The 461,373-nt window shown below is 47.1% G+C and carries 427 protein-coding genes, 12 tRNA genes, 1 pseudogene and 3 riboswitches (2 of these 443 cut by a window edge); of the genes and pseudogenes, 241 read left to right on the top strand and 199 right to left on the bottom strand.

All coding sequences use genetic code 11. From position 1 onward, the window contains the following. Positions 1-753 carry the 5' portion of a glutaminyl-peptide cyclotransferase gene (locus tag ACKU40_RS11790; RefSeq protein ID WP_320172994.1) on the bottom strand. It extends 51 nt beyond the left edge of the window, so only the first 753 of its 804 coding nucleotides appear in the window; the start codon lies at positions 751-753; the stop codon falls past the left edge of the window. Positions 754-933: 180 nt separating this feature from the next. Between ACKU40_RS11790 and ACKU40_RS11785 the strand changes: the two genes are divergently transcribed. Further along, positions 934-1,914, top strand: coding sequence for a tetratricopeptide repeat protein (locus ACKU40_RS11785; RefSeq protein ID WP_320172993.1), 981 nt, complete (start codon positions 934-936; stop codon positions 1,912-1,914). On the opposite strand, the gene ACKU40_RS11780 is transcribed toward ACKU40_RS11785, so the two are convergent. From ACKU40_RS11780 to ACKU40_RS11770, 3 genes are all read right to left on the bottom strand, one after another. Next, the gene (locus ACKU40_RS11780) at positions 1,911-2,573 is read right to left on the bottom strand and encodes a TrkA family potassium uptake protein (protein ID WP_320172992.1); all 663 of its coding nucleotides are present in this window, start codon (positions 2,571-2,573) and stop codon (positions 1,911-1,913) included. The genes ACKU40_RS11785 and ACKU40_RS11780 overlap by 4 nt on opposite strands. Before the next feature lie 97 nt (positions 2,574-2,670). After that, positions 2,671-4,032, bottom strand: coding sequence for a potassium transporter TrkG (locus ACKU40_RS11775; protein WP_320172991.1), 1,362 nt, complete (start codon positions 4,030-4,032; stop codon positions 2,671-2,673). A 175-nt stretch (positions 4,033-4,207) separates the two neighbouring features. Continuing rightward, positions 4,208-6,133, bottom strand: a complete 1,926-nt coding sequence (locus ACKU40_RS11770; protein ID WP_320172990.1) for an ATP-binding cassette domain-containing protein — start codon at positions 6,131-6,133, stop codon at positions 4,208-4,210. A 271-nt stretch (positions 6,134-6,404) separates the two neighbouring features. Between ACKU40_RS11770 and ACKU40_RS11765 the strand changes: the two genes are divergently transcribed. Next, positions 6,405-6,806, top strand: coding sequence for an Hpt domain-containing protein (locus ACKU40_RS11765; RefSeq protein WP_320172989.1), 402 nt, complete (start codon positions 6,405-6,407; stop codon positions 6,804-6,806). Between the two features lie 85 nt (positions 6,807-6,891). Here the strand turns inward: ACKU40_RS11765 and ACKU40_RS11760 are convergent, their stop codons facing one another. After that, positions 6,892-7,332, bottom strand: coding sequence for a flavodoxin (locus ACKU40_RS11760; RefSeq protein ID WP_320172988.1), 441 nt, complete (start codon positions 7,330-7,332; stop codon positions 6,892-6,894). Positions 7,333-7,800: 468 nt separating this feature from the next. Here ACKU40_RS11760 and ACKU40_RS11755 point away from each other — a divergent pair, with 468 nt between their 5' ends. The 3 genes from ACKU40_RS11755 (at position 7,801) to metC (ending at position 11,243) form a co-directional block, all read left to right on the top strand. After that, positions 7,801-8,892 (top strand): bifunctional 3-deoxy-7-phosphoheptulonate synthase/chorismate mutase type II, encoded by a 1,092-nt coding sequence (locus ACKU40_RS11755; protein WP_320172987.1) that lies wholly within the window; start codon positions 7,801-7,803, stop codon positions 8,890-8,892. Continuing rightward, a complete protein-coding gene (aroB, locus tag ACKU40_RS11750; RefSeq protein ID WP_320172986.1) occupies positions 8,892-9,977 on the top strand; it encodes a 3-dehydroquinate synthase in 1,086 nt (361 codons plus the stop codon). The genes ACKU40_RS11755 and aroB overlap by 1 nt, the downstream gene beginning before the upstream one ends. Positions 9,978-10,082: 105 nt before the next feature. After that, the gene (gene metC, locus ACKU40_RS11745) at positions 10,083-11,243 is read left to right on the top strand and encodes a cystathionine beta-lyase (protein WP_320172985.1); all 1,161 of its coding nucleotides are present in this window, start codon (positions 10,083-10,085) and stop codon (positions 11,241-11,243) included. Positions 11,244-11,361: 118 nt separating this feature from the next. Here the strand turns inward: metC and ACKU40_RS11740 are convergent, their stop codons facing one another. Both ACKU40_RS11740 and ACKU40_RS11735 read right to left on the bottom strand, forming a co-directional pair. Further along, entirely contained in the window at positions 11,362-12,357 is a 996-nt protein-coding gene (locus ACKU40_RS11740) for a glycosyltransferase (protein ID WP_320172984.1), read from the bottom strand. Positions 12,358-12,417: 60 nt separating this feature from the next. Continuing rightward, positions 12,418-12,765, bottom strand: coding sequence for a PilZ domain-containing protein (locus tag ACKU40_RS11735; protein WP_320172983.1), 348 nt, complete (start codon positions 12,763-12,765; stop codon positions 12,418-12,420). Positions 12,766-12,906: 141 nt separating this feature from the next. On the opposite strand from ACKU40_RS11735, the gene ACKU40_RS11730 reads away from it, so the two are divergent. From ACKU40_RS11730 to ACKU40_RS11715, 4 genes are all read left to right on the top strand, one after another. Beyond that, complete coding sequence (locus ACKU40_RS11730) at positions 12,907-14,196, top strand: diguanylate cyclase (protein WP_320172982.1); 1,290 nt, start codon at positions 12,907-12,909, stop codon at positions 14,194-14,196. 161 nt (positions 14,197-14,357) lie between these two features. Continuing rightward, positions 14,358-14,930: a DUF4136 domain-containing protein gene (locus ACKU40_RS11725; RefSeq protein WP_320172981.1), complete on the top strand. Its 573-nt coding sequence runs from the start codon at positions 14,358-14,360 to the stop codon at positions 14,928-14,930. Between the two features lie 138 nt (positions 14,931-15,068). Continuing rightward, a riboswitch (cobalamin riboswitch) is annotated at positions 15,069-15,265 on the top strand. A gap of 74 nt (positions 15,266-15,339) precedes the next feature. Beyond that, a complete protein-coding gene (gene metE, locus ACKU40_RS11720) occupies positions 15,340-17,610 on the top strand; it encodes a 5-methyltetrahydropteroyltriglutamate--homocysteine S-methyltransferase (protein WP_320172980.1) in 2,271 nt (756 codons plus the stop codon). 68 nt (positions 17,611-17,678) lie between these two features. Next, positions 17,679-18,560 carry a methylenetetrahydrofolate reductase gene (locus ACKU40_RS11715; protein WP_320172979.1) on the top strand — a complete coding sequence of 294 codons (882 nt, stop codon included), beginning with the start codon at positions 17,679-17,681 and terminating at the stop codon, positions 18,558-18,560. Between the two features lie 80 nt (positions 18,561-18,640). On the opposite strand, the gene ACKU40_RS11710 is transcribed toward ACKU40_RS11715, so the two are convergent. After that, on the bottom strand, positions 18,641-19,303 hold the full coding sequence (locus tag ACKU40_RS11710) for a hypothetical protein (RefSeq protein WP_320172978.1): 663 nt from the start codon (positions 19,301-19,303) through the stop codon (positions 18,641-18,643). A gap of 195 nt (positions 19,304-19,498) precedes the next feature. Beyond that, positions 19,499-19,585 (bottom strand) — tRNA-Leu (locus ACKU40_RS11705). 191 nt (positions 19,586-19,776) lie between these two features. Between ACKU40_RS11705 and ACKU40_RS11700 the strand changes: the two genes are divergently transcribed. Further along, positions 19,777-20,817, top strand: coding sequence for a hypothetical protein (locus tag ACKU40_RS11700; protein ID WP_320172977.1), 1,041 nt, complete (start codon positions 19,777-19,779; stop codon positions 20,815-20,817). Continuing rightward, positions 20,817-23,285 carry a cytochrome ubiquinol oxidase subunit I gene (locus ACKU40_RS11695; protein WP_320172976.1) on the top strand — a complete coding sequence of 823 codons (2,469 nt, stop codon included), beginning with the start codon at positions 20,817-20,819 and terminating at the stop codon, positions 23,283-23,285. The genes ACKU40_RS11700 and ACKU40_RS11695 overlap by 1 nt, the downstream gene beginning before the upstream one ends. A gap of 55 nt (positions 23,286-23,340) precedes the next feature. Here ACKU40_RS11695 and ACKU40_RS11690 read toward each other — a convergent pair whose 3' ends face one another. The 3 genes from ACKU40_RS11690 to ACKU40_RS11680 form a co-directional block, all read right to left on the bottom strand. Then, positions 23,341-24,906 carry a DEAD/DEAH box helicase gene (locus ACKU40_RS11690; RefSeq protein ID WP_320172975.1) on the bottom strand — a complete coding sequence of 522 codons (1,566 nt, stop codon included), beginning with the start codon at positions 24,904-24,906 and terminating at the stop codon, positions 23,341-23,343. 589 nt (positions 24,907-25,495) lie between these two features. Then, positions 25,496-26,122, bottom strand: a complete 627-nt coding sequence (locus ACKU40_RS11685; protein WP_320172974.1) for a DUF4276 family protein — start codon at positions 26,120-26,122, stop codon at positions 25,496-25,498. Then, positions 26,119-27,288 carry an AAA family ATPase gene (locus ACKU40_RS11680; RefSeq protein ID WP_320172973.1) on the bottom strand — a complete coding sequence of 390 codons (1,170 nt, stop codon included), beginning with the start codon at positions 27,286-27,288 and terminating at the stop codon, positions 26,119-26,121. Before ACKU40_RS11680 ends, ACKU40_RS11685 begins: the two co-directional genes overlap by 4 nt. 240 nt (positions 27,289-27,528) lie before the next feature. Here ACKU40_RS11680 and ACKU40_RS11675 point away from each other — a divergent pair, with 240 nt between their 5' ends. Then, entirely contained in the window at positions 27,529-28,515 is a 987-nt protein-coding gene (locus ACKU40_RS11675; RefSeq protein WP_320172972.1) for a phospholipase D family protein, read from the top strand. A 75-nt stretch (positions 28,516-28,590) separates the two neighbouring features. Here the strand turns inward: ACKU40_RS11675 and ACKU40_RS11670 are convergent, their stop codons facing one another. The 5 genes from ACKU40_RS11670 to ACKU40_RS11650 form a co-directional block, all read right to left on the bottom strand. Then, positions 28,591-29,424, bottom strand: coding sequence for a hypothetical protein (locus ACKU40_RS11670; protein WP_320172971.1), 834 nt, complete (start codon positions 29,422-29,424; stop codon positions 28,591-28,593). A gap of 236 nt (positions 29,425-29,660) precedes the next feature. Next, positions 29,661-32,345, bottom strand: coding sequence for a ribonucleoside-diphosphate reductase (locus ACKU40_RS11665; protein ID WP_320172970.1), 2,685 nt, complete (start codon positions 32,343-32,345; stop codon positions 29,661-29,663). 257 nt (positions 32,346-32,602) lie between these two features. Further along, a riboswitch (cobalamin riboswitch) is annotated at positions 32,603-32,760 on the bottom strand. 131 nt (positions 32,761-32,891) lie between these two features. Further along, positions 32,892-32,978: transfer RNA gene (locus ACKU40_RS11660), tRNA-Leu, on the bottom strand. A 214-nt stretch (positions 32,979-33,192) separates the two neighbouring features. Further along, the gene (locus tag ACKU40_RS11655; protein WP_320172969.1) at positions 33,193-34,482 is read right to left on the bottom strand and encodes a citrate synthase; all 1,290 of its coding nucleotides are present in this window, start codon (positions 34,480-34,482) and stop codon (positions 33,193-33,195) included. A gap of 411 nt (positions 34,483-34,893) precedes the next feature. Next, a complete protein-coding gene (locus ACKU40_RS11650) occupies positions 34,894-36,270 on the bottom strand; it encodes a sigma 54-interacting transcriptional regulator (protein ID WP_320172968.1) in 1,377 nt (458 codons plus the stop codon). A gap of 257 nt (positions 36,271-36,527) precedes the next feature. On the opposite strand from ACKU40_RS11650, the gene ACKU40_RS11645 reads away from it, so the two are divergent. From ACKU40_RS11645 to ACKU40_RS11630, 4 genes are read left to right on the top strand one after another with little or no spacing between them, the layout of a single operon-like run. Next, positions 36,528-37,511: a 4Fe-4S dicluster domain-containing protein gene (locus ACKU40_RS11645; protein WP_320172967.1), complete on the top strand. Its 984-nt coding sequence runs from the start codon at positions 36,528-36,530 to the stop codon at positions 37,509-37,511. Next, positions 37,504-37,974 (top strand): iron-sulfur cluster-binding protein, encoded by a 471-nt coding sequence (locus ACKU40_RS11640; protein ID WP_320172966.1) that lies wholly within the window; start codon positions 37,504-37,506, stop codon positions 37,972-37,974. The genes ACKU40_RS11645 and ACKU40_RS11640 overlap by 8 nt, the downstream gene beginning before the upstream one ends. 50 nt (positions 37,975-38,024) lie before the next feature. Then, positions 38,025-39,653, top strand: a complete 1,629-nt coding sequence (locus ACKU40_RS11635; RefSeq protein WP_320172965.1) for a tetrathionate reductase family octaheme c-type cytochrome — start codon at positions 38,025-38,027, stop codon at positions 39,651-39,653. Positions 39,654-39,655: 2 nt separating this feature from the next. Then, complete coding sequence (locus tag ACKU40_RS11630) at positions 39,656-40,303, top strand: cytochrome b/b6 domain-containing protein (protein WP_320172964.1); 648 nt, start codon at positions 39,656-39,658, stop codon at positions 40,301-40,303. 58 nt (positions 40,304-40,361) lie between these two features. Here ACKU40_RS11630 and ACKU40_RS11625 read toward each other — a convergent pair whose 3' ends face one another. The 8 genes from ACKU40_RS11625 to satP form a co-directional block, all read right to left on the bottom strand. Continuing rightward, positions 40,362-42,203: a reverse transcriptase domain-containing protein gene (locus ACKU40_RS11625; protein WP_320172963.1), complete on the bottom strand. Its 1,842-nt coding sequence runs from the start codon at positions 42,201-42,203 to the stop codon at positions 40,362-40,364. 233 nt (positions 42,204-42,436) lie between these two features. Continuing rightward, positions 42,437-42,634 (bottom strand): 4-oxalocrotonate tautomerase, encoded by a 198-nt coding sequence (locus ACKU40_RS11620; RefSeq protein ID WP_320172962.1) that lies wholly within the window; start codon positions 42,632-42,634, stop codon positions 42,437-42,439. An 18-nt stretch (positions 42,635-42,652) separates the two neighbouring features. Then, complete coding sequence (locus ACKU40_RS11615) at positions 42,653-43,138, bottom strand: hypothetical protein (RefSeq protein ID WP_320172961.1); 486 nt, start codon at positions 43,136-43,138, stop codon at positions 42,653-42,655. 24 nt (positions 43,139-43,162) lie between these two features. Then, positions 43,163-45,097, bottom strand: a complete 1,935-nt coding sequence (locus tag ACKU40_RS11610) for a molybdopterin biosynthesis protein (protein ID WP_320172960.1) — start codon at positions 45,095-45,097, stop codon at positions 43,163-43,165. A 12-nt stretch (positions 45,098-45,109) separates the two neighbouring features. Beyond that, complete coding sequence (gene glp / locus ACKU40_RS11605; protein WP_320176378.1) at positions 45,110-46,351, bottom strand: gephyrin-like molybdotransferase Glp; 1,242 nt, start codon at positions 46,349-46,351, stop codon at positions 45,110-45,112. Between the two features lie 27 nt (positions 46,352-46,378). Beyond that, a complete protein-coding gene (locus tag ACKU40_RS11600) occupies positions 46,379-47,083 on the bottom strand; it encodes a molybdopterin-guanine dinucleotide biosynthesis protein MobB (RefSeq protein ID WP_320172959.1) in 705 nt (234 codons plus the stop codon). A gap of 16 nt (positions 47,084-47,099) precedes the next feature. After that, positions 47,100-47,984, bottom strand: coding sequence for an acetylglutamate kinase (argB, locus tag ACKU40_RS11595; protein WP_320172958.1), 885 nt, complete (start codon positions 47,982-47,984; stop codon positions 47,100-47,102). A 190-nt stretch (positions 47,985-48,174) separates the two neighbouring features. Next, on the bottom strand, positions 48,175-48,729 hold the full coding sequence (satP, locus tag ACKU40_RS11590; protein WP_320172957.1) for an acetate uptake transporter: 555 nt from the start codon (positions 48,727-48,729) through the stop codon (positions 48,175-48,177). A gap of 489 nt (positions 48,730-49,218) precedes the next feature. Here satP and ACKU40_RS11585 point away from each other — a divergent pair, with 489 nt between their 5' ends. Continuing rightward, complete coding sequence (locus ACKU40_RS11585; RefSeq protein ID WP_320172956.1) at positions 49,219-50,403, top strand: cation:proton antiporter; 1,185 nt, start codon at positions 49,219-49,221, stop codon at positions 50,401-50,403. A 120-nt stretch (positions 50,404-50,523) separates the two neighbouring features. Next, on the top strand, positions 50,524-50,880 hold the full coding sequence (locus tag ACKU40_RS11580) for a PilZ domain-containing protein (protein ID WP_320172955.1): 357 nt from the start codon (positions 50,524-50,526) through the stop codon (positions 50,878-50,880). Positions 50,881-51,137: 257 nt separating this feature from the next. Here the strand turns inward: ACKU40_RS11580 and ACKU40_RS11575 are convergent, their stop codons facing one another. Continuing rightward, positions 51,138-52,316, bottom strand: a complete 1,179-nt coding sequence (locus ACKU40_RS11575; protein ID WP_320172954.1) for an MFS transporter — start codon at positions 52,314-52,316, stop codon at positions 51,138-51,140. A gap of 141 nt (positions 52,317-52,457) precedes the next feature. Here ACKU40_RS11575 and ACKU40_RS11570 point away from each other — a divergent pair, with 141 nt between their 5' ends. Next, positions 52,458-53,216: an ion channel gene (locus ACKU40_RS11570; RefSeq protein WP_320172953.1), complete on the top strand. Its 759-nt coding sequence runs from the start codon at positions 52,458-52,460 to the stop codon at positions 53,214-53,216. Here the strand turns inward: ACKU40_RS11570 and ACKU40_RS11565 are convergent. The 22 genes from ACKU40_RS11565 to ACKU40_RS11460 all read right to left on the bottom strand — a co-directional run bounded on the left by ACKU40_RS11565 (position 53,213) and on the right by ACKU40_RS11460 (position 76,199). Then, positions 53,213-54,430 carry a hypothetical protein gene (locus tag ACKU40_RS11565; protein WP_320172952.1) on the bottom strand — a complete coding sequence of 406 codons (1,218 nt, stop codon included), beginning with the start codon at positions 54,428-54,430 and terminating at the stop codon, positions 53,213-53,215. The genes ACKU40_RS11570 and ACKU40_RS11565 overlap by 4 nt on opposite strands. A gap of 12 nt (positions 54,431-54,442) precedes the next feature. Further along, a complete protein-coding gene (locus ACKU40_RS11560) occupies positions 54,443-55,585 on the bottom strand; it encodes a hypothetical protein (protein ID WP_320172951.1) in 1,143 nt (380 codons plus the stop codon). A 2-nt stretch (positions 55,586-55,587) separates the two neighbouring features. After that, positions 55,588-56,817, bottom strand: a complete 1,230-nt coding sequence (locus ACKU40_RS11555) for a hypothetical protein (protein WP_320172950.1) — start codon at positions 56,815-56,817, stop codon at positions 55,588-55,590. Positions 56,818-56,834: 17 nt separating this feature from the next. Continuing rightward, positions 56,835-58,136, bottom strand: coding sequence for a hypothetical protein (locus tag ACKU40_RS11550; protein WP_320172949.1), 1,302 nt, complete (start codon positions 58,134-58,136; stop codon positions 56,835-56,837). A gap of 244 nt (positions 58,137-58,380) precedes the next feature. Continuing rightward, on the bottom strand, positions 58,381-59,523 hold the full coding sequence (gene proB, locus ACKU40_RS11545) for a glutamate 5-kinase (protein WP_407944287.1): 1,143 nt from the start codon (positions 59,521-59,523) through the stop codon (positions 58,381-58,383). Continuing rightward, complete coding sequence (obgE, locus tag ACKU40_RS11540; RefSeq protein WP_320172948.1) at positions 59,489-60,547, bottom strand: GTPase ObgE; 1,059 nt, start codon at positions 60,545-60,547, stop codon at positions 59,489-59,491. Before obgE ends, proB begins: the two co-directional genes overlap by 35 nt. A gap of 261 nt (positions 60,548-60,808) precedes the next feature. Further along, entirely contained in the window at positions 60,809-61,078 is a 270-nt protein-coding gene (gene rpmA, locus ACKU40_RS11535; protein WP_320172947.1) for a 50S ribosomal protein L27, read from the bottom strand. A 33-nt stretch (positions 61,079-61,111) separates the two neighbouring features. Beyond that, positions 61,112-61,423, bottom strand: a complete 312-nt coding sequence (gene rplU, locus ACKU40_RS11530) for a 50S ribosomal protein L21 (protein WP_015850739.1) — start codon at positions 61,421-61,423, stop codon at positions 61,112-61,114. A 69-nt stretch (positions 61,424-61,492) separates the two neighbouring features. Then, a complete protein-coding gene (locus ACKU40_RS11525) occupies positions 61,493-64,612 on the bottom strand; it encodes a DUF5714 domain-containing protein (protein WP_320172946.1) in 3,120 nt (1,039 codons plus the stop codon). 71 nt (positions 64,613-64,683) lie between these two features. Next, entirely contained in the window at positions 64,684-65,289 is a 606-nt protein-coding gene (locus ACKU40_RS11520; protein WP_320172945.1) for a ComF family protein, read from the bottom strand. A gap of 141 nt (positions 65,290-65,430) precedes the next feature. Next, complete coding sequence (locus ACKU40_RS11515; protein ID WP_320172944.1) at positions 65,431-65,814, bottom strand: response regulator; 384 nt, start codon at positions 65,812-65,814, stop codon at positions 65,431-65,433. Then, positions 65,807-66,412 (bottom strand): NAD(P)H-dependent oxidoreductase, encoded by a 606-nt coding sequence (locus ACKU40_RS11510; protein WP_320172943.1) that lies wholly within the window; start codon positions 66,410-66,412, stop codon positions 65,807-65,809. The genes ACKU40_RS11515 and ACKU40_RS11510 overlap by 8 nt, the downstream gene beginning before the upstream one ends. Positions 66,413-66,669: 257 nt before the next feature. Then, positions 66,670-67,296: an MBL fold metallo-hydrolase gene (locus ACKU40_RS11505; RefSeq protein WP_320172942.1), complete on the bottom strand. Its 627-nt coding sequence runs from the start codon at positions 67,294-67,296 to the stop codon at positions 66,670-66,672. Then, positions 67,296-67,814, bottom strand: a complete 519-nt coding sequence (locus tag ACKU40_RS11500; protein WP_320172941.1) for a nitroreductase — start codon at positions 67,812-67,814, stop codon at positions 67,296-67,298. The genes ACKU40_RS11505 and ACKU40_RS11500 overlap by 1 nt, the downstream gene beginning before the upstream one ends. A gap of 14 nt (positions 67,815-67,828) precedes the next feature. Further along, positions 67,829-68,419, bottom strand: a complete 591-nt coding sequence (locus tag ACKU40_RS11495; RefSeq protein ID WP_320172940.1) for a hypothetical protein — start codon at positions 68,417-68,419, stop codon at positions 67,829-67,831. 128 nt (positions 68,420-68,547) lie between these two features. Further along, entirely contained in the window at positions 68,548-68,820 is a 273-nt protein-coding gene (locus ACKU40_RS11490) for a hypothetical protein (RefSeq protein WP_320172939.1), read from the bottom strand. Between the two features lie 268 nt (positions 68,821-69,088). After that, a riboswitch (SAM riboswitch) is annotated at positions 69,089-69,189 on the bottom strand. Between the two features lie 103 nt (positions 69,190-69,292). Further along, positions 69,293-70,864: a DHA2 family efflux MFS transporter permease subunit gene (locus ACKU40_RS11485; RefSeq protein WP_320172938.1), complete on the bottom strand. Its 1,572-nt coding sequence runs from the start codon at positions 70,862-70,864 to the stop codon at positions 69,293-69,295. Between the two features lie 2 nt (positions 70,865-70,866). Then, complete coding sequence (locus ACKU40_RS11480; RefSeq protein WP_320172937.1) at positions 70,867-72,069, bottom strand: HlyD family secretion protein; 1,203 nt, start codon at positions 72,067-72,069, stop codon at positions 70,867-70,869. 24 nt (positions 72,070-72,093) lie between these two features. Beyond that, complete coding sequence (locus tag ACKU40_RS11475) at positions 72,094-72,663, bottom strand: TetR/AcrR family transcriptional regulator (protein ID WP_320172936.1); 570 nt, start codon at positions 72,661-72,663, stop codon at positions 72,094-72,096. Positions 72,664-72,790: 127 nt separating this feature from the next. Then, on the bottom strand, positions 72,791-74,350 hold the full coding sequence (locus ACKU40_RS11470) for a DNA repair protein RecN (protein WP_320172935.1): 1,560 nt from the start codon (positions 74,348-74,350) through the stop codon (positions 72,791-72,793). A gap of 11 nt (positions 74,351-74,361) precedes the next feature. After that, positions 74,362-75,207, bottom strand: a complete 846-nt coding sequence (locus tag ACKU40_RS11465) for an ABC transporter permease (protein ID WP_320172934.1) — start codon at positions 75,205-75,207, stop codon at positions 74,362-74,364. After that, complete coding sequence (locus tag ACKU40_RS11460) at positions 75,207-76,199, bottom strand: ABC transporter permease (RefSeq protein WP_320172933.1); 993 nt, start codon at positions 76,197-76,199, stop codon at positions 75,207-75,209. The genes ACKU40_RS11465 and ACKU40_RS11460 overlap by 1 nt, the downstream gene beginning before the upstream one ends. A 250-nt stretch (positions 76,200-76,449) precedes the next feature. On the opposite strand from ACKU40_RS11460, the gene ACKU40_RS11455 reads away from it, so the two are divergent. Further along, positions 76,450-76,525: transfer RNA gene (locus tag ACKU40_RS11455), tRNA-Ala, on the top strand. Between the two features lie 71 nt (positions 76,526-76,596). Here ACKU40_RS11455 and ACKU40_RS11450 read toward each other — a convergent pair. From ACKU40_RS11450 to ACKU40_RS11440, 3 genes are all read right to left on the bottom strand, one after another. After that, a complete protein-coding gene (locus ACKU40_RS11450) occupies positions 76,597-78,207 on the bottom strand; it encodes an amidohydrolase family protein (RefSeq protein WP_320172932.1) in 1,611 nt (536 codons plus the stop codon). A 336-nt stretch (positions 78,208-78,543) separates the two neighbouring features. Continuing rightward, entirely contained in the window at positions 78,544-79,176 is a 633-nt protein-coding gene (locus ACKU40_RS11445) for a CerR family C-terminal domain-containing protein (RefSeq protein ID WP_320172931.1), read from the bottom strand. A gap of 30 nt (positions 79,177-79,206) precedes the next feature. Continuing rightward, the gene (locus tag ACKU40_RS11440; RefSeq protein ID WP_320172930.1) at positions 79,207-80,277 is read right to left on the bottom strand and encodes a C45 family peptidase; all 1,071 of its coding nucleotides are present in this window, start codon (positions 80,275-80,277) and stop codon (positions 79,207-79,209) included. Positions 80,278-80,546: 269 nt separating this feature from the next. Here ACKU40_RS11440 and ACKU40_RS11435 point away from each other — a divergent pair, with 269 nt between their 5' ends. Further along, complete coding sequence (locus ACKU40_RS11435; protein ID WP_320172929.1) at positions 80,547-81,197, top strand: SLATT domain-containing protein; 651 nt, start codon at positions 80,547-80,549, stop codon at positions 81,195-81,197. Between the two features lie 41 nt (positions 81,198-81,238). Here the strand turns inward: ACKU40_RS11435 and ACKU40_RS11430 are convergent, their stop codons facing one another. Beyond that, positions 81,239-81,901 carry a peroxide stress protein YaaA gene (locus ACKU40_RS11430; protein ID WP_320172928.1) on the bottom strand — a complete coding sequence of 221 codons (663 nt, stop codon included), beginning with the start codon at positions 81,899-81,901 and terminating at the stop codon, positions 81,239-81,241. A gap of 218 nt (positions 81,902-82,119) precedes the next feature. Here ACKU40_RS11430 and ACKU40_RS11425 point away from each other — a divergent pair, with 218 nt between their 5' ends. From ACKU40_RS11425 to ACKU40_RS11415, 3 genes are all read left to right on the top strand, one after another. Further along, complete coding sequence (locus ACKU40_RS11425) at positions 82,120-82,527, top strand: GFA family protein (protein WP_320172927.1); 408 nt, start codon at positions 82,120-82,122, stop codon at positions 82,525-82,527. A 180-nt stretch (positions 82,528-82,707) separates the two neighbouring features. After that, a complete protein-coding gene (locus ACKU40_RS11420; RefSeq protein ID WP_320172926.1) occupies positions 82,708-83,157 on the top strand; it encodes a hypothetical protein in 450 nt (149 codons plus the stop codon). Between the two features lie 18 nt (positions 83,158-83,175). Continuing rightward, entirely contained in the window at positions 83,176-84,069 is an 894-nt protein-coding gene (locus ACKU40_RS11415; RefSeq protein ID WP_320172925.1) for a DUF4384 domain-containing protein, read from the top strand. Positions 84,070-84,128: 59 nt separating this feature from the next. On the opposite strand, the gene ACKU40_RS11410 is transcribed toward ACKU40_RS11415, so the two are convergent. Further along, on the bottom strand, positions 84,129-84,716 hold the full coding sequence (locus tag ACKU40_RS11410) for a TetR/AcrR family transcriptional regulator (RefSeq protein WP_320172924.1): 588 nt from the start codon (positions 84,714-84,716) through the stop codon (positions 84,129-84,131). Between the two features lie 136 nt (positions 84,717-84,852). Here ACKU40_RS11410 and ACKU40_RS11405 point away from each other — a divergent pair, with 136 nt between their 5' ends. From ACKU40_RS11405 to ACKU40_RS11355, 11 genes and pseudogenes are all read left to right on the top strand, one after another. Continuing rightward, positions 84,853-85,653, top strand: a complete 801-nt coding sequence (locus ACKU40_RS11405) for an EFR1 family ferrodoxin (protein WP_320172923.1) — start codon at positions 84,853-84,855, stop codon at positions 85,651-85,653. Positions 85,654-85,820: 167 nt separating this feature from the next. Further along, the gene (locus ACKU40_RS11400) at positions 85,821-87,824 is read left to right on the top strand and encodes a molybdopterin-dependent oxidoreductase (protein ID WP_320172922.1); all 2,004 of its coding nucleotides are present in this window, start codon (positions 85,821-85,823) and stop codon (positions 87,822-87,824) included. A 96-nt stretch (positions 87,825-87,920) separates the two neighbouring features. After that, positions 87,921-88,898, top strand: coding sequence for an ABC transporter substrate-binding protein (locus ACKU40_RS11395; protein ID WP_320172921.1), 978 nt, complete (start codon positions 87,921-87,923; stop codon positions 88,896-88,898). A gap of 10 nt (positions 88,899-88,908) precedes the next feature. Further along, positions 88,909-91,161, top strand: coding sequence for an ATP-binding protein (locus tag ACKU40_RS11390; RefSeq protein WP_320172920.1), 2,253 nt, complete (start codon positions 88,909-88,911; stop codon positions 91,159-91,161). 90 nt (positions 91,162-91,251) lie between these two features. Next, positions 91,252-91,327, top strand: a tRNA-Ala gene (locus tag ACKU40_RS11385). 757 nt (positions 91,328-92,084) lie between these two features. Beyond that, positions 92,085-93,145: pseudogene (locus ACKU40_RS11380) on the top strand (IS3 family transposase); the annotation flags it as partial. Positions 93,146-93,553: 408 nt separating this feature from the next. Then, a complete protein-coding gene (locus ACKU40_RS11375; RefSeq protein ID WP_320172919.1) occupies positions 93,554-93,715 on the top strand; it encodes a hypothetical protein in 162 nt (53 codons plus the stop codon). A gap of 35 nt (positions 93,716-93,750) precedes the next feature. After that, on the top strand, positions 93,751-94,029 hold the full coding sequence (locus ACKU40_RS11370) for a macro domain-containing protein (RefSeq protein WP_320172918.1): 279 nt from the start codon (positions 93,751-93,753) through the stop codon (positions 94,027-94,029). Between the two features lie 159 nt (positions 94,030-94,188). Beyond that, entirely contained in the window at positions 94,189-95,493 is a 1,305-nt protein-coding gene (locus ACKU40_RS11365; RefSeq protein WP_320172917.1) for a hypothetical protein, read from the top strand. A 33-nt stretch (positions 95,494-95,526) separates the two neighbouring features. Continuing rightward, positions 95,527-96,810: a radical SAM protein gene (locus ACKU40_RS11360; RefSeq protein ID WP_324293020.1), complete on the top strand. Its 1,284-nt coding sequence runs from the start codon at positions 95,527-95,529 to the stop codon at positions 96,808-96,810. Between the two features lie 132 nt (positions 96,811-96,942). Then, a complete protein-coding gene (locus ACKU40_RS11355; RefSeq protein ID WP_320172915.1) occupies positions 96,943-97,908 on the top strand; it encodes a methyltransferase domain-containing protein in 966 nt (321 codons plus the stop codon). A 64-nt stretch (positions 97,909-97,972) separates the two neighbouring features. On the opposite strand, the gene ACKU40_RS11350 is transcribed toward ACKU40_RS11355, so the two are convergent. The 5 genes from ACKU40_RS11350 to ACKU40_RS11330 form a co-directional block, all read right to left on the bottom strand. Further along, entirely contained in the window at positions 97,973-98,758 is a 786-nt protein-coding gene (locus tag ACKU40_RS11350; protein WP_320172914.1) for a TylF/MycF/NovP-related O-methyltransferase, read from the bottom strand. A 488-nt stretch (positions 98,759-99,246) separates the two neighbouring features. Beyond that, positions 99,247-100,334, bottom strand: a protein-coding gene (locus ACKU40_RS11345; RefSeq protein ID WP_320172913.1) for an IS3 family transposase whose coding sequence is annotated in 2 segments (ribosomal slippage) — positions 99,247-100,082 and positions 100,082-100,334 — 1,089 coding nt in all. Because the reading frame shifts where the segments join, the coding sequence is not laid out codon by codon here. Positions 100,335-100,724: 390 nt separating this feature from the next. Next, positions 100,725-102,620: an asparagine synthase (glutamine-hydrolyzing) gene (gene asnB, locus ACKU40_RS11340; protein WP_320172912.1), complete on the bottom strand. Its 1,896-nt coding sequence runs from the start codon at positions 102,618-102,620 to the stop codon at positions 100,725-100,727. Between the two features lie 9 nt (positions 102,621-102,629). After that, a complete protein-coding gene (locus ACKU40_RS11335; protein ID WP_320172911.1) occupies positions 102,630-103,784 on the bottom strand; it encodes a glycosyltransferase in 1,155 nt (384 codons plus the stop codon). 31 nt (positions 103,785-103,815) lie between these two features. Further along, positions 103,816-104,976 carry a glycosyltransferase family 4 protein gene (locus tag ACKU40_RS11330; protein WP_320172910.1) on the bottom strand — a complete coding sequence of 387 codons (1,161 nt, stop codon included), beginning with the start codon at positions 104,974-104,976 and terminating at the stop codon, positions 103,816-103,818. 318 nt (positions 104,977-105,294) lie between these two features. Here ACKU40_RS11330 and tnpA point away from each other — a divergent pair, with 318 nt between their 5' ends. Together tnpA and ACKU40_RS11320 are read left to right on the top strand one after the other, a co-directional pair. Next, positions 105,295-105,633, top strand: coding sequence for an IS66 family insertion sequence element accessory protein TnpA (gene tnpA, locus ACKU40_RS11325; protein ID WP_320172909.1), 339 nt, complete (start codon positions 105,295-105,297; stop codon positions 105,631-105,633). 9 nt (positions 105,634-105,642) lie between these two features. Beyond that, positions 105,643-105,807 (top strand): DUF4372 domain-containing protein, encoded by a 165-nt coding sequence (locus tag ACKU40_RS11320; RefSeq protein ID WP_407944285.1) that lies wholly within the window; start codon positions 105,643-105,645, stop codon positions 105,805-105,807. A gap of 283 nt (positions 105,808-106,090) precedes the next feature. Here ACKU40_RS11320 and ACKU40_RS11315 read toward each other — a convergent pair whose 3' ends face one another. From ACKU40_RS11315 to ACKU40_RS11300, 4 genes are all read right to left on the bottom strand, one after another. Beyond that, entirely contained in the window at positions 106,091-106,201 is a 111-nt protein-coding gene (locus ACKU40_RS11315) for a transposase (RefSeq protein WP_320172908.1), read from the bottom strand. 460 nt (positions 106,202-106,661) lie between these two features. After that, a complete protein-coding gene (locus ACKU40_RS11310; RefSeq protein ID WP_320172907.1) occupies positions 106,662-107,069 on the bottom strand; it encodes a VOC family protein in 408 nt (135 codons plus the stop codon). A gap of 34 nt (positions 107,070-107,103) precedes the next feature. Further along, positions 107,104-108,456: a multiheme c-type cytochrome gene (locus ACKU40_RS11305; protein WP_320172906.1), complete on the bottom strand. Its 1,353-nt coding sequence runs from the start codon at positions 108,454-108,456 to the stop codon at positions 107,104-107,106. A gap of 82 nt (positions 108,457-108,538) precedes the next feature. Next, positions 108,539-109,090 (bottom strand): NapC/NirT family cytochrome c, encoded by a 552-nt coding sequence (locus tag ACKU40_RS11300; RefSeq protein WP_320172905.1) that lies wholly within the window; start codon positions 109,088-109,090, stop codon positions 108,539-108,541. 234 nt (positions 109,091-109,324) lie between these two features. Between ACKU40_RS11300 and ACKU40_RS11295 the strand changes: the two genes are divergently transcribed. Beyond that, a complete protein-coding gene (locus tag ACKU40_RS11295) occupies positions 109,325-109,993 on the top strand; it encodes a Crp/Fnr family transcriptional regulator (RefSeq protein WP_320172904.1) in 669 nt (222 codons plus the stop codon). Positions 109,994-110,309: 316 nt separating this feature from the next. Here the strand turns inward: ACKU40_RS11295 and ACKU40_RS11290 are convergent, their stop codons facing one another. The 3 genes from ACKU40_RS11290 to ACKU40_RS11280 form a co-directional block, all read right to left on the bottom strand. Continuing rightward, the gene (locus tag ACKU40_RS11290) at positions 110,310-112,109 is read right to left on the bottom strand and encodes a hypothetical protein (RefSeq protein ID WP_320172903.1); all 1,800 of its coding nucleotides are present in this window, start codon (positions 112,107-112,109) and stop codon (positions 110,310-110,312) included. 216 nt (positions 112,110-112,325) lie between these two features. Then, positions 112,326-112,595, bottom strand: coding sequence for a hypothetical protein (locus ACKU40_RS11285; protein WP_320172902.1), 270 nt, complete (start codon positions 112,593-112,595; stop codon positions 112,326-112,328). 73 nt (positions 112,596-112,668) lie between these two features. Beyond that, positions 112,669-113,688 (bottom strand): tyrosine-type recombinase/integrase, encoded by a 1,020-nt coding sequence (locus ACKU40_RS11280; RefSeq protein ID WP_320172901.1) that lies wholly within the window; start codon positions 113,686-113,688, stop codon positions 112,669-112,671. Positions 113,689-114,655: 967 nt separating this feature from the next. Here ACKU40_RS11280 and ACKU40_RS11275 point away from each other — a divergent pair. Further along, positions 114,656-115,264 carry a recombinase family protein gene (locus tag ACKU40_RS11275; protein ID WP_320172900.1) on the top strand — a complete coding sequence of 203 codons (609 nt, stop codon included), beginning with the start codon at positions 114,656-114,658 and terminating at the stop codon, positions 115,262-115,264. A 56-nt stretch (positions 115,265-115,320) separates the two neighbouring features. Here the strand turns inward: ACKU40_RS11275 and ACKU40_RS11270 are convergent, their stop codons facing one another. After that, positions 115,321-115,749 carry a hypothetical protein gene (locus ACKU40_RS11270; protein ID WP_320172899.1) on the bottom strand — a complete coding sequence of 143 codons (429 nt, stop codon included), beginning with the start codon at positions 115,747-115,749 and terminating at the stop codon, positions 115,321-115,323. Positions 115,750-116,548: 799 nt separating this feature from the next. Between ACKU40_RS11270 and ACKU40_RS11265 the strand changes: the two genes are divergently transcribed. Next, positions 116,549-117,526: a hypothetical protein gene (locus ACKU40_RS11265; RefSeq protein ID WP_320172898.1), complete on the top strand. Its 978-nt coding sequence runs from the start codon at positions 116,549-116,551 to the stop codon at positions 117,524-117,526. Between the two features lie 76 nt (positions 117,527-117,602). On the opposite strand, the gene ACKU40_RS11260 is transcribed toward ACKU40_RS11265, so the two are convergent. Next, on the bottom strand, positions 117,603-119,642 hold the full coding sequence (locus ACKU40_RS11260; RefSeq protein ID WP_320172897.1) for a hypothetical protein: 2,040 nt from the start codon (positions 119,640-119,642) through the stop codon (positions 117,603-117,605). A gap of 94 nt (positions 119,643-119,736) precedes the next feature. Further along, the gene (locus tag ACKU40_RS11255; protein ID WP_320172896.1) at positions 119,737-120,297 is read right to left on the bottom strand and encodes a hypothetical protein; all 561 of its coding nucleotides are present in this window, start codon (positions 120,295-120,297) and stop codon (positions 119,737-119,739) included. Between the two features lie 176 nt (positions 120,298-120,473). Between ACKU40_RS11255 and ACKU40_RS11250 the strand changes: the two genes are divergently transcribed. Both ACKU40_RS11250 and ACKU40_RS11245 read left to right on the top strand, forming a co-directional pair. Beyond that, positions 120,474-121,763 carry a hypothetical protein gene (locus ACKU40_RS11250; protein ID WP_320172895.1) on the top strand — a complete coding sequence of 430 codons (1,290 nt, stop codon included), beginning with the start codon at positions 120,474-120,476 and terminating at the stop codon, positions 121,761-121,763. 1 nt (position 121,764) lies between these two features. Then, positions 121,765-122,448 carry a hypothetical protein gene (locus ACKU40_RS11245; protein ID WP_320172894.1) on the top strand — a complete coding sequence of 228 codons (684 nt, stop codon included), beginning with the start codon at positions 121,765-121,767 and terminating at the stop codon, positions 122,446-122,448. A 161-nt stretch (positions 122,449-122,609) separates the two neighbouring features. On the opposite strand, the gene ACKU40_RS11240 is transcribed toward ACKU40_RS11245, so the two are convergent. Then, positions 122,610-122,840 carry a hypothetical protein gene (locus tag ACKU40_RS11240; RefSeq protein ID WP_320172893.1) on the bottom strand — a complete coding sequence of 77 codons (231 nt, stop codon included), beginning with the start codon at positions 122,838-122,840 and terminating at the stop codon, positions 122,610-122,612. 101 nt (positions 122,841-122,941) lie between these two features. Here ACKU40_RS11240 and ACKU40_RS11235 point away from each other — a divergent pair, with 101 nt between their 5' ends. After that, complete coding sequence (locus tag ACKU40_RS11235; RefSeq protein ID WP_320172892.1) at positions 122,942-123,265, top strand: helix-turn-helix transcriptional regulator; 324 nt, start codon at positions 122,942-122,944, stop codon at positions 123,263-123,265. Between the two features lie 104 nt (positions 123,266-123,369). On the opposite strand, the gene ACKU40_RS11230 is transcribed toward ACKU40_RS11235, so the two are convergent. Next, positions 123,370-123,756 (bottom strand): DUF6573 family protein, encoded by a 387-nt coding sequence (locus ACKU40_RS11230; RefSeq protein WP_320172891.1) that lies wholly within the window; start codon positions 123,754-123,756, stop codon positions 123,370-123,372. A 588-nt stretch (positions 123,757-124,344) separates the two neighbouring features. Between ACKU40_RS11230 and ACKU40_RS11225 the strand changes: the two genes are divergently transcribed. The 16 genes from ACKU40_RS11225 (at position 124,345) to ACKU40_RS11150 (ending at position 145,433) form a co-directional block, all read left to right on the top strand. Continuing rightward, on the top strand, positions 124,345-125,259 hold the full coding sequence (locus tag ACKU40_RS11225) for a DUF1837 domain-containing protein (RefSeq protein ID WP_320172890.1): 915 nt from the start codon (positions 124,345-124,347) through the stop codon (positions 125,257-125,259). A gap of 16 nt (positions 125,260-125,275) precedes the next feature. Beyond that, a complete protein-coding gene (locus tag ACKU40_RS11220) occupies positions 125,276-127,840 on the top strand; it encodes a DEAD/DEAH box helicase (RefSeq protein WP_320172889.1) in 2,565 nt (854 codons plus the stop codon). Positions 127,841-127,877: 37 nt separating this feature from the next. Then, on the top strand, positions 127,878-128,756 hold the full coding sequence (locus tag ACKU40_RS11215) for a hypothetical protein (RefSeq protein WP_320172888.1): 879 nt from the start codon (positions 127,878-127,880) through the stop codon (positions 128,754-128,756). A gap of 160 nt (positions 128,757-128,916) precedes the next feature. Further along, on the top strand, positions 128,917-129,372 hold the full coding sequence (locus ACKU40_RS11210; RefSeq protein ID WP_320172887.1) for a hypothetical protein: 456 nt from the start codon (positions 128,917-128,919) through the stop codon (positions 129,370-129,372). Positions 129,373-129,540: 168 nt separating this feature from the next. Beyond that, entirely contained in the window at positions 129,541-130,338 is a 798-nt protein-coding gene (locus ACKU40_RS11205; RefSeq protein WP_320172886.1) for a hypothetical protein, read from the top strand. A 134-nt stretch (positions 130,339-130,472) separates the two neighbouring features. Continuing rightward, positions 130,473-132,245, top strand: coding sequence for a hypothetical protein (locus tag ACKU40_RS11200; RefSeq protein WP_320172885.1), 1,773 nt, complete (start codon positions 130,473-130,475; stop codon positions 132,243-132,245). Positions 132,246-132,849: 604 nt separating this feature from the next. Further along, entirely contained in the window at positions 132,850-134,064 is a 1,215-nt protein-coding gene (locus tag ACKU40_RS11195) for a DEAD/DEAH box helicase (protein ID WP_320172884.1), read from the top strand. A gap of 145 nt (positions 134,065-134,209) precedes the next feature. Further along, positions 134,210-134,476: an RNA-binding protein gene (locus ACKU40_RS11190; RefSeq protein WP_320172883.1), complete on the top strand. Its 267-nt coding sequence runs from the start codon at positions 134,210-134,212 to the stop codon at positions 134,474-134,476. A 95-nt stretch (positions 134,477-134,571) separates the two neighbouring features. Further along, positions 134,572-134,724 carry a hypothetical protein gene (locus ACKU40_RS11185; RefSeq protein ID WP_320172882.1) on the top strand — a complete coding sequence of 51 codons (153 nt, stop codon included), beginning with the start codon at positions 134,572-134,574 and terminating at the stop codon, positions 134,722-134,724. 422 nt (positions 134,725-135,146) lie between these two features. Next, complete coding sequence (locus ACKU40_RS11180) at positions 135,147-135,383, top strand: hypothetical protein (RefSeq protein ID WP_320172881.1); 237 nt, start codon at positions 135,147-135,149, stop codon at positions 135,381-135,383. Between the two features lie 244 nt (positions 135,384-135,627). Then, positions 135,628-137,007 carry a caspase family protein gene (locus ACKU40_RS11175; protein WP_320172880.1) on the top strand — a complete coding sequence of 460 codons (1,380 nt, stop codon included), beginning with the start codon at positions 135,628-135,630 and terminating at the stop codon, positions 137,005-137,007. Between the two features lie 317 nt (positions 137,008-137,324). Further along, positions 137,325-140,453 (top strand): S8 family serine peptidase, encoded by a 3,129-nt coding sequence (locus tag ACKU40_RS11170; RefSeq protein ID WP_320172879.1) that lies wholly within the window; start codon positions 137,325-137,327, stop codon positions 140,451-140,453. A gap of 60 nt (positions 140,454-140,513) precedes the next feature. Continuing rightward, positions 140,514-140,717: a UXX-star selenoprotein family 1 gene (gene uxx1 / locus ACKU40_RS11165; protein ID WP_320172878.1), complete on the top strand. Its 204-nt coding sequence runs from the start codon at positions 140,514-140,516 to the stop codon at positions 140,715-140,717. Between the two features lie 196 nt (positions 140,718-140,913). After that, positions 140,914-142,389: an adenylate/guanylate cyclase domain-containing protein gene (locus ACKU40_RS11160; protein WP_320172877.1), complete on the top strand. Its 1,476-nt coding sequence runs from the start codon at positions 140,914-140,916 to the stop codon at positions 142,387-142,389. 170 nt (positions 142,390-142,559) lie between these two features. Next, positions 142,560-143,180, top strand: a complete 621-nt coding sequence (locus ACKU40_RS11155; RefSeq protein ID WP_320172876.1) for a flavodoxin family protein — start codon at positions 142,560-142,562, stop codon at positions 143,178-143,180. Between the two features lie 249 nt (positions 143,181-143,429). Further along, the gene (locus ACKU40_RS11150; RefSeq protein WP_320172875.1) at positions 143,430-145,433 is read left to right on the top strand and encodes a methyl-accepting chemotaxis protein; all 2,004 of its coding nucleotides are present in this window, start codon (positions 143,430-143,432) and stop codon (positions 145,431-145,433) included. A gap of 58 nt (positions 145,434-145,491) precedes the next feature. Here the strand turns inward: ACKU40_RS11150 and ACKU40_RS11145 are convergent, their stop codons facing one another. Beyond that, positions 145,492-147,138 (bottom strand): glycosyltransferase, encoded by a 1,647-nt coding sequence (locus ACKU40_RS11145; protein WP_320172874.1) that lies wholly within the window; start codon positions 147,136-147,138, stop codon positions 145,492-145,494. Positions 147,139-147,220: 82 nt separating this feature from the next. On the opposite strand from ACKU40_RS11145, the gene ACKU40_RS11140 reads away from it, so the two are divergent. The 4 genes from ACKU40_RS11140 to ACKU40_RS11125 all read left to right on the top strand — a co-directional run bounded on the left by ACKU40_RS11140 (position 147,221) and on the right by ACKU40_RS11125 (position 149,380). Beyond that, positions 147,221-147,961, top strand: a complete 741-nt coding sequence (locus ACKU40_RS11140) for a hypothetical protein (RefSeq protein WP_320172873.1) — start codon at positions 147,221-147,223, stop codon at positions 147,959-147,961. Positions 147,962-148,123: 162 nt separating this feature from the next. Further along, the gene (locus tag ACKU40_RS11135) at positions 148,124-148,402 is read left to right on the top strand and encodes an ArsC/Spx/MgsR family protein (RefSeq protein WP_320176376.1); all 279 of its coding nucleotides are present in this window, start codon (positions 148,124-148,126) and stop codon (positions 148,400-148,402) included. Between the two features lie 159 nt (positions 148,403-148,561). Then, positions 148,562-149,035 (top strand): methylglyoxal synthase, encoded by a 474-nt coding sequence (locus ACKU40_RS11130; RefSeq protein WP_320172872.1) that lies wholly within the window; start codon positions 148,562-148,564, stop codon positions 149,033-149,035. A gap of 69 nt (positions 149,036-149,104) precedes the next feature. Next, entirely contained in the window at positions 149,105-149,380 is a 276-nt protein-coding gene (locus tag ACKU40_RS11125) for a hypothetical protein (RefSeq protein ID WP_320172871.1), read from the top strand. A gap of 62 nt (positions 149,381-149,442) precedes the next feature. On the opposite strand, the gene ACKU40_RS11120 is transcribed toward ACKU40_RS11125, so the two are convergent. Then, positions 149,443-150,939: a hypothetical protein gene (locus ACKU40_RS11120; RefSeq protein WP_320172870.1), complete on the bottom strand. Its 1,497-nt coding sequence runs from the start codon at positions 150,937-150,939 to the stop codon at positions 149,443-149,445. A gap of 170 nt (positions 150,940-151,109) precedes the next feature. Between ACKU40_RS11120 and prxU the strand changes: the two genes are divergently transcribed. From prxU to ACKU40_RS11105, 3 genes are all read left to right on the top strand, one after another. Then, positions 151,110-151,832: a thioredoxin-dependent peroxiredoxin gene (gene prxU, locus ACKU40_RS11115; protein WP_320172869.1), complete on the top strand. Its 723-nt coding sequence runs from the start codon at positions 151,110-151,112 to the stop codon at positions 151,830-151,832. A 192-nt stretch (positions 151,833-152,024) separates the two neighbouring features. After that, entirely contained in the window at positions 152,025-153,218 is a 1,194-nt protein-coding gene (locus tag ACKU40_RS11110) for a putative sulfate/molybdate transporter (protein ID WP_320172868.1), read from the top strand. A gap of 70 nt (positions 153,219-153,288) precedes the next feature. Beyond that, positions 153,289-154,140, top strand: a complete 852-nt coding sequence (locus ACKU40_RS11105) for a uridine kinase (RefSeq protein WP_320172867.1) — start codon at positions 153,289-153,291, stop codon at positions 154,138-154,140. Between the two features lie 51 nt (positions 154,141-154,191). Here ACKU40_RS11105 and ACKU40_RS11100 read toward each other — a convergent pair whose 3' ends face one another. Continuing rightward, positions 154,192-154,398, bottom strand: a complete 207-nt coding sequence (locus ACKU40_RS11100) for a hypothetical protein (RefSeq protein WP_320172866.1) — start codon at positions 154,396-154,398, stop codon at positions 154,192-154,194. A gap of 97 nt (positions 154,399-154,495) precedes the next feature. Here ACKU40_RS11100 and ACKU40_RS11095 point away from each other — a divergent pair, with 97 nt between their 5' ends. After that, positions 154,496-154,849 (top strand): helix-turn-helix transcriptional regulator, encoded by a 354-nt coding sequence (locus ACKU40_RS11095; protein ID WP_320172865.1) that lies wholly within the window; start codon positions 154,496-154,498, stop codon positions 154,847-154,849. Between the two features lies 1 nt (position 154,850). Here the strand turns inward: ACKU40_RS11095 and ACKU40_RS11090 are convergent, their stop codons facing one another. The 5 genes from ACKU40_RS11090 to ACKU40_RS11070 all read right to left on the bottom strand — a co-directional run bounded on the left by ACKU40_RS11090 (position 154,851) and on the right by ACKU40_RS11070 (position 159,246). Beyond that, entirely contained in the window at positions 154,851-155,627 is a 777-nt protein-coding gene (locus ACKU40_RS11090) for a hypothetical protein (protein WP_320172864.1), read from the bottom strand. Positions 155,628-155,759: 132 nt separating this feature from the next. Next, positions 155,760-156,527, bottom strand: coding sequence for a transporter substrate-binding domain-containing protein (locus ACKU40_RS11085; RefSeq protein ID WP_320172863.1), 768 nt, complete (start codon positions 156,525-156,527; stop codon positions 155,760-155,762). A gap of 73 nt (positions 156,528-156,600) precedes the next feature. Continuing rightward, positions 156,601-157,956: a TolC family protein gene (locus ACKU40_RS11080; protein WP_320172862.1), complete on the bottom strand. Its 1,356-nt coding sequence runs from the start codon at positions 157,954-157,956 to the stop codon at positions 156,601-156,603. A 13-nt stretch (positions 157,957-157,969) separates the two neighbouring features. Then, positions 157,970-158,923, bottom strand: a complete 954-nt coding sequence (locus tag ACKU40_RS11075) for an efflux RND transporter periplasmic adaptor subunit (RefSeq protein ID WP_320172861.1) — start codon at positions 158,921-158,923, stop codon at positions 157,970-157,972. Between the two features lie 2 nt (positions 158,924-158,925). Next, the gene (locus ACKU40_RS11070) at positions 158,926-159,246 is read right to left on the bottom strand and encodes a DUF3302 domain-containing protein (protein WP_320172860.1); all 321 of its coding nucleotides are present in this window, start codon (positions 159,244-159,246) and stop codon (positions 158,926-158,928) included. A gap of 204 nt (positions 159,247-159,450) precedes the next feature. Between ACKU40_RS11070 and ACKU40_RS11065 the strand changes: the two genes are divergently transcribed. Then, complete coding sequence (locus ACKU40_RS11065; protein ID WP_320172859.1) at positions 159,451-160,107, top strand: nitrite reductase; 657 nt, start codon at positions 159,451-159,453, stop codon at positions 160,105-160,107. 196 nt (positions 160,108-160,303) lie between these two features. After that, positions 160,304-161,527, top strand: a complete 1,224-nt coding sequence (locus ACKU40_RS11060; protein ID WP_320172858.1) for an NAD(P)-dependent oxidoreductase — start codon at positions 160,304-160,306, stop codon at positions 161,525-161,527. 65 nt (positions 161,528-161,592) lie between these two features. Here ACKU40_RS11060 and ACKU40_RS11055 read toward each other — a convergent pair whose 3' ends face one another. Next, a complete protein-coding gene (locus ACKU40_RS11055) occupies positions 161,593-163,170 on the bottom strand; it encodes a DUF1566 domain-containing protein (protein ID WP_320172857.1) in 1,578 nt (525 codons plus the stop codon). Between the two features lie 275 nt (positions 163,171-163,445). Here ACKU40_RS11055 and ACKU40_RS11050 point away from each other — a divergent pair, with 275 nt between their 5' ends. Then, positions 163,446-163,814, top strand: coding sequence for a hypothetical protein (locus ACKU40_RS11050; RefSeq protein ID WP_320172856.1), 369 nt, complete (start codon positions 163,446-163,448; stop codon positions 163,812-163,814). 104 nt (positions 163,815-163,918) lie between these two features. Here the strand turns inward: ACKU40_RS11050 and ACKU40_RS11045 are convergent, their stop codons facing one another. The 3 genes from ACKU40_RS11045 to ACKU40_RS11035 all read right to left on the bottom strand — a co-directional run bounded on the left by ACKU40_RS11045 (position 163,919) and on the right by ACKU40_RS11035 (position 169,358). Further along, positions 163,919-165,322 (bottom strand): anion permease, encoded by a 1,404-nt coding sequence (locus tag ACKU40_RS11045; protein ID WP_320172855.1) that lies wholly within the window; start codon positions 165,320-165,322, stop codon positions 163,919-163,921. 199 nt (positions 165,323-165,521) lie between these two features. After that, a complete protein-coding gene (locus ACKU40_RS11040) occupies positions 165,522-167,957 on the bottom strand; it encodes a methyl-accepting chemotaxis protein (RefSeq protein ID WP_320172854.1) in 2,436 nt (811 codons plus the stop codon). A 201-nt stretch (positions 167,958-168,158) separates the two neighbouring features. Next, a complete protein-coding gene (locus ACKU40_RS11035; RefSeq protein WP_320172853.1) occupies positions 168,159-169,358 on the bottom strand; it encodes a M48 family metalloprotease in 1,200 nt (399 codons plus the stop codon). Positions 169,359-169,782: 424 nt separating this feature from the next. On the opposite strand from ACKU40_RS11035, the gene ACKU40_RS11030 reads away from it, so the two are divergent. From ACKU40_RS11030 to ACKU40_RS11020, 3 genes are all read left to right on the top strand, one after another. Next, positions 169,783-170,475, top strand: coding sequence for an ATP-binding cassette domain-containing protein (locus ACKU40_RS11030; protein ID WP_320172852.1), 693 nt, complete (start codon positions 169,783-169,785; stop codon positions 170,473-170,475). Then, a complete protein-coding gene (locus ACKU40_RS11025; RefSeq protein WP_320172851.1) occupies positions 170,472-171,275 on the top strand; it encodes an ABC transporter permease in 804 nt (267 codons plus the stop codon). Before ACKU40_RS11030 ends, ACKU40_RS11025 begins: the two co-directional genes overlap by 4 nt. A gap of 86 nt (positions 171,276-171,361) precedes the next feature. Then, positions 171,362-173,251: a diguanylate cyclase gene (locus tag ACKU40_RS11020; RefSeq protein ID WP_320176375.1), complete on the top strand. Its 1,890-nt coding sequence runs from the start codon at positions 171,362-171,364 to the stop codon at positions 173,249-173,251. Positions 173,252-173,285: 34 nt separating this feature from the next. Here ACKU40_RS11020 and ACKU40_RS11015 read toward each other — a convergent pair whose 3' ends face one another. Continuing rightward, a complete protein-coding gene (locus ACKU40_RS11015) occupies positions 173,286-175,313 on the bottom strand; it encodes a methyl-accepting chemotaxis protein (RefSeq protein WP_320172850.1) in 2,028 nt (675 codons plus the stop codon). Positions 175,314-175,524: 211 nt separating this feature from the next. Beyond that, positions 175,525-175,872 carry an antibiotic biosynthesis monooxygenase gene (locus ACKU40_RS11010; RefSeq protein WP_320172849.1) on the bottom strand — a complete coding sequence of 116 codons (348 nt, stop codon included), beginning with the start codon at positions 175,870-175,872 and terminating at the stop codon, positions 175,525-175,527. Positions 175,873-176,725: 853 nt separating this feature from the next. Here ACKU40_RS11010 and ACKU40_RS11005 point away from each other — a divergent pair. From ACKU40_RS11005 to ACKU40_RS10970, 8 genes are all read left to right on the top strand, one after another. After that, entirely contained in the window at positions 176,726-177,202 is a 477-nt protein-coding gene (locus tag ACKU40_RS11005) for a cytochrome c3 family protein (RefSeq protein WP_320172848.1), read from the top strand. A 5-nt stretch (positions 177,203-177,207) separates the two neighbouring features. Next, positions 177,208-178,356: a 4Fe-4S dicluster domain-containing protein gene (locus ACKU40_RS11000; protein ID WP_320172847.1), complete on the top strand. Its 1,149-nt coding sequence runs from the start codon at positions 177,208-177,210 to the stop codon at positions 178,354-178,356. A gap of 150 nt (positions 178,357-178,506) precedes the next feature. Then, on the top strand, positions 178,507-179,478 hold the full coding sequence (locus tag ACKU40_RS10995; RefSeq protein WP_320172846.1) for an RnfABCDGE type electron transport complex subunit D: 972 nt from the start codon (positions 178,507-178,509) through the stop codon (positions 179,476-179,478). Between the two features lie 3 nt (positions 179,479-179,481). Further along, the gene (gene rnfG, locus ACKU40_RS10990) at positions 179,482-180,051 is read left to right on the top strand and encodes an RnfABCDGE type electron transport complex subunit G (RefSeq protein ID WP_320172845.1); all 570 of its coding nucleotides are present in this window, start codon (positions 179,482-179,484) and stop codon (positions 180,049-180,051) included. An 8-nt stretch (positions 180,052-180,059) separates the two neighbouring features. Continuing rightward, a complete protein-coding gene (locus ACKU40_RS10985) occupies positions 180,060-180,746 on the top strand; it encodes an electron transport complex subunit E (RefSeq protein WP_320172844.1) in 687 nt (228 codons plus the stop codon). Positions 180,747-180,760: 14 nt separating this feature from the next. Beyond that, on the top strand, positions 180,761-181,336 hold the full coding sequence (locus tag ACKU40_RS10980) for an electron transport complex protein RnfA (RefSeq protein ID WP_320172843.1): 576 nt from the start codon (positions 180,761-180,763) through the stop codon (positions 181,334-181,336). Between the two features lie 27 nt (positions 181,337-181,363). Then, positions 181,364-183,478 carry an FAD-dependent oxidoreductase gene (locus tag ACKU40_RS10975; protein WP_320172842.1) on the top strand — a complete coding sequence of 705 codons (2,115 nt, stop codon included), beginning with the start codon at positions 181,364-181,366 and terminating at the stop codon, positions 183,476-183,478. 12 nt (positions 183,479-183,490) lie between these two features. Next, positions 183,491-184,537, top strand: coding sequence for an FAD:protein FMN transferase (locus tag ACKU40_RS10970; protein ID WP_320172841.1), 1,047 nt, complete (start codon positions 183,491-183,493; stop codon positions 184,535-184,537). A 267-nt stretch (positions 184,538-184,804) separates the two neighbouring features. On the opposite strand, the gene ACKU40_RS10965 is transcribed toward ACKU40_RS10970, so the two are convergent. Both ACKU40_RS10965 and ACKU40_RS10960 read right to left on the bottom strand, forming a co-directional pair. Beyond that, the gene (locus ACKU40_RS10965) at positions 184,805-186,478 is read right to left on the bottom strand and encodes a bifunctional diguanylate cyclase/phosphodiesterase (RefSeq protein ID WP_320172840.1); all 1,674 of its coding nucleotides are present in this window, start codon (positions 186,476-186,478) and stop codon (positions 184,805-184,807) included. A 63-nt stretch (positions 186,479-186,541) separates the two neighbouring features. Then, positions 186,542-187,870 carry a sensor domain-containing diguanylate cyclase gene (locus ACKU40_RS10960; protein WP_320172839.1) on the bottom strand — a complete coding sequence of 443 codons (1,329 nt, stop codon included), beginning with the start codon at positions 187,868-187,870 and terminating at the stop codon, positions 186,542-186,544. Positions 187,871-188,115: 245 nt separating this feature from the next. Here ACKU40_RS10960 and ACKU40_RS10955 point away from each other — a divergent pair, with 245 nt between their 5' ends. The 5 genes from ACKU40_RS10955 (at position 188,116) to ACKU40_RS10935 (ending at position 193,757) form a co-directional block, all read left to right on the top strand. Next, positions 188,116-189,117 carry a BMP family ABC transporter substrate-binding protein gene (locus ACKU40_RS10955; protein ID WP_407944283.1) on the top strand — a complete coding sequence of 334 codons (1,002 nt, stop codon included), beginning with the start codon at positions 188,116-188,118 and terminating at the stop codon, positions 189,115-189,117. Next, the gene (locus tag ACKU40_RS10950; protein WP_320172838.1) at positions 189,107-190,291 is read left to right on the top strand and encodes a diguanylate cyclase; all 1,185 of its coding nucleotides are present in this window, start codon (positions 189,107-189,109) and stop codon (positions 190,289-190,291) included. The genes ACKU40_RS10955 and ACKU40_RS10950 overlap by 11 nt, the downstream gene beginning before the upstream one ends. Before the next feature lie 91 nt (positions 190,292-190,382). Further along, on the top strand, positions 190,383-190,649 hold the full coding sequence (locus tag ACKU40_RS10945) for a multidrug efflux SMR transporter (RefSeq protein WP_320172837.1): 267 nt from the start codon (positions 190,383-190,385) through the stop codon (positions 190,647-190,649). A 195-nt stretch (positions 190,650-190,844) separates the two neighbouring features. Continuing rightward, positions 190,845-192,578 (top strand): bacteriohemerythrin, encoded by a 1,734-nt coding sequence (locus ACKU40_RS10940; protein WP_320172836.1) that lies wholly within the window; start codon positions 190,845-190,847, stop codon positions 192,576-192,578. A gap of 126 nt (positions 192,579-192,704) precedes the next feature. Beyond that, a complete protein-coding gene (locus ACKU40_RS10935) occupies positions 192,705-193,757 on the top strand; it encodes a potassium channel family protein (protein WP_320172835.1) in 1,053 nt (350 codons plus the stop codon). A gap of 15 nt (positions 193,758-193,772) precedes the next feature. Here ACKU40_RS10935 and ACKU40_RS10930 read toward each other — a convergent pair whose 3' ends face one another. The 4 genes from ACKU40_RS10930 to ACKU40_RS10915 are packed head-to-tail and all read right to left on the bottom strand — an operon-like array spanning position 193,773 to position 198,461. After that, on the bottom strand, positions 193,773-195,284 hold the full coding sequence (locus tag ACKU40_RS10930; protein ID WP_320172834.1) for an ATP-binding protein: 1,512 nt from the start codon (positions 195,282-195,284) through the stop codon (positions 193,773-193,775). Further along, positions 195,281-195,841: a YfiR family protein gene (locus ACKU40_RS10925; protein ID WP_320172833.1), complete on the bottom strand. Its 561-nt coding sequence runs from the start codon at positions 195,839-195,841 to the stop codon at positions 195,281-195,283. The genes ACKU40_RS10930 and ACKU40_RS10925 overlap by 4 nt, the downstream gene beginning before the upstream one ends. Further along, positions 195,829-197,760, bottom strand: a complete 1,932-nt coding sequence (locus ACKU40_RS10920) for a TonB-dependent receptor plug domain-containing protein (RefSeq protein ID WP_320172832.1) — start codon at positions 197,758-197,760, stop codon at positions 195,829-195,831. Before ACKU40_RS10920 ends, ACKU40_RS10925 begins: the two co-directional genes overlap by 13 nt. 2 nt (positions 197,761-197,762) lie before the next feature. Beyond that, positions 197,763-198,461 carry a response regulator transcription factor gene (locus ACKU40_RS10915; protein WP_320172831.1) on the bottom strand — a complete coding sequence of 233 codons (699 nt, stop codon included), beginning with the start codon at positions 198,459-198,461 and terminating at the stop codon, positions 197,763-197,765. Between the two features lie 251 nt (positions 198,462-198,712). On the opposite strand from ACKU40_RS10915, the gene ACKU40_RS10910 reads away from it, so the two are divergent. The 8 genes from ACKU40_RS10910 (at position 198,713) to ACKU40_RS10875 (ending at position 208,585) form a co-directional block, all read left to right on the top strand. Continuing rightward, positions 198,713-199,570 carry a flagellin gene (locus ACKU40_RS10910; RefSeq protein WP_320172830.1) on the top strand — a complete coding sequence of 286 codons (858 nt, stop codon included), beginning with the start codon at positions 198,713-198,715 and terminating at the stop codon, positions 199,568-199,570. A gap of 341 nt (positions 199,571-199,911) precedes the next feature. Continuing rightward, positions 199,912-200,457 (top strand): sigma-70 family RNA polymerase sigma factor, encoded by a 546-nt coding sequence (locus ACKU40_RS10905; protein ID WP_320172829.1) that lies wholly within the window; start codon positions 199,912-199,914, stop codon positions 200,455-200,457. Next, positions 200,454-201,125 (top strand): flagellar hook capping FlgD N-terminal domain-containing protein, encoded by a 672-nt coding sequence (locus ACKU40_RS10900; protein ID WP_320172828.1) that lies wholly within the window; start codon positions 200,454-200,456, stop codon positions 201,123-201,125. The genes ACKU40_RS10905 and ACKU40_RS10900 overlap by 4 nt, the downstream gene beginning before the upstream one ends. 25 nt (positions 201,126-201,150) lie before the next feature. Further along, a complete protein-coding gene (locus ACKU40_RS10895) occupies positions 201,151-202,692 on the top strand; it encodes a flagellar hook protein FlgE (protein WP_320172827.1) in 1,542 nt (513 codons plus the stop codon). Between the two features lie 26 nt (positions 202,693-202,718). Continuing rightward, a complete protein-coding gene (gene flgK, locus ACKU40_RS10890; protein ID WP_320172826.1) occupies positions 202,719-204,749 on the top strand; it encodes a flagellar hook-associated protein FlgK in 2,031 nt (676 codons plus the stop codon). A gap of 11 nt (positions 204,750-204,760) precedes the next feature. After that, positions 204,761-205,969: a flagellin gene (locus tag ACKU40_RS10885; protein WP_320172825.1), complete on the top strand. Its 1,209-nt coding sequence runs from the start codon at positions 204,761-204,763 to the stop codon at positions 205,967-205,969. Positions 205,970-205,981: 12 nt separating this feature from the next. After that, the gene (gene fliD / locus ACKU40_RS10880; protein ID WP_320172824.1) at positions 205,982-207,706 is read left to right on the top strand and encodes a flagellar filament capping protein FliD; all 1,725 of its coding nucleotides are present in this window, start codon (positions 205,982-205,984) and stop codon (positions 207,704-207,706) included. Between the two features lie 18 nt (positions 207,707-207,724). Continuing rightward, positions 207,725-208,585, top strand: coding sequence for an AraC family transcriptional regulator (locus tag ACKU40_RS10875; protein ID WP_320172823.1), 861 nt, complete (start codon positions 207,725-207,727; stop codon positions 208,583-208,585). Here the strand turns inward: ACKU40_RS10875 and ACKU40_RS10870 are convergent. From ACKU40_RS10870 to ACKU40_RS10855, 4 genes are all read right to left on the bottom strand, one after another. Continuing rightward, on the bottom strand, positions 208,582-209,697 hold the full coding sequence (locus ACKU40_RS10870; RefSeq protein ID WP_320172822.1) for an MBL fold metallo-hydrolase: 1,116 nt from the start codon (positions 209,695-209,697) through the stop codon (positions 208,582-208,584). The genes ACKU40_RS10875 and ACKU40_RS10870 overlap by 4 nt on opposite strands. 73 nt (positions 209,698-209,770) lie before the next feature. Beyond that, positions 209,771-212,899 (bottom strand): efflux RND transporter permease subunit, encoded by a 3,129-nt coding sequence (locus ACKU40_RS10865; RefSeq protein WP_320172821.1) that lies wholly within the window; start codon positions 212,897-212,899, stop codon positions 209,771-209,773. Next, the gene (locus tag ACKU40_RS10860) at positions 212,896-213,936 is read right to left on the bottom strand and encodes an efflux RND transporter periplasmic adaptor subunit (RefSeq protein WP_320172820.1); all 1,041 of its coding nucleotides are present in this window, start codon (positions 213,934-213,936) and stop codon (positions 212,896-212,898) included. The genes ACKU40_RS10865 and ACKU40_RS10860 overlap by 4 nt, the downstream gene beginning before the upstream one ends. Further along, complete coding sequence (locus tag ACKU40_RS10855; RefSeq protein WP_320172819.1) at positions 213,926-214,561, bottom strand: TetR/AcrR family transcriptional regulator; 636 nt, start codon at positions 214,559-214,561, stop codon at positions 213,926-213,928. Before ACKU40_RS10855 ends, ACKU40_RS10860 begins: the two co-directional genes overlap by 11 nt. A 319-nt stretch (positions 214,562-214,880) precedes the next feature. Between ACKU40_RS10855 and ACKU40_RS10850 the strand changes: the two genes are divergently transcribed. Both ACKU40_RS10850 and ACKU40_RS10845 read left to right on the top strand, forming a co-directional pair. Further along, positions 214,881-216,035: a multidrug effflux MFS transporter gene (locus ACKU40_RS10850; RefSeq protein ID WP_320172818.1), complete on the top strand. Its 1,155-nt coding sequence runs from the start codon at positions 214,881-214,883 to the stop codon at positions 216,033-216,035. A 157-nt stretch (positions 216,036-216,192) separates the two neighbouring features. Then, positions 216,193-216,492 (top strand): hypothetical protein, encoded by a 300-nt coding sequence (locus tag ACKU40_RS10845; RefSeq protein ID WP_320172817.1) that lies wholly within the window; start codon positions 216,193-216,195, stop codon positions 216,490-216,492. Positions 216,493-216,557: 65 nt separating this feature from the next. On the opposite strand, the gene ACKU40_RS10840 is transcribed toward ACKU40_RS10845, so the two are convergent. Then, a complete protein-coding gene (locus ACKU40_RS10840) occupies positions 216,558-216,857 on the bottom strand; it encodes a putative quinol monooxygenase (RefSeq protein WP_320172816.1) in 300 nt (99 codons plus the stop codon). A gap of 221 nt (positions 216,858-217,078) precedes the next feature. On the opposite strand from ACKU40_RS10840, the gene ACKU40_RS10835 reads away from it, so the two are divergent. After that, positions 217,079-217,561, top strand: a complete 483-nt coding sequence (locus tag ACKU40_RS10835; RefSeq protein WP_320172815.1) for a methylated-DNA--[protein]-cysteine S-methyltransferase — start codon at positions 217,079-217,081, stop codon at positions 217,559-217,561. Positions 217,562-217,572: 11 nt separating this feature from the next. On the opposite strand, the gene ACKU40_RS10830 is transcribed toward ACKU40_RS10835, so the two are convergent. The 3 genes from ACKU40_RS10830 to ACKU40_RS10820 form a co-directional block, all read right to left on the bottom strand. After that, the gene (locus tag ACKU40_RS10830; protein WP_320172814.1) at positions 217,573-218,664 is read right to left on the bottom strand and encodes a tetratricopeptide repeat protein; all 1,092 of its coding nucleotides are present in this window, start codon (positions 218,662-218,664) and stop codon (positions 217,573-217,575) included. Between the two features lie 165 nt (positions 218,665-218,829). Then, complete coding sequence (locus ACKU40_RS10825; RefSeq protein WP_320172813.1) at positions 218,830-219,213, bottom strand: pancreas/duodenum homeobox protein 1; 384 nt, start codon at positions 219,211-219,213, stop codon at positions 218,830-218,832. A 112-nt stretch (positions 219,214-219,325) separates the two neighbouring features. Continuing rightward, a complete protein-coding gene (locus tag ACKU40_RS10820) occupies positions 219,326-221,797 on the bottom strand; it encodes a PAS domain S-box protein (protein WP_320172812.1) in 2,472 nt (823 codons plus the stop codon). Between the two features lie 211 nt (positions 221,798-222,008). Here ACKU40_RS10820 and ACKU40_RS10815 point away from each other — a divergent pair, with 211 nt between their 5' ends. The 4 genes from ACKU40_RS10815 (at position 222,009) to ACKU40_RS10800 (ending at position 226,390) form a co-directional block, all read left to right on the top strand. Next, on the top strand, positions 222,009-222,977 hold the full coding sequence (locus ACKU40_RS10815; RefSeq protein WP_320172811.1) for a DUF523 and DUF1722 domain-containing protein: 969 nt from the start codon (positions 222,009-222,011) through the stop codon (positions 222,975-222,977). Further along, positions 222,970-224,517: an SDR family oxidoreductase gene (locus tag ACKU40_RS10810; RefSeq protein ID WP_320172810.1), complete on the top strand. Its 1,548-nt coding sequence runs from the start codon at positions 222,970-222,972 to the stop codon at positions 224,515-224,517. The genes ACKU40_RS10815 and ACKU40_RS10810 overlap by 8 nt, the downstream gene beginning before the upstream one ends. Then, positions 224,510-225,856: a deoxyribodipyrimidine photo-lyase gene (locus ACKU40_RS10805; RefSeq protein ID WP_320172809.1), complete on the top strand. Its 1,347-nt coding sequence runs from the start codon at positions 224,510-224,512 to the stop codon at positions 225,854-225,856. The genes ACKU40_RS10810 and ACKU40_RS10805 overlap by 8 nt, the downstream gene beginning before the upstream one ends. A 171-nt stretch (positions 225,857-226,027) precedes the next feature. Continuing rightward, entirely contained in the window at positions 226,028-226,390 is a 363-nt protein-coding gene (locus ACKU40_RS10800) for a hypothetical protein (RefSeq protein WP_320172808.1), read from the top strand. Positions 226,391-226,444: 54 nt separating this feature from the next. Here the strand turns inward: ACKU40_RS10800 and ACKU40_RS10795 are convergent, their stop codons facing one another. Continuing rightward, entirely contained in the window at positions 226,445-227,155 is a 711-nt protein-coding gene (locus ACKU40_RS10795) for an alpha/beta hydrolase (protein WP_320172807.1), read from the bottom strand. Positions 227,156-227,289: 134 nt separating this feature from the next. After that, a complete protein-coding gene (locus ACKU40_RS10790) occupies positions 227,290-228,138 on the bottom strand; it encodes a substrate-binding domain-containing protein (RefSeq protein WP_320172806.1) in 849 nt (282 codons plus the stop codon). A 293-nt stretch (positions 228,139-228,431) separates the two neighbouring features. On the opposite strand from ACKU40_RS10790, the gene ACKU40_RS10785 reads away from it, so the two are divergent. From ACKU40_RS10785 to ACKU40_RS10770, 4 genes are all read left to right on the top strand, one after another. After that, the gene (locus tag ACKU40_RS10785) at positions 228,432-229,124 is read left to right on the top strand and encodes a M15 family metallopeptidase (RefSeq protein ID WP_320172805.1); all 693 of its coding nucleotides are present in this window, start codon (positions 228,432-228,434) and stop codon (positions 229,122-229,124) included. Positions 229,125-229,250: 126 nt separating this feature from the next. Next, entirely contained in the window at positions 229,251-230,345 is a 1,095-nt protein-coding gene (gene msrB / locus ACKU40_RS10780; protein ID WP_407944281.1) for a peptide-methionine (R)-S-oxide reductase MsrB, read from the top strand. A 99-nt stretch (positions 230,346-230,444) separates the two neighbouring features. Continuing rightward, positions 230,445-231,275: a glycosyltransferase family A protein gene (locus tag ACKU40_RS10775; protein WP_320172803.1), complete on the top strand. Its 831-nt coding sequence runs from the start codon at positions 230,445-230,447 to the stop codon at positions 231,273-231,275. A gap of 15 nt (positions 231,276-231,290) precedes the next feature. Further along, complete coding sequence (locus ACKU40_RS10770) at positions 231,291-232,223, top strand: multidrug resistance efflux transporter family protein (RefSeq protein ID WP_320172802.1); 933 nt, start codon at positions 231,291-231,293, stop codon at positions 232,221-232,223. On the opposite strand, the gene ACKU40_RS10765 is transcribed toward ACKU40_RS10770, so the two are convergent. After that, complete coding sequence (locus ACKU40_RS10765) at positions 232,220-232,765, bottom strand: cysteine hydrolase family protein (protein ID WP_320172801.1); 546 nt, start codon at positions 232,763-232,765, stop codon at positions 232,220-232,222. The two genes, ACKU40_RS10770 and ACKU40_RS10765, sit on opposite strands and share 4 nt — an antisense overlap. Before the next feature lie 114 nt (positions 232,766-232,879). Here ACKU40_RS10765 and ACKU40_RS10760 point away from each other — a divergent pair, with 114 nt between their 5' ends. Then, positions 232,880-233,851 carry a helix-turn-helix domain-containing protein gene (locus ACKU40_RS10760; protein ID WP_320172800.1) on the top strand — a complete coding sequence of 324 codons (972 nt, stop codon included), beginning with the start codon at positions 232,880-232,882 and terminating at the stop codon, positions 233,849-233,851. A gap of 69 nt (positions 233,852-233,920) precedes the next feature. On the opposite strand, the gene ACKU40_RS10755 is transcribed toward ACKU40_RS10760, so the two are convergent. Together ACKU40_RS10755 and ACKU40_RS10750 are read right to left on the bottom strand one after the other, a co-directional pair. Next, complete coding sequence (locus ACKU40_RS10755) at positions 233,921-234,805, bottom strand: VacJ family lipoprotein (RefSeq protein WP_320172799.1); 885 nt, start codon at positions 234,803-234,805, stop codon at positions 233,921-233,923. Continuing rightward, positions 234,802-235,935 carry an alpha/beta hydrolase gene (locus tag ACKU40_RS10750; RefSeq protein WP_320172798.1) on the bottom strand — a complete coding sequence of 378 codons (1,134 nt, stop codon included), beginning with the start codon at positions 235,933-235,935 and terminating at the stop codon, positions 234,802-234,804. The genes ACKU40_RS10755 and ACKU40_RS10750 overlap by 4 nt, the downstream gene beginning before the upstream one ends. Before the next feature lie 241 nt (positions 235,936-236,176). Here ACKU40_RS10750 and ACKU40_RS10745 point away from each other — a divergent pair, with 241 nt between their 5' ends. Both ACKU40_RS10745 and ACKU40_RS10740 read left to right on the top strand, forming a co-directional pair. Continuing rightward, a complete protein-coding gene (locus ACKU40_RS10745) occupies positions 236,177-236,635 on the top strand; it encodes a MarR family winged helix-turn-helix transcriptional regulator (RefSeq protein ID WP_320172797.1) in 459 nt (152 codons plus the stop codon). 49 nt (positions 236,636-236,684) lie between these two features. After that, a complete protein-coding gene (locus ACKU40_RS10740; protein ID WP_320172796.1) occupies positions 236,685-237,701 on the top strand; it encodes a methyltransferase in 1,017 nt (338 codons plus the stop codon). A 41-nt stretch (positions 237,702-237,742) separates the two neighbouring features. Here ACKU40_RS10740 and ACKU40_RS10735 read toward each other — a convergent pair whose 3' ends face one another. From ACKU40_RS10735 to ACKU40_RS10695, 9 genes are all read right to left on the bottom strand, one after another. After that, complete coding sequence (locus ACKU40_RS10735; protein ID WP_320172795.1) at positions 237,743-238,174, bottom strand: hypothetical protein; 432 nt, start codon at positions 238,172-238,174, stop codon at positions 237,743-237,745. Further along, positions 238,167-238,706: a D-glycero-beta-D-manno-heptose 1,7-bisphosphate 7-phosphatase gene (gmhB, locus tag ACKU40_RS10730; RefSeq protein WP_320172794.1), complete on the bottom strand. Its 540-nt coding sequence runs from the start codon at positions 238,704-238,706 to the stop codon at positions 238,167-238,169. Before gmhB ends, ACKU40_RS10735 begins: the two co-directional genes overlap by 8 nt. A 167-nt stretch (positions 238,707-238,873) precedes the next feature. Beyond that, entirely contained in the window at positions 238,874-239,674 is an 801-nt protein-coding gene (locus tag ACKU40_RS10725; RefSeq protein WP_320172793.1) for a tetratricopeptide repeat protein, read from the bottom strand. A gap of 30 nt (positions 239,675-239,704) precedes the next feature. Further along, on the bottom strand, positions 239,705-240,829 hold the full coding sequence (gene carA, locus ACKU40_RS10720; protein WP_320172792.1) for a glutamine-hydrolyzing carbamoyl-phosphate synthase small subunit: 1,125 nt from the start codon (positions 240,827-240,829) through the stop codon (positions 239,705-239,707). After that, on the bottom strand, positions 240,826-241,569 hold the full coding sequence (gene kdsB, locus ACKU40_RS10715; protein WP_320172791.1) for a 3-deoxy-manno-octulosonate cytidylyltransferase: 744 nt from the start codon (positions 241,567-241,569) through the stop codon (positions 240,826-240,828). Before kdsB ends, carA begins: the two co-directional genes overlap by 4 nt. 4 nt (positions 241,570-241,573) lie before the next feature. Further along, positions 241,574-242,848, bottom strand: coding sequence for a glycosyltransferase N-terminal domain-containing protein (locus ACKU40_RS10710; RefSeq protein WP_320172790.1), 1,275 nt, complete (start codon positions 242,846-242,848; stop codon positions 241,574-241,576). Positions 242,849-242,886: 38 nt separating this feature from the next. Next, positions 242,887-243,795 carry a D-alanine--D-alanine ligase gene (locus ACKU40_RS10705; RefSeq protein WP_320172789.1) on the bottom strand — a complete coding sequence of 303 codons (909 nt, stop codon included), beginning with the start codon at positions 243,793-243,795 and terminating at the stop codon, positions 242,887-242,889. Then, positions 243,761-244,351, bottom strand: coding sequence for a phosphohydrolase (locus ACKU40_RS10700; protein ID WP_320172788.1), 591 nt, complete (start codon positions 244,349-244,351; stop codon positions 243,761-243,763). The genes ACKU40_RS10705 and ACKU40_RS10700 overlap by 35 nt, the downstream gene beginning before the upstream one ends. A gap of 249 nt (positions 244,352-244,600) precedes the next feature. Further along, positions 244,601-244,885 (bottom strand): hypothetical protein, encoded by a 285-nt coding sequence (locus tag ACKU40_RS10695; protein ID WP_320172787.1) that lies wholly within the window; start codon positions 244,883-244,885, stop codon positions 244,601-244,603. Positions 244,886-245,289: 404 nt separating this feature from the next. Here ACKU40_RS10695 and ACKU40_RS10690 point away from each other — a divergent pair, with 404 nt between their 5' ends. Beyond that, positions 245,290-245,607: a TusE/DsrC/DsvC family sulfur relay protein gene (locus ACKU40_RS10690; protein WP_015850868.1), complete on the top strand. Its 318-nt coding sequence runs from the start codon at positions 245,290-245,292 to the stop codon at positions 245,605-245,607. Positions 245,608-245,795: 188 nt separating this feature from the next. After that, positions 245,796-248,162 (top strand): GAF domain-containing protein, encoded by a 2,367-nt coding sequence (locus tag ACKU40_RS10685; protein WP_320172786.1) that lies wholly within the window; start codon positions 245,796-245,798, stop codon positions 248,160-248,162. Between the two features lie 22 nt (positions 248,163-248,184). On the opposite strand, the gene ACKU40_RS10680 is transcribed toward ACKU40_RS10685, so the two are convergent. Together ACKU40_RS10680 and lpxB are read right to left on the bottom strand one after the other, a co-directional pair. Continuing rightward, positions 248,185-248,898 carry a hypothetical protein gene (locus ACKU40_RS10680; RefSeq protein WP_320172785.1) on the bottom strand — a complete coding sequence of 238 codons (714 nt, stop codon included), beginning with the start codon at positions 248,896-248,898 and terminating at the stop codon, positions 248,185-248,187. Between the two features lie 33 nt (positions 248,899-248,931). Next, positions 248,932-250,059 (bottom strand): lipid-A-disaccharide synthase, encoded by a 1,128-nt coding sequence (gene lpxB, locus ACKU40_RS10675; protein WP_320172784.1) that lies wholly within the window; start codon positions 250,057-250,059, stop codon positions 248,932-248,934. A gap of 211 nt (positions 250,060-250,270) precedes the next feature. Between lpxB and ACKU40_RS10670 the strand changes: the two genes are divergently transcribed. After that, on the top strand, positions 250,271-250,531 hold the full coding sequence (locus tag ACKU40_RS10670; protein ID WP_320172783.1) for a hypothetical protein: 261 nt from the start codon (positions 250,271-250,273) through the stop codon (positions 250,529-250,531). A 51-nt stretch (positions 250,532-250,582) separates the two neighbouring features. Here the strand turns inward: ACKU40_RS10670 and ACKU40_RS10665 are convergent, their stop codons facing one another. Beyond that, positions 250,583-251,365 carry a prepilin peptidase gene (locus ACKU40_RS10665; protein ID WP_320172782.1) on the bottom strand — a complete coding sequence of 261 codons (783 nt, stop codon included), beginning with the start codon at positions 251,363-251,365 and terminating at the stop codon, positions 250,583-250,585. Positions 251,366-251,487: 122 nt separating this feature from the next. Between ACKU40_RS10665 and ACKU40_RS10660 the strand changes: the two genes are divergently transcribed. Continuing rightward, on the top strand, positions 251,488-252,777 hold the full coding sequence (locus ACKU40_RS10660) for a phenylacetate--CoA ligase (RefSeq protein ID WP_320172781.1): 1,290 nt from the start codon (positions 251,488-251,490) through the stop codon (positions 252,775-252,777). A 53-nt stretch (positions 252,778-252,830) separates the two neighbouring features. Here the strand turns inward: ACKU40_RS10660 and ACKU40_RS10655 are convergent, their stop codons facing one another. From ACKU40_RS10655 to rimP, 11 genes are all read right to left on the bottom strand, one after another. Continuing rightward, entirely contained in the window at positions 252,831-253,571 is a 741-nt protein-coding gene (locus tag ACKU40_RS10655; RefSeq protein ID WP_320172780.1) for a transporter substrate-binding domain-containing protein, read from the bottom strand. 171 nt (positions 253,572-253,742) lie between these two features. Next, on the bottom strand, positions 253,743-256,019 hold the full coding sequence (gene pnp / locus ACKU40_RS10650; protein ID WP_320172779.1) for a polyribonucleotide nucleotidyltransferase: 2,277 nt from the start codon (positions 256,017-256,019) through the stop codon (positions 253,743-253,745). A gap of 249 nt (positions 256,020-256,268) precedes the next feature. Beyond that, positions 256,269-256,538: a 30S ribosomal protein S15 gene (rpsO, locus tag ACKU40_RS10645; RefSeq protein WP_163292042.1), complete on the bottom strand. Its 270-nt coding sequence runs from the start codon at positions 256,536-256,538 to the stop codon at positions 256,269-256,271. A gap of 72 nt (positions 256,539-256,610) precedes the next feature. Next, a complete protein-coding gene (gene truB, locus ACKU40_RS10640; RefSeq protein WP_320172778.1) occupies positions 256,611-257,543 on the bottom strand; it encodes a tRNA pseudouridine(55) synthase TruB in 933 nt (310 codons plus the stop codon). 13 nt (positions 257,544-257,556) lie between these two features. Further along, complete coding sequence (locus tag ACKU40_RS10635) at positions 257,557-258,522, bottom strand: bifunctional oligoribonuclease/PAP phosphatase NrnA (RefSeq protein ID WP_320172777.1); 966 nt, start codon at positions 258,520-258,522, stop codon at positions 257,557-257,559. Further along, positions 258,485-258,838 (bottom strand): 30S ribosome-binding factor RbfA, encoded by a 354-nt coding sequence (rbfA, locus tag ACKU40_RS10630; RefSeq protein ID WP_320172776.1) that lies wholly within the window; start codon positions 258,836-258,838, stop codon positions 258,485-258,487. The genes ACKU40_RS10635 and rbfA overlap by 38 nt, the downstream gene beginning before the upstream one ends. A gap of 41 nt (positions 258,839-258,879) precedes the next feature. After that, on the bottom strand, positions 258,880-259,167 hold the full coding sequence (locus tag ACKU40_RS10625; RefSeq protein ID WP_320172775.1) for a DUF503 domain-containing protein: 288 nt from the start codon (positions 259,165-259,167) through the stop codon (positions 258,880-258,882). Positions 259,168-259,222: 55 nt separating this feature from the next. After that, a complete protein-coding gene (infB, locus tag ACKU40_RS10620) occupies positions 259,223-262,129 on the bottom strand; it encodes a translation initiation factor IF-2 (RefSeq protein ID WP_320172774.1) in 2,907 nt (968 codons plus the stop codon). A 6-nt stretch (positions 262,130-262,135) separates the two neighbouring features. Next, the gene (locus ACKU40_RS10615) at positions 262,136-262,375 is read right to left on the bottom strand and encodes a DUF448 domain-containing protein (protein ID WP_320172773.1); all 240 of its coding nucleotides are present in this window, start codon (positions 262,373-262,375) and stop codon (positions 262,136-262,138) included. Between the two features lie 45 nt (positions 262,376-262,420). Continuing rightward, positions 262,421-263,791, bottom strand: coding sequence for a transcription termination factor NusA (gene nusA / locus ACKU40_RS10610; protein ID WP_320172772.1), 1,371 nt, complete (start codon positions 263,789-263,791; stop codon positions 262,421-262,423). 74 nt (positions 263,792-263,865) lie between these two features. After that, a complete protein-coding gene (gene rimP, locus ACKU40_RS10605; protein ID WP_407944280.1) occupies positions 263,866-264,333 on the bottom strand; it encodes a ribosome maturation factor RimP in 468 nt (155 codons plus the stop codon). 433 nt (positions 264,334-264,766) lie between these two features. On the opposite strand from rimP, the gene ACKU40_RS10600 reads away from it, so the two are divergent. The 12 genes from ACKU40_RS10600 (at position 264,767) to fliW (ending at position 275,772) form a co-directional block, all read left to right on the top strand. After that, entirely contained in the window at positions 264,767-265,039 is a 273-nt protein-coding gene (locus ACKU40_RS10600; protein WP_320172771.1) for a hypothetical protein, read from the top strand. 140 nt (positions 265,040-265,179) lie between these two features. After that, the gene (gene flgF / locus ACKU40_RS10595; protein ID WP_320172770.1) at positions 265,180-265,947 is read left to right on the top strand and encodes a flagellar basal-body rod protein FlgF; all 768 of its coding nucleotides are present in this window, start codon (positions 265,180-265,182) and stop codon (positions 265,945-265,947) included. A 25-nt stretch (positions 265,948-265,972) separates the two neighbouring features. Beyond that, positions 265,973-266,755 (top strand): flagellar basal-body rod protein FlgG, encoded by a 783-nt coding sequence (flgG, locus tag ACKU40_RS10590; RefSeq protein ID WP_320172769.1) that lies wholly within the window; start codon positions 265,973-265,975, stop codon positions 266,753-266,755. A gap of 27 nt (positions 266,756-266,782) precedes the next feature. Then, positions 266,783-267,787: a flagellar basal body P-ring formation chaperone FlgA gene (gene flgA, locus ACKU40_RS10585; protein WP_320172768.1), complete on the top strand. Its 1,005-nt coding sequence runs from the start codon at positions 266,783-266,785 to the stop codon at positions 267,785-267,787. Positions 267,788-267,808: 21 nt separating this feature from the next. Further along, positions 267,809-268,507 carry a flagellar basal body L-ring protein FlgH gene (locus ACKU40_RS10580; protein WP_320172767.1) on the top strand — a complete coding sequence of 233 codons (699 nt, stop codon included), beginning with the start codon at positions 267,809-267,811 and terminating at the stop codon, positions 268,505-268,507. 56 nt (positions 268,508-268,563) lie between these two features. Next, positions 268,564-269,697: a flagellar basal body P-ring protein FlgI gene (locus ACKU40_RS10575; protein WP_320172766.1), complete on the top strand. Its 1,134-nt coding sequence runs from the start codon at positions 268,564-268,566 to the stop codon at positions 269,695-269,697. 262 nt (positions 269,698-269,959) lie between these two features. Continuing rightward, entirely contained in the window at positions 269,960-270,682 is a 723-nt protein-coding gene (locus ACKU40_RS10570; protein WP_320172765.1) for a rod-binding protein, read from the top strand. A gap of 77 nt (positions 270,683-270,759) precedes the next feature. Beyond that, the gene (gene flgN / locus ACKU40_RS10565; protein ID WP_320172764.1) at positions 270,760-271,239 is read left to right on the top strand and encodes a flagellar export chaperone FlgN; all 480 of its coding nucleotides are present in this window, start codon (positions 270,760-270,762) and stop codon (positions 271,237-271,239) included. Next, positions 271,239-273,353 carry a flagellar hook-associated protein FlgK gene (gene flgK / locus ACKU40_RS10560; RefSeq protein ID WP_320172763.1) on the top strand — a complete coding sequence of 705 codons (2,115 nt, stop codon included), beginning with the start codon at positions 271,239-271,241 and terminating at the stop codon, positions 273,351-273,353. Before flgN ends, flgK (ACKU40_RS10560) begins: the two co-directional genes overlap by 1 nt. Before the next feature lie 27 nt (positions 273,354-273,380). After that, positions 273,381-274,955 carry a flagellar hook-associated protein FlgL gene (gene flgL / locus ACKU40_RS10555; protein WP_320172762.1) on the top strand — a complete coding sequence of 525 codons (1,575 nt, stop codon included), beginning with the start codon at positions 273,381-273,383 and terminating at the stop codon, positions 274,953-274,955. Between the two features lie 149 nt (positions 274,956-275,104). Continuing rightward, on the top strand, positions 275,105-275,344 hold the full coding sequence (gene csrA / locus ACKU40_RS10550) for a carbon storage regulator CsrA (protein ID WP_015850902.1): 240 nt from the start codon (positions 275,105-275,107) through the stop codon (positions 275,342-275,344). Then, positions 275,320-275,772, top strand: a complete 453-nt coding sequence (gene fliW / locus ACKU40_RS10545; protein ID WP_320172761.1) for a flagellar assembly protein FliW — start codon at positions 275,320-275,322, stop codon at positions 275,770-275,772. The genes csrA and fliW overlap by 25 nt, the downstream gene beginning before the upstream one ends. A gap of 86 nt (positions 275,773-275,858) precedes the next feature. Here the strand turns inward: fliW and flgM are convergent, their stop codons facing one another. Continuing rightward, the gene (gene flgM, locus ACKU40_RS10540; RefSeq protein WP_320172760.1) at positions 275,859-276,158 is read right to left on the bottom strand and encodes a flagellar biosynthesis anti-sigma factor FlgM; all 300 of its coding nucleotides are present in this window, start codon (positions 276,156-276,158) and stop codon (positions 275,859-275,861) included. Positions 276,159-276,215: 57 nt separating this feature from the next. Then, positions 276,216-276,632: a DVU0524 family FlgM-associated protein gene (locus tag ACKU40_RS10535; protein WP_320172759.1), complete on the bottom strand. Its 417-nt coding sequence runs from the start codon at positions 276,630-276,632 to the stop codon at positions 276,216-276,218. Between the two features lie 234 nt (positions 276,633-276,866). Between ACKU40_RS10535 and ACKU40_RS10530 the strand changes: the two genes are divergently transcribed. The 9 genes from ACKU40_RS10530 (at position 276,867) to ACKU40_RS10490 (ending at position 286,177) form a co-directional block, all read left to right on the top strand. Continuing rightward, positions 276,867-277,718, top strand: coding sequence for an NAD(+)/NADH kinase (locus ACKU40_RS10530; protein ID WP_320172758.1), 852 nt, complete (start codon positions 276,867-276,869; stop codon positions 277,716-277,718). Between the two features lie 7 nt (positions 277,719-277,725). Beyond that, positions 277,726-279,471 (top strand): ARMT1-like domain-containing protein, encoded by a 1,746-nt coding sequence (locus ACKU40_RS10525; protein WP_320172757.1) that lies wholly within the window; start codon positions 277,726-277,728, stop codon positions 279,469-279,471. Positions 279,472-279,477: 6 nt separating this feature from the next. Then, on the top strand, positions 279,478-280,758 hold the full coding sequence (locus ACKU40_RS10520; RefSeq protein WP_320172756.1) for an MltA domain-containing protein: 1,281 nt from the start codon (positions 279,478-279,480) through the stop codon (positions 280,756-280,758). Positions 280,759-280,849: 91 nt separating this feature from the next. Further along, complete coding sequence (gatB, locus tag ACKU40_RS10515; protein ID WP_320172755.1) at positions 280,850-282,295, top strand: Asp-tRNA(Asn)/Glu-tRNA(Gln) amidotransferase subunit GatB; 1,446 nt, start codon at positions 280,850-280,852, stop codon at positions 282,293-282,295. 18 nt (positions 282,296-282,313) lie between these two features. Continuing rightward, positions 282,314-283,354, top strand: coding sequence for an S-methyl-5-thioribose-1-phosphate isomerase (gene mtnA, locus ACKU40_RS10510; protein ID WP_320172754.1), 1,041 nt, complete (start codon positions 282,314-282,316; stop codon positions 283,352-283,354). 175 nt (positions 283,355-283,529) lie between these two features. Next, a complete protein-coding gene (gene der, locus ACKU40_RS10505) occupies positions 283,530-284,882 on the top strand; it encodes a ribosome biogenesis GTPase Der (RefSeq protein WP_320172753.1) in 1,353 nt (450 codons plus the stop codon). 101 nt (positions 284,883-284,983) lie between these two features. Further along, a tRNA-Ser gene (locus tag ACKU40_RS10500) sits at positions 284,984-285,078 on the top strand. A gap of 186 nt (positions 285,079-285,264) precedes the next feature. Continuing rightward, positions 285,265-285,921, top strand: a complete 657-nt coding sequence (locus ACKU40_RS10495) for a response regulator transcription factor (RefSeq protein WP_320172752.1) — start codon at positions 285,265-285,267, stop codon at positions 285,919-285,921. A gap of 164 nt (positions 285,922-286,085) precedes the next feature. After that, a tRNA-Ser gene (locus ACKU40_RS10490) sits at positions 286,086-286,177 on the top strand. Between the two features lie 50 nt (positions 286,178-286,227). Here the strand turns inward: ACKU40_RS10490 and ACKU40_RS10485 are convergent. The 6 genes from ACKU40_RS10485 to ACKU40_RS10460 form a co-directional block, all read right to left on the bottom strand. Next, on the bottom strand, positions 286,228-288,177 hold the full coding sequence (locus tag ACKU40_RS10485) for a CHASE2 domain-containing protein (RefSeq protein WP_320172751.1): 1,950 nt from the start codon (positions 288,175-288,177) through the stop codon (positions 286,228-286,230). Positions 288,178-288,248: 71 nt separating this feature from the next. Further along, positions 288,249-288,830, bottom strand: coding sequence for a DUF4384 domain-containing protein (locus tag ACKU40_RS10480; RefSeq protein ID WP_320172750.1), 582 nt, complete (start codon positions 288,828-288,830; stop codon positions 288,249-288,251). A 24-nt stretch (positions 288,831-288,854) separates the two neighbouring features. Continuing rightward, the gene (locus ACKU40_RS10475; protein ID WP_320172749.1) at positions 288,855-291,242 is read right to left on the bottom strand and encodes a CHAT domain-containing protein; all 2,388 of its coding nucleotides are present in this window, start codon (positions 291,240-291,242) and stop codon (positions 288,855-288,857) included. Positions 291,243-291,451: 209 nt separating this feature from the next. Next, a complete protein-coding gene (locus tag ACKU40_RS10470; protein ID WP_320172748.1) occupies positions 291,452-294,124 on the bottom strand; it encodes a sulfatase-like hydrolase/transferase in 2,673 nt (890 codons plus the stop codon). A gap of 22 nt (positions 294,125-294,146) precedes the next feature. Beyond that, positions 294,147-294,860, bottom strand: a complete 714-nt coding sequence (locus tag ACKU40_RS10465) for a class I SAM-dependent methyltransferase (RefSeq protein ID WP_320172747.1) — start codon at positions 294,858-294,860, stop codon at positions 294,147-294,149. Positions 294,861-294,872: 12 nt separating this feature from the next. After that, on the bottom strand, positions 294,873-296,702 hold the full coding sequence (locus tag ACKU40_RS10460) for an aminotransferase class I/II-fold pyridoxal phosphate-dependent enzyme (RefSeq protein WP_320172746.1): 1,830 nt from the start codon (positions 296,700-296,702) through the stop codon (positions 294,873-294,875). A gap of 221 nt (positions 296,703-296,923) precedes the next feature. On the opposite strand from ACKU40_RS10460, the gene ACKU40_RS10455 reads away from it, so the two are divergent. Together ACKU40_RS10455 and ACKU40_RS10450 are read left to right on the top strand one after the other, a co-directional pair. Beyond that, positions 296,924-297,382: an NfeD family protein gene (locus ACKU40_RS10455; protein WP_320172745.1), complete on the top strand. Its 459-nt coding sequence runs from the start codon at positions 296,924-296,926 to the stop codon at positions 297,380-297,382. Between the two features lie 16 nt (positions 297,383-297,398). Beyond that, complete coding sequence (locus tag ACKU40_RS10450) at positions 297,399-298,382, top strand: stomatin-like protein (RefSeq protein WP_320172744.1); 984 nt, start codon at positions 297,399-297,401, stop codon at positions 298,380-298,382. An 84-nt stretch (positions 298,383-298,466) separates the two neighbouring features. Here ACKU40_RS10450 and ACKU40_RS10445 read toward each other — a convergent pair whose 3' ends face one another. The 3 genes from ACKU40_RS10445 to ACKU40_RS10435 form a co-directional block, all read right to left on the bottom strand. After that, complete coding sequence (locus ACKU40_RS10445) at positions 298,467-298,676, bottom strand: hypothetical protein (RefSeq protein WP_320172743.1); 210 nt, start codon at positions 298,674-298,676, stop codon at positions 298,467-298,469. Between the two features lie 195 nt (positions 298,677-298,871). Then, on the bottom strand, positions 298,872-299,639 hold the full coding sequence (gene mazG, locus ACKU40_RS10440; RefSeq protein WP_320172742.1) for a nucleoside triphosphate pyrophosphohydrolase: 768 nt from the start codon (positions 299,637-299,639) through the stop codon (positions 298,872-298,874). After that, positions 299,640-300,200, bottom strand: coding sequence for a CvpA family protein (locus ACKU40_RS10435; RefSeq protein WP_320172741.1), 561 nt, complete (start codon positions 300,198-300,200; stop codon positions 299,640-299,642). A 260-nt stretch (positions 300,201-300,460) separates the two neighbouring features. On the opposite strand from ACKU40_RS10435, the gene rfbC reads away from it, so the two are divergent. The 7 genes from rfbC (at position 300,461) to hepT (ending at position 306,826) form a co-directional block, all read left to right on the top strand. Next, entirely contained in the window at positions 300,461-301,012 is a 552-nt protein-coding gene (rfbC, locus tag ACKU40_RS10430) for a dTDP-4-dehydrorhamnose 3,5-epimerase (protein ID WP_320172740.1), read from the top strand. 192 nt (positions 301,013-301,204) lie between these two features. After that, the gene (gene qrcA, locus ACKU40_RS10425; RefSeq protein WP_320172739.1) at positions 301,205-301,756 is read left to right on the top strand and encodes a menaquinone reductase multiheme cytochrome c subunit QrcA; all 552 of its coding nucleotides are present in this window, start codon (positions 301,205-301,207) and stop codon (positions 301,754-301,756) included. A gap of 13 nt (positions 301,757-301,769) precedes the next feature. After that, positions 301,770-303,839: a menaquinone reductase molybdopterin-binding-like subunit QrcB gene (gene qrcB, locus ACKU40_RS10420; RefSeq protein ID WP_320172738.1), complete on the top strand. Its 2,070-nt coding sequence runs from the start codon at positions 301,770-301,772 to the stop codon at positions 303,837-303,839. Positions 303,840-303,862: 23 nt separating this feature from the next. Beyond that, positions 303,863-304,621: a menaquinone reductase iron-sulfur cluster-binding subunit QrcC gene (qrcC, locus tag ACKU40_RS10415; protein ID WP_320172737.1), complete on the top strand. Its 759-nt coding sequence runs from the start codon at positions 303,863-303,865 to the stop codon at positions 304,619-304,621. A 14-nt stretch (positions 304,622-304,635) separates the two neighbouring features. After that, positions 304,636-305,868, top strand: a complete 1,233-nt coding sequence (qrcD, locus tag ACKU40_RS10410) for a menaquinone reductase integral membrane subunit QrcD (protein WP_320172736.1) — start codon at positions 304,636-304,638, stop codon at positions 305,866-305,868. A 48-nt stretch (positions 305,869-305,916) separates the two neighbouring features. After that, on the top strand, positions 305,917-306,423 hold the full coding sequence (mntA, locus tag ACKU40_RS10405) for a type VII toxin-antitoxin system MntA family adenylyltransferase antitoxin (RefSeq protein ID WP_320172735.1): 507 nt from the start codon (positions 305,917-305,919) through the stop codon (positions 306,421-306,423). After that, positions 306,404-306,826 carry a type VII toxin-antitoxin system HepT family RNase toxin gene (hepT, locus tag ACKU40_RS10400; protein ID WP_320172734.1) on the top strand — a complete coding sequence of 141 codons (423 nt, stop codon included), beginning with the start codon at positions 306,404-306,406 and terminating at the stop codon, positions 306,824-306,826. The genes mntA and hepT overlap by 20 nt, the downstream gene beginning before the upstream one ends. A gap of 79 nt (positions 306,827-306,905) precedes the next feature. Here the strand turns inward: hepT and ACKU40_RS10395 are convergent, their stop codons facing one another. From ACKU40_RS10395 to ACKU40_RS10385, 3 genes are read right to left on the bottom strand one after another with little or no spacing between them, the layout of a single operon-like run. Beyond that, on the bottom strand, positions 306,906-307,508 hold the full coding sequence (locus ACKU40_RS10395) for a hypothetical protein (protein ID WP_320172733.1): 603 nt from the start codon (positions 307,506-307,508) through the stop codon (positions 306,906-306,908). Between the two features lie 27 nt (positions 307,509-307,535). Next, the gene (locus ACKU40_RS10390; RefSeq protein ID WP_320172732.1) at positions 307,536-308,033 is read right to left on the bottom strand and encodes a cyclic nucleotide-binding domain-containing protein; all 498 of its coding nucleotides are present in this window, start codon (positions 308,031-308,033) and stop codon (positions 307,536-307,538) included. Positions 308,034-308,035: 2 nt separating this feature from the next. Beyond that, the gene (locus ACKU40_RS10385; RefSeq protein ID WP_320172731.1) at positions 308,036-310,531 is read right to left on the bottom strand and encodes an ABC transporter ATP-binding protein/permease; all 2,496 of its coding nucleotides are present in this window, start codon (positions 310,529-310,531) and stop codon (positions 308,036-308,038) included. A 126-nt stretch (positions 310,532-310,657) separates the two neighbouring features. Between ACKU40_RS10385 and ACKU40_RS10380 the strand changes: the two genes are divergently transcribed. From ACKU40_RS10380 to ACKU40_RS10365, 4 genes are all read left to right on the top strand, one after another. Continuing rightward, positions 310,658-311,107: an ATP-binding protein gene (locus ACKU40_RS10380; RefSeq protein ID WP_320172730.1), complete on the top strand. Its 450-nt coding sequence runs from the start codon at positions 310,658-310,660 to the stop codon at positions 311,105-311,107. A 103-nt stretch (positions 311,108-311,210) separates the two neighbouring features. Continuing rightward, a complete protein-coding gene (locus ACKU40_RS10375) occupies positions 311,211-311,549 on the top strand; it encodes an STAS domain-containing protein (RefSeq protein WP_320172729.1) in 339 nt (112 codons plus the stop codon). 157 nt (positions 311,550-311,706) lie between these two features. After that, complete coding sequence (locus ACKU40_RS10370) at positions 311,707-313,044, top strand: APC family permease (RefSeq protein ID WP_320172728.1); 1,338 nt, start codon at positions 311,707-311,709, stop codon at positions 313,042-313,044. Between the two features lie 105 nt (positions 313,045-313,149). Further along, entirely contained in the window at positions 313,150-313,566 is a 417-nt protein-coding gene (locus ACKU40_RS10365; protein WP_320172727.1) for a rhodanese-related (seleno)protein, read from the top strand. A gap of 42 nt (positions 313,567-313,608) precedes the next feature. On the opposite strand, the gene ACKU40_RS10360 is transcribed toward ACKU40_RS10365, so the two are convergent. Then, positions 313,609-316,113, bottom strand: coding sequence for a mechanosensitive ion channel domain-containing protein (locus ACKU40_RS10360; protein ID WP_320172726.1), 2,505 nt, complete (start codon positions 316,111-316,113; stop codon positions 313,609-313,611). A gap of 273 nt (positions 316,114-316,386) precedes the next feature. On the opposite strand from ACKU40_RS10360, the gene aroL reads away from it, so the two are divergent. Together aroL and aroC are read left to right on the top strand one after the other, a co-directional pair. Next, positions 316,387-316,917 carry a shikimate kinase AroL gene (aroL, locus tag ACKU40_RS10355; protein ID WP_320172725.1) on the top strand — a complete coding sequence of 177 codons (531 nt, stop codon included), beginning with the start codon at positions 316,387-316,389 and terminating at the stop codon, positions 316,915-316,917. 1 nt (position 316,918) lies between these two features. Next, complete coding sequence (gene aroC, locus ACKU40_RS10350) at positions 316,919-317,971, top strand: chorismate synthase (protein ID WP_320172724.1); 1,053 nt, start codon at positions 316,919-316,921, stop codon at positions 317,969-317,971. Between the two features lie 37 nt (positions 317,972-318,008). Here aroC and ACKU40_RS10345 read toward each other — a convergent pair whose 3' ends face one another. Both ACKU40_RS10345 and ACKU40_RS10340 read right to left on the bottom strand, forming a co-directional pair. Next, complete coding sequence (locus ACKU40_RS10345; protein WP_320172723.1) at positions 318,009-318,773, bottom strand: class I SAM-dependent methyltransferase; 765 nt, start codon at positions 318,771-318,773, stop codon at positions 318,009-318,011. A gap of 211 nt (positions 318,774-318,984) precedes the next feature. Then, on the bottom strand, positions 318,985-319,908 hold the full coding sequence (locus ACKU40_RS10340) for an SPASM domain-containing protein (protein ID WP_320172722.1): 924 nt from the start codon (positions 319,906-319,908) through the stop codon (positions 318,985-318,987). Between the two features lie 112 nt (positions 319,909-320,020). On the opposite strand from ACKU40_RS10340, the gene ACKU40_RS10335 reads away from it, so the two are divergent. Together ACKU40_RS10335 and ACKU40_RS10330 are read left to right on the top strand one after the other, a co-directional pair. Beyond that, positions 320,021-320,314 (top strand): MTH1187 family thiamine-binding protein, encoded by a 294-nt coding sequence (locus ACKU40_RS10335; protein ID WP_320172721.1) that lies wholly within the window; start codon positions 320,021-320,023, stop codon positions 320,312-320,314. Between the two features lie 18 nt (positions 320,315-320,332). Then, positions 320,333-320,824, top strand: coding sequence for a hypothetical protein (locus ACKU40_RS10330; RefSeq protein ID WP_320172720.1), 492 nt, complete (start codon positions 320,333-320,335; stop codon positions 320,822-320,824). Position 320,825: 1 nt separating this feature from the next. On the opposite strand, the gene ACKU40_RS10325 is transcribed toward ACKU40_RS10330, so the two are convergent. Further along, positions 320,826-321,572, bottom strand: a complete 747-nt coding sequence (locus ACKU40_RS10325; RefSeq protein WP_320172719.1) for a UPF0280 family protein — start codon at positions 321,570-321,572, stop codon at positions 320,826-320,828. A 133-nt stretch (positions 321,573-321,705) separates the two neighbouring features. Continuing rightward, the gene (locus ACKU40_RS10320; RefSeq protein WP_320172718.1) at positions 321,706-322,356 is read right to left on the bottom strand and encodes a lactate utilization protein; all 651 of its coding nucleotides are present in this window, start codon (positions 322,354-322,356) and stop codon (positions 321,706-321,708) included. A gap of 375 nt (positions 322,357-322,731) precedes the next feature. On the opposite strand from ACKU40_RS10320, the gene rpmH reads away from it, so the two are divergent. The 7 genes from rpmH to ACKU40_RS10285 all read left to right on the top strand — a co-directional run bounded on the left by rpmH (position 322,732) and on the right by ACKU40_RS10285 (position 328,427). Continuing rightward, positions 322,732-322,866 (top strand): 50S ribosomal protein L34, encoded by a 135-nt coding sequence (gene rpmH / locus ACKU40_RS10315; protein ID WP_015850946.1) that lies wholly within the window; start codon positions 322,732-322,734, stop codon positions 322,864-322,866. After that, a complete protein-coding gene (gene rnpA / locus ACKU40_RS10310) occupies positions 322,854-323,228 on the top strand; it encodes a ribonuclease P protein component (protein ID WP_320176372.1) in 375 nt (124 codons plus the stop codon). The genes rpmH and rnpA overlap by 13 nt, the downstream gene beginning before the upstream one ends. Positions 323,229-323,242: 14 nt before the next feature. Then, positions 323,243-323,491: a membrane protein insertion efficiency factor YidD gene (gene yidD, locus ACKU40_RS10305; protein ID WP_320172717.1), complete on the top strand. Its 249-nt coding sequence runs from the start codon at positions 323,243-323,245 to the stop codon at positions 323,489-323,491. 30 nt (positions 323,492-323,521) lie between these two features. Continuing rightward, positions 323,522-325,141 carry a membrane protein insertase YidC gene (gene yidC / locus ACKU40_RS10300; protein WP_320172716.1) on the top strand — a complete coding sequence of 540 codons (1,620 nt, stop codon included), beginning with the start codon at positions 323,522-323,524 and terminating at the stop codon, positions 325,139-325,141. A 52-nt stretch (positions 325,142-325,193) separates the two neighbouring features. Continuing rightward, on the top strand, positions 325,194-326,696 hold the full coding sequence (gene jag, locus ACKU40_RS10295) for an RNA-binding cell elongation regulator Jag/EloR (protein ID WP_320172715.1): 1,503 nt from the start codon (positions 325,194-325,196) through the stop codon (positions 326,694-326,696). Between the two features lie 92 nt (positions 326,697-326,788). Then, positions 326,789-328,168, top strand: coding sequence for a tRNA uridine-5-carboxymethylaminomethyl(34) synthesis GTPase MnmE (mnmE, locus tag ACKU40_RS10290; protein WP_407944336.1), 1,380 nt, complete (start codon positions 326,789-326,791; stop codon positions 328,166-328,168). 1 nt (position 328,169) lies between these two features. Then, complete coding sequence (locus ACKU40_RS10285) at positions 328,170-328,427, top strand: hypothetical protein (protein ID WP_320172714.1); 258 nt, start codon at positions 328,170-328,172, stop codon at positions 328,425-328,427. An 84-nt stretch (positions 328,428-328,511) separates the two neighbouring features. Here the strand turns inward: ACKU40_RS10285 and ACKU40_RS10280 are convergent, their stop codons facing one another. From ACKU40_RS10280 to ACKU40_RS10255, 6 genes are all read right to left on the bottom strand, one after another. Beyond that, positions 328,512-329,177, bottom strand: a complete 666-nt coding sequence (locus ACKU40_RS10280) for a TIGR04282 family arsenosugar biosynthesis glycosyltransferase (protein WP_320172713.1) — start codon at positions 329,175-329,177, stop codon at positions 328,512-328,514. A 2-nt stretch (positions 329,178-329,179) separates the two neighbouring features. Next, on the bottom strand, positions 329,180-329,881 hold the full coding sequence (locus ACKU40_RS10275) for a TIGR04283 family arsenosugar biosynthesis glycosyltransferase (RefSeq protein ID WP_320172712.1): 702 nt from the start codon (positions 329,879-329,881) through the stop codon (positions 329,180-329,182). A gap of 73 nt (positions 329,882-329,954) precedes the next feature. After that, entirely contained in the window at positions 329,955-330,305 is a 351-nt protein-coding gene (locus ACKU40_RS10270) for a TraR/DksA family transcriptional regulator (protein WP_320172711.1), read from the bottom strand. Between the two features lie 202 nt (positions 330,306-330,507). Next, positions 330,508-331,206 (bottom strand): class I SAM-dependent methyltransferase, encoded by a 699-nt coding sequence (locus tag ACKU40_RS10265; protein WP_320172710.1) that lies wholly within the window; start codon positions 331,204-331,206, stop codon positions 330,508-330,510. A gap of 85 nt (positions 331,207-331,291) precedes the next feature. Next, a complete protein-coding gene (gene malQ / locus ACKU40_RS10260; RefSeq protein WP_320172709.1) occupies positions 331,292-332,803 on the bottom strand; it encodes a 4-alpha-glucanotransferase in 1,512 nt (503 codons plus the stop codon). Between the two features lie 131 nt (positions 332,804-332,934). After that, on the bottom strand, positions 332,935-334,704 hold the full coding sequence (locus ACKU40_RS10255; protein ID WP_320172708.1) for an alpha-amylase family glycosyl hydrolase: 1,770 nt from the start codon (positions 334,702-334,704) through the stop codon (positions 332,935-332,937). Positions 334,705-334,830: 126 nt separating this feature from the next. Here ACKU40_RS10255 and ACKU40_RS10250 point away from each other — a divergent pair, with 126 nt between their 5' ends. Then, positions 334,831-335,184: a hypothetical protein gene (locus tag ACKU40_RS10250; protein WP_320172707.1), complete on the top strand. Its 354-nt coding sequence runs from the start codon at positions 334,831-334,833 to the stop codon at positions 335,182-335,184. Positions 335,185-335,574: 390 nt separating this feature from the next. Continuing rightward, positions 335,575-337,257 (top strand): GNAT family N-acyltransferase, encoded by a 1,683-nt coding sequence (locus ACKU40_RS10245; protein WP_320172706.1) that lies wholly within the window; start codon positions 335,575-335,577, stop codon positions 337,255-337,257. 162 nt (positions 337,258-337,419) lie between these two features. On the opposite strand, the gene ACKU40_RS10240 is transcribed toward ACKU40_RS10245, so the two are convergent. Together ACKU40_RS10240 and ACKU40_RS10235 are read right to left on the bottom strand one after the other, a co-directional pair. Further along, a complete protein-coding gene (locus ACKU40_RS10240) occupies positions 337,420-338,436 on the bottom strand; it encodes a low specificity L-threonine aldolase (protein WP_320172705.1) in 1,017 nt (338 codons plus the stop codon). Positions 338,437-338,521: 85 nt separating this feature from the next. Beyond that, on the bottom strand, positions 338,522-339,100 hold the full coding sequence (locus tag ACKU40_RS10235; RefSeq protein ID WP_320172704.1) for a GDSL-type esterase/lipase family protein: 579 nt from the start codon (positions 339,098-339,100) through the stop codon (positions 338,522-338,524). Between the two features lie 203 nt (positions 339,101-339,303). Between ACKU40_RS10235 and ACKU40_RS10230 the strand changes: the two genes are divergently transcribed. Both ACKU40_RS10230 and ACKU40_RS10225 read left to right on the top strand, forming a co-directional pair. Further along, a complete protein-coding gene (locus ACKU40_RS10230) occupies positions 339,304-340,125 on the top strand; it encodes an ATP-binding cassette domain-containing protein (protein ID WP_320172703.1) in 822 nt (273 codons plus the stop codon). Beyond that, positions 340,118-340,927 (top strand): metal ABC transporter permease, encoded by an 810-nt coding sequence (locus tag ACKU40_RS10225; protein ID WP_320172702.1) that lies wholly within the window; start codon positions 340,118-340,120, stop codon positions 340,925-340,927. Before ACKU40_RS10230 ends, ACKU40_RS10225 begins: the two co-directional genes overlap by 8 nt. Positions 340,928-340,970: 43 nt before the next feature. Here the strand turns inward: ACKU40_RS10225 and asnB (ACKU40_RS10220) are convergent, their stop codons facing one another. The 3 genes from asnB (ACKU40_RS10220) to ACKU40_RS10210 all read right to left on the bottom strand — a co-directional run bounded on the left by asnB (ACKU40_RS10220) (position 340,971) and on the right by ACKU40_RS10210 (position 345,963). After that, positions 340,971-342,842, bottom strand: coding sequence for an asparagine synthase (glutamine-hydrolyzing) (gene asnB / locus ACKU40_RS10220; RefSeq protein ID WP_320172701.1), 1,872 nt, complete (start codon positions 342,840-342,842; stop codon positions 340,971-340,973). Positions 342,843-342,988: 146 nt separating this feature from the next. After that, a complete protein-coding gene (locus ACKU40_RS10215; RefSeq protein WP_320172700.1) occupies positions 342,989-345,397 on the bottom strand; it encodes a Cache 3/Cache 2 fusion domain-containing protein in 2,409 nt (802 codons plus the stop codon). Between the two features lie 137 nt (positions 345,398-345,534). Then, the gene (locus ACKU40_RS10210; RefSeq protein ID WP_320172699.1) at positions 345,535-345,963 is read right to left on the bottom strand and encodes a hypothetical protein; all 429 of its coding nucleotides are present in this window, start codon (positions 345,961-345,963) and stop codon (positions 345,535-345,537) included. Positions 345,964-346,035: 72 nt separating this feature from the next. Here ACKU40_RS10210 and ACKU40_RS10205 point away from each other — a divergent pair, with 72 nt between their 5' ends. Then, a complete protein-coding gene (locus ACKU40_RS10205) occupies positions 346,036-346,314 on the top strand; it encodes a hypothetical protein (protein WP_320172698.1) in 279 nt (92 codons plus the stop codon). Between the two features lie 3 nt (positions 346,315-346,317). Here the strand turns inward: ACKU40_RS10205 and ACKU40_RS10200 are convergent, their stop codons facing one another. Genes ACKU40_RS10200 through ACKU40_RS10190 form a run of 3 tightly spaced genes read right to left on the bottom strand, consistent with a single transcriptional unit; the run spans position 346,318 to position 348,013 of the window. Next, the gene (locus ACKU40_RS10200) at positions 346,318-346,941 is read right to left on the bottom strand and encodes a LysE family translocator (protein ID WP_320172697.1); all 624 of its coding nucleotides are present in this window, start codon (positions 346,939-346,941) and stop codon (positions 346,318-346,320) included. Positions 346,942-346,954: 13 nt separating this feature from the next. Further along, complete coding sequence (locus tag ACKU40_RS10195) at positions 346,955-347,368, bottom strand: response regulator (RefSeq protein ID WP_320172696.1); 414 nt, start codon at positions 347,366-347,368, stop codon at positions 346,955-346,957. A gap of 27 nt (positions 347,369-347,395) precedes the next feature. Beyond that, positions 347,396-348,013, bottom strand: a complete 618-nt coding sequence (locus ACKU40_RS10190) for a D-sedoheptulose 7-phosphate isomerase (protein WP_320172695.1) — start codon at positions 348,011-348,013, stop codon at positions 347,396-347,398. Between the two features lie 161 nt (positions 348,014-348,174). Here ACKU40_RS10190 and ACKU40_RS10185 point away from each other — a divergent pair, with 161 nt between their 5' ends. Next, positions 348,175-349,296, top strand: coding sequence for a glycoside hydrolase family 3 protein (locus ACKU40_RS10185; protein ID WP_320172694.1), 1,122 nt, complete (start codon positions 348,175-348,177; stop codon positions 349,294-349,296). 79 nt (positions 349,297-349,375) lie between these two features. On the opposite strand, the gene ACKU40_RS10180 is transcribed toward ACKU40_RS10185, so the two are convergent. Then, positions 349,376-351,913, bottom strand: a complete 2,538-nt coding sequence (locus ACKU40_RS10180; RefSeq protein WP_320172693.1) for a PAS domain-containing protein — start codon at positions 351,911-351,913, stop codon at positions 349,376-349,378. 762 nt (positions 351,914-352,675) lie between these two features. Here ACKU40_RS10180 and ACKU40_RS10175 point away from each other — a divergent pair. Both ACKU40_RS10175 and icd read left to right on the top strand, forming a co-directional pair. Beyond that, positions 352,676-353,551, top strand: coding sequence for a flagellin (locus ACKU40_RS10175; protein ID WP_320172692.1), 876 nt, complete (start codon positions 352,676-352,678; stop codon positions 353,549-353,551). Between the two features lie 386 nt (positions 353,552-353,937). Then, positions 353,938-355,083 carry an NADP-dependent isocitrate dehydrogenase gene (icd, locus tag ACKU40_RS10170; RefSeq protein ID WP_320172691.1) on the top strand — a complete coding sequence of 382 codons (1,146 nt, stop codon included), beginning with the start codon at positions 353,938-353,940 and terminating at the stop codon, positions 355,081-355,083. A 108-nt stretch (positions 355,084-355,191) separates the two neighbouring features. Here the strand turns inward: icd and ACKU40_RS10165 are convergent, their stop codons facing one another. Next, positions 355,192-355,527, bottom strand: coding sequence for a hypothetical protein (locus ACKU40_RS10165; protein ID WP_320172690.1), 336 nt, complete (start codon positions 355,525-355,527; stop codon positions 355,192-355,194). 237 nt (positions 355,528-355,764) lie between these two features. On the opposite strand from ACKU40_RS10165, the gene ACKU40_RS10160 reads away from it, so the two are divergent. Both ACKU40_RS10160 and ACKU40_RS10155 read left to right on the top strand, forming a co-directional pair. Further along, a complete protein-coding gene (locus ACKU40_RS10160) occupies positions 355,765-356,820 on the top strand; it encodes an efflux RND transporter periplasmic adaptor subunit (protein WP_320172689.1) in 1,056 nt (351 codons plus the stop codon). 21 nt (positions 356,821-356,841) lie between these two features. Beyond that, the gene (locus tag ACKU40_RS10155; RefSeq protein WP_320172688.1) at positions 356,842-359,958 is read left to right on the top strand and encodes an efflux RND transporter permease subunit; all 3,117 of its coding nucleotides are present in this window, start codon (positions 356,842-356,844) and stop codon (positions 359,956-359,958) included. Positions 359,959-360,042: 84 nt separating this feature from the next. On the opposite strand, the gene ACKU40_RS10150 is transcribed toward ACKU40_RS10155, so the two are convergent. Continuing rightward, positions 360,043-361,203: a pyridoxal phosphate-dependent aminotransferase gene (locus ACKU40_RS10150; protein ID WP_320172687.1), complete on the bottom strand. Its 1,161-nt coding sequence runs from the start codon at positions 361,201-361,203 to the stop codon at positions 360,043-360,045. A 224-nt stretch (positions 361,204-361,427) separates the two neighbouring features. Between ACKU40_RS10150 and ACKU40_RS10145 the strand changes: the two genes are divergently transcribed. The 4 genes from ACKU40_RS10145 to ACKU40_RS10130 all read left to right on the top strand — a co-directional run bounded on the left by ACKU40_RS10145 (position 361,428) and on the right by ACKU40_RS10130 (position 364,807). Next, on the top strand, positions 361,428-361,979 hold the full coding sequence (locus ACKU40_RS10145; RefSeq protein WP_320172686.1) for an aminodeoxychorismate/anthranilate synthase component II: 552 nt from the start codon (positions 361,428-361,430) through the stop codon (positions 361,977-361,979). After that, positions 361,945-363,234, top strand: coding sequence for an anthranilate synthase component I family protein (locus ACKU40_RS10140; RefSeq protein WP_320172685.1), 1,290 nt, complete (start codon positions 361,945-361,947; stop codon positions 363,232-363,234). Before ACKU40_RS10145 ends, ACKU40_RS10140 begins: the two co-directional genes overlap by 35 nt. After that, positions 363,231-364,001 carry an aminotransferase class IV gene (locus ACKU40_RS10135; RefSeq protein ID WP_320172684.1) on the top strand — a complete coding sequence of 257 codons (771 nt, stop codon included), beginning with the start codon at positions 363,231-363,233 and terminating at the stop codon, positions 363,999-364,001. The genes ACKU40_RS10140 and ACKU40_RS10135 overlap by 4 nt, the downstream gene beginning before the upstream one ends. A gap of 113 nt (positions 364,002-364,114) precedes the next feature. After that, positions 364,115-364,807: a PilZ domain-containing protein gene (locus tag ACKU40_RS10130; protein WP_320172683.1), complete on the top strand. Its 693-nt coding sequence runs from the start codon at positions 364,115-364,117 to the stop codon at positions 364,805-364,807. A 45-nt stretch (positions 364,808-364,852) separates the two neighbouring features. Here the strand turns inward: ACKU40_RS10130 and ACKU40_RS10125 are convergent, their stop codons facing one another. The 4 genes from ACKU40_RS10125 to ACKU40_RS10110 form a co-directional block, all read right to left on the bottom strand. Then, complete coding sequence (locus tag ACKU40_RS10125; protein WP_320172682.1) at positions 364,853-366,124, bottom strand: phosphatidylserine decarboxylase family protein; 1,272 nt, start codon at positions 366,122-366,124, stop codon at positions 364,853-364,855. Positions 366,125-366,295: 171 nt separating this feature from the next. Then, positions 366,296-367,315: a glycosyltransferase family 2 protein gene (locus ACKU40_RS10120; RefSeq protein ID WP_320172681.1), complete on the bottom strand. Its 1,020-nt coding sequence runs from the start codon at positions 367,313-367,315 to the stop codon at positions 366,296-366,298. A 3-nt stretch (positions 367,316-367,318) separates the two neighbouring features. Further along, positions 367,319-368,251 carry an ATP-binding protein gene (locus ACKU40_RS10115; RefSeq protein ID WP_320172680.1) on the bottom strand — a complete coding sequence of 311 codons (933 nt, stop codon included), beginning with the start codon at positions 368,249-368,251 and terminating at the stop codon, positions 367,319-367,321. 4 nt (positions 368,252-368,255) lie between these two features. Beyond that, entirely contained in the window at positions 368,256-368,453 is a 198-nt protein-coding gene (locus ACKU40_RS10110) for a MoaD/ThiS family protein (protein WP_015850988.1), read from the bottom strand. Positions 368,454-368,772: 319 nt separating this feature from the next. Between ACKU40_RS10110 and ACKU40_RS10105 the strand changes: the two genes are divergently transcribed. From ACKU40_RS10105 to trpS, 4 genes are all read left to right on the top strand, one after another. Further along, positions 368,773-369,132 (top strand): response regulator, encoded by a 360-nt coding sequence (locus ACKU40_RS10105; RefSeq protein ID WP_320172679.1) that lies wholly within the window; start codon positions 368,773-368,775, stop codon positions 369,130-369,132. Positions 369,133-369,291: 159 nt separating this feature from the next. Then, a tRNA-Trp gene (locus tag ACKU40_RS10100) sits at positions 369,292-369,368 on the top strand. Positions 369,369-369,403: 35 nt separating this feature from the next. Then, positions 369,404-370,042, top strand: a complete 639-nt coding sequence (locus ACKU40_RS10095; RefSeq protein WP_320172678.1) for a site-2 protease family protein — start codon at positions 369,404-369,406, stop codon at positions 370,040-370,042. Positions 370,043-370,069: 27 nt separating this feature from the next. Beyond that, positions 370,070-371,065 carry a tryptophan--tRNA ligase gene (trpS, locus tag ACKU40_RS10090; protein ID WP_320172677.1) on the top strand — a complete coding sequence of 332 codons (996 nt, stop codon included), beginning with the start codon at positions 370,070-370,072 and terminating at the stop codon, positions 371,063-371,065. A 162-nt stretch (positions 371,066-371,227) separates the two neighbouring features. On the opposite strand, the gene ACKU40_RS10085 is transcribed toward trpS, so the two are convergent. From ACKU40_RS10085 to ACKU40_RS10065, 5 genes are read right to left on the bottom strand one after another with little or no spacing between them, the layout of a single operon-like run. Then, positions 371,228-371,383, bottom strand: coding sequence for a hypothetical protein (locus tag ACKU40_RS10085; protein ID WP_320176400.1), 156 nt, complete (start codon positions 371,381-371,383; stop codon positions 371,228-371,230). Positions 371,384-371,395: 12 nt separating this feature from the next. Then, positions 371,396-371,932: a hypothetical protein gene (locus ACKU40_RS10080; RefSeq protein WP_320172676.1), complete on the bottom strand. Its 537-nt coding sequence runs from the start codon at positions 371,930-371,932 to the stop codon at positions 371,396-371,398. After that, a complete protein-coding gene (locus ACKU40_RS10075; protein ID WP_320172675.1) occupies positions 371,925-372,071 on the bottom strand; it encodes a hypothetical protein in 147 nt (48 codons plus the stop codon). The genes ACKU40_RS10080 and ACKU40_RS10075 overlap by 8 nt, the downstream gene beginning before the upstream one ends. A gap of 31 nt (positions 372,072-372,102) precedes the next feature. Beyond that, positions 372,103-373,278 carry an SO_0444 family Cu/Zn efflux transporter gene (locus tag ACKU40_RS10070; RefSeq protein ID WP_320172674.1) on the bottom strand — a complete coding sequence of 392 codons (1,176 nt, stop codon included), beginning with the start codon at positions 373,276-373,278 and terminating at the stop codon, positions 372,103-372,105. After that, a complete protein-coding gene (locus ACKU40_RS10065) occupies positions 373,279-373,665 on the bottom strand; it encodes a metalloregulator ArsR/SmtB family transcription factor (RefSeq protein WP_320172673.1) in 387 nt (128 codons plus the stop codon). A gap of 276 nt (positions 373,666-373,941) precedes the next feature. On the opposite strand from ACKU40_RS10065, the gene ACKU40_RS10060 reads away from it, so the two are divergent. Further along, the gene (locus ACKU40_RS10060) at positions 373,942-374,193 is read left to right on the top strand and encodes an Hpt domain-containing protein (RefSeq protein ID WP_407944335.1); all 252 of its coding nucleotides are present in this window, start codon (positions 373,942-373,944) and stop codon (positions 374,191-374,193) included. On the opposite strand, the gene ACKU40_RS10055 is transcribed toward ACKU40_RS10060, so the two are convergent. From ACKU40_RS10055 to ACKU40_RS10035, 5 genes are all read right to left on the bottom strand, one after another. Next, positions 374,093-374,830 (bottom strand): putative molybdenum carrier protein, encoded by a 738-nt coding sequence (locus tag ACKU40_RS10055; RefSeq protein ID WP_320172672.1) that lies wholly within the window; start codon positions 374,828-374,830, stop codon positions 374,093-374,095. The two genes, ACKU40_RS10060 and ACKU40_RS10055, sit on opposite strands and share 101 nt — an antisense overlap. A 13-nt stretch (positions 374,831-374,843) precedes the next feature. Further along, the gene (locus tag ACKU40_RS10050) at positions 374,844-377,336 is read right to left on the bottom strand and encodes an ATP-binding protein (RefSeq protein WP_320172671.1); all 2,493 of its coding nucleotides are present in this window, start codon (positions 377,334-377,336) and stop codon (positions 374,844-374,846) included. 2 nt (positions 377,337-377,338) lie between these two features. Beyond that, complete coding sequence (locus tag ACKU40_RS10045; RefSeq protein ID WP_320172670.1) at positions 377,339-378,577, bottom strand: ABC transporter substrate-binding protein; 1,239 nt, start codon at positions 378,575-378,577, stop codon at positions 377,339-377,341. A 62-nt stretch (positions 378,578-378,639) separates the two neighbouring features. Further along, positions 378,640-380,406 (bottom strand): HD domain-containing phosphohydrolase, encoded by a 1,767-nt coding sequence (locus ACKU40_RS10040; RefSeq protein WP_320172669.1) that lies wholly within the window; start codon positions 380,404-380,406, stop codon positions 378,640-378,642. A gap of 10 nt (positions 380,407-380,416) precedes the next feature. Continuing rightward, a complete protein-coding gene (locus ACKU40_RS10035; protein WP_320172668.1) occupies positions 380,417-380,803 on the bottom strand; it encodes a response regulator in 387 nt (128 codons plus the stop codon). A 248-nt stretch (positions 380,804-381,051) separates the two neighbouring features. On the opposite strand from ACKU40_RS10035, the gene ACKU40_RS10030 reads away from it, so the two are divergent. The 4 genes from ACKU40_RS10030 to ACKU40_RS10015 are packed head-to-tail and all read left to right on the top strand — an operon-like array spanning position 381,052 to position 386,107. Further along, a complete protein-coding gene (locus ACKU40_RS10030; protein ID WP_320172667.1) occupies positions 381,052-382,119 on the top strand; it encodes a hypothetical protein in 1,068 nt (355 codons plus the stop codon). Positions 382,120-382,122: 3 nt separating this feature from the next. Then, positions 382,123-383,328, top strand: coding sequence for an ABC transporter substrate-binding protein (locus ACKU40_RS10025; protein ID WP_320172666.1), 1,206 nt, complete (start codon positions 382,123-382,125; stop codon positions 383,326-383,328). Then, on the top strand, positions 383,325-385,355 hold the full coding sequence (locus ACKU40_RS10020) for an ATP-binding protein (RefSeq protein WP_320172665.1): 2,031 nt from the start codon (positions 383,325-383,327) through the stop codon (positions 385,353-385,355). The genes ACKU40_RS10025 and ACKU40_RS10020 overlap by 4 nt, the downstream gene beginning before the upstream one ends. A 38-nt stretch (positions 385,356-385,393) precedes the next feature. Next, on the top strand, positions 385,394-386,107 hold the full coding sequence (locus tag ACKU40_RS10015) for a response regulator (RefSeq protein ID WP_320172664.1): 714 nt from the start codon (positions 385,394-385,396) through the stop codon (positions 386,105-386,107). Positions 386,108-386,204: 97 nt separating this feature from the next. On the opposite strand, the gene mltG is transcribed toward ACKU40_RS10015, so the two are convergent. Genes mltG through ACKU40_RS10000 form a run of 3 tightly spaced genes read right to left on the bottom strand, consistent with a single transcriptional unit; the run spans position 386,205 to position 391,200 of the window. Then, on the bottom strand, positions 386,205-387,266 hold the full coding sequence (gene mltG / locus ACKU40_RS10010) for an endolytic transglycosylase MltG (RefSeq protein WP_320176356.1): 1,062 nt from the start codon (positions 387,264-387,266) through the stop codon (positions 386,205-386,207). After that, positions 387,248-387,655, bottom strand: a complete 408-nt coding sequence (ruvX, locus tag ACKU40_RS10005; protein ID WP_320176355.1) for a Holliday junction resolvase RuvX — start codon at positions 387,653-387,655, stop codon at positions 387,248-387,250. Before ruvX ends, mltG begins: the two co-directional genes overlap by 19 nt. Positions 387,656-387,657: 2 nt before the next feature. After that, complete coding sequence (locus tag ACKU40_RS10000) at positions 387,658-391,200, bottom strand: FAD-binding and (Fe-S)-binding domain-containing protein (protein WP_320176354.1); 3,543 nt, start codon at positions 391,198-391,200, stop codon at positions 387,658-387,660. Positions 391,201-391,674: 474 nt separating this feature from the next. On the opposite strand from ACKU40_RS10000, the gene ACKU40_RS09995 reads away from it, so the two are divergent. From ACKU40_RS09995 to ACKU40_RS09960, 8 genes are all read left to right on the top strand, one after another. Beyond that, positions 391,675-392,814, top strand: coding sequence for an aminotransferase class V-fold PLP-dependent enzyme (locus ACKU40_RS09995; protein WP_320176353.1), 1,140 nt, complete (start codon positions 391,675-391,677; stop codon positions 392,812-392,814). 483 nt (positions 392,815-393,297) lie between these two features. After that, a complete protein-coding gene (locus tag ACKU40_RS09990) occupies positions 393,298-393,891 on the top strand; it encodes a TetR/AcrR family transcriptional regulator (RefSeq protein WP_320176352.1) in 594 nt (197 codons plus the stop codon). 13 nt (positions 393,892-393,904) lie between these two features. Continuing rightward, the gene (locus ACKU40_RS09985; RefSeq protein WP_320176351.1) at positions 393,905-396,040 is read left to right on the top strand and encodes a SulP family inorganic anion transporter; all 2,136 of its coding nucleotides are present in this window, start codon (positions 393,905-393,907) and stop codon (positions 396,038-396,040) included. 12 nt (positions 396,041-396,052) lie between these two features. Beyond that, positions 396,053-397,267 (top strand): response regulator, encoded by a 1,215-nt coding sequence (locus ACKU40_RS09980; protein WP_320176350.1) that lies wholly within the window; start codon positions 396,053-396,055, stop codon positions 397,265-397,267. 24 nt (positions 397,268-397,291) lie between these two features. Then, positions 397,292-399,031, top strand: a complete 1,740-nt coding sequence (locus tag ACKU40_RS09975; protein ID WP_320176349.1) for an ATP-binding protein — start codon at positions 397,292-397,294, stop codon at positions 399,029-399,031. A 3-nt stretch (positions 399,032-399,034) separates the two neighbouring features. Continuing rightward, entirely contained in the window at positions 399,035-399,391 is a 357-nt protein-coding gene (locus tag ACKU40_RS09970) for a response regulator (RefSeq protein ID WP_320176348.1), read from the top strand. Positions 399,392-399,411: 20 nt separating this feature from the next. After that, a complete protein-coding gene (locus ACKU40_RS09965) occupies positions 399,412-400,044 on the top strand; it encodes a sensor histidine kinase (protein WP_320176347.1) in 633 nt (210 codons plus the stop codon). 37 nt (positions 400,045-400,081) lie between these two features. Next, positions 400,082-400,510 (top strand): response regulator, encoded by a 429-nt coding sequence (locus ACKU40_RS09960; RefSeq protein WP_015851018.1) that lies wholly within the window; start codon positions 400,082-400,084, stop codon positions 400,508-400,510. 222 nt (positions 400,511-400,732) lie between these two features. Here ACKU40_RS09960 and ACKU40_RS09955 read toward each other — a convergent pair whose 3' ends face one another. The 5 genes from ACKU40_RS09955 to ACKU40_RS09935 form a co-directional block, all read right to left on the bottom strand. Beyond that, the gene (locus ACKU40_RS09955) at positions 400,733-401,863 is read right to left on the bottom strand and encodes an ATP-binding protein (RefSeq protein WP_320176346.1); all 1,131 of its coding nucleotides are present in this window, start codon (positions 401,861-401,863) and stop codon (positions 400,733-400,735) included. A gap of 102 nt (positions 401,864-401,965) precedes the next feature. Continuing rightward, positions 401,966-404,308 (bottom strand): carbamoyltransferase HypF, encoded by a 2,343-nt coding sequence (hypF, locus tag ACKU40_RS09950; protein ID WP_320176345.1) that lies wholly within the window; start codon positions 404,306-404,308, stop codon positions 401,966-401,968. Between the two features lie 95 nt (positions 404,309-404,403). After that, entirely contained in the window at positions 404,404-405,336 is a 933-nt protein-coding gene (locus ACKU40_RS09945) for a DUF362 domain-containing protein (RefSeq protein WP_320176344.1), read from the bottom strand. Continuing rightward, positions 405,326-406,669 (bottom strand): hypothetical protein, encoded by a 1,344-nt coding sequence (locus ACKU40_RS09940; protein ID WP_320176343.1) that lies wholly within the window; start codon positions 406,667-406,669, stop codon positions 405,326-405,328. The genes ACKU40_RS09945 and ACKU40_RS09940 overlap by 11 nt, the downstream gene beginning before the upstream one ends. Then, complete coding sequence (locus ACKU40_RS09935; RefSeq protein ID WP_320176342.1) at positions 406,666-408,147, bottom strand: TSUP family transporter; 1,482 nt, start codon at positions 408,145-408,147, stop codon at positions 406,666-406,668. Before ACKU40_RS09935 ends, ACKU40_RS09940 begins: the two co-directional genes overlap by 4 nt. 201 nt (positions 408,148-408,348) lie before the next feature. Between ACKU40_RS09935 and ACKU40_RS09930 the strand changes: the two genes are divergently transcribed. Continuing rightward, a complete protein-coding gene (locus ACKU40_RS09930) occupies positions 408,349-409,833 on the top strand; it encodes an ATP-binding cassette domain-containing protein (RefSeq protein ID WP_320176341.1) in 1,485 nt (494 codons plus the stop codon). Between the two features lie 30 nt (positions 409,834-409,863). Here the strand turns inward: ACKU40_RS09930 and ACKU40_RS09925 are convergent, their stop codons facing one another. Together ACKU40_RS09925 and cysQ are read right to left on the bottom strand one after the other, a co-directional pair. Beyond that, positions 409,864-410,127: a hypothetical protein gene (locus tag ACKU40_RS09925; protein WP_320176340.1), complete on the bottom strand. Its 264-nt coding sequence runs from the start codon at positions 410,125-410,127 to the stop codon at positions 409,864-409,866. 13 nt (positions 410,128-410,140) lie between these two features. Further along, positions 410,141-410,896 carry a 3'(2'),5'-bisphosphate nucleotidase CysQ gene (gene cysQ, locus ACKU40_RS09920; protein ID WP_320176339.1) on the bottom strand — a complete coding sequence of 252 codons (756 nt, stop codon included), beginning with the start codon at positions 410,894-410,896 and terminating at the stop codon, positions 410,141-410,143. Positions 410,897-411,008: 112 nt separating this feature from the next. On the opposite strand from cysQ, the gene ACKU40_RS09915 reads away from it, so the two are divergent. From ACKU40_RS09915 to ACKU40_RS09905, 3 genes are all read left to right on the top strand, one after another. Continuing rightward, positions 411,009-411,851, top strand: a complete 843-nt coding sequence (locus ACKU40_RS09915; RefSeq protein WP_320176338.1) for a ThiF family adenylyltransferase — start codon at positions 411,009-411,011, stop codon at positions 411,849-411,851. A 517-nt stretch (positions 411,852-412,368) separates the two neighbouring features. After that, positions 412,369-412,599, top strand: a complete 231-nt coding sequence (locus tag ACKU40_RS09910) for a hypothetical protein (protein WP_320176337.1) — start codon at positions 412,369-412,371, stop codon at positions 412,597-412,599. A gap of 137 nt (positions 412,600-412,736) precedes the next feature. Beyond that, the gene (locus tag ACKU40_RS09905) at positions 412,737-413,930 is read left to right on the top strand and encodes a fused response regulator/phosphatase (RefSeq protein ID WP_320176336.1); all 1,194 of its coding nucleotides are present in this window, start codon (positions 412,737-412,739) and stop codon (positions 413,928-413,930) included. A 4-nt stretch (positions 413,931-413,934) separates the two neighbouring features. Here the strand turns inward: ACKU40_RS09905 and ACKU40_RS09900 are convergent, their stop codons facing one another. The 8 genes from ACKU40_RS09900 to flgB form a co-directional block, all read right to left on the bottom strand. Beyond that, entirely contained in the window at positions 413,935-414,789 is an 855-nt protein-coding gene (locus ACKU40_RS09900; protein ID WP_320176335.1) for a transporter substrate-binding domain-containing protein, read from the bottom strand. A gap of 149 nt (positions 414,790-414,938) precedes the next feature. After that, positions 414,939-416,252 (bottom strand): FliI/YscN family ATPase, encoded by a 1,314-nt coding sequence (locus ACKU40_RS09895; protein WP_320176334.1) that lies wholly within the window; start codon positions 416,250-416,252, stop codon positions 414,939-414,941. 2 nt (positions 416,253-416,254) lie between these two features. Continuing rightward, positions 416,255-416,992, bottom strand: a complete 738-nt coding sequence (locus tag ACKU40_RS09890) for a FliH/SctL family protein (protein WP_320176333.1) — start codon at positions 416,990-416,992, stop codon at positions 416,255-416,257. Beyond that, positions 416,979-417,980 (bottom strand): flagellar motor switch protein FliG, encoded by a 1,002-nt coding sequence (gene fliG, locus ACKU40_RS09885; protein ID WP_320176332.1) that lies wholly within the window; start codon positions 417,978-417,980, stop codon positions 416,979-416,981. The genes ACKU40_RS09890 and fliG overlap by 14 nt, the downstream gene beginning before the upstream one ends. Before the next feature lies 1 nt (position 417,981). Continuing rightward, positions 417,982-419,586 (bottom strand): flagellar basal-body MS-ring/collar protein FliF, encoded by a 1,605-nt coding sequence (fliF, locus tag ACKU40_RS09880; RefSeq protein WP_320176331.1) that lies wholly within the window; start codon positions 419,584-419,586, stop codon positions 417,982-417,984. 234 nt (positions 419,587-419,820) lie between these two features. Then, on the bottom strand, positions 419,821-420,147 hold the full coding sequence (gene fliE, locus ACKU40_RS09875) for a flagellar hook-basal body complex protein FliE (RefSeq protein ID WP_320176330.1): 327 nt from the start codon (positions 420,145-420,147) through the stop codon (positions 419,821-419,823). A gap of 53 nt (positions 420,148-420,200) precedes the next feature. Next, positions 420,201-420,644, bottom strand: a complete 444-nt coding sequence (flgC, locus tag ACKU40_RS09870; protein WP_015851037.1) for a flagellar basal body rod protein FlgC — start codon at positions 420,642-420,644, stop codon at positions 420,201-420,203. Further along, complete coding sequence (gene flgB / locus ACKU40_RS09865; protein WP_320176329.1) at positions 420,644-421,054, bottom strand: flagellar basal body rod protein FlgB; 411 nt, start codon at positions 421,052-421,054, stop codon at positions 420,644-420,646. The genes flgC and flgB overlap by 1 nt, the downstream gene beginning before the upstream one ends. A 318-nt stretch (positions 421,055-421,372) precedes the next feature. On the opposite strand from flgB, the gene ACKU40_RS09860 reads away from it, so the two are divergent. The 5 genes from ACKU40_RS09860 (at position 421,373) to ACKU40_RS09840 (ending at position 425,095) form a co-directional block, all read left to right on the top strand. Continuing rightward, the gene (locus tag ACKU40_RS09860) at positions 421,373-421,927 is read left to right on the top strand and encodes a tetratricopeptide repeat protein (protein WP_320176328.1); all 555 of its coding nucleotides are present in this window, start codon (positions 421,373-421,375) and stop codon (positions 421,925-421,927) included. A gap of 170 nt (positions 421,928-422,097) precedes the next feature. After that, on the top strand, positions 422,098-422,697 hold the full coding sequence (locus tag ACKU40_RS09855) for an IMP cyclohydrolase (protein WP_320176327.1): 600 nt from the start codon (positions 422,098-422,100) through the stop codon (positions 422,695-422,697). A gap of 212 nt (positions 422,698-422,909) precedes the next feature. After that, on the top strand, positions 422,910-424,505 hold the full coding sequence (gene hflX / locus ACKU40_RS09850) for a GTPase HflX (protein WP_320176326.1): 1,596 nt from the start codon (positions 422,910-422,912) through the stop codon (positions 424,503-424,505). Between the two features lie 117 nt (positions 424,506-424,622). Continuing rightward, complete coding sequence (gene infA / locus ACKU40_RS09845) at positions 424,623-424,841, top strand: translation initiation factor IF-1 (protein ID WP_320176325.1); 219 nt, start codon at positions 424,623-424,625, stop codon at positions 424,839-424,841. 44 nt (positions 424,842-424,885) lie between these two features. Further along, entirely contained in the window at positions 424,886-425,095 is a 210-nt protein-coding gene (locus ACKU40_RS09840; RefSeq protein WP_320176324.1) for a cold shock domain-containing protein, read from the top strand. 64 nt (positions 425,096-425,159) lie between these two features. Here ACKU40_RS09840 and ACKU40_RS09835 read toward each other — a convergent pair whose 3' ends face one another. Together ACKU40_RS09835 and ACKU40_RS09830 are read right to left on the bottom strand one after the other, a co-directional pair. Further along, positions 425,160-425,486: a hypothetical protein gene (locus ACKU40_RS09835; RefSeq protein WP_320176323.1), complete on the bottom strand. Its 327-nt coding sequence runs from the start codon at positions 425,484-425,486 to the stop codon at positions 425,160-425,162. 146 nt (positions 425,487-425,632) lie between these two features. After that, complete coding sequence (locus ACKU40_RS09830) at positions 425,633-426,583, bottom strand: chemotaxis protein (protein WP_320176322.1); 951 nt, start codon at positions 426,581-426,583, stop codon at positions 425,633-425,635. A gap of 191 nt (positions 426,584-426,774) precedes the next feature. On the opposite strand from ACKU40_RS09830, the gene ACKU40_RS09825 reads away from it, so the two are divergent. The 4 genes from ACKU40_RS09825 (at position 426,775) to ACKU40_RS09810 (ending at position 430,823) form a co-directional block, all read left to right on the top strand. Then, positions 426,775-427,140 (top strand): response regulator, encoded by a 366-nt coding sequence (locus ACKU40_RS09825; protein WP_320176321.1) that lies wholly within the window; start codon positions 426,775-426,777, stop codon positions 427,138-427,140. 204 nt (positions 427,141-427,344) lie between these two features. After that, positions 427,345-428,439: a hydrogenase formation protein HypD gene (gene hypD / locus ACKU40_RS09820; protein WP_320176320.1), complete on the top strand. Its 1,095-nt coding sequence runs from the start codon at positions 427,345-427,347 to the stop codon at positions 428,437-428,439. Position 428,440: 1 nt separating this feature from the next. Continuing rightward, positions 428,441-429,448: a hydrogenase expression/formation protein HypE gene (gene hypE, locus ACKU40_RS09815; protein ID WP_320176319.1), complete on the top strand. Its 1,008-nt coding sequence runs from the start codon at positions 428,441-428,443 to the stop codon at positions 429,446-429,448. Between the two features lie 124 nt (positions 429,449-429,572). Then, entirely contained in the window at positions 429,573-430,823 is a 1,251-nt protein-coding gene (locus tag ACKU40_RS09810; RefSeq protein ID WP_320176318.1) for an EAL domain-containing protein, read from the top strand. Here the strand turns inward: ACKU40_RS09810 and ACKU40_RS09805 are convergent. The 3 genes from ACKU40_RS09805 to ACKU40_RS09795 all read right to left on the bottom strand — a co-directional run bounded on the left by ACKU40_RS09805 (position 430,820) and on the right by ACKU40_RS09795 (position 434,630). Further along, a complete protein-coding gene (locus ACKU40_RS09805; protein ID WP_320176317.1) occupies positions 430,820-432,592 on the bottom strand; it encodes a chloride channel protein in 1,773 nt (590 codons plus the stop codon). The genes ACKU40_RS09810 and ACKU40_RS09805 overlap by 4 nt on opposite strands. A gap of 17 nt (positions 432,593-432,609) precedes the next feature. Then, a complete protein-coding gene (locus ACKU40_RS09800; protein WP_320176316.1) occupies positions 432,610-433,557 on the bottom strand; it encodes a chemotaxis protein in 948 nt (315 codons plus the stop codon). Positions 433,558-433,658: 101 nt separating this feature from the next. Then, positions 433,659-434,630 carry a tRNA-dihydrouridine synthase family protein gene (locus ACKU40_RS09795; RefSeq protein ID WP_320176315.1) on the bottom strand — a complete coding sequence of 324 codons (972 nt, stop codon included), beginning with the start codon at positions 434,628-434,630 and terminating at the stop codon, positions 433,659-433,661. A 319-nt stretch (positions 434,631-434,949) separates the two neighbouring features. Between ACKU40_RS09795 and ACKU40_RS09790 the strand changes: the two genes are divergently transcribed. The 40 genes from ACKU40_RS09790 to secY form a co-directional block, all read left to right on the top strand. Then, positions 434,950-435,025, top strand: a tRNA-Thr gene (locus ACKU40_RS09790). A gap of 21 nt (positions 435,026-435,046) precedes the next feature. Further along, positions 435,047-435,131: transfer RNA gene (locus tag ACKU40_RS09785), tRNA-Tyr, on the top strand. 59 nt (positions 435,132-435,190) lie between these two features. Then, positions 435,191-435,266, top strand: a tRNA-Gly gene (locus tag ACKU40_RS09780). 44 nt (positions 435,267-435,310) lie between these two features. Beyond that, positions 435,311-435,386 (top strand) — tRNA-Thr (locus ACKU40_RS09775). A gap of 70 nt (positions 435,387-435,456) precedes the next feature. After that, positions 435,457-436,650 carry an elongation factor Tu gene (tuf, locus tag ACKU40_RS09770; protein ID WP_320176314.1) on the top strand — a complete coding sequence of 398 codons (1,194 nt, stop codon included), beginning with the start codon at positions 435,457-435,459 and terminating at the stop codon, positions 436,648-436,650. Between the two features lie 6 nt (positions 436,651-436,656). Beyond that, on the top strand, positions 436,657-436,806 hold the full coding sequence (gene rpmG, locus ACKU40_RS09765) for a 50S ribosomal protein L33 (protein WP_015851054.1): 150 nt from the start codon (positions 436,657-436,659) through the stop codon (positions 436,804-436,806). A gap of 15 nt (positions 436,807-436,821) precedes the next feature. After that, positions 436,822-436,898, top strand: a tRNA-Trp gene (locus ACKU40_RS09760). A gap of 20 nt (positions 436,899-436,918) precedes the next feature. Further along, entirely contained in the window at positions 436,919-437,170 is a 252-nt protein-coding gene (gene secE, locus ACKU40_RS09755; RefSeq protein ID WP_320176313.1) for a preprotein translocase subunit SecE, read from the top strand. A gap of 27 nt (positions 437,171-437,197) precedes the next feature. Beyond that, the gene (nusG, locus tag ACKU40_RS09750) at positions 437,198-437,758 is read left to right on the top strand and encodes a transcription termination/antitermination protein NusG (protein ID WP_320176312.1); all 561 of its coding nucleotides are present in this window, start codon (positions 437,198-437,200) and stop codon (positions 437,756-437,758) included. A 74-nt stretch (positions 437,759-437,832) separates the two neighbouring features. Continuing rightward, complete coding sequence (gene rplK / locus ACKU40_RS09745; protein WP_320176311.1) at positions 437,833-438,258, top strand: 50S ribosomal protein L11; 426 nt, start codon at positions 437,833-437,835, stop codon at positions 438,256-438,258. A gap of 16 nt (positions 438,259-438,274) precedes the next feature. After that, the gene (gene rplA, locus ACKU40_RS09740; protein WP_320176310.1) at positions 438,275-438,979 is read left to right on the top strand and encodes a 50S ribosomal protein L1; all 705 of its coding nucleotides are present in this window, start codon (positions 438,275-438,277) and stop codon (positions 438,977-438,979) included. A gap of 150 nt (positions 438,980-439,129) precedes the next feature. Further along, entirely contained in the window at positions 439,130-439,651 is a 522-nt protein-coding gene (gene rplJ, locus ACKU40_RS09735; RefSeq protein WP_320176309.1) for a 50S ribosomal protein L10, read from the top strand. A gap of 51 nt (positions 439,652-439,702) precedes the next feature. Next, entirely contained in the window at positions 439,703-440,089 is a 387-nt protein-coding gene (gene rplL, locus ACKU40_RS09730; protein WP_320176308.1) for a 50S ribosomal protein L7/L12, read from the top strand. 302 nt (positions 440,090-440,391) lie between these two features. After that, the gene (gene rpoB / locus ACKU40_RS09725; RefSeq protein ID WP_320176307.1) at positions 440,392-444,492 is read left to right on the top strand and encodes a DNA-directed RNA polymerase subunit beta; all 4,101 of its coding nucleotides are present in this window, start codon (positions 440,392-440,394) and stop codon (positions 444,490-444,492) included. Positions 444,493-444,579: 87 nt separating this feature from the next. Then, positions 444,580-448,713, top strand: coding sequence for a DNA-directed RNA polymerase subunit beta' (gene rpoC, locus ACKU40_RS09720; RefSeq protein WP_407944334.1), 4,134 nt, complete (start codon positions 444,580-444,582; stop codon positions 448,711-448,713). A 156-nt stretch (positions 448,714-448,869) separates the two neighbouring features. Further along, positions 448,870-449,241 carry a 30S ribosomal protein S12 gene (gene rpsL, locus ACKU40_RS09715; RefSeq protein ID WP_015851063.1) on the top strand — a complete coding sequence of 124 codons (372 nt, stop codon included), beginning with the start codon at positions 448,870-448,872 and terminating at the stop codon, positions 449,239-449,241. Positions 449,242-449,267: 26 nt separating this feature from the next. Continuing rightward, on the top strand, positions 449,268-449,738 hold the full coding sequence (gene rpsG, locus ACKU40_RS09710; protein WP_015851064.1) for a 30S ribosomal protein S7: 471 nt from the start codon (positions 449,268-449,270) through the stop codon (positions 449,736-449,738). 12 nt (positions 449,739-449,750) lie between these two features. After that, a complete protein-coding gene (gene fusA, locus ACKU40_RS09705; RefSeq protein WP_320176305.1) occupies positions 449,751-451,817 on the top strand; it encodes an elongation factor G in 2,067 nt (688 codons plus the stop codon). Positions 451,818-452,063: 246 nt separating this feature from the next. Beyond that, a complete protein-coding gene (gene rpsJ / locus ACKU40_RS09700) occupies positions 452,064-452,381 on the top strand; it encodes a 30S ribosomal protein S10 (RefSeq protein ID WP_015851066.1) in 318 nt (105 codons plus the stop codon). A gap of 14 nt (positions 452,382-452,395) precedes the next feature. Next, positions 452,396-453,028 carry a 50S ribosomal protein L3 gene (gene rplC / locus ACKU40_RS09695; RefSeq protein ID WP_015851067.1) on the top strand — a complete coding sequence of 211 codons (633 nt, stop codon included), beginning with the start codon at positions 452,396-452,398 and terminating at the stop codon, positions 453,026-453,028. Positions 453,029-453,040: 12 nt separating this feature from the next. Then, positions 453,041-453,661, top strand: a complete 621-nt coding sequence (rplD, locus tag ACKU40_RS09690; RefSeq protein WP_320176304.1) for a 50S ribosomal protein L4 — start codon at positions 453,041-453,043, stop codon at positions 453,659-453,661. Between the two features lie 2 nt (positions 453,662-453,663). Continuing rightward, complete coding sequence (gene rplW / locus ACKU40_RS09685) at positions 453,664-453,954, top strand: 50S ribosomal protein L23 (protein ID WP_015851069.1); 291 nt, start codon at positions 453,664-453,666, stop codon at positions 453,952-453,954. 3 nt (positions 453,955-453,957) lie between these two features. Further along, positions 453,958-454,788, top strand: coding sequence for a 50S ribosomal protein L2 (gene rplB / locus ACKU40_RS09680; protein WP_320176303.1), 831 nt, complete (start codon positions 453,958-453,960; stop codon positions 454,786-454,788). 9 nt (positions 454,789-454,797) lie between these two features. Further along, positions 454,798-455,079, top strand: coding sequence for a 30S ribosomal protein S19 (gene rpsS, locus ACKU40_RS09675; protein ID WP_015851071.1), 282 nt, complete (start codon positions 454,798-454,800; stop codon positions 455,077-455,079). 13 nt (positions 455,080-455,092) lie between these two features. After that, a complete protein-coding gene (gene rplV / locus ACKU40_RS09670; protein ID WP_015851072.1) occupies positions 455,093-455,425 on the top strand; it encodes a 50S ribosomal protein L22 in 333 nt (110 codons plus the stop codon). A gap of 9 nt (positions 455,426-455,434) precedes the next feature. Further along, entirely contained in the window at positions 455,435-456,076 is a 642-nt protein-coding gene (gene rpsC, locus ACKU40_RS09665) for a 30S ribosomal protein S3 (protein ID WP_015851073.1), read from the top strand. Then, the gene (gene rplP / locus ACKU40_RS09660; RefSeq protein WP_320176302.1) at positions 456,076-456,489 is read left to right on the top strand and encodes a 50S ribosomal protein L16; all 414 of its coding nucleotides are present in this window, start codon (positions 456,076-456,078) and stop codon (positions 456,487-456,489) included. Before rpsC ends, rplP begins: the two co-directional genes overlap by 1 nt. Before the next feature lies 1 nt (position 456,490). Then, positions 456,491-456,685 carry a 50S ribosomal protein L29 gene (gene rpmC, locus ACKU40_RS09655; protein WP_320176301.1) on the top strand — a complete coding sequence of 65 codons (195 nt, stop codon included), beginning with the start codon at positions 456,491-456,493 and terminating at the stop codon, positions 456,683-456,685. A 3-nt stretch (positions 456,686-456,688) separates the two neighbouring features. Continuing rightward, the gene (rpsQ, locus tag ACKU40_RS09650; RefSeq protein WP_320176300.1) at positions 456,689-456,955 is read left to right on the top strand and encodes a 30S ribosomal protein S17; all 267 of its coding nucleotides are present in this window, start codon (positions 456,689-456,691) and stop codon (positions 456,953-456,955) included. 11 nt (positions 456,956-456,966) lie between these two features. Continuing rightward, positions 456,967-457,335: a 50S ribosomal protein L14 gene (rplN, locus tag ACKU40_RS09645; RefSeq protein ID WP_015851077.1), complete on the top strand. Its 369-nt coding sequence runs from the start codon at positions 456,967-456,969 to the stop codon at positions 457,333-457,335. A gap of 25 nt (positions 457,336-457,360) precedes the next feature. After that, a complete protein-coding gene (gene rplX / locus ACKU40_RS09640; protein WP_015851078.1) occupies positions 457,361-457,678 on the top strand; it encodes a 50S ribosomal protein L24 in 318 nt (105 codons plus the stop codon). Between the two features lie 9 nt (positions 457,679-457,687). Next, complete coding sequence (rplE, locus tag ACKU40_RS09635) at positions 457,688-458,227, top strand: 50S ribosomal protein L5 (protein WP_320176299.1); 540 nt, start codon at positions 457,688-457,690, stop codon at positions 458,225-458,227. 12 nt (positions 458,228-458,239) lie between these two features. Continuing rightward, positions 458,240-458,425, top strand: a complete 186-nt coding sequence (locus tag ACKU40_RS09630) for a type Z 30S ribosomal protein S14 (RefSeq protein WP_015337847.1) — start codon at positions 458,240-458,242, stop codon at positions 458,423-458,425. A gap of 15 nt (positions 458,426-458,440) precedes the next feature. Next, entirely contained in the window at positions 458,441-458,824 is a 384-nt protein-coding gene (gene rpsH / locus ACKU40_RS09625; protein ID WP_320176298.1) for a 30S ribosomal protein S8, read from the top strand. Positions 458,825-458,836: 12 nt separating this feature from the next. Next, positions 458,837-459,373: a 50S ribosomal protein L6 gene (gene rplF / locus ACKU40_RS09620; protein WP_320176297.1), complete on the top strand. Its 537-nt coding sequence runs from the start codon at positions 458,837-458,839 to the stop codon at positions 459,371-459,373. 12 nt (positions 459,374-459,385) lie between these two features. Further along, positions 459,386-459,745, top strand: a complete 360-nt coding sequence (rplR, locus tag ACKU40_RS09615) for a 50S ribosomal protein L18 (protein ID WP_015851082.1) — start codon at positions 459,386-459,388, stop codon at positions 459,743-459,745. A 16-nt stretch (positions 459,746-459,761) separates the two neighbouring features. Beyond that, complete coding sequence (gene rpsE, locus ACKU40_RS09610; protein WP_015851083.1) at positions 459,762-460,253, top strand: 30S ribosomal protein S5; 492 nt, start codon at positions 459,762-459,764, stop codon at positions 460,251-460,253. A 12-nt stretch (positions 460,254-460,265) separates the two neighbouring features. Beyond that, positions 460,266-460,439 (top strand): 50S ribosomal protein L30, encoded by a 174-nt coding sequence (gene rpmD / locus ACKU40_RS09605; RefSeq protein WP_320176296.1) that lies wholly within the window; start codon positions 460,266-460,268, stop codon positions 460,437-460,439. After that, entirely contained in the window at positions 460,436-460,882 is a 447-nt protein-coding gene (gene rplO / locus ACKU40_RS09600) for a 50S ribosomal protein L15 (RefSeq protein ID WP_320176295.1), read from the top strand. Before rpmD ends, rplO begins: the two co-directional genes overlap by 4 nt. Before the next feature lie 3 nt (positions 460,883-460,885). Then, on the top strand, positions 460,886-461,373 hold the 5' portion of the coding sequence (gene secY, locus ACKU40_RS09595; RefSeq protein WP_320176294.1) for a preprotein translocase subunit SecY. It continues 823 nt past the right edge of the window; only the first 488 of its 1,311 coding nucleotides appear in the window; the start codon lies at positions 460,886-460,888; the stop codon falls past the right edge of the window.

Here is a 461,373-nt window from a genome sequence, read left to right as displayed (position 1 = left end):
CTTATTCCAGAATTTTCCGGTCACGAAGAGCCTTTTTTCGACAGCGTCCCATGCGATGCCGTTGGCGGCTTCGGCGTTTTTTCCGGCAAGGGGACGCAGCGAAGATATATCAAGCCAGAATTTGACTTTCCCTTTTTCGGGATCAATGACTGCTATGCGGTCTTGTTTCCAAATATTGCTGAAAATAAGGCCGTTTATGTACTCAAGTTCATTAAGGAGGTGGATATTGGCAATGCCGTCTGTTACCTGCAGCCTTTTTATGCGTGCAAAATCATACGGGTCCCTGAAGGTAATCACCGACGAGCCGTTGCTCTGGTAAATGAACTGTCCGTCTGCGGTCAGCCCCCACCCCTGACCTTTGTATTTGAAGAAGCCTTTGGGAGCAAGGGAAGCTGCGTCATATATGAAACATTTACCGGACCGCCATGTAAGCTGATACATTTTGTTATTCCAGTAACATATCCCTTCACTGAAAATTTCTTTGTCGTTCTTGATCATGGTGCGGACTATGCCGCTTTCCAATTCCACCTTGCGCAGGGAAGAGCGTCCGTGCTTACCGGTGCTTTCGTATAAGTAGCCGTCGTGGTATAATAATCCCTGAGTAAAAGCCGTATCATCATGCGGGAACTGGTTGAGCAGTTTGCATTCAATTAGTGGTGCGTCTGTTCTTTCTCGGGCGTAGCTTTTTAGCCCGAAAAAGTGCAATATAAAGATGGTGGTAATTAAAATTAATATTGGACGGTATTTGTTCATTAAGGTGAAGTTTAGCCAATTTCCTTGTGAAGTTCCAGTTACAGAAATCTCTATTTTTCTTTAGACGCTGGAAATCTAAATGGAAATGAATTAAATGCCGATCAAGCTGGTGTAGATGAGGGGTCTGCAACAATTACAAGCCCGATCCCGTTTTTGCCGGGGTCCCCGGAGGCTTACTCCATGAGCGCTGAATCATCATTATTCAACTACACTCCTCCTGTCGAGCAGGAAACCGAAGAGGAAACCGGATTCGTTACGGTGGTTTCCCTGCGTTCCGACTCGCATAAAATAAAAGGCAAGAAATTCTGGTTAGCCAGCAAACTGGATGACGAAAGCTTTGAGCTGCTGCTTTTGAATGAAAACTGGGTCCCTTCAGGCGACCCCAAGGTTATCAGCAGCGGGGAGTTTGCCGCACATTATACTCTTGAGCTTGATTCCTATCAGCAGCATGTCCGACCTGCCATGGAGCAGCAGGATAATAGATTGAGCAGGGGGGAAGCCCATCGTGAACAGGGCGAGTTCTACAGCGCGGAAATGGAGTACGCCGATGCGTTGGCTGTGGATGAAAAAAATGTCCGCGCAACTTTTGGCCTCGGTCTGACCTATCTTGAGAAAGGTGATGTTGAACGGGCGCAGGAAGTATTTGCAAAAGTCCTGCAGCTTAAGTCCGCCTTTAAGACTGAACACAAGCATATGTTCAATGATTTCGGTATATCCATGCGCAAGAACGGCATGTACCGTGAAGCCTTGCAGTACTATAATCGGGGAGTTGATCTGGATAGTGCTGATGAAAATCTTTTCTTCAATATTGCCCGCACCCATTACGAAGCAGGGGACTGGGAGAATTGTTTCCGTTATCTGACCATGTGTCTTGAAAAGAACCGTGGTGTTCAGGAAGCTCAGAAATTCTGCCATTACCTGATAAAGAAAACTGAAGAAGATGAATCCATGCTTCGTGAAATGGGAAAAGGGGAGAACGGCAAAACCCTCCGCAGCGACATCCTGAACCTGTTACGCAAGATGCAGGTTGCCGCAGGGGTGGAACTTGATGATGCCATTGAAAAGACCCATGAAATCCGGGATCGCATGATCGCTCTTGAAGAGGAGGATATGCAGATGAAGGAAATCGAAAAAGATCTTTATAAGGTCGATGATCTTTAATTGTCCGGTAGTTTAAGCAGGTTTTCCCGCGCTCCGATCATAATCAACACATCATTTTCACCCAGAGGTTCATTGGCTTTGGGGACGAAGTTCAATTCTTCCGAGCCGTTTTTGCGGATGGCGATGACCTGTACCTTATAATTATTGGTCAGGTCGAGGTCTATGAGGGTCTTTCCGGCCCAGTCCGCGGCCTGACGTTCCTTGATCAGAATATCATTACCCATGGAAAGGTATTCGATCATGCCCGGAGTGGAAAGCTTATGGGCCAGCTGTTTCGCTGCGAAGTGTTCCGGGAAAACAACATAATCCACGCCCATTCTGCTGAGTACTTTCTCATGTGCCACACTGATGGCTTTGACCCAGATTTTGTTGACCCCGATCTCCTGCAGGTTGAGTACAACCAGCACACTGGCTTCCAAAGAGTCGCCAGTGGAAACCACCACGTAGTTGAAATCCTGAAAGCTTAGCTGTTCCAGTGTTTTGGGATCGGTGCCGTCAGCCTGAAATACCTGTGCAAGGTAGGGCTTGGCTGCTTTGACCCGCTCTTCACTGGTGTCGACGCCAACAACATTATGGCCGAGCTTACGCAGGTTCAAGGCCAGCTCCAGACCGAATTTACCAAGGCCGATAACGCCTACTTCTATTTTTTCTTTTGCCATATTATTTGCCTCCGGCGTCTTAAACTCTTTTGCAAAAGGGTTTAAGAATCCCAAACTCTTTTAGTTGGTTTCGCCGAGTTGTATGTGAAATTTGTTTTTATCCTAACGGTAAATCGTCTTCCGGTAATCTGTAGCGTGGTTCTTTCTGCCAGCTGTTGATTGCAGTCAGCAGCCAAACTGGGCCCAATCTACCAACGAACATCAAGGCTATTATGATAGATTTGCCCGGTCCGCTCAAGTCCGGGGTTACTCCGGTGGAGAGTCCTACTGTGGCAAAGGCTGAGATTGCTTCGAAAGTGATTTCGATGAAATGTCCGCGCACTTCGTTGTGCGGCAGATGGCTTCCTTCAGTGACGCTTAGCAGGATAATTGCCGAGCCGAGGATAACGCTGGCAATGGTCAGCAGGGTCAGGGCGCGGTTAACACTTTCTTCAGTGAGGGCGTACCAGCCGACTCTGACCTGTGAATGCCCTTTGACCTTGGAAATAATGAATCCGATCCAGGTACGGAAGGTGGTTGTTTTCAAGCCGCCCGCACATGATCCCGGTGAACCGCCGATAAGCATCAGGCCGATCATGGTCAGCAGGGAAATGTTGGTCAGCCCGGAAATGTCCATGGTATTAAAGCCTGCAGTGCGGCAGGTTACGGACTGGAACAGAGCCGCAATTTCATTGATCTCGGCACCTTGGACTACATGGACTTTAAGGCTTTCAGCAAAAAAGATGGCCAGACCGCCGACTACGATCAGGAAAAGGCTTGTTTCCAGAACAATGCGGGTATGCCAACTTAAAGTATGAGCTGAAATTTCTCCTTTGCGTCTGCGCACAAAGTTCATGAATTTATGCCACAGCTCGGTCATGACGTAGAAGCCTAATCCGCCCATGATGATCAGGGCCATGAAAACGGCATTGATTCCCAGATGGTTTTTCCAAGTTGTCAGGCTGTCTGAATAAAGCGAAAAGCCAGCGTTGCAGAAAGCCGAAATGGAATGAAATACCGCCGAGAACGGGTAGAATCCTGTCGGGTCCATGCGGTTAAGCAGCAAGGCTCCCAGAGCTTCAATAGACAGCACCGCCGTGACCACGCCGACAATAAATTTGCCGATATTGAATGAAGGGTCATGGATCAAGGTCTGGCTGACAGCTAAACGGTCCGAGGCACTGACTTTTTTTCCCAGCAGGTAAATTACCAGACTGGCATAGGTCATAATTCCCAGTCCTCCCAACTGGATCAGGAAGAGAATCACGCTCTGCCCGGTTCGGCTGAAAAAGGTCCCGGTATCCACTACAGCAAGTCCGGTTACGCAGACCGCCGAGGTTGCCGTAAAAACAGCATCAAGAAATGTAAGTTCCTTTCCCGGATGGCAAATATCCAGTTTCAGCAGCATCCCGCCAATTAAAATAGTAGCGAGAAATGCGTAAATGGGCACCCAGAAAGGAGAAGTCGCTTTGGAATTCATATAGTTCTATTTACGCTTGAGCGTTAAATATGGCAAGTTGTGAAGCTATGCAGGGCTAAATTTGAAAGTGGTCCTTGCTAGCTATTTGCGAAGCTTATTGAAACTTTTTGAGGGGATGGGGTCTGGGGAAGGGGAACTTTTGGAAAAGTTCCCCTTCCCCAGCCGCCGGAGGCGTTTAAATCTGTCCTGTCCTTTTTCTGTACTCTTCCAATTTCTCTTCTACTTCTTCCCAGCGCATGAAGGTGGTTTCGTGTTCAGCTTCGAGGCTTTCGAGCTTTGCTTGAGCAGCGGCCATTTCTTCGCCGGATTTCTTGTAAAATTCCGGGTCGGCCATAAGATTCTGCATTTCTTCGATGGAGCTTTCCAGCTCTTCGATTTTACCGGGGAGTTCCGTAATCTCAACTTCCAGTGCTTCGAATTCGCGCTGTTCCTTGTAGCTGAGTTTTTCCGGGCGGGCGTCCGGGGTTTTCTTCGGTTTGGGCTTGGAAGACTTGGGTTTTACTTCCTCTTCGGGCTGCTGACGCTGGCGAACCCAGTCATCATAACCGCCAACGTAATCGTTGACCTGCGCATTGCCTTCAAAGGCTAGAGTTCCGGTAACCACGTTGTTTAGAAAGACACGGTCATGGCTGACGATAATCACTGTGCCGGGGTATTCCATGATCCGGTCTTCGAGCAGTTCAAGGGTTTCTGCGTCAAGGTCGTTTGTAGGTTCGTCCATTACCAGCAGGTTGGAGGGACGGGTGAACAAACGGGCTAAAAGCAGGCGGTTGCGTTCCCCGCCGGAAAGGACACTAACCGGGGAGTTGGCGCGGTCCGGGGAGAACAGGAAATCCTTGAGATAACCCATGACATGCTTGTTCCGGCCGTTGATGGTCACGGTGTCGTTGCCGTCAGCTACGGAGTCGCGCACGGATTTATCTGGGTCGAGCTGTTCGCGGTGCTGGTCGAAATAGGAAATTTCAAGCTTGGTGCCGAGCTTCACTGTACCGGAATCCGGTTTGAGATTTCCCAGCAGCACTTGGATCAGGGTGGTTTTGCCTGCACCGTTAGGGCCGATAATACCGATTCTGTCTCCCCGCATAATGGAGGTGGAGAGGTTTTTGAAAATAGGCTTGTCGTCCCATGCGTAGGAAGCGTTTACGGTTTCAGCGACAACCTTGCCGGAGCGTGCTGCTTCCTGAATTTCGATGGTTGCTTTTCCGGTCCGTTCGCGGCGCTGTTTGCGTTCTTCACGCAATTCTTTCAGTGCTCGCACGCGGCCTTCGTTACGGGTGCGGCGGGCTTTGATGCCCTGTCTGATCCATACTTCTTCGCGGGCCAGCTTCTTGTCGAATTCGGACCAGTTCTTTTCTTCTGCGGTAAGAAGCTCTTCCTTGCGTTTGAGGAAGGTGTCGTAATCACAGGACCAGTCTGCGAGGTTGCCGCGGTCCAGTTCAATGATCCGGGTGGCGATCTTGCGCAGGAACATGCGGTCGTGAGTGATGAAGATCAGAGTGCGGATGTTCTTGACCAGAAATTCTTCAAGCCATGCGATTGAGTCTATATCAAGATGGTTGGTAGGTTCATCCAGAAGCAGTACATCCGGTTTGGAAGCCAAGGATCGAGCCAGCAGGGCTCGTCTTTTCAGACCGCCGGAGAGGGTTTCAAAGCGCATTTCAGCACTGAGAGACAGGCGGGAGATGACCATCTCAATGGTGGTCAGGGCTTCCCACCCGCCATGCTTTTCCATAATTTCTTCCACTTCGGAAAGTTTGGAAATATCGCCGCCGTTGGCAACCTCAAGGCTGACGGTATGGTAGCGGGTCAGGGCAGCGCCCAGATCGCCGAGGCCCCCGGCAACTACTTCAAAGATGGTGCCTTTCAGTACTTCCGGGACCTTCTGGGAAAGGCGGGCAACGCTGACTCCTTTCTGATAAGAGATGTTTCCGCTGTCAGCAACGAGGTCTCCACTCATGAGGCGGAGCAGGGTTGATTTACCTTCACCGTTACGGCCTACAATACATATCCGTTGCCCTTCTTCCACTTGAAAGGAAACTTTATCCAGCAACTGGGGGCCGCCGAAGGTCATGGAAACATCGTTTACACTCATCAAAGCCATTAGTTTAACTCCGCACTATACTTGATTAAAAATATAATATAATTAAAGATAAGTATTATTAATTTCATTGGTATTCCGAACTTGAGGGCGGCAGTGTAGAATTTTGCCGCCAAAAAGGGAAGTCTGTTCCTAGGCCCTTAAAAGCAGCGCTTTGAGTTACAATCTGTTGACGAAAGTTTAAGCATAGGGCAGATAACCCATAACATAGCTCCTTCGGAGTCTTTCATTTTGATTTTCAACCCCCGCTGTAAGAGCGGGCGGGATATATAATATGAGAACTGGCGATAGATTACTGGACATCTTTCAGGATGAAACATTGGAACGGCTTGATAATATCGAGACCGGTCTTTTGCAGTTGGAGAACAGCCCTTCAGACCTTACTCCGGAATTGATTAACTCAATTTTCCGTGACGCGCATTCAATTAAGGCCGGGTCAAACCTGCTTAAGCTGTCTGTAATTGAAGAACTGTCCCACAAGCTGGAAAACGTTCTGGAAATGATTCGTTCCGAGGGTTTAATCCCCACAGAGCTTATCATTACCGCCTCACTGGAGTCAGTGGATAAGTTGCGCTCCCTTACCGAAGATGTGCTCAATAGCAATACTAAAAGTATCCGTTTGCAGAAAACTATGCTTGAGGTTTCAGTGCAGCGTGCATTGGCTGGTGAAAATTAGCTCCAAATCGATACAGAACATTTTTAGCCCCCGCACTGAATTTAAACAGTACGGGGGCTTTTTTTTGAATATATGGGGAGTAAGTTTAAATCTTGTCCGCGATTTCTTTGCCCCATTCTGTGATGGCAATACGTTCCGGGTCGCCGTCGATCTTGAGGCTGTTACCTACAACCACAGCACCCATCTTTTCGAGTTTCTCTTCGATGGCATCTACTGCTCCGCAAAAATAAGTATAATCGGAATCACCGCATCCGAACACGGATACTTTCTTGCCTTTTAAATCAGCTTCTTCAAGGGCGTCATAGAGAGGGATGAAGTCGTCCTGAAGCTCAATTTTATCTTCGCCCCAGGTTGAGCAGCCGAAGAGTACAATGTCGTATCCGTTGCCAAGGTCTGCAACACTGACATCTGTAACATTTTTAAGTTCCACTTCAATTTCTTTGTTTTCAAAGGCTTCAGCCACGTATTCGGCAGCTGTTTCAGTATTTCCGGTAGTTGAGCCGTAAATGATCAGTGATTTGGACATAGTGTTCTCCTTATAAGTCTGTAATCGGTTTGATAACGTTGTTTTAGTTTGTAGTGATGGTGAAATTCAAAGTCAATATCAATTTATAAAAATGTTAAGAAACCATGAAAATGTCAGCCAAGAGGTAATTGAGTGTTTACGCCGCGCCTGAGTGGTGTTATGCACTCCTTAAGACTGACCGATATCTCTCGGCCCGGCCCGCGCCATTGAAGGCCTGCCGTGCTTTATCGGGTCCTGCCTCCCCGGCAGGGTGTAAGGTCCAACTTCATTTACAAATTGATATTGATTGCGTGAGATTTACATAATCTTTCGTGTTCGGTGCTTTCCTTTTTATCCCGGCCGATTTTTCCTGCTGTTTTCTGCATAGTCTGTTATATTCAGATTTCATCTTTGCAGTATTTTTCTATCTAGCGCCATCAAACCGGCCCGGACTTCTTTTCAACTTCAAATATTACGGAGGTCACTACCATGAGTGTACAACTTGATGTAACCGGTTTGGATTCCTGGGGGTTCAACAACGACGGTCCGTTGATTATTGCAGGACCCTGTAGCGCGGAATCCCGCGAACAACTTCTCGAAACCGCCCGCGGTATCAAAGATAAAGGCGTGCATGTGCTGCGCGCAGGTATCTGGAAGCCGCGTACCCGTCCCGGTTGTTTTGAGGGCATGGGTGAGGAAGGTCTCAAATGGCTGGTTGAAGCCAGAGAGGAGACCGGGCTGCCCATCTCCTGCGAAACCGCAACTCCTGAGCACGTCGAGCTTTGCCTCAAGTACGGTGTAGACATGATCTGGGTCGGTGCCAGAACCACTGTTAACCCTTTTGCGGTTCAGGCTTTGGCTGATTCCCTTAAGGGTACCGACATCCCTGTGCTGGTAAAAAACCCCATCAACCCTGATGTGGAACTTTGGCTCGGCGCTCTTGAGCGTATCAACAAGGCCGGTGTTACCAAGCTGGGGGCTATCCATCGCGGTTTTTCCTCCGCTCGTCCCAGTGAATACCGTAATGCTCCCAACTGGAGAATTTTTATTGAACTGCGCCGCCGCACTGATGGCATGCCTATCATTTGTGACCCCAGCCACCTTTGCGGTAAGCGTGAACTGATTCCCGCAGTGGCCCAGAAATCCCTTGATTTGCTTTTCGACGGTCTGATGATCGAATCCCACATTAATCCTGATGTGGCCCTTAGCGACAGCAAACAGCAGTTTACTCCTGAAGATCTCGGTAAAGTACTCGCCGGTCTGGAAGTTAAGTATCCTGTTGCAGAAGATAAAGAATTTGCTCTGCAGATGGAAAGCAAGCGTGCCCGCCTTGTGGAAATTGATGACGCCATTGTTGAGCTTCTTGCCGAGCGTATGGCTCTGGGCCGCAAGATCGGTAAAATGAAATGTGAGCGCGGTATTGCTCTCCTGCAGCCTGACCAGTGGAAGAAGACAGTTGAAAAGCGCACCCGCGAAGGTGTTGCCCGCGGAATGGATGAACATTTCATGCTCCGTATTTTCCAGTACATCCACGAAGAATCCCTGCGTCAGCAGGAATGTGTTCTGGCCGGGGAAAAGTAATGCCCAAGGTCAATGTTGAGCTGCGCGGGGAGTTCGATAATTCCTATGAGATCAGCGTGGACTACTCCGTTATGGATGAAGTGGTCGCTGACCTCAAGGCAAGGAAGTACGGACATACTCCTGTAGTTATCTGCGATGAAAATACCCGCGAGCTTTTCGGTCATGCACTGGTAGAAAAGCTCGCTCTTGCAGATGTTGATCCGTTGCTGCTTACTGTCCATGCCGGGGAAAACAGCAAGTCCCTTGATGTTTTCGGTTCTCTGCTCGAAGCCATGCTGGAAGCCGGAATCACACGTCAGGATGTTGTTGTAGCCCTTGGCGGCGGAGTGGTCGGTGACCTTTCCGGTTATGTTGCCGGAAGCTACATGCGCGGCATTAATTTCGTGCAGGTCCCCACAACCCTGCTTTCACAGGTTGATTCCTCCGTTGGCGGCAAGGTGGCGGTGAACATCAAGCATTGGAAAAATTATTGCGGCATGTTCTATCAGCCCAAGCGGGTTTACACCAACATCTCGGCTCTTGAGTCCCTGCCGGGGCGGGAAATTCTCAGCGGGCTTGGCGAAGTGGTTAAGACCGCTTTTATTGCCGACCGCGAGCTGGTTGATTACCTATCCACCAATGCGGATAAGGTGAGTTCACTTGACCGTGAGGTAATGGCTAAGGTCGTGGCTCGTTGTTGCGAGATCAAGGCCGATGTAGTCATCCGTGACGAGAAAGAGGGCGGGGTGCGCCGTATCCTTAACTACGGGCATACCGTAGGCCATGCTATCGAAACATTCGCCGGATACAAGATATCTCACGGTGAGTGCGTTGCATGGGGCATGCGCATTGTCGCCCGAGCCTGTCACAAGGCCGGGATGCTTGCGGCCGAGGACCTTGCGTTGCATGAAGAACTCATGGATAAGCTCGGTCTTGCCACCGGAAAGCTCGACATTGAGCCTGCCAAGATCATGGAGCTAATGAAGAAGGACAAGAAGGTCAAGCAGGGACAGGTTGTGATTGTCGGTCTTGATAGATTGGGCAATGCAGTTGTACGCGAGGACTTTCCGCTTGAATTGATCGAAGCTGAATTAAAGAATATATGAAGAAATGATGCCTAGGGCGGCATTTCTCTAATATATTTGCGGGGAACTGGTTGTTTTTCCAGTTTCCCGCTTTATATTTTGGGCCAGAAACAACAAGGAGTTCCCATGAAAGATATTTCCACCAAGCTGATCAATGCGGGCAAAGATGAGTCCCTGAAAACTATAAATACTATTAATCCACCCATGCACCGTGCATCCACTGTGCTTTTTGATTCTTACGCAGACATGCTCAAGGCGAACAAGGGTGAATTCGATGGTGTTGAGTATGGCACCAGCGGATTGGCTGCGCAGAAAGCTTTCGAAGCTGCCATGGTTGAACTTGAAGGTGCGCACGGCTGCAAAACTTTCCAGTCCGGCATTGCCGCTATTGCCATGGTGCTCATGGCCTACACCAAGAAGGGTGATCATATCCTGATTTGCGATAATGTTTACGGTCCTACCCGTCATTTCTGCGATGGTTTCCTTTCCAAGTATGGAGTTGAAGCTGAGTACCTGCCCTCTGATGCCGGGGCCGGGGTAGCTGAATACATTCGCGATAATACAGCCCTGCTTTTCATGGAATCACCCGGATCAAATACCCTTGAGATTCAGGATGTTCCGGCAATTACAAAAATCTGCCGTGAAAAGGGTGTAGTTTCCGTCATCGATAACACTTGGGCCACTCCTTTATATTTCAATCCCTTTGAGCATGGTGTGGATGTTTCCATCCAGTCCTGCACCAAATACATCACCGGACATTCAGATATCCTGCTTGGCTCGGTATCCACCAATGAGCAGAGCTGGGATGCTTTCGCAAAATGCTGTGGTCTTTTCGAAGTCTTTGCTGCTCAGGAAGATTGCTATCAGGCTCTGCGCGGGCTACGGACCTTGAAAGTTCGTCTCAAGGCGCATGAAGAAGCTGCCCTTGAGATTGCAAAATGGCTGGAAGGTCATGAAATGGTGGATTCAGTGATTCATCCGGCCCTTGAAAGCCACCCCCAGCATGATCTGTGGAAGCGTTATTTCAAAGGGTCAAGCGGCCTGTTCGCTTTTACGCTCAAGGATGAATATGAAGATATTGATCATTCCCCGTTTGTGGATAACCTTGAACTGTTCGGCCTCGGCTACAGCTGGGGCGGTTACAAGAGTTTGATCACCGGCGGTAAGTTCCGGCGTACCAACCATTTCGGCTACGAAGGTAAAACAATATTCCGCTTGAATATCGGGCTGGAAGATGTGGAAGATCTCAAGGCTGATCTGGCACAGGGGCTGGAGCGGTTGAGATAGTATAGCTTTCTCTCTTTTCGTTTTTTCGCGCTGGGAGCGAAGCATACTTAAAGTTTTAGGAGAGTCCAGAGAACCGCAGGAGGATTAATCTTTTCAAAAAAGCGCGAAGCTCATCAAATCAATTCTTAGCAGCTTCCAAATAAATCTTCTGAAATTCAGGTATTCCAACTTCCTCGGCCCAGTGCAGGTAGAGCGATTTGAGGAAATTTCGTCGCAGTTCAGGTGCTGCAGCAAGACGATTTTTGATGGCCGCTTCTACATCCATTTCTTCAATTACATTGTGCAAAGTCTGCGCTCTGTGGATTATACGATGCGAGCTTTCGATCAATTCATTGCCCTGCCGGGCAAGACGTTCACGTAATTCTTCGTCAGCCATTAGAAGGTTATATTTTTTCAGAAGATCTTCAACATTGTTGGGTTCATAGGTCAGCAGATGAACTCCATCTTCAAAGAGATCAAAGAACCCGTTTTCGATTTTGGGAGTCAGCAGACATGCGCCGCAGGCGAGGGCTTCAAATACCCGGAAGTTGAGGTCGCCGCGTTCGGCAATGTTGAGCACTACTTTTGCTCTGGGAAAAAGTTTGCTGAAATCGCCTTTGGTAATGTGCAGGCCCGGTACATGTTCAGCTACTTTATCGAGAAAAATTTTTCTTTCCGGGGTCAATTCCGCACTTACATTACCTACAAAGAGCAGGTCCCATTCTTTTGGGGCTTCGGATGGAACATGATAGTCCATGACGATGGGCGGAAACCATAGCAGGCGGGATTTCTGTAATCTTGGGGTGAAACGGTCCAAATGATCTTTCAGGCTGACCAGACAGATATCGAACCCTTGGGCATAAAATGGATACCAGCTGTGTATATGGGTATCTATGCAGTGGAAAATGGTCAGGCAGGGATAGTTCTCCACACCGGCCAGCGGCGGGGCGATAGACCGGTCGGCATAAACCACGGCAAATGGTTTCGATCCGGTTTTTTCAAGGATGTCCTGCCAGGTGAATACCTGCTGTCCCCGGATTGGAATGTGGACGGTCTTGTAGCCCAGCGCATCCATTCCGGTCCGGAAAAAAGTATTGCCGATCCATGCGATTATTTTGGGTTCTTGCTTACTCACAAGCTGAAAGTAGCAATTTATCCTGTTCTTTGAAAGAGGGTGGAATCAGCAATCGGCGGTTTATTTAAGCATGTTGAATAACGAAGGTTCATCAAGGTCGAGGGACGGTGTGAATTCAACTCCGAAAACAGTATTGTCCTGCCACACGGTTACAGCTTTTTGGCTGCTGAGGAATCCGATTCTGTCATTGAAAATACAGCCGCGAATAAACAGTTCGTCGTCTAATTTTATCTTGCCGGAATCATTTGCAGAATTGATCTTGAACTTCATTCCTTTCCTGGAAATATTGAGGATTGTTATATCTATATCCCCACCGGAAGTCGCGGCAACGTCACATTGTCGGTAAAAGCTGTTGATGGAACTCAGCTCGATCCTTGTGTGTTTTCGTCTATCTGATAATGTGTTCATATTTATCTCCCCAGCCGGGGATAATAAATTTTTAATAACTGCAAGTGAATTATTTTTTTTGTATGATCGTGTTGGAAATGAGTCTGATTCGTTTTTTTAGGTTTTCTCAGGATTAAATGGCCTATAAATACGGGGAAAGTTATGGGGGCTGACGCTCTTCAGAAATATATCTTTGAATTAAAAGAACAGCTTGAATTGCAGACACTCATTGCGGATTCTTCTTCCGAATCCATTGGTGTGTTTGGGGAAGATATGCATTGCGTGGCAGTTAACAAAGAAGTTCTTAAGGTTTTGGGGTATTCACATGGAGAAGTTATCGGCATGCACGGACTGAATTTTATTGCCGATGACTATCGTGAACTCGTAAAAGAAAAAATATCCACCAGATATGACCAGCCTTATTTCGTTATGGGCAAGCGCAAGGATGGTTCTGTTTTTCCTGCTGAAATTCGTGGACGGACCGTAGAATTGCGAGACAGGATTTATCGTATCTCAGCCATGCGTGATATTTCTTACCTGAAAGCAACCGAAATGGAACTCCGCGAAACCCTGCATGAGCTGGGAATAATTTTTGAGAGCAGCAGGGTCGGAATGATGTTCCTGCAGGGAGGAAGAATCTTGAAGCGGGCTAATCAGGCACTCGCAGATATTTTGGGGTATGAGTCTCCTGCGGATATGATCGGCCTGAGTATGCTTGACTTGCATTTAACTGAAGAAAAATTCCACGAATTCGGAAGATTGTATTACTATACTCTTGTGAATAAGGCCCAAGTGAACATTGAATACCAACTGCGGCGCAGGGACGGTAAATCCTTGTGGTGTTCTTTATCCGGTCAGGCCGTGGATGTTAATGTCCCTGCTGATCTTAATCGCGGTGTGCTTTGGGTTGTTGACGATATTTCTTTGCGTAAGGCTGAAGAAGACCGGTTGGTTTTACTGGCAACAACTGACAGTCTTACCGGTGCTTATAACCGCCGGGAGTTTTTTCGGCTGGTTGAGTTGTTTATGAGTAACGAGAATCGTAATCCTGCTGGGCCGGCAATGTTGATGATTGATCTTGATGACTTCAAAAAGATTAATGACTCGTATGGTCATGAGGTCGGAGATGCGGTCCTTAAATATTTTGCCGATGTTTGCAGGGCTGTGATCAGGGAAGACGATGTCTTTGCCAGAATGGGTGGAGAGGAATTTGCGGTATTTTTACCTGGAACAGATCTTACGGGTGGCATAACCGTGGCCGAGCGTATGCGCAGAAAATTTGCGGAAAGTGAAGTCCCTGCCTTGGATGGTTTCATTCATTGCACAGCCAGTATCGGGGTGGCTACGATGAGTTCACGCAGGCTGGACCCTGAGCGCTTGCTGCGTATGGCGGACATGGCTTTATATGATGCTAAGGAATCCGGGCGCAATCAGGTTTGCTTTTACGATTGATTTTTTTATGCAGCAGCATTTACCCTATCTAATTCTGTTTTTACTCTTGGCTAAAGCTGGTAAAAAAGATAAATGGTTATGTTATAGGAATGTGTAATATTATATCTAATGCGGCCTGAATTTAAGGGGAGGGTCGTAACTAATAAAGTCAGGAGAATGTGGTGAGGAAGTTACTCGTTGTTTTTGCGCTGATCGGGATGCTGCTTTCCGGGTGCGTATACGTAAATATGGATGTTGAGAATAAGCCTGTTCCGGGTGTTGATTTTAATGGTTTGAAAACTTTTGCATTTAAGCAGAAAAGTGAATCCAAAAAGGATCTTGAGGCTATTCTGCTCAACACTGCGAAACAGGAACTTGAAGCCAAAGGTTTCAGTTACGATCCTAATTCACCGGATTTTATGGTTGTGGTGAATTTCGGGTCCAAGGCTTTCATGGAAAGGGGCGTAACTTACAAGCGTGAAGCTTATGAGTACGATTACATCACTAAGACCAATACCGATATCGGGGTGGTTAAGACCGCTGATGCTCCTAGGGTGGACAACACTGTACGTATCTACCTGATGACTCCCGAAAATGAAGGTATGAAGACCTACCTGTGGCGTGGCATGGCTACAAGTCAGGATCGTGAAGGTCTGGATGTTGTAGGTAGATGTCTGGTCAAAGGGGCTTTTTCCAAGTTTCCCACTGCCGATGGAAATTTCCGCGAAAAATTGAATGTTAGAGATTGCGAATAATACAGCAAAATAACAGAATGTTTTTTTGAGGCTCTCGGATTTATTCCGAGGGCCTTTTTATTTGTCTCAGCAAAATCTTGCAACAACCCTTGACTTTGGGATTGAAGAATGTCATTTCTCCATCACTATATAACAATATTTTTATATATTGAATTTGGTTTGTATGCGCCCGCAGGAAACGGAAGACGGTGGAAATCCGTCGCAGGCGCGCTGCTGTAACCGGGTAAATCAAGAAGGGAATAGTGTCGGTCCACTGTTAGAAAACGGGAAGGAGCGGTGCTGTGCGTCGAATAGGCCCGGAAGCCAGAAGACGTCCTGCGGGAGCAAGTGCCGGACCTCGCGAACAGGTCTGTGAAACAGGGGCAATAGTCCCGCCGCTAAGCGGACACTTTTAATATGGAGAACTACAATGCTGACGCACACTTTAGGCTATCCCAGAATGGGCAGTAATCGCGAACTTAAACGAAAACTTGAATCTTACTGGAGAGGTGAAGCCGGGGCGGATGATCTTGCCCTGACTGCCAGGAAACTCCGTGAGTTGCACTGGGAAAATCAGAAGCTGGCCGGAGTTGATCTTCTTCCTGTAGGTGATTTTTCCTACTACGACCATATGCTCGACAACGCGGTAAGGTTTGGTGTTATCCCTGCCAGATATAACGTAGATGGCGCTAAGCCTTCCCTTGATGATTATTTCAGGATGGCACGTGGCGAAGCCGGAGAAAACGGCGTGGCAGCCATGGAAATGACCAAATGGTTCGATACCAACTATCATTACATCGTGCCCGAATTCAGCAGGGATCAGGAGTTTATCCTCGCTGACGAAACCATCCTTGAGCAGGTGGAAGAAGCTATTCAGCTGGGGCATAGAGTGAAGGCTGTGCTGCCCGGTCCGCTGACTTTCCTGTTGTTGGGCAAATGCGCAGATCAGGACTTTGACCGTCTGGACCTGCTGGAAAAATTGTTGCCAGCCTATGTGGAACTCATTGAGAAACTTTCCGCCAAATGCGAATGGATTCAGTTTGATGAACCCGTATTGGCTCTTGATCTTGAAGAATCGACGCGCAAACTTTTCATCCCTGTTTACCGCACACTTAAAGAGGCTGCTGACAGTAGAATTTTGGTCGCTACATATTTCGGCGCTCTTGGAAATAATCTTGAAGCGGCTGCAGCTCTGCCTGTTGACGGTTTGCATGTGGATCTTGTTCGTGGATCACAGGACCTTGAACCTTTGCTGGCTAAGCTGGCAGATAACTTGAGCCTCTCGCTCGGTGTAGTTGACGGTAGAAATATATGGCGTGCTGACCTTGACCGGGCTGTGGTTGCGGTTGAATCTGCATATGCGATACTTGGTCGGGAGCGTGTGCTGGTGGCTCCTTCATGCTCACTTTTGCATGTTCCTTTTGATCTTGATCTGGAAACAAATCTGGACGCTGATATTAAATCATGGATGTCTTTTGCCCGCCAGAAATGTGCTGAAATCAGAACCATTGCCGACGCTGCAACAGGTAAGGACGTTGACGCAGTTCTTGCTGAGAATCGCAGGATTCTTGAATCACGCAAGATTAGTCATAGAGTGAACAATCCGGAGGTTGCCCTGAGGGTGGCAGCACTTCAGCCCGAAGATTACCACCGTAATTCAGTTTATGAAAAACGGGCTGAAATTCAGCGTGATCTTGGATTTCCTATCCTGCCGACGACCACCATCGGTTCATTCCCCCAGACCCCGGAAGTGCGTTCCACCAGAAGTGGTTTCAAGAACGGGCGTATTGACCGCGCTGATTACGAAATTTTCATGCGCGGATATATCGAAGACTGCATCCGCCTTCAGGAAGTTATCGGTCTTGATGTGCTGGTTCATGGCGAGCCGGAGCGCAATGACATGGTTGAGTATTTCGGAGAAAATTTTGACGGTTATTGCTTTACATCCAACGGCTGGGTCCAGAGTTACGGTTCCCGTTGCGTGAAGCCTCCGGTTATTTTCGGTGATGTTTCCCGTCCCGCTCCCATCACAGTCGATTGGATCAACTATGCCCGCTCCCTTTCCGCTCGCGAGGTTAAGGGTATGCTCACCGGTCCGGTAACCATACTTTGCTGGAGTTTCGTTCGTGATGACCAACCGCGCAGTGAAACCTGCCGTCAGATCGCACTGGCAGTACGTGACGAAGTTGCGGATCTTGAAAAGAGCGGGGTTAAAGTCATTCAGATAGATGAACCTGCCCTGCGTGAAGGTTTGCCGTTGCGTAAGGCAGAGCAGCCGGAATACCTGAAGTGGGCTGAAGAGTGCTTTCGTCTTTCCGCTTCCTGCGTAGAGGATTCAACTCAGATTCATACCCACATGTGCTACTGCGAATTTGATGAAATCATGGATTCCATTGCCGCACTTGATGCCGATGTTATCAGCATTGAGGCCAGCCGCAGCCGCATGGAACTTTTAGGAAGTTTTAAACACTTCAGCTATCCCAATGAAGTCGGTCCCGGTGTTTACGACATTCACAGTCCTGCCATTCCGGCGGCTGATGATATGGCCCAGCTGCTTGAAAAAGCATTGGAAGTCATTCCAGCAGAACGGCTGTGGGTAAACCCGGATTGCGGACTCAAAACCCGCAAATGGGACGAGGTTGTCCCGGCACTTAAAAATATGGTTCAGGCGGCTGAAATTATTCGTCGCAAGATTCAGTAAACAACAATAAATTTCCCGGGCCGTATCTGCGGTCCGGGAATCAAGCAGATAATAAATGGAGAATTAGAATGCAGGTGGCACAGAATATCAATGAAGCTGGACAGTTTTTTTCTTTTGAATTTTTCCCGCCCAAGGATAAATCCACATGGCCCGTATTTATGGAAAGGGCTGCAAGGCTGGCCGCATTAAAACCCCTCTTTGCTTCAGTTACTTATGGAGCAGGAGGAACCAGCCACGACAACTCTCTCGAGATTTGCTCCCTGCTTAAAAAAGATATGGGTATTGATATCCTCGCCCATCTGACTTGTGTCGGTGCCAGTGAACAGTCCATTGATGAGTTTGTCTCCCGTTTAGGACAGGCCGGTGTTTCTGATATTCTGGCTCTTGGAGGTGACGGGGTTAAAGATGGAAACGGCGAAGTCCAGAGCCGTTTTTTCCATGCTTCTGACCTTGTGGAATATGTTGATGACAAATTTTCCGAAGTGGGGATTGCCGTAGCCGGATATCCCGGAGGTCATCCAGAATCTCCTTCCATTGCCGCGGATATTGAAATCCATAATTCAAAGTTGTCCAAAGGGGCGGATTTCACCATGACCCAGCTTTTCTTCGACAACAGACTCTACTTCGATTACGTGGACAGGTTGGGCGAGCTTGGCAGCAGTGCTCCGGTAATCCCCGGTGTCCTGCCGATACAGTCTTTAAGCTCTTTGCGCCGGATTATGTCTCTTTGCGGGGCAGGCATTCCCGGTGACCTTTATTGCGGGGTGGAAAAGGCTTTTGAGAAGGGCGGAGATGAAGCGGTCATGGCGTTCGGTTTTGAATTTGCACGCAAACAGATAGCAGATCTGCTTGATAAGGGGGCGCCGGGAGTTCATATCTACAGCCTGAACCGTGCTGCCATGTGCGAGAGATTGGTAACTGATCTGAAGAGTGACGGATATTTCAATTAATAAATTACGTTATTCATAGCTGCATAAAAAAGCCCTTCAATCCAATTGGATTGAAGGGCTTTTTTTGCTAATAGGTCTTTCTACAAAAATCCTTTAAATGCATCAGCGATCTGGGCGGCTGTTTTTACCCGCTCCGGACCGTTCTCAATGATGAAGGGCAGAATCTTATCGGAATATTCTCCCAGTCCGGAAAGCAGGGTTTCGCTGATCCCCTTGGATGAAGGTGAAGCGATAAAGTCTTTGATTTCCTTGTACAAGGTCTTGGCTTCGCCTACGGAATTGTTGCCGGAAGTGTAAGCGGTGGATGCATGATCGTAAACTTTCTTAGCCTTATCAAAGCTGCCGGGAGTAGTGATGATCTTGGTCAGTTTTGAGGTCAGGGAAGAGTCTGTTGTTCCGGCATCCATGCTTTCGGAAAATCCTACGAGCTTGGCAAGTCTGGTGAAGGTCGAACCGGAATTGATGTCACCGAGCTGTGAAGTCAGGGCTGCGCCTTCATCAGGATTGAGCAGGCTCATAGTCACAGTCTGTGCATCCACGAGGTTCTCAGTGGAATCGTAAAAGCCCGTATAGACGTTTTTGGCCCGGTCAAGCAGGCTTGCACCTTCTGCTGTGCTTTTGGCCGTTTCAGCGGAAGAGGACAGGTCGTTCAGGCTGAAGGCCAACACTGCGGAAGCTTGAAAAAGCATACATGCCAAGGTCAGCAGGGAAACAACTATCAAGCGGGAACGGTAATTTTTCATTTTGCTTTCTCCATGTTCTTTTAGGTTAGGACTGCAGTATACTCGATTGAAGGGATTTTTCCATTAGAAAAGGAAGTGTAATCAGGAGTCTTTCTTTGCAGGAGAAAGCATGGGAAAAGCTACTGCTTTTGCGTAATGAGGGGGTATAAAACGAAAAAAGCCGCAACTTGCGTTGCGGCTTTCTTTGTTTACGAGTGGTGCCGAAGAGAAGACTCGAACTTCCACGGAGAAACCTCCACTAGACCCTGAACCTAGCGTGTCTACCAATTCCACCACTTCGGCACTCGGTAGAAACGTGTTTATTGATTTCGACTTGCTTTGGCAAGGACTTTTTTTGTTAAATCGTAAATAAATTGCAAAAAAGCTGTTTTCGCTGGAAAAGTGTCACTCAAAAAGTAATTGCTTTCTAATTGTGGAGCCTGTTTTCTCCTGTTATACAAAGCCTAGCTAGAAAATTAATAAGGGGGAAATTCATGGATCCGTCCACGCTGGTTCCGGCTGCTATTGGTATCTCTATTCATCCTATCTGGCCGGTAACTCTTTCAATCATCACTTTTTCTGTTCACCTGTTGCTCATGAATGCAGTTTTCGGGGGGGCGGCTATCGTTTTTGTCCACTCCCTTTCCGGAGGGACAGCGATTTCCAAAAATATTTCCAAGAAACTGCCGACCCTGCTGGCTTTGGCAATCAATGCCGGAGTTCCGCCGCTCTTGTTCCTGCAGGCAGTTTACGGCCAGTTCAGCTATGTTTCCTCAATTCTTATGGCTGTTTTCTGGCTGGCGGTAATTGCTGCCCTGATCGGCGGCTATTATGGTTTGTATTTTCATAATTACCGTTATGAAAATTTGGGCATCTCAGGACGCAGGATTACCATGGCAGCAGTTCTGGCTGCAATCGTCTACATCGGCTTCATGCTTTCCAATAAAATGACTCTGATGCTGCGCCCGGAAGTCTGGCCTGAATATTTTACCGATCCGCACGGGTTCAACCTTAACCTGAGTGATCCGGTTCTTTATCCGCGGTTCATGCATTTTGCCATATCTGCGCTGGCTGTGGGGGGACTTCTGGTGGCCCTTGTGGGCAAGCGCAAAGGTGATTCCGAGTTTGTTGATACGGGAATGAAATGGTTCTCCCGTTCAACATTGGTGAATGTTCTTATGGGGTTCTGGTTTCTGGTGGCCCTGCCCAAGGAGGTCATGCTTATCTTTATGGGCGGTGATATGTTTGCCACGATTCTGCTCTGCGTGGGATTATTGGCAACTTTCGCCATGCTTCATGCCGGATTCACCAAGAATGTCTGCTGGGGGACAGCTGCAACTGTCTTCATCGTCCCGGTTATGGCGACCATGCGCCACCTTGTGCGCCAGAAATACCTTGAACCTTATTTCTCGCTCGACACAGCACCTGTCTCCGGACAATGGGACCCTTTCATACTTTTCATTCTCTCACTCATCGCAGGCGGATTCTGCATCGTCTACATGCTGAAACTCATGCTCAAGGCTGAAAGGAGTTAATGATGGAATATCCAATCTGGCATTTAACTACTTTCGGCGGTGGATTCTGGATCGCATTCATCGCGACCATACATGTTTTCGTGGCTCAGTTTGCCGTGGGTGGCGGGCTGTTTCTCGTAGTCACAGAAAAACTGGCTTATAAGACTGAATCAAGCGAGTTGCGAGATTACGTAAAAAAACATTCCAAGTTTTTCCTGCTGCTGACCATGGTTTTCGGCGGCGGAACCGGGGTGGCCCTCTGGTTCACCATGGCCCTGCTCAGTCCGCAGGGAACCCTTGTGCTGGTCCGTGAATTTCTTTTTGCATGGGCTACGGAATGGGTCTGGTTTGTGGGTGAGATTGTCGCCCTGCTTATCTATTATTACTATTGGGATAAGATGAACCGCCGTGATCACCTGATTATCGGCTGGTTCTATTTCCTTTTCGCTTTTCTGTCCCTCGTGACCATCAACGGCGTGGTTTCCTTCATGCTCACCCCCGGAGTTTGGCAGGAAACCAGAAGTTTTTGGGATGCCATTTTCAACCCGACCTTCTGGCCGGCACTTTTTTTCCGTACCGCGCTTTGCGGCATGCTGGCCGGATTGTTCGGTTTTGTGACTGCGGCGCGGATTAAGGACAAGAGCCTGCGCTGCATGCTGGTCCGTTTCTGCGGCATCTGGACCCTGACCGGATTGGTTTTGACCGTATTTTCCGGCTACTGGTATATGGGCAACATCCCCGCTGAACAGGCCATGCAGGTAGTTCACAAGTCACACCGCGTGGCTTTCTTCATGCAGGTTTTCAAATACACAGCTCCGGTACTTCTGGTCGGCGGGCTCTTTATGGCTATCTGTGCCCCGCGCCGGGTTAATTTCAGCTCGGCAATGGTAATGCTGGTGGTGGCCCTGATGTTTTACGGCTCTTTTGAGTTCATGCGCGAGGCCGGCCGTAAACCTTATGTTGTCTGGGGTGAGGTCTATTCCACCAACATCACTGTGGAGCAGGCAAAAAAGCTGCATGGCGAGTCGATTTTGCAGAATGCTAAATGGATTCCGCAGGATCTGCGCGAGATAACAGACCAGAACCGTCTGAAAGCCGGATCATGGCTTTACCAGATGGAATGCGGTCCTTGCCACGCTGTTAACGGTCCCATGAATGATATTGTGCGCCGCACATCAAAATACACAACTGCCGGGCTGGATGCCTTTATCTCCGGCATGGGCAAAGTTAATAAGTATATGCCCGAATTCATCGGTACTGCTGAAGAACGCAACGTTCTTGCGGAATATATTCATTCTGTAGGAGCTGGATATGATCCAGTCCTGCCGGACCCTGAAGAGGCGGAGCTTAGCCCCGGTCCCTTCAAAGCTGATCAGGAATACGTGCTCATGGCTTGGCCGCTGGAAGGGCTGCGCTTGATCATTGATAAAGACCGGGCCATGTCAATCACCGACAAGGGCAGCACTGTACGTGCTCAGCTTTTGTTGCGTGGCGATCCTCCCGAAGTAATCACTGATGATGTGAAGATCGTCTGCAAGCCGCAGGGTATGGATGAGAGTTTTGAACTTGCGGTCAAAGACGGCTATTTTCAGTCCGGTCCCATAGAAATTCTGCCCTACACCAAGGAAGCGTACCAACCCTTGCCTCAGGTGGACGTTCAAGCCCTTGATGCGGATGGGAATGTTCTCGCTAGCACAACTATCGTGCTTCCGGTTTCCACCCGTCCGGGTTGCAATAATTGTCACGGCGGAGGCTGGGATATACCGGAACAGGGCGGATTCTCCGCCCGCACAGCGGTGGATATCGCCGGGGTACATGACCGTGACAACAAAACCAACTTCAAGCAGCGTCTGAAGGATAACGAGATCATTGATTGCATGGGGTGTCATGACGGTGAATTGCAGCTCAACCTGTCCACCGCCCTCCACGGTTTCCATGCGGTTTATCTTTCCGGAAGGGAAAACGACGCCTGCATGATGTGCCATCCGCAGGAAAGCCTGCGCGGGGTGCATGTTAATGCCGGAATGGAATGCGTGAACTGTCACGGATCCATGGAAAATCACGCCCTTGCCTTGCTTAAAGGTGAGGAAGCTAAACCCGCAGCCAAGCAGTTAATTAAGTTGATTACTCCTGTTGAGTATGAGCTTGAAGAGATCAACTCACGCCAGCCCAACGAGCAGCAGCCTGATTGCCTGACCTGTCACGTTGAATTTGCCGCTCCTGATTCGGACTCCGCTTTTAATAAGTGGACTGAGGACAGGGAAGGGTTGTTCCGTAACCGCAAGGATGAAATGGGTGCTGTAATGTGTGCTGCCTGCCACAACGCACCGCATGCCATCTTCCCGGCAGCAAACGAGCGCGATAATCTGCGCCCGCTGCAATATATGGGTGAAGCTCAGCCCATGGGAGCAGCCGGAACCTGCACGGTCTGCCATGAGGACGACATGGGTTATCCGGCTCACCATCCCGGCATGGGACTGGAAGAATAAACAAAAAAAGCCCGGTTCGAACATGGTTCGAACCGGGCTTTTGAATTATTAGAAACTAGCCTTTTCTGAGCAAGGGGCCTTCGTTTTTGGAAGCCCTGTTCACAGCGCGCATTACGTTGTCGGAATCACCTGCGGGCACGGTGAATGTGGACTGGCGTCCCTGAATTTTAACGTGCTGGATGCGTACCGGGTTGATGCGCGCGCGGCGGCAGATCATATCTACCAGTTTACGCGGGGTCATGCCGTGTGCACGGCCAACGCCTGCAGTGAAGCGTACGCGACCACGGTTTGCAGCGGGACCGCCGCATTCCTCGATCTTACGGTAGCTGCGTTTGTCCAGAACGCTGCCCTGAGAATGCTTGAGCAGTGCTGCAACAGCTTCAATGGGATCAACTCCGTCGAGAAGCTCGTGGGCGAGGTCGAGGTAGGAAAGATGCTTTCCTGCTTCAACAATGTCGCTCAGCTCTGCGCCCATGCGGGATTTTTTCACATCAATAACCTGATCAATGGTCGGCAGGGGCTGCTTATCCACACTGAGTTTGGTTATTTTAGTGATGTAGCGGAGCTTGCCGAATTCACGGGGGGTAATCAGGGTTACAGCAACACCTTTTTTACCTGCACGTCCGGTACGGCCTACGCGGTGAACAAAGCTCTGCGGATCCTGCGGAAGTGCGAAGTTAACAACGTGCGAAAGATCGGGAACGTCGATACCACGGGCAGCAACGTCGGTAGCCACAAGGATTTTACAACGGCGGTTGCGGAAACGCATGAGGATGTCTTCGCGGCGGGCCTGTGAAAGATCACCGTGAATCGGTTCGGCGGGGTAGCCGCGCTCAGCGAGTGTCCCGGCTACGCGGTCGGCATCGGCGCGGGTACGGCAGAAGACCAGACCGTAAAATTCGGGTTGTGCATCAACAACACGGCAGAGTGCTTCAAAGCGGTCACGCTCGTTCACTTCGTGAAAAATCAGTTCGGTCAGCGGAGCTTCGTCTTTTTCGCGTTTTACAGAAACCACATCGTAATCGCCCATGAATTTCTTGGCGATGTTCATTACTTCGCGGGGCATGGTAGCGGAGAAAAGCAGGGTGCGGCGATCTTCTCCGGCATTTTCCATAATCTCGGATACTTCTTCAAGGAAGCCCATGTTGCACATTTCGTCAGCTTCATCGAGTACGAAGTTGTTGATTTTGGAAAGGTCGAGGGTTTTTCTGCGGATGTGGTCCAGAACACGGCCGGGGGTACCGACAACGATGTCCGCACCGCGTTTGAGGGCCTTCAGCTGCGGAAGCATGGGCTGTCCGCCGTAGACAGTGGCTACGAAAACTTTGCGTGTGCCGCGGAAAGAAATGATTTCATCCGCAACCTGCATAGCAAGTTCACGGGTAGGGGTCAGGATGATGGCCTGAACGTGTCCTGCACCTTCGCGGACATTTTCAATGATGGGCAGGCCGAATGCTGCGGTTTTACCGGTACCTGTCTGAGCCTGACCTACGATGTCCTTTTCACCGGAAAGGAGCATGGGAATGGTTTTTTCCTGAATAGGAGTGGGCGCGGTGAAGCCTTTTTTCTCAAGTGCTTCAATAATGGCATCGGAAAGACCGAGGTTTCTAAATTTTTCCATGATGTATGTATCTCTCTAAAATGTAGTGAAAATAAAAGTTATATTTAAAAGGGCAATAAAACATGAGCGCGTCTCAGTTCTCAACTGGGCGCGTGTTAATTCCCGTTTCAGCTGGGCCGGATTTATTAAATCGGGTCGTTTGTTATCACTGGCAAAAGTACAGCAACACGAATCAGCAAACCGCACGTGCGGCCTGATCCGGGGAATGCTCCGGTCTTGCGGAAATGGGGGTGAAAAACAAAGCAATGCCAGCCCCTTAAAAGCAGGGGAGGCTTCTAGCTACCGTAATAAATGTCCGGTATTTTTGGAGGGACCGTCCGGTTATCTCGATCTACAAAAGGTGGGTAAAAAACTCACAAAGGCAGATCGTACTTTTTCCTGAAACAGCAAGGCGAACTGCCTGCATAACTGGTCCCAATCTCTTAATTAGGTTTCAGGAAAATCGTCACATAAGGACGATGTACGAAGCAAGTACACTGCCCTTGTCTTAAAACTCGGGTCTCTATGGACCCAAAACAACCGGATATGGACGGACGCGAGGAGCATTAAGCACCGAATGGGTGTTGGGTCAAGGGTTTTCTTTAGGGAATTAAGGACAGAGTTCTTTTAAATGTTCTAAAAGTCGCTCGGCCCACGATGATTTGTCTTTAACATTGACAGGGTTTATTTCGGCCAAAATTTTAAAAGAATGGTTGCCTTTACTATATTTCCCTTTTTGTGTGTCCTTTGTGGCTTTTTCTAGTGAAGAATAAAGGATCTTTTTGTCGATATTTTCAATGTCTTGGCTGGTTGGGAGTACGGTTACTTTAAAATTTTTTTTATAGTACTCTTTTAATGCTGTCTTATCAGCCATAAACCACGCTTCCATACATTGGACCATAAGTTGCGCAGAGTTATCATCTGCCTGCGTTGGTTTTTGCCAGTGCTTGTCCCCCTCTCGCTCCTTGAAATGATCCCATGGTTTATATCTGTGCTTCTTTTCTACATGCTTTTCACTGTCCACTAAAAGGATGATATGTTTCGGTTCTTTTGCTTGACTTATTTCTATGCAAAAATCTCTGTATGCAAATTGACGCGACCCGCATGCAATTACTTTTATTTTATTGTCAGCTATTCCGTATTTTTTGAAAAAAACTTTAAAAGCTCTGCGGCAGTCAATGTTTAATTGTTTATTTCTTAAAGCTCCGCCTTCTACAAAAACCATGATAGTGCTCACAGGGTTCCTCCTAAGTAGCCATTGATCCAGAGGTCTCCCAGAGAGTAATTTTCAAGCCATGATTTTAGATTTAACCTATCCAGACGGATTATCTTTGTTTTGCCTTCTGCCTTTTCACATACCATGACATATTCCGGTGTTTCACTTAAGGCGTCGATAAGTATGTCTGAGTGTGTCGTTATAATTATTTGAGTGTGTTCAGATGCTTCAATTAATAAATCTTTAAGCAGCACTATTGCGTCAGGGTGCAGGCCCATTTCCGGTTCTTCAATGCAGATGAGTGAAGGTGGGGTTGGGTGGCACAGAATAGCGAGTAAACATAAAAAACGAATTGTTCCATCAGATAACCTATTCGCAGGGGTGGATAAATCTCCTTCTTCGAGAAAGATTCTAACTCCGTTGCCTTCTATTATCGACTCTATGTCTGTTGCTGAAGGACAGAACTTAGCTAGATATTCTTTTACCTTACGTTTTACTTCTGGTTTTCCTCTAAAATTATTTAAAATAAGTCCTAAATTTAAGCAGTCTTCATCAAGAAAGTTAGTCTTTCCATCAGCTGGTTGTTGTCTGCGTAGTTCGGTAAATCTGCCGAATTCCCATGTGTCATATATTTTAATCTGGCGGAATTCATCACCTAGCCATGTCAGTTCTGGATATTGTTCCGGGTCTCTTCTTTGGGCAAGAATCGATTGTTCAGGGTTAACAGAATCTCTTTCCAGTCTGCGTGGTCCAGTAGTTGAGTTGTTGTTTATAATGGGGATTCCATTTTGAATGCTGTAGTAGAAATAAGGGGTGCTTTCTCCTGCAGCAGGTTTTTCTTCTTCGATTTTTTCATCGGTTATTTCAACTCGTTGTCCTGATTCAGTGAATTCAATTTTGTAATGGATGTTTTTAGCATATCGTAAATTCTCTTTTGGAATAATTGCTTCTATAGTAGCCCGTTGTCCGTTTCTCTTTTTCCATATCCATTCTTTAGCACCTCCTCCCTTGCGAATTGGGGATGTGAAGTCTTCCGGAGTCGACTGTAAAAGAGAGATAGCTTCAATTAAATTTGATTTTCCTGCTCCGTTGGGGCCAATAATAACATTAAGTTTGTCGAGCGGAATCCAGTCTGAGTCAGGCGGGAAACTGAGTAGTTCTGATAGTTTGATTTTTTCTATGAGCATTTTATGATTCCTTCATGTCTTTATTCTTATATATCAGGTGAGCATTAATGTTTTTCTCTTATACGCCGTACTATAGCTACGAATAGGGGGCAAGTATTCAGAGTATAAAGTCTATCGAGACTCATCGTATGCTTCCTCCCCCCCCAATTACCTACCACCCAACTTCCCACAAAATTCTATTGAAATTAAGTTCCCTCTCACATAGATTCCCGTCAGGACTCTTAACAGTTCGGAGGCATTATGAAACTGTTGAAAACTGGAGAAATACGCGGAGCGGTTGAGCGTTGCGAGCCTGAGAGGATCGCTGTTGCGTATGTCGGGTTGGACTGGGAGAAATTTATCGACAAAGAGAAAGTTAAAGAGGTCGTTGTTTCTCCCACTGAGGGGTCGAATCCAAAGGGAATTCAGTCCCTTGTGGATTGCCTTTCATGGGACAATGTACACTTTTTGGATAACCTGCATTGCAAATTTTACATTGGCGAACAGACCGCCATTCTGGGAAGCCCCAACCTGAGCAGGAACGGAATTGCGGAAGCTGGGCTGGAAGAAGCTGCTGTGGAAATTACTGATTTGCGGGAAATTGAAAATCTCAGCTCCTATTTTTCTGAAATCAAGCAGAGCGCCATGAAGAAATATCCTGCGGAGGAAATGAAAAAGCAGGCCCTTTCCGATTTGTATAATATCTGGCGCGAGCGCGAGAGGAGCAATGGGGCTGAAGAAATCGAGGAGGATGGCGAGGAGCTTCTCGATTACGCGGTGCTTAGTGAAACTGATTTTTATATTGCATGGTACGGTGTTTGCGACAACGTTGAGTATCGCGGCGACATAGAAAACTATGAAAGTCTTATCGACGATGAAATGCATTTAGCTGCCGGAGATAAGATCAGGAAAGGAAAGTGGGTTCTCTGCTGGAAAGTTACTTCGAAAAACCGTCCGGACATGCAGGTTAAGCCGCACTGGCTGTTTATTGATGAGCTGTTTGAAAATGCAGTCTACATTGAAAATGAAGAATATGATTACACCACTGTCGCGGTAATGCGTTCGGATAAGGAACCGGTTAAACCTCCGTTTGAACTTACCCCCAACGTCATTCGGGCTTTCAAGGAGCTGATCGGTTCGGAAAAGTACCTGAGCACATTTGTCGGTGGAGAAGGTGTTTTTTATATCAAGGATACATTTCCGGTGTTCAAGCAGTTCATGGCTGACTGGAAAAAGATGATTTCCTGATTTTAAATCAAAATTGTAGAACGCAAAAAAGCCGCAACTCTTGTTGCGGCTTTTATTTTTATTGCAACTGTTGAATCAGTTCAATCCTGCCTTCATCTTCTCGCCATTTAAAATCGTCCATGAATCAACGTACGGATTAAACATCCCTGCTTGAGTGAGAATCTTATGGATAAAACCTTGTTTGCGCAGCTCCCTAATCCCTTTTTGTAAAGCTCTATAGATTATCTTCCCTTCCGGGTGGGCTTTAGAAATAAAGAAATGTCTGCTTTCAAGGAGCGAGAACTTGATCCCCGGAATAGGGACTAGATGTATTCCGTTGATGGTCATGCTGGAATCTTTGGAGTTTGATATTTCTAAAGGAATCCAGTCTGCCCGTCCTGCTGCGATCATTTTAGCCATGCAATTAAAGGTCGGGGCATCTATTATGTTTGTGATGCCCATGTCCTCAAGCACTTTTTTGTCATTGTGCCAATGCTGTCCGACGATTCCTTTGCCGTTTAAATTGATTTCCGCTGCATTGGTGGCTGAAAGCAGTGCGGAGTTAGATGGAAGGCAGTAGAATACCTTCTGAAATTCTCCAAACCTTGTGATCGGATCGCTAACCAGAAAAATATTTTTATATCTTGGAACATCCAAAGTTTTCAGATTTAGTTCATGGGGATAGAAGGCCACCAGACCATTGGCCGCATCTTCTGTAGCGCGTCTGCTGTTGGGGATAGGTTTAAAAATAAATTCCGGTTCTATTCCGCCGAGCAGAAGGGCTTTCTGGGCTATGATTACATCGGCGAGAGATCGGCTTATTTTCGCATTTGGGAATTCGTCCAGAAGGTAAGGTGGTTTATCTGTATGGGAAAGTAATTCGTTGTAGCTATCAAGGGTGCCCTGCAGGATAGTGACAGGTATTATCATTTTACCTTGTCCTGAGGACGGAAAAGAAAGGAGTAATATAACGATTAAAATGAGTGTTCTTTTCATGAGTGAGTACATCCAATTATACTAGTGATAGGATTGTGATGGTGTTGCACGAAAGTGCGCGGATGTAAAGGGGAAGGCTTGAGTAAGAGTGGCAAACGCCAAAAAAGCCGCAACAAATGTTGCGGCTTTTAAATTTACCCGTATTACCGGATAATTCCGGTCTAATTAATTTACCCGCAGGTAGTGTACCCGCAAGCCTTGCAGATTTTGCAGCCGCCCTCGGGGACGTATGCTTTCTTGCTGCATTCAGGGCAGGGATCGCCGAGACCTTTGGATACAATGGTCTGATCATCCATGTCCAGAGAGATGTACTGGCGCAGGATGCGGGAGATGATAGCTGCCGCGTCGATTATGTTGTAGCTGGAGCGGTCCAGCTGGGTCAGGATGCGGTCAATGGGCATGCCGACGCGCAGGAGCATGCTGGTCAAACGGGTGATGGTTTCCCAGAGGGAGTATTTTTCCTGAAAGACCTGCTCGTTGTAGAAACCGTTTCCGGTTAATCCAGCTTCCTTGGGCAGCTTTACGAATATTTCAATGGGGTTGCCTGTTTCGTCCAAGGATACAATGATGTACATCTTGGAGCCTTTCCACATGACCCGGTGCCGCTCAGCGCGTTCAATATCACCAAGTTCCCTTTCAATTAAGGTCGGGTTCTGGCCCTTCATGGTCGGATTTGCTTCCTTGGAGTCTTCTTTCTTGCTCAGTACACCTTTTTTGCAGCCGTTGCGGAAAACAGTCACACCCTTGAGGCCGTGTTTCCATGATTCGAGATAGATTTCGAATATGGTTTCCTTGGGTGTTTCCTCGGAAAGGTTGATGGTCGAGGAAATGGAGCTGTCAGTATACTGCTGGATTGCGGCCTGCATGCGGATGCGGTCCTTGTAATCCAGTTCATCAGCCTGTACGTAATTCAGCTTTTCCTTGAGTTGTTGGGCTGTGTATTTGCCGAACAGGTGTTCCTGATTTGTTTCCAGCATCCATTTCAGCGGCGGCATGTGGATGAACTCAAAGATCTTTCCGGCTTCGAGTCTTGTTTCGCGGGCATAGCTGAACATGAAAACAGGCTCAATGCCGGAAGTGCAGTTGTCGGACATGATGGAGATGGAACCGGAAGGTCCGACGGTGTTGAATGCGGTATGGCGCAGTCCTGTGCTCAGGATTTTCTTTTGCAGCTTATTGGGCAGTCCCAGATTGCTGATGTAGGGGCAGTCCAGAAAACGCTGGCGTGCATCCTTATCTTTCAGAGCTTCAACTTCACCGAAACGTTCAGCAATATCGGCACTTACGGAAATTTCAGTGATGGCCTTGTCGCGCATGATTTCTTTGATGAATTCAATGGACTCTTCGCTGCCGTAGCGCATGCCCAGCATTGCAAGCATGTCGCCCAGCCCGGTGAACTCAATGCCGATCCTTTTGCCGTACTTGTCTGCATCCCTGTGCTTCTGCAGGGGGTGCTTGTTCTGGTTAAGGTCGGACATGGTGTCCATGAAGGCCATGGTCCGGGTCAGGTCATCGTGGAAAAGGTCGCTGTCGAAGCGTGCTTCCTTGGTGAAGGGGTTGACCACGTAACGGTACAGAACCATCGCTCCGAGCAGGCAGTTGCTCCAGTAACCGAGGGCCTGCTCGCCGCAGGGGTTGGTGGACATGGGCTTCAACCGCAGGGGATCAATGTATGTGCCGGGAGTGTTTCGCTGGGTGGTGTCCTGATAAAGAATGCCCGGATCACCGGATTTCCATGCGGATTCACTGATTTCTTCCAGCAGGTCCCGTGCCTTGACGGTATCGTATTTTCTGAGGGGGAGTCCAAGCTCCTGCCAACGGCTGTAATCACCGTCCCAGAGGGTGTTGTAAACGGACTTTACCGGATCAAAGATGTCGGATGTCTCGTTGCGCCTTCTGGAGAGGATGAAGGTCAGGGTTTCCTCGGAAAGAGCAGCACTGTCTTCGTTGACCGGAAGGTCCGGCTGGACCTTGATCTGGTGCTTTTTAGGTTCGATCCCGATAACCTTGTAGGTGATTTCTGCTTCGATGCGGTCTCCGACCTGCGGATTCAGGGCCTCGTATACTTCTGGCAGCAGTTGCAGGGTGGATTCATTAATGATTTTACCGCTGATTTTGAATCTGTCGGGGAAAATGAAGGTCCAGTCCTTATCTTCTTCCACGGCCTGCATGAATTCATCGGTGACCTTGAGGCTGATATTGGCCCCGAAAACATCCTGAACTTTTCCGGTTAAGGAATCTACTCCGAAAATCTCTTCGGGTTTGCTCTTGCACCAGATGAAACGGCGGGTTTCAGGATGCCTGATGTCTATGGAGATCATCAATGCACCGCGCCTGCCGTTTTGGCCGATTGTGTTGGTCAGTTCGCTGAAAAGGGGCATGAAGCTTACGGCGCCGGACGAAGTTACCGCAGCATTGTTTACCGGGTCGCCGGAGGGGCGCAGGATGGTGATGTCGATGCCGCTTCCGCCACGGTAGGAGTATGTGCGGGCAAGTTTTTTCTGGGCTTCGAAAATTCCTTCAAGGGAATCTGATTCGATTTTGGCCAGATAGCAGTTGCTGAGCGAGCATTTGGCGTGTTCATTGCCCAAGCCTGAAAGAATGGAGCCTGCGGGGATAAAACGTCCGGACTGGAGCATTTCGCAGACCTGTTCATTTTCGCTTTTTTCAAATTGGGAATTCTTTAAGAATTCACGGCAGAGCCTGTTTTTGACGTCGTTGAATGAGTGTTCCTGAAGACGACCTTTGCGGTCACGGATCTGATATTTTTTGGAACTGACGGTTTCCTGAAAACGGGTGTGTTCTTCCAGGGCCATTTTAGCTGATTCGCGGGTGATAACAGAATGTTCAGTCATTATGATGAAGTTCCTTTAGATGGCTTATTTAGCCTTGAGTCAATAATTAGCTGCTTTTCAAGCAGGGGCGCATGTGGTTTCGTTGAGTTTTTTTGATTTACGCAGAGCAATACCCAACCACGGAACAAATTGTATCTCACTAAAATACATTTGTCGGCAATAATGCTCCCGTGCGGAGTCATAATTCTTGATTTGTGTTGCAGGAAGCCCAGAAGGCGTAATCTGCTTATTCGAAGAGATGAGGTTACTGATCTGCTTGGCGCAGATATGCTTCAGGCAGGGGTGCTGGCTTTTCCTAGTCCTTTAGCGGATGGAATCACAGCGGCAGAACCGCCCCGCACTTTAAACGGGTTCCCTGATTAATTGAAGTGGTCCTGAAGTGAAAACACAACGAACCGAAGCTTAACAAACCGTGCTCTGCGGTCAATAATTTTTTCTGGTTTTTGTTTAGAAAGCCTCTCAGCCCAATGGGGAGTAGGGCTGAGGTGATTTTGGGGTTTTGAAAACAAAAAAGCCGCAACATTTGTTGCGGCTTTTTCAGAAATATGGTGCCGAAGAGAAGACTCGAACTTCCACGGAGAAACCTCCACTAGACCCTGAACCTAGCGTGTCTACCAATTCCACCACTTCGGCACGGCGAGAAACTGTTTATAAATATCGCTTGTTAATTGCAAGCTTTTTTTTCAAAAAAAAATGAATTTTTATGGAAATAATTTAAATTACAGCCTCTTGAAAAAAGTATTGCCCGTAATCTCACCCTTTGTACAGAGCAGGATTACGGGCATATCCGGGTAGGTATATCCATCGTTCCGGGGCCGGATAAGCCTCGAACCGATATTGACTAGAATTATTTCCTGAAATCTATAGGTACGTAATTTCTTGGAGTTTCGCCAGTGTAAATCTGTCTCGGGCGGTTAATTCTTGATGTCGGGTTGGTGTAATCTTCGTACCAGTGTGCGATCCATCCGGGCATGCGGCCGATGGCGAACATAACCGGGAACATTGCAACCGGGATACCCAGCGCACGTAGAATGATGCCGGAATAGAAGTCTACGTTAGGGTAGAGCTTGCGTTCGGTGAAGAAATCATCGGAAAGGGCACGCTCTTCAAGCTGCATGGCGATGTCCAGCAATTCGTCGCTGAAACCGTGCTGGAGCAGGTCGTGGGTCGCTTTTTTGAGGATTTTTGCCCGCGGGTCAAAGCTTTTGTAAATGCGATGACCGAAGCCCATGAGACGGCATTCTCTGTTTTTAACCTTTTCGATGTATTGATCGATGGTGTAGTCGCCGTTGTAGATGGTTTCGAGCATGTCGATAACCGCAGCGTTGGCTCCACCGTGCAGGCGGCCCCAGAGTGCGCAGATACCGGATGATACTGAGGCAAAGATGTTTGCCTGAGTGGACCCGACCATCCTTACTGTGGATGTGGAGCAGTTCTGTTCGTGGTCCGCATGCAACTGGAAGATCAGCGAGAGGGCTTTGACGGCTTCTTCCGGCGGATCATACTGCTTGTAGGGGATGGAGAACATCATATGCAGGAAGTTATGGCAGTAGCTGAGATCCGGGTCCGGGTAAACAAAGGGCCGACCGATTGATTTACGGTATGAAAAGGCCGCGATGGTTCTTACCTTGGAGATGATCTTGCCAACTGCGAGGAAAAATTCGGACTTGTCGTTAATGTCGTAGAGGTCAGGGTGATAGCTGCCCAGTGCGTTGATAACTGCGGACAGGATCGCCATGGGCTGGTTTTTGTGGGACGGGAAGCCCTCAAAGTGGTGCCGCAGGTCTTCATGGATGAGTTCTTCCGCAGTAAGCAGTGCAGAAAAGCGGGCAAGGTCTTCCTTGAGCGGAAGTTCGCCGAAGATGAGCAGCCATGCGGTTTCAATGAACTTGCCATGCTCGGCAAGGTCTTCGATGGGATATCCGCGGTAACGCAGAATCCCTTTTTCACCGTCAACAAAGGTGATGTTGCTGGTGCAGGCGCCGGTGTTCCCATAGCCCGGATCATAGGTGATAAGGCCGCTTTGCGCTCGGAGTTGAGTGATGTCGATACCGGTTTCGCCCTCTGTTCCATGAATTACGGGCAGTTCGTATTCTTTGCCGTCATACTTAAGGATCGCAATGTCTTTATCGGTCATGTCGTGTCCTCCGGTTAATTGTCTGTGCCGCTATTGAGAAGTTATGTTTCTTGGCAAAATCAAGCACCACTCAAATGCAGGATTTGCATACTGAGATTCAGTTGAGTGCAAACCTGCATGATGCCGGGTCTTGCGGTCCGGGGGCAGGGACTGAAGCCTTGCTGGTCCGGATATGTAAGCGGGCAGAAATGTGATTTCTTTCGGACTGGGGCAGGGTGTGATTCACTGCCTACCAGCGTAAATGGTTGTACGGCGCTTTGTAGGGAATCAGCGGATGCTTTTTCCCGATGTTGGAAAAGTATTTAATCAAAAACATCAGAAAAGTCCAGCGCTGCCAACAGTATAATCTTTCTATAACAACAATCTGATCCGCATAAAGTTCATTCACAGTGCTGATTTTTAGGTATGTAATTACCCCTCCAACCGATATTGAACCGAATATTTGCGCATGCGGTTGTGAATGGTTCCCCTACTGACGCCGAGGAGCTTTGCGGTTTTGCTTTTGTTGCCTCCGGCTTGCTTTAGGGCATTGATAAGTTCCTGTTTTTCTTCGGGTTCTGTTGCAGGGATTGTGGTATCGAGACAGGGGCAGCAATCAGCTGTAACGGCATTTATCTGCGGCGGCAGATGTTCGGGTTGAATTGGGCCGTTGTCTTTGACCACTGCGGCATATTCCAGCGCACTTTTCAGTTCACGCACATTTCCGGGCCATTGGTACTCCATCAGCTTGCGCATGGTTTCCGGGGCCGGGCCTTCGTTATGATCGAGGTGGTCGATGATATTGATGAAATGATCCACCAGCAGAGGCAGGTCTTCCTTTCGTTCGCGCAGGGGCGGCAGGTGCACAGGGATTACGTTGATGCGGAAGAAAAAATCTTCGCGGAACTGTTTGTCCTGCACCAGTTGGTTGAGGTCCTGATTGGTGGCTGTTATCAGCCTTGCATCCATGGACAGGTTGATATTTTCCCCGACCCGTTCAAAGGAACGTGTTTCCAGCACCCGCAGCAGCTTTACCTGAATGGGCAACGGAACATCTCCGATCTCATCAAGAAATATGGAACCGTCAGCCGCTTCCTCAAAACGGCCCTGCCTGTGGCGGTAAGCCCCGGTGAAGGCTCCCTTTACATGCCCGAACAGTTCGCTTTCCAGCAGGGATTCATTCAGTGCGGCGCAGTTGAGCTGAACAAAAGGTTTGTCCGCACGCGGGCTCATTTCATGGATGGCCTGTGCTGCCAGTTCTTTACCTGTGCCTGATTCGCCGTAAATTATGACCGGAGCATCGGAAAGGGCGGCTTTGCCCAGCAGGGTGTATACTCTTTGCATTGCCGGGGAATGGCCCACGAATCCGCAGAATCCGTTTTCCTCGTGTTGCAGTTTTTGGGAGAGTTCCCGGATTTTCAGTTCCTTGCGGTCCAGTTCACTGATATCGGTGAGTGTTTCCACCGCACCGAGAATATTATCTTCGTCATCCCGGAGCAGTGATGCATTTTTCAATACATGCAGGTAGTTTCCGCATTTATCGATTATATGGCAGTTTTTTCGGCTTTCCTTCTTCCTTTCAAACAATCCGCACCAGTGTCCGTCAGCTTGTTCGCGCACAATCCTGCAGGCATCGCACCCCAGCACTGAACAGGGCTTGTTCAGCAGCTCATCTTTGGAAAATCCGGTCATGCGCAGCAGGGCGTCATTAACCTTCATGATGATTCCCTTAGGGCTTACAATGATCAGCCCGTCATTCATGGTGTCTATTACTTCCCGCAGATAAAGGTCGATATCCTGCTCGGTCATGGATTAGTCCGGTGTTTAAAAAGTGTTCAATTGTTCAATTTTGTGTGTTTGATTGTACATATGTTTGAACATGTGTGCAACGCTTTGGCGGCTAAAGCAAATAATAAATATGTTGAAATGTTCGGAGAACTAGCCATTAACCGCATAAATATGGTAGTTATTATCAGAATATTAAAAAAAGGTACGGATTCTGCTTTGTTTTGAGTGAACCTTTTCATGATGAAGCTGAAAATATAGCAGTTAATAAAGGATAATATATGACAGATAAGAAGAATGGAATTTCCCGCAGAAATTTCCTGAAGGGGCTGGGAGCCGGAAGTGCTGCCATGCTCCTTCCTGCGCGTGAGGTTGCGGCATCAGGCACCAGTGAAGAAGAACTCTGCACCCTGCTTGACCTTTCCAAGTGTATTGGGTGCGGTGAATGTGTTTCTGCATGCCACGAAGTTAATGCCCCCAAGTTTCCCGACCCCAAGAAGCCTTATCCGGAAATGTATCCCACCACTCGGGCAAAGGTCGAGGATTGGTCGGATCGCAGAGATGTCGATGACCGTCTGACTCCGTACAACTGGCTCTACATCCAGAGTGCCGAAGTGGAGTTTGAAGGGGAGGTCCATGAAATCAATATCCCCCGGCGTTGCCTGCACTGCCGTAATGCTCCCTGCGCAAATCTCTGTCCATGGGGTGCAGCAGGAAAGCAGAAGAACGGTATCGTGCGTATCAATGCGGATGTCTGTCTTGGCGGGTCCAAGTGCCGTAAGGTTTGTCCTTGGCATATTCCCCAGCGGCAGACCGGGGTGGGGCTGTATCTGCGGCTGTTGCCCAACTTTGCCGGTAACGGAGTCATGTACAAGTGTGACCGTTGCTACAACCGCATCGATCAAGGCAAGCTCCCTGCCTGCATCGAAGTCTGTCCGGAGAATGTGCAGACTATCGGGCCGCGCAGTGAAATCCTCAAGAAGGCCCATGAACTGGCTGAGCAGAACAACTGGTTCATCTACGGTGAGGAAGAGAACGGCGGCACCAACACAATTTATCTTTCTCCGGTTCCTTTTGAGCTGCTCAATGAGGCTGTGGATAAGGGCCCCGGAAAGCCCGGGCTTGCTCGGGTGGAAGATTCCATGGCTGACGAGGAGAAGCTGGCTTATGCAGTGGGTCTCGCTCCCTTTGCAGGGATAGCAGCCGGAGTAATAAAGGCCGGGAGATTCCTTGCTTCCGCAGCAGGAGGTAAGGACAATGACTAGCCCGCTTTTTAAGCTCATTTTCAAGCTGACCATTTTCATCATGGCTCTTACCGGGGTAGCCCAGATGCCCATATTCAAGCGTTACTATATTTCGGATATTCCGGGTTTGGGCTGGCTGGCTGATTTCTACCTGACCAATAAGGTTCATTACATCTTTGGTGCAGTGCTTATATTTATGGTTCTGTATCTGCTGACCATGTTCATCTTGGTCGGGAAGCAGTATTTCAAGCTGTCTTCTACCGGCATGGTGCGCGTTTTTCTCTACGTGGCGGTTGTGGGCACCGGAGCGTTGCGGGTGGTTAAAAATCTGCACTCTGTGACCTTTGATCCGTTTATGGTCATGGTTATCGATTGGACGCATCTGGGGTTTGCAATGCTGCTGGGCGTGGCAGCGATGTATGCCTTTTTCAGGGGGCGGAAGCCGTATCTGGAAAAAGTGTCGGGGCTTGGATTTATGAAGTAAATATACCGGGGCCTTTGCCCCGGTGGTTCATAAACTTACGGAGGGTGGAAATGAGACTCATGCGGAACTCAGTACTGCTGCTGTTGGCGGTGGTCTTTCTGGGCGCAAGTGCATTTGCCGCCGGGGATACTGCTCCCGGCAGGGAAATGGCCCGTCAGGCTACCAAGGGCAAGGAGCTGTGGATTACGGCTGACCATTCAAAGTTTGATGCATTGAAGCAGCCGTTTGAGAGCGGACCGGAAGTGACCAAGGCCTGCCTGACCTGTCATACCGAAGCCGGACATCAGTTCCACAAGACCATTCACTGGACATGGCTTGATCCCAAGGCGGAAAAGGAGCTTAAGGTCGGTAAGGGCGGTCTGGTGGTTAACAATTTTTGCATCAATATCCAGTCCAACGAACCTCGCTGTACATCCTGTCACGCCGGTTATGGCTGGAAGAACAAGGATTTTGATTTTACTTCGCAGGAAAAGATCGACTGTCTGGTCTGTCATGAGCAAACCGGAACTTATAAGAAGTTTCCCTCCGGGGCGGGCAATCCTGCTCCGCCGCCGGGTATGAAGTTCAAGGGGAACGGTAAGTTTTACGCTGCCCCCCAATGGAACAAGGTGGCCCAGTCTGTAGCGCGTCCGACCCGCAAGAACTGCGGAACCTGTCACTTCTACGGTGGTGGCGGTGACGGCGTTAAGCACGGTGACCTTGATTCATCCATGCTTAAGCCTTCCAAGGCTCTTGATGTTCATATGGGCATGGACGGGCAGAATTTTACCTGTGTCCGTTGCCACACCACGGTGAAGCACGACATCGCGGGACGTATCTATTCAACTCCGGCTGCTACCGAGCGTAAGTCGTTGCTGGAAGATGACCTCGGTTCCAAGATCATGTGTGAATCCTGCCACAGTGACCGTCCGCATAAGTCCGAACTTGGTATAAAGCTCAACGATCATACTGATAAGCTCGCTTGTCAGAGCTGCCATATTCCGACCTTTGCCCGTGAACTGCCTACCAAGATGTGGTGGGACTGGTCCGCTGCGGGCAAGCTCAAGGACGGCAAGCCTTATGAAGAAAAGGGTGAATGGGGCAAGCCTGTCTATATGTCCAAGAAGGGCGATATGCGTTGGGAAAAGGACGTTGTGCCTGAATACTACTGGTTCAACGGTACTATCGACACCATTACCGCCCAGACCACCATCGATCCGACCAAGCCTGTGCAGGTTTCAAAGCCTGTCGGTTCAATTGAGGACAGGAACTCCCGGATTATGCCTTTCAAGGTGCATCGCGGTATGACTCCCTACGATAAGGTCAACAAGAACATGGTTATCCCGCATCTGTTCGGTAAGGATAACGATGCCTATTGGAAGGGCTTTAATTGGGAAAAGGCCGTAACAGCGGGTATGAAGTATGCCGGATTGCCGTTCAGCGGCGAAGTTGGCTTTGTGGAAACTGAATATGTTTATCCGACAACTCACATGGTTGCCCCCAAGGAAAACGCGGTTGCCTGTGAGGAATGCCATAGCAAGCAGGGCCGTCTTGATAAGATGACCTGTTTCTACATGCCCGGACGTGATGCTTCTGCCGTTGTGGATGCCGGGGGCTGGTTCATAGTGCTTGCCTCGGCAGTGGGTGTCATTCTGCATGCCCTTGGACGCATATTCATGTCAGGACGTAAGGAGGACTAGCCATGAGCGTACATAACATGAAGAAGATTTACCTCTATTCGAAGTTCGAGCGTTTCTGGCACTGGACCCAAGCCATCCTGATCATGCTGCTCATGCTTACCGGGCTGGAAGTGCATGGATTATTCACCCTTTTCGGCTTTCAAAAGGCTGTGGAACTGCACAATACTCTGGGCATCAGCTGGCTGATCCTGTTCGTATTCATCATCTTCTGGCTTTTGACCACCGGAGAGTGGAAGCAGTATATCCCCACATCCAAGAAGCTCTTTGATGTAGCCATGTATTACGCTTCCGGTATCTTCAAGGGTGAGGCGCATCCTGTACATAAGAGCAAGGATGCCAAGCACAACCCCTTGCAGCGCTTAGTCTATCTAGGCCTCTCGGCGATCCTGCTGCCTTTGCAGATGATCACGGGGTTGCTTTACTGGACTTACAACGACTGGGCTGCTTACGGCTTGGATTTCCTGAGCCTGAATGTGGTAGCCAACGTGCATATGGCCTGCGCCTACGCATTGCTGGCTTTCCTCGTAGTCCATATCTACATGACCACCACCGGACACAACATAACCGCCCATATTGCCGCCATGTTCTCCGGCTGGGAAGAAGTTCCCGCAGATTACAAGGCTGAGGAATGGGAGGTTCATGAGAAGTAGGGTGTGGTTAGGAAATAACAAATTAATAATACCCCGGCAGGATAATCCTGCCGGGGTATTATTTTTGTTTTTTCAACTTTGAAATTTCTTTTTCCGTTAAGTTACATATTTTTGAAATGATTTTGAATGTTGGCGTGAAAGCGGAAAATTCAATTTTAACAAAAGGTGACTCTGCTTTATATACATATGTTGCGAAGTCTTTTTTGCTTAAAGCTATATTGATTACTTTGGGGCCATTTATTGCGCACACTCCATCATCAATAATTTTTTCAGGTCCTTCGATCGTTTTTTTCCATCCATTTATCTCTTTCCCATCTTTAGCTCTTTTGCCGTATGTAATTCCAGAATTTTTCTTTAATTTACCGTTGTTATGAAATTCACTGCTTAGGTATAATCTTCTATGATTGACGTCTTCTTGTAAAAGATCTTTATCAAAATAAAGTTGTTCAATAGAATAGTCTTCTGTTGTACGATGGTCTGGTTTGCTTAGCACAATCGAAAAAATATTGTTTCCCCAGAATAAAAACTCTTTGCCTTTATGTATATTGTTAATTGATCCAATGTCACGATCAAATACACAAATAATTGGTTTGTTGAATTTTACATAGTGTTTATCTGCATTTTCGCAGAAATATTTAAGGTTTGTCCATCCACCATTTATATATTTTTTGTGCTTGTATATATTCAATTCAGGAATGTCTTTGATGTTTGATTTAATTGCATAGTATGCTTTTCGTAGATGCATCCAATCTGTTTCACCTTCTCCGATTATCGTAGCCATTTCGCAGTCTCTGAAAATTAAATGCTGGTATCTAATTATATATTTGTAATATTGGTCGTGATAATCAGATTGAAAATTTCTTCGATTATATTGCTCTCTTTTTCTAATAGATTCTTCTTTGTCTATGTGGTTGAGGAGTTTTATTCTGTGGTTTCTCACTGTTCGAATAAATTCTAATTTTCCTCTGACCACTTTTGTAAAATGTATAGGGTCACTAGGAGTGTTACGTAGGGATTTAATGTCTTCTCTAGAAATATAGTTGCGGAAGGCTTGATCTAGGCCATTTGTTTTCCAGTCATGCAACATTGCACGTACTTGCTTTAATGATTTACGTCTAATGTTGGGTCTATCATTTACCACTAAGCCCGTAACTAGTTGTCTGTCAGAGCGTGTTCTGAGTGACGTTTTTTGGGAATTGATCTCGAAGCCTTGTTTTGAAATCAAATCCTTTAGTCTTTTGCCGGGAAGCCAAGCCCCTTCACCAAAAGTCGCAATTGTTTTGGGGAAATCACGACGATTAGTTGAGAAGGTAATATCATCTGCATAACGGGTATAAAAACATCCAAATTCTTTTGCTAAGTCGCTAAGTTGACGGTCCATATATGAACAGATCATATTTGAAATAACAGGAGAGCAGGGACTCCCTTGAGGCAATATGTCGTTGTAACAAACTATTTTTGTCATAAGAACGGCAACATCCCTTTTAATTAAGTATGGTCGAGATTGAAGTAGACCAAGTACTCTCCCAAAATGGATGGATGGGAAAAAGTTTTTAAGATCTATATTGAAAACAAATTTTTTGCGTGAATGGTTGGTTGCATTTGAAATGATGCTTCTTTTTGGGATAAAGCCATGGGCGGATTTTTTTACTAAATATATTTCAGTAAGTTTTTTATTAAGACGTTTTTGTACTTCCATTAAACTTGTTAATGGAGCAGATATTTCACGTATTTTTCCATTTCTTTTTTTTATAGTAAAATTATAATATTGCCCATTGATTCCGCCACCGAGTTTAAAAATGATATAGCTTAGCGTTTTGGGTTGGAATCCTAAGAAATATGCTAAGTCGGATAAGTTTGATAGATTTTGGAATTGTTTTAATGTGTCTGTGTATGACATGCGGAATCCTTAAAAAAATTGGCACCCGCATGGGAATTCAAACCTGTTGCAGAGCAAGGGTTAAAAGTAACCAGAAGGTTACGCTGGAATAGTTAAGCCAGCGGCCTAACCGTTTAGTTATCATCGCCGGTTCAAGCGACAAAAATCAATTACCTTGTGCGGATGCCTGTTTTTAAATAAAGGATCAGGACTATTTGGTCAATGGTAGGATTGTTATATATGTTGTATGTTGTTTATTTGTCCGGATACTTATCAGAGCAAAGCTCTCCTCCTGCTCCCCAGTTTTCCTTTTTTACTTCATCAATGACAACATAAATTGATTCCACGCTGCATCCGGTGATGCGGGCGGTTTCTTTGGAGAGCACTTCTACAAGCTCTCGCTTCTGTTCGATGGTTCTGCCTTCGAACATCTCAACTTTAATTACGGGCATTATCTTTCTCCTGAAATTTTACCATTTAAAGTGATCTTTCATCCTGCAAAACACCCCCTTGATCTTTTCGTCTTCCATCCATTCAACTTCCCCGATACGCATGTAAAGGTGCTCCAGAAAGAAGGGGATGAAACAGTGATTAATCAGCTTGGGAATGTCGGCAGGCATTTTGTCAAAATAAAAGCTGAATTCGTGCATGGCGAAATTTTCGTTCTGCTCGAATTCAGCTGAATTGCGTAATGCGGTCAGTAATCCTTTGCGGGTCATGGGACTGAAATCGAGACGTCCCATGCGGTCGAGGATATCGTTGTCGGTCATGATTGAGTCGGAATCGAAGATGAAGGTCAGCACCAGATGTCCGCCTTCCTTGTCATCAAATATACCGATATTGAGCAGTCCTTCGCGGATGAAGCTGCCTTTGCCGAAGCGGTAGCGGAACGGGGCAAAGCCGATCACGTTTTCATGGCATTTCTGCCTGACGATGTGTTCTTTGTCCTTGTTCATACCCCCTCCGGCAAGATGTTATTTTTAGTATCCCAGACCGACTCCCGGCTTCATTTCCTTTCCGGTGAGGTCGGTTTCATAGCCGCCCAGTTTGCTGATAGCCTGTTTGACCTTATCAGATTTTATTAACGCGAGCAGTGTTTTTATCCGGCGGTCTTCCATGTGTTTTTGCGGAATGATCAGATCGTATCTTTCATGGGCCAGCGGCACGAAGTCGAGGTCCAGTGCCTTGGCTGCCGCAAAAATACCCAGTCCGCAATCTGCGGCTCCGGTAAGTACGTTGGCGGCAACGGCCATGTGGGTGAATTCTTCACGGTCATAACCGAGAATGTTCATCGGTTTCAGGCCTGCTTTCTTCATGTGGTAGTCAAAGAGGATTCTGGTTCCGGCTCCGCGCTGACGGTTAATGAAATTAATATCAAGACCGTCCAGAGACTCAATGCCTTTGATGTTCTTGGGGTTGCCTTTGGGGACGATGAATCCCTGATGGCGGATAGCGAGGTTGACAACAGTTACCTCCATTCCGGGCAGGTACCTTTCGATAAACGGGAAGTTGAAATCATTTGTTTCGGGGTCGAATAAATGTGCTCCGGCAAAAAGAGCCATGTCATTTTTCAGTGCAGTAAGTCCGCCCATAGACCCCGCGTGAGTTGATACCAGGCGCAGCGGATTGTTTCCGCCCATGAGCATGTCGGCAAGCAAGTCGATGGTATTGTCATGGCTGCCTACATGCATGAGCACCTTGTCCAGCTCGGCACGGCTGGAAAAAAGTTCTACATTCACGGTCTCATTCAGCTCAACTCCTTCACTGTCCGCAGGAACACGGGTAAAGCCTTGCGCTTTGGTCAGGGTAGTGATCATTCCTGCGCCGCGTGAAAGCGGGACACCGATGTATTCATCGCCAACCTGCCCCACTGCCAATCTGACTATTTCTTCCTGACCGGGTTTGGAAGGTGTACGCCGTGCAAGACGAACTTGTACTTTGTCGCGCTGCGGCTCATGTTTACCTGCCAGCCATGAAATGATCGGGGTGAGCACGTCTTCAAAGCAGACCACTGCGCTGACCGGATATCCCGGTGCACCCACAAGCAGTTTGCCCTGTGCGGTTCCCAGCACAGTGGGCTTTCCGGGCATTACCGCAATGCCGTGAACCAGCAGCTTACCCAGTTTTTCAAAAACGATGCGTGTGAAATCCTTGCTCCCGGCTGAGGACCCGGCGCCGACCACCACAATGTGTGAGGTCTTGAGGGCCTCTTCCACTGCTGCAGTTAATTTCTCCTCACGGTCTTTGACCGGAGCAGTGAAGTTGAATTCTACATCAAGTCCGGCTGCCAGTGATTTGAATACCTGTGAATTGGATTCGATGACTTCACCCGGTTTGGGGGTAGGGCGGTCTGCGAAGGGCAGGACCTCATCTCCAGTCGGGATGAAGGTCATGCGGATTTTTTCATAAACTTTGATCTCGTAAATCCCGGCAGAAAGCAGCGCACCCATATCAAAAGCGGAAATGGTGTGCTTGCGCGGGAGCAGCATTTCCGTAGCCACAATATCTTCACCAATGCGGCGTACATGCTGCCACGGAAAGGCCGGTGCTTCGATTGAAATATTTTCGCCTTCATCCACCACATGTTCAATCATGATGATGGCGTCCATTCCGTCAGGCAGCGGATTACCGGTGTTGACCGGAATGCAGCCTTCTTCCTTTTTCAGCAGCAGGGGCTGTCCTTCACGGGCAGTGAAGGTTGTTTCGCTTTTTACAGCATAACCGTCCATTGCTGCCGAATGATAGGTTGGAGAAGAACAGCGGGCGATTACTGCTTCCGCAGTGACTCGCCCAAGGGCTTCGTGAACCGGAATGGTTTCGGTCTGTACCAGTGAATCGCGGTCAAGATTGTTCATGACAGTTTTTACGGCTTCAGGAACAGGAATGGTCTTCAGGTATATATTGCGGTCACTCATGGGGCTTCCTTTTTAAATTTTCCAGATATTTACTGTGTTTCCGGCGTAGAATCCTTCGGTGTCAGCGGGGATGATCATTAACCCGTCAGCTTGGATCATGGTCTTGAGTAGGCCGGATTTACCGTAAATAGGTTCAGCCAGAGGCAGTTTTCCTTCGCGGTAGGTCAGTTTCATGCGTACGTAGTCTTCGCGTCCCGGCTTGGATACGGTGTTGCGGCCCAGTTCGGCCTGTACAAGCATGCGATCAGTGCTGGAGAATGCATTCCTCTGGCCCATAAGCTGACGGATAAAGGGGACGACCAGAGCCAGCATAACGACTTGAACCGAAGTTACCTGTCCAGGCAGTCCCAGTACGGGCTTGCTTCCTGCCCGCCCGAGTATGGTCGGTTTTCCGGGGCTGATTGCCACGCCGTGAGCAAGTATTTCGGAATCATGCATGGATTCGATGGCTTGAACGGTCAAATCACGCATGCCCACCGAGCTTCCGCCGGAAAGAAGTACCAGATCGTTTTCGGTGATTGCTTTTTCAAGCGTGGTTTCAAGTTTTTCCAGCTCATCGCCCACAATGCCGTAATTGACGGCTTCCGCGCCGGCATTATTTACCAGACAGCGCAGTGTGTGCGAGTTTACGTCGCGGATAGTTCCGATTTTTTGCGGGGAGTCTATCTCTACCAGTTCATCTCCGGTGGAAATGATGCCCACGCGCGGTTTGCGGTGGACAACAACTTCCTTGATTCCCAGCGCCGCCAGCAATCCGACATCCTGAAAGCGGACCTTGTGTCCGGCCTGAAATATCAGATCTCCTTTTGCAGCATCTTCGCCCTTGAGCATGGTGTGTTCACCCGGAGCGGAAGATTTACGGATCTCAATGGTTCCGGCCCCCAGTTCCTGAGTATGTTCGACCATAACCACAGCATCTGCTCCGTCAGGCAGAGTTCCTCCGGTGGGGATGGCAGCACATTCTCCGGGCTGGAGCTCGAAGTCGGGATCTTCATCCACCTTAAGGGTGGCGGAGCATTCCAGATAAGCCGGGTTGCCTTCGGTTGCACCGAAAGCATCACGGGCGTTTACTGCATAACCGTCCATGCAGGAACGGTTGGCCGGGGGAAGGTCTTCCGGTGAGATGATATCTTCGCCAAGTACCAGCCCGCAAGCATCGGAAATGGAAACCGTTTCTGTGTCCACCGCTGCAAAAGAATTCAGCAGGGCTTCAAATTCGACCCTGCTGATAATTTTAAAAAATTCGTGGTTTATCAATGGATGCCTCCGGAGGGGCAGTTTTTAATTCTTAATTATAATTTCAATGTCTCCGGGAACGTACCCTTTGAGCTGCTTGAGCATGGCGGTAATTCCGGCGGAAAGCATGTCGGCCACAAAGGGGTTGAATCCAAGTTCTACGCCATTACAGGTGACGGACATCTGGGTTTTCATGGCCTGACATCCGGAAACGCGGGCTTTTCCGGCAATAATGTCAGCCACGAAATCCATACAGAATTCGCGTCCGCAGGCGCCGCAGTTAAGACCCGGCAGGATGAAACCTTTGTCCATGACCAAGTCGGACAGCTCTTCCAGAAGTTCATCGGAAGGCTGATTTTCAGGCGAACAGGCCGGAATTTGTTTTAAGGCGAGTTTGGGGTAAAATTCTTTGTCGTCGTTGTCTTCGCGGACCATGATCATCCGGGGCAGCCAGCCTACCTTGTTGCCGCCTTCCATGACGATTACGTCGGCGTCCATGAGCGGAACCAGATCCTGAACTGTGCGTTCCTGTTTCCATGAAACAAAGGACTCGCTGGGAGAGTACGCTGCCACACAGGAGGCTATTTTCTTGTATTCCTCGGTGTCTGCGCCTTCTGCTCCGTCAAAGCCGTGGTGGGAATGCTTGAGCACCCCGACTTTGTAGCCTTTTTCAGTGAGCTTCTTGACCAGCGCAAGACCCATGGTGGTTTTGCCGGTCTTCTTTTTCCCGACGATGGCTATCGCTTTCATTATATTTATCTCCGTACTAACTTACGATCTCTGTTCCGATACCGCTCTTGGTGAAAAGTTCGAGCAGCACGCAGTTTTCAACCCGTCCGTCAATGATGTGAGCTTTCTCAACTCCGCTGTGAACAGCTTCAAGGCAGCAGCTCAGTTTGGGGATCATTCCGCCTTTGGCAATACCGGAATCAATGGCCTCGGCTGCTTCGCGGCAAGTCAGTGAAGAAATAAGATTCTTATCTGCATCGAGCAGTCCTTGTACGTCGGTCAGCAGGTGCAGGCGCTTAGCGTTCATGGCTGCGGCAACAGCTCCGGCAACAGAGTCGGCGTTGATGTTGTAGGTGGAACCTTCTTCGTCTACGCCTACGGGGGCGATAACCGGGATGAAGCCTTCGCTTTGCAGTGACTCGATGAGAGTGGTGTTGACTTCGGTCACTTCGCCGACCTTGCCGAGGTCGATAATTTCAGGTGCTTTAGTCTCGGATTCAATGACCAGTTCCTTTTGTTCGGCCTTGATAAGCATGCCATCCTTACCGGAAAGTCCAACAGCCTTACCGCCGTTCAGGTTGATCAGATTGACGATCTGTTTGTTGACCTGACCCACCAGAACCATTTCGACGACATCCATTGTCGCTTCGTCTGTGACCCGGTATCCGCTCTTGAACTGGCTGTCGATGTTCAGCGCGCTGAGCATTTTTTGAATCTGCGGCCCGCCTCCATGCACCACTACCGGATTGATGCCGATGTATTTCAGTAGGATGATGTTCAGGGCGAATGCTCGCTTCAGGTCTTCATCGATCATGGCGTTGCCGCCGTATTTGATGACGATTGTTTCGCCGTAGAATTCTTTGATGTACGGCAGCGATTCAATCAGAAATTTGGCCCTTGTAATATCATGTTCCATATTCATGTTCGGTTTTCTCCTGAAGCTTATTCTGTGCTTAAGCGGACATATATTCCGCATAGCGTCCGCTATCTATAATTTAAAACTCGAATGAGGGGAAGAGCGGGATTCTTAGCCGCGTGATGGCATCAAAAAAGGCCGCCCTACCATTTAGGTAGAGCGGCCTTAATACTTTCATGAGAAGCGGGGCGTGTTATTAGCCGATGGGCAGGACAGTACGGCCGTGCTGTTCGTTGATGACTTCAGCCATGGCGAGGTAGAATGCGGATGCTCCGCAGACTATTCCTTCCCATCCGGCAATGGTGCCAATGAAGTGGTTGCCGGTGAAATCGCGCACAGCCAGCAGGAAGAAAAGTACTGTCAGGGAAAAGAAGATGAACTGCAGTACCTTGTTGCCTTTCAGGGTGCCAACGAACATAAACAGGGTGAAGATACCCCACAGGAGCAGGTACCAGCCCATGAATGCGTGCGGGGTGGGTTCTGCCAGTCCCATCTTGGGCATTACAATCAATGCTACGAGGGTCAGCCAGAACAGGCCGTAGGAAGTGAAGGCAGTGGTTCCGAAGGTATTGCCTTTCTTGAATTCCATCACTCCGGCGATTACCTGCGCGATGCCGCCGTAAAAAATACCCATAGCCAAGATCATGGAGCTGATGGGGAAAAATCCTGCGTTATGGATATTCAACAGGATGGTGGTCATGCCGAAGCCCATAAGGCCTAACGGGGCGGGGTTAGCGAGTTTTGATTCCATTTTTCTCTCCTAAAAATAAGTCTTTCAAAACACACTTGATCCGGCTTTCCACTGTCGGTGGGGCAGAGGAAAATGTGAGTGGTGGGTGTTGGTTGGAGTGTGGGTGTGTTTTGTGAGTAGTGAACGCTCATTCAGCTAGATTAAAATGTATTTAAATGCAAGTTATAAATTCTTTTACCATATCTTTTCACCCCTTTTTAAGATGTTGAATTGTGCTGGAAATGAATGTGTAACCAGTTTCTTTCTTCTCTCCATTTGCGGATAATCTTTTTGGTTTCGTGAAAATTGTTTATAATGAGTATAGTATGAAGCAGAAGATGAAACCAGAACTATTTAAAATGTTGGGAATGAAATCCGGATGAGCGTATCCGCCTTGACTCTTGTCGCAGTAGTTTAGCTCTAAAAAAGGTCGGCGACATAACTCCGGGCGAAAGGCGGAAGATAAACCGTGAGGGTTGCTCTTTTTAATCCTTTTAGAGGGGAGGGCCTGTGTCTGTTTCAGCATTGACTTTAATGACTTTGGGCTTTTTGTTCTTTTTGGGATTGATTGCTGATTTGATAGGTCGAAACACTCCGGTCCCACGTGTTTCAGCATTGATTGTTTTCGGGATTCTTATCGGTCCGGCAGGATTTAATCTTCTTCCTGTGTCGATTGGGCACTGGATGCCCATTGTCTCTGATATAGCCCTTGCCTCTATCGGGTTTCTTTTGGGTAATTCTTTTAATGTCAGTGAAATACGTAAATCTGGTAAAGCCGTATTATCCATTTCTTTATTCGTTGCAATCTCTACAGCTGTCGGGGTCGCAGGTGGATTGTGGCTCTTCGGATGCTCTCTTCCTGTAGCCCTTATCTATGGGGGAATAGCTCCGGCCACTGACCCGGCTTCAACTGTGGATGTAATCAGGGAGTCTAAGGTTGAAGGAGAGTTCCCTGATACTCTGCTCAAGATTACAGCTATTGACGATGCTTGGGGACTCATTGTTTTCAGCCTGATGTTCGCTGCCGCGCAGATAGAGATGCTTGACGGCGGCGGGTTGCATACATTGCTGGGTGGTATCTCGGAAATTTTCGTTTCTGTCTTTATCGGTGTGGTCCTCGGTGTTCCAATGAGTTTTCTTACTGGCCGGATACAATCTGGTGAACCCAGTCTTGTTGAGGGATTGGGTATGGTCTTTATCTGTAGCGGCTTTGCTTTGTGGCTGGATGCTTCATATCTTCTTTCTGCAATGGTGATGGGTGCTGTTGTGGCAAATGTTGCCCGGCATCATGACCGTCCGTTCTGTGCTGTCGAGGGTGTGGAGTGGCCGCTGCTGGTAGTTTTCTTTATCTTTGCAGGCGTCAGTGTCCAGTTGGAATATTTTCTACAACATTTGTTGTTGATAGTTTTATATATATTGCTGCGGATTTCTGGCCGTTTTATTGGTGCCTATTTTGGCGGCTTGTTTGCCGGAAAGTCCATTGCGTTCAGCGGCTGGATGGGAATGTCGTTGATGCCGCAAGCGGGCATTGCCCTTGGGATGGCCCTTACTGCTGCGAACAGGTTTGAGGAGTTTCAATCCGTGGTTTCGGTAATAGCAATGGCGACAGTTTTTTTTGAGATAGCGGGACCAGTTTGTACTCGTTTTGCCTTGAATAAGGTTAAGAGCCTTGTTCCGGTGAAAAAAGGAAGCTAAGCTACAGGAAGTTTTCTTTTTAAACTTTAAACTCTTATGTTGTTATTGAAGAAGGATGCAATATTGAGTAAATAGACAGAAACAAGGTTTTACAGTTTTTAAAAAGTGCTTGGAGTATTCATGGACCAGAACAAGAGACGTAGGACCCGCGTAAATGCCGGATTCAGAGTTGTATTACACAAAGAAGATTTTGATGCTTATGTGGAGTCGCATAATCTGAGCTTGAAGGGAATTCTCTGTGATCCCGTAAATGGTTTTTTCGTGGGTGATGAATGCGAAATATCAATTCCGCTCTCTGAAGATGCGATAATAAGAGTTAGCGCAAAGGTGGTCCGTTCAGACAAAGACGGTTTGGCAGCTGATTTTCATCACATGGATGAAATCAGTTTTACGCACTTGCGCCGCTTGATACAATTTAATGCTGAAGACGCAGATACCATTGATAGCGAGCTTACTTCGCCCGCTTTTGATGTTTGATAGCGGGGATGCACAGGGTGGCAGGCTTGAATAGGCACATCTCGTAGGTTCGGGCCACCTTTCTCGCTTTGGTTGAAGAAAGGCCGCAATCTACAAGTCTGCAATATATGTGGAGCGGATTGAAGATGTGCTCCATGAAGGCAATAAATCCAACTTTCATTTTTTCGGACAGTCCCTTTTTAAATTGATCCCTGATTCAAGAAATCCGAAAATGAACAAAAATTACTCTTCAGTCAATTATTGCACTTGTCATAGTGCTATTGCGCAGTTTCCGCTTCAAATCCGCGCAAAAACACAGTTGAAATAACCAGTATCGCTGCTGCAACCACTGCTCCGGCATAGAAGACTGCCTGCAGGCTGAATCCGGAATAGACCAGACCCATCAGGATCGGGGCTATTGTCTGGCCCGCCCGTAGCAGCATTCCGTTTACGGACATAAATACTGCCCGTTGTTCCATGGGAGCTATTGCCGTGAGCATGGACATGGAGTTGGGCATATTCAGCCCCTGCCCCAGCCCGAACATACAGACCGGTAGAATGCACCACAAAGCCGAATCTGCAGCAGGAAGCATGATCATTGCCGCACCGTATGCAAATGCGGAAAGGGATATCATCAGCGGTTGGGACATGAAATATGACAGTCTTCCCATTTGTGATGCAGCCAGTGCAGTGATGAATGAAGCACTGGAAATTACCAGCCCGATCATGAGTGGTGATGCATGAAAGCGTGAATTGAGCAGCAGGGGCAGATAAGTGACAATCGGGCCGTAGAGAATGATGAAAGTCAGCAGTGAAATGGCGAAAAGGCTTAAAACCTCTTTGCTGCGCATACCTGCGAAGGCTGCTTTCATGTACCTTTTAAAGTTGTCACTTGATGAGGGTTCCGGGTTATCCAGCTTGAAAGCAACAACCCATGCCAGCGGCAGAGCTACGAGTGAGAGCAGGAAAGGTGCCTCCCAGCTGATTTGAGCCAGTATCCCGCCAATGGCCGGGAAAATCGCAGTTCCCATACTCAGGACTCCGGCATTGAGCCCCATAGCCTTGATTCTATCCTTGCCACTGAAAAGATCGCCGATGATGGTCAGGTTGATGACCCCGATTGACGCTGCTCCGATTCCTTGAATAAAGCGGACCAGAAGCAGGGAGTGGAAGTCTTTGGTAAAAAAGCAGGCTGTACCTGCAAGTCCGAAGATTATCAGTGAGGGAACGAGTATTTTCTTGCGGCCCAGTCGGTCGGCAAAGATACCGGCCAAGGGAGCGAAGAGGATTCCGGGAAGGGTAAAGATGGTAAAGATCAGCCCGATTGTTGATGCAGAGATACCGAATTCCCGGATCATTTCCGGCAGGGCCGGGATAATGCTTGAAACGCCCATGATAGCCATGAGAGTGACAGCGAAAACTATCTGTAAGTTCTTGTTTTTATATAAAGCTTCCATCAGCGAATAGTCCTTTGGAGTGATGTGAACAAAGAAAGCTACTCTCAATCGGGACTCTTAGCAACCGCCGGGGAAAGCTCAAAACCGTTTACTCGCTACAAAAATATGGAATTACATATTGTTGTGAGGTAATGATGCCTTATGTCCTTATCAAATCATGAATTCAAATACAGCCCGTTTATGTTCAGGCTTTATCATTTTTTTAAAAACAGCCCGTCTAAATTCACGGTCCTGCTTGGCTTTTTGGTAGGCCAGATATTCATCAGCCCCATTGCCGGTAACTCTTTGTTCCTGCAGCAGGTCCTTTATTTTTATACTTATCTGGTGCTGCTATCTGCTGTTTCAGCAATTGTTGTTAATAAAAAACAACTATATTTTTATTTCGGACTTTATGGAATTTCGCTGGTCAGTTCTATCCTGTTTTTTAGGACTCGTTCCATGCTGTGGCTGGCAGGAAGCGAGGCTGTCGATATGCTCATGCTGCTGATTGCCATTTGGGGTATTCAGAATTTCATGTGGCGGCAGAAAAGGGTTACCCGCGACTTAATTTCCGGTGCAATCTGCATCTATATGCTGGCTGGTCTGGCTTGGTCCGATGCCTACAGCCTGTGCGAGATCTTCCGAACCGGTTCTTTCTCAGGAATTGAGCTCAGAGATAATGTATTTGCCATCCGGGGGGCCTTAACCTACTTCAGCTACGTAACCATGCTCACCGTGGGATATGGTGATATCCTTCCGGTATCGTTTATGGCCCGTTCACTTACTATTCTGCAGGGCCTTTTCGGGCAGATGTACTTGGCGGTATTTATTGCCGGAATTCTCGGCGCCTTCCTTTCTCAGCAAAATTTAGGACATTCCGGCAGAGAACAGCAAGGGCCTGACGAAATAGATCGGCCTTAGGTCCAGCCGCTGAAATCGCTTAACTGTCCTTTCTTGATATTGCCGAATTGTTCCTTTTGTTCGTTGCCGTAAAGCTCGGTTACCTTTACCGGGGAGTAGAGGGCTTGTTTTGTTGTGCTGTCCTGAAGAGCAAGGGTCATGGGGATATCACTGATGAGGTCTCGCTCTATTTTGGGCGGCTTTACAGGCTTATTTTGTCTTGATTTGAGGTGTTCCTGGTAAGTCTGTTCCTCTTCAACTGTGGTGTATGATTTACCGCAAAGTTTCAATGGTCCAAGTTCTGACTGTAATGCTTCAAAATAGGCTTCTCCACCTTTAAACAGATATTTGGAAAAATCGTCTCTTTTACTTTTGTTGGCGTCATTCAGTTTGTTCACTGCTTCTTGTGAGAGAGAGCTAAATTCAGAGTTTATTCTTTCGTAGGCCATACTTTTGTTGATTATATCCTCTGCTCTTGAATTTTCATCTCCTCCGAAAATATTGTTCCGGGCATACTGGGCAGTTTTGTGGGTAACACTTTCTGAACTTTCGGAGTAGCGGTTACGCCCAGCGTTTTTGAGTTTGCCCTTTGCCTGCTCTGTCCCTGTATCGATGGTAGAGCTTACCCTATCCGCAATATCTTTGTCGCTGATGTCGAATTCTGCAGATGCGGCCTTGGCTCGCTCAATGGCTCGTTGCACGTATGGCAAGGCACTTTCAGGCTCTTCGCCTTTTTTGTATGTGGTGCGGTGTTCGGCAACATACATGTTTTTGAATTGGTCGCGGACTTTATTCCAAAAGCTATCTTTGACTGAATTAGCAAGACTTTGAACCCTTTCAATAACTGCGCTTTTGTCACCCGTGAAAAACTTGTCAATTATCTTTCTGGCCCCTGCGGAATCCTGTCCATCGATTGCTGCGGCCAGTTCCTTGATGTGTTTGTCGTATTCAAGTCCTGATTTGCCGGAAAGGAAGTTCTCGTTACCCTCCTCGAAAATTTTTTCTAGCCCTTCTTGAAGCTCATTTGATTTGTGATCAACGAGCATGGCAATTTCAAATTCGATCTTTTCCCATGCAACCGGGTTGATTACAGTCAGTTCTTCCTTGCCGTTAACTGACTTGGCGGTTGAGGTTTTGGCATCCTCGTTTTCTACTTTGCGTGAAGTGGCTTCTTCCTGCTGAGTGCGAAAGTTAAAAGAACCAACTGAACTTTGGGCGGTGGAATTGATTTGCATGGTGTTCCTCGATTAGATTTTCCAGTCGATTGAAGAAAGGAGGTCTTCAGTGGAGAATGCTGTATATTTTGCGATTTTAGCTAAATCATTCTGCTGCTGTAGCTGGGAAGATTCGGATATACTGTCCTCAATTGGGCGTAGCAGCGGCTTATTAACTATGGCTAAGAAGTGATGATTTTGATTGGCGGATGCGGGGTCATTTTGGACCTGATTCGTTGCCTGCTTTACAGTTCTGGGAGTGCCGGAAAGTTGCAGATCATAGAATTTTTCTTCGAAAGAGTCGGCGCGGCCGCGCATATATTCTGTGAATCTGTCGCCTTTGCGGGTGTTTTGATGGGTTAGTCTATCCAGTTGCTCTTCCGTAATATTTTGGTCACTGCGAAGCTCGTTAATATCTTTAAGTTTGGTTTCATCTTCTTCATAATTAGAGTCATCGGTGTTGAAAATCTTACCTTTTGCGTATGTAGTTGCTGCGTTGGTTACGCTGTATGCAGTTTCAGAATACTGGTTCTGTCCTGCATCTTTTAGCTTGCCTTTGGCGTAGGCAACAGCTCCATCACGGGTGGCTTTAACTATATCGCCAAGTTCTTCGGACGAGAATTTTTCGACTTCGTTTCGTGCTTCTTCAATGGCCATCATGGCGAGGTCGAATGTTCCGAGGTCGTCACGCAGTTTCCCGTCTACAAACATGGTCCACTTAAGGCCGTCATTTTTCAGATATCCAAACGAATCTTCCATAGTCTGCCAGAAGTTGTTCTCTGCAGCCTTGGCAAGGTTCTGAACGCGGTTGATAATAGTTTCAGTGTCTCCATTATAAAATTTGTCGATCAACTTTTCAGCGGTCTTAAAATCCTGTCCCTGAATGGCTTTGCTCAGCTCATCAATATGTTTCTGGTATTCAGCGGTATTTCTTCCGGCCAGCAATTGCTCTCCATTATCAAATATTTTGCCTAATTCTTTATGGATAAATTTGGAGGATTGGTTCATTGCTTTTTCAAGCTGGAATTTGACGTTATTCTGTGACATCCTCAGGCCGTTTTTTTCGAGGTCGGCGGTAATCTCTTCTGGAGTGTTTAACTGTTCCTGACCTCTCTTACTGAACTTGAAAGAACCGGCCTGCATCTGGCTGGATTGATTGAAACCTTGTATGCGCATGATTATTTATCCTCCTGAATTGAACCGGATAAATATTCTTCCCATTTGGTCTGCTGGGTCTTGTATTTGTCTATCGCATCGGTTTTATAAGCATTGTTCTTTTTTGACTGCTCATGCAGGAGCTCGTTGCTGATATCATTTTGTAACTGTATTTGGTCTTGTTGCGCTTTGACCAATGGTTGCGTTGGAGCCGTAAGTGATGTCTGCGCTGACTCAGCTGTCTGCTGCCCTAAGGCTCCGTCTTCTGTTATCAGTCCAGATGTTTCACCCTGTGTTTCCTGCTCTTCTTCACCTTTTTTAACCAGCATAGCAGTTCTTTTCAGGCTCACGTATATTGACTGGAAACGCTCAACTCGTTCCTCTGCGTAATCGTAAAAATTGTCTGTCTTACGCGTGTTACGGTGTTTAAGTCTCTCGAGTTGTTCCTGACTTAGCTCCTCGCCGGGTTCAAGCGCATAAATGTCGGCTAATTGTTCTTCGTCTTCCTTGATGACGGTATCGTTAGTATTAAAAATTTTGTTACGGGAAAATTCCGCAGCTGAAGCTATGACACTTACTGCATCCTCAGAGTATTTGTTACGTCCGGCATGTTCCAGTTTTACTTTGGCATTATCAACTGCTGCTTTGCGGATGGAATCGGTAATGCCTGAAAAATCCTGATTTGAAAAAGGGTCAACCTCTTCTCTAGAGAGCCTCAAAGCCAACACGGTCATCTCTTTCATGGTAATTTTTTCATATGTCTTACCATCGTATCTGAAATTATACTGAGAACCTCCTCCCGGCAAAGCTTCAATCCCTTCTTGTAATGTGTTCCAGAATTTGTCTTCAGTTGCTTCGGCCAGCATTTTAATTTTACCAACGATCTTATCGGTGCTTCCGCCGAAGAACTTGTCTATGAGCTTTTCTGCTTTTTTGTAGTCCTGCTGTTGTATTGCTTCGGATAGCTTTTCGATGTGCTTGTCGTATTCTTTACTAGTCCTGCCAGCCAGTGTGGATTCTCCACCTATGAATATTTTGGATAATCCTTCATGCAGAAATTTGCAGGAATCGTTTATGGCCATTTCAATTGTAAAACCGAGGTCGGTTTGCGGAATATCTTTTCGGGTTTTGATTTCCTCTTCAATTTTCTTCTTTTCATCAGCAATTTTATCCGCATTTTTCTTTTTGAAATCATCGGCAATTGCTTTGAGGTCGAAAGCGGAAGGTACTTGTCCGAATGATGAGATACGCATTGTGATTACCTCTTATTCTAGACCCGGAAGTTAAAGGATGAAGATGATGAACTGTTTTTCATCATTGATTTGTAAATTTTCTTGTATCGAGCAGCGTATTTCCCGGTTGCTGTTGCATATACTGCGGATAGATCTTCACGGAATGAACGCCAGTCTTCATTGCCCACAAAATCAGCGGGTTTATTCATTTCAAAGGGCTGTTCTTCTGTGCCGGATAGTTCTTCAACTTGAACGGAAGGGCCGTCTCGTCTTGCCTTGGAGGCAAGATCTTTGAGTTCCTCGACAACCGTTACACCCATCTTGTTTAATTGGTGGGCGATTTTACTCTTAGATGTGATGCCTAATCCGGCACTTCTGCTCAGTTGCTCATCTGTGATTGCCTGCTCAGGAGAGCTTTCTTTCAGATCCTCAATGGTCATGTAGCGCATAATGCGCATTGAGCCTGAATTCCCTTTTTGCTCTTCAATACGGGAAGTCATGTTCAGTTCCTGATCCGCAAGTTTGTCGGCAACTCCATCTCCCCCGAAGAGAGTATGTTTGGTGTACAGGGAAGCGGATTGAACAGCATTTTGGGCTTGTTTTTTTGCGGAGTCTTCAGAGGCTTCATTACCGGCTTCACGGATTTTGCGGGCAGCATAATCCACTGCGTCCGCACGGACTTCGTCAATCAGTTCAGAAAAATCCATATCGGCAAGAGAACCGGTTTTCTGCTTGGCATTTTCAATTGCTCTGTCCACCAGATCATAGCCGGAAATCCATTTCTCTTCCTGTATTCCATCGGTAATGGTAAGCCCTTGAGCCTGTCCCATCTGACCGAGGACTTTTTTCATGTCTCCCCAGAATTTGTCTTCAACCTTGGTCAGGGTTTCTTCTATTTTGCTGATGACCTGATCAGAATCGCCATTGTAGAATTCTTTGAGTATTTTCTTGGCGTTATCGAAGTCTTGACCTTCAACGGCACGGGTCAGTTCTTCCAGATTTTTATTATATTCAGCGTCTGATTTGCCGGAGAGGAGCTTGGACTTGTCTTCCTCAAAAATCTGGCTGATTTTATAATCCAGATACTCGGCATTATCTTTGACCACCTTTTGGATGGCAGCTTCAGGGTCAAAAGGTAAAGCTTGTTTAGGATGGGCTTGTTCCGGGGCACGGTTGGTCGCAGAGGTGCTGAAGCTCTTCTTATCATCAATGGCTTGGTTGAAGTTATTTAGTGCGTCTCTCTTAGCTTGGCGCGCACGCATAGTGCTGCTGAATCCCTCCAGATATGAACTGGGGTCAGTATTGTATGCATTGCTGCCAAGAGTTGAGCCGATACGCATTTCCAAGCCTCTGGAATTAGGTTAAAAGCGGGTCTTGTATAAAGCGAATAATCGGTTGTTCTTGAGAAAACTTTATATTTATATGATAAAAATATAGATGGAAATAATTGATCCATTCATGGCACAATTATCGAATAAAAAAATAGGACAGGCGGTTAAGCCTGTCCTATTAAATGAATATAGATAAATCTAGTGCGTTGGCGGCGAAGCCTTAATGAAAGGGTTTAAGCCGCAGGAGGCATTCTTAAAGAGCAGCGTCTAAGAGTAAATTATCCCGGTGGATAGCCTCCGGGTAGGGGCATTTACCGAGAATCGTCTCGATATCACAGGACTTGCAGCCCATAATTTTGATCATGTCTGTAGAATTATAACAGGATAATCCGACAGCAAGCGATTTGCCTTCCTTGTTAACCACACGAACAAGCTCCCCGGCCTTGAATTTACCATCCACTTCGACAATACCTGCGGGCAGCAGACTCTTTCCTCCGGAAAGCAGTGCCTTCTGCGCTCCTTCGTCAATGATCAGATCACCTGCAGGGTCGCAATGGTAAGCCAGCCAGTATTTGCGGCGGGAAACAGATTTCTCGTCAGGTACAATCCATGTGCCGCGTTCTTCTCCGTTAAATATGCGCTCAATGATCATACGGTCCTTGCCCGCAAGGATCAGGGTCGGCACACCGAGCTGGGCTGCACGGTTGGCAGCACGCATCTTGGAGAACATGCCCCCGGACCCAACGGCAGTCTTGCCGTCGCACATGGCGTCAAGGTCGAGGTCGTGAATGTTCTCAATGCAGGTCAGCGGCTTGGCATCGGGGTTCTTATCCGGGTTTTTATCGAAAACACCGTCAGCTGAAGTGAGGTTGATGAAAAGGTCTGCTTCAACAACGTTTAAGATCAGGCTGGCGAGGGTGTCGTTATCACCGAATTCCAGTTCCTGAACTGCGACTGTGTCGTTTTCGTTGATGATGGGGATTACCCGCCATTCAAGGAGTCTTGAAAGGGTGTTGCGGGCATTCAGGAAACGGTCGCGGTGTTTGAGGTCGTCGCGGGTAAGCAGGACCTGAGAAGTAACCAGACCGAAGCGGCGGAAAGTCTCGTCATACTCATGCATGAGCCGTGACTGACCAATGGCCGATGCTGCCTGACGCGCAGGCAGGTCATCCAGCTTTGCGCCGGACGGGATGGATTTTCGTCCGGCGGCAACCGCACCGGACGAGACGAGGACTATGTCGACCCCGCGTTCGTGCAGGGTCGCCAGCTGATCGGCAAGGCGGCAGATCAGGCCGAGGTTGATGCCCTCAGCCGTAGTCAGTACCGCGCTGCCGATTTTTACAACAATGCGTTTAGCTTCCTTAAGAGTCTGAATCCTGTTGCTCATCCTGGTCATTTTCTTCCTCTTGATTCATTGCCTTGAATCTGTCCCACATGTCACTGAGGAGTTCCTGAACTCCGTCACTGTGAAGTGCGGATATGAAGTAAATTTTTATCCCTGCTTCTTCGGCCTTGGCCTTGATTGCTTCAAGGTCTTCCTCGGAGAGAAGGTCGATTTTGTTGATGACCCTCAGCTGGGTTTTATTGGCCATTTCTTCATCAAAGATGCGCAGTTCTTCGTCAAGCATGCTGAACCCTTCAAAGGGATCTTCAAGACTCAGATCTTCTGCACTGAGAATATGGACAAGGAATCTGGTGCGTTCCACGTGTTTGAGGAAGCGGTGACCAAGTCCATGTCCTTCGCTGGCTCCTTCAATCAGGCCGGGAATATCGGCGATGACCAGCTTGCTGCCCATATCATCATCCACCACGCCGAGGTTGGGCACGAGAGTGGTGAAGGGATAGGCTGCGATTTTGGGCTTCGCAGCGGAAATTTTGGAAATAAAGGTGGATTTACCTGCGTTTGGCAGACCGAGCAGACCTACGTCCGCAATGATTTTGAGCTGCAGGCGGATGCGTTTTTCTTCTCCGGGGAATCCTTCTTCTGCCTGACGCGGGGTCTGGTTGGTGGAGGATTTGAAGTGGATGTTTCCACGCCCTCCGTCACCGCCCTTGCAGATAACTATTTCACTGCCTTCCTGAGTAAGGTCGGCGACAAGCTTTTCGCTGCCGTCTTCGGTGTTCACTTCGTATACCAGTGTTCCGAGCGGGAGATCGACGATCAAATCATCGGCTCCTTTACCGTATTTGTCGCGGCCCTGTCCGGGCTCACCGTTCTTTGCTTCGTAAACACGCTTGAGCCTGAAGTCATAAAGGGTCAGCAGCTGGGAGTTTCCGCGCAGAATAAGATCTCCGCCTTTGCCGCCGTCGCCGCCACTGGGGCCGCCTTTGGGTATAAATCTTTCCCTGCGGAATGCCACGCATCCGTTGCCGCCCTTGCCGGAACGAACCGTAATTGTTGCTTCATCTATAAATTTCATAGGATTAATTGATGCGCTGTGCGCTTTTATAGGTGATTTCGCCTCCGGCGGCCAAAGGGAATAATTACCTTTGGAATCCTTGAGGGTCGGTCATTGGGTGTGATCGCTAAATTAGCGTGGGAGGAGAGTGTACCTCCCGTTTTGTGTTTTTGAAAAGCCTTAACTTGTTTGGCCTTGAATATTTCAAAGATCCAAACACGAAAAGGCAGGGGACGCATTAAGTAATGCGACCCCTGCCTGAAAAAAGCTTTCGCCTGATGTCTAGGCTTCTGCAGGTACGATGTGTACTCTGGTTTTTACGCGGTTTTTGCGCACGTACTTTTCGTACTGCACAACACCGTCAACCAGTGCAAACAAGGTGTAGTCTTTGCCGGTGCCAACGTTTTTACCAGCGTGGACTTTGCTACCAACCTGGCGAACAAGAATGTTGCCAGCCAGTACTTCCTGACCACCGAAACGTTTCACACCACGTCTTTGGGCATTACTATCGCGACCGTTCTTCGAGCTACCGCCCGCTTTCTTATGAGCCATTATTAGCCTCCTTAGTAGGTTCTGTCGTCAAGCTTAAGCCTGAATGGCTTCCACTTTGATTCTGGTGTAGTCCTGACGATGACCCTGTTTGGTCTGAGAGTCTTTCCTGCGTCTTTTCTTGAAAACAACGATCTTTTTATCACGACCGTGTTCTACAACAGTGCAGGAAACCTTCGCACCTTCAACATAAGGAGCGCCGATTTTAACGTCTTCGCCCTGACCGATAAGAAGAATTTTATCCAGATCGACTTTTGTGCCTGCTTCAGCGTCCATTTTCTGGACATTGAGTTCCAGACCTTCTTCAACGCGGAACTGCTTGCCGCCAGTCTCAATTATTGCATACATTTTTAACTTACCTCCGTCACGTAAGAGAGGGGAAGATATTCGTATCTAGGTTGAAAAGTCAAGTAGCTTTTAAACTTTTTTTTCAGAATCTGCTATCGACCCCAGAAGTTGCATCACGGGAGGATGATCGCCCTTACTGTTTCTTATTACCGGGCAATTTCGTCCCATGCACTCTTTATTGTTTTTCATTTGATCACACAGTATATGCGCATCAGCCCGCAACCGCAAGCCAAGAACCTCTTCAGATACCTGTGAGGCGGCTTTCAGGGCCAGCCAGCAGTCACGCTGGCAACAACGGGCGGCTTCAATGTCTGCAATTAATTTAAGGGCTGCGAGGGTCCCTTTCTGGGCAATGGAGCGTTCAGACGCTGTTAACGGGGTTGCTTCCAGAATTGCACTCATGGCCACACCTACGCCGATGGCTGCTCCGCAGACTCCCATGAATCCGCAGAAGCCTCCTGCGACTTTTGCGCCGCGTGATATTGCCGTATCTATGACCCTGTCGTCAATACCCCCGCCGCAATTTCTGTAAGCAGCTGTAATCACACCGGGTACAAGGGCATGATGCTCAGGTCCGTGCATGGGAATGGCCGGATGATTGCGTGCTTTCTTGAGCAGTTGGATCATATCCGTCTCCGTGCTGGACTTCAGCAGATGGGGCAGAACTTCCATGCCGTCTTCGGTGTGGCATTTATCACAGACAAAGTGACCGCTGGTACAGTGCCCGTTGGCTTCGTGTTCTTCGCCGCAGAAAGAGCAGGTTATTTTGCGGTATTCGGTCAGGTATTCAAGCTCTGCTCCGCAGACCATGCAACCTTCCATGCTTTTCAGGGAAAAGTTGGAGTGGTTGGTGTCTTTCTTGGGTTCAGTTTCCGGCTTGTCAAAAGAATCCGGAGTAGGGCAGCAGCATGATTCACCGATGAAAATATTATCCACGGAGCCTTCATTATTTATTATGAATAATTGCTCTCCGAGCAGGTTTGCTTCCTGTTCAGGGATGTCAATCACGCTACCGGGAGTCAGGATGGCGCCGCTGGCGGTGATGGCGGTTTTCAGCGGTCCACGGTAGACGGTTTTGACCATTTCACCCTTGAGCGGCTTGCGGGCCGAGAAGGTCAGTGAAAAGAATTGGTGTCCGCCTACTGTGCGATAGGGAAAGCGTTTGATCATTATGAGTGATTCAAATCCTGCTTCTTCCAGAAGCCCGCAAAGGTTCTTCTGGGTCTGCGCTCCGGCAATACATTCACCGTGTAGGGTGTCATCATTGCGGATTTCCGGTCCCGGTTCAGTTTCGCAGACAACGTCAGAGATGGTCAGTCTGCCTCCGGGCTTGAGTACCCTGAACATCTCGGAAAAAGTGCGTCGTTTGTCGGTGGAAAGATTGAGCACGCAGTTGGAGAGCAGCAGATCGGCACAGTCGTCTTTGAGGGGCAGGGTTTCGAGGTAACCTTTGCGGAAATCCATGTTGTCGTAGCCCATGGATTCTGCCACTGCAGCCTGTCCCTTGCGGGCATGATTCAGCATGGGGTCAAGCATGTCTATGCCGGTGACCTTGCCGTTCGGTCCCAACTGCTTGGCAGCGATGAAACATTCAATTCCACGTCCGCTGCCAAGGTCTACCACATGTTCGCCTTCTGAAATTCCGGCATCCATGACCGGAGAACCACAGCCGTAACCCCGGAAACGGTATTGCTCTGGGATATGGGCCATGAGCGCCGGATCGTAGCAGGCCGGATTGAGAATGTCTTCCTTAGCTGTGTCGGCTGCTTCAGTGTAGAAGTCTTTCACTACAGCAAGACTGTTGTTTCCGGCTACAGCCAGAAGGCAGTTCGTGTGGGTCAGGGCTACTGCGCCGTGCCCGGAACAGCGGTCCAGCTTATCACCCATTTTGAGCAGCAGTTGCGGGCTGTCATGCTGTTGCGATTCAGCCGCCTTGCGGGATATCAGCTCAAGAGCCAGTTTTTCGTAGAGGACACTGTAAGGGTCATCGCCGATGAAACTTTCCTTGTGCATGTAGCTGTGGTCGGTATCTCCGCCCCCAAGAATTAATTTAAAGGGTGACTCAATATTTTTCCCACTGCTTTTGCGCAGCTCTTCAAGGATGTAACTTTGCTTCCATGCTTGCTCTAAATTGCCATTAATACAGGTTGATAGAGCATCAATATCAACGGTGGCTGCTGACGGGTAAATCTTTTCGTCCGGTCCTATAGCAAGGGATTCCCACCCGGCTGTAGATCCGTCATGTATGGTCCCGCAGGGAGCGAAAATCATACTTTTGACTGCTTCAATATTATCTATGGTTACCCCTGTTCGCTCCCCGGTTTCCCATGCCTTCAGCAGGTGGGTGTAAATTACATCCGGCTCGACAAATTGTTCGGATTCACCACGGCCGCGTACAAAATACCACATGAAGTGGACGTTGGAGGCTCCGGTTTTAGCAGCAAAATCTACGACATCTTTCATCTCATGCACATTGTCTTTGGTTACGCACATGGACAGGGTAAAAGGGATTCCTGCAGCGGAAAGCCATTTCAGGGATTTTTCAAGTGCGGCGAACATTCCTTCGCCGCGCAATTTGTCGTGGGTTTTACCGATGCCGTCTACACTGATTTGCAAGTGGAGGCGGCTGAAATCATAACTGTGTCTGGAGAAGAATTTTTCCACTGCCAACCCGTTGGTGAGTACTGCTACGTGGCTGGATTCGATTTCCAGCATGCTGGTCAGGATTTTATCAAGTCCTTTGTGGACCAACGGTTCCCCTCCGGTGAGAGCGAACATTTTACAGCCTAATGCTTTTGCCTGCGCGGTCAGTTCCAGCACCCGTTCTGTGGCAAGTTCCCGCTTAGCCAGCGGGGAAGAGGAAAAGAGGCAATGGGAGCAGGACATGTTGCAATTGTCGGTGATATGGAACCAGAGTTCACGCAGGGTGTCTGTTTTCAGCAGTTCGTATCTTCCGGGATAAACAGTTTCATTGCTGTCCGGCAGACGCATCAGGAACCGTTTGTCGTCTATTGAAAGGTTCTCTGATTGTTCCAGAGGGGAAAATTCAGGTTTTTTATTCTTCAGCAGACTGCAGAGCAGTGCGTCGCCTTTTGGGGTGGGAACAAACCAATCCGGTGAATCGGGTCTGATATATATAGGAGTTTCGTTGTGAATAATACGGGTCCATTCAGCGATATTAAAGGACAAATCCTATCTCCTTGAAAAGTATGTATTTGGAAAATTTTAGGTGAAAAACAAATTTTACCTATATCTGGGGCTTAGATCAAGGCCCGGGAAAGGGTCATCACTTCTATGCGGACGGCCCCGGCTTCAAGAAGTGTTCGGGCGCATTCATCCACAGTTGAGCCTGTAGTGTATACATCATCTATGAGTAAAATCTGTTTGCCGGCTACAATGGATGGGGAGGCAATAAATGCTGTGTGTAGATTGGTACGACGTTCAGCGCCGCTGAGCTTTGTTTGAGGAATTGTTTTCCGTGCCCTGGTCAGGGCTTGTCCGGATAGTTTTGCGTTGAGTGTGGAAGAAGCAAAACGGGCAAGAATCATGGATTGGTTGAAACCGCGTTCACGCAGTCTTGAAGAGTGCAGGGGAACAGGAATTATCAGGTCCGGGTGGCTGGCTTTCGGTAAATCTGTACATAAAGAAGCAATGAATTGCCCGAAGACTGTATTGTATCCGTATTGATTATTGAATTTCCAGTCCAGGAGCATTTCCCGCAGCAGTCCTTTGTGTATGCCGTAAAAATAAAGTCTGCTGAAGTTGCGTGGGACAGTTTGGCAGCTGATGCAGGGCAGTTTGTCCGCATCAGGGGAATTGTTTTCATTGCCGCAGACCATGCAGATGTTATCCGGTCTTGCGTCCAAGGAGGTGAGACATGCTTTGCATACCCCTTTGTCTGTATGGGGCAGCAGGCAGGCCGGACAGCGTCTTTCTGAAAAGGACTTTTTAAGGCTTTCCAGCGCGCTAAAAGGTAACAAGTATCGTATAAGTTTGGCGAACATTGCTTAGGCTGTCGGAAGAAATTCTTTAACTTTACGAAATACGTCCTCTTTCATGATGGGCTTGAGCAGGATGCTGTTATAGCCGCATTCGATGCAGCGGGTCAGCAGATTCGGATTGTCTCCGGTGGTCATGGCGATTACTGGAATTGTCATTCCTCTTTTACGTATTTCGGCAACGACTTCGGGACCATCTATTTCAGGCATATGAACGTCCATAAAAACCATATCAAAGCGGTTTTCTGTCAGCAATGACAAAGCTTCGCGTCCGTCTACGGCAAAGCGTGGCCTAATACCCAGCTTGCCAAGATAGGTCTTTAGCACCAGCCGGACCGGAGCTGAATCTTCAGCTACCAGAATGCGTAAATCGGGAAAGGAAAAATCAGACATTACCCAAAATCCTCTGCCATGCTTCTTTTCCGTATTGAGAGATGAGCGCGCACTTTTCAGCATCAATGCTCAAGTCCTGCGGTTCGTCGATCCCCTTAAAGACTACAGCAGGTTGGAGTTCTGCTTTGAAGAATCTGAGGAAGAACTTGAGCGAAAGTTCCGCGCCCTCAAACAGTTTTTCACCTTTGGGCCTTCCTGCCAGAAGACATGCATATGCAGGACGTTTTTGCAGTCCGTTCATTACCGGAGAGTTGCCGGTGGCAGCTTCAAAGGCCCACTGACCCCGGTCTATGAAGGTCTTTAACCGTGAAGGCAAATGGTAAAAGTATATAGGAGAGGCAAAGAAAGTGAAAGGGGCGGAAATTATTTTATCGTACAATTCCTGCGCCCCGTCTTTGTCTGCGAATATACAGCGGTTGTCCGCTGCTGTGCGGCATTTCAGGCAGCCGATGCAATGTTCGAAATCCATATCGCCGAGTGTGATGATTTCAGCGTCACCGCCTGCTGATAGGATTCCTTCAAGGAAAAGGTCTGCAGCGAGGTCGCTGTTACCTTTTCTGTGATGGCTGCATTTGAATAATACCGGTAGTTGTTTCATAGTTAATCGTTATTTTTGCCCCGTGGTATTTTGCTATGGAAAACCGCGCGAACGTGATCTTCCTCTTCAAATGTTTCAAGGGTCCATTCGGGCAGGATTTCCAGTTGATGGTAAAGCTGCTCAACAGTTCCTTTATCCACAAGGGCGGTTATTTCATCGGTCCGCGCAAAACGGAGGTACCAACCTACCTCCAGTCCTACGCCTCAGCATTTGTTGCGGACATCAACGATCTTTTTCTCGCTCATTTTGTCCTCCGCTTAGATCTGGACCCCGCTGAAATAGGGGTTGTGATTCATTTCGTCGCCAACACTGGTAGACGGTCCATGTCCGGCGAAGAGTTCTGTTTCAGCCGGAAGGGTGAATATCTTTTCTTTAACTGAATTCAGCAGTTGTTCAGTGTCTCCGTAAGGGAAATCTGTCCTGCCGATGGAGCGGCGGAAAATGAGGTCTCCTACGATTGCCGATTTCAGGGCCGGGAAATGGAAGGTCAGGCTGCCCGGAGTGTGCCCGGGAGTAGAGTATATTTTACATTCCAATCCGATCAGCTCGGTTTCGCCTTCGCCTATGTGTTCACTTTCAAAGTGCGGAACTTCCGGGATGCCCATCAGACCGCCGCGTCCAACCTGTGTATCCATGAGAACGAGGTCATCGTTGGAGGCATAAATGGTTTTTCCGGTTGCATCGGCCAATGCGCGGTCGCCGAGGATGTGGTCAAAGTGGAGATGTGTGTTCAGGATGCGCTCCAGCTCTACTCCGTTTTTTTTCAGGTAGGAAAGTACCGGGGTCGGGTCTCCGCCCGGATCAATAACCAGTGCCTTGTTTTCATTGACGATAACAAAGCAGTTAGTTTCAAGGGGGCCGAGGGGAAAAATCTTGATTTCCATTAAAAATCCTCCAACATATATTCTGAGAGTTCGTTTCGTTTTGAGCTGCCCAGCTGGTCCGGGTGACCGAGGGCAATTACAACCTGCAGTTCATAGCGTTCGGCAGGAAGGTTCAGCACTTCCAATACTTGCTCCTGCTGGTTTATGATTTCGCCGAGCCAGACTGTTCCCAGCCCAAGTGAATGGGCGGCCAGCATTATGTTTTGCGTGCATGCTCCGGCACCCTGATGATCTTTCATTTCGCTGTACATGGCCTGTTTATCGAGAAATACGCAGAGCAGTACTTTTGCGGCTTTGACGATATGACCGTACTTGGTGCATTCAGCGAGAGATTCGATTCGTGCGTCATCATCATGGATGACCAGAAAACGGTATGGCTGATTGTTCAGCCCGCTGGGTGTCCAGCGTCCGGCTTCGAGAATAGCTGTCAGGTCATCTTTTGAGACTGGCTCAGCAGTAAACTTCCTGATAGAACGGCGAGTATAAATAGCTTCTAGGACAGGATTGGTTTTAACCATGATTACTCCTGTGTTTAGAAGGGTACGCCGCGGAAAATATTGACCTTGTCGATAGCCCGGTCGAATTCCTTGGGGTTCAGTTCCCGGTTCAGGTCATCGTCGAAATCTTTCATGTTAGCTTTCAGATGGATAGCTTCAGCTTCCTGCTCATCAATTTTACCGTCCTTGTTGAGATCAGCTTCGGCAAATGAAGGAATGGGCTGTCTTATTTCATACTTATCAATGATGGCGCAGCGAATGTGCCTCCCATCTGTATCGTAAGTAACATCAATATATGTGCCGGGATCAACATAAAGTTTGGTGCAGGTGTCGCCGGAGTATAAATCCTTGCCGTTTTTGTCTTCAAGGGCCAGCTTGATTTTGGCTTTGTCGCCTTTTTTGTCAAAGCAGTCTTTATTATAAAGAGAGTTGCAGGTACAGTCGGCAATGGTCTTGGGGTTGATGCGCCCGAATTTGTAATCGTTGGACTTTCCCCAGACTCTGATAATGGAGTCTGTATGGTTGATGACAGTAAAAATCTTTTCATCAGCTGCAGCGGATGTGACTGTCATAGCCAGCAGGGCTGCGGGCAGTACTGCGGTTTTCAAGAAGCCTTTGATGTTCATGGTTTTCTCCCGGATTGTGATGTTGCCTTTATTTAATCGTACACGGTGTGAATTGCAAGGATAGAAAAAAGCCCTCCCGGATTGATCCGGGAGGGCTTTGAGGTCACTTTCGGCTGGAGCCGTGGAGGTTAGACCAGCTTGCCGAAGGACAGGATGATGTTCTTACGGTAAGTACGGTTTTTCCATACGGATTCTGCTCCGTCTTCTTCGATTTCACGGGCAAGGATCTTACGCAGTTCTTCTTTCTGGATTTTGCCCAGATGAAGCTCACTGATATCGCCAAGCAATGTGAGGGGATCGGTATAATCAGCCGGGAAAGGCTCACTTTCGTTATCCCTGCAGAAGAAGCAGATTGTTCCGGAGTGGAAATTGCCGGTGGCTTTTTTTACGATGTCGGTCATTGGTTTGTCTCCATGTTTGCGTCCTGCTTCCAAAAGAATGCCCTGAAGCATTTGACGCCTGATGTTTTGCTAGCACTATTTGTGCCGAGCAAAACTTTCCTCATCCGGGCATTTTAGCGGCATCTGTTTTTTTAGGTGGGAGCGCAAGTATCCATAAATCCTCCCACCGGATTCCCTGGCTGATCAAAATTTGAATGCCGAGTATCCAGAAACGAAAAAAGGCATCTCCAATCGGAAATGCCTTTAAGAAATTTTAGTGTCTTAATCCCTCTCATGGGTCCCGTAACGGGAAGGCATTGGCACCTTGCTGCGGAAGCAGGTTGCCGGATGGTCAACGGGCCGATTTCCCTCGCATCCTCTACATGAGTAAATATTTTTCGCTTCAAAGAACGTAGCAACAAGATATTCACGGGATGGTAGTCCGTCAATAACTTTTTTGGGGAATGGGTGATATTGTTGTCTTCTGTCGGATTTATTTGCCTTTTTTATTCAAAGCCAGAATGGCCGATTTACTGGGCATAATAAAAATAAGGGGTACCAGTAATAAGAATAAGCAGCCGAAAATAAATGATATGTCATTGTAGGCGAGCATCTTCGCCTGTTTGACCACAATCTGGTTTAACAAACCGAGAGTATATTGTGATGCTGCGACTGAGTTTACTCCGAGTTCGTGGATAAGCCGTGTTGTTTCTGTAAGGAAGTCTTGAGATACATGCCGTCCGTCACTGACGTTTTCCATCAGGAATGAAGTGTGAATCTGAATCTTCCTGTCCAGAAGAACAGCTACCAGAGCATAACCTATGTTTCCACCGATACGCCTGCCGAGTGTGTATATGCTCGAAGCATCGGTAATGTGGGCTTTTTCCATTGTGCACAAGGAAACAGCACTGAGCGGGATGAACATGAAAGGCATGCCTATGCCCATGATAAGCAGGGGCCAGACCATATCGTCCATTCCTGCTTGGGTGTTCAGCTGCATGAGGTCATAGTATGAGTACAGGATGATTACTATGCCTGAAAAAACGAGCGCTTTGGGGCCGACCTTTTGGTAAAGTATCCCCGCAACCGGCATGAACAGCATCAAAGTAATGGCTCTGGGAGCGAGAGCCAGTCCGGATTCAAATGCAGGGTAGCCAAGCAGTTGCTGGGTAAACTGCGGCAGCACAAATGTTGTCCCGAAAAGAGATATGCCGAAGATCATTCCCATGAGAGAACCTAATGTAAGGTTCTTGTCTTTAAGAATGCGCAGGTTGACCACCGGATCTTTGCAGCGCAATTCCCAGAAGATCATGACCAGAAAGGAAAGGACTGTGGCAATACTCATTATGGTTATGAATTCGGATTCAAACCATTGTTCTTCCTGTCCCCGTTCCAGCACAATCTGCATTCCGGTTAGAAAGACGGTAAGCAACCCTATGCCGAGCCAGTCGATGGATTGGATGCCTCTACGCAGATAAGGCGGGTCATGAACAAATTTAGCCGTCAAGAAAAGTGTTCCTATGCATACGGGAATATTGATGTAAAAAATCCATGGCCAGCCCCACTGGTCCGTAAGTATGCCACCCAAAATAGGTCCCATTGCCGGGGCCAGTACTACCCCCATGCCGTAAATGGACATGGCCATTCCCTGTTCCTCAAGGGGGAAAGTTTCACGCAATATGGCTTGCGAGATGGGAATAAGTGCTCCTCCTCCGATCCCCTGAATAATGCGGTAAATGATCATTTCTTCGAAACTGGTGGCAATGCCGCAGAAAATGGAACCAAGTGTAAAGAGAAGCATTGAAAGCAGGTAGAAATTCCGCCGTCCCAGCAGGGAACTCCACCATCCGGCCATGGTGACCATGATGATTTCCGCGATGCTGTAGCTGGTTGCAACCCAGGTAATTGATGAAACGCTGGCTCCGAAACTGCCCATCATATGGGACATGGAAACATTGACCACGCTGGTATCCATCACCGCGATAAAAGCTCCAAGCATTACGGTGATAGCTATGGTCCAGCGCTCAGCCGGGGATGTTTCTTCCGGAGATTTGAAGCTGGACAATTTTATTTCCGTCCTTCGGAGGAAGCAACCTGCTGCGGTTCTCCTGTCTTGGAAGATATATCAACACTGGGAATTACCGACATGCCGGGGGCGAGTGTATAAATTGAAGCAGGATCGTCGAAAACGATTTTTACCGGAACGCGCTGGACTACTTTAATAAAGTTTCCGGCGGCATTCTCCGGAGGCAGCAATGTAAATCTTGATCCTGTTCCGTGCTGGATTGAGTCCACATGTCCGCTGAACTCAATTCCGGGGAATGAATCAACATCAATATCAACATGCTGTCCTTCGCGCATATTTTTTATTTGGGTTTCTTTGAAATTTGCAATAATCCAAACTTCGGGGCTGACAATATTGAGCAATTTTTGTCCGGCCATGATATAGTTACCGGATTCAACTGTTTTCTTGGTGACGTACCCGGAGCAGGGGGCAGTAATGCGGGTGTAGGATAGATTCAACTGGGCCTGTCTTACTTGTGCTTCGGCTTCTTCAAGTTTGGCCTTGCGCATATCTGTTTGAGCGAAAGCCTGCTGGAGCTTACCGGCTGCGGCTTCTATGCCTGCCTGTGCTTCAAGTATCTTGGCATTTTGCGTATTGATATTTGATTTAGCGGATCTCAAGTTAGCACGGGCCATTTTTTCCTGAGCTTTTGCATGGTCAAATTCCTGAATGCTGACTGCTCCGGCCTTGGCAATACGGCTGATACGGTTAAGGTCATTTGCATCGCGGAAATGACCCGCTTCGGCTTCGCTTACCTGTGCCCTGTATCTTGAAAGCACAGCTGTCTGGGATGATAATTCAGCCTGCTTTTGAGACAGTTTCTTTTGGGCAGCCACTACCAGAGCCTCTGCTTCCTTTACCGCTGCAGTTGCAGAATCCTTACGTGCTTCGGCAATTTCCAGTGCAACCTGATAATTTCTGAGATCGATTTCAGCGAGAAGTTGTCCTTCTTCGACTTTTTGGTTGTCTGAAACAAAGACTTTCGAAACATGTCCGGGAACCCTTGGGCTGATTGAGACTACATGCGCCTCAATGAACGCATCATCCGTTGATTCATGATTTATTGCGTGTTCATAAAAAGGGAATGCTACTGCAACTCCAAGAATCAGTACAAATATGCAGGAGAGAATTGTGATTTTAAGTTTTTTGGCCGGGATTTTGTTTTTAGTCTGAATTTCTTGTTTCGGGTGGGACTCTTTATTCATAATTTTTACCTGATAAATATGGCTTTAACGGTCTGGCTTGAGGGCTTTAAATACAAAATTGCATGCGTGTGCGCAGAATTCTTCATGGTTCAGACCTTCAGGGGGAAATATGGAGATGGAACGGACAAAACTCGGGATGTATTGAGAAGTAAATCTGGGACAGGAATCTTCGAATTCTCCTGTTTCAACCCCTTCCTCAATGACCTCTTGGATCAAGCCCCATAATTCTGTTCTCTTGTCCTGCCATTCCCCGCCTTCAGGAAAATGCATAACTCTGCTCAGCAAATGTGCATTGGTAGCTTTCATAAACATGTAAGTGGACATCTCTCTAATGATGCCTTCCATTTTTTCCGTAGGCGAAATATTTTTCTGATTGATATGTTGTCTTAACGTATCAACCAGAATTGAAAATCCCCTGAAAAGAACTGCAAAGTAAAGGTCGTCTTTATTCTTGAAGTAAAGATAAAGGGTTCCCTTTCCTACTCTTGCGGCATGAGCGACATCACTCAACAGAACCTTATGAAAAGCCTGATTTGCGAACATCTCCGCAGCTGTGTCCAAGATACGGGTTTCTTTTTCGGAATATTCTTTCATGTTTTCGAGCTCACAACAGTTTTCTGAAGTGAATTGTAATCCTCTTCAGAACTGACCAGTCAGTTTTATGTTTTGTTGATTTAAAGCCGGCTGAAAAAAGTGTCAAAGACTGACTCGGAGTTCTGACTTACTCCTTCCCAGCCATCCTAGACAATTCAGCTTCGACTTCCGAACTATTCAGTTGGCGGCAGGTGGTGAAAGTTTCTTTATTAACAACTCCCTTGTGGATCAGGAAGTGACGTTCGGCTAATGCAGCAAGTTGTGGCCAGTGGGTGATGACGATGAGTTGCTGGCGGTCGGCAAGTTCCTGCATTTTTTCACCAACGCGATTCAGGGTATGCCCGCCGATGCCGGAGTCAACTTCGTCAAAGATAAGGGTCGGTTTTTCTGATTCACCCTGTAATCCGGTAATTGCGAGCAGGAAACGGGAAAGCTCTCCGCCGGATGCGATTTTGTCCAGCGGCTGGGGGGCCTGACCGGGGTTGGGAATCCACATCAGACGGCCACGCATTTCATTGAGCCCCGGATAAAGCTCGTGGGGTTGGAATTCAAATTTGACCTGCACGTGCTCGGAAAAGCCGAGTCCTTTCAGCTCTGCAACTACGCGGTCAGTAAGCTTTTTCGCTGCAATTTCACGAGCTGCAGACAGTTTGTCCAGCGCTTTGGAAAGTTTTTCAACTAGCTCTTTTTCTTGTTTTTCCAGCTGGGCCAGCTCAAGTGAGCAGGAATCCAAAAAGTCGAGGTTCTCTTGAATTTCATTTTTCAGGTCTACGATCTCATCAAGAGTACGGCCTAGTTTGCGTTTAAGTTTGGAAAGCTCGTAAAGTCGGGCTTCAATGTCGTCGATGTTGTCTTCGGAATCGAAATCAAGGGGCTGAGTACGCAGTTTTCCGACCAGTTCATCCAAGAAATGCTTAAATTCGACAACTGTTTCGCGATCCTGTTCGTAATCCGGGAAAAGTTCGCAGATTCGTTCCATTTCAGAGCCGAGAGCGGAAACTCCACCGGAAACATCAAGCTGTCCGCGCATAATATCCATGGCGGTGTCGATGCATTTTCCCGCATCTTCCTGCGCCCGCAAGGCGTTTTTCTTTTCCAGCAGCTCATCTTCCTCGCCGGGGTATGGGGATACTTTTTCAATCTCAGTCCGTTGGAATTCGAGGAAATCTTTTTTTTCCAGCAGGGATGCAGAACGAGTTTTCAGCTCTTCCTTTTTGGTCAGCAAAGCCCGCAGAGAGGTCAGGATTCCATCTTTCTTTTCCGGGAGTGTTGTATCGGCAAGAAAGGTATCCAGCATGCGGCATTGGTAGGCCGGCTGGAGAAGCTTCTGCTGGGCGTGCTGGCTGGTGTGCAGAATCATGGACGCGCCCATTTCACGGATTGTGTTCTGGGAGCTGAGCTTGTCATTCACATAGACTCTGCTGCGGCCTGTATCAGCTGATAGTACCCGGCGGACAATGGATTCCGATCCATCGGAATGGATGAACAGCGCTTCAACAAAAGCCTGTTCCTTACCGGGACGGACCATATCAGGACGCATTTTTTGTCCGGTCAGGAAGTCAATGGCTCGCAGGATGAAGGATTTACCGGCTCCGGTTTCCCCGGTTAGCACGTTCATGCCCGCAGAGAACTCAATTTCAGCATCTTCGATAAGTGCGAGGTCGCGTATTCTGAGCAGTTCCAGCATTGTTTTTACCGTTATTGTTTGAGTCTGGGGTCGAGGATATCGCGCAGGGCTTCGCCGAGCAGGTTGTAGCCGAGTACGGTCAGCAGGATTGCCATGCCGGGAAATATTGACAGCCATGGAGCTATTTCTAGCACTTCCTTTCCGTCCATGAGCAGGTTGCCCCATGAAGGATCAGGAGGTTGAACTCCGAGTCCGAGGAAGCTGAGTGATGATTCCACAAGGATTGCTCCGGCTACACCAAGGGTCGCTGATACCAGCACCGGGGTAATGGCGTTGGGCAGAATGTGGGTCAGCATGATGCGGATCGGTCCTGCGCCTGCCAAGCGTGAGGCTTGCACGAAATCACGTTTACGCAGGGAGAGGGTTTCCGCACGCACCAATCTTGCCACACCCATCCACGAGGTGAAGCCGATGACGATCATGATGTTGGTGAGTCCCGGTTCCAGAAATGCGATGACCGCGAGAATCAGGAAAAATGACGGGAAGCAGAGCATTACATCCACCCCGCGCATAATTATTTCATCCACCAGTCCTCCGAAATATCCGGCAGCGAGGCCCAGTGCCAGCCCGATGGCTGTGGAAATTCCAACCGCAACAAAGCCGACCCAAAGTGAAACCCGCCCGCCGTAGAGCATGCGAGTAAAAACATCACGGCCCAGTGCATCGGTACCGAATAAATGAGTAGCGCTGGGCCCTTGCAGCAGATGGTCAACATTCAGGGCATTGGGATCATACGGGGTAAGTAAGGGGGCAAAAATAGCCGCCAGCGATACCGTTCCCACAAGGAAAAGACCGAGATACAGCAAACCGTATCTTTGCAGTTTTGAGGGAGGGGTAAGCGGTTTTTTATTAGCCATCAGTCCTGCCCTCCTGCACGAATACGCGGATCGGCAAGTCCGTAGGCCATATCTGCCAGCAGGTTACCGGCTAAGGTCAGCATGGCGCCGAGCACCAGTGAGCCCATGATCAGCGAATAGTCGCGGGCCATGACCGCACCGTAGAAAAGCTGTCCCAGTCCGGGCAGGGCGAAGATGGATTCAATGATAACGCTGCCGCCGATCAGTCCGGGAATGGACAGGCCGAGGATGGTAATCACCGGGAGAAGGCCGTTGCGCAGGGCGTGCTTGAAAAGCACCTTGCGCATGGGCAGACCTTTGGCTTTGGCGGTAGTGATGTAATCCTGCCGCAGCACTTCCAGCATGGAAGAACGCATGAATCTGGACATCCCGGCGAGACTGCCGAAGGTATAAATAAAGATCGGCAGGGCCAGATGGTGGGCCAGATCGAGCATTTTGCCCCACGGGGAGAGCAGTTTAAAATCAAGGGAGGTCAGACCGGATATGGGAAATATGGGGTAGTAAATACCCAGCCAGAGCATAAGCAGCAGCGCAAGCCAGAATCCCGGCACAGCGAAGCCGATAAAGACCAGTACGGTCATCCCCCGGTCAAACCAGCCGTCCTGCCGCCATGCCGAATACATTCCTATGGGTACGGCAATTATAAGTGTAAGGAAAAGCGAAGCCATGTTCATACCGAAGGTAAGCGGCAAACGTTCCTTAATGCGGTCCCATACCGGACGCCGGTCACCGGACATGGATAATCCGAAATCGAATTTTGCCAGACGGGCCACCCAGTTAATATATTGTTCGTGGATAGGTTTATCCAGACCGTACAGTTTTTCCAGTTTCAGGCGAGTTTCAACCGTGGCTGTCGGGTTGAGTGTGGTTTCCATGTCAGTGGGCGAACCGGGAGCAAGGTGAATAACCCAGAAGCTGATTACCGTAATGCCGATAAAGACAACGGAAACCCAAGCGAATTTTGAAAGAATTTTTAAGGCAATGTCCAGCATGGTACCTCGTGTAAAAATAGCAGTTTAGACAGCGTCAATCTGGAGGCAAGATACTTCAAGTCGACGCCGGAGGCAATAGTTTGTGTTTATAAAAAGTAAACTAATGTTGTGTTTTGTTTACAAAGATCGACGTGAAGGCAAGCTTAACCCAAGCCGGCAGGCAGGGAAATCCATTTATGCTAAAATAATTGAAAAAGAGAGTTGACAGCGGAGGCAGGTTTTTATAAATCCTACTTCACCCAACACGAGTGGGGCTGTAGCTCAGTTGGGAGAGCGCTTGAATGGCATTCAAGAGGCCAAGAGTTCAATTCTCTTCAGCTCCACCAGATATTTCAAGGACTTACGATGAAAATCGTAAGTCCTTTTTTTGTGGCTTTATTTGAGGTAGAGCCTTCGTTTATTTAGGAGTCTCATGTATTACAACTTTTTTCCCACTTATCCACGTCTCCAGAACTTTCGGAGGATTCGTTGCCAGATTCTCCGGCTTTTCATCGTATAGATCTCGCTCAAAGCGCACCATGTCGGCTTTCATGCCCGGATAAAGTGCGCCCACATCGTTGTGTCCAGTTGTTGCGGCGCTTCCCTGTGTCAGCCCTCTAATGACGTCCTGCATGGTCAGCGGTGTACGCGCCGCTCCTTCGCCCAGCATGGAGATGTTCATAATTGTTGTGGGAGCGCTCAACTCCAGAGGAGAGACTCCAAAATCGGTGCTCATACCAGTACTTATGCCGGCTTCCATCAATTCCTTAATAGGATATGACGCGTCATTTGCCTTGCCATAATACCTGTCAAGTCCGGCCTCGGCCTTCCAGAATCCCGGTTGGACCGTAGAGACGACTTTGTTATTGAGCTTGTTGATGCGCTGTAATTGGTCAGGGCGGGGAAAGGCCAGATGAATCAGCGTATGCACACAGCTAAGTCCGCCCTTCTTGGCCGCCGCTGCTTCCAGCGCATCCAAAGTAACATTCAGGGCCTCGTCACCCTGAATATGGTAATGGCAATTGAGGCCGACTTCCTCCAGCCGGGCGACTATGCGATAAATGTTCTGGTTTTTGCCCATGGAATCGCCAGCTGTGACCGTATGCAAGCCATGGTTACCTTGTTTATTCTCCCAGGTTGTCCATGCCTCTCCTCCGGCGTAGGCCCCGTCAACAAAGAGCTTGTTTCCAATGAATCTCACCAAATCCGTGTCCTTGCCCATTTCCTTAAGACCGCCTTCAAGGTCATCAAGGCCGAAGAAGGTGTAGTTATAATTGACGCGAAGGGGCAGAAGGCCATTGCTTTCCATTTTCCGGCACATATCAGCATGCATGATACGGCCGATGGGCGCACCCATAAGGTCTACGATTCCCGTATAGCCCATCTGAGCCCATAAATTCATGTAGTATTGTGTCCCCGGTTGAATCGACGCATCTGTGAAACGGGGGAGAAGGGGATTTCCAGCCAAGGTCATGGCTTCTTCACGCAACATACCAGTTGGCTTGCCATTTTCGACAACGACTTTTCCTCCTGACGGAACATCATCCAAGTGCTTGGAAAGGTCCGCTGCATTTATGGCGGCAGAATTTATAATAAGATTATGGCCGAGGTCGTCACTTAAAAGAACGATTCGGTCACCGGTAACAGCGTCGAGTGCGGCAAGATCATCCAAGGACCATGAGTCATAGTTGTCCAATGAAAATCCTCCGGCAAAAAAAGGATCTTCATCGGAATGTTTGGATATGGCTGTTTTCACCGCTTGGACAATCGATTCAGCGTTATTATCACCACGCAGGTCTCCACCACTGAACATGAGAGCAGACTCCACCAAATGGACGTGACTGTCGCAAAAACCGGGATAAAGGGCGTTACCGTCTAAATCTATGACTTCCGCATCAGTATGATTGGAAGGATCCACATCCACGGCAACGACAAGGTCATCTTCCACAAGAAGGTTGTTCACCCTACGAACCGCGTCTTGATAAATCCGGCCATTGACGAAAAGCTTCGATACTGTTTGATCACTCATGTAAACCTCACAGAATTAAGAGTTTTCCTGAGTAGGACACTTGTTGTAAGGGTCCAAAGCACATGCTTAAATGATTCAGTAAAGTTATTTGTAACCCACTAATAATATCACAACAACACTATGATAAAAATATTCTAACACATATTTTAACGCAAACATAATTGTTGGATTCGGATATTGATGCTTTTGGGAAAAGGCTTTGCAGAGACGATTCTGAAGATAGAAGTTAGGGGGGGGGAGGTGGTACGCATACGAGAAAAATGGCATTTGCCGAGATGTATAAACCGGGACCAGAATATACAGCACGCCCATCTGCGGCGAAAACTATTGCCGGTTTTAAGATTTTTTAAAGGCGGATAGTGCTGCTAAGGAAAAATTAGTCACGTGCTCCGCCAGTTCATCCACGCGCTCCCCAAATGGTTTTTGTCCCGGCACAGTTCCGCTAATAATGGACCAGCCAAGAACCCCGTAGAGGATTTGGGCGGTAATACTGTATTCACAATTTCTGACAACATTATCCGTCGTATCAGGCCCGAGGTACTCCTTTAAAAGGGAGCACATATAGTCGCGGCTTGGTTTTAGGTATCGGGAAACAATATCATTGAAGTAAGGCGATGGATTGCGTGCCTCGTTGGTGAAGATGCTATATAAATCCCGGTCAAGATCAGTTTCTACGGAGTAGTAGGCTTTGCAGTAAAAGCGAATCATTGAGGCCAGTCTTTCCTCGATGGGGAGAGATTCAAATGTGGCAATGTTGCTTTTTCCCTTAAACTTCTCCGCTTCCTGGAACATGAATTCTAATACCGCTTTATATAGTCCTTCCTTGCTGTCGAAGTAATAAACCACGGCATTGAGGTTCTTAGCTCCGGCCTGTTCCACAATTCTACGCACAGTTGCCGCCTGATAACCGTGTTCTGCAAACTCTTTGATTGCGGCCATTAGGATATTGTTTTTTGTATCGTTGCCCATGGTGAATATTTTTAGTTTTGCCCAATCGGTTTAATCCGTTTTGAGGTGATATCGTTCATACTCATTTTCACATGGATTTCCAACTGCTATGTACATTGCAGCTTCTTCTGGGATGATCACAACCGAGGCAACCGTAGCCGATGGTGGTAACTGGGATTCCGGGTCAACATGACTGCATATTCCCTTCGGATAGTTTTCGTGATCAGCCAGGAATGTCATGACGTGCTTGGGTGTAATTTTACCATGGTTCTGGGCAACGAGTTTTTTCATACGATCATATCTAAATGGCGAATCAGGTACAAATTGAAGGAATGCATCCCTCGCTGCGAATCGTTCTGAAATGTTATGATTGGCGTGTATAAGAACATCAGATTCGGGATAGAGCAGTTCATGGCTATGGAGTCCAAGTTCAATCCCGATCATTTTTCCTGCACCATTTGCCAGTAGATAGCTGGGCATGATGGAGGTTGCGTTTGTAAAGACTTCTAGAGCGTTCTCCAACCGTTTTTGGCGAGACGCTTTGTTCATAATGAAGCTGATCGGTACAGGTATGTCGGGATTTGTGTCGGGAGTAACGGTCAAAGTGGACATAATGGCAAATGGGGATGATTCAGCGTAAGCAGAAAGCGTGTATTCCCAGACCCCGCTCATTGATAGAGCAAGTTGTTTTACTCCATTGGGCCAGCTTATCTTCAAAAGAGCCATAGGGAGTTCCGGATGCCAGTCTATATTTTGTCCGATAATGACCTGTCCATTCTGAGAGGCAGAAGCGCCAACAGCTAATGAAGTGCACATGCCTTGGCGCGGAGGCCCAGAACAGAGAATATCGAAAACTGATCGAATAGCAAAAATAGTATCAAAACTAACTCCTGCACCTTCAGAAAATCCATGCAGCACTTCTATAAATTCGGGATCATATTTTTGAGCAGCAGGAAGATATTTTTTACCGAGTTCTATTACGGTCGCGTTATCGATGCCGTAGTAAGCAGCAATTAGACCGAGTTCTGACATGATGATTCGGTTCATTTCCTGTCTGAACACTTCTCCCCATCCCTTGCCGATTTCGTAGTAGTTACCTTGAAGTTCAACTGTTTTGAGCATCTTTCCTCCTTCCGCAAAGACAGCCCCTTGCATCATAAAAGTTATTAAAAGAGTAATCAATCATTGCTCATGACTCCATTTAATACAAATGTATTAATACAAGTGTATTAAAACTATGTCAAGAGGGTGATTGATTTTACATAGAGTCATGAACCAGCCGAATCGCAACAGAATTGTAATTTCTTTTTTGTGGTTCTTGCGAATTGATTTATATTCTTGTGTGTAGAGACGAAAGGAACGAGCTTAGCTGACTGGGTAAGTTAACTATAATGGGTTGGGTTGATATGACTTATTTGCTTGGTAATCATGAATCTGAGGGCATTAAAAAGTTAAATTCTTTTAGGGATGAGTTAAAGCGCATTAAGTGGGTTAAGGGTGATGAAATTGAGTCTCTTTCGTTAGTATTCAATGCATTGGATGCTTTGGCAGAGGAGAAACTCCAGTATTATTACGGGCGAAGGAAGCGGCAGGCTCTCCTATCTATTGTTTTTCGCAGTCTAGGTTGGGCGGCAGGCTTTGTTGGAGTTGTTTTGCCGTTTCTTTCTGACCATCAGTTCAGTTTTGATCCTAATGGAAAGCTTGGTTATGTGTTTCTCGTTGCAGCAGCTAGTTTTTTGGGTGCGAATACTCTTTTCGGCGGAACGAGCGGACATGTACGATATGCAACCACCCAGTTCAAGTTGGAGCAGCTCGTTGTGTCGACTCGATTGGATTGGCTTTTTTATAAATCGAGAGTCAGTGCCGGAGAATGCTCTTCCAAAGAGGTAGGAGAGGGGTTTGAGATTCTACAAAAATACTCCCAAGAATTTTATAGTCTGGTGATTGGTGAGGCCGGTGATTGGGGAGAGAGTGTTTTGGAAGAGTTAGTAAACTACCAGAGGAGTGTCGATAAAAAGTCAAAGCTGCCAGATGGCAGTTAATAAAAGTGTCGCTTATGGCGTTGGTACGTTTTAGAAATGAATTAAATTTCCTTCAAGAAAACATCACCGGTCCACTTATAGCCTTCTTCCGTAAAATCACTAAAATGCTTTTGGTCGGTGATATTATTTTCAATAAGCCACCTGACAAAACGACCTTTGATGTGTTTGCCCTGATGACCTGCCGGCATCTTTTTTCCTGCTTTCTTCAGGACAAATTCAACCTCAATTCCATTGTCATACTTAACAGTTTTCTTGTGTGCTTGCGGTAGTAAATCAATAATAAATTTATCTTTTAATTGTTCGGAATTGGAGTTCAACCATAACTTGGCTGCCTTTAATTTATCAATCTTCAAACGATAATTAGGAATTAAATCAGTAGGCCTGACAAGACCGAATAATCCTGAGACAATTAACACTTTTTGATCAAAGTCAGATTTATTCTTTAAAGTTTTATACTCAATAGCGTCGTAAACAACACCTGTGTAGCGTTCCATTGCCGGCATTGTTCTTGAGCTTAAGATTTCTTTATTTACGGTAATTGCTTTTTCGAGTGCTTTTTCCTTAAGCCCATACAATTTTTTGGGATCAGCTTCTTTAATCGCTTCAATTAAGTCAGCGGTAATACCTGATACAGCCTTTAAAGGCTCATTGTGTCCACCCTCAGCTTTACCTTCGGATGGTGGAATTAAGATAATTGTTTTCATAAAATATTAGGAAGTTAATTTATTAAAGTGAGGGTGTTTTACTCAAAGGAAACAAACTAATCAGTTAACTTCAGTTTATTTACACAAAATATTGAACAGTAAGCAACAAGCCAAAAAGCATGGAAAGAACAGTGGATGGTTAAGTGTGATGGGTGATATGAATAATTTCCCCGACCCAATAATCAATAAACAGGAATAAGTTAAAGGAAGGGATGATTATGACATATACAGGGTCATGCCTATGTGGTGAAGTTGTTTTTGAGGTTGAAGGTTCTTTTAATAATTTCTACCTGTGCCATTGCGAACGGTGTAGGAAGGATTCAGGTTCTGCACATGCTGCAAATTTGTTTTCGTCTGAAGCCGAGTTAAGATGGTTGCAAGGTGAAGAATACGTGAGGACCTTTGATTTGGAAGGCCACATAAAAAGCTTTTGTATCCATTGCGGGTCCGCCCTTCCAAATATTCAAATGGAAGGGACCTTGCTCGTTGTTCCGGCGGGAAGCCTCGATTGTGATGTTCCGATCAGCCCTGATGGACATATCTATGTTGCATCAAAGGCTAATTGGGATGCCCAATTGGAAAAGATTCCTTCCTTCGACACCATTCCGCATGATGAACATGGGTGAGAGGTAAAAAGCATGGGTAAACAATAATATGTAAATGAAAGCTGCAGTTATGAAAAGTCGAGAGACTTGGTGTTATCGATTTAGTGTTTATCGCGCCTTGATAGTAGGTTAAATTTTGATGTATTGTCAGGAGTATGCGGTTATTTGACCGTTGATATTATTCCTACAAAAGGATAATTCATGAAGTGCTTCCATAGTTTTATTATAGCCTTATTACTGATTGCGACTCTTCCTGCCTGTAAAAAAAATGTCGATTCAACAGCCCCCGAGTTCAGCACCAGCTACACAGAGGTCTCCGATAAGAAGGAGGCGTTCGATAAAGGGTATTTTCAGGTAGTCGGGCGCGGAAATGGAGAGTCCAAATCCATGGCTCTGCTCGCTGCACGTTCGGTGGCACAGGCGCGTCTGGTTGAGATTGTGGAAGGGATTGAAGTTGAGCGAAATACGCTTGTCAAAGAAGGCAAAGTTCAAGGGGATATCATCCAAACCAAGGCCAAGGGGTTTATTAAGTTTTTTCCCCTCTGCGGGGAACAATACAATCCTGCCACCGGTAATGCCGAAGTCTGTTTACGGTTGCCCCTTAGGACAGGTGGGCTGGGTGATTTGGTTGAAGATCTGATTGAAAAGTAATGTAGGAGGAAAGTCTTCATGAAAAAAACTATCCAGCTTTTCCTACTTGGTTTCATAAGTTTATGTCTGACTGTTCCGGTTCTGGCTGACGGCGAGAAACAGATCTCCAAGTCTTCCGTACTCATAGAAGCCGAAGGCATGGCCTGTCTCGGACTTGACCGTACCCGCACTCAAGTGCGCAAATTAGCTTTGGATGATGCCAAGAGAAGTGCTAGCGAACGGGTCAGCACTTATGTTTCACGGGAGACCAGTGTTGATAAAGGTAAAGTCAGCAAGGACCTTATTGATGTCTATTCGCGGGCTACAGTCAAGGTGCTTGAAGAACTTGAGAAGGGCTGGCTTCAGTCAAAGGACAAGAGTGGGTATCTTGACCAGTGTTACAAAATTAAGATTAAAGCCGAGATAATACCTGCTGAATCGAATGCTGTTCAGAGCATTCATCAACAAGCCATTAATAATCCCCGCGCGCCTTTAACCGTTGAACTCTGGACCGATAAGGATACATACAAGCTGGGCGATTTTATGAAATTTTATTTCCGGGGCAATAAGCCTTTCTATGCCCATGCAGTATATGAAGATGCTGAAGGAAATCTTATCGAGGTAACACCATCCAACCGTTCAGCTTACTACAAAGGCGGTGTTATTTATGAAATTCCCGGGCAGGGTGATTCGTTCACTCTCCAGATAACGCCTCCGTTGGGTAAAGAGAAACTCATTCTCTATACCTCTACCAGTCCAATGCAAAGCTATCAGGGACAGAGGTCCGGAGAACTTTTGGTTATTGATAATAATATCAATGATCTTGGAGTGAAGACACGCGGTCTTACTATGCTTAAAGGCAGCAAGGACATGAAGAAAGCAGCAAAGGCGGAATTTGCAGAAACGCAAGCTAATGTTCTGGTTGAGAAATAGTTTGCGGGTTCTATCTTAAAATATTTAGCTTTGTGTACTTCTACTAATCTCAGCTCTCCCTATATATCTCCATGCTTTCCGAGTTTAATGATTATCTCAGTAAGTTCGTCTGCAAATGCTTCATCTATCGCTCCATGTCCGATCAGTAGCCGATACCACATGGACCCGAATATTAGGTCAACAAGTATGTCCAAATCTTGAGTTAAAGAAATCTCACCTGCTTCAGATGCCTGCTCAAGAATGGATCTTAGAATTTCCTGACGCTTTGCCACGAAATTTCCCCTGAATCTGTCTCTGAATGACTCATCTTGCTGCGCTAAGGACATCAGGTACCGAAGGTTGCTTCCGTCCCCTTCATTGATCGATTTCATGGAGCTTCGGAGAAACTGGCGCAGGGTCGTTTTTAACGATTCGTAGGGTGGAACAGGTATTTTAAGGTCCGCCTGACTTAGAACCGCTTCGAGAACAATATCGGCCAGTGAAGCCCACCAGCGGTAGATTGTCGGTTTGCCTACCCCGGCTTCTCTGGCAATTGCTTCGATTGTAAGTTTTTTTCCGCCATGTTCATTCAGCAACTTATAAGTCGCGTTCAATACGGCCTGTTGTGCCTTTTCACTTCTTGGGCGCCCGGCTTTAGTCTTAGTCATATATTTCACCTTGTTTTAGCTGATGCTGTCTTGTGCCATGCTTTGAGTGTATTGACAAGTTTATTTTCGTTACGTATCGTAATTAAATTAAGAGAGAGATTAAAACTAAAATCATAATTAAACGCGGAGTGCTTTAATGAATATTAAGTCTATAAAATTAATATATTTTTCTCCTACAGGAACCACTGAGCGGGTTTTACGGGCTGTTGCACGGGGGATTGGTGTTAAAGAAGTTGAGCTGATTGATATAACCAAGCCGGAAGCAAGGTTGCGTCAGCTGGAATTTTCAGAAGATGAATTGATTGTGGTTGGTGTGCCTGTGTATATGGGCAGGGTTCCGGGATTGTTGCAGGAATGGTTCGATAAAATTCAGGCTGCCGGCAGTCCGGTGGTTTGCGTGGTTGTCTATGGAAACCGCGTTTATGAAGATGCCCTGCTTGAGTTGAAGGATCTGCTGCAAAGGCAGGGTGCTATGCCTGTAGCTTGTGCGGCATATATCGGGGAGCATTCTTTCTCAAATGCCGAAATTCCAACAGCACAGGGCCGTCCTGATAATAGAGATTTAAGCCACGCCGAAATGTTCGGTTCTAAGATTCGGGAAAAACTGGATTCAATAACTGACCTTGCAGAGTCATGCGTGAATGATCTTCCCGGTGAATTCCCTTATCGCGGCAGCACGGAATTGTGGGATGTGGACTTTATTGCAGTAGATGACTCCTGCGTACAATGCGGGATATGTGCTGAAATTTGCCCCACAGGTGCTGTCGATGCCGAGGATAGTTCAGTAATCGATATAGTCAAATGTATCACCTGCTGTGCCTGTCTCAAGAAATGTCCCAATCAGGCCCGGACAATGAAAGACGGTCCGGTAAAAGATGCCCGGTTTAGGTTGAGTAAGTTATTTGCTGAACCTAAGGAGCCGGAGTTATATTTGTAGCTATATGCAGATTAGACAAAGAAAGTAGCAGGCGTGATCCTCTTTGGGGGTACGCCTGTCCTGTGTTCGGTACTGGATTAAGCACACCTTCTACGATAGTATGAATTTTACTGACGACGTTTTCAAATTTCCTTCCAATATTTTCATATTATCCCAAGGTAAAAGCTATGCCGATATATAAATCAATCTGTCCTTACGACTGTCCTACCACCTGCGGCCTTCTCGTAGAGAGCGACGGAACCCGAATTACCAAAGTGAAGGGTGATCCCGATGATCCCATCTGTGGTGGACTGATCTGCCGTAAGATGCAGCGCTATGAAAAATCTATTCATTCCCCGGACAGAATTTTAACTCCCCTAAAGCGTACCGGACAGAAAGGTGAGGGGAGATTTGAACCCATCTCATGGGATGAGGCTGTGGAAACCATTACCGGAAAATGGAAGCAGTCTTTGGATGAGTACGGACCGGACTCAATTCTTCCTTTTTATTATTCCGGAGTCATGAGCCTTATTCAGCGCAACTGCGGCGATGCTTTGTTCAATAAAATGGGGGCCTGCCAATTGATCAAGACCCTTTGTTGTTCAGCCAAGGGTGTAGGGTATCAAGCCGTTATGGGCAACACCGGGGGGCTTGATCCCCGCGAACTGGCGGATAGCGATATGTATATCGTATGGGGCAGCAACATGAAGGCTACCCGTTTGCAGAGCATGCCTGATCTGGTCAAAGGTCGTAAGCAGGGCAAGCATGTCGTCCTTATCGAATCCTTTGCCGGGGAAATGGCTCAGTATGCCGATCAGGTAGTGCTCGTAAAACCGGGAACTGACGGAGCATTGGCTCTCGGCATGATGCACGTGCTGGTCAAGGAAAGTCTGGATGATGCTGACTTTCTGCAGAATGAATCAGTTGGTTATGCTGAATTCAAGAATACTCTCGATGAGTACACACCGCAGTGGGCTGAGTCTGTATGCGGTGTGCCTGCACAGGTGATTGTTGAATTGGCCCGTGAATATGCCGCTGCTTCAGCTCCGGCAATCATCCTTGGAAGCGGGAACTCCCGCTACGGAAATGGCGGCATGACTGTCCGTCTGATAACTATCTTTTCTGCTTTTACCGGAGCATGGAAGCAGCCGGGCGGCGGTCTTTGCGGTTGTAATCCCGGAATGCGGGAGTATATTGACGCTTCCCGTATCACCCGGCCTGATCTGCGAAGCCGTGAAGGACGCAAGGTCAACATCAACCAGCTTGCCATGGCCCTGAAAGGTGAAGAAGGGCAGACTCCGATTCGCTGCCTGCATATCTACGGCAGCAATCCGGTCGGTTCTGTTTCCAACCAGCTCGGCATTGAGCAGGGTCTTGCTGACCCTGATCTTTTCACCGTGGTCCACGAACGGTTTATGACCGATACAGCCCGCTATGCGGATATTATTCTCCCTGCCACTTTCTCTGTGGAACAGTCTGATTGCTACAGTGCTTACGGCTATTGTTCTTTTGGAGCGGCTTATAAAATTATCCCCGCTGCCGGAGAGAGCAAGAGCAACTGGGATATCTTTTGTCTACTTGCGAAAGGTATGGGCTATACCGACAGTCATTTCCAGCGCTCTGAAGATGATTTGCTGGCGGAACTTCTTGATAACCCCATGGCTGGATTGCAGGACATTACTCCCAAGCAGCGTGAGGTTTTGAAAACCGGTGGCATGATTTCCCTGCATTTTGCCGACCATACAAGCTGGCAGACTCCTTCTGGAAAAATTGAGATAATTAACAGCACATTGAAAGATCAAGTTCCGCACTATCAGGAGTGCCACGGTGGGCCTTATCCCCTGCACCTGATTGCGGTGCCTAGTTCCGAAACTCTTAATTCCATATTCCTTGAGCGTGACGAGTTGGTGCAAAGCCGCGGTTCCATGTTTTTGGAGATTCATCCTGATGATGCCGCGGACCGTTCCATCACAGATGGTGACAGTATTGTGGCCTACAACGATCTGGGAGAAGTTGCTTTTACCGCCCGGGTGACTCCTCTGGTCGCCAAGGGGGCGGTTGCTGCTGCAGGAATCTTTATGCGCAGGCAATCAGGGAATGGGAATCTGGTAAATACCCTGCATCATGAAAGACTTTCCGATATTGGAGAGGCTACGACCTTGAATGATAATACTGTTGAAGTCCGGATTTAATCCGTGGCTTCAAGTTATTTTATATTATGGTTTACCTGACTGAGCCGATAGATTATTTTAATATAACCTCAAATTCCTTTTGGACTGGAGGTTCATATGAGGAGAAGTGTCTTAGGCGCAGTCGGGTTACTGCTTTTATTTACCATCGCAATCTATCTATTGCTGCCATTCAGGGCGGATAATAAATTATACAGGGTCGGTGTTCTGCAGTTTACCAGCAACAATCTGTCCACACTGCAGGGCTTCAAGGACGGTTTAAGAGAGCTCGGTTATATTGAAGGTAAAAATATTGAGTTTGACTTTGCAGGGCCGGCTCCCACCAAGAAAGATCTTGGAAGCTACATGCATACGTTGCTAGAGAATAAACCTGATTTAATTTTTGCATCCCCCACCCCGGCGGCAATAGTTGCAAAACAAATTACACACGGCACAAATATTCCGGTGATTTTTGCGCCTGTAAATGATCCCGTGGCAGCAGGAATAGTGAAGAATGAGCGTGCTCCGGAAGGAAATATTACCGGAGTCAGACTTTCGGCCAGTGATGGCCGAAGGCTGCAGTACCTGAAGTATGTTGCGCCTGCAGTGACTAAAGTTTTTATACCCTATAGTCTTGGGGATAAAAGCGCAGCAGCAAGCTTGAAAATGCTTGAAGAGGCTGCTCCCAAAGTTGGGGTAGAGCTTGTTAAGAAGCCTTTTTACCGGGAAACTGACCTCTTTGCTGACAAGGAATATGTGCCTGCGGATGTTGATGCGGTCCTTCTTCCCAGAGAAGGGCTGGTCATGTCTCGGATCAATGATTTTGTTGCCCTTTGCCTTGAACGCAAATTGCCTCTTTCTACACCACGTTTCAAACAGGTGGAGGCCGGTGCTCTGACCGGGTATGGATTCAATGGATATGAAATAGGCAGACAGAGCGCCCGCATGGCACATATGCTTTTTTCCGGTGCTCCGGTTTCTTCGCTTCCAGTGGAAATATCCGAAGATTACCTCTTTATAAACTTGAAAACCGCTAAAGCTATCGGCGTGGATATCAGTGATACCCTTTTGCGTCAGGCTAAGAATATAGTCAGATAATTAGGTTATAATGCGATCTCTTTATTCTATCCTTTTCCGTTCCTACATAGTGCTTGCGCTTGTTCCGCTGGTTTTGTTGGGCATAATGCTGACAGTCTGGATTGGCAGCGGTCAGATTGATGCTTCTTTACGGCAGGAGCAGGCAATGGCCAGATATATTGCCCATGATTTGAGGCAGCATTTTTCCATGTTGGAAGATAAACTTTTCAGTTTGAACCAGTACCGGAATTTTACTGCCCTGACGGATCAGGAAATACGTGATGTTGCGCAGGAGATGATCGCCCGAAAGTCTTTCATCTATTCCATAATAATTCTTGATGATACTGGCAGGATTAAAACAAGAGTTTCACCTAATATTGTTTATGACGGATCGGAACCTTTAGATCCTGCCGACTTGCAACTTTATAAGGAAATAATCAAAACCGGACAGGTCAACTACGGTCCTGTTCATGATGACCCCAATTTCCGAGAGTCATTGATGCTGGTGGGCGTGCCGCTAAAGGACAGAGCAACAGGTCGACTTGAGATTGTTCTCTTGGCTCAATTCAGGCTGGATGTGCTCTGGAATAATGTTGTGGATCAGAATTATCGGGATGGAGAAAATGTATTTCTCATAGCTGAGGATGGAAATGTTCTGGCCCACCCCAACCCTTCGGTGGTCCTTGCCAAAAGAAGCTTGTCTCTTAACGCTGGCAGCAGGATTAGAAAGAATTTTGATGGAAAGTGGGTCATTGGTGCCAGCGCTGATTTAAAACTTGGAGGACTCACGTATATGGTCGTTGCTGAGCGTGAGGTTGAAGCTGCTCTGGTCCCTGCAATACGGTCCGCAGGAGTGGCTCTGCTCGCAACGCTCCTTACCGCAGCCTTAGTCTTTGTCGCCACAGTTCGAAATGTTCGGAGGATTACCAGTCCGGTTAAGCTTTTGACTGAAGCAGCACTGAATATCAGGGAAGACGGTTTTTATCCCGGAATCACGGTCAGCGGTTTTAAGGAGATTAAAGAGTTATCTTTGGCTTTTGATGATATGACCCGCAATCTGCAACGTATGCTTGAAGAGTTGGAGCATGAGGTGCAGATCAGGAAAGAATCAGAAGAAGCTCTTTTGCGTAGTGAAGAGCGTTTCCGCGCTTTGCATAATGCTTCGTTCGGCGGGATAGCCATCCATGAGCAGGGTATTATTCTCGATTGTAATCAGGGGTTGGCTGAAATATCCGGCTTTGATGTAGATACCCTTGTGGGCATGGATATTATGGAATTGATATCCGAATCATCCCGTAATCTTGTTCAGAACAACATTCGCAACGAAGTTGAGGATTCTTATGAAGCCAAAGCCAAGCGTAAAGGTGGTTTTGAGTATCCGGTCCGGCTTGAGTCCAGAAATATTCCTTATAAGGGACGTCTTGTTCAGGTTCTTGAATTCAGGGATATGACCAGCCAGAAAAGGGCTGAGGAATTTATTATTCAGAATGAAAAGATGATGTCGCTTGGCGGGCTTGCAGCCGGCATGGCCCATGAGATCAATAACCCGCTGGCAGCGATTGTCGGGTCTTGCCAGAACCTGCGCAACAGGTTGCTCAAGGAAAACCCCATGAATATTAAAATCGCTGAAGAATGCGGAACTTCATTTGATAGTATGGTCAGTTACGCACAGGCCCGTGATTGCGACAAAATGGTTGAGTCTATCTACGAATCTGGAAAGCGGGCGGCGGATATTGTTAAGGATATGCTCAGCTTCAGCCGTCAGAGCGAGAAGTCTCTTGTCAGTAACAAAGTTACGGATTTAATGGACAGGACAATCAAACTTGTCAGCAATGATTACGATCTCAAGAAAAATTACGATTTCAAGAAGATCGATATCATAAAGGAATATGCCGATTCCAACGGTAATGTGATTTGTTACAGCAATCAGATTCAGCAGGTATTTTTCAATCTGCTCAAGAATGCAGCCCATGCCATGGCCGATAAGGAATATGTTGATGATACCCCCCGGTTGATTATCAGAAACTATATCAGAGATAATATGAGTGTGATTGAGGTGGAGGATAATGGTCCGGGGGTGACTGAGGATGCGCGTAAGAAAGTTTTTGAACCTTTTTTCTCCACTAAAGGACCCGGAAAAGGAACAGGGCTTGGTCTGTCAGTGTCATATTTCATTGTCGTCAAGCAGCATAGAGGTTCCATGGAAGTGTTTTCTGAGCCGGGAGAATGGACCCGTTTTGTGATCCGCATTCCCGTTAAAGGTCCTGAAAGTGTATGCGGGTAGGGTAGGTCCTGATATTTTTGTGTTTAATTTGAGAAAGAGTGTTGACAGTAGTTGCTGGATTCTATAAACACTTTTTCACCCAACACGAGTGGGGCTGTAGCTCAGTTGGGAGAGCGCTTGAATGGCATTCAAGAGGCCAGGAGTTCAATTCTCCTCAGCTCCACCAGATATTTCAAGGACTTACAATGAAAATTGTAAGTCCTTTTTTTGTTTGGGGAACCGGGCGGGGAACATTTGCGGTTCACCTGTTTGATGATTTTGAGAGTCAAAGGCTTTGGGTGTAGGTGTCATTTCACTATCGCACTCTTGCCTCGTCTTATGGGGCACAATCAACCAATGGACGGACCCCCATTTCTTGGCAAAATCCCATAAAAGAGGACAAAATCCAAAAGAGTTGAGTATAGTGTGGGCGGCGTTCGACCCCAGCCTTTAAATCGACAAGTATTTTTTGGAGTTTAGATTTTGATATGAAGTCAGCTACAATAACCATTTGCCGTACAGTGTTGGGGTAGGAACTGATTTCTTCAAATGAGCGAACTATATCGCCTGTATTTTTACGTATTCTATTAATTTGGGTTGTTATTTTATTAGCATTGAATGGTTCTGCCCACTTATGTGTTATTTTTTCTTAAATTCTTCGGTGTCAATAAAAATGTGACCGATATTTTTCTGAGCTTGCCCGATGACATCTTGTAGTTGTGATGCACTCGATGACGTTCCATGTTTATGTTTCGATATGTAAAATGATATCTCAGGATTACTTCCGCGGTAATCCCCCGACAATTAATCCTCGTGGTTCTCGGCTTTGGGCTAGGCAGGTACTTTTAGTCTGTCCATTTGCCTGCGTTCGGAACAAAATGATCCTGCTACAAGATTGTGGACACAAGGTTAAGCCGCTATCCTGACATTTACAGGAGAAGCAAATGACTAATCCCAAACGTCGGACTTATGACCCAGAATTCAAACGTAATGCAGTTCTTTTGAGTGAAGATCCGTCTCGCACACATTCCGAAGTTGCTGAGAGCTTCGGAATTTCTCGTGAGATTCTTTATCGATGGCGCCGTGAATTATTACGAGATGGTGGAGCAGCCTTTTCCGGTCAGGGGAACGAAGTTTTAACCGATGAAAAACGCAGAATCAAAGACCTAGAAAAAAAGCTACGTGACGCTGAAACAGAGCGGGATATCCTAAAAAAAGCATTGGCCATCTTCAGCAGAGCACCGAAATGAGATTCCAATTTATCAAAACGAACCGCTCCATTTTTCCGGTGAAGAAGATGTGCCAAACCTTAGAAGTTTCCCGGAGCGGTTTTTACGGGTGGTTATCAAGGCCTGAAGCAAAAAGATCTATTGAAAATAAAGAGTTGCAGCAACGCATTCGAGAACTTTATTTTGAACATGGTCAAATGGCGGGAAGCCCTATGATTACAGCAGATTTGCAAGCTGAAGAATGATTCAGCAAAGTCAGCTGCACACGAGTTGCAAGGAAAATGAAGGCCATGGGACTTCAGTGTAAAACCGTACGAGAATTTGTGGTTACCACTGATTCCTCTCACAAGGAGCCTGCAGCACCCAATCTACTGAACCGCCAGTTTTTTGTATCTAGGCCGAACACAGTTTGGGTAACGGATATTACGTATATTAAAGTAGGCAGAAAATGGTTCTACCTTACGGTTTTTATAGACTAATTTTCACGTATTGTTGTTGGCTGGGATTTAAGTGATTCACTGGAAAGAAGTTCAGTTATTCGAGCCTTCAATAAAGCTCTGGTACGGCGTAGCCCCTCCAAAGGACTGATGATTCACAGTGATCAGGGGGTGCAGTATGTCAGTCGAGAATTCAGAGAAATGCTCGTGAAACATGGCTGTATTCAAAGCATGAGTCGCCGGGATAATGCAGTTGCCGAGTCCTTTTTTCACACCTTAAAAACGCAAATGGTCTATCACAGAAAATTTTCAGATAAACTTGAAGCAGAAATTGCTCTGCTCATGGGCGCAAATCCGGACCGGATCACCAAATATATCGCGCTTGACAACTATACCCAGCACAACCCCGCCGTGGGTGACGGGCTTGCGGGATTTGGCGCAGCCCTCAAAGCTATGGCTGATGCTGGAACACCTATGATATATACCAATAATCACATGATACTCGGAGAAGGAAGCTTCGTGCTGAGCGTTTCCGAAGGCGAGTTCCTAGGCAAGTATGTTTCATTCTACGATCTGTTCAGGGTCGAGGATGGAAAAATAGTGGAACACTGGGACACCATTGAGGAAATTTTGCCCCGGTCCGAGTGGAAAAATGCTAATGGTTAATTTTAAGAACCAAGAATAATCAAGTGGAAGATTCCGTCTGTCTCCGCATGCGGAATTTGCCCATGCACAGGCGGAGAAAAGGTGGAAAATCAATGCGCACTGCGTGCATACCGGCAGGCCGTTCAGCTTGATGAACCTTTTGAGCACGTGGCAATAAAGCCATTGGCTGATGTCGATAAGGGGGGCTGTTGCAACTCTCCTGAAATTCTTTTGTTCCGAGTGAAAGGATATTTTTTTCTGTAGAAGCCGACTATGAGAAGTATCGCAAACTGCTGACCATGCGACATCCACAGCCCATCCCGGATGAGATTCAGTTCCTGCTGGATCGGCTGCTGGGTTCATGTTATATCTCCTGCTTGGAGCTGGCTGCTCAGGTTCGGGGCGTCCGCTCAGTGGCTTTCTGTTGTATTTCTACCGGGGTATTCGGATTCCCCAGTAACCGGATAACAACGTGGCTGAAAAAGCCATCCCTTCGTCGTGGGGTGGAAGAACAGGCTCTTCGCCGGTTCTCCTTGAGACGCAAAGGCCAGTCCCATCGTCTCTATTCTCGTATCTAGACCGCCAAGGCCTGCGGCCTCATCCCTACGAGTCTTTACTCCATGTCTTTGAACGACGGCCTTCCCAAAAGGGCAAAGGCTGGCCATTTGCGTGTTGACATAAATAAAACAAGCACTCTAAAAAAACAGAAACACTTTTTTCTTCAATAAGGAAACAAAATGAAGATATTCATGGGAATGTACAACATCGCCAGCTTGATGCATGACTACACCGCAGGATTTCAAAAGCTGGGACATGAAGTTTTTTCCGTTCATTTGGGAGACAGCCCCATTCAAAGTCAAGATGTTGACCTTTGCATCCCTCATATGCTTGCGGCAAAACAAAAAGAAGGCACCACCAATGAAGACCTAGCCATCTATAGTGACAGCCTGCTAAAGGAGGCCTGGGATAAAGCACTCAATTCAGATGTATGCATGTTTTTTTGGGAATCCTTCCTAAAGGACGCATCGGACATACGACTGCTGAAAAAAATGGGGAAAAAAATTATTATCCGCCTTTGCGGATCAGAAGTCAGAATCCCCGAAATATCAAAGGAAGCTCACCTCTTTTACAGCAGTCCCTATACTGAATACATGGAAAACACCCCTGCTATAATTGAAAAAAAACTCCGCTATTTGAGAACTGCGGAACTGTACGCAGATTTAATTATAGGACACTCGGACTTTTCGCTTCGTCCCGCCTCGCATACCCACGCATGCCTGTTCAATTCTGATGGATATGCAAAGGAAACACGGCAAAATGAATATCCCATAATTTTACATGCTCCATCAAAAACTGCCACCAAAGGAACTGGAGCATGGCTTCAGGTCTTTGACATATTACGCTCATCAGGCCTAAAATTTGGAACTAAAATTGTTCAAGGACTCCCCCACTCCCAAATGCCTGAAGAATATGCCTCAGCGGACATATTCTGTGATTCACTTATCTATGGAGGAAGAGCGAGCCTGGAAGCCATGGCGGCAGGGTGTATTCCGGTAGGAAGAGGATACGCTGCTACGGCTGAAAGTTACATAAAAAATGCAGATGAATTCCTGAACAATGAAGCCATCCCTCCAACATCCCAAAACCATAAGCTGTGGCTGAAACATTCAGGGCTCCTCGAAAATGCCATTAATAGACCCGGTATCTTTGTTACACCTGAAAATGCTGTTCAAAAGCTAGCAAAGTTAATAATGAACTTTCCTGCAAGGTTAAAAATTGCCCATGAATGTTACACATACGCCACAAAAACCATGTCGCCTGAAAACGCATGTGACAAAATCATTGCTTACCTTAATGAGCCAGAGAAGACAGAGCACAAAATGACCTTAATTCCAAAAGTTTTCTTCAATAAACATTTCACTGCCGAAGTCTCTTCACAAGAGAATAAAGAAATATACAACAAATATAATAAAATGGTTAAATACTGTCGATGGTATAAGAAGCATGTGACTCCTTGTCACCGAAATGGTCTGCAATTTTGACAGACAAGACTGAATAAACACAAGGAACAACAAATGATAGACATCGCCTTTCCCATTACCAGTCGCTGCAATCTTCGCTGTCCGTCATGTCCAGCGGACGAATTAGCTGACAATCAAAAGCTAAGACATACCCCTCTGAACACATGCGAAAAGATCTTCTCCCGAATGGTAGAACTTTTTGGAACGAATGTGTCACTTAAACTTTATACATTTAACGAGCCTCTTCTACACCCCGACATTCTTGGTGTTTTGGATCTTGTCCAGAAGAATGGGCTAACATGTGAGATAAGCACAAACCTTAATGTTAATTGTGATCTTGCAAGCGTTCTATCACATCCGGCCATAACAAGAGTGGATGTATCTGTTTCTGGATACACGCAAGAAACTTATTCCAAGGGTCATAAAGGCGGAAATATAAGCCGTGTTATTGAAAATCTACACTCGATTAAAAATTATCCTCAATCTAAAAAAGTCCATATCAAATTTCATAAATATTCAGACAATTATCGGGACTATATAGAATTCAAAAAGCTAAGCGAAGACTGGGGGTTCAATTTCGACCCGACAACCGCTATATACATGCTTACTTGGGATTATTTTTTAGACCTTATGAATTCAGCAGAACACCGTTTTCCTCCAAGGGCGGAGGAGGTTTTTCCACGACTTATCAATGCAAAACATTGGAAGCCCACCCTGACAGACAAACTTCAAGACATTCCGTGTCACTTTCAAAGTCAGGTTCTTTATTTAAATTATATTGGAGACATATATACATGCTGCCAGACTGGATACAGTAGAGAGTTATTAATCGGAAATATCTTTCAACATAGTTCAGCTGAAATTTTCAAAAAGAAAAAGGAATCTTCGATATGCAAAATATGCAAACAGAACGGCCTTCATGTAGAGGCTGTTTTGAAACAAATGCTTTTCAGTAAACCTGTTTCAGCCGAAGAACAACACAAAATTGAAGAACAATGGATTGCTTTTTTAAATAAAGACACTAACAAAAAGACCGCTCCCGTATATATTTATGGCGCAGGATGGTTTGGCAACAGATTATACCAACTACTAAAAGCTAACCAGATTAATACATTGGGTTTTATAGATGATGATCCTAAAAAAGCAGGCCAGACAAAATTCGGTTTGGACATTAAGACCATGAAAAGCATTCCGCCTAAAGAATTGGCCGCAGCAGACATAGTCATGTTTATGGCAGTATCAGCAGAAACACTGGCAAATCTCAAAAAGAAAACTTATGAGTATTGCGGCAAAGAACCATACAGCTTTCTTGAATACATAACAATATTATCCAGCTAAGAGAACTAAACACAACCATAGTTCACAGCACACAATTTATGACCTATGCCCCAACCACCCTATAAAATTATTCTTTATATATAGCTAGACACGTATACCATGCACAACCATGAACACAGAGAGCGAACTACAATGTCTAACCAGAATAAACCTGACCTTACACTTGAATCGATATGCTGCCCTGTATGCAAAAGTTGCCGTGCAAAATTTATATTTTCGCGTCAGGATCATTCGCGGATGGTGAGTAAATATAGCTTCCCTGTTGTGCAATGTGAAGAATGCGGCATGGGCTATCTACAACAACGACCTACACAAGAAACCATGCCTGTTTTTTACCCAAAATCTTTTTATATCGCCAACAAAGCCCGTTATGTTACTGACACTATTTCAGACCGTAAACTTAAAATGGTTACCCAATTCACAGAAAAGGGCAGCCTTCTCGATATTGGGTGCGCAGGAGGAGAGTTCGTTGATTATGCATCTAAAGACAAATGGGATGCACATGGTTACGAATGGTCAGATCTGCCCGACAGCACCTGTTCAGATAGAATTCTCCACGGTAGAATACAAGAGGCCTATTCGAACAGACAATTTGATGTTCTAACAGCGTGGGCTGTACTTGAACATGCGTTAAACCTAGAAGAACTTATGACTGAAGCTGTTAAACGACTCCGTCCCGGAGGACTGTTTGTCAGTTTGGTTACTAATTTTGACAGCATTCCTGGCAGGTGGATGCAGCAGGATGACATTCCGAGACATGTGAATCTATTTACCCCCAAAAGCTTATCGCTGTTGCTGGAGCAGCATGGCTTGGAACCTATAAGCTGGGACTACGGAAATAGCATTTACTCCGGTTCACATCGAGGGATGCTTGTCTTTCTTGTCAAAAGGCTTTTGGGAGAGTCTATGGATTCCATAGTAGCGCAGCACAGACAGCCAGGCAGGCGAAAAGAATTTTGCGACATGCTCCACGGAAAACCATCGAGATTAATATATTATCTAAGCAGATTAGACAACAAACTAGCTCCCACGATAGACGCCATAGCAACAAGACTCAGAAGAGGTATGATAATGACATGCATAGCAAAGAAAAAATGAGTACACCAACTATCGCAACACAACACTATACGCACTCACAGACATATACAAAAATGTCTCTTTGCTAAGTATCTTTAATTAGCACACAAGCTCCTGTAGAAAGAGAAATTACACTTTCGGGCTTGTCCGCCATAAATTCATTAATTGCTTTTGTGCATCCTGGACAAGTTCCAACACCGTAATCATCGCACACAAGTACTCCGCCAGGATTCAATCTTGGATAAAAGAAACGTATGCTTTGCAGGGTGGGGGCATAAAGATCTACGTCAATATGTACAAATGAAAATTTCAAATCCTCAACTTTATGAAAATGATCTGGAATCCAACCTTTGTAAACAGATATATTTTCAACGAATTCCTGGAGATTCTCCATCAACTCCACTTCAGAAGCTTGAAGCGCATTTTTTTCCCAATGTCCCCCATCAAATTCGTTGGGTTCCGACAATCCCTCAAATGAATCAAATATATGGTGATGACGATTACTTCCAGCTTCTTTATTTTCTTTACAGATCAGGTAGGACGAGGAACCTCTGTATGCGCCGCATTCCGCAGTATCTCCAGGGACAGCATGAGCAAACTTCATAAACTGCAACATGTTCCACCGTCTATCTGAATTCATCAGCCAGTCTTCACCCATTGCACTTAAATAATTGCAAAATTCCTCATCATTCCACCAATCAACATGTGGAGATTTAAAACGATATTCAGGACAAAAAATCTTACCGCAAGCCAACAGCCATCGAAATTTATCTTGTAGTGACTTTGGAGGATATGGCAAATAATGCTGCGGAATATCCGCAGGTAATTTTTCGAATTCTTCCTGTACTACCTTATATAGCTTTTCAAACATAAATCCCCCAATTTTTCTAAATTTTAATATAAATTAGTTATTTTTAAACACTGCAGCAAGAAACGTCAATCCTATAGCTAGTCAGTCCTGAAAAAGCTGTTTCAACAGCTATTCAAAATTTGCAGCAAGTCACAGCCTTGAGTTGACGATCGAAAAGTGTGGCAGGATCAAAGAGAGCAAAAAACTCTTCCAACTGCCGCATCCACGCCTTTGAGGTCGCACCGGGCCATTCTACGGTCGTGTTTGAGATGGCCTATGATCGGCTTGATGGCGGCACGGCGAGGAAAATGGTGTCGGGCCTTCTGTCGCTGATACTGTGAGTCGTTTTTCTTGGGAGGCTTGGAAGTCAGGATTTGTACATCTCCGACTTGCTTTAAACCTCTGTTGCCACGGTCACAGATTGCTACTGATGGACAGGTTTCAGTGATGCTCCAATACTGTGTTAGTACGGTAGTCCCCCCATTTATAGGGGGGCTGAAAAGTAGAGGCTATGCAGCCATTCTCAGTTTTTGCATCGGGGTGATGCCGCCAATGCCCATATTGGGGCGTTCATTATTGTATGTCCAGAGCCATTTGGTTGCGTAGCCTTGCACTTCTTGGATGCTTTCAAACATGTAGTGGCTCAACCAGTCGTACCGCACGGTCCGATTGAAGCGTTCAACATACGCATTCTGTTGCGGTTTTCCCGGTTGGATATATTCAAGTCGTATATTTTCTTTTTCTGCCCACGATAGCAGTCTGTTGCTGATATACTCAGGACCGTTATTGCACCTTATTGCATTGGGCTTACCGCGCCATTCGATAATCTGATTCAACGTTCGAACAACACGATCCGCAGGCAATGACAGATCTACTTCAATGCTCAAGCCTTCACGATTATAATCATCGATCACGTTCAACAAACCAAAACTGCGCCCATCTTCCAATTGGTCATGCATAAAATCCATGGACCAAATTTGATTAGCAGCTTCGGGCTGCGATAATGACTCCGGCTTTTCTCGCACGAGCCGTTTCTTAGGCTTAATGCACATGTTAAGCTCAAGCTCTCGGTAAATTCGATACACACGCTTATTATTGCATGAAAAGCCCTGCACGTTGCGCAGATACAGGAAGCACAATCCAAAGCCCCAGTTGCGTTGATTGTGCGTCAACCGGATCAGCCAGTCAGCAATAAGTTCATTCTCAGCGGATAGTTTGGGTTCATACCTGTAGCAAGTTTGGCTGATGTGAAAGGCTTCGCACGCCTGACGGATATTGACTTTTTCTTCCTTTACAGATGCCTTTGCCATCTTGCGCCGACAAGACGGCTTTACCACTTTTTTTCGAGAGCTTCCTTGACGATCTCAGCTTTCAATCGTTCTTCGGCATACATTTTCGTTAGCTGACGATTCTCGCGCTCCAGCTCTTTCATTCGGGCCATCAAGGATGCGTTCATACCGCCGTACTTGGAACGCCACTTGTAGAACGTGGCTCTGCTCATTCCGTGTTCACGGCAAAATTCGGCAACGGGAAGACCGTTTTCGGCCTGCTTCAAAATACTCAAAATCCGACTGTCGCTGTAACGGGACTTTTTCATCTGAATTTCCCCGGTTTTCTTTACGAGAAAATCCTACTTTTCAGAACAATTAATTTTCGGGGGGATTACCGTACCTTCGGCAAATTGTGTACGTCATAAATGTTCGTATCGAAGCTCATCGCGCCGACAATGATACCCGTAGTTTTTGTCACTACCACAGATGCCTTGCGCCCAAACTTATACTACATCATTTCGACCGGTTTTCTAAATAAAAACAATATTTACTGGGCGAAAAAAGTACATTGCGTGGAGGGATTTGTTAATTTATTTCAAGATGGTGTATGTTTTTTAGGGCTGACTAGCTAGAATATTCATACAATTCCCAGACACATTAACCGACTGTGAGGTTTATTCTTCACTCATCAATTAGCAGTTCGAAAAAATCCAGACTTACAAAAATTCTTGTGCCCACAACTCTAACATAAGCAGCCCCCACAAAACATTACCATGCCGCCCTTTACCGGAAGAATGATCATTTATCATTTTTTCCACAATAGAGGTATTTACCCATGCCCGTTCTCTGGCAGATTTTGACAAGAGACTATCTGCGAGTAACTCCAACAGATCCTGCCTCAACCACTTTGCAATAGGGGCTCCAAAACCTTTTTTGCGTCGATAGACTAAATTTGATGGCAGATATTTTCTAGCCAATTCTTTTACAAGCCACTTCGGTTCAAAACCGACACTAAAACTCCCACAGTTATCCACTTTTGTGCGGCGAATCCTGAACCTTGTTGGCAGGGAAAGCGCAAAATCAGCAACATCATTGTCTAGAAACGGAGAACGCACCTCCAGCGATGATGCCATAGAAGCTATGTCTATTTTCGGCATTAAGGTGCTTGCTAAATAATAATCCAACTCAAAAAGTTGTATACGGTCCAAAGGGGCATTGCTAATGTTCGTGGAAAAATGTTTTAGCATTAAACACAAAGAAAGTGGTGGGGTTGCAGCAGCAATCAGTTCTTGAGAACAGATCCGTTTCTTAGCCTCACCACAGACCCTTGCCCAATGATAATAATATTTGGCTGTCCCTGCATCAATGTCCCACGCCTTCAGAACTTCATCGGTACATCTATTACGCAAATTATGTTTTAATTCATCCATAAAAGCGAGCAGATGAGGATTATCTTTAACTACATCCCCATAAATAAAGGGGTTTAAAAATCTTTCATAACCTCCGAAAAGATCATCCCCTCCATCACCAGAAAGAACAACTGTAACATGCTTTGCTGTAATATCAGCAAGCATCCAGGTCGGAACAGCAGATGAGTCGGCATAGGGTTCACCGTATTGTCGCACTATAGCGGGTAATAAATATTTGATTTTAGGAGATACAACTTCAGAGTGATGTTTCGTTTCATAAATACGTGCAATTTCATCGGCGAATGGCCGCTCATCATATTCCTGGTCATCAAATCCCATGGAAAAACTGCGCATATCTCCATGGTTTCGGCAGGCAATGGCGGTAATTAGAGAACTGTCCACTCCGCCGGAAAGAAAAAGTCCCAGCGGGACCTCACTTTCTAGATGAGTACTAACTGCATTCTGCAGCAGTAGATCCAGCTCTTCCGCGGCTTCTAGATCACTTCCGGAAAATCTATTGCTAAATACAGGAGTCCAGTATCTCCATTTTTTCATGCTCCCGCTTTCCAAAAAAAAGCATTCCCCCGGCCCCAGCTTATTGATCCCTTTGAATGCGCATAATGGAGCCGGAACAGATTGCACTGTCAAATAATGATAAACAGCATTCAGGTCAGGTTCTCTTGTCAGAGTTCTATCTTCAAATAGCGAATTGAGTTCGGAAGAAAAACTCAAGCGTTCACCTTCATGAGAAAAAAATAATGGTTTCTGCCCAAAACGGTCACGCGCCGCAAACAAAGTCTGCGCCCCACTATCCCACACAGCAAAGGCGAACATTCCTGAAAGCATGTTTACACATTTCGGGCCGAATGCAACATACATCTGCAAAAGCACTTCAGTGTCTGAATCTGTGTGAAAGGAATAACCTGTAGCTTCCAGTGAGGAACGCAACTTTCTAAAATTATATATTTCGCCATTAAAAACGATTACATACCTGCCGTCATAACTTCTCATGGGCTGGTTTGCAGCAGAGGAAAGATCAAGAATGGAAAGTCTGGAATGCCCTAAAGAGGCAGGACCTTGGCCCCAAATATTCTGATTATTCGGCCCCCGGTGGTAGAGCGCAGCAGTCATACGTTTAACAGCCACCAAATCATCGACACTGCTCCCACCCGAGTAATCAATTATTCCACAGATACCGCACATGTAATCCTCTTAAAAAAACTTTTCCCAATTCAACATTATCTTATCGGGATGGAAACGCTCACAAACGCTTTTCGCCTCCCGTGCCATGGAGAAGCGCAAAGCATCGTTCCCAAGAATTTTTTTGGCAGATTGCTGTAAAGCATGTTCGTCTCCGGGTGGAATCAGAATGCCGTCAACTCCGTCCCGTATAATTTCCCGGGGACCTGTGAGACAGTCATAACTAAGAACCGGACAGCCCGAAGCCATACTCTCCAGCAGGACATTGGGAAATCCTTCGAATTTTGATGTGAGAACAAATAGTTCTGCCTGTTCAAAGATCCCTTTCAAATCTTCCAAAGCCCCGGGCATGTGCACTCGATCCTCAAGCCCTTCAGCACAAACCAATGCCTCCAGTTCCTCCCTTAAACTACCTTCGCCAAGAACTAAAGCATTTATTTCCGGGAAATCCAAGACTAACACGCTAAAAAGCCTTATAAAATGGTCTATGCGTTTTTCGCATTCCAGACGTCCGGCAGTAACAAGAAAACGGGAATCGGGAAGTAGATTTGATCCGTGAACAAAATTATTTTCAACGAAGGTCTCGGAACAATAGCTTTCTGAAACAGGATTAGGGATAACAGACATTTTTTCTTCTGTAAGTATATTGCGTCCCCAAAAATCACGACCTGTTTCAGTCTGAAGGACGACCTTGTGGGCTTGAGGATAAACCTGACACCTTAATTTCTCTTCTCTCTCAGGAAAAGGATTTGAAGGAGGGTAGGATCTTTCTGAAACAACGGTACGGCAAGGGAGATCTTTGGTTGCCAAAATTGTGCGCAAGTTCATCCGGGTCAGAAAACTTATGACTGGCAAAGGGCGTGCAACGGAGGAAGCCAGACAAAACTCAATCGCCTTTCTCAGACAAGCTATATTATAATTTTCTTCTGTCCAAACGGTTTCGGCAGGAACGGCTTCTTCATAATCATCCAGCCCCAGCCAGATTATACGACTATCCAGTTCATAGTCCTGAACATCTTTATGGAAGGTAATTAGATAAACTTTTACCCCTCTCGCAGCCCACCAGTTAGCCATGTTCACCATGCATCGCTCAGCCCCGCCAAAACAAAGAACAGGTAGAACAAGAACAACAGTATTCAGAGCTGAGTCAATAAAGTTTTTCTTCAAGAATCTTCCCTGTAGAGAATTGAATGGGAGTTTACTTGGAAAAATCCTGACAGGCTTTAATAAATGGGGATTTATCCTGGACAAAATTCTGTTTCCCTTCGAGGACTGCCTCAAGTAAATTTGTCCACATTCCCATTACAAAGTCAGGGTTACATTTTTTACAAATCTTTTTTGCTTCAGCTCCCATCTGTGCAGCTTTGTCAGGATTATCAAGCATAAACAGAATATTTTTGAGCAGAGCTTCGGTATCTTCAAGGGGAACCAGTTGGCCGTTTTTTCCGGGTTCAATCATGAATCCCGGACCGGATGGACAATCAAAGCTGACTACGGGAAGTCCTATGGCCATGGATTCGACCAGCGCATTTGGAAAACCTTCGAAACGTGAAGGGAAAACGAACAAAGAAGCATGCTGGATTATGGAATGGGGATTTTTAATAAATCCAGGCATAAAAACTTTATCGGCAATTCCAAGTATTTCAGCCTGTAACTCAAGATCTTTCCTGTTTTCCCCTTCTCCCAGAATAACAAGTGAATATTCGGGCCAGCGCGTAAAAACCTCAGGCATAACTTTCAACAACAGGTCAAAGCCTTTCTGGGGATGAAGTCGCCCCATACAACAAATGAACTTGTCGGGAAGCCACTCCGGTTTTTCATCTCCGCCGATATCCAGCGGCAGAACCGGATTATGAATGACATGAACTTTATGAGAAGCAAGAAACTTGTCAGCCCATTCTTTTTTGACGTTGCTTGTCAAAACAGTGACAGCATCAGCACAGGGATAACACATTCGCATCAATGCCTTCTTCAACAGGCCGTAATTTTGGGTGTGGGGATCTATCCGTTCGGCAATAACAACCTTAACCCCTATCGAGCGGGTTGCAACAATAACCGGAATATTTGTCCTGTCCATAAAACTGACAACCAGATCATTGCCTTCTTCAACAATAGCCTTCCGTAATGAACTGATACGCCAAGGAAATCCAAGTAGTTGAGCCAATGATAGGTTTGGTTTAAGCCAGACCCGCCTAACCCTAGGATCAACAGGATATGCATCCGTTTCGGGTGAAACAGAGGTAATAATAGTAACAGAAATTCCCATGGCGACCCAATAATTGGCCATTGTACTCATGACACGTTCGGCACCGCCCCCCATCAATGAGCGGATAATCATCGTGATACCTTTCAAACGCATAGCTTTCTCCCAAGTGGAGTTTTCCATATTGTGCACTTGTGACTAAAGGTGCATTATTTCCCTGCTACAAACCACACAAAAAGAAATACAAAATACATGCCAACAAATCAAGTTCTTAGAATTTTCTTATGCGCAAAAGATATCAATTTGACAGAAAGACTACCTCTTCTTAAGCACACAGGGCCAACTTTCCTAGCCCACTCCGGGCATTAAGATTGCCGCAGGATTAGGGACCGCACCGTAAGTGTCTTGGCGGTCCTATCTATTTATATTTTTTGAAATTTTGCATACTCATTCATCAAGCCCAAAGGAGTGTTTATGTCAGAAAATATTGGAAGCAGGTCGAATAATGAAAAGTATTGGCAGAAACTGGTGAACAACTGGCGCGAAAGCGTCCTGAGCCAAGCTGAATTCAGCAAACAGGCTAATATTTCTGAGCGGGTGCTTGGTTGCTGGAAGCGGAAGTTTGAACGCAAGCAGGTTCCCGGCGAAAAATCCCATACAGTGGTTGCTGTTCCCATCGAGCGAAATACCTCCCCAAAACAGAATTCGCAGCTAATCATTATTCATGCATGGCACAGATTACGTATCAATCGTGTCCGGTTAAGCTGGAATAAAAACGTCCAAAAACTCCTCAAAAAATGTTATGTAATTTGAGGTTAAATAATGAAAAACAAAGGAGAGTTTGGACGTACTTATAGTGACACAATTCTTTCCCAACTGCTACAGCTGATACCTAGACATGTTTTTGAAGCCGTGGAGCGGGAGCATCCGAGTGCAAGAAAGGCTCGTGTTTTTACCCGCTGGGCTCAGTTTGTTATTTGGCCGTAGGCCTTCCATGCGTGACGGAATCCGTAATTTTGATGCAATTTATTAGCAATTCTACCACCTCGGGGTCAATAAGATATCACGTTCAACCTTCTCTGATGCTAACAACAAACGTCCTGCTGATTTCTTCGAGACGTTGCTCGGTGAGATGTACAAACGGTGCAAAATGTTCATCTCGGTGCGTTTTTGGATAGCGATGCTTACGCTTTGTTTGAGATTTCATCCCTTCGGCTGCGAGTACGCGCCTTTTTAATTTTGCTATATTTTTTAGCCCATTGCCGGATGATCATGAACTGCATCCAAGCTGCTCCGCAGCTTCGTTGTATGAATATCCAAGTTCGGTGACCAGCTTAACGGCAGACTTCTTAAATTCTTCTGAATACTTTCGGTTACTCATGACTGTCTCCATGAGCTGACCTTAACTTCTCAGAGACTATCCGTCATCTATAGGGTACTTCACAGGGAGATGGACCCGCTAAGAATTCTCTTGCTCCACTGAAAGGATAGATTGCTTGTTTTTTGTTGAAAAGGAAACAATCTGGTCTTCAATAAGGGGAACCACCCACAGCCGCAAATCCTGGAAAATCACCAAAACAAGTTTTCAATAGATTGAATTAATTCAATTATTTAAATGGTTGGACGACTGTCTCCGTCAATGGCATTCAAGAGGCCAAGAGTTCAATTCTCTTCAGCTCCACCAGATATTTCAAGGACTTACAGTGAAAATTGTAGGTCCTTTTTTCGTTTGGGTAACCGGGCGGGGAACATTTGTGGTTCACCGTGTTGGTGATTTTGGGTGGTGTTTAAAATAATAACAGCCAGCCCCTTTAGAGAGGGGCTGGCGTACTAAAGTAAGTCTATGTCAAAGACTGGGTGCTTTGTTTCTTCCACTGACGGAGTTCAATGATTAGGCCATCAGGATCTTGAATCTCAGCGCGTAAGACTTCACCCAGATCAGCGGGCCCCCATGTGATAGGAATCTTTTTGCTTTCCATATAGGCGACGGCCTTGGACATATCCTCAACCTCTAAGGCCAGTGCTCGGTAGCCGACTTTCCACGGAGCTTCCGACTTTGGCTCCGGGTTGTCTATCGACATGATTTCGATGACCGTATCGCCCAATTTAAGATAGATAACTTCTTTCATTGGCGGCATATTTATTTCATTTCGACTCTGAATCTTAAATCCGATGATATCGACATAGAAGTTAATAGTTCTTTCTGCATCTGTCGGCACTATTTCTACATGATCAATTCTTTTAAACATATTTAATTCTCCTTTGATGGTTTACATCTAATATTTAGATATCACCGCCATTCATTACGGTTGATAATTCTTCTATTTTGTTATTCTTGATCCGGTAATTGTATATTGCCTCAAGGTCTTTAAATACCTTCACTATGGTGTAGAGCCCCTGCAGTTGAGCCATGTCTGCTCCAGCCATAGCCGCACCTTGTCGGGCCCGTCTGCCGGCATACATGTACAGATACTGCTTAAGCTGCAGGAATCCATCACTAAGAGGGTCTTTCCCTAAGAGATTTTTCTCAGCAAGTTCTTTATTCATTTCGGCAGTTTTATCCCAATATACATTGTAAAGATTGATTGTTTCGTCCCGAATTTCAAAAGCTACGTTTGAATGAAGAGAGCTGTGACAACCTTTGCAAGCCTTTCTCATCTCCTTGTCGCCCTTTAGTCCGTCTCCACGTTCACCTGTGCGTTTTTCTGTGCGTGGAGCCCAGAGATTCCAAGTAAGACGTTCATTTATGTTATGGGTGGTGGAAAGTTCACCGATTCCGCTCATATGACAGACCGCGCATGTGGGAGCATCGTAATCGCCGGGTTCCCAGGTTTCCGGGGCTGCCTCAAAGTTCCATTCTTCGCCGTGTACGCTGAAGAGCTGTCCGTGCTTGGAGGCCTCGTATATTTCGATCTGAGGATGATCCGGTCCCAGATGACAGCTTCCACATGCTTCAGGTTTACGGGCCTCTGCTACAGAAAATTCGTGGCGGGTATGACAGGTCCCGCAGTTGCCAAGCGAACCATCCGGGTAGCGGGTGCTGTGACCTCCCGGCCAGGTCATGTTGATAGGCTTGTTGTCTGGACCCAGTTCTACATTTGCTCCATGACATGCCTGACATGAATTGCGGGGGACGATATTAGTTGCTGACCCCGGCTTCACCCCCAATGACTGCGCTCCTTCTTCGTAATATATGAGACGTTTGGTCCAGGGGGTATCATTAATGATTTTATTGGATAGTTCTGCATGTGATGATTTTAGAAACTGTTCCACTTCACGGGGATGGCAGCGACCACAGGTGGACGATGAGACCATGGGGGATGTATAAATATCCGTACCACGCAATCCTTCGCACTGGGAGGCCATGGGTGAGTCCTTTTCCACCACATGACAATCATAGCAGGAAATGGAGGCATGTCCCATTTTGCCGTTCTTCCAGTTCTCGACAATTCCGGGAGTTTTTTGAGAGTGGCATTCAATGCAGTTTTTTGCTTCTTCCGTGTATCCCCTGTTCACGACGAGCGCTTTGTGTTGAAGTTTAAGGCCATCGGTCTGTGTTTGCTCAGCATGAGCCGTTCCGATCATAATAAAACTGAAGGTGCTCAGTATTAATAGGGTTATCCTTAAAGTTTTCATCCTACCTCCTCCTTTAATGGGTGGGTGAATCCAATGTCAGAGCGGCCTTGACGTATTCTGCCGGGCACATCTGCTTCCATTGTTATCCTCCAAAGTAATTACGGACTTCTGTTTTGAGGTTTTTGTGGCCAACGTGCTTGTGGCAATCCACGCAACGTTTATCCAGATCGCCCAGCAGATATTCTCTGTGAGCGAGAATGCCTGCCGTACGCATGCCTTGCGGGGTGAGGTTTTGATGACAAGCCCGACAGGAGGAATCATAAGTAAATTCCCTTCTGGCCTCGGCACGCCTCACCCAATCATATTCGTATGGGTCGATGATCAGGTTGTTAATGATGTCCCGCGCGCCGGTGTATGCCTTGGTAGTGACATAGTTGATCAAACCGTCATGGGGCAGGTGGCAATCCGTACACTGTGCGGCCAGTCCTTTAGCATTACGCATGCCGTGTTTGGAGTTTTTCCAGGCACTGCGAAAAGGTTTCATGGCATGGCAACTTACACAGAAAGTATCTTTGTTCGTCGCTGCAATCATGTACCCTGAAGCGAGCATTGCGCCTGTTGCTAGAACAAACCCGGTTAGAATCCCTAAAACCAGAATTCGATTTTTATTTTTCGGTGAGTTGGTCTGTGTCATTTTGCACCCTGATGCTTTATCGGTCTGAAGAACCGAAGCTTATACTAAGGTTCACCTGTGAACACGGGGCTTGTCGCCATGCGTGTTGAACGTCCTCTAAATTCATTCAGAATCAATATTAAGCTGAGTACCGGGGATAAAAAATAACATTTGTTGTTTTTTGAAAGAGGAATTATATTTTATGTATTGGAGGGAGCGGGAAGCGCGTAGCGCAATAAATGTTGTGGAGGGGGGATGAGAGAAGACCGTTATAATTTTTCAGAAAGTTCAAAGGAAAATTTCCTGATAGAGGGGATGAACTCCTGCTGGTCAGAGGTAACTCATTTGGCAAGCTTGCAGTCGTTTTCCAAAGGGCAGGTAGTTGATCAGGCCGATGATGGAATGTATCTGATGAAGGAAGGGTGTATCAGCTACAGTGTCTATTTACGTGGCGGTGAAAGGCGTATCTTGTATTTTGTGGGGCGGGATTCCCTGTTCAATGAGGCCGGGAGTATGATCAAACTGAAAGGGCGTGTCTCATTCGAATTTCTTGCGGACACCCAAGTGTATGTTTTCCCCCCAAATCTCTTTATGGATGTGGATTTTGTCCGGACATATCCGGAATTAAGCATTAACCTCTCGCAATATATAATTTTCAAGAGGATATATCTCAGCCACTTTGTTGCCAACCTATCCAATAACAAACCGATTACGCGGGTGGCTGAGCTCCTTTTGCAGTTACATGAGAACAATGCTGGGATTTATTTGAGTCATTTGGATATCAGTAGTTTTCTAGGAATTCATCTGATGACGATTTCTAGGGCTTTGGCTGAGCTTCGCAAAGAGAATATTATCGGTAAGATAACCAAGAATAAGTTTGAAATATTTTCCCCTGAGCGGTTAGCTGAGTATGCGGATTGGTAAGAAGGGGTGTAGCGAAAGATGAGCCACCCACCCCCGCAAAACCCGGAAAATTCCAAAAACCTGTTCCCAAGGGTTAAAATTAATCCAAGTATTTCAAGCGTTGGAGAACGGGCACCCCGCATGGCATTCAAGAGGCCAGGAGTTCAATTCTCCTCAGCTCCACCAGATATTTCAAGGAGTTACGACAATAGTTGTAAGTCCTTTTTTCGTTTGGGGAACCGGGCGGGGAACATTTGTGGTTCACCTGTTTGGTGATTTTGGGAGTCAAAGACTTTGGGTGTAGGTGTCATTTCACTATCGCGGCTCTTGTCTCGTCTTACGGGGCACAAACAACCAATGGGCGGACCCCCATTTCTTGGCAAACTCCCATGAAAGAGGACAAAATCCAAAAGAGTTGAGTATAGTGTGGGCGGCGTTCGATCCCAGTCTTTAAATCAACAAGTATTTTTTGGAGTTTAGATTTTGATATGAAGTCAGCTACAATAACCATTTGCCGTACGGTATTGGGGTAGGAACTGATTTCTTCAAATGAGCGAACTATATCGCCTGAATTTTTACGTATTCTACTAATTTTGGTTGTTATCTTATTAGCATTGAATGGTTCTGCCCATTTATGTGTTATTTTTTTCTTAAATTCTTCGGTGTCAATAAAAATGCGACCTATATTTTTCTGAGCTTGCCCGATGACATCTTGTAGTTGTGATGCACTTGATGACGTTCCATGTTTATGTTTCGATATGTAAAATGATATCTCAGGATTACTTCCGCCACCACGCTTGAAGCCTATGTGGTCAGCCCATTCATCTCCCAAGTCATCGCAAATAAGGAAGTCATCCTTGGAGTATATGTTCTCTACGAAGTAGAATAGGGACTCACTGTGAAATTCGGTAGAGTGTTCGGTAAGGTGTTTAAAACCTTTTTCAGATTTGACGTTTACTAGAGAATCATCAGTGATGAATGAACTAAGAAGTCCTTCTATGTCTCTCAGTATTTTAGTGTCTTGAAATAGGTTGCCATTGCAATACAGCAGTTTGTGGTCATCGAATGAAACATGTAAAGCTCTTTTTTTTCTTAGCAATATGTGTAGTTTTTCTTCTATGAAATCATCCTTGTATATGATGTTTTTTAATATTCCTCCTGTCGCAGTGATTGTTTTTTTATTCAAATTTAGCGAGCAAATATTAAAATCTTCCAATTTTACAGTATAGTCATCCCCATGTTGTTCGACGACAAAGGTGTTTTTGGCTGTAGTGAATAGCCGCTCACGCTGTCTATTTTTTAGTGGGATTATTTTCTCTCCGTCTTTGCACAACCAGTAGAGTTCAGCATTTGGAGAGTTTTTCAAATCTTCTTCGATTTCATTGAGATCAAAAAAAACACCTAACGGTTTTAATTCGTTTCTCTTTTGTTCATATGATATTGGCTCTGCGAAATTTTGTAAGAAATCGTCCAATGTGTGCCCTAATTTGATGTCCGAAACAATGGACATGGTCCATTGAGCAATTTCATCAACACTGGCCTTTTTAGTGTAACTACTTATCCTTGATGAAACTGGGGTTATGGACACGCAGGTGCCATCTGTTCTTTTCTTTAGGTTCTTAGGTATTTGTCTGTTTGTGCCTAAACGGGAGATACTTTTTTTAAGGTTCATGGCTTCAAGCTTTTTGGATCTTACAGCTACTGGTGAAGTATTTAGTGAATTTAGGGTTATGCTTTCATAAGCTGCCTCTTCATGTTGAAAAAGGCTGCATAGTTCTTCATAATTTATTTTTTCAAGATAACCTTTGATGACGGTTGAAATATCGTTAATTTTGTCTTTAAAAATGAATACATATTCGTCATGCTCAATGAGAAGTAGGTAGCCGTGGATTTCATTTTTTATTGGCGTATTCTCTAAAAAAGTCGGCTGGGTTTTAAATTTTACGAGTAAGCAAGACCATTTGTATTCATTTCCGTCGGTACCTCTAATTACTTGTTTTTCGTTAATGATCGGATGACCAACCCTTCCTGAAGATGCAGTGGTAAATAGCTTCGTCAGAAATTTTTTCGTGATACGACTTTTCTTCCTGTATATAGTAGAAGTGTAGGTGATTCGTAGGTTCTCAATTGTTGGCATTATATATCGACCTTCTATGGCTGTGATTGGAGTTGTTATTAGTTGGTTAATTCCATGAAGTGTCTTCTCTTGTCAATTGGTAGGACCGACCTTTGGACAGTTATATGTTCTAGGGTTAAGTACGATTCATTGTTAGCTTATTATTAAACCAACAAAAAATGCCAGCCCCTCCGAAGAAGGACTGGCGCGTTAAGGTTTGGTTGTCGAGTTATTTGATTAAGGAGTGGCAAAACAGGTGAGCTGGGTTGCAAGAGCCTGTTTGTCACCTTCCTGTGCGCCTAGAAGGTCAATTGAACCATCTTTCGGATACCAATACAGTTCGCCACCGTTTAAAAGATGGTAGATGTATCGATTGGCCTGAGTTTCCCAATGACCTTGAACACCGGATTGATCAACGTGGTATTTAAGGTTTGCAGGGGAGCCAAGGTATCTATTCTGGTGATAGTTCTGAGTTTGCATTTCGTTATTTTCATACATATTTTTCATTTTGAATTCCTCTTTTTTAATTATTTCTGGTTTAAATGCGATGCCGAGGACCCTGTCCCCGACATCGTGTTTTCTACAGTTGAGGTAATAAGTTTACAGCACGTATTTTTTCATTTTTCTGGACATGATAGTACTGGTCAGCGGTCATCTTCGTTGAGGCATGGCCTAGTATCGCTGACACAGATGCTAAATCTGCCCCGTTATTAAGTGCTGAGGTTGCATGTAAGTGTCTAATATCATACGTTATAATGCTGTCGGGCAAGCCTGCTCTTTTGCATGCATTTCTAAATCCTTTGCGTATGCTTTTGATCGGCCTACCATTATACTCGACCAAGTACGGTGTGGTCGCGTTTTTCCGATATTTTCTTAGTTTGCTAAGGAATCTATCGGTTACAGGTATTGTCCTCCATGTGTTTGTTTTTGTGGCGAAAACTCGCACTTGTTTATTTTCCCAGTCTACCCATTTCCATTGCAAAGAGAGTAGCTCACTTTCTCCAGTGCGGACCCCAAGATTAAAAGCAATCTCGATAGCCCACGCTACATGCTGTGTGGCATGTTTTATGATTAATTTGAGCTCATCTACCGATAGCGTGGATTGTCTGGGTTTTTCCTTAGCCTTCTTCCATTTTTGTAATGGATTCTGTTCGGTGTATCCTTGGTCTACTCCGAAGTTGAAGATGATCTTCAAGTAAGACATGTAGCGATTACGAGTAGTAGGGGAGTTGTCGGCGTAGCGTGACATCATGAATCTCACAATTTTTTTCTGCGTGAGTCTGTTCACAGGTACAGTTCCCAGTTCAGGGAGTATGTGGTCGTTCATGATGAAGGCGAAGTCTTTGAGCCAACGTCCTGCTTTGCCCTCACACTTCTTCTGATCAATGTATAATTGAGTCAGCTCATCAAGGTACATGTCATCGTGATGAGGATTGATGTTTGCGCCGATTTTCTTCTTCAGCTTGACCTCAAGGTCGAATGCTTCCGCATTTCGTTTGTCTTGAGTTGTTTTGCCAAAGGTTTGGGTTCTCTGTTTTCCGAATTCATCTCTGTATTTGACAAACCATGATCCAGTTTCAGGTCTTCTATGTACACTCATGTTACACCTCCAACTTTTTAAGGCTTCTTTTGTTAGTAAAAGTCCTAATTTTAAAGCAGTTGGGAGTGCTCATCCACGTGTTCAATGTTGAGGCCGCAAATCTATTTCGATTAGGGCCACAACGAGGAACCTGATGTTCTGTTGCAAGGTGTCTGAAATGGTCCGGTGAGTAACCGCAGTATTCGGCGGCGTTTTTGAGATTGTAGAAAGGACCAGTAATTTCAACTTGATTACATAATTGCTGTTTCTCCATTTTGATGTGTATTCCTTGAACCAAAAAGATGATTGGGCAATAGCCTCCCAATGAGGCACCCCGTATGGGTTTGCCTGCTCTTCAAGACGCAGTGAATATCGTGAATAATAATGTCGAAGCTGTGTGCTTCAGTAATAGGTGTCATCCGTCAGGGATGACTTGAAGATTAACTGCCCTGACTTCTGACAGGGTTGGGCTTACGATGATCGTTTCCCGATTCCCAATCTCTGGGAGTGAGTTGTAAGGAAGGATAAAATCTCCCATTGTCTAATCTTCTACGCAAATAGTCTAGAGATAGTCAAGAAGAAATCTAAAAAAACTTTCCACCCCCCGACCCGAAGATCGGGGGGAAGTCCATTACCACTGGACTAACCTACTTTTGTAGGACCTTTTGTGTGTGCTGTGCACGAACCCAATCAAAAGTGTGCGGACAACCAGAAGCCCTCCATTCATTATTGCAAATGCAAAATGAAACCCATCCGGTATGTTGTTGAGCCCTAACCCTTCTGGAGTCCACTTTTGATATGGCTCACATATATGGAATTTCTCTATATAAAAGCTGATTATACAAATCCAATGACAACAAAACGTTCGTTTTCTTTTACACTTTTTAAGCGCAAATCTTAAAATAAAACGTGCCTTTTCTTTTACTGTTATCGTAAAATTAAATTGGTTTTGGGGTTTTATTTTACACTGAAGAAAACGGAGCAGATTATGACCAAAGTAGTTGCCTATATGCGCGTCAGCACTCACAAGCAGGACACCGAGAATCAGGAACTGGAAATTCTTAGATATGCCAGCAGCAACGACATGAATATCGACCACTGGTTCAAGTTGGAAATATCTTCTCGGAAGTCCTTGAGGGACCGCCGCATCGATGAGTTGATGGATATGTTGGCATCTGGCGATACCTTAATCGTGTCGGAGCTTTCTCGACTCGGTAGGTCTCTTTCCCAGATTGTGGCTATCGTGGATGAACTGATAGAAAGGAATGTGACGTTCATTGCTATCAAGCAAAACATGATCCTTGATGGCAAAAACGATATGACTGCCAAAATCCAGATTGCTATGTTCGGTGTACTCGCTGAAATCGAAAGAGACCTTATCAGTGACCGTACTCGTTCTGGTCTGGCTCGTGCAAAGGCTAACGGCAAAACGCTTGGTCGTCCGAAAAGTTCTCAGTCTTCAATATTGGATGAAAAAAAGAATGAAATAGCAGAGATGTTGGAGAAAGGAATTTCAAAGGCCTCCGTAGCCAAGGTCATGGGGGTGTCAGGCCCTGCCCTTCATTATTTTTTGAAAACTCGACAAATTGCGCGATAACCTTATCATTCGCAAAAAAACCGTACCCCATTGGTAAGCACGGTTTTCTTTGAAGACTACTTCTTTGCATCAGCGTCTTCTTTCTTTACTGCTCCCGCAGGATTTTCAGTATTTTCCTTGTTTTCCGATACCACCTTCTTGAGAATGATCTTGCTACCGTCAACGATTTCAATATTGAATCGATCTTCATACTTGAATTCTCCCTTGAGCATGTTCTTGGTCAGGCGCACCTCACCTTTGAAATTCACCATGGGCAATTTCCTGTTGCCCTGCTTATACAGGCCCGGAACTTCGTAGAACTTACGATCCTCATTACAAAGACGCATGATGTGCTGACGCAGAGATTGTTTTGAAGCTATACCAAGCTTCTCCTGAATCTGATCTGCATTCAGCTTATCATCAACGATCATTTTACGAAGTTCATCAGCATTGTACTTGCTTTCGAACATTGCCTTGCCAGTGCCAGATGTATCCTTTTTAACCATGCCTACCTCCGTTTATTGGCGTTTCTTCTTTTATTTCTATATGTTGAGGTAGAAAGTTAAAATTTTAAGCTGTTTTTTCAGCAAAAAGGCAAGAAATCGCCCATAATTGGGGTTATCCTGCGAGTTTTATGTTTTGGGTATGGGAAGGTTAGAAAAAATGTTTACTGCGAGGATATGGGGTGTTTTGTCGATAGAATTTTTATGAATTTCAGTATCATACAGCCGAGGACCCTGTAAGAAGCAGGTTGGAGAGCAGTTTTACCTGAACACCAGTTGTGAAAACTGAAAAATTATTCCCTTACATGGAAAGAAGGTAAGCTGATTTCGATAACTGATCTTCAAGGAAGGACTCGGTGACCAAATAAAAATATGTATGCATCGGGAGAGGCTGCCAGCCACCATTGAAATTGCAATTTCTGCTACTCCGAAATTCACAGCAGGAATTTATAGCTGGCGGTCTCATCTTCCATGATGGACATTTTCTGAGGGACCTCGGCGTTTGTCCTTCAATAATATATATGCATTGAAGAAGGAGGGTGGGTAGCCCTCCGATTTTTTACCGACAGTATGGACATTAAAAAAATGTGGGAAATGTGACCACCAGAGATGTCCTGCCCATATTGGCTACATTTTTTTTACCCCTTCGGGGTTTGGAGTGAAAGGAGGGCAGATCTTTTTGAAATACTTTTTGCTCTGTATTGATACTGAATAAATGTGGGAAATGTGGTCAATTGCATCTATATTTTGAATTATTTTTATTTTGCGTTGACGAGTTGCTCTTCAGTGTTATCTGTTTAGAATGAAGAAAAATACAAATAAAGAATACAAAACAGATGTTGAGGTGTATGCAGATATTCCAGATCTAGAAAGTTTGCAAGAATATGATAATTATATAGCCAAGAATCCATTTTCAGAATCAGAAAATATCAAATGCGACTTATCTTTAGATTTTGTAAGACTTTATACCTACTCAGAAGATCTAAATATTTGTCAAACAGATCATTTTTTAAGACTATTAAATATATCTTCATATAAAATTAATAGAGGTCGCGGTAGCTTCGATATAAATATCAATGAACACCAATTTAAAGGCTATTTTTGTAAATGCTACAAAGAACGTTGCTACTTTGGGTTATTACTAAAAGTATTTCAACCAAACAGAGAAGTACTTGATAGTATTGTTAACCTCCTTAATTGTAGATACCTTATCAGTAAGGTTGAATTTACTGCCGACCTCTATTCTGATAATATTACGGCCCTTTTTGGTCTCATCAAGAACACACTGACATTGAAGTGGCCCGGTCAAAATTTTCGATATGATGCTGGGACTGTTTATCTGAATAATGTGCGTGAGAGTCGAACAATGGGCGGGCGAGCATACGTGAAGGAAAAAGACGAGGATTTTTCAGCTAGGGTAGAGATCGTTGCTAAACGTCCATACTTTAAAAAAAATAAGATAAATTCGCTTGAGCAACTTTATAACATCACAGGCGATCAAATCTATTCTAGGTTTGCTTTCAAAGAAGTAAAAACAGCGACAGTTGATCGGAAAGCAAAAAAAGTTGCCGCGAGAGACTTCCCTAAAGTCGTGGGCGAGATCAAAATTGCGGACTTCTGGGTAATGGCGACCAATGCTGCTGTCAGTCACACTCTTCGTGATGGGGTGGCTGATATGGGTAGAGTTCTCCGCGCGATGCTGGGCAAAGGAGTCTATATGCAATATAGTCCTTTTCACCAATCATTTTTTAAGGCTGTCGAAGGAAAAACTTTTATATAATTCAATCAGGTTTTTGACATGCGCGGAAAAGAAATACCCCGATAGGATAATGGGCTCATCCTATCGGGGTAATTTTTTAGAGTATCAGGTTGAGGTCTAGATGCAGGTAGTATTTTTTTACCCCATTAATCATTTTTCTAGTTTCTATTGTTTTGGGGGCACGTTTCTTGACCTTGCCAGCATCGTTTAATTCTTTGTGAATCTTCTTCTTTTTCAAAGCTGCCCCACCAAACGTAGAGAACATTGATTCTTGATAGACAGCATAGGCTTTGTCAGGGATGAGGTACATGTTTTGCTTTTCTACAAAACCCACCTGTTCTCCTTGTGGCTGCCATTGATTATTGGTGTCGTCTGTGCGCACCCAGCCATATTTTTCAGGATTGACAGGAGTGTTACCATCAAGGTTTACGAGGTGGCATTTATTGCTAGCTAATGCTTGTTTAAGAGCAAAAATATATTGTTCAGCGTCACCATCGATAAGATATTTCTGCTGTTTCTTTGCTAGCTGGATCAAAGCATCATTGGCTTTTGCCGTCAGCTGCGCCACCTCTTCCTCGGTAATGACATCATAGTCGAAGGCATACTCAAGGAAGAATTCAAAGGTAGCCATGAATTCAGCAATATTACCCGGTACTCTATGGTGCAGTGATGACAGGAAGCCAAACTCATCGCAAAGTTCAACCTGACGAGACTCAAACTTTTCTACGATTGCATCGCCTTTGCTGATTAACCATTGAATAAAACCGGAACCACATGCAACGAAGGAGCCATCTTTAGCTGCCTGTTTGCATTTATTCAGTGCTGTACCGTCAAGAGTGTCTTTATCAAATTGGAGAATTAAAACTCTCGCAGCTAAGGATTCCCCTACTATAGGTTGTTCCCCTGTAGCGACAATTAACCCACGAGGTTCTTGGCTTTGGGCTAGGCAAGTACTTTTAGTCTGTCCATTTGCCTGTGTTCGGAACAAGATCTCATCTTTTCTGTTCAATTCCTTCTTGTTTCCATTTTTTTCAACGCGATCATCAACAACTGTCACCACCGAATGCGTGTTTCCAACAAGCTTGCTCAAGTATGGTTCTGAACTGGTGTAGGAGGCGGTGGGCTGATAGTAGTTGGGGCCTTTTTGGAAAAAACCTAGAATGAACCCTGCAGAAGTGCTTTTGCCTGTGCCACTTTTTCCATGCATATAAAGAGAACAGCTGGATCGGGATAATCCCGCTAGGATACCTCGAAAGGGGGCTATGAGGATTGGTATTGAAATATCCAATGGAGCTAAACTGAGTATATCGAGAGTAGCGTCTATTCCGTCAGATATTTCAGTTTTGGATGAGATGTATAGATTTGAACAATTATTGAATGGTCCACCGCTCAAGTCAGTTTTCACATGAGTAATATACCCCTCATAGTCAAAAGCCCCTTTACTGCTAAGGTAGCATTCCTTGCCATCAATTACCGTGAACCCGGTTCTTTCATATACCTTTTCGACGGTTATAGCGTCGGAGGGACTTAATTCTAGTATAGCATCGCGTATAACCTTGTAGCTGCCACTGTATTTTCCCCTTGTGCCAATGTAATTGCCCAGCCATCTTTTGTCTTCAAGCTCGTTTGCGGTGATCTCTACAATTTTTGTGTTGTCACTATTCTCAAAATAGATCTTTATAACATATGAGCGTGTCAGCTTTCCACTTGCTGAATAGCGTTCTCTTTCTATAAGTATTTCTGCTATAAATGCGGTAAGTTTTTTTTCATCAAGTTCTCCCTTATTTTCAACGTTGCGGTAGTATGCGTTGTTACGGATAAAGACTCCTTCTTTAGAGTCGGTGGAGGCATTGGTTAATGTCTCATCTGAAGCTGTGATAGTAGCAATGACGGCTTGTTTGTAATTTTCAATACTGGCTCCTTGGCCTACAATCTTTGCACATATACGGTTAAAAGCATTTTCATCGTGAGCTAGGAGATTGGCACCGGCAGAAACCATGCCATCATCAAAGGTGAAGTCTCCGTCGTGACAATTTTTGACTATCTTTGCCTCTAAACCTAATTCAATTATTTCAAGATCAGGTGTTGTTCGAGATATTTGTTTTTTGGGGGAGACAGGGGACGTTGGATAATTCATGCGACCTCCTTGTTATGTCGCTTGTTTTCGTGCTGGAGTTGGGAGAGGGCAGACCACGAGAGTCATGCCCTTTTTTGCTATTTGTGCGGTTCAGTTAATATTCAAGGCATGCAGCAAGGTCTTTCGCAGCAACAAACACATCGTTTCCTGTCGAAAACACGGGATAGCCCTGCTCAAGAGTGCTTCCAACTACAGATTTGCTATCAACGCCAACTAGTTCAGCATAATAGTCAACGTTTAAAAGAGCTGAGGTTTGGGCGAGAGTGAATTTTTCTGACCGAATTGCGATGTCATGGAGGTCGAGTATGCGATACGTGGCTTCAAGCATATCGGTTCCCTCACTGATCGATTTATCGATGTATGGAATCAGTTCACAAGTGACGTTGCTTTGACCAAGGTTGCACAGAGGAATCGATTTATTCTTGAGCGTTGAATTGACATCTTCACAAGTGGCGAAAATATCTTCTTCGTATGAATAGAGAGGACAGTCAGCCTGCGCTAGTTCGGCAGTGAGAGTGTTAGGGGATATATGAAGTTTATTTGCGATCTCGTTGATACGGACCATCTGGGTTGTTCTACCGACATTTTTGCCGTTGCGTTCGGCTACGACAGGGAAGGTTGTGTCCGGGAATTCAATGAAATGTATATTAGTCATAATAGACCTCTTTCTTTTATATTATTAGATGTTTATGCTTTTTTTGCTGCAGCATGTTTATAGGTGTACGCAAGCGATGGAATGAGTTAAAGCACAAAGTGCTGGCCTCAATTTATGGTTTTGTTTTTTTGAGCGGTGCACTTTTTTTTATGTCAAAATTATAGGCGGTTGTGATTGTGGCTAAATTCGATACTGAGAGAATAAGGACACTTGAAGAGGTCCTCCGTCGGTTGCTTTTGCTATATTCCATAACAAAAGGGAGAGATTGGGAGGCTTGTTTAGGCGACTTCTGGGATAGGGAAGATCGATTTATTTCAAAATATTCGTACCATCATACTGAATTTGATGAACCTGCTACTGATTCTGATTTAGCTATGGATTACCTTATGGGATTAGATGATTTTGAAGATATTAAGTTGCCCCTTGAAGAGATAAAATCTGTGTTTAGACCTATTTTTGGTGAGGTCAGTGATTTCATAACTCCCGAAGAAATTCAGCGAATGTCGCAGGTAGGGGAAGACTCAAGTAGCTATTGTGATCCAGATTTTTTTGATGCTTTTACTGAAAACGACGTCGTAGCGCAGCCCGGCTTTTCCTTAAATTCTCCATTTGAGCAAGACGGTGACGATTTATTTCTATTTTTGGGAGCGGGTAATGCTGGAACTTTGCGCGAAGACTTAGCTGATGGGGTTTCAAAAATACCAATTCTGATCACTCCTCGCTCTCTGAATGTCTTTAACAAAATAATGAGCGATTTTAGGCAGGACCTAATTAGAATGAGCGATTTTGGGATAAATATCGTGGAACGAAAATCTGAATCAATAGAAACATCAGTCTATAGAAAGACGTTTAGTTTTTTTAGTTCCAAAAGATACTACAAAAAAAGATATATATATACTTTGGCTATAAATTTTCAGAATATGAAAGGGGATGATACAAATATATTTGGCACGTCACAGTATCTACCTATTAGAGATTCAAAACCAATATTTCCTACAGTAGATGATGTTTTTAGTGGGGTATGGAGGTCCTTGGCAAGTTTTACAGTCTCTGTGCTAGTTTCATATTTTTATTTATGTAAGACCTATAAAAAAATTAGAGTGTGTTCGAGTTGTCAATCTTTATTCTTACCTAAGAAATATTATGAAGATGGTGGTAAGTACTGTAGCGAATCATGTCGGTATAAATTAAAGATAAATGTTAACGAATTGAAGTGCTATAAAAGACATGTTAAATACTATATGAATCGCATTGATACGGTTAAAGACCATATGCGTAAATACCCTGAGGGGAAATATAAAAATATCTACATACCTGCAATTCCATCGAGTGATATTTGTAAAGTGGATAAATGCCCTGAAGGAGAAGAAAAACCTAACCGTGGCAGATGTGGCGTCTTTATGGACGTATTTAGTGATGTTGCTAAGGCTTACGACGAGATTAAGTTGTGTAGTAAAAGGAACTAGTGTGTCAGAACGTTATATACGATTTCAGGATTTTATATATGGCGATGTAAAAAGAGCCATTCAAATGAATAAAATATATGACAATGTTAAGAGTAATGTTATTGATCCCGACCTTTTCGATTTGTCATTTTGTAGTTATTCTAAGAAAGAATCTGTTCAACGGGCTCTTATTGATGAGGATTTTAAAAAAGTTTTTATCGAGATCGACGAACATTATAGGTTCTTATTCTTTCGTAATAATTTAATGCAGTTTATGATGTATGATGTTTTAACTGATGTGTTTTATGAATGGTATCTATCTCGCCCTAAATACTCCTATTCTATGGATGTTTTAATTATAAAATATATCTTAGAGCATGTCGATAGAGATAAATTGATTTATAAATCTGATTCGCATTCATATAAATTCCCTTTAACTGTATATAGAGGTGTTATTGGTCGTAAGGATCTTAGAGATTACGTATCACATGGTTATAGTTGGACTGCTGATTATGATGTGGCTATCAAATATTCATGGCCTACACTTTGGCCTACTCACAGAGATGCAAATTGTTTTGTATATAAGACAGTTATAAATGAAGATAGTGTTTATTTATATACAAATCATAAAGATGAAAAAGAATTTGTATGCAAAGTTCGGTACGATGCAATTGAGATAGTGCATGATTTTTCTCCTATTTTATGATCGTTTTTACCTTTTACATCTATACAGCTTTATGATCGCATAAATGATTACCCACATTTCCTACATTTTCCCAAGCCACCTACCCAAATGAAAAAATCCCACCCGCAGCATGGCAGGTGGGATTCTATGCCTCTCTAGAAGTAGAAGTATAGGTAGCCTGTCTATTTACCCCCGATCAACATGATAACAGCAAAGATAGCCGCAATTACTAATAGCGGTTTAATCATTTTGATCGCTCCCTTGAGTCCAAAGGGCGCACCACAATTCCAGCATTCTTTACTTTTAAGGGTGTTTTCCGCTTTGCACTGCATACATTGTTTCGTTCTCATCATGATCTCCTTATTTTCAAAAAGTAACTCCAAATCCCACCACAGACAGAAATTGATAAACATAATTCTATCTTTAAATTGAAAAATCAACAAAAAATTCAGTCCTCAGGTTGTTCACACTCTATCTGTGGTGGGTATTTTGTATGGATACTCAAGGAGTTTGCATGGACGACATTTCAAAACAGATAGGCACGCGCATCAGAACATTGCGAAAGAGTCGTGGTCTGACCCAAGAACAGTTGGGGGATGCTGCCGGAATTAGCGATAAATATCTCAGTGAAGTTGAACGTGGGGGCAGCAAGGTTTCTGTTGAAGTTCTCAATAAGGTTGCTGACGGTCTGAAAATATCCCTGCATGACCTATTGGAACTGGATCAGAATACAAGGACTCGTGGCGAAGTTGTTGCTGGCATCACCGATATGCTCGATGGAGCTAGCGATGAGCAGTTGTTGGTCCTTCACCGTGTTGTTAAGGCGATCCTGTTGTAATTTTCCACCTCGGCCCAGATTGCCCACATTTCCCACATTTTTTTAGACCACCTACCTAAGTTCAGAAAAAATCCCATCCGCAGCAAAGCAGGTGGGATTTTTTATCAGTAATCCTCAGGAAGCATGATCGTCAGCACTGGTTCTCCTGAATCTCCGGGGCCGATCACCGCCCAGCATTTCACTTTCTCAAACCTCGGCCCTTCCCCCATCACGAATAGTGGTTCTATTTCTACCATTGATCCGTCCCAACGGTCCTTAGCTGCGAGAAAAGTGAGAAGCAGCACATCATGCAACCGCCCTGTGGTCGACTGACCTTCGCCTTCCAGTCCATCTGGTGGTTCGATGTAGCGGTGGTAGAGGTTCGCCGTAATAGCCACCGGAACTTTGAAGCCCGTTTCTTGGGCCTGTTCAGTTACATCGACCAGCACACCGTCTTCGATAGCTTGCTTGCGGGTGTATGAGTATACCACTTCGAATTCATCTTCTGACATTTAGGACTCCTTTTGCAGTTAATATTTTTAATCAACTTAAAAGTTTATCCTCGCTGGATGTGTTCGGTCACGGGAATAGGAATAGCTGTTGGCGGGATGTTCGCTAGTGCTGTTAGTGCTTGTAACTATCTGTACTTGTTTTTAATTTTTCAAATTTTGACCGGAGCAGGATTCGCGTAAATTTTGCTCCTCCTGCGATTTTGGGATGGGAGTTCGGGGGGAATATGGTATTTTGGGGGAAAATTTCAGGAAGGGGGCGATTTGTGCGAAATTTGGGGGTGGAAAGTGTGGGAATATTGGTTGGAAGTAATCCCACGCTTTAATTAGAGTTTTGTGCTAATCAATGAAATAATAAAATTTGTGCATATAAAACTGAGTCTTAGGCGTATATATAGTATGCTCTTTAAATATCGTTTAGAGTTGTTTTTTATCATCTTATAGGCGTTTTTAGTTTTTGATCAATATTTGGCTTTAGTTTTTAAGATTTTTAATCATAAGGTATAAAAGCTATTGGATATTTGAATTTATGTTTTATGTGTAGTAGAGCTTTTAATCACATGCTTACTTTCAGAGTTTAAGGAGAGATGAATGGCATTGGATTGGGGAGAGTTGCTCACTGTTGAGAATAAAGATGTGGAAAGTGTTTTCGTTAACCATGAAATCCATCCTGTTAATAACAAGCTACACTGCCGTGGCTACACTTTGCCATTTACCGGAACTCAACAGCGCACAAAGAAGTTGATGAAGCTGCTTAGTCAACAGTTAGAGCATTATGTCTTTCCTGAGGCTGAAAAAGACGATTACGATTGGCCTGATGCACGTGATAAGTTTGGGGATAATGATCCTGAATCTGATGGCAAGCTTGGAGAGATGCTACTATACATAATGGTCGAAGCTTTTTTGCAAACGCCTATGATTGCGTATAAATTAAAAGACCTTTCTAATCCAAATGATCAAGTAAAAGGCGCAGATGGAGTTTTTGTTGGAGAATATTCAGGCAGAAAAGCACTTCTTATTGGAGAGTCAAAAATTCATAATTCCTTAACTGGCGCGATATCAAGTGCTATTGAATCACTCCATCGATTTCACGAAAGTGAGAAGGCTTATGATCATGAAATATGTATTTGCAGGAAATATCCAAAAGAAAGGGAACTGAGTGCAGAGCTTCTTCAAGAAGCGCTCGACATACTTAATGATGAGGTTGAGCGAATTATTGTTCACCCAGTATTTATCTCATATGACTATGATAGCATCCTGAAAATTTCCACTGATGCAGAGGATGCTAAATCTGCTGAATTTCTTCTTAAAGATCAGATAAAAAAAGAAGTTAAAAGGTGGCAGAAATTAATACTGAAGAAAAAAGATAAATTCCCTTCAGCTTTTAAAGTCTATCTGGATTTCTTTTTCCTTCCTGTGGAAGACTGCTTAAAGCTAAGAAATGATTTTTACAGGAAGCTTCATGGCTGTGAGTATAAACCTCCTTTGAAAAGTAAAAAGCGGTAAAAATTGGAGGGAGAGAATGACAAATAGCTATGAATGGGCTTTTGAGCATGTTGGTTTGTCTTCTGTGTTGACAGAAATGACTTTTGCTCACGTTGCAGGGACTGAACTAGGCGAAATATCAGATAAAGAGGTCAGGACTGCTTGTTTTGTAGCAAGCCATCTCTCGACCAGCCCTTCAATAACCCATCGCAAAAAAGCACAGCTATTCGCTGCACTAGCTTATTCTCAGCTCCCTCAGTCAAAACAAATTCAAACTGTTTGCTACGCAATTTTCGCACGGACAGGTGCTATGCCCGCTGCTCGTCATTTACATGAAGTCGTCGGTGATAAACAACAATTTATCGGTGGGGACTTAGGCTTACTTTCCAGTGAATTTTATCAAACATACCTTAATTATTATACCCCATTAGCTGGCGGGACGGTTGTTACCGAGTTTCAAAAGGATGCTCTGCACTTGCTCGCAAATGAACAGCGTGCAATTTTTTCAGCACCCACCTCAGCTGGAAAATCGTTTGTTGTTCATGAAAGTTTGAAATTGCGGCTTGGTCAAAAAGGGAAATTTTTTGCCTTATTGATAGTGCCAACAAAAGCCCTGATTTCGCAGTTTGCTTCGCTGTATAGAAGATTTCAGAAAGAAAGCGATTTGGAGTTTCCTATTTTGACTTCGATTCCTGATGGACTTGAAGTTAATGGCAATAAAGCCGTTTTTGTTTTGACTCAAGAACGCTGTATTCGTCTGTTGTCATCGGATTTTGCAACTGAGATTGATTTCATCTTTTCTGATGAAATTCAGTCCTTAGAGCAGACTTCACGGGGGGCTCTTCTTGAATACATTTTAAGTGAATTAGAAATGAAGTCGCCATCAGCGCAAATTTTTGCTGCTGGTCCATATATTAAAAATGTTAGGAAGTTAGCAGGTCAGATTTTTATTGAACAATCGAAAGATTTGTCTACCGACATGTCTCCTGTTTCTCAGATATTAGTCCAATTAGCTCCAGTAAAGGAGAAGAAAGAAATAGCTCTCACTGTCCTTGATGATAAGGCAAAGGAGCATGACAATACTGTTTTCATACCTTCAGAGCGGAAGCTGTTTTCTCGCTGGAAAGCAAATTATAGGGCTGTAACTGATGCTGTTATGCTATTTGGTAGATACTCTTCTTCTATCGTTTACGCCCATGGCCCTAAAACAGCACAAAATTGGGCAAAAAAATATGCTGAATTGCTTAATGAAGAAATAGATATTTCCGATTCTCTTTGGGAATTAATCGATTATCTCGATGAATCAATACATCCCCAATGCTCTTTAATCGAGGGGCTAAAATGTGGAGTTGCCTATCATCATTCTGGGTTGCCCGATTTTGTAAGGGAAGAAATTGAAGAGAGGTTTGCTGAACGAGATATCAAAACATTGTTCTGCACATCAACTTTGCTTGAAGGGGTTAATCTACCGACGGAAAAAATATTTTTGGTCTCGCCCAAAAAAGCTTCTGAAGACTTAAGTGATTTTGAATTCAATAATCTGATCGGCAGAGCAGGTCGATTAAATGAGCATTTAAGTGGTACTATTTATTGTGTTCATTCTCCTAATGACTCAGATGGAGTGGATGAAAATTGGGTTGAAAAATATCGTAAAAGAAAAGGAAAGTATGTACAGCCTGCAATTGAAAATCATCTCAGAAATAGCTTCGAAGAAATTCTTTCTGTTATAAACTCTGGGCGGGTTTTAACCCCTGAAGATGATAGAGGCGTTGAGCTGCGACCAACAATTACCTTGTTGCGATCAAAATTTTTTGCCGACCCGGAAGAGGCTGCAAAATATTTGCAAAGGAAAAATATTTCGGAGAGTGACAAAACAACCTTAATTGCAGCCCTAACAGGTTCAATGGATGGACTTGATATTGCTGAGGAACTGGTTGTCAACAACCCTTACATAGATCCTTTTTTGCAGGATAAGCTATTTCAGTTGATAAATGATAATCCTGAGGCGTGGAAAATCCGTTCTAAAAGAGGGTTTTCAAAAGATCTCAAGGATACGTTTAAATTGCTTGATGAGGTCTTTTGTATAGTTGAAGACATTAATCCTCGTGGAAATAGCAAAATTTATCGGGATCAGCTGTTGAGATTTAGTAAAAAATGGTTGTTCGGTACTTCGTTTAAAGAGCTTGTTGAAAGTGCAATTCCTAAGAAAACTAGGAATAGTGACCAATTTGGATCTAAGGATGTTGACGATGCAATTGTTAAGGTCACAGATTTTATCAATAAAGGTGTTTCATATCAAATGGCTAAGTATTACAGCTTGGTAAGTGATATATTGAAGGTTGTTCTGCCAGAAGATGAGCAAAGTGATTACGCTCTAATTATGGGACTATCCACTATGCTGGAACTGGGGTGCAATGACCCTAAAGCTTTGGCTTTGATGACTGCATGCGTGCCTCGTAGTACCGCGTTACGGGTGGCGAAGGATATTCCTGAAACAGATTCACCTTTATCATGGTTAGCTGTTAATCAAAACAATCCTGTTTTCCAGTCTCTACCATCAATCCATACAAAGATATTAAAGCGGACAGGTGTTTGGGTATAGTCTCATCGTGAACTGATCTTTTAGAGGAGTTGTTTCTATGTCTTTTATCGAATGGTTTTTCTCAGGAGCAGGTACAATTGTTTTAGGAATTGTGCTCAAACATATGTTTAAATCCGATGGAAGTAGTCAAGCAAACTCCTCTGTATCTCTACATGAGAATAAGGCCGCAAGTCAGACTATAGAAGAAGCAGAAGTAACAGAATCTCAAATGGTATCAGTAAGAATGGTTGAAGCTTTAAAACTGCTGAATTCAGGACGCTATCAACCATATACAGTTTCTGATTTGGCACAATTTTTAGATTTGAAACGTGTTAGTGAACTTGAAGAGTTTATTACGGGGCAAAGAGAACCATCGTTTGCTTTTTTGGAGTTGTTCGCCTCCAAACTGGGATTAAATTATGAGTGGTTAACGTCAGGACACAGCTCTCCGTATAGAACAACTGTCAAGCATCGCCATTTCCCTGAAGACTATCTGGGCATGATTGAAGAACAAGGTCCCGAAAGTATCTATTTTGTTAAGTGCAGAGATGAGTGCTGCAAGATGTTTATTGTTTTAAAACATAGTGACTTGAAATATTCAGTCTGCCCTATGGTTTGGCATATTAGTGGACATGTCGGAGCAGGGGGGTCTAGGCAGCTTCATAGTTTTTATAAAATGCTACAGAGATTACACGAAAACAATCTTTACAGTAGGTGCTATGGAGTCGTTCTTGATGAAAAAAAATTTCATAGCTTGCTTAATGGAGAAGTCTTTCCACGAACTGTTTTGCGTCGAAGAAACATTGATTATTGGTTTGATGACTTCTCTGATATTCATCACAAATACCCCATAGCTGAAAGGTATCGCGAACTACATGGGGAAGAATTTTTAAGGGCTCAGGATATTGTTAGGGGCTTTGAGTGTGATGTTGCTTAAATGTTATATTGTTGAAGTCTTGATTGTTAACTTTAAGTAACAGTTCTTATATGGCGTTACAAAAAAGCGAAGAAATCGCGCAGGGAATTGGGGAGGCATTTGTCCAAGTTGAGAATGATCTTTTAGATGACTTTTGAGTGACACCGCAACCTGTTGGCGAATGATCGTTAAGTTTAATGTTGTTATTGGTATATTGGAGATAATATTTTTGGAGGAAATTGTGAGATTTAAAGAGTTCATATCTAATCTTGAGAACAGTAAAAGTTTTGTCCGGAAAACCTTTGTTGAGGGGATAACTACTTTCCATTTTTACTCTTCAGCGGAGTTTCTGGATGAGTCGAAATGGGTGGAGATTGGAAAAGGAAATTCCGTTCGATATGATTCTGGAAATACGGGGACTAAAACTCAGGACCATTTACATTTTTATTGTAGAGGTAAAGAGCTCTTTGCAGTTAATCGAGATGGAACTGCACACGACCAAAGTCACGGGTATAGGATATCCAAGCAACATGCAGGAATAATTTCAAATAAGTTTGGGTTTTCCGTGCCCGATGACAGGGTACTTGAATCATGTCCTCTCGCCAGTGAACTACTTTTGCTTTGTGAAGGAATTTAGCTTGGTTAGTGAGGCTGAAATGATGTAAAAATGAAAGCTAATCTTCTTGCGAAGGTTGGCTTCAACAGTTCGAACCAACAGTCTAAGTTTAATTGCCACTGTAATTCCTAGGGAATATGCGGAAGTTGTGGGCAATCCATTTCCAATATCCAAATGAAGAGATTATTTATGCCTACCAAGTCTGTTAAGTACATATGCAAGTGTGAGTTTGCTGAGTTATGGCCCTATATTCCTGAGAATGGGAAATGTACCCTCGAAGAATTTGAGAAAATTAAAACCAAGATCCAAATTGCAGCTGACAAATTTGAGAATGATCTTTTAGAAGCATTTGGCAAAGAAAAGCCTCCCTTGAATGAAATAGTTAAAGAATCTTTTGCTTGTGAAGATGATCATTTGCAGAATGTTGATACTCGCCATTATTACTTTATGTTTCGCATGTTAGGTGCGCTACTTGTGGTGAGGGAGATTAATAGATTCGTGATGCCATTTGAAGAAAAGTGCGGTTCAGTCTCAGTCGAGGAGAAATATATTCGTATTCGTCTCAGAATACTTCGTTATATTGTTGGTGACATAAAAACAATGTTTCATCAATTTTGTAGAGCAAAAAAGGTTCCTTTAAGTGAAGCGCGTAGTACGTGGACAAGAAAGCATAATGGTTTTTATAAATTGCATAACATGGTTCATCTTGGGGCACTGCCAATAATTGATGATCCATTCATTTTGTTGTTTATCGCTAGGGATAATATTGAACTTTTGATGCGTGCCAATAACCAGACTATAGGGATTAAGAATTTAAGTAAGCTGATAGATAAAGAACGAAATGAAAAGGAGTCTGTGTGGAATATCAATGACTTAGATGCGATGGAGGCCATTAATAAATGTGCAAATTCATTCATACACGCTGGAGAAAGAAGATACTATTTTTTACCTTTCTTAGCTTCTATGTATATGGAAAAAATATCCTAAAGATTGATTCTGTTTTCTGAAGAAGAGGATGTGTTATTTCCCATTTATTGTGCTTTAAAATTTAAGAAGTATTACCCCTCTCTATTCATGATTATTTCAAACGATACTGTTATACTCAAGGAAGTCCCTGTTCTATGAATAAAGACTGGATTCTACAAAAAAAAGAAACACGAAGATATTATTCTAATGCGACTTGGGTTCCCTTGAGAGAATCCAACAATGACGAGAAAGGTGAAGCTCGAAGTATTGGCTACAAGAGAGAGTTCTTTGGGTGCGGTTCCGTTGCAATTCCCCCTGAGCATCGGATAACCGCTGAGCGACTTGGCTGGATGGATATAGGACTTATTCATGACGCCCAGCCTTATGCTTACGATGATGGCTGCTATTCTTCTATTGAGCAATATGAGTACAATGATAAAGAGCCAATAGGAGTCCATCTTGTTTTTGATCATCCTCAGCCAGTAGTTGGCGGTAGGATATGGATATTGAATCCCGATTTGATTGTTGCGCTACGTCTGGTAAAGGAAGGAAATAACTGGGTTCGGCCAGAGGAAAATTTTGTTGTTGTGGCTCGTGAGTCTTTTGATAATGATGGCAATCATTGTCTTATTGAAATCAAGCGAGAATTTCTTCTTGATTATTTAGCAGCACGAAATCTCTCACTTCGTCTTTCTTACTATCGGCAAAGAGTAGAAAATGTCGCTTCACTTGAAAGTAGCACATATTCTGATCTAGCGAGCCACGAAGAACAGCGCGACGGCGGACGATATGTGCTTCTAATGCGCAATTTAGAAGATGTTTATGGGGGAAGTTGGGGGGTATTTAGGACATGGCGAACTGATGTTGATGAAGACGAAGATGCTCCGGTAATGGGGCCAGAGAATAATGAAAATACCGATTTTGAAAGCTCAGAAGGGCATCTAGGTGGTTATGAAGGTACACGGATAGAGGGCGAATTTTGGCGAAATGAATTGATTGAGCATAAGGAGCAAAGTAAACGTGTTAGAGGAGATGTAGATACTAATCTTCCCCAATTCATTGTTGAGACTGACGGGACACGCATGATCTCTACCGATTTAAATAGTGAAGGTATTGGTCGATGGTTGTGGTTTCGTTCAAGTATAATTAATGAGCTTCTCGGTCTGCGTGGATTTTCTCTTGAGTGGTATACAGCAGAAACAGGTGGTATTCGCTCTACATCTGGATATATGACTCATTTCGGAATTAATTCATCAGATTTAATTACTGTATATGCCTATGATGTTGCACGTCTTGCAGCATGGGAGCAGCATATTTGGGGGGGGCATAACGTTGTCCCTGAGGGAAAAGTTTCTAGTGAGCTATTGGCCTCACAAGTTAATTCGCAGCCAGCATCCACTCATGCTGTTGAAGAGTCCCTTTTCAAGGTCATGGATATGCTAGAGGGTGGGTTTTATCAAAAATTTAATGTCAATCTTTACTCACATGCAGTAGACCGTACCTTAGCTATGAAACAGATCTCCCGTTTTTCAAGCAAGGACCAAGCGTCATTGCTAAGATTGGCTAAAGAACTTGTTCGTGTTTTTACTGATCGACTCAACAAATGTGAGCTTCAAAAGCTTTCAAATCATTCTGACAAAGTAAAACTTGGTTCAAACAAACTTTTGCAGGATATTCTTGCTCAGAAAGTTGGAGACGATAAAGCCCGTGAGATTTTTGGGCCCATTGTCGGTGTATATGACATGCGAGTAGGCGATGCGCATCCAACTAGTTCAAAGATAGGAAATGCTTTAAAACTCGCTGGGATTGATCACAGTAGATCGTTTTTGAGACAGGGCGAACAACTGATTTTGAATTATGGCCAATCAATTTGGTGGATAGGAAAATTCCTTTTTGAAACATCGGAAAATGCGAAGCAAGAGGAATAGAGGACAAGTTAACATTTAGTCATATATCTTTAAGCATAGATGGGATATCATGCCAAGTGGCTCTGTTGGGGAACCATCCACAACCGCAAATCCCGGAAAATCTCCAAGACCCGTTCCCAAGGGGCAAAATTAATCCAAGTATTTCAAACGTTGAAGAATTGTCCCCCCGCATGGCATTCAAGAGGCCAAGAGTTCAATTCTCTTCAGCTCCACCAAGATATTTCAAGAGGTTATCCATCTTTATGGATAACCTCTTTTTTGTTTTTGTGTTCTTATGAGAACAGGATCAGGTTGTTTCTAGCCTCAATAAAATGGGTAGGGTTCAGTTAAATTTATGCGTGCATAAATCTGTCAGACTGATTTTATTGTCTATAAAAATTAAAAAAATAAAAAGCTTTACTTCTTACTGAGAATGACTGATTAGTTATTAACTCAGCGTGACTGGACGCACGATTACTTCTTGGCCCCCACTTGGGCAACATACGTTCCACGTAAGCTTTAGATTTACTCCCCCCGTACCAGAGCCTTCCAATTATCACCCGGTAAATCCGGGATCGACCGCTGTCACGCGTCGTCGTTTTAATTCCTTTTTTCCAAGGCTTTTATGACTTTTACAGATTTTTCGTTTGACCGTCGTATCAACGCCGGTGTCAAACTCTGTGGCTATGACACTCCTACCCCCATTCAACGCAAAGCCATTCCATTGGTTCAGAATGGGCATGATGTGATGGGATTGGCACAGACGGGCACTGGTAAGACTGCCGCATTCGTCCTGCCGATTATGCAGAAGCTTCTTACAACTACTTCCTCTAAATCAGGACCGCGTGTACTGGTCCTGGCTCCGACTCGTGAGTTGGCGATTCAGATTGATGAGAGCTTCACATCTCTTGCCCGACAAACAGACATTACCAGCAGCATCGTCATTGGCGGCGTCGGCATGCAGCCACAAATTAAGGCGTTTAGTACTTCGAATGTCATCGTTGCTTGCCCCGGGCGGCTTGTCAGACTCATCGCAAAAGGGGCCGTTGATCTTAAAGCTGTAGATACACTTGTCCTCGATGAAGCGGACAGAATGCTTGATATGGGTTTTCTGCCTGACATCGAACGGGTTATTGCTAAACTTCCGGCAAAGAGACAGAATCTGCTTTTTTCTGCGACCATGCCTAAATCCATTCTGGCTTTGACTAAGCGTATCCTTGTTAATCCCAAAACTGTTCAGATTAATGCCACTTCCCCTGTTTCTAGCGTCGAGCATGTCTTTTACAGGACGCAGAATGACAGAAAGATCGCATTATTGGATGGAATCATCTCCCGATCAGAGCACAAGAGCATGCTTATCTTTACCAAGACCAAGCATAAAGCCAAAAAACTGTCACGTAAGTTGGATGATATTGGGTATAGCTCCGCGTTCCTGCAAGGTAACATGAGTCAAGGACAGCGAGAAAGAGCTTTGAATGGCTTCCGCTGCGGTCGTTATTCGATTTTGGTAGCAACGGATATCGTTGCTCGCGGCATTGACTGTGATCGTATTACCCACGTCGTTAATTACGACATGCCTGACTCTGTTGAAACTTATACACACCGAATTGGCAGAACAGGCAGGGCAGGGCGTTCCGGCCACGCAATAAGCTTGGTTACATCGGAAGACGCATCACAGTTGCAATCCATTCAAAAGGTAATGGATGTATCGATTGAACAAGATGCCTATTCTGCTCACGGCACAAGCAGAAACAATGGTGCAAAAGCAAGAAAACCATCTGCACATTCTCCTGTGAGAAAAACTGTCCAGAGGCGTAAATGTAAGCCTTTGCGAGCATAGCAAGCAGCCGCCTGATAGGAATCCTTCCTACCTATGTCTTTTGAAATGGATAGGAATTGGATAGCTTCTTTACAAAGAAACAATAACAAAGACGTATCACCTCAAAATGACGGTGGGCGTCACAACAACAAATAGGAAAAAAATTATGTCCAAGAATATTTATGTCGGCAACCTCGCATGGTCCACCACTGAAGATGAAATTCGCAACGCTTTTGAAGCCTACGGTGAAGTTGCTTCTGTGAAACTGATCGAAGATCGCGAAACAGGGCGTCCTCGTGGCTTTGGTTTTGTCGAGATGCGCGACGATTCCGCAGCCCTGTCCGCCATTGAAGCACTCGATGGTCAGGATTTAGGTGGCCGTAACCTCAAGGTTAACGAAGCCAAGCCACGCGTTGAACGTCCGCGTTGGTAATTTTATCTGCAGCGTAACAGATTATAAAAACCGCCCTTCTTTGTGAGGGGCGGTTACAAACATTCACATCTCTCATAACAAAACAGGATATCGCCATGGCAAAGCCGAATTATTCATTTGCAAAACGCCAGAAAGAGCTGGCTAAGAAGAAAAAAAAAGAAGAAAAGAAGCAGCGCAAGTTGGCGAAAAAGCAAGATGATCAGGAAATGATAGGAGAGGGTGCTGCTCTGGAAGATGATGCTGAGTAGTAGTTTTGCTGTTAAGTAAGGTAATAATTTTATGTCTTAACTCTAGCATTTCAGACTAGGGAGAAGCCGTTGGGAACCAACTACAGCCGCAAACCACGATAAATCCACAAAATATGTTACTGTTCGGAAAATTAAATCCAATTATTTCAGGTGAGATGAGGTTGTTTCCGTGTGGCATTCAAGAGGCCATGAGTTTAATTCTCTTCAGCTCCACCAGATATTTCTAGGACTTACGATGAAAATCGTGAGTCCTTTTTTGGTTTGTTTTGATTCCTATAACTACGGTAGATACTTTTTAGTGTAAGAGGGTGAATAAAATTATATAAATTCAATTCCTGTTTGCTCTTTGCTAGTATGTCTTTTAAGACATATTGTGATCTCTGAAACAAATGCAGAACAATCAAAAAGAATGAGGACAGGAAATGATCGAAGAATATAAGAAGGTCAAAAGCATTTATATAGGCTACCACCCCCGTACCCATGACGGCAGTTCTCCTAAATCACGCAATCGTAGCGAGTCTGTCGAGATCATGGATGCTTTCAATAAAAATCAGGATGATGATCACCTGCGGGCCGAGGTTGTGGGCATTGCTTTCACTGATCTTTGCGCCGTGGCCGTTATGGAAAAAAATATTGGTAAAGTTTGGCAGTATCTTTAGCTTTAAATAACTAAAAATATTTATTAAATTTACATAAAGGTTAATTTGATCCGATTGTTTAGATATTTTTAAAATTGGATTCCCTTATTCTCCGCAGCTCCACCAGATATTTCTTAAGGACTTACGATATAAATCGTGAGTCCTTTTTTTATTGTATTGTTCCGGTGGATCCGATGGTTAAGCCCCTTCTTATTGTCACGGACATTACTTATTGGTAAATTGAAAGTAATATAGGAGGAGGGTGATGTTTATTTTCAGCATCTCTGGGAGAGCTCTTGCGTTTAAAGTTAGGACAATTCGTAAGTTGTTTCTCTTTTTTTTTGGTTTTGTTCTTCTCGCAGCGCTGACTTCTTGCCTGCCTCCACCTAAATATCAGGATCCGCTTGCCGACCTCAATACCACTCCTACCTCTGTCCGTGCGTTTGACGATATGCGTCTTGGGCTGCTTTTCTCCGGAAATGTCCAACTGTCACGGGATTTTATTTTAAAAAATCGCAAAGCCATGGATATCGGCTTTTTGACCAATACCGCTGCCATGAATGATCTGGATGTAGATTACGTTGAAAAGAACCTTCAAAAGATCCTGTCCCGATCATTCGGGGAAGTGATCAAGGTTGATTCTCTGGAACAGGCTAATTTCATGAATTTAGACGTGGTTATGCTTTTTGACATGCAGATAGATCTGGGGGCGACATCAGGCGCTCAAACGTCCGTTGATCTCAAAGGTTCGTTCTTGGATTGGGATCGCCGTGTCCTTGCCGATATTGCTGGGCATGGTGTGGGGGTAGTTCCTTTTCCGGCTAATTCGTTCGGCTATACAGAGGCTGCGGGAAGGGCTCTTAAGGCCTTGAATGACGAGTTGACCACGTCGCGTAAGCTGACAACCGCCTTTGAAGATATCAACGAGCCGGTTGTGGTAGTAACTGCCGTTCCCGCTCCGGTTGCAGTGAAGGGTGAGCGGCATGCTCTGGTTATGGGTAACAGCGCATATCAGAACGCCCCGTTGAAGAATCCGGTTAATGATGCCAGAGACGTGGGCAAGGCCCTGCGCAGGTTGGGATTCAATGTCATTATGGTCAATAATGCTAGGCTGCGCGAAATGGAGCAGGCCATGGACCGCTTTTACGCCAGTCTGCAAAAAGGCGGTGTGGGGCTGTTCTACTATGCTGGGCATGGTATGCAGGTCGGCGGCAGGAACTACTTAATCCCTGTTGACGCTACTATCAGGTCTGAATCCGATGTTCGCTACGAATGTCTGGATGCAGGACGTATTCTCGGCAAGATGGAGGATGCGGGCAATGCACTTAACATAGTCATCCTCGATGCCTGCCGTAACAATCCCTTTGCCCGCAGCTTTCGTTCGGCGCAGAGGGGCTTGGCCCGTATGGATGCACCAACCGGATCCATCGTGGCTTATTCTACTGCACCCGGTTCCGTTGCCGCTGATGGGAGCGGTCGTAATGGGGTGTACACAAAATATCTGCTTCAATACCTGATGCAGCCGGGACTCGATATCAGTGACGTCTTTTTTTACACCCGCAAAGGTGTGGTGCAGGAAACAGGCGGAGAACAGGTTCCGTGGGAATCATCCTCGTTAGTTGATCGTTTTTATTTTTCCGAATAGTTGCGTTCTATAGTGGAGTATTAATAATTTATTATAGTAATACTAGATGGTGGGGTGTCTGTTAGGTTAAATATCATATTTCTTGACATGTTAGTACGTTGTTTAATATTTCAGCAGGACAACGAATACTAAGGAAATATATAGTGCGCCTATCTCTTTTTGCTGTCGTTATACAATTGTTTTTGTTTTGTACTGTTTTTATCTTGCTGTCGTCTAAATCTGCATCGGCCGAAGATGGTGCTTTATCAACGCCTAAACTGTTTTTCCATAATCAACAGGTTGATCCGTTGGAAATCGTTCCGGGCTCTTCTCTTTTGTTGTCAAAGAAGACTCAGTCATCTTCTGTAAAATCCGGTGCTACCAGTTCTGCATCAAAAGTCTCCCCCTCAACACGTTTACTCTTTTCCTCCGCCACAATAGTCGAAGAATATGACTACTATGTAGTGCAGTTCTCCGGGCCAGTGCAATCTGCATGGAAAGAGTCTATCTCCGATCAGGGGGTAGTTTTTTACGACTATATTCCGCAATATGCATTTATCATCAAGCTTGGCACGGCAAAGGTTTCTGCTGTTGAGGATCTTAGCTTCGTTCGTTGGCTCGGCAAGTATGAAGCTGATTTGAAGTTATCGAGCGATGTGTACGATATTACTCCCGGCAAACTTAAGGAGCAGGGCAGCCTGCTGGACGTTCGTGTTGTTGCTTTTCCCGGCGAAGATGTGAATTCACTGGAACAAGAAATTCGTTCTGCAGGAGGGGCAGTCCTTTCAAGTTCGTCCTCTGAATGGAGTGTTCAGCTTGAAGTCAGGATTTCGATTCAGGAAGTCGGCGGACTTAAAGATATCAAGGGTGTTAAATGGATTGAGAAAGCACCTGAACATCGCACCGACAATAATATTGCCGTGGGTATAATCGAAGCCCGTTCAGTGCAGGACAAAGTCTGGCCTGTTTCAGGCAGCAAGCTCTTCGGTAATGGGCAGATTGTCGCTGTTTGTGACAGTGGAATTGATACCGGAGATGTTGATAATCTTCATGAGGATTTCAGCGACGGTCAGGGCGGAAGCAGAATTGTCAGCAATAGCGTATTTTCCGGTGCAAGCATCAAGGACTGTAGCGGGCATGGCACTCATGTTGCCGGAATTATAGCTGGAAACGGAATTAAGTCAGGTTCTTCCCCTGTAGAGAATAATTTCCCCTCCAGCTGTTATGCCGGGATAGCGCCTAAGACACAGCTTTATGTTCAAAGTGTAGGTGCTGATGATGGCAGCTCCCGTTTACCGGGCATACCATCGGATCTCGCAAATCTTTTCAAGCCTGCTTTTGATGCCGGAGCCCGTATACACAGTAACAGCTGGGGGACCTCCGGGGTTGGGGACTATAGTAGTGAGTCCGTCAGTGTCGATCAGTTTATGTGGAGTAATAAGGATTTTCTGATTCTATTTGCAGCGGGCAATGCCGGATATGACAAAGACCAAGACGGCATTGTTGATATTTATTGCATTGATACTCCGGCGACAGCAAAGAATTGCCTTTCGGTAGGGGCTTCAGAGTCATACCGCACTGGGAGCAAGGAGGGGTTTGCAGTCAGGAACTGGGGTGAATTCAGGACTTATGCCGATCCTGTAGGTTCTGATCCAACTTCTGATAAGCCGTACGGTGTTGCCGCTTTTTCCAGTCGAGGTCCCACCATTGACGGCCGCTATAAGCCGGAAGTTATTGCGCCTGGCACCAATCTTCTTTCCACCCGTTCTTCCGCGCAGCTTGGCAACGGGTGGGGTGCATTTAATGATGATTATTACTGGTCCGGCGGGACCAGCATGGCTACCCCTTTGGTCTCCGGTACAGCGGCAATCTTCCGCGAGTATCTGATCAAGGAGGAAAGTATAACCGACCCAAGTGCGGCCCTGATTAAAACAGGGCTTATTCACGGAGCTGTTTCCCTTGCTCCCGGTCAGTATGGGACAGAGGCAGCGCAGGAACTCCATGACGCACCTGACGATGCACAGGGCTGGGGACGGGTTAATCTTGAGGCTTCTGTCAACTCTGATGCCCAGTATAAGGTTGAATATCATGACATAAAGGATTCTGCTCCTTCAGATGATTCCTATCTGCGCAATTTTACTTTTGAAGTTGAGAATGACGGAAAGCCGTTTAAGGCAACACTTGGGTGGACTGACTATCCCGGATCGTCTGCGGTTGGCGGAGGGCTGGTTAATGATCTGGACTTAAGGGTTAAGCAACCTGACGGAACATGGGTTTATCCAGATAACGCGGTCAGTCTCAGTCCTTTGACTAAATACCTGTATGTTACCAGTGTCAGTGGCATGTATAAAGGCAGCGCAATAGGTGTACGGGTTACTCCTCCTTCCTATCCAGCTACTCTTGAATCGGTTATTCTTGCATTTTCTAACAGTGCCAGCGTGGCTGAAGAGGTTTCCATAGTTGTTTACCGGTATGACGGTGGTGTAGGAGATGAAATTTTCAGAAAGTCATTTGCATATATTCCGTCAGGAGAATACGCCTTGCCTGTTGGGGTTACCATTGCGGATGGTAGCGTGGTGGTCGCTGTAGAAAAGAGCGGAAGTTTGTCCGGCGTTTATTGTCAGGTTGGAAATCCGACAACCCGCGGTTTGGTTAAGGTCGGCGGTGTCTGGCAGGAGGCAGCGATTACGCCCGGTATGGGAGTTACCTTCAGAACAAAGGTTGCCGCAACCAGTTTCGACCGTTTGAACAATACAGTATCAGTTACTATTGATAAGCCGCAGAAAGGGACATATACGGCGGAAATATCAGCATACAATATCCCCGTCGGACCGCAGCCGTATGCATTAGTTATGAGTGCAATGGCAGGTGATACTCCGACAGCAGGAGAAATTGAACTTAATATAGACCAGCCCGATGCACCTACCTCTACATTTTTAAGTAAGACCCGTGCGACCCGTACTGCCGAAAATGTTAATTCCGTGTATGGAACAGCATTTAACAATGTTTATAGCGATCAATCAGCGTTTTGTGTCCAGACTCAAGCAGATGGCCTGATCAGTATTCGATATGCTGCAACCGGTCTGCCGCAAGTTAAAGCAGACGAATTAACTCTGGCAAAGCTTTTCAATAACGGCACCAACATGCAGTTTAACTACGCCGGTTTTGAAGATTATAAAGATGGGAATTGGTGGCTTACAGATGTGGCCGGGAAATTCGTTGATCCTGTCCGGGCGTTAAATGCTACGGCGTCATATTATATTGTCTCAGTGATCAAGGATGGCGGACCTTATGATGAAAATCCGGAGCCGGGGGTGATAGATGATCCCCAGATTCTTGGTATGAACAGGGCCGGAGGCAGCGGGACCGGGTGCACCATTGGGATGAATGATGAATATAGTCCGCTTTTCTTGGTAATAATTGCTTTGGGATCCTTATTCATACGCCTGCGCCGAAATAGTAGATAAAATATCCTGTTGGACATGAATCTTCTTCCAATGCTATTTTGATGTGAACAGGAGAGAGACATGCCTAAAATGATTATTTATGGTAAATCCACATGCCCGCATACCAGAAGAGCGCGGGAAGCGTATCCGGATGCTGAATTTGTGGATGTGCTCATGTCTGTGGATGATCTGAACAAAATGCTGGAGCTTTCCGGAGGAAAAAGAAGGATTCCAGTGATTGTAGAAGATGGCAATGTGACTGTCGGTTACAATCGCGGATCTTGAAATGTTTAATTTTCGGCAGGTTGCCGAATTCACAAAATTAAAAGACCCTCATTTGTTGAGGGTCTTTTTGTCTGCTCAGACTATGCGATTTTAGAAAACAGACTTTTGGTTATGGGGTTTGTTATATTTTTGTTTTAATATCCTTTGCAGTTGGGTAAAGAAGGTTTGAAAGGCAGGTTGGAAAAGGAGAATTATTGTGCCGAAAAGAAACCGCCCGACAATATTTATTGTAGATAGAAATAAACCAGAAATGGATGTATTCGCGGAAATTCTGCGTGATGACTATGCCTTGCTGATGGCTATGAACGGGTCGCATCTGTTCGAAATAGCAGCAAAGGAACAGCCTGATTTAATCCTTTTGGACGCTGATTTACCTGAAGTTGATTGTCTGGATCTGGGCAGGAGGTTAAAGTTCAGTGAGGTGACCCGCAATATTCCGCTTCTTTTGATTTCAGGGGCAACCCGCCCGGACGAAGAGTACGGTTATTTTGAATGCGGGGTTTTTGATTTCATATACCGCCCCTTGAGTCCGCCGATGGTTCTGCGGCGTGTTGCGTCCGCATTGATTCAGAAAGAACAGGCAGACAGGCTGGCCGAGTTGTCAGATAAACTGGGAAGATATCTTTCTCCTCAGGTTTACGAATCCATATTTGAAGGTACTCAGGATACGCTTATAGGTGCCAAACGTAAAAAGTTGACGATCTTTTTTTCAGATATCGTAGGTTTTACTTCCACCACAGAGCGTATGGAACCTGAGGATATGACCGCGCTGCTGAACAACTACCTTGACCGGATGGCATCCATCGCCCTGAAACATGGTGGGACTATCGATAAATACATCGGTGATGCCGTGCTGATCTTTTTCGGCGACCCTGTGTCCAAAGGCCATAAAGAGGATGCGGTAGCATGTTTGAATATGGCTATTGAGATGCGCGATGCTATTAAAGAAATGCAGCAGGAGTGGTTTGAACTGGGTATTTCAAGTCCCTTTAAAATCCGTATGGGTATTAATACGGGCTTTTGTACTGTGGGCAACTTTGGTTCCAAGCAGCTGATGGATTACACGATTATCGGCGGTCAGGTTAATGTCGCTGCCCGTTTGGAGCAGAATGCACCGCCGGACCAGATATTGATTTCACACGAAACATGGGCCTTGGTGAAAGAGGATTTCCGTTGTCTGGGCCGTGCGGCTATTTCCGTCAAAGGTATTCAGCATTCCATCCGTACTTATCAGGTTATTGGTAAGGCTGATGCTATAGAGAGGGATTTGGAAGGTTCGCTGGGAGAAATGGTTTGGCCTGCACAGACGATTGCAATCGACAGCAAGGTTTCCGATGCCCTTCTAAAGTTGCATGACAGTGGCGAATGGGCCTGTCTGATTGTTCTTGATGGATTGTCGCCGGTAGGGATGATCACTAAAGGACGTATGGATGAAATCGTGCGCAGGGAAACGGATAAAGCGCTATTTCTTGGCCGTCCGGTGTCCGTTGTTATGGATAAGGAACTGCTGGTCCTATCCGCTGAATCGGGGCTTGACTCAGTTGCCCGCAGTGCCCTTTCCCGCGAGGGAAGCTATACGTTTGATCCTATTGCTGTAACCAAAAATGGTGAATTTGCCGGATTGGTTTCGGTTCGTTGCCTGATGCAGCGAATGCTTAGTCCTAACCCGTAAGGACTGCTTTTCTCTCTACTGCAAATAGTATTTCAGCCAAAAGTATGATGTGTAACTACGCCATGTGAGTTTGAATCAGTAATCGTTTTTTTGCGCTTTAATGGTACATGAAGACAGGGTCGTAAATTTTGGCCGGTTTACTTAAGAAGAACATACTAATGGAGAAAAAAATGTACGTACTTGCTATTAACGGCAGCCCCCGTAAGGGCGGTAATACTGAAAGCATGCTGCAAAAAGTTTTGGAACCACTTGAAAGTGCAGGCTGGGAAACTGAGCTTTACCAGCTTGGAGGCAAGAAAATACGGGGCTGCATGGCTTGCATGAAATGTTGGGAAAATAAGGACAGCAAGTGTGTTGTCGATAATGACAAGCTTAATGAAGTTTACGAGAAGATGGTCCGCGCTGATGCGATTGTCATCGGCTCCCCCACATATTTTGCTGACGTGTCTACAGAAATCAAAGCCTTGATAGACCGGGCCGGTATGGTAGCCCTTGCCAATGACCGTCAGTTGGCAGGAAAAATAGGCGGAGCAGCTGTTGCCGTACGCCGAGGTGGAGCTACTCATGTCTTTGACAGTATAAATCATCTATACCAGATTAATGGAATGGTCATGCCGGGGTCCACCTATTGGAACATGGGGTATGGATTGAACAAGGGCGAAGTTCTCAACGATGATGAAGGTATTGCAAATATGAATCATCTTGGACGTACCATTGATTGGTTGGGCAAAGCTATCAAGCCGCATCTGGATTCTTTTCCTAAGGCTGGCGAGCAGTACGGAGAAGGTTAGTATTTAGAAGTAATAATAGAGTCATGTTTTTTAATGGCGGCTGTGACTTTTGCAGCCGCCTTTTTTTTATTTGTTTTTTGTGAGTAAGTGCTTGTTGTAAAAGAGGTTGTTGCCTTTTTTCTGAGTTGCCTAAAAAAATATTCATTTCCCTTTTAAATAAAGTAAAATTTGATGTATTATTCATTTTCATAGGTATTGTTTTATGCCTTGTTTAGCAGATTCACTCAGTAGCTTTTTTGGGGGGATAAAATGAAATTGTCGGCAAAACTAATGCTAGGTTTTGGTTCCGTCCTTGGCTTGCTGCTTATTCTGGCAGTTATCTCATTCTGGGCACTTGAAAATTCCAGTGAAGGTTTCAACCAATACCGGGGATTGGCAAGGGATACCAATCTGAGTGGACGGCTACAGGCTAATATGCTGATGGTCCGCATGAATGTTAAGGACTTTATCCTTACCGGTAGTGAAAAGGACCTAAAGGAATATGACGATTACTATGCAAAAATGCGCGGGTTTATGGATGAGGCCGTCAGTGAAATTAAAAAGCCCGATAGGGCCAGCCTTATTGCCAAGGCAGATGCAGAGGTTAGAGAATATGGTGGATACTTTGAAAAAATCAAAGAATTCAGGGTAGAACGCAATCATTATGTAAATGACGTGTTGAACGTAAATGGTCCTTTGATGGAGCAAAAATTAACCCGCATTTTACAAACAGCAGAGCGGGATAATGATATGAGCGCAGCTGTTTTAAGCGGTCATGCCATGCGTAACCTTTTGCTCGCCAGATTATATGTGGTTAAATTTTTGGATGACAACGCACAGGCTTCAGTAGATAGGGTTAAAAGTGAGGCGAAAGATTTTAGCAAGTTGCTGGAAGATCTGGATCGTAGCCTGCAAAACCCTGAACGCCGCCGCCTCCTCAGTGAAGTGATTGATCTGAAAGAAAAATATATGTCTGCCTTTGCCGGTTTGACCAAGGTTATTTTTGACCGCAATGATGTGATAGCAAATCATCTTGATAAACTTGGACCGGAGATAGCCAATAATGTCGAAGACGTTAAGCTTTCTGTTATGGCTGATCAGGATGTGCTGGGGCCTAAACTTCAGGCTGCCAACAATCAAGCAATTATGATGGCGGTCGGCATCAGTCTTATTGCCCTTGCAGTTGGTGTTGTCACCGCAGGTTTTATCATCAGGACTGTTAACAGGCAGCTTGGCAGTGATCCGGCTGAAATCGCGAATGTTGCCCAGCGCATTGCCGGCGGAGATTTGGATCTCAGGTTTGTTGAGCCTGCAATCGGTGTTTACGGGAACATGCGCAACATGGCAGCACAACTTACGCAGGTTGTTTCTGATGTTCGGGCCGGTGCAAGCAACGTAGCTTCAGGTAGCACTGAACTTTCGGCCTCTGCAGAAGGGCTTTCACAGGGGGCAACCGAACAGGCCGCTTCAATCGAGGAAGTCTCAGCCTCTATTGAGGAGATGGCCAGTAATATCAAGCAAAATACCATGAACGCTCAGACAACCGAAGAGATCGCTCTCAAGTCTGCTTTAGATGCTCAGGAGAGTGGTGGGGCTGTATCCGAAGCTGTTTCAGCAATGAAGAATATTGCTGAGAAGATATCCATCATTGAAGAAATTGCCCGACAGACCAACCTGCTGGCACTTAATGCCGCCATTGAAGCTGCGCGAGCCGGGGAGCATGGTAAAGGGTTTGCCGTTGTTGCTGCGGAAGTACGTAAGCTGGCCGAGCGAAGCGGTAAAGCCGCCGGCGAAATCAGTGAGCTTTCCTCTAGTACGGTGACCGTGGCTGAAAAAGCCGGAGACATGCTTGATAATCTTGTTCCAAACATCCAGAAAACAGCAGAACTGGTTCAGGAAATAGCCTCCGCCAGTACGGAACAAAATTCCGGTGCAGAGCAGATCAGTAAGGCCATTACCCAGCTTGATTCCGTTATTCAGCAAAATGCCTCGGCTTCTGAGGAAATGGCCTCCACCAGTGAGGAACTTTCATCCCAGAGTGCTTTGCTGGAAAACACCATGTCTTTCTTTAAAGTAAGCGGTTACGGAAGTTTGTCATATTCGCAGCCCAGAGCTTTACCTGTCAGTCACATTCCGGTTGAAAAAACAAGGCAGGAAGCTCCTGCCTCCCGCCCCCTTTCGGCTCCTAAGCCTGTTGCTGCAGCCTCGTCTTCTGATATGGGGGGGCTGAGTCTGGATATGGAAGCTGATGATGGTGATTTTGAAAAGTTCTAAAGCAGGTTTTTAGTAGAGAGCAAAGTAAAGGTCTCCGGAATTTTCTCCGGAGACCTTTTTAATTATGCACTATTTTTTCTTTTCGCAGCACATCTGCAAGGGCTGCCCTGAAGTCTGCTTCGTTAATGTCGCGGGCTTCAAGGGATGAATATTTCATATCCAGCCGGGATTGATTTCCGATCTGGATGGCGGCGGCTTTCTTGTTGGTAGCTCCGGCAGTTCCAGTCCTCTTTAAATGTCGGACTTGCAGGTGTCCTTGATATACCGGAACTTTCTTTTGCAGGCAGAGTCGCAAGTCCCGGTCGAGGTCGTCGAATTGTGAGGGGGAGAAACGGATGTCGAATCCGCCTGCTGTTTCAAGATCATCCATGCGTATGATGTGGCAGCATCCGGTTACTGAACCACAGGGGCGCATATAATCAAACTGTCCATAATCCATAGTCTCGAGCTGAATGTCGGTTGTGCGCAGTTGCGAACCGTCCGTGCTGTTTTCATTCTTGATATGCAGGTCTACACTTTGGATTTTGCGCGGATTAGGAGCATCCACAACTTTACAGCCCCAGACCCCGGCATCAGGGTAATTCTTTATTGCAGCCCCAAGCTTAAGTAGCCAGTCCTGTGGCGGCAGGGCGTCGTCATCAAGGAAAGCAGCGAAGTCCGCCTTTGCAATTTGAGGATGAAAGAGCAGCCAGTTGCGTGCTGCCGGGGCGCCGATATTTACATGCAAGTCAAAGCGGATCATGGGCAGATCATCCCTTGTTTTGGATTCAGCTTCCCATTTATCGATGATTGCTGCGGTTCCGTCATTGCTGCCGTTATCCAGCACTGCAAGAAAAGTGTTTTCATATTTTGCAGCGAATACAGCTTCGAGGGTGGCGTCCAGTTCTTTGGCCTTGTTGTAGCTGTATATCAGGATAGCTACTTTGCCCGGAGGAGGACTGCTGAGGAGATCTGTTTCGCTGATCAGGTCCGCTGTCCGCAGCAGGGTATTGATCCGCCAAGGTCGTGCGTCTGTGTCCTGCTGATAAAGTCTGATAGCCTCGGCACGGTTGCCCATGCGCAGCAGGCATTCGCCCAGTCTTGGCAGGGCTTCGGGGAATGAGCCTGTATTGTAGGCTTTTTCATAGTACGAGGCCGCCTGAGCGTATTCCCCTTGTGCGAAAGCCAGGTTGGCGGAAAGAAAATCGTGCAGTGGTTCCATGGAATTGAAATCGATATTTTCTAATAATTGTAAAGAGGCATTAAGGAACGGTCTTTCTCCTGTGGCTTCATAGATTTCTTTTGAAATTTTCAGCAGGGCAAGTGAAGTTGGAGATTCCTCAAGCAGTTGGGCCAATACTTCTGCGGCTTGCTCATAACGTTCTCGGCTGATCAGGTTGCGCAGGCGTTTTTCCTGTGTACTGAAGTCGTCTTTATGGGATTCTTCCACAATGCGGGCCAGCATTTTGCCCATGGGGGAGTTCGGGCCTTCCTGCCCCATAAGGTTTTGCTGCAGCTGTGCGCTTTGTAGATTCAGGGAATCATGGCACCATGCAGAAATCAGGGTTTCAAAGGCGAGCTTAATAAATAGTTCGCGGTTGGCGGGATCGTTTTTGCTGAATTCAATGCACTTGTAGCCGATGGATGTTAAATGAGTGCGTCCGACGCCCCCGGCCAGAAATTTCTCTGCAAGTTCTCGTGGGAGCCTGTTCCAGAATGTGTCCATGATACTGCCCTTGATGGAATTGTTAATAACTTCTAGAGTATTTCTTTACTAGTTAATCCTTATTCATTGCAAGGAGTTTGCTGTGGCAGACAGGCAACTGGCAATTGTTATCCTGCATTATGGTGATCCGGCCCTTACTTCAAGGGTCAAGGAGCAGCTTGAGCAGTCCGATCCCAAGTGGTCAAAGCATCTTTACGTGCTTGATAACCATGCACCTGAACCTTTTCCCGGAGCGTGGCGCAGGCTTGAAGAAAATCTGTATTGGGCTGGAGCATTGGACTACTGCCTTAAAGAGTTTCAAGGCAGGGGCTACACCCATCTCTGGTTTTTGAATAATGATATCTGGTTCGGCTCAAAGCCTCCGCACATCCTTAAGGCATGGAAACGTCTGGAACAGCTGGATGCCAAGATAGGACCTGTTGGAGTATATTCTCCGGCTACTCATCGTAGCCCGTATCATCCGCAAATGGTGGAAAAGCCGGGGATGCAATACTCTCTAGTTCCTTACATTGACGGTATTTCCACGCTGTTCAACATTGAATGCCTGAATAAAATCGGCGGGCTTGATTATGATGGCAATATCTACGGTTACGGAGTGGATGTCTGGAATTCGCTGGCTCTCCACCGAGCGGGATTTCCGGTGGTGGTCGATCATCAGGTTACAATCCGGCATATCTATCACAGCACTGCCAAGAAGGTGGAAGGATTTCTAGCCACTGCAGCCAAGTCCCAGCACAAGTATATGACTGTCCGGCTTGGGGATAATTATGAAGAAGAGCTAAAGAAGGAACTGGCTTCCTGTCGTGATTTTCGGTCTTTTTAAGTTCTCTCTATAATTGTAGCTGCTATTCATCTGTGTTATTAATGGGTCTGGTAATAAGAATTACCCGCAACCATCAGACGGAGATGATATACTATGATTTTAGTACATTACCCCAGTTGAACCTCTTCCCGCAAAGCCAAGGCTTGGCTTGAGGAAAAAGGTATTGATTTCACCATCCGCCATATAGTCAAAGAGACCCCGACCAAAGATGAATTTCTTGCATGGCAGAAGATTGCCGGGGTGGACAAGAAAAAGTTCGTTAATACCAACGGTAAGAAATATAAGGATATGGGATTGAAAGAGACCATTGATGCCATGAGCGATGCTGAGCTTTTTGAGCTGATTTCCGCTGACGGAATGCTGGTCAAACGTCCCATTCTTGTGAACGATGATTTTGTTCTCATCGGTTTCAAGCTTAAAGAATGGGAAGAGCGGTTTTAATAAGTTCCATAAACACGTTGAATAGGCTGCTGAAATTTCAGCAGCCTTTCTTATGACACTATTCTTTTCCCATTCTCAACACTGTTTCAGTGACTTTTCTTGTTTGTCATGTCATAATATCCGGAAATAAATACCTTTAAATTTAATAGGATGACTTCCATGAGTAAGGTAAAGAATATAGCTGTGGTTGCCCATGACAACTGCAAGAAAGAGTTGCTTGATTTTGTTGACTGCAATCACAATATCCTTTCCCGGCATAACCTTGTAGCCACCGGTACCACCGGTGGGCTGGTCGAGAAAATGATCAGGGAAAGGGTAGAGCAGATGCAAGATGAAGGATACGATTTCAAGCCGGTTAACAGGATGAAATCCGGTCCTTTGGGCGGAGATCAGCAGCTTGGGGCCATGATTTCCGAAGGTAAGATTGATGTGCTGATCTTTTTCTGGGATCCCATGCAGCCGCAGCCTCATGATGTTGATGTTAAGGCATTGCTGCGTTTGGCTGTTCTTTACAATATCCCCACCGCAAGCAATCGTTCCTCTGCGGAATTCCTGATATCTTCTCCTTTTTTTGAAGGGGAATTCCAGCGTAAGGAAACTGATTTCAGCTCATACACCCAGCGCAAGATTTAACTGGCTTGTGCGCCAGTCTCATTTGATTTATGACCACCTGAATTTAATGAGATCAAGCGTGAGGTGTTTATGAGTAAGACTGAAGTAAAGAAGGTTACCTTCAAAGAATATGATATCCGCTACTACGTGATCGGCAATGTGGCCTATGTCTGCCCTGAAGATCTGGTTCCCATCATGGCTCTTGATTCCAAGAAAATTGATGTAAGTGGTGAAAAGACTTTGGATAAGGTTGAGGCCGGACGTAAGATTTTTCCTTACTTTGAGTTTTTCGACTGGTTTTCGGAGCAGTTCGATCAGTATGATTACTCCGATGATGTGATCCTGCCTGATCCCATGCCGTGGTAAGCCGGTTAATGAATTTGAAAAGGTCTTTCGTTATGCGAAAGGCCTTTTTTATTTCAGTGGGATTATGGTGTCTGGAGTGAATGATATTCCGTGCGCATGCATTCAAGCAGGTTCATTGCAACCGGGTGTTGTAGCTTAATATTTTCGAAGTCTATCGGCTTTGTCGTCATGCAGTATGCGAGGCAAAGCGAGTCCAGCGAGTCTATATAAATTCCTGAAAAGATCAGATTTATTGATCTTAATTGTTCCTCCATGTCTGCAGGGGGTGGGGTGCTGCTGGATACGCTTACACAAATGCTTTCTATGCCTGCGGCGGTAAGTGTTACAATTTCTTTTGTTATTGCCGGGAACCAGTTTGTGCCGATGGATTTAAGGTGAATTATGGCAAATCCTTGCTGCTCTACGCGTTCTACTAGAATTTGTGATGAGTCGATAATTGTTTCCTGAAATTCATCCTTAATGGAAACTGTCTCGCCGAATCCGGTATTATCCAGAAGTTGCCGGATTATTCCATGACGGAGCTCAGAAGCGTAAAGTATTTCCTGTTTAAATGGACGTGATAGGCTGAAGCTCCATAGTAGTGATTCCCGACTATGCTGATTCTGTCGGATGCCTATGAAATCAGGGCTGTGAACCATGTTCGGGAATAGAAATAAGGGCATGAAAGGCGGTTTCAGTCTATGGATCAGTTTTTGAGACCGTGGATGGGTCGTCACTGAATGGGAAGTGAAGAAATCACAGTTGCGCGGGTTCTCCTTCATATACTGATTCATGGCTTGGAACAGGTACATTACGGCTCTTGTCGTCCTGTATTCCGGAAGGACCATGGCACCTCCCAGTTCAGCCCATTTTTCACCTGATTTTGGATGGCTTACTATATATGCACCAACAATTTTATTTCCATTGTCGACTACAGTGATTTCGTAGGCCCCGCTGGTGATGGATTCTTCTAAAAACTTTTTGTCATAAAATTCTCCAGCGTATGAGTATCGGTAGGTGAGGTAGGCCAGATCAATCAGCTCCAGAGCATCTTCTGGCGTAGCAAGTCGGAGATTATGGTTGGAAAGACAAGGTGCCGAATCTGGATTATCTTCCTGCATCTGGTTTCTTTTTATTTCTTCGTCCATATCAACTTTCTTTTCTATTCGTATCAGCCATCCATCCCTATGGTTATTGATGAATGAAAAATCATCAGCAATATTCTTAACTAATTTATACCATAGCCCGGAAGCAGATTCCGGGTCCTGAATATTGAATTTGGGCATTTTGTCTTCATGGATTGGAGGTCCAATGTCGATGATTTCTATTAGTGCAGTATCATCCAGTAATTTAAAAAGCAGTTCAATATGCGCTTCGTATCGGCTGTCTATGTACTTATCAATAATAAAGGACAGACTCTCCTCAACAAGAAGGCAAAGCCGTTTGGATGATGCTTCGGTTACGCCTGTAGTCGCGGCCATAGATTCAATAAAGTCCCGAGCGACAGGAATAAATTTTTTATCGTAATGGATTTTCAGTAATGAAGATACGCTATCGCTTACCCTGCTGTTTTCAATCATATCGCTGCCGTCCATGTATAATATTTAACTGATTGGTACTGATAAGACATATCCAGTTTGCTGTCAGTGTTCTTGGTGGGTTTTGTTATAGTTTTTTTTGATAAAAGTATTTCATACTAATAGGTGTAGATGATATAAGGGTCTTAATACCAAATTGGAGGAATCAAAATATGAGTAAAGTACAAGCGGGTTGCTCAAAGCCTGTCGGTAATAACGCCGAAGAAGTGCAGCCTGAAGTTGAAAATGTTGCCTCCGAAACATCTAAAGGAGCAGGAAAAATGATTAAAGCTGGACAGAAAGCCCCTGATTTTTCTGCAATGGCCTATCAGGATGGCGGGTTCAAAGAAGTAAAACTCTCTGATTACGCAGGAAGATGGGTAGTTCTTTGCTTCTACCCCGGTGATTTTACCTTTGTCTGAGCAACTGAAGTTTCGGCGGTCGCCGAAAAACATGCAGAATTTGAAGCCCTCGGAGTTCAAGTCCTTTCCATGAGCACTGACAGCGTTTTCGTTCATAAAATGTGGGAATATGATGAACTTTCCAAAATGATCACAGCTGGCAAGGTTCCTTTTCCAATGCTCTCGGATGGCGGAGGTAAAGTCGGTGAAATGTATGGTGTATATGATGAAAATTCCGGTGTTGATATTCGTGGCCGTTTTCTGATCGATCCTGACGGTGTAATTGTCGGTTATGAAGTTCTGACTCCGCCGGTCGGACGTAATGTGTCTGAAACTTTGCGCCAGATTCAGGCCTATCAGCATGTAAGGGCAACAGGTGCCGCCGAGGTTTGCCCCTCCGGCTGGAAACCCGGTAAGACAGTTCTCAGCCCCGGTCCTGAACTCGTAGGTAAGGTTTGGGAGGCTTGGAAAGTCTCAATGGCCTTTGAAGATTAGGCTGCTACCCGTATTCGCGTAAATTGCTCCCGGTCGGTTTTACTGACCGGGAGTTTTTTTGTGTAGAAATGTAATTATGTCTGTTGTGTCCGCTTTTAAAAACATTGTTAATTTGTAACATAATACAGTAGTGGTTTAGTTATAATAGAGCACATTGGTAGATAACTAGCTGACATAATGATAGGAGTTGCCGTGCGTATAAGTTTCAACAGGATGGAGTGGGCCGGAGCTGTTGGTGATCTCGGTGCCTTACTGCCATTGGCCTTTGCCATGATTATGGTCAACGGGCTTTCGGCTACCGGGGTGCTGTTATCGGTTGGCCTGTTCTACATAATTGGTGGAATGTACTATCGGGTACCTATTGCAGTGCAGCCGATGAAAGTGGTTTCAGCTTATGCAATTGCCCAGTCTCTTAGTCCTACTGTTATCACCGGGTCCGGGCTTATAATTGCTGCCTTAATGTTTTTTCTCGGTGCCAGCGGTTTGGTTAAGAAAGCTGCAAAGATGATTCCGCTGCCAGTTATCCGCGGGGTTCAGGTTTCAACCGGAATATTACTGTTGCTGAAAGGTGTTTCCCTTGCGGCCGGAACCAGTACATTACAGGCTGCGCAGGGAAAGGTTGAGCCGTTTCTTGCTGTCCAATCTTTCGGACCTGTGCCCCTTAGTGTGGTTTTCGGAATTCTGTTCGGGATCGTCACTTTGGTCTTGATCAACAGCAAGAGGTATCCCGCCGGATTGGTTGTTGTGGGCTGCGGTGCTGTTCTTGGCGGATTGTTGGGGGCATGGCATGGCTTGGTTGATCTTAATTTAGGTTTTCATCTGCCGCAATTCATGCCTTTCGGTTTTCCCACTGCGGATGATTTTTCTTTTGCCCTGCTGGCCTTGGTCTTGCCTCAGATTCCTATGACTTTGGGCAATGCGGTTATAGCCAACCGTGATTTGAGCCATGAATATTTCGGTACGGAAAGCCGGCGGGTCACTGATCGTGCTTTGTGCATGAGTATGGGCATTGCCAATGGTTTTGCCGCGCTTATCGGCGGAATGCCGCTCTGTCACGGAGCAGGGGGGCTGGCAGCCCACTACCGCTTCGGTGCGAGAACCTGCGGTTCCAACCTGATTATCGGGGGGCTATTCGTGCTGCTGGCAATAGGTTTCGGGGCGGGATCAGTAAAGGTCCTACAGCTTATCCCTATGGGCGTGCTTGGAGTCTTGTTGGTGTTTGCCGGTGTTCAACTGGTGCTGGCAATGCGTGATATGACCGCGAGGTCCTCTCAGGCTGTGATTGCAGTCATGCTTTGCATTACTCTTCTCGCGAATCTTGCATGGGCCTTTGGTGCCGGGATTCTGCTAAGTATTATTTTTTCAAGGTTTAAGGTGTCACAATAGCTGTGAATAGTTTACACTTAATCATCCCGCAGTCCTTAGGGATGGGAATACTGCTAAAACGGAGGTTCTAATGGGTAAGTTGATTAAGGAAGAAGGCGAAAAAGGCCGTCTGCATATAGAAACCAGATTGCTGGGTGAATCTCTTGTCGGTAAGGATTGCCTGCGTAATACCGAGGCTGATAAATATTTCCACATGCATCCCGATGTGAATGTTCTTAAGATTGGTGGCCAGTCCATTATGGACCGTGGAGCAAATGCCCTGCTGCCTATCCTTGATGAACTGGTCAAGGCCAAGGAAGAACATAAGATTCTGCTTATGACCGGGGGCGGTACCCGTGCCCGCCACGTCTACAACATCGGAGTTGATCTGGGCATGCCTACCGGTGTGCTTTCAAAACTGGGCGATAAGGTTTCATGGCAGAACGCTGAAATGCTCTCCGTACTGCTGGCTAAGCGCGGCGGTGTAAAGATCGGTCACGGCGATCACCTTGAGCAGCTGAACATGTATTGCCAGCTCGGTTACCTGCCCATCACAACTGGTATTCCCCCTTACGGATTCTTCGAGCATCCGGCAGAAGTCGGCTCCATTCCGCCGCACCGCACTGACTCCGGTGCGTTCCTGCTGGCGGAAAACATCGGCGCCAAGTCAGTGATTTATCTTAAGGATGAAAAAGGTCTTTACGCGGATGACCCCAAGAAGGCCAAGGATCGTGAAACCTTGAAGTTCTACGATCGTATCCACGTTGAGGAGTTGATTGAGATGGACCTTGATGACCTGATCGTTGAGCGTGCTGTTCTGACCTTCCTCAAGAATGCCAAGACCCTTAAGCAGTTTCAGATTATTGATGTGCTGCGTGATCCGGAATGCGTACATGCTGCATTGCGCGGGGAACACGTCGGAACTATTGTCTATAAAGATTAAATCCTCTACAAATTAAAAACGGGGAGCAGCTTTATTGCTGCTCCCCGTTTTCTAATCTTTCTTGCCTTCGCTTCCCTTGCCGTCACGTTCCAGATAAACGATCTCAGCTCCGGTGTGCTTTGCAATTTCCTTCAGTTCACACTTACGGATGCGTTTGACCTTTATGGTCAGACCTTCACCCTGTACACCGACTACGCGGTAACGGGGTCTCTTGTCCCCATCTGTGGCCTTAACTCTTTCCCGTACGAAAATTTTCATAAAGCCCTCCTCTGCGGTTTATTGTGTCTTTATGGATATTCGTCTATACTAGATATATATCCTCTAAGAACATATAGTCAAGAAGAACAGGTGAGAAATGTCTAAAAAGACAGGTGGGGGCAAGCCCCAAAGATATGTTCAGCCATCGCTGTTACTGGCTTTAAAGTCAGGTCCTTCGTATGGTTATGAACTGATCCAGACCATTAGCGGGTATGGTTTTTTGCGCGCGGAAGCGCCTCCCGGAATGATCTATCGTCATCTACGGCAGATGGATGAAGAAGGTCTGGTGGAATCAAAGTGGGATGCTGAGGGTGACGGTCCGGCAAAGCGTGTTTATGCCATCACCCCCGAAGGGCTTGAAATTCTGGAAGCGTGGATAATACATATGGAACGCCAGCGCGATGCACTGGACAGCTTCATTGCCCGCTACAGGGAAGGTAATAAGCCTTAATTCACATCGGTGAATTGGTAGACACGACTGTAGTCCGGTTTTTAGAGCCTGACTGCATGTTGTGTCCTTTCTTGCGCTTGCCGTGGGCCGGTTCCCAGATACCGTAGTCTACACGTTTGACCTGCAATACCGGGCGTCCTCCCCAGAGTGAAGGCCTGATCCATTCGGCATTAAGGAGCTCATCCCCGGGCAGCGGCACCAGCGGGTCGCGATCAGTGGAGATAACATCTATACCAGCTTCAAGCAGATCCTGGACATGTAGGGCTGTGCCCAGTTCGCGCAGGCGGCCGTATTCGATGAAACGTCCGCACCATCCGTAGACAGTGAGTCCCACGGCTGCGGTGGCTCCGATTATGCCATCATTGGTTCCGCCCAGTCCGTAAAGCTCGATGGAGCGGGCGGCATACATGGCGTCCTGCTGGGTTTGCATGCGTCCGGTGACTTGTTTGGAAAAGTTGATAATCTCGCTCGTTACTTCATTTTCGCGGGCAATGCATAGTCCCGGATCACTGCCGGGGGCGCAATATTTGTTCAGATGCTCAGTGGCCTGTTCTCGCAGGTAATCAAGATTGCTGTCCGGCGAAATTTCAATGATTGCGCAGGCTGAGCTGTTGTTGGAGGTGTACGGAATATTATCCAGCCGGGGCAGCTGGTGGCGGACTACGCCGATTACGTGGCAATCGTTATCCAGTCCGTAAACGAATTCACGGACCAGCCGTCCGGTTCCCATGGTGGCGTCTTTGTCATCAGTATCATCAAAACCCATATAAATACGCATTCCGTTCTCCTTTGAATAGAAGCCACATTTCGCACTCACGCCTGCGTAAGTCAATATGGTTTACTGTGCTGTTGATACGGCACAAAGGGATTGTCTGTTGATCGGTACGTAATTTTATACCGGCCTAAATGATCATCTCTGAACGGTCTGATATTTTGCCAGAAAACGGTCTATGATCGTTTTCACTTCACCTGACTCCAACATCGTTTTCAGGGCTGCGTTGAGTTCCGGAACCCTATGTGCCAAGGGCGATTTTTTAGAAATAGCGAAGTAGACGGCAAGGGGCTTGTTGTAGACGTAGTCAGCTTTTTCCACCTTGTCCTGATAGCCAAGTTTATAGCGAAGGTAGTCACCGACTGTTTCAGTAAGGACCAGTGTGTCTATGCGTCCAATTTCCAGCTTTTTAAAATTGTTTGTCGCATCTTTCCCCATATCTTTTCTTAGGTTTTCATCATGGTCAAATCTGGGAAAGAATTTTGTGCCTAGGGTGACCCCTATCCTATATTTGTACAGGTCGTCGTAGGATGAAATTTTAGTAGAGCTGTCTTTTAAGACATAAAAAGCCTTGGAGCTGTGTGTCTTATATGGTGGCTCAAGGAAGATCATGTCTTGTTCGCGATCCTCATGTTTAAGCAGCCCGCTCATAAGGTCGGCTGTGCCTTTCTTCATCATCCGTTGGGCACGTTTCCATGGACGGATGACGTAGTTTGCTTGCAGACCTAATTTTTGGAGCAGGGCATTTGTCAGGTCGATATTGATCCCGCTGATATCATTGTCGTTGTTGACGATTCTCCATGGCGGGTAATCTGAGACAGGAACAATTATGTTCTGCGCTAAGCTTGAAGCTGAAGTTGCGGTTAAGAGTAGTGTAGTCAGTAGGAAAGTAAGGAGTTGCTTCATTGTGTCCTGATACATAATTTATTTTGAAAAAGCCAGTAGGCCCTTCAAAATAAGGGCCTGTATAAATATCAGACTATTCAAAAGTTCCGCCGAGGGCCAGATGCAGATTAACCCTATTGTCCAGACGCTCACGACGGACGTCCAGCAGGGACATTTCTGAGCCTATCCAGCGAGTCTGGTGGGCAAGCAGTTCGAACAAATCTATCTTGCCGACTTTGTATTGGAGCTGGGCAAGTTCAAAGGTTTTCTTGTTGTCCGCAGTGGCTTGGGTCAGATATTCCTCGCGTTCCTTAAGCAATTTTTCTCCGGCAAGAGCGTTTTCTACTTCCTTGAAAGCATTCAGTGCTACTGATGCGTAGTTGGCGATTGCCTCCTTTTGTATAGCTGTAGCCTGTTCTATCTCAGCTTCTATTTCTCCTCCCGTATAAAGCGGAGCAAAAATACCGGCAGTCAGTCCGGCAATGGCATCCCCCAGTGCGTCAATTCCGGCCCCGGCCCCGAAGGTGAATCTGGGCAGGTGCAGTAGCTCGGTTCCTTTCTCAGCGTAAAAGGCCGCTGCCACGCGATCTTCTGCAGCAATGATATCCGGCCTTCTTTCGAGGATGGATGAAGGTTGTCCAACCGGGGTAGCAGGAGGGGTTGCCTCCAGTTTTTCCGCCCCCTTAAGTGTGCTGGAAGGATAGCGCCCGATGAGGGTCTCAAGGCTGCGTGCTGCTTCTTCCCGGGACTGTTCAGATTTAATGAGTGCTTCTTTAGCAGAGGCCAGATGGGCATGAACCTGATGCACTTCCATCATGGAGACCTTGCCGACTTTTTGCATGCGCTCCTCAATATCGTTCATTTTTTCCAGAATACCAATCACGGATTCAAGAAAATCCTGTTGAACATCAATTTCATTGAGCAGGAACCAGTTGCGGGCCGTGGCTGCAGCCAGTGATTGGCGTCCGAATTCATAATCTGCCTGCACGGCCTTGGCAGATTCTTCGGCAGAACGTTTACCGAGTCCCAGCCTGCCCCAGACATCAGCCTCCCACGAAATCCCCAGTCCTGCTCCTTGAGATCGGGAGGTTCCCCCTGCAGTCGTCCCGGCCAGTTGTCCACCTAGTCCGACAGTTGGCAGCAGAGCTGCTCCAGCCTGTTTGGCAAGGGCATTGGCTTGGTCAACTCTGGCTGCGGAAGCCTGCAGGTCAGGGTTGTTTTTTATGGCTTCGGCAACCAGTGAATCAAGCTGCGGGTCTTTGAAATCATGAATCCAGCCATCCTTGACCGTGCCACTGTCAACAACGGAAGCGGCCCATTTATCGGGAGTAGCGGCTTTGGTTTTGTCCGTCCCGGAGGAGGCTTCGGAGTGGGAGTAATTGCGCTTGCATCCGCAGAGAATCAGCAGGATTACGAGTGCCAACAAGAATTTTTGTCTATTGCTATACATAGCTCTTTCCTGCTTAGAGGGCTTCAAAACAGATGATGTTCCGCCAACTGACCATACGCAGCAGCACCTGCCTGATCAGGGCCAGCGGTTCCATGCTTTCACTGTAGACACTCACCGCAGCCGCGCTGCCAAGGGGCAGGTTGTATGCGGAAAGGTTGTCCGTCACGTTTATAAAAACCGGAACCCGTCCTTCGGGGATATGGGTGGAAACGCTCAAGAGGTCCCCGGAGGGTTGGAGCTGGCCTTCAGCTAATGCTTCCTGAATCTTGGTTACCTCGCCTTTGAAGGCGCGGCCCGGGATAGCAGGGAATATGACCTCAGCCTTGAAGCCGGGTTTAATGTTCTGGAGGGGGTTCTGCTTGAAAGCAGCCACCAGCATTGGGGCCTCGGAATGAACAAAAGTCATCACCGGGCGTAGAGGCAAAGGCACGGCCATCATACCCGGACGCAGCCGCAGTTGGGTAACCCAGCCGTCAGTGGGGGCTACCACTGTGGTGCTGTTCAGGTCGAACAGGGCCTTGGCAAGTTCGGATTGCAGTTTGCCTACTTCCTGCTGGTATTGTTCCACATCATATTGACTGCCTGCGGCATGCTTGGCCAGTTCTTTGGATTCAGCAAGGCGGCGCTTGGCGAAACCTAGTTGGGCATTAACTTCATCCACCCGGGCTTTGAACGGGGTAGGGTCTATGGAAAAAAGTTTGTCCCCGGCTTTGATAGGCGTGTTCGGCTTTACATGCACGGCAATGGTTTTGCCCCGAACTTGCGAAACAATAGGGGTGGTCTGGAAGTAGATTCTCGCTTCCGGGGTGTAGGGATGGTAAAAGGCCATGCACAGGAAAATTCCTCCGACCACAAATATTCCACCCACTACAGCTGTGGTTATCGTCCATTTGGTCACAGGGATTTTCAGGACTTTGAAGGCAAAGAAGACAATAGCCGCGTATGTTAATTCAATAAGTATATCCACGGTTATACCTCCTTCGCTTCCGGTTCGACTGCTTCTTCCGTGGGAGTAGGCTCTGTTTTATGTTCCACAAAGGATTCATCGCTTTCCAGATCTGGTTTATGGATCATGGCCCATATCCAGAGGAAGGGCCAGATTGCGTGCAAGGTGAAGAGACTGACCCAGCCTGCAGCATGGATGGCGTCCTGATGGGGATGGTTACGCTTTTTGGCTATATTGTATGGGATATCGTGAATAAAGATGATGCCGTAAACCAGCACCAGAAATACAAAGATCAACATTCCGGCACCGATATAATCAAGTATTCGGGAATCAGTCTCAATCATAAGCGTCTCCTTCCTAAGTGCAGCAAGTAAGTAATTGACTACTTTATCAGAAATTAAACTTTACTTTTCTGTAGCACATTTAAAGGGGCGGTCCTATCAAAAACTCCCATTTTCATAGGGGAATTACTAATGGCATCCAGCGTTTGCACTGCCGGACGCTCTGATGTAAATGGATACCCATCAAAATAAGCAAGGAGTCTTTTTATGGATAATATTGTCGCTGAATCTCTTACAGCTATGCCCGTTGAACGCAAAGACGGAACTTACGCTATGCGTATTCCTCTGGTTCAGGGGCAGTGTACCCCCGGAATGATGAAAACTGTAATGGAAACCATGGCGAAGTTCGGCCTGACTTCTGTTCGCGTGACCACCGGTCAGCGCTTGAATCTGGAAGGCATTCCCAAGGATAAAGTGGATGAAGTTATTGCCAGCCTTGGAACCAAGGTTGATAAAGTTCCTCCGACTGTTGGTGTTTGCACCGGTGCTGGCGTCTGTAAATACGGTGTTCAGGATAGCCGCGGCATGGGTAAAAAGCTGCTTGAAGTTATCAAAGCAAACGGTCCTTACCCCTTCAAGATCAAAAGCGGTGTTTCCGGCTGTAAAATGGTTTGTGCATTCAGCAATGTGCGCGATATCGGCCTCGTAGGTACCCCCAAAGGCTGGGATGTCCTCTTCGGCGGCGGTGCAGCACGCAATGTTCGCGCAGGCGTAAAAATCGGCACCCAGCTCGTTGATGATGAAGCCCTCGCACTGATTGAAAAGGCTCTTGATTTCTACAAAGCAAACGGCCGCAAGCGCGAACGCATCAGCGGTCTTGTCGACCGTCTCGGTGAAGAAGCCCTGCTTGAAGCCGTGAAATAGATTTATTTAGCTTGATTATTAGAAAGGCGGGCTCCCTTAAGGGAGCCCGCCTTTCTTTACCTCCTGAATTGAATGTAAATATACACTGGACCTCCCTGTCTACCCTTGTTATTACCCGCTTTCCACGCACTACTTTCTTCTCCTTTTCAAGATAATCACGCCCCTTCATCCAAGGGCCAAACCACACATCATTCATATGGGAAAACATATCATTGAAGAGGCAAGCCGTTGCCTGCAGTGTAAGAAACCGCTTTGCAGCAAGGGCTGTCCCCTTGGAACACCTATCAATAAAATGATCGAACTCCTGCTGGACGGCAAAATGCAGGAGGCCGGGGCTATGCTTTTTGAGAACAACCCGCTTTCCGTGGTCTGTTCACTCATCTGCCCCCATGAAAATTTCTGTGAAGGGCATTGCATTCTGGGGCGCAAGAGTTCCCCGGTGCAGTGCAGCGATATTGAAAACTATATTTCACGCTATTATCTTGCTCAGTTTCAGCCGCAGAAAAAGGAAAAACGTAAATCACGCATTGCCGTTGTCGGTTCCGGTCCGGCTGGAATCACTGTGGCTTTCATCCTCGCCCTGAAAGGGTATGAGGTTACAATTTTCGAATCCGAGGAAAAGATCGGCGGAGTTTTGCAATACGGTATCCCTGAATTCCGTTTGCCCAAGGATATTCTTGAGAAGCTGCGTGAAGTTCTGGTGCAGCTCGGTGTGAAAATACGTCCCAACATGCTCATCGGTCCGGTTATCAGTATCGACGACCTGCTGCGTGATGGTTACAAGGCTATTTTTATCGGTACCGGGGTCTGGAATCCGCGTCCGCTGCGACTCAAGGGCGAAACCCTTGGCAATGTTCATTATGCTATCAACTATTTGAAGAATCCCGATGTCTACGATCTGGGTAAGAAAGTTGCGGTCATCGGTGCCGGTAATGTGGCTATGGATGTTGCCCGCACAGCCTTGCGTAAAGGCGCAGAGGAAGTGACCGTGCTTTACCGTCGTGGTCAGGAAGATATGTCCGCCACCAAGTATGAGTACGATTACGCCAAACTGGATGGGGTGCGCTTCAAGTTCTACCATTCCCCGCTGGAGCTTTCCGAGGAAGGCGTGCTTTGTGTGCGTACTGAAAAGGAAACCGATGAAGACGGCAAGACCAAGCTGGTTACCATTGAAGGTTCCGAAAAGCTGGAGCAGGCCGATTCTATTTTCATCGCTGTAAGTCAGGCTCCGCGCAATAACCTGACCGGAATAGAAATCGGTAAGACCGGACTGGTCATCACTGATGAAGAAGGCCGCACTACTCGTGACGGCGTGTTCGCTTCAGGGGACGTTGTCACCGGAGCCAGAACCGTTGCTGAAGCCGTGCGTTGTTCCAAGAATTCCGCGCAGGCGATTATGGATTACGTGGAAGGCCTTTAAATCTCATCTTTTTGGGATAGTAAAAATGCCCGGAATGGTAGTCCATTCCGGGTATTTTATTATATTTACTGCATCTGTCTGCCGCGCATTCCTCCGGGACCGTGCCCTTCGGGAACGCAGAAGATTTGATCTCCCCGACTCATGCATAATCCGGAAAGCTTACCGCGCGGGGTTTCAACTGTACATTCCTCTTCTTGGGATTTGCCCTCGCAGGCAGTGAAAGCTTCTTCGGGTGGACCTTGGAGGTTACCGGGACCACGTCCCTGTCCCATGCCTTGTCCCATTTCACTTTGCATCATGCCTTGTCTCATACCTTGTCCCATTTCACCCTGCATCATGCCTTGGCCCATGCCGGAATTACGGCCTTGATTTCTCCCCATGCCTTGTCCGTTGCCGCCCATAGGACTCATTCTGTCAGAGAATGAATTGGGGGATCCGCCTTTCCAAGCGGGGATTTTGGTGTAGGGCGGGTCGTATGGTTGGACCCCTCCGCCAGCTACACAACGTGCGTAATTATAGATGCGAATGTCGTCGCCTTGCGGACCGCGTCCGTTAGGGAAGGCCTCCGGGTTACCTGATTTAGGGTCACTGCGTTGTGCCCCTGCTCCATGGACGTCCATCCATTTTTTATTGTTGCTGCGCGGGGGAGCGAAATAACCCAAGGCCCGGCCAAAGGCTATATAGGAGGCGTGGGAAGGTTTAGGTCCATCCATGTGGGTGGTGGATGACCAGTAGTAGGATTCCTTGTCCGTTACCTTGAAGATGGAATCGATGGCTGCTGAATTGCTGGTTACGGGGCTGCGTGAGTAATCCACTATGGATTGCAGTTCCTTCACGTTGGGCAGCCGCCAGTCACTGCGTCCGGCATAAGTAAGGTTTTCGCAATAACTCAAGGCTTCTTCCCAATTCAGTTTTTTGCTGCTGTCGACCTGTTGCCAGACCAGCCCGGTGGCTTTGTCTTCAATGGTTCCGTCTTTGCGGTCCACGAATAGATTCTTTCCGTACTCCGGATTGCCGCGAACATAGCGGATATATTTGCTACATTTACCGCGCGGATTTCTTTTGCCGTAACCTTTGATGCGCCCATCAGCGAAATTGACTCCGAATGCGGTAGGATTCCCATCCATGGTTGTGCTTACATATGTTGTTGAGGACCAGTCCTGACAATCGATGATGCGTTGTCCTTTGGATGTATCACCGAATTTGAATTCAAAATACTTGGTATCAATGAATGGGGTTGAGCTTTTTTCAGTACCCTGAACCCAGCCGTTGAAGTCGATGAGCGAGTATAGTTCTTTAATGTTCGGGGTGCGCCAGTCAGTATATCCGCCAACTTTGCAGTCATCTGCACCGTCCATAGCCTGCTGCCAAGTGACTGCGGGGCCGCGTTCCTTGACCCACATAAGGCCGGTGACGAGATCGGAGATTGTGCCGTCTCCGTTATCTTTGTAACGAGGCTGGTTGCCTTTGTATTGCGCATCCTGCCCGTAGAAATCATTTCCTTTGTCCGGGCAATTGATTTGCCGGGAGTTGTTGAAACAGGCTTGTTGACCGCTGTCTACTATTGGATAATTTCCAGCCCAAACGGATGTTGAACAGATAAATAAGAATGAAGCTATGACTAGCAGGGAATACCTTTTCATACGCGCTCCTGTTGTTTTTATTTTTCAGTAAAACATGAACTAATTTTTCCAGCTAGGGGAAAAGATGGTTTCATTTACAGATCTTAAAAAAAATATATATGCAGATTAAGTTTATGTTTCTAAAGTTACATAAAAACTTGTCTGCAAGAGTTGCGAGTGCTACAAGTCTATAAGCACTAATTTAGGTAGTTATTCTGTTTCAGCAGGGTAATAAATAGTGAAATTGTAATTTCGGCATTTAAAAAAGTTCATCAAAATTAATTGAAGGAGAAAGCATGTCTAGGAAAATTCTTTTTGCTTTATTTAGTCTCATGTTGATTATCGGTTTTGCAGGCACTGCGCTGGCGGAGAGCAATGCTAAAACAGGGCTGCTCACCTGCCATAGGATAAGCCTCGCACCTATGATTATCGGCCCTGTTCAAGTTGCGAAATTTTTCCCCACACCTTTTCAGGATACAATGACAGCTGAAGAAGCAGCCAAATATCAAAGTGGAGGTCGTGAGGTGCAGGACCTGCTGGACGATGCTGGTGTTAAGCAAGGCACGGTTACTTTTAAATATGGCTATGCAAATAACCGGTGGACGGTTGATGGTGATGCAATCATGTACGGTCAGAGTATCAGGGTAATTTATGAATGTTATTAAGATTTGAAGGGAGTCCGTCTTAGGTTGCTTTCAGGACGGATCATATAATTTTTAAAGTGATGGAATAAGAGCCCGTTTATACGATTAAACGGGCTCTTCGTTGCTTAAGCGTACATGATGGTTGCGGCAACCATGCAGAGCAGGTAGAGGCCGCCGAAGATAGCCCCCAGTGCCCACCAACGGGCCTGACTGATGAAGCCTGAACCATACCAGATTGGTGCCGGTCCGGTGGCGTAGGGGGTGATGATACCCATTACACCGAGGCTTCCCGCCAGCATGAGTACGACTGTCGGCAGCATCTCCGGGGGAAGCAGGGGCTGGGCAATGGCTATAAACAGGGGCATCAAAGCCGTGGTGTGTGCAGTTGTGCTGGCAAAGAAATAGTGCAGTACGAAAAACAGAATAACCAGCATGATTGCTACCGTTTCCGGCGGCATTCCCTGAAGGTTGGCGGAAACAAGGCCGCCGATCCATTTGAGCACTCCGGCCTTTTTTAATCCACTGGCCATAGCTACAAGGGTGGCGAACCAGACCAGCACATTCCATGCGCCCTTGTTGGTTATGACATCCTCCCAGTTGATGACGTCTGTTAAGACCATCAGCGACAATACAAACATGGCGGCTACTGTGCTGTTTACGCCAAGTTCTTTGCCGAAAATCCAGAAGATGAGGGCTGTCAGGGCATAGCCGAGCATCATGAGTTCCTTGGTGCTGACCTTGCCCATCTTTATGAGTTCTTCAGCAGCCCATGCCGGGGCTTCCGGCGAATGTTTCTGGGTAGGAGGGTAGATGACGTAGGCCAGCCAGGGAGTCAGCAGGAACAGGGGAAGCATGACCGGGATCATGATCTTGGCCCATTGTCCCCATTGGATGCTTATTCCGGTCCCTTGGCTGATCAAGTCCACGGCCAGCAGGTTGGGGGCAAGTGCGGTCAAGAACATGGAGCTGGTTACACAGGTTGCAGCAAAGGCCACCCATGTCAGGTATGATCCTATTTTACGCGGTTCATGGTCAGGTGTTGAATCGAACATGGGCGGAATATTGCTGGCGATGGGATAGATAGTTCCTGCGCTTCGGGCTGTGTTGGAAGGCATGAACGGTGAGAGGATCAGATCTGAAAAAGCAATGGCGTAGCCCAATCCAAGGGTGTTCCTGCCCAGATGTTTGATCAGGATAAGGCTGATCCGTTTACCCAGACCTGTTTTTTTGTAGCCCATGGCGAACATGAAGGCTGAAAAAATAAGCCAGATTACACCGTTTGAAAAACCGGACAAGGCCCAGTTGCGGCTTACTGTGGCACTGGGATCGACCAGTCCCAGAATAGCCACCACCGTCACTCCCACAAGGCCGACCAAGGCGGCGGGAACTGGCTCTACAATCAGGCCGACTACAACGCCGACGAAAATACTTAGGAAGTACCATGCTTCGGGTTGCAGTCCTTCCGGTGTGGGAAAGAGGGCCATAACAATTGGAACAATGACAGGGGAAAACTTTTTGAGTTTATCCATGTGACCTCACAGTAATCTAGGGTTCGCAGGAATTTGTTTTCAGAAGCCTGTACCGAGCAAAAAATGCAGTTCCCGTTAAAAGAGACGGGAGATCCTGATTATTAATGACATAATTTTACACTTTGGGTCAACAGGACCAAAAAAAATCCCGGCAGTCCGATATGGGCTGCCGGGATTTCATAGTTTGATTGAGGAGTTGTTAGGCTGAACGAAGTTCGCTGATCAGTTCAGTCAGTTCACTGGACATGACCGCCAGTTCCTGAACTGCTTTTGCTGATTGCTTAATCCCTTCAGTCGTTTCGCGGGTAATATTGTTGATTTCGCTTATGGCACTGTTGATCTGCTCGGAAGCACTGGACTGCTCTTCAGATGCAGTTGCGATTCCTTCCACCTGACTTGCGCTGTATTCCACGGTGTTCACAATCGCCTCAAGGGAAGAACCTGACTTTGCAGCCAGTTCAGTGGTTTGTTCTACTGCATTTACTGCATTTTCCACAGCTTGCATATTGGTTCGCATGGCCTGCTGGATGCTTTCCACGTTGTTGCCTACTTCATGGGTGGCGGTCATTGTTTTTTCTGCAAGTTTGCGGACTTCATCAGCTACGACCGCGAAACCACGTCCGGCTTCGCCTGCGCGGGCCGCTTCAATTGCCGCGTTCAAGGCCAGCAGGTTGGTCTGGTCGGCAATGTCGGAAATTACATCCATGACCGTGCCGATTGATTCGGTCTGTTTACCGAGATTTTCCATGTTGATGCGCAGGTCTTCAGCAATAGTGCTTACTTCGGTGATTGAGCGGACCGATTGAGATACGATCTGTGCTCCTTCTTCTGCCTGCTGCTTGGCTTCCATGCTCTTTCCCGATGCACTGGAAGCATTGCGGGCAACTTCCATGATGGTACTGTTCATCTGCTCCATAGCGGTCGCAGTTTCAGTGATCCTTTCATGTTGAATCTCGGAACCGTTGCTGATCTGTTCAACCTGTGCGGCCAATTCTTCACTTGCGGATGAAAGCTGTTCGGAAATGGCCTGAGTGCGTTCGGCAACATCCTGCATCTTTCGCTGGGCTTCACGGATGGCGGTCTGGTCGAGTATGACTTCAATGGCGCCGACAACTTTACCGTCCTTTTCAATGGGGACGCCGAAGTAGTCCATGTCCAGCCTGCCGTCGGGGGTCATTACCGAGGTTGAACCGTTTTCAGGTTTACGGGAAATGAAAGTTTTGGCGCAGGCGCATCTGTCTGTGCCGCAGTCTGTTGTATGCAGTGCACTGGAACATTTATCTTTCTTGAGGTCTTCAAGGGATCTGCCGAGCAGTTTTGTGCCGGGTTTGTTCATGAACAAAATTTTCATTTCGCGGTCTATGGTCATTACCGGCATGGGGACAGCATCAATAAAGGAGCGCATGACATGCATAGCCAGATTTGTACGGTTGATGAGTTCAGCAAAGCTGCCTTCGAATCCGCTGCTGTCGGCCTGACTGTCAATTCGGCCTTCTTCGATTCCGGTGATGGCCGTGTCAATCTTGGTCATTACAGTATTCAGAGTGCTGCCGACTTGAGCCATATCTTTGCAGATCATGCCGACCTCATCCTTTTGGTTCACCTCCATCATGCAGTCGAAATTGCCTTTGGACAGTTCCTGAACAAAAAGACGGGCTTTGGAGAGCGGGACAGTGATGCTGCGGGCAATGAAAAAGGCGAGAACAATTCCGCCCAATAAAGCCAGGGCAGACATGAAGGTCATATTGTCTACGGCTGCGGCAATGGTTGCCTGCATTCTCGGGCCGAGATCATCCTGTTCTTCCATTATGGATAATTTCAACTCTTCGATATGCTTTGCTATGATGGGGCCGAGAGAGTCTATTTTTTGTTTTGCTGCAACCTGTTTTATGTTCGCTTCAATTATCTTCTGGGTGTGCAGGACGTATTGTTTATTGTTCTCGGTAAGTTCATTGATAAGGCCCAGATCGGCAGGGGAGTATAGTACGTTCTGGATCTCGCCGATGCTTTTTGCAAACTCATCAAAAAGTTTGATTGCTTTTTCTGCATCATCTTTATGTTGGCTTTTGTAAATGTATACAGAGTTTGCAAGCCTTGCCTTAAACAGTGCCGCCCTGCTTTTTTGCACCATGGCAATCATGAAGCTGTCTTCACGTTCGTTTGCACTTTGGAGTAGTGTTTCCAGTCCATTAACTAGTGCTTTCCCGTTTTCGCTTGCCTGATTGATTGAATCTTTTTCTTTCTGTTTTGCTGAAAGAAATTGGTTGAATGTTTTTTGATAGGTAGCGACTTCATGGTCAATTTCTTTAACCAATTCAATGCGCTTAGGGGAATTCATCTCTTTTTCTGCTTCTTGGATGAATTTTTGAAGTGTGGAGATCTTGTCGTTATATTCTTTCAGGGAGTTGTCTGCACCCGAGTGAATATAAGAGATTGCGCTCGTGTTGGTCAGCAGCATATTGGCTTGGATTCTGCCTGTCAGGTTGGTCTGCCGCGCCAATGACCGGTATCCTGCAAAACCGTCTGAGCTGTCAGTCAGCTTTAGAATGCCTTGCCCCGCAGTTGTCGCCAGCAGAATAAGGATCAGTCCGAATCCTGTTGCAATTTTAGTAGTTACGTTAAGATTTTTGAGCATCGGGCCAACTCCCCTTTGACTGTTTTGCTGTTTATCTATTTGAATTGATAGTGATAACTAGAGTAAAGATACTTAAATGTCAATTGGGTTTAACTTTTCAGTATATCTTTTGTTACTACAAAAGTGTAGTATTATTGTTGTGAAGGGTAAAAAAATACCCCGGAACATTGTCCGGGGTATTTTTTTGTGATTTGATGATTGTTATTGCAGGTAGCCCCAGCCTATCAGCCGGTCATATGCATGTTTAGCATAATCTCCCTGATTGTTGACCTTGAGGAAACGGTAGTACTCATTGGCAGCCATGTCCCGATTGCCAAGGGCTTCGTATGAGACTCCCTTGAAAAATGTAGTCATGGGGTTGCCGGGCAGTCTCTTTTCGTATGCGTCGAAGTTGGACAGAGCCTGTTTGAATTTATGATTCTCAAGACTGAGCATGCCTGTTATATGCAGGGCCTGAGCCTCCTGCGGATATCTGTTTTTGGCCTGCTGGGCGTAGTGTAGTCCTTCCTTGGCTTTTCCTTGTGCCAGCTGGCATTTAGACATGAGCAGTAATCCTGCGTAGTCATCGGGCGCTATGCGTAAGGCTTTTGAAAAGTGCTCTTCGGCTTCATTATAGTTCTTTTTGCCCATGGCGCCTTCGCCTTTTTGCATTTCCTCAATGGCCGGCTTGATTTTGCGTATGGATGCGATGTTGTCCATGTATCGTTCGCGCAGCAGTTTACCGTGGCTGTTGGCATAAACGGTATCCCGTTTTTTTACTGCGGTTGCATAGCGTTCGGAGCTCATTGGATGGGAAGCGAACATCTGTTGCACGAATGAAGGCTTGCTCTTGTGCAGTTTTTCCAGCTCTTCCATAAGTCCGACCATTCCTTCAGGGTCGTAGCCGGCATTGTCCATGTATTCCATGCCGAGGCTGTCGGCCTGCCTTTCATCAGAACGGGAGTAGCTCGCAAGGAGCATACCGGCACCTATTCCGCCCAGACCTGCTGCCAGCGGTACGAGGCGGCTGTCCTGAGTTGCGGCAACACCTACTCCGACAGCGACTATGCCCTGTACGGCTATGGCTGAACTCATGCGTGAGGCTGTGTGGCGGGCATTCACATGTCCGATCTCATGCCCTAGAAGCGCAGCAAGCTCCGCTTCGTTTTCAAGGGTGACCAGAATGCCGCGGGTACAGGCTATACTGCCGCCGGGAAAGGCGTATGCGTTAACGTAGTTGGCATTAACACAGCGGAAAGAGTAGGGCATGTTGGGTCGGTGGCTGCTGGAGGAAAGGGATATTCCGACTTCAGTGATGTAATTGTTGACCAGGCTATCCTGAACCGCACCGTAGTCCGCAGAGAACTGGTGCGGAGAATTCTGGCGGTCCATCTGAATTTCCTGCTGTTCGGAAACCAGCATCAACTGTTGCTGACCTGTGACAGGGTTGATTGCGCACCCGCTGAGGATACCCAGCGTGCCGCCTGCTGTCAGTTTCAGTGCCTGTCTTCTGGAAATTGTTGCTGATTTGTTCTTTTGTCCATGTTTCCTCCGAACTCTTCGTTATCTATAAAGATATATCTGCGTGTGTGCTTTGGCAATAGTTTGGTTTTTCCTGTGTCAGGAAAACATTGCAGTGGCAGTGTGGAATATAATATCTATGTAAGTAGGTTCATGGTTAGAGATTGCAGGAAGGATGTGCAGCTAAAAAACTTGCGGGCAAATACCACCATAGATTGAATTTGTAGCTGAGATGTTGACTTGAAGATAGCCCGAGACCTGTAATTTGCCAAATATCTGTACCGGGTCCTGATCCGCACTTGCTAATGCATTATGGAGCTGCAAAGTGAATATACCCCTTAAAGATAAGTCTGCCGGAGAGATTCCTGTAATTGAATTTAAGAATGTTTCGTTCCGCTGGCCGGGTGGCAAAGGATTGCATGACGTCTCCTTTGCTGTTTCTGCAGGACAGTTTGTGCTTATTTCCGGACCTTCAGGGGCGGGAAAATCAACCTTGCTGCGTCTTGTCGTCCGTCTTGAAGAAGCAGGGCAGGGTGATATCCTAGTTAAGGGAGATCCTATACAATCCATATATCCCCCGGAATTGCGGTCCAAGATCGGTTTTGTGCAGCAGACTCCGACTGTGCTTCCGGGAACAGTACGCGAAAATCTGCTGTTGCCCTTTACTCTCAATGTCAGGAAGGGAGTGGACGTTCCATTGGATGATGAACTTCATAAATGGCTGGAACGTGTCGGATTGGGTGAAATCAGGTTAGACAGCCATGCTTCCGATCTTTCCGTGGGCCAACGCCAGCGCCTTTGCCTGATACGTTCGGTACTGCCCAAGCCGATGGCTATCTGTTTTGATGAACCCACCAGTGCCCTAGACCGGGAAAGCCGGGAACGGGTAGAGGCGATAGCTGAAGAACTTGCCTCCGAAGGAATCTCCGTGCTTATGGTCAATCATACCAGTTACCACCCAAGTTGTCCGCATATGCACCTGACTGTTTCCGATGGTAAAGTGGAGGTGCTCTCATGAATAATGCCTTTATTTCCATAACATGGATTCAGTTGTTAATAGCTTTAAGCCTTGTTTCCATTTCCGGGGTTCTTTCCATTTATTACAAGCTTAAATTGGAAAAGGATCTGGCTGTCGGCGTATTGCGTTCTTTTGTTCAGCTTTTGACCATGGGCTATTTGCTGAAAATTCTGTTTGGCTTGAATAGCGCGCTACTTGTTCTGGGCCTTTATCTGGTTATGACCTTTTTTTCGGTTCACATCATCCACGGGCGGGTGAAAGAGAGGAATGTATCGTATCTAATGCCCACCGGACTGGCTGTCATGTTCAGTTATTCGCTGGTGACTATTCTGGTTACCAAGTTGGTTATCGGTGCCCAGCCGTGGTGGGATCCGCAGTATTTTATACCCATTGGCGGGATGATCGCAGGCAACTCCATGAATTCGCTGGCGCTCTCTTTAGAAAGATTTTTTTCTGATCTCAGGAATCGCCGGAATGAAGTTGAAATGCTGCTCTGTCTCGGAGCGGATTACAAAGAAGCAACAGCTGATATTTTCCGCGATGCTTTGCGAGCAGGTATGATCCCGGCCATAAATTCTTTAATGGGTGTGGGGTTGGTTTTTCTGCCCGGTATGATGACAGGCCAGATTCTGGCAGGGGCAGATCCTGAAGAGGCTGTTCGATATCAGATTGTGGTCATGTTCATGCTGGTTGCATCTACAGCACTTTCATCAATTATCGTTCTGCTGCTGGTCCGTAAACGTTGTTTTTCCTCAGCCATGACCCTGCTTACCGGGGGGGGAAGAAGGGACATGGTTTAAATATGGTAACGGTTGTCGTTGCAGTGTATGCTTACGGCAGTATTTAATATCAATTCAAGGGGGGGAAGTTGTTTTATTTGAGTGAAATGTTCCAAAGCTTATTTGCCAATGACCGTCTATGCAGTAAATTTATAGAAGCTTCTCCCGATGCCATTGTAATTACAACTGCGGACGGAAACGTTTTGGCAGGTAATTCCCGTGCTGCGGAATTGTTTGGTTATGTTGATACAGATTCAATCCCGCTCAACGTGATTGAGAGATATAAGCAGGCCGAGGACCGCGAGCGGCTGATCGATCTGCTTTCCTCGGGCAAAACTCTGCAGGATTTCGAGGCAGAGGTCTTGGACCGGGATGGAAATTCTTTTTTTGCCAGCATCAGTGTGTCAGTAATGGATGTGGGAGGAATGACGGTTCTTGTCTCTATTGTCAGGGATATTTCAGAGCGAAAGAAAACCCAGTTGAATGAGATAAGGTTTGAAACACTCGGCACCTTGGCCGGTATGGCTGATGCCGATTTCGGTCAGATATATGATTTTGCTTTGGAAGCAGCCGTAAGAATAACCAAAAGTGAGATTGGTTATATTTATTTTGTCAATGAAGATGAATCTGAACTGAGGTTGTATGCATGGTCGCGAAAAGTTATGCCTCAATGTTCTGTGGAATCAATCCCCGATGTCTATCATGTAAATGATGTCGGGGTCTGGGGAGAGGCTATCAGACAAAGACGTCCCATGATTCTTAATGACTATGCTGCGTGTGGGGCAAAGAAGGGGCTGCCCAAAGGGCATGTGCCAATCACTAGGCATATGAATGTTCCTCTTTTCGATGACGGTAAAATAGTGCTTCTTGTCGGTGTCGGAAACAAGGAAGATGCATACGATGATGAAGACGTGCGCCAGTTGAGCCTGCTGATGGATGGCATGTGGAATATTGTCCGCCGCAAAGAGGCGGACGAAGCTCTGCGGCAGGCGTATTTGGAAATGGAAGGCAAGGTAGAGGATCGAACCAAGGAGTTGCAGCGCGCTCTTGACGATTTAAGACAGGTTAACTCGGCAATGGCAAACGAGGTTGGGCAGCGTAGATTGGCAGAACAAAGGTTACGTCAATTCGAGAGGCTTGTTGAGCTTAGTCCGGATATGGTTTCCCTGCTCGATTCTGAGTATCGGTATGTGATGGTAAATGAGTCGTATGTGAGGTTTTTTACTAAACCAAAAAACTTTTTTATTGGTCGACCCGTATATGAAGTTACCGGAAAAGATCTCTTTGAAAATCGTTCCAAGAAGCTGATTGATTCTGCGTTTGCAGGCCAGACCACCGGATTTGAGGCATGGATAGATTTGCCTCTGCTTGGGAAACGATTTTTTACAGTAACTTATCATCCTGTTTATTCAGGGGAGGATGAAAATAGACTTGTAAGCATTACGGCTCACGATATTACCGAACAAAAAGAAATGCTTGAAGAAGTTAAGCGGCTGGCCAGTACTGACTATCTGACCGGTGCACACAACAGGCGTCACTTTATGGGCCGGGCGGAAACCGAGCTGGATAGGCTGACCCGTTATGGCGGAGAGCTGTATCTCATGATGTTGGATATCGACCACTTCAAGAATATAAACGATACCTACGGTCACAGTGTAGGAGACGTTGTTCTGAAGGAACTGGTCAAATGTTGTACCTCGACATTGCGAACTTCGGATGTATTCGGAAGGCTTGGCGGGGAAGAATTTGCGGCCTTGCTGGTTCATGGGACCGTGGATTCGGCTATTCAGGTTGCAGAGAGACTGCGTATGGCCGTTGAGAATATGGAAGTCCGTTCCGGTGGGCATGTTGTTAAATTTACGGTGAGTATCGGCCTGACCATGGTCTGTTCTGATGAAGATATTGAAGTCGCCCTTAGACATGCAGACAAATGTTTGTATCAGGCCAAAGAGCAGGGCAGGAACCGGGTGGTTTCGTACTGTATGAAGGAAAGTTGAAAGGCCGGTGCGTGGAAACGCACCGGCCTTATCTTTATGCTGATTTCATATTATCGATGATGGATTTGAGTTGGTGTGCCTGTGCTGCAAGGTCGGAAACAGCCTCTGAAGACTGGCGCATAGCACTGTTTGTCTCGGTTGAGATGTTGTTGATCTCGTCCACAGCCCGGTTGATCTGTTCTGAAGTGGCGGACTGTTCTTCACATGCTGCGGCGATTCCCTGAATTTGTTCGGAAACCGTATCGGTAAGTGAAAGAATCTCATTGAGAGACTTGCCCGCATCTCCTGCCATATCTGAAACTGTACCTATCTCCTTAACTGTGAATGCGCACTGGCTGATACTTTCTTTCGTGCCGCGTTGGATTTCCGAAATGGCAGCCTCAACCTCGTTAGTTGCGGTCATGGTCTTTTCTGCCAGTTTACGGACTTCGTCAGCAACAACCGCGAAGCCGCGTCCTGCTTCTCCTGCACGGGCTGCTTCAATTGCAGCGTTGAGGGCCAGCAGGTTTGTCTGGTCGGCAATGTCCGAAATCACATCAATGATCTGACCTATTTTTCCAGCACTTTCGCCCAGTTCTTCCATCTCTTTTTCAAGGGCTTCAGAGTAATTCTGAACAACTCCGATTCCTTCGACCATTTCCTTCACAACGTTTGCCCCGTTGGTGGCGGTTGTGCTTGCATCTCCGGCGGTTGTTGAAGCTTCTCCTGAGTTACGGGCAACTTCGACCACAGAAGCATTCATTTGTTCCATGGCCGTGGCTGTCTCCGCGGTCCTCTGGCTTTGCATGTCTGAACCGGTTGCTGATTGTTCAATCTGGGCGGAAAGTTCTTCGGAAGCAGTTGATATGATAACAACAACGTCTTCAAGCTCTCGTGCAGCCTGATGCATGCCTTCGCGTTTGGCGTTTTCGGCTTCCTTGCGTGCCTCTTCTGCCTCATACATGGCCTGTTGTGCTTTTTCCGTCTCTTCTGCCGCGTGTCTGGTCTGTTCCTGAGCTTCGCTGATTTTTTCTTTTAACGTAACAACCATTGCGTTCAGGTCATTAGCCAATATGCCGACTTCATCGCGGGTCTTGATTTCGAGAACATGGTCAAGGTCACCTGCAGCAACCCGGGTTGCATACTTGGTTGCATCAATGATGGGACGGGCCATTGTTCTAGCGTAAAGCCATGCCGCAAGCATTATGATGGGCAGGATTACAGCAATGACCAGCAGGGAAGAAGTTTTTACATTATTCTGGGCTTTGATCATGGTTTGAATGGGCATTCCAATAAACCACATGCCGATATTCTTACCGTTGACCGATTTGATCGGCCAGTAAGCTGTCTGGTAGTCAATGCCGAGAATATTGTTACGGGCGAGGAAAGTTTTACCGCGATCTATGACGGTAGCAGTAACTTCCGGGTTGGTCATTTTGGTACCCACGGCCCGACGACCGTTTTTGATGATAGTTGTCATCTCCCGGGTATCGCCATTGAATACGGTTACCTCAAGGTCGGAGAATCTTTTTACATCATCAACAAAGTCTTTGTCGGAAAGAGAGGTTCCGAGGGATATGGTACCGATTATCCGGCCGTTTTCTTTTATCGGTGCTGCCGCCCGCAGGGAAAAAGTAATCTCTTTGCCCTTAATGATACCTGATGTGACGGTTCCGCTTAAAGCTTTACCTACTGTTTCCTGTCCTTGGGCATTGTCGCCGAAGCTGTTGGCGTGCGCTCTTCCAAGAACTACACCTTTTGCGTCGGTCAGGGTCAGGAATTCGGAATCTGTCTCAACCATCAAAGATCGGAGTTTCTTTTGAAGTGCTTCTGAATCTCCCTGTTTTATAGCGGTAATGAGGTCAATATCCCGGGCCAATAATTCAGCTTTTTCACGAAAACCTTGGGATAAGCTGTCAATATGGCGGTCGACAACTTTCTTCATGGTGGAAATGTTGCGGATAGATTCCTCGGAGAATCCTTCGGCAACGTAGTGGTTAACTGTCAGGAAAATTGATGTGGCGGTCAGTAAAGCAATCACCACTGCCATCAACACGATTTTGTTTCGAATTGAAAAAGTCATGACACCCTTTTGATTATAAATTGCAGTTCTCCCTTCAGCTAAAAGCACTCCCTCCCCAGAGGTGTTTTTAAGCCTTTTTCCATACTTTATTATGTCTTATAGTGACATAATTATAGTACCAATAAAGAATTGTAGTAAATTTCGGGATAGAATCAATTATAAAATGTAGGCATGCTTTGACACTTTTTAAATAGGTAAAGGTAATAAATAATCAGGAAAATAAATATTCGTTCGAGTCTTTTGGGGCTAGGTTTCTCTGATTGTCTGTATAATCTATTGTGATTTTGCCAATTCTTATTCGGTAAGATTTAAACAGGTTGTCTAATCCTGTCTGTTGGGCTTCGCGATGATCAAGTAGATTTCGCCATTTTTCTATCGCATCTTCATCTTCCCAGAATGAAAGACTTAGTATCTTTTCCTCGTCGTTAAGACTTTGGAATCTTTCAATAGAAATAAAGCCTTCTCGGTTTTCTAGGAAGGATCTGACCCTCGTTGCAATCTCAAAATATTCCTGTTTCCCATCAGTCTTTGGGTAAACTTCAAATATTACCGCATACATATGTTCATTCCTTATCAAAGTTGTGCGTTTTGGTTTAAAAAAGAGCTGATTTAGCACCACTCCGTATTCTCAGACAAGCAATATTCAGAATATTTCTTGAAAAGAATTATGCTACTGAAATTATGTATCAAAAAAATGATCGATTATTTTTTTGATACCATGCAGTCTTGAAAAAAAGACCCTTTTTAAAAGATAGTTTACAATGTTAAATTACGTATTTTAGGCTAGTTATTAAGTATTGTCTGAAAATTAAGACTCTTTTTTTTCAGACTTTGTGCAAAAAAGCACAAAATGGTTTTGTGCTTGGGTCCCAAAGAAATTATAATATTTTTTTCACAAGTTTTGTTTTTTTATAATAAAATATGATATTTCAATGTGTTGAGTGCCTAAAATAATTATCCAGACATGGATTTATAAAATCGTGGTATAGTATTTGCTTGCTTCGCTGAGCTGAATGAATAATCAATTGTCTTCGGCACTTGCTGGTCAGGTGACGGTGGTTTCAGGCAATTGTTTATTGGCTCTGGTCGTTGGTTAAGAGGGCATTCCCTACTTGACCGAAACGGTATTTTTTGGAAAAGGGTTACTCCGAAATAAATACTGAATGATTGACCAATCACTAACCGTCCTCGCGATTCTTTCTTCACTACGAGCCTTTCCCAAAAGGTTACGGAAGAAAGAATCGCGGGGGCGGACGAATCTTTCTTAAGGCTGTGGGTTGAGGGTTCCATACACTTTTTAAAGATTTACCGGAGGATGAAACTGCAAATTGATGCATAGGGTTTGCTTCTAATCGGTAGTTTCCGGCCTTAGTGCCTTAATCTTGAATCTTTCTAAATTAAGGATTGATCCGTTGAAGAACAGATATATCCCAATAACTTTAATTGTTGCTGTCTTGGCCGTTGCGGCTATCGCGGGATTTCTTTTTCCGCCGGCAGTGCAGGAAAATCCGGCCCGTGTTGTGATGGACAACAGTGGTGGCAGGGTGATTTTTACTCATTTTGTTCATGCTGATGAGTATGGCTATGAATGCTCAGACTGCCACCATGACGACATCGGTCAGGAAAGGCCGATTCCTTGCGGAAGCTGTCATCCGGTAGCTTTTGATGCAAAGTTCAGGGCTGAACATCAGAAGAATTTTCCCAGTGAAGAGGCGTGCTTGCGCTGTCATGCGGATGTTCCCACTGGTCCTCTCGCTGAAGAAGATAAGCCTGATACCGAGAACATTCCTCTGCGTGCTGAAGCTTTCCACGCTCAGTGTATGGGCTGTCACGAGAGTGACGGAGGCCCCTACGGTGAAGACTCCTGTTACGATTGCCATGCGAGGTAGGTCTCATGCTTAAAATTCATTATTCCCTTGAATCTGATGTTCAGAAGACCATTTCCGACATCACTGCGCCTGCGGAACTTAATATCTCCATGCGCAACAAGATTCTGAAGATCAAGAAAGGCCAGAAGCTCGCGGCAGGTGAACTCCTTGCTGAGCGTCCTTCCAAATATGGTGCTGCCTGTAGTGCGGCCCTTTCCGGTAAGGCAACCAAAGTCAACTACCACCACCTGACCATTCAATCTGACGGCGGTGAAGAAAGTGTTGAGCCTATCGATGTAAAGTCCATGGGTCCCGGCAAAGAGCTGCTCCGTACCCTGCAGGAACTCGGTATGAACACAGCTGTTCTTTCTTCCCATGCTGAAAGACTGGTTATCAACGGCCTCAACCCCGAGCCGGGTATTTCCGTTGCTGAACAGCTGCTTAAAGATGAGAAAGAAACCATTGAAGCAGGTCTGCGCCTCGCTGAGTCCTTGATTATTCCGGTGCATACCACTCTGGCTGTTGCTGCCGGATCTTCATATGAACTTGCCGGCACAGAGCGTGTTTTTGTGAAGCCCAAATATCCTAACTCTCTTGACGCCCTCGTTGTTAAGAAGGTCACCGGAAAGGAATTCCCTGATGACACCAAAGTCATCAGCGTCATGGATCTTTACAACCTCGGCAGGATTTACAAGACCGGTATGCCCATCACCGATACCATCATGACCATTGGGGACAATAACTACCGGGTGCTTTTCGGAACTCCCGTAAGTCATATCTGCAATGAACTGGGTATTGAAGTGAAATCAGGCGACAAGGTCGTTCTCGACGGTCCTTTCCGTGGGGAAGCCGTCTACAGCCTTGATGAAGGTGTAAAGAAGGGTGATTACGGTCTGTTCGTAATTCCTGCCGGTACTTTTCCTTCAATTGAAGACGCAACTTGTATTAACTGTGGGGAGTGTGTGCTCAGCTGCCCGGCTAGAATCCAGCCGAACATGCTCAGCCGCTACGCAGAGTACGAGATGTTTGAAATGGCTGAAAAGCATAACCTGCATAGCTGTTTCGAATGTGGTCTTTGCTCCTTCAACTGTACGGTCAGACGTCCTATCCTTCAGTACATCCGTTTCGCCAAGGATCAGCTCCTTGCAAGCGGTCAGGCTGAAAAGACTTCTTAGTCGTAGGTGTTGCGCTTCGCGCTAAATGATTTGATTTCGCCTCCGGTAGCACAAGGAATCCCGGGATCATCAGGTCTCAAGTGTTGATTGAATAATCATACAGGATTCAACCGGATTGCGGTTAAACATACAAGTTTCAAGGGTTAAAATATGACTCCTCCAGTAATTAAAGCAATGTCCGACATTGCGGTCAGACTCACGGTTTCGCCTGCTCCCCACTGGCGCAGCAAACGCACCGTGGAGAAGATGATGCAGTTTCATCTTTTGGCTCTGGTTCCCGCATTGCTCATGGCTTTCAATATGTTCGGCCTGCCAGCTCTCGCAACAGTAGGTATTGCCGGAACAGCTGCCGTTCTCGCAGAGACTCTTCTCCTCAAGGTGCAGGAACGGGATGTTAATGTAGATAACTACACCGCTCTTTATGAAGGCCTTCTTTTCGCCTTCCTGCTGCCTGCGGGTGCTCCGTGGTGGATGGTAGCCTGCGGCGGTGTACTGACTATCGTGTTGGGCCGTACCGTTTTCGGCGGATTCGGTTGCAACCCCATCTGTGCGCCTCTGGTTGCCTGGGCTTTCTGTCGTCTTTCCTGGCCTGCTGCCATGGATATCGACGCGAACCTCGCACACTTCATGATCAACGCGCCTTTGGATCAGCTTAAGTTCTTCGGTCTCGATACTCTCGGACAGTTCAACTACACCGACCTTTTCCTCGGTAAACAGCTTGGCGGACTGGGGGCTTCCCAGATCATCGCAGTGCTGGCCGGCGGTATCTTCCTTCTCGCTACCGGTTGGGTGCGAGTGTTCATTCCTGCGGCATTCCTCGTGGGTGTGACTGTTACCGCTTCCATCTTCTGGATGATCGATCCTGAAGTTTACGCCAACCCGCTGTTCCACCTGCTGACCGGATCTGTAATGTTCGGGGCTTTCTTTCTCGCTCCTGATGTTGCTTCCAGCCCCGTGGGTGTTATTCCGCAGCTCCTCTTCGGACTCATTGCCGGTAGCATGGTCATAGTCATCCGTGTGTACGGCATCTACCCCGACGGCGTGCCTTTTGCCATCATGGTGGCAAACCTGCTTACCCCCCTGCTGGACCGCGTACGTCCCAAACCTTTCGGAGGCAAGTAAGTCATGCGCGAAATACTTCATATGCTCGTGGTTCTCTCCATCATCTGCGCCACTTCCGGTGCGGTGCTGGTTAACCTTAAGCAGGCCACAAAATCCCAGATTGAGCAGCAGGTTCTGACTTATGTACAGGGTCCCGCATTGCTCTCCGTACTTGATAATCGTGACAACGATCCCATTAAGGAACGTGTTAAAATAAAAGACGTGACTGTCTTCCCGGCTATGAAAGACGGAAAGCTGGTCGGTATCGCACTTGAAGCCTTTGCTCCCGGTTATTCCGGCGACATCGGCGTCATGGTCGGTTTTGATGTGGACAATGATGAACTTCTCGGTATCGGTATTACTACTCAGACCGAGACTCCCGGTCTTGGGACCAAGGTGACCAAAGCTTCTTTTACCGACAAGTTTAAAGGTCACGGTCTTGATTCCATGCAGATTACCGCTAAAGGCGGGGACATCGATTCCATTGCCGGTGCAACTTACTCCTCCGTGGGTACTGTTGACGCTGTACGCAAGGCTATCGAGGTCTATCAGTCCATTAAGCCTGAGATCACCAACATCTGGAAGAAGTCCTAGGAGAAACCATGAGCCGTTTAGTAAAAGAATTTGCAAAAGGACTCTGGGCCGAACTCCCTCCTTTCAGGGTGCTTCTCGGCCTGTGCCCCACACTGGCTGTTACCTCCACTGCTGAGAACGGTCTGGGGATGGGTATGGCGGTCATCTTCGTATTGACCATGTCCAACCTGATTATTTCCTGCCTCAGGAAAATTATTCCCGCGAAAGTACGTATCGCCTGTTTCATTGTTATCACCGCGTCACTGGTTGTTGCGGTTGAGCTGCTCATGCAGGCCTACGCATATCCGCTTTATCAGAAACTGGGCATCTTTGTTCCGCTTATTGTTGTTAACTGCCTGATCCTTGGTCGAGCCGAAGCATTCGCTTCCAAGAACGGAATTATACTTTCCATTGCCGATGCATTGGGTATGGGGCTTGGCTTTACCCTCTCTCTTACCTTCCTCGGTGCTATCCGTGAAGTTCTCGGTGCCGGAACCGTGTTCGGTGTCCCGGTTATGTGGGAAAGCTTCAAGCCTGCCGAGTTCATGATCATGGCTCCCGGAGCTTTCGTGGCTCTCGGTGTAATCCTCGCAGGCATGAACGCCTTCAACAGGTATCAGAGCCGCAAAAAGGGTGAGACCGTACCTGATGTAATGAATTCCGGTTGTGCGCACTGCGGTGCTTGCGGCGGCATTCAAGATCTTAAGGATAAATAGGGGAGAGCGTTAAAATGGAATACTTTCTGCTTTTTATCTCCGCCATTTTCATCAACAACATCGTACTGGTTCAGTACCTTGGTGCATGTCCCTTCATGGGAACCTCCAAGTCCACCGATGTTGCTCTCGGAATGGGTGGAGCGGTTATATTTGTTATTCTGATGGCTACTGCCATCACTTGGCCTCTGCACCAGTACATCCTTATTCCTCACGGACTTGAGTACCTGCAGACCATTGTTTTCATTCTGGTCATCGCATCACTGGTACAGTTCGTTGAGATGTTTCTTAAAAAGGTTATCCCGCCCCTGTACAAGTCTCTGGGTCTCTTCCTGCCCCTGATTACCACCAACTGCGCAGTGCTCGGTGTGGCAATCATGGTTCAGCGTAACGGGTACTCTTTTATCAAGTCCATGGCCTACGGTATGGCTTCCGGTATCGGTTTCCTCATCGCTTTGGTCATCATTTCGTCCATTCGTGAACGTCTGGACGTAGCTCCGGTTCCCCATGTTTTCAGAGGCGTACCCATCGCACTGATCACTGCAGGAATCATGTCTCTGGTCTTTTTTGCCTTCAAGGGCATGGCCGCTTAACAGGCAAAGCAAGGAGAATATTTAGTTATGGTTACTTCTTCTATACTGGTCCTATTCATGCTCGGTCTAACCGCTGCAGCAGTTCTGGCTGCCGCATCCAAAGTCCTGCATGTTGAGGAAGATCCCCGCATTGCTGAAGTTGAAGGATGCTTTCCCGGCGCTAACTGCGGTGGTTGCGGATATCCCGGTTGCAGTGCTGCTGCAGGAGCGATTGTAAAGGGCGAAGCCGGTCCCGAAATCTGCGTTGCCGGTGGTCCTGAGATTGCCGAAAATATTGCAGCTATCATGGGCCTTGAAGCTTCTTTCAAAGAACCCAAGGTTGCCAACAACATCTGCACCGGTGGTTCCCGCGCAAATTTGCTCTTCGATTACGAAGGGGTTGAAGACTGCCGCGCTGAAGCACTGCTTTACGGTGGTGAGAAATCCTGCGGTCTCGGTTGTCTCGGTCTCGGTTCCTGCGTAAAGGTCTGCGGTTTTGATGCAATCCGCCTCAACGAAGACGGCGTGCCTGTTGTAGACATGAACGCCTGCGTTTCCTGCGGTAAATGCGCAGAAGTCTGCCCCACCGGAGCTATCCGCGTGAGCGGTATGACCATGGACCTGCTCCATCTTAACAAAATCGACGATTGTCTGGCTCCCTGCATGCAGAAATGCCCGGCCCAGATCGACGTTCGTACCTATATCAACCAGATGAAAAACGGCGACATGCGCGGCGCACTGCTGACCATGAAGGAACGCAACCCGCTGCCGCTGGCCGTTGGCCGTCTCTGCCCCGCACCCTGCGAAACCATCTGCCGCCGTAACATCGCTGATGATGGTGTGGCTATCCACACTTTGCACCGTTTCGTTGCTGACTGGGAAATGAATTCCGGTTCCCGCGTGAACCTGAACTGCAACCCGCCTTCCGGTCACAAGATTGCAATCATCGGTGCCGGTCCCGCAGGTCTTTCCGCAGCTTACTTTCTGCGCCGTATCGGTCACGAACCTGTGATCTTTGAAAAGCGTGAGCAGACCGGCGGTATGATGAAGGGTATTATCCCTGAATACCGTCTGCCTTCCAAGGTTGTTGACTGGGAGGTTCAGACCATCCTCGACCTCGGAGTTGAAGTTAAGAACGGCGTTGAGTTCGGTAAGGATATCACTTTCGAAACCCTTGAGCGTGACGGTTTTGAAGCTGTGTTCATCGCAACAGGTGCCTGGAAAGTTCCCGCTCTTGAGCTTGAGAATGCTGAAGCTGAAGGCGTTATGGATGCGATTACCTTCCTTGAGGAAGTCGGCAAGTCCATCACTGACCTCAAAGGCAAGAAGATTGTTGTTGTCGGTGACACCAACACCGCTATGGATGTTGTGCGCAGTGCAGCACGTCTGGACTGCAAAGTGACCTCTCTGGTCGGTTGCATCCAGCGTAAGATGTCTGCCAACAAGAACGAAGTTAAACGCGCTACTGAGTTGGGAAGTGAACTTCTCTTCCTGACCAAGCCTACCCGTTTTATTGCTGAAAACGGTAAGCTCAGCGGCGTTGAATATATTGAAGTTCAGTACAAGGATCCCCAGAAGGCCCTTGGCGACCCCCTGCCTGTTGAAGGCACTGAGCAGACCATTGATGCCGATCTGGTCGTTATCGCCACTGACCGTGTCCCCGATATGACCCCGTTTATTGATGCTGAAGGAAATATTCCCTTCAAAATCAACAAGAAAACCGGCGGTATTGATTGCGACAGTACCTCCATGCAGACCAGCATGCCTAACGTATTCGTTGGTGGTGAACTGCATACCGGTCGTTCAATCATTATTCAGGCCGTTGCTGACGGACGTATGGCAGCCCGTGGAATCCACCACTTCGTTACCGAAGGTGAAATTCCCGAGCCCAAGAACCCGCAGCTGCGCGTTATTCCTGAATCCATCCTCAAGAATATGGACGTTACTTACACCATCCCGAGAATCAAGGTTCCCGAGATAACTGTTGAAGAACGCAGGTCCACATTCAAGGAAGAAGTAAAAGGCTCAATCGTTTATGAAGCAGCCCGTAAGGAAGGCAGTCGCTGCCTGCGTTGCGGCCTGACCTGCTACGATGCGGAAGCCGGTGCGGAATACGCACAGGACCCTGACGTGCAGAAATTCAGCGAGCTGGGCAAGGAATAGGGGACTTAGGTCATGGAAAATGCGGTTAGGCGTTCATTCGTCAAATCATTCGGAGACATCGGTTCCAAGGCTGCCCTCATTGCCCATCCCCTTGGTGCGGCAATGAAACTGGCGGACACCTTGCGAATCGGTGACAGGCGGTACAAGCATACTGAGACCCGTTTCCTGATGGGGACGGAAGTCAGCATCGTCGCCTTGCATCTGTCCAAGGACGCGGCTCATCATGCTGCAGAACTGGCTTTTCTTGAGATAGAGCGTCTTTCCGCAATCTTTGACCGTCACCAGCCCGGTACCCCGGTTTCCCATCTCAACGAAACTGGAAAACTGAGCGATGTTGCCCCCGAATTGTATGAAGTAATGGGCAGGGCACAGGCTTATTACCACCTCTCCAATGGGGCATTTGATTCAACGGTACTTCCTGTTTTGGAAATGTTGAAAAAGAATAGAGATCCCGAGGGCAGGCTGATGCTCAGCCAGAGTGATTTTGACGATGCTCTGGGCCTTGTGGGTGCTGATTCCGTCAATGTTTGCAAAAACGGAATCAGTTTCAGCAAAAGTTCCATGGCTGTTACCTTGGACGGGATCGGCAGGGGCTACATTGTGGACAGGGCTTCGGATATGCTGTCAGCAAACGGAGTGGAGAATCATTTGATCATCGCCGGCGGAGATATCCGCGCTTGCGGTGAACGTTCTCCGGGACAGCCTTGGCTTGTCGCTATTGAGGAATCTTCCGGCAATGGCGGTTCTACTGCGGTCGTCAGGCTTAAGAATGCTGCTGTATCTACTTCCAGAGGCCATGAGTACTACTTTGATGCCGAACGTGCCCGTTATCACGTACCAAACTTTAAAAATGCGATTTCAGCGTGTCAGGGTGTCAGCCTTTCGGTTGTGGCCCCCACGGTGATGGAGGCGGATGCGCTTTCCACTGCGGCATTCGTGATGAATCCCAAGGAAGCGATCAGTTTCATCAACGCGCAGAAACAAAGTGAATGCCTGATCTCCCGTTCATCCGGGGTAAAACTGCATTCCCCTAACTGGGAAGCGAAGGTCGGGATTTAATTCAACATAAAGTCTGTTCCGGATGCCGGGAACTGAAAACCTCCTAAATGAAGGTTTCCGGCACACTGCAGGGACGGTGTGCGACGCATATATCGAACTCATGTATATGAATTTGATATGAAAAATTTAATTTTTCCTCAAAATAAATAGAGCATATTTTGGGATGTGATTCACTGCCGTTCAGGGCAACAACGCAGTAGTCCGGAATACGACGTCCTCATACATGGGATACACCTCGTCCCCATGAAAGCCAAACGGGCCGGAAGCTCACTCTTCCGGCCCGTTTATTTTTTTATGATTTGCGATAAGTTGCAGGGCTTCTTCTTTGGGCATAGGTCTACCTAAATAGAAACCTTGTACGGTGTCACAGTTCAGTCCCTTCAGTATTTCCAGTTGCTGCTCAGTCTCAACCCCTTCTGCGACAGCTTCCATATTCAATCCGTGAGCCAGTTTGATTATTGATTCCAATAAATTTGTACCATCATTTCCGGGCTCGATTCCTTTGATGAAACTGCGGTCAATCTTAACGCTCCGTGCCGGAAAGTTGTTAAGATAAGCCAGTGATGAATATCCTGTGCCGAAGTCGTCAATGGCGCAATGAACTCCCAACTTATTAAGAGACTTAAGGCGCGCTGCTGCCAGTTCAGGATCGTTGACGAAAGCTGATTCAGTCAGTTCCAGATAGAGAGACTGCAGAGGGATGTCATAAGTTTTGATGGTCTCTTCGATATAGCGCATCATGGATGATTCTGTGATGTGTTTGGCACTGAGGTTGATGGAGATATGCAGGTTTTTACACCCGCCTGAATGTTTGAGGCATTCAGACCACATGGAGCAGGCTTTTTCCATTACCAAGCGGTCAAGTTCAACAATAAGCCCTGTTTCTTCCGCTAAGGGGATAAATTCAGCAGGACTGACCATGCCCCGTTCTGGGTGGTGCCAGCGAACCAGAGCTTCAAAACCTGAAAGTCTTATCCCTTCCTGAATTCTGAACTGGGGTTGGAAAACCAGTTGAAACTGGTCTTCTTGCAATGCGGTTCTGAAGCTGTTTTCGAATTTTAAAATGTCGTGAGTCTGGTTAAGCATGGTCTTGGTAAAAATGCTCACGACATTGTTGCCGCGCTGTTTTGAACGGCGCATGGCTATATTTGCACGGTTTAATATGTCATCCGGGGTTATTTTCTTCTGATTATTATAGGCGTAAATTCCGAAGCTTATATCAAGGCTGAAGTTCAGGCCGTCAATCTCAAAGGGATGTAATATTTTTTTACGTAATTTACGTAACCTTAGAATACTTTCATTAGGTGAGATGTCTTTTTGCAGTATGATAAAATCATCTCCGCCAAGCCTGCATACAAGTCCTTCCGAACCAATGGCTTCTGTTAGTCTTTCAGCAAATTGTATGAGAATTCTGTCGCCGATGTGATGCCCGAAGCTGTCATTTACTTTTTTAAAATTCAAAAGATCGAGAAAAAAGACACTGAATTTCAGGTCAGTATCCTTGCCTTGCGCAAGATATGCATTCAATTGGTTAGTTAGCATCCGCCTGTTTGGCAGCTTGGTCATGTAGTCGTGGTAGGCTTGATTCTTTAATGCGTTTCTCGACTTCAAAAGTTTTTTGAACATACTCAGCGTCAGGTATGCTGTAGCCAGAACAAATAAAGAACCGAGAAATAATATAGGACCGAAAATCGAGTTGAAATCAATTTCGTAGTGAAAAGCAATACCAACAATAACAGCAGAATATCCCGCAAGAAATGAACCTATAAGTCCAATTAGAACGAGGAAACTTTTGCGGGTTTGTTTATACAGAGTAGGTTCCAGTTTGCGCAGAGAGAGAAGCTGTCTGAGATAAAAAGATATTCCGAACAAAAGTATTGTCAGACCTGAAAGAATACAGGCGAAAAAGAATGATGATTCGGGGTCTTTTAATATATGCATGCTTTAATTTAAAATTAGTCCATATTGGTGTCAATTAGAGCTTTAATGTCTTGTCATTGAACTTTAAACCACAGTAACTTTATTACGGCCTTGCTCTTTTGAACTGTAGAGTGCTGCATCGCATCTCGCAAAGAGGCTCGTAAAGTCATCATCTTTGTTTATTTCGGTGATACCGAAGCTTGCCGTGCATTTGTTTATGGCTGGAAAACTGGCTTCAGCAATTCGGTGGCGTAATTTCTCGGCGAGAAGAGCTCCTTCATCGGAGGTTGTTTCTGAACATACAATAAGAAATTCTTCCCCTCCCCAGCGGCCGATGCGGTCTGTCTTGCGGGTGCTTGAAATAAGAATTTCCGCAAAACGGATAAGGACATCATCGCCGATTGTATGCCCATGGGTGTCATTAATGTTTTTGAAGTAATCGATATCAATCAGGATTAATGTCAGCGGTGTGTTATATCGCCTGAAGCGGTCGAATTCATGCTGCATGATTTCGTCCATTCTTCTACGGTTATATAATCCGGTAAGCATATCCGTCTGGGACATTTCACGCAGTTCTTTTGTTCTGGCAGCTACCTGTCGTTTCAGTGTGAATATGTAAAGAAATATGAATCCACCTGCCATTATACAGAAAGCCGTAATAGCTGCAGGCAGGAGCCAGTCCGGAGTGATACTGACAGCCTGAATCCATTTTTGAGTAATACGGTTTATTTCCTGATCGGGAATATCTTTCATCCCTTTTTCGATGAAGTCCCGCAGATCTTCATTTCCTTTGCTGACGGCAACACTCAGTCTTTTTGTATACAGTGTTTCTGCTACATAGAATTTGTCATGCGCACCCATTCTGTGCAGATGGTACATTGCCGCCGGATAATCGGTGGCAAATGCAAGTCTTGATTCTGATATTACATTCTCATTGGGGAATGGTGTCAGTTGTATTTCCGGGTATTTTTCGCGGATATAAGCTTCGGCATAACCGTCTTTGGTCACTGCTAACGGGATGTTGCCGAGTTCTGATAATTTGGTGATGTTCAGTTTCGTGGAGACGAAGAGCCTTGTGTTGAGCGGAAGCGCAAGTGGTTCCGTGAAATCCATATATTCGCTACGTTCATTTGACTTGTACAGCCCTCCGTGGATGATGTCTTTTTTACTTTTGAGCAGCTCTAAGGATTCACTCCAATCTGTGAGTATGAATTCAACCTTCTTTTTGTTTCTTCTGCCGAATTCCCGCCATAAATCGATCAGAAGCCCTCTGGGCTCGCCGTTTTCTCCTGTGAATGAATAGGGCGGCCATGTGTTTGAATTAGTGATAGTCAGTGTTTGAGGAATCTCTTTTGCGTTTGCAGGAACTGCCAGTATTAATAGAAGAAATATATTCAGAATATATATGCGCATCAATTCTCCATGTCATCAGCAATATTACCTTGAATTAGTCTGAAACATATTGCTGTGGCAAGTATATCAGCACAGGAAGAATGAATCAAAAAAAGAAGCAAGAATGATATCTTGCTTTTTAGTATAAAAAAGTACTATTTTTAAAATGCTGATATTGTTTAATACTTTAAGCTGCCTATATGCTAAAGTATTAGACTGTTTTCTGTAAATTGATTTTGCTCATCTAAAGGTGCATGATGAAGAAATTGTTTAATCTACTAGTGATGGTAGCCGTTTTTGTTCTGCTTCCAGTCAGTTCTAACGCTGAGGATTTCAATCCGGTTCTTGTCTATCAGGGAAAGATTGAAAAGAATTCATTCAGTGTTGCAATTCATAAAGGGGTAGAGAGATTCGAAGCCAATACCGGAGAGAAGTGCACAGAAGTTGAAGTTGGTATGAGCTTTAAGGAGTACATTGATACAATTACGAAGTATGCTGACGAGGGGTATTCTCCGATATTTCTCATGTATGGCAATCATTTTCCGAATATGGTTCCCTTTGTGCGCAAGTATCCGGCAACCAGATTTATTGTTCTGGATACTGTGCGTGATGAGCCGAATGTCTACTCTTTTGTGCTTGCCGACCACGAAGGTGCTTTTTTGGCCGGAGCTTTGGCGGCGATGGCTTCCAAAAGCGGTAAACTTGGGTTTATTTCAATTGTGGATACAGGGTTCCAGCGCCGTTTTCTGTGTGGATATTCTCAAGGAGCCAAGTACATAAATCCGGATATCGTGGTGCTTGAAGTTTTTACTGGAAGTTATGATGGTGCATGGTTCGATGGTAATGCAACCGCACATATGGCTGACAAAATGATGGATCAGGGTGCTGATGTTATCTTTCAGGCCGCCGGCGGAGCAGGACCTGCTGTTCTTAAAGCCTGTGCTGAACGCGGTAAGCTTGGCATCGGTGTGGATATTAACCAGAACGGTCTTTATCCCGACAGCGTGCTCACTTCCATGGTCAAACACACGGATAAGGCTGTTTATGCAGCGTTGATGCTGGCCAGGAGAGGTATCTGGCGTGACAATTATAAACGTTTGGGGTTGGAGCAGGAAGCAGTTGGGATTGTGTTCGATGCTCATAACGAAAAGCTGGTGACGCAAGAGATGCGCAATCGCATTGAGAATATCCGTAGGAAAATAGTTCTCGGCGAAATTACGGTTAACGAATATACAGAAGATCCGACCTGTCCAAGCCATGATAAGTAAATATGTTATAAGTCTGCATAGTATTTCCCTGTTTCTGCTGAAGGTCCTGCTGATCGGACTGGTTGTCCCTCTGGCTGCAGGTATGGTTATACTGTTTGCGTTGGAAGAAAAGGAGATGAGGGTCCAGCTTGCCGAATTTCATCAGAGTTCTTTGGATACTCTTGTTGATAGTGCTGAAGATTCGATGCTTTCCTTTTCGCCGGAAGAGGCACGCAATATTGTGAGGACTCTTTTGCAGGATAAGCGCATTGTAAGGATAGAAATTTTTTCATCTATTTATGATCTCTACCTGTTGCGTGTTTCTAAGGAAACACCTGAACATCAGTACAATGTATCTGAGCTGGTTAAGACAGTAACCAAAAACGATGAAAAATTGGGATATGTGCTGGTAGCGGTGGACAAGGATTGGGTAACTCCGCGAATTCAAAAAGAGCGCAACCGTATCATATTCATGTTTGTTACCATGTTTATGGGCGGGTTGCTGCTGATAGTTCCGGCTATTTATTTTAAGGTGTTCAAGCCATTGAACCGATTGATGAGTCAGGTGGAGGTCCTGTCAAAAGGAGAGCTAGGAATTCCGTACAGTTGGGAGGGGCGGGATGAGTTTTCCATGCTCGGTAAAACTCTGGATGACATGCGAACCAAGCTGGAGAAGACTTTCAGCTTGATGCGTGAAATGGCGGTAACTGATGAGTTGACCGGGCTTCCTAACCGCCGCGGGTTTTACGGTGAAGTTGAAAAGTTGCTCTGGTTGAGCGGCCGCTACAACCATCCGCTAACACTTGCTCTCTTTGATATTGATCATTTCAAATTGATAAACGATAATTTCGGGCATTCTGTGGGAGATGAGGTTCTGAAAAGCTTTGCAGATGTGATTTCAAAGCGGATTCGTAAAACAGATCTCTTTGCCCGTATTGGTGGGGAGGAGTTTGTATTAGTCATGCCTGAAGCTCCCAGCAATGATGCCCATAACCTGCTTGACCGACTTCGGCAGGATGTTTCGGCATATGAGTTTCCTCATGGAGAGACCGTTACCGTAAGTGTCGGATATACAGATAATTCCGGTCCAGATAAGCTCGAAGGGTTGATGGATATAGCTGACAAGGCTCTTTATAAAGCCAAGCAGGAAGGCCGGGACAGAGTTGTTTTCGGTCCAGCAAGCAAATTAACTTAAATTCAGGTTTATAATAAGATTTAGGAAGTAAATGCAATATTGGATTATACTAGCATGTGCAATTGTGCTGGAGGTTTGCGGAACTATTGCTATGAAATTTTCAGAAGGTTTTACCAGAGTTGTTCCTTCTGCATTGATGTTCGTCTTGTACGGAGCTTCTTTTACTGCTTTGGCTTTCGCTTTAAAGAAAATTGATGTCAGCGTAGCTTACGCCATTTGGTCCGGCCTTGGAACAGCAATTATTTTCACCATAGGGATTTTCTTTTTCAAGGAATCTGTTTCAGTACTTAAAGTTGTCAGTTTGTTACTGATTATTACCGGAGTTGTAGGGCTGAAATTGAGCGGTGCCAGCCATTAGTTCTTCCTGTCAGTGATCACTGATTTTTATTTTTAAATAAAGCTGGACATTGATAGTAATCATTACTACTAATTTTTGCCTGTTAGTAATTATAAATACAAATAGTCGTCACGAAAGAAATTTCTTTTTGAATGCGTTGATGCTATTTCACACATACTTAATTGAATCCATATATAAATAAAAAGGTTACAATTTATGAGTATTTCTATTCGATTAAAGCTTTCTGCTTTTGTCCTTGGTTTTATCCCGGCAATTATCGCTATTATTCTCTTTGTCTTCAGCCCGGATTTCGTTTTCGGTTCGGCCTCTTCTACTGTTCTGCTGTGCGGAATTGCGGCGAGTCTAGTGCTTACGTTTTTTATCGTTTACAGCATCAGCCGTAATGTAATTTCTCCCATTGAAAATTTGCGGGATTTTGCCGTTGATGTGCAGAAAGGGAAAGCCAATGATGAGTGTGCCGGGTTTTACATGCATGAGCTGGAAGAGCTTAAGGTGGCAGTCTGCTCCATGGTTGCCAGCCTGGAAGAGGCCAACAAGAGAGCCGAATCCTTGAGCGAGGAGGCTCGTAGAAAAAATATTGAAATTGAAGCAGCATTGAAAACCAGCCGGGATACGGAAGAGCAGACTCAAAAACTTATTGCTTCCATGCGAAAGGCGGCCGACAAGGCCGGTAATTCCTCCGTACGTATTTTTTCGGGTATTAGTGATTTAAGTGAGCGGATTGAAAAGGTAGGTGAAGGCGTTGAGGTTCAGCGTGACCGTATGACAGAAACCGCCACCGCAATGGAAGAGATGAACTCCACTGTGGCTGAGGTTGCCCGTAACGCTTCACTTGCCGCCGGAAATGCGGATCAGTCGCGTGAAAATGCTGCAACCGGTGCACGTGGGGTCAATGATGCTGTTGATGCGATCAAGAAGGTTGAGGACGAAGTCCTTTCCCTTAAAGAGACCATGAGCCAGCTTGGCAAGCGGGCAGAAAATATTGACCGCGTCATTAACGTGATCAATGATATTGCAGACCAGACCAACCTGCTGGCCCTGAATGCTGCCATTGAAGCCGCAAGGGCAGGTGAGGCTGGGCGCGGCTTTGCCGTTGTTGCCGATGAGGTCCGCAAACTGGCTGAAAAAACAATGGAAGCCACCAAAGAGGTTGGCGAAGCTATTACTGATATTCAGGAACACGCCAAGACCAACGTGGCTTCTGTAGATCGCGCTGCAGCAGATATAGTTGCCGGTACTGAAACCGCAGTTGAATCCGGTAGGTACATGCAGGAAATCGTAACCATCATTGAATCTACTTCCGAGCAGGTTGAATCCATTGCCACTGCTTCTGAAGAGCAGTCAGCCACCAGTGAAGAAATCAATAATGCTGTTTCCGACGTTACCCAAGTGGCACAGGAAACAGCAGAAGAAATGGGCGAGGCCCGCAAGATCCTTCTTGAGGTTTCAAGCCTTGTTCAGGAACTTGATACCTTGATCCATGGCATGGCTCAGGGAGACCTTGCCTCTGCTGCAGGAGCTGAACTGGTTACCTGGAGTGACAGCGCTTTTTCTGTCGGCGTCAGGGCCATTGATGTGCAGCACAAGAAGTTGGTCGGCATGATCAACGGACTGCACAAGGCCATGCGTGACCGCGCATCTGATACGGTCATGAAAAGATTGGTGGAAGAGTTGAAGAATTACACCGTCGACCATTTCAGCACTGAAGAAAAAATATTTGACCGCTATGGTTATTCACAGACTCCGGCACACAAGGCGTTGCACGAAAAGTTCGTCAATCAGGTGCTTGAATTTGAAGCAGCATTGCTCAGCGGTAAGGCTAAGGTGACCATGGATGTCATGCACTTCCTTAAGGATTGGCTGGTGAAGCATATTCAGGGAGAAGACCGTAAGTATACCTCTTTCATGCATAGTCACGGAATCCGCTAATTATTACGTGCGGGATAAGTCCTGCTAGCCGTTTTCAGGTTTTTTATTCCGCACATGGATGAATTCATGTGCGGATTTCTTTCTTCATCATTGTTATGTGCCCTTTAACATGCTAAAAAATCAGGCATGAAAAAGGGCACTTACTTTTTTTGGGCAGCATTACTGGGGTATCTTGCCACTATCCTGCTCATCTATCATTTTGAATCAGCCTGTGAGAATTCCAATATCAGAACTCTCTTTGATGCTTTCTGGTATTCACTGGTTACCCTGACGACTGTCGGTTACGGTGATCATTATCCCACGTCCGTTGTCGGGAAGATGGTTTCCATGGTCATGGTGCTGGGAAGTGTAGGGATACTCGGCTATTTCATCGGAAGTCTTAGCGAACATATACAGACTTTGGCGGAGAGGCGTAAAATGGGTTTTGACGGAACGGTTTTTAGCAACCACGTGATAATTGTCGGCTGGAATGAATTCTCTGAAGATGTGGTTACCCAGCTTGTCCATGCCGGTAAAAAAGTATGTATTGTTACGGACAATAAAGATCATATTGATTTTATTTACGAGAGCTTTTCGCGCAAGCAGGTATTTGTGATATTCTCGGATATGAATTGCCGTGAGTGCTTGAAAAAATCCAATGCCGCAGAAGCCGTCTCACTCATGCCAAGCCTCGGCGATGACACCAAGAATCTTGTCTTCGTACTCAATGCCAAGAAGTACCATCCCCATCTTTCCTTTGTGGCGACTATTGAGAATTCCGAGTTGAAGGAAACATTTGCCAGCGCCGGAGTGGATTTTACCATTTGCCGCAATGATATTTCTTCCAAGATTGTTGCCAGCTATATTTTCGAACCCAGCGTGGCTCAGTTTAATGAAGACCTTCTTTCTTCGGCTTACGGTAATCAGGATTATGATGTTCAGCAGTATTTTATCAAGGAAGGCAGCAGGTTTGACGGGCAGAGTTATGGAGATATTTTTGAAGAACTGCGTGAATCCTTCAATGTGCTGGCCATCGGGGTGAGTCAGGATAAAGGTCAGGGATTGGAACTGAATAAACTGCCGCCGTTTTCCTTGAGGGTCGGTGCCGGGGATTATCTGATCGTACTGACTTCAGGAAGCAGCATAGAGAGCTTGAATGATGCTTTCGGGTGTTCCGAGGGGCTTTACTATGCGGAGTAACTCCGGACAGGGAGACTAAGCCGCACTGCTTTCATCCACAAAGCAGGCTGTAACTTCTGTTCCGGTTTCTTCAGCAGAGTGCATGATAATTGTTGCCTTGTGAGTCTCGGCAATGAGCTTTGCGGAATATGTACCCAGTCCGGTCCCGTCTTCTTTTCCAAGTGTGACATACTTATCGAAAAATCTTTCCCTGATCTCTTCGGGAACCGCTAGAGTATTCTTGACGGTTACTGCTATGGGCGGGCCGCTGCTGATGGCTATGGTTACGGAATCGCCTTCATTGGAAGCTTCCACCGCATTTTTGATCAGATTACGGAACATGGTTCTCAGGAGCATGCCTTCCCCGGTCAGGAAGAGTTCTTCCACCCCCTCTATTTCCTTGCCGTCCAGCATGATGGAGAGAGTTACCTTTGATTGATTCAGCAGCAGGGCCATTTCCTCTTCCAGCGAAGTCATCAGGTCGACCAGATCCACATTCATGGTTTTCAGGCGGTAAATTCCCTGCTCCATTTTGAACATATCCAGATGAAACTGAATCATATCCAGCATGCGGTAGCCTGCAGAAGCAATACGTTTGATGTATTTACGCTGCTCCGCACTTAGCTCTTCTTCACTGTTGAGCAGTAGTTCCGGGTAGCCGATTACAAGGTTGAGTGAGGATTTGAGGTCGTGCCTGTTGATGCGTTCCACCTCATCACGGATCATTTCCGCGGTGCGCCGTTCGTGAATCTGCTGTACCAGCAGCTTGTTTTTTTTCTCCAGTTCAGCCTGTTTTGAGCGTAACTGCTTGGTGCGCTGCGAAACAATGTTCTCCAGCATTTCTCTGTGGCTGTTCAACCACTGGTCCCGCTTGTCGATCTTGGCCAGCATGGAGTTGAATTCCGTGACCAGATAGCCGATTTCATCGTCACTGCGGTAGGAGACTCGACGGGCGTAGTCCTTGCTTTCGGAAATATCTCGCACAGTATCCGTTAACTGACCTATGGGCTTAGTCAGTTTTCTGCGGAGATATCCAGTGGTCAGGAAACAGGTGCTCAATACGGTAACCAGAATGAGACCGGAAGTGGCCAGATTCTGGAAGAACCAGTCCAGCTGTTCAGTGAAGCAACCATCCAGCACAATAAAGCCCAAAAGTTCATCACCGGAACGTATCTCTTTAACAATGCGGTAGCGGTTGAAGTCTTGGATTGTTTCTGACGTTTCAACCGGAAGTTCTTTGGCTGACGTGCCGAATTCGGCGAAAATTTTACCATCCGGGGTAAATATGGCTGCTCCCATGGAATTACCTACAAGAGTTAGTGATTCTAGGACTTCGGTTGCAGAATCCCGGTCATCAAAATCAAGTGCCGGGGCAACGGAAGTACCCAGCACCTGTGTCAGCGAGGTCGCTTTTTTCAGGGTTGCCTGCCTGAAAGAGTGGAAAAATGAGGCGATGTTCAGGGTCAGGGAGATCACAACCGCAGCAATGGTCGTACCCAGAATCGCGAGGCCTACTTTGCGCCCGATGCTGTTCCGGTATTTTTTCATTGTGGTGTGTCTCCGCAATAAATTTCAGATAATTTCAGCAACTTGGAACTGATGGTCAGTCCCGCTTCACGTGCTGCACAGATATTGACCTGCAGCTTGAAGCGTGAACCTGATTCGACAAGGTTGATCATGCCGCCCATGCGCAGAAAGTCAGGGCTTTGGCCGATGGTCAGAACCGGCTTGCCCCTGACTTGGTTGAGCACTGCAGCGATTATGCGCGGATTGTCCACATCAATAAACAGGACTTTGAAATCTTCATCCGGCCAGCTTACCAGTCTGAATTTATCCTGATTTTTGAAGAATCGGGAAATCTTCTTCGGAGCGATCGCAGCTACGGTGACCGGACGATCTGCAATGATTCTTCGTTTGTCCGGGCCAAGTACATATTTTGTAATTTTCTTTATGAATAAAGCCTGTAATTGCGGCTGGGTAACCTTGATATGGCGCTGTATTCCTGTTTTCGGGCCGGCATGAGCAGTCAGTTCGGTTATGAAACATACCATAAAAAGAGTGGCAATTGTAATTGCCAGTATTTTATGGTTTTTTAGAAGTCCCATGTCAGCCTCAGCGTGCAGGACGGTTCAGTCGGTGAATAGTTACCTTCGTCAATATTGGTCAACAGGTAGTTGCCGATGAGTTCTACGGACAGGTCTTCACGTGCCTGCCATGCCAGTCGGGCATCAAATCCGAATCCGGTGGAAAGGTCCTTGTCATCCATGCTGTTGATATATGAAGTGAACAGGTCCAGTTCCCAGTCGTCGGCAATGTCGATCAGGGCCTGAAATTTTATGCTGTACAGCGGAGTATTCAACGGAGGTGAAAAACCGGGAATTCCGGGAGGGATATTCTGGAAATCCTGATTGGAAATGTCGATTGAAGGTCGCAGGGTCAGGAATGAATAAGGCTGCCAGTCAAGGGCAATTTCGGTTCCGTAAGAAATACCGCACAGTCCGCTCACGGGGGTGGCGGTATTTGTGGTGTCATCAAAACTGAAGGTGACCATCTGGTCGTAGTTGTTCAGGTACAGGGAAAGATCCAGCTTCAGGGTTTCGCTGAAAAGCTTACGGTACCCGGCTTCAATAGTGGACAGTTTTTCGTTCTCAAGGTTTCCATCGAAATCGACAGTGTATTCTTTGTCTTTGACTCTGACCCGGTAGTTGCCTTCACGAATCCAGTAGCTTGGCTTGCGGTTGGCATAGGAAAGTGCCAGCCAGTATTCTTCATCGTCTTCCATGTACAGGAGACGTGCAGTTGGTTGCGGCGCCAGTTCACTGTCACCGGAATAATCCAGTTTCAAACCGAGGGTCAGGAAAAGCTTATCGTCGATCAGAGTTATGCGGTCTTTGGCGAATCCACTGAAATCAAGCCGGTAGATACTGTCGTTTTCTACCTGAACATGTTCTCCCTGCTTGAATGAATTCCAAAAATATTTTCCGCCCAGCCCGAAGGTCAGGAAATGGTCTTCAAACTGTTCGTTGGAATATATGAATTCTGAGTCAACAGAATTGGATATGTTCTCCATGTCCGCAACTGTGATGAAAGATCTGGTGTAGGATGTACGGAACTGCATTCCGGATTTTACTCCGGTTTTTCTGTCCCAGAGCAGCTGCGTATAGCCGCTGTAATCTTCTTTATCTTTGTTGGCGGAAAAGGGGTTGCCCGGGGGAGCGTATTCCGAAATTGTTGAGCCTGAAATCTGGCCTTGTAAAGAAAACTGGTCTGTGTAGGCATTAAGCCAGTCTGTGCGGAATCCTCCTGAACCAGTGGCCCAGTCGGTAGAGCCTTTTTCCGTACGTTCTCTGATACGGTAATTCTTGCCCGGTTCATACCCGCCTTTGGCATATACAGCCATAGTCGCATTTTCGGAAATGTGTCCGCCTTTACGGATGAACTGGCTTACACCATCTGTTCCGACAGTTGTTACGCTCTGGGTTCCCTGCATTTCTGCAGCGGATTTGGTTATGATGTTGATTACACCGTTAAATGATTCTGAACCCCAGAGACTGGTCCACGGACCGCGAATGATTTCAATCCGTTTAATCATCTGGACGGGGAGATCCTGGCTGGACCAGATAACTCCGTTAAAATACGGGGAGGTAATAGGTCTGTTGTCGACAAGGATGAGTTGCTTGCTGTTGAATGTGCCTGAAAATCCCCTTACGCCAATAGCCCATTTGTCTGTATCGGTACGTGTTACAACCACGCCGGGAACAGTCCGCAGAGCTTCAGGAACTGTTTTGGCTCCACTGTGCTTGATGTCCTCTTCGGTGAGGATGGTGTATGAGCCTGCTATATTTTCAAGGGATTGCTTGCGCTCGGAGGGGGAGACCATTTCGACCTGCAACAGGTCTTCAAGGTCGAGATTTTCCAGCTCAGCAGAGACATCCTTGTCTTCTGCAAAACTTGGTGCGGTACCGGCCACCATGGCCAGAATAATGAGAGAGAGGGCAATAATTGCCAACCGCAACCGGATCATGCTTAAGCCTGAGTCCTCGAGGTCATCATATACCCGCGACCGCGGATGGTTTTAATTGAGACGGAATCACCGATTTTACGGCGCAGGTTGCTCATGTGCACGTTGAGTACATAGTCATCAAAGTCGGCGCTCCTGCCGAGTGCGATTTCCATGAGTTGGTCACGTTCAATAAGTTTTCCGCAACTGGCGGCCAGATGTTCAATGATGCTGAATTCGGCCGCGGTGAAGTGGGTTTCGATTCCTTTGACCATAATGGCGTGGGAATCAAGGTTGATATCAAGTTCCCCGACTTTGAGCTTGCCTCGTGAACTGGGGGTGATGCTGTGGGATTGCTGGGTCATGGAGCAGCGACGCAGGGAGGCGCGCATGCGGGCCAGCAGCTCGCGTAGGGGAAAGGGTTTGCATATGTAGTCGTCAGCACCCATCTCAAGGCCGACCACCCTGTCAACTTCATCTCCCTTACCGGTAAGCATGATTACCGGAACTGTTGAGTCCAGCCGGATTTTTTCCAGCACATTAAGCCCGCTGATATCAGGCAGAACAATGTCCAGCAGGATGAGGTCGTAGTCATCGCTGCCGAAGACTTTAAGTCCTTCCTTTGCAGTACATTTGTGATGCAGGCTGTACCCCTCGCCGTCCAGATAGGTGGATAAAAGCTCCCCCATCTCCGGGTCGTCATCGATAAGAAGTATCTTGTTCATAATTTTCTCCTGCATCACATACTATGTGTTTAGAAGGGATAAGCAAATAAGTTTAGTGTAAATAAGTGTTAATTAGATTAAGAAATATTAAGATATGTTGTATTTGTATATAGTGTCCGCAATTTGAACGTGGTGTGAAAATATTTCCCTCATAAACGTTCTTTACCTCCGTTGCGTATAAGCAAGTAAAGGCAGGTGAATCGGTCGCCTGCTGATAGTGCAAGGATGTACGATAAAACACGGAGGTTTTTATGTCATTAGTAATCAATAACAATACCGTTGCAAATGCTACCGCTCGCCATCTTAATGATGCATACAGCGCCCTCAGTTCTTCTACTGAAAAGATGTCTTCCGGTTTGCGCATCAACTCTGCAGCAGATGATGCCGCAGGTCTTGCTGTCCGCGAACTTATGCGTTCAGATGTTTCGACTCTGCAGCAGGGTGTGCGAAATGCCAATGACGGTATTTCCATGATCCAGACTGCGGACGGAGCTCTCAGCGTTGTGGATGAAAAGCTCATCCGTATGAAGGAGCTGGCAGAGCAAGCCGCAACCGGTACCTACACATCAGCTCAGCGTGCTTTGATTGACCAGGAATATCAGGCAATGGCTTCTGAGATCACCCGAATTGCCAGCGCTACCGATTTCAACGGTATTTATCTGCTTAATGGTAATGTCTCCGGAGATAATGCTGTTACCATTCACTTCGGAACTGGTAACGATAGCGCAGAAGACAAGTATGATGTGGAAATCGGTACCTGCACCGCATCAGCTCTCGGTATCGGTAACCAGAGTGCAGAAGGTGCCGGATTCGCAGTATCAACTCAGGAGGCTGCACAGGCTTCTCTGGCTGCCCTTGATGCAGCCATTACGTCCAAGGATAAGATCAGGGCGAACCTCGGTGCTCTTGAAAACAGACTTGAGGCAACCATTTCCAACCTTGAGATTCAGGGTGAAAACCTGCAGGCCGCAGAATCCCAGATCTCAGATGTGGATGTCGCAACCGAGATGACCAATTACTCCAAGCAGCAGATTATTACCCAGTCTGCGGTTTCAATGCTTGCTCAGGCAAACTCTCTGCCTCAGATGGCTCTGTCACTCATCGGCTAGTTCGTCAACTTCAAAAATTTAACCAAGGCCCGGATTACCGGGCCTTTTTTTGTGTTTATGCCTGAGGCTGTTGTTCTGACTTGTTGGGATAACAGCCTTTTTCTCTTTTCATGGCGGTTAAATGTTCCGGCAAAAAGTTCCCCTCTGCTTATTTTTCCCCTCTCAGCCAGAAAATAACTCTTTTCTGCTTAAGAATCCTTAATTTCGGCCTTTTTTCATTAGCTGGACTAAATCTATTTAATAAATCCTAAACTCAATCTGTTTTATTCTAAACGTAATTGCATCGTAAATTAATATTACTAGGAATGTAAGTTGCTCCTTTCTAGGCAGTAGGAGGGATTATGAATACTTACATTGAACATAAATACGAATATATTTCTGAAAGAGAAATAAGTTGTTTTTTTAATGAAAATATTAATTTTATTAAAAATGTAGTCAGTAAGTTTGTATTTTCTAAATATTCAGGCGCTACTAGAAATGATGTTGATGAAGTGTGTCAGGAAGTAGCGTTGAAAATAATAAAAAATGATTACATATCTCGATACTCCTCTGAAAAAAGTTCCATAAATACTTGGTTATATATCATAAGCCGTTCTGTTGCAGTTGATTATATGAGAAAAAATAATCGTATATATATTAATATAGATGATCTTGAAGATTTTGCAGAACAGAAAAATGAAAAAATAGATTTTAATTTTCCCGAAGAGATATTGTCTAACAGACAAAAAGAAGTCGTAAGGATGATTTTTTGGGAAGATTTAAAGGCTGTTGAAGTAGCGGAACAGTTGGGTATCACCTCCCGTACAGTACGCTGCATCAAGCATCAGGCAATCCAAAAACTCCGCCGCTACTTTTCAGCGGCCACTAAGAGGAGGGTCGTATCATGACCACAGCAATCAGCAGCTACACCAGCACTGACACAACTACCACCGCAACCACTACGACCTCCAGTGACAATACTTCTCTGGATCAGGTGGACTTCCTGACCCTGCTGACAACCCAGCTTGAATATCAGGACCCCACCAACCCGGTAGATAACTCTGAAATGATCAACCAGATGACCAGCTACGCCATGCTGGATGAAGACGTTAACCAGAACGAAAACCTTGAAACGATCATCAACCAGCTGGATTCCCTGGCTGCCCTCAGTACCTCCAGTTACGTGGGCAAGGAAGTAATGGCTGAAGGTGGATTTATTACCGTGGAAGATGGTGAAGTTTCCGACATTACCGTCAAGGTCGAAGAGGATGCATCTGTTATCGGACTTAACATTTACGATTCAGACGGAAACATCGTGAACACGGTTTACATGACCGATGTTGAAGCTGGTGAAACAGAAATTTCCGGTTCTGCTCTCAGTGCCCAGGCCGACTTGGATACTGACGGAACTTATACGGTGGAGGCCTTTGGTTATGACGAGGACGATTCCGCTCTTGATGTGACCCTCCTGTCCGCAGGCACTGTCATCTCAGTGCAGCAGGATTCCGGAGATACAGTTCTGACACTTGATGACGGGCGTGAAGTCTCAATCACTGATGTCAGCCTGATTTCTTAACCTTATAATTAATAGGAGCGCAAAAATGGGTATCACCAGTTCATTGTATACCGGAATTTCAGGACTTAATGTTAACTCTCAGGCAACATCAGTTGTTTCAAACAACCTTGCAAACTCAAGTACTATCGGTTTCAAGGGTTCCACAACCGTATTCGAAGATCTTTTCTATTCTTCAATTACCACCGGAAGCGGCGGTGATCAGGTTGGTAACGGAGCCGGAGTTGCAACAGTCAACACTGATTATACTCAGGGGTCTTATGAGGACTCAAGTATTTCCACCAACGTGGCTCTTAACGGAGACGGATATTTTATCGTAGTCGACCCGGATACCAACACCACATACTACACCCGTGCCGGGAACTTTGATTTCGATAAGGATGGTTACCTCGTGGACACTTACGGGAATCAGGTTCAGGGCTGGGAAGTCGAAAATGGAACAGCTTCCGGTTCATTGACCACCATTCAATTGGACCAGTCTCAGTCACCGCCAAAAGCAACTTCTGAAGTAAGCGTTACCCTGAATCTGAACTCTCAGAGCACAGATGAAGCTGTAACTGCAAATCCGTACACTTCGCTGTTCGAACTTTACGACGGTACCGATGATCCGCCGCTTGATGATTCTCAGTACAGCTATTCCACCACTCTGACTATCTATGATGAAAACGGTTCGGCTCATGACCTTACCTTTTATATGGACCCGGTGGATGTAGACGCTGATGGTAATATTGTCTGGGAATATGTTGCCGCAACAGATGCATCAGATGACATGCGTACCGGTTCCGGTGGAACAGCCCTGAATACAACCAGTGGTGCGGGACTGGCAATGACCGGTACTCTGACCTTTAACTCTGAAGGGCAGTTGGTCTCCATGACTTCCTTCACTCTCGCCAGCAACGCGGCCGCAGCGGATTCCAAACTCGCATCAAGTTGGGAGTTGGCAGATTTCAGCGATTCCGGTCTTCCTGAGGTTAATCTCAACTTCACCGGCAGTAGTGACGGGCAGGATGTCGCAATCAGTTTCGGTATGTCCAGTGATAACAATACCTGGGATACCAGCGGCGGTATTGACAGCCTTGACGATATCACGGCTGCAACCAGCTATTCCGATCTACCTTCATTCAGTGACTATACTCTGGAGAACAGTGCCACCACCAGTTACAGCGACAGTTCTTCCGCAACCTATACTGTTTCGCAGGACGGTTATGCCACCGGTTCACTTGAGTCTGTCACTGTTGATGAAAACGGCATTATCATCGGTAATTACTCCAACAGCCAGTCTATTGAACTCTACCAGCTTGCTTTAGCTGACTTTACCAATCAGGACGGTCTCGAAGCTGAAGGCAGCAACCTCTTCCGCGCAACCACTGATTCAGGTGAAGCTATTATCGGTACCGCCGGTTCAGCCGGGTTCGGTTCAGTTGTTTCGAATGCACTTGAAGCATCCAACGTCGACCTTGCTTCACAGATGACCGAGTTGATCATCATCCAGTCTTCGTATCAGGCCAACAGTAAGGTCGTTACCACCACTGATGAGTTGATTCAGACCGCCATCGGATTGAAGAGATAGTTAGCCGGAAGGAGCGGAGGTAGGTCATGAGTTTAAGCAACGCAATGTACATAGGGCAGAAGGCTATCAACAATGCCCAGATCTCTATTGAGAATGCCAGTAACAATATTGCCAATGCCGAGACCGAGGGATACCAGCGTACAGATACGGTCTATGACAGCAGTTGCAATATCAGTGTCGGCGGCAACAGTATCGGCACCGGTGCAGATATTATTGCTGTTCAGGCCAACTGGGACAGCTTTATTGAGAAGCAGTACCTTTCGGCCTCGGCACAGCTGACTTCAAGCGAAGCTCAGTACGACTACCTTTCCCAAATGGATACCATATTCAACCAGAGTGAGGATGAGGGTCTTGCTTCAACATTGGACGAGTTTCTCAGCGCATGGAGCGAGTTGGCTTCAGACCCTGATTCACTGGCTGAGAGAACCTCACTGTTAAGCGAAGCTGAGACCCTTATCTATTCTCTGACCTCAACTTCGTCCGAGCTTCAGGAAATGTCGAACACAGTTGAATCTGAAATCGTTGATCAGGTTGCAACTGCAAATGAGTTGATTGATTCAATTGCGCTTCTCAATAAAAAAATTGCTGCGGATTCAGATAATACAGAACTCATCTCCAGCCGGGATCAGGCCATCCGGGAACTCGATGAACTCGTCGGGGTTGAGGTTATCAGTTCCAGTGACGGACAGACCAAAATCTATACCGAAACCGGACAGCCTCTGGTTGAGGGCACTGAAACACATTCACTGGTTTACAGTGGGTCACGTTCTACTGAATCACTGCAGCCCGGTTCTGCCTATGACGGAGAAATAAGCTATTCCGGAACTTCCAGTGAAGAAATCCTGATCGAATTTGTGTCATCCGGCCCGGACGGGACCGCCCAGTTCAAGGTCTCACTTGATGGCGGGGAAACTTGGGAAAAAGACTCCAACGGTAACACTCTGCTTTATACAGCCGATGATGCTGACAATTCTGTAACCATAGCCGGGGTGGAGATTTCCTTTTCCGGTGCCACTGCGGACCACACAGCCGGTGACCGCTACACAGTAGTAGCCAAGACCGGGCTGTACTGGGAAAGCGATTCCGGCGGGCTGGTCAACATAACTCCCATGACTGATTCAAGTGGTGATGATGTTTCCAACAGAACTACCGGCGGTAGTATCGCGGGTTTGTTCAAGGTCCGTGACGATTACATAGAACCGACTATTGATGAACTTGACGATTATGCTTCTGCCCTGATCTGGGAAGTGAACTCTGCACACTCACAGGGCGCTGGAACCGAACACCATTCAGCTGTGGAAGGCACTTATGCTGTGGATGACCAGACTGCAGCGCTTTCAAATAGCGGTTTGGACTATGAAGATGAGATCGAGGCCGGATCTTTTTCCATCTATACCTATGATGCTGATGGAAATCTTGCCTCTAACGCATCTATTACTATCGATCCTTCCACAGATTCTCTCGATGATGTTGTTACTCAGATAAATACTGCTTTTTCCGGCTCACTGACAGCTTCGGTGAATTCTGACGGAGAGCTGGAGATTCAGGCTGTCGGTGATACTACTTTTGAATTTTCGGACGATACTTCCGGTTTTTTGGCAGCAACAGGCATAAATACATTTTTTACCGGTAGTTCAGCTTCAGACATATCGATCAATTCGTATGTTACGGAAAGTTCGTCCCATGTAAATGCCGGGGCGGTAGCTGATGACGGAACGGTTTCGTCCGGGAACAATTTAGTTGCCGAAGCCATAAACGATTTGACGAACGAGTCCGTATCAATAGGTGAGGGGAGTAGTCTCCAGAGCGCGACTCTTTCAGAATTTCTTGCAGCGACTGTTGCCGAAGTCGGTTCCGCAGCTTCAAAGGTGGAAACTCAAGTTGCCTGCGATACTGCTTCAGCCGAGCTATACGCTGAGCAGCAGGAGTCGGTCAGCGGGGTCAACATTGATGAGGAATTGATAAATCTGACCATATATCAGCAGCAATATCAGGCTGCGTGTCAGATCCTTTCAGTCACTCAGGAAATGTTCGAGACTGTTCTGGGTATTATGTAAGGAGGCCAGCTATGAGAATAAGCACTTCACAGATTTATTCACAGTCCATATCCAGTGTCAGCAACTCCTTGAATAACTACATGGATGTGATCGAGAGGAACTCTTCCCAGAAGGATATAAACTTACCGTCCGATGATCCTGCGGGAATGGCCAATGTGGTCAACCTTCGTAGTTATGATTCCGCTCTTGAACAGTATTCCAATAACGCTGAACAGGCTGGGGAGTATCTGGGAAGTGCCGACGGTTTGCTCCTTGAAGCCAGTACGACCATGACTTCTGTGTTGGAAAAGGTAGAACAGGCTTCAACCGGAACTTATACTGATACTCAGTGTCAGTTTATTTCCGGGGAAATTCAAGCATACCTTGATTCCTTGCTGGCTGTCGCAAATTCAAAACTGGGCAGCGATTATTTATTCTCCGGTGAAGCAACAGACACTTCTCCTTACGAATATGTTCCCGGTGTAACCGTAACCGGAGATTCACCTGCAAAAAGTGATTTTGCGGAAATAAGCGGTGAACTTAATGATCCGATTATCGTGCAGTTCACCTCTGACGGAACCATAGGTACTGATGTTGTCTCTTACACATATTCGCTGGACGGCGGCACTACCTGGACCACAGGAACCATGGATGGGACAGCTTTACCTCCCGATACCACCATGGAACTTGGTGATGTCTCCGTGGAAATGAATTCAGGCGTAGCAGTCACTGCCTGGGATGATGACGCAGATTCCGGAAGCAGCTTTGTTGTCCGTAATTCCGTTGCTTACAAGGGGGCGGATGAAGCTATGTCCATTGATATTTCCGAGAGCGTTGAAATTGATATAACAACTGTGGGCAGCGACATCTTCGGCGGTGTTGATGCTGATACTGGAGATGCATATTCCGATCCCAATCTTTTTGAATCCATCAGCGATGCAATTGCCTATGCCTGGATAGGGGATGAAGACGGTGTGGCAACTACACTGGAAACCGTGGGCGATGGCGAGGTGCAGCTCGCCAATATGATGGCTGATGTGGGATCCAGAGAAGAAAAAGCCGAATTTATCGATACCAGCGTCAAATATACCCGGGAAATGGTCAGTGCTTCCATCAGCAATGAGGAAGATGCAGACAGTGCAGCATTAACTATTGAGTTGAGTAAAGCCAAGTACGTCTATCAGGCAGTGCTCAGTTCAACCTCAGATGTGATCGGCATGTCCATTCTGAATTATTTGTAGGAGGGTGCAACCATGGCAATGTCCATTTCTGGAAGTTCATACAGTTCCAGCACAACTTCAGGCGGTTTCACCATTAACGGACTTGGTGACGGTACTGACTGGACCGATCTTATTGAAGCTTGTGTTGAAGCAGAAAGTTATGATCTTGAGCAGTATGAGGCTGATCTTGAGGAAGCGGAAACCATTTGCGACCTTCTTGAGGCCCTTGATGAGGAGCTGGTTGATCTTGCCGGAACCTTGCAGGGGTATGACGAGATGGATGAATTTTTGTCATATTCAGTTTCAACCACCGGGGAAGGAGAGGTTGCTGCCAGCCTTGAAGACGGGGCTGAGGAAGGGAACTATAATTTGGTCGTAAACCAGCTGGCTAAAAAGGATATCTGGATTTCCGAAGGACTTAGCTATTCGTCAACAGATGATGAGATTATTTCTGCAAACTCATCAATCACCCTGACCTATGCCGGAGAGGATATCAAATTGGACGTTACCGCCGGGACCACATTGCAGGATCTGGTGGACCAGATAAATTCCGATCCAGATTGTGATGATAAGATTTCAGCTTCAGTGATCAGCGATGGTAGTAACTACTATCTCAAGCTTACCGGGGAAGATACCGGAGCGGATAACAGTATCGTACTGACTGATATGGCTGCCATTGACGGATATGCAGCGGGTTCATTCTCCAATACACAGGCTGCACAAAACGCACAGTTGAAGGTGGATGGTTTTCCTTCAGATGCGAATACATGGATCGAAAGAAGCAGCAACTCTGTAGATGACGTAATCGACGGAATGACTTTGACCCTTAATGCAACAACTGATTCTGATGGGGTTAATATAGGAGTTTCTTATGATACTGATTCAATGGTTGAGACTATTGAGGAATTTGTCAGTCAGGTGAATCAGGTCCTTTATGATCTGCTGGACGTGACCGGTGCTTTTGCTGATGTGGACGACGAGGACGATGAAAATGTTTATATCAAGAACGCAACTATGGATCTTGTATACAGTTCCGTAAAAAGTGCTCTTACTTCTGCCGGACTAGGGTTTCTCTATTATGACAGTGATACGGGAGAGGGAGACCTGTTTACCTCACTTTCATCTGTAGGTATTACCACTGACAGTACCGAAGGTTCATCTACTTACGGACAGCTTGAAATCGATTATGATGAATTGGAAGAGGCCTTGGCTGAAGATCCGGAAGCCGTTGCCTTGTTGTTTGCCGCATCAGGTGAAGCTAAAACGGATAGTTCTGATATGCGCGTTATTTCCACAATTTCCGGGCTGACCGGTGCCGGGGAGTTTGATGTGGAGTATACTATTTCCGGGGGAACTATTACTTCTGCCACCATAGACGGCGTGGATATGTATATTGACGGTAATACCCTGCTGGCCGGCAGTGACAGTGATGCCAATGGTTTGTATTTGGAAATTTCTGATTTGACTGACGGTTCATATTCCAGCACTGTAACAATAAAGCAGGGTAAGATTGGTCAGCTTGCGGACCTCTGCTCCTCGTTGACTGACGTTTCAACCGGAAGCATCCCCCTCCTTGCGGCCAGTTATGAGGATCTTACGACCAAGCTTGAAAATGAGATTTATAATGAAGAAGCTCGACTGGATTCCTACCAGACTTCATTGGAACGTAAGTATTCTGCGCTGGATACAATGCTTTCCTATTATTCCAACCTAGAAACCCAGCTTGAGACTACAACGGCTTCATTAAGTACTGATTAGCAGACGGGATCAATAATATTGAATGGTAAGAAAAGTGACGTAATTTATTCTTCGCCCGTGGAAGGGCTGGAAGTACTTTCGTGCAGCAGCGGCAGGGAATTTAAAAGTCATCTGCATGGCGGTTATGTGCTCTGGCTTAATTCCGAGTCCGGGGAGACTTTTCATCTCAACGGATGTTCTGATATCCTGCAGCCCGGTTCCATAAGCATCATCGAGCCGGAGACAGTCCATTCCAACCGTCCCTGCTGTACCGAACGCAGACATCTGCGCAGCTTCTATTTTTCTGAACAGTTTGTCCGATCGCTTAATTATAAATTACTGGGCAAAGAAAACGGGCCATCTCCATTCCGCAATATTCTTATAGAAAATAAGCAACTCTGGCAGAATTTATCCGTTCTTCATCATAAACTGCTCAGCCCTGTTGAAAAGCTGGAAATCGATGAAAACATCCTTTCCGTACTTTCCGGGTTGTACCGCCGTGCCGGAGACGGAACTGTCAGGCCCGGAAGTGAAGATAGGCGGGTATCCATGATTATTGATTACCTGCACGCCCACATTGAGCGCAACTTAAGCCTTGCCGAGCTTGCTGATCTAGCCGGATGTACAGAGTTTCACCTTATTCGCATTTTTCGCAGTCACAAGGGTATGACGCCGCACTCTTTTCTGATCCAGCTGCGTCTTGAAAAGGCCCGGTGCATGATTGCCGCCAACTCTCCTATCGCAGATACAGCCGCACTGTGCGGTTTTTCTGACCAAAGCCACCTGACCCGTCTTTTCAAGATCAGGTATGGACTCACTCCCCGCCAGTATCAAAAGGCCTCCGGCAGGGTTGCCGAAGGCCTCTATTTTATTAAAAAGCGCGATAGCGCATCAAATTAATTTGCAACTGCCAATTCTTGTTGCTTGGCAGGTTCCCACCATGCAGCGTGGGTACTTTGTCCGGGCATGCAGAGCTCACCCATTTGCGGGGTCAGCAGCTTAATTCCTTGTTCCGCAGCGAGATTTGAGACTCTGCGGATAGGCTCATCCCACTGGTGAAAAGCAAGGTCATATGCTCCCCAATGTACCGGAAGCATGAATTTACCACCAAGTTCCATATGTGCCTGTACGGATTCTTCAGGCATCATGTGCACATCCTTCCAGCCTTTGTCGTAAGCACCGGATTCGATCATGGTCAGGTCGAAGGGACCGTATTTTTGACCGATTTCCTTGAATCGACCATCATAACCGCCATCGCCGGAATAGTAGGCCCGATGCTGTTTTCCTTTGAAAACGAATGAGGCCCAAAGAGTCTTGAACCTGTCACCCAGCCCTCGGCCGGAAAAGTGCTGGGCGGGGGCGGCGATGATCTCGACGTCACGGATAGTGATGGATTCATTCCAGTTGAGTTCTACAATCTGCTCCGACTTGCAGCCCCATTTGCGCAGGTGGGAACCAACTCCAAGGGGGACGATGAAACGTTTAACTTTCGGTGATAAATACTTGATAGTGCTCATCTCAAGATGATCGTAATGATCGTGGGAAATTATCACCGCATCCACTTCGGGAAGTTCTTTGCGCTTGATAGGGGAGGGTTGAAAACGGTTAACGGTTAAAGGTACCGGGGATGCATTGTTAAAAACAGGATCAATGAGCAGTCGAACGCCGTCAATATCGAGGATCATGGAAGAATGGCCCAGCCATGCTACCTGTAATTCTGCAGGGGTAGTAGAAAAGGAATCCTTGGTCAGGGGATAGTATGGAAGTTTTTTGTCCGGTGTACGGCTGAGGTCAAAGAAGAAATTTATAGCTTTGGCAAAGGTGAATCCTTCCACAGTCATATTGACCGGATTTTCATTGAAAAATGTTCCGTTTTGGAAATTGGGGGCTTTTTCGAACATGGTGCTTTCCTCAATGGACGGGGCGTGCCCCATCTTGGAGCAGGCGGGGATCCCGATGGAGATCCCGGCTGCTGCCAGCAATGCGAATATATAAAGTAGTGATTTTTTCATTTAAGTTTTCAGCCTGTTGACTCCATGAATATATTCTTAACGGATAATCAACATCTGCTCTTCATACTTTTGTCTAATTCACGGCCTGTTTTGCAAGTTTAACGGACTTGCGTTTTGCGACCCGTTCCTTCCAGCTCTCTTGTAAAGAGCAGAGGGTGGGGACTACAACGAGGGTCAGCACTGTGGCGATACCCAGTCCGAAAATAACCGCTACAGCCATAGGCCCCCACCACTGGGAAGTTTCACTGCCCATGTCGAGACGCATGTTGATGAAGTCGAAGCTCACGCCTGTTGCCATTGGGATCAGGCCCAATACTGTGGTGATGGCGGTGAGCAGAACCGGACGGAAGCGGGTTAAACCGGCTTCGATAAGCGCTTCACGGGCATTGCGTCCCTGTTCCTTGAGTTGCTCATAGTAGTCGATGAGCACGATGGCGTTGTTGACTACTACTCCGGCAAGGGAGAGTACTCCGACCCCGGTCATGATAACCCCGAAGGCTGTTCCGGTTATCAACAGCCCGACCATAACGCCTCCGAGGGAGAGGATGACTGCGGTCAGGATGATAAACGGAGTGGCAACGGAGTTGAATTGGGTTACCAGCACGATGAAGATCAGGAACAGAGCTCCGGCAAACGCCTTTTCAAGGAATGCGGATGCCTTGGCCTGTTCTTCCTGTTCTCCAGTGAATTTATATGAATAACCGCGTGGCAGTTCTATGCCGGATACAGCTTTGTTGATGTCGGCGATTACTTCCTCGGCAAGGCGTCCTGATACATCGGCAGAAATGGTGACAACCCTTTTCTGGTCAATGCGGTTGATACCACCCAGTCCACCGCCCATGGTTACATCAGCAAGGCTGGTGATGGGGATCGGTTCGCCTTTCGGACCGGAAACAGTGATCCTGCGGATGTCCTCAAGGGAATCCCTTTCTTCTTTTGGCAGACGGGCGACAATGTCGTATTCGTCCTTTCCTTCGCGGTAGACCCCGACTTTGAAGCCGTTAATGGCGGTCTTTACTGCCTGAGCAATAGTGAAGGCGTCGAGACCCATTATGGCCGCTTTTTCTTTATCCACGTCTACACGGATTTCCGGTTTGGCCGAAATGTAGTTGTCCTTCAGGTCAACCAGTCCGGGGACGTCTTTGATAACCCGCTTGAAGGAAGCTGTGATCTCTCCCAGCTTGCGCAGGTCCTTGCCGTATATTTCCATATTGATAGCACTGCCTGTGGGCGGTCCCATCTTTTCCGCTTCAGCACGTACTTCCGCACCTCGGATGGCATGCTGAAGGCGGCCGCGGATTTCATCGGTGATTTCAGATGAAGGGCGGCTGCGGTCCTGAATATCCACGTAATCAAGCTTAACAAGACTGTAGTGGGTTCCGATTTCATCGGACTGCCCGGATTCCCCGGTGTTGGCGATGATATATTCAATGTCAGGGTAGTCGGCAGCGATTTTTTCGACCACTTTTACGAACTGGTCCGAAGCTTCGAGATTGGTTCCCACGGGAGCCTTGATCTTGACATCGGAACGCTTTGGTTCGGTCTTGGGCAGGAATTCCACACCGCGTCCGAACATGCCGAAGCTGACTGTGGAAACAATGAGGAATGCAAACGCAAAGAGTATCACCCACAGCCTGTGATCCAAAGACCATTCAAGGATGGGACGGTAGATATTCTTGAGCGTTTCCATCATACGGTCGATGATACCGGGCTTGGCATTTTCATCCATTTTGGGCACATCCTGAAACTTTGCCGAGAGCACCGGGTTGATGACCAGCGCCACGAACAGCGATGCGGAAAGGGCGATGATTACGGTGATGGGCAGGTAGCTCATGAATTCACCCATGATTCCGGGCCAGAAGACCATGGGAAAGAATGCGCCAACTGTTGTCAGGGTGGAAGCGATTACCGGCCATGCAACTTCGTCTGTGGCATCCATTGCCGCCTGAAAACGGGATTTACCCATGCCCATGTGGCGGTAGATGTTCTCTACCACAACGATCCCGTTATCCACCAGCATTCCGAGACTCAGGATCAGCGAGAAGAGGATAACCATGTTCAGGGTATAGGAGAAAATCTCCAGCACGGTGAAGGTTATCAGCATGGACAAAGGAATAGCCAGCGATACGAACAGGGCCGAGCGTCCGCCGATGAAGGCGAAGACCACGATGAGTACCAGCAGCAGCCCGGTAATGATGTTGTTCTGCAGGTCGGCAACCATCTGTCTGATTTCATCGGACTGATCCGCTGTGAGGTTAATCTTCAGGGTCGGCGGTAGGATCTGCTGCTCTTCTTTGAGAATATTTTTAACCGTATCAATGATGCGGATAATATTTTCTCCGGCTCTTTTCTTGACTTCAATGGTCACACTCTGGATTCCGTTGAAGCGGCTTTTGGAGGTCGGGTCTTTGTAGTGGTCGCGGATAGTAGCGATATCGCGCAGGTAGATGGGGCGTCCGTCCTGTTCGTAAACTACGATTTTATCGATCTCGTCCGGGTGTTTGAAGTCTTCAGGCACGCGCACGAGATATTTGGATTTACCGATTTCAACAGAGCCGCCGGGAGTGTTGACGTTGGCGTTTTTCACTGCGTTGAGCAGGTTGGCAAGGGGGATGTTATAGAAGGCAACGCGATCCATATCGAATTCCACGTGGATTTCGCGTTCAAGGCCACCAATGATTTTTGCGTCCAGCACGCCCTGTACAGATTCAATGCGGTCTTCAAGCTGCTCGGCAAAGACTTTCAGCCGTTTTAATGAGAACGGGCCTGAAAGAACCACGTTCAGAATGGGCTGTTCCGAAAGGTTAACCTCGTTGATGACCGGTTCATCCGGCAGGTCCGAAGGCAGGTCCGGCTTAGCCTGATCCACTTTGTCGCGAACTTTCTGCAAGGCATCGTCGATATCCACATCAGGGTTGAATTCAACCTTGATGATGGAAACCCCGTCATCGGAAATTGAAGAAATCTCCTTGGTTCCGGAAAGCCCTTTGAGTTTGCGCTCAATGGGCATAGTGATCAAGGTCTCCATGTCCTCAGGTGCTACACCTTCGAAATTTGTCTGTACAAAGATGTAGGGGATGGTGATATCCGGATCACTCTCGCGGGGCAGGGATGCGTAGCTTGAGATTCCGGCTATGATGATGAAAACAAGCAGTACCATTACGGTGGACTGCCTGTTTAATGCTGCCTTGTTGATAATCACTTGGTCACCACCTTTGTGCCGTCTTCAACCATGGTATGTCCTGCTGTGATCAGCTTTTCTCCGGCTTTGAGACCTTTGGTGATCTGGGCACGGTCGCCGTCGATTACGCCGATTTCAATGGTTCGAACTTGAGCCACGCCGTCTTTTTCCACGTAAATGATTCGTTCTCCGCCTTGGTTGATAATGGCGGAAAGGGGAGTGGTGACCGCGTCAGTTACAGTGCGGCGTAAGAGGGATACACGGGCCAGCATTCCGGCACGGATTTCTCCGGCTGAATTGTCGGTGATAACCTTGGTTTCAAATGTTTTGGAAAATTTATCAGCCTTGAAGGAGACGAAGTCGATTACGCCTTCCCATGTTTTACCGGGGAGTGCGTCAACGGAAACTGTAACTTTCTGGCCTTTTTTGATGTAGGAAATGTCCATTTCCGGCACGTTGATGATGGTCTTGATGGTGGAAGAGTCTACAATATCGACAACATTGGAACCAACTTCCAGACGTTCTCCGCGGTCAACGTAACGCTTGTTGACTATCCCTGCGATGGGCGCACGTACGATACCGTATTCTACATTGACCAGCATCTCTTTGAGTGATGCTTCGCTCTGTTCCAGTTCGGCCTTGATCTGGTCATATTCTTCCTGTGCAAGGACGCCTTTCTTGAGCAGTTCTTTGCGGCGGCGCAACTGTTCGGCTGCGAGTTTCTTGGCTGCCTTGGCACGGTCGAATTTTGCTCCGCTGGATGCCCCGTCAAGGCGGGCGATTAGCTGGCCTTTTTTGACATGGTCGCCTTCTTTCACGCCCAGCCAGACCACTGTACCGGCTGATTCGGAAGATACGCAGACATCCTTATCCGGTTCTGTTTCACCGGGAAGGGTCAGTATGTCTTTGATGGTTACAGGGACAACTTCAACAGTTCCGACCCGGACTGATCTTTCCGGTGCTGCAGTGTTGGCTTCGGTTTGCTTGTCGGATTCACAGCCGCAGAGAGCGAGAAGGAGGAGGCTTAGCGTAAGGGGAATCAGATATTTATTTTGCATGGTATTTTTCCTTGATGGCTTTAAGCGAGCCGAGGATGAATGTGGTGTAGTAATCGGTCATGAAGTTCAATTTTTCTTCGGATTCGATTTCTCCTTCTGGATAATGAATAATTGCCAGAAAATGATGAACGAGCACTCCGCTGGCAGCGATATGTGCCTGCTGAATGATTTTGTCATCTTCTATGGGGGCTAGAATTTCACGGATTATTGGGATTAACAGCTCTCCATCTATCTCGTCGTGGCATTTAAAAAGTTCAGGATCGCAATCTTCAGAAACATACTCTTCAAATAGCAGACGGATTTTCCTTTTCTTTATTTTTTTCGGGTCATCATATGTGCAGAGCGTTCTGAGTTCTCCGGAAACATATGCCCGGAGCCGCTCTTCGATGGTGGAATCCTCAGTGATGCCTTTCTGCCTATCCGCACCAGTCATCATCTCATCCATCCACATTTGCAGAACCTGATAGTATAGTTTGCGTTTATCTCCGAAGTGGTAGTTTATGGCTGCTACATTGGCGTCAGCCCCGGCGCAGATATCGCGTACAGTTGTAGCTTTAAAGCCTTTTTCACAGAATACCCGGCTTGCGGCTTCCAAAATCCGTTCTTTGGTGCTTTGGTCACTCATATATTTCTCCAACAATGATTAAAACGCTGTTTGAAGCCTTGTATGATTTGCTGTGCAATCAGTCAAGCAGTATTTCAAACGGTGTTTAAATTTGGTGAGTGAGTAGATCTTTAGCTTTGTCGAGGTGAAATTTTTGTGAATGGTAAGAACTGTTAAGATGTTTATTGCTGTGAGATTAACAGTTGACCTGCGGTAACTAGAAGCCTAATATCCGCAAATCTTATTTCCAGCTCTATCGCGTCATTTCATTTTTCCTCACAATATTTCCGCTTTTTATCTGAGTTGCTTTTTTTCCATTTACTTTAAAAACCGTATTGCTATGCCAAATTTTCTTTTTATTACTATGCTGGCGGCTTTTCCCGCCTTGTCGACTGATATGTATCTTCCCGCACTGCCTACCATTCAGGAGCAGTGGGGGATTTCTCTTGCCGAAGTGAATCTTTCGCTGGTGCTCTTTTTTATCCTGTTCAGTTTTTTTATGCTTATTTACGGTCCCTTATCCGACAAATTAGGCCGTAAACCCGTGCTGATAGGTGGAGTAGGAATATACGTACTCGGCAGCGTGCTTTGTGCTTTGTCTACTAACATTTGGTTTCTGGTGACTGCCCGCATTGTTCAGGCAGCAGGAGCAGCTTCGGCCTCGGCTCTGTCCATGGCACTGGCAAAGGATCTCTATACCGGTACCGAGCGTCAGAAGGTGCTGGCTTATATCGGAGTGATTATTCCCTTGTGTCCTATGCTAGCCCCCATGATGGGCAGCATGATGCTTAAGTTTTTGTCTTGGAAATGGATTTTCGGATGTCAGGCTGTACTTGCTTCCATGGCCTTTTACGGCACTCTTGTTTTCGAGGAGCCTGAATTCGAAAAGACTGAGGGCGGGATTTTAAACATGTTCTCCCGCTATCTGGTGGTGCTCAAGAATTTGGAATTCACCACGTATTGCTTTGCTTTTTCAGTCATCGCTATTGGCTTTTTCGGATTTCTGGCCGGATCGGCGGATATCTATATTCGCGGATTCGGTATGAATGAACAGCAGTACGCCATGTTCTTCGGTTTTAACGCTATCGGATTCATGACCGGATCGTTCACTTGCTCAAGGCTCTGTGTCGGCTATTCATCAATGTCCATCCTCAAGGTGTCATTGATTGGTGTTATAGTGGCCAGTATCGGTGTGCTGGCGTTGGGTGGATCGGAATATGCTTTTGCCGCGCCTATGTTTTTGATGACATTTTCCATCGGGGTCAGCAGGCCTATCAGCAACCATATGATTCTTGAAACCGTGGACCGGGATATCGGTGCGGCGTCCGCTCTTTTGACCTTCACTTATTTTATCTTCGGCGCTGTTGCCATGGAACTCATTTCTTTCGATTGGCCGTCAAAGATCCGTATTATCGGTCAGATGGGAATGATCGGTGGAGCTATCCCGCTGCTGTCTCTTCTCTTGATGGCACGACGCGCAAGATTAGTTGGGTAAGTGTCTAATAAAATGTTTTTTTACAAAGAGCCTGTGTTGATATAATCGACACAGGTTCTTTGTTTTTTGCTAAGGATATTGTAGTATGCAATCTATGTATTTATAAGTTTTTTTATTAATTGTTATTCCACATTGCTCAGAGAAAAGGGAGTTGCTAATGCGTAAGGTTTTATTTGCTTTTGTTCTTAGCTTATTTCTTTCTGGAACTGCGTTTGCTGGTCTTAGTGATATTAAAATGCCGGACCTTACGCCACAGGGGTGGATGTATATGCCGGCCGGAAGTCAACCCGGAGTTCGGTATGAGGGATATGTGAACACAAAGACTATGTATGATGTTCTGTTTATTCTTACCGAGGAGGGGGGACAGATAATTGTTAAAGCTAAAAAATTAGGTATCGTCAGCACAATGCCTGAGAGTGAAGTTCCTAACTTTATCAAAACCGTGCTTGTTAAGTAGATAATAAAAAAACTCGCGTATGGTCACATACGCGAGTTTTTGTGTTTCTTTCGGATACGATCAAGCTATTCAGGAATAGAATCAATCAATTCCAGCATTTCAAGTTCACCGTCACCTGCGGTAAGTTTTCCGATTTTTTCGATAGCTGCTTTGAAGTGATCGGAGTTGGCGTGGAAGTCGAATGCTTCCTGATCCTTGAACTTTTCAACAAAGCGAAATGCTCCGGGAGTATCAAGAACGCGGTGCAGCCTGTATTCCACTGAACCTTCTTCGGTTGCGGTGCCTTTGACCAATTCACGCAGGACTGCTTCGAGTTCCTGCTCTTTGCCTTCAGCAGCTTGCATTTTTGCGGTAAGAGTTATCATTTTTTCTCCAAGTTGAATGTTTTCGTTATGATGAATTTTCTACTAGAAGATTTTTCATTTAGTTAGATCGGTAATTTGGATGAAATGAGCTGTTTAATACTGTTTTCATCCTCAAAAATCTTCTTTAAAGTCAGAAACGAAAATCGCTTGAAGATATTTGTAGCGTAAAACTGTCGAAAAAGCATGGTCTTGCTTTTTTGAATTTTTGGAGGCGAATTATTGTGACCACTTTTTATACAAGATTTATGACCCCGTTTTGCGAAATTATTCTGGTCGGAAACGGGGATGGTTTGTCTCATTTGCATATGCAGACCGGCGAAGGTAAGCGCGTGTTTGAAATAAATCCCGATTGGTTGCGTAATGACGGATTTTTTGCAGATATACGGGGGCAGATTGAAGCTTTCTTGGCAGGTAACCTTACTGAATTCAATGTGAAGTTGAATCTGCAGGGAACTGATTTTCAAAAGCGTGTTTGGGCGGAATTAAGAAATATCCCTTGTGGTGAGACTCGATCATACAAAGATATTGCGATTGCGCTTGGAAATGAAAATGCGAGCAGGGCGGTGGGAACGGCAAATGGGAAGAATCCTGTGCCGTTGATTATTCCTTGCCACCGCGTAATCGCTGCCGACGGAAGTCTGGCAGGGTTTGCGCACGGCACCAAAATTAAGCAAAAACTATTGGATCTTGAGAACCGTGCTTAAAGTGATGATTGCTATTCTTCGAGCTCATCATCAATGCTGACTTTAGGATATTCTTTTTCCTCAGCTGGATTATTTTTCTGCATCTTCTCGATTATCTTGACGATCTGTTTATGTAACGATCTTGCAGGCTCAAGACTTGAATCGAGACGCAGGCTGAGTTCTGTGTAGTTCAGGGCACTTTCATACTCTTTTGCATAGGTATATGCACGTGCCATGTTGTAATACAGGTTGGCATCGTTGGGTGTGAATGTGCAGGCTTGATGATAGGCTTTGATAGCTCCCTGATAATCTCCGTCCTTACGGAGTTTTACTCCGAGGCGGTTAAAGGGATTTACTGCATTCGGTTCATTCTGGAGAATTTCAACGAACAGTTCTTTCACATTATCAAGCTTGTCTTGAACAGCATATATGTCAGCAGCTTTATTCAGGTAATCCTGATAATTACCCATATCGCCTTTGCCTTTATATGCATCGGCCATTCCTTTGTATGCTTCAGCATACATTTCATTGAGGGCTATTGCCTTGTTGAAGGCAATGATGGCTTTGCCGAATTTTTCCTGTGAAAGGAAATTCAATCCCTTATCAAAATATTCTTCTGCGGGGCTTTTGCCAGCTTCGGTTACTTCTTCTATTATTTCGGAAAAGCTGTCGATAGCTTCATCAAAGCTTCCGTTGGCTACAAGATCCCATGATGAATTGAGCAGTTCTTTTTCAATTTCATCGGGGCTGGCACTCATGTATGCGGCAAATACGTGGCGTTTAAGGGTCTCCATGCTGTAGGGGCGCAGCACATAGCCCCCGACTCCGGCGGCAATTGAATCCAGTACGGATTCTTTGCGCTGGTCCGGGGTGACCATTATTACGGGGAGTGAACGCATGGCGTGGCGACGCATTCTTCTGACGCAATCCGCGCCGGAGGTGTCATGCAGTGATTCATCGACAAGGGCTACATCAATTTCACCGTTTTCCAGTGCGCTTATAGCATTATCCCAAGTGGAATACACATAGATATCAGATGCACCAAGACCGACCAGAGTTAGTCTGTCGTTTGAAATGTGCTTTGAATTGTTGGAAAAGATACCGTAACGAAGATCTTCAAGCATTCCCCGCTCCTGAAGTGGTTAATTTATAAATATATTACCTTTTCGTCAGGTTTGATTCAACTGAATTCATATTATAATCACGTGATTTTTCTTTTAAGAGATTGCAGGCCCGTGCCTTACTTGACGGGCACGGGCCTGCTTTGTGCTGTATTTTTTACGGTACGCCTAGCTGAGGCTTATGGAAAGGGGAATTACATGGAGCTCCCTGCTCTTTTCCTGGGTAGCACCGAGTTTCCATGTTACGTTCTCAGGTTTGCCGACTGCTTCGCCAACTTTTTCAGCGACACCCTGAATGTTGATGATCGGGTGGCGTGAGAAAACCTGCGGCAGGCCGTATGTCAGGTTGCAGGCCAGACAACATCCCGGACGCTGATGCAATTGCAGTTCAAAATTTATTGTATTGCCGTTATCTCCGGCGTAAGTGAGGGAAATATCATAACTGCCTTCTTCTGCGTCTCCGAAAAGAGCTTCAAAAAAATCATCGGTCCTGTCTTTGGGGAAGAGGCTGGTCATCATTTCCTGATCAAAAATATCCGCATATTGAGTCATATAAAACTCCGTTCATTTGTTTCCGTTTTATTTGAGTAATCCGCCGAGTTCAATTCAATGCCTTTGAAAATGCCTTTATGTCAACTGTTTCAGGTGTTAGTGCTGATCGGATTTAATCTCTGTGGACTGTTCCAGCTATAATCTTTTCAAGGTCTTTCATTTCAAATGGTTTGCAGAGATATCCGTTAACTCCGGCTTCAAGGGCAGAGTATCTGCTTTCCTTGTTTGCGTGGGCGGAAAGGGCGATAATTGGAATGTCGCGAACATTAATGAAATTATTTGAGGTACGGATTGTCCGGGTTGCTTCCAGTCCATCCATGATGGGCATCTGGATATCCATAAGGATAGTGTCAAAAACACCTTCACTCAGAACCTCAAGGCACTGGGCTCCATTCTCCGCACAACTTACTTTGTGTCCCATTCTCTCAAGGAGTTTGCGGGCCATCATCCTGTTGACCGGCTCGTCCTCAACCAGCAGGACGTGAAGGCTGGGTGTTTCGACCGTCGAATCGAGCGGTGTGTTTTGAGCCGGTTCAGGCGGCTCTGCGATTTTTAAAGAAATTGTAAAACTGATCGAAGTGCCGCGATGCGGTGAACTTTCAATTTCGATTGTGCCGTCCATTAGCTCGATAAGTCTCTTTACAATGGCAAGCCCTAATCCTGCTCCTTTGTATCTTCTCGAAAGCGAGCCATCTACCTGAGTGAAAGAGTCGAAGATGCGTTCTTGATAATCTTCAGGTATGCCTATGCCGGTATCACTTACAGTGAAGTAAAGGCTGTTCTTTTCCTGACAGGTTCCCGGGCCTGTCCTCGTATCAACTCGTATTGCGCCGTGGTCAGTAAATTTAATGCTGTTACCGATCAGATTAAAGAGAATCTGCCTGATGCGTCCTTCGTCCCCGAAGTAATAGGACTCTGCTTCAGGATAAATGGAATATGATAATCCGACCCCTTTCCCTTCAGCTTGCGGCTTGAAAAGGTTGATGCTTTCTTCCAATAGTTTGTTGAGGGAAAATTTATCTTCAAACAGATCAAGAGTCCCCATTTCAACTTTTGAAAGATCCAGAATGTCATCAAGGACACGAAGTAGATTACGGGAAGATTGCAGGGCGACACTGATGCAGTTCCTATGCTCCTGATTCAGTTTAGTTGAGTTCATGACTTGCAGCATACCCATAACGCCGTTCAGCGGAGTTCTGATCTCGTGGCTGATGTTGGCTAGAAATTCATCCTTTGTCCTGTTGGCCTGAATTGCGGATTCTTTGGCTGCGGAAAGCTCTTTTTCGTTTTTTAATCGTTTAGTAATGTCATGAATAATTGAAATAAGCAGGGTCTTCCCGTTATGATTGAACGGACCGGAAAAGACTTCGACATCTTTAATTTCGCCGTTTTTACAGCGGTGCTGGAATATGAAGTTTGTCCGGTCAGCCTCATGCGCTTTAGCCATGTTAGATATTACTTCTGCACGAGAAAGTACGTTGATATTGAATATGTTTTTCCCTTGCAGTTCCTTATGAGAGTATCCGTAAAAATCAGTTGCTGCTTTGTTTGCATCCAGTATTTTGCCTGTCTGCGGATTGATGATGAGCATTACTGAGTGGTTGTTTTCAAAAAGCGCCCTGTATTGTTCTTCGCTTTCCCGGATTGCGGAGTCATATCTTTTTCGTTCGATTGCCAAGGCTATCTGGTGCGAACAGGCGGAAAAAAGTTGGATGTCATCTTCGGAAAAGATGTCAGAACTTTCATAGTCCTGAATAACCAGTACTCCGATAGGTGTCTCCTGTACCCGCATGGGAACTCCTATCCATATTTCAGGTATCCGGCCCATAATAGTCAAAGAACCGTTTTCAACGGATTCGGAAATTTCCTGCCGGGTTAATTGTATGATTTTGTTTTTTTGAATGGGTTGCAGGCTTAGTCTGTTGTTATTCCGGGCGTATATGTTTTGTATTGGTGGATATTTGTTAATTCCTTCATCTACACAATACGTGAATACCAGTTCTTCCAGTTCCTGATCGATGAGGGCAATGAAGAAGTTTTTTGCTTTAAGCTCCTTGAGCATTATCGCATGTATAGAACGCATCAAATTGTTCAGGTCTTTTGCTGAATTGAATTGGCAGATGATTTCGTAGAGTACTGATTGCAGGTGTTTGCTATGCGCAAGTTCCCGCTCTTTGTTAATTACTTCTGTGATGTCTTCGGCATAGATTGCTACCCTCTCAACCTCGCCGTTTTCAATTATTGGATAGTGCGAGTGGAGTATTATCCTGTCTCCCCTTACATCCTGAAATTTGATCGGCTCCCCGCTTTTAACCACGTTTTCGAACATTTGCCTCCTATGTACGGCTAGTTCTGAGGGGAGCTGATTAAAAATGTCTTTCCCCTTAAGAGCGTCAGGGGTTGTGTGAAGAATATCGGCAACTATGCGGTTGACGTGAATAACCGTTCCGTCCTTTTCAAGGAGGATAATGGACTGCGTGTTTGCATCAAGGAGTGCCTTGATGTGCTTTTCCGCTTCCATAGCCTGCTTTCGGGCTTCTCTTAGTGCTGCCTGTGGTGATTTCATCTTTGCTGGACCGTCCATGAAGACTAAATCGTTGCATAAAATTATGGAGAATTTTTATAATATGTAAAAAGTGTGTATTTTTCCATCAAAGAATAAAAAAGTGATCTCTTTTTGTCTTGGAAGCTGTTCTCAGGTCGAGGAGTTTTCAGGATGTGTTTCCCTCTTATGGTTTTCCTTTTGTATATGAGTTAGTTTATAAAAAAGTGTGCTTATGCATAAGGAGGCTGGAATGGTAAAGAATGATATTGCAGCGGGAAAAATCAGGATCGGGATAGCCAGATGTTTGTTGGGTGAAAATGTCCGTTATGACGGTTCGCATAAGTTGGATAGGTACTTAAGGGATGTATTAGGACAGTTTGTCGAGTGGGTTCCGGTCTGTCCTGAAGCGGAATGCGGTATGGGCATCCCTCGCGAAGCAGTAAGGCTGGTTGGGGAACTGGATGATCCGCGATTGTTGGGCCGTAATTCCGGTGAGGACTGGACCGGGCGCATGCAGGAATGGGGGCGCAGAAAATTAACTCTTTTGGAGAAGGAAAATCTCAGCGGTTACATTTTTAAACATGGTTCTCCATCAAATGCCATGGGCCGGATGAAGGTTTTTGGCGATGATGGGAGAATTTTTTATTCCGGCACCGGAATTTGGGCTCGCATGGTCATGGATCATTTTCCATCACTTCCCTGCGAAGATGACGGCAGACTGCATGATGCAGGAATACGTGAGAATTTTATCAATCGCATTTTTACCTTCAAGCGTTGGCGTGATGTTGTTGATGGTGGATATTCACCGTCAGAGCTGGTTGATTTTCATACCCGCCATAAAATGTTGATAATGGTTCATAATGAAGTCATTTACCGCGAAATGGGCAGGCTTGTGGCCACCGCCGGAAGTGCTGATCCCTTGTCTTTAAGTGAAGAATATGCTGCAAAGCTTTTTAAGGCCCTTACTTATCGTCCAACTGTTAAGAAGCATGTAAATGTGCTGACCCACGCATTGGGGCATTTTAAGAAAGATATATCAGCAGAAGAGAAGCAGGAAATGTTGAAATTGATTGATAGTTTTCATAAGAAACTGATTCCTTTGATTGTTCCGGTAACTATGCTTAATCATTACGTGCGTAAATATCAAAAAGACTACTTGGAACAGCAGTTCTATCTCAACCCTTACCCTGCAGAATTAATGCTGAGGAATCATGTCTGATCATCAAAGCAAGTTGATTTGTGTACTGGGAGCTACCGGATATGTTGGGGGGCGTCTTGTTCCGAAACTTTTGGATCAGGGATGGAAAGTTCGGGCAGTAGGGCGTTCTCAAGCCAAGCTGCGCACCCGTCCATACAGTTTCCATGAAAATTGTGAGTTGGCCGAGGCCGACCTTTTTGATCGGGAATCCTTGGAAAAAGCTTTGCATGGCTGTTTTGCTGTTTACTATCTTGTGCATTCCATGCAACCGGGCAGTGCAGACTTTGCCGAAAAGGACCGCGTTGCCGCGCAAAATACCGTTCATGCAGCAGAACAGGCCGGGCTGGAGAGGATTATTTATCTTGGCGGAATGGTCCCGGATGATCCGAACATCAGCCATCACCTGAAATCACGTGCCGAGGTTGGTAATATCCTTTCATCTGGAAAGGTGCCGTGTACTATTCTTAAGGCGGCTGTAATTCTCGGTTCGGGCAGTGCTTCGTTCGAGATCCTGCGTTATCTGGTGGATAGGCTTCCGGTAATGATTACACCGCGCTGGGTGCGTACCGAAAGCCAGCCGATCAGTATCCGTGATGTTATATTTTACCTTTCCGGCTGTCTGGATCATCCTGAAACAGCCGGGGAGAACTATGATATCGGTGGGCCTTTTATTGAAACATATGAAAAGTTGTTTTGTCTTTACCAGCAAGAGGCAGGATTGCGTAAACGTTTGATAATCCCGGTTCCATTTGTTTCACCGAAGTTATCTTCATATTGGCTGGGACTCGTCTCTCCTGTTCCGGTTTCTTTGGCAGTCCCGTTGGTTATGGGGTTGCGTAACCGGGTGGTCTGCAAGGATTTTCGTATCCGTGAAATTATGCCCTGTGAATTGACTGATTGTCGGACAGCCATCCGACGTGCGTTAAACAAAGTACAGCAGGAAGTTGTCGATACCTGCTGGTCCGATGCCGGAACGCTTGAAACACCGGAATGGGCCATTTGCGGCGATGCCGGATATTCCGGGGGAACAGTCTATCACTCGGCATATCGAATAAAGCTGGAAGGATATGCTGATGACCTTTGGAATAAGATCATATCCATAGGTGGTGATGAAGGTTGGTATTGCTGCAACGCCCTTTGGTCGCTTCGGGGATGGCTGGATAAGTTTGTGGGCGGGGTTGGATTGCGTCGTGGTCGAAGACATCCTTCCGAGGTCAGCGTCGGTGATGCTCTTGATTTTTGGCGGGTTCTGGATGTTCACCCCGGAAAAAGGCTGCTTCTGCTGGCGGAGATGAAATTACCCGGAGAGGCATTGCTTGAATTCAGTCTTGAGAACACCATCGTAGGTGATACCGAATTAACCATGACCGCCAGATTTCTTCCGCGCGGGCTGGGTGGAATCCTTTACTGGTGGTCAGTATACCCGTTTCATGCTGTTGTTTTTAAAGGAATGGCCCGGGCTCTTGCTGAGAAGAGCGGGTGTCGCATAATGGAAGGTCCAGAACTGGTGGAAGGTCCGGCGCCGCGGTGTCGAATTCCCGGAGGAAAGGACAGTGCTTAAAGTTGACCGCAGGAGAATAATAAAACTGAACTCAGCTGAAATGTCCGCTGGGCCTGTAATCTATTGGATGAGCCGGGAGCAGCGCGTCCGCGATAACTGGGGATTGCTTCATGCCCGGGAACTCGCCGGAGACAAGGTTCCGTTGATTGTTGTATTTTGTCTTGTTCCGTCATTCCTCGGCGCGACCATGCGTCAGTATGATTTCATGCTCAATGGATTGCAGCAGGTTGAAAATGATTTGCGGGAACTGGGTTACGATTTTGTCCTGCTCAGCGGTCAGCCAGATGAAACATTGCCCGCTTTTGTCTCCAAGATTCGTGCTGGGGCTGTGGTTACAGATTTTGATCCACTGCGAGTAAAGCAATACTGGCAGAAAAATGTCGGGCAGAAGATTGACGCCCCTTTGATTGAGGTTGATGGGCACAATGTTGTCCCGGCCCGTCTTGTGACTGACAAGCGCGAGTATGGCGCTCGTACCATAAGGCCTAAGATTCAAAGGCTGCTCCCGGAATTCTTAGAGGACTTTCCGCAACTGGATCCCGTAGATATACGTGGTGAAGGTTTTCCTGCAGTCGATTGGAAGCAGGTGCGTAGTTCCCTTGAAGTTGATGAAACAATAGGGCCTGTTGATTTGATTTCCGGTGAGGCGGCTGCTCATGCGGCTCTTGATGAATTTGTGGCGCACGGTCTGGGAGCTTATGCGGAAAAGCGGAATGATCCCAATGCCGAAGCTACGTCGCGTCTTTCAGCTTATTACCATTTCGGGCAATTGGCCCCGCAAAGGGCAGCCTTGGCTGTTGCAGCCAGACCTGCTGGAGATAGCGTGGACTCATATCTTGAAGAGCTCATTGTTCGCCGTGAACTTTCGGATAATTTTTGTTTGCACACACCTAACTATGATTCGCTTGATGCTGCGCCGGAGTGGGCATTGAAGACTTTAGCTGAGCATTCGGCAGATCGGCGGGCTTATCTGTATTCGTATGAATATTTTGAGCAGGCGCGCACCCATTCAGCATTGTGGAATGCGGCTCAGACCCAGATGGTTCATTCGGGATTCATGCATGGATACATGCGTATGTATTGGGCAAAAAAGATTTTGGAATGGTCCGCCTCAGCAGAAGAGGCTTTGAGGATTACCATTGCACTTAATGATCGCTTTGAGCTGGACGGGCGTGATCCAAATGGTTACGTGGGTGCGCTTTGGTCCATTGGAGGTCTGCATGACCGGGGATGGAAAAAGCGATCCGTGTTCGGTTCCATCCGTTATATGAATGAGCGTGGCTGTCGCCGAAAATTTGATGTTGATGCGTATATCAGAAAATGGAGCAAAGCGATTTAAGGAGTATGTACAGTTTATGCTAATATAGTATGTGCTTACTTGTTAAAGTGTAATAAAGTTTGAAATTGTAGCTGTTTATAGATGAAGAGTTTTTTTTAAAAAAATAATGTCAATACCGATATAACGTGTTAAAATTTAAGAGTCCTTAAATTTATTATTTGGAGGTTTGTTATGGCTAATATGGATTACCCCGGACCTTGTCCCAGCTGCGTAGGTATTGACGGTTGTAGCACTGAAGAATCAAAGCAGCAGGCTGTAAATCACTATTGCAAGGGCTTGGAGATGGAGCTTAATTCTTGGAAAGCACGGCTGTATGATGTACTTGCTGACGACAAGTCCGATAATCTCAAGGATCAGATCGTGCTGCTCAAGTCGACCATGAAGGAACTGGAAGCAGTTGTGGAACAGATGAAAGATATCTGCCCTACCAGTCTGGGTGAGCAGGAAAAAATGATCTCCGGCAAGCTCGAAGATCTGCGTGTTCATTATACCAAGGCAATGGAAGTTCTGGCTCCCGGATGGTTCGGTGGCTGATTTAAGTGAAATAGTTTTTTATGTAGGGCCGGTCTCTTATGGGGCCGGCCTTTGTCATTTCTTTAAGAGTGAATCCTTTAACCAGTTCCTATAGTATGCCATCTGTTCTTCTGTGTGAAAAAAGTGTTCTCCGCCTTCCATTACCTTTAAGCTGCAAGCGAATTTATCTCTAAAAGATGAAATAGTTGCATAGTCACACAGCTCGTCTTTTGACCCGTAAAGAACTGAAGTGGGGGAATTCCATAAAGATATGGGATTTTCTTTTACGTAGCAGTAGTAGTCCCAATAAAGTGTTTCCCCGATCGGGGTAGATATGGTTTGTTCCTGTTGCAGCCTTTCTTCTGTTACGCCAAACCAAGTCATTAGTTTCGTGATTATGGACTCCATGTCCACAACAGGAGAAAGGAACAAGGTTTGTTCTACTGCATTATCCTTATATGCAAGGAGGCTGAAGTAAGCCCCCATGCTGCATGCAAATAAACTGATATTATCTGAAATTGATTTTGAGTAATCCATGATGATTCCCAAATCCTGAACGCAGTTTTGTACCTTGCAGAGCCTTGCTTCTTCCTGTCGATCTCCATGCTGGGGCAGATCAAAGCTTAAGACCTGATAGCCTGACTCAGTCGCTTCCTCCGCGAGGACGATAATTGAATTGTCAGCCTTGCTTGCTTTGTTGCCATGTATTGCAATAAGCAGATTTTCGGACTCTCCCCCCCAGATGATTGCAGGGATGTTCGCGATGCTGATGTGCTTGGTTTTCATATTCAGATTTTCCGGAAAATTGTACAGGGGCATACAGCTTAAAAATGTTTACTAATAGCGGGTAAATAATTCGCGTAAGCATTGCTTTGATTCTTATTCACATGTTTGTCAATGCCCTGAGCTTTCTGGCGAGGCTAATTAAAACATATGGGGCAGGCGGATTTTTCTTTAATGGATACTTTTCGCAAGCAGCGCAATGATTCAGCTTCATCGATATTCTCGTTGGTTATCACTGTAACCGGGCTTTCCATTTGTTTCGAAACTTTCTTACCGTTGAGAAGTTCAATAGCTGAGCGCACTCCGAAGAAGCCAAGAGCATAAGGTCTCTGGGTGATAAGGGCTTCAATCTGTTTATTACGCACCCCTTCTAGCAGCTTTTGATTGTAATCAAAGGCAATAAAAGGAATGTGGGGTCCGTTACGTTCCTTAATAATGTGCAGGACTCCATCTGATGTGGCTTCGTTAGTTGTGAATATTCCTGCAATGCATGGTGTGTTTTTTAAAATTTCTTCTGTGGATAACCTTGTTTCCCGTTCGCTGCCGTCACGCATATGTATTGTGATGATTGTTCTTCCCGGTGACAGGGCCTGCATTCTGTCGACGAATCCTTTTTCCCGTAGGGCGCATGAACCATTGTCCGGAGAGTGTCCGATCACCAGAACCGGTCCGGGACGTTTTAGTTTGGCGACCATCAGTTCCGCTCCCATTGCCCCTGCTTTGTAATTATCTGTAGCTATGAAGCAATCTATGGAATCAGTGGTAACCGGGGAGTCAATGATGACGATTTTGATACCTGCTTTTGCCGCTTTTTCTATATATGGATTCAGGGTCTTGCGGTCCATGGGAGCCAGCACAATTGCATCAACTTTTTGGTCGATATAATATTCGAGAAGATGCCGTTGAGCGCTGGGTTTGTTTTCCACTCTTGGTCCGCGCCAGATCAGTGTGACGTCCGAATCTTCAACCGCCGCATGGGCTCCCATGCAGACGATCCGCCAAAAATTAAAGATAGTTGCTTTCGGGATGGTAACAATTGTTTTTTGGGCGTAGCTTGCACAGGGAAAGCACAGTATGTATGCTGCTAATAATGTGCAGGGTATAAGCCTGCACAAAAGCTTATGTTTTTCTGATAGAGAGAAGAATATTGAAGCTGCCATTATAACGTGAATTGTTTTTGGTGAAAGAGCTAATAATAAAAGCCTATATTCATTTTTATTTTCCTGCAATCAGTTTGATAATGTTAATATCTTGTTTAGCTTTGGACGTTGGAGGTCAGATGCGTAATGTTAAATATTGTGTTCTATTAGTTGTTTTGAGTATTTTGTTTTCATTTTCTGTTGCCTTCAGCGGGCAGGACAGCCTTCCGGATGAGTTTTGCTATCTGGATAATATTCTCTCTGGTGCTGTTTACGATGTACGTTATTTCGGTAGCGACAATTTTGTAGGTAAACGTATTGATGGCTACAAGGCCGACCGGGTTATTCTCACGCGTGATGCAGCCGCAGCATTGGCAGGGGCGCAGAAGGACCTCGCTCCTTTTGGATTAGGGTTGAAGATTTTCGATGGATATCGTCCGCAGGATGCAGTGCTTCATTTTGTGCGCTGGGCAGAGGATTTGAACGATACCCGTATGAAGCAGAAATATTATCCCGGCGTGCAGAAGAAGAACCTTTTCCGTGATGGATATATTGCCGAAAAATCGAGCCACTCGCGCGGTTCGACTGTGGATTTGACCATAATTGATCTCAAAACCGGTCAGGAACTTGATATGGGAACAGGCTTTGATTTTTTTGGTCCTGACTCGTGGCCGGATAACAAAGATATGAGTGTGCAGGTGCGTTCAAACCGTGCGTTGCTGAGGGAGATAATGGTGCGCAACGGGTTTAAGCCTTTGAAGGAAGAATGGTGGCATTTCACTCTTGAATTTGAACCTTTTCCAGAAAACTATTTTAATTTTCCCATCAAATAAAATTCATCTGTACAATTCATATTAAAAAAGCGCAGTCAAATTTGACTGCGCTTTTTTTGTAGTTGATTGACTATGCGCAATATGGCTATATCTTAATGGTAACAATAATTAATATGAGGTTAGAGTATGAACAAGCTACTCCCATATATTTGTTCCGTTGTTTTATTTTTGGCCGGCCATGCATTTGCAGCTGAAAGCAAAGGGGAAATCAAGATGCAGAAAGCTACTAACAGTTATGAGATTGCAACTATTGCCGGAGGATGTTTCTGGTGCGTTGAGTCTGATCTTGAAAAAGTTGACGGAGTTATTGAGGTTGTTTCCGGTTATGCCGGAGGTCATGTGGATAATCCAACTTATGAGCAGGTGAGTTCCGGCAACTCGGGGCATCTTGAGGTTGTGCAGGTTCGCTTTGATCCCGGTAAAGTCAGCTATGAAGAGATCTTGCGGATTTTTATGAAGCATCATGATCCTACTGATCCGGGAGGCTCTTTCAACGATCGTGGTGAGCAGTACACTTCGGCAATTTTTTATCATACTGATGAGCAGAAGAAGATTGCGGCAGAAGTTCTACTGGATATCGACGGTTCAGGTGTATTTGAACGCCCTCTCGCAACCACACTGCGGCCATTTGAAAAGTTCTATCGTGCTGAGGAGTATCATCAGGATTACTATAAGAAGAATCCGGTCCGTTACAATTGGTACAGGTTTTTATCAGGTAGGGATTCGTTCATAGAGCAGCATTGGAAGCAGGAAGAGGGAACGCAACCGGTGCAGGACGCGGATGAATACAAGCGTCCTGATGATGCTGAGTTACGCGAAATTCTGACTCCGCTGCAATTCAAGGTGGCTCGTGAGGATGGAACTGAGCCGGCTTTCAACAATGAGTACTGGGACAATCATCGGGATGGAATATATGTAGATATCGTCTCCGGTGAACCGCTTTTTAGCTCTCGTGACAAGTTTGATTCCGGTACCGGGTGGCCCAGCTTTACCCGGCCCATTGAAGGGCAGGGTGTTGTGGAAAAGGAAGATCGTTCTTTTTTTATGACCCGCATAGAGGTCCGGTCTCGCAAGGCGGATTCTCATCTGGGACATGTCTTTGATGATGGGCCACAGCCTACGGGACTGCGCTATTGTATTAATTCCGCGTCCTTGCGTTTCATCCCGCTTGATGAGTTGGAAAATGAAGGCTATGGAGAGTTCCGGAAGTTATTTAAGTAAGAAGAGGTCGGCCCGGAGCAACTATGTTCCGGGCCGCTTGCATTATCGGCGCAGTGTGGTGTAGTCGTTTAAAAAAACTTCCGCATTGGACACAATTACATGACCCTGCTTTCCATCATCATACCCAACTATAATTACGGACGTTTTGCCGATCGTTTTTTCGGTTCTCTGGCAGCGCAAACCATGTCACTAAGTGATGTGGAAATAATTTTTGTTGATGACTGCAGCAGCGATGATTCCCTTGAACAGGCCGAAAAATGGGCAGGTATCCTTGAGTGCCGGGATTTTAAAATTCTGACTCCGCCGAGGTTCGGAAGACCCGGGCCTGTACGTAACCACGGTCTTGAACAGGCTGAAGGAAAGTATCTGCTCTGCTTTGATCCTGATGATGAAATGAGACCGGAATTTTTGGAAGCGTGCATCGGCCTGCTTGAATCCTCCCCGAAGATTTCGGTCGTTTATTCAGATTACCATGAAGTTGCGCCCGGAAAATCTTTCATCCGTCTTCTGTCTGATTTCAACCCCAGTCATTTACGGGATCAGAATACGGTGGCAACAGCTGCCGTTTACCGCCGTGAATTATGGGATGCCGGGGTACGTTACCGCGACAACACCTCCTATGAAGATTGGGATTACTGGGTGCAATGCTTGATGGCTGGGGGGAAATTTCAGCATATTGCGCAGCCTCTTTACATCCACCATGTCCATGAATCCAATTTTTCACTTCAGGCTGAAAAAGAGGATGGCTCAGCCAAAGCTCATATTGTTATGAATAATCCCGGTTTTTTTCATAAGGCAGTGGTTGGCTGGGCCAATGACCATTTGCGTGGACGAGCCCATGCTCCTTCTTTTCAGCGAGGCTACATTCCAACTCCCGAAGATCTGCAGAAACTTTCCGATATGATCAGAAACGGCGAGATATCAAGTTAACTTACGGAGAATTTTATGCAGATTATCCTGACCGGTATTCTGGCTGCATTTTTTTTCAGTTCTACTTTTGTGCTTAACAGGGCCATGAGTCTGGATGGCGGGCATTGGGTCTGGTCGGCAAGCCTGCGCTATTTCTGGATGTTGGCATTGCTCTCCATTGGGCTTGGCTTTTTCAGCCGCGAATTGCTGGTCCGTTCCTTCAAACTTTACCTGAGTCATTGGAAATTCTGGACAATTGCAGGCGGGGTCGGCTTCGGTATATTTTATGCCCTGATAACTTTCAGTGCCTCATACTCGCCCGGCTGGGTGGTCGCAGCCACATGGCAGACTACCATCCTCGCTACCCCGTTGGTTCTACTTGGATTCGGCAAGAAGGTGCCTTTGCGAGCCTTATTACTGACCTTGATAATTTTTGCCGGGGTGCTGCTGGTCAATCTTGAAAGCGTGGAGGATAGTTCGTGGAATGCGGTTCTGCTGGGAGCAATCCCGGTTTTTGTTGCTGCTTTTGCCTATCCATTCGGAAATCAATTGGTCTGGGAGGCGCGCAACGGGGGGAGCGGCAGAATTCCGGCATTGGATGATCCGGCCATGGATGATCCCTTTTGCCGCGTACTGTTGCTGACTCTCGGTTCCATGCCGCTGTGGGCCGGATTGATTTTATTCACTCAGCCCACGCTTCCTCAAACAGGGCAGGTCATAAATACCGCGCTTGTGGCGATATTTTCCGGCATTGCCGCGACCAGCCTCTTTCTCTATGCCCGGCATAAAGCCCGGAACGCAGCAGAACTGGCCGCAGCAGATTGCACACAGTCAATGGAAGTGCTTTTCTCATTGGCCGGAGAGGTCGTACTGCTGAATGGGACACTGCCCGGAGTACTGGGCTGGTCCGGTATCGGCCTGACCATGCTCGGCTTGATGTTATATCTCCGGGTGCAAAATGTGCGTTAGCCGATCAATTCTTCGGCGCTGACCATCTGTGCGTAGAACATGCCCAGCGAAGCCATGAATCCGGCATGAACCTCCGAAGAGTTAACTTTTACACCGTTAAATTCCAGGCTGGCCCCGCAACACGCGTCATGTATAACTGTGCATTTGTAGCCCATATCAGCAGCTGCACGAGTGGTTGCGTCAACACACATGTTGCTCATCATTCCGACGATTATCAATTCCTCCACGCCCAATTTTTTCAACTCTGCATCAAGGTTGGTTCCCCGGAAACTATTCGGATAATTTTTATGGATGACAGTTTCGTTTACCAGCGGTTTAACACAGTTATGAATCTTTACACCTTCAGTTTCAGGCAGAAAGAAAAATGATCCTTCCCGCACTGAAATGTGTTGGATGTGGATTACAGGCTGTGCTGTTTTTCTGAAATATTCAAGAACCTGCGCAGCCTTGGTTCCGGCATGCTCGCTGTTGTCCAGCGGGAACTTACCGTTGGGAAAATAGTCGTTCTGAATATCGATGATGACCAGTGCTTTTTTACTCATTTGATTCTCCTTGTAGAAATCTTGCGTTCAAGTCGAGTACATGCTGACATAATCATGGTAAAAATTAAGTGTCAGTATTGACAACAATCATGCTTAAAACGACAATAGTGCATTATGAATGTAGCAGTTCTTGCCTATAAAAATTGTCTGGTCAGTGCGGTGTCCGGTGTGCTGGAAATTTTTAGCATCGCCAATAGCATCTCACAGGATTCCAATGGAGATAGGTTCAGCGGCCTGTCGATCCTGAGTCCTGATGGTGAGGACGTGTCCGGATTTGTCGGGATTCCTTTGCAGGTCGCTGGGAGTCTTTTGGATACGCGACCGGACATTCTGATAATGCCTCCGGTGTTCGGGGAAGTTGAATTGCTGCTGGAAAACGAACGGCTCATTAAGCGTATTGCTGAATTGGGAGAACAAGGGACAATACTGGCTTCAGTTTGTGCCGGATCTTTCCTGATTGCACAGGCAGGACTGCTGGATGGTAAGCCATCCACAACACATTGGAAATTGGCATCTGATTTCTCTGCCCGTTTTAAAGACGTAGATCTGCAGCCCCGGCGTATGCTCATTGACGGTGGCGGTTATATCTGTGCCGGAGGGGCTATGGCTTGGCAGGATCTTGCTTTGCACGTTGTGGCCCGCTTTATGGGGCGGGACATCTCATCCGCCTGTGCCAAGACGCTGGTGATGGATTCTACCCGTGATGTGCAGACCCCGTATTTCATGTTCGAGAGCAAGTCGTTGGATGAAGGTTTTGCGGATAAGGATATTCTGCGTGTGCAGACGTGGATGCAGGAAAACTACAGCCGTTCGGTAAGTATAAAAATACTGGCTGAACAGTCCGGACTTGGTGAACGCACTTTCCTGCGCCGATTCAAGCAAGTTACGGGAATGACTCCCAATCATTATCTGCAGCAATTTCGTATTGAGTCAGCCCGCCACCTGTTGGAGGTCAGCGTTAAGGGAGTGGATGAGATCACCGCTCTGGTCGGGTATGATAACCCATCATCCTTCAGGCGTCTTTTCAAGCGAATGACGGGCTTAAGTCCCCGTGAATATCGTAGTCGTTTCAGCAGGGTAGAGTAAATTGGCGTCTTCCCCTAAAAGGAATCAATCAACAGTCTTTAAGGTGAAAAAAACGTTATGGAGTAAGTCTTATTTTGTAGCGGGTTCACGATTTCTGCGGGGAGTATCAAATTTCTTTTTCATGTACGGCTTGCCTGCTGTTGAACTGCCCAATTCTTCGCGTTCCATATCCAGTTCGCGCTTCTTGGAATAGAGGAAGCGGACCAGATCGTACTCAAAGGGAGAACCTGTCTGGTAGTAACGGAAGGGTATATTAGCGCGTAGGTCAAGACCACGGATAGTGGATTCACCTATACCAATGGCGGTGCGTCCTTCCTCAACCCCGGCAAGATCATAGACCCAGTTCATTTCGTACCATAGCAGGGCAAAGTCACCCAGAGACCCGCCTGTGTCTCGTACACTTGAGGGTCCAACTATTGGCAGAACCACATACGGTCCCGGGGGAACACCCCAGACACCTAATGTATCTGCGAACCCTGTTTCCTTTCTTTTCAAATCCCACATAGTGGCTACGTCAAATATTCCAAGCAGGCCCACGGATGAATTGATTACAAAGCGGGAAAAGGCTCGAGCAGTTTTACCTCCATTGAATTGCAGGATGCCGTTGGTGAAGGATTTTACCTCGTTCAGGTTGTTGACCGCATTGGTTACACCTTTGCGTACCGGAGCAGGGATTATTGTGGTGTAAACATCCACCGCCGGAATATAAATGGCACGGTCGAAACGTGCGTTGAAGGAATATATCTGGCGGTTCATGGAATCCCATGGGTCGTATACTTCAAGGAAGTCTAAATCAGCATCCTTGCCTTTTGGCTGTCCTGCCCGCGGTGCATGTGAAACAGGAGCTATAAAGCCTTGAGGTTTGAGGTTAAGCGAAGGGTCCTTTTTGATGATTGTGGCGCAACCTTGCAGCAGAATGCAAAGCAGGATGAAGCTGAATAATTTATTTATCATTTGATCAGCTCCTGCGCTTTCAGGGCATAAGGCTTAAACATCATGTTTCCGCAATGCCCGCCACGTGGAAAGAAGATGGCCCGATTTCCGAAGGTCTTTCGCAGGAAGTCCACATCAGCACTGTCCAGAATTATATCGTCTTCATTGCCGAGCACGAAAATTTTATCTGATGTGCTCAGGTAATCCTTGATGCTTGCAAGGTCGCAATTTCTGACCAGTTCTCCCTTGGTTGTGCCAGGAGTCAGGAATTGCAGGTAGGGAAGCAGGTATTCATCAACGTAATCTTCAAAAGTGATTGCCGCTGAAATTCTGGTGTAGGGCATGAGATTATCGCCTACACCGAGGTGTTTGTTGACCGGGACGATATATCCTGCATTGAGGCAGACATCGGAACTGAATATCATGCTTGCTGAGGACATTCTGAAGGCTGCGGCGATTATGGCCCGCATATCCATGTCCGAAAAGTTTATATGCTGTGAAAGGGCGTAAAGGAAGTTGTCATCAAGGTCGACAACATCGGATTGAACATAGATTTCAGAGAAAGCTTCGATAAGTTCGTCAATGACCTGCCGGGGTGTCTTGTTGCCGAGGTTTTCCGGGCTTAACCATGAATCGAAGCGCAGGGCTGAAGTGTAAAGGCTTACCGGAGGGTTGAGCATCAGCACCCGGCGGAAAAGGAAATCTCTGCGTTCTTCGTCCAGCTTGGCAAGGAAGGCCGAGTGCATGGCCCCAAGGCTGTATCCGGTAATGCTGTAACTCCTGATTTTGTATACACCTTCAAGGTCGGCCTTGATCCATTTCATGGCCCGGTAAAGGTCATCTACATCATGTGGTACGTATCCCGGCGCTCCGTATTTGGAAAAGCTGACCACGAAATTCATATGGGTCGGTGATGAAAGTCCTACAACATGGAATCCAGCTTCATAGAACAACTGGGTAAGGAAACGCATTTTGGTGGAGTCATGCTCCGATCCTGTTCCGGCGATGATGAAAAGCAGTGGAGCTTCTTCTTCCTGCATGGCCGTTGTGTAATAAAATTTTTCATTATACCAGAAAATATCCGGAATCCTGCGTCCATCAATGACTATTTCGCATTCTTCGGGTTTAGTTGGTTCCTTCAGCTTATACATTAATTCCGGCGGGGTGCCGAATATGGTGGCTTTGTATGGATCAGCGATGGGGAATTGTAATGTGTCTGCGGACAGGGGACTGATCTTGCACAGCAAAGAAAGCGTTAATGCAAAAAATAATAATAAAATATGTTTTCCCGGACCCATAAATACTTTTTTCATGCTTTGTTTGTAGCAATAGTCGATGGTATTGTAAATTCATCGTTGACAAATAACTGTTTAGTATCTAAACACTGAAATTGTGAAAGACGTTAAAGAAATAATACCGCATATGCGCGAGCTCGGCAGGGTGCTGGTTAAGTACAATATGGTAGAGCGTAAGGCGTTTGATTTCGGAGTTGGAGTAAAATTTTATCCTTCTGAAATACATACACTTTCCGCAGTTGATGCTCTTGGCAGGTGCGGGATTACGGATCTTGCCCGTGAATCAGGAGTGACCAAGGGAGCCACATCGCAACTGGTCACCAAGCTGGTTAAAAAGGGCCTTATGCTCAAAGAATCCGATCCCGATAATGGTTCCAAAGTCATATTGAGACTGACTGAGCTTGGAAAAAAGGCCAGTGACAACCATTACAAATATCATTTGGACCATGACAGTGAATTCATAGATTACCTGCGGTCCATGTCTGAAGAGGAACTTGAAATGTTTGACGATATCTGTAGCAAGATGAACGATTGGATGGATAGCTACTTAAAGTAAAAAATTTTAACCAAAGTGTTTAGTTGCTAAACCTTTTTTGGAGGATGTCATGAACTATCCTAAGCCCGAACAGGATTTTTCTTCGGTGCACAGCCTTATCATCCGTAGCGTCTCTTCTCAGGTTGTGATGGAAGCTGTGAATTTTAAACTTTTCGACACTCTTGAATTGAAGCCTGCCAGCCTGAAAGAATTGGCAGAGTATTTTGAATTTGATGAACTGAAGCTTGGTTCCCTGATGGATCTGCTTGAGTCGTATGATCTGGTCCAAAACAATGATGGGCATTATTCAAACACATATTTGGCAACGGAATATCTGGTCAGTACTTCACCTTTGTATCAGGGATTGGCTATGGGACTGACCATGGATTTTTGTACTGAAGTAATTCGGGATATGGGTGAGTTGCTGAAAGGAAAGAAGAGTCAGCGTGATGATAGCGATAAAAAATGGGCCGCCACGGATGCCATGGAAGGGACTGCGCAGGAATGCCTTAGCAGCGGGCTGCACACAACGGTCGATGCTGTCAGTCAGTTACCCGGATTTGATGATTTCCGTCTTATGGGCGATCTAGGCGGGAACCACGGAAATTATACCATGTCTGTGCTTGAGCGAAATCCGAAGCTGAACGGAGTTATTCTCGACCTGCCGCATGTGGCCCCTTTGGCGGAGCAGCGTTGCCGGGATAATGGTTTCGGAGAGCGGGTGCGCGGCATTGCTGTTGATATGCGTGAAGAAGAACTGCCCTTGTTGGATTTTGACCTTATATTTGCCTCGCATGTACTTTATGCCTGCCGCGGCAACCTGAAGCCCGTACTGGAAAAGGTTGCCAAGTCCTTGCGTTCCGGTGGCTGGTTTTGCGCCAATCATTACGCCAAGACCGGAAGTCCCATGTCTACGCAGACGATTGCCTCACTTGAAGTGATAACAACTTTCGCGGGTTATTTTTCACACTTTATTGAACCGGATATTCTGGAGCAGGAATTGAAAGAATGCGGATTTGGAAATTTCCGCAGAACCTGGAGTGATTCCAGTAAGGGCATCATGCTGGTTTCGGCTCAGAAATTATAAAGAAAAGAGGCCCGCTCTCCATTGAAGAGCGGGCCTCTTTTTTAATCTTCCATATCGACCAGCATGCGTGGTTCGGGCAGGTATTCAATGAGCCATTTGGTCCATTGTTCCGGCTTGATCAATTCCATAATCTTCTGGGCGATTTCATGGCCTTCAAAGGGCTCTTTGTAATCATCCAGAACAACAGCACCTTTGAAAGTAGGGCAGAAGTCGCCTTTATTGTATGTCTCGATAGTAAAATCGAACATATCAATTAGAAAACCGTCCAGATTTCCTTTGGCAACCCAGTCGAAAATTATTTCATAGCCCGGTTTGGCATGGCGCGAAAAACCATAGACCTCGGCGACTTTTTCTATCCCCTTGTCCTCATCGCCCATGTGGAAATTTTCAGAGGTAACTTCTACATGCGGTTCAAGGGCGATCATTTCCAGTGCGAGATCCTGAAATTGTTTTAAGGTAAGGACTTTATTCATTTGTGGACCTTTTTATAAATTCCGCTGCATCAAGCAGGTCATCGGCAATATAATCAGCTTTGCCTACGCATTTGGGCTCTTCTTTTAATCCTTTTCCTGTGCGAACAAGAATGGATTTGGCGTTGCGGGCCATGCCCAGCTCCACATCGCAAATTTTATCGCCGATGACAAAACATTCCTCGGGGTTCATACCGAAATCTGCAATGGCCTGATCAAACATTCCTGGTGCTGGCTTGCGACAATCACATTCCTGATCCGGTGCATGGGGGCAGAAGTATACGGCATTGATTTTTATGCCGTGCACTGCCAGCAGTTTTGCCATACGGTCATTTACTGCTTTCATGTCAGATTCTGCGTAATATCCCCGTCCTATTCCGGATTGGTTGGTTACAACAATCAAGCCGAATCCTGCATCCTGCATGGCTTTCAAGCCTTCTGATGCATTGAAGCATAATTCCACCTCATCAGGATCACAAAGATAATGCTTGTCTTCAATAATGGTTCCGTCTCGGTCCAGCAAAATATATTTCATAGTAGTTCCATTAAAAAAGGAGGACTGAATAACAGTCCTCCTTTTTTGTTTATTTTCATGACGCCCAGCCGCGCTGGTAGCAACAGCTTATTACAAGTTTTTGAAGCGTCCAGGGAAACTTTTTACAAAAAGTTTCTTTGGTCCCCGAAGGACCGCCGGAGGCGTTCCTAACCCATTTTTTTCTGGGCGAATTTGAGCATCTTCTCTGCTTCGGCAAAGTTGGGGTTGATGGAAAGTGCTTTTTGAGCAGCTTTGGCCATGCGGTCCCACTTTTTCCAGTCGTAGTAGAGGCGACCTGTGTTGAAGTAGAGATACTCATCTTTATTATTGATTTTAAGAGCTCTGAGGTAATATTTTTCAGCCGCTTCAAAATCTTTCATTTTGCGCAGTACGATTCCGATGCGGTTATACAGGAATATTGCATTAGGATCGTTTTTAAGTGCATCTTCCAGATATTCAAGTGCCTCGTTGTAAAGGCCGGACTTGATGAACTTATCTGCAATCTCAGCACGGAGCTCGGTGTCGTCCTTGAATTCCTTTATCAGATCATTAAAAAGCTTCTGTGCTTCAGAAACTTTGTTTTCTTCAATGAGGGCCTGACCTCTCTCCAGCTGCTCTCTTTTGCGCTTTTCCATTGCAGCTAAGAGCTGCTGGGCGCCGGCACTTACATTTTTCTGCAGCTCTTGCAGAATCTCCCTTAGAGTCTCAAGCAGAGCTTTCTCTTCTCCGGGAGCGTAATTGATAATCAGCGGATAATCTTCCCTGAGCTTTTTATCGCTGTTGAGGATGTGCACAGTGCTGTCGAGCAGCTCCTGAAATTCCTCACGCTCAGACTTCATCAGGCCGCCTTTGAGCATGATCAGTACTGCATCATAAGCAGACTGAACTGCAGCCATGGCTTTCTGCTGTTTGAGCAGGGAAGGTATGGTTGCCAGTTTTTTTCTGGCATTGGTCAGTTCACCGGACATATTTGTCTCCGACGTAGTATTTAGCGCAGTTTATTTACCGGTGGCATCTTTTACCAGATTACGGAATCTGGCGAAGAAGTAGCAGCTGTCATGCGGACCGGGAGCTGCTTCCGGGTGGAACTGGATGGCAATGATCGGCTTGGTTTTGTGAGCAAAGCCTTCCAGAGTTTCGTCGTTAAGGTTCTTGTGTGTGATTTTAAGATCGGAACAGTCGGAAATGTCAACGCAAAACCCGTGGTTTTGGGAAGAAATTTCAATTTTTTTGCTTTCCATGTCCATAACAGGGTGGTTACAGCCATGGTGACCGAACTTCAATTTGAAAGCCTTACCTCCGAGAGCCTGTCCAAGAATCTGGTGTCCGAGGCAAATACCCGCTACAGGCAGGTCTTCACAATAGGCTTTGGCATTCTTGACCGCCTGATCTAGAACTGCCGGGTCACCGGGGCCGTTGGAAAGGAAAATGGCATCAGGCTCAAGTGCCCTGACCTGTTCTTCATTGTAATGGGAAGGAACGGAAAGGACTTCGAAACCCTGTTCGTCCAGAAGACGCAGGATGTTCCATTTCACACCGTAGTCAACAAGTACGAGGCGGGGGCCTTTGTCACTCCATTTGTAGCCGGAGGAAACATCAACCGGGACGGGCTTGCCGTCCTGCCATGCGTAACAGGACTCGGAAGTTACTGTGTCAGCAAGGTTCTGGCCTTCCATGGTGGGCAGCTGCTTTGCTTTTGCGACCAGTTTCTCAGGATCAAGTTCTTCAGTAGAAATAATGCCGCGCATGGCGCCGTTGAGACGCAGATGGCGGGTAAGGGCACGGGTGTCGATGCCTTCAATGCCCATAACACCTGCTTCTTTGAGGTATTCAGGCAGGGACATGACAGAGCGCCAGTTGGAAGGGTGCTTGCAGCATTCTTTGACGATAAAGGCGGCAACATGAACTTTTGCGGATTCGATATCTTCTTTGGTGATGCCGTAGTTGCCGATAAGCGGATAGGTCATGCAGACCATCTGTCCGGTGTAGGAGGGGTCGGTGAGGACTTCCTGATATCCGGTCATGCCGGTATTGAAGATGGCTTCGCCGCCGGATTCTCCGGGGCCGGTAAAAGAAGTTCCTTCGAAGTAGGTGCCGTCTTCAAGTGCCAGTATGGCTTTCATATTTTCTCCCTCTCAAGAATCTTAATGGCTGTATCCAAGTCTTCTGGACGGTCCACTCCGTGGCAGGAGTGTTCAGTAATGGTGACATGGATGGGTATTCCGTTTTCCAGCAGTCGGAGCTGTTCCAGCCGCTCTCTTTTTTCAAGAGGCGAAACATCCGTGCCGGCAAAGGTTTCAAGGGCTTCCATGCGGAAACCGTAAAGGCCGATATGTAGAAGGTAATCCCCGTCACCCTGATGGGAAAATGGAATGGGTGAGCGGGAAAAGTATAACGCCCGGCCATCTTTTGCAAGCGCTACTTTTACCCGGTCCGGACTTTGTGCTTCCTCCGCACCGATGGGTGAGGCCAGTGTAGTTACCCTGACTCCATCCTTGGCAAAAGGTGAAACCAGCTCAGAAATCATGGCCGGTTCAAGGCAGGGTTCATCACCCTGAATATTGACCACAACAGAATCTGCGGGAAGATCCAGTTTGCGGGCCGCTTCCAGAACGCGGTCGGTGCCGCTGGTGTGGTCGGATCTGGTCATAACAGCCGGAACGCCTACTTTCTCGGCAGCTTCCATGATGATTTCACTGTCAGTGGCAAGGACAACTTTGTCCATCTCCGGGCACTTTGAGGCACGGTTCCAGACATGCCAGAACATGGGCTTTCCGCAGATATCCGCAAGGGGCTTACCGGGAAATCGGCTCGAATCATAGCGGGCCGGGATGATGCCGTAGCATCCGTAAACTATACTCATTTAATTAGATATTCCTTTTAATAGCTTCGCAGGCGGCAGCGGTTCCGCCGCGCATGTCTGCGAGGTATTTTTCAAAATCTTTTTTGACCTTTTCAGGCTTGAAAGCCCGTTTGCTGATGTCGAGAAGTGACTGCAGCACTCCTTCCCAATCCTGCTCCTGACGGGCCAGTTTTGCTTCGAAAATTTCTTCACCGATCCAGGTGAAGTTTGACCAGTAAGGTCCTATTACCGGGGTTACACCGTGGGTGAGCGGTTCAAGGAAATTCTGTCCGCCTACCGGGGCCAGTGAACCGCCGATGAAAGCTGCGCGTGCAAGGGAGAAAGCGGATTGCATCTCGCCGAAAACATCCCAGAGAACAATATGTCCGAAAGGTACGGTCGTGTCGATTTCAGAGCGGAGAACCCAAGGCAGACCTGCATTTTCAAGCATATTTTTCCATGCATCAATGCGGTGCATATGGCGCGGAAAGAGCCCTATTACAGTCTTGGGGCGTTCTTTTTTAAAGCCTTCGGCAAGCTTGAGTACCTGAGACTCCTCTTCCTTGCGTACCGACCCGAGAATGATGAACGGGGTCTTGGGGCGGAAGATGGAAGAAAGCGGGTTGGCAGTGTACGGAATGGCCGTAGCCGTTCCTGTGCTGTCGAACTTGACGTTGGGCATGGTCGAGACTTTTTCGATCTCAAACAGAGTCTTGAAGCGAGTGGCATCGTCCTCGGAAATGGCGAGGATTTCTTCAGGAGCCACAGACCGGAAAAAATCAGGCAGAGCCATGTATCCGGCAAGGCTTTTGGTGGTCATGCGGCCGTTGATGATGATCACCTTTACGCCAAGCTCTTTGCAGGCGGAAAGAAAACCGGGCCAAATTTCAGTTTCAATGAGCACCACCAGTTTCGGGCAGACAGCTTCAAGGGCCTTGCGGGCGATCTCGGGGCTGTCGAATGGAAAGTAGGTTGTAGATGCGGAAACGTTGCGCGGATTGGGAGTCAGGCGGTAAGCGGTTCGTTCAAGCTCGGACAGTCCCTGCTCGGTATTGGTGGTCAGCAGGAATTTTGTAGGGCTGCTCATACAGATGTTTTCCATAATCCGGGAAGCAATCTTGGCTTCTCCGGCTGAAGCGGCCTGAATCCAGACATCCGCACGCGGCGGCAGACTGTGTTTGAGGGTGCGGCGATCAAAGCCCTCTTTCAGTCTGTCGTTCTTTTTGAGAAAGGGGATGGCGGCTTTCCAGCCGAGGCCGTAGAGAAATGATGCAGCTTTGAGTTTGAGCGATACTGACATGTGTTGATCCTGACGTTTCCGTTCCGTTTGAAAAAAAGTTACTTCCGCTTGCGCTGTCCCAGTTCAATGAGCTTTGCGATCAGTTCATTGAATGAATAACCCGCTTCTTTTGCGGCCTGCGGGACAAGACTTGTCGGAGTCATGCCGGGAAGTGTGTTCACTTCCAGCAGGTAGGGTACTCCTTCAGAAATTATAAAATCAGCCCTGCTGTAATCGCTCAGCCCCAGCAGTTTGTGGGCTTTGGCCGTGATCTGCTGAATCTGTTCAGTCAGAACCGGGTCGATGGGGGCGGGGCATATCTCTTCCGCCCCGTCAAGGGCGTATTTGCTATGATAGTCAAAGAATTCAGCGTTCTCCGGAGGATTTATCAGAATCAGAGGCATTGGCTCTCCGTCAAGGATGCCGCAGGTTACCTCAATACCTTTGGTGTACTTTTCAACAAGCGCGCTGTCTCCAAGGTTGAAAACTGTCTCGATTCCTTTTTCCAGTTCTTCAGTTGTGCGGGCAAAGGTCATACCGAGGCTGGAACCGCCGGAGTTCGGTTTGATGAAAACCGGAGGTTCGAGTTCCTGCAAACCCTTACATCCGTCCGCAGCACAGATCAGTTCCCATTTGGGGGTCAGGATACCGTGGTGATCCATGACAGTTTTGGTTGCGGCTTTATTCAGGGTCAGGAAAGAACTTTCAGGTTCAGCCCCCTGATAAGGGCAGTTGACCTGATTGAGCATGGCCTGAATCAGGCCGTCCTCTCCCGGCGAACCGTGGAGGTTGATAAATGCGAAATCAGCATGTTCAGCCAAAAGCAGGATATTCTTGAAGTCTGTTGCCGGATCAACGAATTCTACATCGTGACCAAGTTCGAGAAGAGCCTGTTCAATGCCTTTTGCGCCGCTAAGGGATACTTCCCTTTCCTCAGACCAGCCGCCCGCAATCAAGAGAACATGCATTCAGATCAACTCCGATAAGTTTGCCGAGCCGCTCTTCGAGAATGAGGGCCTGCTCGTATGTTTTGTGAATTCTTTGTTTGATTTTTTCGGTCTTGCCGTAGCGGACCTTCAAATCGTTGAATCTTTTTTCAAGCGTAGTAAATGTGTCATGCATTACGCGTTTATCGGCGTAACTGATGACTAACGGAAGGAAATATTTTTCAGCATCAGGCTCAAAGGGCCAGAAGACATGATGGAGTACGCCCATGGCTATTACCGGGTTTCCGGTCAACTGCATGACCCATGCTGCACCGAGCTGGCTGTGGTTGCCGCCGTGGTGGATGCAGTAACTTTTGGCAATGTCGTGTAAAAGTGCGGAAGCCTGAATAGTCGGGATATCGATGTCCATGCCGGATTGCTGAGCAAGGGTGGAGGTCTGAACCGCGACCTTGGCTACTAGCATGCTGTGTGCTTTGATATTCTCCAACATGCTGTAATCATCCCACCATTCCATACATTGTTCTGCGGAAGGGACAGGTAATAACGGGTCTGTTTTTACCGGCAGCGGGGGAGTCATAGAGGACTCCATTGGCGGGTATCCGGGGGTCGGTTTGTCCGGTGATTTTATCAAGTTGATTTTATTCATAGAAAATCGGTGTAACCATTTATGGGCTGAAACTTCCCTTTGTTACCATTTTGCTTACGAAAAGGCAAAGCCCCGAAAACTGGATTTTCGGGGCTTTGCCTCAGACGCCCTGAGCTGTCTGCAAAATAAATAAAATACTGACCTATCTATTTAATGAAAATCGTTTTGAAATCCCTTTTTTTAATCAGGTACATCTTCCTGAAGCAGCGGGTCGGAAAGAAGTTCCATTATCCTTGCCATGTTGAAATCATGGGCACCGTCAATGGCTCCTTCATGCGCGCTGGCTTCAACTGTCTGTTCCAAAAGCTGGTCAGGGTTTTCTTGCGCTGCATTCAGTCCGGACCTGATACTACTGGAAACAGAATCCAGTTTCTGTTCACGAGTCACTGTGGCAGGAGCTGCCTGACCGGGATGTTCATTTCTGAGAGTGTGATTTGCTGATTTGTTAACAAAACTGATTTCCATTTTAGTTCCTCCTGATTTTATGCAAATCAATTAAGCACGAAGTGTTCCGGTAGTAAAAAGATGTATTATTTTAGTGTATTGATTGTCTCTGTAGGGATAAAAATTCCGCTTTTTCATCTTGGTGATAAAAAGAAATGTAAAGAATTTCCTCTTTTTGCTTAAGAAGGAATTAAGTTTGAAATAGGTATTCTGCTGGATTACATATCGGTGTGGGAGGAATTTAGACATTTTTGTGTGAAATATGCAAACTCGCACAATATTTTTCTTGAATTTTTTTTGCCAAGGTTTTAATTGGCACTTTGGGTGAGTGAGAAATTTTCCACGAAATTGGATTTCGGGAAATTCACTATATCCTGTTGTTAAAGCGCAGGACGCTTTTACGATTAATTTTTAGGAGGTTTTACATGGCAATCGTTGAATTTCAGGGAAAAAGCTTTGACGTAGACGAAGATGGTTTCCTGCTCAAGTTCGAAGACTGGTGCCCCGAGTGGGTTGATTTCTGTAAAGAAAGCGAAGGCATCAAAGATCTGAACGAAGAGCACCAGAAAGTTATCGACTTCTTGCAGGACTACTACAAGAAGAACGGTATCGCACCCATGGTCCGCATCCTTTCCAAGGTTACCGGATTCAAACTCAAGCACATTTATGAGCTGTTCCCCTCCGGTCCCGGTAAGGGAGCTTGTAAAATGGCTGGTCTGCCCAAGCCTACCGGCTGCGTATAGTTTTATAAGTTAATCAGTTTGTGAATTGTGAAGTAGTCGCGGTGATTGCTTCACAGCGAGTCCAAAGTCAGAAAAACCCCGGGGATCGGCTCCGGGGTTTTTTTTGTTTAATTTTTGATTAACTTTTTTAAAGTGTATTTGCTGTAGCCACAATAATTGCCTATGATAGTAATAAGGGAGATTTTCCGGTGGCTAATAAAGAGAACAGTGAAAAATATGAGCTTTTCAAGGATGTGATGGAGCATCGACTCCAACAGGCCGACATACGTCAGGTGCTGAATCAGCTTTCCTTGGAAGAACGTGATTTTTTTGTCGAGACGCTGACAGGAACTTTCGACAAGTTGAACGCTGTTCTGGAGGTTACACATCAGGTGTCGGATATCCTGACGCTTGATATCCTGTTCACCCGCCTTGTGGAACTGACTACCGAGGCATTGCGCGCGGACAGGGGGACGATTTTTCTCAATGATCCAGAGACGGGAGAATTGTTTTCGCGTGCGGCCATGGGGGAATTGACCCAGGAAATCAGGTTTCCCAACCATTTGGGTATAGCAGGTTCCGTTTTTACTTCTGGAGAGTCGATCATCATTGATGATGCCTACGCCGATCCCAGATTCAATCCGGAAGTGGACAAAAAAACAGGCTATCGCACCCGCAATATAATTACCGCTCCCATACGGGGTAAGGATGGCGTTGCCGTGGGTGTGGTCCAGTTGCTCAACAAGCATGAAAATAATTTTTCCGAACATGATCTTTCCCTGCTGGAAGCCATGGCCGCTCAAGCTGCCTCGGCTCTGATCAACGCCCAATTGTTCGAGCAGGTTACCCGTGCCCGTAAGGAAGAGACGCAACTTCTGGAGGTCACTAAGGCCATTTCCAAGGAAATTCATCTCAAACCCCTCATTAAGAGGATCATGTCCACCACATCCATGCTCCTTGAGGCTGACCGCAGCACTTTGTTTTTGAACGATGAAAAAACAAATGAATTATGGTCTATGGTTGCGCAGGGAATGGAGACAAAGGAAATACGTTTCCCCAACCATCTTGGCATAGCCGGATCGGTTTTTACATCCGGAAATACGGTCAATATTCCTGATGCGTATGCAGATTCACGGTTTAACCCCGAGGTGGACAAGAAGACCGGGTACAGGACCAATACCATTTTGTGCATGCCGGTGAAGAACAAATCCGGAAAGGTTATTGGCGTGGTCCAGTCCTTGAACAAGAAGGGCGGTCCGTTCTCCGGTGTCGATGAAAAAAGGCTTCATGCTTTTTCGGCTCAGGCTTCTATAGCAATTGAGAATGCGACGCTTTTTGAAGAAGTCCTGACCATGAAAAATTACAACGAGTCCATGCTTGAATCCATGGCCAACGGCGTGGTCACATTCAACGAGGACGGGATCGCCGAAAAATGCAATTCATCTGCGGAGCGTATTCTGGAAATTCTCGAAAAGGATATCCTTGCCAAGAAGGCGGATTCTTTATTTGTGGATGATAATGAGTGGATTGCGAACGCTATTCACAAAACGGTAACCGAAAATACGATTGAGTTGGTCATGGATGCTGAACTGTCCATTCTAGGCAAGCTCAAATCCGTGAACCTATCGACCAAGCCTCTGGTTAATTCCAAAGGTGTAAATCTGGGTGTACTGCTCGTTATCGAGGATATTTCGAATGAAAAGCGGCTCAAGGGTACTCTGGCCCGGTACATGACCAAAGAAGTGGCCGACCAACTCATGAACAATGAGGCCATGCTTGGTGGTCAACTCAAGGAGGCTACGGTCTTTTTTTCCGACATCCGCAGTTTTACCACACTGTCCGAATCCCTTGGGGCACAGGAAACTGTCTCCATGCTCAATGACTATTTTACCGATATGGTGGAAATCCTTTTCGAACGAGGGGGGATACTGGACAAATACATCGGCGACGCAATTATGGCCGTGTTTGGCACCCCCTTTGCGACGGATCGCGATGCTGACCACGCTGTTTTGTCGGCTATTGAGATGATGCGTTCCCTGCGAGATTTCAATGAACGCCGCCTCAAGGAGGGGCATGATCCTATCGATATCGGAATAGGCCTGAATACCGCTCCGGTGGTCGTAGGAAACATCGGGTCTCTCAAGCGCATGGATTACACCGTAATCGGTGACGGGGTGAATCTTGCGGCCAGATTGGAGGGGGCTAACAAGTTGTACGGTTCCCATATCCTGATCAGCGAGTTTACGGTAGCGGCTCTCAAGGACGAATATCTACTGCGGGAAGCTGACCTGATTCAGGTTAAGGGTAAAACCGAGCCTGTGGCCATTTATGAGGTGCTTGATTATGCCAAAGAGGAAGAGCATCCTCTTATTCGTGAGGTGGTCCGCACCTTTGCCCATGCTCTGGAAGTCTATCGCAATCGGGAGTTCGATTCCGCGCGGATGCTCTTCAAGGAATGTTTAGCGCTTTTACCCGGCGACAAGATGAGCGCAATGTACATTGATCGATGCGATCATTTTCTCGCTACTCCGCCACCAGCCGATTGGGACGGCGTTTGGGTCATGCAGAGCAAGTAGACAGCAAACAAAGTTCGTTTGATTAACGCGCCACCTTCCCAATCAACCGATCCATATCCATGTAATCCGAAAACTTATACCAAGGATCATCAAGCTTAACGGCAGTCTCGATCTTATCGCTCACATCACCTTTCCGGAATTTTCTCATCATAAAAGCGGCGTCGGCCCGTTCGTCAAAGGCGGCAAAGAAATCTATTTGCGCTTGAGTCAACTGATCGTAATTTTTCGAATTGAACACTTTGCTTGCCAATTCTGCATCAACTTCCGCGGCGTAGCCTATGGATATTTTTTGTTTTGAAGAAATAAGTTTGGTGCAGATGCGGATCGCAGTATACACGGGCAAGGTTGCGAAGCCGCTTTTGCCCGAATTGGGTTGGACAAGGAAAGTGCGGCAGTAATAGCGGTCTCCGGCTATTTCCCGTGTGTAAACACCGGTGTTCGGCAATTTTGCCCCCGGAACTTTTTTAGGATGTAACTCCCAGTCCTGCCTCACGTTAATGAGTTCTACCCATGCCCCCTCTTCGCCGTCCCGGCCAGAGTAGTAATAGCTGTGTACATTTACGGCGTTCTTGCTTGTCTTGTACTCTCCCCAATATTGCAGTCCATTGAATTCAATGGTCAAAGCCGGAGACTTGGTGGAATAAAAACCGTGCCTGCCGGGAATTTTACGGGCTGCGGTACATCCGGCAAGGATCAGCGTTGCCAGCAGCAAAAGCAGTGCGAGAAGTATCTTCATAATTCTGGTCCGGCTCCGGTTTCAGGTTGTATTCTAAATACTGTTCAAGTCTTTCAGGATGGTTTCAGCTGTGCGCGCGGCCACGCCCGGTTCGCCGATCATCTCCCGTAATTCTTTTAAATCACCCCTTACTTTTTGGGCAGATTCAGGAGCGCTCACCCACTGGTGTATTTGTTTGTAGAAATTATCCGCAGTAGCGTTCTCCAGCAGGTATTCCGGGAGGATGAGTTTGTCCGGGATGATGTTGGCGAGACTGACGTATTTAATATCGAGTATTTTTTTGGCTAAGAAGCCGCTCAGCGCGGACATTTTATAGGCCACCAGTGTAGGGGTGCCGATAAGAGCGCACTCCAGAGTGGCGGTACCGGAAGCAGCCATTATAGCATTGGCATTGCGCATCAGGCGGTATCTGTTTTCCGGCTGGTTGATGGTTACCGGGATGTGGTCCGGCCAGAAGTGACGCAGTTTTTCTTCTTTTACTCCCGGTGCGCGGGCAATGGAAAATTTCAGCTGCGGGAAATCCTTGGAGAGTTTTTCCGCTGCTGCAGCAAATTCCGGGAGCAGGGATGAAATCTCCTTGCTGCGGCTGCCCGGAAGAATTCCGATCAGGTTCGGGTCCGGATCGATGGCGTCCAGTTCCTCAAGGGGCATGAGGTCGAGCAGGGGGTGTCCTACGTACAGGGCATCAACTCCGCGGTCTTTGAAAAATTGCTGCTCAAAGGGCAGGATGCACAGAATTTTGCGTACATGCTTTTGCAGGAATTTTGCCCGTCCCTGCCGCCATGCCCAGATTTGCGGGGTGATGTAGTAATAGACGGGAATGTCCAGTTTGCGGGCGATTTTAACCAGTCTGAAGTTAAAGTCCGGGCAGTCGATAAGGATGATTGCTTTAGGGCGTTCCGCTTTGAGGATGTCCCCGATCTGTCCGAAGAGTTTGAGCAGACGGGGCAGCTTGGGCAGGACTTCGGTCAGCCCTACCAGTGAAATCAACTGCATGGGATAGCGGATATCGCAGCCCGCTTTTTCCATTGCCGACCCGCCCATGCCCATCACCTTCAGGCCGGGGTCGCGCTCCATGAGTTCTTTTGCGAGCCTTGCCCCGTGCATATCACCGGAAGCTTCTCCCGCATTAATCCAGATACTGTTATTTTTAATGGTCATTTTTTATTCTCATAAATGTGGTTTAAAGCCGGACAATACGTATGCAGTCATGAAAAAGCAACGGTGTGTGGTCATTTCCGAGAGTTGTTACTTTTTGGTTTATTGCCGCAGTTTATAAGGGGAACCGCTTGCAATTATGGAGAAAATAGTGTTATGGGCCAGTATGGTGTGAAGAATTTTTTTGTATTTCATCTAAATTAAGGAGTACTCGATGGCTCAAAAGAACGTAAAGAATATGATGGGCGTTCTGTCCGGGGTTTTTGCCCATACAGGTCACCTTTCTAAAGAAGAAGCTATGCAGATGGCAGGCATGGACGAAGCAGAGTTCAAGAATGTTTACGACAAAGCTGCAAATGTCGTTAAGAAGCTGGAAAGCTATGACACTGCAGCTGAAAAATATGACAAATTTTCAGAGCACCTTTGGGAAGAACTTCAGGAATACGTGAAGAAGTTCGGTCCCTTCGGTGTATAGTAACTTCCTTTTCTAACGTGAAAAAGGGGAGATTTTCGATCTCCCCTTTTTTTATATTAAATACCAATTCCAGAACGGTTCGGCGTAGAGTATTGTCAGCATGGACCCCAGCGCCAGAAACGGGCCGAACGGAATCATTGACCCGTATTCCTGATCCTTATCCACCGCCATCATGACCAGTCCGGCAATCAGGCCGGTAAAGGCCGAGACCGTGATTACCAGCGGCAGGTTCTGCGGTCCGGCTAATGCCCCGATCATGAACATGATCTTCACATCCCCGAGGCCCAGTCCTTCCGTGCCCTTCAAACCGCGGTAAAGCAGTCTCAGAGACCAGAAAAGTCCTCCTCCTATACCTGCGCCAAGTAATGCCCCTTCCCAGCCTACGGGGGTAAACACGGCTGCACAGGGAATGGCTGCTATGGAGCCGGGGATGGTGATGATGTCCGGCAGGATGAATGTTTTCAGGTCAATGAACGAGGCTATGATCATCAAGCCACCGAAAAACATATACACCAGCCATTCTGCCGAAGGGCGGAAGGTAAGCATGAGCAGCACTGCCCATGCAACGGATACAAGCTCAATTACGGCATACATCGGGCTGATTTGTTGTTTGCATGATGAACATCTGCCACGCAGCAGCAGGTAGCTGATGAGCGGGATGTTCTCATACCAGCGGATGGTGTGCCCGCATTTCGGGCAGGTCGAGCGGCGCGGGTTGGTCAGGGTTTGACCGTTAATGTAGCGGAAAACAGCACAGCCATAAAAACTGCCTAAAACCGCCCCGATAAGAGCTGCTGCAGCTATAGGAAAAATATTTATTGAAATTAGATGCATGTTGACCTTGGATAACTTGAAGATTTAGGGTGTCCCTGCAAAACAGTTGTGTCTGACTTATTTTGTAAAAAAGTGGATACGACACTTAGGATAATTGAACAAGCTTTCTACGGAGACATAAAATGGGCGGCAAATATAGATTCATACCGGAATTGAGTGCACAGGAACTTGCTGATAAACAGCTGCAAGGATTGAAATGGACCGTAGCGCATACTGCCGCCAACAGCCCTTTTTATCAGGCTCAGTATAAAGAGCAGGGAGTTGAAGCCGGCGATATTAAGTCTCTTGAAGATCTGCAGAAACTTCCTTTTACCACTGCCGACCATCTTAAGGAAGGCTATCCGCTGCCGCTGCTTTCCGTTCCTGAAGAGGATGTCGTGCGTATCCACGGTTCCAGCGGGACCACCGGAAAGCGCAAGATTCTTTCTTACACCCGCAAGGATATTGAAACATGGAAGAACATGTTTGCCCGCTGTTACGAACTGGCCGGACTGACCACCCTTGACCGCGTGCAGGTCTGCGTAGGCTACGGGCTCTGGACTGCCGGGGCTGGGTTCCAGCTCGGTTCGGAACATTTCGGGGCCATGACCCTGCCTGTGGGACCCGGGATGCTTGAAATTCAGCTCCAGATTCTGGAAGACCTCGGAGCGACCTGCCTGTGTTCTACTGCTTCCATGGCCCTGCTGCTCGGAGAGGAAGCCCAGAAAGCCGGTATAGTGGAGCGGCTCAAGCTCAAGCGTTGTATCTTCGGAGGGGAAGCGTGCTCAGCTAAGATGCGCAAGCAGTTTGAGGAAGCTCTCGGTCTTGAATCGAGCCATGATATTTCCGGCATGACCGAGCTTTACGGTCCCGGCGCCGGTATCGAATGTAATGCCCATGAGGGGCTGCACTACTGGGGTGATGAGTACATCGCTGAGATCATTGATCCGGTAACTCTCAAGCCCGTACCTGAAGGTGAAGTGGGTGAGCTGGTAGTCACCACGCTGAACAAGGAAGCTTCGCCGCTGGTCCGTTACCGCACCCGTGACTTGACCCGGATCATCCCCGGTGAATGTTCCTGCGGTTGCTCCATGCCTCGTCATGACACCATCTCCGGCAGAAGTGACGATATGTTCATTTTTCGCGGAGTTAATATTTATCCCGGTCAGATCGCTTCTGTACTGGAATCTTTCCCCGAAGCCAGTTCCGAATACCAGATATATCTTGAACGCCGTGAAGGGTTGGATCACATGTCTGTGCGCGTTGAACGTATGCCTGAGGCTTCCGAGTCCGATGATGCAAATCTTGCCAAGGCCATCTGCGCTGAGATCAGGAAATATATCCTTGTGCGGGCCAATGTGGAAATCCTCAAGCCCGGTTTGCTTCCCAGAAGTTTTGCCAAGACCAAGCGTGTTTTTGACGAAAGAATGTAGAAAAGGGTGCCGGATAACCGGCACCCTTTTTATTGTCTTCCTGAAATGTAATGTTAAATTCCGTATTTTGCCATAATTTCCTTATAGGTTCCGTTGGCTTTGATCTCACTCAGCCCCTTGTTGAATGCACTGATGATTTCCTTATGGCGGGGATTACTCAGGCCGCATGTGACATGAAGGTCATTGCTTGAAAGGGCGTTCTTGGTAAATTCTATCTTCGGGAGGAGTGAGCTGTCGGTTTTTTTGATAGTTGCCTTTGCCACGAGTTCGTCTTCTAAAGCGAGGTCAATTCGACCAGTTACCAGTTTTTTGATGTTAGTCATGAATTCTGTTGCAGGTTCACGTTCAAAGGCAGGATCGTTCATAAATTCAGAACTGTATCCGTAGCCCCTGACTATCCCGACTACTTTTCCGGCAAGACTGGGCAGGCCAGTATATTCGAAGGTTTCACCTTTCCGCTTAATGAATTTTACCTGATTACTGGCATAAGGGTCACTGTACGCGAGATATGCTTTTCTTTTGTCTGTCATCCATGTGTTAGGCAGAATATCGTATTCTCCGTTTTTTACCCCTTCTTCTGCTCTTACCCAAGGAACAACATCAAGTTTAACCTCATATCCTTGAGTCTTGAATGCTGCCTGGCAGATTTCAATCGAGAGTCCCTGTGATGCTGAATCCGGGTTGATAAATGGAAGCCATGGATCAGCCGCTGCAGTAATTACCTTCGGTCCTGCATGGGCTGTTGTGGAAAGCAGCATTGTCATGATGAATAATAATACGGCAAATTTTTTCATGTTTTTCTCCTGAGTAAGGGGTAGATAAAAAAACGAGACCAACACTTCCAATAGTTATCTGAAACAATACCTGAAAATAAGGATGATAGACAATCTGTTTTTGAGATGGACATAAGAAAAGCCGCCGGATGTAACATCCGGCGGCTTCTAATATTCTATAAGCAGAAGAGACTATCTGTGACGTCTGTCATCACGTCTGTCGTCACGACGTCCGCCACCGCGTCTGTCATCACGTCTGTCGTCACGACGTCCGCCATCACGGCCACCATCACGTCCGCCACGGCCACCGCTGGGGCGTCCGCCGCCCATCTTGAATTTTTCAAGATCAACTTCCTGTCCGGCCTGTTCCATGAGCCATGCCTTACGGGAAAGACGGATACGTCCGTTAGGCTGTACTTCAACAACCTTGACGGTGATTTCCTGACCAAGCTGAACAACATCGGTAACTTCTGCGATGCGTTCAACGTCGATCTGGGAGATGTGCAGCAGACCTTCGAGACCGGGCAGGATTTCTACAATCGCGCCGATTTCGAGAATCTTTTTAACGGTACCCACGTAGTTCTTACCAAGTTCTGCGGTCTGGTCGTAGTACTGAACCATTTCCACAGTTTTCTTGAGGGACTCAAGGGTGGGAGCGAAGATGGAAACCTTACCGGAATCTTCAATGTCGATGTCGGCTGCGGTTTCAGCAGTGATCGCCTTGATGTTTTTACCGCCTGGTCCGATGAGATCACGGATCTTCTCGGGGTTGATCTGCAGTACTTCCATCTGGGGAGCGTTAACAGAAAGTTCAGCTCTGGGCTCGGGCATGGTCTTCTTCATGTCATCAAGGATGATCTGGCGAGCTTCCTTGGCCTGTGCCAGTGCTCTGCGCAGAACATCGGCGGGGATACCGCTGATCTTGATGTCCATCTGAATTGCGGTAACGCCTTCTTCAGTACCGGCAACCTTGAAGTCCATATCGCCGAGTGCATCTTCATCACCGAGGATGTCGGTGAGTACGAAGTACTCGTCGCCTTCCTGGCAGAGCCCCATGGCAATACCTGCAACAGGTGCGCTGATTGGTACACCTGCGTCCATGAGGGACAGGGTGGTACCGCAAACGGTGGCCATGGAGGAAGAACCGTTGGAGTCCATTACCTCGGAAACTACACGCATGGTGAAGGGGAAATCGTCAGCAGAGGGCAGAACCGGGCGCAGTGCGCGTTCAGCGAGTGTTCCGTGACCGATTTCGCGGCGGGAAGGCGCACGCAGGAATTTAGCTTCACCCACGCAGTACGGGGGGAAGTTGTAGTGCAGCATGAAACGCTTGGTGTCTTCACCGATCAGGGTTTCAAAGCGCTGCTCATCACGGGTGGAGCCCAGTGTGCAGACAGCGAGAGCGGAAGTCTCACCGCGGCGGAACAGGGCGGAACCGTGGGTCATGGGCAGGTTGCCCACTTCCATGGAAAGATTACGTACTGTGGTCAGGTCACGGCCGTCGATACGAACGCCCTGCTCAACAATGCGTTTGCGGACAATTTTCTTTTCGAGGTCAGCCATGGCATCGCCAACAGCTTTAGTTCTTTCAGGTTCTTCGGGGAATTTTTCCTCGATCATGGCCTTGGCGTTAGCTTTAACTTCAGACTTTGCAGCCTTACGGTCCAGCTTGCCGGGGATGGCCAGAGCTTTGTCCAGATCAGCTGAGAAGCTTTCGGTAACGAGGGTGATGACTTCGTCATCTTTTTCCGGTTCGGCAACTTCCAGCTTGGGGCGGCCTACTTTTTCGCGCAGAGCGTCCTGCAGGTCGAACATGGGAGCCATCTGCTCGTGACCCCATTCCAGTGCTTCTGCAATGGTGTTCTCAGGCAGGAACTGGGAGCTACCTTCAACCATGATCACAGCGTCGCGGGTAGCGGCGAAGACGAGGTTGAGTTCGGACTGTTCTGCAACGCCTTTGTAGGTGGGGTAGAGAACAAATTCGTTGTTTACGAGACCTACACGTGCAGCAGCAACGGGACCGTTGAAAGGAAGGTCGGAGATGTGCAGTGCTGCAGATGCACCGGTCATAGCCAGTACATCGGGGTTGGTGTCGGTATCAGCGGAAAGAACGGTTGCAATAACCTGTACTTCGTCGCAGTAAGCTTTGGGGAACATGGGGCGGATGGGGCGGTCCATGAGACGGGAAACAAGGGTCTCACGGTCGGAAGGACGGCCTACTTCACGGCGGAAGTAACCACCGGGGATGCGACCTGCAGCGTAAGTTCTTTCAAGGTAGTTACAGGTCAGCGGGAAAAAGTCGCGCGGACCGTCAGCGGGCATACCGACAGCAGTAACGAGAACAACGGTGCCGCCGGACTTGATCAGTACGGTTCCGTTGGTCTGGTTAGCCATACGTCCGGTTTCCAGTGTGATGTCGAGATTGCCGACATGACCGGTTACGGAGGTGGATTCAAAAGGTACTAACATTTAGATTCCTCACTAAATAAGTTGTAATGTCGGAACCCGGTGCTGTCCGAATTTTCCAGCCGGCTAAGGGAGGATTTCATTGCGGGGATGAACCCCTTCCTCAGCCAACTAAAAATTGTTGCAGGAGAGCACGGATTCCACTGTTGGATTCAATCTAACTACCATCTATATGATGTGAAGTCAGATGGAAATACAAATGTGTGAATATTTATAAAAAAAAGGGGAGGGTAAACCCTCCCCCGAAACTGCTTATTTGCGCAGACCAAGTCTTGCAATAAGATCACGGTAACGCTGAATGTCTTTGGACTTCAGGTACTTCAGGATGTTTCTGCGCTGGCCGACCATTTTCAGCAGGCCGGTGCGGGAGTGGAAATCCTTTTTGTGGCTCTTGAAGTGGTCGGTCAGGTATTTGATTCTTGCAGTAAGAAGAGCAACCTGTACTTCAGGGGAACCGGTGTCACCAGGTTTGGTCTGGTATTCTTCAATAACTTTTGCCTTGTCTTCAGCAGTCATAACCATAGCGTTATCCTCCAATCCGCGTCAGAGCGCGAATGTTTAGTTTGTGCCGGAAGTTGAAATTCCCGCGGGGAATCAGCCCCACAGGCCGCGAAGAATTACCCAGAGAAGCTTGCCGTCGATTTGCTTTGTCTCCATTAGAGCCAGAGCTGTACCGTCGGTTTCAAGGAACATAGCCCTTTCACCTTCGATAATTTCCTGATCAGCAGCAATATCCCCGACAGGTATTCTTGCTCCGTTCTTGATGGCTTTGGACATGTTTTCCGAAATGGTAAACTTGTGCCAATGCGGCAGGGCATCCGCAAGCGGGATGATCCGTGCCTCAAATCCATCAGGATCGGCAAGAACCTCATCGAGGTTGTGCGCTTCGCTCAGCCTGAAAGGCCGGCTTTCTTCACGCCTAAGTGATTCCATTACCGCGCCACATCCGAGCCGCGACCCCAAGCTATGGACCAGGGAGCGAATGTAGGTGCCGGCAGAGCACCCAACTCGGAAACGGGCCATCGGCAGACTCACTTCCAGCGGTTCTGCATCAAATATTTCAATGCTCTTGATTTTGACCGGGGTTTCTTCCCCTTTTCTGGCCAGTTCATAGAGCGGTTTGCCATTATGCTTTGCAGCCGAATAGGCAGGAACTTCCTGACTAGTCAAGTCATTCCAGTGTAAAATTTCATTTTCCACCATTTTTTCCGTAATTCCGGAAATGTCCCCAGTGGAAGTCTCAGTGCCTTGGATATCGTAAGTATCTGTAGTTCTACCAATACTTAAACTTCCTGTGTACACTTTATCATGTCCCAGCAGATAAGGCCCTAACTTTGTGGCCTGACCGAGCATTACCAGCAGCACACCTTCTGCCAGAGGATCAAGGGTGCCGGCATGGCCTATCTTGTACTGCTTTAGTTCGCGTTTGATGGAATTGAGGCAATCAGTAGAAGTAGGACCGGACGGTTTGTTCAACACCAGAACGCCATGCTTCTGGAACGGGCTTGTTTTAGGCTTTCTTCCCATACTCTAAATACTTTTAACTCATAACTTTATCACCGATAGCGGTAATGAGTCTTTCGCGCACGGTGTCGGGGGTGTTTTCAATAAGTCCGCCGCTGGCATTCTTGTGTCCTCCGCCTCCGAAGAGGGAGGCTACGACCTGTACGTTGTCACGTGATTGTGAACGCAGGCTGAATTTGTAGCGCATGGGACTGTCTTCGCGGATAAGCACTGCCACGCGTACTCCCTGAATGCGCAGGATGAAGCTGACCAGTCCTTCACAATCAGGCCCGGATGCACCGGCCTCATCCAGCATTTCCTGCGGGATGAAGAGCAGGGCGGTCTGTCCTTCATGATGCATTTCAATTTTGCCCAACGCAGTGGCCCAGAGGTTTATGCGCTTCATGGTCCACTGGTTGCGGATTTTGGGTACGAACTCACCGAGATCAAGACCGTAGCGGATGATGTCCGCAATGATTTCAAGGGTCTCGGGCTTGGTGTTGTTGTATGTGAAAAATCCGGTATCAGTGGCAATGGACAGGTAGATGGATTCTCCGAGTTTGCCGGAGAGAGAAATTTTAAGTTCTCTGGCAATAAGGGTGATCATTTCACCTACTGCCGGACGGTTGGTGTCCACCCAGTTTACGGCAGCAAATCCCGAATTACCCATGTGATGGTCGATGTTAATGGATTTTTCCGGATCAAGGGCGTTCATGAGTGTTTCACCCATGCGCGGCGCGTCACCGCAGTCAAGGACAATGTACCAGCCGTCAAATCCCTTGGGGATTTCAGTCTGGATTGGGGATGGAGTCTCAAACCAAGCCATTGCTTCTGGCTTACCACTCTGATTGTAGAGGCGGTAGCGCTTACCGAGCTTCTCAAGGATATAGCCCATAGCGGCTGTAGAGCCCAGGGCATCTCCATCTGGATTGAAATGAGCGGCTACGAGAAAGTCGTCCTCTTCTTTAAGAATCCGACATATCTCTTTCAGTCGAGCTTCCATAAACCATCTCCTCAAGGAAGTTGTCGTGCACGAACCTGAGTTCGGGAATCTGGCGGACGCGGATACGTTTGCTCAGTTTGCTGCGCATATAGCCTTTGGCTTTGTCCAGAGCTTTGACCGCAGCAGCAATTTTTTCCTTGTCCCCGGCCATGGTGAACATCACCTCGGCTATTTTATTGTCTTTGTTCATACGTACTCCGCTAATGGAAACCATATCCAGACGCGGGTCGCCGATCTCTTCAATGAGCATTGTGGCAATTTCGCGCATGATCTGGTCGCCCATTTTAACGGAGCGGCGTGATGTCGAAGTCTTCATTATAATTAGTCCTCAAAAAAAGTTAACCTGATCATAAAAGATCAGGAACTGAAAATTTCTGTTTCGCAGTGGATAAGCTCTGCCGGAGCCATAGCCTCAATCATGGCTAAGGCCTTGGAAAGCGTGCTTTCAACTTTGCGAGTTTCGTTGGCGACAGTCACTGCAGCGAGTACCAGCCTTTCATGGGAGTCCATTGCTTCAACTTCAGATACCGAGAGGTTGAATTTGTTTCGAAGCTTCTGCTTCAGGCTGAGGGATACCTTGCGTTTTCCCTTGAGTGATCTATTTCCGTGCAGTCTGAATTCCAGTGACAGTACGCCGATTATCATAGCTGTAAATTTTAAAACAGGGACGGACCTAAGTCCGCCCCTGATCATTTTATTCTTATTCGAGGGTTCTTGCTACTTCAACAACTTCGAAGGCTTCAATTACATCGCCTTCCTTGATGTCGTTGTATTTTTCAAGACCGACACCACATTCGTAGCCTTTGGCAACTTCCTTGGCGTCATCCTTGAAGCGTTTAAGCGAAGTAAGCGATCCGGTGTAGATAACCACGCCGTCACGCAGCAGACGAACCTTAGCATGTCTGGTCAGCTTGCCGTCGATCACGTAACAACCGGCGATAACGCCGACTTTGGGTACGGAGAAGGTCTGCTTGACTTCTGCCTGACCGAGGTACTCTTCCTTGATGTCCGGAGAGAGCATGCCGCCCATAGCGTCTTTGATTTCTCCGACCAGCTTGTAGATGATGTCGTAGAAGCGGATTTCCACTTCTTCGCGCTCTGCAATTTCCTTGATCTTCACAGTCGGTCTTACGTTAAAGCCGATAATGATTGCCTGTGAAGCGGAAGCCAGCAGGATGTCGGATTCAGTGATCGCACCGGCACCGCCGTGGATAACTTCAACCTTGATCTCATCAGTAGCCAGTTTGGCAAGGGCTTCGTTAATAGCTTCAAGTGAACCCTGTACATCGGCTTTAAGGACAACGTTAAGAGTCTGTGCATCCTGATCCGGTTTGGAAGCGAGGAAGGACTCAAGGGTAACCTTGGATTTTCCTGCCAGCTCACGTTCACGGTGCTTGAGCTTACGTTCCTGAGCAATGCGGCGGGCGATTTTATCGTCAGCTACGCAGATGAACTCGTCACCGGCTTCGGGAATACCGTCAAAACCCTGAATCTCTACCGGGAATGCCGGACCGGCGGTCTCGATCTTGCGGCCGCGGTCATCAAACATTGCACGAACACGGCCATGGTAAAGACCGCAGACAAAGGGATCACCCTGATTAATGGTACCTTCCTGGATGAGGACGGTTCCAACAGGACCACGGCCCTTGTCGAGCTTAGCTTCAACAATGTTACCGCGGGCCCCCTTGTCCGGGTTGGCCCTGAGCTCGAGAACTTCAGCCTGCAGCTGAACCATTTCGAGCAGGTCATCAAGACCGGTACGCATTTTCGCGGAAACAGGAACGAACATGGTGTCGCCGCCCCAGTCTTCGGGAACGAGGTCGAATTCAGCCAGTTCGCGCTGTACGCGCTCGGGGTTTGCACCTTCCTTATCCATCTTGTTGACTGCAACAACGATGGGTACGCCGGCTGCTTTAGAGTGACTGATTGCTTCACGGGTCTGATCCATGACGCCGTCATCAGCAGCTACAACGAGGATAACAATGTCGGTAACCTGTGCTCCGCGCATACGCATGGTGGTAAACGCTTCGTGACCGGGAGTATCGAGGAATACGATCTCACCGCGGTCTGTGGAAACGTGGTACGCACCGATGTGCTGAGTGATACCGCCAGCTTCGCCATCGGTAACCGCACTATGGCGGATGGCATCCAGCAGGGATGTTTTACCGTGGTCAACGTGACCCATGATGGTCACGATAGGCGGACGGGGCTTGAGGTTCTCTTCCTTGTCCACATCATTTGCGGGCAGGAGCAGTTCCTCTTCGGAGTAGGATACGTTTTCAATTTCGTATTCAAACTCGGAAGCAAGCAGGGTCGCAGTATCAAGGTCAAGGGACTGGTTAATGGTTGCCATTACACCGAGACCGAAGAGGGCCTTGATCAGTTCCTGTGCTTTCAGGCCCATCTGGTGGGCCATGTCGGAAAGACGGATGGCCTCGTTGAACTTGATTTTACGCTTGGCTGCCTTGAGGGGCTTCTGCTGAACAGGAGCCTGTTCGGGACGGCCTTTGCTCTTGCGGCCTTTCTTTTTACCGCGGAACTTGCTTTCGAGGTCTCTTTCGCTATCGTCTTTACGGTAATCCTTACCGAATTCGACGACACGTCTATCCTTTTTAAACTTTTTCTTCTTGCTCTGATCATTGCCGGGTTCCGGAGCGCCGGGAACGGGTCTTCCTCCGCCTCCTTCATTGCCTCCGGGGCGGGGACCACTAGGTCTTGCGCCAGCGGGGCCACCGGGACGACCGCCGCCGGGGCGTCCGCCAGGGCCTCCGGGACGACCGCCGGAAGGTCTACCGCCACCGGGTCCGCCGGGACGGCCGCCGGAAGGTTCGTCTTCAGAAGGACGTCTTCTAGCTCCGCCCGGACCTTCTGCTGCACGCTGTGCTGCCTGAAGGTTGGGATCAGGTCTGGAAATAATTTTTACTTTGGGCGCTTCAATTTCTTTTTTCTTTTTGCGCTTTTTCTTTTTAGGCTCGGCTTCTTTAGCTTTATCGCTTTTGTCTTCTGCGTTCTCTGCAGTTTTTTCTACCGGTTCAGCAGCAGGTGTGTCTTCAACCTTCTTTTCTTCTGCTTTAACGGTTTTTTTAGCCGGAGCTTCAGCAACGGGTTCTTTGTCTTCGACAACCTTAGCGGCGGGGGGAGTCTCCACTTCGGGTGCTTTGGTTTCTTCTACTGCGGGGGCTTCTTTTTTCTCGATATCTTCAGGCTTGATTATTTTTACCATGGGCTTTTCGCTTTTAGCGGGAGCCTTTTTGGCAGGCTTTTTCTTTTCAGGAGCCTTTTCTGTTGCTGCTTCCTGCTTTTGCTCAGCAGGAGTTTCTTTTTTATCTTCTGCGGGAGCCTCGTTTTTAGTTTCCACTTCTTCGGCTTTTTCTTTGCCGCGACCGCCTTTACGACGGCGTACGATTACACCGGGCTGAACCTCGCGCTGTTCAACTTTACCGGACTTGCCGGAGAGTTCCTTGCGGATGGTCTCAGCCTGTTCCGCATCAATGGCGGCTACAGTGCTTTTAGCCTGCACACCGATTTCGCGGAGTTTTTGAAGGATGTCTTTGGTATTGACCCCGAGCTCGGCGGCCAATTCCTTTACTTTGATTTTTGAAGCCATATGGTTCTACCCCCTGAAGTTCTTCTTCCGTGGCCGAAAAAATTTAAATCTTTCAAGGCATTTGTCATTGCCGCAGACGTAGTAGCCTCGGCCCTGCATTACCTTTTTCTCATCCGGAATAAGCTCGCTGTCGGAAGCCCCCTTGCCCACAACGAACCTGAACAGTTCTTCTTTGGCAAAACGCTGCCTGCAAATGACACATGACCTTGTCGGTTCATGTTTTTCTGTGCTGTCCTTTCCGGTCAAATACAACTGCCTTTATTGAATCTCCGGGGTTGCCCCCGGAGTTTATTATTCCTTAGATTCCTGTTCTTCGGATTCTTCGCCGGCGGTTTCTTCAACCGCATCTTCCGCCTGTGTAGTTTCTTCGACCTGAGCTTCCGCTTCAGCAGTGGCTTCGGTTTCAGTCTCTATCACAGCATCTTCAGCGTCACCGATGCCCAGCAGCATGATTGCGGACTTCATGTCCGATACCTTGGAAGGAGTCATGCCGGAAATGGACATGAGAATTTCCTCGGAAGCATTGGCAACCTGGCTGACGGTTTCAAATCCTGCGGAGAGGAAGTTATCAACCGGAATTTCAGCAACACTTGCCAACTGGTCAAGGCCCTTGCTTGCGGCGTTCATTTCGCCGTAGCGGCTTTCTGTGAAGACATCAATCTTCCAACCCAGAAGTCTGGAAGCAAGCTTTACGTTCTGTCCCTTGCGGCCGATAGCTACGGTAAGCTGGTCATCGGGAACAACCACTTCAAGGGTTTTCTCATCTTCGTCCACAGCAATTCTGGTGATTACAGCAGGGGAGAGAGCGTTCTGGGCATACATTGCGATGTCCTGGCTCCAGACAACGATATCAATACGTTCACCGCGCAGTTCCTGAACAATGTTCTGGATGCGGGAGCCGCGGATACCGACGCATGCGCCTACAGGATCAACATCGCGGTCAAGGGAGTTAACAGCAACTTTGGCGCGCAGTCCCGGATCACGGGCAACGCCCATGATTTTAACGGTTGCATCGTCAACTTCGGGAACTTCCCTTTTGAAAAGTGCGGTCATGTAGTCAGGATGGGAGCGGGAAACAGTTATCTGGGGACCACGGGATTCTTTCTGAACATCAATGATGAAAGCTTGAACCCTGTCACCGCGTTTGTATCTTTCGCGGGGGATCTGTTCGCCCTTGGGCAGTACCGCTTCGGTGCGGCCGAGGTTGATAATCCAACCGCTACGGTCGCGGCGCTGAATGATACCGCTGACAATTTCATGCATGCGGTTTTTGAATTCATCGTAGATGATTTCCTGCTCTGCATCACGCATACGCTGGATAATAACCTGCTTTGCGGATTGTGCTGCGATCCTGCCCAGATCTTCGACTTTGAGTTTGAAACCCATTTCATCGTCGATCTGCACGTTGGGATCGTGTTCTTTTGCTTCTTCGAGTGTGATCTCGCTGATTTCGTCTTCAACTTCCGCAGCAACTACCTTGAACTGGTAGACTTCGATTTCGCCGGCATCTTCATTGAAGTTGACTTCGATATCCATGGCGTCGCCATATTTGCGGGCCACAGATGAACGCACCGCTTCTTCAAGGGTATCGATGAGCAGGTCTCTGTCGATCCCACGGTCCTTGCTGATCTGGTCAATCGCTTTTTTGAGTTCAGAACCCATATCGCTCCTCCGCTTCGGCACAATTTCCATGACACATGATCTGTGCCGACTAGCCGAATGACTGCCTTATTAATTTATTTAAACTCGTGGATGAGTTTTGCTTTCTTTATTCTATCCCATTCAATTTTAATGGGATCTTCCTGGTCTTCCAGTTTGATCTGGATACCTTCCTCGTCAGTTTCCTGAAGGAGGCCTCTGAATTTCTTGCGGCCTTCGATGGAGAAGACAAGGGCGATGTCCATTTTTCTTCCTACATAGGAGGACATCTGCTCCGGTTTGAAAAATTTTCTTTCCAGTCCGGGTGAGGAAACTTCCAGAACATATGCGCTGTCGATTACTTCTTCAACTTCAAGCATGAGACCTACATCCCTGCTTACTTCTGCGCACTGATCAATACTTACGCCATCTTCGCTGTCGATATAGATGATGACAGCCGGACGGTTGGCGGAAGTTACTTCCACTCCCCAGAGGGTCAGCCCCATTGATTCAATGGTCGGCTCCACGAACTGGCTTACTTTTTTGGCTAATGAGCCCTGTTCCACGACTTACCCCGTGCATCTGGTTTTCAGGCGGACAAAATAAAAAAAAGTGGACCTGAAGAAGGCCCACCTCAGCATCTTAACCCAACGAAAGGTTGAAAAATTGAGGCTGATGCGAATGTATGAGGTTTGCCTGAAACTTCAAAAGTCTAGATGTATGCCCGTTGGGAACACTGAGATACACCCGCACCGAGTTCAGCAACTTAGGCGTAACCCGAATCAATGTCAAGTCCTGAATGAGTGTTTGAGGTGAGGAACAAATAAGTGGGGATGGGACTTGCCCCGGTTGCAGGTCTGTTGATGAGTATCATTATATTATAGTAGCTGCAACCCGTTATCCTTTGACTTTAGCGTTTCATATAGTTAGATTTGACTTACCGTATTATGGATTTATTATTTAATTATACGGAACAGAATATTAAACAGGATAGAAAAAATGCCGGTACTTACTGACAATATCGTTGCAGGGCCCGCAGGGCACGTGCAGGCAGCGCCGGCTGCTACCTTTAGTGCCGGTCCGGCTGGCTCCACCGTACCCGGTCCGGCAGGACATGTGGTCATAACCCCGGCCACACAAGGTGTACGCAGTCTTGATGCTACAATTGCTTTTGAAGCTGAAGACGCAACTATGGGCTACCTCAGTCCTGATGCTACCCAAGGTGTAGTTCCCGAATTAAGGGTCGGCGTAGTGGTCCATCTCTCAGCCTGATAATCCTCCGACTGATTGAATCTGTCCCGGTCAAGTGTATGCTTGGCCGGGATTTTTTTGTTTCATGTCTTTTGGCATGTACTTTGCTTTGTTCTGTGCAGCAACTAATGCGGAGTAAATCCTCTTTCAGGAGAAAAGACATGCGATCCAGTATTTTCAGTGCCCTATTCGGGGCCATGTCCAACGAACACAGGATTGATATCAGCGCCAATAATTTGGCGAACGTCAATACTACCGGTTTTAAACGTGACAACTGTGCTTTTCAGGACACGTTTATCAAGTTCGCCCATGATTATGTGGCTGACGCCAAGCCATACCTCAGGGATAAAGACCTGCTTCCGGAAGCAAAAGTTATGGCCCGTCCCAGACTCTCAGAAGAAGTGATCGACATGTCGCAGGGCTCTTTCCAGAAAACAGGCAATCCGCTCGATCTCGCTATCCGCGGGGACGGTTTCTTCAAGGTTCAGAAGAACGGCGAAACTCTCCTTACAAGAAACGGTGTTTTTACCCTTTCATCCGAAGGAACCCTTGTTACTGAGCAGGGTTATCCGGTTATGGCCAATGGCGGAGAGGTCAACCTTCCTCCTCGTTCCAGAGTAGCCGTTGATGGCGAAGGAGTGATCTACGCTGATGGTCAAGAAGTCGGCAGGCTCGATTTTGTCCAGCCTGCAGATCCGCGCACCCTTAAGAAGCAGGGAGAAAACCTCTTTGTTAATGAAGGTGGAGAAATACCCGCAGAAGGTGAAGTTGCGCAGGGATACATTGAAAAATCAAATGTCGAAGTCGTCAATGAAATGGTTGCGATGATTGAATGCCAGCGCAGCTTTGAAATGTATCAGAAAATGATTACCACCACAGACCAGCTTGACCAGAAGGTCATTCAGCAGGTTGGTCGGGCAGCAATGTAATTAATTAAAACAGGGGGATATAGTTATGATGCGTTCACTCTGGACGGCGGCCACAGGTATGGTTGCCCAGCAGACTCACATCGATGTTCTTTCCAACAACCTTGCCAATGTGAACACTCAGGGGTTCAAAAAGAGCAGGGTGGAGTTCGAAGATCTCATGTACCAGACCATGCGAATTGCGGGTTCTGAGACCGAAGGCGGTAACAGACTGCCCACAGGTATGCAGATCGGCATGGGTGTAAAAGAGGTCAGCATTCACAAATTCTTCAGTCAGGGGTCTTTCGAAAGTACCGGTAACCCTCTTGATATCGCCATTGAAGGTAACGGTTTTTTTCTCGTAGACCGTAATGGTGAAGAAGCCTACACCCGTGCTGGTGCATTCAAGCTCGACAGTGATGGGCGTCTGGTTACCTCAAACGGTTATCCGCTTCAGCCTGAATTCACAGTGCCGACCGAGGCTGTAAACGTAGTTGTTTCCGAAGACGGCCACATTGCTGCAGTGGATAAAAACGGAACTGAACTTTCAAGCGCAGATATCACAATTTATGACTTCATCAACGAAGCCGGTCTGAATGCTGTAGGTAAAAACCTCTACGTTCCCACTGAAGCTTCCGGTGCAGCCATTCAGGGTACTCCGGGCGAAGATAATTTCGGTACTCTTGCTCAGGGATATCTTGAAGGCTCCAACGTGGAACTGGTTGATGAAATGGTCGGACTTATTGTCGGTCAGAGGGCTTACGAGACCAACTCCAAGGCCATCACTACTTCCGACTCCATGCTCCAGACAGCAATTAACGTTAAGCGATAGTAACTAACTGACAGGACGGGTTTTATTATGACTAAGGCAGGTTTTATCAACATGTTTCGCAAGGGTGCATTGATGCTTATGCTTGCTGCGCTGTTGGCTTCTTTTGCGGCCGACCCTGCAACAGCTTCAAAGGAAAACACCGACTGGCGGATCAGGATCAAGTCTGCCGCAGTGGTTAATGGTCCAAGGGTTACTCTTGGTGATATCGCCGATTTTTACGGTGATCTCCCTGCGCGGACCAAAGCAGACCTTTCCGAGGTAGAGCTTTGGAATGCCCCGGCCCGTGGCCGCAAGCCTGTCAGGGTGAATCGAAATAAGCTGCGCGTGATTCTGCAGCATTATCTTGGTGAGCTGGTTCGCAATTGTATTATCCCGTCAACTCTGACCATGCAGTCCGGCGGCAAGGTGATGTCGCAGGAACAATTGCAGAGGGCAGTTGTCAAAGTCTTGACCCCACAGGCTGAAACTATGGGTGGGGATTACAAGTTCAGGGAATTCAAGTTGCCTCCCTATCTGTTCTTTAAAGATTCCATGGACAGTTTGAGGGTCCATATCCCCCGGGCCCTTGAACCGGGAAGCAACAGTTTCAGAATGGAAGTAGTCAGCGTGGACGGAAAGGTTTTACGTCGATTGGCCGGATCCCTGTTTGTGGATCTTTGGAAGCCGGTTCCATGTCCTGTTCGCCCCATTAACCGTAAGGAATTGGTCACGCCTGACCTTATTACCTGGCAGAGCAAGAATATGGCTCACTTGGGTAATCAGGTTTGGGATGGTAAAGGCGGGCCATGGCGGGTCAAAGTTCCGGTGGGAACCGGACAGCCCATCATGCGTTCATCAATTGAACCGGCTCCGGTTATCGCCAGGGGGGACAAGGTTACCCTGCTGTTCAGAGGCAAAAATTTGAAGCTTACCGTTCCGGTGGAAGCCCTTGAGGACGCCGGTGTTGGTCAGAATATCACGGTACGTAATTTGCAAAGTAAACGTAAGGTTGTTGCGACAGTCATCAACGCCCAAACCGTTCAGGTTCAGTAATTAAGCGGAGGAAATAATAAAATGAAAAAAACAACACTGGCAACGATGCTTCTTTTAGCTGTTTGTGCGGGGTGCTCCCCTGCCAAGCAGGCTCCGACACCCATGCCGGTTATGACTCCCCCCGCCCAGTATGAACCCGAACCTATGAATAACCCCGGTTCGCTGTTTGCTGCATCTGATTCGGAATATCTTTTTGATGATAACAGGGCCAGACGAATAGGTGACATCGTGGTAGTAACTGTTTCCGAGACAAGCAAGGGTAAGCATACTTCAGACTCTAAGGCAGAGAAGACAAATGATACCAGCCTTGCTGTTACAAATTTTAGTGCAGGTATTGCCACTGCGGTTGATCCTTTCAATATGAAAGGCGGTGCCGGTGATACACCGCTGATCGGTTCTGCCACTTCAAACAAGTTCAAGAGTACCGGTGAGACCAAGAACGAATCAACTCTCACCGCATCTGTCGCCTGCAGGGTAGTTCGGATTCTTCCCGGCAACGTCATGCAGGTGGAAGGTGCGCGTCAGGTGCGCATTAATGATGAAACTCAGGTGCTGGTTGTGCGCGGGCTGTTGCGCCATCGCGACATCGGTCCCAGCAATACCGTGGCATCCAATTATCTGGCAGATGCCCACATCGAAGTTTATGGTCGGGGCATTCTTGCTGATAAGCAGAGACCAGGCTGGCTTTCCAGAATTCTTGATAATGTATGGCCCTTCTAGTGTCAGGGTATGTTAATAAGGTTTTATAAGAGTTACAGTGATCAATGGAGGGAAGGATGAAATTCGCTAACAGGATGAACAGAATGACAGCAGGGCTTGCGGCAGTCGTATTGCTCCTGTTCATCGTACTCATGAGCGCCCAGTCCGCAGAAGCGGTCAGGTTGAAGGATATTTCCTCCTTCAGCGGCGTACGTGATAACGATCTGGTCGGTTACGGTCTGGTTGTAGGTCTCTCGGGAACGGGCGACGGAACCAACTCCGCATTTACAATCACCTCCATGATCAACATGCTGGAAAAAATGGGTGTTCAGGTTGACCGTTCTACAATCAAGCCCAAGAACGTTGCCGCAGTAATGGTTACCGCCAAGATGCCTGTTTCCGCAAAGCCCGGTGCACCGATAGATGTTACTGTTTCCTCTATCGGGGACAGTAAGTCTCTCTTCGGCGGCGTGCTTTTGCTGACTCCTCTAAAAGGTATTGACGGTAAGGTTTACGCCCTTGCACAAGGGGCCTTGACAGTAGGTGGTTTCTCCGCAAGCGGCGAAGCTGCGACTGCATCCAAGAACGTTGTTACCGTGGCCCGCATTCCTTCCGGGGCAACGATCGAACGTTCAGTACCTTTTGATTTCAATCGTCAGCGGAAAATTACCATTAACCTCGGTGTTTCCGATTTCGGTACAACGATGCAGGTAGTGAAGAGGATTAACGGCGTTGTCGGCGGTTCCTATGCCAATGCTGTTGATGCTTCCACCGTTGATCTCGCTATTCCCGAACAATTTCGGGGCAACATGGTTCCGCTCATGGCTGCCCTTGAAAATCTTGAAATCGCACCCGATACCAAAGCCAAGGTCGTGGTTGATGAAAAGACCGGAACGGTTGTTCTGGGACGTAATGTCCGCCTGACCAAGGTCGCCATTGCTCACGGAAACCTGCAAGTTGTCATTGCGGAAGGTGCGGACGTAAGCCAGCCCGGTCCCTTTGCACCTGAAGGAGCTGAGACTGTGGCAACTCCTGAGACTGATCTTCAGGTCGAAGAAGACAACAACAGGCTGATGCTTGTTGAAGGTGCAACTCTGCAGGAACTGGTTGACGGTCTGAATGCCATAGGTGCAACACCGCGTGACCTTATATCCATCCTGAGAACAATGAAGGTTGCCGGAGCCCTGCATGCAGAGCTGGAAGTGATCTAAATAGTAAAATTCAGTAGATACAATAAATTCAAGAAAAGCCCGGCAGGCTACTGCCGGGCTTTTCTTGTTTTCGATCTGAAAGAGCCCCGGTCAAACTCTTGACCGTTCAGGGATAAATGCAGGATTTGAGATCGTGAATGGGGTCTAAGTGCTGATGAATAGAGGGGTGAGCTGATACGGTACGCGATTTGCAATTTAGGTTTGAAAGTGGTCTCAGGCGGATTGATGTCCGGGGCCGTGCATGAATTGGAGGAAGTAAAGAATGATCGACAGCACACTGAACACAGCTAACGCGCAGGCCAATGCCGAAAGTAAGGAATTGCAGGGTTTCAAGCGCAAGCTTACCAGCCTGAACGACCGCCTTTCCGGTGGAAAGGATCAGGAAGCTGCTTTGCGGGATGCCTGCAAGAAGTTCGAAGCGGTCTTCATGGGCAAAATCTGGCAGCAGATGCGTAAGAACGTTCCTAAGGGCGGCTACCTTAGCAACAGGTATGAGCAGCAGTACACAGCCATGTTTGATAAGGATTTTTCCGAAAAGCTGGCTGAGGGCGGCGGTATCGGGCTGGGTGACATGCTTTATGACCAATTGCGTGCCAAATTGGAAAACGCCAGCAAATCAACCCTGCCGGGCACCGGTAACTCAACAGCCTTAAAGACTCTTGATGATGTCGGGCGTCAGGGATCAGTTCATGGAACCCGTCTGGCCTCAATTAATAAAGATGCAGGTAATGGGCTGCCCGGAATACCTCTGCCTAAGCCCGGTATTTCACTCGAAGATGAAGATTTCAGTATGGGGCAGCGCGTTGAGCGTCAGGTTGCCCGTGAAAGTTCTTCAAGTTTATCTGCACAGCCTCTAATGAGCCGGACTGAAGCCATGGCTAAGATTGAAGAGCTGGCCCGTAAGATTGAGCAGGAACATGACACAAAAGTTTATGTGCAGGGTGTGACTGCTGAAGAAATTGGCAAGAAACTTGCTGGTATTTAGACAAGGTTTTGTTAAGAAATCTTCGATAAATATAAAAAACAATAAATATCAGGTTTTTAAGTAGGGAGGAGAGGGAAATGATCAAACTTATACAGGCAAATCTAGACAGACAGTCAAAGGCAGTCTTGTTGCTCTCCATGCTTCTTCAGGAAGAATTTTCCCTGCTTATGAACAAGGATCCGCACGGGGTCACCGGAGTTGAACTGGTAATACAGGAGCTTATGAGACAGATTTCCGCTGAGCGTATGTCTATGAGATCTTTCGTTCAAAAATTTGACCCTTCTGCACAGCGACTCGGTCAGATTCTTTCTGCCATCGAGGATGGGCAGCGTGCTGAAATTGAAAAGCTTCTTTCTAAGATAGATGAGCTTGAACAGAAATGCGGTGTTCAGGCGACTAAAAACCATCAGCTGGCCCAGGCCCTGCTTGAGCAATCTTCTTCCATGCTGGATTTCCTGCACAGGGAAATCACCCCCAAGGAAAAGAATGTTTATTCTGCACGCGGTCGTTACACAAATCCTAAGCCTCAGGCTTCATTAATTAACGGGAGGCTCTAATGCCCGGTGTTAATTCTCTTCTGAATCTGGGCACAGGGGCCCTTTTTGCTTCGCAGTCGGCGATTTCCGTAACCGGTGACAACATCTCCAATGTTAACACCGAAGGATACTCCCGTCGCAAGGTCCGCCTCGAGGAACGGGTCAGCATCAACTACAATCCGGGGCAGCTTGGCACCGGTGTACGCGCAGCTGAAGTTTATCGTAATTTCGACCAGTTCGTAGAGAATAGCTATAACGACAAAGCCACAATGCGTGAGCGCTGGGATACCCTTTACAGCACCTTGAGCAGTGTTGAATCCCTTTTTAACGAATCAAAGGGCTACGGTCTTAACTCCAGCCTGACTAAATTTTTCAATGACTGGCAGGAACTCAGCCAGCGTCCTAATGATGCTGCTTCTCGCCAGCAGTTGCTTAGTGATACCACAAACCTCGTCAATTCCCTGCACAGTATGCAAAATGACATGACCCGCTATCAGCAGCAGGTTGAAGATTACATCAAGCAGGATGTGACCAAGGCTAATGATATCATGGAGCGCATTGCCGAGATCAACCAGCGCATTAACGTTGATCAGGTTGATGGTCAGAACAATCCCAATGCCCTTTATGATGAAAGAGCTACTTTGATCCGTGAGCTTTCCGAGATCATGGATACAAAGATGATCGATAACGGAAAGGGAAATGTCACCATTACCACCGGAGCCGGACAGACTTTGGTGGACGGCGATAAGCATTTCAGTATTTCCTACGATGGACCGCAGAGCCAGAACAACCTGACTCCGGCTTCAAACTTTGACGGTAAAGCTTATTTCGCAGGCTCCAGTGAGTTTGAATACACTTTGGAATGTGTAACTGCCGGCGGTATGGGAACTGCTGAATATCGCGTGTCTCTCGATGGCGGTACCACATGGCTAAAAAACGATGACGGTACCGTAAAAACATTTACTGCCAACGCAGAATCAGGTGCCATTCAGGTGGATGACCTGCAGATCTGGTTCGGAACTGGGGCTGATCCTTCTACCGCGCCCGCCACCAACATGTCCGTGGGCGACAAATTCAATATCGTACCCAAGAGTGCTTTGTACTGGGTTGAGAATACCTCCACCAAGGAAAACATCACCCCGCAGATCAACTTCGCAGGGCAGGATAACACCAGAAGGGTTACCGGTGGTTCGCTGGCAGGTCTTTTCAACTTCCGTGATAACTCAGTGGGTAGATATAAAGAGCGCATGGATGCCCTGACCAATGAACTCGTCTGGCAGACCAACCGTATCCATTCACAGGGAGCAGGCCTCAAGGCTCACACCTCTCTCGAAGGAACCTACAGTGTTAACACTGATACTGCCGCTCTGGGCAGTGGTTCTTCAGGATTGCCTTTCGCAGACAGGCTGCAGTCCGGTAACTCGCTGATGTATTTCTATAACTCTTCCACCGGAGCCATGGAAGCTTCCGGGCAGATTGACTTCAGTTCCATTGTTCCTCCGGGTGTGCAGAATTTTGATCCTTCCGTGCACAGTCTTGAGGATGTTGAAGCTGCGATTGATGCATCTTTCGGAACATATGTCGACGCTTCTATCGTGAACCACAAGCTGCACATTACCGCTAAGGACGGTTATAATTTCCAGTTGGGAACCGATACCTCCGGTATATATGCAGCACTCGGATTGAATACATATTTCAGCGGTTCTCAGGCATCTGACATTGCGGTTAATGCCGGTGTTAACGGAGATATCGATTTCATCAATGCCGGCCATGTGAACGGAGCCGGTGAATTCAACTCCGGTGACAACTCCAATGCCCTCAAAATAAAGCAGATGGGTATGACCGATCTGGACATCACCACCGCTTTTGACGGCACCACCAAGCAGACCCTGATCGAATATTACGATGGTACTGTAGCGGTGGTAGGTGCTGATACCGGAACTGCAAAGTTCAACAAGAATTTTCAGGAAACACTCGCATCCGATCTTAACGAGAAGCAGCAGTCTGTGTCGGGTGTAAATATTGATGAAGAAATGAGTAACTTGATCAAATACCAGCATTCATACACTGCTGCTGCAAAGCTGATCACAACCGCTGACCAGATGCTTCAGACCCTGCTGGGAATGAAGAACTAAGGTTTAAAAGGCTGAGGGAGAAAGGCTATGAGAGTATCGCAGCAAATGCTTTTTAACACGTATGTGTCCAACATGAATAGGTCGCTTACCGATTTGGTAGACAGCAATATTCAGGCACAGACCCAGAAGAAGGTGAACAAGCCTTCTGATGATCCTGTGGGCATGGCTCGTATTCTCGACCACCGTGAAACCCTCGCCACAGTCAAGCAGTACCGGGACAACATTGATACCGCGAAGGGGTGGCTTTCCCTTTCGGATACGACCCTGACTCAGGTTTCCACAATTATCACCCGTGCCAAGGGTTTGGCCGAACAGGGTGCTTCCGGTACTATCACTGCTGACAACAGGGAACAGATCAGCTACGAAGCCCGTCAGCTTTTCCAGCAGTTGGTATCTCTTGCCAATACCGAATATGAAGGCAAGAGTATTTATGCCGGACATAAGGTTGATGAAAATGCCTATGCTGAAAAGCTCTGGATGACTACCAATGATTCCAATGTTTCTTCACGAAATTTTACGATCACCGGCAGTGCAGATAAAACCATAGTGGTTCAATTCCTTGATTCAGGTGATATCGGTGGCGGTGCAGACCTTGATTACCGCTACTCAAAGGATGGCGGAAAAACTTTCACCACCAAGACTCTTGCTGCCGGTGCCACGCAGTTGGATTTCGACGGCGTGACTATGGATTTTGATCTGGGAGCCCCTGCAGTCAATATTCCGGTTACTGCCAACTCCGCGACTGATACCAATGACGCTTCCGGTACCTGGATGTGGGTGCGTCCCACTGCACAGTATATGGGCGATGATGCGGATGGTATTAATGTTGTCGGAATGAACACCAACCTGAACGGTCCCTTGAATCAGGCTGAAGGCAGTTTTAATAAGGACGTAGTTGTCCGTATTGACAATACTACCGATCTGGCCAGCCAGATAGAATACTCCTACAGTCTTGATGGTGGTGTCAGCTGGGTTGATGGCAATATCAAGCCTGCTGACGGGATTACTTCCAATGCTGTGCTGACCATTCCCGGCGGAACTTTGACCATCCATTCAAACGGTGGAGCCAATGCTCTGGCATCCGGAGCACAGTTCTTAGTCCATCCTGATACTGCGGCAATGGATGTTCAGATTCAGGAAAATGAATTTGTACGCATCAATGACGTAGGTAAGGATATTTTCGGCGGAGTTTACCAGCAGCCCGGAGCAACCGGAGCCAGTGTTGTTTTCAATAACAACAGTACGTTTACCGGAGACGGAAGTTCGCCTACACAAAACCTGCTCGAAACAATGGGTAACCTTGTGGCCTTTCTGGAAACCAACAACCAGAGCGGCGTGCAGGAATGTCTTGAAAGTTTGAATTTATCCCAGAAGCATGTGCTGACCAAGGCTGCCGATGTTGGTGGCAGGGAAAACAGACTGGCGGTTGCGGATCAGGTCCTCTCCAGTCTTGAACTCAACGAGAAGGATCGTATCTCGCATATTGAGGATGTTGATGTTGGAGAACTTATGACCAAGCTTTCCCAGCAGCAGATTGTATATGAAGCTGTACTGAAGAGCTCTTCCATGATCATGAAGATGAACCTGCTTAATTATGTTTAAGAAATTTATTTAAATGTAGATAGTTGTGCTTGCCCGCAGGGGCTTTCTTGAGCTACTACTTATCCAGTGCTGAAAATGTTTTCCATAGTGGCGGATGTTTTCGATCAAAGCAGAAACAATCCAAAAGGATTATTTACACACATATTGATATGCTTATTCTGACCCGGAGACCGGGGGAAGCCCTTTACCTGGATGACAATATAAAAATCACGGTATTAAGCGTGCAAGGCCGGCAGGTTAAGCTTGGTCTTGAGATACCGGCTGAAACTACTGTCTATAGGGAAGAGGTTTACCTCAAGATTAAAGAACAGAACCGTTTGGCGCTTGAAAACACAGAGCAGGACCTTCTTGCTGCGACCGAGTTATGGCAAAAGAAAGAAAAAAAATAATCAGGACCCGTATCGGGGAAAGAGAAATTACCGATGAAGGTATTATTTATTTTTCCCGTGGATTGATCGGCTTTGACGATAAGAGGGATTTCGCTTTAATTCAGCTTAGCGAGAATTCTCCGTTTCTACTGCTGCAAAGTCTCGAAGATCCGGCTCTAGGTTTGCTGGTGGCCGATCCTTACAGTTTCATGGACGACTATGAAGTCCGTTTAAGTGAAGCGGAGAAAAGAATTTTAAGGGTGGAAAATGTCCGTCAGATTGCAGTGCTGGTGACGGTCACCATTCCTCCGGGAAGACCTAATGAAACGACCCTTAACCTCGGCGGTCCCATTGTAATTAACTCCGAGGCTAAGCGCGGTATGCAGGTCCCGCAGGTGGACTCTAAATATCCGACACACTTCCGCCCGGCGAACGATGAATCTTCGTAGAAGCGTTGCCGGGTCAGCTGTGCGGGAAATTTCCCTTATATTTTAGTCATCAAAGCGGTGGAATCCTTATCTGGATTTCACCTCTTTTACTTTAAGAAATCCACTTCATCGCGCACAAGGTTCATGGCCGTCTTGCGAATATCCGGCTTATATGTACCTGAGCGTACCTGTTCCCTGAGCTCTCTTACCTTCTGTTCTCTGGTGTCCGGGCTTTCTGTGGCAGTCTGCCGTGCTGCGCCGAGCAGTCTTGCCTGAGACGAGACATTTACAACGTCCCGACTGGGAGCGGAACTCTGCTGCTGTGCTTGTGTCTTGTCCGCAGCATTGTTCACCCGGTTGTCAGAGTAGGCCTTGAGAGGGGGCTGGCTATACTGGTTAATCTTCATAATCCCCTCCGGGGTTACCATGTTACAATAAAAAGAGTTTACGTAAAGCGGCCAGCATCAGAGCATGGTCCGGTCAACCTTGTCCAGTGTGATCTCCCATAGTCTGTTCATGACCTGCGCTTTTTCTTCGCGCGGCAGGTCATGAATTCCTTCAGGAGTTTCTTTTAGAACTTGCACATCGCTGCCGTCGAGAGGGTACTCGAAAACAAAGCGATCACCGAAATCAAGTTCCAGCTGTTCTAATATATCGGACACTACCGGATTTTCATTACCCGAGATGATAAGATTTTCGATAATTTCCCGGGAAACTTTTTCCACCAGCTCGCGACGTCTTGCCTGCCGTGAAATAGTAACCGTGTCAGGAGACTCGGACCTTTTCAGGGCACGCCTGAATCGGGCCAGTCGCTTGGCACTGGTCAGCTGCTTTCCATAAGTTTGCAGCATATTACGTATTTCTGCAGGGGTGTTAGCCACGGTACATAATCCTCCTCATACCCTGTATCGGCTGGTTCCTATATAATCTTTAGGGTAATTTAATAAAAAAAAATGAAAATTATTTTTATATCTTTTACAGTAAGTTATGTTTTTATGTGAAAGATACCTTAAATTTTATTTCACAAAAAAGATTGGCTGCAAATGATAATCTTCTTATTTTTTAAAGCAGCAAATAGTTGAATCTTGGGCTTCTTTCTAATAGGAGAGTTAGCTATGTCAGATAGTCAAGGTTCTGTTTTAATTGTCACCAAGTCCGGCGGAGGTGCTGCGGCTGAGTTGGGTGGGGAAATCGCCCGCTGGCTCAGTCTTCGCGGCGTTGATTCCGACATTGTAGAGCACCCTTATCCTCCGGCGAGGATAAACGTTTCCGCATATCGGGAAAATACCATGCTGGTATTGGTTCTCGGAGGAGACGGTACATTTATTAGTGTTGCCGGAAATGTCATCGACTGGGAAGTTCCGGTATTGGGTATTAACCATGGCCGGGTAGGCTTTCTCGCCGAGGTACTTCCTGAGGACTGGGAAACAGCATTGGAAAGGTTTTTCAGCAACGAGCTGGATCTTTCTCCCCGGACCGCATTTGATTATGAAGTCCAGCGCGGAAACGGAATTGTGGCGCGCGGTGTAGCGATCAATGATCTGGTTATTTCCCGAGGAGCTGTAGCCAGAATCATTTCCCTTGATATTGGACAGAAGGGTCAATGGATCAAGAATCTGCGCGCTGATGGACTTATCGTATCCACTGCCACCGGATCTACCGCATATAACGTTTCCGCTGGAGGTCCGTTGGTGCATCCTGAGCTTGCTGCCATGTGCGTGACTCCGGTCTGTCCATTTTTAAACGGTATCCGGCCCATGGTTCTGACTGTTGATACGCCGTTGACTATTGATATCGGGGAGACAACCGGTGATGTTTACCTTACCGAAGACGGACGAGTTCCTTATCCCTTGAGTGTGGGGTATCGGGTGATAATTTCCAGACACAAGAAAGACCTCATTCTGGCCCGCATCCGCAGCAATACTTTTTTTGAAAAATTGAGAAGCAAAGGCTTTCTCACGGAGTAACTCATAAGTGAGCATTCTGCCTGATTTTACATCCATTAAAGATCTTAAGTACGGTGAAGATCCTGTCTTCGACGCTTGGCTTCTTCATTTTATGACTGCCAACCATCTGGAAAGTATTATTGATCCGGTCAAAAATGCATCTCCTGAACAATTGCGTTTTATGGTTGCCTTAGATGATAATCAGGTTTTTGCTCCCTGTTCGGACTGGCAATTCAACAGGCTCGTCACCCCAGGGTTGGAGTCCGACCTGCTTGATGTTTATATTTTCGTCTGGCGTTCGCTGGTCAAATTGGTCAAAAACCATGTCTCTGATCGTTATCAGCGCAGGCTGATTCTCAATCTTTGTCGCCATAAGTTTAAGCAGGCCCTTGATTCCTCTATAATGATTCCCCTGCGCCTGCTTAAAAATATGATCACAATTTTTCTCTCACGAAGCGGGCTGGATGATCCTTACCGCAACCGTAAGGAATTGCTGTTCAGCCGTGGCAAGGCGTTTATTGAAAGTGATTTCTTCAGGCAGGCCATGGAATCCTGTCCTTATCCTGCACCTGATTGTGAGAATCTTGCAGAAATGCGCTTTGAGCTCGATATGATCGAACTGGAACGGATTTTCCGGCTTTCCAGTTTGCCTGATCAGTGGAGTCAGGCTTTGTTCGGAGAGGATTACAAGATTTTTTCAAAGATGTACTCCCGGGACAAAGTCGATTTTAGTCCGGTGCGTAATGTTTTCCACGGTACAGAAGGCGGGTTGAAAATACTGTTCATACCGGATGAAACCGGTGGACTTATGGCTGACCTGTTGATGATCAAGTCCTTGCTGCGACAGGGACACAGTGTCATTCTCGCTCTGAAGGAAGGTTTCTGGTTTGATTCACCGACTTTCTGGGATCGTGAAAGCAACCTCCTGCTGGCTGAAGCTTTGAAGGATGCCTTGTTTATTTCCGAGGAAAGGATTTCCAAAAATGATCTTCTTTCCAGCCTGCGGGTGAATCCGTTTGTGGTTATTTCAGACGGCACAAGAGAGCGGTTGAACCTGATCCGTTGCAGCGTTACTTTTGCCCGGGCATGGAAGGAGTCTGACCTGATCATTGCCAAGGGGTGGGGTAACAGACGCAGACTCGTCGGTAACACCAACCTTTTTACTCGCGATATTATCTGTTTTTATCGCAACCTTGAAGGTGAGTTTAAGCTTGAATTCAAGGCTAAGTCACCAAAAGTCAATAAATTTACCGAAGCCGGGATTTCTGCCAAGGCTAACGAAATTATCGCCGAGATGCAGCAGGCCCGCAGTGAACGCAAGGCGGTTATGTTTTATAGCGCTATCGTGGGAAGTATCCCCGGTCAGGTTGATACCGCCATCAAGGTGCTGAATACTTTTGTTGGTCATTTGCGCGACAGGCTTGCCGATACCTATATCATCAACCCGGCGGAGCATTTTGAAGAAGGCATGGATGCTGATGACCTCATGTTTATGTGGGAAAAGGTCCAGCGCAGCGGTTTTATTACCATCTGGCGTTTCCAGACTTATGCTGATATCGAGAAAAGCTTCGAATTAATGGGCGAAAGAGTTCCCCCGGTTTGGGCTGGCAAGGACGCTACCTATTCCACTGGATGCACTAAGGAAATGCATATTGCACAAGACGTACAGAAACGTCATCGTGAATTGCAGATCATCGGTCCTAGTTCAGATAAATTTCTTAGAAGACGTGAATACGGAGTAGGCCGATTCAGTGACGTGGTTATCGAGTCTTAAGTCAAAATGAAAAAAAATATTTCAAGCATCAGATTGCTGGCGGTTTTTTGCCTGTTTTCAGTCTTTCTTTGCGGCTGTGCCGCCAAGGTAAACACTCTTCCTAAAAAGAGAGTTGTATCGCAGCATACCAAAACCAAGGTTTGGAAAAGCAAAAAAGAAAGCGGAAAGTTTATTTCCGGTCCTGTTCGTTATTCCAAATTACCGGAACAGGCAGCAACCCTTGCTGCTCGCAGGCTTTCCGTGCAAAGCCAGAGTATGGGCACTTGGCGTGATCTCGGTCCGCAGATTCGTAAGTCAATTGAATATGTGCAGCGGAATCCTTCCGGCGGATTGGCCCTCAAACGCAATGAGCTGCGGCTTACATGGGGACAACTACGTAAGTCATTGGAAGACTTTGAAAGATTGTTACCCCGTCTGGATCGGAATCCGGAGTTGCTTGGCAAGTATTTTGTCTGGTATGAACTCCAGTCCGGTGCGGAAATGACCGGTTATTACACTCCGGTTATTGAAGCCAGCCTGACCAAGACAGGTCAGTATAAATATCCGGTGTACAGGCTTCCGCCCGACCTGCGTAAAGCACGTCCGGGCCAGACTCATCCATGGTCGGAGCAGTTGCGCAAAGCTTACCGGGTTGAAAATGGCAAGATACTTCCGTATCATTCCCGCCGTGACATCGACATCAATAAGGTTCTCGCGGGGAGGGGGCTTGAGGTCGCTTGGCTTAAAGACCCTGTAGACCTGTTCTATATGCACGTGCAGGGGGGCGGTGTTTTGCGTCTTCCCGATGGAAGGTTGCGGACCGCTGTTTTCAGCGGTAGTAACGGCAGGCCGTTCAAAGGGCTGGGCAGTATCATGCTTCACAGCGGGGTGCTGAAAAAAAGCCAGCTTTCCCGCGAAAAGATCAAGTCATGGCTGCTAGATAATCCCAAGCAGATGTGGGAGTTGATGGCCAAGAATGAAAGTTACATTTTTTTCAAGGTAACCCGCGGTCAGCCGCAGGCAGCAATCGGCAAGCCTCTTAAATCAATGGTCAGCCTTGCTACCGATCCGCAGCTCATTCCGCTCGGTTCTATTGTCGGTTTCCGCACGGATATTTTTCCAAAGCAAGGAAAACTTGCCCGCCGGGTTAACGGCATCGGACTGGCTCAGGATACCGGGAAAGCAATCAAAGGAACTCGTCTTGATTATTATATCGGGACCGGGAACCAATTCAAATATCCCGCACATCATCTGAAAAAGCAGGTGCCTGTATATTTATTGATAAGTAAATCTGCCCTGCGCAGATAGATTATATTTAAAAGAAAAATCTAATGTAGCCTGTGGCGAAGCCAGAGTAGAATGTTTTATAGCCGCCGAAGGCAAAAGGAGCTTATATATAATGACTCAGTTTGAAACAGTGATCGGGCTTGAGGTTCATGCCCAGCTTAAGACCAAGACCAAAATTTTCTGCGGTTGTTCCACTGAATTCGGTAAGGACCCCAACGAGAACGTCTGTGAAGTCTGCTCCGGCATGCCCGGCGTGCTTCCGGTTCTTAACGAAAAAGTTATGGAATACGCCGCCAAAATGGGGCTGGCTACCAATTGTACCGTGAACCAGAAATCAATCTTCGCCCGAAAGAACTATTTTTACCCCGACCTGCCTAAAGGCTACCAGATTTCCCAGTTCGACCTGCCCATCTGCGAGCACGGTCATCTTGATATTTCATGGGAAGATGCGGACGGCGAGAAGCATGGTAAACGTATCGGTATTACCCGTATCCATATGGAAGAAGATGCCGGTAAAAACATCCACTCCGCTGCTGAAAATGCAAGTTTCGTGGATTTGAACCGTACAGGTGTGCCGCTTATCGAGATCGTCAGTGAGCCTGATATGCGCAGTGCTGATGAAGCAGTTGCTTATCTCAAGTCTCTGCGCTCTATCCTGCTTTATCTCGGTATCTGCGACGGTAACCTTGAAGAAGGCTCCTTCCGCTGCGACGCAAATATTTCCGTACGTCCCGTTGGCCAGAAGGAATTCGGTACCCGTGCCGAGCTGAAGAACATCAACTCCTTCCGTAACATTCATAAGGCTATCCGTTACGAAGTTGCCCGTCAGATAGATCTCATCGAAGACGGTGAAAAGGTCATTCAGGAAACCCGCCTTTACGATGCAGACAAAGGTACCACCCATTCCATGCGCGGCAAGGAAGAAGCACACGATTATCGTTACTTCCCGGACCCGGATCTCGTGCCGCTGGTCATTGCCGATGAATGGCTGGGAGAATGGCAGACTTCACTGCCCGAGCTGCCTGCTGAGCGCAAAGCCCGGTTCATCGATGATATGGAACTCACCGAAGATGATGCTGAGCTTGTCAGCTCTGAAAAAGATATTGCCGATTATTTTGAAGAAGTTCTTGCAATTCACGACGATCCCAAGAAGGTCGTGAACTGGATCAAGGGTGACTTTTTACGCGAACTTAACCAGTCCGAAATGACTGTGGCTGAGTGCAAGTTTAAACCGGAACTGATGGCTAAGCTGATTCAGCTGGTCGAGAAGGATGTCATCAGCATCAAGATAGGTAAGGATATTTTCAGCGATGTATTCACTGAAGGTCTTGATCCTGAAAAATATGTCAAAGACAAGGGACTGGTACAGATTTCCGACAGCTCCTCCCTTGAAGCTGTGGTCGACAAGGTTCTGGCCGAGAACCCTGATGAAGTTGAAGCATTCAAGGGCGGCAAGAAAAAGCTGATGAGCTTCTTCATGGGCCAGATCATGCGTGAGACCAAGGGTAAGGCCAACCCCGGCATGGTCAGCAAGATGATTACCGAAAAACTTTCCTAACCAAAGCGAGATTTTGAGATGACCGAGCATATTCAGTTTTCCCCTGAGAAAGACGCCCTCGTACTGCTGGATCAGCGTTACCTGCCCACCCGCGAGGATTGGTTCGACTGCAAAACTACTGACGATATCGTTGAAGCTCTTGTTGTTATGGTTGTGCGCGGTGCTCCCGCTATCGGCGTGACCGCAGCCTACGGCTGTTACCTTGCAGGCCGCGAGGTTGCCGGAAGTGCAGACTGGAAAGCAGAGCTGGAAAAGAATCTCGATAAGATCGAAAATGCCCGTCCTACCGCAGTCAACCTGCGCTGGGCTGTGCGCGAAATGAAACGTATCTGGGCTGAAGCCGGTGATGTTTCCCTTGATGAGCTTTGCGATATCTGGCTCAAGCGTGCCAAAGAAATCCACGTTGATGACATCCGGATGTGCGAAGACATCGGCAAGTTCGGCGGCGAGCTCATGGATGACGGCGACACCATCATGACCCACTGCAACGCCGGTGCGCTGGCTACCGCCGGTTACGGCACTGCTCTCGGTGTTGTGCGCGGTGCAGTTGATCAGGGCAAGAAGGTTTCCGTTATTGCCAACGAAACCCGTCCCTTCCTGCAGGGTGCACGCCTCACTGCATATGAACTTCATCGTGACGGTATCCCGGTAAAGGTTGCCTGCGATAACGCCTGTGCGCTGCTGATGAAAAAAGGTCTGGTCCAGAAAGTTGTTGTAGGTGCTGACCGTATTGCCGCTAACGGTGATGCTGTGAACAAGATCGGAACCTACGGCGTAGCTCTGCTGGCCCGTGAATTCGGCATTCCTTTCTACGTTGCCGCTCCGGTCTACACCATCGACCCCGAAACACCCACCGGTGACGATGTGCCCATCGAAGACCGTACTCCTACCGAAGTAACCCACGTGGGCGATCACCGCATCACTCCCGAGGGTGTGGAAGTCTTCAACTTTGCCTTTGATCCGACTCCCAACGAACTAATCGCCGGGATCATCACCGAAAAAGGCGTTCTGAGACCTCCTTACACCGAGGCTATCAAAAAGCTTTTTGAAGAAGAGTAAGGTGAGATTGGGGTAATAAACTGCTTTACAGCCCCATACTCATTATGACATAGGACTCCTTTAAGGAGATTTTAATAGCGGGAAGCGGATGTCTTCCCGCTTTTTTTGATATATATTGCTTTGCACGGAAGCTGTAATTTCTGCGGAGCTCATTCATTTTTTTCGGAGGCCAGCCATGCTGCCAACCATCGCACTTATCGGACGTCCCAACGTAGGGAAGTCCACCTTATTTAACCGACTTCTGAGGAAGAAAAGGGCAATCACCCACGATATGCCCGGTATTACCCGTGACCGCATTTATGCCGAAGGTAATTACAACGGCGTTCATTACGCATTGATCGACACCGGTGGTCTGGTCATGGAAAGCGATAATGATTCAGAAGAATTTCAGGGCGACATCTTCGAACAGGCCCGTGAAGCCATCGAAGAGGCTCAGGCCCTTATTCTTGTTGTGGACGGACGTAGCGGAATAACCCAGCTTGATGAACAGGTTGCCGCATACATCCGCCAGAGTAACAAACCCATCCTGCTGCTGGTCAACAAGGTTGACGGTTCTGAGCTGGAAGCGCAGGCCACTGCTGATTTTCATGCCTTAGGCTTTGAAATGATGGCTGTTTCTGCAGAACACGGCTTTAACCTGCTTGAACTGCGTGAAAAGGTTGCCGATATGGCCCTTGCCACCGGAATTGAGTATCAGGAAGAAGATGAAGAGGCCAAAGGCCTTAAAATCGCCATGCTTGGTCGTCCCAACGCAGGTAAGTCTTCCATGGTTAACGCCTTGACCGGTGAACAGCGTGTTATCGTCAGCGATATTGCCGGAACAACCCGTGACAGCGTAGACGTAACCTTTGAGAGCGGTGGAAAGGTTTATACCTTTGTAGACACTGCCGGGGTACGCCGTCGGACCAATATTACCGATACTATTGAGCGGTTCAGCGTTGTGCGCGCCCTGAAGAGCAGTACCAAGGCCGACATTACCGTAATGGTTGTGGATGCTCTGGCCGGGATCACAAAGCAGGATAAGCGTCTGTTGGAATACCTGCTGCGTGAGGCCGTTCCGTTCATCATCGCGGTCAACAAGATCGACCTTGTTTCCAAATCCGAACGTAATTTGCTGCGTGAAGGCTTTGAGCGTGCTTTGCGCATGGCGAACCATGTTCCGGTCGTTTATACTTCCTGTATTTCCAAATCCGGCCTGGGCGGAATCCTGCCTCTTGCCAGCAGGCTGAAGGCAGAGTGTTCTCTGCGTATTTCCACCGGACAGTTGAACCGGATCATGAAGGAAATCATCGAGAAGCATCAGCCTCCGGTTGTCAAACGCAGAAGGGCCAAGTTTAAATACATGACTCAGGCTGACGATGAGCCGCCAACCTTTATTTTCTTCATTAACGATGAGAAACTTATCAAGACTTCTTATCACCGTTTTCTGGAAAACAGGCTCAGGAAGATTCTGAATGTGAAGCATGCTCCTTTAAATATTGTGTTCAGGTCTACTTTTAGAGCAAAAGAAGATATAGTTCATAAATAATTCAAAAAAGTTTAAAAATGTTGTTGACAGTCAGGGGGCGCGGATGTATTACAACGCTTCCTGAGTGAGTGAAGCGGATCACGCTTCTTCACCACATATACGGAGAGGTGGCCGAGCACGGCTGAAGGCGCTCGCCTGCTAAGCGAGTATAGGGCTTAAAACTCTATCGAGGGTTCAAATCCCTCCCTCTCCGCCACATGAAAGTCAAAAGGCAGTTGGAGTTATCCAGCTGCCTTTTTGCTTTAAGTAGGTATGCAATTCTTGAGGGTAATGTGCCAATTTATGCATAGTTGTCAGGTTGCTATTTACCTTCTTTTCTTGTTAAGAATGAATCTCAGTTTTATAACTGAACTTTATATTATATATTCTTTCCGGGTGGTTGATGCTAAATTTGGTTACAGTTGTTATTGCCGATGATCATGCGCTGGTCAGGGAAGGGCTGAAGACGATACTCAAGTCTCAATCTGGAATCAGTGTCCTTGGGATGGCTGAGAACGGTGAAGAGGCGGTGCGTCTGTGCAGGCGTTTGAATCCGGATGTGGCGCTTATGGATCTCTCTATGCCTATCAAGAGCGGCGTACAGGCCATTCAGGAGCTTTCCGGCGAAGGCAAGACAAAGTTTCTGGCCCTCACTGCCCATGTTGAGCCTGACCATATATACTCGGCTCTTGATGCCGGAGCCAGCGGTTACGTTCTCAAGACTTCTTCCAGTAAGGAACTGGTCATGGCTATAGAAACTGTCATGCAGGGCAAAGTCTATCTTGCTCCGGATATTTCAGCGGAAGTGGCGAAAGGATTCCTGCAGAGGGAACGCAGCAATAGTTGTGATAGCCTTGAGTCTCTTACCGAACGTGAACGTGAGGTCTTGAAGCAGGTTCTTGCGGGCTATAAAAATCGAGAAATTGCCGATCTGCTGGTCATCAGTGTTAAAACAGTGGAAAAGCATCGTTCAAATTTCATGAAGAAGCTTGGCCTGCGTTCCAAATCAGAGCTTAAGGCTTACGGTGAAGAGCTTAAGGGAAAGGGCATCTATCTCTAAGAAAAGGAATGCGGGCGCCCGGATAAGCCGGAATAGGTAACTCCGCGTCGCAGTAAATAAAAAAGTTGGTAGTTGCCGTATTTAAAATGCAAATTTCTACGTGTTATTTTTAAAAAAAGGTTGACATCTGAGGCAAGTTCGGGAAAGTTCTTGTCTCACCTTTTGGAGAGGTGGCAGAGTCCGGTTGAACGCGGTAGTCTTGAAAACTATTGAGGGTGTGAGCCCTCCGGGGGTTCGAATCCCTCCCTCTCCGCCAGAATAGACTAAGGCCCTGACTGAAAAGTCAGGGCCTTTTTTATTGTTAACCTACCCCTTCCTTACTTCAACAATAGTAGTGTCATCATTCTGTTCAATACCGTTTCGCCAGTTGCTGACTGCTTTGGCTAACCGTTCTCCCCTTGACTCGGGGTCGCCGTTGAGCAGCGTTTCAAGTACCCGTTCATCTCCGAATAGATTTTTCTCGCTGTCTTCAGCTTCAGTTACTCCGTCACTCATCATTATGCAGGATTCGCCGGTTCGCAGTACGGTCTCAGCTAGTTCGTATTTTGTGTCATCCATTACACCGAGCGGTAATCCCGTCTTTCCTTTTACTTCTTTCTTTCCGTCTTTGTTTATTATCAGCGGCGGCATGTGGCCTGCATTTACCCATTGCAGCAGGCCCGAATCGGGGAAATAGCGCAGAATGAATACTGTTACGAAGTTGCTGTCCCTTTCAAGGAAGGGGAAAATATCATTGTTTACTGCGCAGAGCAGTTTGTCAGGACTCTTGTATTTTGGAGCATGAGAGCGAATCTGGGTCCAGGCTGAGGCCATGACCAGTGCGGCTGGGAGTCCTTTGCCTGAGACATCGGCAAGATAGATCATCCATGATCCGTCTTCCAGATCGATAATGTCGTAAAAGTCTCCGCCCACGAACAGGGCCGGACTGCAGTATGCGTAGATGGAATCCCCATTACCAAGGTCTGGGTTCTTGGGCCAGAAGTGGGATTGTATGCGGGCTGCGGCATCCAGTTGTACTTGCAGCTTTTCCTTTTCAATGCGCTGCTCCTCGTTTTCGGCATAAAGCAATAGTGATTTAAATCCAAGCGTTACCAGAAATGTACTGCCTGCAAGGTAAAGAATGCCGCTCAAGTTAAGCATTATCCCGGTGGTAACAAACAGCACAGCATTGCCAGCTGCATACAGAATTATCAAAAGAGCCGAGGCTATGACAAATTTGCGGGGCCCAAATCGGACAGACAGCAGGCAGATAAGACCCACCATGAATATTGCAATGAGCAGCACGCTCCATTGAGGAGCATTGCGAATGAATTTTTGCTGCAGGATGGTGTTTACTGCGTTGGAATGGATCGTGACCAGCGGTTCCGCACTGGCGATAGGGGTCGGGCCTATATCCGTGCTGCCGGAAGATGTCAGGCCGATAAAAACAGTCTTGCCTTTTATGATATTGCGTAAATCCGCTTCGGCCTCTTCATCGCCGGATGCTGCGATCACATCATGGAATGATAAGCTGGTGAAACCGTGCCCCCAGAGGCCGACAAAGTTCACTGCCATGTGCCCCTGTTGATCAAGTGGAATGGTAATCTCTCTTCCGTTTTCGTCGCTTAGTTTCAATTGTCCATCTGTCCATTCAGCATATTTGATATCCATAATTCCCATGGCCGTGCGCAGATCAATTGAAGGCAGTGGGGCGCCGTTTAAACTGATGAGCAAAGGTATGCGGCGCAGGACTCCGTCTTCATCGGGAGAGGCGGAAATATGGCCTATCCCGATGGCGCTGTCGGCAAGGGACGGTAAGGGCATGAAAGCCCGATCAGCCTGACTTATCTCATTAAGAGAGGGGGTAGGACTGTCCAGCAGCGATTTGCTCAGCGCTACTTTGTATTCATTAAGAGGTAATATTATTTTTTCCGGCTCGCTGATCAGGCTGAATCCGGCTGGCAGCAGAACCCGGCCTTGCCGGACCGCTTGTATCAGGCGTGCGTCGCCTCCTTTACTGCCCTGTCCGTGGAAAACAATGTCATAAGCAATCAGCTTTGCATCGCAGCGGGTCAGAGTTTCAATTGCCTGCCCGTGGATTCCCCTGTCCCACGGCCATTTACCCAGCTCTTCAAGACTTGCGTCATCAATATTAAGCAGCACAATGTCGCTTGCTGCAGGAATATTTCCAGCGAGCCTGATCCTCATGTCGTAAAGAGTGGATTCCATGCGGTCGAAAAAAGAAGGGAGCAGTACCAGAGCGGAAACCAACAGCATGAAAATTAGGACCGATATGCTCGAGAGCCGGAAAATAAATTGTGACTTTGGAGACTTCTTCATGGAGCGACCTACTCTGGAGTATCTTTCTTTACCTTAACATCACGACCGGCTGATCCGGTCATATCGATAGGTGCCAGAGGGGCGGACTTGCGGAAACGGCCTCTTTCTCCTTTGGAGAATGTTTCCAGTTTCCAGATGGTCTTGGAGGCATCGGGCAAAAGTCTGTCAGCTTCTTTTTCTCCACCGGGGATGAGATATAAACCGTCGCCGATCTCTTCGCCCGCAAGGGTAGGTAGTTCTGCAAAGCTGGCGTAGAGGATGATTCTTTCTTTGCCGAACGGTTCTGATATGTATAACCCCCGGTTTTCTCCGGCCGCCGGAGTCCGGTATTCCTTGCCTCCGACAACTTTTCCGTTAATTCCGGTCCCTGAAGGGACAATCCTGATTGTCTCTCCTGAGGCGGTTACGTAGAGCAGCAGTACATTGCAGTCCTGCAACGGAGTGAGGGTGATGTTGAGTTCTTCTCCCTCAATATATTCAGTTTTATCGGTTTTAAGATTTACTTCCGGCTTGGCGGCAAAAGCGGTTGCAGTGAATATTATGAGAAGCAAGCACATACTTGCGGTTATGGATGCGCGTTTAACAATCATAAAGTGTGACCCCCGCTGAAGTTATTATCGTCCATAATACACGAAAGGAGCCCAATAGTAAGGCTTCTTCATTCTTTTCCCGAATTTGCCGTTGATGAAATCTTTTTTGGTGGCGGACAGCGCTTGCTCAAAAGCGCTGCCTTTTTCGACCTTGCCATACATATCAGTCATGAAGTCCACGGCTGAGCGGTCTGATACATTCCATAGGGAAACAGACATGGCACCGGCTCCTGCAGTGAGAAAGGCGTGGGTAAGCCCAACCACCCCCTCACCACGGACAAGTGCTCCCAATCCTGTTTCACATGCGGAAAGATTGACGAAGTCTGCGCCTATTTTTAGTTTGCGGATTTCGGCAGCATTGAGAAAACCATCATTTGAATCATCTCCTTGGGTGCGTGAAAGAACCAGCGCTGAAAGTTCCGGGCGGGTGGGAACCGCTATGCCGTGTACGGCAAAATGTATTATCCCGGCCTTATTCAGAGCTCCGCTGTCGGAAAGTTTGCGCAGATATTTTTCGTTAACATCACTCCCTTTAATCAAGGTGGATTGTTTGAAAATGGATGATATTTTTTCAATCTCATCAGCAGTGCCGGGGAGATCTGAAAAGCGATCCAGTTCAAGGCATGAATAGGCAAAATTGAGTGGCTGACGGTTCTTGAAAGCAATAACTATTTTCTCATCAAGCGCCTCATCTTCACACACGTTTTTAGGTGTAGATGAAGGGTTATGCTTTTCATATTCAGCTCCTCCCAGTGCAATGATGGAAAGATCTTTGCGGTTGCTGTTTCTTTCCCCCAGAACTTTAAGTATAGCTGCAGATTGTACATAGCCGATTTCGAAATCCTGAACTAAATAATTATTCGAAGTCGTTTGCAGTGTTTCAAATGGAATCAAAGCCAGCGGTCCGTCAGGTATAATTATTAGTCTTTTTTTGCCGGATGTTATCTGTGCTGCGCCTTCAAGAAGCAGGCTGTAGAGTTCCTTCGCCAGAAGTATGCGATCCTGTTTATGTATATCCGCCGGATCAGACAGGAAGGTGCGATAGCGGGTCACAGCTTCCATGATGTTTTCAATTGGTGGAAGCTTTTCAACCTTTTTCTTGTTCGAAGATTTGAAGCCGCGTTCCCCTGTTGTCTGGGTGTTAAGCTGAGCGGTCATAACGGTTTGAAATTGGTTTACCGCTTCTGTGAATTCTTTAAAACGCAGCCTTTTGACTAAGGATTTATTCTGGTCAACGGCCAGTAAACGCAGACGGTTTTTACCGGTTACGCTGAACATAAGCACAGCGGATTGTTCTGGAATTATTTCTTGGAATTCAGGTAGTAAGAAATGAGTTTCTGTATCGTTGTCACCAATTGTTTCGGCAAGCTGGCGGGCCCGGCTCATTTCAAATGTGTCAAAGAAACCGGATGTGTCTTTGCGTGCGGAGTAGGCATCAATAAGTCTGTTGTATGAATTGATCTGACTGGCAAGATAGGTTCTTTTACGGCTTCCCTGAGCTGTCTCCCGCAGCTTGTTTTTGATCTGAACTGCTTTGTTCAGGGAGTCGATGGCTGAATTATAGTCCCCTTTATCATAAGCAATGACTCCCAAAAGGTGCAGATCATCAGCGATGTTTTTTTTACGTCCCAGTCGGGTGTTGATGGCAAGGGCACGGTCGGCATTACTTTTTGCCTGATCAAGATTTTGCCTCTCAATATTGATTTTTGTTATGTCGGTCAGATTCTCAGCAACAATTTCTTCGTTTCCCAGCTGTTCGTTAATTTTCAATCCCTGAAGGAAGGCATGTTCGGCCTTGTCAAGCTGCTTACTTTTCAGATAGATCTTTCCAAGTCTATTCCATGTCTTGGATTGCAGCTTAAAAGAGGCACTTTCATTAGCAAACTCAAGTGCTTTGAGCATATATTTTTCAGATTCAGCATGCTCTTTTTCTTTAAGATAAAATATGGCTAAAGCCGTATTAAGAACAGTTAAATTTTTTGTGTTATTACTGTCTTTTAAAAAATGCTCAGCTTTCTTAAGGTGTTTTTTTACAGACTTACGGTCCCCCCATTTTCCGGATATTTCCGCCAGCCGCATGCAGATCATTCCGGCCGGATCATTTTCACCCATTTTTTCAGCAATTTCCAAGGCTTTTAAATAATTCTCTTCGGCAAGGCCATAGCGGGCTTGCGATTTGTATGCATTGCCGAGTCCCGAATAACACTGGAAAAGCGGTCGGGCACTTTTACGCCGGGGAATTTGTTTCAGCGTTTTGGAGTATGCTTTTATGGCGCATTCATAGTTCTCTTGTTGCAGGCAGGATTGTCCTTTCTTTAATCCTTTTACCCAGTCCGGTTTTTTAGCCGCAGCGTGGGTAGGGCAAAGAAGCAGGGCAAGCAACATAATATAGAGCAGACAATAGTTTTTCATCCTCATATTTCAACATAAGAACTGTTTTTTTACAATGTAGCTGATGAAATAGTTGTACAAGAATGTCTGATTCCAAGCTGTATGAGAATACTTGTGTCGGTTCTGGTACGCGGGAAACAGCGGGCGGCTATTCAATGAAAGATCCCGGATCGGCAAAAGCCGATCCGGGATCATCGATTCTCTGTATTGGGCGCAGGGGAGATGGAATTTTATTTTGCTATTTGGACTTTTGGGACACGGAGTAATGCCCCGGAGTTGATACCGCTTTTGTTGATCAATTCCAGGGTAAGCATCATTTCGTCTTCAAGGATATAACGGGCTTGATCTGCTCGGTGGTGACGGAAGTCGTCTTCATAAAGCCTTACCAGATCAATCGTATTGCCCATGGAGCTTATGGAGCTGCGCAGTATCCGGTGATATGATTCTATGGAGGGCTGCATATTGAACTGAAAAGTCCTGCCTGCAATGATCAGCGGCTCTTCGATGATTTCAAACGGCTTAACAAGTGCAAGACGAACACACATGTACCACCCCTGCTCGTTGTCATTGGGAGCTCTGAAAATACCAATGTCATTGTGCAGTCTGCGTTTGTAAAGCAACCCTCTGAGGTCGCAAACTTCACATAGCATTTCCCGAACTTGTCCCATGGGTTGGACATCATTAGCCATATTGCTGGCGTTTTGCAGGAAGTGTCCGCATTTAACGGCTGTAACATCGGTTTTGTAGTCTATTTGTTTCAACAGTGAACTCAGGCAATGGGGCAGAAGTTTATCGGAAATGTCTGACCAGAAAATGTATTTGCCTCTGGCTGCATACAGCCCGCTGTTAAGTAAATCATGAAATTCACCTGTACGGTTGATCGTCCTGATATTCAGTTCCGGGAAGTTGTTTGCAAGAGCGGTGATGATGTTCGCATCGGCAGTTTGGTTGAGCAAAAGCACTTCGATCGATTTTTCTGTTTGCTTGGATAGCATGGTCAGAAACATGGGCAACAATTTGTGATCTGCTGCACCATTAAGAGGAACAATGATGCTTACTTTGAGGCCATGCTCTTTCTCAGGAGTCGGGATGACAGGTCTTAGGATGGTCCTGTCTTTAGAGATAACCAGCCCTTTGTTTACATGTCTGACCCTGCCCAGTCTATTCAGCTTGTGCCATGTTTTTGCCAGCACATCTGTTGCGCTCGCAGAAAATCCACCGGCATTACGCAGGGTTTCTGTTTCAAACATTGCGCAAGCGCCTACTTCGTTGAAATGCGGCAGTGAATAGGCTGCAGTAGCGGTCTTATGCTCAAAAATAGAACCGAGCCGGGAAAACATAAGCTCATCAAAACAGTCGTCATTACCAATGTATTCCATTTCCCGGTTGTCACTGATGAGCCTTTTCATGTTCGGGTAACTGAGTACTGTATCTGTTTTAGATAAAAACATTTCACGCAGGCTGTAGCAGAAATTCTCCGTGTATTGGCAATCCGGCGAAGCTGTAACCGTAAAAGGTGCTTTCGCCAATTCCAACCCTTTATTCAGCATTTTTTGCAAGGGAAGATCTTTTGCGTCAACATGAAGCAGATAAAGGCGATCGTTGTATTTTGCTTTTATTTCCTTTTCCACTTCACCACTGCCATCAGCATCCAGCAGAATCAGTTCCGTGTTTAGAATTTGGTCGAGCAGAGCGTCGATACATAATCTTACTTCATCATTCCATATATATACAGGAAGCAGGATGCTAGCCTCAACTTCGCTTCTGATATCGGAAATTGAAAGACCTGCTTGCTCATAGAGCTCAGTGGCTGTCTGCGGTCCTTCAAGAACCAGTTCTCTATAAAAATTGAGCAACTCCTCTTCGACAGGCAAGCCTTCTCCCATATGGTCCGTTACATTGGTTCCTTCTGAGTTGTCATACAGGGCCATCGGTTCGCCTTTATGGAAGTAGAAAGCCCAGTCCTGCTTTCGAACGCAGGCATAGTCGGTGACACTCGTTACATCGAAACTGACGTTGCGTTCGGATATGCCGATCAGTTCCGGAACAGGGCCGCCTTGGAGCACGGATTTCAGGCTGATGCCCTGCGCTTTCATTTCTTTGCCCAGTGCAAGGTCGAGCAGGGTCGGTGCGATGTCTATTGAGCGGATTAGCTCATGCTTTTTAGACGGGGTAAGCCCTTCGGCAATAAAGGACGCAAATACGCGTGTTTTGTTATTGGCAAAGCCCCATGGCATGCTTTTGTCATATTCAATGTAGTTCTCATCTAAAACACAGCCATGATCGGAAGTCACAACAACGATATCTTCCGGTCCGGGGGCAATTTTATCCCAGAGTGCTTTAAAATCCTTTGCTTGTCGGGACACAACTTTGAGGTATTCATCGGTAGTCCAGCTGGTCTTCTGGTTGCCTCCGAAATCGTGGATATAATCAAGGTGGAAATTGACGAAGAAAGGTTTCTTGCTTTGCCTGACTCTGGCAATGAAAGCATCGCGCCTATCATTGTCGTAATTTCGGTGCGGAGTGTGTTCAAGGGTGGGATAGCCGGATTCAAATACATCAAATCCTCGTTTAGGCTGGCAGGAGTCTAGGCTGCTGTCATCCCAGCGGAAGGTCTGGTAACCGTAATGTTTGAAATACTCGGTAACGGTCAGGACATCGTCTTTGAAATTACGGATGGTCTGTACTCCGTGATGAATCATCCCGGTCAGTCCGGGGCGCAGGGATGAGAAATACGAAGGTGCGGAGATTCTGGTAGAACCGCCGCTGGTCATGACATCAGTAAACAGGATGCCCTGTTCAATTATTTCGTCAATTTCATTGTAGACGGCTGTTTCGGAAAGACATGATGCCAGCATGTCCGATCTCAGGGTGTCAATTACGATCCAGATGATGTTTTTCATTTGAAGAGGCCTCGTTCAGAAACTAGAAAGTCAGCAAAGCATTAAAACGGTATGGGGACATAGGATAACTTTCGAGATCCTGATCAAAGGTCTGGACCTTCATGCCGTGTTTTTGACCGTATTCGTGAAACCATTCTTTCGGATAGTAAAGATGGCGGTAGGGGCTGTCTTCTGCTGTCGGATATTCTTCCCCGGCATAAACGACATTGCGCCTGAAGTTTTCGCATAGGTCGCGTTTTGCAAGATCAGGAACATCGAGAATGAATATTTTCCCGTCGCGAGTTAGAACACGCAAGATTTCATCCATGGCCTTCTCTGCATAGTTGAGGTCCCGGAAGTAGAAGAATACTCCGTGGGAAAAAACAGCTTCGAACATGTTGTCCGCAAAACCGAGTGCTGAAGCTTCGCAAGCTTTGCCATTCAATTCAGGGATTGCGGATGTGGCTTTTTGGATCAGTGTTTCAGAGTAATCTGCGCCGTAAAGTTCCGGTCCGGAATTGCGGAAGGTGTATAGCATTGCCCCGGCACCGCAGCCCACTTCCAGAATCTTTGAAGCCTTATCGGTTTCCAGTCTGTTTTTTATATCTGCTGAAGTTTTCATCCAGTCATCAACTGAAATTGCTCCTGTTCCTGTGTCAAAACCGTCTGCTTTCATCAGGTCTTCAAGGGAGTCGCCGTTTTCAGTCCCTTTGCGGGTCCATACCTCGTGCCATTTATTTTCAGTAGAAATGTTCATTTAATCTCTCCCTTATGCTGTTTGAGAAGTGAGTATATTGTCAGCAAGTGTTGTGGTCAGGGCATCAACCAGCATGCGGTTTTCCTCGGGAGTTTTAACCGCAAGCCGCAGGTAGCGTCCTTCGGGAAGTCCTTGCTTATTGCCGAGGTCTTTAACCAGCATTTTGTAATTCATGAATAATTGTTCCTGAACATATTCGGAAGAAACTCCCTCAGGAAGTTCACAGCAGAAATAGTTCGCGAATGAAGGGATAACCCTCAGGGTTGGAATTGCGTTCAACATTTCGCCCATTTCATCTCGCGCTTCAATCACTTTGGCGCGGGCTAAAGCGTAATCGCTGCGATATTTAGGGAGAATATCCAGAAAATATTGGGCAACGGAGTTGATATGCCAGATAGGCAGGGCCGTGCGTATTTCTTTAATGAGTTCCCGGTCAGTACTTGCAATGTAACCAAGCCTGATTCCCGGAACGCCGAGGTCTTTGCTCAAACTGCGCAGAATGATCACATTCGGATATTTATCCAGCTCATCGAGAAGGGTGGTGTCACGCCCGGTACCGATGAAATCGGCAAATGATTCGTCAAGGATAATCATATCAAGCTCACGCAACTCTTCGAACATGTAACGCAGTTCTGCGGGTTTAAATCGTGTTCCGGTAGGGTTGCCGGGATTGACGATAACCAGTGCATTGGATCCGCTTGATTTTACTTCTTTGATAATTGTTGCCGGAGTCTGGGTCAGGCTTTGCGGACAGGGCGGAATAGCATGAATCTGCTCCGGCTTAAGGTTTCGTGCATACTCATCAAATGAAGGCTGAAGCAAAGTGACCTTGTTGATTTTTTGACGCAGGAGTTCAATCAGTTCTGAACCACCGTTTGCAACGGCGAGCATGGATTCATCAATTTTAGCCCAGTTCGCAAGGCTGAGGTTGATTTCCTGCTGGCCCGAAGGATAGTTGCCGAGCAGGTCGGTCAGGTTCAGGCGCAGTTCATTATAAAGGTTTTGGTTCGGAAAATACGGATTGTAGAGATATTCAAAATCCGTAAAGTCGTAACGCCAGTATCCGCCGTATTTTTTGCGAACCTTTTCCAGTAGGGATCTATCATCGGTTACATATGCCTCGGCCCGTTGCAGGTCGGTAAAGTCATCAATTTCAAACCAGCGGTGAGAATTGCATATCTTGGCTTTAAGTTCTTTGCTGCCCATGAAGATGATCACACCCAGAACCAGTTCATAATACTCATTCTGGCCGTTCATTTTTACATAGAGATCAATGGTGGGGAGGAAAATATTCTGAAGAAAATCTTCAGTAAAAGTGTATATGTTTACCGTCTTGTATTTATCTGTAAAATTGAAATTTTCATCCTGATCTTTGCCGGGGATCAGCCGGGTAATGTTCTTGCGGTCGGGTGAGAGTTCCACCACTGTTCCGTCCATATGGGGCTGGAAATGATCGACCATAACAGCATTGGCAAACGGCTCTTCGAGCAACGCTTCAATCAGTCCCGGCTCAAAGAAAATATCACATTCCAGAAGAATGGTGTTTCTGTCCCATAATTCGCGGGTCAGCCACAGGGAGTGGATATTGTTGGTCTTGTCCCACTCCGCGTTGCGCACGTAGACAATTTCAATACCGTTGTAGCTGTCACCCAGCCTTTCATGAAGCTGCTCAGATTTGTACCCTTCTACAATAATAAACCGCTCAACCGGATGCTTTGACAGTATCTCCAAGGCGTTAACGATCAGAGGGCATCCATTGACTTCGACCAGTGGCTTGGGAACATCATCCGTAATGGGACTTAGTCTTTGTCCTCTTCCGGCTGCTAGAATGATAACCTGCATTGCTGTCTCCATGTCAAATTTGTGTTTTCAATGGGCTGAAATAAGCAATGTTTGTTCCAAAATAAAGTTTAATTAAGATTAATTAAAAAAAATTAGCAAGGGATGTGGTATATGCAGATTAATGAATTTATATTGAACGAACTGGTTTTATTGTGATAATGATTTTATATAGCTGTTGGTAATGTTGATTATCGTGAATGCTCAAATCAAAGGAGATCTTTGTGGACGGTTTTCCACTCTGGCTGATTTGGCTGGTTGCCGGACTTGTTCTGGCTGTGCTGGAACTTGTTGTTCCGGGCATGGTTTTGATTTTTTTTAGCCTTGGTTGTCTGCTCTCCGCTTTAGCCGCACTTATTTACAGTGATGCTTTGATTCTGCAGGTTGTGGTTTTCTGTCTCTCTTCTGTCGCATCGTTGCTGATACTGCGCCGGACATTTATGGGCTGGTTTCAGGGGCAGGTATCCGATGTTGTTGATGATGGGTATGAAAATTCGCCGGAAGGTGCATTAGCTGAAGTCAGTAAGGACTTCGGTTCTGACGGATTTGGTCAGATTAAGTATCGGGGTTCATTCTGGAAGGCTGTTTGTCCGTTGGACCAAAATTTTGTGATTGGTGACAAAGTACGAATTGTTTCATGGGCTGACAAAAGTAAGACTTCTTTTTTTGTGGAAAAATTTTGACAGTTGAGGTTGTGCTATGGCTCCCGCATTGATTGCAGTTATATTAATTGCTGTGGTTTTGGTGGTAATAATTATAAAGTCTATTCGGATTGTTCCCCAGAAAACAGAAGCAATAGTGGAAAGGCTCGGCAAGTACCGGGTGACGCTTGGAGCAGGGTTCCACTTTCTTTTTCCTTTTCTTGATCGTGTGGCTTATGAATGCTCACTCAAGGAAGAAGCGCTTGATACTTTGCCGCAGACTTGTATCACAAGTGATAATGTAAGTGTTGTAGTGGATGGGCTTATTTTTATAGAAGTTCAGGATTCCAAGGCCGCAGCCTACGGTATCGACAATTATCGATACGCTGCTTCGCAACTAGCGCAGACAGCGCTTCGTTCCTGTGTTGGTAAGCTTGCTCTTGATAAGACTTTTGAAGAACGTGATTCCATAAACGCACAGGTGGTTGAAGCTATTGATGCTGCCGCTGCTTCGTGGGGTATTAAGGTTTTACGTTACGAGATTAAGGATATCACCCCGCCGGACAGTGTTAAGGCGGCGATGGAAACCCAGATGATTGCCGAACGTCAGAAGCGGGCGGATATTGCACGCAGTGAAGGTGAAAAACAGGCCATAATCAACAGGGCCGAAGCTGCCAAGCTTGATGAAGTCCTTAAAAGTGAGGGCGAACGCGAAAGACTTATGAACGAAGCTCGTGGTAAAGCGGAAGCTATTACTACTGTGGCCGATGCTACAGCCAAGGCTTTGCTGACTGTAGGGGAAACGTTGAACAGTGCTGGTGGGGCAGATGCTGCTTCACTGAGGATTGCCGAGCGTTACGTGGAAGCCTTCGAAGGTCTGGCCCGTCAATCCACCACATTGATTCTCCCTGCCGAAGCAGGAGATGTAGCTTCCATGGTCGGAACAGCCATGAGTGTTTTCGGTAAGGTAAAAGGTAAGGACGGAGTCCCCAAAGCTGACAAGAATGAAGGGCAGGGTGATTTTGGATTTACTTTAGAATAATTAGCTATAATTTAAGTGATTTTCGTATATAATAAAACCCGGCTGTAATGGCCGGGTTTTACGTTTCAGGCGCACGGACTGCCCTTAGGCTATAGTGTTAGCTATTGTCCCAACGCCGGAGTACGCGGCACTGAGAACGCTTTTTTGGAAATCATAATCGCTACTGGTTGAAGAACCGAACTGGTCGGAGTTCATGTAATCAAGAGTCTTGGTTACAACCTGAGCCCCGAAGAGTTGCTTGTCACTTACCGCAGGTGCGGTATCCATTGTTGAGCTGATTCCTGTTACGTCCATAAAACCCCTCCCAAAAAAAGGGCAATATACGCGCCTATCTGTCAAATCGGATGAATTCTGAAATTCTTTAGGGTAAAAATAAGAAAAATTTAGTTTTCTTGGCCAACTGTATATAATCCTTAATTAAAGAGATAAAAAAAGTCCCCGCTTTCATCTAGTGAAAGCGGGGATCTATATCCGTTGTGTCGGACAGGATTATTTTTTGACCTGTTCCCAAAGCTCATTCTGTTCGATGAGGCTCATTTCGGAAATGTCCTTGCCCTGTTCTTTGGCGAGGTCTTCCATTTTGGCGAAACGCTCAAGGAATTTGTTGTTTGTGATATCCAAAGCGGTATTGGCTTTAATGCCTTTTCTGCGGCCCAGTTCAATAAGGGTAAACAGGTAGTCGCCGAATTCTTCAGCAATGGCTTCCTTGTTACCGGATTCCAAGGCGTTGTTCCATTCTTTCCATTCACTATCGAGCTGGCCCAAGCATTGTTCATCAGATTCATAGGTGAAACCGCTGCGGGCCGCCTTAGAATTGATGCGGTAAGCCTTGAGCATGGGCGGCAATCCCTTCGGCAGGGAATCGAAAATCTTTTTGTCGCCTTTTTTTTCACTGCGTTTGATTTTTTCCCAGTTACGAAGCAGTTCTTCCTGATCTTCAACTTTGGCATCCGCGAAAACATGCGGGTGGCGGCGAATCATTTTTGCGGCGCCGGAATCAACGGCATCAGCAAAGGTAAAAGCGTTGTCTTCTTCATAGCGCTGAGCAATGAACAGCAGCAGGAACATAACGTCGCCAAGCTCTTCCATTACTTCCTGCTTGTCGTCAGCACGGATCGCTTCTACCAGCTCGAAAGCTTCTTCAATTAAGGAATCGCAAAGGGTTTGAGGTGTCTGTTCTTTGTCCCAAGGGCAGCCGTCCGGTGCTGTCAGGCAGGAAATTACATCTTTAAGTTTTTCAATGGATTTTGCGCTCATTTAAATAGTATCGTTTATAGGGTTAGTGAGTTCTGAGTGGTCGGGAAACATTGATTTTATATCCAATGAATCAAGTACATTGTCCGGAGCAAAGCTGATAAAGAAGCTTGCCGTGGACATTACTTTAGGAGCCAGTTTGGATTTAGTCAGGAATTCTGAATTGGGCGTAAAGCTGTTCAGTACGACAATGATTATGCCGCCGACAATGATAGCTTCAACAAAGCCCAAAATTCCGCCAAGTACCTGATCCGCCCAGCTGAGCATGGTTACAGTAAGTATTTTCTTGATGGTAACCCCGATAAGAAAAGCTACAAAAAGCGTAGCTACGATAATGGAAAGGTAACTGAACGCTTTAACTGTTCCGGGGCCGTCGAAAAACGTCTGAAAATACGGGGCAAGCTCCTGATGGTATTTTGCGGCAAGATAAAAGCCGAAAATTAAGGAAAAAACGGAAATAGCTTCTCTGACTATTCCACGTAATAAGCCCCTGAAAATCAGAGCCCCGGCAATTACGATTAAAATGATATCCAGCGCATTAAGTGCTAAGCCTGCTGTTTGCATACTGAAATCCGTTAATAGTTATGTTTGTGAAAAAATGCGCGAACTCCGCGTGAAGCCTTATCAATAAAAGAGATAAAAGGAACCTAGCAGACCACAGAGGAAAAGTGAATATCATGAAGCTACTTGAAAATAATAAAAAATATGACAATCAAGTGAAAAATGAGGTTGTGTCATTTCGTGTTCTCAGGTAATTCTCGATTAATTTTGAGGGAATGGTTTTTTAGAGTCAGTACTTTATTGTTCATGCTTGGAGGATATGCGTGAAGTTGATTGAAACGGAATTTCCCGGACTTGTGGTCATTGAGCCAAAGGTTTTCAGGGATAAGCGGGGCTTTTTTCTGGAAAGTTTCAATAAAAATGTCTTTGCGGAAAATGGGTTGCCCACTGATTTTGTTCAAGACAACCATGCATATTCATCCGGTCTCGGCGTCATTCGCGGTCTGCATCTGCAGATGCCTCCTTATGCTCAGTCAAAACTTGTCTGGGTCACCAGAGGAGCTGTTAACGATGTTGTTGTAGATTTGCGTAAGGGATCACCAACCTACCGTAGATCGTTCAAAATTGAACTATCGGCGGATAACTTTTTGAGGTTGTTTATCCCCAAGGGATTTGCGCATGGATATGAAACTCTGACCGAGGAAAACGAGTTCATGTACAAGGTCGATTCTGGGTACGCCCCCGGCAGCGAGGCCGGGATCAGGTGGGATGATCCGGAGCTCAATATCGACTGGAAGACAAAGAATCCGGTACTTTCCGACAAAGACCTGGAGCTTCCTCTTCTGGCACGGTTTGACTCTCCGTTCGAGTTTTAAACTGGTTTGTGGAGAGTGTCTTGCTAACGCTTTTTCGCATAAATTTGTCAGGAAATAGGTGTTTTTCTTTATTTGGAGAGTTTGTGAAAAGTTTCATATTCTCTTGACATAGAAAGATTCTCTATTTTAGAAGAAATGGCGTTAATTGGTTGTTTATGTTTCACAAAACTTAAGGAGTAGTGGGGCGAGGTTATGGAGGAAAAAAGAACATCGAAGCAGTGTGGAGGAGTTCTTCCTTTCTTCATCGGTGTCCTTGCGAGCCTGATCGTTGGTTGGTGGGTTTTCCCGCAGGTTATTTATAGCCAGAAGACCCAGCCTATCGATTTCAGCCACAAGGTTCATGTTGAAGGTCAAGGTATGGACTGTGAGTCATGTCACATGTTTTTGGAAGACGGTTCCTTTGCCGGTCTGCCTTCCAACGAGCAGTGTGCTGAGTGTCACGAAGATGTCCTCGGAGAAACCAAAGCTGAGGAAGTTTACGTGACCGAGTATCTGCAGAAGGGTGTGGAAGTACCCTGGCTGGTTTATCAGTATCAGCCCGATAACGTTTACTTTTCGCACATGGCGCACCAAGGCTTCGAGTGTACTGATTGCCATCCCGACGTAGGCAACAGCGACACGCTGCCGACGTATTACGAAAACAGAATCAGCGGTTACAGCAAGCAGACCATGAAGATGTGGCAGTGTGAACGCTGTCATGCGGAAGTTGGTACCAGCAACGCATGTTACGTCTGCCATAAGTAAGTGAGGGACTGCAATGGGTATTGATCGCAGAACTTTTATTCAATTGGTAACAGGTGGTGTAGTTGGTTCACTCTTCACCCCTGTAATTTGGAAATCTCTGGATGACGCTTCTATCTGGTCCCAGAACTGGCCCTGGATTCCCAGACTGAAATACGGTTCAATCACCGAGCAGGCTTCTGTTGCCAAATTCGGTGCCAGCCCCTGTGCTGAGATTGTTAAATCCGTGGGTGGAAGCCCTTACCTCACCAGAGGAAATGCAGAAAACGCAATGAGCAAAGGTGGTGTTGACCCTGTCAGCGCCAGCGGCCCGCAGCTCATGTACAGCCCTTCCCGCATTAACGGTCCTATGAAAAAGACCGCGGAAGGCAAATACGAGTCCATCTCCTGGGAAGATGCTGAAAAGCTTCTCTCCGAGAAACTCGCAGCAGTTAAAGGACAGAAAGGCAAACTCACTGTTGTTTCCGGTGATATCACCGGTACCGCAACCGAGGTTCTGTCCGGATTCGCTTCTGAAATGGGGGCAGACTGCTACCTGATGCCCTCTGAAGAGCAGGGCGCAGCCGTTGCTCTGGCAAGCATGGGTGGAAAAGGCCAGATCGGTTATGATCTGGAAAATTCCGACTTCGTGCTTTTCGTAGGTGCGGATGCCATGGATTCATGGGGTTCGGTTGTGAGAAACCAGCGTGTTTACTCTGAAAGCCGTCCCACCGGTGAAGAAATTAAGACTACTTATATCTATGCCGGTCCTTTCCAGAATAACACAGCAGCCGCTGCAGATAAGTGGGTTCCGGTAGCTCCCGGCACCGGCGCGATCTTCTGTCTCGGTCTTGCTTACCATATGCTCAAGGCCGGAGCTTCCGCTTCCGCCTCCGACTTCGCCGACTTCAAGACTCTGGTAATGTCCAGATTCTCTCCCGATAAAGTGGAGAAAGCTACCGGCGTAACCGGAGTGGAAATGGCTGCAATTGCCAAGCGCATCATGAAATCTTCAGCTCCCGTTGTTGTTGCAGGCTCCGAGTTCGCTCAGGGTGCCGGCGCAGCAGACGTGATTGCTGCAGCCGCTGTTAACATGCTGCTCGGTCGTGTCAACAAAGACGGTGGAATGAAGATTCTCCCTGAACTGCCCGCAGCTGTTGAAGCTGCTGCAGGCCGTTCCGAACTGGCTGCTAAAGACTTTATCGGCTACCTCGCAGGTATCGCCGCAGGCAAAGTTGCAGCTCCTGAAGTAATGATGGCTTACGAAGCCAACCCTGTTTACGCTCTGCCCCAGAACACAGCTCTGGCTCCGGCATTTGAGAAAGCAGGTTTCCTCGTAAGCTTCAGCACTTTCATGGATGAAACAGCTTCCAAAGCTGACCTGATTATGCCCAACCCCACCAGCTATGAGCGTTTTGAAGATGCGCAGACTCCTTACGGTGTCGGTGCAGCAATGCTCGCAGCCAGTGCTCCTGTTGCAGAGCCTCTCTACAACAGCAAGCCCACTGTTGATGTAATTCTCGGCGTGGCTTCCGGTCTGGGTATCGACCTTGGTTACGAATCCTCAGAAGCCGTTTATCAGGCTAAAGCCGAAAAAGCAGGCGCTGACTGGGATTCCCTTGTAGGAGGATCTGCTTATGTATCTGATTCCACCGAATCAGATTCCATCAAGTTTGCAGCATCTGTTCTCTCCAAGGCTGTAGCCATGCCCAAGGGTGGAGAAATCGCTCTTGCTCCTTACTCCAAGCTTATCTTCGGTACTCCCACTGTGGCTATCCCGCCGCTGAACGTGGTTGCTATCAGCAAGTTTGAGCTTCTGGGTAAAGACCTTATGGTTCAGGTCAACTCTAAGACTGCCAAGAAACTTGGTGTGTCTGAAGGTTCCAAGGTCAAGCTTGCCGGAGCAGGCGGAGAGTGCGCTGTAAGAATCCACATTAATGAAGGCGTAATGAACGATGTTATCGCCGCACCTCTTGGATTCGGTCACACCGCATGGGATGCTTACTCCAGCGGTAAAGGCGAAAACATCTCCAAACTTCTCACCGTTGGTACTGAGTCCGGCACCGGTTTGTCCGTGTGGACCAGTTCTTTCGTGAGTATCGCCTAAATTAAAGTCAGGGGATTCACGTTATGCAACAATTGGAATTTGATACTAAATGGACCATGGTAGTTGATGTCGACAAGTGTACCGGTTGCGGTGCTTGTATGGTCTCCTGCCAGGCTGAAAATAACATAGCTCCCATGGAAGAAGGGTCTAACAAGCTTAAGACCCTTACCTGGATGCTTGTGTACGAACTCAACAACGGTAAGGAATTTCCCAACAGGGAAGTTGCCTACCTGCCCAGACCCTGCATGCAGTGCGGACATCCTGCCTGCGTTCCCGTCTGTCCTGTAGTTGCTACTACCAAGGACGAAGAAGGCGGTATCGTCAGCCAGATTTATCCCCGTTGCATCGGTTGCAGGTACTGTATGGCTGCGTGTCCTTACCACGCTCGCTACTTTGGTTGGCTTGATCCGGTATGGCCCGGCGGTATGGACAAGGCGCTGTCACCCTCAACCTCCACCCGTCCGCGCGGTGTTGTTGAGAAATGTAACTTCTGCCACTCCAGACTGCTTGATGCGCGTCAGCGTGCCCGTGCCGAAGGTCTGGATCCCGCCAAGATGCCTGACGGATGGTACCAGCCTGCCTGTCTGGAAGGATGCCCCACCGGCGCAATCTCCTTCGGTGATGCCAAGAACCCTGAGCACAAAGTTCATGAGCTGATTAAGAACCCCAATGCTTTCCGCATTCTGGAGTCTATCGGCATGGAACCTCAGGTGTACTACATCAGCCGTCGTGACTGGGTCCGTGAGCAGAGTGATAACCACGTAGCTGAAGACAAGCACTAGGAGGGAGGTTTACCATGGATAGCAATCTCTTCCCCGAAGGCGTAAAACGCTGCGGACTGCCCAAGTTCTTGCTCTGGATGGTGTTTCCTACTGCCATCCTGCTCTGGGGCGTCTACGCTGCTGTAAAGATTTTCTATTACGGCATCGGCGTAACCGGCCTTGACAACTACTTCGGGTTCGGCCTTTGGATTACTTTTGACCTTGCAGTTATCGCACTTGGTGCCGGTGCATTCTTCACCGGTTTTCTCAAGTACATTCTCAAGATCGATCAACTTAAAAATATTATTAACCTTGCAGTAGTAGTTGGATTTCTGTGCTACTCCGGAGCCATGCTCATTCTGACCATGGATATCGGGCAGCCCATCCGCGCATGGTTCGGTTACTGGCACCCCAACGTGCACTCCATGCTCACAGAAGTTATCTTCTGTATTACCTGCTACTGCACCGTTCTGATCATTGAATTCATTCCGCTGGTTCTCGAGCAGAAGCAGCTGAACAAGATTCCTTTCCTGCACCACTTTGCCCATCACCTGCACGTGAATATGGCTCTGTTCGCAGGAATCGGAACCTTCCTGTCCACCTTTCACCAGGGTTCTCTGGGCGGTATGTACGGCGTTATGTTCGGTCGTCCTTACGCCTTCCGTGAAGGTTTCTTCATCTGGCCCTGGACCTTCTTCCTCTTTGTTCTCTCCGCTGTGGGTTCCGGTCCTGTTTTCACAGTTCTGGTTTGTACCCTCATCGAGAAGATGACCGGTAAGAAGCTGGTGGAATACAAAGTTAAAGCTCTGATGGGTAAAATTGCCGGTACCATGCTCTGCGTGTACATGTTCTTCAAGATCATCGACACCTGGGCTTGGGCTGTTGGTTACCTGCCTTCCGTTGGCCTGACCTTCGACCAGATGTTCTACGGTAACATCTACGGCCAGTGGCTGCTCTGGACTGAGCTCGTGCTTTGCGGCGTAGTTCCCGCAATCATGCTGATCACTCCTTCCATCAGAAACAACCCCAGCCTGCTGTACACCGCAGCAATTCTGGACTGCATCGGCGTAACCATCAACCGTTACGTATTCACTGTCCAGACCATCGCTATCCCGGTTATGCCTTTTGATAACTGGGAAACCTACGCACCCAACTGGGCAGAATGGGCAACATCCCTTATGATCTGCGCATACGGTGCTCTGGTACTCAGCCTCTGCTACCGCTACCTGCCTATGTTCCCTCAGGAACTCAAGCTGAACAAGAAGTAGTCTTTCGGCTGAAAGCACAAGTTAAGTCAAAAGGCCCCGCTCGTGAGAGTGGGGCCTTTTCTCTTTTGGTTAATAGGGCCAATTGTATTAGATTTTACGCTGGAAAATCATAATGCTGGCTGGTATATTAAATTTATGATGCGTATGGGTATAAAAAAAACATCAAAACTTGCTGCTTTGCTGGAAAAGCAAGACGATCTCGAAGTCGGAATTCTTTTTGGCTCGACTGTGACTGGTAGCAACAGACCTGACAGTGATATAGATGTTGCTGTTTTAGGTTCATCCCTTCTTTCTTATGAGAGAAGAATGCAGCTTCGCGCACTTATTAGTATTGAAATGGGGCGTGAGGTAGATCTTATCGATCTTATGAATTGCCATGGATTGCTCCTTCAACAAATATTAACCACAGGTAAGCCTTTATTTGGACAAGATTCTCTTCTTCTTGCTCAAACCGCAAATCGCATGCTTGTAGAACAAGCCGATTATGAACCCTTACGAAATCGTTTAGTGCTAGCCAACTTAAAGAGAGGGTTCAGTGAATCGAAAAGTTATTGAGACGAAGCTTGTTTCCTTACAGCGATGTCTTGAAAGGATTAAGCAGAAGACTCCTAGCCAAGTGGAAGTGCTAGCTTCAGATTATGACTTACAGGATATTGTTGTTCTGAACTTACAACGTGCTGTTCAAATAAGTGTTGATATTGCAACTCATATTTTAAGTGCAAAATTCAAAATTCCCTCATCTATGGCCGAAAGTTTTATTTATCTTGGTCAGGAAGGGATACTGGATAAAAACTTAGCTGAACGGTTAGCGCGAAGCGTTGGGTTGCGTAATATTGCAGTGCATGAATATATGAACTTGGATTGGGTAATTGTCCACGCAGTTAGTGTCAATAATTTAATTGATTTTGCACGTTTTGGAGACGCAGTTTTGCGATGGTTGGATTCAAATCAGCAGTAGCTTTATAAGTGTTCATTTAAATAAAAAGCCTCCCCGCTAACGCAGGGAGGCTTTCCAGTTCATGCTGCCTATCTTAAGGCTAGTAAGGTAGAAACCATTTCATGCCTTTCATCTTTGCAGGAATGGGTTTTTCTTTTGACGGAGGATGTTTGATATCCCAGCATTCCATCTCCTGATCTATCCATGAAGGGCGGGAAAGTCTGATGGAGTTACCTGTGGTTATGGAATCATCGTCTCCGCTGAAGTGCTGGAGGATAAGGCTTACGTTGCCGTCTGCATCTCCCAGAGACCATTTCCAGACCTTGAGAGTTCCGAAGGGGTTCCCACGCCAGTCATTGGGCTTTCCAAAACGTTTTTCAATCTTGCTATAAAGCTTGTTGAAAAAGTCCATGCTGCCGTCTTCGTATTTGAGCTTCATGCGCAGGATAATATCCTTGCGTTTGCAGTTACCGACAACAACATATCCGCCCTTATAGCCTTCCATGTCTTTCAATCCGATCCTTTTAATATACTCCTCCTGCCACGGCGAGGTCGCTGAGCCACCTTCCAAGAGTGAATGGATTGTTGAAATATGGTTACCGATAGTTATACCTGCAACTGATTCCGGTGCGTTCTGGGCTGCGAAAGCACCAGATATGCTAAGTAAGGAAATTAATAAGGTCAGTAAGATATATTTCTTCATTTGATACTTCCTGTAGACCCGTAGGCCCTATATGAGAGTCAATCCTATCCCAGTAGTGCAACCGGAACATCCTGCGTTGTAATTTGCTATAAATCTTTCTTCCCAGTTGCTTATCATGTCAACTGTGGCTTTCAAGAACTTGTTGCTGATAACCGGATATTGTTCTTGGGCCTTCTTGAATTTTTCACTGGTCAGTCGAATGCATACGCAGTCTGATGTTGCCTTAAGGGTGAATAGCCGTTTGGAGTCGCCAATAAGCGAGAGCGCTCCGACAAAATCCCCTTCCTTGAAAGATTGGATCTTGGTAGTGCCTGCATTCAGATAGGCTTCCATGGAGCCGCTGATCAGGTAATACGCGGATTGGTCAAAGTCTCCGCTGACAAAGACATCGTCACCTGCGGAAAACTTTTCGCGCACGCAAAGGTATGCGATCAGTTTCTGTGCTTCAAGGTCAAGACCGGAGAAGTAAGGAATCTCCCTCATTATTTCCAAATGCTCTTGGTATTCGCTTGTTTCTGCTGCCATGACTAATGTGCTCCATGTACGAGTTCATAAAGAAGTCCCTTTCTGGACATGAGTTCCTCATAGGGACCAACTTCCATTAATTTACCAGCCTTCATGACTGCCACTTTATCATAATTCTTAATGGTATCCAGCCTGTGGATAACCGAGATAAGTGTTGCTTTGCCTTTCCATTTGGTTTCAAGAAGGCCCTGAATACGGTTCTGGGATCTGTTGTCCAGTGCGGAGGTCGCCTCATCCATAATCATGATGGGCGGATTCTTTAAGAAAGTCCGCGCGATGGCCAGCTTCTGGCGCTGTCCGCCGGAAAGTTTATCTCCCTTGGTACCAACCTGAAATTCCATGCCTAATTCAACCACTGTTTCAAGAAGGTCTTCCTCAATGAGCAGCTGGATCATGGATTGGTTAATTGCATCCTGAACCTTGGGATGGTCGGTTTTAGGTTTACCGAAGAGGATATTGTCCAGAATTGTTTGTGAAGGGATGAATTCAGCCATCTGATAGAAGCTGAATGCTTCCGGCATATCTTCGGATATTCTGGAATTGAACATCTTGCGTCCGTCAAGGATTAACCCTTTAAGTACCGCCGGAAGGGCAACAATTTTATGAACACCGGGTACAAATCCAAGAGCAAGGCGGAGCAGCATTTCACGATCCTTACCTTCCAGTTCCAACAGCGGGGTGTCGTCAATACGGGTAGTAAGCTGTTTGTAGTCTTCGAATTCTTCCGAAGGAATAGGGCTCTGCTCGAAGAAAACCTCGTCCGGCGGGAGATTGCCCAGAATATCGACGGTCTGTTTGGCTAATTCGCGTCCGAGGCTGAGCAGCGGTGTTTCTAATTGTGCTTCCTTGAGGAAGTTCTGGAAGTATTCATTGCTGACCAATGCACGCCCTGAGAAGCTGTTATCATTGGCATGACCAAAGGTTATATTGCCTGCCACTGAGGAGAAGTCGAGGTATGTTCCGTCCTGATAAAACTCCACATGCTCAGCGAGCCTGTCGCCAAAATCGGAATGGAAGTTTTGGCGCACCCTGACCAATCGTTCCGAAAGTTCAGTCTCTTTGTCCGGGTCAAGCAGCGTGTTAAGGCCGAAACGAAGTACATCGACAAAAATCCCTGCCTGTTGAATAGATTCAATCATATTGTCCCGACTGGGCATTTTCTGTTCGGCTTCAGGGTCTCCCTCAAGGACAGCAGCACAGGAGTAGAGCAGGTTGTCCTTGATAGTTCCTGAGAAAATGAACGGCGACTGGGCCACGATGCCCATGTTATGCACCATGTCAGCCTTAGTCAGTTCCCCGACTTCGTAGCCGTCGATTTTTACCGATCCTCCCGTGTATTTATATAGCTGAGATACACATTGGGCCAGCGTACTTTTGCCGCTTCCTGAGAAGCCTACAAGGGCCATCTGTTCTCCGGGCTTGAGCTGCATATTGATTTGTTTAAGCAGGCGTATGTTGCCGGAAACAGTGAATCCGAGGTTTTGGACTTCGATATTTCCCTTGAGTTTTACCGGAGCGCGTCCTTCTGGCTCAAGTTCAAACTCAGGTTTGGTGTCGAAGTATTCCATGACCCGGTTGTACCGGACGGCTGAATCATTATGAACCTGATAGAAGTCCATGAGTTCTTTCCACGGATCATAAATTTTTTCATAAGCAGAAAGGAATGCTACAAGTGCACCAAGGTCGAAGCGGCCCTGAATGGCAAGGTAACCACCCACGATAAAGAGCAAAAACGGGCCTAAGTTTTGGAAAAAGCTGTTCAGGACTTTGATGCCCTGTTTATAGAGAATCCAGGTAATCCTGATCTTGAAAAGACGATCGACAAAGGCGCCGTACTTACGGTTTTCAATGCGATAGGAGCCGTTTCCGTGAATTTCATGGATACCGGAAATAGTTTCATTGATATGGCTTGAGAGGTATCTCGTCGTATCGACCCTTTGTTTATTGGCCCTGTTTGATCTCTTCTGAAGCTTTGGAACCAGATAGATCACAAAAGGATAAAGGGCGATGGAAATAGCGGCCATGATTGGGTTCAGGAAGAACATGTATCCGGCAAAAGCTATGAGCGTGAGCAGGTTTGTAACCGGAACAGCTACGGATTGTCCGACGTATTCGCCGGCCGGTGCCAACTCTGTCACCAATGAGGAAACGACCATTCCCGGGTTGGCCTTTCGGAAATAGCTCAATGGTAAGGTTAATATATGAGCATACAATTCCTTACGCATTTTTGCCAGCGCTTCCTGACCAATGTATGTCTGCAGTACAGTAATCAGGTATTTCAGCAGGCTGGCGGCTACAACAGAGGCAATGTAGAAACCACAGTACATGAAGAGAAGGTCAACCTTGCGCATACTAATGGCCTGGTTGATGATTTTCTTCTGCATTTCCAAAGGAACAAGTCTGATTGCTACTGTAAAGAAGATTACAACTAGCAATATGAGTTGCAATTTCATATTGCTGTTCTTCACCCAGTAGGTTAGCGGACGCTTGGTGATCATTAACAACTCCTGTTTAGGCTATATATCTAACAAAAATTTATTACCTTTTTGTTGACGCAGCGACAAGGGTTTTCTAACTTATTAAAGGTAATCGTACTATCTGTCCCACATGAGAAAATTGAGGATATGGTTTTGGTAAATAATCCTGAGGCGCAGGCAGAGGTCGGCGTCACTTCTTCTTTTTCCCTGAAATCCGATATTTCTGAGCTCAGGGTTCTAGCTGAAAAGATAGAGAGTTTCGGCAGTGAACACGGTGTTTCTGATAAGACTGTGTTTGAACTTAATCTCGTGCTTGATGAACTTTTTACTAACCTTGTCAGTTACGGCTGTAAGTCGGACAGGCATAAGTTCGATATTGTCATGGAGTTGAAAGACGGAGTACTTACCATTTGGATTGAGGATGATGGCAAGGAATTTAATCCCCTTGATGCTCCTGAGCCGGATGTCGGCTGCAAATGTGAGGAACGCAAGGTTGGTGGATTGGGGATTCATTTCATGCGTAAGATGATGGACAGCATTGAGTATGCTTGGAAGGACGGCAGGAATAAATTGACGTTGACCAAAAATATTCAATAGCTTTATATACATATTAGATAAGTAGTCCGTTGTGCGGATTTTAATATTTAACATATCGGCAGTGCCGCTTACCGGTCGGTAATTTTGGAAAACGGAGGATAAGATGGGTCTTGAAGTTGGTGAGATTAAAAACGATGGTATTATTACCTTTAAGCTTAAAGGGCGTCTTGATTCGAATACATCCAATGATTTTGAAGAAAGGCTTCTAAGCCAGATTCAGGATGGTGAAAGCAAGATTATTCTTGATTTTGAAAATCTTGAGTATATTTCCAGTGCCGGGTTGCGGGTTCTGCTCAAAGCAGCAAGAGAGCTCAAAGGCGGGGATGGTAAACTTATGCTCTGTTCCCTTAAGGATTACATCAGGGAAGTTTTTGACCTTTCTGGATTCGTGTCTTTCTTGCCCATTTACGACACTATGGATGAATGTCTGGGCGCTTTCTAGACATTTCTGATTAATCAGGCCATATTCAGGCCTTACCTCATGTTTTTATTACTTCCTGTCTGCTTTTTTTGCGGACAGGAAGTTTGTTTTTTGAAACTGTAGTTGTTTATTGTTATAATAGCCGTTGCGCTTTCTTACATACACCGGAGGGTATAAAATGAGCGGTATATTCACATCTCTTGCCGTAATGATGTCACCGAGAGGTCTTGAGGCCGCTGGGCAAGGTGCCGGGTTAGGCGGAACTGTTTTTCTGGGAGTTCTTGTTCTGGCCGCACTTTCAGCCATCTGCACCGCGCGCAGTATGGACAAACTTTCTTCCGGGGAACTCCGTGCCACCCCTGTGGATCGCGTTGCATTCGGATTTCTCGATGCAGCCCGTTTTTTTACCCTGACCGTACTGGCTGTGTCATGGCTGGGTGTTGCCGGGTATGCGGTTAATGAAATTTTCATAAACTCTTTTCCTAATCTTGGTGCTTCTTTTACCATCCTTGCCCTTGCTGTCTGGGCCTGCTTTCTCTCGAAGAAATATGCCGGAGATCTTTTCGGCGGCACTTTAACGCTGGCCTTCCTGTTCTTTGTTTATGTGTCGGTAATGGTTAACCAGCCAATAACCGGAGGACTGGGCTATCCTACCGAGCTGCCGCAGATGTTTGCTCCGTTGCTGCCTGCAGGATTGGTTGAAGCTGGGCCTATGGGCTGGATGCAATTGATTTTTCTGGGCGTGTTGGCTTTTGTCGGATTTGACCTGCCTTTGGTTTTTGAGAATAAAGGTTCACGGGCTGTCCCGGCGATTCTTCTGGTGCTTGTTGCTTTTGGCCTTTTCGTCTGGGCCGCCTTACTGGTGGCGACTCCTGAGGAATTAATTAATTCGACAGTTCCTCATCTTGTTGTTGCTGCGCAGGTTCTTGAAGGTAAAGGTAGCCTGCTCATGGGCGGTACAATCGTATTCGCAACTTTTGCCGGTCTTTGTGCCCTGTTTCGTCTTTTCGGGCACAAGGTGCGCGGAGTTCTTGCTGAGGATTACTCCGGCTACGCTGTCGGTGGTGCTGCGGTCTTTTTAGGCGTAATTATCGCCATCATGCTGGACAAAGGCTGGGCAGGTAAGGATGAACTGGAATCCCTCATTTCCGCAGGGCTTTGCTTCTGGTTCGGCTCTTACGCCCTGATCGACCTTCTGGGTATTATTGCCATGCGCCGTGCCAGACGTTTCTACTTGCCCAGATTTCTGACTCTGGGACTGCATGCGATTGCCGCAGCTGTCTGTTGCCTGCATATCGAATTTATCAACTACTTCCTTTATACAATCGGCTGTCTTGCCGTTGCAGGTATTGCCCTTGGTTTTACTATGAAGGAATATTGTGACTATCCTCCGCTGGAAGAAGCTGAGTCTGAAGATGAGGACGAAGGTTCTTCGGAAGAAGGAGAAGACGTTCAGAGTGATCCGGTTGAGGATGACCCTGAAGATGAAGAGCTGAATATCGTCAGTTATAAATAGAGCTGGATATGCCTGTTTTTCTTGTTCTCCGGTATTAATTTGTTATTATTAAAATGAACACTAAAAGTGTTCATTTATTAATAAACAAAATACGTGGAGGTAATAATGGGCAACCGTTTAATATTGCTTCTTTTTGCTTCAGCACTTGCTGTCTTGGCAAGCTTTGCGGTCTTTCCGATTGCGGCTGATGCTGATGATGTCCCCCGGGTTTCCGGTGATTATCTGGAGCGAAAGATTGGCTCGGAAGGGCTTATAATTGTTGATTCACGCAGTGGTTCTGACTGGCGTGGCAGTTCGTCCAAGATTAAGGGCGCAATTCGCGGCAAGCCGGGAAATGAACAGGAATGGGCTTCCGATCTGCCCAAGGATGCTGAGATAGTAGTTTATTGTGCTTGACCCAACGAATACACAAGCTCCCGTGTGGGGCGTAAGTTGAAGAAGATGGGGTTTACAAACGTAAGCACACTTCTGGGGGGCTGGCATCAATGGCATCGGTCCGGTTTTCCGGTGGAACCTAAGTAACAAAATAGAGAGGGGGATTGCTAAGGCAATCCCCCTCTTTTTCTATTCCGGTTTCTCCATTTCAATCTTATTCAAGAAGCGGTGTTTGCGCAGGGCCGCCGACCTGAAACATTTGTTGACACGTTTGCGTTTCTCTTTGAGCTCTTCGCGCTGGGCAGCAATCTGAGCAGCCTCATCACCTTTAGGTTTATACTTGGTTTTGATGCCGCGGAAGGCGACCTTAATTTTTTTGTCTTGGAATTTCTGATCCAGTTCATCGACGATATCTGATTCTGTGGGATATTGATCCTCAAAATGCCTTACCCAGAAAAGCACTTCAAATTCTAATCCTAACTGTCCAAAGCGTTTGAACAAAATATTCGGGGCCGGATCTTTGAGTACATTGGGATGCTTTTTAACCACCTTAAGCATAATTTTTCTGGCCTTCTGTACCTTAGAGCCGGGAACAAGCGTTATCGGAATTGTTACCCTGATACGGGTGTCCTGATAGTTGAGGTTGACGATTTCACCCTTCAGGAAACTGGAGTTCGGTATGATGATCATAGTGTTGTCCAGCGCTTTTATGGTAGTATTTCGTATGGACACATCAACCACTGTACCGATGATCTTTTTGTGTTGCAGAGTGTCGCCTTTTTTGATGGAGCCGCCGAAGAGAATAATCAGTCCGCTGACAAAGTTGCTGACAATATCCTTCATACCGAAACCAATACCGATGGAAAGGCCGCTGGCTATCCATGTCAGGGCGGACATGGGAATGCCCAGCAGGAAGAACGAAGTAAGCAGGAATACTACCCAGACAATGTATGATCCGATTGTGGACAGGGTATGGGCGAGTGCTGATTCAATCCGCTGTCCATTGATTGAGGTGTTGTTCACAAAGGACTTGAGCCAGAAAAGAGCCAGCCGCGCGGTAAAGAACAGGATCAGGATATAGAAAAGGTTTTTTATTGAAATATCCGCTCCGGCAATGTTCATGTCCATGTGCCGGAATACAAAGCGGGCAAAGGGAATGCCGCCCATGTAGGATGTGGCCCAGCCGATAAACATAAATATTATTACCGAAACCGAGAGCGGGTAAAAAAGCTGAACCATCTGGTTATGGTGCAGTGCCTCACGCAGTCCCAGCTCGAATTTTTTTTGTTCCTCCGCATTGAGTTCCTGATCTTCAGGAGGCTGGTATTCCGGCTGAGGCAGGTCTGTGATCAGAATTGTTTTTAAGGCTGTGCAGATTTTCATGGTTACCAGAAAGAGGAACCATATCTGGGTCAGCATCATTGACTGTGTTCCGAATCCCAGCAGGGTGAAAAGAACCGATGCGGAAAGGATAATCTTATTGGCCTTGGATGTGGAACGGGTAATCTGGAGCGTGTATCGGTTGCGGTTGAAGTGCAAAGCAGCAAGGCCGGCGATACTGAGCACTAACCAAATTACGGATAAACATTCGGCAGGCAGAGTCAGCATGTGCATGATATCGCCTGCAGTCATCAGGCTCCAGAGGATGAACATTGGGGTGTAGATCAGCGGTGCTGGCTGAACTTTTTCCCGGGCCCAGAGAAAATTGCGGGTGCAAATGATAATCCCTAAGGTTATTGCCTCCGTCCATAATAATCCGGTTATCTGGTTGGCAGTGAAAAGGGTGAAAATCCGGGCAAACAGAATTGCCGTACCAAAAGAGATGAGGAACAGTCCTGTGTTATATAATGCAAGCCTGTGGTTGCTGAACATGGGACGGCAAAGCATCCTTTTTACCAATATGCGAAGGATCAGCCAAAGCACAATGGTAATGCCGCTCATGATTATCAGGAAGTTACTCCAGTCAACCCAGACAATGAGAGGGTGGTAGAACTTGGTGAAGCTATCCTTCCATTCTTCAAAAGCATAGCCGAGATCATTCCACGCCTGCGGGAAGAATAGAACCAGACTGGGCTCAAAGTAGAAGTTTTTTAAAGTTTGAGCATAAAAATTGTGGGTTACTTCGCGGTCCTCACTCATGGAAGCAATCAAGCTGTCTGATTTCAGGAGAGCCGCATCAAGGGTCTTTTTCAGGGTAGCCGCTTCATCGCGGACACGCAGATATTTACCTCTGGTTGAGGTAAGTTTCTGTTTTAACAGAGGATCTGTAATTTTAGTTTTGAAATGGATCTCATTGATGACATCAAAGCCCTGTTTGATCTTCTTGAGCCTGTTTTTTTCAATGAGCAGATCTGATTTTGCCAACAGGATATAATCCTGCACATCATCAAGCTGCATTATTACCGTGCGGTATGACCACGGAGTCTGTTTGGCCATTCCGCGCAGCATTTTTAATTGATCCAGCCGGACCTGCGCTGTGTGCAGCCGGGCATCGTATTTCTTGATCATCTCCGGAATATGTTGATTGAGTTTCTTTACAGCCAAATCCTGCCGATTGATATCGGCACCAAGGGTGTCGACCATGTTTAGCAAAGTCTGCGTGGCTGTCTCGGCCTGTGAATGTGTGGCAGTGGAGAAAGCGAGGAGTAAAATTGAAAGAATCAGGATCAATCCTTTTTGCATCTTTAGGGGCATGTTTTTCTCCAAGGCTTGACAAGCCTGCTATTTTTCCGGTTAATTATCTGCATCCGCTGACTGCTTTTCAGTTCGTTTCCTCACAGTCCTGCCTGTGATCATCTTTTCAAGAAAATTTTCCGGTACAGACCGGATCGTGTCCGGTAGAAAATTCTATCCACAAACATGTATTCTGCAGTCGGCAATTCTTATTCTTCAATGTACACTGCTGGTTGTACTAAATGTATCTGACAAATAAAACATTTTTTACAGCCCATTATAACCGGGAGAAGTATGGAACCCAATATTTATCTAATTGGTCCCCGCGCCTGCGGTAAAACAACTGTAGGAAAGCAGCTTGCCGATAAGCTTCGTCTTGAATTTTTCGATAGTGACGAGGAACTTGTGCGGAAAGCAGGCTGCGAAATTGCTCAATATGTCGAACAGCATGGTTGGGACGGCTTCCGTGATCTGGAGGCAGAGGTGCTTCGTGAATTATCCTTAAGGCAGAATGCGGTTATCTCCTGCGGCGGCGGAATTGTAGTCCGTGAGGAGAACAGGGCTTTGCTAAGTGATAATTTTACCGTTTACATCAAAGCTGATGTACAGACACTCGCCAATCGCCTACAAGCCGATCCAAACCATGATCAGCGTCCGTCGCTTACCGGAAAGTCAATTGTTGATGAAATCAGCGAAGTACTGGAAGCGCGGGAAGGTTTTTATTCCGGTTGTGCTAAACTTGTAGCGGACGGTGCAGGTTCCATTGAAGATGTTTGCAGAGAAATTTTAGTTAGCTACCAATCCTTCAGCAAAGGGGAGAAATAATATGAGCGGCAACACATTCGGACAGATTTTCAAGGTAACCACCTACGGCGAATCCCACGGTCCAGGGCTTGGCGGAGTTATCGACGGCTGTCCGGCGGGAATTGAATTAAGCGAGGAGATCATCCAGCTGGAACTGGACCGGCGTAAACCCGGGCAGGGCATTGCTTCCACCGCCCGCAAAGAGGCGGACCGGGTTAAGATCCTTTCCGGTGTTTTTGAAGGCCGTACCACCGGAACCTCCATTGGTTTCCACATCGAGAATACTGATCAGCGTTCCCACGATTATTCCAAAATAATGAACGTTTACAGGCCCGGACATGCAGACCGGACTTTTGATGCCAAGTATGGCCTCCGTGATTATCGCGGTGGTGGGCGTTCTTCCGGTCGTGAGACTGTTTCCCGTGTGGCCGGCGGTGCTGTTGCGCAGGAGTTTTTGCGCCAGCAATCCATAAGCTGCCAAGCTTACACAGTGCGTATCGGCGGAATTGACGGAGAAGTTAAAACCCCCGAAAAATCGCACGAAATGCCTTTCTTTTCTGCTGACCCGGATATCATTTCCCGTTGGGAAGAGCGTATCAAGGAAGTCCGTTCACAGGGCGATACCCTTGGCGGGGTGGTTGAAGTATGCATAAAGGGCGTGCCTGCCGGACTCGGTGAGCCTGTTTTTGATAAGCTGGATGCCCGCCTTGCCTATGCGCTTATGTCCGTCGGTGCGGTGAAGGGCGTTGAAATAGGTTCCGGCTGCAAGGCTGCGGACGCTCTTGGAAGCGAGAATAACGATTTTATGGATAGCGATGGTTTCTGCAGCAACAATGCCGGCGGTATTCTCGGCGGTATTTCCAGCGGGCAGGATATTGTTGTCCGTGCATATGTAAAGCCGATTCCGTCCATCAGCAAGCCGCAGCAGACCGTTGACCGCGACGGCAACGCAACTGAGATCAAGATTGGCGGCAGGCACGATATCTGCGCAATTCCGCGTATTGTGCCGGTGCTTAAATCCATGGCCATGCTTACGGTAGCGGATTTTATTTTGCTGCAACGAAGAATGGGTTAAAAAATGAAGGGCAGACACATAAGCGTCTGCCCCTTTTTTATTTCTTGGCGATTATATAACCGAAGCTGGTCCAGCGTCCGTTATCTACAGCGAGGGTTTTCGGATCATCGTCCGGGTCCTTCTTGCAGAAAGGATCATGCTTGGCGAATTCCGTCCACCAGTCCCATGCATCAGGTGCATAGCCGCTCTCGATAATTTCAAATCCGGCCCGCTTAAGGTCGGCAACAGTTCTGTCTACAGTTCTGAAGCATTCCTTCCACGGAAATTCCGGTTGTGAAACGTACGGTTCCAAGTCTTCGGGCAACGGTACATCAAGGTGCATGGGCTCGCCCAAGGCGAAGGTGCCACCCGGCTTGAGTATCCGGCGAATTTCCTTAAGGCATTCAATATAGCCTTCTTCGCCACTGATTCCGCGTACCATTTCGAGCGCTGTTGTAGAGGTGGCAAAGTCGAATGATTCAGAGGCTAGGTGCGTTTCAGGTACACCTATTTTCTGAGTCAAAACCAGATTTTCCACACCCCATTGCCGAGCGTTGGCTTGGGCATGTTCAACCATCGGTCTGCCGTCCATGCGGTCATCCCAAGGGTCAATACCAAATACGGATACTCCGTACTCCTTTGCGAGGAAGCAGGCCTGAACTCCTCGGTTACAACCTACATCCAGCAGTCGCGTACCGGACAGGATTCCCATTTTCTGGGCCATGAAGTCGCTTAGCTTCAAGCCTCCGGGACCGCTGCATTGTGCATAGATGGTGTCCAGATCAGTATATTTTGATGATTTTGAGTAATTTATCTGCGTCATTGGATGACTCCTATTGTTTTGGATTATTGGAACGAGCACGTAACATGCCCTAACCATAGTAAAACCGGAGTCCTCCGCCTGCCGCGGAAACAACCCGTCAGCAGACGGATTACATTACTATTCTATTTTTCATAAAATCCCCGTTAAATGTTTATCTGTTCAAGCCATAACAGATGTTATGGCCTGTTGTTTCGTAGAAATATTATAAAAGTTAGCCAGTGCAGGTCTTACAGATCTTAAGGTTAGTGAAATTACCTTCTTGATACTGGCGGATCAGGGAAATAAAATGATCCGAGTTCCAGATTTCTTCAAGGGTGTTCTTGTAGAGGTTACCAAGCACCACGGTTCTGCGCCAGTCGTGACAGCAGATGATCACATCTCCGTTATAAAGCACGTAGGCCTGTTTGAGGAATAGGTCACAGTCCCGCTTCAGCTGAGGCTTGCGGGCGCTCAGTTTACTGATGTCGTCTCCGGCACGGTTATCCAACTGGTGAATCTTGAAAGTTACATCCCGCTTGGCCCAATGTTTTTTAGCGTATTCCAATTCGTCGTGGACGATAGTGGTATCAAGGGTTGTGATGGAAACCTTGGGACGCTTAGCACCTTTCTTTTCTTTGATGTCGAGAAATTTATCAATATTATCAAGGATGTTAAATTTCTTGATGCCCATGGACTCAGTATAAGTCTCGGCAGTGTAGCCCTGAACTGAAACCCAGAGGTGGCGCAGACCGGATTCGATAAGTCTTTCGCTCATATCTTCGGTGAGCAGTGCACCGTTTGTGTTGATCTTAGTGCGGGTGAAAGGCTTTTTGTTCTTTTCAATGTAGGCGATACGCTCAGGCATTTTTTTGTCCATGAGCGGTTCATTCATTAAATAGGGGCTGACGCGGCCGATGAAATGCCTGCTGGTCTCATCGATGATTTTTTTGAAAAGATCATCTTCCATATGGCCCTGAGGCTGTGTATTATGAGTGTGTTTCCAGCCGCAGAACAAACACATGGCATTACAATAGCTTGTGGTTTGAATCTGAATGGCGCGCGGAAAAGAGGGACGGGGACGTTTTTTGTCCTTGATCCAGGTCATTAATTGTTGAAATTTGCCTTCGTTTTCCGCAGGCATATAATATTCACCCATGTGAGTTTACTCCTTGTAAAACTTATAGCGGGTAATTTAAGTGTCGGTATTCGGGGAGGCCGAACTTATAATGAGTTAACGAGCAGTGTCAACGTGTATGGAGAATTTGAAAATGAGTGTTCTCGTTGAATTGACTATTTTTCCCACAGACAAAGGTGAAAGCGTCAGTCCCTATGTGGCGCGAGTTGTGAAAATTATTCGCGAATGCGGCCTGCCATGCCAGCTTGGTCCCATGGGAACCTGTATTGAGGGAGAATGGGAAGAGGTCATGAGTGTGGTTACAAAGTGCTATCAGGCTCTTGAAACGGATTGCGAGCGAATCTATATGTTGATGAAAGCTGACTGCCGCAAGGGTGCTATGGATCGGTTGCACGGTAAAATAAAATCCGTGGAATCAAAACTTTAACAGGGTTAGGATATTTCGATGAAATTGATGAAGCTTGCCAACTGTTCAGCTCTATTCATTCTGTTGTTTGCCGTATCCGGCTGTGTTCATCTCGGCGTTTCGCATTTGGAGCAGCAGTCATGGAAGCTGGAAACTCCGCGAACTATGCAGATGGAGTTCATGACTTTTGATTATGAAATAGTGCCGCGTAAGGACAGTTTCGGCCTTCGGGGCAAGGCTTACGTTAAGAAAAACAGCGTGCCTATGTGGGCCGAGTGGATTGGTGAACTTTGGATTCAGGGCTATTTGAGTGACATGGACGGTGAAGTTTTGGCCCAAGGTTTACAGGTCTTCTCACCTGAAAAGCTGGAAGAAGGAAAGGGTATCCCATTTGATTTCGAACTCAAGCCGGATAAGCTTGATTCTGGGCCTCTGTATATTTCATTCGGTTACCGCATGGCACTTTACAAAAGCCGTGAAGACAACAACGGACCTCCTTTCATGGCTATTGAACGCGCTGTAAGTCAGTAACCTAAAGCGCGATCAATTCCAGATTGCCCCAAGCTCCGATTTTTGAATTGTATTGTACGAATACTCCATCAAGCCCGTGTTCCGAGAGAGCGCGGGCTTTTTCAATGACCAGCGGGACATCGGCAGGGGATTTGAGCAGGTTGGCGAGAGCTGTTGCTGCGGCATCGGCAAAACGTGCATCCTTGGCGCGGACAGTAACCAGATCACCGCTGCCAAGACTGAGGGAATGGCCGATTGTTCCGGAAGACGAACAGATGGAAAGCGGAAAGTCTTCGGCTTCAATTGCGAGGCCGATCTTAGCACCTGAATCAGGTTCCGAAAGCAGGGCCACTTTGCGCGATGAAGTGGAATGCATGTAAATATCGCCTCCGTTCTCCACAATAACATTTGAAGAAAATGGCAGCAGTTTATCCGCAACATATTGGGCCACGGCCCCGGCCACGGCCGCCATGGGGCCGACTCCACAAGCAAGAGCACCGTCAGCCATCGCTTTGATCACCGGATGTACTCCATCTGGTACCGGGACAGGTGCAAGGCTGGTTGCGAAATCAGGATTGAGAACAAAATGGCCTTGCAGAATGCCGCGAATCTCGTGGACAGCATCCAGAGCCTGCTCGCTCAAATCTTTTTCAGCAACAATAAATAGATCAGTCTGTTCGACAACAATCTGAAAAGAGGTCTCAGTGCCGGGAAGGGCTACATTGTTACGGTAACTGCGGGTGTGGTCAGTATGAATTTTCTTACTCAAGGTTGGTCCTGTTCGTCGTCAGGGAAAGTTAGCCGCGCTATACGGCGAAGCCAACTAAAATGTTCTGAAGGGTATAGAGAAAGGGAGACTCTTGCAAGAGTTTCCCTTTCTCCAGCCGCCGGAGGCAATAAAATTAGAAGCCTAAATCTTCATTGATGAATACTACGTGGATACGGCCTTGGGGCGAGGACTTCTCGGTAATTCCCCAGACATTACAGATGCGGTCTTTGGAATTACAGTCCTGACATTTACCGGTGACTGCACAGGGGGTCTTGCGCTTGAGACGCATGGCATTGACCGGGGCGGCGTATTCTTTGATACGGCTGACAGCAGCATCAAGGTCAGGGCAGAGCTTGTTACGGCCCACGAGAACTACGACATTGCGGGGGCCGAAAGCCATGGCAGCGACACGGTTGCCTGTGCCGTCCAGGTTTACCAGTTCGCCTTCTTCGGTGAATGCGTTGGCACTGGTTATGAACAGATCAGACAGGAGAGACTGACGGCGACGTTCGATTCTTTCAGCCATGGGCGGATTAACGTCATATGTGTCGATTACATTAACCTTTTGAAGTTTTTTGATTTGATCATAAAGGCCGGAATCAACTACGGTCATGGATCCGCCGAAGCTGATGGATTTGGGTTTCATCTTGGGGATGATTTTGTCGAGCACCAGAGAGGCTGCAGCTTTTTGGCTTTTTACAACGGATGTCTCATAACCATTGTCTTCGAATACTTCTTTTATTTCACCGAGTTTGATGTCCCAGAAAGTTTGTACGGGTTTCATATGGATCTCCTTAAAATCATTTCAGCCGCACAGGGGTGAGGCCGTTAAAAAGTTGCCGCTTGAAAAATATATGAAAAAAGCGGTGAAAAAAAAATGCGCACGTGATAAAGGTTATTAACCAAGTTGATAGAACTTTACGTCAGCATTATGTATGAATTCACTTTGACAGTATGGCCGCATCGGGTTATGCGGACTTGTTTTCGTTTTGCAGCAGCATAGATTATTCAGAGTGAGATTAAAAGCACTTAGCTGCACGGCCACATTGAAAACATTTCTTGACGATATCTGAAGTAGGGGATATATGTTCCCGTTCCTCGTAGCCGGAATCTGGTGTCCGGCTCTACTAACGTTATTAATTTTTGGAGAAATAGAACAATGAAAAGAACTTACCAGCCTAGCAAATGTAGAAGAAAAAGAACCCACGGTTTTCTCGTTCGTTCCCGCACCAAAAACGGTCGTGCTGTAATCGCAAGACGTCGTGCTAAGGGTCGTAAAAGATTAGCCGTTTAAGTTGGAAAAAGGAGCATAAGCTCCTTAGGAAGCCTGAATTTGATCTCTGCTATGAGCAGGGAAAAAAGCTCTACACAAAGAGTTTTATACTCTTTGTGCTGTGTCATGGTATCGGCCCCAGCGGGGTCCGTTTGGGCCTTACCGTGAGCAGAAAGAAGGGTCCTGCTGTTGTCAGGAACCGGATTAAAAGGGTTTTGAGAAGTTTTTTCAGGATTAATCAGGAAAATTTTCAGGTGCGTGCGGATATAAACATTATACCCAAGCGTGCTCTGGACGGCAAAGCCATAACCTATGATCTTGCCGAAAAAGAACTTCTCCCCATGATTGGAAAGATAAACAAGCTTTCCTGTGGCGGAGAGTGATGAGAAATCAGGGAATGCGGACTCTGTTTCTTTACCCGATACGCTTTTATCAGAAGTTTATATCCCCGTTATTTCCGGGGTGTTGCCGCTTTCATCCAACCTGCTCGCAATACGCCATAGAGGCTATATCCCTTCATGGAGTGCTAAAAGGGGGGATGTACACTTTGTGGCGTCTGTTGCGTTGTAATCCGCTATGTAAGGGCGGATTCGATCCCGTTCCCGCCCATGAAAAAGTTCCACCGCGCAGTCCCGGTTTGATCTGAGGGACAAATTTTTAGTGAGAAAAAAAAGACATGGATAATAAACGCGTTATTTTGGCTGTAGCCCTTTCGTTTGCAGTTCTTCTCGGCTGGCAGTTCCTTTTCCCTCCCCAGCCGCAGCAGCCCGCGCCTGCCCAGCAGGAGCAAACCGCTCAACCAAATCAGGCCGTTGATTCCAATGTCGCCGGTCCTGTTTCAAACCAGCTTCCCGATCCCGCTTCCACAAGCGCTATTGTTTCCGCCAAGGGAACAAAACTTATCGTTGAAACTCCCCTCTATTCCGCAGTGATCAACTCACAGGGCGGCCTTCTCGAAAGTTTCAAGCTTAAAAAATTCAAGGCAACCATTGCTACTGACTCTCCCGATGTGGATATGGTCGGTACCAATGCTCTTGATAAAGCTCCCATGGGTCTTATCCTTAACGGTATTGCCACCTGGGCTAACGGCGTCTGGGGCTATGAAGGTGCAGACCTCAACCTTGCCGGTGACAAGCTCGGTACACTTATTTTTCGCGGCGATGTGGAAGGTTTCAGAATTGAGCGCAGACTTACTTTTCACGCAGACAACTACCTCATCGACGAAGACGTAAGGGTAATTAACACATCCAATCCCAGCGGTATGGGTCGTATTGCATTTACCACTGCAACCAAAAGCCTAACCGCTGCTGATGACCGTTACAACCCCACCAGAATAGCATGGTACAATACTGAAGGTCTGGTCGAAGAAAACGACCGTGACACCCTCAGTGAAACCGGTGTAACCGAAACCGGCAAAGTCGAATGGGCAGCTATTGATTCCAACTACTTCATCCTCGCCCTTGTTCCCGGTGCAGACTCCGTGACCATAAAGGGTAAGCTTCAGGATGATATTTTCCGTATTGCTGCTGAACAGAATGTCTCTTTTGATAAAGACATTGAGCGCAAGCTGTCCTGTTCTTACTACTTCGGTCCCATGGATGCTCAGCTGATGGCTAAAGTTCCCGGTGAACTTTCCAAAGCCATTGACTTCGGCTGGTTTGATATCATCGCCAAGCCCCTTGTTGTGGCTCTTGAGTGGTTCCACCAGTATACCCACAACTACGGTATTGCGATCATCCTGCTGACCATCGTGATCAAGATTCTTTTCTGGCCCCTGTCCCACAAGAGCTACAAATCCATGGAGCAGATGAAGCGTCTGCAGCCCATGATGGCCAAACTTCGCGAGAAGCATGGCGATGACAGGGAAGCCCTTAACAAAGAGATGATGCAGCTTTATAAGACATACAATGTCAACCCCGCAGGTGGTTGCCTGCCCATGCTGCTGCAGATTCCGGTTTTCTTTGGATTGTACAAGGCATTGATGGGAACAGTTGCCCTCAGGCATGCTGACTTTGTCCATTTCCTGCCTTTTACTGATATTGTCTGGTTGGCCGACCTTTCGGCAAAAGACCCGCTTTACATCACTCCTATCGTGATGGGTGCGACTATGTTCCTGCAGCAGAAAATGACTCCTTCCGCAGGCGACCCGACCCAGCAGAAAATCATGATGTTTCTGCCGCTCGTATTCACATTCATGTTCCTCAACTTCCCCTCCGGGCTGGTTGTATACTGGATGGTGAACAACGTACTCTCAATTGCACAGCAGTGGATGATGATGCGCAACGTTAAAAATTAGCGCGTAACAAGCTGATCGGATTTAATGGAGTGAAGAACAATCAGGAGATAGAATGAGCGAATTCATGGAATTCCAGGGGAAGAATTTGGACGAGGCGATTAATAATGCCTGTGATCACTTTAGTCTGAATCGCGATAAACTTGAGATTGAGATCATCAGTGGAGGTTCCACCGGGGTTTTCGGCCTGGTTGGAAAGAAAAACGCTAAAGTGAAAGCACGTCCCAGAGGTGGAGATAGCCGTTCTGCGCTGAACGATGATTCCAGAAGAGGAAGAGGTCATCAGCAGAGAAGGGAGCAGCCTGAAAAAAGACAGTCCAGACCTAAGTCTGACCGTCGCAGAGAGGAACAGGTTCCGGTTGCTAATGAAGAAGATAACTCTCCTGCTCCGCGTATAGAGCCCGAAGTTCCCGCAGTTAAGCCTGAGGCTGAAGTGGCTGTGAAGGAACAGGGTGAAGTTGCAATTAAGCCCGAGAGCGAAGTAGCTGTCAGAGAGGAAGCTCTTGCTCCGGCAGTTGCTGATATGTCTGATGACGGTTATGATGAAGAGTTTGAAGAGCGCGATGATCATCGCGAACCGCGCAGCATAATGGAAGGTGATCCTGAAGAGATCGCTGCCGCTGTGCGCGAAGCTCTTGAAACAATGATCGAACCGATCATTCAGGATAAGCCCAAACTCGAAATCGAAGTGGGCGAAGACCGCGTTAACGTGCTGGTTGATGATGAAGAAAATTCCGGCCTGATTATCGGTCGTGAGGGACAGACCCTGTCTTCCCTGCAATACCTCTGTAACCGTATGGTCTCCAAAAAATTGCAGACCTCCGTACGCGTACAGATTGATACAGGTGACTACCGTGAGCGTCAGGACGAAAAGCTCCGTCAGCTGGCTTGGCATCTTGCCGACAAAGCCATGCACACCGGACGCGTTCAGTCCACCAAGCCGCTGAGTTCTTACCATCGCAGAGTCGTGCACATGGCTTTGCAGGAAGACAAGCATGTAAATACCCGCAGTAAGGGCGAAGGCCCCATGAAGCGGGTACTGATCCTGCCGCGCCGCAGTCGCAGCGGAGGCGGAACAGGCGGTAGACGCAACGATAACTACGGTCGTGGTAATGACCGTTACGATTCCCGCAGCAATGATCGCAGCAGGGGACGTCGTGATCGCAACGATCGTACCGAGCATACCGATCGCAACGATCGTACCGAGCGTAATGACAATTACCGTGGTCGCCGCAACGAGCGTACTGATCGTACCGAGCGTAACGATAATTATCGCGGCCGTAATGACCGCAATGATAATTACAACCGTGGTCGCCGCAACGAGCGTATCGATAATTACAACAAGCGCAATGACAATTATAGTCAGGAACGCGATGAAAACTTCGGCAACCGCGAAGAATTCAACCGCCCTGCTCCTTTTGATAACGGTTACAGCAACCGCTATCAGGATGACAACTTCGGTAATCGTCAGTCGCGCTACAATAACAACCGCCGTAATGACCGCAATAAAGAAGGTAACAGCACTAACTACAACAGCGAGCGCTACAACCGTTATTAATTGTTCACGAGCGGTGAATAATGACTTTGAAAACCCCGTGGACTTCTGTCTGCGGGGTTTATCCTTTCTTTCAGGGAGACTTTGATATGTCCATCACTTCCACCGGAACCATTGCCGCAATTGCCACACCTCCGGGTGACGGCGGGGTCGGGATCATTCGCATCAGCGGCGAACAGGCTCTATCCATTGCCAACGATATTTTTCGTCCGGCAAAGGAATCCTTTTCCGGATTCAAGCCGTACACCATGCATTACGGTACTGTTGTTGATGCGGAATCCGTTGAGATCGACGATGTATTGACCGTGTTCATGCCCGGGCCTAATTCCTATACCGGGGAAGATACTGTTGAAATTAACTGTCATGGCGGCAGGGCCATTCTCAGTGCTGTTCTCGGTGAAGTTCTTGCCAAAGGTGCAAGACTGGCCAACGCCGGTGAATTTACCCTGCGTGCTTTCCTGAACGGGCGTATGGATTTGACACAGGCAGAGGCTGTAGCTGAGATGATTCATGCTCCTTCACGCGGCGCTGCACAGCTTGCCAAGGTCAAACTTTCCGGCGTGCTCGGTGAACGTATTAGCACTTTGCGTCTTCGCTTGGAAGAATTGCGTGCTCAGCTATGCGTTGCCGTCGATTTTCCTGAAGACGAGCTGGAATGCCTTCCCTTGGAGCAGATGCAGTCTGAAGTTGGGGATGCGGTTAAAAATATTTTTGAAATTCTTTCCGGTGTTGAGCGCACAAAGGCGTGGCGCGAAGGCGGGCTTGCTGTTCTTTCAGGAAAAGTAAATGCAGGTAAGTCCAGTCTGCTTAACGCACTGCTTGGGCGTAATAGGGCAATTGTTACCGATATCCCCGGCACTACCCGTGATTTTATCGAGGAAACTCTCAACCTTGAAGGTTTGCAGGTCCGCGTGGTTGATACCGCAGGCTTGCGCGAAACCAGCGATGCTGTTGAGCTTGCCGGTGTAGATATGGGCCGGGATCTGGCGTCGCAGGCTGATCTGGTATTGTTGATTATTGACGGTTCAAAGCCTTTCGCACTTGCTGACCTTGATCCGCAATTCGCTGATATGGCGGACAGATGCCTAGCAGTAATTAACAAGTCCGACCTTGAGCAGGCTGAGCCTGCTCCCGCTGAAATTATGCGTGAATCCGGGTATGAGGTTGTTGAAATTTCAGCTAAAAAGGGTCAGGGTATTGAGCGGTTGGCGGCACTGATTCGTGAGCATATCCTTCAAGGCGCAGGAGAGCCTGATCCCGATGAGCTGGTTCCCAACTCGCGTCAGGCTGTTTCCCTCAAAAAGGCTCTTGTTGAGCTTGAAGAGCTTATGGATGATATTGCTATGCAGGTGCCTTACGATCTGCTCGGAGTGCGTCTTGAATCTGCCTGCAGCTCTCTTTCCGAGATTACCGGGGAAATTACGCCGCAGGAAGTGTTGAATTCAATTTTTGAAAATTTTTGCGTTGGAAAATAAAATGGAAGACAGTAAATTTGTAGACCTTAAAGGCGTGACTTGCGGACTCGTGCCCATCATCGTTAACCATCTCGATACCACCTCCAATCCGTTGGTCGAGTTTCAGGTCCGGCTCGGTATCCGCGAAGAACTTATGAGTGGATTCGGAACAGGTGGCAACTGGGATATCGATGTAATAGATGATCTTGGCTGTGACCGTTTACGCTTTACCCGCCGTAAAGATTCTGATGAAGATCGCTTGAATATTGTTGAGTATTAAGGTGCCTCCGGCGGCTCTCCGATGGCCCTTCGGGGACCAAAGAACCCTTGTGACAAAGGGATTCTCTGGACACTCCTAAAACTTTTAATAATTGAGTTTTAAAATAGTTTTTAAAAGTTCAGAAGTTCGGGGGCATATGGCTTGTGATGACGGGTTCCAGCGAAGTCTTTTCAAGTCTTCCACCGTATCCATGTCTTGATGCTTTGGAAGAATAGCCGGATTTAGACTAAGCTTTTCTAATCGGGAAATTGTCTCGTTAAAGACGCTTTCTGTGCTCCATTCCATATCGTTGAAGATATAGTCAGTTAGAAATTCTTTCTGAAAACCGATCAGATAATAGCCCCCGTCACTTGCAGGTCCAATGCAGGCGGGGGCTTTTTTCAGGGCTTGTTCGGCTTGATGGACAAATTCCGGATCAAGGTCAGGCAGATCACTTCCGGTCAGGATGCAGACATCGAAGCCTAAATTGAATCCTTCCTGCAATGCCTTATGCATGCGCTCTCCGAGATCATTGCCCTGCTGCTGGATAAAAGTCCTGTTGCCCAGCCACTCTTTATATTTATCTTCTGGCTGAAAAGAATCGAAAGCTATGATCGGCGTGAATCCTGATTCGTCAAGATTATGGAGTATGTCTCCCACAAATGCACTGTAAAGCTTGGCTGCAGCCTCGTATCCGATGTCTTTGCCCAGCCTTGTTTTGACTTTGCCTGCTTCAGGAAATTTCACAAATACTATGACGGCACATTTCATGGTCAGGATTCCCTTCTACAATACATGGCTGCGAGAGTTTGAGTTCGTACACCGAGGCGGTGCAGCAGACGCAAAAAAGTGTTGCGCAGGGCGCAGCGTAGAGGGCCAGTGGATAAATAGCGGCGGGCGGAAGTGGTAATCGATTCTTTGAGAATGACGATTTCAAGTCGTTTTTTCTTGATAGTCTGAAAAAATTCCACATCTTCCATGAGCTGAATTTCGGGGAAACCGCCCAGTTCCAAAAATGTGGTTTTGGAAATAAAAATAGCTTGATCCCCGTAGGGAATCCGCTCGATTCTGCAACGCAGATCGGCGAGGAAGGCAATAAATTTCATAGTGCGTGAAGAAGAGTCAAAGCCAAGCTTGAAGGCTCCGGCAGTGGTGCAAGGCGCGCGAAGTGCTTTGCGGACAAGACTGCCCGCAGATGATGGCAGGGTAGTATCGGCATGAAGAAAGAGCAGAATGTCTCCTTCGGCCTTCTGCTCCCCATAATTCATTTGGACCGCACGTCCCGGAGGTGAAGCCAAAAGCAACACCCCAGCGTCGTCAACAGCGGACAGAGTAGATCCGTCAGATGAACCGTCGACGATTATTATCTCAGAATCATCCCCGCAACTTTCCTTCACATTCGCAATGCAGGAGCGAATAGTATCCGCTTCATTATACACCGGAATGATGACTGATATTTTCAAGCTTGATGACATAGTGCTGTACTATACTTTTTCCCCAGCCCGATAAAGAGGATAATTTGTAAACAGAGGCTAAGCCATATCAAAATTACCCGACACGACCAAGCTGGTCTTCTTCCATACGGGATTGGCAGTACACGCAGAAGCGGGTGGTCGGGTTAGCTTTGATTCGGGCGATGGCAATTTCTTCGCCGCAATCTTCGCAAATGCCGAAATCCCAGCTGTCTACCCGGCTCAAAGTTTCTTCCATATCCCTGATCAGTTTTGTCTCGCGCACATGCAGGGCAAGATTGATCTTCTGTTCGCTGATACGGGAAGCATATTCATTGTCATCAGCGCAGCTTTCAACAGCGGTATCACGGGTAGTGGTTCGCTTAATGAGTTCTGCAAGCTTTATTTCAAGATGTTTTCTGATGCTGGTTCTTTGGGAAGAATTCATAATTAACCTCCGACTTGGATTGTGGAATTGATTATTAATCCTTTGACTATGGGGCTTATACGTCCGGCTGTCTGGGAAAAAATCGCAATTCGGTTACGGAGATGAAACTTTATTATGAAGTTCAGGCATGGGCATGGGCAGTCCTATGAATATCCATGGGACTGCTTACTTATGACTCCGCTGGAGTTTAAATATATTGGCCTTATTTTTTAGTGCACTCAATGAATAGAAAGTTAGGCTTTGTCGTGAGTCTTTTGTAAGTTGCAGGATTAAGCTTCTGTATCTCTTTTTGCGGCATTCCTTCGTTCAGGGCGGTAACGCAAAGTCCTGCTTGAGTTATGGCGGAAAATAGCTCTGTAAGTGGTCTACGGTAAAATGAAACTTCTACAGGTTTACCAATTACGTCCCATTCCTCGGTGATCAGTTCTTTTTCAAAATAATTTCCGGAAACACTGCTTTTAAAATCAATAACTGGATGATGGGTAGAGAAAATGAATTGTCCATTCTGTTTTAGAACCCGGCTGATATCGGAAAAAAGGGGATTCAAGTCTTTAATATAATGGATTGTCAATCCACTGATTACCACGTCAAAAGATTTATCTTGCTCATTGGGTAGGCCTTTGGAAATATCTTGAGCGTATGCCTTGAGGCTGCTTTGGTTTTGTTTCTGGATCAGGTCGATCATTGCTTGGGAAATGTCGACGGCAGTTACATATGCACCTTTACTTGCCAGGTGTTTGGAGTGTTCTCCTGAAGCACATCCCAAGTCCAGTACTGTTTTGCCTTTGATATCAGGCAGCATGGCTTGCAGTGAAGGACGTTCGAAAAGTGCATTGTAAATATTTTGTTTGATAGCCTCACTGTATTCAGAGGCATAATCATGATATAGTTTGTTGTTCATTTTAGCTTATGTTTTGTGCTGGTTAAAAGAGAGCAAAGTTTAATTAACGTGTATTGAGGTTAAAAATGAACGTAAAATTAATAGACTAGTCAATTTTGCTGGTCCGCCCGAAAAGCTCGGTCATTTCACCGAGTTTTTCGCGTATAAGTGGGCTTAGCTGTCCGGGGGTGAGCTTCCATCCCCAGTTGCCGTCGGCTTCACCGGGGACATTCATACGGGCCTTGCCGTCGAGGTTGAGTAGGTCCTGCGCCTGAATCACACACAAGCAGCCTACGCTGGACATGAGCAACCTGATCAGCTCCCATGAAATTTTGGCGTCATCTATCCAGTTGTGGCCTAGATAGGATAGCAGGTGCTTGCGACTGACTTCGTCCGCATCTTCGAGGAACCAGCCTCTGTTGGTGTTGTTATCGTGAGTTCCGGTGTAGACCACGGAATTTCGTTTGTGGTTATGCAGGGCATCGCCGCAATAACCGATGTCATCGCCAAAGGAGAATTGCAGGATGTTCATGCCCGGAAGTTGGAAGCGGTCCTTAAGCCATATTACATCCGGTGTGATGTGGCCGAGATCTTCAGCGATAATTCGCAGGCAGCCTATTTCTTCAGTGAGTTTCTCAAAGAGTTGATGGCCGGGGGCAGGTACCCAGTAGCCTTCCATGGCTGTCTCAGCTTCGGCGGGAACTTCCCAATAGGCCGAAAATCCGCGGAAATGGTCAAGGCGTACCCAATGGTACAGTCCGAGATTGTGTTTCATGCGACTGATCCACCATCCGAAGCCGTCATTCTGGAGAACTTCCCAATTGTAAACAGGATTACCCCAGAGCTGGCCATTCTTACTGAAATAGTCCGGCGGAACACCGGCTACGCAATATGCTTCGCCCTTTTCGTCTAGTTTAAAAATATTGCGGTTGGCCCAGACATCTGAACTGTCGTGGGTAACGTAGATTGGTACGTCTCCAATAAGTTCCACCCCGATCTCATCAAGATGGTCTTTGAGTTGCCCCCATTGGCGGAAGAAAATCCATTGGCAGAATTTTACGTATAGGATTTCGCGGTAGAGCTTTTCGCCCCAATGACGCAAACCGTCTTCTGTTCGGTCGCGTATGTCTTCGGGCCATGTGACCCAGCTCTCACCTTTGAAATGCTTTTTCAGGGCAGTAAAAAGGGCAAAATCGTTGATCCAGTGCATATTATCCCAGATAAACTGGTTAAAAATCACTTCATCGAGGAGATTGTTCGCTACCCGTGCGAAAGCTTTGCGCAGTAATTCTTCCTTAACTCTTCCGGCTGTTTCGAAATCAGCATGATCGGTGTCGGGCAGGGTGTGTTGGAGAATGTCTTCATATTCCAGCAGGCCGTAATCGACCATAAGTTCCGGGCTGATCAAAAGCGGGTTGGCTGCATAAGCTGAAAATCCCGAATAGGGTGAGTTGCAGAGCTCCGGAGCTGTGGGAGTGATGGGCAGCACTTGCCAGAATCGTTGTCCGGCTTCAGCTAGAAAATCGGCGAAATCATATGCCGCCGGACCAAGATCGCCGACACCGAACCGGGAAGGCATTGATGTGAAATGCAAAAGAATGCCGCTGGAACGTTTCATTATATATCTCCTTCTTGCTCTGCATAATATGCTGCAGCCACGCTAAATCTAACATTATCATATTGCAGGGCAAGTGGGGAGATGTCCAGACGATATCTTTTAACCTGATTTAAACATCCCGGATCTGATCATCAATTCCGAAATTCCGAATGAAGGAAAAGGGCAAATGATTGTGCTGCTATCTTTATTTTTCCATCCTGAGGTAATATTTCCGGTAAAGCCGAGGCTCTTCCGGAGTAGGCGCTGGATGCACTGTAAAGTTCGGTGTTCCAGACCCCTTCCGGCAGGTATTGGGCAATCGCGCTTTCTGTATCATCCTTGGAAAAATTGAAGAGTACTGCAGCGTATTTCCTGTCTCCGTATGTCGAGTTGCGGAAAACTAAAATTACCCCCGGTGCTATCTCCTGCACATGGCATCGATGGCGACATGGTTCATGAATGGTAGGGTGCTCCTTCCTGATTTTCAGCAGGTTGCGGTAAAGGGCCAACATTGCACGGCCTTGATCGCTTTCAATGTTCATCCAATTCAAACAGTACTCATCAGGGCAATTCCCGTCCTGCGAGTCATTGAAATTATTGAAAGGTGCGCTTTCGCCGTATTCATCACCCATGAAAATCATCGGTACATAGGGTGAAAGCAGTGTTGCCCCGGCACTCAGTTTTGCTGCTTCGAACCCGGCATTTTTAATTATGCGGCACTTGGATGTGTCGCCGTAATTTTCTTCATGACCTTGAGAGTAAACAATAAATTTGCATCCGCTCAGCTCTGATTTATTGCGTCCCTGCCGTCTCAGGTAGTGATTCGAAATTTCACCACGGTAGGCAAAACCGTACTGCATTGCCGCAACCATGCGTTCCGGGGCTGCATAATCTTTAAAGCGTCCTTCATGGTTTCCGGTTATCTGACTATGAAGCGCGCAGTAAAAGTCATCGCTGTAAAGGGCATCCAGACCGTAGCCTCCTTTTTCCGGCGGCAGTACCGGGCGCAAGGCATTTCGTTTGTCTCCATTGATAAGCACACAAGTTCTGTTGTTCTGGCTGGCAAAATCCTTGATTCTATTTGCTAATTCCTCAAGGAAATGGATGGGAGTCTGATCAAAAATCTGATCGGCATCTTTAATGCGCAACCCGTCAACATGGTAGTCGCGCAACCACGAAAGAGCACATTGAATGTAAAATTCTCGAACTCCGTAGCTATACTTTTCATCGAAATTTAAAGCCCGGCCATTAAGGGAATTGTATTTATTGCTAAAGAATGGGGCGTAGGCATCTTCCAGCGCAGCAACCGGAATCAAACTTCCGAAGGATACATCCAGTATAACCGCTATGTTTCGCAAGTGGCATTGCTTAATCAGGGCCTTCAGGTCTTCAGGATTTCCGTATGGAGGGTGTACTGAATAAGGGAAGGTTGTTTCATATCCCCAGCCCTGAGTTCCGGCGAAGTTTGATACAGGCATCAGCTGTAAGGTGTTGATCCCTAGCTCGCTAAGGTGAGATAGTTTGGAGATGAGTCCTTGAAAATTCTTTTCCGGGCTGAACGTGCCAATATGAGCTTCGTAGAGTATCATTTCGCTCATGGGCAGGCCGGAAAAATTATCCCCGCTCCAGTCAAAAAAATGGTGGCCTATTACAGCAGAGGCGTTTTTTAAATCGTCCGGCTGCCAGGATGAAGCCGGGTCAGGAATGCTAGGGCCGTCATCAAGCACATAAGAATAGAGGGCTCCGGACTGAACTTCATCTAACGTGATTTCGTGAAAACCATACTGGGACGGAATTAAAGTGTAAAAGTCGTTTTGTTGGTTTTGTATCTTTATTTTAACCTGTTGGGCGTGCGGAGCAAAAATTCTAAAAGAACATTTTCCATCTTCCTGAAGCCGTGCACCGAAATATTTTTCAGTCATAGATCTGCCCGTAGTAAAAATATTTTGTTTTTGCGAAAATAATAATGTATACTGATACCAACAGTCGGCTCGTCTTTTGCATGTGATTGAGTACTTGCATCTCGTAACAGCATTAGGAGGCAGACCATGAATAATTATCAACACCGCGAAGCGTCTGAGGAGCGGGTCAAGATCGCTGAAGTCATGGCCGGGGAAAGCGCAATACTCCATGAATTGGATTTTCAGGATGTAGCCATTTCGACCCACGCTGTACTGACCCTGAAGAAAGCTGCCGTTGCAGTGATGCAAAGATTTATGCCCGGTAGCCGGCCCGAGACACTGACCAATTCACAAGCTATAGCCTTTTTTATAGATCGTGTGTTTTGGGATCAGGATACGAAGGGGTTGATACTGTGCGCAGACGTGGCTGAACGCAGTTTCTGTATCCCAATCCCAAGGGATCATTGGCATATGAAAGCCGATCTTGGAACTATTCAGTAGTCAATTTTCAAACGGTTGACAAGTACAAAATAAGGCAGACATTAATTTGTCTGCTTTTTTATTTTTCTTAGCATATAGAATGGTCTATTTCTTGGGCTAGGTCGGTGAGGTGAAAATGTAAGGCACATGTCACTGCAAGGTAACACAGGCGGGAATCTGTCCGGTTAAAGTAATTTAACAAAAATTAATAGCCGGGAGTTGTTGATGGGACGTGAAACCTGTTCAGATTTATTCAGTTTGAAATCACCGTTTGAGGATCCTTTCAGGGGGGCTTTGTTCTCGCTCGTAGAAAAACCACTGTCACACCTTTTGTGCCTGCCACGTTTGAACTTCTTATATGACAGATTGCACGATGAAGAGCACTGGCTTGAAAAAAAACACGATGATTTTGTGAGTAAGGCATTAAGCCTGTTAGGTGTAAACGTGGAATTGGATACGCAGGAATTGAAAAGGATTCCTAAAAGCGGACCTTCAGTGGTGGTGGCGAATCATCCTTTCGGCGTTGTGGAAGGGCTGATTCTAATTCAGTTACTGAAAGCGGTTCGACCGGATGTCAAAATCATGGCTAATTTCATGCTCGGATTAATTCCAGAGATGAAAGATTATCTGATAGCAGTGGATCCCTTCGGACGCAAAGGGTCTCATTTAGGTAATATTTCCGGACTCAAGGAAGCCGTTGAATGGGTGAAGTCCGGCGGCATGCTTGCTGTATTCCCCGCCGGAGAGGTCGCTAGTCTCAATATCAAGGGAGCCAAGGTGGAAGACCCGGCATGGAGTCCGTCAGTCGGCGGGATTATCAAGCGCACCGGAGCCAGTGCCACGCCAGTATTCTTTAATGGTCGCAATAGTGTGCTCTTTCAGGCAGCAGGCATGATCCATCCTTCCCTGCGTACTGTACTTTTGCCTCGCGAAAACCTGAAACAAAAATCAGGACCGGTTGAGTACGCCGTTGGTAATACTATCAGCGGAGAGCGTTTGGCATCATTTGATGACAAACAGGAGCTCATGGAATACTTGCGTTTCCGCACATATAGCCTGCATTCGCGTTTCAAAAAGAATCGAATTTTCTTGCCCGCCTTCAAGAAAAAGGAAGCCAGTATCAGTGATCAGGTTTCACAGCGCAGGATCATTACCGAGCTGAGCATGCTTGGGTCGGAATCCGTGCTGGTGGAGAATAACGAATTTGCGGTGCATGAAGTCCATGCTGCTAATTGCCCCTTTGTTCTGCACGAAATAGGGCGTTTGCGAGAAAAGACTTTTCGTCAAGTCGGTGAAGGAACCGGGCAGGCTGTTGATGTGGATCGTTTCGACAATACCTTTATCCATCTGGTTCTATGGCATAAGGAAAGCAATGAAATTGCCGGGGCTTATCGAATCTCCCGAGCAGATGAACAGATCAGGAGATTCGGGTTGAACGGGGTTTACAGTCATTCCTTCTTCCGTTTTGATCCCAAATTTTTCGATAAAGTCAGTCCGGCCCTTGAGCTGGGCAGGTCCTTTATCCGGCCCAGTTATCAAAAGAATTTTTATTCGTTGATGATGCTTTGGAAAGGGATTGCCGCTTATCTCGCGCGCAATCCGCAGTACCGCTATCTGTTCGGGTGCGTAAGCATTTCCAATGACTATAAGAGAATATCCCGTGAATTGATTGCTGATTCTTTGCTGAAACATAATGGACGCACGGATTTGGCGGAGCTTATTTCCCCGGCCCGGCCTTTGAAATTCAAGAAGCTGAAGGCATGGCAGAAAAACTTACCGGGTGTTTTCTTTGCTGATGAGTCCGACTTGGAGAAAGTAGTTCAGGATATTGAAGGAGGCGGAGGAATTCCGGTCCTGCTGCGTCATTATTTGAAGATCGGCGGCAAGCTGGCCGGTTTTAACGTAGATCCTGATTTCGGCAATGCACTTGACGGATTAATCGTGGTCGACCTGCTGGAAACTTCCGAACGCAGCCTGTTCAAGTTTATGGGCAGGGAGCAGGGAAGGGAATATTTGGATTACCATCTAAAATCTTCGGCTGCTGGGGATAGGAAAGATTGCGGTTGCCCAAGTAATGATGAAAAAGTGGCCTAGGCCCAATTTAACGTTAATATAAATAAACGCCCTCTTTTACGGTGTTAAAAAGAGGGCGTTAAATTAATTTACGGTCTCCCTCCAATAGTGGTGAAGCCATAATGAAAGGTTTTGGGATTCTTAAATCCTTTTGCAAAAGGGTTTAAGCCGCCGGAGGCAAAATTAAATTAATTCTTCCAAAGCAGCGCAGAAGTTTTCAATATCCTCTTCGGTGGTAGACCAAGAGGTCATCCAGCGCACTTCACCGGTTTTTTCATCCCAGATGTAGAATGGGAATCTTTCCTGTAGCTTTTCCACTGCATGCTCAGGGATAATGGCGAATACACCGTTTGCTTCTACCGGACGGGTGATTTTTACACCCTCAATGGCTCCGGCTTTTTCTGCCAGCTTACGGGCAAGTGAGTTTGAATGCTCAGCATTCCTTTTCCAGAGTTCGTCGGTAAGCAGGGCTTTGAACTGTGCGCCTACGTAACGCATCTTTGAGATAAGCTGCATGTTCTGCTTGCGGATATACTCGAAATCCTTGCCTAATTCAGGGGTGATGAAAACCGCAGCTTCAGCACACATGCATCCGTTTTTGCTTCCGCCGAAGGAAAGTACGTCCACTCCGCAGTCAACGGTCATTTCCTTGAAAGTTACCCCGAGTGCGGCAGCAGCATTGGCGATTCTAGCTCCGTCCATGTGCACGTAGAGTCCCTTGCTGTGAGCAAAATCACAGATGGATTTGATTTCAGCCAGACTGTAAAGGGTTCCAAGTTCGGTGTTCTGGGTAATTGAGACTACTGCTGGCTGCGCACGGTGCACATCCGGTTCGGAAGGGACCAGAGGCTTGATGGTTTCCACGCTGATCTTTCCGTTTTTGGTCTCAGCCAGCATAAGCTTGATACCCATGCTTTCCGGTGAACCGCATTCATCAACATTGATGTGGGCGTCTTCAGAGCAGATGACACTGTTCCAGCTTTTGCAGAGATGGCGCAGGATCAGGGTGTTGGTAGCTGTCCCGGTGGTCAGGAAGAAAATTTTGGCCTGTTCGCCGAAGTGGGTTTTAAAAAGTTTTTCAGCTTCCGCAGAAACCGGGTCGGCACCGTAGGAGGACATGTGGTCCTCGTTAGCTTCCATGATGGCTGTCATTATTTCGGGATGGACCCCGGAGTAGTTGTCGCTGGCAAATGATCTCATGGGAAAACTCCTCATCAAATAAGGACAGCATCCCCATCAAGGGTATGCTGTCCGGTTCGTAACTGGATTGTGGGAAAGACGTGATTTAGCTGAGGTGGGGCAGGATGTAAGGGGAAATGAATTTGCTGATCACTCCGGCCATGATGCCGTAACCTTCCGCGTTCGGATGGACTCCGTCGCTTTCCTTGAGGGCCTTGATGTAAGCGGGATTTTCCCGCAGGGGAGAATTAATATCCAGACAGGGAATGTCAAGTTTTGAGCATATTTTATTGAACTCAGCAGAAAGATTTATTGTTCTTTTGTCTTTCTCTTCATTAATCATGGGCGGTGGAGTGATGAGCAAGGTTGCATAGTTGTTTTTTGCGCTGTGGAGAATATTTTCAGCACAGGCCTTGCTCTGCTCAAGCGAAATGTCTTTAACCGCGTCAGGTGCACCCATACAGAATATCAGCAGAACCGGAGCATCAGGATTGACGCGGTCGGCGGCTTCTTTCTCCCAGCGGGATTCAATATGTGCTGTGGTGGATGCCCGTACGCCGAGATTGTACGCTGTCAGTTTAGCTCCTTGTGGATCAAGCTGTTTGCAAATTCTTCCGGCCCAGCCCAGCCGCTCCGAGTCACTAACTCCTGATGTAAGTGAGTCTCCAATGAATAAAAGTTGCATTTTCATATTCCTTTTAAAGTGTTATGCTTCATATCCTTGCTTTTGCTGCAGGGAGATTTAAATTTGAAGGAATCATACAGTGAGGCTGTTGTAAACTTTATATTGTTGATTATAAGAAATACTGCCGTAAAAAGATAGTGCAATTCAATCTCAATTAGGCTATCAGTTTGTTCGCCTAAATAAATGGCGGAAGGTAATATTAAATGGATCATAAAAGTGTAATAAGTTTTAAAGACGTATGTTTCGGGTACGGTCAGCATATGGTGTTGGACCATGCCAGCTTTGAGATAATGCCGGGAGACTATCTTGCTGTAATCGGACCTAACGGGGGCGGCAAAACCACTTTGCTCAAGTTGTTGCTGGGGCTGATTGAACCGCAACAGGGCAGTATTGAAATACTGGGTATGCCTCCGGGCAGGCATGGCGGGCGCATCGGTTATATGCCGCAGTACACGACAGTTTCCGCCAGCTTTCCCATTACTGTCCGTGATGCAGTTCTTATGGGTAAGGTTTCTCCGGGCTTTAAGGGAGTCTTCGGCCTGAGTTTCGGAAATGGTTCCGCTGGAGAGGTTGAAAAGGCTCTTGAGCGGGTTGGGATGCTAGAGCATATAGACCGCAAAGTCTCCGATCTTTCAGGTGGACAGAAGCAGCGGGTTTTCATTGCCCGGGCTATTGTGGATGAACCGAAGATGCTGCTTCTGGATGAACCTGCTGCCAGTGTGGATCAGGCCGGTAAAAGCGGTCTTTACTGCCTGCTCAAAGAACTTAATGCAGAAATGACCATTGTTATGGTCAGTCATGATATTTCTGTACTCGGACAGGGCGTGAAATCTGTTGCCTGCGTCAACCGCAAAGTGCACTTGCATGACCAGCCCAAGATTACCCGTGAGTTGCTCAGCGAGGCTTATGGCGAAACCCTTAAGGGTACATGTCCTATTGAGTTGGTAACTCATGGAGAACTTCCGCACCGTGTGCTGGAGTTTCATCCTGAATCAGATGAGACTGAAGGAGACTGGAATGCTTGAGGCTCTGAGTTATGAATTCATGCAGAATGCGCTCATGGCCGGTTTACTGGCGTCCATTATCTGCGGGATCATCGGTGCGCTGGTAGTCGTCAACAGGGTGGTGTTGCTGGCCGGAGGGGTGGCCCACGCTTCCTATGGCGGGGTGGGGCTGGCTTTTTATCTAGGCCTGCCTATGCTTCCGGTTACTGCTGGGTTCGCAGTTTGCGCGGCCTTGCTCATGGCTTTGGTGACCATGCGTGTAAAGGAGAGGGCAGATTCTTTTATCGGTGTTATGTGGGCTGCTGGTATGGCTTTGGGGATTATTTTGCTGGATATAACCCCCGGCTACAATGTGGATCTGATGAGTTATCTGTTTGGCGGTATCCTCGCCACACCCAAGTCTGACCTTATGCTCATGGGGGGGCTTGCTGCCTTTGTTCTTCTGATCGTACTATCCTGCTACAAGGGCTTCTGGGCCATGTCGTTTGATGAGGAGTTCGCCCGTTCGCGCGGTGTTCCGGTAACTCTGCTATATTTCATCATGCTGGCGCTTATTGCGCTCAGTGTGGTTATGGTCATCCGCGTGGTCGGTTTGATTCTGGTCATCGCCCTTTTGACTATTCCACCCCAGATTGCAGAGAGCAGGACATCATCCCTGTTTTCCATGATGGTCCTTTCTTCCATTTTAAGTATGATTTTCTGTGTGAGCGGACTACTTCTCTCATATCAGCTGAATCTGTCTTCGGGGGCTACGATAATTGCCGTCAGTGTCGCGGGATTTCTGATTTCGGCAGCCTTGGGCAGGATGCGTAGAGTTTATTAATAAATAGCTCTCGGTTTTACCTAAAATCGGGAGTCTTGTCTTTTTAGACTCTACCGTTTTTATGCTCAATGGCCCAAAGAGCAAGATTCAATATGTTCCAGACAAAATTCTTGTGCTTCTTCCGTCCTGATACATGCTCATCAATGCGGTTGTTCAGCGCATCCATATCAAAGTACTGTTGCAGGAAAGGCGTAGCCTGACTGATGGCATCGAGAGTGAAGTCCGCTGAATCTCCGCTGGTCCATTTTGCAACGGGCATGGAGAAGCCCTGCTTACGGCGGTAAAGGATATCCTTGGGCAGGTAGCGCTCGGCAAGCTTCTTGAGCAGGTATTTTGATTCACCGCCCTTGATCTTTAGCTCAGGCGACAGGCTGGCCATGTATTCGAAAAGTTCATGATCAAGCAGCGGAGAACGTACTTCAAGGCTGTGGGCCATGGAAGCAATGTCCACCTTCACCAGCAGGGCGTCGGCGAGGAAATGGACAGTATCCATCCAGAGCAGCCGTTCTGCCGGATTGTGGGCGTGTGCACAGGCATGCCGGGAAAGTTCGTACATCCATTTGAAGGTGGATTGCCCCAACTGCTCGCGAACGTCAGCGCGGTAAACATCATTTTTATAGCTGGCGACCTTGAATTCATTGCGCAGTATGCGTTTGAATTCCGGGTGGAATTTGCAGATCATCTTACGGCGCATTTTCCCCAGTGCCGAATTGCTGCTGAAAGCGCTGGCAATATTCTTTTCGGGCAGAACTTTTTTGCCGATCAGGGGGGCTAATGCGGAAGCCAGTTTTACGTGAGTGTATGCAGAATATCCACAGGCCAGTTCATCTCCTCCATCTCCGCTGAGGGCAACGGTAACGTGCTTGCGGGTGGCTTCGCTGAGCAGCATGGTTGCCAAGGCTGCGTCATCGGAAAAAGGTTCACCGTATTGGCGGACTACTGCGGGCAGCATGTTTTCAAATTGAGCCGGGTCCAGATATTCCACATGATGATTCACACCCAGATGTTTCGCTACCTTGGCTGCATGACCTGACTCATCGTATTTCTTCTCGTGGAATCCGATGGTGAAAGTATCTATGGATTTACTTCCGGCTTCAGCCATAAGCGCAACAACGAGGCTGGAATCGACTCCTCCGGAAAGCAGTGCCCCAAGCGGAACATCACTCTCCAGCCTGATTCTGGTTGCTTCCAGAAGTTGGCTGTGCAGGGATTCCAGTACCTCTTCTTCGGAACAATTAATTTTTCTGGTGAAATCAAGGGACCAATAGCGATGCAGAGAAAGCCCATGAGCATTCACAATGCCGTAATGGGCGGCCGGAAGTTTTCTGATGTCTGCGTAGATGGAAAAGGGTGCCGGAACGCATCCGGTACTCATGAACAGGTCTATGGCCTGCACGTCGACATCTTTTGAAATGTGAGGATGGGATGCAAGGGCACGAATCTCTGAAGCAAAGATGAAACTGTTGCTGCTTTGGGAGTAAAAGAAGGGTTTTTTACCGAGGCGGTCACGCGCAATGAACAGTTGTTTCTTGGCCTTATCCCAGATGGCGAATGCAAACATGCCGCGCAGCATGGAAATACATTTTTCACCGTATTCCCCATAAAGCTTGAGCAGGACTTCAGTATCCCCGGATGAATTGAAGGTGTATCCTTTACCGATCAATTCTTCGCGCAGCGATTTGAAATTGTATATTTCCCCGTTGAAAACAATGAGATTTCCGGTTGCCGGATCCTTCATGGGCTGGTTGCCGAGATCGGAAAGGTCGAGGATGGAAAGCCGGGTATGTCCCAGTGCGATATTTTCCTCTGCGTGGATATGCTGAAAATCAGGTCCGCGATGGGAGATTAGGTCGAGGATAGGTTTAATGTCTCCGGTGTGTCCGCCGGGATTGAAATAGCCTGCAATTCCACACATGATTGCTTTACCGCCAAGTCATAAGGTTTGATGTTTTCATTATGAAAGCTGGTTACACAGTGTTTTTTAACGGGTCAACAGACATGCTCATAAAAAAGGCGGCATCCTGTTGGGAAACCGCCTTGTAAGTCTATTTGTAGTCAGCCTTATGACTGCATATTTCTGATCAGTTCCTTGATCTTGGAGGCCAGTTCCGCAACTTCCGAAATGGCCAGAGCAGACTGAACCGTGGTTTCAGCTGCTTCGGCTGAGATTTCGTTTATCTCTTCTGTGGCGCGGCTGATTTGTTCACTTGATGCAGATTGTTCTTCTGCTGCCGCTGCAATTCCTTCGATCTGATTTGCAGAGGTTTCTACCATGTGTACGATTTCATCAAGGGCATCACCGGATTTTGATGCAAGATCAGTTGATTCAACAATGGATTTAACTGCGTTTTCAGTGGCACTGATGTTTGTTCTGGTGCTGTCCTGAATGGAGGTAATTGCTTCACCAACTTCTTTTGTTGCATCCATGGTTTTTTCAGCCAGTTTGCGTACTTCATCGGCAACAACTGCGAATCCGCGACCGGCTTCCCCTGCACGAGCGGCCTCAATGGCAGCATTAAGCGCCAGCAGGTTGGTCTGATCAGCGATGTCGGTAATAACGTTCATAACCTTTCCGATGGAGTCAGTGCGCTGTCCGAGTTCTTCCATGCTGGATTTGAGCTCTTCGGAATTCTGCTCAAGGGCCTTAATGGAGGTTACAACCTGTCCAACAAGATTCTGGCCTTCTAATGCTTTTTCCCTGGTAACGCGGGCATTTTCAGAGGCTTCTCCGGCATTACGGGCAACTTCCATAACAGTGGCGTTCATCTGGTCCATGGCAGTTGCCGTTTCACTGGCTCTCTGCTGCTGGACTTCGGCACCCCTGCGTGATTCATCAACCTGAGCTGAAAGTTCATCTGCAGCAGAAGCAAGCTGATCGGATATTTCGTCCGCATCTTTTGCTGTTGCCGCGATGGTGTCACGCTGGGCGGTAATGGCCTTTTCGTTTTCCTTGATGGTTGTGATGTCATTCATGATCATGAAGGCACCGATGAGTTTCTTGTCAAGGTCATGCAGCGGCGCTACGTCAATGATGGTGTAGAATTCTTTGCCACCCTTAGTGTGGCCCTGTACTTCTATTTCGGAGAAACTGGTCTCTTCTTTCAGGCAGCGGTCAATTGTATCGCGGATAGTCTGGACATTGACCAGATCGTTGGAGCGTTTTCCTATATAGCTATCAGCGTTACCGCTCAAACCGAATTGATCAATGATATGCTGGTTGATGAAGGAAACCTTTTTTTCAAGGTCCACAACAACGCAGGGCAGGGTCAGTCCACTGAGCAGACCGCTGGAAAAACCGAGCTTGTTCTTCAGTTCAAACACCATGTGTTTAACTGAATTAATGGTTCGGCCAACCACGTCATCTGCTTCGTATTCAAGCTCGGAATCGTAATCTCCTTCAGATACTTTGGCAGTAAAGTCGGAAAGCTGCTGTAGCGGTCTGGTGGTGGCTTTGATCATCAGCAGCAAGATGAAAGCTGAGATGGAAAGAGCTACCACGGCGATGATTACGTTGGTTATGAAAATGTCGCGGTCCACGCCATGAGACATATCGGCTGTCTTCATCACAAATGCAAATGACCAGTTCCATGGTTTGAAGTCGGTTATATAAGCGGAAGTAGATTCCCCGTCCTTGTCGTATTCAATTTCCCCTTCATCTGTGTCGGCAAAAAGTTTCCAACTAGGGGTGTCTTTCAAATTCTCACCGGTAAGAGTCGGGTGGAGCATGATCTCACCATTACTGTTGAATATCATTGCGTAACCCTTTCCTCCGACATTTGAAGCCAGAACGGATTTCTTAAAGGCATCAGTAATGATTTTACGCCCTACATAAATAACGCTGACAATATTACCGCGCAGGTCGGTCAGGGGTTTATAGGCGGTGATGTACCATGCGTTAACAACATAAGCCATGCCATAGTAAGTCTTACCTGACATGACGGCTTTATATACAGGGCTTGAGTCAGGGATGTAAGTTCCGGTTGCCCGGTTTCCGTCAAGCTTGAGCACGTTGGTTGATACACGCAGAAGTTTGCCGGGAAGGACTTCGAAAATTGTGGCTGTTCCGCCGATTTCTTTTTTGAGATCGTCAACGATATCAAACTTGTTGTTAACCGGTATTCCTCCGAACTCAAGGCTTGGTATGCTTACAGTTTCACTTTGTTTGGTGAGCTGGTTAGTGATGGTTTCTTCAATGGGGTGGCGTTTGTTGAGCTTCGGAAAGCCGAGTGAAAATATTTTTTTATCCAGAATATCTATGTCTGCTTTTACCTTGTCCATCAGGATGTCATTCTGCATTTCCATGAGTGAATGAACGCTGTCAGCGATTGATTTCATGGATGTTTGACCCAGTGTATGAAGCGAATCCTGCACCTTATACAGGTTTATCCCGGTCATGAATATGATTGTAGCCAGAACGATTAAGACTGCTCCAAGCATAAGTTTTGTTTGAAATGCCAGCTTCTTCAACATGCTCTCTCCCTGATCCAAAGTTAGATACGTTTGCCAGTCTTGGTAGCGTTTTCCCTCACCGCACGCAGATCCAGCTTAAAATATGTTTAAGAACTGTGGGATTCAGTTCTTCAGGACATTGAGTTATTCGGCATGAATTAATGTGTATTGCCCCTTGAAAACTTGGCTAAAAGCCGAACCACTGCATTTTCTTTTTCATGTTCAATGCGAGACACCTGCGGTGCGGCTTTGGCATAATACACAATTACACTATCCCCCAGTGAAATCCTCCTCCAGAATGTGCTTTGTACAGCAGCTGTTCTTTCTCTGGGCAAACCGGAAGGGTCGACAAAGCGATACCTGACGGTCTGACGTTCTTTTTCTGTTTCATTTAAATTATGTTCGCTTATTCGGCTGTTTTTTTCAATAACTATACCTATAGCTTTGTTTTCGCCAAAGGCTCTTATTCTTTCCAGCCTGATTTCCTGGTAGGGAATAAAGAAATAACCGACAATAACCAACAAAGCTGCACTTAGTGCTATTTTGTTTTTTATGCCGGAAGAAGGTATAGATTTAGAAAATAACATGTTTAAGTTTAGCACCTGTGAGCTTGAGGGGCAAGTTGTTGCTCTCATTCAAAAGGATAGAGGAGTGTAAGGATGAGCAGTCTGCAAAAGACAGGAAAATGGTGGGTTTTGGCGGTTGGCGGGGATTTTGATGAAAATGCTTTTGATCAAAGGGAACATTGCCGTGCAGAGTTGCTCCACAAGGTGAATGAATCAGGCATAGAGCTGGATGAGAATGTCTGGGTCTATGATGAATTCAAGTGCGCACAGCTTGTTCTTCGGGTCTGTCCTGACCGGGAAAGAGCGGAAGAGGTTGCCCGTGAATTGGAAAACTCAGGATTTAGTCTGCGCGTGGCAATGGAATTTGAGTAAATATTAGTTTTTGGCAAGGGCCATTTTCAAACCCAATCCGATGAAAACAATGCCGGAAATGGCTTCAAGTCTTTTTTTGAATTTGCCGCCGGAAATGAGGTGGCGAACTTTACCCAGAGCAAGAGTGATAAAGCTGAACCAGATAATGCCCATGCTGAAATGGATAGTCATGAGCAGCAGGGACTGACGCAGTATGGATTCTCCGGGAGAAATAAACTGGGGCAGCAGTGCAAGGTAAAAGACTGCAACCTTGGGATTGAGTACGTTAGTCAGAAATCCTTCACGGATGGAGGCGGAAATGCCCTTGCTGCAGGGCTCGGCAGAAAATCCGGTCTCTTCCTGCTTTCTGCTGTTACGCAGTGACTGGATGCCCAGATATATAATATATAGGGCTCCTGCAAGTTTGACCATTTCAAAGGCGGTAGCAGAATTCATGAGGATCATGGAAAGCCCCAGAGCCGAAGCAAGGGCATGGATTAACAGTCCGGCATTGATCCCGGCTACTGTGCACAGGCCGTCCGCAGTTGAACGGGTCAGTGTGTTATTGACCACAAGCATTGTGTCTGAACCGGGGGTGATGGTCAGAATCGCTGCAACGGGGATAAAGGCCATGGTCAGTGCATCCATCGTTGAATTCCCTTTAAAGCAAGCCGAATTTACTGAGCTCTGCCTGAATTTTATCTTCTGTGATCGGTTTTGTAATATATGATAAAGCTTCGCACTGGAAAAAAGCGCGTGAAGCTTTAGTACTGTCATCAAGGGCTGTTGTCATGATTGCCTTGACCTTTCTGTCTTCAGGAATACTTTTGCTTTGCTCGATAGCCCTGATTTTTTCGAGAGTCTGCAGTCCGTCCATGCCGGGCAGGACTATGTCCATGAAGATAAGGTCGTAGGGATTTCCTTCAAGCCATCTATGTTCAAATTTTTCCAGTGCTTCTTCGCCGCTGACAGCGCTGTCTATGCTTTTGCTCTCAACTCTTTCGGTTATTATCCTAAGAATTTCCTGGAGATACATCCTGCTTGTATTGCTGTCTTCGACTATAAGAATCTGCATACTGTTGCTCGTTTGCTGGAATTTTGCCTATTCTCCGCTTAGGTAAGGTTCAAGTTCACCGACAGCTTCAAATAAAAAGTGGTCAATAAGGTGGCAGAAGAGGTGTCCTGCAGCGATATGTACTTCCTGAATGATGGCGGTATCTTTGCTGGGAACACTGATAATGTGGTCACAGATAGGCAGCATTTCGCCTGCGCTGATGCCTGTCATTCCTATGGTAACCATGCCCTTGCGTTTAGCTTCCTTAAGGGCGCTGATCACGTTGGAACTGGTTCCGGAGGTGCTGATGCCGATGAGAACGTCACCGGGCTGTCCCAGAGCCTGAACCTGCTTTTCGAAAACCATATCATATGAATAGTCATTGCCGATTGCAGTGAGAATTGAGGAATCAGTGGTCAGGGCCAGTCCTGGCAGGGGAGGACGTTCCAGCTTGAAGCGGTTGACGAGCTCCGCCGCAAGATGTTGGCAGTCTGCCGCGCTTCCGCCGTTTCCGCAAAATAGGATCTTGGAACCGAGGGCAAGGCGCACGGCTAATGCTTTGGATACATCAACCACGAGCTGGGAGTATTGCTCAAAAAAAGATTCCCGGACTTCAAGTCCGGCACGGGCATGTTCAACTACTTTCTGCAGTGCTGTCTGGGACATTCATTTTCCTTCTGTTTGCAATTCATTATAAAGCAAGTGGAGAAATCCGTTTATAGGAAATCATAAGCGGTGGCAACATCCTTGCCGTTCTTGATAAATTGCAGAATGCTCACTATAACATGTTTTTTTTATTCTGCATTCAAAAATGATGGAGCGCACCATTGAGAAAAATAATATTAATTTTAATGCTAATTGTGGCTGTTTTCAGCGGATGTTCTCTTAAAAAAAGCACTTTCAGCCCTTCGGAACTGGATATAATGATCGGCCAGATGGTCATGGTCGGATTCCGGGGATTAGAGTTGAGTGCAGACAGTCCGGTTATAGGTGATATCAAAAATGCTCGTGTTGGCGGAGTGATTCTTTTCAGCAAGGATTGCACCCTGAACAGTACTGTACGTAATATTGCCAACCCCGCTCAGCTGGTAAAACTTACTTCCGGTCTGCAAGATCTTGCTGAAATCCCTTTATTTATTTCTATTGATCAGGAAGGGGGCATTATTAAAAGGTTGACCGGGGAGATGGGGTTCCCTGAAACTCCATCTGCTGCCGAACTGGGCAACAGTGGCGACATTAAGGCTGCATTCAGGGCAGGACAAACTATCGGGAAAACCTTAAAAGAGTCCGGAATTAATATGGATTTTGCCCCTGTTGTGGATGTGAACCGCAATTCTGCAAATCCGGTGATTGCAGCATTGCAGCGCAGCTTTTCAGATGACCCCCGCATTGTGGCCCGTTTTGCAGATTCGTATATTGACGGCTTGCATAGCGAAGGCATTATTTCATGTCTGAAACATTTTCCGGGACATGGCAGTTCCCGCGGTGATTCACATTTAGGTTTTACCGATGTGACTGATTCATGGGACAGCAGTGAACTTTATCCTTTTCAGAAATTAGTCAGTGATAATAAAGCTGATATGGTCATGACCGCGCATATTTTCAATTCTCGCTGGGACCGCAAGTATCCGGCAACTCTTTCCCGTAATGTTATTCACGGTCTTCTGCGCCGTAAGCTTGGTTTCGAAGGCATAATTGTTACCGATGATATGCAGATGCAGGCGGTTAGCGGGGAGTACGGTTTTAAGGAAGGTATCTATCGGGCAGTAAAGGCCGGGGCAGATATTCTTCTTTTCGGCAATAACCTGATTTATGAACCCGGACTGGGAACCAAGGCCGTTTCAACCCTCAAGCAACTGGTCCATGAAGGGAAGATTACTGAACGCAGAATCCGGCAGTCATATGAGAGAATAATGTCTGTAAAGAAGGGAATGAGCTCTAAACATTAAAGTCTGATATTATTAACATAAATTTTGAAGTATAAAAATGAAAAGCCCTGAAAATCAGTCTTGGATTTTCAGGGCCATTTTAATTTTTGGCAATCGGAAGCTGGATTGTGAAAGTGGTCCCTTTACCGGGGGATGATTCCACCTGAAATATTCCATGGTGGTTCTGAGTGATAATAAAATATGAGACGGAAAGCCCCAGTCCGGTCCCTATTCCCGGTGCTTTAGTCGTATAAAAAGGCTCGAAAACCCTTTTGCGGGTCGCTTCATCCATCCCGGGACCGTTGTCCGAGACTGTGCACTTTACCATATCCCGTTTATTGTGGATTTTTATTGAAATGACAGGTGAATCGTCCATTTCAGGCCAATCATCCATCGCCTGTGCGGAGTTGCGCAGCAGGTTTAGGAAAACCTGTTCGATTTCAGTGGCAGTGCATGGAGTTAATTTCAAGTTATCGTCATAATCCTTGATAATAGCTATTTTTTTAAAATCGTATCCCTTTACGGGGTCATAATCCTGCGCAGCAAGTGTACATGCTTTGTCCATGATTCTGCGTAAGTCGCCCGGGGCTTTGCGGGAGTCGCTTTTACGGCTGAATTCAAGCATTCCTGAAACAATTGAGGCTGCTCGCACTCCTGAGTCGGTTATTCCGTTCAAGGTTTTAATGATTTTACGATCTTCCATGTAGTTAATGATTGACTCAATCGAACAACCAGCTCTTTCCGCAGCTTTTAGGTTGGCCGGGAGATCAGGGGACATCCTGCGCACGATATTTTGAATACCTTGCAGAATTCCACCAAGGGGGTTGTTGATTTCGTGGGCCATTCCTGCAGCAAGTCCGCCGATGGACATCATCTTTTCCGTCTGGATCATCATTTCATCAATCCGGACTCTTTCGGTTGCATCGTCAATCCTGATTACCGCGCCTTTCATCCCGTCATTGAGCGGGTAGATGATGATGTCCTGATGGCTGTTGGGATCAGTCATCCCTTGAGTGCGGAATCCTGCTTCCGGAATTCCGGTTTCGATGGCTTGGACTATTTTGTCTGCGTACTTGCCCAAAGGGGGGAAAGCTTTTTCCACTTCGGCTCCCTCAATTTCTTCCTTGGGGATAACTGCCATCTGCTGAGCTGAAGTGTTGAAATGGGTGATTCGTGTCTGGCTGTCCACACCGATGATTACCGAAGGCATGGAATCAATTATGTTGCGGATGTAGTTTCTTGTGTTTTGAAGCTCTGTTTCAATAGCTTTGCGTTTTGTTATGTCTGTACCCACGCAGAGAATTTCTGTCAGTTCCCCCTTGTCATTGAGGATAGGGCTGTTGGTCCAGTAGACCCAGACCTTGCTGCCGTCCTTGCGTGTATTCAGATTAGTGTTGACCGGGAAATTTTCGGGATTATCGGTCAATTCACGGATCATCTGTTCGAGTTCAGACTCGCCAGTCTCCGTTTTGGGGATAAGTGTCCCAATAACACTTTTGCCGATGACATCTTCTTCGGAAAAGCCGAAAAAGATCTGAGAGTATTCATTAAAAAAAGTACATATGCCATTACGGTCAATTCTTAAAATGATACTGCGGGCAGTATGCACGAGGTCATGGTATTCCTTGCGTGATCTGGTCAGCTTTTGTGAGTGTGAAGCCACTTCATCAAGCAGTTTAAGTATCTTGCCGGAGAAAAAGGCTGTGGCGGTTATGTAGTTTCTGTTTTCAACAAAAGACATCTTGCGTGCTTCTGTGGCCCAGTCCACCTCACGGATACTTTCTGCCGTGGATTCAATGGTCGCCAGATGCTGAAGCTTTCTTTCCGGTTTATCTACGACTCTTTTAAGCAGGTTGTTGATCCTGATAAAATCCTGTTCATTTTTATCAAGATCCCAAGTTAAAAAGGCTGATCTTTTAACCAGTATTCCCAAGCATATTGCGGTAAATGATATCAGGAGCAAACCGGCATAGAATTCTGTGGAAATATCTTTTGCAACAGTTATAGAAAGTCCCCCGAAATTTGAGACTTCAGCATTTGCTGTCAAAAAAATATGGTAATTAGAAAAAAACAGTTTGCCTACCCGGTAGGCTGTAGGGAAATAGCTGCTTTCAGAACGGTATAGTGTGTTTTCGTTTTTATCCTTGATATATAGTTCAGTGTCATTCGGTGATACCGGCAGGAGACTCTCTGGGGGAATTTTGGCAATGGCAAAACTGTGATCCAAACGCTGGATGAGATATATTTCATCCTGTTCGGATGGATCGTGCGCAATCTGACTTATAAGTAGAGACTGTCCCGGATAAAAATCTTTCACTTTTTGAAAAATTGGAGATTCCGCGATTGATTTGATTTCGATTGGAAATGGGCGGGTGTTAACCACTTCTCCCGTGGGTGTGACTCTTAATATGGACAGTCCATGGTCGAAAGTTGCACGTGAGGTTACAACAGTTTCCAGAAATGAGATTCTTTCCACCAGATAGTTGGCCCAGGTTGATGCTTTGCCGTCTACATCTTTCGATACGGACCAGGAAAAAAGAACTGTCGAACAGAGAGAGCTTGCAATAAATATGGTCAGAAAAAGGCAGAGGTAATTTCTTATTCGGCTGTTAAGTCTATGAATGCTTCTTATTTTCATGAAATATATGATTCGTCCCAAAATGGGCTTTTAAAGCTTATTTTTGCTGAACTGCTTTTTGGGTAATATATTTGAAATATGATCCTGTAAACAATTTCTCCCTTCCAAAAAGTTGGGAAAGATTTTCCCCTTCGCATAAGGCAGAACTTTCCTCCTGTTTCTGTCTTTCTGCCATTTCTTCTTTTCTATTAAGAAATCTTTGTTTTTAAAAAGCCTGTCTAAACAACATCTTGTGGATTCTTTCGGCAAATAAATAAACGCCGGGAAAAGTAGGCACAACCATTGCAAAATCAGCTGCAGAGTAAACTTATATTCAATCCACAAGGGGGAGCATCCGGAAAATTTATACCGATAATTCCATGAGCATATGAAGGCATTTGGCCGAGCTGATTCTCGGAGGTTGGTAATGTGCGGATTTCATCCGCATAGAGAATATTTCCCATATCGGGACATGTGAGAATCGCCGTCGCATGGCCGTGCCTGACCAGAGTCGCGGACTCAGTAAGGAGTCCCGCTTCTTAGCAAAAGATTAAGCGGACACCTGCGCGAGTCCATATGCAGGTAATGCCCGAAGATGCTCGAAAAGAAGTGTCGGTGGTTATCCGGGCTGCGAGGCCATGGGCCGTAAGTCGAACTGTTCCGGAGGGTATTTTATGCAGTAAAGAATCAAGCGGATTTTGAACTGAAAATTAACCAGTAAAAGGTCGGAGTGGACGGAACCACTCAGGCGAATTTCTATAGATAATTCAAGGAGGAATTATTATGTCGCTCGTAATTAATCACAACTTGATGGCTATGAACGCAAGTCGTAACCTGCAGGAATCATACGGTAATCTCGGAGTTTCAACCCGTCGCCTGTCTTCAGGACTTCGTGTTGGAACCGCAGCTGATGATGCCGCAGGTCTGGCGATTCGCGAACTTATGCGTGCTGATGTTAAGTCCCTTAACCAGGGTATTCGTAACGCCAACGACGCCATCTCTATGATCCAGACTGCTGATGGAGCTCTCGGTGTTATCGATGAAAAGCTCATCCGTATGAAGGAACTTGCAACTCAGGCCGCAACCGGTACCTACAACTCTGACCAGCGTCTGATCATCGACTCTGAATATCAGGCAATGGCTTCAGAAATTACCCGTATCGCGAATGCGACTGACTTCAACGGAATCCACCTGCTTAACGGTAACGTTTCCGGCGATCACAGTGGTGCCGGTCTCAGGTCCACCGGTAAGGTTAAGGTCCACTTCGGTACCGGTAACGATTCCGCAGAGGACTATTACTACATCTCAATCGGAACCTCCACTGCTTCCGCTCTCGGTGTAGGTCTTGCCGCCGGTAACTCCATCTCCACTCAGGCACTTGCGCAGCAGTCGCTCCAGAAGTTGCAGAATGCGATTATCTCGAAGGATAAGATTCGCGCAAACCTCGGTGCTCTTCAGAACAGACTGGAAAACACCATTACCAACCTCTCAATACAGGCTGAAAACGTTCAGGCTTCGGAATCCCGCATTTCCGACGTTGACGTAGCGACTGAAATGACTGAGTTCACTAGGAACCAGATTCTCACTCAGTCCGCAGTAGCCATGCTTTCCCAGGCAAACGGTATGCCCAGGATGGCAATGCAGCTCATCGGTGGCTAATAACACAGATGAGTTTAATTCACTCAGAAAGGGAGGTCCGGTTACCGGGCCTCCCTTTTCGCTTTTATGAAATTGTGAATAATGTGCTGCGGTGTGCACTTCGTTTTGATTAAAATTTCTTTTTTTGATCTTTTTGCGAACCATGCGATTGAAGCGTGTGTTTGAGCTCTCTATCTTTACTTTTTTGCAATAACATCGTATATCTCCGGCCTGAATCCAGAAATGCAGATACATTCCTGCCTTTTGTCCAGCCCGCGGGCGGAAGCCATCCGGTTCCTCTTTTCAGTTTACGCAATAACTCGAAAAAATCCGTCCAGCCCTGCCTAGCACAATCCACTGCACAGCCGTAAGGAGCCGGAGCTGTGTCTATGATCAAGGAGATTATTTTGTCTACAAAAAAAGTATACTTCATTGAAGGTGACGGTATCGGTCCTGAAGTCTGGGGCGCTGCCCGCCCGGTTATTGATGCTGCTCTTGCAAAAGCTTATGGCGGCGAAAAAACTATTGAATGGACCGAACTCCTTGCCGGAGAAAAAGCTTACGCGGAAACCGGAGAGTACCTGCCGCAGGAGACTCTTGATACGCTTGCTAAAGCAGAACTGGCTATCAAAGGGCCTCTGCAGACCCCGGTTGGTAAAGGAATCCGTTCCCTTAACGTTACCTTGAGACAGGTGTTTGACCTTTATGCCTGCATCCGTCCGATCCGTTACTTTGAAGGCATTGAATCCCCGGTAAAACGTCCCGATCTGGTGGATATCGTTGTTTTCCGCGAAAACACCGAGGATGTTTATGCCGGAATCGAGTGGAGTTCCGCTTCCCCTGAAGCGAAAAGGGTAATTGATTTTCTGGTGGACGAAATGGGTGCCAAAATCGACCCCACCGCAGGTGTTGGTATCAAGCCTATTACTCCCGCCGGTTCCAAGCGCCTCGTACGTCGGGCAATTGATTACGCCATTGACCAGAATCGCGAATCCGTGACTCTGGTCCACAAAGGCAACATCATGAAGTTCACCGAAGGCGGTTTCCGTCAGTGGGGTTATGATCTCGCCGAGGAAGAATATGCCGGAAAAGTGGTTAAAGAAGGCGAAGACGCAGCAGGTAAAATAGTTATCAATGACCGTATTGCCGATGCAATGTTTCAGGAACTGCTTATGCGTCCCGAACAGTACAGCGTAGTCGCAACCACCAACCTTAACGGTGACTACCTTTCCGATGCCCTTGCCGCACAGGTCGGCGGTCTCGGTCTTGCCCCGGGTGTAAACATGGGGGACAAGCTTGCCATTTACGAAGCTACCCATGGAACCGCTCCCACAATCGCAGGCAAGGACCTTGCGAACCCCGGAAGTATCCTGCTTTCCGGAGCCATGCTGCTGGAAAACAACGGCATGGGAGAAGCTGCTGTTCTGATCAAGAATGCAGTTGAAAAAGCTTTGGCCGCTAAGAAGGTAACTGTGGATCTGGCTGGTCAGATCAGCGGTGCTGAACAGGTCGGCTGTAAAGCATTCGGTGAGATCATTCTCGCCAATCTGTAGTATGCCGCTGAAAGGATATATGCAGTAATTTATTTAGGCTGAATGTACTAAGCCCTCTCTATGCTTAAATAGAGAGGGCTTTTCTTATTAAATATGGGGGCAGGAAAATTATTGCACCCTGAATTGGATTCCTTGGGGAGATTGCTTAAGTTCGATGTGGCTGTCAGGGTTATCAACTTCAGTTGAGGTAATCTTAAGCATATCAAGGTCATAGACATCCGGGATCGTGCGTACTTTTAATAGCATTTTGTTGAATCCCTTGAGCAATGTCTTCTTTTGGCCGGGGATAAGTCTAAACTGAGCGACACTGACATTGCCGTGAACAGTAATAACTGATCCTGCTACGGGATAGCTGCATTTATTCTTAATAGTCAGAGCCTTAGCTTCAGTGTGAACCGAAACAATTGCAGTCAGGATTACTAAGACGAGGAGCAGTTTTTTCATGGTTTTCGCTAAGTGGTTATGAGTGATTGGAGCCGTTCAGCTAAATATGGCGCGCTATTGCCGGGAAGGTATATTATAAATTCATCGGTGTGTAGTTTTTTTGTCTATTCATACTTTTGGTTGATCTGGTGAGTGCGCACTTATGTTAACTATCTCCGTTCTCAGTTGACTATCCTCGAATCTTACGTAAAGTGTGCCCTTCGGAAATAAAGTTATAATTCATATCGGAGCAGATCTATGCAACGGATAATATTTTTTTTGATTTTTATTCTTTCCTCCTGCCCTGTTCTCGCTGCTGAGAAAAAGGCTCCCCAGATGCCTCCTGCCCATGTGGCGACATCAAAGTCCTTTGCCGGACAGGTCGCGCCTGAATCTTCATACATTGGTACGGTTTATTTCTCCGAGACTTCCGATGTTGCATCCGAAGTAAGCGGAAAAATCGTCCAGGTAGAGGTGGAAGAAGGGGATATCGTCAGAAAGGGTGATGTGCTGATCAGGCTCAGCTCTGATCTGCTCAATACTGAAATCCGTGCTGCTAAGGCTGCCTATGCCGAATCCAAGGCAAATTACGATCTCGCCAAACGCGACGATCAACGTATCACCAAACTTTTCAAGAGTGGGTCTGTCCATGAAGGTGAATACGATTCCAAACGGTTCAAAGCTATTGCCATGGAAAGCGAACTTGCTTCCTCACAGGCAAAGCTCCGCCGTCTCGAGATTCAGCTTTCCAAGAAAACAATCCGGGCTCCTTTTGACGGTATTGTGCTCAAGCGTTCCGTTTATTTAGGTGAATGGCTTTCCGTGGGGGCCGATGTAGTCAAGCTGGGTATGAACACCAGCTACGATGTCGTGGTCAACGTTCCGCAGGATGTTGCGCAGGTTGTGAAGCCCGGTCTCGAAGTGGGAATTACTGCCGGTGGCAAGGAATATAAAGGGAAGGTCTTCGCTGTCATTCCCCGTGGTGATATTGCCAGCCGTACCTTTCCTGTGAAGATCAGGATTAATAGCGACAATGGTTTTAAGCAGGGTATGGAAGCGCGTGTTTCCCTGCCTAACGGTCTTGCCAGTGAAACCGTTGTTGTTCCCCGTGATGCTGTGATTACCCTGCGCGGAATCACCATGGTTATCGCGGTTGTTGACGGTAAAGCTCAGCCTTTCCCTGTGCAGGTGATAGGTTTTAAAGGCATGAATGCCGGAGTTCGTGGCAAGGGCCTGAAGGCCGGACTGGATATTGTCACCAAGGGTAACGAAAGACTCAGGCCCGGACAGCCCGTGGTCATTGATAATAAATAGCCCGACGGGCCGGAGTAATTCATGGATTTTGTAAAATTTTCAATCGAAAAGCCGGTATCGGTACTGGTTGGGGTCATTCTGTTGGTTCTCTTCGGCGGTCTGGCTCTTTCCGGCCTTCCTTACCAGCTTTCTCCTTCGGTAACCGAGCCGGAAATTACAGTTGAGACTTCATGGACCGGTGCAACCCCTTATGAGATCGAACGCGATATCATTGAAGAGCAGGAAAAAGTGCTCAAGGGTGTCACAGGGCTGATGGAGATGGAGTCCGAATGCTTTGACAGTTTCGGCCGTATTTCCCTGCGTTTTAAGATCGGTACAAATATTGACGATGCTTTGCTCAGGGTCTCCAACAAGCTGAATGAAGTTAAGAAGTACCCTTCAGATTCTGACAGGCCTGTTATTTCAGCTACCGGTGCTTCAGCTTCTCCGGTTATCTGGATGATTTTGCGTACCCTGCCGGATAACAAGCATAATATTAATGAATATGCCACTTACTTTGAAGATGACGTTCGCCAGTATCTTGAGCGTGTAGACGGTGTCGCCGACCTGTTTGTGGGCGGTGGTACTGAAAATGAAATGCACATCATCATCGCTCCTGAAAAGCTGGCCGCTTATAACCTGACCATCGATAAGGTCACCAATGTTCTGCAAAGTGAGAACGCCAACGTTGCCGCAGGTAACCTCGGTGTCGGCCGCCGCGATTATCGAATCCGTACAACAGCTGAATTTAAGACTCCCGAAGAAATCGAGAGTGTTGTTATCACATCCTCCGGTCAGCAGAGAGTGACCATCGGCGATGTGGGCAAGGTTGTGCCCGGATTTGAAAAGCAGACCGTTGCCATGCTCCATAACGGTATTCCCGGTATGGCTATCGGTGTTAAGCCCGAACCCGGCTCCAACGTTCTGGAAGTGACCAAGAACGTGCGTAATGTTGTGGAAGAACTTAATGCAGGAGTATTGGCCGACAAAGGAGTATTTCTCGACTGGGTTTATGACCAGGCTCCGTACATCAATGGTGCAATTGATCTTGTAAAACAGAACATCATTATCGGTGGTGTGCTGGCGGTTATAGTGCTGCTCATCTTTTTGCAGTCTTTTTCCGCTACCATCATTGTTGCAATCGCTATCCCCATCTCTGTAGTCGGTTCATTTATCGTCTTCGGCGGATTGGGGCGGACACTGAACATCGTCAGTATGTCCGGTATATCCTTTGCCGTAGGTATGCTGGTGGATAACGCTATTGTTGTTCTTGAAAATATCGACCGTCACCGAGGTATGGGCAAGCGTCCTTACAATGCGGCGTATGACGGGGCCAGTGAAGTCTGGGGAGCTGTTCTGGCTTCGACCCTGACTACAGTTGCGGTATTCCTTCCGGTTGTATTTATCGAAGAGGAAGCAGGGCAGTTGTTCAAGGATATCGCCATTGCGGTTACCTGCGCCATTTCCCTGTCCATGGTTGTGTCCATCTCGGTCATCCCCATGCTGGCCAAACAGTTCTATTCTTTTTCAAAACGCAAGAAGAAAACCAAAGTAAATCTCCTGACCGGAATCGGTTCCAAATGCTCTGACTGGATTATGGGATTGCTTGATCTTGCTATCCGTAACTGGGTTACAAGGCTTTCCACTGTAGGTATTCTGGTTGCGGCTTCAGCTTTGCTGGTTATTTCCTTCTTTCCGAAGATGGAATATTTGCCGCAGGGGAACAGGAACCTGATCCTGTCCATCCTCATTCCGCCACCGGGGCTGTCTTTCGAAGAACGTGACTCTATCGGCGAATATATTGCCGCTCAGACTGCACCGCATATGCACAAGGAGAAGGACGGTTTCCCTTCCGTTGAGCAGCTGTTCTACGTTTCCGCCCCGGATATTAACCTTTTCGGTGCTATCTCCGGTGATGAAGAACGTCCTGCGGCCATGATTCCGCTTTTTAACCGGATCATGAACTCGATTCCCGGTATGTTCGGGGTTAGTATTCAGGCTTCAATCTTTGAAACTGGCCTTGGTAAAGGGCGTATGGTTGCTGTTGATTTCAGCGGGCCGGAACTTCCCAAACTCATGGCTGCAGCCGGAACCATGTTCGGCATGGCCCGCGAAGCCATCCCCGGCGGACAGGTACGTCCTATTCCGTCTCTTGAAATGCTTTATCCCGAAGTGCGTATAGTTCCCGACCGCGATCGTCTGCGTGCTGCAGGCATGTCCAGTCAGGAAATCGGTGAGGCTCTTGACGTGCTCATGGATGGTCGCAAGATCGGCGACTATAAAGAGGAAGGTAAAAAGAAAATTGATCTGAAGCTTATGGCTTCCGATAATCGGGTCAATACTCCCGAGGACCTTTACGAATCCCTTGTGGCAACCCCGCAGGGCTGGGCGGTCCCGGTTTCTTCGCTTTCCCATCTGGAACGGACTTACGGTATTACCCAGATCCGTCACCTTGAGCGTCAGAGAACTGTAACCCTGCAGATTACCCCGCCCAAGAGCATGCCTCTTGAGCAGGCAATGGATATCGTCCAGAACCAGCTTATTCCCAAGGTGAAGGAAATGGGTCTCATGGATGGCGTGAACGTGCGTATGTCCGGTGCAGCTGACAAGCTGACCCAGACCCGCGAAGCCATGCAGTGGAATTTCCTGCTGGCAGTTGTCATCACCTATCTGCTCATGGCAGCCCTGTTCGGGAACTTCATTTACCCGTTCATCATTCTGCTGACCGTACCTCTTGCGGGTGCAGGTGGCTTCCTCGGCCTGAAGCTGGAGAACCTGTTTATCGCTCCGCAGCCGCTGGACGTACTGACCATGCTCGGCTTTGTTATCCTGATCGGTGTTGTTGTTAACAACGCGATTCTCATCGTGCACCAGTCCCTGAACAACGTGCGTAACGAAGGAATGGAACACCGTGAGGCCGTGCTTGAAGCGACCCGCTCAAGGCTGCGTCCTATCTACATGTCAGCAACAACATCCATCTTCGGTATGCTCCCGCTGGCAATAGCCCCCGGTCCCGGTTCCGAACTCTATCGCGGACTCGGAGCAGTTGTTCTCGGTGGTCTGGCCCTGTCCACGGTCTTCACCGTGTTCATGATCCCGGCTCTGCTCATGTTCTTCATTAAGATGGAGAAGATTGGCGGTGGTGAGGCTGAGGCGTAGCTGATAAATTCTAGAAAACAAAAACAGCCCTGCGAACCGATTGTGTTCGCAGGGCTGTTCACATTTCTATCTATAGCTTCCTTGTCAGGAATTATCCTTCACATACTTCTCCAACCGATCCATTCCCTCTGCAAGGTTCTCCATTGAATTGGCGTAGGACAGGCGGATGAAACCTTCGGCTCCTTCACCGAAGTCGATTCCGGGGGTTACTCCGATTCCGGCTTTATCTAGGATGTCGAAGGCCAGTTTGAGGGAACTGCCGTCGAACTTTTCCGCCAGATGTTTCATGTTGACTAGTACGTAGAATGCTCCGGTGGGTTCGACTTTGATTTCAAAGCCGATCTCGCGCAGCCTTTTGATCAGGAACTTGCGGCGTTTATCGTAGATTCCTTTGATGCGGTTTACCTCATCCCATGATTCTGTCAGCGCTGCTACTCCTGCATACTGGGCCATGGAGTTTGCGGAGATGAAGAAGTTCTGGCAGAGCTTCTGCATTGGACGCACGTACTGCTCAGGAGCGATGATGTAGCCAAGCCTCCATCCGGTCATGGCGAAGAGCTTGGAAAATCCGTTGAGCACAAAAGCGTGGTCCGTGTATTCGAGGATGGTGTGTTCTTTCTCCCCGTAGACAAGGCCGTGGTATATTTCATCGGAAATGATCCATGGTCCCATCTTGGCAATCTTTTCCATCCGTTCAGGGGAGAGAAGTGTCCCGGTAGGGTTGGATGGGGAGTTGATCAGGATCGCTTTGGTGCGTTCGTTGATTGCTTTTTCAATTGCTTCCGGGCGGTATTGGAAACCGTCCTCTTCAAAGGTACGTATGCTGTTTGCTTCGGCTCCGGAAAAGGAAATAAAGTTGCTGTAGCAGGCATAGCAGGGGTCAGATACAATGATGTTGTCACCCTGATCCAAGATAAAGGTGAAGAGCAGCAGCATTGCCGGAGAGGTGCCTTGGGTAATGATCACCCGTCCTGGATCAACGTTCACTTCATAATTATCCAGATAATATTTGCTGATGGCTTCGCGCAGCTCCGGGATTCCCAGACTATGGGTGTAGTGGGTTTCGCCGGCTTCCAAGGCCTTGATGCAGGCCTGCTTGACACATTCAGGAGTGTCGAAGTCCGGTTCTCCTATTTCCATGTGAATAATGCTGCGGCCCTGCCGTTCCATTTCCTGCGCTTTTTCCAGAACGTCCATGACTAAGAACGGGGTGATCTCACAGGCTCTTTTTGAAATACATTCCATGCTGTTCTCCGGGGGGGATATGATGCGCTACGCGCTTTTGATTTGGGATTTCGTCTCTGGCGGCCAAAGGAAAGACCCTTTGGAATCCCTATGAGATGACGGGATTTTTTTTAGGTTATAAGGTCGTATACATTTTGTACCGTTTGAGTGCAACATAGCTGTTCTGAATCTGTTTATCATGCTTGTGCCCGAGTCAGTGATGAAGTAAATACCCGCCACATACTATGAATATACTTCTCATCGATAACAACGACAGCTTCACCAACAACCTTGAGCATCTGTTGGCACGCGAGATTCCCGGGGCGCGAATAGCGGTGCATCCTTATGCAGAAGTTCTGGGGCGCGGGGAAGATTTTGACCTCAGCTCTTACAGGCTGATTATCATTTCTCCCGGGCCGGGATGCCCTGCGGATTATCCGGGTTATGAAGCAGTAATTGAATCAGGGGTGCCTGTGCTTGGCGTCTGCCTCGGCATGCAAATAATCAACGAATATTTCGGCGGACATACCTCACGGCTGGACGGTTGTTTTCACGGGCGTACCGAACGCATAGATTTTGTCGGACAGAATCTGGCTGTGGCTAGATATCATTCCCTCTATTGTGCGCAGTTGGGAGAGGGACTTAAGCTGCTCAGTGAAAATAGCGCCCATGTTTCCATGGCAGTGGTTCATGAAAGTCTGCCTCTTTTGGGCTATCAGTTTCATCCTGAATCATTTCTAACCGAGCAACCCGGAGTATTCATTGCATACGCCCTCCATCATTTCGGACTCCTGTAGTTTTGAGCGCTTTCGGGAAATTGCTTATTACTTTGTGCGCGAGCATGAAGCGGATGTGCTGCTCGGTGCTCCTGCGTTTCCTGATTCATGCGTGAGCTATCTGGGCATTGAACCGCAGGACGAGCTGGTCCTGCAATCCGGTGTTTGCGGTTCAGATGTCAGCTCACAAATGAAAAGGTTCTGCTTTGCCGGGGATGGTCCTGTTATCGGTTATCTGGCCTATGAGCTTGGTCATGAATTGCGTGGAGTGGAAAGTAACAAGACTGCTGAGTTTCCGTTGCTGCATCTGAAAAAGTATCGTGCGGTGCTGATTCATGATAGTGGTAAATCGTACCTGAAATTGCTTTGCGCTGATGAAAGTTATCGGTCGGTCATTGCTGACTCTCTCCATAAAATCAATGCTGTCCCGGATGTCGAACTGCCTTCCTTTGCCGCTGGTGACATCCGTATGTCACTGGATAGACAGGGATATGAAGACGGGGTTGCACGCACTCTTGAATATATTCGTGACGGCCTTACTTACCAGCTGAACCTTACCACTCGTTTGAGCATGGCTGGTGGGAATCTTGATCCGGTACTCTGGTTTTTTGCCCTTCATAAACGTTATCCTGCTCCGTATTACGCACTTTTCAGCAGTGGTGAAAAGGTGGTGGTTTCCACTTCACCGGAGCTTTTTTTACGGGTTGAACAGGGTAAGGTTGTGTCCGAACCCATTAAGGGAACATTCCGTTTTGAGGAGTATTCTGAAGAGCTGGTCAGATCGCTGCAGAGTTCAGTAAAAGAGGATTCCGAGCTCTCCATGATCGTGGATCTGATACGTAATGATATTTCATCTGACTGTCGTTACGGGTCGGTGGTTGTTGAGGACCATAAATCCGTGTTTGCGGTGGATAATCTTTTGCAGATGTTCAGCCGGGTACGCGGGGAACTGGCTGCTGGACGGGATTGCATTGACCTGCTTTTGAATGCATTTCCCGGCGGTTCCATCACCGGATGTCCGAAAAAAAGTTCCATGGAGCTTATCGATAAGCTTGAGCCGCACGTGCGTGGCCCTTACTGCGGCAGTCTCGTGGTCATTAATGGCCCGCAGGATATGGTTGCTTCGATTCCCATCAGGACTGCTGTTTATGACCAAGGTACAAAAGAACTTGATTACTGGGCCGGAAGCGGCATTGTCATTGATTCCGATCCTGAAGCGGAGTACAGGGAAACCATTGCCAAAGCCGGCAAAATTCTGGTCCCGGAGTCTGTATGATTTATTTCAGGAATGGTGAGTTGCATGAAGGTGAGGTTTGTCTCGATTTAGCCCAGCCCGCTTTCAGGACTGGATACGGTTTTTTTGAGACTATCTGTTGGAACGGAAGTAAAGCCTGTCATCTGGACCTGCATCTGGAGCGGGCTCGCAACAGCCTTGCTGAATTCGGGATAGCCGAAGAGCTGATTGATTATGAAACCGTCATTGGGGAAGTAGTCAACGCGAATGGTATCCTGAATGACTTTGCCCGGGTGAATATCTTCTTTCCGGTAGAGAACGAACATACCCGGCCCATCGTTTGCGCAGTACCTTTTGAATATATTCCGCAGCGCACATGGACCCTAAAGCCCAATCCGCATATTTTCCTTACCCCGCTCATGGCACATAAATCCACCAACCGCATGGATTATTTAAATGCATGGAAAACTGCACAGGCTGACGGTTTTGATGATGCCCTTCTTCAGGATTTTGAAGGTAACGTGCTGGAGTCGTCCTTTGCCTCTCTTTTATTCAAAGCAGGTGATGAATTTATTGAGCCGAAAACTGAATTTAAGCTTCCCGGTACCGCCCGTATTGTAGCTGCCCGTCATATTGAAATTGATTCCGCACAGATTAACTTGGTGCAGGTAGACAAGTTTGACCATGTTTATGCACTTAATTCACTGGGGGGCATGATTCCGGTCACTGCTATAGGTAAAGTCGAATTTGAACCTGATTTTGTTTTGGCTAAAGAGATAAGTGCCAAAATTCTAGAGCTAAAATTATAATTTGATAATTTCCCACTAAAGCCTATATAGATTGCGAAGCGTATTCTTATAATTTGTATATCAACGTCGCTTCTTATAAGGCCAAATACTGTTGAAACATGGTGGGAATCTGAATGGTTGCGGGTAATACAAAGTTCACAGTTCTTTCGTGCGGTTCTCTGGATAATCTTGGGCTTCAGCAAGGTGAAAGCGTAAATATCGAACTCTTTACAACTCAGGAGCGTCTTTGGGGGGAGGTTGTCGGTTTTAAGTCCGGAGTTTTTCTTTCTGTATGGCTTCCGGCTTTGAGGGAAAGGGAATATCAGCTGATTCTGGCTGACGACCCTGATGTTACTGTCAGGGCAAAGTGTAAGGATTGCTTCATATGCGGTTTTCGGTCAACCGTGACAAAAGTTATGAAGTATCCATATCCTATCCTTTATCTCAGCTACCCGGAATCCTTTGAGAAGGTTAGTTTACGCAAGAACGAGAGAGTCGAATGTTTTCAGCCGGTACGCATTGTTTATAAGGGAAAAGAATTGCAGGGAGTCTTTAAGGACATTTCCAAGGGTGGGGGAAGGGTTTCGTTTACCTTACCAGATGGTAATGTCTTTTTTAATATGGGGCACGATCTGAAAGCTGATTTTTCTTTCAAGATGCATGGAGATGGACCGGAGGTTAGTGGGGTCGGGGTGATCCGTAACATGGTCAGTGGTTCGACCAATGTTTCCATAGGATTGAAGTTTGTTAAGCTTAACAACGGGGCAGAGGCTCTGCTGGATCAGGTTATCAAATCATTCAGTCTGCATGCCGGATCAGCTCAGTAAATGCAGCCTCAGTTACAATAACCAAGGCTGCATTTCTGTATAATATTAAGGTTTACGAACAGTAGCTATGCGTGAGCGCACAGGAATGTTCGTAGATTCAAGGCCGGGAGTTTGACCGTGCAGGTCAAAGTCGAGATTCACTCCGGGTCTGAAAATGAGCACGTGCGTTGATCCTCCGAAATGAAACATGCCGAGTTGATCGCCTTTATTTACGTGTTGTCCTTCGTAAACAGTAATCTCGTTGGAAGAAACCTCCGCCATACCGACGAACATAATTGCCATTAGACCGATATCCGGGTTGTCAGCTTCAATGAAGATAAGTCCACGGGCCGCTACTTGGGTTATATAGCCTTGGGATTTGTTGGGGCTGGCCGGATCAAATCCGGCTGTGGGTGACTGGGCATAGTATGAGCCGTCAATAAGTTTTGTCTTCACGATCTTTCCGCTGACCGGGCTGTGCCAGCGGTGATAGCTTAACGCACTTAAAAATGCCTGATAAATTGTGCCGCCTTCAAACTGCGAAGCCAGCGGATCGCCGTCGAGCATATGGTAGAGTGAATAGGGTTGACCCTTAATCCAGAATTGATCTCTCATCTTTACGTTTTTAGCCAGATTGAACGGTGCTGATTCACAGGCGTTCGCAATAACCGCATCGTCTTTCGGTGAGACAACAGGTCTCCTTCCTTTTCTGAATTGGCGGGTGAAGAAGTCGTCCCACGATTTGAAACCGTGATATGGTTTGCCTGGATCGCAGATGAAGTCTTTTTCAAAACCGGGCATAGCCTTTTGCGCATCCTGCCCGAACCATCCTTTTTTCGGGTCCTTGCTGAGTACATATCTTGAATCTGGTGATTCAAGGAATACAGCCCATTGGTTGAGTATCTTTTTCAACTGAGCATTAACCCGGCTGTCGAGGAAGGCACTTGTTCCGGCTGTAGTGCCCATAGGCCAGTTCAAAATGGCATTGATGGGAAATCCCACCATTCCTGTTTGGTTGAAGTCCGGTGCCTGTAGTGAAATTTCACTTATTTTCTGCAACATCTGTTTGTAGTCATGGATTTGCGGATTCCCTGACGGATCATCTTTAAATTCCGGTTTGTCAGGGAGCATTTCAAACATTTGAGTGAAAAGCATAAGCAGCTGCGGGTCGTTCTCAATAAGGTCTTTGAACTCCTGAACGACCGGAATAAGCTGTTGGGCTTCTGTTGAAACTGTCGGTTGCGATGCTCCGTTCGCTGAGACTGAAAGACCTAGACAGAGGAGCAGGCTGCAAAGGAACAGGAAAATATTTTTTGTCCAATACCGATTACATGTCATCTCCGAACCTCCGGCTTAAATTATGTATGAAAGATTAGATTAATATATACCATTAATCATATAACCTGCAGGAGATAATATTGCCAAGCCGTATATATAAAAAAGGGCGAACCAGAGTCTCTTAACTCCGGTCCGCCCTTGAATGGATAAAATATGTAATGATACTTTTGCTTATGATGCCAGCAGATAGTCCCGCCCCATGACAAAGCCTTGAGAGTGCAGGAATTCAGCTACTTCTTCCCGTGCTCCCCAGCTTGCTATGTAGGAGAGCAGAAAAATCTCACCTGCTGGCGGAATTTCATTGCGGCCAAGAACTTTTTTGCCGTGGATATACATACCGACCTTACGGGGATCAACGTCTACATAAAAGGCCGTTTCCACGCCGAGGCTTTCCAGCATCTCGTATCGCTTGCGGGATGTCCTGCCTGAGCCGATAATTCCGACTTTAGGATTCGGCCCGAGTCTATTCTGCAGCCAGTTAAACAGATATTCGCTTTTGATGCGGTAGAATGCTTCAACCGTATATTTTGGATGGTTACGGGATAGGCGGTCCGGCGGATCATTCCAGATGAGAAGTTCTTCATCCACCTTACGCATTTTTACCCCAGCTTCCAGCCAGCGCAGCACCAGTTCATAATCTTCGGGGAAATTTCCGTCACGAAACGGACCGAGTTCCTCAATGAGTTCACTGCGCATCATGATGGAAGGGTTCGCAAAAGGAAATTCCACAAAACGGTTCAGGGCAATTTCATCTGCACCAATTAAGGTGTTGATCCAATCAACATAATGGGCGTAGCCGCCATGTGTTTCGCGGTCACCACCGAATTCAACCCGACAGGATGTGAGTCCTGTTTTCTGGTCTCGGTCCAGCAGTTCTGCCTGTTTCGCGATGCGTTCAGGGAGGGCCAGATCATCAGCGTCCATACGGGCAATGTATTCTCCGCTTGCCGCGCTAATGGCTGCATTCGCCGCGCCGACCACTCCCTGATGCTCAAGGAAGATCGGCTTTAACCGTGAATCACGGGCGGCGTATTCTTTTAGAATTTCGGCAGTATTGTCATCGGAGCCGTCATCCACAGTCACCAGTTCGAGGTCTTCGAATGTCTGGTTGAGGATACTTTCAATTGCTGCGCCTACGGTGGACTCGCAATTGTAGCAAGGCATGGTTACCGAGACTTTGGGACTGCCCATAACTTATTTTGCTCCTTGGGCTTCCTGCTCGATAGATTCCTGCAACTGGCGTTTAATTCTGCAAATGCTGCACACTCCGGCTGAAGTGGGGTAGCTGCATTCAGTGCAGGGCTTGATTTCGTAATCCTTTTCTTCTTTTTCAAGAGCAAAGAAAGCGGGCTGTCCGCGGTCAAGGAATCCTTTGTAGAAAGCTCGTTTAGTGCCGGGGCTGCGCAGTTCCATATCACGCCAGAGTTTTTTGTGCCCGGTGAAGCTGGCGCCGGAGCTGAACGGGCAGGGCAGGTGGTGATAGGGAATATCCGCAAGAAAAGAGAATATGGCACTTTCATATTCAGTAACCCGGAAAAGAGGTTTAACCTTCTTGGCAAAACCGTTCTCCGCAGGCAGCACCGGTCCCTGATCAGACAGGTAGCCCTGATCCCAGCGCAGGGTATTGGCGAAGAGGCGGGCTACTTCGTCATCAAGGTTATGTCCTGTGGCAAGGGCGGTGTAGCCTTCTTCAATGGCAACCTTGTTAAAATAATGGCGTTTGAATTTTCCGCAGATGGCGCAGATAGGACGGCGGATATGCTTCTTGATCAGCGGCATAGGCACGCCTTCTTTTTCCAGTTCCACAATACGCAGCGGGTAACCCTTGTCCTTGCAGAAATCTTCTACAACGGTGCGGGCCTTGATGGATGATTCATAAATGCCCAGATCAATATGCAGCCCGGTTACGTCGTAGCCCAGTTCGGCCAGTGCGTACATGAGTCCCAGAGAATCCTTTCCGCCGGAAAGGGCGACCAGAACTTTATCATCATGTTCGAGAAGATTACGGTTTTTGATGCCTTGAGCAACCTGACGCATGAAGAAATTATTAAAATGTTCCTTACAGAACGCGGCATTATGGCTGGGCAGGGAAACAACTGCCTTTGCTTTACATACCTTACATTTCATATTTTTATCCTACGGAAATTACTTTTCTAAGTTCAATTTCATCGCCCTGCCTGATCTGCTCATCTTGGGTGAGCAGCTCTCCATTTCGGATAACAAGGGTGTCAGTATGGTGCAACCCCTGCTTGTTGAGCAGTTGCAGGACGGTATTTAATTTTGTGTATTCTACTGTCTGTCCTTCGGGTTCGATTTTGACAATTACCATGGTCAGACTCCTTTTTCTATTTTTATATGATATAATGTTTCTGAGGCCTAGGGGTGTAGCGTTTAAGATCGTTTTCATCAAGCTTTTCCTACTTGAATGAGGGAGAATTTTTTCTGTCTTAAGTTACAATCAAGGAAAAATGGAAAAAATAGCAGCCAGAACCGGAAAAGATTGTTACTATATGTCATGATTAAGACATGAACTGGGTGTCTGCAATCCGTCCGGGACATGGAATTAAAAATTGTCTATAAATGTTGACCCGAACTTGAATATTGAACTAAACTGGGAATAATAAAAAACGACTTTCAAGGAGTGGCATATGGCTCAGAAGACAATTTTAGTCGTTGACGACGAAAAGCATATACGGATGCTCTACAGGGAAGAGCTTGAGGCCGGAGGCTATAAAGTTGCCACTTCCGATGGGACCGAAGATATTCTTATGGTCATCGGACGTGAAAAGCCTGACCTTGTTGTTTTGGATATTAAGCTGGGAATTAACCGTTCCGGGCTGGACCTGCTGCAGGAGATAAGGCAGGAGGACCAGAATATCCCGGTTATCCTCAGCACCGCCTACGACAGCTTCAAACATGACATGAAGTCCATTGCGGCTGATCATTATGTGGTGAAATCCGTTGATTTGAGTGAGCTGAAGGAGAAAGTTGAACTTGCCTTGAGTTGATTTCCGCTTCAGTCAAAGAAGCTGAGTATTAAAATAATTAGACTTATTTTAGGAATCTATGAAAATAGGTTCCTTTTTTACTTGCCAAACCAAAATGACGGTGCTAGAACCCGCTTGTCTTTGACGGCAGAGATGTCTCAAGGCACCCAAAATAAATGCAGGCCAGTAGTTCCAACGGCTAGAACGTCGGTCTCCAAAACCGAATGCTGGGGGTTCGAATCCCTCCTGGCCTGCCATTTATCACTTCAAAAAAGCGAACAAGCTACAATTCATGTTCGACATCGCCAATACAATAAAAGAAATAAGCATTCTTGCTTTACCTTTCCTTCTGGCAATTACCTGCCATGAGGCCGCCCATGGCTTCGCAGCTTATCTTCTTGGTGATCCTACGGCTAAACAGGCCGGACGCCTTACTCTGAATCCCGTAAAACATCTTGACCCTATGGGAACCCTTGCCCTTGTGCTTACCCGCATGATCGGCTGGGCTAAGCCTGTTCCGGTCAACCCGATGTATTTCAAGAATCCACAGCGTGATATGATGCTTGTCGCTTTGGCCGGTCCGGCGGCAAACATGACACTTGCGGTAATGTTCTCAATTGTCGTAAAGGTGATTCTTTCACTTGATGTGAATTCCATGTCGCCGCTGATGCTCAGGATTCTTGAGCCTTCGGTGATGATAGCCAATGCGGGTGTCATAATCAATCTGGCTCTGTGTTTTTTCAATCTGCTGCCCATTCCTCCGTTGGATGGGAGTAAGATTCTCGCCGGATTTCTGCCCCGTGAGGCTGCATTCAAATTTATGTCGTTCCGGTACGGATTCGTTATCGTGATCGTGCTGGCAATGCTCGGACTGCTCGGAAAGCTTATCAGTCCGGCTATGGGTTTTTTCTATAATTTTCTGGTTCATTAGGACCGCCAAGCATACAAGATTTTTAAAATGACTAAGACAAACAATCGCATAGTTTCAGGCATGAGGCCCACCGGACGTTTGCACCTAGGACACTACTTCGGTGTTCTGGTCAACTGGGTCAGGATTCAGGAAGATCACGAATGTTATTTCTTTGTTGCCGACTGGCACGCAATGACCAGTGAATATTCCGATCCCCGCAAGATTCAGGGCTTTGTCCCTGAACTGGTTAAAGACTGGATCGCCGCAGGTCTTGATCCTGAAAAATGTGTGATTTTCCATCAGTCTCAGGTTAAGGAGCACATTGAGCTGCATCTGATTCTGTCCATGCTGACCCCGCTGGGCTGGCTGGAAAGGAACCCCACTTACAAGGAACTCAAGCAGGAACTGGTCCAGAAGGAACTGAATACCTACGGCTTCCTTGGCTATCCTGTATTGATGGCTTCCGATATTCTCATGTATAAGCCTTCGCAAGTTCCTGTAGGTCAGGATCAGCTTCCTCATCTGGAGTTGGCTCGTGAGATTGCCCGTCGCTTCAACCATCTTAACGGCGAATATTTTCCTGAGCCGAAAGCCCTGCTCACCGAAGATGCTAAGCTTCCCGGTCTGGATGGTCGTAAGATGTCAAAGAGCTACAACAACGGTATTTATCTCGGCGAATCCATGGATGAAGTGAAGCCCAAAGTCATGTCCATGCTGACTGACAAAAACAGGCTGCGTAAGGCCGATCCGGGCGATCCTGAAGTCTGTAACCTCTATCCTTATCACAAGCTGCTCACCGATGCAGAAACCTGTGCTGAGATTGAGGAAGGCTGCCGTAACGCTAGTCGTGGGTGTGTGGAATGTAAGAAACTTCTGGCCGAAAATATGGCCAAGTTCCTTGAACCCATGCAGGAACGTCGCCGCCATCTGGATGAAAATCCGCAGCTCGTCTGGGATATTCTTCACGAAGGCACAGCCAAGGCTCAGGCCAAGGCAAAAGAAAATATGGATGAGATCCGTGAGCTGATCGGTTTCAAGTACTAGAAGTTGTTTTTACAAAGACATTAAAAGACGTTAAAAAGTCCCCTGCTGCATATGCAACAGGGGACTTCTTTATGTCTAAGGTTTAGCTTTTATTGTTTCTAGGAAAGGCGGTTCGGGGGCTCCGGTTGTTTTATCCACCACCTGGCGGACCTCCGGTAGGCATCAGCGTCCGTTAGGATTTTTCTCCGCACACAGGCATTCCCCGTTTTTCTTTTCATTCAGAATGCGTTCAAAAATGGTTGATCTTCCATTTATCAGTACATCCTTTTTGATATCATCTGAGGTGTAGCCAAAGCAGTGGCAAATAAGTTTAGGCATTAACTGTCCTGTCTAGAACTTACTCTTTATAAATTCAGTGATTGCCTGAATGGCTGACTTTTTGTGTTCGCTGACTTCTTCTTCAGTTTCCCACCATTGCAGGTCGCTGAATTCCAACGGCAGTCTCAAAGTGAGAAAAGGCAGGAAGAAGCGAACTACATTTTCCTTGGATGATCCCTTTACGGAGTCGAAGTGAAAAAAGACTTCACCGATGAACCACGCCCGGTCTTTCTGTGAAGCTGGCTCCGGGGGCTTGATATACATGAAATCCGGGTCTGTTTCGGATTTAAGCTCGCTGTCGTGGAAACGGGAGAACAGGTCTAGTACTTGTTTACGGATAAGTTTATCTCCGTAAACATCAACGATGAAGGTAAATTTAAGGAATCCTGCCTCCGGAGTCAGGTTGTGGCGCGATATTTTGAGCACCCCGTCCTTGCGTTTGGATTCGTCATCATCAAGGAAAAGGTCAAAGGCGCAAAATCCGATAAAGTTTTCCGCGCCGCGCAGCTCTTCAAGCTGAGCTTCAATTCCGGCAGTACTTTTATTCATTGCTGTCCATCTCTTTTTTGTCTTTTTCTTCACGGAGATGGGGCTGGCCCAGTCCGCTTCCGGTTCTTTTAACCATTTTAAATATGGCAAGAACGATGACCAGCATGACAATTATTGCTTCTACGCCTTCACCTGTCATAGTATACTCCTGTTCCCAGTGATGGGGTCAGTTAGTGTGAATGTCCGTGCAATGATTCACCTTTCACAAAAGCTGTTACCTTGGGAACGGTGATTAAGGCAAGTAGAATGAATGCGCTGATGGTGTAAAGAAGGTTGTGCCTGTGTTCCTCGCCGGATTGTACCCAGTCGGTAATGCTTAGTCCCATTGAGTAATAGAGCCAGTTGGCAAGCATACCCAGTGCAAGGGAGCAGACGATTATAGATCCGAGGTAGATGAATGCGGACCGCTTACCGAGAAGTTTTGCGACTACAGTAAATGAAGCTGCGTTGGTTGCCGGTCCTGCTAAAAGAAAGACCAGTGCCGCACCGGGGGAGAGTCCTTTGAGGGCTAACGCAGCGGCAATGGGTGTTGATGCGGTAGCGCATACATAGAGCGGTATGGCTGCGGCAAGCATTATGAGCAGGGGAAAGAAACCGTCGCCAAGATTGCGCTCAATGAAACCGTCGGGGATGAGAGCGCCGAATATACCAGCTAAAAGCACTCCGCCGAGGAACCAGAGGCCGATGTCCTGCAGCAGGTTTCCGAATGAGTATTTCATACCGTAAGCCATTTTGCCTGTGAAAGATTCAGGGCGCTCGTCGTCATGGGAGTGACCACAACCGCAACCGGAGTCAGAGCAGCTGTTATGCGTTTGATTGTGTGGTTCGTGGGAACCGCAACCGCAGCCGGATGTTTCTTTCGCTTCATCCATTTTGGGAAGGAGGATTGCATCCGGGATCAGCTTCGGTGCTTCCTTAGGATTTCCGTTTTTCTTCTCATTTCTGTCTACCATGATGCCTGCGCCCACAGCTGTGAAGAATGCTGCAAAGGGTCTGAAAATGGCCATTATAGGATCGAGTAGGGCATAGGTGACAGCAATAGAGTCAACCCCGGTTTCAGGAGTAGATATCAGGAATGAGGTTGTGGCACCCTTGCTGGCTCCCTGCTGTCGGAGCTGGGCGGCGGCAGGTATGACCCCGCAACTGCATAATGGGATAGGGACTCCGAGAATGGATGCCTTCAGCACATCGGAAGTTTTGCCGGAACCTAAGTTTTTGGAAATAAATTTCGGTCCTACAAAGGCTTTGAGAAGTCCGGCAATAAAGAATCCGAAAAGCATGAAAGGTGCCGATTCCAGCAATACCTCCCATGATTCTTGTGCAATTGATAATAATATATCGAGCATTTATTTGTCTCCCAGCGGAACACCGCAGCCGTGACCTTGCATATGTGCCAAAGCGGTCTGCATTATTATTTCCACATGTTTATCGTTAAGGCTGTATACTGCCCTGCGTCCGTGTTTTTCAAAACGGACCATACGCGCTGTTCTCAGAATTCTGAGCTGATGTGAAACAGCAGAGTGCGACATATCCAGAATTTCGGAGAGATCGCAGACACAAAGGTCGCTTATGGACAGGGCGTGCAGGATTTTAATCCTGACAGGTTCACCTAGAATTTTGAAAGTAGCAGCCAAATCATTCAAAGTTTCATTTGGGCAGCTGCGGCTGTTAACCAGCTCAATCGCTCCCGGTGTGGGATTGTGAGAGTTGCAGCAGTCTGAATTGTTGGTCATGAGTCTTTCCTATATGTTTATATATGAACAACTGTTCATATATTAAGAGCCTGAAGTACAAAGTCAAGGAAATTGATTCCTATTTATTTGGTATAGGAGTAAATTTATACCTTAAATGGAATATATAATTTAATTTTGGGAATGGTTGGATTAATATGTAAATCTGAGAATAGAAAATAAACGGCGAAAATAAATAAAATATTTTTAGGAGCGGGCTTGGAAGATTCATCATCCAGCAGAGTTTTTGTTGATTCCGATTTATTTGATCTGGTTCCTGTGCTGATAGAGTCTCTCTCTGCTGAGCTTAGAGAGATTGAAACAGGGTCGGATGAAAAAGACTATTCCTTTGTTCGTGAGAAAGTCCATTCATCAAAAGGGGCTGCCCTGACATTTGGTTTTGGAATTTATGCCGATGAGCTTGATAGGCTCAGACAGTTTGTGATTGCTCAGGACAATGACCGTATACGGCAAAGCATTGATAGGCTGAAGGCTTTTCTTGAAACAGCTGTTTTCGTTCCCGCCGTGTAGTCAGCACCTCGATTAGTAATTGCTGTGTTTTCCGGCTAATATCCGGAGAACCACTTTCGCGCGGTCCGGCAACATTCATTGTTTTTATTTTGTTTGCAGATATCCACGCGCGTACAGTGTCCGCAGCTTCAGGGCAGTCTAAATGGACAACAGCAACCGGTTTGCCGTGTTTTCGGGCCAGCCTGATGGTCAGTGCGGTTCCTTTGGATTCGTGGTTCCCGGGAAAGACGAGGGTCCCGTTTGAATCAAGCACATTTTTTTCCGTTCTTATCCAATATTGCCAGCCTGATGTCTCCTGCATGTTGTAGTACAAGGGGATAAGTCCGTCTTCGGCTTTGCGTCCTTTCGGGCACCAGCCCCGGTGGGGGATACCCAGCGCAATAGCCGCGTCCAGAGCCCCGCGGTCAACACCGGTCTGACCGCCGGAAATAATAGTCAGTCCTTCGTGCAGCAGGTCCGTGTTTTCGGAAAATGAGGAACTTGCAGCATCGGATGCTGATCCGCATATGGGGCAGAAGATTATTGCATTGTCAGGAAATAGGCCCGCTTGCCTGTTGAATGTGGCAAGCGGACCTGTATATGAGCATTTTGAGCAATTGGCGTATTTTTTGGTTCCGTATTCAGTTGGTATTTCCATAGAATGAGAAATATCAGCTATCAGGTAAAATAACAATCTGTACGTCAGGGGTTTGTGAGAGGCGATCCAGATCAAGGCTGGTACTAAGTTCAGCAGTGATAAAGATGGTTCCTTTAAATCCTGATGAAACGCGTGTCCACAGGTCTGCAGGGGGGCAGTAATTGATTTTGCCCGGACATATCACCAGCAGGTTCTCCGTGGGCGTTTCATTTTCTTTGCCCAGCACCATACAAGGGTCAGACATGATCAGGTCTTCCTGCAGTAATCCGTGAATGGTTTCGACCAGTCTTTTTTCATCAATGGGTTTGATGAGTGCTGCATCTCCTCCGGCTTGTTGCCCTTCCGCCAATGCGCTGATGACGATGACAGGAATATGCCGTGTAGACGGATCCTGACGCAGGGCAGCGATAGCCTGAGCCCCGTCCATTACCGGCATTTTAAGGTCCATGGTAATCAACTGGGGCATACGTTTTTTGGCTGTTTCTACAGCCTCCTGCCCGTTTGAAACCGTTATGATCCTGTATCCTTCCTCTTCCAGAACCTGTGAGAGGAATTCATTCAGTGCCGGATCGTCGTCGGCAACCATGATCAGCGGACTGTCCACGCTTCCGAGATGCCCCTCCCTGAGGGGTGTTTTTGTGATGTGGGCCGGAATCAGTGGTTCTTCATCAGGTGCACCAATGGCCAGAGTAAAATGGAACGAGCTTCCTTCGCCGAGTTTACTGTCCACCCAGATGCGCCCTTTGTGGTGGTCAACAATCTGTTTGCAGATGGGTAGTCCCAGTCCGGTTCCTTTGGGTTTACCGGTCAGGGTGTCTCCGGCCTGCTTGAAGCGTTCAAATATTTTTTTCTGGTCCTCAGGCGAAATACCGCTTCCTGTATCACTTACGCTGACCATTATTTCATCATCATGTGATCTTGCTGTACAGGTGATGGAACCGGAGGCAGTGAATTTAACGGCGTTTGATATGAGGTTGACTAGGACCTGCATGACCCTGTCACGGTCCCCATACATGGTCGGGGTGTTTTCTTCCACATCAACGACCATTTCAAGGTTTTGCGGCTTCCATAAAGGAGTGGTTGTCTGCACAGATGTTTCAATAACTTCAGCAATTTCGATGGGAACATTTTTCCAATCGATTTTGCCGGATTCCATTTTAGCGATGTCCAGAACATCATTGATCAAATCGGTAAGCCGTTGGCCTTCTGAAATAATAATCCCGATATTATCCTGTACCTGAGTGATAGCCCTTTCTGTTTTTTTGTCCGGGGCATTACAGACCGGAAAAACGGATTTTTCCAGCTTTTTCTTGATGATCTTTGCAAATCCCAGAATGGACGTCATGGGGGTGCGCAGCTCATGGGAGACTGTGGAAATGAAGTCTGTCTTCAAATTGTCGACTTCTTTTTCATAGGTGATGTCCCGGACAAGTATTACCGCACCAAGGCAGATATTGGGGGTGTCACCTTCATCCATCTTATGAATCGGGGTAGCCACCGCTTTAGCTGTTTTTCGTCCTGAAAGTTCTATTTCCGAGGAATAGACTTCATGTTCGCAGCCTTTTACTAGTTCGAAAAGAGCGGTCATCTCTTCAGGGAAATAGGTCTTGATGTCTTTACCCCGGAGTTCATTTTCCGTTACTCCGAATAGTTCCCCAAGAGCAGGGTTGGTCACTGATATCCTGCCGTTAATGTCCACAACCAGCAGCCCGTCCGCAAGGTTGTCCATAATGACTTCCATATAGGTCAGGGTGTCTTGCAGTTCACTGGTGGCATTGCCTACTGCCCGTTCAAGTCCTGAAATCAGGGTGGTCAGTTCTTCGGCCATGTTTTTCATGGTTCCGGCAAGCAGCCCGATTTCATCTTTTGATTTAATTTCAATTTCGGCAGTGAAGTCATGGGCAGAGAGTTTTTTTGCATACTCAGTCAACTGGTTGAGCGGTTCCGAGATGCGTTTGACCATCATGTATAAGATAAAAACGCTTCCCCAGAAGATGAAAAACATGACCACCTGCAATTTTGCAATGGCCGCCCAGACATATTTATTGATGATGCTCTTATCCATGCCGACATGAACATATCCGGCCATTCCGGCAAGGATTGGTTTTGTTATGTCTATTACTTCACCCCGGCCGGCAACCTTTAATTCACGGATAGATATCGTGTTGGGGTGGATGCTTGTTTTGCTCAGAATTTCTGGTACTTCGGGTACAAATGTGTGCGAAACAATATCTCCATTTGAATCCTGAACATAAACATATGCGGCTCCGTCACTATCCTTGAATTGATCAATCATGGATTGGATGGTGGAGGCATCCCTGTTAAGCAGGATTTCGACACTGGAACTGGCTATGCTGCTGGCAATGGCTTTGCCCTTGCTGACGTATTCATCAACCATATGATTGTGCAGGGTCAGGGCTGACACAAAAGACATGGAAGTGGAAATCACTCCGAAAAGGATGAAGTTCAGAAGCAGGGTTTTCTGGAATATTTTAGACATTCTCATTTTCATCTGCTCCACCTTTTCCAATCTTTAAGGGGTACGAATTTTCCGTCAGAAACGGTTGTGTAGTATACCTCGTCAAGTCCTTGATGTTTGCCGCGCCCAAAATTGACATCCGTACCTATTCCAATATCCAGATTACGGATGGATAGGGTTGCAGCATATATATTACCCGCATACTGGGGCATGGAAACCTTTTCCAGAATTCTGGCCATAACCTTGGCGTTCAAGAATCCTTCAAAACTGATAAAGCTGAATTGCAGCGGAGTGTAATCCTTACTGAAACATTCCGGAGGAGGTGGATTTTTAGCCATGGCTTCGCGGTATTCACGAACAGCAGGAAGACTGATGTCTTCGTAACTTGGAACAGTCTGGGAATTAATCAGGTCTTCGGTGTAATTTTTGCCTGTACTTTTGCTCAGCGTATCCAGCAGTTCCAGCATATTTTCACTGCCGACAAAGGAAAGGTTGCAGATAGGGACATTTATACCGGCATCCCTTGCATCGCGTATAAATGCCGCACAGGCCTCATAGGCTCCCACAGATATGATTGCATCGGGATTGCCCTTTTTAATTATTTCGACCTGTTCATGCATGGAGTCATGAAAAGAAGCACCGCGTCTGTATGTTGTTTCGGCAACGAGATCCAAGCCTTTTTCTTTAAGGGCTTTTCTGATTCCGTCCCATCCGCTTCTACCGTATGCATCCGCCTGATAAAAGACAGCGACCCGATGGCGTCCTATCATATAAAGGTTGTGGACCAACCCCCATGTTTCCTGCCTGTACGATGCTCGCAGGTTGAATACATATTCTTCGTAAGGAAATTCTCTTTGCGGCTGGGCCCCGGTGAAGGGAAAGAAAAGGTATTCCGGTTCTTGAGAATTGAAATGCTTGATGACCGGAAGCACGCGGGTCACTGTGGGGGTACCCACGTAGTTGAAAAGAGCGGTCACTTTATCCTTCTCAACCAGTTTGATCGTATTACGGATTGCAGGTTCCGGGTTATAGCCGTCATCCATGACTTTGATGACGACCTTGTGTCCGTTTATTCCGCCCTGTGCATTGATATGATTGAAGTAGGCCGTTGAACCCCGGTAAAGTTCGATTCCTAATCCTTTACTGGGGCCGGTAAACGCGGCGGACATTCCAAGCAGGAAGGAATTGTGTTTGTCTGCGGCAGCTGGGGAGCAGAGTAATAAGAACGTCAGCAGGATCAATACCAGCGTGGATAAGGCTTTGTGCATACCGGAAACCCCGGGGTTTTACAGCCGTACCCTCATGATAGAAATAGCTCGAAGGCCCGGCATTAGTTCATGTTGTTACGAGGTGTTTTGCAAAACCTCGTTGATACCGGACGGTCAAGATTGATTGATTCCGCTCCGGTTTCAATTTCAGAAATTTTAGTGATGAACAGGTCCACCAGATTTTGGTCCAGCTTTCCTTCAGCTGCTTCCAGAGAAAGAATTTTCAAGGCTCTTTCTTTGGGGGTAGCAGGTTTGTAGTGCCGTTCCTGAGTAACGGCATCATAAATGTCCACAACGGCGAGGATTCGGCTCTGGATGAGAATGTCCTCAGCGAAGAGTCCTTCCGGGTAGCCTGAACCATCCAGTCTTTCGTGGTGCTGACCTATGATGGTCAGTAGTTGTGACAGATCATCCTGAAAGGGAATGTGTTCAAGGATGCGTTTGCTTTCAGCCGGGTGGCGTTCAATTTCCATACGCTCTTCTTCTGTCAGGTTGCCGCGGCGTACGGTCAAACATTTTCGTTCATCTGGCTGGAGCATGTGAATCGTGGAACCGTTAACCTTGAATTTTACGGTGCTGATGCTGTCGACAAAGTCAAGGTCCTCTTGCGCGGGACTCAGGGACTGGTTGATTTGCTTGATGCGCTTATAATCATCTTCCCATTCATGCATGTGGTGAATTCCGAAGAGTTTCAAGCGCATGCCGATTACGTCTACCATGGATTTAGGCAGTCTCGTTTTCTTGGTCAGCACCTCTTCTTTGATACCGATTTTGCCGATATCGTGCAGGATTCCCGAATAGAAGATTTCCCGGAGGTGTTCATCTGAGAAATGAATGTGGGCGAATTTCGCGTTGTCCTGCGAAATCTGTCTGGCAAAAGAAACCGCCAGATGGGCTACGCGTTCGGAATGTCCTGCAGTGAAAGGATCCCGTGCATCGATTGCCTCGGCCAGAGCCTTGAGCAGTGCATCCATAAGAACCCGGATGGATTCAAAGTTATAAGCATTGCTGATGGAAATCCCGGCTACGGAGGAAAGTGTTGCCACATGCTTAAGGTGTGCGGCATGGAATGCATTCGGTGCGCATGAGGTCAATACCAGTACTCCCTCACAAACATTGGGAGAGGGGATGGGCATGATCAGCATGGAGCGGATATTGGCGGATATTTTTCCATGGCAACGAGTGTCTTTGCTGACATCGTTGATAATCTCGCCGCGCAGGCTGGAGATGATGTCTTTGAATAATGAGCATTCAACAAGTTTTTGGGATTCATCCACTGAGAAATTACCGAAGCTGTCAAAAATAGTGAAGCCGTCTTCTTCGGGCAGAAAAACAGCTCCCATTTCCGCAGGCAGGGCAGATGTCTTGCATTCAGTTGTCAGGGCGGTGATTACATCTTTCAATCGCAGGGAATTATTCAATTCTACAATTGAACGGTGCAGCAGGGCCAGTTCCCTGTATTTGGAAAGTGTCTCCTCGCCAATCAATCGCCTTGCAGTTTCAGATTCGATGTAGTTCGCAATGGAGAAGGCGGTGAATTCCAGAACTGATTTGATGTGTTGCAGTTCAGGTTCGGAAAGATTGTTTCGATGTTTGATGAAAGCTCCGAGACAGAGATTGTCTCCGGCTGGGTTTTTGACCGGACTGAGAATGGTTTCTTCAAAGGAATGGCGAACAGGTTCAGCGCAAAAAATAGGATTTCCGTCAATATAAACGCAGAGCACCGAACCCTCTGGAAGAAGCGGAAGTGCCTTTTGCAAGAACGATTTCAGCTTCTTGGGCTTGATGATTTTTTTAAGTCTGATTTCCGGATTCAGTCCTGCATTCATGGTGTTGCAATCAGTCCTCAATGTTCAGGATGGATTTTGCTACCTCTAAAATTTCGTCCGGGTCGAAAGGTTTGGTCATATAGCGTTCTGCACCGAGTTCAAGCCCGTGCTTACGGTCAGCTTCCTGACCTTTGGCTGTCAGCAGGATGATTTTAACGCCGGAAAGAGCCGGATCTTCTCGCACAGCCTGACACACTTCATAACCGTTCATGTACGGCATCATGATATCCAGAAAAACCAGTTCCGGGCATTCTTCACGGATACAGTCAAGACCTTCTTCCCCGTTTTCTGCCGTCAGAAGCTCAACACCGTAATCATCTTCCAGTTCTTCCAATGTCTGTTCAAGGAGCATCCTGATGTGGACTTCATCATCCACAACTAGAATTTTTCCGGCCATGAGTTCCCCCTATTTGTTGCCAAATTGTGATCATATTTACATATTGTATTCAAAGTCGGCAAGGGGTAGGTTCAGGAAAATAAAAATTAATTCGCTTATTGTTAATGTAGTGTATAATGTATGGAAAAGTTAGGGAATACTCACCTGATGCAGTAGTGACGTTTTACTGAAAATAATATATTCTAAAAGGTGCCAGTCTGCTCTTGTTCGGGGGGGATGTTAATTTTTTCAATAACAGAATTGGTCATATGATACAGTCTAAAGTTGATTCTAGGTTTCTGGGAACGATACAGGATACATTCCACGGTTTGCCGCCCATGCCGGGGCCGGTAAAGAATTTTTTTATGTTTCTTGCTGCAGGATTTTTACTCCTTTTGATCGGCTATTGGCTTAAGAAATACGGCGCCAAAAATTTTATTTTAGATTTATTGAAAAAGACTCCTTTTGGTGTTCATGTCGAAAATAGTGACGGTGAAGGTCGAAGCGTTGAAACGATAGGAAATGTAAGCCGTAGTGGAGAACCTTGGAAGGTCTCAAGCGATCGGGATATTCTTGATAAACTGGTCATGAGCCGGATGCAGGTTGATGTTCTCGTAGAGCGTTCAGGTCAGCGTTCCCTGGCTGCTGTCGCAAATGCGGCCAGTGTGGAAAATCTTGATGTGGTAGTTACGTTCAAGGATTTGGTGAGTGATGAACTTCTTGTTCCCGGGACTCAGGTTAAGTGCATATTTCCTGAAATGTTAAGGGATTCGAAGAAGGTGAATGCCTTTGTCGGGCTGATTAAAAGCAAGTCCGACACCAAGGGAATGGTTATAACTCGTCGATCTTCTTTTGGTTTTATTAAACGAAGGGTCTTCGCGCGACGCAAGGTTGCGGACCAGCGCTACATTAAAATCAAAATCTGGCGCCTTGAAGCAGAAGATTATGATGTAGATTTTATTTTGGATAATATTGAGTCTGATGTTCTAATTGATAACCGCAAATTTCAGACTCCTAACCCTTCTGTCCCGCAGGTTCTCGATATTTCAAAGGGCGGTATAGCTTTAACAGCCACTTTCAGGGAGGGGGGGAATGTTATTTCCCGCAACGATAAGGTTCTTTTGTGCATGTTGATTTACCAGCCGGCACGTAAGACTTTTCAGCCTCACTTGATTTATGCGGAGTCCCGGGCGGGCCGTTCCATGGGACGAGGAATGACGCGGCTCAGTTTTCAGTTCCTGCGCAGTTTGGCTATCCCTCCCCGCAAACGCAGCACCCTGTTTAAGGGCCAAGCAGTTATGGCCATGAGTCTGGCTCACCCTGAAAGAGAAAAGTAGTTTATGAAAAAGATATTGCTTCTGGTTCTGTTTTTGGTCCTTGGTGCCTGTGAACGTTCCGTTTCAGTTGAAGTGGAAGAAAGTGAGCATTCCGGAATTTATCCGGACAAGGTAGTTCTGGGTGCTTCTCTCGCTCTTGAGGGGCATGCCAGTTATCTGGGGACCCAGACCATACATGGTGCTCTTGCTTATCTGAAGCATATTAATGAGCAGGGTGGGATCCATGGCCGTAAAGTTGAAGTTGTTACTTATGATGATTCCTATGATCCACCAAAGTGTTTGATCAATACCCAGAAGCTGATCATAGATGATAAAATTTTTGCTTTGTTCTGTTATGTGGGAACCCCCACAACTGTTGAAGTCTTGCCGCTGGTAGAGGACGCCCGTATCCCCCTGCTGGGGATGTTTACCGGGGCGGATGCCCTGCGTAAGCCTTTCAACCGCTATGTAATCAACATTCGTCCTTCATACTATCAGGAAACCCGTGAAGCCGTGCGGCACATGGTGGAGGATCTCGGTATTACCAAGATAGCGGTATTCTACCAATATGATGCCTTCGGTTTTGACGGGCTTACCGGAACAGAGCTTGCCTTGAAGGATTTTGACCTTGAGCCGGTGGCTAGGGGATCATATACCCGAGGTTCCCTTGACGTCAGCGAAGGAGTTGAACGTATCAAGGATTCCGGAGCTCAGGCCGTATTTATGATAGGAACCAGCGGGCCGTGTATAAAGTTCATGAATCGTTTACATCAGGAAGGCCTCTCTCCGGCTTATTATACTGTGTCGTTCATGGGCGCACGTGAATTTGCACGTCGCCTGAAATCGGATAATGAACTTGTGATTATGTCTCAGGTGGTTCCCCCTTTTGCTGATGACCGGGATTTATCCAGTTCCGAGGCAGCCAGTTACATTGAGTTGCTCAAAAAATATTATCCCGATGATACGCCGAACCTTGTGGGGTTGGAGGGGTTCTTCAATGCCCGTATTCTTGTAGAGGGTTTGCAACGTAGCGGGCGTGATTTGGACCGTGAGGTTTTTATCAAGGCTATCGAGTCTATGAATAAATATGAAATTGCGCCGGGAATCACTGTTTCGTACGGAGAGCATGACCATCAGGGGATGGATAAAGTTTATTTTACCCGTTTTAAAAACGGCAGGTTCGAGCTGATAAGAAACTGGTCTGAATTAAAGCAGGGGGCATTGAAATGAAAATGATTTCAATGCAGGAATTAGTGGATCGTTTTTCCGGCCTAACCCTCAAGAATAAAATTTTTATCTCCACCCTCGGAGTTATCCTGATCATCAGCGCCATCATCGCGTTGTTGGCCCGCTGGATTCTTGTCTCGTCTTTGACCAAAGAGCTTGAATTGCGTGGAGTTGCAATTGCCTATTCAATTGCCGAGCGCGGGGCCGGATACATTCTGGATAAGGATTATCCCAAACTGCTCAGTCTTGCTTTTGAGGAAGCCAAGCTTCGCGAGCGTCAGCATCTGATCACCTACATCTATATTTTGGATAAGGACGGTAAGGTGCTTTGCCACACTTTTACCAAGCCTTTTCCCGGGAAACTGGCGCAAGCTAACCCCGTTCCCGAGGGAGCAGATAAGTCCCTGCGGCTTATTGATCTGGGAAAAACATCCGCTTACGACATTGCCGTACCCATCAAGGAAGGTTTGTACCGTATCGGAACAGTGCATGTGGGGCTGAACAAGATCCATATTGACCAGCTTGTCTCCACACTTCGGTTTACATTTCTGGGGTTTATTTCATTTGTTGTTGTAATCATATTTGTGATCAGTCACAGGCTGGCGAAATATATTACCCAACCGGTGAGTACTCTGACCCGTATTTCAGATGAGCTTTCCAAAGGTAATTTTGATATCAGTCTGGATTTGCTTGCGGGAGGAACGGATTGGAATCCTTCAGCATGTCCTGCCTACTACAATACGGATTTTCCCTGTTGGCATTTTGACCTGTCCACTAATGATGATAACCATGGCACTGATGGCCGGGCCAATCGTCAGCAATGCCGGGACTGTCATTTCTATTACAAGCGTGATGGTGATGAGGTGGTCCAGCTCGGGGACAGTTTCCGAAATATGGTTTGGTCCATCAAGCTTTACCGTCGTAAGCTGCGTGAATCAGAGGAAAAATACAAATCCCTTTTCGACAGTGGGCCTGACCCGGTTCTGGTCGTTTCCTGTAATGATTTTACAATTATTGATGCCAACCCGCGTGTTACCGAACTTTATGGCTATTCCCGCAATGAACTTATAGGTGAACAGTTTTTGAGACTGGGACCGGAGTCCAACAGAGAATGCATCAAAGCTTTTGAGGAATACGGCGGTCCTTCCGGCTGCATTTATTTCCCGAAGATCATTCATTACCGTAAGGGAGGAATCCCGGTTTACGTTAACATGCATGCCTGTCCCATCACTTATAAGAGTCAGCCATCCATTATCGTGGCGGTTAACGATATTACCGAGATTATTGAGAAGGATGCCCAGTTGGTGCAGGCTGCGAAAATGAAATCCCTCGGAGAGATGTCAGCCGGGGTTGCTCATGAGGTAAACCAGCCTCTTAATGCCATTAAAATGGGCAGTGAATATCTTGCCCTCATGGCAGAACAGGGGCGTGATGTTCCTGCTGCACAGTTGGAGGAAGTTGCCAAGGAGGTCAGCAATCAGGTGGACCGGGCTGCCGAGATCATCAGTGCCTTGCGGGCCTTCGGGCGTAAGTCCGGTTTTAAGACTGATAAAGTGGACATCAATGCTCCCATTCGCAGTGTTCTTGCCCTTGTTACCAAGCAGTTTGAATTGCAGAATATCTGTATTCGCTTGAATCTCATGGATGGATTGACCAAGATTGTCGCTGAGGATAACCGTTTGCAGCAGGTGCTGTTTAACTTGGTGAATAATGCCCGTGATGCTATTGCTGAGAAGAGGGAAAACCTTGGTCTGGACAGCGAAGACTACATCAATATAGACACTTATGAAGACGGAAAGTTGGTTTATGTGCGTGTTTCTGATACCGGAGCCGGTATTACCGAGGAAGTGCGCAACAAGATTTTCGAACCTTTTTTCAGTACCAAAGAGGTAGGATATGGCATGGGGTTGGGCCTTGCCATCACCTATGGCATAGTAAGAGACTACAAAGGCAGCATTGATATTGAAAGTGAACCCGGAAACGGAACTTCGTTCATAATCAGTTTTCCTGCTGCACCGAATGAAAATTAGTTTTTTGAGTTTAATATAAAGTTATCCAGGGGTTGGGCGTGAGTAAAATACTTGTAATTGATGATGAAAAAGCAACCTTGAATATGTTCAGGATGCTTTTGGCCGCTTATGGGCATGAGGTCCTTACTGCCGAAAACGGTGAGGAAGGAATCAGTGTTTTTGATGCCGAAAAGCCCGATCTGGTCATGACAGACATAAAAATGCCCGGCATGGACGGTTTGCAGGTTTTAGGAAAGATTAAATCAATTTCACCTGATTCTGAGGTCATCGTGATTACCGGGCATGGAGATATGGACCTTGCGATCAAGGCGCTCAACCTTGATGCCACGGATTTTCTCAACAAGCCGGTCAAACGCGAGGATCTTGAAAAGGCTCTTCAGCTGTCAGCCGACAGGATTGAATTCGCCCGCAGCAAGCAGAAGGATATAGTGTTGACCCTTGAAGATGATCTGGCGGTGATCAATGTAAGCGGCAACCTGACTTCCAAATCAGAAGGTCTGCTGCAGGATGTTTTTGACGAAGCACTTGCTACAGCCAAGGGAAGTTTCCTGCTCGTGTTTGAAGAGAAATCCTCTATCAACGGAGCGGCTATGGACTCCCTGTATAAGTTGGTGGAAAAGGCCCGTACTCGCGGCTGCGGGGTGCACATCGCAGGTCTTTCCGAGAATTTCCGGTCCGTACTAGATTCCATGGGCATCTCCCAGATGGCTTCTGTTTATGAGACGGAGCAGGAAGCGCGTGGAAGTTTGTAGGCAATATGCCTATAGCGCGGAAAATTGTTTTTAAACAAAAAAGCGGTCCTGAGTCATATTACTCAGGACCGCTTTTTTGTTTGAGATACGGCTTCCTCTAATTATAGGATCTGTATGTCTCTCTATTTCTACGCAATTGATATTTCTTAACCGCTGCGTTGTGTTCTTTCAGCGACTTACTGAAATAGTGCGATCCATCTCCCTTGGCTACGAAATAGAGGTAGGAATGCTTTTCCGGATTGATGGCTGCCTTGAGCGAGTCGAGGCCCGGTGAGCATATGGGGCCGGGGGGCAGTCCCCGGTGCTGGTATGAGTTGTAGGGATTGGACTTGTCTGTCAGATGTCTTTTGCGCAGGTTGCCGTCAAATGTTTCACCCAGGCCGTAGATGATGGTCGGGTCACATTGCAGCAGGTAGCCTTTTTCAAGGCGGTTTGCGAATACCCCGGCAATGGTGCGTCGTTCACTTACATCTCCGGTTTCCTTTTCCACTAAGGAAGCAAGAATCACGGTTTTGTGGACTTCAGCAGGTGAAGGAAGTTTTCCGTCCCACGCTTTGTCGGCGGCTTTGTGAAATTCTTTGAGCATGGTTTCTACCATGACTTTTCCGGTATCGTCCTTGGGTCTGGTCAGCAGATATGTTTCCGGAAAAAGATAGCCTTCAGCATTATTGGCCGGGATTTTATATTTGGCCAGCAGTTCCGGATCGGATACAGCCTGTTTGAATGCTGCATACTCGGTCAGACCGGATTCATCCGCTTTTGCAGCTGTGGCCCACCAGGTGAGCCCTTCACGTACGGAAAATTTGTGCAGGATACCTGAAGATGTGGTCAGGGTATCAAGCACCTGCGGAGCGGTCATGTTGGACCAGAGTCTGAATTCACCGGCACGGACCTTGGAAGCTTTGCCTTGGGCCTGTGCGTATTCGCGGAACTGTTTGACGTTGGTGATCAGGCCGGCCTCAGCCAGGTCGCTTGCTACGGTCCACAGTGGTTGACCATGTTCTACGGTGAAAAGAATCTCGCGTCCTTCAAGTTCCGGGGGAACATTGAGGAAAGTCCAGTTGCGGTACAGGAACCAGCCTGCCACAAGCATAAGTGCCATGCATCCGAAGGCAATGCTAGGCATTACATAGCGCAGGACTACGCTCGGGCGAGCCATGTTTCCAGAATTATTTTCGCTGCCTGGCTGTCCAGATTCTTCTTTCTTTTCCGGTCCCAAAGTCCGGCCTCCTTGAGTTCGTCTTCCGCTGCAATTGAGCTGAGTCTTTCGTCAACAAGATGTATAGGTAAGTCAACCCGCCTTTCCAGTGATGCCGCAAAGTTGCGGACCTGACGGGTAGTCAAAGTGTCTTCCCCGTCCAGAGATAAGGGAAGGCCGATGACGATGTCACCGACCTTCTCATTTTCTATAATTTCGAGCAACTCCGAGAACATGGCGTCACGGGTGGTGCGTTCCATGACCTTGAGCGGGAATGCAAACATCCGTTCCGGGTCAGTAATTGCCAGACCAACGCGTTTTGTTCCGAAGTCTATGCCTAATGCTTTCATATTTAAATTAATACCAATTCATCCTGACGGGTGGCTCTTTCAAGTTCTTTCTTGAAATCTTTGCGCCACTTAGGTCCGCCGATAAGTTCAGCCATGTACTCCACAGTGTGAAGTACGCGGTTCTGTTTTTTCAGGGTATCCATGTTGCGTTTGATACCGACTTTGCAGGACGGGCAGCCCACCAGTACCGGGGTCTCCTTGCCATGTCCCTGAAGATCTTTCTTGAGCTGTCCGCCTTTGCGGTCGCGCAGCTTGTTGTAGATTTCAGGGCTGGTGATGGAGCCGAGACCGGATTCGCCGCAGCAACCGGGAGAGAGTGTTACCTCAGCACCGAGCATGTCGGCAACTGCTTTCCGGTAAATTTCCGGGGCCTTGTTCTTTTTCACGTCAGTCCATTCAGTGTGGCAGGAGGCGTGATAGATAATGTCTCGAGCCGCATTGGCGGTGTTGAAATTGAGGTTGCCCGGATTCTGCAGCAGATACTGCACAGCATCACTGCGTTTGATCTCGTAGCCAAGCTCCTTGAATTCGTATGATTCAAGGGATTCGCGGCATGTTCCGCAGGCGGTGATCATGGTTGAAACTTTCATTCCAGCGATGGACGCCTTGGCGATGCGGTACTGGATGTCGCTGATGTTGCGGTGGCGGTTGGTGTTGTATGCTTCAACACAGCCACTTGCCAGCAACGGATAACCGCAGCAAAGGTGCTTGGCAGGCATGATCACGTTTACGCCTGATTTTAGCAGCAGGTACAGGGTTGCCATACCGATGTCTTTGGAGAACAGGGACGCGCCGCAGCCGGGGAAGTAGTAAACACTGTCCGGAGCAGGGGTGTTCTGCAGAAACATGGAACCCTTGTCGAGATTGATGGTCTCGGCCAGGTTTTTGAAATCCATTGCCGGGGTCTTGCTGTGCAGCATGGGGGATTCCATGCGCCTGCGCCAGTGACCGGGGATAATTCCGATAGCCTTGGCCTGTAATCCTGCGGACAGGGATAGGAATTTGGCAGCTTTTGGTAATCTGCTCTGCGGATCCTTAGCTACAAAACCGAGTACGGCATTTTTAATTGGATGGCCGCTGTTGCCTTTATATTCAAGGAACGAGCGGATTTGAAGTGCTGCTCCTGCGGAATCAATTTTGATCGGGCAGACAGAGGTGCATCGTCCGCAGGCTGTGCAGTGCTCCATTAGCTTTCTGAGTCTGGTCATGAGATCCGGTGAAGGTTCACCGCGCTGGACCTGCGAATAGTAGATGGCCTCAATGAGTGCACCCAGCGCGATGTTCTTGTTGCGCGGATGATACATGAGTCCTTCCTGCGGGAAGAACATGGGGCAGACCTGTTTGCATTTTCCGCAACGGGTACAGGTCTGGATGTTCTGGAGCAGCTCCATCAGGTGCTCTTTATCCTTGATGGCTGTCTTGTTCAGGTCGTTGATGAGCCTGTTGAACGAGAATGTGTATGCCGGAGAAGGAAGATTCCTGCGGGTCAGCTTGCCGGGGTTGAGAATATTCAGCGGGTCCACCTTAAGTTTGTACGCTTTGATGGCCTCGATTTTCTCCTCGGAAAGGTAGTCGATCTTGGTTATGCCGATTCCGTGTTCACCGGAAACCTCACCGTTAAGTTCGAGAACTTTCTTGAATACATCGTCGACCGCTTCATGGGCGCTGTGCAGCATGTCCGGGTCATTGGAGTTGACCGGAATGTTCACGTGGCAGTTGCCGTCTCCGGCATGCATATGGTTGGCGATGATGATGCGTTGTTCCTTGAGCTTGGCGAGAATCTTGTTGATCTTTGAGTCCAGCTTGGGGAATTCGTCGCGCAGTTCCTGAAAGAGGTAATAGACCTGACTTTCAAGTTCCTGATCACTCATATCCTTGCCGGTGATCTTTCCTTTGAGGATGTTGGTGGTTCTTTCAAGAGCCAGTTCAACTTTTGGTTCCTCAATGGGGAATCCATGCAGCTCCTTGATGGCAAGCAGGGAGCGGCGATAGATTTTGGCAAGGTAAATGAGGTTCAGGTCTTCAAGAAAGTCCGAAAAATCCGGGATAACTTCAAGAGGGATAACGATATCTTCGTTGACTTTGAAGCCGGATGTACGCTTTGCAATTGCGGAAAGTTTGTGGCGGTCTTCCCAGAAAAGCTCCGCTTCTTTTTCATCACGTGCTGCAAAGATGTCCACCCCGTCGTAGGGCTGGGCAATTGAAAGAATGGTATCCACCGCGCTCTGCAAGGCTGTTTCATCATCGGAATCCAGCTGCAAGATGAGCACGGAAATGGGATCACCTTCGTACTTTTCTGATTTTTTAACGTACTTGATGGCCTGTACGTATTTGGGGCCGAATTCTTCCAGTGCGGAGATTTTAACAAGGTCGCCTTCTTCGCGGATAGTGTCGCGCAGAGCTACAACGTCCTTGATAACCAGCATGGCGTTGCGCATGGAGCGGCCGAAGAATTCAAGGCAGAGCACGCGGGAGTTGCTCGGCTTGGGATAAAGTGCGAAGCAGCATTCTGTGATGATTCCGTCGACCCCTTCCTTCTGCACACCGGGCAGTCCGCCAAGATATTTATTTGTTACGTCCTTACCGAGTCCGGTGCTGCGGATCTCTTCGGCTGTGAGTTCGATAGTATCGATGAGGCGGTCTTTGGAATCAAAGATTTCAAAAGTGGCATCTTCATTTGCGAAAATCTTGTGACCGGGGTGGCCTTTGCGGCGTACTTCAATGAGTTCGCCTTTAGGCATGACCATTTTATAGCTGATGATGTTGTCGATGGTGCAGCCGTATTCAAAGGCAAAGGGGCCGCCGGAGTTCTCGGAAATGTTCCCGCCGAGGGATGATCCGGCTTTGGATGCCGGGTCTACTGTGAACAGAACTCCTTTCTTGTCCGCAGCATTGATGGCATCAAGGGTGATGACACCGGCCTGCGCACAAAGTGTCATGGAATCTGTGTCTACGCTGAGTATTTTCTTGAAGCGGGCAAGGGAAAGCACTGCCGTGCGGTCAAGGGCCGGAATAGCACCCCCTGTAGCCCCGGTTCCGCCGCCGCGGGGAATCAAGCCGAATTGCATTTCGTTTGCAAGGCGTACAATTGCCCGGACCTGTTCGGTATCTTCCGGAAACAGCACCGCGATGGGCAGTTCAATACGCAGGTCGGTTGCGTCCGTTGCGGATTGCACAACTGTGTGCGGCTCAAGGCCGATACAGTGTTCGGGCAGGATTTCTTTCATCTTTTCGACGAACCTGTCGCGGAATTCCATGTCCGCGTCCTGCTTGAGCCAGAAATTTTCTACTGCACGGGTCAAGCGTTGCGGGTACTCGCCTGAAAGTGTCGGGCGGGCAAGGGTCAGGGTGCGGGATACTGATTTGCGGACAAGTTCCGGATCAATGAATGGATTGTAGCGCACAAGGAATAGTTCAGCGGCGATGCTTTCCGCGAGGGTGCACACATCTTCGGGCCAGCCTTTAAATTCAAAGGGATCAAGACCGAGTACCCTTTGCAGCAGGGCTTCGGCGGGAATAGAAATATGAGGACCTAATTGAGGCATAATTGTCTTACCGTGAATTGTTGTTGTTTTTACAGAGGGCAGAACACCCGCCTGTGAAGGAAAAAAGGGAATATAGAGACCACTGTGGTTAAAATCAAGCAACTATTTTGCAAAATAGTGATTTTTATAAGCTCTAAAATTTAAGCTTAAACTATTAACTCTCTGAATTAATGCATAATAATTTAGGATACAGAGGATTAAGAAATGCAAGATAGATTTTGCTTGTCCGGCTAAAAACGTCTTTAGCGCTGATGAGCGGGAGACTTATAATCGTGTGCCGCACTTCGTTAGATATAATGGCGGCGCCGCCGATTGTAAAGGTCTGTATGCGGTTAATGCTTGACATAGAAGGTGGAAGTGAATGATTATTTCTGCCTCCATATTCCTTACATTTGATCGTTTCTTAAACTTCATTTCGAAATTCGTAATATAAATCTTAAAAATTAATAAATTTGAAAAAGAGAGGATCTAATAATGATCGGTGACGATTTTGCAGAGCTCAAACTTTTTATAACCGGCCCCATACTTTTGCGTGAAGAAGTGCGTAAAGCCGGGCTTCTTCCCGAATTCGGACACCGGGATGCAGAGAATCCCAAACGGTTCGAACCTATCATGCGCAATCTTAAAATCATTGCCGGAAATCCTGAAGGATACATCCCGGTTATCTTTAATGGATCAGGTACAAACGTTCTTGAAGCCTCAATCCGTTCGCTTGTTGCGGATTCCGAGAAGGTGCTCAATGTTTCCGTGGGCGCATTCGGTGATCTTTACCACCAGTTGGCTGTGGTCAACGGCAAGAATGCTGTTCAGCTTAAATTCCCTTATGGACAGGCTATCAGTCTGGAAAAATTGGAAGAAGCTCTCAAAGAACACAAACCGGATGTGGTTACTTTCACTCACAATGAAACCTCAACCGGGGTCATCAACGATGTTGTTGCGGTTTGCGAAATGATTCGCGCTCATGGTGCCGCTCCGATTATTGATGGAGTTTCCATTTTTGGCGGTGCTCCCTCTTTAATTAATGAATGCAGGCCGCTAATGTATTGCACTTCTACCCAGAAGTCTCTGGGACTGCCCGCTGGATTCGGTATCGGCTTTATCAGCGAGGAAGCATTGCAGAAGGCTGAGTCTGTCGCCAACCGGGGATACACCACTGACATTATCGCTCAGGTAGGTAAAGCCAAGATCAACCAGACCCTGACTACTCCCAACGGCACCCTCGCCAACCAGATGTGTGTGCAGTTGGACTATATAGTTAATGATGAAACAGTGGCAGGACGATTTAAGCGCCATGAAGATATGCGCGCTATTGCTCATAAATGGGCAGAGACAATGGACGGCTATGAACTTTTCGCACAGGAAGGGTATCGTTCTCCCAGTCTGACCACTTTTAAGACTCCTTCTCATATGAACATTGAGAAGCTCAAGGAAGTTAAGGAGCTCATGCGCGGGCATGGTTACCTTTTTGATCCGGGATACGGCAAGATTAACAAAGAGCTGGAAGAGCAGGGTGAATCCCCAATTTTCCGCGTAGGGCACATGGCAGATATTCAACCGGAAATGGTTGAGGAGTATCTTAAGGTGCTCGGTGGAGTGCTTAAGGGATTTAAGTAGTTAGGTTAAGTTAAGTTTGAAGTGAAAGCCCTGACCTGTGTGAGCGGATCAGGGCTTTTTTTTGTTTAATCATAAGGGTGCAGTAAGTAATTTTCAAGCGGTTCCCATTAATAATGGTTTACCATTTTAGTCTATTTGCCATATCAGCAAGAGTACATCCGGCCTCGCAAAAGCGGGGTCGGATTTTTTTGAGGCAAAACGGGTATTTTTTTATAGTGCGCACTCAGTTTTTCTTGAAAAATCACAAATAATTTGTCAATTAAAACCGAGTAGTAGCTCAGTTTTTGAGTGAAAAATGAGATATGTGAAAAAAATATCAAAGAAATTTACAGTGAAATAGAGTAAATAATTTAATATATATTAAATGTTTATGTTGTTATTTGTTCCATATTTGTGAAAAAAAGTACGGGTTGACACTGAACCGCGATTCAGAGTATTTTTTATTCGACTGAGTGCTCAGTCGGTTTTTTAAGAGGAGAAACAATGACCAAGATGTCCAAAAAGAAGGCGGCAATACTGGAGGCTGCCACCATCCTTTTCGCCAATAAGGGATTTGCAGACACTTCCATGCAGGAACTGTCCAAAATGACCGGAGCGGCGGAAGGTACCATTTTCTATCACTTCAAGAACAAGGAGCATCTCCTGTTGACGATCCTTGAGGCAACAAAGGCTCGCATACTGGAGGAATTCGAGGCTCATATGCAGCAGCATGCCCCGGGTACAGGCCTTGAAATGATGGAAGAGGTGGTTGCGTTTTACCTTCTTCTTGCTGGACGGATGGAATATCAGTTTCTGCTTTTACACCGACACTTTCTTTATCAGTTCGCCGAAAGCCGACCTGAATTCCGGGAAAACCTTGAAGCCATCTATAATTGCCTGGTCATCCTTTTTGAGCAGGCTATCCAAAAGGGGTTGGATGATGGCTCCATCGGAGACGTTAACCCGCGAAAGAGTGCACTTATCATATTCACGATGGTCGATGGTTTAGTGAGATTCAAGAATTTTAATCTCTATGATGCGGGTGCCCTGTACAACGAATTGATCAGGTCCGTCCGCAGGATGTTGAAACCTAACTAGGGGTGTTTATCTCATGCTTACTAGAATTTTTCCTTTTCTGGGCTGGTTCAAAAAGTACAGCGGAGCGGCTTTCAGAGCGGATATTATTTCCGGTCTGACCGTTGCACTGGTTCTTATTCCCCAGTCCATGGCGTATGCGCAGCTTGCAGGGATGCCTGCTTACTACGGTCTCTACGCCTCTCTGCTTCCTCCCATGGTCGCAGCTCTGTTCGGCTCCAGCCGACAGCTCGCTACCGGTCCCGTTGCAGTTGTTTCCCTTATGACCGCAGCTTCCCTTGAGCCTCTTGCTACTGCAGGCAGCGAAGGTTACATCGCTTATGCATTGCTGCTGGCCCTGCTGGTTGGTATTTTCCAGTTCCTGCTTGGCGTGTTGCGCCTCGGTCTGGTTGTTAACTTCCTTTCCCACCCGGTTGTTAACGGTTTTACCAACGCAGCGGCTATCATCATTGCCTCTTCCCAGCTTTCAAAGATGTTCGGCGTATACGTGGATAAAGCTGAACTTCATTTTGAAACAATTATGAGGGTCATTAAGGGCGCAATGCATTATACCCATCTACCTACTCTAGGTATGGGTATTCTGGCCTTCGCTATCATGGTCGGACTTAAACGGATTAACCCCAAGATTCCCAACGTGCTTTGCGCGGTTGTGATAACTACTCTTCTTTCATGGGCCACCGGCTTTAATCATGATGCAAAAGTTGATGTTTCCGCTATTCAGGATACTGAGGTTCAGGCTCTTATCGCTGACTTCAACAAGTCTGTTTCCGGTATTGAAGAACTTGCGGTTAAACGTACTGAAATTGCTGCCCTTGAAGACAAAGCCAAGGCAGACAAGAACCAGATCGGCTATTACGATGCAGAGCATGACCTTGCCGTAGTCAACTATCAGGTTAATGTTCTTAAACATAAGTCACATGAACTGCGTGCTTCCCTGCGTCACATCCTCTTTGACGGTGTGGAGCAGGCCGACGGTTCCATAACTTTTTATGTGCAGGGCAAAACTCCTCAGGGTGTAACCACAGACGGACGTACCTGGCGTGTAAAAGTCGGCAACAAGTTACTCGATACCACCTCTTTGAAAATGATGGGCGGCGGTGCTGTTGTCGGAAACGTTCCTTCCGGTTTTCCCGCAATTGCGGTTCCTACTCTTGATCTTAAGGTTATACTTAAGCTGCTCCCCTTTGCGGTCATCATTTCCCTGCTCGGTTTTATGGAAGCTATTTCCATTGCAAAAGCTATGGCGGCTAAGACCGGTCAGAGACTTGACCCCAACCAGGAACTTATCGGTCAGGGCCTTGCGAACATGCTTGGTGCTTGCGGTTCCGCATATCCTGCTTCCGGTTCATTCTCCCGTTCCGCAGTTAACCTGCAGGCCGGTGCTGTAACCGGACTTTCAAGTGTATTCACCTCCGCCATCGTGGCTGTCACCCTGTTGTTCTTCACCCCGCTGCTGTACCATCTGCCGCAGGCTGTACTGGCTGCTGTTATCATGATGGCTGTTATCGGGCTGATCAACGCTTCCGGTTTTATCCATGCATGGAAGGCCCAGAAATATGACGGCGCTATCTCAATTATCTCATTTATTGCAACTCTTGCCTTTGCACCGCACCTTGATAAGGGTATCATGATCGGTGTGGCCCTTTCGCTTGGTGTATTCCTCTATAAGAGCATGCGCCCGCGCGTTTCAAACCTGTCGAAAGGAGAGGACGAGGTGTTGTGTGATGCAAGCATTCATGGCCTGCGTGAGTGTGACCATATTGCGATTGTTCGCTTTGGCGGTCCCCTGTTCTTTGCTAATGCCAGCTTCCTTGAAGATCAGATTACCGATCGACTGATGAATATGCCTAAATTGAAGCATATAATTCTTGTTTGCAGCGGTATTAACGATATTGATGCATCCGGCGAAGAAGCTCTTTCTCTGATTGTCGATACTGTCAGAAGCGGTGGAAGGGATATCTCTCTTTCCGGCGTAAACGAGAGTGTAATGGATGTGCTTGGAAGGACTCATTTACTTGAGAAAATTGGAAGAGATCATGTGTTTGCGGATACCGACAGTGCACTCTGTAGAACTCATGCTCAAGCTCACCATGACGGTACTGAGGATGATTGTCCGCTCACAACATATTGCCGTGTCCGCGGTAACGCCTAGTGGAGGTTGCTAATGTCAGATCTATTTATCTTCAGCGGTCTGTTCTGTCAGGCTGATGCCATTGTAAAACGCTTGATCGATGACATTGATTTCAAGCTTGTTACCGATGGCGACCTCGTGGCTGATGCTGCAGCGCTCGGAGGAATGAGTGAAAAGGCCATAGCTAAGGCTTTTTCTCCCAAGACTTCCATTTTCAATAAGTTCAGCCATGAAAAAGAACGTGCTATTTCGTGGCTCCGGTTGGCTCTTGCTAAAAAACTCGCCGAAGGTCAGGCCCTGCTTGTCTCAGGTATGGTTACCCAGCTCTTGTCTCAGGAGATCAGCCATATCTTAAAGGTTTGCATTATCGACGACCTGCAGAAGAGGGTGGAAACCGCCCGTAACGAGTCCGGGCTTTCCAAAAGCGAGGCTGAAAAAGAAATTCATCATAGTGATGAAGAGCGTGCCACATGGGTTCGCGATATAACCGGGAAGAATGATCCCTGGTCTTCATCTCTGTACGATATGATTATCCCTGCAGATAAGACCGGTGCTGATGAATCTGTGGCCCTGATCAAGGAACAGCTGAATAACGCAGCTGTGGAAGTTACTGAAGCATCCAGACAGGCTGTTCAGAATTTCCTGCTTGCTGCCCAGGTTGAGACTGCGTTGGTAGCGAAAGGGCACAACGTTCTCGTCAGTGCTGAGGATGGCAAGGTAACTCTCGCCATCAATAAGAAAGTTCTCATGGTTGAGCGTCTTGAAAAGGACCTGCGCGAAATCGCCGAGCCTTTGGAAGGCGTCAAGAGTGTGGATGTGACCTTCGGTAAGGAATACTATGAGGCTGATATCTATCGCCGCATGGATTTCGAACTTCCTTCCCGTGTCCTGCTGGTTGACGATGAGCGTGAATTTGTTAAGACCCTGTCTGAACGTTTGTTGCTGCGTGATCTCGGTTCAGCAGTTGTTTACGATGGTGAATCTGCACTTAATGTAGTTAAGGAAGATGAACCTGAAGTAATGATCCTTGACCTGAAGATGCCCGGCATCGACGGTATTGAGGTTCTGCGTCGTGTTAAGTCCGACCGTCCCAACATCGAAGTCATCATCCTTACCGGTCACGGTTCCGAAGACGACCGCAAGACCTGTATGGAGCTCGGCGCGTTTGCTTACCTGAACAAGCCTGTGGATATCGATGTGCTCAGCAAGACTCTTAAGGACGCTTACGCCAAGGTGCGTAACTCTTAATCAATAACCTCTCCGGGGCTGGACATGAACATAAAGGGAATATTCAAGCCGGAATTCTGGGATGCGGACCCCAAGTCCGCCGGACCTTACAAGCAGCTGTTTGACTACAAGCGAATCTGGCAGCTTTGTATCGGAATCCTTGTTGCGGTATCTCTTGTTCCCATTTTGATCATGGCTTCCATCGACTTCAGCGTCACCCGGGGAGCGATCATATCTGAAAATACCCTGGAGGCGGCAAGGACTACGTCCAATACCCGCCGTTCGGTTTCCTACTTTCTGGAGGAGCGGAAATCAGCATTACAACTGCTGGTTGAACTGCATGATTTCCGCTCTTTCCATGATCCTGATAAACTGGGTGAAATGCTGAATTCTTTGAAAAAAAGTTTCGGCGGATTCATTGATCTCGGTGTTATTAATAAGGCCGGTAAACAGGTTGCCTACGTAGGTCCTTACAATCTTGAGGGCCGGGAATATGCAGGACAGGACTGGTTCGAACAGACAGTGGAGCAGGGTATTTACATCAGTGAGGTTTTTCTGGGCTTTCGTGACAGTCCTCACCTTGTCATTGCCTTAAAGCATATGCTTGACGAGAAAACCAATCATTTTAAGATTCTGCGTGCAACTCTGGATACTAAGCAGTTTAACGGAATCCTTTCTTCATTGATCCTTTCTGAAGGGGAAGACGTCTTTCTGGTGAACAGGGAAGGGATTCTGCAGACTCCGTCCAAATGGAACGGTGATATTTTTTCAAAGATTGGTTTTGAACTCCCCGAAGAATCCTTCCGTACCAAGGTTGAACAAATTTCTTATCGCAAGGGTGCTCCGGCTATTGTTGGTTATGCCTATCTCAAAAATACTCCCTTCGTGCTTCTCTATGTGAAGACTGAAGCGGAGTATATGGGCAGTTGGAAGAGCTCTCGCGATACGGTGACATGGTTCACCATCATCAGTATTGCCGTCATCATTCTGGTTATGTGGGCTGTTGCATCTTATCTGGTGGATCGCATTTACATCGCAGACATGACACGTTCCAAGGCCTTGAGGCAGATGGAACACCATAACCGTATGGCTTCCATAGGAAGGTTGGCTGCGGGAGTGGCTCATGAGATTAATAATCCACTGGCTATAATCAATGAAAAAGCAGGGCTGCTTAAAGATCTTTTCACTTTCAGCAAAGCGTACGATGCAGATGAACGGGTGATTGGACTCGTGGATTCCGTTCTCGGTTCTGTTGAGCGTTGCGGACGGATCACCAAGCGACTGCTGGGATTTTCCCGCCAGACCGATATGGAATTTCGTCCGGTCTATCCCCGCAGGGTGATTGAAACCGTGCTTAGTTTTTTGGATAAGGAAGCGGAGTACCGCTGTATTGATGTCAATGTGGATGTGGACGATAAAATTTATGAAGTGGTTACTGACCGTGGTAAGCTTGAGCAGGTTTTGCTGAACCTGATCAACAATGCCTTTCAGGCCATGAAAGACGGTGGTGCCCTGAGTATCAGGGTTGAGCGTGAGGATGAAGGGCAAGTGCTGTTTTCAGTGAAGGATAACGGGTGCGGTATTCCTGAATCAGATCTGAAAAGAATTTTTGAACCGTTTTATTCAACTAAAAAGCAATCAGGCGGAACCGGGCTGGGATTATCCATTACCTACGGTCTGGTACAGGACCTTGGCGGTGAAATGAAAGTTCAGAGTCAACTGGGCAAAGGTACTGAGTTCAGCTTCATACTGCCTGTTGTTCCCAATATAAATGGGGAGAGTTAGTCGATGAAAATTTTATTGGTTGATGATGAATCAGAACTGGTTTCAGCGTTGGCGGAGAGACTTTCCTTTAGGGGATTTGATGCTGATTGGGCCTGTTCCGGGGCGGAAGCAATAGACAAGGTTAAAAATAATGAGTACGACCTCGCGGTTTTGGATGTGAAAATGCCCCGCATGAGCGGGCTGGAGCTGCGGGCCGAATTGAATAAGATTCGTTCAGGTATGAAATATATTTTTCTTTCAGGCCACGGTTCTGAAGATGATTACAAGGCGGGAGCAGCCGAAGCAGAATGTTATCTGGTCAAGCCCGTTAAGATTGAAGATCTGGTTGAAAAAATCAATCAGGCTCTTGGTTCCAAATAAACATCCATAAGGAGTATCGCATGGGAGCATCAGCATTGCAGAAAGATCGTGACGGACTCTGCTTTTTCGGGCAGATCAGCGCGGCCATTTCCCATGATCTCAAAAACGTATTGGCTATCATCAATGAAGATGCAGGCCTGTTGCAGGATTTCTCACTCATGGCTGCACAGGGCATGGAACTTGATCCCCAGCGTTTGATTAAACTGGCGGAGAAAATTCAGGGTCAGGTTAAGAGAGGTGATGGAATCATCAAAAATATGAACCGGTTTGCCCACAGTGTGGATCTTCCGGTATGCGATGTTGATTTCCGCGAACTCACGGAACTGGTAATTTCCCTGTTGACCCGCATTGCCTCACGCAAGTGTGTCACAATAACTCTAAAAGAGGGCGAACAGGTTAACGGTAAAGGCGACCCGTTCACCATTCAGATGCTCATGGCTAAAGCCCTTGAGTATTCCATGGACAGTGCCGGCAGGGATGGAGAGCTCGGCATCGAGGTAAGCTCCGCAGGCGGCGTTAAGGCCGTTGCAATTTCAGGATTGAGTGAAGCAATTTCTGATGAACAGCTGGCCGAGCTTGAATCAATATCCGTTAAAGCGGGCGCCGAACCCGCATATGTCCCGCAGGACAATATATTAACTCTTAATTTTTAATTACTTTAAACTGCTTCATGCAGGTGGAGAGAAAAAGATGGCAGAAAAAGTACTTCTGGTTGATGACGAAAAGGAATTTGTTGAAGGTTTGGCTGAACGCATGGAACTGCGCGGAATGAATGTAACCGCATGTACCAATCCGCAGGAAGCTCTCGACAAGGTTGATTCTGAAACTTTCGATGCAATTGTGCTTGATCTCCAGATGCCCGGAATTGATGGTATCGAAGCTCTTAAGCATATCAGAAAGTCTAGACCCGAAATGCAGGTTATCCTGCTCAGCGGTCATGCAACCGTAGAGAAAGGCATCGAGGCTATGAAGCTCGGCGCAATGGATTTTGTTGAAAAGCCCGCCGACATTAACGTGCTGACCGATAAGATCAAGAAAGCACAGGCCAAGAAAATGATCCTCGTGGAAGAAAAGACCGAGGAAAAAGTTAAGGATATTCTGAGCCACAAGGGTTGGTAGGAATACTTAATTACAATTTACAGTAAAAAGCCCCGCGCTCGGTAGAGCACGGGGCTTTAATTTTATTTTCCTCGATTTGAGACGGTACAACGCTAATAGTGGATATTTCTGGGGTTTTGAATAAAGCTATAGAAGAGAAAACGCTTTTAGGGGCGAGATAATTAGTAATGCCCCAACTATTTTTCGTACACTTTCATTAGTTATGTTGTTTTTCTTATAGGTTTAAAATGCCTGCTGCAACCAAGCCCGAAAAACAGGGTCAACAATCCCCCAATGTCCGCTTTCTTTTTTCTCAATCAAGTCCTGCTCACTGAGAAACTTGCGTGCGGACTGGACCCCGCCGAGGGTCAGGTTGTGGCTTTGTAGGAAGCTGTTTGAAGTAAGCGGGGCTTCCCCTTCTACGGCAATTGCGCGCAGCAGTTTGAGTTGCCCGGTGCTGATTCCCTGAATGATACCCTGATAGCCGTAGCGTTCATTCTCGAGCAGGGTTTCGTATGCTCTGGCAACGTCAGCAGTAGTGCATTCCTTGTCGCAGAGTTCAAATGCACGGTAAGCCAGTGCTTGCAGGTAGTAGGGATATTGCTCCACTTTCCGGGCTATCTCGACAGCTGCCTCTGCTGAACATTCCTTCCCGGCCTGTGCGAACTGATCCACGATGAATTCAACGCATTCATTTTTGGGCAGGGTGTCCAGTTCCATCATGATTGCGCTCTGGTAGAATGGTCTGCCCCGGTTGTTGAAAATATCGAGCAGCACCCGGCGGCGGCTGCCGAGGAATATGTACGAAGCCTTGTGACGTTGGATGTGTTCACGGAGCAGGGCTTCAACGCGCGGTTCTTTGATATCCACAATATCCTGAAATTCATCCAGCGCGATGCAGACCTGAAAATCTTCCTTTTCGAGAAACCTGCCTACTTCCTCCATGATAGTTTCAAGGGCAACCATGGGATCGACCTGCCGTTTTGTCATCTGGACGTCCAAGGACGGCATACCGGTAGCCGGATCAATGGTGAAAGTGGTCTGGATGGAAGGGAAGTGACTTAGCCACCTTTTTCCTTTTTCGAAGATGGATTCATATTCATGAAGTCCGCTGATGAGGGCTTTAGCCAGTCTGTGTACCAGATCTTCCACTGAAACAAGGCGCATGAACTGGGCGTAGATCACGCAGATATTTTCAGCGCGCAAACGGTGCTGCACGCGTTTGACCAGTGAAGTTTTGCCGTAGCGTCTTGGTGCGAAAAGAACAACGTTCATGCCGTTTCGCCCATGGCTGGTTAAGTCGCGCAGTTCATCTACGCGATTGCAAAAAGGCTGGTCAGGTTCCAGTATGTCGGTATGGAATGGGTTTCTCATAACTATTGTTTTTAAATTATTGTAAAGCAATAGTCAAAACTATTGTAAAGCAATAATTGAAAGACAATAGTAAATGTTATTCAAAAGCAATATTTTTAATGATTACCGATTATTAAGTAGCAATTGCCCATAAACAGCCTGCCCCAGCGAGATGCATCCGTCGTTGGGCGGCAGGTAGCGGTGGACAAGCGGGGTCAGGCCGTGCTTTTGGAGTTCTATGGGAAGTTCTACGGCGATGGTCAGGTTTTGCATGACCCCGCCGCTTAAGCCTACCGTTTTGATTCCGGTTTGGTCGGCAATTTGCTCAGCGCAATCAGCTAGTCCCAAGATCAGGCCGCGATGGAAACGGCGGCTGATGATTGCGGGGGATATTCCGTTTTGAAAATCTGTGAAAGCCTGCTTGAAAAGTTCACAGGTGCGGATTTCGTATGGTTCGGCAGTTTGATCGAGCGGGCAATCGTAAGCTCTATGCTCATTCATATCCTGAATCTTCTCGAGAATGATTGCCGGTTGTCCCTCGTAAGATATGGCATGGCAGAGTCCGAGCATGGCTGAGACTGCGTCAAAAAGGCGTCCGCAACTGCTGGTGGGCGGGCAGTTGATGTTCTTTTCAAGGACCTGATCGAACATTTTCAGGCCGCTACGAAATTGATTCGGAACATGAACAAGGTCAGCATCAAGGCCGAGGTCCTTTGCTGCTGCACGGGCGATACGCCAAGGTTCGCGTACAGCTGTCTCTCCACCGGGAAGGCGCAGGTGTGTGAAACGGGCCAGTCGTTTGTGCTCCAGCTTTTCATTGTCCACCAGCAGGCATTCTCCGCCCCAGATGGTGCGGTCTTCGCCTAGTCCGGTTCCGTCGAGGGCCAGCCCCAGCGCAGGACCCTGATGCTTGTTCTCAGCAAGCACAGCGTGGATATGGGCATAATGGTGCTGGAGTGCTGTTGTTTCGAGACCTTCAGTCTGTGAAATTTCTTCGGCAAATCCTGTGGTCAGATAATCAGGGTGCAGGTCGTGGACGATAAGTTCCGGTTTGACCTTGAGGATGGATTGCAGGTGCTGGCGTATTTCCTTCCAGAAATTTGCGGTCTCAAGGTTCTGCATGTCCCCTATATGCTGACTGCTGAAAGCCTGATCTCCTTTGGTCAAACAAAGGGTATTCTTGAGTTCCGGTCCGGTCCCCAGAACGCAGGGGCCGTTTTGCGCAAGGAAAACCGGGGCGGGTGTGTAGCCTCTGGCTCTGCGCATGAAGACTGTGCGTGATTCGGGCTCGCCGCTAAATTCGGGTACGGAACGGGCTACAGAATCATCTACCCGAATAAGGATGTCACGGTTATGGAAGAGAAATACGTCTACTATATGCGGTAGTCTTTTCAAGGCTTCACGGTTCCCGATACAGATGGGAGCGGAGCTCATGTTGCCTGAAGTCATGACCAGCGCTGACGGAAGACCTGAATCATTCATGGCTGCGAAATATTTGAGCAGTACCTGATGCAAAGGGGTATAGGGCACCATTAAACCGATGAAGCCTGTGTCCGGTGCTATTTCAGGCGCAAGGGAATAATTATCGCCTTTGGGTGCCAGAACGATGGGGCGCTGCAAACCTTCCAGAAGCTCAATGTCGTTGGCTGTGAGGTCGGCGAGTTTACGTGCTTCTTCTACGTCAGGGACCATTACAGCCAGCGGTTTGTCCGGTCTGTTCTTGCGTTCACGTAAGGTGCGTACGGCATCAGGGTTGGATGCGTCACAGACAAGATGAAAACCTCCGAGCCCCTTCACTCCGGCAACTTTTCCTTCTGTCAGAAGCTTTGCCAGTTCGCGTAGAGCTGTTTCCGGTCCGGCAAGATCATTACCCTCGTTATCGGTCAACCATACTTTCGGGCCGCAATCAGCGCAGGCATTGGGCTGGGCGTGGAAGCGGCGGTCTAATGGATTTTCATACTCAGTGCGGCAGTCGTCGCAGAGTTCGAAGCAGGCCATTGAAGTTACCGGGCGGTCGTAGGGAATTGATTTGGTAATTGTGTAGCGCGGTCCGCAATTAGTGCAGTTGGTGAACGGGTATTCGTAACGGCGGTTCTGCGGATCATTCATGTCCGCAAAACAGTCCGGGCAGGTTGCCACGTCCGGGCTGATCAGAACGCAATGGCCTTCCCCGGCTGTTGAGGCCAGAATGCAGAATTGTTCCTCTCCTTCGACAACTTCGAGATTTTTCTTCTCCAGCGAAACTATATGGGCCAGTCTTGGCAGGTCGTTTTTGAAGCTTTGGTCAAAGCCATTGAGCGCATCTTCACTTCCCTGCAATTCTATGAGCACCCCTTCCGGGCTGTTAAGGACTGTGCCTGAAAGGTTATGCTTGAGAGCTGTCTTGTAAACAAAGGGCCTGAAACCAACGCCTTGCACCTGTCCGGTGACAGTGAGCAGTCTTCGGGAAATTCTGTTGTCGGTCATCGTATGAAAATCACTTTGCTAAAAAATTGTACAAGCTGTCAGTGGAAGCTGCGAAGCATAATAAAAGGGTTTAAGTCGCCGGAGGCGAAAATTGTTTATCCGAATCTGCTTAAGAAGGATTTGATGCGTCCTTTTACAAAGCGGACAGGTTCAAATTCCATAGGACTCAGTTGCTCAGGAACTTTGAAATCCGTCGTGTCAAAGTCGTCAGGAGGTTCGATTACATATTTAATGTGGTCCGGGTCATAGCCACGTATTTTCTGCTGTGCGGTTTCCCGCCAGAGGAGTATCTTTTTGGGGCTCAAGCCCAGCAGCATGTATAAGGCAGTATCAAGGGCAAAGGGATTGGTTGATCCTGCCAGCAAACTCATGGAGTAGGGCTTGCCGCTGATCGGTCCTGTTTCATGCATGGGATAAATGGCGTCCATTAAATTGAAGGCCAAGGGCATGGATTGGGCCACTTCAATGATCATCTTTTCCATCAGTCCGGGTGTTTCCCCAAAACGCGTATGAGCGTAGGCTTTGCGGAAACCTACCACCGTGCCGAAAAGGTTCTTCACTGCTCCGGTGACCACGAACTGTCCATGGGCCTTCAGTTTGGGGACGTTGATGATCATGTCCGATTCAAGGGCATCACGTGATATGCCGATGGTTTCACCGAAGGAAAGTTTGAGCGGGGTAGGGCGACCGAGACTTTTAGGTTTCAGTCCCATCTTTTTCAAGCCGTCAGTCATGCCGATGGCCTTGGAGACCTGCGCGGCACTGCCGTATCCCGGAGAGTCAGCAACTGTGATCTGTGCTCCGCAATCCTTGAGGTAACGGCACAGGGAAAGAGTCACGTTAGGATGTGTGCAGGCCAGTGGATTCTTGGAGGAAACCAGATTGGGCTTAACCAGCACCTTGGTGCCGAGGTTAACTTTAAACCCGCATTCCTCCAAGGTCATGGCTACTGCCGTATCCAGAAATGTGGATTCATATTCAAGGATACGGAAAAAGGCGACAGGGACTTTCGGATTGTTACTGCTCATCTGGTGTTATCTCTTTTTTAGCCGCTCGCTTAGCTTCTTCCGGTTTGCTTGCTACCGGTTTTACGGCAGGCTTCTTTACCTGTTTTTTGCCCGGTTCCGGTTTGGGCTTTGCTGCAGCTTCTTTTCTCCCCTGTTGAGTAGTTACTTTTTTGCTATTGGTTTGTGAAGTGGGCTCTTTTACTTTTTTGCCGGGCGTATTTGATTTTACAGGTTTGCCGTTAGCGTCTTTTGTGACCGGGCGTTTCTTTTGCTCCGCCGGTCTTGCCGCTTTTTCCTTGCCGGACGCAGCCTGATTTTGTTTTGTTGTTGCTTTGGCTTCAGCAGTTTTCTTCTTGAGTACTTTCTTTGCCTGTTGCTCACCTGATGGGGCCGCTCCCTTTTGAGGGCGCGGTTTTTCTGCTTGTACCGGGGCTGATTTTTCCTTTTTAACAGCTTTATTTTCAGCAGTGCCGGCGGAATCTTGTTTGACTTTCGGTTCAGGTTTCTTCTGCAGTGCTTCTCTGTTGGTGCGCGTGCTTTTAATCTTTTGGCCCTGATCCCCTTTTTTCTTTTTTGCGGCCTTTGCTTTGGCCGCTCTTTTTTTCTTGGCGGCAAGTGCTTTCTTCTGGGCATCCGATAATTCACGGCCTAGTTTGATACGCACGCTTTTCATGAAATCTTCGGAAGCTAGAGTGCCGAAAAAAAAGAAATTGGACATATCCCAGAGGACGGCAAACAGAAGTATTCCTAATGTTCCTAATGCAAGATATGCAAAGCCTGATGTCTGGCTGACCGGTAATGCTTCACGCAGGTTGTAAGCTGGAATGAGCAGCTTTTGGCGGATTTTATTGATCAGCATTTCCGGCTTGTCTTGTTTTTGAGTCGCCATGGCGCCAGACATTTTTTGCAATATCCGGTTAAGGTAATACATGGCCTGAATTGCAGGCATGGAATATCTACGTTCTAAGGCATCGAACCTGTTAAAGTAGAGCAGGTAAATGTCATCCATGAAGAATTTGAGAGTGTATCCGAGGTCGCCCTGAATGTTGACCCTGCGCCCTTTGGGAGTAACGGTCAGCTTATTACGCAGGAACATCATTGTTGCAATACGGGCTTCATCATTGTCCCGGAATACGAGTGTGGTCTTGAAATTTTTACCTAAAAATTGCTTATTTTCAGCCTCGATTTTATCGAAAGGAGGCTTTACTCCCTTGCGCAGTGAATTGAAGGTGGATTCCATGGCTTCAAATCCGTCAGCACCGTTAAACAAAGGCAGGTGCATAGCACCGACTATAAGTATGCTGGAAATGAAGAGCATGGCCGCAATGATGAGGGTTTTAATGGAGTAGGTCATTTCTTTTCCTCCAATTCCTCCACCGGTTGCAAGGCTTTGTACACCCCGCCCAGAAAGGCGAATAACATCCAGCCTCCAAAAATTCCGGCTCCGATCAGCAGGATATATGATCCACTTGAATTAAAGGTTGAGACCAGTCCCGGATCGATGGATGCCCCTGCCTTGCGCAACAGGGCGGGGATAGCCAGTATGCGGTTGATAATGACCGAAACTACCAGCAGGGCAACCAGTCCTTTGACCCGGTAGGGCAGGATATTCTTAAGACTCTTGCTGCCTATATGAAGTCCGGTTATTGTTCCGAAAACCAGTCCAGTTATGCAGTAGATATTGATGAATCCGTTCAACCCATAGGTCGACATTGATAATCCGCCAGTTGAAAGGGCCAGCCGCGCCAGATCGGTTCCGGCAACAAGTGCCGCCACGCAGGCAAACCCTTTGGTCATAACGGTAAAGGTAAGGATTACCCCGCCAGATCCGGTCATGGCCATAAAAAAACCGCCAACTACGGTCAAAAAAAAGATTGGTAGGACCGGGATGCTTTCAGTTTTGTCTTCTTCTCCTGCTTTGTCCAGATCTGGTTCTTCCCCGTCACGTCTCATTACAGCCGGTTCCAGGTCGTCTGTTTCTGCCTCTTTTAGAGTTGAGGGAAATTTGATGTATGGGGGCAGCTTCATATTGCGCATGCTGCGGGCAATTTCCCAAGGCTCTTCATCCGGGTACAATTCATCTTCAAATTGCGGTTCAGGTTCGGGGGCCGGTTCTGGCTCCGGTACTTTTTCCTTTTGAGGTTGCGCTTGTTCTTCCGTTCCTTCTTTGGCTTCTCCTTCTGGCTTTTTTTCTTCACTCTTCGGCTGTGCTGCGGGAGGGGAAGCTTGGGTATTTATTGCATCTTGTTCCCGATTCTTTTCCTGTTCTTTGCGTAGGAGTTCAAGCGCATACTTTTGTGCAGCTTCACGGAAGTCCGGAATAATAATGAATGAATATACGATAAGCCAAAGGGCGATCATGGATGAGATAAAGACATCATTTCCAGCCGGGTCGGCAATGAATATCTTTTTGCATAATGTGTAGCCGGCAAGCCCTCCAAGCAGTGTGCCGACAGTCATGATCAAGGCCAGTGTGTATTTGATACGGCGGTTGATGCTCATGCGCAGGCTTTGGATTGTGCTGAAGATAAAAAGCCGCAATATTTCCGAACCGACAGCGTAGATGCCGCTCACTCCTGCGGTCATCAGTGCCGGAACAACCAGCAGTCCTCCGCCTGCACCGATTACCGCACTGAGCATTCCGGTAACAAGGCCGATAGCTGTGCACTGGAAGAAGCCCGGACCGTCTGCGTCCGGCAGGATGTAGGGATTGTTGGCCCGTCCGAGATAGGCTGGAATTTTGAAGTCCGCTGCGTGTAACAGCAGGGGGCATAGCAGGAGAAATGCTGCACTGATTAGTAGGAAAATGTGTCGGCCGGAAGGTTTCTTCATGTGATTCCCTGGCTGATTGATTAATGATTTTATTTACATATAAAAAGAATTGGGAAATATATCAACCACCTGTATTTTCTTTTCATCCGTAATCAGGAGGACAACTTGCGCTCGCTTTTTTTAAGTAGTAGAAGTTTAGCCCTGATCATAAATATTAGTTTATATTTTAAAAGCTTAAGTATAAGGCGAAGCGGGGTTGGCATGAGCGGTAAATTGGTTTCCATGAAGGATCTTTCACTTACATTGGATCGTGGTCCGGTGTTGCAGGGTATCAATTGGGATATCCATTCCGGTGAACATTGGGCTGTACTGGGGCCTAACGGCGCAGGTAAGACTACCCTGATGATGATTTTAGCCGGAGAAGTCTGGCCTGATGATGATACCAGCCGGGAATTCTGCATTGAGGGCGAGAGCGTTCACAGCCCACTTGAGCCGCTTGAGCGTTACCGCATGATTTCACCTGAGCATCAGGATATTTTTGAGAAGCTGGCCTGGGACGTAACCGGTGAAGAAGTTGTTCTGGCTGGAAAGGACAATACTCCATTTCTATATCGTCTTGCAGACGATGAGGAGTATGTGCGGGTCCGTGATTTTATGGAATCGCTTGGAATGCTGGACCTCGCAAAGCGCAGCATGGTTAAAATGTCCCGAGGTGAAGGACGTAAGATTCTCATTGCGCGCGCCCTTATGGCTGAACCGGAAATCCTTATTCTGGATGAATTCCTTGAGGGGATAGACCAGCAGTCCCGTGAGCAGTTGATCCGGGCAATTGATATTGCTGCTGCCAACGGAACAACTATTGTTTGTTCCGCTCATCGCAAGGAGGAACTGCCTTCCTGCGTTAATAAAACTTTGTATATCCGTGAAGGAAAAATTGATCGTTGTAGGGACGAACTTGGGCGTGAGGTTTCCTGTGCAGCTCCTCAGGAATTGAAGCGGACCCCTCCGGAAGTAAACAGTATTGAACCGGGTCGGATTTTGTTTAAGCTTTCCGATTCAAGTGTGGTTTTTCTAGGGAAGACTGTGCTGCACAATATTGATTGGGAAATGTGCGGCGGTCAAAGCTGGGCCGTTCTGGGGCGTAACGGTGCCGGGAAGTCCACTCTCTTGCGTTTGCTTTACGGTGATGCCGCAGCTTATGCCGCTGAAGATGAAATGATACGTCTGCCAGAAAGGGGAGATAGTTTGCGTTCTGTGCGTGGACGCATGGGTATGGTTTCCGCTTCCATGCAGGCCTCATTCGGTGAGGCTGTGGGTAAGCCTATTCCTATTTTTGATGTGGTTCTTTCCGGGTTCTTTGCATCAGCTGGAATTCTGGATGAAATTTCTGATGAGATGCGTGAGAAGACTTGGGAGTGGTTGCGTTTCTTCGGTATTGAGGATTTGGCGAATCGACCTATGGAACAGGTTTCTTACGGGCAACTGCGTAAGGCATTTATTGCCCGTGCACTGATTTCAGGTCCGGATGTTCTACTGCTTGATGAACCGCTGGCCGGAGTGGATGAAGAATCCCGCCTTGAGATCTACCAATTATTGGAATTGCTCGCTAAGGCCGGAGTAGCAATGGTTTACGTGACTCACCATCGAGAAGAATTGATCCCGTCAATTTCCCATGTTCTCGAAATTGATGATGGAAAGGTTTCCTTCCGGGGAGCAAAAGAAGACTATTTCAAGTTGCGTGATTAACGAAAAGGGGATGTTTAACATCCCCTTTTTTTATTTTTTGATCCAGCCTTTCGCATTCATACAGCGCTGGAAGGCTTTGACTTCCTTGGCGTAAAAATCCTGATCCTGTGTGTAAGTCCTTTGGGGAAGGTCATTGTCCGGGGCGGAGTTGGTCGCTTTTTGTGATCTTTCTAGGCATTCGGCGCGGTCTGCGGCAAAGCGTTCACTTCTGTTTACAGAAAGGTCCAGACTTGGATTATGCCATGATGTGCAGCCTCCTAACAGAAGCAGTCCGGTCAGTACTATATATTTCATGTTTCTTCCTTGATCAGGCTTTGACAATAAAGCCTGCGTTTCTCAAGTTTTCTTTGTTGTAGGGAAATTCCTTTCCATCTAATCCGAACATAGAACCGCCCGCAGATTCGACGATCGCTTGTCCGGCAGCTGTATCCCATTCCATCGTAGGATTGAAGCGGGGGTAAAGATGTGCTTTGCCTTCTGCTACTAGGCAGAATTTGATTGCACTGCCTGCCGGAGTCATTCTTTTCACGTTGAGCGTTTCCAGATATTCCTCAAGTTCCGGCGCAGGATGTGACCTGCTTCCAACCACGATGAGTCCTTCGTTTTCAGCAGGAGGATGCGTGCTGATAGCTACGGGAGGCTCGCCATTTCTGCTGACTTGCGCTCCTGTCTCGGTGCTTCCGGTGTAGAGCGCGTCTTGTGTCGGTGCGTAAACAACTCCGAGGATCGGACGGTTGTTGCGCATCAAGGCGATGCAGACACAGAATTCACCATTGTCCTTGATAAATTCTTTGGTTCCGTCCAAAGGATCTATGAGGAAAAATTGATCCCAATTTCTTCTCTCTTCAAAAGGTATTTTGACTCCCTCTTCGGATAGTATGGGAATATCAGGATACAGGGCTGTCAAACGTTTTGAAATGACCTCATTGGAGGCGAGATCAGCCGCAGTAACCGGAGATTTATCTTCCTTGTTTTTTACGTCGAAACCTTTGCTGCGGACATTCATAATGGCAGCCCCGGCTTCACGTGCAATACAGGAGAGATTGTTTATTATTTCTTCCATGTGCAAAGCACTATCAAAGCTTTAACAAAGTGTCATCTGTCGCTGATGACTATTCAGTTGATTTTGACTTGTCCGGGTATGAAGTTTATCAAAGAATGTTACAGGGGGAATTATGAAGATAGATATCAAAGTGTCAGAAATGCTTGAAGGGCATTTCATGGAAAAGTGTTTTGCCTCCGGTGAAAAGGTTCTTATTGCTCCGCATGTACTTCTTAGGAAAATCTCCCGGGATCTGGGGTTGGATATGAATTGCGTTGAAAAGGCTGTTTATAATCATGGGGCTGTTCCTGAACGGTACGCACGTAATCTTAGTACTTTTTCCGCTGCTGAGCAGCGGAAGTTGTTTTTTTCAAAGGTGGCCATGGTCGGTATAGGCGGTCTTGGTGGTCATTTGCTTGAGTCATTGGCTCGTGCCGGAGTAGGGCATATTACGGCTTGTGATGGGGATAGCTTTGAACCTTCCAATCTTAACAGGCAAAGGTTTGCCGTTGAGAATTCTCTATACAGCAAGAAGAGTGAAGCAGCTTTTGAGATGATAAGGGAAGTTAACCCTGCTGTCTTTTTAGAGGTCCGTCCAGAGTTTCTTGATGATGATTTTGAATCATTCATCAGAGGAGCTGATCTGGTTGCAGATTGTCTGGGAGGTCTTGAGTACAGGGGAAAGCTGAAAAGTGCGGCCACAAGGTTGGGAATCCCGATGGTGACAGCCTCTGTAGCAGGCTGGGCCGGTATAGTGTCTACAGTATTTCCGGGAGATAATTCTCCTGCGGACTTTTTTGGCTCTAGTAATGGCCTTGAGGAAGAATTGGGAACTCCTGTTCCGGCAATTACTACTGCTATAGGTATTCAATGTGGTGAAATTTTGAAGATACTTAGCGGTCAAGACTCTTCTCTCTCAGGAAAAGCTTTGATGTTTGATCTTTCAAAGTTATACTTTGAGACCGTATCTATTTAAAATTATGAGTTGAAGAAAAGTCATTAGGATTCGTATTTTTTCTGCTGAATATATTTTATAGAAAGCCGAGGCATAATATGTATGTGCCTCGGCTTTTTATTTTCCGATATTTTAAAATTTGAAAATTTAAATAACATTGCTTGCTCTTTTGTCTTAGTTTTTTGTGTTGAGCTATACATGGAACTCTTTTGCTATATGTATAGTGTAAGGATTGCCTTGTTTGAAAAATAGATGTTTTATTGTTATATGATCGTGGTTTGTTTATGTTATGTGTCTGGTGAATGTGTTTAATTGATAATTTTATGTGCTTATGTTTGCGCCTGTATGTAGTTTTGCTGATTTTGTCTGTTTGTACTTTGCAGTAAATAAAACTTTTAAAAATATTAAAATAGAATTAGCATTGCAAATAGGTGAATCTATTGATAAAAATTCATAATTATGTGGACAGAATAGTCTTTTGTATATATTTCTACGTTTGTTTTTCTGTATTGAAATAATTAAAAGGTAGGAAATATCAATGAATAAACAATTTGAAGATGTTATTATGGAAATTAATAACGTTTCTGCAGCATTGGAGTTTATAAGTGAATCTATTGAATGCCATGCTGCGGAAGGAAGGTCTATTAATGTTTGCGGATTGGCGTACTTAACGAAGATGTTAGGTGTAAGTTCATCCAATACTGCTGATATTTGTTGGGGACTCTTTCCTGAAGTTTCTGCCGGAAACAGTGAATCTCGCGATTCTTAATTATGAGCTTGTTTATACTACATAATCAGTTCGAGTTGTGCTAACTTCAATTTGAAATTGAAATATACAATAGAAGTGAAGCCTTGGCTGTGCTGTTGGGTATGTCCTAGGATTGTTAAGTTAGCGGAGGTTCTAAGGTGAGCGATAGTTCCCTTGATGTAAAGGTGGCCGAAGATATTCCTAAAATATTGGTAGTAGATGATTCTGCAACCATGAGGAATTTTTTGACCCGGGTGCTTGAAGGCGACTATGATGTTGAAACCGCATCCGACGGGCTTGAATGTATTGCTCAATACATGAAGGTCCGGCCTAGTGTGATCCTGCTTGATTTGCTTATGCCGGGCATGGACGGTTTTGATGTCATTGAGAAAATTCGCAACGTGATCGACGATCAGGAAGTGATAATTATTGTTCTTACCGGACAGGATGAACAGGAAATTAAAGCCCGTGCGCTTAACAGCGGAGCTAACGATTATCTGACAAAGCCTTTCCATGTGGTGGAACTTAAGGCCAGAGTTGGGGTCGCCATAAGGCAGGTGATGCTGACACGTCAGCTTCAGGCAGCTAATACCAGCTTACAGCGAGCCTACGATATCATTGATGATGAAGTTAAGCTTGTCGCCAGATTGCAGGATAAACTGTTGCCGACGGTTATTCCGGTAATTCAGGGTCTTGATATTAAGAGCATGTATCGTCCGTCTGGTCGTGCAAGCGGTGATTATTATGATGTGTTCGGGCTGAAGGACGGAGTCGTGCGGGTTATAATGGCTGATGTTTCCGGGCATGGTCCTCAGGCTGCCTTCATTATGGCTATCGTGCGCACCCTTTTTAAGGCTGATGGAGCAAACCATAATGATCTTGCAGAGAGCCTGAATCAAATCAATGAACATCTTCTTGATCTCATCGGTAAGGACAGTTATTTCGTTACCTTGTTTGCTGCCGATATAGATTTCAATAACGGTGTGATGAAATATATGAGTGCCGGACATTGTCCTGCGCTGGTAATGCTGGATGGAAAAATGAGTGATCCATTGGTGGCCGAGGTGCCGCCCTTAGGTTTCTTTCCTGTTAACTGTGTTCTTTCGGAGTGTCGTTTTAGTTCATCCTTGCGGTTGTTTCTGTTTACCGATGGTTGTTACGAGTGGCGTATGAACGACGACTATTTCAGTCTTGAGCCGTTTGTGGAAATAGCAGAAGAGTTGATGCTGAATAATTCTCTGCATCTTGATTCCATAGAGGATATTCTGGAAGAAAAGACCGGTACTCGTCCTGTTTTTGATGACGATGTAACGGCGTTGTCGATTGATTGGTCCGCTTCTGCAGGCAGCTAGCTTGTTATACTAATTTGTCTTTAACGAATTTGATGGCTGTTTTAATTTCGTTACGGTGTATGTAAGATATCGTTATGAGTGCTAAAATAGTAATTATTCCGGCTGTCTTGCGATGATTATTGCTGCCGGGGGTAAAGTCCAGCCATTTATTTATGATTATTTTTTTTCTTTCTTGAGGAATCGCCGCCATATTCAGGTTGATTAGTTTGATCAAGTCTGATTTCTGCTTGCTCACCGTGGGATATAGCTCTCTTGTGTATAAGTCCTGAACACATTCAAATGAATTTGCAATTCCCAGCTCACTAAGAAGATAGATTGCTACAGGGTAATCAGCGACAAATGTTTTAACCCTTCCTTCTACTGCTGCATTAAACATTTCAGCTGCTGAATTGAATAGCATTAGCTGGGTATAAGGGTAATGCTTTTCCATGTAAATTTTTGAATAGTCAGCCTTGATTACCCCACAGCTTTGTCCTTCTATAATTGTATTATCAACTATAATGTCAGGAGTGGCAAAAAGACTCCCCTTGATTTGGAAGAGGTAGTCGCCGTAGTTCATTTTTTGGGCACGACTTTCAGAATAAAACATACCCCCGTTAATGTCTGCATTGCCACTTACAGTGTCTTGTACAGCATCTTTCCATGGTTGAAGATTGAACACAATTTCTACTTCAATCTGTTTTGCCCATTCTTTCCAGAAATCAATAAGAACTCCGTCCGGTGCCCCTTCTTTGTTAATGAAAGCCAGAGGGGGCATGGTTGAAGAGTGAGTAATGATTAATGGGGAAGACGCAACAGATATTGTAGGCAGTAGGATTAATATCGCGGCAATGGTGGAGAGTATTATGGATTTAGTCATTTTATGCTAACGCGGGCTTTGGGGTAGTAGTGCTACTTCAAGAATCGATTGTTAGCAGTAAATGCCAGTTTAATCCATGATAATATCAATAGGCTTAAACTGACATAAAAAGACTTGTTCGGTGGTGTTCTATGACAGGCAGGATCATGCTAACTTGCTGCTGCAAGTTCCATTAGTTTGGCAAAGCTCTCTTCAATAGTCTGCTTATCTTCGACGAGTTGTTGCAAGAATACGTTAATCGCCGGAACCATTTTGATGGCGGTGTCAATTTCCGGGTTTGCACCTTTCTGGTAAGCACCAATATTGACCATGTCTTCCACTTTACGAAAAGTAGCCAGTTGGCCGAGCACCTTGCGTCCGGCAGTAACAATATCACCCTGTACAATATCACCGCGAACACGGCTGACGCTTTTAAGCACGTCGATACAGGGGTAATGCCCTTGGTCGGCAAGGTCACGGGTGAGCACTATGTGCCCGTCAAGAATTGAACGTACGGCATCTGCAATGGGTTCGGTAAAGTCATCGCCGTCAACAAGTACTGTGTAGACCCCGGTGATGGAGCCGTGCGGATTTTTACCGGCGCGCTCAAGCAGTTTAGGTAGCTGTGCGAAAACTGAAGGGGTGTATCCTCCACGTGTCGGTGGTTCACCTGCTGCAAGACCTACTTCACGTCCGGCCATGGCAAAGCGGGTGACTGAATCCATCATCAAGAGCACGTCTTTATTCAGGTCGCGGAAATATTCGGCAATGGCGGTGGCAGTATAGGCCGCGCGCATACGGATAAGCGGGCTTTTGTCCGAAGTGGCGATAACCAGCACGGAACGGGCGAGTCCTTCTGGTCCGAGATCTCGTTCAATGAATTCTACAACCTCACGTCCGCGCTCACCGATCAGGGCGATAACGTTGATGTCAGCAACGGTGTAGCGGGCCATCATGGAGAGCAGTGTCGATTTGCCGACGCCGGATCCGGCCATGATGCCCATGCGCTGGCCCTTGCCCAGAGTAAGCAGTCCGTTGATTGCTTTAACACCAACATCAAGCGGTTCATTGATGCGCGGACGTTCAAGCGGGTTGGGAGGATCGCGATGTAGGGGATTGTATGCTTCGGGGAAGATTGGTCCCTTGCCGTCAATGGGTTCGCCAAAAGCATCTACGGCGCGGCCGAGCAGGCTCATGCCCACAGGAACTTTAGGCGGTGTTTTGGAGTTTTCAATCAGGCTTCCGGAGCTGATGCCATGCATTTCCCCGTAAGGCATGAATAAGCATGATCCGTCTCGGAAACCGACCACCTCAGCAGCGATGGGAGATTCGGCGTCTTCTGGAATGAGCTGGCAGACCGATCCCAAGGGAGCCTTGATACCTTTCCCCTCGGCAATAAGTCCGACTACCTTGCTGACCCGGCCATAGCTTCGGCAGGGATCCAGTGCGTTAAGGAGTTGAGTGCAGCCTTTCATGTCGGCCATTACTATTCTCCTGTCCCGGGTGTCAGCTGTCCGAGAATTTCCTGTACGCCTTCCCAGCGGGAAGTAATAGTGTTCTCGATCATGGCGTCGGCAGCTTCAACAATTACACCGCCGTTGTCGATAGCCGGGTCTGCTTTAATCCGCCACTTGGCGAGATCAGGGAATTCGGTCCGTGCTTGTTCCAGCAGGGAGCCGATGATTTCACTGTCAGCCGGTGAAACCTTGATTACAAGCTGGGTCATGGAGTCGATGCGGTTCAGGGCGTCATCCAGCAGGGATGCAAGAATTTCCTGCCTGCGGGTTTCCATTTCTACGGACAGTGTTTTTTCAATAACCATGAAGATCAGTGAGATGGCGTCAGCTGACTGGGCCATCATGGCATTGTGTGCTTGGGCTTGGATGCCTTGCAGGGTCTGGGCTACATTTTGGCTGAAACCGATCAAATGCTGTTCGGCTTCCTGTGCTGCCTGTTGCTGTCCTGCTGCATAACCTTCAGCCTGAGCAGTAACACGGATCTGTTCCGCCTCAGCCATGGCCTTGGCAATAATTTCCTTGGCCATGTTCTGGGCTTTGGCTTTGACCCGCTCGTAATATTCGCGGTCAGTGTCTTCGTTCCAGGTCGGCTTCTTCTTGCCTTCCATTTCCTGTATAGTCATCTCCTGAGTCTTGTTATTGGAATCAAGACCCATGATAACCCTACCGGTGTAGAACTTATTGTCTTCAGCTTTAGACAAAGACATCTCCTGAACCTCTGCTGATCATAATCCGGCCCTCGTCTTCGAGGCGGCGGATGTTCTTAACAATATTCTGCTGTGCAGCTTCCACATCGGAGAGCTTCACAGGGCCCATGATTTCGAGGTCTTCGCGGATCATATTGGAAGCACGCTCGGACATGTTCTTGAAGAAGAGCTCCTGTAAATCGTCGGAGGCACCCTTGAGTGCAGTGGTGAGCTCTTCGTTTGAAACTTCCTTGAGCAGTTCGCGGATTGCGCGGTCGTCCAGTCCCTTGATGTCTTCGAAAACGAACATGAGGTTCCTGATTTCTTCGGCCATCTGGGTGGATTCTTCCTCGATTTCTGAAAGAACTTCCTCTTCTGTGGAGCGGTCTACGGCGTTGAGGATTTCCGCTACTGCGGGAACGCCGCCCACTTTCTTACCTTCCTTGCCACCCATGGCGATCAGCTGGCTTTGCAGCACCCGATCCACTTCCATGAGCATCTCTTCTGCGACAGCTTCAAGCTTGGCAAGTCTCATAAGCACTTCGGCTCTAACGCCGCCGGGCAGGTTGGATATAAGGTCCGCTGCCTGATCCGGGTGCAGATGGCCGATAATGAGGGCCAGTGTCTGCGGATGCTCGTTTCTGAGAATCTGGGCCAGAATCTTGGGGCTGACGTTCTGGAGTTCCTGAAACGGAGCGGGGCCGCTTTCAAGGTCGAGCTTATCCAGAATGTATTTTGCGGTTTCCTCGTCAAGGGATTTGCTGAGCAGTCTTTTGACCTGATCGGCTCCGCCCATGAGGAGTTCAGCTCCATATGCCAGAGTTTCATTGAACTCTTTGAGTACTTCCAAAACCTGTTCTTTCGGGACTGAATCCATCTCCAGCATGGCTCTTGACACGTCGGCAATTTCCTGACGGTTCATGCGTTTGAAGGCTTCAGCGGTAAACTTGTCCCCGAGGGCAAGAAGTACGATTGCTGTTTTTTGATTACCGGTGAACGGCGTAGACAATTTAAGCTGCCTCCTGCTTCAGCCAGCTCTTCAGCACCTGCACAGCCTGATCCATATTCTTTTCCGAAAGTTGCAGAGCCTGAGCCTTGGCGTTCTCCAGTCTACGTGCCGTATCAAGAGCCTCTTCGTCAAGATCACTTTCATCAATTGCGAGTCTTTCTCCTGCTTCAGGCAGACCGGCAACTTCGTCAATTTCTTCTTCAGCCACACGGGGCTTGATCAGAGCCATGATTACCGGGCGTACAACCAGAATCAGGAAGAGGAAGATAAGCAGGCCGTTAAGGAAAGGCTTACCGAGGCGCTGAGCATATTCAAGCATGGTGCGCATGAGGCCTTCATCGCCGAACATGTCCTGTATGCCGAAGGACATATTGGAGACCTCAACGATGTCACCGCGTACTTCGTCGTAGCCTACAGCTGAGCTGACCAGTTCCCGGATGCGCTGCATTTCTTCTTCAGAGCGGGGTACGTAGGTCATTTCACCTGTGTCAGGGTTCTTTGTATAAGTTCCGTCAACGATAACCGCTACACTGAGGCGCTTGAGTTCGCCCACAGGAACGATGATCTGCTGTTCTTCTTTGTTGATTTCATAGTTGGTGGTACGGGTTTCACGTGCTGAGTCCTGAGTGGTCGCTGTTCCGGTGAAACCGTCACCCCTGAAGTTTGCTTCGGGTACGCCGCCATCTACGTTGGCGGTGCCGCGGGTAGTTTCTTCGCTGGTCTGTTCAGAGCGTGCAACCTGACCGTCAGGGTCATATGCTTCTGTCTTGATGGTGCGCTGTCTGAAGTCGAGATCTGCGTTAACCTTGGCAATAACTTTATCCGCGCCGACGATGGGCATGAGCAGGCGCTGGATGCGCTGTTCAATCTTGGATTCAAGGCCGGACTTGTATTCAAGCTGGCTGTTGGTGATGTTCAGCCCCAGTCCGCCGTCATCTTCAGGCTGGTAGAGGACCTGTCCGCGCATGTCAGTAATGGTTACATGTGCAGGCTTCAAGCCTTCAACAGACATTACCACGAGGTTGAGAACTCCCTTGATCTGCTTGTCGGCAAGCTTTTCGCCGTCTTTAAGCTTTAGAACTACGGAAGCAGAGGGCTCAACTTGTTCTTCAATAAAAAGAGACTTCGCAGGCAGAACAAGGTGTACTCTGGCACGTTCAACCTGCGGAAATTCGCTGATTGTTCTGGCCAGCTCGCCCTGAAGAGCTCTCTGGTAGTTGATGCGCTGGATGAAGTCTGTCTGTCCGATCTGGACCTCATCGAAAATTTCATAACCGATTCCCTGTCCGTGAAGAGCTCCTTCACCGGCAATTTTCAGACGCAGGTCATATACCTTGTCCGCAGGAACCAAAATGGTGGAGCCGTTATCCTGAATTTTGTAAGGCTCTTTGGTGGATTGCAGGATGGAAACAACACGGGAAGCATCTTCAGCATACAGTTTGGTGTAAAGAACACGGTATTCTGTCTGGTTGAGCCAGAAAACCATGAGAATGAAGGCAATTACGACGGTGGCCGCAAGCCCTCCGATCATGATTCTCTGCGAGACAGTTCGGTCGGACCAGAAATTCTGAAATTTACCCAGATACTCAGCTATGAAATTTGGCATACTTAAACTCCTGACGATTTTTCATTTGTTTAAGCAAATGGTGGACCATTAGTAAAGATATTAATTAAAACGATATCTTAGCGTGAGTTTATCTTGGTCTTTATGGTGTGGAGGAAGGGGGTGACAAAAAAATGTCAATGAGGATGATACAGGAAAGCTACCACGAACCCCCTCGTAGCAGGGGCGCGTGGTAGCAATATTTCGGAGACAGATAAAGGAGCGGTTCTGTCAGATTTAGAAAGGCATTTTCATGACTTCCTGATACGCAGTCATAACTTTGGTGCGTACAGTACTGGTCATGGTCATGGCAACGCTGGCTTTCTGCAGTGAAATCATTAATTCGTGGACGTTCTGGGTTTTGCCGGAAGCAAATTCTTCGATCATCTGCTTTTTCTGGCCCTGAAGTTCATTAACGCTTTTTAATGAGTCAGTCAGGGTTTCGGAAAAAGAGTTCGGGGCGGCCTTGTTAAGGTCCATGGTCTTGTCGAACTTTTTGTCGAATTTCTGCTGGTTCTGAATGGCATTGGTGTATGCCTGCATTGCTACGTTTCTGATAGACATTTGTTGCTCCTTTTTCGAAAGTCGGAAATCCGTCGTATAGGGTCAGCCGATAATTACTGGCCCATTCCAATTCTCAATGCGCGGTTGAACATCCTTTTGGCGGAGTCTACTGCCTGCGCATTGGCTTCGTAAGATCTGCTGATGGTGATCATGTTGACCATCTCTTCAACCACGTTGATGTCCGGATATCTGACGATTCCCTTTTTATCTGCATCAGGGTGGTTGGGTTCATAAACCTCTTTAAAGGGGCGGGTGTCGGAGACGATGCCTCGGACTGTTACGCCTCGGAGCTGCTGGTTGAGCTGCTGGTTCATGGCGGTTTCAAAAGGAGAGAGAACAGGGCTGGACTCCATGGAAACACTCTTGCGGCGGTAGGGACCGCCTTCGGCTGTACGTGTTGTCTTGGCGTTTGCCATGTTCATGGACACAACGTTCAGATACTCCCTTTGGGCTTTGAGCCCCGAAGCTCCGATATCAAGTGCTGTGAAGAAGTTCATTACCTAGCTCCTTCCTGAATGATTTTGGTCATGCCCTGAAAATTTTTCCCTATAACCTGGGAGAGGGCATTGTAGTAAAGAGTGTTCTTGGCCATGGCGACCATCTCTTTATCCATGTCGACCCGGTTTTCACCGTGGATGACTCTTGGTTCAAACTTGGAGATAACATCTCCCTGAAATTTGTTTGAATCGAAAGCTGTGGGGATGTGCATCTTGCTGGTTCTGGTCATCTTACCTTTGGCATCAAGTCCCATGGCTTTTTGAAGGTCTTCTTCAAACTCAAGGCGTTTTTCCTTGTAGCCGGGGGTATTGACGTTAGCCAGATTGGAGGAGACAAGGTTTTGACGCTGCAGTCTCAGGTCAAGCACTTTACCTGTCAATTGGATGTGGCTTCCGAAAAGTCCTTTCATGTTTATATCCTCCTGCAAAAAATTCCCGGTGCCCATCAGGGCCGGAAAGAATTGATGATTTCATTTGGTTTGTTGTTAGCAAAAGGCGTTCCATTTTCGTAAATACCTGTAATTAAATATTAAAACTTGCAGCTGATAAGCTTTGTTCAAACAAGTGTCGGAAATCAGGCGTAGAAACAATTGTTCTCTCTATATAATGAAGTAATGCTGATTCTGTTTTTGGCACGCTGTGTGCATAATGTTTGGCAGGCCCTGAGGGGTCGAAAAAAATGCCGCTTTGGATTGTCATGCGGTAAATAAAATTTCCGGAGGGGAATTATGAGTCACTTAGATTATGAAATTAACAAGGAACTCGGTGAGTGTTATCTGTTCATGGGTGAACTGGATAAGGCTGAAGATTACTACAAGAAGGCAGCCGGTTCCAACGGCGTGCATCCCGATCCTTACATCGGTCTTGCAACCATCGCAGTACAACGCGGTGAATATGATGACGCCATGGCCCTGTATGAAAAAGCACATCAGGTAGAAGTAACCGATAAGAGCTTCGCTGGTATGGGCTTGATTCAGATGGAAACTTCCCGTCAGGACGAAGCTTTTGAAAACTTTTCTCAGGCTCTCGATATCAACATCAGCAACATGGTTGCTCTTTTCGGTATCATCAGAATCGGTCACGAGGCTGAAAGAATGGCTGAAGCTATTCCGTTCCTCGAAAGGTTCCTCGAAGTTGATCCCGAGAAGCACGAAGTCCGCTACTCCCTCGCAGGTCTTTACGTCTGCATGGGGCAGAAGGATAAGGCTGTCGAGCAGCTTGAAATGATCCTTGAAAAGGATCCCGCAAATGAAGCGGCTAAGGAACTGCTGAGCCAGATTTAGCTCACACAGATCCTTTATATATAGCCGACTCCCCTCCCGGTTGGTCCCGTTCCTGTTCGTGTGGTTCGGGAGCGGGGACCAACTACCGGCGAGAAAGGTGCGGTACGGAACTTGCCTTTACTGCGTAAATCCGGCACAACTCCACAAAAACAATAATCTGGAGATGTGTTATGGATATGTTGCCTGTAAAGCGCGGAGTACTCAGTGTTACTGATAAATCCGGTCTTGCTGAATTTGCGGCTGAGTTGGCTGGCTTCGGTGTGGAACTTATCAGCACCGGCGGCACAAGAAAAATGCTTCTTGATGCCGGACTTGAGGTTAAGTCTGTAAGTGAAGTTACCGGTTTCCCTGAAATCATGGGCGGCCGTGTAAAGACCCTGCACCCCAGCGTGCATGGCGGTATCCTCGCGGACAAGGATAATCCGGAACACCTGTCGACTCTCGAAGAACATGGAATCGAGACTATCGATATGGTTTGCGTTAACCTCTACAATTTTGCCAAGGCTGTTAGCGAAGGGCAGGATCTGAAGAACGCTGTCGAGCAGATCGACATCGGCGGTCCTACTATGCTGCGTGCTTCAGCCAAGAATTTTCATTCTGTTCTGGTTGTCCCCAGTCCGGTACATTACCCCCGTATTCTTGAAGACATGAAAAAGAACGACGGCAAGGTTTCTCTCGCCCTGAGAAAAGACCTCGCCGCGGAAACTTTTGCGCTTGTTTCTGAATACGATTCCATGATCGCCAAATATCTGGCAGATCACGACGCTTAGTTTTCAATAGCGGGATGTCATTTTTATGGCATCCCGTTTTCTGTTGTTGTAGTGTAAGATGATCCAGCCTTTGGAGCGGTGAAGCCTGATAAAAGGTTTTAATCCGTCGGAGGCGAACACAATTTAATTCTTCAACGCGTCTAGCGAATAAATGGAGAACTACCATAGCTCTTAAAGCCAAAGGTAACACTCAGGGCCTTAAGCCCAGCGAGTTGAAACGTATCAACCGTCTTGCGGACCGTCGTTACAATGACCCCAACGGGTTCACCAACGAGCAGGCTCGCGAGCTCTCTTTTCTCAGTCATGAAATAGGACGTCAGATCGGTCTGTTGGTCAACAGACAGGGTAAGCCGGAAATGATTCTGGTCGGTGATCCGGGTTCTATTTATATTCCCGAATTGCCTAGAGCCCGTCAGGCCGAGGGGCGTTTGCGCGGTTTGAGGCTCCTGCATACACATATTTCCGGGGAAAACCTGTCCGAGGAAGACCTCATGGATATGGTTTTCCTGCGTCTGGACAGCGTCAGTGTCATAGCTTCCGATCCCCATGGAGAGCCTGATTTCGTACAGTATGCATATCTGCTTCCTCCCGGAGCCGGTTCTAAACCGTATGAGCAGCTGCCTCCTGTACGCTGGGACCGTGCGGAAATGGACCTCCCGGCCCAGATCAAAGCTCTGGAAGATGAATTCCGCCGTGCAGACCGTACCCGTGACACCACGGACAAGCGTGAGCGGGCCATCGTGGTCAGTGTTTCACAGGATCCAAAATCCGTACAGGAACGCTCCCTTGATGAGCTGGAAGATCTTGCCGATACCGCCGGGCTGAAGGTCGAGGGTCGGTTGGTACAGCGCATCCGGACGCTCAATCCTAAATTTATTATGGGTAAAGGTAAGCTGGCTGAACTTGAAGTCATAGCCTTGCAGGCGGACGCGGAAGTGATCCTTTTTGATCAGGAACTTTCTGCCGCCCAGATGCGTAACCTTGCCAAACTGACTGAGCGGAAGATTCTTGACCGTACGCAGTTGATTCTGGATATTTTTGCCCAGCATGCCACAACACGCGCGGGTAAACTGCAGGTGGAAATGGCTCAGCTGAAGTATACCATGCCCCGCCTTGTGGGTAAGAACCGGGCTATGTCCAGACTTATGGGGGGCATCGGTGGACGTGGACCCGGTGAAACAAAGCTGGAGATCGACCGTCGCCGTATCAAGGACAAACTGACCAAGCTTGGCAATGAACTCAAAAAAGTCAGCCAGCAGCGTGGATTCACCCGTGAACGTCGTGCTCGTGCAGGGGTTCCGGTTGTATCATTGGTCGGTTATACCAACGCCGGTAAATCCACCTTGCTCAATACTCTGACCAATAGCGGAGTACTGGCCGAAGACAAGCTCTTTGCGACCCTTGATCCCACCAGCAGGCGTATCCGTTTTCCGCGTGAGCAGGAACTTATTCTTACCGATACAGTAGGATTTATCCGTCAATTGCCAAAGGAATTGAAGGAAGCCTTCCGGGCGACTCTTGAGGAGTTGGAAGCTGCTGACGTATTGCTTCACGTTTGCGATTCATCGCATCCGGAAGTGGATGAGCAGATCGCTGCGGTAAACAATATCACTGCCGATATGAATCTCAATGAGGTGGTGACAATACTCGTGCTTAACAAGTGGGATAAGCTGAATGAGGAGCAGCGCGAGCTGATGCTCAACACTTACCCGCAGGGTATTCCGTCCAGTGCTGTGGACCGGCGTTCCTTGAATGGTCTGGTGGAAGAAATTCTTAATGCCATCGACAGGCTCGGTCATAAAGTTTAGTGTCGGTCCTGCCTGTGAAGATCTTTTTTATTGCATTAATACCTGTAGATTAGTAAAAAAGTTATTACAACAACAGTACTAATTTCCCATGAGTAGTTGTTGGCGACGGAGGAAGCCATGGCTAAAGAAGAAGGTATTGAGGTAGAGGGTATTGTTCAGGAAGCTTTGCCCAATGCTATGTTCAAGGTTGAGCTTGAGAATGGGCATATTATCCTGGGACATATTTCCGGCAAAATGCGTAAGCATTACATCCGCATCCTGCCGGGTGACAAAGTCAAGGTTGAACTTTCGCCATATGATCTGACCCGAGGGCGGATCACTTTCCGTATGAAATAATTTTTGCAGCATCTTTCAGTCTTGATCCGATTGATGAGGTCTTTATGAGTGTAAAAGGGGTAGTCAGCTGGTTCAACGATATCAAGGGATTCGGCTTTATAGTTGATGAGGCCGGAAGGGATATCTATGTCCATTATTCCGAAGTGCTTCGTGATGGATTCAAGACTTTGAACGTAGGGGAAAAAGTCGTCTTTGAAGTGATAGACGAAGACACGGCGCCCAAGGCTGCTGCTGTTCGAATTATTAATTATTAGTTTTCAGAAAGTACAAAAAAATTTAAGCCCGTCTGTTGATGAACAGACGGGCTTTTTTACTCATTTATCTCTGACCTGCTTCATTCTTTGTCGGTTCAAGAACCGCGTCCACATTGACGATACGTGAGGTCATTATGTTGTTCTCGATTTCGTAGCGGATCAATTGCCATTCTACATGGTCGATGAAATCTACTTTTGCCCATCCTTCCGGCGGCAATCGTTTTACCATCTCTTCAAGAAAGTCGTCGATATCGATGTAATGTCCTTCGTAATCGACGTTCAAAACTTTGTCCTTGTAAACAATTTTTTCAAACGGCAGTTCCATTTTTATATCCTCGAAATCTTTTTCGGATAAGCCATGGACATCTCCGTAAACTCTTACATCTTCCATATAATTCTCCTCTGTAAGGGGGATAAATTTTTAATTGAATATCATTTCGAAATGGGAAGATATTGTCACATTCGGATTCATGCAACAAAAAACGGTTCACATTGCTGCGAACCGTTAATGTTTGTGTTTTGAAGAGAACGGGATGATTAATGGGGCTTACGAGTTTCAATCAGCTTGATTGCTTTTTCCGGCAGTAAATGCAGGTCCGGTTTTGAAATCTGTTCATCAGCACCGACTGAGTCTCCTTTGTGGCGGAGTTCTTTAGTGATGATGGAGGAATAGAGAATAATGGGGAGATCTTTAAGATCCTGATCATCCCTTATCCATTTGGTAAGGCTGAACCCATCCATAAGCGGCATCTCAATGTCGGAGATTACTATTTCAACGTAATCTTTGATTGGCCGATTTTCCTGTTTGGCAAGAAGTTTGATGTTTTGCAGGGTGTTCCTTGCTTCTTCGCCATTATGAACGATGGTATGCCTGAAGTTGGCCTTTTCAAGGCTCTTGTCGAGCATGGCCCGGATAGTTGGAGAGTCGTCGCAGACCAAAGCATTGTATGCTTCAGTGGCAACAGCCGAAGGTGCATCAAAATCACCGCCGAGAGTGGGGTCAAGGTCTGCCAGTATGGATTCGAGGTCCAGTAATTGGATGAAACGATCTTCGCGTTCAACTATTCCGACAATGCAGCTGTCATCGTAACTGCTCATGAATTTGTCAGGCGAAAGGACCTGTTGCCAGCCGACACGATGGATCTCGGTAACACCGCTGACCTGAAAACCAGATACGGTCTGGCTGAATTCGGTCACGATAACGATGTCGTATTTTTGCTTTTTGCGCTCCATTCCCAGCCATACTGCAAGGTCCAGTACAGGGAGAATATGATTACGCAGGGGAATTGTTCCCATAAAGCAAGGATGCTCAGCCGACTCAGGATGTTCTAAGTCCGGGCTTTCAATTACCTGCATGACTTTGGCAACGTTGACCCCGAAATGGCATCTTTCTTCCGGTCCATCATCAGATGCGGGTAGGTCGATATAAAATTCAAGGATTTCAAGTTCGTTGGTGCCGGTTTCGAGCAGGATTTCTGTCTTTGCCATGATAGTGGCTCCTGAAAAAAATTATATTAAAGATGTTTAAGTTCTTATTTTAGTAAGTTACAATATTAGAAAGTTCAGGTCCATAAATTTTGAATGGAATGCATTTCTTTTTGATATTGGATAGTTCTTTACAAATACTGCTCATTTGGCTTAGGCATTACAGAATCGATAAATAAAATGAAGAGGGGTTCATGTATAAAATATTGATTGCCGAAGACGATAAAATCTCTCAGAAGCTTGCCGCTAGATTTGTTTCTGATCTAGGACATATTGCTTTTGTCAGCCCTCACGGTAAACATGCTTATGAAGCATTGAAAGCAGAAAACCATTTCGATGTGCTGGTCACAGACATAATGATGCCGGAAATGGATGGACGTCAGCTGGTGCAGACCCTTAGAGGTGATTCTCAGTTTATGGATTTGCCTATTGTGATTATGTCAGCTGTTGTCGGGGTATCGGATATTTCAAATTTATTGGCACTAGGGGCGACATATTTTCTGCCCAAACCGATTGATAAAGAAGAATTTAACGAAGTTATTAACCGTTGCCTGAAATAGCCTTCAGCTACAGCGTTTCGATTTTATTAAGGCTCCGTCGTATTTGGCGGAGCCTTTTTTTGCAGCTTGAAATATCCGCAGCAACAGGCTTGTTAGTAAACGTGAATGGGTATAATGAGAACAAAAGCTTTATGAATAACAAGGTTATATCTGTGTGTTGAAAGTATAACCTGTTTGTGGAAATGTTAACTTTGGGGGTGCTCCTTGTCGCTTGAGATTTTGGATAAATTTAACGACCCTGAACTGTGCAAGGAACTTCTGGCTTGTTTGCGGGACGAGCTGGATGGGGAGATACGGTTCATGGAGGTCTGCGGGACACATACTGTTTCCATTTTTCGCAGCGGGCTGCATTCGGTTCTGCCGAAAGAGGTTGTCCACCTCAGTGGTCCCGGCTGTCCTGTATGTGTGACGCATGAATCCGAGGTAAATGCTTTTCTGGACCTCGCAGGGAAGGAGGGGGTTATTGTTGCCACTTTCGGCGATCTGATTAAAGTTCCCGGCGACAAAGGACACTGTTTGAAGAATGCTCAGGCAGATGGAGCACGGGTGGAGATTATTTATTCTCCTTTTGATGCCTTGGAGCTTGCGCGGAATAATCCTGACAGTACTGTTGTTTTTCTGGGTGTTGGTTTTGAAACAACAGCTCCGACCATTGCTGCCACGGTGCTCATGGCCCAACAGCAGGGACTTGAAAATTTTAAAGTACTTTCTTTCCATAAGCTGGTTCCGCCTGCGCTGGATGTTCTTATCTCCGATCCGGAAACACGTATCGACGGATTTATTCTGCCCGGTCATGTTTCTACTGTTATCGGAATTCATCCCTATGATTTTATCGGAGAAAAATACGGCAAACCTTCTGTAGTAACCGGTTTCGATCCTGTCGATATCCTGCAGGCATTATTGATGATGGTCCGGGCCTCCAGACAAGAGAATCCGCCTATTCAGAATCAGTATGTTCGCGGTGTTTCCGAGAACGGCAACCCTAAGGCTGTCGAAGTTATGTATCAGGTTTTTGAGGAATCTGATGCCCTTTGGCGCGGTATTGGAATGATTCCCGGAAGCGGACTAGAGTTCAGGGCAGAGTATGAAAAATATGATGCCAAGAAGATTTTCGATCTCAGTATAGGTGAATGTCCTCCGCTTAAGGGTTGTAAATGCGGGGAAGTTTTGAAGGGTAAGATGACTCCTGAGAAATGTCCTCTGTTCGGGAAAGTTTGTACTCCCGCCAAACCGGTAGGCCCCTGTATGGTTTCAACTGAAGGCAGCTGTGCCGCTTACTTCAAATACAAAGTAGATTAATATGTCCTCAGATAAAGTTTTACTCGATTACGGTTCCGGCGGAAGGGCTTCCCAAAGGCTTATTTCCGAACTTTTTCTCAAGCATTTTGCCAATGATGAACTGGACAGGCTTAATGATGCTGCCACCTTGACCTTGAAAGGGCAGATTTCAATGAGTACTGACAGCTTCACCGTTGATCCGATCTTTTTTCCCGGCGGAGATATCGGTTCTCTGGCTGTTCATGGAACAGTTAATGATGTGGCTATGCTCGGTGCAATTCCCCGCTACATGACTTGCGCTTATATTATTGAAGAAGGTCTGCCCATGGATGATCTGGAAAAAATCGTAAAATCAATGGGTGAAGCCTGCAGGCATGCCGGTGTCAATATTGTTACCGGCGACACCAAGGTTGTGCCTAAGGGTATGGTCGATAAGATTTTTATCAATACTACCGGAGTCGGCGAAATTATTGCTGATCCTGCTCCCAGCGGAGACCGCGCTGCGGTTGGCGATGCAGTACTTGTCAGCGGAACCATGGGGGATCACGGACTGACCATTCTCGGTACCCGTGAAGGCCTTTCCCTTGAATCCAATGTAAAGAGTGACAGCGCTGCTTTGAATCATCTTTTAGTCAAACTGGTGCAGGAAATCCCGGATATTCATGTTCTGCGTGATCCTACCCGTGGCGGATTGGCTACCACATTGAATGAAATAACCGTTTCTTCAAACGTATGTTGTGAGCTGGAAGAGTCAACTATTCCGGTCCTCCCCGAAGTTGCTGGCGGTTGTTCTTTCCTTGGGCTTGATCCTCTGTATCTTGCCAATGAAGGTAAATTCTTGTGTATTTTGCCGCAGGAATATGCTGAGCAGGCCCTTGAAATTATGCGTGCAGATGAATTGGGCAAGAATGCCTGTCAGGTCGGCACCATCACAGATGCTAATCCGGGCAAGGTTGTTCTTATTACCCCGCTCGGAGGCAAGAGGCTGCTCAATATGTTGGAAGGAGAGCAGTTGCCCCGCATTTGTTAAACAAATTATTGATCGGAAATTTAAAGGCTTCTCCAATGGGGAAGCCTTTTTTTTTATCAAAAAATATGGTGTTATATGTTAGTCATATCGTGCTATACTCTGCTTAAAATCAGAGGAGTATAGCGTGGAAAGCGATATTAAAAATTGCATTACAGCCATCAGTAAGGTTGTAACTGAAGATGGTATTACCGTTTTATTCCAGCCTGTTGTGTCTCTTCTCTCGCGCTCTGTAATCGGCTTCGAGGCCTTTGCCCGTGGAGTTGATGAAAAGGGTGAAACCATTGCCCCTCCCGGTTGTCTTTTTAACTCCTCTCTACCTATTCAAGCACAACTCAAGGTAGAGGAATTATGCCTTAAGAAGAGTCTTGAGTCCTACAAACCCCTGTACGAAAAATATAGCGATATGCTTCTATACCTGAATATTAATTGCGGGGTCTATTGTCGTGCTGAGGATAAAGGCCGTGGTCCCCATCAACTTGCTGAACTTTATAAGTACTCCCCCAGAATGATCGTTTTTGAAATGGATGCAGTTCAGCTTATAGAAAACCCACCACTGGAGATGATCCGGGGTGTCCGTGAGAAAGGATACAGATTATGTGTTGATAATGTCCTGCCCTCTTTTGATTGCATAGATCGGTTGCATATAATTAAGCCTGATTTTGTTAAAATTGATCGCAAATTTTATGGAGGAATCGAGAAATCAAAAAGAATCAAGAAGAAATTGGCTTCAATCGCGACGTTGTTTTCCCTTTGTGGTGTTTTACCGGTAGCAAAGGGAGTAGAAACTGAGCTGGAAGCCGTTTCCTTAATGCAAAGCGGATTTTATATGCAACAAGGGTATTTCTATTCAGACAGCGCCGAAGCTGACGGCAAGGAAGATTCTTTTGCTGATAAGATCAGTCGGATAAGTAAGTTTGTGAAGGGTGAGAAGAGAGACAAGAGTGCACAGAGCTCTGAAAATTTCAAGAATTCGCATATACTGTTAAAGAGCACCATCACAAGTTTGCAGCAGGGTGGAGATGAGGATATGAACCGTATTCTTGATGAATTGGTAAAAAAGAATGATAATGTTGTTTCTGTCTATATTCTCGATAGTTCCGGTAAACAAAGAAGCAAGCGTCTGGCCGGGAAGGCTGCCGATCCGTTTGGGCTGCGTGTCATCCCTTCGGTTGTGGGAAGTGACCATAGTAGTCAGGATTATTTTATTTATTTGAATTCAGGGTTGGAAAAAGCTGCAGGGGAGCGCTGCCCTGATGCTCTTTGCAATGAAAGATATAATTATCTGGCAGGATTTTATTACAAGGAAGGTAGTCGCCGGGGTAAGATTCTGGTTCTGGAATACGTAAATTCTTCGCAAGAAGAGGCAAAGGATTAGATCGAGGAAGAAAGAATTTTATTTTTGTATTTTTTTTCGCGAAAAATATTCATGGCGTCTTTGGATTTAATTATACCTGCTACGGTTTCGTCTTGATTAACAAGCGGCAAGAAAGATACCCCGGTTCTTTCAAATTTAATAATGGCTTCCTTGAGGTTGGAGTCCACGGGAAGCGATACAATAGTGCGGACCATCAAGGTATCCACTATCTCGGCTCCTCCTTTTAAATCTTGTGCATTTTTCAGGAATGCACGCATGTCGCGCAGGGTCAGAATTCCGGCAAGTTTATTATTTTCATCCAGAACCGGAAAATGTGGGAAGTCGGAGTCCAGCACCATGTCGGCAGCCTTGCTGAGGGTGTCGGTTGTACGCAGGTAATTGAATTCTGTTTCCATTACTTCCTGTATCGAAACATTTACCATTACCGATTCGTCATGTCCGCGTAGAATATTTATGCCCTGACGCAATAATTTTGCTTCATAAACGGAATAGCCTTTGAGTATGCGAACTACAAGCGCACTGGTGATGCAACCCACCATCATGGGCAGGATTATTTTGTATGAATATGTCAGCTCAAAAACAGTGAGTACTGCGGTAATGGGCGCAAGGGTGGTTCCGGCCACAACGGTTCCCATGCCGACTAAGGCATATTGTCCATGGGTAAGGGCAAGTTCCGGGAAAATCATATTAATGGTCGAGCTGACCGATACCCCTAGAGCTGCTCCTAAAACCAGCGAGGGAGCGAAAATACCACCACTCATTCCCGATCCGATACAAAGGGAAGTAGCCACAAGTTTGGCCCCCAGTATCAGTATGGCCAGATCAAGGGGTAAAACTCCTGTCAAACCCATATTAACAGCTTCGTAACCTACGCCGAGTACTGCAGGAATCTTAAGTGCTATTGCTCCAAGAATCAGTCCACCAAGACCGGGTTTCACCCAGCCGGGGACTGGGATGTGGTCAAAGGTGACTTCGCAGATCTGTATCATTTTTACAAAAGCAATAGAGACCAGTCCTGCTAGAATTCCAAGCAGGAAGAAAATGATCAGTTCTTCGAAATTGTTGAAAATAAATTTTGGAGCATCAAAGGTGGGGAAGTCTCCCCAAAAAAATTTTGAAAGTGCGGATGCTGTTACTGATGCTACGATGATATGGCTGACGTAGGACATTTCAGTATCCAGAAGCAGAATCTCAATGGCAAATAATGTTCCGGTTAAAGGTGCATTAAAGGTTGCCGCAATTCCTGCTGCAGCTCCGGAAGCAACACAGACCGGAAGCATGGACGGATCAAGACGGAATATTCTTGCTGCAGAGGAGCCCAGCGAAGCTCCTATCTGCACAACAGGACCTTCTCGTCCCACTGACGCACCGCATCCAATGAGCAGGCTGGTGACTAAAGCCTTGAGGAAGGTAATGCGGTGTCGGATTACCCCGCCACGTACGGCAAGAGCTTTTATTACTTCGGGTACTCCCGGGCCTTGAGCTTCCGGTGCCCAGTTGGTGATGATTACTCCGGCGATAAGTCCGCCTATGCAGGGGAGGAACAGCACCACCCACCATGGAGAATTGGCCGCCATATCGAGGAAGGAATTACCTTTGGCCCAGAAGAAGTGCTGGAAAGTATCAATCAGCCAGCGGAAGAGGAAAGCCCCGCCTGCCGCAGCCATACCGATAGCTACGGAAAAGGACATAAGTAAAACGTACTGGACCCGCGGATTAATTGCAGTTCCAGTACGTTTGCTAGTTTTGGATTCGGAAGAGGAAACCATATCGATTTCCGCCCGGTTTATTTTTCGATCAGGGCAATGGCGCGCTGAGCCAGTTCGGTTACTTCAGGCTTTGAAATCTGGTCATCAGCACCGACGGACTCACCCTTATGGCGCAGCTTGTCGGTAATGATTGAAGAGAAAAGGATTACAGGCAATTGCTTAAGTACTTCATCTGCTTTGATGCGTACAGTAAGGTTGTGTCCGTCCATAACCGGCATTTCGATGTCAGAGATAACCACGTTGACAAAGTCGGTGATAGGACGCTTCTCTTCAATTGAGCGTCGCTTATGCTCCTGCAGCTTTTCCCAGCATGCACGGCCGGTATTAGCCATCTCTACGTGAAACTTAGCACGGACCATCATTTCGTAGAGCATTTCCCTGATCAAGGTGGAGTCGTCAGCGATGATGGCTTTGTATCCTGCGTTATTGTTCCAGTCGATAGAATCGTCAAGTTTCAGTCCGAGATCAGGGTTCAGCTCGGCTACGATTTTTTCAAGGTCAAGGATCAGGGATATTCTGTCTTCAAATTTAACAACCCCGGTAATAGAGTCTTCGGAGAGGGTGGAGACGTATGTCGAGGGTGCTTCTACTTTTTCCCAGCTGATTCTGTGGATTCTAGTCACCCCGGAAACAAGGAAAGCTGAAGAGACATTGTTGAATTCGGTGACAATTACTTTGGGCGGTTCAGTTTCAACACGTGGTTTTTTGAGCCAGTGGCTAAGATCCACAAGAGGGATGACTTTATTGCGCAGGTTGAAAGTCCCCATGATAGCAGGGTGGGCAACCTTAGGAAGTTTGGTTATTTTGTCAGGAATTCTGATGATTTCCAGAACCTTGGCAACGTTGACGCCATAAAATCCGCGATAGTTGCCTTCGCCTTCTTCGCGCGGTTCTTCTTCAAGCCAGAATTCAACGATTTCAAGTTCATTAGTACCGGCTTCAAGTAAAATATCAGTCTGAGCCATGTGTCTCTCCGATTAAATTCAGATTCTGTAATTCGATTACAGCATTTATATTACGCTTTAAAGAGTAATATCGTCAACAATCGCTTAAAAAAAATAAATGATTAGCAACGGTCCCGTGTGAGGGTAGAAACTTCTCTTGCTGCATCGAGAAGTTCTTCCCAGTCTTCGCAAGCAGTGAGCTTGGTCCTGATGGCCCGGATACCGTCCATACCTTTAGCGTAACGGGGAAGGATAGACCTTATTTTCCTGAAAGAACGGTTGCTGCCGTCAAAATCTTTGGTCATCATGATATGCTCTTCCATGGTTTTACCAAGATCAAAGGGGGGCAGGGTAGCACATTGAGGGTCATCAAGCAGTTTTAGATAGCGGGCGAATATTTCAGGATCAAAAAGAGCGCCGCGGGCGAACATGATTCCGTCTATTCCGGTTTGCTTGATGCACTCCATTGCATCTTCAGCAGTAAAAAGATCGCCGCTTCCAATCACGGGAATGGATACATTTTGTTTTAATACTGCAAGCTTGGACCAGTCTGCTTGACCTGAGAACATCTGTTTTGCATAGCGCGGATGCATGGTCAGCCATGCTACACCGGCATCTTCGAGTCGTTTAGCGATTTCAAGGAAGTTGTCCTCGCCGTTCAGGAAACCGAGCCTGATCTTAACTCCGACTTTGCCTTCGCCAGCCACGCGGACCATAGCAGTTGCTGTTTCAACCAAACGGTCAGGATCAAGGTGAAGGGCGGATCCGCCGCCTGTTTTGAGGACTTTCTTCACCGGGCAGCCTGAGTTTAAATCAAAAAAAGAGTAGCCCTCATCTATCAGTTGGGGCATAGTGTCTGAATAGTCTTGCGGCTCCCCGCCGAATAGCTGGACGACCAATGGGGCGTCTTCCGGGCAGGTGGCGAGCAAGACCTTGGTCCCTTTTCCGTCATATTTCAATCCTTTGACGCTGACCATCTCTGTGCAGGCAACGGCACATCCACGTTTGCGGCAGAGCATGCGAAAGGGCAGGTCGGAATATCCGGCTAAGGGCGCCAGCCATGGTTTATCTGGACTTATTGGAAGTGTTTTCATGTCTATTTTATACCTGAGAATCTTATGTTCTTTGTTTGTGCGGCAATAAGTGCCGAGGGCAGTGAATTACGTCCAAACGTCCGTAAAGTCAAAACCTGCCTGCGTTTGTAGCATATACTGCGCTGGTTATTTTCGGAAAAATTAAAAAAAGTTAAAAAAAGGTGTTGACTTCAAAGGCGATTTCCATTTAAACCCCGCTTCGTTGCTTCGGCGGATCACAAGTTCAACGGAGTTTTCAGGTCGGGAATTGATTTGAAAAAAGTTCAAAAAAGTTCTTGCAATTTGAAAACAGAGCTTGTAGAAAGATTCGCTCACGAGGGCTGGCGTAGCTCAATTGGTAGAGCAGCTGATTTGTAATCAGCAGGTTGCGGGTTCAAGTCCCATCGCCAGCTCCAGTGTAAACAACAATATATAATGGTGGGGTTCCCGAGTGGCCAAAGGGAACAGACTGTAAATCTGTCGGCAACGCCTTCGGAGGTTCGAATCCTCCCCCCACCACCACTTAGATATTCGCGCTGTAGGAGGCAGGTAGGCCTGCTGTTAAACTACGGACATAGGGTGCGGGAATAGCTCAACGGCTAGAGCATCAGCCTTCCAAGCTGAGGGTTGCGGGTTCGAATCCCGTTTCCCGCTCCACAATGTACTTACCCTAGTCCATTCCTGCGCGTTTAATAGAGGATGCCCACGTAGCTCAGTCGGTAGAGCACTTCCTTGGTAAGGAAGAGGTCACCGGTTCAAGTCCGGTCGTGGGCTCCATACATTTGTGTAGTATGACCTTTGACGCTTTAAATCATTAAAAACTCTATTTATTTTAGGGGGATTTATCATGGGTAAGGCTAAATTTGAACGCGGTAAGCCTCATGTTAATATCGGTACCATTGGTCACATTGACCATGGTAAAACCACTCTGACTGCTGCTATCACCAAGATCGCTGGTCTTGCTGGTAACGGCGAATACGTAGCTTTCGACGAAATCGACAAAGCTCCTGAAGAAAAAGAACGCGGTATCACCATTGCTACCGCTCACGTAGAATACGAAACCGAAGCACGTCACTACGCTCACGTAGACTGCCCCGGTCACGCTGACTACATCAAAAACATGATCACTGGTGCTGCTCAGATGGACGGCGCAATCCTCGTTGTTGCTGCTACTGACGGTCCCATGCCTCAGACTCGTGAGCACATCCTGCTCGCTCGTCAGGTTGGTGTTCCCGGAATCGTTGTATTCCTGAACAAGTGCGACATGGTTGATGATGAAGAACTCCTCGAGCTCGTAGAAATGGAAGTTCGTGAACTTCTTTCTTCCTACGATTTCCCCGGTGACGATCTTCCCGTTATCCAGGGTTCTGCTCTTAAAGCTCTTGAGTGCGACAGCGCTGATGATGAAGCTGCAAAGCCCATTCTTGATCTCCTCGCTGCTTGTGACTCCTACATCGAAGAGCCCGAGCGTGACATCGACAAACCTTTCCTTATGCCTATTGAAGACGTTTTCTCCATCTCCGGTCGTGGTACCGTTGTTACCGGTCGTGTTGAGCGCGGTGTAATCAAAGTTGGTGAAGAAGTAGAAATCGTTGGTATCAGAGACACCGCTAAGACTACTTGTACTGGTGTTGAAATGTTCCGTAAGCTTCTCGACCAGGGTCAGGCTGGTGACAACGTTGGTGTTCTCCTTCGTGGTACCAAGCGTGATGAAGTTGAGCGCGGCCAGGTTCTCGCAGCACCTAAGTCCATCAACCCCCACACCAAGTTCAAGGCAGAAGTTTACGTTCTGTCCAAAGACGAAGGTGGACGTCACACTCCTTTCTTCTCCGGCTACCGTCCTCAGTTCTACTTCCGTACAACTGACATCACCGGTGTAGTTACCCTCGAAGAAGGCGTTGAAATGGTTATGCCTGGCGATAACGCTACCTTCAACGTTGAAATGATCAACCCCATCGCTATGGATCCGGGTCTGCGCTTCGCTATTCGCGAAGGTGGCCGTACCGTAGGCGCAGGAGTTGTTACTGAAATTCTGGAGTAAGACATCATGCGTGTCAAAGTTCAGATGCAGTGCACCGAGTGTAAGCGTCGTAACTATTCGACGATGAAGAACAAGAAGAACACTACTGGTCGCATCGAGTTGAAGAAGTATTGCCCTTTTGATAAGAAGCATACTCTTCACAGAGAGTCCAAGTAGTTTCTATAAATAAGCAGGCCAGTAGTTCCAACGGCTAGAACGTCGGTCTCCAAAACCGAATGCTGGGGGTTCGAATCCCTCCTGGCCTGCCACTTCATTTATGGGAATCAATATGGCCAAGAAAAAAAATAAAGGTGCGGGAGTTCAGGCTAAGGCTGAAACTCAAGGAGCCGGTAGCAAGATAAAACAGTTTACCGAATTCTTTGAGCAGTCCAAGGTCGAAATCAAGAAGGTCGTATGGCCTACTCAGAAAGAGACTATACAGACCTGTACCGCCGTCTTGGTCCTTGTCGTAGTCATGTCGCTTTTTCTGGGTGTTGTTGACATGGGTCTCAGCAAACTTGTTGAGGCAATCCTGTCTTAAATAACCCGTAGAAAAGGAAAGAGCTCCATGAACGCAGACGCTGAAAAACCTCAGGGAAGGAAGGCCCGTTGGTACATTGTTCATACCTATTCAGGTTTTGAACAGCGGGTTGAGCAGACTGTCCGTGAAATGATGAGAACTGGTCAGGACAATGGACTGATCGAAGAAGTTGTCGTCCCCACGGAAAAAGTTGTCGAGCTGGTTAAAGGGGAAAAGAGAACATCTACTCGGAAATTTTATCCGGGTTATGTCATGATCAAAATGATCATGGAGGATGAATCATGGCATCTCATCCAGTCTATTCCTCGTGTTACCGGATTCATCGGTGGCAAAAACCGCCCGACTCCAATGCGCGACAGCGAAGCAGCCAAAATCCTGAGCCTGATGGAAGACCGTCAGGAACAGCCGAGACCCAAGTTCAACTTTGATCGTGGCGATGATGTCAGGGTTATTGATGGACCGTTCAGCGGTTTCAACGGCGTTGTAGAAGATGTTAACTACGACAAAGGCAAGCTTCGGGTGTCAGTCTCCATTTTCGGCCGCCAGACCCCAGTGGAACTTGACTTCGTTCAGGTAACCAAAGGGTAGTCCTGACCGCACTGCTGCATATTCATTTCCGACAGTGAGTACCCTCACTGGAATTTAATATAGGACATAAAGCGATGGCCAAGAAAGAAATAGGCAAAATCAAGCTTCAGATACCTGCTGGCTCTGCAAACCCGTCCCCACCGGTCGGTCCTGCACTCGGTCAGCACGGTGTAAATATAATGGAATTCTGCAAGGCGTTTAACGCCAAAACGCAGGATCAGAAGGGCATGATCATTCCGGTGATCATCACTGTCTATCAGGACAGGTCCTTTTCCTTCATTACCAAGACTCCGCCGGCATCCACCCTCCTGCTTAAGGCTGCAAAGCTACAGAAAGGTTCCGGCGAGCCTAACAAAAACAAGGTCGGTAAAGTGACCATGGCTCAGGTTAAAGAAATTGCTGAGCTTAAAGCACCCGACCTGACCGCTGCCGATACTGAAGCTGCCATGAAATCCATCATGGGAACAGCCCGCAGTATGGGCATTGAAGTCACAGAATAGGTAAGGGGAATAGATCATGCCTAAGCACGGAAAAAAATACAGAAAAGCAACAGAAGGTACCGAGCAGATCGGTCTGACCGTTGAACAGGCGGTAGCTTCTGCTGTAGAAAAGGCATATGCCAAATTCGACGAGACTGTTGATGTTGCCATCAACCTCGGCGTAGACCCCAAATATTCCGACCAGATGATCCGTGGTGCAGTTACCCTGCCTAACGGTCTCGGTAAGGATGTTCGCGTAGCTTGCTTCGTGAGCGGGGAAAAAGAAGCGGAAGCCAAGGAAGCCGGTGCTGACTTTGTCGGTGGCGATGACTTGGTTGCCAAAGTAAAGGACGGATGGCTTGATTTCGATAAAGCTATCGCAACTCCTGACATGATGGCTAAAGTCGGTCAGATCGGCCGTGTGCTCGGACCTCGTGGTCTGATGCCTAACGCAAAGACCGGTACCGTTACTTTTGATGTGGCTCATGCCGTTAAAGAAGTAAAAGCTGGACGCGTAGAATTCAAGGTCGATAAGGCTGGTGTTCTGCATGCGCCCATCGGAAAGGTTTCTTTCGGACCTGAAAAGCTCCTTGAGAACCTTAAATCTCTGCTGGAAACCGTGAACAAACTTAAACCTTCCTCTGCGAAAGGTACCTACATGAAGGCTGTTGCCGTAGCTACCACCATGGGACCCGGTTTCAAGATTGATCCTCTGGCAGCGAGAAAATACGCAGAGTCCTAAAAAACATCATAAGCCGCCCGTAAGGGCGGCTCTTGGTGTAATAAATACACGGGAAGTTTAGTCGAAGACAGCAGGGGGGATGGTCCCTTAATAACCTGCTTAGACAATACTTTGACTTGCTTTCCGGGTCAAATCATTAGGAGTGTTAAGGTGAACAGGCAAGAAAAAGCCCAGATTATTGAGCAGCTTAAAGAAAAAGCTGAAGGGGCGAGTATTGCCATCGTTACCGATTTTAAAGGCCTTGGCGTGGAAGAGTTCACTGAACTTCGCGCTAACCTGAGAAAAGTCGGTGTCGATTGCCAAGTAGTCAAGAACACTCTGGCCCGGTTGGCTTTCACAGGTACTGATCATGAAGTACTGGCTGACAAATTCAAGGAAAACTGCGCAATTGTAATTGGATATGAAGATCCTGTTGCAGCAGCAAAAGCAGTTGCCGATTTCGCAAAAGGAAGCAAGACTTTCAAAATGCGTTTCGCATCCCTTGAGGGCAAATATCTTGACGAAGATGGCGTGCAGGCGCTTTCCAAGCTTCCGAGCAAGGAAGAGCTCCTCGGCAAAACTCTGGGTACAATGAATGCAGTACCCACCAACTTTGTGAGCTTGCTCGCAAACGTACCCCGTGGCTTCCTGAACGTTCTGACTGCATTGAAAGATCAGAAAGAAGCTGCATAACAGCCTAGTCAAGGCAAATCAAAGTAAGTATATTCCCAGGAGGAAATTTCCATGGCAGATATCACCAAAGATCAGGTAGTTGATTTTATTTCCAACATGACTGTTCTCGAACTCTCTGAGTTCATCAAAGAACTGGAAGAAAAATTCGGCGTTTCCGCTGCAGCTCCCGTAGCAGCAGTAGCAGCTATGCCTGCAGCTGGCGGCGAAGCAGCTGGTGGCGAAGAGCAGACTGAATTTGACGTAATCCTGAAGTCCGCTGGCGGCAACAAGATTGCAGTTATCAAAGTTGTTCGCGCTCTGACCGGTCTTGGCCTCAAAGAAGCTAAGGCTAAAGTTGACGAAGCTCCCGCAGCTATCAAAGAAGGCGTAGAAAAAGCAGAAGCAGAAGAAGCTCTCAAGCAGCTTGAAGAAGCCGGTGCTGAAGCCGAAATGAAGTAATTCCAGCGAATTTATCGCTAATGCAAGAGGAGCGCAAACCCCTGCAAAAAGGGGTTGCGCTCTTCTCGCTGTTAAAAAGATTGACAAAATTGCCTGATCAATTATTTTGATAGGATTCGGAAAAGGCGCAGCCGGATCTTTTAGCGCGATCAAAATAAACCCTATAAAATTTCTTTTCAGGCATGTTGTTCTGCCGCCTACGTTTATCTTGCACTTTTTGACTTGTAACTGACTATTTATTGGTTGATGTTCGTCAAATTGCTTCATTCCAACCCTAACCTTCTCACTTGATTGAGGATACGATGGGTCAGCTCAGAAAAATATTTGGAAAGATCAAAGTTACTCTGCCGATTCCCCACCTGCTCGAACTGCAGGTGGATTCCTTCAAAAAATTCCTTCAGGAAGGCGTAGCACCCGCAAGTCGGGCGGACGTCGGTCTCGAAGGGGTTTTTCGTTCGGTTTTTCCGATTGAGGATTTCAATAAAACTGCCAGCCTCGAATATGTCAGCTACGACATTGGCGAGCCTAAATACGATATGGATGAGTGTATCTCCAAGGGGCTTACTTATGAAGCTCCTATCCGTATCAAGGTACGTCTCGTAGTTTTTGATGTTGATGAAGAGACTGAAAGCAGGACTATCCGCGACATTAAAGAGCAGGATATCTACTTCGGAACCGTGCCGCTCATGAGCGATCAGGGTACTTTCATTATAAATGGTACTGAACGCGTTATCGTTAACCAGCTCCAGCGTTCCCCGGGTATCATTTTCGAACATGATTCCGGCAAGACACATACCAGCCGCAAGGTTCTTTACAGTTGCCGCATTATCCCCATGCGCGGTTCTTGGCTGGATTTCGATTTCGACCACAAAGATATCCTCTATGTGCGTATCGACCGTCGCCGTAAAATGCCCGCTACTGTTCTGCTTAAGGCCATGGGCCTCTCAAAGCAGGATATTCTCGACTACTATTATGAAGTGGAAGAGTATCAGATCGACCGCCACATTGTGCGCCGTAAGGTCGTAGAAAATCAGTACCGCAAGGAAAACGCCTGGGTTGACCTCTGCCTTGAAGATGGCAAAGTTATTGTTCAGCGCGATAAGCCTGTAACCAAGTTTGGCTGGAAAAAACTGGTCCGTGGCGGTTTGGAATATATTGAAGTAGATCCCAAGTCTCTCGTGGGTCAGTTCGCTTTCAATGATATCACTGATCCAGATACCGGTGAAGTTATTGCTGAATCAGCTGACGAGATTACTGAAGAAATCTTTGAACGCATTCAGGAAGTGGGTTTGAAGGAAGTCAAAGTACTGCATACTCAGGGTGCTGACGTTTCTTCCGCACTGCGCGATTCCATGATGCTGGACAAGACCACTGATGTTGAGTCCGCTCAGATTGAAATCTATCGCAGACTGCGCCCCAGTTCTCCGCCTACTGCTGAGATTGCTGCCAATTTCTTTGAAAACCTGTTCCGCAGCTCTGATTACTATGATCTCTCCAGCGTTGGTCGTTACAAGCTGAATGCGCGTCTTAATATTGAGACTCCCCTTGAACTGCGCACCCTGACCAACGAGGACATCCTCACTGCGGTTAAGGTTCTCTGCAAACTCAAGGATAGCCACGGTCCCGCTGATGATATCGATAACCTCGGTAACAGACGTGTCCGTCCGGTTGGTGAGCTGGTTGAAAACCAGTACCGCATCGGTCTTGTTCGCATGGAAAGAGCCATCAAGGAGCGCATGAGCCTCCAGGAAGTGGCGACTCTCATGCCGCATGACTTGATCAACCCCAAACCGGTTGCTGCAGTACTCAAGGAATTCTTCGGTACTTCTCAGCTTTCACAGTTCATGGACCAGACCAACCCGCTTTCCGAAGTTACCCATAAGCGCAGACTTTCCGCGCTGGGACCCGGCGGTCTGACCCGTGAGCGTGCAGGCTTCGAAGTTCGTGACGTTCACGTTTCTCACTATGGACGTATTTGTCCCATTGAAACTCCTGAAGGTCCGAACATCGGTCTTATTGTTTCTTTGACAACTTACTCTAAGGTCAATGATTTCGGTTTCATTGAAAGTCCTTACCGGACAATTAAAGATTCCGCGATGACCGATGAGATTTTATATTACGATGCCACGCGCGAAGTAGGGCATGTGGTCGCTCAGGCTAACGCGCCTATTGACAAAGAGGGTAGGTTTACCAACCCGCTGGTAACCTGTCGTCTTAACGGTGACGTCTCCATGCATCCCCGTGAAGATGCAACTCTCATGGATATCAGCCCCAGCCAGACCGTTTCTGTTTCTGCTGCGCTGATTCCGTTCTTGGAGCATGACGATGCTAACCGTGCGCTCATGGGTTCTAACATGCAGCGCCAGGCTGTGCCTTTGCTGAAAACCTCCCAGCCTCTGGTTGGTACCGGTATGGAAGCCAACGTTGCACAGGATTCAGGTAGTTGTGTTCTTGCAGAGAACGACGGTGTTATCGACTACGTTGATGCTGAGCGTCTCGTTGTTCGTTACGATGACGGTGTCTACCCTGATACCGGTGGCGTAAAGCATTATGAGCTCCAGAAGTGGCACAAGTCCAACCAGAACTCCTGCTACGGCCAGCGTCCCCGTCTGCCTATCGGAACTCCTGTCAAGAAAGGTGATGTCCTTGCTGACGGTCCCGGTATCAAAGATGGTGAACTCGCTCTTGGTAAAAACCTTCTCGTAGCGTTTATGCCCTGGTGCGGATATAACTTTGAGGACTCCATCCTCATTTCCGAGCGTGTTGTTAAAGAAGACGTGTTCACCTCAGTACACATTGAGGAATTTGAGCTCGTTGCCCGTGACACCAAGCTTGGACCCGAAGAAGTCACCCGTGATATTCCCAACGTGAGTGAAGACATGCTTCGCAACCTTGACGAATGCGGTATTATTCGTCTTGGTGCTCGCATCGCTCCCGACGATATCCTCGTCGGTAAGATCACTCCTAAGGGTGAAACCCAGCTTACTCCCGAAGAGAAACTGCTTCGTGCAATCTTTGGTGATAAAGCCCGTGATGTGAAAAACACTTCCCTTAAGGTTCCGCCGGGAATCGAAGGTACCATCGTTGACGTTAAAGTCTTTAACCGCCGTTCCGGTGAAAAAGACGATCGTACCCGCAATATTGAGGATTTCGAGCTTGCCAAACACGATATGAAAGAAAGCAAGCACATCGAATCACTGACCAACAAAACCCGCGTCAAGATCGCGGAAGTGGTCACTAACAAGCAGATCTCCCAGACCCTTATGGGTCGCAAGAAGGGTGAAGTACTTGCTGAGGCTGGACACATCATTACTGATGAAATCCTCGCAGAAGTACCCCTTAAGAAACTGGGCGGACTCTTTGCAGATAAAGAAACCAACGAAGCAGTAAAACAGCTGCTCGCTGAATATGACAAACAGATTCGCATTATCAAAGGCATCTACGATGTTAAACGCGAAAAAGTTACCGAAGGTGATGATCTGCCTCCGGGCGTAATCAAGATGGTCAAAGTCTACATCGCTGTTAAGCGTAAGCTCAGCGTAGGTGACAAAATGGCCGGTCGCCACGGTAACAAGGGTGTTGTTTCCAACATTCTGCCTGAACAGGATATGCCGTTCTTCGCCAACGGAACTCCCATGGACATCGTACTGAACCCGCTTGGTGTTCCTTCACGTATGAACATCGGTCAGATTATGGAAACCCACCTCGGTTGGGCAGCCCTTGCTCTTGGACAGAAGTTCGCGGCTATGCTCGACAACGGTGAAGCTCTCGGCGTTATCCGCCAGGAAATTAAAGACACCTTCGAGTCAGAAGATGTTTACGAGCTGATTGATTCACTGGATGATGAAGAATTCAGACTGGCAGTCAATAAAGCCCGTGAGGGTATTGTCACCAAGACTCCTGTCTTCGACGGTGCTACTGAAGAAGAAATCTGGGATCTGGTCGGCAAGACCGGAATCGGGGATGACGGTAAAGTTACCCTTTACGACGGACGTACCGGTGATCCTTTCCACAACCGTGTAACCGTCGGTGTCATGTACATCCTCAAGCTGCACCACCTTGTTGATGAAAAGATTCACGCCCGTTCCACCGGCCCTTACTCGCTGGTTACCCAGCAGCCTCTCGGCGGTAAGGCTCAGTTCGGTGGTCAGCGTCTCGGTGAGATGGAAGTTTGGGCTCTTGAAGCATACGGCGCAGCCTACCTGCTTCAGGAATTCCTGACCGTCAAGTCTGATGACGTTACCGGTCGTGTCAAGATGTACGAAAAGATTGTCAAGGGAGATAACTTCCTTGAAGCCGGCCTGCCTGAATCATTTAACGTTCTGGTCAAGGAACTTATGTCCCTCGGCCTTGATGTTAACCTTCTTCAGGATGAAGTCGAAGAGACTGCCGACAAGAAATAATGAACGCGGGGGCCCAAGAGGCCCCCGCGATGAAATAAACCTTTTCATGTAAGGGGTATATTAATGAGTCTGGACGAACTGTTCACTATGCGTAGAACATCCGGTGCAGGCCTCGCAGGACGCGGCCTCAAAGGTATTCAGATTTCCATTGCTTCTCCCGAAAAGATCCGCGAATGGTCTTTCGGTGAAGTTAAGAAGCCCGAGACCATCAACTACAGGACTTTCAAGCCGGAAAGAGATGGTCTTTTCTGCGCTAAAATTTTCGGACCCGTAAAAGACTACGAGTGTAACTGCGGTAAGTATAAGCGCATGAAGCACCGCGGCATCGTATGTGAGAAATGCGGTGTTGAAGTTATCGCATCCAAAGTCAGACGTGAACGCATGGGCCACATCGAGCTTGCTGCTCCTGTTGCTCATATCTGGTTTTTGAAAACCCTTCCTTCCAAGATCGGTACACTGCTTGATATTACCATGGCCGATCTTGAGAAGGTTCTGTACTTTGATTCATATATCGTTCTTGATCCGGGTGAAACCCCGCTCAAGCAATACCAGATCATCTCTGAAGATCAGTATTTTCAGGTAATCGACCACTATGGCGAAGAAGCCGTTGAAGTGGGTATGGGTGCTGAGACCATCAAAAGTCTGCTGGCCCAGATCGATATGCCCGCACTCAAGCACGAATTACGTGAAGAGTCCCTGACCACCCGCAGCCAGACCAAAAAGAAAAAGCTGACTAAGCGTCTTAAGATCGTTGAAGCTTTCCTTGAATCCGGTAACGACTGCCAGTGGATGATCATGGATGTTATTCCTGTAATTCCGCCCGAGCTGCGTCCTCTGGTTCCCCTTGATGGCGGACGTTTCGCAACTTCCGATCTCAACGATCTCTACCGTCGCGTCATCAACAGGAACAACCGTCTGAAGCGCCTCATTGAACTCGGCGCTCCTGACATCATTATCCGCAACGAAAAGCGCATGCTGCAGGAATCCGTTGACGCATTGTTCGACAACGGTCGCCGCGGTCGTGCAATCACCGGTACAAACGGCCGTCCCCTGAAATCCCTTTCCGATATGATTAAGGGTAAACAGGGTCGTTTCCGTCAGAACCTGCTTGGTAAACGTGTTGACTACTCCGGACGTTCCGTAATTGTTGTGGGTCCCAAGCTGAAACTGCACCAGTGCGGTCTTCCCAAGAAGATGGCTTTGGAGTTGTTCAAGCCTTTTATCTATGCAGAACTTGAGCGCAGGGAAATAGCAACTACCATCAAAAGCGCTAAAAAGATGGTTGAACGTGAAGACCTCGTTGTATGGGATATCCTTGACGACGTTGTTCGCGAATACCCCATCATGCTCAACCGTGCACCAACTCTTCACCGTCTCGGTATCCAGTCCTTTGAACCTTCTTTGGTTGAAGGTAAGGCTATCCAGCTGCATCCGCTTGTATGTTCTGCATACAACGCTGACTTTGACGGTGACCAGATGGCTGTTCACGTACCTCTTTCTGTTGAAGCACAGATTGAGTGTCGTGTTCTGATGATGTCTTCAAACAATATCCTGTCCCCTGCGAACGGACAGCCCATCATCAACCCCTCTCAGGATATCGTTCTCGGTCTCTACTATCTGACCGTTGAGCGTTCTTTCTCTAAAGGGGAAGGTATGGTCTTCACCGCTCCGTGGGAAGTTATTGCTGCTCTTGACGCTGAAGTGGTCAGCATGCATGCCCGCATCAAGGTTCGTATTGAAGGCGAACTGGTGGAAACTACTCCCGGACGTATCCTCGTAGGTGAATTACTTCCCGAAGGTATGGGCTTTGAATTCGCAAACGTGGTTATGACCAAGAAGAACATTGCCAAGCTTGTATCCAGCGCGTACCGCTCTGCAGGCAGCAAGGCTACCGTTATTCTTTGTGATCGCCTTAAAGACCTCGGTTACGAGCATGCAACACGCGCTGCTGTGACCATCGGTGTTAAGGATCTGACCATTCCTGCTGCCAAGGCCGGACTGCTCGATACTGCGTACGCAGAAGTTGAAGACATTGAAGCACAGTACCGCGAAGGTATCATCACCCGTACTGAAAAGTACAACAAGGTTGTCGACGTTTGGACCAAGGTAACCAACGACGTATCAGCCGAAATGACCAATGAAATGTCTACCGACATCATGGTCGATCCGAAGACTGGTAAGCAGGAAACAAACTCCTCTTTCAACCCGGTCTTTATGATGGCTCACTCCGGTGCTCGTGGTAACCAGGACCAGATGCGTCAGCTCGCAGGTATGCGTGGTCTGATGGCGAAACCTTCCGGTGAAATTATCGAAACTCCGATTACTTCATCCTTCCGTGAAGGTCTCTCTGTTCTGCAGTACTTTATTTCTACTCACGGTGCTCGTAAAGGTCTCGCGGATACCGCGCTGAAAACAGCGAACTCCGGTTACCTGACCCGTCGTCTTGTTGACGTTGTTCAGGATGTTACCATTGCCGAACATGACTGCCGCACAGTCGACGGCCTTGAGTTGACCCACTACATCAAGGGTGGAGAAATCAAGGAAAGACTGTCCGAAAAAGTTCTCGGCCGCGTAACCATTCACGATGTAATTAAGGAAGATACCGGTGAGATTCTTGTTCCTGCCGATTCCCTTATCGATGAAGCAGCAGCCAAGCTTATTGATGAAAACGGTATCAACTCCATGACTGTTCGTTCTCCGTTGACCTGTCGTGCAAAGCACGGTATCTGCGCTATGTGTTACGGTCGTGACCTTGCAAGAGGCCACGTTGTAAACGTAGGTGAAACTGTAGGTATCATCGCTGCGCAGTCCATCGGTGAACCGGGAACACAGCTGACAATGCGTACCTTCCACATCGGTGGTACCGCATCCCGTGAAATTCAGCAGTCTTCTTTTGAAGCACAGCATAACGGTTCCGTTGTTCTGAACCGTATGCGTTCTGTCCGCAGTGCCGATGGCCATGAAATGGTCCTTGGTAAGAGTTGCCAGATTGGTATCGTGGACGAGCAGGGCAGAGAACGTGAAAAATACGTTCTGCCTCTTGGTGCTAAACTTTTTGTTGAAGAAGGGCAGCAGATCACACAAGGAACCATGCTGGCCGAGTGGGATCCGCTTGCAGAACCTTTCATCACAGAAGTAACCGGTACTGTTAAGTTTTCCGACCTCGTTGAAGGTAAAACTTTCCAGGAACGTGTTGACGAAGCCACAGGACAGGCTACCTACACAATCCAGGAATACCGTACCACAAACTTTAAACCTTCAATTTCCATCTGCGGCGAAGACGGTGAACCCCTGACCCGCCCCGGATCCACCCTGAAAGCGGTTTACCCGCTGCCGGTTGGAGCGATCTTGATGGTTAAAGACGGTAACCTCGTCAATGCTGGTGAGATTATCGCTCGTAAGCTTCGCGAAACTTCAAAGACGAAGGACATCGTTGGTGGTCTTCCTCGAGTTGCGGAGCTGTTTGAAGTGCGTAAACCAAAGGAACTTGGAATCATTTCGGAGATTGATGGTGTGGTCTCCTATGGACCTGAATCCAAAGGCAAGCGTAAAATTGTTGTTACCCCTGAAATTGGTGAAATCAAAGAATACCTCGTGCCCAAGGGCCGCCATATTACTGCACAGGAAGGCGACTTCGTAGAAGCCGGTGACCTGATGACAGAAGGTCTGCCTGAACTGCACGATATCCTCAAAGTTAAGGGTGAGAAATATCTCGCACGTTTTCTTGTTGAGGAAATTCAGGATGTTTACCGTTTCCAGGGTGTTGGAATTAACGATAAGCACATCGAAGTTATTGTCCGCCAGATGCTCAAGAAGGTCAGCATCGTTGATCCCGGTGAGACCCATTTTCTTGTGGGCGAACAGGTGGACAAGCAGCGCTTCATGGAAACCAACCAGGAAGCTGTCGCTAACGGACTCAAGCCTGCTACCGCACAGACACATGTTCTCGGTATTACTCAGGCTTCACTTTCTACCGCTTCCTTCATTTCCGCGGCTTCATTTCAGGAGACTACCAAGGTTCTTACCGAGTCTTCTCTCTGCGGCAAGAAGGACTATCTGCGCGGCCTGAAAGAAAACGTTATCGTCGGTCGACTTATTCCTGCAGGTACCGGTTTCCGTAAGTATGCACGTACGGATATTATCGTTCCTGATCAGCCCGAGCGTGCAGATAAGTTCCTTGAGGAACTGGAAGAAGAACCGCTGCTCGTTAACGAAAGATAGTGCCGGCGCCAGTACGCAGTACCGGTCCGCAGAGCAGGTGGTTGCAGCCTGACTCATGTGACAACGGAGCAAATATTTCACAATTTGTCTTGACAAATTGTGAAATATTAGTCTAACTGCGTCGGTCTTTGTAATTAAACTTAATTTGGAGGGTTCATGCCAACCATCAATCAGCTTATAAGAAAAGGGCGTGAAAAGCAGCTCAAGCGTAAGAAAACTCCTGCGCTTCAGGCCTGCCCCCAGCGCCGTGGCGTGTGCACTCGCGTGTACACCACCACCCCTAAGAAGCCTAACTCCGCACTGCGTAAGGTCGCTCGTGTGCGTCTGACTAATGCCATCGAAGTTACTGCATACATCGGTGGTGAAGGTCATAACCTTCAGGAACACTCTGTGGTACTTATCCGTGGTGGTCGTGTAAAAGACTTACCTGGTGTTCGTTACCACATCGTTCGCGGCTCCCTCGACACCGCTGGTGTTGCAGATCGTCGTCAGGGTCGTTCCAAGTACGGCGCAAAGCGTCCTAAATAGCATTAAATTCCAAGGAGTATACCAATATGCCTCGTAAAGGTCCGGTACCCAAAAGACAAATTCTTCCCGATCCGGTATACGGTTCTCAGCTCGCTACTAAGTTCATGAACAGACTCATGTACGATGGTAAGAAGAGTGTGTCTGAAAATATATTCTATCAAGCTCTTGAATTCCTCGGCGACAAAACCCAGGAAGATCCTATCAAGGCTTTCGAAAAGGCTGTGGAAAACGTTAAGCCTCACGTGGAAGTAAAGTCCCGCCGTGTTGGTGGTGCTACTTATCAGGTGCCCGTTGAAGTTCGTCCCGATCGTCAGGTTTCCCTGGCTATCAGATGGCTGATCAACTTCGCTCGCTCCAGAGGTGAAAAGGGCATGGTTGCACGTCTTAGCGGTGAGTTCCTCGATGCTTACAACAAGCGTGGCGGAGCAGTGAAGAAAAAGGAAGACACCCATCGTATGGCCGAAGCCAACAAGGCTTTTGCTCACTACCGTTGGTAATCGGAGTACAAAGTGGCTAGAAAGGTTGCTAGAGATAAACAGCGTAACATTGGTATCATGGCCCACATTGATGCGGGTAAGACTACCACTACTGAGCGCATTCTTTTCTATACTGGTGTTTCTCATAAAATCGGTGAAGTTCATGATGGCGAAGCCACCATGGACTGGATGGTCCAGGAACAGGAGCGTGGCATTACCATTACCAGTGCTGCTACCACCTGTATGTGGAAAGATCACCGCATCAACATTATTGATACCCCCGGTCACGTTGACTTCACTATGGAAGTTGAACGTGCACTGCGTGTACTTGACGGCGCAGTAGCCGTTTTTGACGCAGTAGCCGGTGTTGAGCCTCAGTCTGAAACCGTTTGGCGTCAGGCTGACAGATATAAAGTTCCCCGTATGGCTTTCGTTAACAAGATGGACCGTATCGGAGCAGACTTCTTCCGCTGTGTAGAAATGCTCAAGGACCGTCTCGGTGCTAAAGCTGTACCTCTTCAGATCCCCATCGGAGCTGAAGATGAATATCAGGGTGCAGTAGACCTTATCACCGGTAAGGCTTTTATCTACACCGACGATATGGGCAAGGACTATTCTATTGAAGATATTCCTGCCGATCTGATGGACCAGTACGAAGCCATGCGCCTCGAAATGATCGAAGCTATTGCAGAAGAAGATGAAGAACTCCTCGATAAGTACCTCGGTGGTGAAGAACTTTCACCTGAAGAAATTATCAAGGGTATCCGTGCAGCTACCATCAACCTGACCATCTGCCCTGTTCTCTGCGGTACCGCATTCAAGAACAAAGGTGTTCAGCCCCTGCTTGACGCTGTTGTTGATTATCTGCCTTCTCCCATGGATATCGCTGCTATCATTGGTGTTGATCCCAACACTGACAAGCAGATTGAGTGTCCTTGTGACGACGATCTTCCTCTTGCAGCTCTGTCCTTCAAGCTCATGACTGACCCCTTCGTCGGTCACCTTACCTTCCTGCGCCTGTACTCCGGTAAAATCGAATCCGGTGCTACTTTCATCAACGGCGCAACCGGTAAAAAAGAGCGTATCGGTCGTCTGTTGAAGATGCACGCTAACAAGCGTGAGGAAATCAAAGAAGCATACGCAGGTGACATCGTTGCAGCCGTTGGTCTTAAGAACATGGCTACTGGTGACACTCTGTGCGAACAGAAGAACGCCGTTGTTCTCGAATCTCTCGATATCCCCGAACCGGTTATCGAAGTCGCAATCGAGCCCAAGACCAAAGCTGACCGCGATCTGCTCAGCCAGGGTCTTGCCAAGCTTGCTAAGGAAGACCCTTCTTTCCGCGTTAAAGGTGACGAGGAAACCGGTCAGACCCTTATTGCAGGTATGGGCGAACTTCACCTTGAAGTTATCGTTGACCGCCTTCTGCGCGAATTCAACGTTAACGCAAACGTTGGTGCTCCCCGCGTTGCATACCGTGAAACCATCACCAAAAAGGTTGATGTTGATCACAAGTACGCAAAGCAGTCCGGTGGGCGTGGTCAGTATGGTCACGTTGTTGTTACCATCGAGCCCAACACTGAAAGCGAATACGAATTCGTCGACGAAATTAAAGGCGGCGTAATTCCGAAAGAATACATTCCCGCAGTTGACCGTGGTATCCACGATGCAATGAAGAACGGTGTTATCGCCGGCTTCCCGCTCGTAGACATCAAGGCAACCCTGACCTTCGGTTCCTACCACGATGTTGACTCCTCCGAGCAGGCATTCTACATCGCAGGTTCTATGGCACTGAAAGAAGCGGTTAAGAAAGCTGCACCTCAGCTGCTCGAGCCCATCATGTCTGTTGAAGTTGTTACTCCTGAAGAGTACCTCGGCGACGTTATGGGTGACCTCAACGGTCGCCGTGGTCGCATCGGAAGCATGGATTCCCGCGCTAACGCGCAGGTTATCAAGTGTGACGTTCCCTTGAGCGAAATGTTCGGTTACGCAACCGACCTCCGTTCCAAGACCCAGGGACGTGCTACTTTCACCATGCAGTTCGACCACTATGAGCCTGTGCCGAACTCTATTGCTGAAGAGCTGATCAATAAAAATTAATTTAATTTTAATTTTACCTGATTTTCGCTTGACAGCATCGCTGAAAAAGCACTATACCTCCCGGACCCGTAGAGTTCGGGAGGTTCTTATTTTTTACGGGAACCGCCCCGTGAAACCACAGAGATAGGGTATAAGGTCCGGCATGCTGACTGGACGACCATACCAGGCCAGGAAGGACTCACCTCACGATCCTTCTTACCGTTGCAAGTAAAAGGCCGTCTCTGAATTCATTTAGGAGAAATTAACATGGTTTCTATGACTAGTGATCGTATTAGGATCAAGCTCAAGGCATACGACTATCGTATCCTTGATAAAGCAGTTACCGAGATTGTGGATACTGCCCGCAATACTGGTGCTGCTATCGCAGGACCCATCCCGCTGCCCACACAGATCAGCCGTACTACCATTCAGCGTTCTGTGCACGTAGACAAAAAGTCTCGTGAGCAGTTTGAGATGAGAATCCACAAGCGTCTGCTTGACATTCTTGAACCCACCCAGCAGACCGTTGACGCACTCGGCAAGCTCAGCCTGCCCGCTGGTGTTGACGTCGAAATCAAGCTGTAAGGGAGGGCTTCAACATGGCAAAAACTATCGGTTTACTCGGTAAAAAACTGGGCATGACCCGCGTCTTCGCTGACGATGGTTCTGTTGTGCCCGTCACTGTTCTCGAAGTAGGTCCTTGTCCTGTTATGCAGGTTAAGACTGAAGAGAAGGAAGGCTACAACGCCATCCAGATCGGCTACGACGCTCTTCCTGAGCGCAAGGTTAATAAGCCCGCGAAAGGTCATCAGGAAAAAGCCGGTAAAGGCTACTTCCGTCACCTTCGTGAGTTTCCCCTTGAGTCTGTAGCTGACTACGAACTGGGCCAGGAAATCTCCGTGGACATCTTTGCCGCAGGTGAAAAGGTAAAAGTTACCGGCACCTCCAAGGGTAAAGGTTTTCAGGGTGTAATGAAGCGCTGGAACTTTGCTGGTTCCCGTGCATCCCACGGTGCTGAAAAGGTACACCGTTCTCCTGGTTCCATCGGCCACGCTACTTTCCCTGGCAAAGTATTCAAAGGCAAAAAAATGCCCGGTCAGATGGGTAACGAGCGCGTTACTGTTTCCAACATTGAAATCGTAGACGTTCGTGCAGACGAAAACGTTCTCGTGGTTAAGGGACAGGTTCCCGGTCCTAAGAACGGTCTCGTTATGATCCGCAAGACCAGCTAGAGGAATTAAAAAATGGCTACCATTACTATATATGATCAAACTAAAAAGGAAGTCGGGAGCATGGATCTTGCTCCGGAAGTTTTCGAAGTTCCGGTCAAGCCTGAAATCCTGCATCTCGTAGTACGTTCCCAGCTTGCAGCCAAACGCCAGGGTACTCATGCCACTAAGACTCGTGGTATGAAACGCGGCGGTGGTGCTAAGCCTTGGCGCCAGAAAGGCACCGGTCGTGCTCGCTCAGGCTCCACACGTTCACCCCTGTGGCGTGGCGGTGGAGTGACCTTCGGTCCCCAGCCCCGCGACTATTCCTTCAAGGTTAATAAAAAGGTCCGCCGTCTTGCTCTTAGGATGGCTCTCACTTCCAGATTCAGCGAAGAAAAGATGATGGTTGTGAAGAACATCGACCTGCCCGAAATCAAGACTAAGCTCTTCGTAGAAGTAGCTGAAGCTCTCGGTCTCGAAAAAGCCTTGGTCGTTGTTAAGGACGCAGATAACAAACTCCTCCTTTCTGCGAGGAACATCCCCGGCATTAAGGTTATCACTGCCGATCAGCTGAATGTTTATGACATTCTGAAAGCTCGTCAGCTGGTAATGCTTGAGAACGCAGCACAGGATCTGCAGGAGAGGTTAAAATAGTCATGGACTATACTCAGATTCTTATCAAACCGGTAATATCGGAAAAGGCTACTGACATTAAGGAAGCAGCCAATCAGGTTGCCTTCTACGTGCTGCCTTCTGCCAACAAGACTGAAGTCAAAAAAGCTGTTGAATCCGCTTTTGACGTCAAGGTTGATTCCGTACGTATCGTACGTAAAAGACCCGGTCTTCGCAGAAAGTTCGGCCGTGTTGTCGGTAAATTGTCCGGCTACAAGAAAGCTTACGTTAAGCTTTCTGAAGGCGAAAAAATCGAATTCTTCGAAGGAGTTTAAGAGATGGCTACTCGTAAACTGAAGCCGACCTCTGCCGGTCGCCGGTTCCAGACTATCTCCACCTTTGAGGAGATTACCAAGTCTACTCCGGAAAAGTCCCTTACCAAGGGTCTGACCAAGAAGGCCGGTAGAAACAATAACGGCCGGGTTACTTCCCGTCGTCGTGGCGGTGGCGTTAAACGTCTTTACCGTATCATCGACTTCAAACGTAACAAAGTAGAAGTACCCGCAACTGTTGCTTCAATCGAATATGATCCCAACAGATCCGCACGTATCGCTCTGCTTAACTATGCAGACGGTGAAAAGCGCTACATCCTTTGTCCTGTTGGACTGAACAAGGGTGACAAGATTCTCGCTGGTGAGAAAGCCGACATCAAACCCGGTAACGCTCTCCTTCTGAAGAATATTCCTGTTGGTACTATCGTGCACAATATCGAATTGTATCCCGGCAAAGGTGGCCAGTTCTGCCGCGCTGCCGGTACCTACGCACAGCTCATTGCGAAAGAAGGCAAATATGCTCTTCTGCGCATGCCTTCCGGTGAAGTCCGCAAGGTGCTCGCTACTTGCTGCGCAACCGTAGGTCAGGTTGGTAACATCCACCACGAAAATATTACCCTCGGTAAAGCCGGTCGTAATCGCTGGCTTGGTCGCAGACCTAAAGTTCGTGGTGTTGCCATGAACCCGATCGATCACCCCCTTGGTGGTGGTGAAGGTCGTAGTTCCGGTGGTAGACACCCCGTTTCTCCTTGGGGTATGCCTGCTAAGGGATACAAGACCCGCAGTAAGAAGAAACCTTCTTCCAAGCTCATCGTTAAACGCCGCGGGCAGAGGTAGGAGACTGTAATGCCAAGATCACTGAAAAAAGGCCCGTTTATTGACGATCATCTGCTTAAAAAGGTCGTAAAAGCTCAGGAATCAGGTGACCGCAAGGTTATCCAGACCTGGTCCCGTCGCTCCACTATCATTCCTGAAATGGTAGGTTTGACCTTCGCAGTACATAATGGCCGTAAGTTTATTCCTGTATTCGTGACCGAAAACATGGTAGGACACAAGCTGGGCGAATTTTCCCCCACCCGTACCTACTACGGTCATGCTGCAGATAAGAAAAGCAAGGCCAAACGCTAGAAGGTGTTGAGCAATGGAAGCAAGAGCTATTGCAAAATATATGCGCATTTCTCCTAGGAAAGTGCGCTTGGTAGCGGAAAACATCAAGGGAAAGCCGGTTGAGGAAGCCCTCAACATCCTGAAGTTCACCCCCAAAAAGGGTGCTGAAATGCTCAGTAAAGTGCTTTACTCTGCAGTGGCTAACGCCGAGCAGATTCCCGGAGTGGATGTTGACTCTCTCTGCGTAGACATCGTCAAAGTTGACGAAGGTCCTACCTGGAAGAGAATTCAGCCCAGGGCTATGGGTCGTGCGTATCGCATTCGCAAGCGCACCAGCCATATAACCGTCGTAGTAAAAGAAATGTAGGGTAGTGTCATGGGTCAGAAAGTACATCCATACGGTTTCAGACTTGGATACACCAAGAACTGGCTTTCCAGATGGTTCTCCAGTAAGGACTATCCCGCTTTCGTCTACGAAGACGACAGCATTCGTAAATATGTAAAAGAGAAGATCTTCCACGCAGGCGTCTCCAAAATTGAGATCGAGCGTGCAGGCGGCAAAATCCGTCTGATCATCCACACTGCACGTCCCGGTATCATTATCGGCCGTAAAGGTGTTGAGATCGAAAAACTTCGTGAAGATCTTCGTAGAAAATTCAATAAAGAATTCGCTCTTGAAGTTAGCGAAATCCGCCGTCCCGAAACCGACGCGCAGCTCGTTGCTGAGAACATTGCTCAGCAGCTTGAGCGCCGTGTGGCTTTCCGCCGCGCTATGAAGCGCATTGTGGGCCTTGCTCGCAAGTTCGGCGCAGAGGGTATCAAAGTGGCTTGTGCCGGTCGTCTTGCCGGTGCTGAAATCGCACGTACTGAATGGTACCGCGATGGCCGTGTGCCCCTTCAGACTCTCAGAGCTGATATCGACTACGGTGTAGCACGTGCTAACACCACTTACGGTGTTATCGGCATCAAGGTCTGGATCTTCAAAGGTGAAATTCTCGACCACGAGGTGGAACAGTAATGCTATCACCTAAGAAAGTTAAATTCCGTAAGCGTCAGAAAGGTCGCCTGAAAGGTAAAGCTCAGCGCGGTTCCACTATCGCATTCGGCGATATCGCAATCAAGACTCTGGAACACGGAAAATTGAGCAACAACCAGATTGAAGCAGCTCGTGTCGCTATCATGCGTCACATCAAGCGTGGCGGTCAGGTATGGATCAGGGTTTTCCCCGACATGCCCATCACTGCTAAGCCTGCTGAAGTCAGACAGGGTAAAGGTAAAGGTTCCCCGGTCGGTTGGGTTGCTCCGGTTAAGCCCGGTCGCATCCTGTACGAAGTGAAGGGCGTTGACATTGAACTGGCCAGAGAAGCTCTGGTCCGTGCATCACACAAGCTTCCTGTTAAAACTACCATCGTAGTTAAGGAGGGATTGTAAAATGAAAGCCAAAGAACTTCGTGAACTCGATAACGCTGCTCTGAGTGAGAAGCTTGCTGAAGCTCGTCAGGAGCTTTTCAACCTTCGTTTCCAGCATGCTACTGCTCAGCTGGAAAACACCCAGAGACTGTCCGATGTTAAAAAAGACATCGCAAAGATCCTCACCGTGCAGCGCGAAAAGGAACTGGGAGCATAAGCCATGGCAGATCTTAATCTGAAAGGAAACAGGCGCGTGCTGACCGGCGTGGTTGTCTCTGACAAAGCTGACAAGACTATTGTTGTGCGTTGCGAGACCCTCGTTAAGCATTCCCTGTATAAAAAATACATCCGTCGCCACACCAAATTCATGGCACATGATCCGTCCAACGAGTGCGGTATCGGCGATAAGGTACAGATTGTTGAATTCCGCCCCCTTAGCCGGCGCAAAAGGTGGCATCTCGATAAAATTCTGGAAAAAGCAGTTTAGGGGTATTAGCTATGATTCAGGTAGAATCTAAACTTGACGTAGCAGATAACTCTGGTGCCAAAAAAGTATCTTGCATCAAGGTACTTGGTGGTTCCAAGAGACGCTACGCCAGTGTCGGAGACATTATTGTGGTTTCCGTTAAGGAAGCGATGCCCCATTCCAAAGTGAAGAAGGGCGCTGTGATGAAAGCTGTCGTTGTTCGTACCAAGAAAGAAATTGGTCGTCCTGACGGTTCTTACATCAAGTTCGACAATAACTCTGCCGTTCTTCTGAACAACTCCATGGACCCGGTAGGGACTCGTATTTTCGGTCCCGTAGCTAGAGAACTCAGAGGCGCAGGCTTCATGAAGATCGTTTCTCTGGCACCTGAGGTTCTGTAATCCTTATCACAAGAAGGTAAACGGCATGAACAAGATACATGTTGATGACAAAGTTATGGTCATCGCCGGCAAGGATAAGGGGAAGATCGGTAAGGTCCTCAAGATCAACCGCAAGAAGGACACTGTCCTTGTAGAGCAGGTTAATATGGTTTCCAGGCACACCAAGCCGAACCCTTATGCTAACCAGCCCGGCGGAATCGTTGAGAAAGAAGCCCCTGTTCACATCTCCAACATTCAGGTTGTGTGCCCCGCTTGCACAAAAGCAACCCGCGTTGGTGTACGTGAGACCGAAGACGGAAAGAACATCCGTTTTTGTAAAAAATGTAACGAAATCATCGACTAGGGTTTTGCGATGACACGTCTCGAAAAAATATATACGGACAAGGTCGCCCCGGCTCTTAATAAAGAGTTCGGGTACAAGAGCTCGATGGAGATTCCCGGTATCAAGGCAATCTCTCTTAACATCGGACTCGGTGAAGCAAGCCAGAACGCTAAGCTCATCGACGGTGCTGTTGAAGAACTGACCGCTATTGCCGGTCAGCGCGCAGTAGTCACCAGAGCGAAAAAGTCAATTGCAGCTTTTAAGCTGCGCGAAGGAATGCCTGTAGGTTCCCGTGTAACTCTTCGCAGAGATCTCATGTGGGACTTCTTGGACAAGCTCATTAGCTTTGCACTTCCTCGTGTACGCGACTTTCGCGGTATTCCTGACAAAGGCTTCGATGGACGCGGCAACTTCACCCTCGGAATCAAGGAACTGACTATCTTTCCTGAGATTCAGCTCGATCAGATCGAGGTAACTAAAGGGATGAACGTGACTATCGTCACCTCCGCTAAAACTGATAAAGAAGGCAAGATGCTCCTCGAGCTTCTTGGTATGCCCTTCAAGAAATAGGAGGATATCGTTTTGGCCAGGACAGCTTTAAAAGTTAAGGCGAAACGTAAGCCTAAGTTCAAAGTGCGCGAATATAACAGATGTCCCATCTGCGGTCGTCCTCGTGCATTCCTGCGCAAATACGGCATCTGCCGTATCTGCTTCAGGGAAAAGGCCCTTGCGGGTGAACTTCCCGGCGTGCGTAAAGCCAGCTGGTAATATAAGGAGTTTAAAATGCCTGTTGTCGATCCTATCGCCGATATGCTGACCCGCATTCGTAATGCTCACGGTGCTTACCATAAGACCGTGTCCATTCCCGGGTCCAAAATCAAAACAGCTATCGCCGGGATTCTCAAGGATGAAGGTTATATCTCTGACTTCACTGCTGAAGAAAATGAGATTAACGTCACCCTGAAGTATGTTGATGGAAAAGCCCTGATTAGCGGCATGAAGAAAATCAGCACACCCGGTCGTCGCGTGTTTGTAGGCGTTGAAGATATTCCCTCAGTCCTCAACGGACTTGGGATTTGCATACTTTCCACTTCAAAGGGCGTAGTTGACGGCGTTAAAGCGAAAGAGCTTAACGTCGGCGGCGAACTCTTGTGCGAAATCTGGTAGAGAGGTTTTATTATGTCCAGAATTGGAAAAAAACCTATTGATATACCTTCCGGAGTGGAAGTAACTGTTGGTGCTGAAGTGGTTTCCGTTAAGGGCCCCAAAGGCACCACCACCACCCCGGTACACCCTGCTGTGAGCTACGAAGTTGCTGATGGCAAGGTCGAGGTGAAGAGGTCTGGCGATTCCCGTCAGGAACGTGCTCAGCACGGCCTGCACCGTTCCCTGCTTGCCAACTGCGTCGAAGGAGTAACCAAAGGTTTCTCCAAGACCTTGGAAGTTGTAGGTGTTGGTTACAAAGTTAACGTACAGGGTAAAAACGTCGTTCTGAACGTCGGCTTTTCTCACCCCGTCAACTTTGAAATGCCTGCCGGTATCGAAGCAACCGCTGAAGGAACCACCAAGCTCACTCTGAGCGGTGTTGACAAACAGCTGGTTGGCGAAGTCGCCGCTCAGATTCGTCGTGTACGTCCGCCGGAGCCTTACAAAGGCAAAGGCATCAAGTACATTGATGAACAGATCAGACGTAAAGCCGGTAAGTCCGGTAAATAGTAGGGTATAGCCATGAAAATGACTAAAGAACAGGCAAGACAGCGTAAAAAGATTCGCATCCGCAAAAAAATCAGCGGTACTGCAGCTCGTCCGCGTCTTGTTGTATTCCGTTCAAATAAGCACATCTACGCTCAGCTCGTAGATGATCTGATTGGCAAAACCGTGACCGCATCATCTTCCAAAGCGCTCGCTAAAGATGGTGAAGCTCTTAAGCTCACCTGCGAGACCGCAGCTAAAGTCGGTAAGGACATTGCTGCCAAGGCTAAGGAACTGAAGATCGAAACAGTAGTTTTCGACCGCAGCGGTTATATCTATCACGGCAGGGTTAAGGCCCTGGCAGACGGCGCTCGTGAGGGTGGCCTGAAATTCTAAACTTATGGGAATATCCATGGAACAGAATGATCTGGGTCTGATTGAAAAAATCGTTTACCTCAACCGAGTCGCAAAAGTCGTGAAGGGCGGTAGAAGGTTTTCCTTCAGTGCCCTGGTTGTGGTAGGTGACGGTAAAGGTCAGGTCGGTTTCGGACTTGGTAAGGCTAACGAAGTACCTGAAGCTATTCGTAAAGCTTCAGAGAAAGCCCGTAAGGAAATGATCTCCGTCCCCCTGTTGGACGGTACCCTTCCTTATGAAGTCCTCGGCCGCTACGGTGCAGGACGCGTAATGCTCAAGCCCGCATCAAAGGGTACCGGTATCATTGCCGGTGGTCCCGTGCGTGCGGTACTTGAAGTTGTAGGCGTACACGATATCCTTACTAAGGCTATCGGCACCAACAACCCGCATAACGTCCTTCGCGCGACTATCGCCGGACTTGCTTCCCTGCGCAGCGCTGATGAAGTTGGTCAGCTCCGCGGGAAGAAAGTTGTGACTCCCAGAAAGTAGGAGGACATAGTTATGCTTAAGGTAAAACTCGTTCGCAGCATGATTGGCTGCAATCCCAAACAGCGTGCTACTATCAAGGCGTTGGGACTGCGTAAGATCAGGCAGGAAAAGAGCTTTGAAGATAATCCTATCGTAAGAGGGATGATCAAAAAAGTTGAGCACCTTGTGGAGGTAACTGAATCATGAGGCTGCACGAAATATATCCGTTCCAAGAGGAACGTAAAAATCGCAAGCGCGTAGGTCGCGGTGGCGGATCCGGCTGGGGTGGAACCTCCGGTAAGGGTCACAAGGGTCAGAACGCCCGCTCCGGCGGCGGTGTCCCCGCCTGGTTTGAAGGTGGTCAGATGCCTCTGGCTCGCCGTCTGCCTAAGCGCGGTTTCAAGAATCCTTTCCGCGAAGAGTACGTAGCTCTTAACGTTGGTATGATTCTTGGTGCCTTCGAAGGCAAAACTGAAATCTCCCTCGAAGACATTTACGAAAGAGGACTTTGCAAAAAAGGTTCTCTCGTGAAAGTTCTCGGCATGGGTGAAGTAAGTGCTGCTGTTACCATCGAAGCACACCGCTTCAGCGCATCTGCGACTGAAAAGATCACAAAGGCAGGTGGTACTGCCAAAGCCCTGGAAGGATAACACGTGGCATTGTCTGGAGTTGATAATCTTTCCCGACTGCCGGAACTGAAGAAAAAGCTCTTCTGGACTTTTCTTCTTCTGGCTGTCTACCGGATCGGGATTCACATCCCGGTCCCGGGCGTAGACAGCTCAGCATTGGCCGATTTTTTTGAGAGTGTTTCTAACACTCTCTTCGGCCTTTTTGACATGTTCTCAGGCGGCGGGTTGCGTAACTTGTCCATATTCGCGTTAGGGATCATGCCCTATATCTCCGCGTCTATTATCGTTCAACTTCTAGGTGTGGTTAGTCCCACCATTAAACGCCTTCAGGAAGAAGGGGCTCAGGGACGCAAGAAGATTACCCAGTACACCAGATACGGCACTGTTCTGATTACATTAGTTCAGGGTTTTGGTATCGCAGTCGGATTGGAGAGTATGACCAGTCCAACCGGTGCTCCTGTTGTACTGCATGCAGGATGGGCCTTTAGAGGCATCACCATTCTGACTCTGAC

The organism is Maridesulfovibrio sp. (assembly GCF_963666665.1).
GTDB lineage: Bacteria > Desulfobacterota > Desulfovibrionia > Desulfovibrionales > Desulfovibrionaceae > Maridesulfovibrio.
The sequence above is the reverse complement of the archived record's forward strand: the minus strand, read 5'-3'. Positions and strand labels throughout refer to the sequence as shown.

Coding starts and splice junctions, on each gene's coding strand:
- ACKU40_RS11785 (WP_320172993.1), top strand. CDS start 934: ATGAGCGCTGAATCATCATTATTCAACTACACTCCTCCTGTCGAGCAG.
- ACKU40_RS11780 (WP_320172992.1), bottom strand. CDS start 2,573: ATGGCAAAAGAAAAAATAGAAGTAGGCGTTATCGGCCTTGGTAAATTC.
- ACKU40_RS11775 (WP_320172991.1), bottom strand. CDS start 4,032: ATGAATTCCAAAGCGACTTCTCCTTTCTGGGTGCCCATTTACGCATTT.
- ACKU40_RS11770 (WP_320172990.1), bottom strand. CDS start 6,133: ATGGCTTTGATGAGTGTAAACGATGTTTCCATGACCTTCGGCGGCCCC.
- ACKU40_RS11765 (WP_320172989.1), top strand. CDS start 6,405: ATGAGAACTGGCGATAGATTACTGGACATCTTTCAGGATGAAACATTG.
- ACKU40_RS11760 (WP_320172988.1), bottom strand. CDS start 7,332: ATGTCCAAATCACTGATCATTTACGGCTCAACTACCGGAAATACTGAA.
- ACKU40_RS11755 (WP_320172987.1), top strand. CDS start 7,801: ATGAGTGTACAACTTGATGTAACCGGTTTGGATTCCTGGGGGTTCAAC.
- aroB (WP_320172986.1), top strand. CDS start 8,892: ATGCCCAAGGTCAATGTTGAGCTGCGCGGGGAGTTCGATAATTCCTAT.
- metC (WP_320172985.1), top strand. CDS start 10,083: ATGAAAGATATTTCCACCAAGCTGATCAATGCGGGCAAAGATGAGTCC.
- ACKU40_RS11735 (WP_320172983.1), bottom strand. CDS start 12,765: ATGAACACATTATCAGATAGACGAAAACACACAAGGATCGAGCTGAGT.
- ACKU40_RS11730 (WP_320172982.1), top strand. CDS start 12,907: ATGGGGGCTGACGCTCTTCAGAAATATATCTTTGAATTAAAAGAACAG.
- metE (WP_320172980.1), top strand. CDS start 15,340: ATGCTGACGCACACTTTAGGCTATCCCAGAATGGGCAGTAATCGCGAA.
- ACKU40_RS11715 (WP_320172979.1), top strand. CDS start 17,679: ATGCAGGTGGCACAGAATATCAATGAAGCTGGACAGTTTTTTTCTTTT.
- ACKU40_RS11710 (WP_320172978.1), bottom strand. CDS start 19,303: ATGAAAAATTACCGTTCCCGCTTGATAGTTGTTTCCCTGCTGACCTTG.
- ACKU40_RS11700 (WP_320172977.1), top strand. CDS start 19,777: ATGGATCCGTCCACGCTGGTTCCGGCTGCTATTGGTATCTCTATTCAT.
- ACKU40_RS11695 (WP_320172976.1), top strand. CDS start 20,817: ATGATGGAATATCCAATCTGGCATTTAACTACTTTCGGCGGTGGATTC.
- ACKU40_RS11690 (WP_320172975.1), bottom strand. CDS start 24,906: ATGGAAAAATTTAGAAACCTCGGTCTTTCCGATGCCATTATTGAAGCA.
- ACKU40_RS11680 (WP_320172973.1), bottom strand. CDS start 27,288: ATGCTCATAGAAAAAATCAAACTATCAGAACTACTCAGTTTCCCGCCT.
- ACKU40_RS11675 (WP_320172972.1), top strand. CDS start 27,529: ATGAAACTGTTGAAAACTGGAGAAATACGCGGAGCGGTTGAGCGTTGC.
- ACKU40_RS11670 (WP_320172971.1), bottom strand. CDS start 29,424: ATGATAATACCTGTCACTATCCTGCAGGGCACCCTTGATAGCTACAAC.
- ACKU40_RS11665 (WP_320172970.1), bottom strand. CDS start 32,345: ATGACTGAACATTCTGTTATCACCCGCGAATCAGCTAAAATGGCCCTG.
- ACKU40_RS11655 (WP_320172969.1), bottom strand. CDS start 34,482: ATGACCGATAAAGACATTGCGATCCTTAAGTATGACGGCAAAGAATAC.
- ACKU40_RS11650 (WP_320172968.1), bottom strand. CDS start 36,270: ATGACCGAGCAGGATATCGACCTTTATCTGCGGGAAGTAATAGACACC.
- ACKU40_RS11645 (WP_320172967.1), top strand. CDS start 36,528: ATGACAGATAAGAAGAATGGAATTTCCCGCAGAAATTTCCTGAAGGGG.
- ACKU40_RS11640 (WP_320172966.1), top strand. CDS start 37,504: ATGACTAGCCCGCTTTTTAAGCTCATTTTCAAGCTGACCATTTTCATC.
- ACKU40_RS11635 (WP_320172965.1), top strand. CDS start 38,025: ATGAGACTCATGCGGAACTCAGTACTGCTGCTGTTGGCGGTGGTCTTT.
- ACKU40_RS11630 (WP_320172964.1), top strand. CDS start 39,656: ATGAGCGTACATAACATGAAGAAGATTTACCTCTATTCGAAGTTCGAG.
- ACKU40_RS11625 (WP_320172963.1), bottom strand. CDS start 42,203: ATGTCATACACAGACACATTAAAACAATTCCAAAATCTATCAAACTTA.
- ACKU40_RS11620 (WP_320172962.1), bottom strand. CDS start 42,634: ATGCCCGTAATTAAAGTTGAGATGTTCGAAGGCAGAACCATCGAACAG.
- ACKU40_RS11615 (WP_320172961.1), bottom strand. CDS start 43,138: ATGAACAAGGACAAAGAACACATCGTCAGGCAGAAATGCCATGAAAAC.
- ACKU40_RS11610 (WP_320172960.1), bottom strand. CDS start 45,097: ATGAGTGACCGCAATATATACCTGAAGACCATTCCTGTTCCTGAAGCC.
- ACKU40_RS11600 (WP_320172959.1), bottom strand. CDS start 47,083: ATGAAAGCGATAGCCATCGTCGGGAAAAAGAAGACCGGCAAAACCACC.
- argB (WP_320172958.1), bottom strand. CDS start 47,984: ATGAATATGGAACATGATATTACAAGGGCCAAATTTCTGATTGAATCG.
- satP (WP_320172957.1), bottom strand. CDS start 48,729: ATGGAATCAAAACTCGCTAACCCCGCCCCGTTAGGCCTTATGGGCTTC.
- ACKU40_RS11580 (WP_320172955.1), top strand. CDS start 50,524: ATGGACCAGAACAAGAGACGTAGGACCCGCGTAAATGCCGGATTCAGA.
- ACKU40_RS11575 (WP_320172954.1), bottom strand. CDS start 52,316: ATGGAAGCTTTATATAAAAACAAGAACTTACAGATAGTTTTCGCTGTC.
- ACKU40_RS11570 (WP_320172953.1), top strand. CDS start 52,458: ATGTCCTTATCAAATCATGAATTCAAATACAGCCCGTTTATGTTCAGG.
- ACKU40_RS11565 (WP_320172952.1), bottom strand. CDS start 54,430: ATGCAAATCAATTCCACCGCCCAAAGTTCAGTTGGTTCTTTTAACTTT.
- ACKU40_RS11560 (WP_320172951.1), bottom strand. CDS start 55,585: ATGCGCATACAAGGTTTCAATCAATCCAGCCAGATGCAGGCCGGTTCT.
- ACKU40_RS11555 (WP_320172950.1), bottom strand. CDS start 56,817: ATGCGTATCTCATCATTCGGACAAGTACCTTCCGCTTTCGACCTCAAA.
- ACKU40_RS11550 (WP_320172949.1), bottom strand. CDS start 58,136: ATGCGTATCGGCTCAACTCTTGGCAGCAATGCATACAATACTGACCCC.
- proB (WP_407944287.1), bottom strand. CDS start 59,523: ATGACCAGGATGAGCAACAGGATTCAGACTCTTAAGGAAGCTAAACGC.
- obgE (WP_320172948.1), bottom strand. CDS start 60,547: ATGAAATTTATAGATGAAGCAACAATTACGGTTCGTTCCGGCAAGGGC.
- rpmA (WP_320172947.1), bottom strand. CDS start 61,078: ATGGCTCATAAGAAAGCGGGCGGTAGCTCGAAGAACGGTCGCGATAGT.
- rplU (WP_015850739.1), bottom strand. CDS start 61,423: ATGTATGCAATAATTGAGACTGGCGGCAAGCAGTTCCGCGTTGAAGAA.
- ACKU40_RS11515 (WP_320172944.1), bottom strand. CDS start 65,814: ATGTCTGATTTTTCCTTTCCCGATTTACGCATTCTGGTAGCTGAAGAT.
- ACKU40_RS11510 (WP_320172943.1), bottom strand. CDS start 66,412: ATGAAACAACTACCGGTATTATTCAAATGCAGCCATCACAGAAAAGGT.
- ACKU40_RS11505 (WP_320172942.1), bottom strand. CDS start 67,296: ATGGAAATCAAGATTTTTCCCCTCGGCCCCCTTGAAACTAACTGCTTT.
- ACKU40_RS11500 (WP_320172941.1), bottom strand. CDS start 67,814: ATGGTTAAAACCAATCCTGTCCTAGAAGCTATTTATACTCGCCGTTCT.
- ACKU40_RS11495 (WP_320172940.1), bottom strand. CDS start 68,419: ATGAACATCAAAGGCTTCTTGAAAACCGCAGTACTGCCCGCAGCCCTG.
- ACKU40_RS11490 (WP_320172939.1), bottom strand. CDS start 68,820: ATGACCGACATCGTAAAAAAAGCCACCGGCAATTTCCACTCCGGAACA.
- ACKU40_RS11480 (WP_320172937.1), bottom strand. CDS start 72,069: ATGAATAAAGAGTCCCACCCGAAACAAGAAATTCAGACTAAAAACAAA.
- ACKU40_RS11475 (WP_320172936.1), bottom strand. CDS start 72,663: ATGAAAGAATATTCCGAAAAAGAAACCCGTATCTTGGACACAGCTGCG.
- ACKU40_RS11470 (WP_320172935.1), bottom strand. CDS start 74,350: ATGCTGGAACTGCTCAGAATACGCGACCTCGCACTTATCGAAGATGCT.
- ACKU40_RS11465 (WP_320172934.1), bottom strand. CDS start 75,207: ATGGCTAATAAAAAACCGCTTACCCCTCCCTCAAAACTGCAAAGATAC.
- ACKU40_RS11460 (WP_320172933.1), bottom strand. CDS start 76,199: ATGCTGGACATTGCCTTAAAAATTCTTTCAAAATTCGCTTGGGTTTCC.
- ACKU40_RS11450 (WP_320172932.1), bottom strand. CDS start 78,207: ATGAGTGATCAAACAGTATCGAAGCTTTTCGTCAATGGCCGGATTTAT.
- ACKU40_RS11445 (WP_320172931.1), bottom strand. CDS start 79,176: ATGGGCAACGATACAAAAAACAATATCCTAATGGCCGCAATCAAAGAG.
- ACKU40_RS11440 (WP_320172930.1), bottom strand. CDS start 80,277: ATGCTCAAAACAGTTGAACTTCAAGGTAACTACTACGAAATCGGCAAG.
- ACKU40_RS11435 (WP_320172929.1), top strand. CDS start 80,547: ATGGGTTGGGTTGATATGACTTATTTGCTTGGTAATCATGAATCTGAG.
- ACKU40_RS11430 (WP_320172928.1), bottom strand. CDS start 81,901: ATGAAAACAATTATCTTAATTCCACCATCCGAAGGTAAAGCTGAGGGT.
- ACKU40_RS11425 (WP_320172927.1), top strand. CDS start 82,120: ATGACATATACAGGGTCATGCCTATGTGGTGAAGTTGTTTTTGAGGTT.
- ACKU40_RS11420 (WP_320172926.1), top strand. CDS start 82,708: ATGAAGTGCTTCCATAGTTTTATTATAGCCTTATTACTGATTGCGACT.
- ACKU40_RS11415 (WP_320172925.1), top strand. CDS start 83,176: ATGAAAAAAACTATCCAGCTTTTCCTACTTGGTTTCATAAGTTTATGT.
- ACKU40_RS11410 (WP_320172924.1), bottom strand. CDS start 84,716: ATGACTAAGACTAAAGCCGGGCGCCCAAGAAGTGAAAAGGCACAACAG.
- ACKU40_RS11405 (WP_320172923.1), top strand. CDS start 84,853: ATGAATATTAAGTCTATAAAATTAATATATTTTTCTCCTACAGGAACC.
- ACKU40_RS11400 (WP_320172922.1), top strand. CDS start 85,821: ATGCCGATATATAAATCAATCTGTCCTTACGACTGTCCTACCACCTGC.
- ACKU40_RS11395 (WP_320172921.1), top strand. CDS start 87,921: ATGAGGAGAAGTGTCTTAGGCGCAGTCGGGTTACTGCTTTTATTTACC.
- ACKU40_RS11390 (WP_320172920.1), top strand. CDS start 88,909: ATGCGATCTCTTTATTCTATCCTTTTCCGTTCCTACATAGTGCTTGCG.
- ACKU40_RS11370 (WP_320172918.1), top strand. CDS start 93,751: ATGCGACATCCACAGCCCATCCCGGATGAGATTCAGTTCCTGCTGGAT.
- ACKU40_RS11365 (WP_320172917.1), top strand. CDS start 94,189: ATGAAGATATTCATGGGAATGTACAACATCGCCAGCTTGATGCATGAC.
- ACKU40_RS11360 (WP_324293020.1), top strand. CDS start 95,527: ATGATAGACATCGCCTTTCCCATTACCAGTCGCTGCAATCTTCGCTGT.
- ACKU40_RS11355 (WP_320172915.1), top strand. CDS start 96,943: ATGTCTAACCAGAATAAACCTGACCTTACACTTGAATCGATATGCTGC.
- ACKU40_RS11350 (WP_320172914.1), bottom strand. CDS start 98,758: ATGTTTGAAAAGCTATATAAGGTAGTACAGGAAGAATTCGAAAAATTA.
- asnB (WP_320172912.1), bottom strand. CDS start 102,620: ATGTGCGGTATCTGTGGAATAATTGATTACTCGGGTGGGAGCAGTGTC.
- ACKU40_RS11330 (WP_320172910.1), bottom strand. CDS start 104,976: ATGCGTTTGAAAGGTATCACGATGATTATCCGCTCATTGATGGGGGGC.
- tnpA (WP_320172909.1), top strand. CDS start 105,295: ATGTCAGAAAATATTGGAAGCAGGTCGAATAATGAAAAGTATTGGCAG.
- ACKU40_RS11320 (WP_407944285.1), top strand. CDS start 105,643: ATGAAAAACAAAGGAGAGTTTGGACGTACTTATAGTGACACAATTCTT.
- ACKU40_RS11315 (WP_320172908.1), bottom strand. CDS start 106,201: ATGAGTAACCGAAAGTATTCAGAAGAATTTAAGAAGTCTGCCGTTAAG.
- ACKU40_RS11310 (WP_320172907.1), bottom strand. CDS start 107,069: ATGTTTAAAAGAATTGATCATGTAGAAATAGTGCCGACAGATGCAGAA.
- ACKU40_RS11305 (WP_320172906.1), bottom strand. CDS start 108,456: ATGAAAACTTTAAGGATAACCCTATTAATACTGAGCACCTTCAGTTTT.
- ACKU40_RS11300 (WP_320172905.1), bottom strand. CDS start 109,090: ATGACACAGACCAACTCACCGAAAAATAAAAATCGAATTCTGGTTTTA.
- ACKU40_RS11295 (WP_320172904.1), top strand. CDS start 109,325: ATGAGAGAAGACCGTTATAATTTTTCAGAAAGTTCAAAGGAAAATTTC.
- ACKU40_RS11290 (WP_320172903.1), bottom strand. CDS start 112,109: ATGCCAACAATTGAGAACCTACGAATCACCTACACTTCTACTATATAC.
- ACKU40_RS11285 (WP_320172902.1), bottom strand. CDS start 112,595: ATGAAAAATATGTATGAAAATAACGAAATGCAAACTCAGAACTATCAC.
- ACKU40_RS11280 (WP_320172901.1), bottom strand. CDS start 113,688: ATGAGTGTACATAGAAGACCTGAAACTGGATCATGGTTTGTCAAATAC.
- ACKU40_RS11275 (WP_320172900.1), top strand. CDS start 114,656: ATGACCAAAGTAGTTGCCTATATGCGCGTCAGCACTCACAAGCAGGAC.
- ACKU40_RS11270 (WP_320172899.1), bottom strand. CDS start 115,749: ATGGTTAAAAAGGATACATCTGGCACTGGCAAGGCAATGTTCGAAAGC.
- ACKU40_RS11265 (WP_320172898.1), top strand. CDS start 116,549: ATGAAGAAAAATACAAATAAAGAATACAAAACAGATGTTGAGGTGTAT.
- ACKU40_RS11260 (WP_320172897.1), bottom strand. CDS start 119,642: ATGAATTATCCAACGTCCCCTGTCTCCCCCAAAAAACAAATATCTCGA.
- ACKU40_RS11255 (WP_320172896.1), bottom strand. CDS start 120,297: ATGACTAATATACATTTCATTGAATTCCCGGACACAACCTTCCCTGTC.
- ACKU40_RS11240 (WP_320172893.1), bottom strand. CDS start 122,840: ATGTTTATCAATTTCTGTCTGTGGTGGGATTTGGAGTTACTTTTTGAA.
- ACKU40_RS11235 (WP_320172892.1), top strand. CDS start 122,942: ATGGACGACATTTCAAAACAGATAGGCACGCGCATCAGAACATTGCGA.
- ACKU40_RS11230 (WP_320172891.1), bottom strand. CDS start 123,756: ATGTCAGAAGATGAATTCGAAGTGGTATACTCATACACCCGCAAGCAA.
- ACKU40_RS11225 (WP_320172890.1), top strand. CDS start 124,345: ATGGCATTGGATTGGGGAGAGTTGCTCACTGTTGAGAATAAAGATGTG.
- ACKU40_RS11220 (WP_320172889.1), top strand. CDS start 125,276: ATGACAAATAGCTATGAATGGGCTTTTGAGCATGTTGGTTTGTCTTCT.
- ACKU40_RS11215 (WP_320172888.1), top strand. CDS start 127,878: ATGTCTTTTATCGAATGGTTTTTCTCAGGAGCAGGTACAATTGTTTTA.
- ACKU40_RS11210 (WP_320172887.1), top strand. CDS start 128,917: ATGATCGTTAAGTTTAATGTTGTTATTGGTATATTGGAGATAATATTT.
- ACKU40_RS11205 (WP_320172886.1), top strand. CDS start 129,541: ATGCCTACCAAGTCTGTTAAGTACATATGCAAGTGTGAGTTTGCTGAG.
- ACKU40_RS11200 (WP_320172885.1), top strand. CDS start 130,473: ATGAATAAAGACTGGATTCTACAAAAAAAAGAAACACGAAGATATTAT.
- ACKU40_RS11195 (WP_320172884.1), top strand. CDS start 132,850: ATGACTTTTACAGATTTTTCGTTTGACCGTCGTATCAACGCCGGTGTC.
- ACKU40_RS11190 (WP_320172883.1), top strand. CDS start 134,210: ATGTCCAAGAATATTTATGTCGGCAACCTCGCATGGTCCACCACTGAA.
- ACKU40_RS11185 (WP_320172882.1), top strand. CDS start 134,572: ATGGCAAAGCCGAATTATTCATTTGCAAAACGCCAGAAAGAGCTGGCT.
- ACKU40_RS11180 (WP_320172881.1), top strand. CDS start 135,147: ATGATCGAAGAATATAAGAAGGTCAAAAGCATTTATATAGGCTACCAC.
- ACKU40_RS11175 (WP_320172880.1), top strand. CDS start 135,628: ATGTTTATTTTCAGCATCTCTGGGAGAGCTCTTGCGTTTAAAGTTAGG.
- uxx1 (WP_320172878.1), top strand. CDS start 140,514: ATGCCTAAAATGATTATTTATGGTAAATCCACATGCCCGCATACCAGA.
- ACKU40_RS11155 (WP_320172876.1), top strand. CDS start 142,560: ATGTACGTACTTGCTATTAACGGCAGCCCCCGTAAGGGCGGTAATACT.
- ACKU40_RS11150 (WP_320172875.1), top strand. CDS start 143,430: ATGAAATTGTCGGCAAAACTAATGCTAGGTTTTGGTTCCGTCCTTGGC.
- ACKU40_RS11145 (WP_320172874.1), bottom strand. CDS start 147,138: ATGGACACATTCTGGAACAGGCTCCCACGAGAACTTGCAGAGAAATTT.
- ACKU40_RS11130 (WP_320172872.1), top strand. CDS start 148,562: ATGAGTAAGGTAAAGAATATAGCTGTGGTTGCCCATGACAACTGCAAG.
- ACKU40_RS11125 (WP_320172871.1), top strand. CDS start 149,105: ATGAGTAAGACTGAAGTAAAGAAGGTTACCTTCAAAGAATATGATATC.
- ACKU40_RS11120 (WP_320172870.1), bottom strand. CDS start 150,939: ATGATTGAAAACAGCAGGGTAAGCGATAGCGTATCTTCATTACTGAAA.
- ACKU40_RS11105 (WP_320172867.1), top strand. CDS start 153,289: ATGGGTAAGTTGATTAAGGAAGAAGGCGAAAAAGGCCGTCTGCATATA.
- ACKU40_RS11100 (WP_320172866.1), bottom strand. CDS start 154,398: ATGAAAATTTTCGTACGGGAAAGAGTTAAGGCCACAGATGGGGACAAG.
- ACKU40_RS11095 (WP_320172865.1), top strand. CDS start 154,496: ATGTCTAAAAAGACAGGTGGGGGCAAGCCCCAAAGATATGTTCAGCCA.
- ACKU40_RS11090 (WP_320172864.1), bottom strand. CDS start 155,627: ATGCGTATTTATATGGGTTTTGATGATACTGATGACAAAGACGCCACC.
- ACKU40_RS11085 (WP_320172863.1), bottom strand. CDS start 156,527: ATGAAGCAACTCCTTACTTTCCTACTGACTACACTACTCTTAACCGCA.
- ACKU40_RS11080 (WP_320172862.1), bottom strand. CDS start 157,956: ATGTATAGCAATAGACAAAAATTCTTGTTGGCACTCGTAATCCTGCTG.
- ACKU40_RS11070 (WP_320172860.1), bottom strand. CDS start 159,246: ATGATTGAGACTGATTCCCGAATACTTGATTATATCGGTGCCGGAATG.
- ACKU40_RS11065 (WP_320172859.1), top strand. CDS start 159,451: ATGGATAATATTGTCGCTGAATCTCTTACAGCTATGCCCGTTGAACGC.
- ACKU40_RS11060 (WP_320172858.1), top strand. CDS start 160,304: ATGGGAAAACATATCATTGAAGAGGCAAGCCGTTGCCTGCAGTGTAAG.
- ACKU40_RS11055 (WP_320172857.1), bottom strand. CDS start 163,170: ATGAAAAGGTATTCCCTGCTAGTCATAGCTTCATTCTTATTTATCTGT.
- ACKU40_RS11050 (WP_320172856.1), top strand. CDS start 163,446: ATGTCTAGGAAAATTCTTTTTGCTTTATTTAGTCTCATGTTGATTATC.
- ACKU40_RS11045 (WP_320172855.1), bottom strand. CDS start 165,322: ATGGATAAACTCAAAAAGTTTTCCCCTGTCATTGTTCCAATTGTTATG.
- ACKU40_RS11040 (WP_320172854.1), bottom strand. CDS start 167,957: ATGCTCAAAAATCTTAACGTAACTACTAAAATTGCAACAGGATTCGGA.
- ACKU40_RS11035 (WP_320172853.1), bottom strand. CDS start 169,358: ATGCTGGTTTCCGAACAGCAGGAAATTCAGATGGACCGCCAGAATTCT.
- ACKU40_RS11025 (WP_320172851.1), top strand. CDS start 170,472: ATGAATAATGCCTTTATTTCCATAACATGGATTCAGTTGTTAATAGCT.
- ACKU40_RS11020 (WP_320176375.1), top strand. CDS start 171,362: ATGTTCCAAAGCTTATTTGCCAATGACCGTCTATGCAGTAAATTTATA.
- ACKU40_RS11015 (WP_320172850.1), bottom strand. CDS start 175,313: ATGACTTTTTCAATTCGAAACAAAATCGTGTTGATGGCAGTGGTGATT.
- ACKU40_RS11010 (WP_320172849.1), bottom strand. CDS start 175,872: ATGTATGCGGTAATATTTGAAGTTTACCCAAAGACTGATGGGAAACAG.
- ACKU40_RS11000 (WP_320172847.1), top strand. CDS start 177,208: ATGCTTAAAATTCATTATTCCCTTGAATCTGATGTTCAGAAGACCATT.
- ACKU40_RS10995 (WP_320172846.1), top strand. CDS start 178,507: ATGACTCCTCCAGTAATTAAAGCAATGTCCGACATTGCGGTCAGACTC.
- rnfG (WP_320172845.1), top strand. CDS start 179,482: ATGCGCGAAATACTTCATATGCTCGTGGTTCTCTCCATCATCTGCGCC.
- ACKU40_RS10985 (WP_320172844.1), top strand. CDS start 180,060: ATGAGCCGTTTAGTAAAAGAATTTGCAAAAGGACTCTGGGCCGAACTC.
- ACKU40_RS10980 (WP_320172843.1), top strand. CDS start 180,761: ATGGAATACTTTCTGCTTTTTATCTCCGCCATTTTCATCAACAACATC.
- ACKU40_RS10975 (WP_320172842.1), top strand. CDS start 181,364: ATGGTTACTTCTTCTATACTGGTCCTATTCATGCTCGGTCTAACCGCT.
- ACKU40_RS10970 (WP_320172841.1), top strand. CDS start 183,491: ATGGAAAATGCGGTTAGGCGTTCATTCGTCAAATCATTCGGAGACATC.
- ACKU40_RS10965 (WP_320172840.1), bottom strand. CDS start 186,478: ATGCATATATTAAAAGACCCCGAATCATCATTCTTTTTCGCCTGTATT.
- ACKU40_RS10960 (WP_320172839.1), bottom strand. CDS start 187,870: ATGCGCATATATATTCTGAATATATTTCTTCTATTAATACTGGCAGTT.
- ACKU40_RS10950 (WP_320172838.1), top strand. CDS start 189,107: ATGATAAGTAAATATGTTATAAGTCTGCATAGTATTTCCCTGTTTCTG.
- ACKU40_RS10945 (WP_320172837.1), top strand. CDS start 190,383: ATGAAATTTTCAGAAGGTTTTACCAGAGTTGTTCCTTCTGCATTGATG.
- ACKU40_RS10940 (WP_320172836.1), top strand. CDS start 190,845: ATGAGTATTTCTATTCGATTAAAGCTTTCTGCTTTTGTCCTTGGTTTT.
- ACKU40_RS10935 (WP_320172835.1), top strand. CDS start 192,705: ATGAAAAAGGGCACTTACTTTTTTTGGGCAGCATTACTGGGGTATCTT.
- ACKU40_RS10930 (WP_320172834.1), bottom strand. CDS start 195,284: ATGAAAAAATACCGGAACAGCATCGGGCGCAAAGTAGGCCTCGCGATT.
- ACKU40_RS10925 (WP_320172833.1), bottom strand. CDS start 195,841: ATGGGACTTCTAAAAAACCATAAAATACTGGCAATTACAATTGCCACT.
- ACKU40_RS10920 (WP_320172832.1), bottom strand. CDS start 197,760: ATGATCCGGTTGCGGTTGGCAATTATTGCCCTCTCTCTCATTATTCTG.
- ACKU40_RS10915 (WP_320172831.1), bottom strand. CDS start 198,461: ATGAACAAGATACTTCTTATCGATGACGACCCGGAGATGGGGGAGCTT.
- ACKU40_RS10910 (WP_320172830.1), top strand. CDS start 198,713: ATGTCATTAGTAATCAATAACAATACCGTTGCAAATGCTACCGCTCGC.
- ACKU40_RS10905 (WP_320172829.1), top strand. CDS start 199,912: ATGAATACTTACATTGAACATAAATACGAATATATTTCTGAAAGAGAA.
- ACKU40_RS10900 (WP_320172828.1), top strand. CDS start 200,454: ATGACCACAGCAATCAGCAGCTACACCAGCACTGACACAACTACCACC.
- ACKU40_RS10895 (WP_320172827.1), top strand. CDS start 201,151: ATGGGTATCACCAGTTCATTGTATACCGGAATTTCAGGACTTAATGTT.
- flgK (WP_320172826.1), top strand. CDS start 202,719: ATGAGTTTAAGCAACGCAATGTACATAGGGCAGAAGGCTATCAACAAT.
- ACKU40_RS10885 (WP_320172825.1), top strand. CDS start 204,761: ATGAGAATAAGCACTTCACAGATTTATTCACAGTCCATATCCAGTGTC.
- fliD (WP_320172824.1), top strand. CDS start 205,982: ATGGCAATGTCCATTTCTGGAAGTTCATACAGTTCCAGCACAACTTCA.
- ACKU40_RS10870 (WP_320172822.1), bottom strand. CDS start 209,697: ATGAAAAAATCACTACTTTATATATTCGCATTGCTGGCAGCAGCCGGG.
- ACKU40_RS10860 (WP_320172820.1), bottom strand. CDS start 213,936: ATGCAAAATAAATATCTGATTCCCCTTACGCTAAGCCTCCTCCTTCTC.
- ACKU40_RS10855 (WP_320172819.1), bottom strand. CDS start 214,561: ATGAGTGACCAAAGCACCAAAGAACGGATTTTGGAAGCCGCAAGCCGG.
- ACKU40_RS10850 (WP_320172818.1), top strand. CDS start 214,881: ATGCCAAATTTTCTTTTTATTACTATGCTGGCGGCTTTTCCCGCCTTG.
- ACKU40_RS10845 (WP_320172817.1), top strand. CDS start 216,193: ATGCGTAAGGTTTTATTTGCTTTTGTTCTTAGCTTATTTCTTTCTGGA.
- ACKU40_RS10840 (WP_320172816.1), bottom strand. CDS start 216,857: ATGATAACTCTTACCGCAAAAATGCAAGCTGCTGAAGGCAAAGAGCAG.
- ACKU40_RS10830 (WP_320172814.1), bottom strand. CDS start 218,664: ATGCTTGAAGATCTTCGTTACGGTATCTTTTCCAACAATTCAAAGCAC.
- ACKU40_RS10825 (WP_320172813.1), bottom strand. CDS start 219,213: ATGACTCAATATGCGGATATTTTTGATCAGGAAATGATGACCAGCCTC.
- ACKU40_RS10820 (WP_320172812.1), bottom strand. CDS start 221,797: ATGGACGGTCCAGCAAAGATGAAATCACCACAGGCAGCACTAAGAGAA.
- ACKU40_RS10815 (WP_320172811.1), top strand. CDS start 222,009: ATGGTAAAGAATGATATTGCAGCGGGAAAAATCAGGATCGGGATAGCC.
- ACKU40_RS10810 (WP_320172810.1), top strand. CDS start 222,970: ATGTCTGATCATCAAAGCAAGTTGATTTGTGTACTGGGAGCTACCGGA.
- ACKU40_RS10800 (WP_320172808.1), top strand. CDS start 226,028: ATGGCTAATATGGATTACCCCGGACCTTGTCCCAGCTGCGTAGGTATT.
- ACKU40_RS10795 (WP_320172807.1), bottom strand. CDS start 227,155: ATGAAAACCAAGCACATCAGCATCGCGAACATCCCTGCAATCATCTGG.
- ACKU40_RS10790 (WP_320172806.1), bottom strand. CDS start 228,138: ATGGGAGCCCATGCGGCGGTTGAAGATTCGGACGTCACACTGATCTGG.
- ACKU40_RS10785 (WP_320172805.1), top strand. CDS start 228,432: ATGCGTAATGTTAAATATTGTGTTCTATTAGTTGTTTTGAGTATTTTG.
- msrB (WP_407944281.1), top strand. CDS start 229,251: ATGAACAAGCTACTCCCATATATTTGTTCCGTTGTTTTATTTTTGGCC.
- ACKU40_RS10775 (WP_320172803.1), top strand. CDS start 230,445: ATGACCCTGCTTTCCATCATCATACCCAACTATAATTACGGACGTTTT.
- ACKU40_RS10770 (WP_320172802.1), top strand. CDS start 231,291: ATGCAGATTATCCTGACCGGTATTCTGGCTGCATTTTTTTTCAGTTCT.
- ACKU40_RS10765 (WP_320172801.1), bottom strand. CDS start 232,765: ATGAGTAAAAAAGCACTGGTCATCATCGATATTCAGAACGACTATTTT.
- ACKU40_RS10760 (WP_320172800.1), top strand. CDS start 232,880: ATGAATGTAGCAGTTCTTGCCTATAAAAATTGTCTGGTCAGTGCGGTG.
- ACKU40_RS10755 (WP_320172799.1), bottom strand. CDS start 234,805: ATGATAAATAAATTATTCAGCTTCATCCTGCTTTGCATTCTGCTGCAA.
- ACKU40_RS10750 (WP_320172798.1), bottom strand. CDS start 235,935: ATGTATAAGCTGAAGGAACCAACTAAACCCGAAGAATGCGAAATAGTC.
- ACKU40_RS10740 (WP_320172796.1), top strand. CDS start 236,685: ATGAACTATCCTAAGCCCGAACAGGATTTTTCTTCGGTGCACAGCCTT.
- ACKU40_RS10735 (WP_320172795.1), bottom strand. CDS start 238,174: ATGAATAAAGTCCTTACCTTAAAACAATTTCAGGATCTCGCACTGGAA.
- gmhB (WP_320172794.1), bottom strand. CDS start 238,706: ATGAAATATATTTTGCTGGACCGAGACGGAACCATTATTGAAGACAAG.
- ACKU40_RS10725 (WP_320172793.1), bottom strand. CDS start 239,674: ATGTCCGGTGAACTGACCAATGCCAGAAAAAAACTGGCAACCATACCT.
- carA (WP_320172792.1), bottom strand. CDS start 240,829: ATGAAAGCCATACTGGCACTTGAAGACGGCACCTACTTCGAAGGAACT.
- kdsB (WP_320172791.1), bottom strand. CDS start 241,569: ATGAGTATAGTTTACGGATGCTACGGCATCATCCCGGCCCGCTATGAT.
- ACKU40_RS10710 (WP_320172790.1), bottom strand. CDS start 242,848: ATGTCAGTATCGCTCAAACTCAAAGCTGCATCATTTCTCTACGGCCTC.
- ACKU40_RS10705 (WP_320172789.1), bottom strand. CDS start 243,795: ATGCATGTTCTCTTGATTGCGGGCGGCTGGTCTGAGGAAAGGGAAGTA.
- ACKU40_RS10700 (WP_320172788.1), bottom strand. CDS start 244,351: ATGACTCCCCCGCTGCCGGTAAAAACAGACCCGTTATTACCTGTCCCT.
- ACKU40_RS10695 (WP_320172787.1), bottom strand. CDS start 244,885: ATGGAAATCAGTTTTGTTAACAAATCAGCAAATCACACTCTCAGAAAT.
- ACKU40_RS10690 (WP_015850868.1), top strand. CDS start 245,290: ATGGCAATCGTTGAATTTCAGGGAAAAAGCTTTGACGTAGACGAAGAT.
- ACKU40_RS10680 (WP_320172785.1), bottom strand. CDS start 248,898: ATGAAGATACTTCTCGCACTGCTTTTGCTGCTGGCAACGCTGATCCTT.
- lpxB (WP_320172784.1), bottom strand. CDS start 250,059: ATGACCATTAAAAATAACAGTATCTGGATTAATGCGGGAGAAGCTTCC.
- ACKU40_RS10670 (WP_320172783.1), top strand. CDS start 250,271: ATGGCTCAAAAGAACGTAAAGAATATGATGGGCGTTCTGTCCGGGGTT.
- ACKU40_RS10665 (WP_320172782.1), bottom strand. CDS start 251,365: ATGCATCTAATTTCAATAAATATTTTTCCTATAGCTGCAGCAGCTCTT.
- ACKU40_RS10660 (WP_320172781.1), top strand. CDS start 251,488: ATGGGCGGCAAATATAGATTCATACCGGAATTGAGTGCACAGGAACTT.
- ACKU40_RS10655 (WP_320172780.1), bottom strand. CDS start 253,571: ATGAAAAAATTTGCCGTATTATTATTCATCATGACAATGCTGCTTTCC.
- pnp (WP_320172779.1), bottom strand. CDS start 256,019: ATGTTAGTACCTTTTGAATCCACCTCCGTAACCGGTCATGTCGGCAAT.
- rpsO (WP_163292042.1), bottom strand. CDS start 256,538: ATGGTTATGACTGCTGAAGACAAGGCAAAAGTTATTGAAGAATACCAG.
- truB (WP_320172778.1), bottom strand. CDS start 257,543: ATGGGAAGAAAGCCTAAAACAAGCCCGTTCCAGAAGCATGGCGTTCTG.
- ACKU40_RS10635 (WP_320172777.1), bottom strand. CDS start 258,522: ATGGAAGCTCGACTGAAAGAGATATGTCGGATTCTTAAAGAAGAGGAC.
- rbfA (WP_320172776.1), bottom strand. CDS start 258,838: ATGAAGACTTCGACATCACGCCGCTCCGTTAAAATGGGCGACCAGATC.
- ACKU40_RS10625 (WP_320172775.1), bottom strand. CDS start 259,167: ATGATAATCGGCGTACTGTCACTGGAATTCAGACTGCACGGAAATAGA.
- infB (WP_320172774.1), bottom strand. CDS start 262,129: ATGGCTTCAAAAATCAAAGTAAAGGAATTGGCCGCCGAGCTCGGGGTC.
- nusA (WP_320172772.1), bottom strand. CDS start 263,791: ATGGGTTCTGAACTCAAAAAAGCGATTGACCAGATCAGCAAGGACCGT.
- ACKU40_RS10600 (WP_320172771.1), top strand. CDS start 264,767: ATGCCGGTACTTACTGACAATATCGTTGCAGGGCCCGCAGGGCACGTG.
- flgF (WP_320172770.1), top strand. CDS start 265,180: ATGCGATCCAGTATTTTCAGTGCCCTATTCGGGGCCATGTCCAACGAA.
- flgG (WP_320172769.1), top strand. CDS start 265,973: ATGATGCGTTCACTCTGGACGGCGGCCACAGGTATGGTTGCCCAGCAG.
- flgA (WP_320172768.1), top strand. CDS start 266,783: ATGACTAAGGCAGGTTTTATCAACATGTTTCGCAAGGGTGCATTGATG.
- ACKU40_RS10580 (WP_320172767.1), top strand. CDS start 267,809: ATGAAAAAAACAACACTGGCAACGATGCTTCTTTTAGCTGTTTGTGCG.
- ACKU40_RS10575 (WP_320172766.1), top strand. CDS start 268,564: ATGAAATTCGCTAACAGGATGAACAGAATGACAGCAGGGCTTGCGGCA.
- ACKU40_RS10570 (WP_320172765.1), top strand. CDS start 269,960: ATGATCGACAGCACACTGAACACAGCTAACGCGCAGGCCAATGCCGAA.
- flgN (WP_320172764.1), top strand. CDS start 270,760: ATGATCAAACTTATACAGGCAAATCTAGACAGACAGTCAAAGGCAGTC.
- flgK (WP_320172763.1), top strand. CDS start 271,239: ATGCCCGGTGTTAATTCTCTTCTGAATCTGGGCACAGGGGCCCTTTTT.
- flgL (WP_320172762.1), top strand. CDS start 273,381: ATGAGAGTATCGCAGCAAATGCTTTTTAACACGTATGTGTCCAACATG.
- csrA (WP_015850902.1), top strand. CDS start 275,105: ATGCTTATTCTGACCCGGAGACCGGGGGAAGCCCTTTACCTGGATGAC.
- fliW (WP_320172761.1), top strand. CDS start 275,320: ATGGCAAAAGAAAGAAAAAAAATAATCAGGACCCGTATCGGGGAAAGA.
- flgM (WP_320172760.1), bottom strand. CDS start 276,158: ATGAAGATTAACCAGTATAGCCAGCCCCCTCTCAAGGCCTACTCTGAC.
- ACKU40_RS10530 (WP_320172758.1), top strand. CDS start 276,867: ATGTCAGATAGTCAAGGTTCTGTTTTAATTGTCACCAAGTCCGGCGGA.
- ACKU40_RS10520 (WP_320172756.1), top strand. CDS start 279,478: ATGAAAAAAAATATTTCAAGCATCAGATTGCTGGCGGTTTTTTGCCTG.
- gatB (WP_320172755.1), top strand. CDS start 280,850: ATGACTCAGTTTGAAACAGTGATCGGGCTTGAGGTTCATGCCCAGCTT.
- mtnA (WP_320172754.1), top strand. CDS start 282,314: ATGACCGAGCATATTCAGTTTTCCCCTGAGAAAGACGCCCTCGTACTG.
- der (WP_320172753.1), top strand. CDS start 283,530: ATGCTGCCAACCATCGCACTTATCGGACGTCCCAACGTAGGGAAGTCC.
- ACKU40_RS10495 (WP_320172752.1), top strand. CDS start 285,265: ATGCTAAATTTGGTTACAGTTGTTATTGCCGATGATCATGCGCTGGTC.
- ACKU40_RS10485 (WP_320172751.1), bottom strand. CDS start 288,177: ATGCTGTTGGTTTCCGCTCTGGTACTGCTCCCTTCTTTTTTCGACCGC.
- ACKU40_RS10480 (WP_320172750.1), bottom strand. CDS start 288,830: ATGATTGTTAAACGCGCATCCATAACCGCAAGTATGTGCTTGCTTCTC.
- ACKU40_RS10475 (WP_320172749.1), bottom strand. CDS start 291,242: ATGAAAAACTATTGTCTGCTCTATATTATGTTGCTTGCCCTGCTTCTT.
- ACKU40_RS10470 (WP_320172748.1), bottom strand. CDS start 294,124: ATGAAAAACATCATCTGGATCGTAATTGACACCCTGAGATCGGACATG.
- ACKU40_RS10465 (WP_320172747.1), bottom strand. CDS start 294,860: ATGAACATTTCTACTGAAAATAAATGGCACGAGGTATGGACCCGCAAA.
- ACKU40_RS10460 (WP_320172746.1), bottom strand. CDS start 296,702: ATGCAGGTTATCATTCTAGCAGCCGGAAGAGGACAAAGACTAAGTCCC.
- ACKU40_RS10450 (WP_320172744.1), top strand. CDS start 297,399: ATGGCTCCCGCATTGATTGCAGTTATATTAATTGCTGTGGTTTTGGTG.
- ACKU40_RS10445 (WP_320172743.1), bottom strand. CDS start 298,676: ATGGACGTAACAGGAATCAGCTCAACAATGGATACCGCACCTGCGGTA.
- mazG (WP_320172742.1), bottom strand. CDS start 299,639: ATGAGCGCAAAATCCATTGAAAAACTTAAAGATGTAATTTCCTGCCTG.
- ACKU40_RS10435 (WP_320172741.1), bottom strand. CDS start 300,200: ATGCAAACAGCAGGCTTAGCACTTAATGCGCTGGATATCATTTTAATC.
- qrcA (WP_320172739.1), top strand. CDS start 301,205: ATGGAGGAAAAAAGAACATCGAAGCAGTGTGGAGGAGTTCTTCCTTTC.
- qrcB (WP_320172738.1), top strand. CDS start 301,770: ATGGGTATTGATCGCAGAACTTTTATTCAATTGGTAACAGGTGGTGTA.
- qrcC (WP_320172737.1), top strand. CDS start 303,863: ATGCAACAATTGGAATTTGATACTAAATGGACCATGGTAGTTGATGTC.
- qrcD (WP_320172736.1), top strand. CDS start 304,636: ATGGATAGCAATCTCTTCCCCGAAGGCGTAAAACGCTGCGGACTGCCC.
- ACKU40_RS10395 (WP_320172733.1), bottom strand. CDS start 307,508: ATGAAGAAATATATCTTACTGACCTTATTAATTTCCTTACTTAGCATA.
- ACKU40_RS10390 (WP_320172732.1), bottom strand. CDS start 308,033: ATGGCAGCAGAAACAAGCGAATACCAAGAGCATTTGGAAATAATGAGG.
- ACKU40_RS10385 (WP_320172731.1), bottom strand. CDS start 310,531: ATGATCACCAAGCGTCCGCTAACCTACTGGGTGAAGAACAGCAATATG.
- ACKU40_RS10380 (WP_320172730.1), top strand. CDS start 310,658: ATGGTTTTGGTAAATAATCCTGAGGCGCAGGCAGAGGTCGGCGTCACT.
- ACKU40_RS10375 (WP_320172729.1), top strand. CDS start 311,211: ATGGGTCTTGAAGTTGGTGAGATTAAAAACGATGGTATTATTACCTTT.
- ACKU40_RS10370 (WP_320172728.1), top strand. CDS start 311,707: ATGAGCGGTATATTCACATCTCTTGCCGTAATGATGTCACCGAGAGGT.
- ACKU40_RS10360 (WP_320172726.1), bottom strand. CDS start 316,113: ATGCCCCTAAAGATGCAAAAAGGATTGATCCTGATTCTTTCAATTTTA.
- aroL (WP_320172725.1), top strand. CDS start 316,387: ATGGAACCCAATATTTATCTAATTGGTCCCCGCGCCTGCGGTAAAACA.
- aroC (WP_320172724.1), top strand. CDS start 316,919: ATGAGCGGCAACACATTCGGACAGATTTTCAAGGTAACCACCTACGGC.
- ACKU40_RS10345 (WP_320172723.1), bottom strand. CDS start 318,773: ATGACGCAGATAAATTACTCAAAATCATCAAAATATACTGATCTGGAC.
- ACKU40_RS10340 (WP_320172722.1), bottom strand. CDS start 319,908: ATGGGTGAATATTATATGCCTGCGGAAAACGAAGGCAAATTTCAACAA.
- ACKU40_RS10335 (WP_320172721.1), top strand. CDS start 320,021: ATGAGTGTTCTCGTTGAATTGACTATTTTTCCCACAGACAAAGGTGAA.
- ACKU40_RS10330 (WP_320172720.1), top strand. CDS start 320,333: ATGAAATTGATGAAGCTTGCCAACTGTTCAGCTCTATTCATTCTGTTG.
- ACKU40_RS10320 (WP_320172718.1), bottom strand. CDS start 322,356: ATGAAACCCGTACAAACTTTCTGGGACATCAAACTCGGTGAAATAAAA.
- rpmH (WP_015850946.1), top strand. CDS start 322,732: ATGAAAAGAACTTACCAGCCTAGCAAATGTAGAAGAAAAAGAACCCAC.
- yidD (WP_320172717.1), top strand. CDS start 323,243: ATGCGGACTCTGTTTCTTTACCCGATACGCTTTTATCAGAAGTTTATA.
- yidC (WP_320172716.1), top strand. CDS start 323,522: ATGGATAATAAACGCGTTATTTTGGCTGTAGCCCTTTCGTTTGCAGTT.
- jag (WP_320172715.1), top strand. CDS start 325,194: ATGAGCGAATTCATGGAATTCCAGGGGAAGAATTTGGACGAGGCGATT.
- ACKU40_RS10285 (WP_320172714.1), top strand. CDS start 328,170: ATGGAAGACAGTAAATTTGTAGACCTTAAAGGCGTGACTTGCGGACTC.
- ACKU40_RS10280 (WP_320172713.1), bottom strand. CDS start 329,177: ATGAAATGTGCCGTCATAGTATTTGTGAAATTTCCTGAAGCAGGCAAA.
- ACKU40_RS10275 (WP_320172712.1), bottom strand. CDS start 329,881: ATGTCATCAAGCTTGAAAATATCAGTCATCATTCCGGTGTATAATGAA.
- ACKU40_RS10270 (WP_320172711.1), bottom strand. CDS start 330,305: ATGAATTCTTCCCAAAGAACCAGCATCAGAAAACATCTTGAAATAAAG.
- ACKU40_RS10265 (WP_320172710.1), bottom strand. CDS start 331,206: ATGAACAACAAACTATATCATGATTATGCCTCTGAATACAGTGAGGCT.
- malQ (WP_320172709.1), bottom strand. CDS start 332,803: ATGAAACGTTCCAGCGGCATTCTTTTGCATTTCACATCAATGCCTTCC.
- ACKU40_RS10255 (WP_320172708.1), bottom strand. CDS start 334,704: ATGACTGAAAAATATTTCGGTGCACGGCTTCAGGAAGATGGAAAATGT.
- ACKU40_RS10250 (WP_320172707.1), top strand. CDS start 334,831: ATGAATAATTATCAACACCGCGAAGCGTCTGAGGAGCGGGTCAAGATC.
- ACKU40_RS10240 (WP_320172705.1), bottom strand. CDS start 338,436: ATGAGATCATTTGCCAGCGACAACTACTCCGGGGTCCATCCCGAAATA.
- ACKU40_RS10235 (WP_320172704.1), bottom strand. CDS start 339,100: ATGCAACTTTTATTCATTGGAGACTCACTTACATCAGGAGTTAGTGAC.
- ACKU40_RS10230 (WP_320172703.1), top strand. CDS start 339,304: ATGGATCATAAAAGTGTAATAAGTTTTAAAGACGTATGTTTCGGGTAC.
- ACKU40_RS10225 (WP_320172702.1), top strand. CDS start 340,118: ATGCTTGAGGCTCTGAGTTATGAATTCATGCAGAATGCGCTCATGGCC.
- asnB (WP_320172701.1), bottom strand. CDS start 342,842: ATGTGTGGAATTGCAGGCTATTTCAATCCCGGCGGACACACCGGAGAC.
- ACKU40_RS10215 (WP_320172700.1), bottom strand. CDS start 345,397: ATGTTGAAGAAGCTGGCATTTCAAACAAAACTTATGCTTGGAGCAGTC.
- ACKU40_RS10210 (WP_320172699.1), bottom strand. CDS start 345,963: ATGTTATTTTCTAAATCTATACCTTCTTCCGGCATAAAAAACAAAATA.
- ACKU40_RS10205 (WP_320172698.1), top strand. CDS start 346,036: ATGAGCAGTCTGCAAAAGACAGGAAAATGGTGGGTTTTGGCGGTTGGC.
- ACKU40_RS10200 (WP_320172697.1), bottom strand. CDS start 346,941: ATGGATGCACTGACCATGGCCTTTATCCCCGTTGCAGCGATTCTGACC.
- ACKU40_RS10195 (WP_320172696.1), bottom strand. CDS start 347,368: ATGCAGATTCTTATAGTCGAAGACAGCAATACAAGCAGGATGTATCTC.
- ACKU40_RS10190 (WP_320172695.1), bottom strand. CDS start 348,013: ATGTCCCAGACAGCACTGCAGAAAGTAGTTGAACATGCCCGTGCCGGA.
- ACKU40_RS10180 (WP_320172693.1), bottom strand. CDS start 351,913: ATGAAAATAAGAAGCATTCATAGACTTAACAGCCGAATAAGAAATTAC.
- ACKU40_RS10175 (WP_320172692.1), top strand. CDS start 352,676: ATGTCGCTCGTAATTAATCACAACTTGATGGCTATGAACGCAAGTCGT.
- ACKU40_RS10165 (WP_320172690.1), bottom strand. CDS start 355,527: ATGAAAAAACTGCTCCTCGTCTTAGTAATCCTGACTGCAATTGTTTCG.
- ACKU40_RS10160 (WP_320172689.1), top strand. CDS start 355,765: ATGCAACGGATAATATTTTTTTTGATTTTTATTCTTTCCTCCTGCCCT.
- ACKU40_RS10155 (WP_320172688.1), top strand. CDS start 356,842: ATGGATTTTGTAAAATTTTCAATCGAAAAGCCGGTATCGGTACTGGTT.
- ACKU40_RS10150 (WP_320172687.1), bottom strand. CDS start 361,203: ATGGAATGTATTTCAAAAAGAGCCTGTGAGATCACCCCGTTCTTAGTC.
- ACKU40_RS10145 (WP_320172686.1), top strand. CDS start 361,428: ATGAATATACTTCTCATCGATAACAACGACAGCTTCACCAACAACCTT.
- ACKU40_RS10135 (WP_320172684.1), top strand. CDS start 363,231: ATGATTTATTTCAGGAATGGTGAGTTGCATGAAGGTGAGGTTTGTCTC.
- ACKU40_RS10130 (WP_320172683.1), top strand. CDS start 364,115: ATGGTTGCGGGTAATACAAAGTTCACAGTTCTTTCGTGCGGTTCTCTG.
- ACKU40_RS10125 (WP_320172682.1), bottom strand. CDS start 366,124: ATGACATGTAATCGGTATTGGACAAAAAATATTTTCCTGTTCCTTTGC.
- ACKU40_RS10120 (WP_320172681.1), bottom strand. CDS start 367,315: ATGGGCAGTCCCAAAGTCTCGGTAACCATGCCTTGCTACAATTGCGAG.
- ACKU40_RS10115 (WP_320172680.1), bottom strand. CDS start 368,251: ATGAAATGTAAGGTATGTAAAGCAAAGGCAGTTGTTTCCCTGCCCAGC.
- ACKU40_RS10110 (WP_015850988.1), bottom strand. CDS start 368,453: ATGGTAATTGTCAAAATCGAACCCGAAGGACAGACAGTAGAATACACA.
- ACKU40_RS10105 (WP_320172679.1), top strand. CDS start 368,773: ATGGCTCAGAAGACAATTTTAGTCGTTGACGACGAAAAGCATATACGG.
- ACKU40_RS10095 (WP_320172678.1), top strand. CDS start 369,404: ATGTTCGACATCGCCAATACAATAAAAGAAATAAGCATTCTTGCTTTA.
- trpS (WP_320172677.1), top strand. CDS start 370,070: ATGACTAAGACAAACAATCGCATAGTTTCAGGCATGAGGCCCACCGGA.
- ACKU40_RS10085 (WP_320176400.1), bottom strand. CDS start 371,383: ATGCCTAAACTTATTTGCCACTGCTTTGGCTACACCTCAGATGATATC.
- ACKU40_RS10080 (WP_320172676.1), bottom strand. CDS start 371,932: ATGAATAAAAGTACTGCCGGAATTGAAGCTCAGCTTGAAGAGCTGCGC.
- ACKU40_RS10075 (WP_320172675.1), bottom strand. CDS start 372,071: ATGACAGGTGAAGGCGTAGAAGCAATAATTGTCATGCTGGTCATCGTT.
- ACKU40_RS10070 (WP_320172674.1), bottom strand. CDS start 373,278: ATGCTCGATATATTATTATCAATTGCACAAGAATCATGGGAGGTATTG.
- ACKU40_RS10065 (WP_320172673.1), bottom strand. CDS start 373,665: ATGACCAACAATTCAGACTGCTGCAACTCTCACAATCCCACACCGGGA.
- ACKU40_RS10055 (WP_320172672.1), bottom strand. CDS start 374,830: ATGGAAATACCAACTGAATACGGAACCAAAAAATACGCCAATTGCTCA.
- ACKU40_RS10050 (WP_320172671.1), bottom strand. CDS start 377,336: ATGAGAATGTCTAAAATATTCCAGAAAACCCTGCTTCTGAACTTCATC.
- ACKU40_RS10045 (WP_320172670.1), bottom strand. CDS start 378,577: ATGCACAAAGCCTTATCCACGCTGGTATTGATCCTGCTGACGTTCTTA.
- ACKU40_RS10040 (WP_320172669.1), bottom strand. CDS start 380,406: ATGAATGCAGGACTGAATCCGGAAATCAGACTTAAAAAAATCATCAAG.
- ACKU40_RS10035 (WP_320172668.1), bottom strand. CDS start 380,803: ATGGCCGGAAAAATTCTAGTTGTGGATGATGAAGTCCACATCAGGATG.
- ACKU40_RS10030 (WP_320172667.1), top strand. CDS start 381,052: ATGATACAGTCTAAAGTTGATTCTAGGTTTCTGGGAACGATACAGGAT.
- ACKU40_RS10025 (WP_320172666.1), top strand. CDS start 382,123: ATGAAAAAGATATTGCTTCTGGTTCTGTTTTTGGTCCTTGGTGCCTGT.
- ACKU40_RS10020 (WP_320172665.1), top strand. CDS start 383,325: ATGAAAATGATTTCAATGCAGGAATTAGTGGATCGTTTTTCCGGCCTA.
- mltG (WP_320176356.1), bottom strand. CDS start 387,266: ATGGCTCGCCCGAGCGTAGTCCTGCGCTATGTAATGCCTAGCATTGCC.
- ruvX (WP_320176355.1), bottom strand. CDS start 387,655: ATGAAAGCATTAGGCATAGACTTCGGAACAAAACGCGTTGGTCTGGCA.
- ACKU40_RS10000 (WP_320176354.1), bottom strand. CDS start 391,200: ATGCCTCAATTAGGTCCTCATATTTCTATTCCCGCCGAAGCCCTGCTG.
- ACKU40_RS09995 (WP_320176353.1), top strand. CDS start 391,675: ATGATCGGTGACGATTTTGCAGAGCTCAAACTTTTTATAACCGGCCCC.
- ACKU40_RS09990 (WP_320176352.1), top strand. CDS start 393,298: ATGACCAAGATGTCCAAAAAGAAGGCGGCAATACTGGAGGCTGCCACC.
- ACKU40_RS09985 (WP_320176351.1), top strand. CDS start 393,905: ATGCTTACTAGAATTTTTCCTTTTCTGGGCTGGTTCAAAAAGTACAGC.
- ACKU40_RS09980 (WP_320176350.1), top strand. CDS start 396,053: ATGTCAGATCTATTTATCTTCAGCGGTCTGTTCTGTCAGGCTGATGCC.
- ACKU40_RS09975 (WP_320176349.1), top strand. CDS start 397,292: ATGAACATAAAGGGAATATTCAAGCCGGAATTCTGGGATGCGGACCCC.
- ACKU40_RS09970 (WP_320176348.1), top strand. CDS start 399,035: ATGAAAATTTTATTGGTTGATGATGAATCAGAACTGGTTTCAGCGTTG.
- ACKU40_RS09965 (WP_320176347.1), top strand. CDS start 399,412: ATGGGAGCATCAGCATTGCAGAAAGATCGTGACGGACTCTGCTTTTTC.
- ACKU40_RS09960 (WP_015851018.1), top strand. CDS start 400,082: ATGGCAGAAAAAGTACTTCTGGTTGATGACGAAAAGGAATTTGTTGAA.
- ACKU40_RS09955 (WP_320176346.1), bottom strand. CDS start 401,863: ATGAGAAACCCATTCCATACCGACATACTGGAACCTGACCAGCCTTTT.
- hypF (WP_320176345.1), bottom strand. CDS start 404,308: ATGACCGACAACAGAATTTCCCGAAGACTGCTCACTGTCACCGGACAG.
- ACKU40_RS09945 (WP_320176344.1), bottom strand. CDS start 405,336: ATGAGCAGTAACAATCCGAAAGTCCCTGTCGCCTTTTTCCGTATCCTT.
- ACKU40_RS09940 (WP_320176343.1), bottom strand. CDS start 406,669: ATGACCTACTCCATTAAAACCCTCATCATTGCGGCCATGCTCTTCATT.
- ACKU40_RS09935 (WP_320176342.1), bottom strand. CDS start 408,147: ATGAAGAAACCTTCCGGCCGACACATTTTCCTACTAATCAGTGCAGCA.
- ACKU40_RS09930 (WP_320176341.1), top strand. CDS start 408,349: ATGAGCGGTAAATTGGTTTCCATGAAGGATCTTTCACTTACATTGGAT.
- ACKU40_RS09925 (WP_320176340.1), bottom strand. CDS start 410,127: ATGAAATATATAGTACTGACCGGACTGCTTCTGTTAGGAGGCTGCACA.
- cysQ (WP_320176339.1), bottom strand. CDS start 410,896: ATGGAAGAAATAATAAACAATCTCTCCTGTATTGCACGTGAAGCCGGG.
- ACKU40_RS09915 (WP_320176338.1), top strand. CDS start 411,009: ATGAAGATAGATATCAAAGTGTCAGAAATGCTTGAAGGGCATTTCATG.
- ACKU40_RS09910 (WP_320176337.1), top strand. CDS start 412,369: ATGAATAAACAATTTGAAGATGTTATTATGGAAATTAATAACGTTTCT.
- ACKU40_RS09900 (WP_320176335.1), bottom strand. CDS start 414,789: ATGACTAAATCCATAATACTCTCCACCATTGCCGCGATATTAATCCTA.
- ACKU40_RS09895 (WP_320176334.1), bottom strand. CDS start 416,252: ATGGCCGACATGAAAGGCTGCACTCAACTCCTTAACGCACTGGATCCC.
- ACKU40_RS09890 (WP_320176333.1), bottom strand. CDS start 416,992: ATGTCTTTGTCTAAAGCTGAAGACAATAAGTTCTACACCGGTAGGGTT.
- fliF (WP_320176331.1), bottom strand. CDS start 419,586: ATGCCAAATTTCATAGCTGAGTATCTGGGTAAATTTCAGAATTTCTGG.
- fliE (WP_320176330.1), bottom strand. CDS start 420,147: ATGTCTATCAGAAACGTAGCAATGCAGGCATACACCAATGCCATTCAG.
- flgC (WP_015851037.1), bottom strand. CDS start 420,644: ATGAACTTCTTCACAGCACTTGATATCGGAGCTTCGGGGCTCAAAGCC.
- flgB (WP_320176329.1), bottom strand. CDS start 421,054: ATGAAAGGACTTTTCGGAAGCCACATCCAATTGACAGGTAAAGTGCTT.
- ACKU40_RS09860 (WP_320176328.1), top strand. CDS start 421,373: ATGAGTCACTTAGATTATGAAATTAACAAGGAACTCGGTGAGTGTTAT.
- ACKU40_RS09855 (WP_320176327.1), top strand. CDS start 422,098: ATGGATATGTTGCCTGTAAAGCGCGGAGTACTCAGTGTTACTGATAAA.
- infA (WP_320176325.1), top strand. CDS start 424,623: ATGGCTAAAGAAGAAGGTATTGAGGTAGAGGGTATTGTTCAGGAAGCT.
- ACKU40_RS09840 (WP_320176324.1), top strand. CDS start 424,886: ATGAGTGTAAAAGGGGTAGTCAGCTGGTTCAACGATATCAAGGGATTC.
- ACKU40_RS09835 (WP_320176323.1), bottom strand. CDS start 425,486: ATGGAAGATGTAAGAGTTTACGGAGATGTCCATGGCTTATCCGAAAAA.
- ACKU40_RS09830 (WP_320176322.1), bottom strand. CDS start 426,583: ATGGCAAAGACAGAAATCCTGCTCGAAACCGGCACCAACGAACTTGAA.
- ACKU40_RS09825 (WP_320176321.1), top strand. CDS start 426,775: ATGTATAAAATATTGATTGCCGAAGACGATAAAATCTCTCAGAAGCTT.
- hypE (WP_320176319.1), top strand. CDS start 428,441: ATGTCCTCAGATAAAGTTTTACTCGATTACGGTTCCGGCGGAAGGGCT.
- ACKU40_RS09805 (WP_320176317.1), bottom strand. CDS start 432,592: ATGGTTTCCTCTTCCGAATCCAAAACTAGCAAACGTACTGGAACTGCA.
- ACKU40_RS09800 (WP_320176316.1), bottom strand. CDS start 433,557: ATGGCTCAGACTGATATTTTACTTGAAGCCGGTACTAATGAACTTGAA.
- ACKU40_RS09795 (WP_320176315.1), bottom strand. CDS start 434,630: ATGAAAACACTTCCAATAAGTCCAGATAAACCATGGCTGGCGCCCTTA.
- tuf (WP_320176314.1), top strand. CDS start 435,457: ATGGGTAAGGCTAAATTTGAACGCGGTAAGCCTCATGTTAATATCGGT.
- rpmG (WP_015851054.1), top strand. CDS start 436,657: ATGCGTGTCAAAGTTCAGATGCAGTGCACCGAGTGTAAGCGTCGTAAC.
- secE (WP_320176313.1), top strand. CDS start 436,919: ATGGCCAAGAAAAAAAATAAAGGTGCGGGAGTTCAGGCTAAGGCTGAA.
- nusG (WP_320176312.1), top strand. CDS start 437,198: ATGAACGCAGACGCTGAAAAACCTCAGGGAAGGAAGGCCCGTTGGTAC.
- rplK (WP_320176311.1), top strand. CDS start 437,833: ATGGCCAAGAAAGAAATAGGCAAAATCAAGCTTCAGATACCTGCTGGC.
- rplA (WP_320176310.1), top strand. CDS start 438,275: ATGCCTAAGCACGGAAAAAAATACAGAAAAGCAACAGAAGGTACCGAG.
- rplL (WP_320176308.1), top strand. CDS start 439,703: ATGGCAGATATCACCAAAGATCAGGTAGTTGATTTTATTTCCAACATG.
- rpoB (WP_320176307.1), top strand. CDS start 440,392: ATGGGTCAGCTCAGAAAAATATTTGGAAAGATCAAAGTTACTCTGCCG.
- rpoC (WP_407944334.1), top strand. CDS start 444,580: ATGCGTAGAACATCCGGTGCAGGCCTCGCAGGACGCGGCCTCAAAGGT.
- rpsL (WP_015851063.1), top strand. CDS start 448,870: ATGCCAACCATCAATCAGCTTATAAGAAAAGGGCGTGAAAAGCAGCTC.
- rpsG (WP_015851064.1), top strand. CDS start 449,268: ATGCCTCGTAAAGGTCCGGTACCCAAAAGACAAATTCTTCCCGATCCG.
- rpsJ (WP_015851066.1), top strand. CDS start 452,064: ATGGTTTCTATGACTAGTGATCGTATTAGGATCAAGCTCAAGGCATAC.
- rplC (WP_015851067.1), top strand. CDS start 452,396: ATGGCAAAAACTATCGGTTTACTCGGTAAAAAACTGGGCATGACCCGC.
- rplD (WP_320176304.1), top strand. CDS start 453,041: ATGGCTACCATTACTATATATGATCAAACTAAAAAGGAAGTCGGGAGC.
- rplW (WP_015851069.1), top strand. CDS start 453,664: ATGGACTATACTCAGATTCTTATCAAACCGGTAATATCGGAAAAGGCT.
- rplB (WP_320176303.1), top strand. CDS start 453,958: ATGGCTACTCGTAAACTGAAGCCGACCTCTGCCGGTCGCCGGTTCCAG.
- rpsS (WP_015851071.1), top strand. CDS start 454,798: ATGCCAAGATCACTGAAAAAAGGCCCGTTTATTGACGATCATCTGCTT.
- rplV (WP_015851072.1), top strand. CDS start 455,093: ATGGAAGCAAGAGCTATTGCAAAATATATGCGCATTTCTCCTAGGAAA.
- rpsC (WP_015851073.1), top strand. CDS start 455,435: ATGGGTCAGAAAGTACATCCATACGGTTTCAGACTTGGATACACCAAG.
- rplP (WP_320176302.1), top strand. CDS start 456,076: ATGCTATCACCTAAGAAAGTTAAATTCCGTAAGCGTCAGAAAGGTCGC.
- rpmC (WP_320176301.1), top strand. CDS start 456,491: ATGAAAGCCAAAGAACTTCGTGAACTCGATAACGCTGCTCTGAGTGAG.
- rpsQ (WP_320176300.1), top strand. CDS start 456,689: ATGGCAGATCTTAATCTGAAAGGAAACAGGCGCGTGCTGACCGGCGTG.
- rplN (WP_015851077.1), top strand. CDS start 456,967: ATGATTCAGGTAGAATCTAAACTTGACGTAGCAGATAACTCTGGTGCC.
- rplX (WP_015851078.1), top strand. CDS start 457,361: ATGAACAAGATACATGTTGATGACAAAGTTATGGTCATCGCCGGCAAG.
- rplE (WP_320176299.1), top strand. CDS start 457,688: ATGACACGTCTCGAAAAAATATATACGGACAAGGTCGCCCCGGCTCTT.
- rpsH (WP_320176298.1), top strand. CDS start 458,441: ATGCCTGTTGTCGATCCTATCGCCGATATGCTGACCCGCATTCGTAAT.
- rplF (WP_320176297.1), top strand. CDS start 458,837: ATGTCCAGAATTGGAAAAAAACCTATTGATATACCTTCCGGAGTGGAA.
- rplR (WP_015851082.1), top strand. CDS start 459,386: ATGAAAATGACTAAAGAACAGGCAAGACAGCGTAAAAAGATTCGCATC.
- rpsE (WP_015851083.1), top strand. CDS start 459,762: ATGGAACAGAATGATCTGGGTCTGATTGAAAAAATCGTTTACCTCAAC.
- rpmD (WP_320176296.1), top strand. CDS start 460,266: ATGCTTAAGGTAAAACTCGTTCGCAGCATGATTGGCTGCAATCCCAAA.
- rplO (WP_320176295.1), top strand. CDS start 460,436: ATGAGGCTGCACGAAATATATCCGTTCCAAGAGGAACGTAAAAATCGC.